The 461,373-nt window shown below is 40.0% G+C and carries 404 protein-coding genes, 5 tRNA genes and 3 riboswitches (1 of these 412 cut by a window edge); of the genes, 203 read left to right on the top strand and 206 right to left on the bottom strand.

Annotation, left to right across the window (positions count from 1 at the left end; all coding sequences use genetic code 11):
* The first annotated feature begins 166 nt into the window (after positions 1–166).
* From DFQ12_RS07825 to DFQ12_RS07790, 8 genes are all read left to right on the top strand, one after another.
* Positions 167–1,435 carry a dihydroorotase gene (locus tag DFQ12_RS07825; protein WP_120258392.1) on the top strand — a complete coding sequence of 423 codons (1,269 nt, stop codon included), beginning with the start codon at positions 167–169 and terminating at the stop codon, positions 1,433–1,435.
* Between the two features lie 3 nt (positions 1,436–1,438).
* Entirely contained in the window at positions 1,439–2,113 is a 675-nt protein-coding gene (locus DFQ12_RS07820; RefSeq protein ID WP_120258391.1) for a hypothetical protein, read from the top strand.
* A 2-nt stretch (positions 2,114–2,115) separates the two neighbouring features.
* Positions 2,116–2,718: a DUF4199 domain-containing protein gene (locus DFQ12_RS07815; protein ID WP_120258390.1), complete on the top strand. Its 603-nt coding sequence runs from the start codon at positions 2,116–2,118 to the stop codon at positions 2,716–2,718.
* A gap of 98 nt (positions 2,719–2,816) precedes the next feature.
* Positions 2,817–3,767 (top strand): glycosyltransferase family 2 protein, encoded by a 951-nt coding sequence (locus DFQ12_RS07810; RefSeq protein ID WP_120258389.1) that lies wholly within the window; start codon positions 2,817–2,819, stop codon positions 3,765–3,767.
* 5 nt (positions 3,768–3,772) lie between these two features.
* The gene (locus DFQ12_RS07805; protein ID WP_120258388.1) at positions 3,773–4,900 is read left to right on the top strand and encodes a glycosyltransferase; all 1,128 of its coding nucleotides are present in this window, start codon (positions 3,773–3,775) and stop codon (positions 4,898–4,900) included.
* A gap of 157 nt (positions 4,901–5,057) precedes the next feature.
* Complete coding sequence (locus tag DFQ12_RS07800; RefSeq protein WP_120258387.1) at positions 5,058–5,330, top strand: hypothetical protein; 273 nt, start codon at positions 5,058–5,060, stop codon at positions 5,328–5,330.
* Positions 5,327–6,103, top strand: a complete 777-nt coding sequence (locus tag DFQ12_RS07795) for an MBL fold metallo-hydrolase (protein WP_120258386.1) — start codon at positions 5,327–5,329, stop codon at positions 6,101–6,103. The genes DFQ12_RS07800 and DFQ12_RS07795 overlap by 4 nt, the downstream gene beginning before the upstream one ends.
* 70 nt (positions 6,104–6,173) lie before the next feature.
* On the top strand, positions 6,174–6,329 hold the full coding sequence (locus DFQ12_RS07790; protein ID WP_120258385.1) for a lmo0937 family membrane protein: 156 nt from the start codon (positions 6,174–6,176) through the stop codon (positions 6,327–6,329).
* Positions 6,330–6,340: 11 nt separating this feature from the next.
* On the opposite strand, the gene DFQ12_RS07785 is transcribed toward DFQ12_RS07790, so the two are convergent.
* Together DFQ12_RS07785 and queA are read right to left on the bottom strand one after the other, a co-directional pair.
* Positions 6,341–7,024 carry a 2-C-methyl-D-erythritol 4-phosphate cytidylyltransferase gene (locus DFQ12_RS07785; RefSeq protein ID WP_120258384.1) on the bottom strand — a complete coding sequence of 228 codons (684 nt, stop codon included), beginning with the start codon at positions 7,022–7,024 and terminating at the stop codon, positions 6,341–6,343.
* Positions 7,025–7,109: 85 nt separating this feature from the next.
* Positions 7,110–8,159, bottom strand: a complete 1,050-nt coding sequence (queA, locus tag DFQ12_RS07780; protein ID WP_120258383.1) for a tRNA preQ1(34) S-adenosylmethionine ribosyltransferase-isomerase QueA — start codon at positions 8,157–8,159, stop codon at positions 7,110–7,112.
* 184 nt (positions 8,160–8,343) lie between these two features.
* Between queA and DFQ12_RS07775 the strand changes: the two genes are divergently transcribed.
* Genes DFQ12_RS07775 through DFQ12_RS07765 form a run of 3 tightly spaced genes read left to right on the top strand, consistent with a single transcriptional unit; the run spans position 8,344 to position 11,222 of the window.
* A complete protein-coding gene (locus DFQ12_RS07775) occupies positions 8,344–9,588 on the top strand; it encodes an ABC transporter permease (protein WP_208642463.1) in 1,245 nt (414 codons plus the stop codon).
* Positions 9,589–9,595: 7 nt separating this feature from the next.
* Positions 9,596–10,264 (top strand): DUF2306 domain-containing protein, encoded by a 669-nt coding sequence (locus DFQ12_RS07770; protein ID WP_244211695.1) that lies wholly within the window; start codon positions 9,596–9,598, stop codon positions 10,262–10,264.
* Positions 10,265–10,298: 34 nt separating this feature from the next.
* Positions 10,299–11,222 carry a YARHG domain-containing protein gene (locus DFQ12_RS07765; RefSeq protein WP_244211694.1) on the top strand — a complete coding sequence of 308 codons (924 nt, stop codon included), beginning with the start codon at positions 10,299–10,301 and terminating at the stop codon, positions 11,220–11,222.
* A gap of 187 nt (positions 11,223–11,409) precedes the next feature.
* On the opposite strand, the gene hisD is transcribed toward DFQ12_RS07765, so the two are convergent.
* Positions 11,410–12,696 (bottom strand): histidinol dehydrogenase, encoded by a 1,287-nt coding sequence (gene hisD, locus DFQ12_RS07760; protein ID WP_120258381.1) that lies wholly within the window; start codon positions 12,694–12,696, stop codon positions 11,410–11,412.
* 21 nt (positions 12,697–12,717) lie between these two features.
* Positions 12,718–13,569: an ATP phosphoribosyltransferase gene (hisG, locus tag DFQ12_RS07755; RefSeq protein ID WP_120258380.1), complete on the bottom strand. Its 852-nt coding sequence runs from the start codon at positions 13,567–13,569 to the stop codon at positions 12,718–12,720.
* Between the two features lie 464 nt (positions 13,570–14,033).
* Here hisG and DFQ12_RS07750 point away from each other — a divergent pair, with 464 nt between their 5' ends.
* The 3 genes from DFQ12_RS07750 to DFQ12_RS07740 all read left to right on the top strand — a co-directional run bounded on the left by DFQ12_RS07750 (position 14,034) and on the right by DFQ12_RS07740 (position 17,114).
* The gene (locus DFQ12_RS07750; protein WP_120258379.1) at positions 14,034–14,624 is read left to right on the top strand and encodes a phosphatase PAP2 family protein; all 591 of its coding nucleotides are present in this window, start codon (positions 14,034–14,036) and stop codon (positions 14,622–14,624) included.
* 28 nt (positions 14,625–14,652) lie between these two features.
* Entirely contained in the window at positions 14,653–15,723 is a 1,071-nt protein-coding gene (locus DFQ12_RS07745; RefSeq protein WP_120258378.1) for a Gfo/Idh/MocA family protein, read from the top strand.
* Between the two features lie 143 nt (positions 15,724–15,866).
* A complete protein-coding gene (locus tag DFQ12_RS07740; RefSeq protein ID WP_120258377.1) occupies positions 15,867–17,114 on the top strand; it encodes a hypothetical protein in 1,248 nt (415 codons plus the stop codon).
* A gap of 103 nt (positions 17,115–17,217) precedes the next feature.
* Here the strand turns inward: DFQ12_RS07740 and DFQ12_RS07735 are convergent, their stop codons facing one another.
* Positions 17,218–17,841 carry a 7-carboxy-7-deazaguanine synthase QueE gene (locus DFQ12_RS07735; RefSeq protein ID WP_104382573.1) on the bottom strand — a complete coding sequence of 208 codons (624 nt, stop codon included), beginning with the start codon at positions 17,839–17,841 and terminating at the stop codon, positions 17,218–17,220.
* A 342-nt stretch (positions 17,842–18,183) separates the two neighbouring features.
* Between DFQ12_RS07735 and thrS the strand changes: the two genes are divergently transcribed.
* The 5 genes from thrS to DFQ12_RS07710 all read left to right on the top strand — a co-directional run bounded on the left by thrS (position 18,184) and on the right by DFQ12_RS07710 (position 22,075).
* The gene (gene thrS, locus DFQ12_RS07730) at positions 18,184–20,109 is read left to right on the top strand and encodes a threonine--tRNA ligase (protein ID WP_120258376.1); all 1,926 of its coding nucleotides are present in this window, start codon (positions 18,184–18,186) and stop codon (positions 20,107–20,109) included.
* An 11-nt stretch (positions 20,110–20,120) separates the two neighbouring features.
* Positions 20,121–20,681 (top strand): translation initiation factor IF-3, encoded by a 561-nt coding sequence (gene infC / locus DFQ12_RS07725; protein WP_120258375.1) that lies wholly within the window; start codon positions 20,121–20,123, stop codon positions 20,679–20,681.
* 39 nt (positions 20,682–20,720) lie between these two features.
* Positions 20,721–20,921 carry a 50S ribosomal protein L35 gene (gene rpmI, locus DFQ12_RS07720; RefSeq protein WP_002993964.1) on the top strand — a complete coding sequence of 67 codons (201 nt, stop codon included), beginning with the start codon at positions 20,721–20,723 and terminating at the stop codon, positions 20,919–20,921.
* A gap of 99 nt (positions 20,922–21,020) precedes the next feature.
* The gene (rplT, locus tag DFQ12_RS07715; protein ID WP_046674462.1) at positions 21,021–21,365 is read left to right on the top strand and encodes a 50S ribosomal protein L20; all 345 of its coding nucleotides are present in this window, start codon (positions 21,021–21,023) and stop codon (positions 21,363–21,365) included.
* Positions 21,366–21,628: 263 nt separating this feature from the next.
* Positions 21,629–22,075, top strand: coding sequence for a DUF3060 domain-containing protein (locus tag DFQ12_RS07710; protein WP_208642462.1), 447 nt, complete (start codon positions 21,629–21,631; stop codon positions 22,073–22,075).
* Between the two features lie 71 nt (positions 22,076–22,146).
* Here DFQ12_RS07710 and DFQ12_RS07705 read toward each other — a convergent pair whose 3' ends face one another.
* From DFQ12_RS07705 to DFQ12_RS07685, 5 genes are all read right to left on the bottom strand, one after another.
* Positions 22,147–24,888, bottom strand: a complete 2,742-nt coding sequence (locus tag DFQ12_RS07705; protein WP_120258374.1) for a DUF3857 domain-containing protein — start codon at positions 24,886–24,888, stop codon at positions 22,147–22,149.
* Positions 24,889–25,048: 160 nt separating this feature from the next.
* Positions 25,049–25,984 carry a 30S ribosomal protein S6--L-glutamate ligase gene (gene rimK, locus DFQ12_RS07700; protein WP_077435364.1) on the bottom strand — a complete coding sequence of 312 codons (936 nt, stop codon included), beginning with the start codon at positions 25,982–25,984 and terminating at the stop codon, positions 25,049–25,051.
* A gap of 59 nt (positions 25,985–26,043) precedes the next feature.
* Positions 26,044–26,481, bottom strand: coding sequence for an ATP-dependent zinc protease family protein (locus tag DFQ12_RS07695; RefSeq protein WP_120258373.1), 438 nt, complete (start codon positions 26,479–26,481; stop codon positions 26,044–26,046).
* 58 nt (positions 26,482–26,539) lie between these two features.
* Positions 26,540–27,718, bottom strand: coding sequence for an AIR synthase related protein (locus tag DFQ12_RS07690; RefSeq protein WP_120258372.1), 1,179 nt, complete (start codon positions 27,716–27,718; stop codon positions 26,540–26,542).
* Positions 27,719–27,771: 53 nt separating this feature from the next.
* Positions 27,772–28,254 carry a DNA-deoxyinosine glycosylase gene (locus DFQ12_RS07685; protein ID WP_120258371.1) on the bottom strand — a complete coding sequence of 161 codons (483 nt, stop codon included), beginning with the start codon at positions 28,252–28,254 and terminating at the stop codon, positions 27,772–27,774.
* 97 nt (positions 28,255–28,351) lie between these two features.
* Between DFQ12_RS07685 and DFQ12_RS07680 the strand changes: the two genes are divergently transcribed.
* From DFQ12_RS07680 to mgtE, 4 genes are all read left to right on the top strand, one after another.
* Entirely contained in the window at positions 28,352–29,215 is an 864-nt protein-coding gene (locus DFQ12_RS07680; protein ID WP_120258370.1) for an SPFH domain-containing protein, read from the top strand.
* Positions 29,216–29,225: 10 nt separating this feature from the next.
* Complete coding sequence (locus DFQ12_RS07675; RefSeq protein WP_120258369.1) at positions 29,226–29,402, top strand: type II toxin-antitoxin system antitoxin; 177 nt, start codon at positions 29,226–29,228, stop codon at positions 29,400–29,402.
* Between the two features lie 90 nt (positions 29,403–29,492).
* Positions 29,493–30,203, top strand: coding sequence for a dipeptidase PepE (gene pepE / locus DFQ12_RS07670; protein ID WP_120258368.1), 711 nt, complete (start codon positions 29,493–29,495; stop codon positions 30,201–30,203).
* A gap of 170 nt (positions 30,204–30,373) precedes the next feature.
* The gene (gene mgtE, locus DFQ12_RS07665; protein ID WP_120258367.1) at positions 30,374–31,690 is read left to right on the top strand and encodes a magnesium transporter; all 1,317 of its coding nucleotides are present in this window, start codon (positions 30,374–30,376) and stop codon (positions 31,688–31,690) included.
* 70 nt (positions 31,691–31,760) lie between these two features.
* Here the strand turns inward: mgtE and DFQ12_RS07660 are convergent, their stop codons facing one another.
* The 6 genes from DFQ12_RS07660 to ubiE all read right to left on the bottom strand — a co-directional run bounded on the left by DFQ12_RS07660 (position 31,761) and on the right by ubiE (position 36,093).
* Positions 31,761–33,008: a voltage-gated chloride channel family protein gene (locus DFQ12_RS07660; protein ID WP_120258366.1), complete on the bottom strand. Its 1,248-nt coding sequence runs from the start codon at positions 33,006–33,008 to the stop codon at positions 31,761–31,763.
* Between the two features lie 37 nt (positions 33,009–33,045).
* Positions 33,046–33,108: riboswitch (Fluoride riboswitch) on the bottom strand.
* Between the two features lie 6 nt (positions 33,109–33,114).
* Positions 33,115–33,489 (bottom strand): DUF423 domain-containing protein, encoded by a 375-nt coding sequence (locus tag DFQ12_RS07655; RefSeq protein ID WP_120258365.1) that lies wholly within the window; start codon positions 33,487–33,489, stop codon positions 33,115–33,117.
* Positions 33,490–33,498: 9 nt separating this feature from the next.
* Positions 33,499–33,954, bottom strand: a complete 456-nt coding sequence (locus DFQ12_RS07650; protein ID WP_208642461.1) for a GNAT family N-acetyltransferase — start codon at positions 33,952–33,954, stop codon at positions 33,499–33,501.
* 89 nt (positions 33,955–34,043) lie between these two features.
* Entirely contained in the window at positions 34,044–34,493 is a 450-nt protein-coding gene (locus DFQ12_RS07645; RefSeq protein ID WP_120258363.1) for a GatB/YqeY domain-containing protein, read from the bottom strand.
* A 10-nt stretch (positions 34,494–34,503) separates the two neighbouring features.
* The gene (locus DFQ12_RS07640; protein WP_120258362.1) at positions 34,504–35,265 is read right to left on the bottom strand and encodes an SDR family oxidoreductase; all 762 of its coding nucleotides are present in this window, start codon (positions 35,263–35,265) and stop codon (positions 34,504–34,506) included.
* Positions 35,266–35,352: 87 nt separating this feature from the next.
* Positions 35,353–36,093 carry a bifunctional demethylmenaquinone methyltransferase/2-methoxy-6-polyprenyl-1,4-benzoquinol methylase UbiE gene (gene ubiE / locus DFQ12_RS07635; protein WP_120259267.1) on the bottom strand — a complete coding sequence of 247 codons (741 nt, stop codon included), beginning with the start codon at positions 36,091–36,093 and terminating at the stop codon, positions 35,353–35,355.
* Between the two features lie 414 nt (positions 36,094–36,507).
* Between ubiE and dnaB the strand changes: the two genes are divergently transcribed.
* Positions 36,508–38,121 (top strand): replicative DNA helicase, encoded by a 1,614-nt coding sequence (dnaB, locus tag DFQ12_RS07630; protein WP_120258361.1) that lies wholly within the window; start codon positions 36,508–36,510, stop codon positions 38,119–38,121.
* Positions 38,122–38,250: 129 nt separating this feature from the next.
* Here dnaB and DFQ12_RS07625 read toward each other — a convergent pair whose 3' ends face one another.
* Entirely contained in the window at positions 38,251–39,144 is an 894-nt protein-coding gene (locus tag DFQ12_RS07625; RefSeq protein ID WP_120258360.1) for a DUF3078 domain-containing protein, read from the bottom strand.
* A gap of 138 nt (positions 39,145–39,282) precedes the next feature.
* Between DFQ12_RS07625 and rlmH the strand changes: the two genes are divergently transcribed.
* Positions 39,283–39,756, top strand: a complete 474-nt coding sequence (gene rlmH, locus DFQ12_RS07620) for a 23S rRNA (pseudouridine(1915)-N(3))-methyltransferase RlmH (protein WP_120258359.1) — start codon at positions 39,283–39,285, stop codon at positions 39,754–39,756.
* A 44-nt stretch (positions 39,757–39,800) separates the two neighbouring features.
* Entirely contained in the window at positions 39,801–39,929 is a 129-nt protein-coding gene (locus DFQ12_RS28475; protein WP_259182944.1) for a hypothetical protein, read from the top strand.
* A gap of 560 nt (positions 39,930–40,489) precedes the next feature.
* Here DFQ12_RS28475 and DFQ12_RS07615 read toward each other — a convergent pair.
* The 4 genes from DFQ12_RS07615 to DFQ12_RS07600 all read right to left on the bottom strand — a co-directional run bounded on the left by DFQ12_RS07615 (position 40,490) and on the right by DFQ12_RS07600 (position 44,517).
* Complete coding sequence (locus tag DFQ12_RS07615) at positions 40,490–41,740, bottom strand: PQQ-dependent sugar dehydrogenase (RefSeq protein WP_120258358.1); 1,251 nt, start codon at positions 41,738–41,740, stop codon at positions 40,490–40,492.
* Positions 41,741–41,908: 168 nt separating this feature from the next.
* Positions 41,909–42,154, bottom strand: coding sequence for a hypothetical protein (locus DFQ12_RS07610; protein WP_120258357.1), 246 nt, complete (start codon positions 42,152–42,154; stop codon positions 41,909–41,911).
* A gap of 68 nt (positions 42,155–42,222) precedes the next feature.
* Positions 42,223–43,047, bottom strand: coding sequence for a glutamate racemase (gene murI, locus DFQ12_RS07605; RefSeq protein WP_120258356.1), 825 nt, complete (start codon positions 43,045–43,047; stop codon positions 42,223–42,225).
* 54 nt (positions 43,048–43,101) lie between these two features.
* Positions 43,102–44,517: a glycoside hydrolase family 125 protein gene (locus tag DFQ12_RS07600; RefSeq protein ID WP_120258355.1), complete on the bottom strand. Its 1,416-nt coding sequence runs from the start codon at positions 44,515–44,517 to the stop codon at positions 43,102–43,104.
* Between the two features lie 196 nt (positions 44,518–44,713).
* Here DFQ12_RS07600 and DFQ12_RS07595 point away from each other — a divergent pair, with 196 nt between their 5' ends.
* Both DFQ12_RS07595 and aroQ read left to right on the top strand, forming a co-directional pair.
* On the top strand, positions 44,714–46,387 hold the full coding sequence (locus DFQ12_RS07595) for a gliding motility protein RemB (RefSeq protein ID WP_244211693.1): 1,674 nt from the start codon (positions 44,714–44,716) through the stop codon (positions 46,385–46,387).
* Positions 46,388–46,580: 193 nt separating this feature from the next.
* On the top strand, positions 46,581–47,003 hold the full coding sequence (aroQ, locus tag DFQ12_RS07590) for a type II 3-dehydroquinate dehydratase (RefSeq protein WP_120258354.1): 423 nt from the start codon (positions 46,581–46,583) through the stop codon (positions 47,001–47,003).
* A 155-nt stretch (positions 47,004–47,158) separates the two neighbouring features.
* Here aroQ and DFQ12_RS07585 read toward each other — a convergent pair whose 3' ends face one another.
* Genes DFQ12_RS07585 through DFQ12_RS07565 form a run of 5 tightly spaced genes read right to left on the bottom strand, consistent with a single transcriptional unit; the run spans position 47,159 to position 50,857 of the window.
* Entirely contained in the window at positions 47,159–48,133 is a 975-nt protein-coding gene (locus DFQ12_RS07585) for a bifunctional riboflavin kinase/FAD synthetase (RefSeq protein WP_120258353.1), read from the bottom strand.
* Between the two features lie 55 nt (positions 48,134–48,188).
* Positions 48,189–48,911 (bottom strand): tRNA pseudouridine(55) synthase TruB, encoded by a 723-nt coding sequence (gene truB / locus DFQ12_RS07580; protein WP_120258352.1) that lies wholly within the window; start codon positions 48,909–48,911, stop codon positions 48,189–48,191.
* Positions 48,912–48,920: 9 nt separating this feature from the next.
* Positions 48,921–49,715, bottom strand: coding sequence for an undecaprenyl-diphosphate phosphatase (locus DFQ12_RS07575; protein WP_120258351.1), 795 nt, complete (start codon positions 49,713–49,715; stop codon positions 48,921–48,923).
* A gap of 15 nt (positions 49,716–49,730) precedes the next feature.
* Complete coding sequence (locus DFQ12_RS07570) at positions 49,731–49,976, bottom strand: DUF3098 domain-containing protein (RefSeq protein WP_120258350.1); 246 nt, start codon at positions 49,974–49,976, stop codon at positions 49,731–49,733.
* Between the two features lie 2 nt (positions 49,977–49,978).
* On the bottom strand, positions 49,979–50,857 hold the full coding sequence (locus DFQ12_RS07565) for a cell division protein FtsX (RefSeq protein ID WP_120258349.1): 879 nt from the start codon (positions 50,855–50,857) through the stop codon (positions 49,979–49,981).
* A 218-nt stretch (positions 50,858–51,075) separates the two neighbouring features.
* On the opposite strand from DFQ12_RS07565, the gene leuS reads away from it, so the two are divergent.
* Positions 51,076–53,859, top strand: coding sequence for a leucine--tRNA ligase (gene leuS / locus DFQ12_RS07560; RefSeq protein WP_120258348.1), 2,784 nt, complete (start codon positions 51,076–51,078; stop codon positions 53,857–53,859).
* A gap of 55 nt (positions 53,860–53,914) precedes the next feature.
* Here leuS and DFQ12_RS07555 read toward each other — a convergent pair whose 3' ends face one another.
* Positions 53,915–54,196 (bottom strand): GNAT family N-acetyltransferase, encoded by a 282-nt coding sequence (locus DFQ12_RS07555; protein ID WP_120258347.1) that lies wholly within the window; start codon positions 54,194–54,196, stop codon positions 53,915–53,917.
* A 281-nt stretch (positions 54,197–54,477) separates the two neighbouring features.
* Between DFQ12_RS07555 and DFQ12_RS07550 the strand changes: the two genes are divergently transcribed.
* Positions 54,478–54,903, top strand: coding sequence for a cold-shock protein (locus DFQ12_RS07550; protein WP_120258346.1), 426 nt, complete (start codon positions 54,478–54,480; stop codon positions 54,901–54,903).
* A 136-nt stretch (positions 54,904–55,039) separates the two neighbouring features.
* Here the strand turns inward: DFQ12_RS07550 and DFQ12_RS07545 are convergent, their stop codons facing one another.
* From DFQ12_RS07545 to DFQ12_RS07540, 3 genes are all read right to left on the bottom strand, one after another.
* The gene (locus DFQ12_RS07545) at positions 55,040–55,330 is read right to left on the bottom strand and encodes an RNA polymerase alpha subunit C-terminal domain-containing protein (RefSeq protein WP_120258345.1); all 291 of its coding nucleotides are present in this window, start codon (positions 55,328–55,330) and stop codon (positions 55,040–55,042) included.
* A 163-nt stretch (positions 55,331–55,493) separates the two neighbouring features.
* Positions 55,494–55,940 (bottom strand): hypothetical protein, encoded by a 447-nt coding sequence (locus DFQ12_RS27915; RefSeq protein WP_147420351.1) that lies wholly within the window; start codon positions 55,938–55,940, stop codon positions 55,494–55,496.
* Entirely contained in the window at positions 55,895–56,083 is a 189-nt protein-coding gene (locus tag DFQ12_RS07540; protein ID WP_120258344.1) for a hypothetical protein, read from the bottom strand. The genes DFQ12_RS27915 and DFQ12_RS07540 overlap by 46 nt, the downstream gene beginning before the upstream one ends.
* Before the next feature lie 58 nt (positions 56,084–56,141).
* Here DFQ12_RS07540 and DFQ12_RS07535 point away from each other — a divergent pair, with 58 nt between their 5' ends.
* Entirely contained in the window at positions 56,142–56,723 is a 582-nt protein-coding gene (locus DFQ12_RS07535; protein WP_120258343.1) for a TetR/AcrR family transcriptional regulator, read from the top strand.
* Between the two features lie 48 nt (positions 56,724–56,771).
* Here DFQ12_RS07535 and DFQ12_RS07530 read toward each other — a convergent pair whose 3' ends face one another.
* The gene (locus DFQ12_RS07530) at positions 56,772–57,617 is read right to left on the bottom strand and encodes a metallophosphoesterase (RefSeq protein ID WP_120258342.1); all 846 of its coding nucleotides are present in this window, start codon (positions 57,615–57,617) and stop codon (positions 56,772–56,774) included.
* Positions 57,614–58,123, bottom strand: coding sequence for a GNAT family N-acetyltransferase (locus tag DFQ12_RS07525; RefSeq protein ID WP_120258341.1), 510 nt, complete (start codon positions 58,121–58,123; stop codon positions 57,614–57,616). The genes DFQ12_RS07530 and DFQ12_RS07525 overlap by 4 nt, the downstream gene beginning before the upstream one ends.
* Positions 58,124–58,240: 117 nt before the next feature.
* Between DFQ12_RS07525 and DFQ12_RS07520 the strand changes: the two genes are divergently transcribed.
* Positions 58,241–58,720, top strand: coding sequence for an SRPBCC family protein (locus tag DFQ12_RS07520; protein WP_120258340.1), 480 nt, complete (start codon positions 58,241–58,243; stop codon positions 58,718–58,720).
* Between the two features lie 42 nt (positions 58,721–58,762).
* On the opposite strand, the gene DFQ12_RS07515 is transcribed toward DFQ12_RS07520, so the two are convergent.
* From DFQ12_RS07515 to DFQ12_RS07495, 5 genes are all read right to left on the bottom strand, one after another.
* Positions 58,763–59,383, bottom strand: a complete 621-nt coding sequence (locus tag DFQ12_RS07515) for a hypothetical protein (RefSeq protein ID WP_120258339.1) — start codon at positions 59,381–59,383, stop codon at positions 58,763–58,765.
* Positions 59,384–59,391: 8 nt separating this feature from the next.
* Positions 59,392–60,054, bottom strand: a complete 663-nt coding sequence (locus tag DFQ12_RS07510; RefSeq protein WP_120258338.1) for a hypothetical protein — start codon at positions 60,052–60,054, stop codon at positions 59,392–59,394.
* Between the two features lie 1,689 nt (positions 60,055–61,743).
* A complete protein-coding gene (locus tag DFQ12_RS07505; RefSeq protein ID WP_120258337.1) occupies positions 61,744–62,208 on the bottom strand; it encodes an RrF2 family transcriptional regulator in 465 nt (154 codons plus the stop codon).
* 88 nt (positions 62,209–62,296) lie between these two features.
* The gene (hmpA, locus tag DFQ12_RS07500) at positions 62,297–63,499 is read right to left on the bottom strand and encodes an NO-inducible flavohemoprotein (RefSeq protein WP_244211692.1); all 1,203 of its coding nucleotides are present in this window, start codon (positions 63,497–63,499) and stop codon (positions 62,297–62,299) included.
* A gap of 259 nt (positions 63,500–63,758) precedes the next feature.
* Positions 63,759–64,595, bottom strand: coding sequence for a DUF4846 domain-containing protein (locus DFQ12_RS07495; protein WP_120258336.1), 837 nt, complete (start codon positions 64,593–64,595; stop codon positions 63,759–63,761).
* A 163-nt stretch (positions 64,596–64,758) separates the two neighbouring features.
* On the opposite strand from DFQ12_RS07495, the gene DFQ12_RS07490 reads away from it, so the two are divergent.
* The 3 genes from DFQ12_RS07490 to DFQ12_RS07480 all read left to right on the top strand — a co-directional run bounded on the left by DFQ12_RS07490 (position 64,759) and on the right by DFQ12_RS07480 (position 70,250).
* The gene (locus tag DFQ12_RS07490; RefSeq protein ID WP_120258335.1) at positions 64,759–68,181 is read left to right on the top strand and encodes a trifunctional glycoside hydrolase family 18/polysaccharide deacetylase/glycosyltransferase family 2 protein; all 3,423 of its coding nucleotides are present in this window, start codon (positions 64,759–64,761) and stop codon (positions 68,179–68,181) included.
* Positions 68,182–68,283: 102 nt separating this feature from the next.
* The gene (locus tag DFQ12_RS07485) at positions 68,284–69,789 is read left to right on the top strand and encodes an NAD(P)H-hydrate dehydratase (protein WP_120258334.1); all 1,506 of its coding nucleotides are present in this window, start codon (positions 68,284–68,286) and stop codon (positions 69,787–69,789) included.
* The gene (locus tag DFQ12_RS07480; RefSeq protein ID WP_120258333.1) at positions 69,789–70,250 is read left to right on the top strand and encodes a GNAT family N-acetyltransferase; all 462 of its coding nucleotides are present in this window, start codon (positions 69,789–69,791) and stop codon (positions 70,248–70,250) included. Before DFQ12_RS07485 ends, DFQ12_RS07480 begins: the two co-directional genes overlap by 1 nt.
* Positions 70,251–70,312: 62 nt before the next feature.
* Here the strand turns inward: DFQ12_RS07480 and DFQ12_RS07475 are convergent, their stop codons facing one another.
* Positions 70,313–70,900 carry a sugar O-acetyltransferase gene (locus DFQ12_RS07475; RefSeq protein WP_120258332.1) on the bottom strand — a complete coding sequence of 196 codons (588 nt, stop codon included), beginning with the start codon at positions 70,898–70,900 and terminating at the stop codon, positions 70,313–70,315.
* Between the two features lie 218 nt (positions 70,901–71,118).
* Here DFQ12_RS07475 and DFQ12_RS07470 point away from each other — a divergent pair, with 218 nt between their 5' ends.
* Complete coding sequence (locus tag DFQ12_RS07470) at positions 71,119–73,332, top strand: glycosyltransferase family 4 protein (protein WP_120258331.1); 2,214 nt, start codon at positions 71,119–71,121, stop codon at positions 73,330–73,332.
* Here the strand turns inward: DFQ12_RS07470 and DFQ12_RS07465 are convergent.
* The gene (locus DFQ12_RS07465; RefSeq protein WP_120258330.1) at positions 73,304–74,788 is read right to left on the bottom strand and encodes a glycoside hydrolase family 130 protein; all 1,485 of its coding nucleotides are present in this window, start codon (positions 74,786–74,788) and stop codon (positions 73,304–73,306) included. The genes DFQ12_RS07470 and DFQ12_RS07465 overlap by 29 nt on opposite strands.
* 128 nt (positions 74,789–74,916) lie before the next feature.
* On the opposite strand from DFQ12_RS07465, the gene DFQ12_RS07460 reads away from it, so the two are divergent.
* The 6 genes from DFQ12_RS07460 to DFQ12_RS07435 all read left to right on the top strand — a co-directional run bounded on the left by DFQ12_RS07460 (position 74,917) and on the right by DFQ12_RS07435 (position 82,590).
* Complete coding sequence (locus tag DFQ12_RS07460; protein ID WP_120258329.1) at positions 74,917–76,383, top strand: aminoacyl-histidine dipeptidase; 1,467 nt, start codon at positions 74,917–74,919, stop codon at positions 76,381–76,383.
* Positions 76,384–76,998: 615 nt separating this feature from the next.
* Positions 76,999–78,327, top strand: coding sequence for a GntT/GntP/DsdX family permease (locus DFQ12_RS07455; RefSeq protein ID WP_120258328.1), 1,329 nt, complete (start codon positions 76,999–77,001; stop codon positions 78,325–78,327).
* Positions 78,328–78,359: 32 nt separating this feature from the next.
* On the top strand, positions 78,360–78,824 hold the full coding sequence (locus DFQ12_RS07450; protein ID WP_120258327.1) for a RidA family protein: 465 nt from the start codon (positions 78,360–78,362) through the stop codon (positions 78,822–78,824).
* Positions 78,825–78,834: 10 nt separating this feature from the next.
* Positions 78,835–79,941 (top strand): D-TA family PLP-dependent enzyme, encoded by a 1,107-nt coding sequence (locus tag DFQ12_RS07445; RefSeq protein ID WP_120258326.1) that lies wholly within the window; start codon positions 78,835–78,837, stop codon positions 79,939–79,941.
* Position 79,942: 1 nt separating this feature from the next.
* Complete coding sequence (locus DFQ12_RS07440) at positions 79,943–81,034, top strand: dipeptidase (RefSeq protein ID WP_120258325.1); 1,092 nt, start codon at positions 79,943–79,945, stop codon at positions 81,032–81,034.
* A gap of 311 nt (positions 81,035–81,345) precedes the next feature.
* A complete protein-coding gene (locus DFQ12_RS07435; protein WP_120258324.1) occupies positions 81,346–82,590 on the top strand; it encodes an MFS transporter in 1,245 nt (414 codons plus the stop codon).
* Positions 82,591–82,720: 130 nt separating this feature from the next.
* Here DFQ12_RS07435 and DFQ12_RS07430 read toward each other — a convergent pair whose 3' ends face one another.
* Positions 82,721–83,065: a magnetosome magnetite crystal formation protein family gene (locus DFQ12_RS07430; protein ID WP_120258323.1), complete on the bottom strand. Its 345-nt coding sequence runs from the start codon at positions 83,063–83,065 to the stop codon at positions 82,721–82,723.
* A 133-nt stretch (positions 83,066–83,198) separates the two neighbouring features.
* On the bottom strand, positions 83,199–84,980 hold the full coding sequence (locus DFQ12_RS07425) for an ABC transporter ATP-binding protein (RefSeq protein WP_120258322.1): 1,782 nt from the start codon (positions 84,978–84,980) through the stop codon (positions 83,199–83,201).
* A gap of 181 nt (positions 84,981–85,161) precedes the next feature.
* Between DFQ12_RS07425 and DFQ12_RS07420 the strand changes: the two genes are divergently transcribed.
* The 4 genes from DFQ12_RS07420 to yajC are packed head-to-tail and all read left to right on the top strand — an operon-like array spanning position 85,162 to position 88,072.
* A complete protein-coding gene (locus tag DFQ12_RS07420; protein WP_120258321.1) occupies positions 85,162–86,241 on the top strand; it encodes a Glu/Leu/Phe/Val family dehydrogenase in 1,080 nt (359 codons plus the stop codon).
* A gap of 60 nt (positions 86,242–86,301) precedes the next feature.
* On the top strand, positions 86,302–87,249 hold the full coding sequence (nusB, locus tag DFQ12_RS07415; RefSeq protein ID WP_120258320.1) for a transcription antitermination factor NusB: 948 nt from the start codon (positions 86,302–86,304) through the stop codon (positions 87,247–87,249).
* Between the two features lie 14 nt (positions 87,250–87,263).
* Positions 87,264–87,725 (top strand): DUF1573 domain-containing protein, encoded by a 462-nt coding sequence (locus tag DFQ12_RS07410; RefSeq protein WP_120258319.1) that lies wholly within the window; start codon positions 87,264–87,266, stop codon positions 87,723–87,725.
* A gap of 26 nt (positions 87,726–87,751) precedes the next feature.
* Positions 87,752–88,072, top strand: coding sequence for a preprotein translocase subunit YajC (yajC, locus tag DFQ12_RS07405; RefSeq protein ID WP_120258318.1), 321 nt, complete (start codon positions 87,752–87,754; stop codon positions 88,070–88,072).
* Between the two features lie 79 nt (positions 88,073–88,151).
* Here the strand turns inward: yajC and DFQ12_RS07400 are convergent, their stop codons facing one another.
* From DFQ12_RS07400 to DFQ12_RS07385, 4 genes are all read right to left on the bottom strand, one after another.
* The gene (locus DFQ12_RS07400; protein WP_120258317.1) at positions 88,152–88,856 is read right to left on the bottom strand and encodes a hypothetical protein; all 705 of its coding nucleotides are present in this window, start codon (positions 88,854–88,856) and stop codon (positions 88,152–88,154) included.
* A 246-nt stretch (positions 88,857–89,102) separates the two neighbouring features.
* Complete coding sequence (locus tag DFQ12_RS07395; protein WP_120258316.1) at positions 89,103–89,720, bottom strand: hypothetical protein; 618 nt, start codon at positions 89,718–89,720, stop codon at positions 89,103–89,105.
* A 757-nt stretch (positions 89,721–90,477) separates the two neighbouring features.
* Positions 90,478–90,957, bottom strand: a complete 480-nt coding sequence (locus tag DFQ12_RS07390; protein WP_120258315.1) for a helix-turn-helix domain-containing protein — start codon at positions 90,955–90,957, stop codon at positions 90,478–90,480.
* A gap of 84 nt (positions 90,958–91,041) precedes the next feature.
* Entirely contained in the window at positions 91,042–91,458 is a 417-nt protein-coding gene (locus DFQ12_RS07385; RefSeq protein ID WP_120258314.1) for a hypothetical protein, read from the bottom strand.
* A gap of 274 nt (positions 91,459–91,732) precedes the next feature.
* Here DFQ12_RS07385 and DFQ12_RS07380 point away from each other — a divergent pair, with 274 nt between their 5' ends.
* Entirely contained in the window at positions 91,733–92,719 is a 987-nt protein-coding gene (locus DFQ12_RS07380; protein ID WP_120258313.1) for a BtrH N-terminal domain-containing protein, read from the top strand.
* A gap of 90 nt (positions 92,720–92,809) precedes the next feature.
* On the opposite strand, the gene DFQ12_RS07375 is transcribed toward DFQ12_RS07380, so the two are convergent.
* Positions 92,810–93,748, bottom strand: a complete 939-nt coding sequence (locus DFQ12_RS07375) for a hypothetical protein (protein WP_120258312.1) — start codon at positions 93,746–93,748, stop codon at positions 92,810–92,812.
* A 344-nt stretch (positions 93,749–94,092) separates the two neighbouring features.
* On the opposite strand from DFQ12_RS07375, the gene DFQ12_RS07370 reads away from it, so the two are divergent.
* From DFQ12_RS07370 to DFQ12_RS07350, 5 genes are all read left to right on the top strand, one after another.
* Positions 94,093–94,557, top strand: a complete 465-nt coding sequence (locus DFQ12_RS07370) for a hypothetical protein (protein ID WP_120258311.1) — start codon at positions 94,093–94,095, stop codon at positions 94,555–94,557.
* Between the two features lie 27 nt (positions 94,558–94,584).
* Positions 94,585–95,214: a hypothetical protein gene (locus DFQ12_RS07365; protein WP_120258310.1), complete on the top strand. Its 630-nt coding sequence runs from the start codon at positions 94,585–94,587 to the stop codon at positions 95,212–95,214.
* A gap of 240 nt (positions 95,215–95,454) precedes the next feature.
* Complete coding sequence (locus tag DFQ12_RS07360) at positions 95,455–96,405, top strand: YbbR-like domain-containing protein (RefSeq protein ID WP_120258309.1); 951 nt, start codon at positions 95,455–95,457, stop codon at positions 96,403–96,405.
* Positions 96,406–96,414: 9 nt separating this feature from the next.
* The gene (gene coaE, locus DFQ12_RS07355) at positions 96,415–96,996 is read left to right on the top strand and encodes a dephospho-CoA kinase (RefSeq protein WP_120258308.1); all 582 of its coding nucleotides are present in this window, start codon (positions 96,415–96,417) and stop codon (positions 96,994–96,996) included.
* A 4-nt stretch (positions 96,997–97,000) separates the two neighbouring features.
* Positions 97,001–97,954 (top strand): MBL fold metallo-hydrolase, encoded by a 954-nt coding sequence (locus tag DFQ12_RS07350; protein WP_120258307.1) that lies wholly within the window; start codon positions 97,001–97,003, stop codon positions 97,952–97,954.
* A gap of 21 nt (positions 97,955–97,975) precedes the next feature.
* Here DFQ12_RS07350 and DFQ12_RS07345 read toward each other — a convergent pair whose 3' ends face one another.
* Positions 97,976–98,380 carry a hypothetical protein gene (locus DFQ12_RS07345; RefSeq protein ID WP_120258306.1) on the bottom strand — a complete coding sequence of 135 codons (405 nt, stop codon included), beginning with the start codon at positions 98,378–98,380 and terminating at the stop codon, positions 97,976–97,978.
* A gap of 330 nt (positions 98,381–98,710) precedes the next feature.
* On the opposite strand from DFQ12_RS07345, the gene dinB reads away from it, so the two are divergent.
* Entirely contained in the window at positions 98,711–99,808 is a 1,098-nt protein-coding gene (dinB, locus tag DFQ12_RS07340) for a DNA polymerase IV (RefSeq protein ID WP_120258305.1), read from the top strand.
* A gap of 118 nt (positions 99,809–99,926) precedes the next feature.
* A complete protein-coding gene (locus DFQ12_RS07335) occupies positions 99,927–102,053 on the top strand; it encodes a S9 family peptidase (protein ID WP_120258304.1) in 2,127 nt (708 codons plus the stop codon).
* Positions 102,054–102,379: 326 nt separating this feature from the next.
* On the opposite strand, the gene DFQ12_RS07330 is transcribed toward DFQ12_RS07335, so the two are convergent.
* On the bottom strand, positions 102,380–103,231 hold the full coding sequence (locus DFQ12_RS07330; RefSeq protein ID WP_120258303.1) for a hypothetical protein: 852 nt from the start codon (positions 103,229–103,231) through the stop codon (positions 102,380–102,382).
* Between the two features lie 269 nt (positions 103,232–103,500).
* On the opposite strand from DFQ12_RS07330, the gene DFQ12_RS07325 reads away from it, so the two are divergent.
* The 5 genes from DFQ12_RS07325 (at position 103,501) to DFQ12_RS07305 (ending at position 107,891) form a co-directional block, all read left to right on the top strand.
* Positions 103,501–104,307: a beta-carotene 15,15'-monooxygenase gene (locus tag DFQ12_RS07325; RefSeq protein WP_120258302.1), complete on the top strand. Its 807-nt coding sequence runs from the start codon at positions 103,501–103,503 to the stop codon at positions 104,305–104,307.
* Positions 104,308–104,322: 15 nt separating this feature from the next.
* A complete protein-coding gene (locus DFQ12_RS07320; protein ID WP_120258301.1) occupies positions 104,323–105,480 on the top strand; it encodes a 1-deoxy-D-xylulose-5-phosphate reductoisomerase in 1,158 nt (385 codons plus the stop codon).
* A gap of 15 nt (positions 105,481–105,495) precedes the next feature.
* The gene (gene rseP, locus DFQ12_RS07315; RefSeq protein ID WP_120258300.1) at positions 105,496–106,821 is read left to right on the top strand and encodes an RIP metalloprotease RseP; all 1,326 of its coding nucleotides are present in this window, start codon (positions 105,496–105,498) and stop codon (positions 106,819–106,821) included.
* Positions 106,822–107,064: 243 nt separating this feature from the next.
* The gene (locus DFQ12_RS07310; RefSeq protein WP_046674525.1) at positions 107,065–107,268 is read left to right on the top strand and encodes a YwbE family protein; all 204 of its coding nucleotides are present in this window, start codon (positions 107,065–107,067) and stop codon (positions 107,266–107,268) included.
* 257 nt (positions 107,269–107,525) lie between these two features.
* On the top strand, positions 107,526–107,891 hold the full coding sequence (locus DFQ12_RS07305; protein ID WP_120258299.1) for a response regulator transcription factor: 366 nt from the start codon (positions 107,526–107,528) through the stop codon (positions 107,889–107,891).
* 29 nt (positions 107,892–107,920) lie between these two features.
* Here DFQ12_RS07305 and DFQ12_RS07300 read toward each other — a convergent pair whose 3' ends face one another.
* The 8 genes from DFQ12_RS07300 to DFQ12_RS07265 all read right to left on the bottom strand — a co-directional run bounded on the left by DFQ12_RS07300 (position 107,921) and on the right by DFQ12_RS07265 (position 118,071).
* Complete coding sequence (locus DFQ12_RS07300) at positions 107,921–108,133, bottom strand: DUF6965 family protein (protein WP_120258298.1); 213 nt, start codon at positions 108,131–108,133, stop codon at positions 107,921–107,923.
* A gap of 26 nt (positions 108,134–108,159) precedes the next feature.
* Positions 108,160–109,626, bottom strand: coding sequence for an efflux transporter outer membrane subunit (locus DFQ12_RS07295; RefSeq protein WP_120258297.1), 1,467 nt, complete (start codon positions 109,624–109,626; stop codon positions 108,160–108,162).
* Entirely contained in the window at positions 109,623–112,775 is a 3,153-nt protein-coding gene (locus DFQ12_RS07290; RefSeq protein ID WP_120258296.1) for an efflux RND transporter permease subunit, read from the bottom strand. The genes DFQ12_RS07295 and DFQ12_RS07290 overlap by 4 nt, the downstream gene beginning before the upstream one ends.
* A gap of 73 nt (positions 112,776–112,848) precedes the next feature.
* Positions 112,849–114,012 carry an efflux RND transporter periplasmic adaptor subunit gene (locus DFQ12_RS07285; protein WP_244211691.1) on the bottom strand — a complete coding sequence of 388 codons (1,164 nt, stop codon included), beginning with the start codon at positions 114,010–114,012 and terminating at the stop codon, positions 112,849–112,851.
* Between the two features lie 399 nt (positions 114,013–114,411).
* Positions 114,412–115,236, bottom strand: coding sequence for an AMP nucleosidase (locus DFQ12_RS07280; RefSeq protein WP_120258294.1), 825 nt, complete (start codon positions 115,234–115,236; stop codon positions 114,412–114,414).
* A 249-nt stretch (positions 115,237–115,485) separates the two neighbouring features.
* Complete coding sequence (gene clpX / locus DFQ12_RS07275) at positions 115,486–116,736, bottom strand: ATP-dependent Clp protease ATP-binding subunit ClpX (RefSeq protein ID WP_077435192.1); 1,251 nt, start codon at positions 116,734–116,736, stop codon at positions 115,486–115,488.
* A 2-nt stretch (positions 116,737–116,738) separates the two neighbouring features.
* Positions 116,739–117,440: an ATP-dependent Clp endopeptidase proteolytic subunit ClpP gene (clpP, locus tag DFQ12_RS07270; protein WP_077435190.1), complete on the bottom strand. Its 702-nt coding sequence runs from the start codon at positions 117,438–117,440 to the stop codon at positions 116,739–116,741.
* A gap of 169 nt (positions 117,441–117,609) precedes the next feature.
* Positions 117,610–118,071, bottom strand: a complete 462-nt coding sequence (locus tag DFQ12_RS07265; RefSeq protein ID WP_120258293.1) for a type I restriction enzyme HsdR N-terminal domain-containing protein — start codon at positions 118,069–118,071, stop codon at positions 117,610–117,612.
* 191 nt (positions 118,072–118,262) lie between these two features.
* On the opposite strand from DFQ12_RS07265, the gene holA reads away from it, so the two are divergent.
* The gene (holA, locus tag DFQ12_RS07260) at positions 118,263–119,270 is read left to right on the top strand and encodes a DNA polymerase III subunit delta (protein WP_120258292.1); all 1,008 of its coding nucleotides are present in this window, start codon (positions 118,263–118,265) and stop codon (positions 119,268–119,270) included.
* Between the two features lie 21 nt (positions 119,271–119,291).
* On the opposite strand, the gene DFQ12_RS07255 is transcribed toward holA, so the two are convergent.
* Positions 119,292–120,356: a tetratricopeptide repeat protein gene (locus DFQ12_RS07255; protein WP_120258291.1), complete on the bottom strand. Its 1,065-nt coding sequence runs from the start codon at positions 120,354–120,356 to the stop codon at positions 119,292–119,294.
* A 242-nt stretch (positions 120,357–120,598) separates the two neighbouring features.
* Between DFQ12_RS07255 and DFQ12_RS07250 the strand changes: the two genes are divergently transcribed.
* From DFQ12_RS07250 to DFQ12_RS07225, 6 genes are all read left to right on the top strand, one after another.
* On the top strand, positions 120,599–120,991 hold the full coding sequence (locus DFQ12_RS07250) for a DoxX family protein (RefSeq protein WP_120258290.1): 393 nt from the start codon (positions 120,599–120,601) through the stop codon (positions 120,989–120,991).
* 468 nt (positions 120,992–121,459) lie between these two features.
* Positions 121,460–122,077, top strand: coding sequence for a TetR/AcrR family transcriptional regulator (locus DFQ12_RS07245; RefSeq protein WP_120258289.1), 618 nt, complete (start codon positions 121,460–121,462; stop codon positions 122,075–122,077).
* Positions 122,067–123,377: a TolC family protein gene (locus DFQ12_RS07240; RefSeq protein WP_120258288.1), complete on the top strand. Its 1,311-nt coding sequence runs from the start codon at positions 122,067–122,069 to the stop codon at positions 123,375–123,377. The genes DFQ12_RS07245 and DFQ12_RS07240 overlap by 11 nt, the downstream gene beginning before the upstream one ends.
* 14 nt (positions 123,378–123,391) lie before the next feature.
* Positions 123,392–124,495 carry an HlyD family secretion protein gene (locus tag DFQ12_RS07235; protein ID WP_120258287.1) on the top strand — a complete coding sequence of 368 codons (1,104 nt, stop codon included), beginning with the start codon at positions 123,392–123,394 and terminating at the stop codon, positions 124,493–124,495.
* A 2-nt stretch (positions 124,496–124,497) separates the two neighbouring features.
* Positions 124,498–126,081 carry an MDR family MFS transporter gene (locus tag DFQ12_RS07230; protein WP_120258286.1) on the top strand — a complete coding sequence of 528 codons (1,584 nt, stop codon included), beginning with the start codon at positions 124,498–124,500 and terminating at the stop codon, positions 126,079–126,081.
* 336 nt (positions 126,082–126,417) lie between these two features.
* Positions 126,418–127,638, top strand: coding sequence for a sterol desaturase family protein (locus tag DFQ12_RS07225; protein WP_120258285.1), 1,221 nt, complete (start codon positions 126,418–126,420; stop codon positions 127,636–127,638).
* On the opposite strand, the gene DFQ12_RS07220 is transcribed toward DFQ12_RS07225, so the two are convergent.
* The 3 genes from DFQ12_RS07220 to DFQ12_RS07210 are packed head-to-tail and all read right to left on the bottom strand — an operon-like array spanning position 127,595 to position 131,005.
* Complete coding sequence (locus DFQ12_RS07220; protein WP_244211690.1) at positions 127,595–128,854, bottom strand: glycosyltransferase family 4 protein; 1,260 nt, start codon at positions 128,852–128,854, stop codon at positions 127,595–127,597. The genes DFQ12_RS07225 and DFQ12_RS07220 overlap by 44 nt on opposite strands.
* The gene (locus tag DFQ12_RS07215; protein WP_120258284.1) at positions 128,841–129,842 is read right to left on the bottom strand and encodes a lysylphosphatidylglycerol synthase transmembrane domain-containing protein; all 1,002 of its coding nucleotides are present in this window, start codon (positions 129,840–129,842) and stop codon (positions 128,841–128,843) included. Before DFQ12_RS07215 ends, DFQ12_RS07220 begins: the two co-directional genes overlap by 14 nt.
* On the bottom strand, positions 129,830–131,005 hold the full coding sequence (locus DFQ12_RS07210) for a glycosyltransferase family 4 protein (RefSeq protein WP_120258283.1): 1,176 nt from the start codon (positions 131,003–131,005) through the stop codon (positions 129,830–129,832). Before DFQ12_RS07210 ends, DFQ12_RS07215 begins: the two co-directional genes overlap by 13 nt.
* A gap of 203 nt (positions 131,006–131,208) precedes the next feature.
* Between DFQ12_RS07210 and DFQ12_RS07205 the strand changes: the two genes are divergently transcribed.
* Positions 131,209–132,192, top strand: coding sequence for an endonuclease/exonuclease/phosphatase family protein (locus DFQ12_RS07205; RefSeq protein ID WP_120258282.1), 984 nt, complete (start codon positions 131,209–131,211; stop codon positions 132,190–132,192).
* 161 nt (positions 132,193–132,353) lie between these two features.
* Here DFQ12_RS07205 and DFQ12_RS07200 read toward each other — a convergent pair whose 3' ends face one another.
* On the bottom strand, positions 132,354–133,979 hold the full coding sequence (locus DFQ12_RS07200) for an ABC-F family ATP-binding cassette domain-containing protein (RefSeq protein WP_120258281.1): 1,626 nt from the start codon (positions 133,977–133,979) through the stop codon (positions 132,354–132,356).
* Positions 133,980–134,249: 270 nt separating this feature from the next.
* Between DFQ12_RS07200 and DFQ12_RS07195 the strand changes: the two genes are divergently transcribed.
* The 3 genes from DFQ12_RS07195 to DFQ12_RS07180 all read left to right on the top strand — a co-directional run bounded on the left by DFQ12_RS07195 (position 134,250) and on the right by DFQ12_RS07180 (position 138,383).
* Positions 134,250–135,236, top strand: a complete 987-nt coding sequence (locus DFQ12_RS07195; RefSeq protein WP_120258280.1) for a hypothetical protein — start codon at positions 134,250–134,252, stop codon at positions 135,234–135,236.
* Positions 135,237–135,841: 605 nt separating this feature from the next.
* Entirely contained in the window at positions 135,842–137,026 is a 1,185-nt protein-coding gene (nhaA, locus tag DFQ12_RS07185) for a Na+/H+ antiporter NhaA (protein WP_120258278.1), read from the top strand.
* 127 nt (positions 137,027–137,153) lie between these two features.
* Entirely contained in the window at positions 137,154–138,383 is a 1,230-nt protein-coding gene (locus DFQ12_RS07180; RefSeq protein WP_120258277.1) for a DEAD/DEAH box helicase, read from the top strand.
* A gap of 71 nt (positions 138,384–138,454) precedes the next feature.
* Here the strand turns inward: DFQ12_RS07180 and DFQ12_RS07175 are convergent, their stop codons facing one another.
* The 13 genes from DFQ12_RS07175 to DFQ12_RS07115 form a co-directional block, all read right to left on the bottom strand.
* On the bottom strand, positions 138,455–138,820 hold the full coding sequence (locus DFQ12_RS07175) for a VOC family protein (RefSeq protein WP_120258276.1): 366 nt from the start codon (positions 138,818–138,820) through the stop codon (positions 138,455–138,457).
* Between the two features lie 187 nt (positions 138,821–139,007).
* Complete coding sequence (locus tag DFQ12_RS07170) at positions 139,008–139,886, bottom strand: DMT family transporter (protein ID WP_120258275.1); 879 nt, start codon at positions 139,884–139,886, stop codon at positions 139,008–139,010.
* Between the two features lie 384 nt (positions 139,887–140,270).
* The gene (locus DFQ12_RS07165) at positions 140,271–141,692 is read right to left on the bottom strand and encodes an efflux transporter outer membrane subunit (protein WP_120258274.1); all 1,422 of its coding nucleotides are present in this window, start codon (positions 141,690–141,692) and stop codon (positions 140,271–140,273) included.
* A 1-nt stretch (position 141,693) separates the two neighbouring features.
* Complete coding sequence (locus tag DFQ12_RS07160) at positions 141,694–144,843, bottom strand: efflux RND transporter permease subunit (protein WP_120258273.1); 3,150 nt, start codon at positions 144,841–144,843, stop codon at positions 141,694–141,696.
* 35 nt (positions 144,844–144,878) lie between these two features.
* On the bottom strand, positions 144,879–145,988 hold the full coding sequence (locus tag DFQ12_RS07155) for an efflux RND transporter periplasmic adaptor subunit (RefSeq protein ID WP_120258272.1): 1,110 nt from the start codon (positions 145,986–145,988) through the stop codon (positions 144,879–144,881).
* A 230-nt stretch (positions 145,989–146,218) separates the two neighbouring features.
* Complete coding sequence (locus DFQ12_RS07150) at positions 146,219–146,980, bottom strand: LytR/AlgR family response regulator transcription factor (RefSeq protein ID WP_120258271.1); 762 nt, start codon at positions 146,978–146,980, stop codon at positions 146,219–146,221.
* Positions 146,977–148,083, bottom strand: coding sequence for a sensor histidine kinase (locus DFQ12_RS07145; RefSeq protein ID WP_120258270.1), 1,107 nt, complete (start codon positions 148,081–148,083; stop codon positions 146,977–146,979). Before DFQ12_RS07145 ends, DFQ12_RS07150 begins: the two co-directional genes overlap by 4 nt.
* Positions 148,084–148,608: 525 nt before the next feature.
* On the bottom strand, positions 148,609–149,091 hold the full coding sequence (locus tag DFQ12_RS07140; protein ID WP_120258269.1) for a DUF4822 domain-containing protein: 483 nt from the start codon (positions 149,089–149,091) through the stop codon (positions 148,609–148,611).
* Between the two features lie 377 nt (positions 149,092–149,468).
* Entirely contained in the window at positions 149,469–150,896 is a 1,428-nt protein-coding gene (locus DFQ12_RS07135) for a TolC family protein (protein WP_120259263.1), read from the bottom strand.
* A 24-nt stretch (positions 150,897–150,920) separates the two neighbouring features.
* Positions 150,921–154,109 (bottom strand): efflux RND transporter permease subunit, encoded by a 3,189-nt coding sequence (locus DFQ12_RS07130; protein WP_120258268.1) that lies wholly within the window; start codon positions 154,107–154,109, stop codon positions 150,921–150,923.
* A 19-nt stretch (positions 154,110–154,128) separates the two neighbouring features.
* Positions 154,129–155,325 carry an efflux RND transporter periplasmic adaptor subunit gene (locus DFQ12_RS07125; protein WP_120258267.1) on the bottom strand — a complete coding sequence of 399 codons (1,197 nt, stop codon included), beginning with the start codon at positions 155,323–155,325 and terminating at the stop codon, positions 154,129–154,131.
* Positions 155,326–155,403: 78 nt separating this feature from the next.
* Positions 155,404–156,003 (bottom strand): TetR/AcrR family transcriptional regulator, encoded by a 600-nt coding sequence (locus DFQ12_RS07120; RefSeq protein WP_120258266.1) that lies wholly within the window; start codon positions 156,001–156,003, stop codon positions 155,404–155,406.
* A 104-nt stretch (positions 156,004–156,107) separates the two neighbouring features.
* The gene (locus DFQ12_RS07115) at positions 156,108–157,409 is read right to left on the bottom strand and encodes an ATP-binding protein (protein WP_120258265.1); all 1,302 of its coding nucleotides are present in this window, start codon (positions 157,407–157,409) and stop codon (positions 156,108–156,110) included.
* A gap of 773 nt (positions 157,410–158,182) precedes the next feature.
* On the opposite strand from DFQ12_RS07115, the gene DFQ12_RS07105 reads away from it, so the two are divergent.
* Complete coding sequence (locus tag DFQ12_RS07105) at positions 158,183–160,738, top strand: BamA/TamA family outer membrane protein (RefSeq protein WP_167457208.1); 2,556 nt, start codon at positions 158,183–158,185, stop codon at positions 160,736–160,738.
* Between the two features lie 102 nt (positions 160,739–160,840).
* The gene (locus tag DFQ12_RS07100; protein ID WP_120258262.1) at positions 160,841–161,626 is read left to right on the top strand and encodes a response regulator transcription factor; all 786 of its coding nucleotides are present in this window, start codon (positions 160,841–160,843) and stop codon (positions 161,624–161,626) included.
* A 48-nt stretch (positions 161,627–161,674) separates the two neighbouring features.
* Here DFQ12_RS07100 and DFQ12_RS07095 read toward each other — a convergent pair whose 3' ends face one another.
* On the bottom strand, positions 161,675–162,337 hold the full coding sequence (locus tag DFQ12_RS07095) for a DUF1349 domain-containing protein (RefSeq protein WP_120258261.1): 663 nt from the start codon (positions 162,335–162,337) through the stop codon (positions 161,675–161,677).
* Between the two features lie 411 nt (positions 162,338–162,748).
* On the opposite strand from DFQ12_RS07095, the gene DFQ12_RS07090 reads away from it, so the two are divergent.
* The gene (locus tag DFQ12_RS07090; protein ID WP_120258260.1) at positions 162,749–163,345 is read left to right on the top strand and encodes a class I SAM-dependent methyltransferase; all 597 of its coding nucleotides are present in this window, start codon (positions 162,749–162,751) and stop codon (positions 163,343–163,345) included.
* 142 nt (positions 163,346–163,487) lie between these two features.
* A complete protein-coding gene (locus DFQ12_RS07085; protein ID WP_120258259.1) occupies positions 163,488–164,396 on the top strand; it encodes an NAD(P)/FAD-dependent oxidoreductase in 909 nt (302 codons plus the stop codon).
* A gap of 116 nt (positions 164,397–164,512) precedes the next feature.
* Here DFQ12_RS07085 and DFQ12_RS07080 read toward each other — a convergent pair whose 3' ends face one another.
* The 3 genes from DFQ12_RS07080 to DFQ12_RS07070 form a co-directional block, all read right to left on the bottom strand.
* Positions 164,513–165,595: a DUF418 domain-containing protein gene (locus DFQ12_RS07080; protein WP_120258258.1), complete on the bottom strand. Its 1,083-nt coding sequence runs from the start codon at positions 165,593–165,595 to the stop codon at positions 164,513–164,515.
* A gap of 72 nt (positions 165,596–165,667) precedes the next feature.
* The gene (locus DFQ12_RS07075) at positions 165,668–166,240 is read right to left on the bottom strand and encodes a Crp/Fnr family transcriptional regulator (RefSeq protein ID WP_120258257.1); all 573 of its coding nucleotides are present in this window, start codon (positions 166,238–166,240) and stop codon (positions 165,668–165,670) included.
* A 33-nt stretch (positions 166,241–166,273) separates the two neighbouring features.
* Positions 166,274–166,573 (bottom strand): winged helix-turn-helix transcriptional regulator, encoded by a 300-nt coding sequence (locus DFQ12_RS07070; protein ID WP_208642458.1) that lies wholly within the window; start codon positions 166,571–166,573, stop codon positions 166,274–166,276.
* Between the two features lie 142 nt (positions 166,574–166,715).
* On the opposite strand from DFQ12_RS07070, the gene DFQ12_RS07065 reads away from it, so the two are divergent.
* The gene (locus DFQ12_RS07065; RefSeq protein ID WP_120258255.1) at positions 166,716–167,315 is read left to right on the top strand and encodes a nitroreductase family protein; all 600 of its coding nucleotides are present in this window, start codon (positions 166,716–166,718) and stop codon (positions 167,313–167,315) included.
* Positions 167,316–167,457: 142 nt separating this feature from the next.
* Here the strand turns inward: DFQ12_RS07065 and DFQ12_RS07060 are convergent, their stop codons facing one another.
* Positions 167,458–168,402: an MBL fold metallo-hydrolase gene (locus DFQ12_RS07060; protein ID WP_120258254.1), complete on the bottom strand. Its 945-nt coding sequence runs from the start codon at positions 168,400–168,402 to the stop codon at positions 167,458–167,460.
* Between the two features lie 62 nt (positions 168,403–168,464).
* Positions 168,465–168,785, bottom strand: coding sequence for a hypothetical protein (locus DFQ12_RS07055; RefSeq protein ID WP_147420350.1), 321 nt, complete (start codon positions 168,783–168,785; stop codon positions 168,465–168,467).
* Positions 168,786–169,475: 690 nt separating this feature from the next.
* Between DFQ12_RS07055 and DFQ12_RS07050 the strand changes: the two genes are divergently transcribed.
* The 3 genes from DFQ12_RS07050 to DFQ12_RS07040 all read left to right on the top strand — a co-directional run bounded on the left by DFQ12_RS07050 (position 169,476) and on the right by DFQ12_RS07040 (position 172,945).
* Positions 169,476–171,026, top strand: a complete 1,551-nt coding sequence (locus DFQ12_RS07050; protein ID WP_147420349.1) for a hypothetical protein — start codon at positions 169,476–169,478, stop codon at positions 171,024–171,026.
* 48 nt (positions 171,027–171,074) lie between these two features.
* Entirely contained in the window at positions 171,075–171,713 is a 639-nt protein-coding gene (locus DFQ12_RS07045) for an outer membrane beta-barrel protein (RefSeq protein ID WP_120258251.1), read from the top strand.
* A 77-nt stretch (positions 171,714–171,790) separates the two neighbouring features.
* On the top strand, positions 171,791–172,945 hold the full coding sequence (locus tag DFQ12_RS07040) for a S41 family peptidase (protein ID WP_120258250.1): 1,155 nt from the start codon (positions 171,791–171,793) through the stop codon (positions 172,943–172,945).
* A gap of 36 nt (positions 172,946–172,981) precedes the next feature.
* Here the strand turns inward: DFQ12_RS07040 and DFQ12_RS07035 are convergent, their stop codons facing one another.
* Positions 172,982–173,365, bottom strand: coding sequence for a DUF1801 domain-containing protein (locus DFQ12_RS07035; RefSeq protein WP_120258249.1), 384 nt, complete (start codon positions 173,363–173,365; stop codon positions 172,982–172,984).
* Positions 173,366–173,523: 158 nt separating this feature from the next.
* On the opposite strand from DFQ12_RS07035, the gene DFQ12_RS07030 reads away from it, so the two are divergent.
* From DFQ12_RS07030 to DFQ12_RS07020, 3 genes are all read left to right on the top strand, one after another.
* Complete coding sequence (locus tag DFQ12_RS07030) at positions 173,524–174,081, top strand: Crp/Fnr family transcriptional regulator (RefSeq protein WP_120258248.1); 558 nt, start codon at positions 173,524–173,526, stop codon at positions 174,079–174,081.
* A 78-nt stretch (positions 174,082–174,159) separates the two neighbouring features.
* The gene (locus tag DFQ12_RS07025; RefSeq protein WP_120258247.1) at positions 174,160–174,477 is read left to right on the top strand and encodes a DMT family transporter; all 318 of its coding nucleotides are present in this window, start codon (positions 174,160–174,162) and stop codon (positions 174,475–174,477) included.
* A 209-nt stretch (positions 174,478–174,686) separates the two neighbouring features.
* A complete protein-coding gene (locus DFQ12_RS07020) occupies positions 174,687–175,157 on the top strand; it encodes a hypothetical protein (RefSeq protein ID WP_120258246.1) in 471 nt (156 codons plus the stop codon).
* 86 nt (positions 175,158–175,243) lie between these two features.
* Here DFQ12_RS07020 and DFQ12_RS07015 read toward each other — a convergent pair whose 3' ends face one another.
* The 5 genes from DFQ12_RS07015 to DFQ12_RS06995 form a co-directional block, all read right to left on the bottom strand.
* Positions 175,244–175,624, bottom strand: a complete 381-nt coding sequence (locus tag DFQ12_RS07015) for a hypothetical protein (protein WP_167457207.1) — start codon at positions 175,622–175,624, stop codon at positions 175,244–175,246.
* A 131-nt stretch (positions 175,625–175,755) separates the two neighbouring features.
* Positions 175,756–176,316, bottom strand: a complete 561-nt coding sequence (locus DFQ12_RS07010) for a porin family protein (protein ID WP_120258244.1) — start codon at positions 176,314–176,316, stop codon at positions 175,756–175,758.
* 459 nt (positions 176,317–176,775) lie between these two features.
* Positions 176,776–178,236: a S41 family peptidase gene (locus DFQ12_RS07005; protein ID WP_120258243.1), complete on the bottom strand. Its 1,461-nt coding sequence runs from the start codon at positions 178,234–178,236 to the stop codon at positions 176,776–176,778.
* 361 nt (positions 178,237–178,597) lie between these two features.
* A complete protein-coding gene (locus tag DFQ12_RS07000) occupies positions 178,598–179,329 on the bottom strand; it encodes a 3-keto-disaccharide hydrolase (RefSeq protein ID WP_120258242.1) in 732 nt (243 codons plus the stop codon).
* A 128-nt stretch (positions 179,330–179,457) separates the two neighbouring features.
* Positions 179,458–180,189, bottom strand: a complete 732-nt coding sequence (locus DFQ12_RS06995; RefSeq protein WP_120258241.1) for a class I SAM-dependent methyltransferase — start codon at positions 180,187–180,189, stop codon at positions 179,458–179,460.
* A 516-nt stretch (positions 180,190–180,705) separates the two neighbouring features.
* Between DFQ12_RS06995 and DFQ12_RS28470 the strand changes: the two genes are divergently transcribed.
* On the top strand, positions 180,706–180,828 hold the full coding sequence (locus tag DFQ12_RS28470) for a hypothetical protein (protein ID WP_279634402.1): 123 nt from the start codon (positions 180,706–180,708) through the stop codon (positions 180,826–180,828).
* A 198-nt stretch (positions 180,829–181,026) separates the two neighbouring features.
* Positions 181,027–182,115, top strand: a complete 1,089-nt coding sequence (locus DFQ12_RS06990) for a porin (protein WP_120258240.1) — start codon at positions 181,027–181,029, stop codon at positions 182,113–182,115.
* Positions 182,116–182,246: 131 nt separating this feature from the next.
* Here the strand turns inward: DFQ12_RS06990 and DFQ12_RS06985 are convergent, their stop codons facing one another.
* The 3 genes from DFQ12_RS06985 to DFQ12_RS06970 form a co-directional block, all read right to left on the bottom strand.
* Positions 182,247–183,248: an aldo/keto reductase gene (locus tag DFQ12_RS06985; protein ID WP_120258239.1), complete on the bottom strand. Its 1,002-nt coding sequence runs from the start codon at positions 183,246–183,248 to the stop codon at positions 182,247–182,249.
* An 82-nt stretch (positions 183,249–183,330) separates the two neighbouring features.
* Positions 183,331–184,239, bottom strand: coding sequence for a helix-turn-helix domain-containing protein (locus tag DFQ12_RS06980; protein ID WP_077435089.1), 909 nt, complete (start codon positions 184,237–184,239; stop codon positions 183,331–183,333).
* Positions 184,240–185,036: 797 nt separating this feature from the next.
* Positions 185,037–185,864, bottom strand: a complete 828-nt coding sequence (locus DFQ12_RS06970) for an NAD(P)H-binding protein (RefSeq protein WP_120258237.1) — start codon at positions 185,862–185,864, stop codon at positions 185,037–185,039.
* 84 nt (positions 185,865–185,948) lie between these two features.
* Here DFQ12_RS06970 and DFQ12_RS06965 point away from each other — a divergent pair, with 84 nt between their 5' ends.
* Both DFQ12_RS06965 and arsC read left to right on the top strand, forming a co-directional pair.
* Positions 185,949–186,320 carry a winged helix-turn-helix transcriptional regulator gene (locus tag DFQ12_RS06965; protein ID WP_120258236.1) on the top strand — a complete coding sequence of 124 codons (372 nt, stop codon included), beginning with the start codon at positions 185,949–185,951 and terminating at the stop codon, positions 186,318–186,320.
* A gap of 38 nt (positions 186,321–186,358) precedes the next feature.
* Positions 186,359–186,715 carry an arsenate reductase (glutaredoxin) gene (gene arsC / locus DFQ12_RS06960; RefSeq protein WP_120258235.1) on the top strand — a complete coding sequence of 119 codons (357 nt, stop codon included), beginning with the start codon at positions 186,359–186,361 and terminating at the stop codon, positions 186,713–186,715.
* A gap of 188 nt (positions 186,716–186,903) precedes the next feature.
* On the opposite strand, the gene DFQ12_RS06955 is transcribed toward arsC, so the two are convergent.
* A complete protein-coding gene (locus DFQ12_RS06955; RefSeq protein WP_120258234.1) occupies positions 186,904–187,500 on the bottom strand; it encodes a DinB family protein in 597 nt (198 codons plus the stop codon).
* 54 nt (positions 187,501–187,554) lie between these two features.
* A complete protein-coding gene (locus DFQ12_RS06950) occupies positions 187,555–188,079 on the bottom strand; it encodes a Crp/Fnr family transcriptional regulator (RefSeq protein ID WP_120258233.1) in 525 nt (174 codons plus the stop codon).
* 280 nt (positions 188,080–188,359) lie between these two features.
* Between DFQ12_RS06950 and DFQ12_RS06945 the strand changes: the two genes are divergently transcribed.
* Positions 188,360–189,571, top strand: a complete 1,212-nt coding sequence (locus tag DFQ12_RS06945; RefSeq protein WP_120258232.1) for a DUF1266 domain-containing protein — start codon at positions 188,360–188,362, stop codon at positions 189,569–189,571.
* An 87-nt stretch (positions 189,572–189,658) separates the two neighbouring features.
* Here the strand turns inward: DFQ12_RS06945 and DFQ12_RS06940 are convergent, their stop codons facing one another.
* Positions 189,659–190,300, bottom strand: coding sequence for a DUF4272 domain-containing protein (locus tag DFQ12_RS06940; protein WP_120258231.1), 642 nt, complete (start codon positions 190,298–190,300; stop codon positions 189,659–189,661).
* A gap of 66 nt (positions 190,301–190,366) precedes the next feature.
* A complete protein-coding gene (locus DFQ12_RS06935) occupies positions 190,367–191,053 on the bottom strand; it encodes an SMI1/KNR4 family protein (RefSeq protein ID WP_147420348.1) in 687 nt (228 codons plus the stop codon).
* 206 nt (positions 191,054–191,259) lie between these two features.
* Between DFQ12_RS06935 and DFQ12_RS06930 the strand changes: the two genes are divergently transcribed.
* The 3 genes from DFQ12_RS06930 (at position 191,260) to DFQ12_RS06920 (ending at position 192,862) form a co-directional block, all read left to right on the top strand.
* Positions 191,260–191,751, top strand: coding sequence for a hypothetical protein (locus DFQ12_RS06930; RefSeq protein ID WP_147420347.1), 492 nt, complete (start codon positions 191,260–191,262; stop codon positions 191,749–191,751).
* Positions 191,752–191,936: 185 nt separating this feature from the next.
* On the top strand, positions 191,937–192,308 hold the full coding sequence (locus DFQ12_RS06925; RefSeq protein WP_120258228.1) for a hypothetical protein: 372 nt from the start codon (positions 191,937–191,939) through the stop codon (positions 192,306–192,308).
* Between the two features lie 191 nt (positions 192,309–192,499).
* Positions 192,500–192,862, top strand: a complete 363-nt coding sequence (locus DFQ12_RS06920) for a DUF7674 family protein (protein ID WP_120258227.1) — start codon at positions 192,500–192,502, stop codon at positions 192,860–192,862.
* A 7-nt stretch (positions 192,863–192,869) separates the two neighbouring features.
* On the opposite strand, the gene DFQ12_RS06915 is transcribed toward DFQ12_RS06920, so the two are convergent.
* Positions 192,870–198,506 carry a DUF3320 domain-containing protein gene (locus DFQ12_RS06915; RefSeq protein ID WP_208642456.1) on the bottom strand — a complete coding sequence of 1,879 codons (5,637 nt, stop codon included), beginning with the start codon at positions 198,504–198,506 and terminating at the stop codon, positions 192,870–192,872.
* Between the two features lie 243 nt (positions 198,507–198,749).
* Here DFQ12_RS06915 and DFQ12_RS06910 point away from each other — a divergent pair, with 243 nt between their 5' ends.
* Entirely contained in the window at positions 198,750–199,907 is a 1,158-nt protein-coding gene (locus tag DFQ12_RS06910) for an Atu1372/SO_1960 family protein (protein WP_120258225.1), read from the top strand.
* Between the two features lie 180 nt (positions 199,908–200,087).
* On the opposite strand, the gene DFQ12_RS06905 is transcribed toward DFQ12_RS06910, so the two are convergent.
* Positions 200,088–200,537 (bottom strand): hypothetical protein, encoded by a 450-nt coding sequence (locus DFQ12_RS06905; RefSeq protein ID WP_147420346.1) that lies wholly within the window; start codon positions 200,535–200,537, stop codon positions 200,088–200,090.
* A 269-nt stretch (positions 200,538–200,806) separates the two neighbouring features.
* Between DFQ12_RS06905 and DFQ12_RS06900 the strand changes: the two genes are divergently transcribed.
* Positions 200,807–201,235 carry an SRPBCC domain-containing protein gene (locus tag DFQ12_RS06900; RefSeq protein ID WP_120258223.1) on the top strand — a complete coding sequence of 143 codons (429 nt, stop codon included), beginning with the start codon at positions 200,807–200,809 and terminating at the stop codon, positions 201,233–201,235.
* Between the two features lie 45 nt (positions 201,236–201,280).
* Entirely contained in the window at positions 201,281–202,060 is a 780-nt protein-coding gene (locus tag DFQ12_RS06895) for an alpha/beta fold hydrolase (RefSeq protein WP_120258222.1), read from the top strand.
* 70 nt (positions 202,061–202,130) lie between these two features.
* Here the strand turns inward: DFQ12_RS06895 and DFQ12_RS06890 are convergent, their stop codons facing one another.
* Complete coding sequence (locus tag DFQ12_RS06890; RefSeq protein WP_120258221.1) at positions 202,131–202,325, bottom strand: YqaE/Pmp3 family membrane protein; 195 nt, start codon at positions 202,323–202,325, stop codon at positions 202,131–202,133.
* Between the two features lie 257 nt (positions 202,326–202,582).
* Here DFQ12_RS06890 and DFQ12_RS06885 point away from each other — a divergent pair, with 257 nt between their 5' ends.
* On the top strand, positions 202,583–202,792 hold the full coding sequence (locus DFQ12_RS06885) for a hypothetical protein (RefSeq protein WP_120258220.1): 210 nt from the start codon (positions 202,583–202,585) through the stop codon (positions 202,790–202,792).
* 7 nt (positions 202,793–202,799) lie between these two features.
* Here the strand turns inward: DFQ12_RS06885 and DFQ12_RS06880 are convergent, their stop codons facing one another.
* Together DFQ12_RS06880 and DFQ12_RS06875 are read right to left on the bottom strand one after the other, a co-directional pair.
* The gene (locus DFQ12_RS06880; protein WP_120258219.1) at positions 202,800–203,333 is read right to left on the bottom strand and encodes a hypothetical protein; all 534 of its coding nucleotides are present in this window, start codon (positions 203,331–203,333) and stop codon (positions 202,800–202,802) included.
* A gap of 159 nt (positions 203,334–203,492) precedes the next feature.
* Positions 203,493–203,945: a DUF1569 domain-containing protein gene (locus DFQ12_RS06875; RefSeq protein WP_120258218.1), complete on the bottom strand. Its 453-nt coding sequence runs from the start codon at positions 203,943–203,945 to the stop codon at positions 203,493–203,495.
* A gap of 134 nt (positions 203,946–204,079) precedes the next feature.
* Between DFQ12_RS06875 and DFQ12_RS06870 the strand changes: the two genes are divergently transcribed.
* On the top strand, positions 204,080–205,069 hold the full coding sequence (locus DFQ12_RS06870) for a GlxA family transcriptional regulator (RefSeq protein ID WP_167457206.1): 990 nt from the start codon (positions 204,080–204,082) through the stop codon (positions 205,067–205,069).
* 91 nt (positions 205,070–205,160) lie between these two features.
* A complete protein-coding gene (locus tag DFQ12_RS06865; protein ID WP_120258216.1) occupies positions 205,161–205,613 on the top strand; it encodes a GNAT family N-acetyltransferase in 453 nt (150 codons plus the stop codon).
* Between the two features lie 67 nt (positions 205,614–205,680).
* Here the strand turns inward: DFQ12_RS06865 and DFQ12_RS06860 are convergent, their stop codons facing one another.
* Positions 205,681–206,106, bottom strand: coding sequence for a DinB family protein (locus DFQ12_RS06860; RefSeq protein WP_120258215.1), 426 nt, complete (start codon positions 206,104–206,106; stop codon positions 205,681–205,683).
* Between the two features lie 160 nt (positions 206,107–206,266).
* Here DFQ12_RS06860 and DFQ12_RS06855 point away from each other — a divergent pair, with 160 nt between their 5' ends.
* Entirely contained in the window at positions 206,267–207,787 is a 1,521-nt protein-coding gene (locus DFQ12_RS06855; protein ID WP_244211689.1) for a glycoside hydrolase, read from the top strand.
* Between the two features lie 152 nt (positions 207,788–207,939).
* Here the strand turns inward: DFQ12_RS06855 and DFQ12_RS06850 are convergent, their stop codons facing one another.
* The 5 genes from DFQ12_RS06850 to DFQ12_RS06830 all read right to left on the bottom strand — a co-directional run bounded on the left by DFQ12_RS06850 (position 207,940) and on the right by DFQ12_RS06830 (position 210,888).
* Positions 207,940–208,341 carry a DoxX family protein gene (locus tag DFQ12_RS06850; RefSeq protein ID WP_120258214.1) on the bottom strand — a complete coding sequence of 134 codons (402 nt, stop codon included), beginning with the start codon at positions 208,339–208,341 and terminating at the stop codon, positions 207,940–207,942.
* Positions 208,342–208,353: 12 nt separating this feature from the next.
* Positions 208,354–208,974 (bottom strand): hypothetical protein, encoded by a 621-nt coding sequence (locus DFQ12_RS06845; protein ID WP_120258213.1) that lies wholly within the window; start codon positions 208,972–208,974, stop codon positions 208,354–208,356.
* Between the two features lie 62 nt (positions 208,975–209,036).
* A complete protein-coding gene (locus DFQ12_RS06840) occupies positions 209,037–209,636 on the bottom strand; it encodes a Crp/Fnr family transcriptional regulator (RefSeq protein ID WP_120258212.1) in 600 nt (199 codons plus the stop codon).
* A gap of 106 nt (positions 209,637–209,742) precedes the next feature.
* Complete coding sequence (locus tag DFQ12_RS06835) at positions 209,743–210,207, bottom strand: DoxX family protein (protein WP_120258211.1); 465 nt, start codon at positions 210,205–210,207, stop codon at positions 209,743–209,745.
* 93 nt (positions 210,208–210,300) lie between these two features.
* Entirely contained in the window at positions 210,301–210,888 is a 588-nt protein-coding gene (locus DFQ12_RS06830; protein ID WP_120258210.1) for a Crp/Fnr family transcriptional regulator, read from the bottom strand.
* 412 nt (positions 210,889–211,300) lie between these two features.
* Between DFQ12_RS06830 and DFQ12_RS06825 the strand changes: the two genes are divergently transcribed.
* Together DFQ12_RS06825 and DFQ12_RS06820 are read left to right on the top strand one after the other, a co-directional pair.
* Positions 211,301–211,918 (top strand): hypothetical protein, encoded by a 618-nt coding sequence (locus tag DFQ12_RS06825; protein WP_147420345.1) that lies wholly within the window; start codon positions 211,301–211,303, stop codon positions 211,916–211,918.
* A 102-nt stretch (positions 211,919–212,020) separates the two neighbouring features.
* On the top strand, positions 212,021–213,166 hold the full coding sequence (locus DFQ12_RS06820) for an acyltransferase family protein (RefSeq protein ID WP_120258208.1): 1,146 nt from the start codon (positions 212,021–212,023) through the stop codon (positions 213,164–213,166).
* A gap of 57 nt (positions 213,167–213,223) precedes the next feature.
* Here DFQ12_RS06820 and DFQ12_RS06815 read toward each other — a convergent pair whose 3' ends face one another.
* From DFQ12_RS06815 to DFQ12_RS06785, 7 genes are all read right to left on the bottom strand, one after another.
* Entirely contained in the window at positions 213,224–214,774 is a 1,551-nt protein-coding gene (locus DFQ12_RS06815; RefSeq protein ID WP_120258207.1) for a DUF1565 domain-containing protein, read from the bottom strand.
* A 149-nt stretch (positions 214,775–214,923) separates the two neighbouring features.
* Positions 214,924–216,246, bottom strand: coding sequence for an IPT/TIG domain-containing protein (locus DFQ12_RS06810; RefSeq protein ID WP_120258206.1), 1,323 nt, complete (start codon positions 216,244–216,246; stop codon positions 214,924–214,926).
* A 132-nt stretch (positions 216,247–216,378) separates the two neighbouring features.
* Positions 216,379–218,256: a RagB/SusD family nutrient uptake outer membrane protein gene (locus tag DFQ12_RS06805; RefSeq protein WP_120258205.1), complete on the bottom strand. Its 1,878-nt coding sequence runs from the start codon at positions 218,254–218,256 to the stop codon at positions 216,379–216,381.
* A 20-nt stretch (positions 218,257–218,276) separates the two neighbouring features.
* Positions 218,277–221,711, bottom strand: a complete 3,435-nt coding sequence (locus tag DFQ12_RS06800; protein WP_120258204.1) for a TonB-dependent receptor — start codon at positions 221,709–221,711, stop codon at positions 218,277–218,279.
* Positions 221,712–221,811: 100 nt separating this feature from the next.
* Complete coding sequence (locus DFQ12_RS06795; protein ID WP_120258203.1) at positions 221,812–222,957, bottom strand: FecR family protein; 1,146 nt, start codon at positions 222,955–222,957, stop codon at positions 221,812–221,814.
* A gap of 143 nt (positions 222,958–223,100) precedes the next feature.
* A complete protein-coding gene (locus DFQ12_RS06790; protein ID WP_120258202.1) occupies positions 223,101–223,670 on the bottom strand; it encodes an RNA polymerase sigma factor in 570 nt (189 codons plus the stop codon).
* 279 nt (positions 223,671–223,949) lie between these two features.
* Entirely contained in the window at positions 223,950–224,345 is a 396-nt protein-coding gene (locus DFQ12_RS06785; RefSeq protein ID WP_120258201.1) for a hypothetical protein, read from the bottom strand.
* Between the two features lie 779 nt (positions 224,346–225,124).
* Between DFQ12_RS06785 and DFQ12_RS06780 the strand changes: the two genes are divergently transcribed.
* The gene (locus tag DFQ12_RS06780) at positions 225,125–225,574 is read left to right on the top strand and encodes an SRPBCC family protein (protein ID WP_120258200.1); all 450 of its coding nucleotides are present in this window, start codon (positions 225,125–225,127) and stop codon (positions 225,572–225,574) included.
* Between the two features lie 18 nt (positions 225,575–225,592).
* Here the strand turns inward: DFQ12_RS06780 and DFQ12_RS06775 are convergent, their stop codons facing one another.
* Genes DFQ12_RS06775 through DFQ12_RS06755 form a run of 5 tightly spaced genes read right to left on the bottom strand, consistent with a single transcriptional unit; the run spans position 225,593 to position 228,842 of the window.
* Positions 225,593–226,879 (bottom strand): retroviral-like aspartic protease family protein, encoded by a 1,287-nt coding sequence (locus DFQ12_RS06775; protein ID WP_120258199.1) that lies wholly within the window; start codon positions 226,877–226,879, stop codon positions 225,593–225,595.
* Positions 226,880–226,891: 12 nt separating this feature from the next.
* Positions 226,892–227,305 (bottom strand): hypothetical protein, encoded by a 414-nt coding sequence (locus DFQ12_RS06770; RefSeq protein ID WP_120258198.1) that lies wholly within the window; start codon positions 227,303–227,305, stop codon positions 226,892–226,894.
* 9 nt (positions 227,306–227,314) lie between these two features.
* Positions 227,315–227,746, bottom strand: a complete 432-nt coding sequence (locus DFQ12_RS06765) for a hypothetical protein (RefSeq protein WP_147420344.1) — start codon at positions 227,744–227,746, stop codon at positions 227,315–227,317.
* Between the two features lie 26 nt (positions 227,747–227,772).
* Positions 227,773–228,243 (bottom strand): anti-sigma factor, encoded by a 471-nt coding sequence (locus DFQ12_RS06760; RefSeq protein ID WP_120258196.1) that lies wholly within the window; start codon positions 228,241–228,243, stop codon positions 227,773–227,775.
* Positions 228,240–228,842, bottom strand: coding sequence for an RNA polymerase sigma factor (locus DFQ12_RS06755; RefSeq protein ID WP_208642454.1), 603 nt, complete (start codon positions 228,840–228,842; stop codon positions 228,240–228,242). The genes DFQ12_RS06760 and DFQ12_RS06755 overlap by 4 nt, the downstream gene beginning before the upstream one ends.
* 239 nt (positions 228,843–229,081) lie before the next feature.
* On the opposite strand from DFQ12_RS06755, the gene DFQ12_RS06750 reads away from it, so the two are divergent.
* On the top strand, positions 229,082–229,981 hold the full coding sequence (locus DFQ12_RS06750) for a DUF4421 family protein (RefSeq protein WP_120258195.1): 900 nt from the start codon (positions 229,082–229,084) through the stop codon (positions 229,979–229,981).
* An 86-nt stretch (positions 229,982–230,067) separates the two neighbouring features.
* Here the strand turns inward: DFQ12_RS06750 and DFQ12_RS06745 are convergent, their stop codons facing one another.
* Positions 230,068–231,123 carry an SDR family oxidoreductase gene (locus DFQ12_RS06745; protein ID WP_120258194.1) on the bottom strand — a complete coding sequence of 352 codons (1,056 nt, stop codon included), beginning with the start codon at positions 231,121–231,123 and terminating at the stop codon, positions 230,068–230,070.
* An 82-nt stretch (positions 231,124–231,205) separates the two neighbouring features.
* On the opposite strand from DFQ12_RS06745, the gene DFQ12_RS06740 reads away from it, so the two are divergent.
* Complete coding sequence (locus tag DFQ12_RS06740) at positions 231,206–231,997, top strand: AraC family transcriptional regulator (RefSeq protein WP_120258193.1); 792 nt, start codon at positions 231,206–231,208, stop codon at positions 231,995–231,997.
* A gap of 158 nt (positions 231,998–232,155) precedes the next feature.
* Here DFQ12_RS06740 and DFQ12_RS06735 read toward each other — a convergent pair whose 3' ends face one another.
* Positions 232,156–233,736, bottom strand: a complete 1,581-nt coding sequence (locus DFQ12_RS06735) for a fimbrillin family protein (RefSeq protein ID WP_147420343.1) — start codon at positions 233,734–233,736, stop codon at positions 232,156–232,158.
* Between the two features lie 573 nt (positions 233,737–234,309).
* On the opposite strand from DFQ12_RS06735, the gene DFQ12_RS06730 reads away from it, so the two are divergent.
* The 6 genes from DFQ12_RS06730 to DFQ12_RS06705 all read left to right on the top strand — a co-directional run bounded on the left by DFQ12_RS06730 (position 234,310) and on the right by DFQ12_RS06705 (position 238,539).
* A complete protein-coding gene (locus DFQ12_RS06730; RefSeq protein ID WP_120258191.1) occupies positions 234,310–234,909 on the top strand; it encodes a GrpB family protein in 600 nt (199 codons plus the stop codon).
* The gene (locus DFQ12_RS06725) at positions 234,885–235,814 is read left to right on the top strand and encodes a GNAT family N-acetyltransferase (protein WP_208642452.1); all 930 of its coding nucleotides are present in this window, start codon (positions 234,885–234,887) and stop codon (positions 235,812–235,814) included. Before DFQ12_RS06730 ends, DFQ12_RS06725 begins: the two co-directional genes overlap by 25 nt.
* Positions 235,815–235,833: 19 nt before the next feature.
* Positions 235,834–236,229, top strand: coding sequence for a cytidine deaminase family protein (locus DFQ12_RS06720; RefSeq protein ID WP_120258190.1), 396 nt, complete (start codon positions 235,834–235,836; stop codon positions 236,227–236,229).
* 49 nt (positions 236,230–236,278) lie between these two features.
* Positions 236,279–236,950, top strand: coding sequence for a type A chloramphenicol O-acetyltransferase (gene catA, locus DFQ12_RS06715; protein ID WP_120258189.1), 672 nt, complete (start codon positions 236,279–236,281; stop codon positions 236,948–236,950).
* A gap of 98 nt (positions 236,951–237,048) precedes the next feature.
* On the top strand, positions 237,049–237,885 hold the full coding sequence (locus tag DFQ12_RS06710) for a GNAT family N-acetyltransferase (protein WP_120258188.1): 837 nt from the start codon (positions 237,049–237,051) through the stop codon (positions 237,883–237,885).
* Positions 237,886–237,972: 87 nt separating this feature from the next.
* Entirely contained in the window at positions 237,973–238,539 is a 567-nt protein-coding gene (locus DFQ12_RS06705) for a DUF6624 domain-containing protein (RefSeq protein WP_120258187.1), read from the top strand.
* Here DFQ12_RS06705 and DFQ12_RS06700 read toward each other — a convergent pair.
* Positions 238,503–239,081: a GNAT family N-acetyltransferase gene (locus DFQ12_RS06700; protein ID WP_120258186.1), complete on the bottom strand. Its 579-nt coding sequence runs from the start codon at positions 239,079–239,081 to the stop codon at positions 238,503–238,505. The two genes, DFQ12_RS06705 and DFQ12_RS06700, sit on opposite strands and share 37 nt — an antisense overlap.
* 79 nt (positions 239,082–239,160) lie before the next feature.
* Here DFQ12_RS06700 and DFQ12_RS06695 point away from each other — a divergent pair, with 79 nt between their 5' ends.
* The 9 genes from DFQ12_RS06695 (at position 239,161) to DFQ12_RS06655 (ending at position 247,012) form a co-directional block, all read left to right on the top strand.
* Positions 239,161–239,748, top strand: coding sequence for a TetR family transcriptional regulator (locus DFQ12_RS06695; protein WP_120258185.1), 588 nt, complete (start codon positions 239,161–239,163; stop codon positions 239,746–239,748).
* Between the two features lie 153 nt (positions 239,749–239,901).
* The gene (locus DFQ12_RS06690) at positions 239,902–240,195 is read left to right on the top strand and encodes a hypothetical protein (RefSeq protein WP_120258184.1); all 294 of its coding nucleotides are present in this window, start codon (positions 239,902–239,904) and stop codon (positions 240,193–240,195) included.
* A gap of 7 nt (positions 240,196–240,202) precedes the next feature.
* Positions 240,203–240,433 (top strand): hypothetical protein, encoded by a 231-nt coding sequence (locus DFQ12_RS06685; RefSeq protein WP_120258183.1) that lies wholly within the window; start codon positions 240,203–240,205, stop codon positions 240,431–240,433.
* Positions 240,434–240,506: 73 nt separating this feature from the next.
* Positions 240,507–241,925 carry an aminotransferase-like domain-containing protein gene (locus tag DFQ12_RS06680; RefSeq protein WP_120258182.1) on the top strand — a complete coding sequence of 473 codons (1,419 nt, stop codon included), beginning with the start codon at positions 240,507–240,509 and terminating at the stop codon, positions 241,923–241,925.
* Between the two features lie 70 nt (positions 241,926–241,995).
* The gene (locus DFQ12_RS06675; RefSeq protein WP_120258181.1) at positions 241,996–242,505 is read left to right on the top strand and encodes a GNAT family N-acetyltransferase; all 510 of its coding nucleotides are present in this window, start codon (positions 241,996–241,998) and stop codon (positions 242,503–242,505) included.
* Between the two features lie 76 nt (positions 242,506–242,581).
* Positions 242,582–243,640: a sensor histidine kinase gene (locus DFQ12_RS06670; RefSeq protein ID WP_208642449.1), complete on the top strand. Its 1,059-nt coding sequence runs from the start codon at positions 242,582–242,584 to the stop codon at positions 243,638–243,640.
* Positions 243,633–244,358 carry a LytR/AlgR family response regulator transcription factor gene (locus tag DFQ12_RS06665; RefSeq protein ID WP_120258180.1) on the top strand — a complete coding sequence of 242 codons (726 nt, stop codon included), beginning with the start codon at positions 243,633–243,635 and terminating at the stop codon, positions 244,356–244,358. Before DFQ12_RS06670 ends, DFQ12_RS06665 begins: the two co-directional genes overlap by 8 nt.
* Positions 244,359–244,498: 140 nt before the next feature.
* Positions 244,499–245,557: an NAD(P)-dependent alcohol dehydrogenase gene (locus tag DFQ12_RS06660; protein WP_120258179.1), complete on the top strand. Its 1,059-nt coding sequence runs from the start codon at positions 244,499–244,501 to the stop codon at positions 245,555–245,557.
* Positions 245,558–245,713: 156 nt separating this feature from the next.
* On the top strand, positions 245,714–247,012 hold the full coding sequence (locus DFQ12_RS06655) for a cryptochrome/photolyase family protein (RefSeq protein WP_120259258.1): 1,299 nt from the start codon (positions 245,714–245,716) through the stop codon (positions 247,010–247,012).
* Positions 247,013–247,088: 76 nt separating this feature from the next.
* Here DFQ12_RS06655 and DFQ12_RS06650 read toward each other — a convergent pair whose 3' ends face one another.
* The gene (locus tag DFQ12_RS06650; RefSeq protein ID WP_208642448.1) at positions 247,089–247,868 is read right to left on the bottom strand and encodes an alpha/beta fold hydrolase; all 780 of its coding nucleotides are present in this window, start codon (positions 247,866–247,868) and stop codon (positions 247,089–247,091) included.
* 175 nt (positions 247,869–248,043) lie between these two features.
* Here DFQ12_RS06650 and DFQ12_RS06645 point away from each other — a divergent pair, with 175 nt between their 5' ends.
* A complete protein-coding gene (locus tag DFQ12_RS06645; RefSeq protein WP_120258178.1) occupies positions 248,044–248,598 on the top strand; it encodes a cysteine hydrolase family protein in 555 nt (184 codons plus the stop codon).
* A 130-nt stretch (positions 248,599–248,728) separates the two neighbouring features.
* Here DFQ12_RS06645 and DFQ12_RS06640 read toward each other — a convergent pair whose 3' ends face one another.
* Entirely contained in the window at positions 248,729–249,580 is an 852-nt protein-coding gene (locus DFQ12_RS06640) for a helix-turn-helix domain-containing protein (RefSeq protein WP_120258177.1), read from the bottom strand.
* 591 nt (positions 249,581–250,171) lie between these two features.
* Between DFQ12_RS06640 and DFQ12_RS06635 the strand changes: the two genes are divergently transcribed.
* From DFQ12_RS06635 to DFQ12_RS06605, 6 genes are all read left to right on the top strand, one after another.
* The gene (locus DFQ12_RS06635) at positions 250,172–251,071 is read left to right on the top strand and encodes a helix-turn-helix transcriptional regulator (protein ID WP_120258176.1); all 900 of its coding nucleotides are present in this window, start codon (positions 250,172–250,174) and stop codon (positions 251,069–251,071) included.
* A 196-nt stretch (positions 251,072–251,267) separates the two neighbouring features.
* Positions 251,268–252,413: an efflux RND transporter periplasmic adaptor subunit gene (locus DFQ12_RS06625; protein ID WP_120258174.1), complete on the top strand. Its 1,146-nt coding sequence runs from the start codon at positions 251,268–251,270 to the stop codon at positions 252,411–252,413.
* Positions 252,414–252,424: 11 nt separating this feature from the next.
* Positions 252,425–255,571 (top strand): efflux RND transporter permease subunit, encoded by a 3,147-nt coding sequence (locus DFQ12_RS06620; RefSeq protein WP_120258173.1) that lies wholly within the window; start codon positions 252,425–252,427, stop codon positions 255,569–255,571.
* Between the two features lie 16 nt (positions 255,572–255,587).
* On the top strand, positions 255,588–257,015 hold the full coding sequence (locus tag DFQ12_RS06615; RefSeq protein ID WP_120258172.1) for a TolC family protein: 1,428 nt from the start codon (positions 255,588–255,590) through the stop codon (positions 257,013–257,015).
* Positions 257,016–257,037: 22 nt separating this feature from the next.
* Positions 257,038–257,313 (top strand): hypothetical protein, encoded by a 276-nt coding sequence (locus DFQ12_RS06610; protein ID WP_120258171.1) that lies wholly within the window; start codon positions 257,038–257,040, stop codon positions 257,311–257,313.
* A 27-nt stretch (positions 257,314–257,340) separates the two neighbouring features.
* Positions 257,341–257,580, top strand: coding sequence for a hypothetical protein (locus DFQ12_RS06605; RefSeq protein ID WP_147420342.1), 240 nt, complete (start codon positions 257,341–257,343; stop codon positions 257,578–257,580).
* 83 nt (positions 257,581–257,663) lie between these two features.
* On the opposite strand, the gene map is transcribed toward DFQ12_RS06605, so the two are convergent.
* Positions 257,664–258,428: a type I methionyl aminopeptidase gene (gene map, locus DFQ12_RS06600; protein WP_120258169.1), complete on the bottom strand. Its 765-nt coding sequence runs from the start codon at positions 258,426–258,428 to the stop codon at positions 257,664–257,666.
* A gap of 235 nt (positions 258,429–258,663) precedes the next feature.
* On the opposite strand from map, the gene DFQ12_RS06595 reads away from it, so the two are divergent.
* Positions 258,664–258,903, top strand: a complete 240-nt coding sequence (locus DFQ12_RS06595; protein WP_120258168.1) for a hypothetical protein — start codon at positions 258,664–258,666, stop codon at positions 258,901–258,903.
* A gap of 28 nt (positions 258,904–258,931) precedes the next feature.
* On the opposite strand, the gene DFQ12_RS06590 is transcribed toward DFQ12_RS06595, so the two are convergent.
* The gene (locus DFQ12_RS06590; protein ID WP_120258167.1) at positions 258,932–259,645 is read right to left on the bottom strand and encodes a LytR/AlgR family response regulator transcription factor; all 714 of its coding nucleotides are present in this window, start codon (positions 259,643–259,645) and stop codon (positions 258,932–258,934) included.
* Positions 259,642–260,703: a sensor histidine kinase gene (locus DFQ12_RS06585; RefSeq protein WP_120258166.1), complete on the bottom strand. Its 1,062-nt coding sequence runs from the start codon at positions 260,701–260,703 to the stop codon at positions 259,642–259,644. Before DFQ12_RS06585 ends, DFQ12_RS06590 begins: the two co-directional genes overlap by 4 nt.
* 304 nt (positions 260,704–261,007) lie before the next feature.
* Between DFQ12_RS06585 and DFQ12_RS06580 the strand changes: the two genes are divergently transcribed.
* Positions 261,008–261,985, top strand: a complete 978-nt coding sequence (locus tag DFQ12_RS06580; protein ID WP_120258165.1) for a DUF6268 family outer membrane beta-barrel protein — start codon at positions 261,008–261,010, stop codon at positions 261,983–261,985.
* 258 nt (positions 261,986–262,243) lie between these two features.
* Positions 262,244–262,879: a nitroreductase family protein gene (locus DFQ12_RS06575; RefSeq protein ID WP_120258164.1), complete on the top strand. Its 636-nt coding sequence runs from the start codon at positions 262,244–262,246 to the stop codon at positions 262,877–262,879.
* Positions 262,880–262,998: 119 nt separating this feature from the next.
* On the opposite strand, the gene DFQ12_RS06570 is transcribed toward DFQ12_RS06575, so the two are convergent.
* The 3 genes from DFQ12_RS06570 to DFQ12_RS06560 form a co-directional block, all read right to left on the bottom strand.
* Positions 262,999–265,410, bottom strand: a complete 2,412-nt coding sequence (locus DFQ12_RS06570) for a TonB-dependent receptor (protein ID WP_120258163.1) — start codon at positions 265,408–265,410, stop codon at positions 262,999–263,001.
* Positions 265,411–265,617: 207 nt separating this feature from the next.
* Positions 265,618–266,616, bottom strand: coding sequence for a metallophosphoesterase family protein (locus DFQ12_RS06565; protein ID WP_120258162.1), 999 nt, complete (start codon positions 266,614–266,616; stop codon positions 265,618–265,620).
* A 24-nt stretch (positions 266,617–266,640) separates the two neighbouring features.
* The gene (locus tag DFQ12_RS06560) at positions 266,641–268,878 is read right to left on the bottom strand and encodes a glycosyl hydrolase family 95 catalytic domain-containing protein (protein WP_120258161.1); all 2,238 of its coding nucleotides are present in this window, start codon (positions 268,876–268,878) and stop codon (positions 266,641–266,643) included.
* 569 nt (positions 268,879–269,447) lie between these two features.
* Here DFQ12_RS06560 and DFQ12_RS06555 point away from each other — a divergent pair.
* The 4 genes from DFQ12_RS06555 to DFQ12_RS06540 all read left to right on the top strand — a co-directional run bounded on the left by DFQ12_RS06555 (position 269,448) and on the right by DFQ12_RS06540 (position 276,143).
* Positions 269,448–272,204 carry a DUF1553 domain-containing protein gene (locus DFQ12_RS06555; RefSeq protein WP_120258160.1) on the top strand — a complete coding sequence of 919 codons (2,757 nt, stop codon included), beginning with the start codon at positions 269,448–269,450 and terminating at the stop codon, positions 272,202–272,204.
* A 121-nt stretch (positions 272,205–272,325) separates the two neighbouring features.
* Positions 272,326–273,825 carry a DUF1501 domain-containing protein gene (locus DFQ12_RS06550; RefSeq protein WP_120258159.1) on the top strand — a complete coding sequence of 500 codons (1,500 nt, stop codon included), beginning with the start codon at positions 272,326–272,328 and terminating at the stop codon, positions 273,823–273,825.
* 3 nt (positions 273,826–273,828) lie between these two features.
* Positions 273,829–274,710: a sugar phosphate isomerase/epimerase family protein gene (locus DFQ12_RS06545; RefSeq protein WP_120258158.1), complete on the top strand. Its 882-nt coding sequence runs from the start codon at positions 273,829–273,831 to the stop codon at positions 274,708–274,710.
* Positions 274,707–276,143: a c-type cytochrome domain-containing protein gene (locus tag DFQ12_RS06540; protein ID WP_244211688.1), complete on the top strand. Its 1,437-nt coding sequence runs from the start codon at positions 274,707–274,709 to the stop codon at positions 276,141–276,143. Before DFQ12_RS06545 ends, DFQ12_RS06540 begins: the two co-directional genes overlap by 4 nt.
* A 270-nt stretch (positions 276,144–276,413) precedes the next feature.
* On the opposite strand, the gene DFQ12_RS06535 is transcribed toward DFQ12_RS06540, so the two are convergent.
* From DFQ12_RS06535 to DFQ12_RS06525, 3 genes are all read right to left on the bottom strand, one after another.
* Positions 276,414–277,709 carry an amylo-alpha-1,6-glucosidase gene (locus DFQ12_RS06535; RefSeq protein ID WP_120258157.1) on the bottom strand — a complete coding sequence of 432 codons (1,296 nt, stop codon included), beginning with the start codon at positions 277,707–277,709 and terminating at the stop codon, positions 276,414–276,416.
* 31 nt (positions 277,710–277,740) lie between these two features.
* Positions 277,741–279,489 (bottom strand): class I mannose-6-phosphate isomerase, encoded by a 1,749-nt coding sequence (locus tag DFQ12_RS06530; RefSeq protein ID WP_120258156.1) that lies wholly within the window; start codon positions 279,487–279,489, stop codon positions 277,741–277,743.
* A gap of 62 nt (positions 279,490–279,551) precedes the next feature.
* Positions 279,552–280,892, bottom strand: a complete 1,341-nt coding sequence (locus DFQ12_RS06525; RefSeq protein ID WP_120258155.1) for a sugar porter family MFS transporter — start codon at positions 280,890–280,892, stop codon at positions 279,552–279,554.
* Between the two features lie 97 nt (positions 280,893–280,989).
* On the opposite strand from DFQ12_RS06525, the gene DFQ12_RS06520 reads away from it, so the two are divergent.
* A complete protein-coding gene (locus tag DFQ12_RS06520; RefSeq protein ID WP_120258154.1) occupies positions 280,990–281,724 on the top strand; it encodes a GntR family transcriptional regulator in 735 nt (244 codons plus the stop codon).
* 52 nt (positions 281,725–281,776) lie between these two features.
* Here the strand turns inward: DFQ12_RS06520 and DFQ12_RS06515 are convergent, their stop codons facing one another.
* Positions 281,777–283,108: a glucosidase family protein gene (locus tag DFQ12_RS06515; RefSeq protein ID WP_120258153.1), complete on the bottom strand. Its 1,332-nt coding sequence runs from the start codon at positions 283,106–283,108 to the stop codon at positions 281,777–281,779.
* Positions 283,109–283,437: 329 nt separating this feature from the next.
* Here DFQ12_RS06515 and DFQ12_RS06510 point away from each other — a divergent pair, with 329 nt between their 5' ends.
* Complete coding sequence (locus tag DFQ12_RS06510) at positions 283,438–285,780, top strand: GH92 family glycosyl hydrolase (protein WP_120258152.1); 2,343 nt, start codon at positions 283,438–283,440, stop codon at positions 285,778–285,780.
* A 309-nt stretch (positions 285,781–286,089) separates the two neighbouring features.
* Here the strand turns inward: DFQ12_RS06510 and DFQ12_RS06505 are convergent, their stop codons facing one another.
* The 5 genes from DFQ12_RS06505 to DFQ12_RS06490 form a co-directional block, all read right to left on the bottom strand.
* Positions 286,090–287,271: a homoserine dehydrogenase gene (locus tag DFQ12_RS06505; protein WP_120258151.1), complete on the bottom strand. Its 1,182-nt coding sequence runs from the start codon at positions 287,269–287,271 to the stop codon at positions 286,090–286,092.
* A 39-nt stretch (positions 287,272–287,310) separates the two neighbouring features.
* Positions 287,311–288,354, bottom strand: coding sequence for a homoserine O-acetyltransferase family protein (locus tag DFQ12_RS06500; protein WP_120258150.1), 1,044 nt, complete (start codon positions 288,352–288,354; stop codon positions 287,311–287,313).
* 27 nt (positions 288,355–288,381) lie between these two features.
* Positions 288,382–289,692 carry an O-acetylhomoserine aminocarboxypropyltransferase/cysteine synthase family protein gene (locus DFQ12_RS06495; protein WP_077434955.1) on the bottom strand — a complete coding sequence of 437 codons (1,311 nt, stop codon included), beginning with the start codon at positions 289,690–289,692 and terminating at the stop codon, positions 288,382–288,384.
* A gap of 113 nt (positions 289,693–289,805) precedes the next feature.
* Positions 289,806–289,940, bottom strand: a complete 135-nt coding sequence (locus DFQ12_RS28465; RefSeq protein ID WP_257089796.1) for a hypothetical protein — start codon at positions 289,938–289,940, stop codon at positions 289,806–289,808.
* Positions 289,941–289,950: 10 nt separating this feature from the next.
* Positions 289,951–290,063, bottom strand: a riboswitch (SAM riboswitch).
* A 203-nt stretch (positions 290,064–290,266) separates the two neighbouring features.
* Entirely contained in the window at positions 290,267–292,294 is a 2,028-nt protein-coding gene (locus tag DFQ12_RS06490) for an FUSC family protein (RefSeq protein ID WP_120258149.1), read from the bottom strand.
* 385 nt (positions 292,295–292,679) lie between these two features.
* Here DFQ12_RS06490 and DFQ12_RS06485 point away from each other — a divergent pair, with 385 nt between their 5' ends.
* Complete coding sequence (locus DFQ12_RS06485) at positions 292,680–295,133, top strand: TonB-dependent receptor (protein ID WP_167457203.1); 2,454 nt, start codon at positions 292,680–292,682, stop codon at positions 295,131–295,133.
* Positions 295,134–295,231: 98 nt separating this feature from the next.
* Here the strand turns inward: DFQ12_RS06485 and DFQ12_RS06480 are convergent, their stop codons facing one another.
* Together DFQ12_RS06480 and DFQ12_RS06475 are read right to left on the bottom strand one after the other, a co-directional pair.
* On the bottom strand, positions 295,232–297,421 hold the full coding sequence (locus DFQ12_RS06480; RefSeq protein WP_120258147.1) for a glutamine synthetase III family protein: 2,190 nt from the start codon (positions 297,419–297,421) through the stop codon (positions 295,232–295,234).
* Positions 297,422–297,592: 171 nt separating this feature from the next.
* Complete coding sequence (locus tag DFQ12_RS06475; protein ID WP_120258146.1) at positions 297,593–300,421, bottom strand: S9 family peptidase; 2,829 nt, start codon at positions 300,419–300,421, stop codon at positions 297,593–297,595.
* A gap of 93 nt (positions 300,422–300,514) precedes the next feature.
* On the opposite strand from DFQ12_RS06475, the gene DFQ12_RS06470 reads away from it, so the two are divergent.
* Positions 300,515–301,249 carry an SIMPL domain-containing protein gene (locus DFQ12_RS06470; protein WP_120258145.1) on the top strand — a complete coding sequence of 245 codons (735 nt, stop codon included), beginning with the start codon at positions 300,515–300,517 and terminating at the stop codon, positions 301,247–301,249.
* Between the two features lie 114 nt (positions 301,250–301,363).
* A tRNA-Leu gene (locus DFQ12_RS06465) sits at positions 301,364–301,443 on the top strand.
* Positions 301,444–301,644: 201 nt separating this feature from the next.
* Here DFQ12_RS06465 and DFQ12_RS06460 read toward each other — a convergent pair.
* Positions 301,645–302,508, bottom strand: coding sequence for a winged helix-turn-helix domain-containing protein (locus DFQ12_RS06460; protein ID WP_244211687.1), 864 nt, complete (start codon positions 302,506–302,508; stop codon positions 301,645–301,647).
* Between the two features lie 390 nt (positions 302,509–302,898).
* On the opposite strand from DFQ12_RS06460, the gene DFQ12_RS06455 reads away from it, so the two are divergent.
* The 9 genes from DFQ12_RS06455 (at position 302,899) to DFQ12_RS06415 (ending at position 317,367) form a co-directional block, all read left to right on the top strand.
* Positions 302,899–303,975 carry a ligand-binding sensor domain-containing protein gene (locus DFQ12_RS06455; protein WP_120258143.1) on the top strand — a complete coding sequence of 359 codons (1,077 nt, stop codon included), beginning with the start codon at positions 302,899–302,901 and terminating at the stop codon, positions 303,973–303,975.
* Positions 303,976–304,284: 309 nt separating this feature from the next.
* Entirely contained in the window at positions 304,285–305,598 is a 1,314-nt protein-coding gene (locus tag DFQ12_RS06450) for a PDZ domain-containing protein (RefSeq protein WP_120258142.1), read from the top strand.
* 460 nt (positions 305,599–306,058) lie between these two features.
* Positions 306,059–307,450 carry an RtcB family protein gene (locus tag DFQ12_RS06445; protein WP_120258141.1) on the top strand — a complete coding sequence of 464 codons (1,392 nt, stop codon included), beginning with the start codon at positions 306,059–306,061 and terminating at the stop codon, positions 307,448–307,450.
* Between the two features lie 6 nt (positions 307,451–307,456).
* Complete coding sequence (prfH, locus tag DFQ12_RS06440; protein WP_120258140.1) at positions 307,457–308,077, top strand: peptide chain release factor H; 621 nt, start codon at positions 307,457–307,459, stop codon at positions 308,075–308,077.
* Positions 308,078–308,394: 317 nt separating this feature from the next.
* Positions 308,395–311,625: a SusC/RagA family TonB-linked outer membrane protein gene (locus DFQ12_RS06435; protein ID WP_120258139.1), complete on the top strand. Its 3,231-nt coding sequence runs from the start codon at positions 308,395–308,397 to the stop codon at positions 311,623–311,625.
* Between the two features lie 50 nt (positions 311,626–311,675).
* On the top strand, positions 311,676–313,178 hold the full coding sequence (locus DFQ12_RS06430; protein WP_120258138.1) for a SusD/RagB family nutrient-binding outer membrane lipoprotein: 1,503 nt from the start codon (positions 311,676–311,678) through the stop codon (positions 313,176–313,178).
* Positions 313,179–313,659: 481 nt separating this feature from the next.
* On the top strand, positions 313,660–314,541 hold the full coding sequence (prpB, locus tag DFQ12_RS06425; protein ID WP_120259255.1) for a methylisocitrate lyase: 882 nt from the start codon (positions 313,660–313,662) through the stop codon (positions 314,539–314,541).
* A gap of 68 nt (positions 314,542–314,609) precedes the next feature.
* Entirely contained in the window at positions 314,610–315,761 is a 1,152-nt protein-coding gene (gene prpC, locus DFQ12_RS06420) for a bifunctional 2-methylcitrate synthase/citrate synthase (protein ID WP_120258137.1), read from the top strand.
* Positions 315,762–315,915: 154 nt separating this feature from the next.
* Complete coding sequence (locus DFQ12_RS06415) at positions 315,916–317,367, top strand: bifunctional 2-methylcitrate dehydratase/aconitate hydratase (protein ID WP_120258136.1); 1,452 nt, start codon at positions 315,916–315,918, stop codon at positions 317,365–317,367.
* A 217-nt stretch (positions 317,368–317,584) separates the two neighbouring features.
* On the opposite strand, the gene DFQ12_RS06410 is transcribed toward DFQ12_RS06415, so the two are convergent.
* Together DFQ12_RS06410 and DFQ12_RS06405 are read right to left on the bottom strand one after the other, a co-directional pair.
* Positions 317,585–319,699, bottom strand: coding sequence for a 3-hydroxyacyl-CoA dehydrogenase NAD-binding domain-containing protein (locus DFQ12_RS06410; protein WP_120258135.1), 2,115 nt, complete (start codon positions 319,697–319,699; stop codon positions 317,585–317,587).
* 31 nt (positions 319,700–319,730) lie between these two features.
* Entirely contained in the window at positions 319,731–320,909 is a 1,179-nt protein-coding gene (locus DFQ12_RS06405; protein WP_120258134.1) for an acyl-CoA dehydrogenase family protein, read from the bottom strand.
* 383 nt (positions 320,910–321,292) lie between these two features.
* Between DFQ12_RS06405 and DFQ12_RS06400 the strand changes: the two genes are divergently transcribed.
* Positions 321,293–322,471 (top strand): thiolase family protein, encoded by a 1,179-nt coding sequence (locus tag DFQ12_RS06400; protein WP_120259254.1) that lies wholly within the window; start codon positions 321,293–321,295, stop codon positions 322,469–322,471.
* Positions 322,472–322,567: 96 nt separating this feature from the next.
* On the opposite strand, the gene DFQ12_RS06395 is transcribed toward DFQ12_RS06400, so the two are convergent.
* Entirely contained in the window at positions 322,568–322,786 is a 219-nt protein-coding gene (locus DFQ12_RS06395; RefSeq protein ID WP_046672939.1) for a hypothetical protein, read from the bottom strand.
* Positions 322,787–323,178: 392 nt separating this feature from the next.
* Here DFQ12_RS06395 and DFQ12_RS06390 point away from each other — a divergent pair, with 392 nt between their 5' ends.
* The 3 genes from DFQ12_RS06390 to DFQ12_RS06380 all read left to right on the top strand — a co-directional run bounded on the left by DFQ12_RS06390 (position 323,179) and on the right by DFQ12_RS06380 (position 327,075).
* Positions 323,179–323,913 carry a histidine kinase gene (locus DFQ12_RS06390; protein ID WP_120258133.1) on the top strand — a complete coding sequence of 245 codons (735 nt, stop codon included), beginning with the start codon at positions 323,179–323,181 and terminating at the stop codon, positions 323,911–323,913.
* Positions 323,903–324,628, top strand: a complete 726-nt coding sequence (locus DFQ12_RS06385; RefSeq protein ID WP_120258132.1) for a LytR/AlgR family response regulator transcription factor — start codon at positions 323,903–323,905, stop codon at positions 324,626–324,628. Before DFQ12_RS06390 ends, DFQ12_RS06385 begins: the two co-directional genes overlap by 11 nt.
* Before the next feature lie 176 nt (positions 324,629–324,804).
* Complete coding sequence (locus DFQ12_RS06380; RefSeq protein ID WP_120258131.1) at positions 324,805–327,075, top strand: cation:proton antiporter; 2,271 nt, start codon at positions 324,805–324,807, stop codon at positions 327,073–327,075.
* A gap of 68 nt (positions 327,076–327,143) precedes the next feature.
* Here DFQ12_RS06380 and DFQ12_RS06375 read toward each other — a convergent pair whose 3' ends face one another.
* Both DFQ12_RS06375 and DFQ12_RS06370 read right to left on the bottom strand, forming a co-directional pair.
* Positions 327,144–328,268: a DEAD/DEAH box helicase gene (locus DFQ12_RS06375; RefSeq protein WP_120258130.1), complete on the bottom strand. Its 1,125-nt coding sequence runs from the start codon at positions 328,266–328,268 to the stop codon at positions 327,144–327,146.
* A gap of 197 nt (positions 328,269–328,465) precedes the next feature.
* Positions 328,466–328,657 carry a cold-shock protein gene (locus tag DFQ12_RS06370; RefSeq protein WP_077434921.1) on the bottom strand — a complete coding sequence of 64 codons (192 nt, stop codon included), beginning with the start codon at positions 328,655–328,657 and terminating at the stop codon, positions 328,466–328,468.
* A gap of 404 nt (positions 328,658–329,061) precedes the next feature.
* Between DFQ12_RS06370 and DFQ12_RS06365 the strand changes: the two genes are divergently transcribed.
* Positions 329,062–330,348: a Gfo/Idh/MocA family protein gene (locus DFQ12_RS06365; protein WP_167457202.1), complete on the top strand. Its 1,287-nt coding sequence runs from the start codon at positions 329,062–329,064 to the stop codon at positions 330,346–330,348.
* A 178-nt stretch (positions 330,349–330,526) separates the two neighbouring features.
* Here the strand turns inward: DFQ12_RS06365 and DFQ12_RS06360 are convergent, their stop codons facing one another.
* From DFQ12_RS06360 to DFQ12_RS06350, 3 genes are read right to left on the bottom strand one after another with little or no spacing between them, the layout of a single operon-like run.
* Positions 330,527–331,147, bottom strand: coding sequence for an alpha/beta hydrolase (locus tag DFQ12_RS06360; RefSeq protein WP_120258128.1), 621 nt, complete (start codon positions 331,145–331,147; stop codon positions 330,527–330,529).
* 11 nt (positions 331,148–331,158) lie between these two features.
* Positions 331,159–331,458 (bottom strand): GNAT family N-acetyltransferase, encoded by a 300-nt coding sequence (locus tag DFQ12_RS06355; protein ID WP_120258127.1) that lies wholly within the window; start codon positions 331,456–331,458, stop codon positions 331,159–331,161.
* Positions 331,459–331,492: 34 nt separating this feature from the next.
* Positions 331,493–332,425 (bottom strand): ring-cleaving dioxygenase, encoded by a 933-nt coding sequence (locus DFQ12_RS06350; RefSeq protein ID WP_120258126.1) that lies wholly within the window; start codon positions 332,423–332,425, stop codon positions 331,493–331,495.
* Positions 332,426–332,913: 488 nt separating this feature from the next.
* On the opposite strand from DFQ12_RS06350, the gene DFQ12_RS06345 reads away from it, so the two are divergent.
* From DFQ12_RS06345 to DFQ12_RS06305, 9 genes are all read left to right on the top strand, one after another.
* Positions 332,914–333,402, top strand: a complete 489-nt coding sequence (locus DFQ12_RS06345; RefSeq protein WP_120258125.1) for a nuclear transport factor 2 family protein — start codon at positions 332,914–332,916, stop codon at positions 333,400–333,402.
* Positions 333,403–333,515: 113 nt separating this feature from the next.
* A complete protein-coding gene (locus tag DFQ12_RS06340) occupies positions 333,516–334,340 on the top strand; it encodes a glycoside hydrolase family 16 protein (protein WP_120258124.1) in 825 nt (274 codons plus the stop codon).
* Between the two features lie 154 nt (positions 334,341–334,494).
* A complete protein-coding gene (locus DFQ12_RS06335) occupies positions 334,495–335,073 on the top strand; it encodes a helix-turn-helix domain-containing protein (RefSeq protein ID WP_120258123.1) in 579 nt (192 codons plus the stop codon).
* Positions 335,074–335,261: 188 nt separating this feature from the next.
* Positions 335,262–336,602 carry a DUF5690 family protein gene (locus tag DFQ12_RS06330; RefSeq protein ID WP_208642446.1) on the top strand — a complete coding sequence of 447 codons (1,341 nt, stop codon included), beginning with the start codon at positions 335,262–335,264 and terminating at the stop codon, positions 336,600–336,602.
* 18 nt (positions 336,603–336,620) lie between these two features.
* Positions 336,621–337,775, top strand: a complete 1,155-nt coding sequence (locus DFQ12_RS06325) for a TIGR03364 family FAD-dependent oxidoreductase (RefSeq protein ID WP_120258122.1) — start codon at positions 336,621–336,623, stop codon at positions 337,773–337,775.
* A gap of 336 nt (positions 337,776–338,111) precedes the next feature.
* Positions 338,112–342,026 (top strand): response regulator, encoded by a 3,915-nt coding sequence (locus tag DFQ12_RS06320; RefSeq protein ID WP_120258121.1) that lies wholly within the window; start codon positions 338,112–338,114, stop codon positions 342,024–342,026.
* A gap of 4 nt (positions 342,027–342,030) precedes the next feature.
* Positions 342,031–342,387, top strand: a complete 357-nt coding sequence (locus tag DFQ12_RS06315; protein WP_120258120.1) for a response regulator transcription factor — start codon at positions 342,031–342,033, stop codon at positions 342,385–342,387.
* Between the two features lie 9 nt (positions 342,388–342,396).
* Positions 342,397–343,464 carry a hypothetical protein gene (locus DFQ12_RS06310; RefSeq protein ID WP_147420341.1) on the top strand — a complete coding sequence of 356 codons (1,068 nt, stop codon included), beginning with the start codon at positions 342,397–342,399 and terminating at the stop codon, positions 343,462–343,464.
* Complete coding sequence (locus DFQ12_RS06305) at positions 343,458–346,880, top strand: sulfatase-like hydrolase/transferase (protein ID WP_120258118.1); 3,423 nt, start codon at positions 343,458–343,460, stop codon at positions 346,878–346,880. Before DFQ12_RS06310 ends, DFQ12_RS06305 begins: the two co-directional genes overlap by 7 nt.
* Here the strand turns inward: DFQ12_RS06305 and DFQ12_RS06300 are convergent.
* From DFQ12_RS06300 to thiS, 8 genes are all read right to left on the bottom strand, one after another.
* On the bottom strand, positions 346,877–348,118 hold the full coding sequence (locus tag DFQ12_RS06300; RefSeq protein WP_120259252.1) for a YaiO family outer membrane beta-barrel protein: 1,242 nt from the start codon (positions 348,116–348,118) through the stop codon (positions 346,877–346,879). The two genes, DFQ12_RS06305 and DFQ12_RS06300, sit on opposite strands and share 4 nt — an antisense overlap.
* A 133-nt stretch (positions 348,119–348,251) precedes the next feature.
* Positions 348,252–348,962 (bottom strand): HesA/MoeB/ThiF family protein, encoded by a 711-nt coding sequence (locus DFQ12_RS06295; RefSeq protein WP_120258117.1) that lies wholly within the window; start codon positions 348,960–348,962, stop codon positions 348,252–348,254.
* A gap of 4 nt (positions 348,963–348,966) precedes the next feature.
* Complete coding sequence (gene thiH, locus DFQ12_RS06290; protein ID WP_120258116.1) at positions 348,967–350,091, bottom strand: 2-iminoacetate synthase ThiH; 1,125 nt, start codon at positions 350,089–350,091, stop codon at positions 348,967–348,969.
* Between the two features lie 9 nt (positions 350,092–350,100).
* Positions 350,101–350,871: a thiazole synthase gene (locus DFQ12_RS06285; protein WP_120258115.1), complete on the bottom strand. Its 771-nt coding sequence runs from the start codon at positions 350,869–350,871 to the stop codon at positions 350,101–350,103.
* Complete coding sequence (gene thiE, locus DFQ12_RS06280) at positions 350,868–351,503, bottom strand: thiamine phosphate synthase (RefSeq protein ID WP_244211686.1); 636 nt, start codon at positions 351,501–351,503, stop codon at positions 350,868–350,870. Before thiE ends, DFQ12_RS06285 begins: the two co-directional genes overlap by 4 nt.
* The gene (locus tag DFQ12_RS06275) at positions 351,452–352,066 is read right to left on the bottom strand and encodes a thiamine phosphate synthase (RefSeq protein ID WP_120258113.1); all 615 of its coding nucleotides are present in this window, start codon (positions 352,064–352,066) and stop codon (positions 351,452–351,454) included. Before DFQ12_RS06275 ends, thiE begins: the two co-directional genes overlap by 52 nt.
* On the bottom strand, positions 352,063–353,877 hold the full coding sequence (gene thiC / locus DFQ12_RS06270) for a phosphomethylpyrimidine synthase ThiC (protein ID WP_120258112.1): 1,815 nt from the start codon (positions 353,875–353,877) through the stop codon (positions 352,063–352,065). Before thiC ends, DFQ12_RS06275 begins: the two co-directional genes overlap by 4 nt.
* Before the next feature lie 47 nt (positions 353,878–353,924).
* A complete protein-coding gene (gene thiS, locus DFQ12_RS06265; RefSeq protein ID WP_120258111.1) occupies positions 353,925–354,131 on the bottom strand; it encodes a sulfur carrier protein ThiS in 207 nt (68 codons plus the stop codon).
* 60 nt (positions 354,132–354,191) lie between these two features.
* Positions 354,192–354,287: riboswitch (TPP riboswitch) on the bottom strand.
* 235 nt (positions 354,288–354,522) lie between these two features.
* Here thiS and DFQ12_RS06260 point away from each other — a divergent pair.
* Complete coding sequence (locus DFQ12_RS06260) at positions 354,523–357,162, top strand: alpha-L-rhamnosidase (RefSeq protein ID WP_120258110.1); 2,640 nt, start codon at positions 354,523–354,525, stop codon at positions 357,160–357,162.
* Between the two features lie 185 nt (positions 357,163–357,347).
* Here the strand turns inward: DFQ12_RS06260 and DFQ12_RS06255 are convergent, their stop codons facing one another.
* From DFQ12_RS06255 to DFQ12_RS06240, 4 genes are read right to left on the bottom strand one after another with little or no spacing between them, the layout of a single operon-like run.
* Positions 357,348–358,019, bottom strand: coding sequence for a diacylglycerol/polyprenol kinase family protein (locus tag DFQ12_RS06255; RefSeq protein WP_120258109.1), 672 nt, complete (start codon positions 358,017–358,019; stop codon positions 357,348–357,350).
* A gap of 55 nt (positions 358,020–358,074) precedes the next feature.
* Positions 358,075–358,782 carry a phosphatidate cytidylyltransferase gene (locus DFQ12_RS06250; protein WP_120258108.1) on the bottom strand — a complete coding sequence of 236 codons (708 nt, stop codon included), beginning with the start codon at positions 358,780–358,782 and terminating at the stop codon, positions 358,075–358,077.
* Between the two features lie 2 nt (positions 358,783–358,784).
* The gene (locus DFQ12_RS06245) at positions 358,785–359,366 is read right to left on the bottom strand and encodes a CDP-alcohol phosphatidyltransferase family protein (protein WP_120258107.1); all 582 of its coding nucleotides are present in this window, start codon (positions 359,364–359,366) and stop codon (positions 358,785–358,787) included.
* A 2-nt stretch (positions 359,367–359,368) separates the two neighbouring features.
* The gene (locus DFQ12_RS06240) at positions 359,369–360,586 is read right to left on the bottom strand and encodes a hydroxymethylglutaryl-CoA reductase (protein ID WP_120258106.1); all 1,218 of its coding nucleotides are present in this window, start codon (positions 360,584–360,586) and stop codon (positions 359,369–359,371) included.
* A gap of 126 nt (positions 360,587–360,712) precedes the next feature.
* Between DFQ12_RS06240 and DFQ12_RS06235 the strand changes: the two genes are divergently transcribed.
* Complete coding sequence (locus DFQ12_RS06235; RefSeq protein WP_120258105.1) at positions 360,713–361,666, top strand: hypothetical protein; 954 nt, start codon at positions 360,713–360,715, stop codon at positions 361,664–361,666.
* A gap of 177 nt (positions 361,667–361,843) precedes the next feature.
* Here the strand turns inward: DFQ12_RS06235 and DFQ12_RS06230 are convergent, their stop codons facing one another.
* The 8 genes from DFQ12_RS06230 to pfkA all read right to left on the bottom strand — a co-directional run bounded on the left by DFQ12_RS06230 (position 361,844) and on the right by pfkA (position 367,483).
* Positions 361,844–363,067, bottom strand: a complete 1,224-nt coding sequence (locus DFQ12_RS06230) for a PQQ-binding-like beta-propeller repeat protein (protein WP_120258104.1) — start codon at positions 363,065–363,067, stop codon at positions 361,844–361,846.
* 175 nt (positions 363,068–363,242) lie between these two features.
* Positions 363,243–363,917, bottom strand: a complete 675-nt coding sequence (locus DFQ12_RS06225) for a leucine-rich repeat domain-containing protein (RefSeq protein ID WP_120258103.1) — start codon at positions 363,915–363,917, stop codon at positions 363,243–363,245.
* A gap of 252 nt (positions 363,918–364,169) precedes the next feature.
* Positions 364,170–364,254 (bottom strand) — tRNA-Leu (locus tag DFQ12_RS06220).
* 5 nt (positions 364,255–364,259) lie between these two features.
* Positions 364,260–364,332 (bottom strand) — tRNA-Gly (locus DFQ12_RS06215).
* Positions 364,333–364,384: 52 nt separating this feature from the next.
* Positions 364,385–364,457: transfer RNA gene (locus tag DFQ12_RS06210), tRNA-Phe, on the bottom strand.
* A gap of 175 nt (positions 364,458–364,632) precedes the next feature.
* The gene (gene gap, locus DFQ12_RS06205) at positions 364,633–365,631 is read right to left on the bottom strand and encodes a type I glyceraldehyde-3-phosphate dehydrogenase (protein WP_120258102.1); all 999 of its coding nucleotides are present in this window, start codon (positions 365,629–365,631) and stop codon (positions 364,633–364,635) included.
* Between the two features lie 4 nt (positions 365,632–365,635).
* Positions 365,636–366,487 carry a hypothetical protein gene (locus DFQ12_RS06200; protein ID WP_120258101.1) on the bottom strand — a complete coding sequence of 284 codons (852 nt, stop codon included), beginning with the start codon at positions 366,485–366,487 and terminating at the stop codon, positions 365,636–365,638.
* Between the two features lie 18 nt (positions 366,488–366,505).
* On the bottom strand, positions 366,506–367,483 hold the full coding sequence (gene pfkA, locus DFQ12_RS06195) for a 6-phosphofructokinase (RefSeq protein WP_410528652.1): 978 nt from the start codon (positions 367,481–367,483) through the stop codon (positions 366,506–366,508).
* A gap of 185 nt (positions 367,484–367,668) precedes the next feature.
* Between pfkA and DFQ12_RS06190 the strand changes: the two genes are divergently transcribed.
* The 7 genes from DFQ12_RS06190 to DFQ12_RS06160 all read left to right on the top strand — a co-directional run bounded on the left by DFQ12_RS06190 (position 367,669) and on the right by DFQ12_RS06160 (position 378,915).
* On the top strand, positions 367,669–368,340 hold the full coding sequence (locus DFQ12_RS06190; protein WP_120258099.1) for an NUDIX hydrolase: 672 nt from the start codon (positions 367,669–367,671) through the stop codon (positions 368,338–368,340).
* 172 nt (positions 368,341–368,512) lie between these two features.
* Positions 368,513–369,112: a TetR/AcrR family transcriptional regulator gene (locus tag DFQ12_RS06185; protein WP_120258098.1), complete on the top strand. Its 600-nt coding sequence runs from the start codon at positions 368,513–368,515 to the stop codon at positions 369,110–369,112.
* Between the two features lie 28 nt (positions 369,113–369,140).
* Positions 369,141–370,457: a TolC family protein gene (locus tag DFQ12_RS06180; protein ID WP_120258097.1), complete on the top strand. Its 1,317-nt coding sequence runs from the start codon at positions 369,141–369,143 to the stop codon at positions 370,455–370,457.
* Positions 370,458–370,471: 14 nt separating this feature from the next.
* Positions 370,472–371,527: an efflux RND transporter periplasmic adaptor subunit gene (locus tag DFQ12_RS06175; protein WP_120258096.1), complete on the top strand. Its 1,056-nt coding sequence runs from the start codon at positions 370,472–370,474 to the stop codon at positions 371,525–371,527.
* A 65-nt stretch (positions 371,528–371,592) separates the two neighbouring features.
* The gene (locus DFQ12_RS06170; protein WP_120258095.1) at positions 371,593–374,733 is read left to right on the top strand and encodes an efflux RND transporter permease subunit; all 3,141 of its coding nucleotides are present in this window, start codon (positions 371,593–371,595) and stop codon (positions 374,731–374,733) included.
* Positions 374,734–374,884: 151 nt separating this feature from the next.
* On the top strand, positions 374,885–376,726 hold the full coding sequence (gene glmS / locus DFQ12_RS06165) for a glutamine--fructose-6-phosphate transaminase (isomerizing) (RefSeq protein ID WP_120258094.1): 1,842 nt from the start codon (positions 374,885–374,887) through the stop codon (positions 376,724–376,726).
* Between the two features lie 8 nt (positions 376,727–376,734).
* Positions 376,735–378,915 (top strand): DUF4954 family protein, encoded by a 2,181-nt coding sequence (locus DFQ12_RS06160; RefSeq protein ID WP_120258093.1) that lies wholly within the window; start codon positions 376,735–376,737, stop codon positions 378,913–378,915.
* Positions 378,916–379,008: 93 nt separating this feature from the next.
* Here DFQ12_RS06160 and DFQ12_RS06155 read toward each other — a convergent pair whose 3' ends face one another.
* The 4 genes from DFQ12_RS06155 to lgt form a co-directional block, all read right to left on the bottom strand.
* Positions 379,009–379,581, bottom strand: a complete 573-nt coding sequence (locus tag DFQ12_RS06155; protein ID WP_120258092.1) for a helix-turn-helix domain-containing protein — start codon at positions 379,579–379,581, stop codon at positions 379,009–379,011.
* Between the two features lie 162 nt (positions 379,582–379,743).
* Positions 379,744–380,286: a L,D-transpeptidase family protein gene (locus DFQ12_RS06150; RefSeq protein ID WP_120259251.1), complete on the bottom strand. Its 543-nt coding sequence runs from the start codon at positions 380,284–380,286 to the stop codon at positions 379,744–379,746.
* Positions 380,287–380,405: 119 nt separating this feature from the next.
* A complete protein-coding gene (gene trpB, locus DFQ12_RS06145; RefSeq protein ID WP_244211685.1) occupies positions 380,406–381,596 on the bottom strand; it encodes a tryptophan synthase subunit beta in 1,191 nt (396 codons plus the stop codon).
* Between the two features lie 660 nt (positions 381,597–382,256).
* Positions 382,257–383,072 (bottom strand): prolipoprotein diacylglyceryl transferase, encoded by an 816-nt coding sequence (lgt, locus tag DFQ12_RS06140; RefSeq protein ID WP_120258091.1) that lies wholly within the window; start codon positions 383,070–383,072, stop codon positions 382,257–382,259.
* A 162-nt stretch (positions 383,073–383,234) separates the two neighbouring features.
* Between lgt and DFQ12_RS06135 the strand changes: the two genes are divergently transcribed.
* The 16 genes from DFQ12_RS06135 to DFQ12_RS06060 all read left to right on the top strand — a co-directional run bounded on the left by DFQ12_RS06135 (position 383,235) and on the right by DFQ12_RS06060 (position 400,678).
* On the top strand, positions 383,235–384,353 hold the full coding sequence (locus DFQ12_RS06135) for a M42 family metallopeptidase (RefSeq protein WP_120258090.1): 1,119 nt from the start codon (positions 383,235–383,237) through the stop codon (positions 384,351–384,353).
* Between the two features lie 36 nt (positions 384,354–384,389).
* On the top strand, positions 384,390–384,731 hold the full coding sequence (locus tag DFQ12_RS06130) for a DUF3467 domain-containing protein (RefSeq protein WP_120258089.1): 342 nt from the start codon (positions 384,390–384,392) through the stop codon (positions 384,729–384,731).
* Between the two features lie 151 nt (positions 384,732–384,882).
* Complete coding sequence (locus DFQ12_RS06125; protein ID WP_120258088.1) at positions 384,883–386,391, top strand: carbon-nitrogen hydrolase family protein; 1,509 nt, start codon at positions 384,883–384,885, stop codon at positions 386,389–386,391.
* Between the two features lie 68 nt (positions 386,392–386,459).
* Positions 386,460–388,502 (top strand): M13 family metallopeptidase, encoded by a 2,043-nt coding sequence (locus DFQ12_RS06120; RefSeq protein ID WP_120258087.1) that lies wholly within the window; start codon positions 386,460–386,462, stop codon positions 388,500–388,502.
* A gap of 148 nt (positions 388,503–388,650) precedes the next feature.
* Complete coding sequence (gene rplU, locus DFQ12_RS06115) at positions 388,651–388,962, top strand: 50S ribosomal protein L21 (protein ID WP_028068281.1); 312 nt, start codon at positions 388,651–388,653, stop codon at positions 388,960–388,962.
* A gap of 43 nt (positions 388,963–389,005) precedes the next feature.
* Positions 389,006–389,269 carry a 50S ribosomal protein L27 gene (gene rpmA, locus DFQ12_RS06110; protein WP_046672918.1) on the top strand — a complete coding sequence of 88 codons (264 nt, stop codon included), beginning with the start codon at positions 389,006–389,008 and terminating at the stop codon, positions 389,267–389,269.
* A 290-nt stretch (positions 389,270–389,559) separates the two neighbouring features.
* Positions 389,560–390,303 carry a hypothetical protein gene (locus DFQ12_RS06105; RefSeq protein WP_120258086.1) on the top strand — a complete coding sequence of 248 codons (744 nt, stop codon included), beginning with the start codon at positions 389,560–389,562 and terminating at the stop codon, positions 390,301–390,303.
* Positions 390,304–390,308: 5 nt separating this feature from the next.
* Complete coding sequence (locus DFQ12_RS06100) at positions 390,309–390,899, top strand: hypothetical protein (protein WP_120258085.1); 591 nt, start codon at positions 390,309–390,311, stop codon at positions 390,897–390,899.
* 324 nt (positions 390,900–391,223) lie between these two features.
* Positions 391,224–392,192: a formylglycine-generating enzyme family protein gene (locus DFQ12_RS06095; RefSeq protein ID WP_120258084.1), complete on the top strand. Its 969-nt coding sequence runs from the start codon at positions 391,224–391,226 to the stop codon at positions 392,190–392,192.
* A 28-nt stretch (positions 392,193–392,220) separates the two neighbouring features.
* Positions 392,221–393,534 (top strand): Gfo/Idh/MocA family oxidoreductase, encoded by a 1,314-nt coding sequence (locus DFQ12_RS06090; protein ID WP_120258083.1) that lies wholly within the window; start codon positions 392,221–392,223, stop codon positions 393,532–393,534.
* Complete coding sequence (locus DFQ12_RS06085; RefSeq protein ID WP_167457201.1) at positions 393,491–394,570, top strand: FAD:protein FMN transferase; 1,080 nt, start codon at positions 393,491–393,493, stop codon at positions 394,568–394,570. Before DFQ12_RS06090 ends, DFQ12_RS06085 begins: the two co-directional genes overlap by 44 nt.
* 15 nt (positions 394,571–394,585) lie before the next feature.
* On the top strand, positions 394,586–395,509 hold the full coding sequence (locus DFQ12_RS06080) for a hydroxypyruvate isomerase family protein (protein WP_120258081.1): 924 nt from the start codon (positions 394,586–394,588) through the stop codon (positions 395,507–395,509).
* 94 nt (positions 395,510–395,603) lie between these two features.
* Entirely contained in the window at positions 395,604–396,848 is a 1,245-nt protein-coding gene (locus DFQ12_RS06075; RefSeq protein WP_120259249.1) for an MFS transporter, read from the top strand.
* A gap of 42 nt (positions 396,849–396,890) precedes the next feature.
* Positions 396,891–398,576 (top strand): GMC oxidoreductase, encoded by a 1,686-nt coding sequence (locus tag DFQ12_RS06070; protein WP_120258080.1) that lies wholly within the window; start codon positions 396,891–396,893, stop codon positions 398,574–398,576.
* Positions 398,577–398,595: 19 nt separating this feature from the next.
* Positions 398,596–400,029: a Gfo/Idh/MocA family protein gene (locus DFQ12_RS06065; RefSeq protein WP_120258079.1), complete on the top strand. Its 1,434-nt coding sequence runs from the start codon at positions 398,596–398,598 to the stop codon at positions 400,027–400,029.
* 19 nt (positions 400,030–400,048) lie between these two features.
* A complete protein-coding gene (locus tag DFQ12_RS06060) occupies positions 400,049–400,678 on the top strand; it encodes a gluconate 2-dehydrogenase subunit 3 family protein (RefSeq protein ID WP_120258078.1) in 630 nt (209 codons plus the stop codon).
* Positions 400,679–400,725: 47 nt separating this feature from the next.
* On the opposite strand, the gene DFQ12_RS06055 is transcribed toward DFQ12_RS06060, so the two are convergent.
* Entirely contained in the window at positions 400,726–401,451 is a 726-nt protein-coding gene (locus DFQ12_RS06055) for an acyl-[acyl-carrier-protein] thioesterase (protein ID WP_120258077.1), read from the bottom strand.
* Between the two features lie 324 nt (positions 401,452–401,775).
* Between DFQ12_RS06055 and DFQ12_RS06050 the strand changes: the two genes are divergently transcribed.
* Positions 401,776–402,042 (top strand): hypothetical protein, encoded by a 267-nt coding sequence (locus tag DFQ12_RS06050; protein ID WP_175991998.1) that lies wholly within the window; start codon positions 401,776–401,778, stop codon positions 402,040–402,042.
* A gap of 119 nt (positions 402,043–402,161) precedes the next feature.
* Here DFQ12_RS06050 and DFQ12_RS06045 read toward each other — a convergent pair whose 3' ends face one another.
* The 6 genes from DFQ12_RS06045 to panB form a co-directional block, all read right to left on the bottom strand.
* Positions 402,162–403,463: a TolC family protein gene (locus DFQ12_RS06045; RefSeq protein WP_120258076.1), complete on the bottom strand. Its 1,302-nt coding sequence runs from the start codon at positions 403,461–403,463 to the stop codon at positions 402,162–402,164.
* 7 nt (positions 403,464–403,470) lie between these two features.
* The gene (locus tag DFQ12_RS06040; protein ID WP_120258075.1) at positions 403,471–406,554 is read right to left on the bottom strand and encodes an efflux RND transporter permease subunit; all 3,084 of its coding nucleotides are present in this window, start codon (positions 406,552–406,554) and stop codon (positions 403,471–403,473) included.
* 6 nt (positions 406,555–406,560) lie between these two features.
* Positions 406,561–407,622 (bottom strand): efflux RND transporter periplasmic adaptor subunit, encoded by a 1,062-nt coding sequence (locus tag DFQ12_RS06035; RefSeq protein WP_120258074.1) that lies wholly within the window; start codon positions 407,620–407,622, stop codon positions 406,561–406,563.
* 185 nt (positions 407,623–407,807) lie between these two features.
* Positions 407,808–407,963 carry a 30S ribosomal protein THX gene (locus tag DFQ12_RS06030; RefSeq protein WP_120258073.1) on the bottom strand — a complete coding sequence of 52 codons (156 nt, stop codon included), beginning with the start codon at positions 407,961–407,963 and terminating at the stop codon, positions 407,808–407,810.
* 85 nt (positions 407,964–408,048) lie between these two features.
* On the bottom strand, positions 408,049–408,651 hold the full coding sequence (locus tag DFQ12_RS06025) for a hypothetical protein (protein WP_147420340.1): 603 nt from the start codon (positions 408,649–408,651) through the stop codon (positions 408,049–408,051).
* Between the two features lie 10 nt (positions 408,652–408,661).
* Complete coding sequence (gene panB / locus DFQ12_RS06020) at positions 408,662–409,477, bottom strand: 3-methyl-2-oxobutanoate hydroxymethyltransferase (protein ID WP_120258071.1); 816 nt, start codon at positions 409,475–409,477, stop codon at positions 408,662–408,664.
* Between the two features lie 83 nt (positions 409,478–409,560).
* On the opposite strand from panB, the gene DFQ12_RS06015 reads away from it, so the two are divergent.
* From DFQ12_RS06015 to DFQ12_RS05990, 6 genes are read left to right on the top strand one after another with little or no spacing between them, the layout of a single operon-like run.
* A complete protein-coding gene (locus tag DFQ12_RS06015) occupies positions 409,561–410,304 on the top strand; it encodes an RluA family pseudouridine synthase (RefSeq protein ID WP_120258070.1) in 744 nt (247 codons plus the stop codon).
* A gap of 19 nt (positions 410,305–410,323) precedes the next feature.
* A complete protein-coding gene (locus DFQ12_RS06010; RefSeq protein WP_120258069.1) occupies positions 410,324–410,917 on the top strand; it encodes a TlpA family protein disulfide reductase in 594 nt (197 codons plus the stop codon).
* 19 nt (positions 410,918–410,936) lie between these two features.
* Complete coding sequence (pyrF, locus tag DFQ12_RS06005) at positions 410,937–411,773, top strand: orotidine-5'-phosphate decarboxylase (protein ID WP_120258068.1); 837 nt, start codon at positions 410,937–410,939, stop codon at positions 411,771–411,773.
* A gap of 42 nt (positions 411,774–411,815) precedes the next feature.
* Positions 411,816–413,366 (top strand): glutamine-hydrolyzing GMP synthase, encoded by a 1,551-nt coding sequence (gene guaA / locus DFQ12_RS06000; RefSeq protein WP_120258067.1) that lies wholly within the window; start codon positions 411,816–411,818, stop codon positions 413,364–413,366.
* Entirely contained in the window at positions 413,323–414,606 is a 1,284-nt protein-coding gene (locus DFQ12_RS05995; protein ID WP_120258066.1) for an ABC transporter substrate-binding protein, read from the top strand. The genes guaA and DFQ12_RS05995 overlap by 44 nt, the downstream gene beginning before the upstream one ends.
* Positions 414,607–414,613: 7 nt before the next feature.
* Positions 414,614–415,789: an RsmB/NOP family class I SAM-dependent RNA methyltransferase gene (locus DFQ12_RS05990; RefSeq protein WP_120258065.1), complete on the top strand. Its 1,176-nt coding sequence runs from the start codon at positions 414,614–414,616 to the stop codon at positions 415,787–415,789.
* A gap of 91 nt (positions 415,790–415,880) precedes the next feature.
* Here DFQ12_RS05990 and DFQ12_RS05985 read toward each other — a convergent pair whose 3' ends face one another.
* Positions 415,881–416,354, bottom strand: a complete 474-nt coding sequence (locus DFQ12_RS05985; protein WP_120258064.1) for a universal stress protein — start codon at positions 416,352–416,354, stop codon at positions 415,881–415,883.
* A gap of 74 nt (positions 416,355–416,428) precedes the next feature.
* Here DFQ12_RS05985 and DFQ12_RS05980 point away from each other — a divergent pair, with 74 nt between their 5' ends.
* Complete coding sequence (locus tag DFQ12_RS05980; protein ID WP_120258063.1) at positions 416,429–417,202, top strand: C40 family peptidase; 774 nt, start codon at positions 416,429–416,431, stop codon at positions 417,200–417,202.
* 57 nt (positions 417,203–417,259) lie between these two features.
* Here the strand turns inward: DFQ12_RS05980 and DFQ12_RS05975 are convergent, their stop codons facing one another.
* The 6 genes from DFQ12_RS05975 to DFQ12_RS05950 all read right to left on the bottom strand — a co-directional run bounded on the left by DFQ12_RS05975 (position 417,260) and on the right by DFQ12_RS05950 (position 421,995).
* On the bottom strand, positions 417,260–417,847 hold the full coding sequence (locus DFQ12_RS05975) for a porin family protein (protein ID WP_120258062.1): 588 nt from the start codon (positions 417,845–417,847) through the stop codon (positions 417,260–417,262).
* Positions 417,848–418,161: 314 nt separating this feature from the next.
* Entirely contained in the window at positions 418,162–419,319 is a 1,158-nt protein-coding gene (gene dnaJ, locus DFQ12_RS05970) for a molecular chaperone DnaJ (RefSeq protein WP_120258061.1), read from the bottom strand.
* A 10-nt stretch (positions 419,320–419,329) separates the two neighbouring features.
* On the bottom strand, positions 419,330–419,878 hold the full coding sequence (locus tag DFQ12_RS05965; protein WP_120258060.1) for a nucleotide exchange factor GrpE: 549 nt from the start codon (positions 419,876–419,878) through the stop codon (positions 419,330–419,332).
* A 158-nt stretch (positions 419,879–420,036) separates the two neighbouring features.
* Positions 420,037–420,717, bottom strand: coding sequence for a cell division ATP-binding protein FtsE (locus DFQ12_RS05960; RefSeq protein WP_120258059.1), 681 nt, complete (start codon positions 420,715–420,717; stop codon positions 420,037–420,039).
* 5 nt (positions 420,718–420,722) lie between these two features.
* Complete coding sequence (locus tag DFQ12_RS05955) at positions 420,723–420,926, bottom strand: fructose-6-phosphate aldolase (protein WP_120258058.1); 204 nt, start codon at positions 420,924–420,926, stop codon at positions 420,723–420,725.
* A 55-nt stretch (positions 420,927–420,981) separates the two neighbouring features.
* The gene (locus DFQ12_RS05950) at positions 420,982–421,995 is read right to left on the bottom strand and encodes an acyl-CoA reductase (RefSeq protein ID WP_120258057.1); all 1,014 of its coding nucleotides are present in this window, start codon (positions 421,993–421,995) and stop codon (positions 420,982–420,984) included.
* Between the two features lie 157 nt (positions 421,996–422,152).
* Between DFQ12_RS05950 and DFQ12_RS05945 the strand changes: the two genes are divergently transcribed.
* Together DFQ12_RS05945 and DFQ12_RS05940 are read left to right on the top strand one after the other, a co-directional pair.
* Positions 422,153–422,503 (top strand): 4Fe-4S dicluster domain-containing protein, encoded by a 351-nt coding sequence (locus tag DFQ12_RS05945; protein ID WP_046672889.1) that lies wholly within the window; start codon positions 422,153–422,155, stop codon positions 422,501–422,503.
* A 178-nt stretch (positions 422,504–422,681) separates the two neighbouring features.
* Complete coding sequence (locus tag DFQ12_RS05940) at positions 422,682–424,118, top strand: dicarboxylate/amino acid:cation symporter (protein ID WP_120258056.1); 1,437 nt, start codon at positions 422,682–422,684, stop codon at positions 424,116–424,118.
* Between the two features lie 82 nt (positions 424,119–424,200).
* Here the strand turns inward: DFQ12_RS05940 and DFQ12_RS05935 are convergent, their stop codons facing one another.
* The 9 genes from DFQ12_RS05935 to DFQ12_RS05890 form a co-directional block, all read right to left on the bottom strand.
* Positions 424,201–424,581, bottom strand: coding sequence for a YchJ family protein (locus DFQ12_RS05935; protein ID WP_120258055.1), 381 nt, complete (start codon positions 424,579–424,581; stop codon positions 424,201–424,203).
* A gap of 11 nt (positions 424,582–424,592) precedes the next feature.
* Positions 424,593–425,453, bottom strand: coding sequence for a methionine ABC transporter substrate-binding lipoprotein MetQ (metQ, locus tag DFQ12_RS05930; protein WP_279634401.1), 861 nt, complete (start codon positions 425,451–425,453; stop codon positions 424,593–424,595).
* 103 nt (positions 425,454–425,556) lie between these two features.
* Positions 425,557–426,210: a methionine ABC transporter permease MetI gene (gene metI / locus DFQ12_RS05925; RefSeq protein ID WP_120258054.1), complete on the bottom strand. Its 654-nt coding sequence runs from the start codon at positions 426,208–426,210 to the stop codon at positions 425,557–425,559.
* A complete protein-coding gene (locus DFQ12_RS05920) occupies positions 426,203–427,222 on the bottom strand; it encodes a methionine ABC transporter ATP-binding protein (RefSeq protein ID WP_120258053.1) in 1,020 nt (339 codons plus the stop codon). The genes metI and DFQ12_RS05920 overlap by 8 nt, the downstream gene beginning before the upstream one ends.
* 166 nt (positions 427,223–427,388) lie before the next feature.
* On the bottom strand, positions 427,389–428,249 hold the full coding sequence (locus tag DFQ12_RS05915; protein ID WP_120258052.1) for a fumarylacetoacetate hydrolase family protein: 861 nt from the start codon (positions 428,247–428,249) through the stop codon (positions 427,389–427,391).
* Between the two features lie 58 nt (positions 428,250–428,307).
* Positions 428,308–429,240, bottom strand: a complete 933-nt coding sequence (locus tag DFQ12_RS05910) for a TIGR01777 family oxidoreductase (RefSeq protein WP_120258051.1) — start codon at positions 429,238–429,240, stop codon at positions 428,308–428,310.
* A 286-nt stretch (positions 429,241–429,526) separates the two neighbouring features.
* Entirely contained in the window at positions 429,527–430,369 is an 843-nt protein-coding gene (locus tag DFQ12_RS05905; RefSeq protein ID WP_120258050.1) for a DUF3347 domain-containing protein, read from the bottom strand.
* A gap of 722 nt (positions 430,370–431,091) precedes the next feature.
* On the bottom strand, positions 431,092–433,467 hold the full coding sequence (locus DFQ12_RS05895) for a hypothetical protein (protein WP_120258048.1): 2,376 nt from the start codon (positions 433,465–433,467) through the stop codon (positions 431,092–431,094).
* A 54-nt stretch (positions 433,468–433,521) separates the two neighbouring features.
* Positions 433,522–434,391, bottom strand: a complete 870-nt coding sequence (locus tag DFQ12_RS05890) for a hypothetical protein (RefSeq protein ID WP_147420339.1) — start codon at positions 434,389–434,391, stop codon at positions 433,522–433,524.
* Between the two features lie 228 nt (positions 434,392–434,619).
* On the opposite strand from DFQ12_RS05890, the gene DFQ12_RS05885 reads away from it, so the two are divergent.
* The 3 genes from DFQ12_RS05885 to DFQ12_RS05875 all read left to right on the top strand — a co-directional run bounded on the left by DFQ12_RS05885 (position 434,620) and on the right by DFQ12_RS05875 (position 438,194).
* A complete protein-coding gene (locus DFQ12_RS05885) occupies positions 434,620–436,641 on the top strand; it encodes a recombinase (protein ID WP_120258046.1) in 2,022 nt (673 codons plus the stop codon).
* 92 nt (positions 436,642–436,733) lie between these two features.
* Positions 436,734–437,222 carry a YdcF family protein gene (locus DFQ12_RS05880; protein ID WP_120258045.1) on the top strand — a complete coding sequence of 163 codons (489 nt, stop codon included), beginning with the start codon at positions 436,734–436,736 and terminating at the stop codon, positions 437,220–437,222.
* Positions 437,223–437,681: 459 nt separating this feature from the next.
* A complete protein-coding gene (locus DFQ12_RS05875; protein ID WP_120258044.1) occupies positions 437,682–438,194 on the top strand; it encodes a HicA family toxin-antitoxin system in 513 nt (170 codons plus the stop codon).
* 111 nt (positions 438,195–438,305) lie between these two features.
* Here the strand turns inward: DFQ12_RS05875 and DFQ12_RS05870 are convergent, their stop codons facing one another.
* The 5 genes from DFQ12_RS05870 to DFQ12_RS28640 form a co-directional block, all read right to left on the bottom strand.
* On the bottom strand, positions 438,306–438,890 hold the full coding sequence (locus tag DFQ12_RS05870) for a hypothetical protein (RefSeq protein ID WP_147420338.1): 585 nt from the start codon (positions 438,888–438,890) through the stop codon (positions 438,306–438,308).
* A 44-nt stretch (positions 438,891–438,934) separates the two neighbouring features.
* Positions 438,935–439,345: a M23 family metallopeptidase gene (locus DFQ12_RS05865; RefSeq protein WP_279634406.1), complete on the bottom strand. Its 411-nt coding sequence runs from the start codon at positions 439,343–439,345 to the stop codon at positions 438,935–438,937.
* A 158-nt stretch (positions 439,346–439,503) separates the two neighbouring features.
* A complete protein-coding gene (locus DFQ12_RS27910) occupies positions 439,504–439,785 on the bottom strand; it encodes a hypothetical protein (RefSeq protein WP_147420337.1) in 282 nt (93 codons plus the stop codon).
* Between the two features lie 244 nt (positions 439,786–440,029).
* On the bottom strand, positions 440,030–440,407 hold the full coding sequence (locus tag DFQ12_RS05855; protein ID WP_120258040.1) for a hypothetical protein: 378 nt from the start codon (positions 440,405–440,407) through the stop codon (positions 440,030–440,032).
* Positions 440,408–440,925: 518 nt separating this feature from the next.
* Complete coding sequence (locus tag DFQ12_RS28640; RefSeq protein ID WP_425275590.1) at positions 440,926–441,108, bottom strand: helix-turn-helix domain-containing protein; 183 nt, start codon at positions 441,106–441,108, stop codon at positions 440,926–440,928.
* A 334-nt stretch (positions 441,109–441,442) separates the two neighbouring features.
* Between DFQ12_RS28640 and DFQ12_RS28635 the strand changes: the two genes are divergently transcribed.
* Complete coding sequence (locus tag DFQ12_RS28635; RefSeq protein WP_425275572.1) at positions 441,443–441,721, top strand: transposase; 279 nt, start codon at positions 441,443–441,445, stop codon at positions 441,719–441,721.
* Between the two features lie 103 nt (positions 441,722–441,824).
* Here the strand turns inward: DFQ12_RS28635 and DFQ12_RS05845 are convergent.
* Positions 441,825–441,914 (bottom strand) — tRNA-Ser (locus DFQ12_RS05845).
* A gap of 127 nt (positions 441,915–442,041) precedes the next feature.
* On the bottom strand, positions 442,042–444,159 hold the full coding sequence (locus tag DFQ12_RS05840; RefSeq protein WP_120258039.1) for an HD family phosphohydrolase: 2,118 nt from the start codon (positions 444,157–444,159) through the stop codon (positions 442,042–442,044).
* A gap of 152 nt (positions 444,160–444,311) precedes the next feature.
* Between DFQ12_RS05840 and rpe the strand changes: the two genes are divergently transcribed.
* From rpe to DFQ12_RS05820, 4 genes are all read left to right on the top strand, one after another.
* Complete coding sequence (gene rpe / locus DFQ12_RS05835; RefSeq protein ID WP_120259246.1) at positions 444,312–444,992, top strand: ribulose-phosphate 3-epimerase; 681 nt, start codon at positions 444,312–444,314, stop codon at positions 444,990–444,992.
* Between the two features lie 365 nt (positions 444,993–445,357).
* Complete coding sequence (locus tag DFQ12_RS05830; protein ID WP_120258038.1) at positions 445,358–448,120, top strand: bifunctional aconitate hydratase 2/2-methylisocitrate dehydratase; 2,763 nt, start codon at positions 445,358–445,360, stop codon at positions 448,118–448,120.
* 51 nt (positions 448,121–448,171) lie between these two features.
* Positions 448,172–450,439 (top strand): aconitate hydratase, encoded by a 2,268-nt coding sequence (locus DFQ12_RS05825; RefSeq protein WP_120258037.1) that lies wholly within the window; start codon positions 448,172–448,174, stop codon positions 450,437–450,439.
* Positions 450,440–450,618: 179 nt separating this feature from the next.
* Positions 450,619–451,491 carry a hypothetical protein gene (locus DFQ12_RS05820; protein ID WP_120258036.1) on the top strand — a complete coding sequence of 291 codons (873 nt, stop codon included), beginning with the start codon at positions 450,619–450,621 and terminating at the stop codon, positions 451,489–451,491.
* 107 nt (positions 451,492–451,598) lie between these two features.
* Here DFQ12_RS05820 and DFQ12_RS05815 read toward each other — a convergent pair whose 3' ends face one another.
* A complete protein-coding gene (locus DFQ12_RS05815) occupies positions 451,599–452,435 on the bottom strand; it encodes an MBL fold metallo-hydrolase (protein WP_120258035.1) in 837 nt (278 codons plus the stop codon).
* A 245-nt stretch (positions 452,436–452,680) separates the two neighbouring features.
* Here DFQ12_RS05815 and pckA point away from each other — a divergent pair, with 245 nt between their 5' ends.
* Positions 452,681–454,297, top strand: a complete 1,617-nt coding sequence (gene pckA / locus DFQ12_RS05810; RefSeq protein ID WP_120259245.1) for a phosphoenolpyruvate carboxykinase (ATP) — start codon at positions 452,681–452,683, stop codon at positions 454,295–454,297.
* 74 nt (positions 454,298–454,371) lie between these two features.
* Here pckA and ppk2 read toward each other — a convergent pair whose 3' ends face one another.
* From ppk2 to DFQ12_RS05790, 4 genes are all read right to left on the bottom strand, one after another.
* Positions 454,372–455,181, bottom strand: coding sequence for a polyphosphate kinase 2 (ppk2, locus tag DFQ12_RS05805; protein WP_120258034.1), 810 nt, complete (start codon positions 455,179–455,181; stop codon positions 454,372–454,374).
* 823 nt (positions 455,182–456,004) lie between these two features.
* Positions 456,005–456,367, bottom strand: a complete 363-nt coding sequence (locus DFQ12_RS05800) for a hypothetical protein (protein ID WP_120258033.1) — start codon at positions 456,365–456,367, stop codon at positions 456,005–456,007.
* Positions 456,368–456,537: 170 nt separating this feature from the next.
* Complete coding sequence (smc, locus tag DFQ12_RS05795; RefSeq protein ID WP_120258032.1) at positions 456,538–460,080, bottom strand: chromosome segregation protein SMC; 3,543 nt, start codon at positions 460,078–460,080, stop codon at positions 456,538–456,540.
* Positions 460,081–460,149: 69 nt separating this feature from the next.
* A complete protein-coding gene (locus DFQ12_RS05790; RefSeq protein WP_120258031.1) occupies positions 460,150–460,854 on the bottom strand; it encodes a DsbA family oxidoreductase in 705 nt (234 codons plus the stop codon).
* Between the two features lie 110 nt (positions 460,855–460,964).
* Here DFQ12_RS05790 and DFQ12_RS05785 point away from each other — a divergent pair, with 110 nt between their 5' ends.
* Positions 460,965–461,373, top strand: partial view of a patatin-like phospholipase family protein gene (locus DFQ12_RS05785; protein ID WP_167457200.1) — the 5' portion only. Its footprint extends 407 nt past the window's final position; 409 of the gene's 816 nt are visible here — the first part of the coding sequence; it begins with the start codon at positions 460,965–460,967; its stop codon lies beyond the right edge, outside the window.

The raw sequence follows: 461,373 nt of genomic DNA, 5'->3' as shown, positions 1-461,373 counted from the left end.
TTGTAACTTTGTTTCTCGAAATGAAGCAATCAAAAGCATCACGCGAAAAATCTATTTATAGCTATACAATTTATAGTGATAAATTCGTTTTTTGTTTATCATCATGGAACACGCTACATGCTTCAACAGACAATTTGTATCCTATTAATTTCAATCACATTCATATATGAAAAGCTTATTGATTACTTCTGTTAAAGTAATTTTGCCGGGTAACGAATATCATCAGCAGACTGTTGACGTATTTATCGAAAAAGGGAAGATTGCACAGATTGGAAACACCATCAAAGTAGCTGATAAAAACGTAGAGACAATCGATGGAACAGGTAAGGTTCTATCGCCTGGATTTTTCGATTTACACGCCAATTTCGGGGAACCGGGCTTGGAAACAAAAGAAGATATCCGAACAGGTACGGCTGCCGCCGCTGCTGGAGGTTTTACCGCTGTGGCAGTGATGCCTAATACTGAGCCCGCAATTCAAAGTCGGTCTGAGGTAGCGCTTGTCGTTAATGCGGCGAAAGGAAATATTGTCGATGTACATCCCATTGGTGCTATTAGCAAGAAGCGTGAAGGCAAAGAAATGGCTGAGCTGTACGATATGAAGCAAAATGGTGCAGTTGCATTCAGTGATGGAAATAAGAGTGTACAACAAGCTGGATTAATGAGTAGAGCTTTGTTGTATGCAAAAGGATTTGAAGGACTGATCTTTTCACATGCTGAAGATGAGTCTATGGCAGGGGGGAATAAAATGAATGAGGGCACAATGAGCACTTATTTGGGAATGAAAGGAATTCCTAATCTCGCGGAATCATTGATGGTTTCACGTGATCTATATCTAGCCGAATATACAGAAGCTCCAATCCATTTTGCATCGATCAGTACACCTGAAGCTGTAGATTTAATTAAAAAAGCGAAAGCGAAGGGCCTTCGGGTAACTTGTGATGTAGCCGCACATCAATTAGTATTTACGGATGAGGATATCGTTGGTTTTGATAGCAATTATAAAGTAAGCCCACCATTGAGGACCAAAGCCGATGCGAAAGCGTTGATAAAAGGTGTAAAGGATGGTGTAATAGATGCGGTGGTATCACAACATACTCCACAGGAAATAGAATATAAAAATGTGGAATTTCATATTGCTAAAAACGGTATTATCGGATTACAAACAGTATTGCCGTTGTTAGTTCGTGCCGGACTAAATGAGGAGCAGATTGTAAACAGTCTGGCTGTCAGACCAAGACAAATTCTTGGCTTAGCTATTCCGCAAATTAGAGAAGGTGCTATCGCGAATCTAGTTTTGTTTGACCTTGCGAAATCTTGGAATTTCGATGAAAAGACAAATAGATCCAAATCAAAAAATTCTCCACTATTCGGGCAGACTTTAAAGGGGGCTGTCGAATTGGTCATCAATAATAATCAAATCATTAAAAACGATTAAACCATGGAAGCAAATATAAAAGCTGCTGTAGAAGCGGGTGTTTTAAATTATGGAAAGGTTGATGGGATTTCCACCGCCCCAGAATTTCTAGAGAAACTGATCCAAGTATTCAATACAGATGCGACTTATCTGGAGAAATTGGAGTTGCTAGACCAGTCTTTTGACGACTATCCTTTGTTTGATGAACTTCGTGAAGTCTATGTCGACTTATTATTGATGAATTTCTTTTCTAGTGATGTACTCAAGCTTGAGGATGACTACTTGGATTCTGAAGAATGGGAGGCTATTGAAGATGAAACGATAGACCGTGGAACGGAGTTACTGAATATTTTCCTTTATTTAGGTGAATGTAAAGATGACGAGATCGAGCCTGAACTAGATGATTTCTTAAAAGAGTTTTTACTGGTTGATGAAGATGAGTTTCAAGATGAACATGAAATTTATGAGGATATCATTGCTAACCAGATTTTGGTAGATAGTCCCTATGCTGAAATTGCTAAAGTGGCTAAGGGAATTAATCCTCGAAGCGAAGTTTATGAATTGTTCTATCCGGTAATGAGTTTCTTTGGTGAATTGAAACCAGATGATAAGCAATTTGAGGAGTACACTGCTGCGTCAAGCAATAAAGCATTTGATTTGGCTCTATACAAAGTTCTTAGTACTTATTATAGTAAATAATTATGGCAGATTCAATCAACCCCAGTAATGCCGGATTCGATGCAGTAATTGACAAGAAGAAGAGTATTATCTATGGCATTGTTTTAGGCGTGATTTCCTTTGTTCTTGGACTGATCGTTCTTTTTGTTGTTAAGGACCTGAATTCCTTCTGGGGAGTTATGTCTATGTCCTTTATTGTTAATACAGGCATTTTTGTTATTATCTCTGCGTTATTTTCTTTTTCTCTTAGAAAAGCAAATGGCGGTTATTGGAGTTTTTCCATAGCGCTCAAATCCATCTTTATGATGTTGGCTATTTCGACGATTATTTCTACTATAGGGACGCAGGTGTATGTTAACTTTGTGAATCCGACTTTGCAGGAAAAAGTCGTCACGCACACCATCAATGTGACCATTGAATATATGGAAAAGAATAATGTACCTGATGAGGTCATAGATTCAAAAATTGCGGAGTTGGAAAAACAAGTTGATGCGATTGGAAAGATAACCTTGGGTCAAATCTTTAAGGGATTGGCTATCACACTGTTATTTCAGTTTGTGTTTGCATTGTTGTTATCAGCGCTCTCAAAAAGGGAAAAGCCAGCATTTGTGCAGCAAAGTAATTAGGTTTTATAAAATAAAATATAGTCTACAAGGTATTGCTGAGAAAAGTAATACCTTTGTTTGTATTAAAATAGTACATTTTTAGCATGATTAACATTCACATGGATATTTCTATTGTTGTTCCATTATTTAATGAAGAAGAATCTTTACCCGAATTGACCGCTTGGATTGACCGTGTCATGGCGGCCAATCATTTCTCTTATGAAATCATTCTGGTTGATGATGGGAGTAAAGACAACTCTTGGAAGATCATTGAAGAATTAAAATTGCAAAATGGCAATATTTCCGCCATCAAATTCAGACGTAACTATGGAAAATCCGCTGCTTTAAATGTTGGGTTTGCAGCAGCTCAGGGCGATGTTGTGATCACCATGGACGCGGATTTACAGGATAGTCCGGATGAGATTCCGGAATTGTATGACCGAATTATGAATAAAGGGGCTGACCTAGTTTCGGGATGGAAGCAAAAACGTTATGATCCACTTACAAAAACAATTCCAACCAAATTATTCAATGGCGTAACGAGATCAATGTCGGGGATCCACAATTTACATGATTTTAATTGTGGCCTTAAGGCTTACAAAAAGGAAGTTGTCAAAAATATAGAGGTGTACGGTGAAATGCACCGTTATATTCCAGTCATTGCAAAATGGGCAGGATTTACGAATATTCAGGAGCAAATCGTTCAACATTATCCACGTAAATATGGTACAACGAAATTTGGACCAGGACGCTTTGTTAAAGGATTTTTAGACCTGCTGTCTATATTTTTTGTTGGAAAATTCGCTAAGCGGCCAATGCATTTCTTTGGTGTCATGGGTGTTATGAGTTTCCTAGCCGGTTTATTTATTTCTGTCTATTTAATCTGTCACAAACTGATGAGTATCGCCAGTGGTACGCCATTTAGGGATATCACTGATCAGCCATTATTTTTCTTTGCATTGACGGCGATTATTCTAGGGACCCAATTGTTTTTGACAGGATTTTTAGCTGAACTGGTTTCAAGAAGTAGTTCGGATCGAAATGATTATCAAATTGAAAAAGTCATTTAATCATTATGCGTATTGTGATTCTGGGATCTGCCTACCCTTTGAGGGGAGGGGGGATCGCTTCTTTCAACGAACGATTGGCGACCCATTTTCAAGAATTGGGGCATGAGGTTGATATTTACTCTTTTACATTACAGTATCCCAACTTTCTCTTTCCTGGTAAATCTCAATATTCAGATGAACCGGCTCCAACTGGCCTGAATATACAGACGAAAGTTAATTCAATCAATCCGCTGAATTGGTTTAAAGTGGGCGGAGAACTAAGAAGGGCGAAATATGATTTACTTATCGTTCGCTTTTGGATGCCCTTTTTTGGACCTTGCTTAGGTACTATTCAACGACAGGTACGAAAAAATAAACATACCAAAATAGTCTGTATCGCAGATAATATCATTCCTCACGAGCAAAGATTTGGAGATAAGTTATTAATCCGTTATTTCTTGAAATCGGTTGATGCATGTGTCACCATGAGCAAAAGCGTATTGGCTGACTTAAAGACGTTGAGCCCGCAGATTCCAGCTGTCTATACACCACATCCTCTTTATGATAATTATGGTCTTCACTTGAGCAAACTCGATGCGCGTAAATTGCTCAATATTGAACAGCAAGATAAGGTTATTTTATTTTTTGGATTTATCCGACAATATAAAGGTTTGGATATGTTGCTAGAGGCCTTAGCCGATGTAAGGGTTCGAGATTTAAATATCAAATTATTATTGGCTGGAGAATTTTACGGAGATCCGGCACCGTATTTAGCACTTATCAAAAAACACCATTTGGAGGAGTCTATTTATATGCATACTGATTTTATCCCGAATCAGGAAGTTGGACGTTATTTTTCGGCAGCTGATTGTGTTGTTTTGCCCTATCGAAGTGCGACGCAAAGTGGTATTACTCAGGTTGCTTATCACTTTGATTTACCCATGATTGTCAGCAATGTAGGGGGCTTACCAGAGCTGGTACAGGATGGTTATGTGGGGTATGTCGTGGAACCAAATGTTAATAGCATAGCGGAAGGAATTGTGTCTTTTTATCGCCATGATAAAGAAGCACAATTCAGAACAAATATCATTGACGAGAAGAAAAAATATAGCTGGGATACTTTTGGGAAAGAGCTTCTGAAATTGATTGATTAATTGATTGAAATACATCTATTATAAGCTTTGAAAAAAGAGAAATTCTAAAGACCTCTTAAATAGCTAATAAATGCGTATAGCTGAATTTATTTGTATATAAAAGCAAATTTATCTAAGTTTGGAATACTGAGGAAGAAATTAAAAAGAAGGAGAGATTTTGTTGCCGTTTACACAGAGCAGTTTAGCAAAGATAGAGGAGTTTTTTAAGGAACAGGGCTATAAAGTTAGGTATGAAAAGGGATCATTCCGTACAGGCGCCTGTATGTTACAGGCAACAAAGGTTGTGGTTGTGAATAAGTTTTCGAATCTGGAGATAAAAATCCAATCTTTATGGAATATTCTATTGGATGTAGAGATTGATTTGGAGTCCATTTCAGAAAAACTCTTTCCAATTTATGAAGAGGTATTGAAATCAAAAACAGCAGTTTGAGAATAACATTTTTAGGAACCGGAACATCACAGGGGGTACCCGTTATTGCGTGCCAATGTCAAGTTTGTCAATCTCAAGACAAACATGACAAGCGATTGCGTTCTTCCATTCTTGTTGAATATAATAATCATACTCTTGTCATAGATACGGGGCCTGACTTTCGATATCAGATGCTGCGGGAGAAGGTAATGCATCTGGATGCGGTGTTGATGACACATTCTCATAAAGACCATATTGCGGGCTTGGATGATGTTAGAGCATTTAATTATCAGCAGCATTCTTCTATCTCTATTTATGGAACGGAAGCGCTTCACGATGCTTTAAAGCGAGAGTTCTATTACGCATTTACGGAAGTTAAATATCCGGGTGCTCCTCGGTTGGACCTAGAAGAAATAAAAGCTGGTGAGCCATTGCTCTTGTTTGGGAAGGAGATCATGCCCATAGAAGTATTGCATTATAAAATGCCTGTGCTTGGATTTAGGATAGACGATTTTGCCTACATTACAGATGCCAAATTTATTACTGGGGAATCGAGACGGTTATTGGTGGGTGTAAAAATTCTAGTGGTCAACGCCTTGCAAAAAGAATCCCATATTTCCCATCTGACCTTGCAGGAAGCCATTGAATTTGCACAAGATATTCAAGCGGAAAAAACCTATTTTACGCATATTGGGCACCGGATGGGATTACATGCTGAAGTCTCACAAGAACTACCTCCAAACATGTTCTTAGCTTATGATAGACTGCAGATCGATATCGATAATTCTATTTAATATAAAACTATAGTTCATTTCTCGTTGTTATACCTATACAAAACAGAATTAGGTATTAAAATATAAACAAATGGGAAACTTATTGTACATCATCGCCGTTATTTTAGTGATCATCTGGGCGATCAGCTTTTTTGGAGGATATGCAGGAGGTGGAAACATCATTCACATTCTATTGGTGATTGCAATTATCGTCGTGCTATTGCGTGTCATTCGCGGTAACGCTTAACCAATTCCGTATTATATCAGATTCAAATAAAATTGGGCAATTTGTAGGTCTTGTGGATAGGTGATTTTTATATTTTTGGAATCTCCTTCAACAATTGAAATGCGGTTGCCCATTTTTTCGACTACCGAAGCATCATCTGTGAATAAAGGATCCTCTTTTTGGCGATAAGCTTCTATAAGCAATTCTGCCTGAAATACTTGTGGGGTCTGTACTAACCAAACCTGATTTCGGTCGGTAGCATTATTTGATTTATTATTACCAAGTCGTACGGATTCGATACTTTTTTGCGCTAGAACAATTGCTTGGTATTTATAGGCGCCTTGGAATGCTTTACTAATTAATGAGGTGGAGACAATAGGACGGGCTCCATCGTGTACAGCAATATAATCTGCAGCTCCTACTTCAAAATTTTCTTGGATATATTCAATACCATTCTTTACACTTTCAAAGCGGGTTTTACCCCCAAAAGTCAAATGCACTGGCGTGCTATATTGCAGCTTTGAGCATAAATCTATCCAGAATTGTTCCATTTCTTTGCTGATTACCAAGATAATTTCCGAAATATCTGATGATTGGTGAAAATGGTCGATGGTATGCATAACTACCGGTAGACCGTTTAAATCAAGAAATTGCTTCGGTAAATCGCTATTCATACGACTCCCAGTTCCGGCGGCAACGATAATGACAAAATTCATGGACAGTGGTTGAAAGTTATTATTTAAAAAAACGTGGATAGTTTGTTGCTACCCACGTTTAGAGATTTTTTTTATCTAAAGCTGATTAGATGATCAACATCGCATCGCCATAACTGTAGAATCTATATTTTTCTTTTACAGCAACCTCATAAGCATTCATCACATTTTCATAGCCTGCAAACGCAGCAATCATTACCAATAAAGTTGATTCCGGCGTATGGAAATTGGTAACCATTGAATTTGCAATGCTGAAATCGTAAGGAGGATAGATAAATTTACTTGTCCAATCTGAGGCAGCCTTCAAATGATGATCTGCAGAGACAGAGGATTCGATCGCACGCATAGACGTCGTTCCGACAGCACAAACGCGGCGTTTATTATCAATTGCCCTGTTTACTACTTTTGCAGCTTCATCCGTGATAATAAATTGCTCAGAATCCATTTTATGTTTCGTTAGATCTTCAACTTCCACTGTACGGAAAGTACCAAGGCCAACGTGTAATGTTACTTCAGCGAAATCAACACCTTTAAGCTCCAAACGTTTCATTAATTCACGAGAGAAGTGAAGACCAGCAGTCGGAGCTGCTACAGCACCTTCATTTTTGGCATATATAGTTTGGTAACGGAATTTATCTTCTGGAGTCGCTTTACGTTTGATGTATTTAGGAAGTGGTGTTTCACCTAATATCTCGATATTGCGACGGAATTCTTCATCAGTACCATCGAATAGGAATCTGATAGTACGTCCACGTGAAGTCGTATTGTCGACAACCTCAGCCACTAGCAAGTCATCGTCACCGAAATACAATTTGTTACCGACACGGATTTTACGTGCTGGATCAACCAATACATCCCAAAGACGAAGTTCATTGTTCAATTCGCGTAACAAGAAAACTTCAATCGTAGCTCCAGTTTTTTCTTTATTACCGTATAGGCGTGCTGGAAAAACTTTTGTATTGTTTAAGATCATGACGTCTTTGTCGTCAAAATAGTCCAATACATCTTTGAAAATTTTGTGTTCAATTTTACCAGTATCCTTATGTAGGACCATCAAACGCGATTCGTCACGATTTTCAGAAGGTTCAGAAGCAAGCAATGATTCTGGTAAGTTGAATTTAAATTGAGATAACTTCATCTTTAATGATATATATTTTAATGTCTGCCTTTCAGTGCATTACAGTGCACCAAATACTAGGTTGCAAAAAGCATACAAAGTTATAACTTTTTTGGGTATCAAAAGGTCTTATTTCTAATTTATAGATATATTTTTATTGATTTTGACATTAAATCAAAACTATATTGTATTTTAGAATGCAATTATGTTATTCCTTAGATTGATATTGGAAAGTTGTCAGTTTGCGTTTTCTGCGTTAAAGGACAATCGTACACGTACCATGCTTTCCTTGCTGGGCGTGACTATTGGTATTTTTACCATTATAGGTGTGTTTTCGGCGGTGGATACCTTACGAAATAACATTGAGGAATCTGTAAAAAAGATAGGAAGTAAGACACTTTACATAGAGAAATGGCCTTGGGATGGTGGCCCGAATTATCCTTGGTGGAAGTATTTGAACAGACCTGAACCTACGTACAATAATTATCAGGACTTAAGAAGCCGTATGACAACAGCGGAGTATATGGCTTATATGATCAATATCGGTAACACAACGATTAAGTATAAAAATAATTCTGCTCAAGGTTCATCGGTAAATGCCGCGACGTATGAAAACCTATATATTCAAAATTTGAATATTGTGGATGGGCGATATTTTGCGGAAAGTGAATCAAGAGGTGGTGCGCTGGTGACAGTATTAGGAGCCAATATCGCGGATGGGCTTTTTCCAAATGAGGAACCCGTGGGCAAGTATATTAGTATGTTGGGGAGAAAAATTCAGGTTATCGGTGTCTTAAAAAAAGAGGGGAATGGTGTATTAATTAATACTTCGCCCGATGATACTGCTTTTATTCCATTTGAATTGGCTAGAAATCTTGTCAATTATGATAATTTTTCTCCGAGTATAGCGATGGTCATCAAATCGAGTTATACATTGGGTGAAGCTGAAAGTGAAGCAAAAACATTGATGCGGTCGATCCGGCGTATTTCTCCGCAACGCGAGGAAAATTTCTCTATTAACCAGACGACAATGATTACAGGTGCATTAGATCAGCTTTTTGGTATCATTAATCTTGCTGGATTTTCTATTGGTATTTTCTCAATTTTAGTTGGCGGTTTCGGCATCGCCAATATTATGTTTGTAAGTGTCAAGGAACGTACACACATTATCGGTATCCAAAAAGCACTGGGTGCTAAAAATTTCTTTATTTTATCGCAATTCCTTATTGAATCCATTGTACTGTGTTTACTGGGGGGTGGGATTGGCCTTGCGGTTGTCTATTTTCTTGCTTTTATTGTTCAACTTGCAACGGGGGTAGCAATTGTTGTCAGCGTAAAAATGGTTATTCTTACGGTATCACTTTCTACGTTCATTGGCCTGATATCAGGTATCGTACCTGCTTTGATGGCCTCTCGGTTAGATCCAGTCGAAGCTATTCGAAGTAAATAAACTGACTATGGTTAAAAAAGCTCAATTTTCGATATTGAAAGGATTTTGGCTTTTGCTTTTTGCTTACAGTTGTGTATTGATGGCTGAGATTACATGGCGATACCATAGTTTTTCGTTGGATGCTAATTTTCTGATGATAAAGCAAACGGAAATTGAGTCGCTTTGGTGGTATAAATATGCTTTCTATTTACATGTCTGTACAGCAATACTCGCCTTACCTGCTGGTTTTACACAATTTAATTCGGGGCTACTGAAGAAATATACGCAATTGCATCGGAGGATTGGTTACGTTTATGTATTTAGTATTTTGGGCTTCGCCGCACCTTCAGGACTATTGATCGGATCTGTCGCTAATGGAGGCTTATTGGCGATTATTTCCTTTGAAATGCTTGCTCTGGGATGGTTCTATTTTACGTTTCAGGCCGTTCGTTTGGCCGTTCAGAAGAAATTTAATGCACACGAAGATTTTATGCTGCGTAGTTTTGCACTAACTTGTTCGGCCCTTACATTGCGTTTCTGGAAAGTGATTTTGGTTTATCTATTTCAACCGAATCCGATGGATCTGTATCAGATTATTGCCTGGCTGGGCTGGGTGCCTAATTTATTACTTATTGAGTTTATTATTTATCGAAAAAATCATAAATTAAGCAACGATTATGATCTATCCAGATCATAAATGGAGTAAATTCATTCGTTTAAAAAGACAAATTATGAAAGCTATGAAAAGGAATATCTATTTATTATTAGTGCTTTCCGCCATGATCGGCTGTAAAGATAGAACAAATAAGAGGGCTGTTGAGCCCAAAGCACAAGATTCCGTTTTGCTTGAACAGGAGGCCCATCAGGAGCTTTATGGTAATTGGGTAGGGAATTTTGTGATTGATGAAAATTCTCTTGAAGATGGGGAGGGGCTACCAAATACGGATTATAGTCCAAAGATAAACCTGACCATCAAAAAAATAACAGATAAAGGGAAAGTTTTTGGGCAAAATGTGGTCAAAGGAAATCTACGTTCGTTGACAGGGAAACTTGAGGGTGACGGGAATGCGGTGCAGCTATTGCTAGATGAGCCAGGTGATAAGAAATCAGATGGTCGTTTTGAGATAAAATTGAAGAATGATACATTAATTGGGAGTTGGGTCGCTTACGACCAAGGGGTGAAGATTAAGAAAAGAAATTTCAAATTATTGAAAAAGCAATTTGCCTATAATCCAAATCTGATGTTAAATAATCAAGATGAAGAATATGGAACTTTGGTCGATTGGATCAACGCAAAAAAGAAAGAAGCGATAGATCAAGATGGTGATTCTACTTATACTTATGTGATGGAATATTATCGGTCTGCATCGCCGGCTGTGTTCAGTATAAATGCTTCTAAGCAGAAATTGGCGGAGAAAGACTTGAAAAACCTGAAAAAATTAGATCTAGAGATTATTCGGAATACAATTTTTGCACGGCATGGTTATGCTTTTACGAAACCCTCCATTCGTCAGTTTTTCGATCCAGTAGATTGGTATGTGCCGGTTTCGAAAGATGTAAGTTCGGATCTGAGCCCGTTGGAGAAAGATAATATTGCGCTTCTTACAAGATTTGAGAAGTACGCGACAGACAATTACGATACCTTTGGAAGGTAATCTGCATTTGTTTTTTTGTATTGCGTTACAACTGATAAAAAAAGAAACGGAAAAGAAAAAACGGACCCTGAAGATCGAATATTAAAAAAGGTAATAGGGGTACGAATAGAATTAAAGAAAAACGGGGTGTCCAATTTTTTGGAGACCCCGTTGATTTTATGTCTTATTTGGTTCGACAGAACTAAACTTATTTATTTCGGATGGATATAGCATTTTTATGTGCATGTAGGCCCTCAAGTTCAGCGAGTATTTCAACTGTGGATCCAATCTGTTGGAGTCCGGTTTCGTTGATATGCTGAAATGTTATTTTCTTTACAAAAGAATCGACTGAAACACCAGAATAGGAGCGAGCATATCCGGATGTCGGTAAAGTGTGGTTTGTTCCTGATGCATAGTCGCCTGCACTCTCTGGTGTAAGGTGTCCCAAGAAAACCGAACCTGCGTTGTTGATATGGCGTGTCAAGGATTCCCACTGATCTGTTTCTAGAATAAGGTGTTCTGGAGCATATTCATTTGAAAATTGGATCGCCTCTTGGAGGTTGCTAACGATTACTGCATATGAGTTTTCTATTGCTTTAGAAGCAAGTTCTTTCCGCGGCAACACCATTAATTGTGTTTCAAGTTCTATATTAACGGCATCTACTAAAGCAGGAGAAGTTGCTACTAATACGGCTTGACTGTCTATGCCGTGCTCTGCTTGCGCCAGAAGGTCGGCTGCAACAAATGCCGGGTTGGCTGTTTCGTCAGCAATCACAAGTACTTCAGATGGTCCCGCAGGCATGTCTATACTAACATTCGTTAGTCCCTGTATGATTGATTTGGCCTTCGTGACAAACTGGTTGCCAGGACCAAATATTTTGTCAACTTTAGGGATAGATTGGGTACCGAAGGCCATAGCAGCAACCGCTTGTGCGCCTCCAACAAGATAGATACGTTTAATGTTGAGTAATTTTAAACAATACGCAACAAAGCCATTAATCTTTCCATTGGATTGCGGGGGAGAGCAAACGACGATCTCTTTACATCCGGCAATTCGAGCAGGTATACCTAACATCAATAGCGTGCTAGGTAAAACAGCAGAACCCCCGGGAATATAAAGTCCTACTTTTTCAATCGGACGGATTTCCCGCCAGCACTTTACACCAGGCATAGTCTCTACTGTACGTTCTCTTTTAAGCTGTGTACTGTGGAACCTGTGTATGTTTTGGAATGCTATTTCCAAAGCACGCTGTTGGTCACGGTGTATGGTAGTCGCTAATTCATCAATATCTTCTTCGTCCAAAAAGAGCTTGTCAAGTTGTACTTTGTCAAATTTTGCAGCATATTCACGCAAGACAGTATCGCCCTGCACCCGTACCTGCTGAATAATATCTTGGACGACTTCCTGAATTGAATTGTTCGGATCTGTATTCCGAGCAACCAATTGTTGCAGTTCCGCTTTTCCTAAAGATTGGTATTCGTATTTTTTTAGCATGATCGTAAGAATCGGTCAAGTTTAGAGAATGATTTTTTCAATCGGCATCACAACGATACCTTGGGCACCCTCTGCTTTTAGTTTATTGATTTTATCCCAAAAATCGTCTTCTGTAATTACGGTGTGTACTGCTACCCAGCCTTCTTCGGCCAATGGAACTACAGTTGGACTCTTTACACCATGTAATAAAGAAGTGATGGCGGGAAGGTTCTTTTTCTCCACATTCAATACCACATATTTGGTTTCTTTAGCCAATAGAACAGATTCTATACGTTGAACCAATTCGGCAAGGATTTCATTTCCTTCGAGACCTTTTCTACCAACTAAAATAGCTTCGGAATTTTTGACATCAGCAAAGGGTTTTAGACCATTACTTTTCAATGTTCCACCTGTGGAAACGATATCACATATTGCATCACTAAGTCCTAATCCAGGTGAAATTTCCACTGATCCAGATATCAATCGTATATCCGCATTGATTTGGTAATCGTCAAGAAAATTTTTAAGGATATTGGGATAGGAGGTTGCGATCGCTTTGCCATTAAGGTCTTTGATATCTTGAATAGAACTATCTTTTGGTATAGCTAGTTTTAAGGTACATTTTCCAAAACCAAGTCGTTTTATATATTCCACTTTTGATTCTGTTTCGTCGATGATATTTTCACCAACAATACCAAGGTCGGCTATTCCCTGTTCGACATAGCCTGGGATGTCATCATCTCTAAGAAATAATATTTCTAAAGGGAAGTTGCCTACAGTAGTAATCAAGGAACTTTTGTAGTTTTCGAAATCTAAACCACAGTTTTTCAGTAATTGAACAGACTTTTCGTTTAACCTACCCGATTTTTGGATAGCAATTTTAAGATTTTTCAACGCTTTATAAATGTTAGCAGTAAATTATTAATAATAAGAAATCAAACTAGAGGGAGGGTATTCTACGTAAGAACACATTAAATTAACATATCGCCACATGGCGATGATGCAAATGAAAATGATGTACGTAGGTATAGATCATGTTTGTATTAATAACTGATAGCAAATGTATAGTAAATTAATGGGAAATACAAAATTATCATTTTAAAAAGTTAAAAGATTCGTTCTGTTAGGGCTTCAGATTTTTAAAATTTCGTATTATTTTCTATAAAGTTTGAAACATAGACTGGCAACTACTGGAAATTTCCTTATTTTTAGGGAGTGAAGCTTTTTTTGCTCTATGTTGCTCATAAACTACATCCGTTGGAGCTTTCGGAAAATACATTGTTCGTAACTGCTTCTATTGATTACAATATTAAGTGGCTGAAAAAGGCAAATATCATGTCAAAAATAATCTATAGTAGATGAAAAGAATAGTATTTATTTTAATGAGTTGGATGCTATGTATAACTGGTACTGCACTTGCCCAGGAAAAACCGGCTTCCACGTTAGATATTCGTATTTTGGAATCTATAGCTGAGACGAGAACTGAACCCCAGACACAGACTTTTAAAGTACTCTCCGATATCAACAACTGTGTGCAGGTTGCCGTGCCTGTTGGTCTACTAGTTGCTGGTGCTATCAATAATGATAAGGCAATGCGTCAAAATGCACTTTATGTCGCGAGTAGCACCGCTGTGACGGCATTGGTAAATGTCGGAATAAAACATCTGATCAAGCGGAGCCGGCCCTTTAAAAAATATCCGAACTTTATATCTGTTCGTACGGCTGGCGGCTATTCTTTTCCTTCAGGCCATACGTCATCAGCTTTTGCAACAGCTTCAGCCTTGTCCCGTGCCTACTCAAAATGGTATGTTGTAGCACCGTCTTTACTTTGGGCGAGTAGTGTTGGCTATTCCAGAATGTATCTTGGTGTGCATTATCCAACGGATGTGCTCGCTGGTGCGGTACTGGGGGCAGGGTCGGCCTTTGCATTGGATGGATTAAGAAAATAAAATAGAAATAAGTTTAAATGAATAATTGATGCAAGTGATAAAAATATTGGTTGTAGGTTGTGGTAATATGGGAGCTTCTCATGCGAAAGCTTACCATGACTTGGATGGATTTGAGATCGTTGGTTTGGTCGCTAGAGGGGATAGTAAACATAAACTTAATACGGAGTTAGGTGCTGATTATGCACTTTTTGAATCTTACGAAGAGGCATTGCTGCAAACAAAACCCGATGCTGTCTGTATTGCGACCTATCCTGATACACATAAAGATTATGCTATTAAGGCTTTCGAATCGGGGGCTCATGTTTTTATTGAGAAGCCTTTAGCTGAAGATGTCACATCAGCAGAGGAGGTCGTGAGCGCCGCCATAAAGTATAATAAAAAACTGGTTGTAGGATATATTCTTCGTTATCATCCTTCATGGATGAAATTTATTGAGCTTTCGAAAACTATGGGGAAGCCTTTGGTTATGCGGATGAATCTTAATCAACAAAGCCACGGTTACATGTGGAATGTCCATCGCAATCTGATGTCTAGTTTAAGCCCAATAGTTGATTGTGGTGTACATTATATCGATGTTATGTGCCAGATGGTAGGTGTCAAGCCGGTACGTGTTTCGGCGATAGGCGCCCGGCTTACAGACGATATTCCAGATTGGAACTATAATTATGGTCAGCTTCAGTTGCATTTTGAGGACGGTTCTGTAGGTTGGTACGAAGCGGGCTGGGGACCGATGGTGAGTCAAAATGCCTTTTTTGTAAAAGATGTTTTCGGTCCCAAGGGTTCGGTATCCATTGTTGCTGACAAAGCAAGCAACGAGGGTAAATCGGATTCGGTGGCGGCGCATACACAAACGGAAAGCCTGCGGGTACACTATGCTGATTTAGATGCGAATAATGAATTTGTTAAAAAAGATGAGTGGGTGAACTTGGCCGATGAACCAGATCATCAGGAGTTGTGTAACAGGGAACAATGCTTTTTTCAGCAGGCCATCCTTGAGGATATTGATCTGTCTTCTTCCATGGAGGATGCGGTCAATAGTTTGCGTATAGCGCTTGCTTGTGACGAAGCTGTTAAAACAAAACAGACGGTATTATTGTAATTTTAGTTCATGTAAGATTTACTGTTTTTTTTATCCTTTTTATGAAAAATTGAGAGGGAAAAAAGCAATTAAATAAAAAATATAGCGGAAGGATAGGCTTTTTGGTCTATCTTTTGTTATTTAGCTACATATTTATCATTCTTATGAAGAATTTATTCAAAGTGGCGTTGTTGTTTGGATTGTCTATTCCTGTAGTGCATGGGCAAGATAAACAATGGCAGATGGAATTTGTGTTTAAAGGTGAGATTTCACCCGAAAAATTTGAAAATGAGATTCCAGAGTTTGCAAAAGAGTTTTACGAGCCTTTTCTAAAAGGAAAGACGGCCTATAAGAATGTTGAAGTCTTAGCAGATGCCAATTATTCTTCAGCTGTTGTTAATCAGAAAGAGCATGCTATTTTGAATAGAAAATTGGCGAAAACCTATTCTTTCTCAGCAGGAGATGATATTGTAACAGCAGAATCTTATCATCCTTCTTATAAAATCGTTAGTAACAGGTTAAAGGAATCTGAAGGCCCCTATGTATGGATGCAAGATTTAGGAGAGATTGAAGATGTTGCTGGTGTGACCTGTAAAAAAGCAAAATTATTTATCAAAAATCAGGCGGATTCTGCGGAAGCAACTGTTTGGTATTCGGAGGCGGTGCCAACATACTACATGACTGCTTTTTCATTTGTAAATGATCTCCCGGGAGCGGTGCTTAAACTGTCGTTGGGTCAAAATACAGATTTGGGTTTTGAGACAACTAAAGTATCTAATGTTTCAACTGTGGAAGGCTTTCAATTGCCTCAGGATGTTAAAGTTGTGGATATATCAGGGAGTAGTCATACGGAGGAAGGCGAGGACGTCAGTTTGTTTGAAGATACTTTTCCCCTGGATAAGTCACTTAAATGGGTGATGGTGAAAGATAATGATACGAATGATGAATATTATGGAATAAAGAGTTCAACGGGACAAGAGGTTTTGCCATGTTCACTTTTCTCATTGGCCTATTTTAACGATCGGATTGCCATTGTTTCGGACAAGGATAATTACTTCTGGTTGTTAGACAAAAAGGGGAACAAAGTCAATAAAACAGGGTTTGACTGGCTTACTCCGGCGACTGAACGATTGGCTATTTTTCAAAAAGATGGAAATTTTGGATTGGTCACACAGGAAGGGAAGGTTTTGCTCGATAAGAAGGAAAATATAAGTAAGTTTTTAAATAATTATTTGATGTTCTCGGAGGATGGGAAAATAGGTTTGTTGGATGAGAATGGGAAAATTGTTATTAATCCTAGTCTATTATTTTTGGATGTAGATAGTGCTGGTAAAGTTTTGGTAAGAGATAAAGAAGGGGAGGAGACCAAAACACTTGAACTTGATACATTTATAAAGGAATATGTAAAGTGATTTAGATTTTGTTGAATAGAAGACTAATATAAGTCAACATAAAAAAAGCATTCAACCTATTTAGATTGAATGCTTTTTTGTTTTGATTATTTTTATATTCTGGTTACGGAATATTTAGAAATTTGTGTGTCTGTAGGGAGATATCCCATTTTGGATTTTCCTTGACATAGTCAATAATAGACGGGGTCATTTCTTTGGATTTGGACCATTCAGGCTGAAGGTATAATTTACAATTTGGCCCAACTAATTGTGCATATTCTTCTCCCCAGGCAAAATCGCTTTTATTGAAAACAATAACTTTGAGCTCACCTGCGGCATCGAGGACGTCTTTTCTTGGGGCTTTGAATTTTTTTGGAGACAGACATATCCAATCCCATTCTCCACTTAACGGATAAGCGCCTGATGTTTCAATAAAAGTTTTTATGCCCGCAGCGTGGAGACCTTTTGTGAGGTAATCCAGATTATAGATAAGAGGTTCACCTCCTGTGATAACAACTGTTTTAGCAGGATATTTTTTTGCATTTTCAATAATTGAATCTGCAGCTGTAAGTGGATGGATAGATGCATCCCAGCTTTCTTTTACATCGCACCAATGGCAGCCAACATCGCAACCACCTAATCTGATGAAATAAGCAGCAGTCCCGGTGTGGTAACCTTCTCCTTGAATGGTGTAAAATTCTTCCATCAAAGGTAATCGTGTTCCGTCTTCTGGTACTTGATTCGACATAGTTAAAATTTGAGTCTGCAAAAGTAGCAAATATTAATGATATGCTCAATTTCTCTTGTTGTTTTCAGTAGAATTCGTGTCATTTTTATTGGGTTGAAAAATTAATGACGATCTCAGGTTTCATGAGCAGCAGATCTGTGTTTTGTTTAAAAAATAAACTTGGACATAAAAAGGGGAGGATTGTTCAAAAGGGGTAAGAGATCATAAAAAAACTGTTTATTACCAGAATTTTTGCTAAATTTGTTTCACAATTTATTTATTGAAAACATAAGTGTAATAACATAATTGTACATGTTGTTTTGTGTTTTCTATTTTTTAACAATATAAAAATCATAGTTGTAAATGATTAAAATTACACTACCTGATGGTTCCGTTAGAGAATATCAAAAAGGAATCACTGCAGCAGGAATTGCTTTATCAATTTCTGAAGGGTTAGCGAGAAATGTTCTTGCGGCTGAGGTGAATGGTGAGGTATGGGATTCTGCCCGTGCTATTGAAGAAGATGCTAGTGTTAAGTTGTTAACCTGGAATGATACAAAAGGAAAATCTACTTTTTGGCATTCTTCGGCTCACTTACTGGCTGAGGCTTTGGAAGCTTTGTATCCAGGGATTAAATTCGGTATTGGTCCGGCTATTGAAACTGGATTTTACTATGACGTTGATTTTGGCGATCGCGAATTTTCTTCGGATGACTTTAAGGTTATTGAAGACAAGATGTTGGAACTTGCCAAACGTAAAGAAACTTTTGAGCGTAAAGCTGTTTCGAAGTCAGATGCCTTAGCGTATTTTACTGAAAAAGGAGATGAGTATAAGCTTGATCTGATTAAAGATTTGGAGGATGGAAAGATTACATTCTATACCCAAGGGGAATTTACAGATTTGTGCCGTGGTCCTCATATTCCAAACACAGGGTTTATTAAAGCCATAAAATTAACTAACGTCGCTGGTGCGTATTGGCGAGGTGATGAATCTCGTAAACAGTTGACTCGTATCTATGGGGTAACTTTTCCGAAAGCATCGGAGCTCACTGAATATTTGAAGTTCATCGAAGAAGCAAAAAAACGTGACCACCGTAAGTTAGGTAAAGAACTAGAGCTTTTTGCATTTTCAGAAAAAGTTGGTGCGGGGTTGCCTTTATGGTTACCAAAAGGAGCTGCGCTACGTCAAAAACTGATAGATTTCTTACAAAAAGCGCAATTGAACTCAGGATATGAGCCTGTAGTCACTCCACATATTGGTCATAAACAATTGTATGTGACTTCTGGTCACTATGAAAAATATGGTGCAGATTCATTTCAGCCGATCAAAACACCTATCGAAGGTGAAGAATTTTTGTTGAAGCCGATGAATTGTCCACATCACTGCGAGATCTATAAAGTGAAACCACGTTCGTATAAAGATTTACCGGTTCGTTTTTCTGAATTTGGTACCGTATATCGTTACGAGCAATCGGGTGAGTTGCATGGTCTAACTCGTGTGCGTGGGTTTACTCAAGATGATGCACACTTGTTTTGTCGTCCTGATCAGGTAAAAGATGAGTTTAAAAAAGTAATCGACCTAGTTCTTTATGTATTTGGTGCTTTAGGATTTAATGACTATACTGCACAGGTATCGTTGCGTGATCCTGAAAACCGTACTAAATATATCGGAACCGATGAAAATTGGGCTTTGGCCGAATCTGCAATTATTGAGGCTGCTGAAGAAAAAGGTTTGCCGACAGTTGTGGAATATGGTGAAGCGGCTTTCTATGGACCAAAACTGGATTTCATGGTAAAAGATGCTTTGGGACGTAAATGGCAGTTGGGTACTATTCAGGTTGATTACAATTTACCAGAACGTTTTGAATTAGAGTATACTGGAAGTGATAATATGAAACATCGTCCAGTGATGATTCACCGCGCACCATTTGGATCGTTGGAGCGTTTTGTGGCCGTATTGATCGAGCATTGTGCGGGACAATTTCCGTTATGGCTTGCGCCTGAGCAATTTATCGTCTTGCCAGTGTCAGAAAAATACGAAGAATATGCGCAAAATGTTTTGAATTCGCTAAATAATTCCGATATTCGCGGACTGATAGACTTACGTGACGAGAAGGTGGGCAGAAAAATCAGAGACGCCGAAGTGAAAAAGCTTCCTTATATGTTAATTGTAGGGGAAAAAGAGGTGGAAAATGGCACAGTTTCTGTACGTAAACATGGCTCAGTAGAATTAGGCACTATGACTGCTGACGAATTTAGAGATATATTAATTAAGGAAATAACCGTTTAATTTTTAAACATTTGGCATTAAAAAGACCCGGTGGTCCAAGACCACCAATGAGAAAGAAAGAACCAGATCACCGCATTAATGAGTTAATCAAGGTACCTGAGGTACGTTTGGTAGGAGATAATGTGGAACAAGGAGTTTTCCCTACGCGCAAAGCGTTAGAGTTGGCTGATGAGTTGGAACTTGATTTAGTGGAGATTTCGCCAAATGCTGTACCGCCGGTTTGTAAGATTATCGACTACAGTAAGTTTGTTTACGAACAGAAGAAGAAACAAAAGGAAATCAAAGCTAATGCAAAACAGACTGTTATCAAAGAAATTCGTTTCGGACCTAACTCTGGTGAACATGATTTTGATTTCAAATTGAAACATGCGATTAAGTTTCTTGAAAGTGGTGAGAAAGTGCGTGCATACGTACACTTCAAAGGTCGTGCTATCGTACACAAAGATCAAGGTGAGATCTTGTTGTTACGCTTCGCTCAGGCACTAGAAGATTACGGTAAAGTAGAACTTTTACCAAAATTAGAAGGGAAACGTATGTTTTTAACAGTAGCTCCAAAGGCTCCTAAAAAATAATAAGAATTCTAACAGATTGATATAAAATTTATAAGTATTATGCCAAAAGTTAAAACCAATTCCAGCGCAAAGAAACGTTTCAAATTGACTGGAACAGGTAAGATTGCAAGAAAAAACGCTTTCAAAAGCCACATCTTGACAAAAAAGAGCACAAAACGTAAACGTAACTTAACACAAACAAGTTATGTATCTGATGGCGACATGGGCAACGTAAAACGTATGCTTGCTATCGGTAAATAAGTTTTATTCGATTTTATTTAATAATAATTTTTTAACCGGGTACAGGGTCGTAAGTTCATTGAAATACATGGCACCTTTTACCAAACTAATTTTAAAAATATGCCACGTTCGGTTAACGCAGTAGCTTCAAGAAGAAGACGCAAAAAAATCCTAGGCCTTGCAAAAGGTTACTTTGGATCACGTAGCAAAGTTTATACTATTGCTAAAAATACAGTAGAAAAAGGTTTACAATACGCTTACCGCGATCGTAAAACCAAAAAACGCGAGTTTAGAGCTTTATGGATTCAACGTATCAACGCTGGAGCTCGTCAACACGGAATTTCTTATTCCCAATTGATCGGTAAATTAAACGCTAAAAACATTGGTTTGAACCGTAAGGTTTTAGCTGATTTAGCTTTAAATAACCCAGAAGCTTTCAAAGCAGTTGTAGACGCAGTAAAATAGAGTTTTTAATCCGTTATCAATTTGTTAGAGATATTAAAGGAGCCTTTTAGGCTCCTTTTTTGTTATCATTTGTTACCTCTGAGATTACTGTAGTCTTTTTTGGACGATGTTTGTATGTATAGCGGGGAACTGCTCGGCGTATTTTATTTGGAGGAAGCCTTATAACCCCCTTTGAACAACTGAAATTATCAAACTATAGGTAATAGCCATTTACACTCAATATTAGGTTTGATTTTTGTAGAATGAGCTATAAACGTACAATTATGAAAACAAGAACTATCGCATTTGGATTTTCACTTCTTTTATTAGGAGGTATGGTTATGGCTAAAGGGCCAGGTTACAAAGCTCCAATAAAAGCTGTATCTGATCAACAAGGCAAAGTTATATCAATCGAAGGGGTGGGTAACACCCGGACAATAGAGGCCAAGGGGGGAGAGACAATCCAAATAGAAGGTGCCGATAATAAGGTTGTGATACGTGGTAATGTTAGTAAAGTTATTATTGAGGGTAAAGGCAATACAGTAACGGGAAATGACGTGTCGACTGTTACAATAGAGGGTGCAGATAATATGGTTAATATTGGCTCTTTGGAGACAGTGCAAATTGAAGGTGTTAAAAACCATGTTCACTACAAGTCAACTAAAAACAAATCTGGCCAAGTAAAGGTATCTACCGAAGGAGCTGATAATATGGTAATGAAGATGAAATAGCTGAAAAGGCACCCATAGAAAAGGGTTTTGCATAATATCATGCAAAACCCTTTTTTATTTAGAAATAACATCTAGTTTTTAGTTTGATTATCATCGGACTGCTCCTGATCTATTTCGTCTTTTTGTGTTTTATATTCTCCGGATGCAGTTTCCGTATTTTGTTCTTGTATGGGATAGGGTTCTAAGAAATCCTGATCAAAAGGATGCGGAGTTATGGCCCGCGGCATAGGATTTTCATCGTCATATGTTCGAAGACAGGTACCTTTGACACGTTCGGAGTTATATGCGTAAGTTCCCCAGATACAGAAAAAGAGGATGGCTCTAATATTATCTTTGTAGGTCGTGAATAGGTCTTCTGTTTTATCTAAATATCCGTTGAAAATAAAATAATATGCAATTCCATCCATTGTACAGAATATGGCCATAAATAGAGCGACGATAAAGAAGGTCTGGGCAAAAATATCCCTTTTTTTGATCAGTAGGATAGCGCTATAAATCAAACCAGCAAGGATCAATACATTACCAATCATTTCTACCAGCAGTAGAATTTTATATGAAAAGGATGAAATTCCGGCTACTTGATCAACTACTTGCCAGGTGTTTAAATTAAAAAAGGACTGCTGGAAGAAAAATATGCCAGATAAAGTCAATATATTGATAAATAACACAATAAGGAGTACGATCATCCATCCGCCTATTTGATCGTAATAAACCTCATCATAGGGTTTGATGATAATAGGTTTGCTCTTGTTATACTTTTTAACAATATACCAGATCACAGTCGGTACCGAGACGATGAATAAAAGCAGGGTGAACCAATTGATCTCCTTCGATGATGCGGGGGTACCCAAGTTCGTTATTCCATCTGTCGCATATCCGTCAGCATCAAGATAGAAACCATTGAAAAAGATATTGTCGCGATCAGCAAAATCCGTATAATACTGTTTCAGATCTTTTTGTTCAACAAATGGTTCATGAAAACCTAAGGTATACGCAATTTTAATACTATCTGGATTTATCTCCAATGTTTTACCGAATACATAGGCATTACGGTCGAAAAAACTGTTTTCTCTATGGTTGCCAAATAGTTTCTTTCCCTTGTTAACCACATAGATTTCATATTCGATATCATTTGGGAAAGGCAGGCTTAGTGGAGCTATACGATCTTCCATAATTTCGGGCAGCTTGTCGTTGATATTTGTGCCCAACATGGAAATATATTTTTTAGAAGATCCGTTTTCTGCTTTTCCGATATTTTTTATTTTATATTTTTCGATGATCTCCACACGATTATTTTCAATATCATCTTTGTATTGGACATTGGTGATTTTATTGATTTTGGGATAGATTTTCGTATAGTACTCAAGGTATTGCTTCTGTATATCGTTTTTGGCACTACTTTGAAAATAAGTCCGCATATTGTCTGCTTCGTTGCCGAGATAGATAGTTTGTACATCAAGGGTAGCTTCGGATTTGCCTTCAAGTGTCAATGTTTCCCTGACTTTAATATTTCCGGTAATATTCTGCGGTACATCTGTCAGTTTCCCTTTACCCATCGTTGAAAGTACTTTTCCATAGGCAGGGAAATATCTGTTTTTGATATCTCCACCTTGATTGGTGATGGTTGGATCTATATATTGGTAACGTCCGTCAACATTCACTTCAATAACCATATGGTTGAAAGCATAGGGCGATGGGAGTTCTTCTTGTAGCCCACGATCCTTATAGGTATTGGCTAATACCAGTCCTACGCCAATGTTCTTATTTTTAAGTATTGTCGCCAGCAGCATTGATTTATCTTTGCAATCGCCGTAGCGCTGCGAAAACACTTTTTCCGGTACATTTGCCCGGTGTGAATATTCGCCCATCTCAATACCCATATACCGTATTTCGTTTTGTACGAAGTCACAGGCCTTTTTTAGGTACACATAGGGCTGTCCATTTGACTCTTTCCATAGTTGATTAACGAAAGTTTGAAGTGCGCTTGACGGAGCAATCTGTGGGATGGGATTGATCCTATTATTCCATTGATCTACTTCCAGCCAAGTATTGAATTCTGAACACTGGATATATTTTAAAGGGCTATACCAAGCCGGACTATAATTTTCGTATTGTACTGTTTTATCTTCGGTCAGTTCCCAAAAGAAATTGGTTGTATTTCCCGCGGATTGTTGTTGTACTTCTGGAGCGCCGTTGAAACTTTTGAATTGAAGTTTACGACCTTGAGGGACAATATAATTAAGATGAACCAAGCCGGTAGGCTCATAGCCGCGCAAATAATAGGTGTCGAAAAATTTATTTTCAAATACAGGGTTTGCACCAATTATTGAATAAGCAAATACAATCTTGTCGTCTTTACGCAAATCCTCCAGGACACAATGGGCCATCTGACTTCCATTGTAGATAGATCTCGAAAGCTCCGTTTCAGATGCGAGGAGATTGAATTTTGCTTGCGGTAATAAGTTAATATCTTTCCCCTTACGAATGATCTTCAACTCATGTAATTGAAGTTTTTGGAAATGCGGATCAAAAGTTACCTGAACTTGCCCTAGATTTTCGATTCCACTTTGATCAAATACTACTTTTATGTCCTTATAATATTTTGTTTGGCTCCCTAAGTTTATTTGATGCTCGATTAATTCGTAGTAATACCCATCACTAATATCATCCAAATTTGGTTTTATGGGCTTTTTTGTGGCGGACCGAAGCCAACTTGGTGATGCTGTTTTTTGAATGGATGTTTGGCTAAATGACCAAGAGCATGCAGCTAGTACGAGTGCAAAAGCTAATAGAAGATGGCTAAATCTTTTCATCAATTAATAATTTAACCTAAGATAAGTAAAATTTGGACTTAACTGTAGCTTAATTTAAGGATCATTAATAATCTTTATGGAGTAAAAATCTGGCTGTCTAAAAAGATAAAAGGGTTGCCTGTGTACACAGGCAACCCTTTTATCTTTCAATCCGGAGATATTATAGTTTACTCTCTCTTTTTTTCTTTTTCTTCACCACTTTAGGCATTTGTGCCTGTTTCATTTCATACTGTCTTTCGATGTATTGAATGATTTCAGAAGCAATGTCCTTTTTCGTGGCTTTTTCTATGCCTTCCAGTCCAGGGGAGGAATTCACCTCCAGGACCAGCGGTCCCCGGTCTGAAGGAATCATATCCACACCACAAACCGTAAGTCCCAATTGGGCTGCAGCAGCAATTGCAGTTTCTCTTTCTGCCTTACTTAGGCGTATGACCTGCGCTGTACCACCGCGGTGTATGTTGGAACGAAATTCACCTTCCTTAGCCGTACGTTTCATCGCCCCCACAACTTTTCCATCAACCACAAAAGCTCGGATATCAGAGCCTTTAGACTCTTTGATGAACTCTTGGATCAAAATATTATTTCCGAGGCCGTAGAACGCTTCTATAACAGATGAAGCTGCTTTCTTAGTTTCTGCTAAAACAACACCAATCCCTTGCGTACCTTCCAATAGTTTGATCACTAATGGAGCGCCGCCGACCATACTGATGAGATCATCAACATCGGATGCTGTACGAGCAAAGCCCGTAATTGGAAGTCCAATACCTGCACCGGACAAGATCTGCAGACATCTCAATTTATCTCTGGATCTGGTAATCGCTTGACTTGGATTTGCGGAAATTACATCCATCACCTCAAATTGTCTAACAATAGCCGAACCATAAAAGGTAACCGAAGCGCCTATTCGGGGAATAATAGCGTCAATACCACTGAGATCCTGTCCTTTGTAATGAATACTGGGTTTACCTTGTTGAATGCCAACGTAACACTTACTGTGATCTATGACAACACATTCGTGTCCTCTTTGTTGGGCAGCTTCTACGAGACGACGAGTTGAGTATAAACTCTTTACTGTCGATAATACGGCAATTTTCACGGTTTGTATATTGAATATATTTTTGTGCTAAGATAACAAAATAGCTTTGCTATTTGTTTTTATTTTGACGGGGACTTCAAGGAGAGATTTTCTTTGGAAACGTCGACCAAAAATCTGCGGTATAGAAAATTCTTTCCTAAAAGCATCGGATAAGTCATTTTGGAGCGATTTCGAAATGAAATCTTGATACTGAAAACCTGATCATAAAGCTTCGCGGTAGTTCGGATGTAGTAACGCTTTTCTTCCTGACCAAATGAACTTTTAACCAGTTTAGTTTTGTAAAGTCTTAATTTTAGAACTTTGGTTTCTTCTGTCTCGAAATTGGTAATGAGTTCACAGAGAATCCAGTCCTGGCCGTCTTCATTAACGATTTTATAGGAATTACAATGCAAAACAGATGAAGCAGCACCGGTATCGATTTTTGCTTCTATGCCAAATATTCCTAATTCAGGTAAATCTAGGGTCTCTTTCCAACCCACGAGAAGTTTTTCTTTCATTTAAACCAAATGGAATAGATGCACCAATCTCTATTGAAGAGGTTGGTGCATTCCTATTTTATTCGTAAATAAATTCTCCAAAAGGAGATGTAATCGTTACTTTTTTAGAAGTTGCCTCTTCCACACGACCGATAATTTGCGCCGGAACGCCGAACGACTCGGAAATGGCAATAATGTCTGCAGCAATAGCTTCAGGTACATATAATTCCATACGGTGTCCCATATTAAATACCTTATACATCTCTTTCCAATCTGTATTCGATTCTTTCTGTATCAATTCGAAGAGCGGCGGGATCGGGAAAAGATTGTCTTTAATGATATGTACATTGTCAACGAAGTGAAGTACTTTAGTTTGCGCTCCACCCGAACAATGTACCATTCCATCAATTTGAGAACGGTATTTATCTAATATATTTTTAATGATTGGAGCGTAGGTACGCGTAGCTGAAAGTACAAGTTTACCCGCTGTCACTTTTTCGCCCGTTTCAACTACGATGTCATTGGTTAAGTCTTGGCTTCCTGCAAAAACAAGTTCGTATGGAACTGCTGGGTCATATGCTTCTGGATATTTCTCTGCTACTTTTTTGTTAAAAACGTCATGACGTGCAGATGTCAAACCATTGGAACCCATACCGCCATTATAGGCTTTCTCATAGTTTGCTTTTCCATTGGATGCCAAACCGACAATTACATTGCCCCCTTTGATTTTGTGATTTGAAATGACATCTTCACGTTTCATACGACATGTCACTGTGCTATCGACAATTATTGTACGTACCAGATCACCAACGTCAGCAGTTTCACCACCGGTTGAATAAATACCGATACCTAAATCACGAAGTTCAGACAATATTTCTTCCGTACCGTTAATGATTTCTGCAATGACTTCCCCTGGAATAAGATTTTTATTCCTTCCTATTGTGGACGATAGTAGGATATTATCGGTTGCTCCAACACAGAGTAAATCGTCAATATTCATGATAATTGCATCTTGTGCAATGCCTTTCCAAACCGAAATATCTCCTGTTTCTTTCCAATATACGTAGGCTAGGGAAGATTTGGTGCCAGCACCATCAGCATGCATAATATTGCACCAGTCCTGATCTCCACCCAAAATATCGGGAATGATTTTACAGAATGCTTTGGGAAACAGACCCTTGTCGATATTTTTTATCGCATTGTGTACATCCTCTTTTCCAGCGGATACACCTCGTTGATTGTATTTTAAATCTGACATCTTAGCGCAAAAATAAGCAATAGCGCTGAATTAACGAACCTTATTTGTGTAATTTAATCACTTATGATCGCTTGCCAATGCAGGATGAGTTTTTCGAGGTTTGTTTTTGCATTCGCAGGGCTTGTGCTCGGGAGACATATATAGGTAATGTTTTCCTTTTTTTCAAAATACTTTAAGTATAAGCTGTGGGCCTTCTGTCCATTAAAAACGACCAGTTTGATCCTGGGATTTGCCTCAAGCAGAGCTATAATTGGATTGGGACTTTCATCTTTGATGGCTAAATCCATGCTGCCTGGACGAGAAGCTTCCGCACATACATCCCAAAGGCCAATACCATTGTCTACTAGCAGGTTTACTTTGTCAGCATAGTTTGCCGCATCTGGGCTGTTATATAAATGCCGGATGACTTTCCAAAAGCGATTTTGCGGATGTGCATAATATTCATTTTGCTCCAATGATTTGTCCCCGGGCAGAGATCCAAGGATGAGTGTTTTTGTGTTTGCATTCACAAGAGGTAAAAAAGACCGTTTGAGCATAATCAAAAATAATAATAAAAATTTTGGCTTTGAAATATGAACTATTTTTTGCTATATTTATGATATTAAAATGATATCAAATATATATTAATAAATTATGGAAAAGTTGATTAAACCTATGTCGGGCTATTTAGCCCTGTTAATTGCGGTAGCTTCTTTTATAGCTGCCATATTTTCGTTTGCCAATGTCGATACGAGTTCGCTTTATGTTGTACTTGGCGTAGCCTTGATGATCGGAACATTTTTTATCCTGAAGGGATTGATGATTATTAATCCAAATCATTCGCGTGTTTTGAATTTCTTTGGTAAATATGTGGGGACGGTCAAAGAAAACGGTTTATTTTTCGTCAATCCGTTATATTCTACAATCAAGATTAGTCTGCGTTCAGACAACTTACAGGGGCAAACGCTGAAAGTAAATGATAAGATGGGAAATCCGATTGAGATAGGCGCGGTCATTGTATGGCAGGTAGGGGATACCTATAAAGCTGCTTACGATGTAAGTAACTATACTTCCTATGTACGTACACAGAGCGAAGCGGCAGTACGGCATCTTGCGGGAAGTTTTCCTTATGATAACCTTGAGGATGAGGGGGCTGAGATCACTTTGCGCGAAGGCGGGGATACCGTTAACCATATCCTTGAGCAGGAGCTTTCAGATCGTCTTGCACCTGCAGGAGTTATTATTAAAGAGGCTAGAATTAGTCATTTAGCTTATGCATCCGAAATCGCTGGGGCGATGCTACAAAGGCAACAAGCTGCAGCGATTGTTGCTGCACGTTCTAAGATTGTCGATGGTGCCGTGGGAATGGTTGAAATGGCACTAAAAAAATTGTCCGAAAAAGATATAGTAGAATTGGACAATGAGAAAAAGGCAGCTATGGTAAGTAACCTTATGGTCGTACTCTGTGGAGAAAAGGCTGCAACCCCAATAGTAAATACCGGTACTTTGTATCAATAAACTGAATAAAATGGCAGATAAAAAGAACTTTATGTTGCGGCTCGATGACCAAATGTACAAAGCATTGGAAAAATGGGCTGCGGATGAGTTTAGGAGTGTTAACGGGCAGATAGAATATCTTTTACATAAAGCGCTGCAAGAAAATAAAAGATTGAGTGCGGAGAAAAAGTCTGCCGATAAAAAATAAAGAATCAAAAACTAAAAATGTACCTTTGGCTTCGTTATAAATGAAGCCAAAGGTACATTTTTTTGTTAAGTAATATTTAAGTAATAAGATATGGTGATCAATCCAATTTATAATTTATTGGTCGTAAGCACAAGTACCATCCATGGTAGTGAATTCCTGGGATATATTAAAGAGGATTTTGTAGAGTTTATTGCATCTGATGAGCTGCTATTTGTTCCTTTTGCGCGACCATCCGGAATTTCTTTTGATGCGTATACGGCGAAAGTTCAGGAGGCTCTCAGCGATAAGAATATAAAGGTAACCGGATTACATGAATTTGAGAACAAGAAAAAGGCCATCCAGGAGGCAAAAGCAATTTTTGTTGGTGGGGGAAATACATTCTTGTTGTTGAAGACCTTGTATGATCTGGATCTTGTGCATCAACTACGTGTACAAGTAGGGAAAGGGATTCCCTATGTAGGTACTTCTGCTGGATCTAATCTGACAGGTTTGACAATTGGTACAACGAACGATATGCCTATTGTTTATCCACCTAGTTTTGATGCCTTGGGATTTTTGCCTTTTAATATTAATCCACATTTTTTGGATCCGGATATGAATTCGACACATAAAGGAGAAACCCGTGAAACCCGTATCCAGGAGTTTCATCAATTTAATTCGCAACCTGTCGTCGGACTTCGGGAGGGAAGCTGGCTAAAAGTAAGTCAAGGTGAAATAAAACTTGAAGGGACGTTGACTGCTCGTTTATTCAGATCGAATATGGACGCTATTGAACTTGATCCTGGATTAATTAATTTTTAAGATTTTGTAAAATCTGCACTCTTTTTGTAGCTTAATAATAAAGTAAAAGCAGGTTGCAGTCTATTTAAATAAATATTGGGTCTTTCTTCGTTAAAAAATACTTTTGTAGATGATTGGATATCATACAAAATAAGGTACTTTTGCGCTAAATCCATTAAAACTTTCTTCCAATGGAACAAAATTCAGCATTACACCCGGCCGATATTGCGGAAGAAATATCGCGTCTAAATAAAGGTGAGCAACATCAATATTTTATGGACTATCCGTTAGAGGATAGATTGGAAATCTTTTCTTTTTTGGAAGTAGATGTCCAATATACATTGATTAAATCAATGACCGAGCAGGAGTTGTCCGAATTGCTGAATAATCTAAAACCGGATACGCGAAACGAATTGCTTTCTGAATTGCCAGATGATCTAATCAAATATTTGATTAATCTCTTAAATGAACGTGAAAAGCAGATGGCCCTGGAGCTGATCGGATATAAAGAGGATAGTATTGCCCGACTAATGACACCAATGTATGTACAGGTACGTCCTTATTATACTGTGGATGATGTCTTTCGGCATATTAAAGTCTTTGGAAGAAAAGCGGAAACACTCAATTTCATTTATGTTGTTGACGAGAAAAATGTGTTGATTGACGATTTGAAAATCGGTCAGCTACTATTGTCTGATGGATCTACAAAGATTTCGGACTTAATCGATTATAATTTTGCGGCTATTAAAGCCTCCACACCTATGGAGGAAGCCTTCGAAATTTTCCAGAAATACGATCGAAGTGCCTTACCGATTGTTACCGAAGCTGGTGTATTGGTCGGAATTGTGACATTTGATGATGTATTAGACCGGATCGAAGATCGTGACACCGAAGATATTCAACGATTTGGGGGTATGGAGGAATTGGATTTGGCATATACAAAGACCCCATTACTTCAATTAGTACAAAAACGGGCGGGATGGCTTATTATATTGTTTTTCAGTGAGATGCTTACAGCGTCAGCCATGGGCTTTTTTGAAGGAGAACTGGAAAAGGCAGTTGTATTGGCATTGTTTGTTCCTCTAATTATTTCCAGTGGTGGAAATTCAGGTTCACAGGCAGCATCACTTATTATTCGTGCCATGGCTCTGGGCGAATTGAAACTCAAAGATTGGTGGTATGTGATGAAAAGGGAAGTTTCTTCCGGATTGATTTTGGGCGGGATATTAGGTACTATTGGTTTCCTACGGATACTGGCCTGGCATTTTCTTGGTCTGTATGACTACGGTCCGTATTGGATTGCCATAGGTCTTACAGTAGCAGTGTCTTTGGTGTTTATCGTGTTGTGGGGTACGCTGTCTGGTTCATTTATTCCATTTATCTTGCGTCGATTTGGATTGGATCCAGCCACAGCATCAGCGCCCTTCGTAGCAACGTTAGTGGACGTTTCGGGATTGATTATTTATTTTACCGTTGCAGCATTCTTTTTGCAAGGTAAATTATTATAAGCCTTTCAGAAAAAATATAGAAAAAAGCATAAAACCATCGCTTGGTTTTATGCTTTTTTTATTGATTGTATTACAAATTCAATTTTCGATACAATTTTTCTTTAATTCCACCTTTCTGGGCAACATAAATTCCTTTTTTCCCAGAGAATATAAATGCGGTTATACAAGCAATTGCTATAAAAGCAACAGGTTGGAAGCCGAAAAGTTCATAGCCCATAATGATGCAAGCTAAGGGTGTATTTGTAGCTCCAGAGAATACGGCAACAAAGCCCATCGCAGCCAATAATCCAAGCGGGAGTGGGATAAAGCCGCTGAGTGTACTGCCAAGAGTAGCTCCAATAAAAAACAAAGGGGTCACTTCTCCGCCTTTAAAACCGGCAGAAAGGGTAAATGTGGTTAAGACCAATTTGATTAAGAAATCATAGTAATCCGAGGGATTATTGAAAGCCTCCTGAATCATTGGAATACCTAAGCCGATATATTTTGTGCTTTTTAGCAATACCACCGTAATCACAATGATGATACCACCGATAACAGGTCTGAGCAGAGGAGATTTGATTTTTTTAAATTGAGCACTGAAGAAGTCTCCCGTGAAAGTAAACAACCAGGCTGCCAAGCCAAATAAAATTCCAGCAATCAAACTAAACCCAATATTGCTTAAAGAAAGCGCAGGGATCATTTCATGTATTGGGTAATGTGTGTGCGGTACATGCCATAATTGACAGCTAAAATTTGCGATATAGGCTGTGAGAAGGCAGGGGAGGATACCAAAATATCTTTTTTTACCAATGAGCAGGACTTCAAGGCCGAAGATAGTTCCAGCTAGTGGTGTGCCAAAGACGGCAGCAAAACCGGCTGTAATACCGATAGATATCAGGATGCGTCGTTCGGTTTTGTCGAAATCAAACCAGCGGTTGAGCTGATCGGCTATTGCTCCGCCAATCTGAACTGCTGTTCCTTCACGTCCGGCTGATCCACCAAATAGGTGGGTAAGTAAAGTTCCGAATAATACAAGTGGTGCCATAACAAGCGGTATCCTGCGTTGTGGACGAAGATATTCTTCGATTAGGAGATTATTCCCTCTGCTTGAGGGGTTGCCCCAGCGCTGATAGGATAGGGCAATAATCAAACCTGCAAGTGGTAATCCATAGATTATCCAAGAATTGTTTTCCCTATATTGTGTGACCCAATTCAGCGAAAAAAGAAAGAATGCACAGATTGATCCAACACTAAAGCCTATTATACAGCAAGTAATAAGCCATTTAGCAATAAAATGGAGATTAATTTGAGGTGGTTGATTTGAAATTCTGATAGCCATAAGTCTACACTTTATATAAAATTTGTTGTTTTTATACTAAAAAGTAGACGTCATCAGCTTATTAGGGCGGTTCAAGGCAGACATCATTGCCATATGTTCGACAAAGTTATAAAAAACGAATGATAATTGCAATCCAGCCGAGGATCATCAATAATCCCCCTAGAGGAGTGATTGGTCCAAGGAATTTTAGATTTTTTTTCCAGTATTCTGCAAAGGAAAGAAAATAAATACTTAGGGAAAACAAAAGGGTACCCGATGTAATTAAATAATAGGCAACTCTTTCAGATTGATATTCAAAGGATAGGTTTAGCCCAAGAATCAATAAGGTGATCGCTGCATACATTTGATAGCGAACACCCACTTCAAAAGAATCCAGTTTTTCGGGCGATAGAATTTTTTTGAATGCGTGTGCTCCAAAGGCTCCAAGTATAATTGCCAACGCACCTAATAGGGCAGCAGTAATGATTACAATGTTATTCATAAAAATAGTCTATTTAATAATAGATTTAGTCATGTCAATGTGAAGGATTCCGTAATCTGGATAGGGTTCAGAGTTTTGTTCAAATCCTAATTTCTCATAGAATGACTTTAAGTGAAATTGCGCACCGATTTGAATATCCTGAGGTCCAAAAGCGTCTAAAGTAGCTTCAATAGATTTATGCATAAGGAGTTGACTTAGGCCTGTGCCTCGGGCTTCTTTCACAACAATAACACGTCCGACGGAAGGTTGTGGATATGAAATTCCAGCTGGGACTAAACGGGTGTAAGCGACAATTTCTCCATCCTGCTCAGCCCAAAGATGCAGACAGACGTAATCTTTATCATCCAGTTCAGGATATAGACACTCTTGTTCCACTACAAAAACCTCTGTACGTAATTTTAAAATACGGTACAATTCACGGTTTGTTAGCTCTTCAAAATTCTTAAGTTTCCAATTATATTGCATGATAGCGAATAAAGAGGGGAAATTGAGTTACTGACCATAAACTGAAACAGATTGATCGGTAACTCAATTTGTATTATTAAAAGGGAAAATTATGCCAATAGGCTTTTTACAACTTCGGAAATTGTTTTTCCGTCAGCTTGTCCAGCTAATTTTTGATTGGCAGCACCCATTACTTTTCCCATTTCTTTAATGGATGAAGCGCCGGTCTCAGCGATGATCGCTTTGATAACAGCCTCTACTTCCTCTTTGCTCATTTGTTTAGGAAGGTAAGTTTCAATCACTTTTTCTTCTTCTACCTCGATTTGGTAAAGATCCTCACGATTTTGAGTCTTATAGATTTCAGCAGATTCACGTCTTTGTTTTACCAATTTTTGTAAAACTTTAATTTCAGCTTCTTGATTCAGATCTTCTGCATGGCCTTTCTCCGTTTTCGCGAGGAGAATAGCTGCTTTAATCGCACGTAATCCACGCAATGCTGCTGTATTTTTTGCAATCATTGCTGCTTTAATGTCTTGATTTATTTGTGTTTCTAATGACATGATATTTAAATTATTTTCGATTGACAATCGTGCCTGTAGCCTGTGCTGTCGGCATTATTAATAGATCGTTGATATTAACATGAGCTGGCCTGGTGATGACGAAAAGAATAGTTTCGGCAATGTCGGTACCGGTCAGGGGCTGTACACCTGTATACACGCTTTTTGCTCGTTCTTTGTCTCCATGAAAGCGAACCTCAGAGAATTCTGTTTCAACCATACCGGGGTCGATAGAAGTTACTTTGATACCTTTGGAAAGTAAGTCTATACGCATCGCTTTTGTTAACGCATCTACCGCATGTTTGCTAGCACAGTATACGTTACCATTTGGGTATACTTCTTTGCCTGCAATAGAGCCCAAATTGACAATATGTGCTCCATTTGCGGTATCCATTAATGGGATGACTGCTTTGCTGACATAAAGCAATCCTTTGACATTGGTGTCGATCATTCTATCCCAGTCACCGATATCACCATCCTGGATTGGATCCAGACCTTGGCTAAGCCCTGCATTATTGATCAATACATGGATTGTTTTCCATTCCTCTGGTAAACCGTTTATTTGGTTTTGAACCTGTTCTGAATCTCTGACATCCAATTCAAACGTATGAATTTTGATGTGGGGATAGATTGAATTCAATTTTTCCTTCAATATATCCAGCCGATTTAGTCTACGGGCACAAAGCAAAAGGTTGTAGCCTTCCTTCGCCAACACTTCAGCACAGGCTTGACCAATACCTGAACTTGCTCCTGTGATGAAAACTGTCTTTGTCATATTTTTTAACTAGTTGAAATAGTAAATCTCATTGCTGACTGTAATTTCATCTATTGATAAAACTCAATCCATGAGTCCTTGATAGACCTATTTTGTCGCAATATAAATCGTGCAGATACCAAATGTTTGTGGTCTCACAATCGTTTGGTCGAAGCCAGCTTTTTTATTTATTGCAACAAATTTCTGTCCATCTGGAAACTGAGCAACGGATTCCGGTAAATATTCGTAAGCACTGGCATCTTTTGAGAAGAATTTTCCAATAGTCGGTGTTACATATTTGAAATAAAAATTGTAGAGCTGCTTTATAGGGAATTTTTTGGGATTCGAAAATTCCAAAATAACGGCCTTACCACCGGGTTTCAATACGCGGTAAATGTCGGACAATCCTTTTTCTAAGTTTTCAAAGTTACGGACACCAAATGCAACGGTAACAGCGTCAAAGGTATTGTCTTCAAATTGAAGCCTTTCCGAATCGCCTAATTGTACTTCAAATTGATTTTCCAGTCCTTTGTTTGCGATTTTCTTTTTAGCGACATCAAGCATTCCTTGAGAGATATCGACCCCAATTATTTTTTTTGGATTCAATATCTTGATGGATTCCAATGCAAAATCACCTGTTCCGGTAGCCACATCTAACATGAGCTGAGGTTTAATGGACTTCAGGGCATTAATGGCTTTCTTTCGCCATATAATATCAATCCCCAGGGACATGAAGTGGTTTAAGAAATCATAGGAATGGGAAATATTGTTGAACATATCCGCTACCTGTTTTTTCTTGCCATCATTGGCATCTTTATAGGGCTTTAATGTTGAAGAATCGTGCGTCATTTTACAAATATACAATATAAGTATATTTTTAATGCTTAAAATAGGATTTGTTTTTTGATTTAAAGCTGAAGTCTTTTCCTCTTTAACAAAGGCGAGTTGGAGCGGTGTCCCGATAGAATTAAACCCAATCATTTTGAATTTCGATCATTTTGGTTATTCACAATGCTTTAAGTTATCAACACTTTTTAATGTATTGATTTTAAGTGCTTGTTTTTTATTTTCAACATGTTTTCAACATGTAATGTTGAAAAGTGGATCGTTAAAACTGTGTCCTTCAAAGCGTTTTGACGTTTGGTGCCTGACGGACTAATTATGCTGTTTGTAATTCAGCGTCTTTGTGAATTTTATTTTTTATACATTTGTTATCCCGTCTTAAATTTAAGAGCTGGGAAGCTATATTTCTGATATAATATCATGATGAACGAGAGCAATTTTGAAGCGAATAACACGGATAATAACAAAAGAGGTAGTTATGGTGAGCGCCGTACCAAATTAAACAACATGGTAAGCGGCTTGGGTAAGCTACCGCCCCAGGCAGTAGATCTTGAGGAAGCTGTTTTGGGCGCATTGATGCTTGAAAAAAATGCACTGAGCGAGATTATTGATATTTTAAAACCAGAGTCTTTTTATAAGGAATCACATCAGAAAATTTTTGAAGCTATATTTGGCTTATTTCAAAAGACTTCGCCTATTGATATTCTGACGGTCACCTCCGAATTACGTAGAATGGGGGCACTGGAAATGGTGGGTGGAGCTTATTATATCACGCAGCTTACCGATCGAGTTGTTTCTGCTGCTAATATCGAATACCATGCGCGTATTATTTCGCAAAAATATATCCAAAGGGAGCTGATCAAAGTTTCTACTGAGATTATCAATAGTTCCTATGATGAGACCTCGGATATTTTTGATCTCTTGGATCATGCCGAGAAGAGCTTGTTTGATATTGCACAAAATAACTTGAGAAGAGATTCGCGTAAGATGGATGACATTATGCGTGAAGCAATTTCCAATCTTGAGATGTTGCGTGATCGTACAGATGGCCTGACGGGTGTGCCATCGGGTTTAACTGCACTTGATCGCATGACTTCTGGTTGGCAACCTTCTGACTTAGTGATTATCGCCGCTCGTCCAGCGATGGGTAAAACAGCGTTTGTATTGTCTGTAGCACGAAATGCTGCTGTTGAACATGGTAAGGCTGTTGCTGTATTCTCACTGGAGATGTCCTCTGTTCAGCTGGTTAATCGTCTTATCGCAGGTGAAACTGAGATTGAACAAGAGAAGCTGAAAAAAGGAAATCTTGCCGATCACGAATGGCAGCAATTGCATTCACGTATCGGTCGACTGACAGAGGCGCCGATCATTATTGATGATACTCCTGCATTGAACGTATTTGAATTTAGGGCAAAATGCCGTCGTCTTAAAGCACAATATGATATCCAGATGGTGATTGTTGATTACTTGCAATTGATGCATGGTAAAGCTGAAGGCAAGGGCGGTGGTAACCGTGAGCAAGAAATCGGTAGTATTTCCCGTGCTTTGAAATCTGTTGCGAAAGAGTTGAGTATCCCGGTGTTGGCATTGTCGCAGTTAAGCCGTGCGGTAGAGTCGAGACCAGGAAATAGTAAAAGGCCGATGCTATCGGATTTGCGTGAATCCGGATCTATTGAGCAGGATGCCGATATGGTACTTTTCTTATATAGACCAGAGTACTATGGTTTGACCGAAGATGAAGAGGGGCGTCCAACAGCCGGTGTTGGTGAAGTTATTATCGCCAAGCACCGTAATGGTGAAACAGGGATTGTACCGCTTCGTTTCGTAGGTAAATTCGTTAAATTTGTCGATCTTGAAGATGAGTTTTCCGGAATGGGCGGCGGTGATGGTTTTGGAGATGCTCCAACCACATTTTCTGCCTCAGCATTGAATCCGTCACCAAATTTTGGTGAAGACTTCGGTGGAGCAGGCTTCAGCGGAGGCATTACAATGCCTTCCCGAATGAATGATATGCCTGACGATGCACCTTTTTAATCTGTAATTTTACATTAGTATCCATAAATAAAAAAGCCGAATATCATATTCGGCTTTTTTATTGACCTAAGTTTAATCAACCACCGTAGCAATCTTTAATGGATTGCTGTATATTTTCACTTTAAGCGGTTAGAATTTGTAAGTCACCCCAGCTCCGACGATCTGTCTGATCTGTAAAGCAGAGTTCCTTTTTCCAATTTCTTTTCCTTCTTTGATAACAGGAATGGCTGTATTGTCATCGTAAATCATCTGCACACCTGCATTTACAGTGATGAACTTATTGACCTTCATGAAGAGATTCGCAGTGTAGTCAATGTCAACATTCTGTGGTTTATCCAGATAATTAGAATAGAGTTTCAAGATATTTTCAAAGGAAACATTTTCCATGAGGTTTACCTTGTAATAAGCGTCAAAAGAAGCTCCGAATTCAGTCCTCACTTTTTTGCCTGGGTCTAGTCCGTATCTTGTAGAAAGGAGGGTGTCATTAACAAAAACGAATCTTATCGCCGCTGGGGATAGATTAAACCTTAAGTTGTCAGACTTTTTATAGGCAAAACCCGGCCCAAAGCTTAAATATGCTGGAGCTAGAAATCGAGAAATACGCTCTTTGGGAGTTTTGGTATAATCAAATCCATCGGCAAATTGCGTGTTAAAGTTCAGGAAAAAGGTATATAGCCAGTATTCTGAGGCTTTATGTCCCAATAAACTATTCAATACTAATCTATCATCATTTTTGCGCCAGTCCGATTCCTTTTGGAAAGTTAAGCCATAGGCTGCTAATACTTTATTATCCCAAGACCATTTGTCTTTTTTATAATTGAAATCATAATTTAAGGTAAGATTTCCCGAAAATGAATTGACACCCCCTGCGGCCCAATTGGAGAAGGAGCTCTGGTTGATCAAAAACGTGTTTTCACCTTTGATTGTCCATGTTTTAGAGGTATCTGTAGGGGCTTCTTGGCTGAAACTTCGAAAGCTAATTAAACTTAAGGCAATAAGAAAGATCGATTTAATTTTTTTCATACTAAAATTTGGTTTTTGTGCATATGCTGCGAAAATAAATGTTCTATAACTAAACGTATAACTTTGTTTATTGTTTTGTGGCTTTTTGTTTACGTATATTTTAAATAAAATCGGAACTTTGGGAACTTGATTGATACTATGAAAATAACGTTACTTTGTATTGGAAAGACAGATGATAAATACTTGATCGAAGGAATCGACAAATACATCAAAAGACTAAAGTTCTATGTCAACTTTAATATTGTCGTGATACCGGACATTAAAAATAGCAAAAGCCTTTCTGAAGAGCAGCAGAAAGACAAAGAGGCCGGATTGATTTTAAAACAATTGCAGCCACAGGATATGGTTGTACTACTGGATGAGTTTGGTAAAGAGTTTCGCTCTTTGGATTTTTCTGCTTATTTGGAGAAAATGATGATCAATAGTGTGCAACATCTGGTGTTTATTATTGGTGGTCCTTACGGATTTGATCAAAAGATCTATGACCGTGCCAGTTCCAAAATGTCTTTGTCGAAAATGACATTTTCGCATCAAATGATCCGTTTATTCTTTACAGAACAGCTCTATCGGGCCTTTTCAATTATGAAAGGCGAACCTTATCATCATGAATAATATGGAAAAAAGTCCGTAACTTCATCATTAATAAAAACAGACTTATGAATTTGCCGAATAAACGTGATTATCACTATAAAAGTGATGAAGGAGAGAAAAATAGCCAATTGAATAAATACGTCATGATAGCCTGTATCGTTATTGTGATTTTATTGGCAATTTATTTTGCATAATTTGATATCCTCTAATTACGGATGAAGTAAAAGAATAAATCTCTTACTTAATATCCGTATGGAGGATATCAGCAGATGATTTTAATAAATTTGATTGAAATTGTTTGGAGGAGAACGCTTAATTTTTCGGAGAAGGTTGGCAGGTTTTGCGCGTTCTTTTTGGTTCGGTGTTGTTGACAAATCCCCAGTTGGTCACATAGAATGATAAGGGGTTAATTTCTAATAATTTTTTCATTTTTTCTTTTTTTACCATATAATATTTTATTGTTTCGACTGTATTTGATCAATAATCGAGCCAAACTTTAGATCGTGCCGTGGCCTTGTATAATTTAGTATTTGGCACCGCAAGTAGTAAAATTGAGAAAAATAGGGGATAAGTGCGAGTTTCACCTAAAGCGTTAATGGCTAAATTCCCTGAACGTATCATTGAAGGAGCTGTCCAAAAAGTAAAAAGAACCCTCCGCATAGTAGGTGGTTGAAGAAAAACTGTTGTGGGGATACGTATAGAATATTAAAAAACAGCGATGTCAGAGCTTTTCTGACATCGCTGTTTTTTTTATTTACTTTTTATCTATTTTATAGAGTCTGCCAAGATCAGTAATGGCATATAAAGCCCCGTCTGGCCCTTGTGTAATATCTCTGAACCGCTGTCCTTCACTGCCTAATAGTCGTTCTTCGCCAACAACCTTATTATCTTTCAAAATAATTCTGGCAATATGCGTGCTACTTAAACCGCAAATAAAGAGGTTATTTTTCCATTCAGGAATGTTTTGTCCAGTATAAAATGTGATTCCACTTGGAGAGAGCACAGGATCCCAATAATAAACTGGTTGCTCAAGTCCTTCTTTTTGCTGTATTCCTGCGCCCACTTTATCTCCTTTATATTCAATTCCGTAAGTTATCGTTGGCCAACCATAATTGATGCCTGCCTGGATTCTGTTGAGTTCATCTCCACCGCGTGGACCAAATTCAGTTTCCCATAAATCACCAGTTTCAGGATGGAAAGCAAGCCCTTGCGGATTACGATGTCCATAACTATAGATCTCTGGTCGTGCATTTGCTTTTCCGATAAATGGATTGCCTGATGCAGGCTGTCCGTCTTTTGTAATGCGCAAAATCTTGCCCAGAGCAGCATTCAAATCCTGAGCCAGAGGCCTTGTCACTAAATCGGAGCGCTCTCCGGTACTAAAAACAATATTTCCTTCTTTGTCAAAAACGATACGTCCGCCGTAATGGAGATTACCTTTATGAGCGGGAGTAGCTTGATAGATAACCTTAGCCTCTTCAAATGATTTTTCATCCGCCGAGAGCTTACCTTTAGCAACAGCCGTTAATGTTCCTGCGGGGGTATTGTCCGCAAATACCCAGTAGACCATACGGTTGGAGCTAAAATTCGGATCGAGCCTCAACCCGAGTAATCCACCTTGGCCACTTGTATTGACTGCAGGTATACCTTTGATTGGTTCGCTTAATTTGCCATCAGCACTTGCAATACGCATATCGCCCTCTTTCTCTGTGATTAGCAGCCTGCCATCAGGCAGCGCTACAATACCCCAAGGAGACTTTAGCCCCTCGGCTATAACTTTGCCCTCGAAAGCTGTAGTTGTTTTAGCACCAGCAATTCTGGTCTGCCCAGCAAAAGCAGGTTTGTAGTCCGAATTTGCTTTTTGCGTTTCTACCGGTGGATAGCTTGTGGTATCCGTAGGATTAGCTGTGCTATCTGAACCGGAGTTTGAATTTGCATGATTGGAATTGCAGGCAGTTAAGCCAAGCGATATCGTTAAAAGGCTTATTGTCAGTTTGTTTTTCATTATTAATGACTTGTTTTTTGGTCTGATTGTTCGTTTGAAGATATTAAAAATTAATGAAATGCTGTCCGATATAATGTAATAAATTTATCGACATCCGGCCATAAGCCTAATAAAGGGGCGGCAGGATAACAAATCCATCTATTTTTGCTGGGTATTTTTAAGGGGAAACTAGAGGGTGTTCAGACAGTGAGTCAGTATCTGCTGTAATTCTTTGTCTTTATTGACATAATAATCGCTAACCTCTAGTAGTGCATTTGTGCTTAAATTATAGACACAGACCGGAATATAATTTGGTTGAGCGGATGTTTCAAAAGTCTTAAAATAGTCTGCACTTTCCTGGAAAGTTGAAAACTCTTTTGACTCACAATGCCGTGTCTCTTGATTGTATGCAATGGTTACATAGTTTTTTTTCATCGTACATTCCTTTACCTAAATAACGAAAGGTAAACGACAAAAGTTTTAAAAATTCGCAGCTTTTTATTTTAAACACTGATGTGACTAGCATCTACATGTTTTCCGAAGAATATTTTTGCTTTGCTTTCAAAATCCCTAGGATCGTCTGTAGTGTAGAAGGCCAACTGACTATTTTTTGAACAGCATGTTTCTATTTCCGTATGACGGTGAAGGTATTCCTGTAGACTTTTCGCAACGATAGGCCCTTGGGAAATAATATTGACATTTTTTGGGACGTATTTTTCGATTATAGGTAATAATAAGGGGTAATGCGTACATGCCAATACAATAGTATCTATTTGATCGGATTTCTGCAACAGTTCATGGATATCTTTTTGGACAAAATAATGTGCCCCCTCTGTATTGATCTCATTATTTTCAACCAGAGGAACCCAAAAAGGACAGTCATGTTGAAAAACCTCAATTTCCGGATTAAATTTATGTATCTCGATCTTATACGATTCAGATTTTACCGTCCCTGTCGTTGCGAGGATACCGATTTTGTTTGTTTTCGTATAATTATGGATGATTTCAGTTGTTGGTCTGATGACCCCAAGTACTTTTTTTCCTGGAGGAAGATCGTTTTGTTGAATCGTTCTTAAAGCTTTTGCCGAAGCCGTGTTACAAGCTAATATAACGAGATTACAGCCTAAATCAAACAATTTAAAAACACATTGCTTGGTGTAATTATATACGGTTTCAAAGGACCGCGTACCATAAGGAACACGTGCATTATCGCCTAGGTAGATATAATCATATTGAGGAAGGAGCTGCTGAATTTCCTTAAATACAGAAAGGCCGCCATAACCGGAGTCGAAAATGCCAATAGGACCAGAAGTCAGTGTATTATCCATAACGCAATGCTATAAGTTACATCCACCTATAACATTGCGTTATAAGATTCAGTTTTACTGAAGCAAAGATGGTTTCTCTTTATATATTTTCCAAATTAATTCGCCAAATAATGTATTAGTCCAGGCAAACCAATGTCTTGTGAATTTTTTCGGATCATTCTTATGGAAGGATTCATGCATAAATCCTGTACCACCATGTGTGCTCACTAAGGTTTTGATGCAATTGCGGATCTCTTCATCATTTGTCGAAGTTTGCGCACGCATAATAATTGACATTGGCCAAATCATATCGCGGCCAATATGCGGTCCCCCGATACCTTCGGCTGCGGTACCTTTAAAGAAGAATGGATTCTTGTCAGACAGAACAAAATTACGTGTACGTTGATAGACCTCGTCATTGAGATTGACTGCACCTAAATAGGGCAGAGCCAATAAACTAGGGATATTTGCGTCGTCCATCATGAGATGACTTGAATAACCATCTACTTCAAACGCATATATTCTCCCTAAGGTTGGATGATCTATAATTCCATATTTATTTACGGCAGCCTCAACTTCATTCGCAAGCGATTCCATTTTTGCGGAAAGCGTCTGTTCGTTTTTAACCTTTTTGAGAATTTCCGCAGATTGTCTCAAACTGACCACCGCAAATAGGTTGGAAGGAATTAGGAAAGAAAAAATAGTCGAGTCATCCGAAGGTCTAAAGCTTGAGCAAATCAGACCTACCGGATTTACGGGATAGCCATAACCATCTACTTGTAACGTGTCGGAACCCCTTGAGGTCGTACGCTCAAATTTATAAGGGCCTAAATTATCCTTGCGTTGCTGTTCAACAAAAGTTTGATAGATCTTGTGCTGAGCCTCTAGCCATTCGTCGTTAAATGGACTACTGTCATTTGTTTCCTTCCAGTAATGGTAAGCAAGTCGAATCGGATAACATAGTGAATCAATTTCCCATTTTCGTTCATGGATTCCTGGTTTCATACTTGTGTGGTCACTGAACCATTCCCCTTTTTTTGTTGGGTCATTATAGAAAGCATTCGCATAAGGATCAATATTGATACATTTACTTTGTTTTTGTATTAATCCGACAATAAGGTCCTGCAATTTTTTATCTTTTTTCATGAAAGGAAGATAGGGCCACACCTGTGCACTACTATCACGTAACCACATTGCATCGATATCTCCTGTAATAACGTAGGTATAGTTTCTGCCATTTTGAACATATGGAAATACAGTTGTATCCAATGTATTTGGAAAGCAGTTGTTAAATAACCAGGTCAGTTCCTTGTTTTTGACATTTTTTTGAAACTCTGTAATGGCATCTTCAATTACTTTACTTGAAAAAAGCCGTTTTTCTTTAGTTGTGCGTACAATAGGAAAAGAATGTTCCTGAGCAAAAGAAAATTTGCTTGCAAATGCACCTGCTGTCAATAAGGTTGCGTTTTGGATAAAAGTTCTGCGTTTCATGCTTATTAGGGCTGATTTTTTGTTATACAAGGTTATTTACTAAGATGCAAGATATAAATATTTTTGAATATAACGAACAGCAAATACGATTTAGCATTATAAAATTGACTACAGATGTTAATAAAGTCATTTTTATTCGGTTAATTTGCAGTTAGGAATGCATTTTGCTAGAAGAAATAATCTTTGAAATAATTTTATGGGGCTTAATATATCAAAAAAAAGTAATTTACTTCGAATTGTGCTGGCAGGCATCGGGGTAGGTGTCTCGTTCGCAGGTTTTGGACAAATTAAAAGCCAGCCTTATTCGTATCATTTCTATCAGAAAATGAACGATGTCGTTTATTCTACTGAAACGAGAATGCACACAACAGCTAAACCATTCGTCATCAAGGATTCTTTGTTGTTGGCCAAATTTGACTCGATTCAATCCAATAAACCAGTTTCCTCATCAAATTGGTTCATGCGTAAGATCTTTAATGAACATTTGGTTCAAGTCGAGAAAGACGATTATACATTCTATGCGGACTTTTTGCCGGATATGTATATTGGAAAAGATATGCAGGGCGATAAACGTCGTACATGGATGAATGGTCGAGGATTTCAAGTGGGATTGAATGTGGGTAATAAATTCACCTTTAATTCATCGGCCTTTGAAAGCCAAGCTGTTTTTCCAAAGTATCTTGACGATTATATTGTCGCTAATAAAGTAATTCCTGGTCAGGGAAATACCAAATTTCAGTCTAAAAATAAAATGGACTGGATGTATGCGACAGCAAGTATGACTTACGATGCTCATAAGTATATCCAAGCAACGATAGCGTACGATAAAAACTTTATTGGGGATGGTTACCGCTCGATGCTGCTTTCTGACTTTTCATCTAATTATGCACATCTGAAGCTGACCGGTACGATCGGCAATGTACAGTATACATCCATTTGGGCTTACATGAATGATCCGACACATCCCAGAGAGGATCTAACTGGGGTATATCCCATGGAAGGCCAAAAAAATACGCGTTTAGGTGACGGGAAAAAATGGGGAGCTTTTCAATATTTGGATTGGAATGTGACCAATAAATTATCTGTGGGATTTTTTCAATCTGTGGTTTGGGCAGCGCAAGATGAGGCCGGAAAAAGAGGATTTGATTTCAGTTATATAAGTCCGATTATCTTTATACGTCCTGTTGAAAGTAATAATCGTACGTCACCGGATAAGATGTTTTTAGGACTTACGTCAAAATATAAATTACCTTACAACTTGACGGTTTATGGTCAGTTTTTATTAGGGGAATTTACGGCCAAGGAATTTTTTGCGGGTAATGGTTATGCACATAATAAGTGGGGCGCACAGTTAGGGGTAAGAGGTTATGACATGTTTGGTGTCAAAAACCTAAACTTCCTTGCGGAGTATAATACGGCTAGACCTTATACGTATGCACACTTTAAATCCTATTCCAATTATAGTAACAATGCCGAACCATTGGCGCATCCAAAAGGTGCTAACTTTAGAGAGTTGGTTGGTCTCGTAAACTATGCATGGGACAGATGGGACTTTTCATTACAGGGAATGTACACACAAAATGGATTAGACCTGGCTGATGGAACTAATATGGGTGGAAATATCTTTCAGTCTTATCGGACTATCCCAAATATGTATGGAAACCATATCGCGCAAGGGATAAAAAATAATATCTATTATGCGGATGCAAAAGCAGCGTATGTACTTAATCCTAAATATAACCTTCGTTTAGAATTGGGGTATATGCAACGCTATGCGAAAGCACAATATGAAACACCTGTCGTGAATAAATCGGGCGTGGTTACATTTGGACTTCGCTCAAGCTTTAGAGCGATCTATAATGATTTATAGGAAGTTTTTATATATTTGAGCCATTACAGCTTATGAAAACATCATGATTATTCAGGCCGTATAAGGGAATGTATAATCATGATGTTTTTTTTTAAATATATTCATTTTAATATCGTTTAAAATGTAACCGATACTACTTGGTAGTTTGAATGCATAATCGAATAGATAATATTGAATCAATCACTAAATACCGATGAAAAAAATCCTTGTATTAAATGGCCCAAACTTAAATCTATTGGGTGTTAGGGAAAAGTCAATCTATGGAAGTCAGGATTTCTTGAGTTATTTTGAGGAATTAAAGACACGTTTTTCTACAGTTCAATTGGAATATTTTCAGAGTAATTCTGAGGGCAAGTTAATTGATAAAATTCATGAGGTCGGTTTCGCATATGATGGCATTGTAATGAACGCTGGAGCATATACCCATACATCTATTGCCATTGGAGATGCTATTGCTGCTGTTCAGACTCCAGTTATTGAAGTTCATATCAGCAATGTCCATCAACGGGAAGAATTTCGACATCATTCCTTTTTGGCTAAAAACTGTAAGGGGGTAATCTGTGGCTTTGGGTTGGATAGTTACAGACTTGGCATCGAAGCTCTTTTAGTTTTGTAGGTACTTCGTTTACTTCTAGAACATCTGTGCTGAGCGGAGTGAAAAGGGGGGGATGAGATGATGTGACAGCAATGAGGATCAGAAAGAATATGTTAGTTATAAAAAGAATAGGCGGGAATTCCCGCCTATTCTTTTAACTGTATCGCCTTTAGATTTTATCCAATAAGACTTCTTATTTCTACTTCATCTGCTTTGATTTGCGCTTTCATTTCCTCTAGTGAGTCAAAACGTTCATCATGGCGGATAAAATGCAGGAATTTAACACGGAGGGTCTTGCCGTAGATATCCTGATCAAAATCAAATAGACTGATTTCAATCGCACGATTCATTCCGTCAACCGTAGGCCTTGTGCCAATATAACCCATGCCTTTAGCGATAGAAATAGGATTTTCTTCTTTATACTCGCCTGTAGTAATATTCTGGATCTGATTGTATATATAAACCTCAACTGCGTATATGCCATAAGCAGGAATTAATTTATGCGGCTCATGTACCTGTAAATTGGCTGTAGGAAATCCAATGGTGCGCCCGATTTGATCCCCTCGGATCACAGTCCCTGTCAATTCAAAAGGATAACCTAAATATAGGTTGGCTGTTTTGATATCACCTTTAATCAATGCCTCACGCACACGGGTGGAAGAGACTGCGATGTCATTGATATCCTGTTCCGGGATCTCGTCTACACTATAGTCAAATATGGACGCAAACTGTTCCAAATCGCCTAATGTGCCCTTGCGATCTTTTCCAAAATGATGATCATATCCGATAACGATTTTTTTGGTACCCAATTTACCTACAAGCACATTGCTAATATATTCTTCAGGAGTTTGATTGGAAAAATCACGGGAGAAGGGGATAATGATAAGATGGTCAATACCGACCTTGCTTAGTTGGCTTACCTTTTCCTCAATATCATTTATTAAACGTAAGCTATCATCATCTGGGTTAATAATTAACCGGGGATGCGGGAAAAAGGTGAGTAATATGGTTTCGCCGTTAACTTTTTGAGCAGCTTCTTTTAAGTGGACCAATATTTTTTGATGGCCAATATGAACACCATCAAAAGTACCGATGGTAACTACTGCATTTTCAACGGGGGAGAAATCTTCTAAACTTCTGTAGATTTTCATTTATTGGATTTTTTGCAAAAATAAGATAAAGAATCAATAAAGTGCAGCGATGGCTTTATTTAATGATTTCCTTATGACGTTTTATTTCGGCGATAAGCTGTTCAAGATTCCAGGCGGATTCAACCGTATAATCACCACTTTTGGTGCGTCTTAAAGAACTTAGGTGGGATCCACTATGCAATACTTTTCCAAAGTCGTATGCTAATGATCTGATGTAAGTGCCTTTTGAACAAGAAATGCGAAAATGCACATTCGGGAGTTCAATCTTCTCAATTTCAAAGCTATTGATCCGTACCTGGCGAGATTTTATTTCAACCTCTTCACCGCGACGAGCTTTTGCATAGACACGTTCACCATTGATCTTTATGGCAGAATGCGCTGGAGGAAACTGTTGTATGTCACCTTCAAAGGTCTTTGCCGCATCAAAGATCATTTGTTCAGTAATATGATCGATAGGGAATAACTCTTCAATTTCTGTTTCAAGGTCATAGGAGGGGGTGGTTCCGCCCAATGTAATTGTCCCTGTATATTCTTTGTCTTCGGCCTGGTAGCTGTCGATCTTTTTTGTCAACTTACCTGTGCAGACAATTAGCAAGCCCGTTGCTAAGGGGTCCAATGTGCCTGCATGGCCGACTTTTAATTTTAATGGTTTCAATGAGTTTCTGACTTTCCCAACAACGTCGAAACTTGTCCATGTTAAAGGTTTATCAATCAACAACATTTCGCCTTCAGCAAAATTAAACCTTGCTGAGCTTTCACCAACCTCTATATTCTCCATGAAAAAATTTTAGATAATTTGTAAACTATGCCCCGAAAGAAGTAATGCGAGAATTACAACTCCAACAACTATTCTATACCATCCGAAGGCCTTAAAACCATATTTGGTTAAAAATCCAATAAAAGATTTGATTGCAACAATTGCGACAACAAAACCAATGAGGTTACCTACAATAAGAAGGTTAAGCTCTTCGCCTGTAAATGTATTTCCTTCTTTGAAGAATTTCAGGAGTTTAACAGCTGAAGCGCCAAACATCATCGGTAAAGCCAGAAAGAATGAAAATTCTGCAGCTGCTTTACGTGTTAATTTTTCGGCCATACCGCCGATAATGGTACTCGCGGATCGGGATGTGCCGGGAATCAAAGCCAGACATTGGTATACACCAATCATAAAGGCCTGCTTGTAAGAGACGTTGTCCGAATCTTCAACAGTAGGTTTATTAAACCATTTATCAACAAAAAGCAGGACAACACCACCGATTACCAGCATAATCGCAACCATCAGTGGGCTTTCCAAAAGTGAATCGATAAAATCGTTGAAAAGTAATCCAAGTATCGATGCTGGAATAGCAGCGATCACCAACTTGTAGTAAAATGAAAGCGATTTAAAGAATCGCTTATAATATAAAACGAGAACGGATAAAATCGTTCCCAATTGAATGACAATTGTAAATAATTTAACAAAGGCTGAGGGCTGAATACCCATCAGTGCAGTTGCTATAATCATGTGACCTGTAGAGGAGACAGGCAAAAACTCCGTTAATCCTTCGATGATAGCAAGGATTATAGCTTCAATAATAGACATCTGTTTTTTATAAGATTATTCTTCAGTTTTAGTTGTTTTGGGGCGATATAAGATCGCTACAAATCCCAATGCAAAGCCGAGAACGACTACAATTGGCGCCAAAGTGATTTTGGTAAAACTATAGATATCAGTTTCACCGGACATCAGCGCAAAACCAATGACGACAAGAACCAAGCTAGCTATAAAAAGCTGATAATTTACTTTTGAAAATACGAAGGAACCTTTATTTACAGATTCAGTAGATTTCTTTATTTGAGCCATTTTTATCTATATAAATCGTTAGATTGAGCTTTTAAATATTTAGTTACAGCGAAGTAGGTACTAAGCCCTGAGATTAAAATCCCGATGCAGATAACACCTAAGAAGATGATTGCAAACTCAAACCAGTTGCGTAAAAAGACCAATTCAGGTATTTGTTGTTGCGCTAATTTGAGCGTCAATATCAATAGTAGAATCGCAATCAGTGAACCCAGCAAACCATGGATAATACCATAAGTGATAAAAGGTTTACGAATAAAGTTTTTGGTCGCACCGATTAATTGCATGCTTTTAATTAAGAAACGCTGCGAGTAAATAGCCAAACGTATGGTATTGTTAATTAGGGCGACAGCGATGATCAATAAAATAACAGCAAAGGCCAAAACAATCATACCGATGATGCGTACGTTTTTATTGACCATATCAATCAATGATTCCTGATAGACAACCTCTTTTATTTTGTTGTTTTTAGAGATTTTTTCGATGAAAGTCTTGATGCTATCCGTATTGGCATAATTCTCCTTCATATAGACATCTAATGATGGCAATAATGGGTTGTGCCCAAGGTACTGTACAAAATCTTCACCAAGATCTTCTTTCAGGTTTTTGGCAGCAATTTCTTTGCTGATATACACTGAGCGAAGAACATAAGGGTCTTTTTCAAGATCTTTTTGCAAAGAAAGTACATCACCTTCACTGGTGCCATCATTTACAATGACATTCAGGACAATGTTTTCTTTAACGTACTTTGAAAGATTTTTAGCGTGCACCAATAATAAGCCTAACATACCTGTTACCAATAGTACCAGTGCTATACTGATAACTGTGGATACATATACAGACTTTGTTTTTCTTTTTTGTGTGCTTAATTCGTATTCTGACATAATAAGCAAAAATTTATTTGCGAAAGTAACTAATTGAGCGGAAGATTTCGAATTTATCTTGTAATTACTTTGATAAAAATCAATTCGAATTTAGTTTTCTACCTATGTTTAAATAACTTTTCAATACTAGAATTTATTGTTCAAACTACAAAACTTTTATCACATTTCAGTATTAAAATCGTAATTTCGCAAGTCATAAAAATTCCTTACGAACAAAAATGGAGTATAATCACAAATCATTAGAGAAAAAGTGGCAGAAGTTTTGGGCGGACCATCAAACATATAAAACATCAGATGCGCATCAGAAGCCAAAATACTATGTGTTGGATATGTTTCCTTATCCATCTGGGGCAGGACTACATGTTGGTCATCCACTCGGATACATTGCTTCGGATATCTTTTCAAGATACAAACGACTAAAAGGCTTCAATGTACTGCATCCAATGGGTTATGATTCCTTTGGACTTCCTGCAGAGCAATATGCGATTCAAACGGGTCAACACCCTGCAGTTACAACTGAGGCAAATATCAATCGTTACCGCGAGCAGATGGACAACATCGGTTTCTCTTATGATTGGAGTAGAGAAGTTCGTACTTCTGAACCTGAATACTATAAATGGACGCAGTGGATTTTTATGAAATCATTCGGTTCTTGGTATAATAAAGAGACGGATAAAGCAGAAGCCATTGATACATTGATTACGAAATTTTCCACAAATGGTTCTGCTGCTGTTCAAGCTGTTTCTGATGAAGATGTATTAGAATTCACTTCGGAAGAATGGAAATCTTTTGATGAAGAAAAACAACAACGTGAGTTGTTAAAGTATCGTATTGCTTATCTACGCGAGAGCACGGTCAATTGGTGTGCTGCTTTAGGGACAGTATTGGCTAATGATGAGGTAATCAACGGTGTGTCCGAGCGTGGAGGGTATCCTGTGGAGCAAAAGAAGATGATGCAATGGTCAATGCGTATCACTGCTTATGCCGATCGTCTATTAAAAGGTTTGGATACCATTGATTGGCCAGAGCCCTTGGTAGAAATGCAACGTAACTGGATCGGAAAATCCGTTGGAGCTTCGGTTAAATTCCCAGTTCCACAGTTGGACGCCGCAATTGAAGTCTTTACAACACGTGTGGATACTATTTTCGGTGTTTCATTTGTCGTTTTGGCACCTGAACATGAATTGGTTGCAGCGTTGACAACAGCTGAACAAAAAGCTGAAGTTGAAGCTTATATTGAGAAGACCTCAAAAAAATCTGAACTAGATCGTATGGCCGATACCAAAACAGTATCGGGAGCCTTTACAGGTTCATTTGCTAAACACCCTATTTCAGGCCGTGATGTGCAGATCTGGATTGCAGATTATGTTTTGGCGGGATATGGCACAGGGGCGGTTATGGCTGTACCTAGTGGCGATCAACGTGATTATGTTTTTGCCAAGCATTTTAATTTAGAAATTATTCCGATTTCGGATACACAGCAGATTGAAGAAGAGGCTGATCCGAATAAGGATGGAAAATATATCAATTCTGATTTTATCAACGGTATGACTTATCAGGAGGCTGTGCCTGCGCTGATTGCGAAGCTGGAAGAATTGAAATTAGGTAAAGCGAAGATCAATTTCCGCATGCGCGATGCGATTTTTGGTCGTCAACGTTATTGGGGCGAACCTGTTCCAGTCTACTTTAAAAATGGTCTACCATACCTTATTAAAGAAGAAGAACTACCCTTATTATTACCTGAGGTTGATAAATACCTGCCAACAGAGTCTGGGGAACCTCCTTTAGGGCGTGCTAAAGACTGGAAATATGAGGATCAGTATGAATATGAGTTGAGTACAATGCCGGGTTGGGCAGGTTCTTCATGGTATTGGTTTAGATACATGGATCCAAAGAATGAGGGTAACTTTGCTTCAAAAGAAGCTGTTGACTACTGGAAAGCTGTTGATTTATACATTGGCGGTTCAGAACATGCTACAGGTCACTTGTTATATTCACGTTTTTGGAATAAGTTTTTAAAAGATCTTGGCTATCATAATGAGGAAGAACCATTCCGGAAATTGATTAACCAAGGTATGATTCAAGGGCGTTCAAATTTTGTCTACCGTGTACTCGATGAAGAGGGCAGAGGAACCAATCAATTTGTGTCCTATGGCTTGAGAAACGATTACAATACAATTCCTTTGCATGTCGATGTTAATATCGTATCGAATGATGTTTTGGATCTTGAAAAATTCAAAAACTTCAGGCCTGATTTTGCGAATGCTGAATTTGTTTTGGAAAACGGTAAATACATTTGTGGTAGCGAGGTGGAGAAAATGTCCAAGTCGAAATTCAATGTCGTTAATCCAGATGATATTATTGAGACTTATGGCGCTGATACCTTGCGTCTTTACGAAATGTTTTTGGGTCCGTTGGAGCAAGCCAAACCATGGAATACCAATGGTATCGAAGGTGTCTACAAGTTTCTAAAGAAAGTATGGCGCCTGTTTCACGATGCCGAAGGTAATTTTAATGTATCGGATGAAGAGCCTTCCAAAGCTGAGTTCAAAGCTTTACATAAGATTATTAAGAAAGTGGAAGATGATATCGAGCGTTTTTCGTTCAATACATCTGTTTCGGCCTTTATGATCTGTGTGAATGAATTGACCGATTTGAAATGCAATAAACGCCAGATATTGGAGCAACTTGTTATTGTTCTTCAATCTTATGCACCACATATTACAGAGGAATTGTGGAATTTATTGGGGCATGAGGCAGGTACACTTTCTCAGGCAACTTATCCTACGTTCAAACCGGAATATCTAGTCGAGTCTGAATTTGCTTATCCAGTTTCTTTCAATGGTAAAATGAAGTTTAATCTATCACTTGCATTGGATTTAGATCAACAAACTGTTGAAGAAATGATCAAGGCACATGCCGATGTACAAAGACATCTAGACGGTAAGCCAATTAAGAAGATTATTTTTGTAAAAGGGAAAATAATCAATATTGTAGCTTAGTCTATACAGTTATCAAAAATAAAAGCCATTTTGTCCCAGTGATAAAATGGCTTTTTTATGCTAATACATCCTGAAAGGCAATTGTTTTGTCAAAAATTGATTTTGCATAAGGACAATTCGGGACAATCTTGGCATCGTTTTTCCGAGCATAGTCTACGGCTTCAAGAACGAGTTTTTTGCCGACACTCATTCCTTTATATTCGTCATAGACCTCGGTATGGTCTATGGAAAACTCGTACTCACTCTGCCAGGTATATTCCAAAATCCCGGCCTCATTATTTTCCACTTCAGCAATGAAATTACCTCTGTCGTCTCTTTCGATATTTTTTACTTCCATAGTGTTTTTTTCAAAATAACGTCCAAAAGATATTTTTGTTTTATGAAAACGCTCAAATTTTGTGTTGCTATGTAGACTATATGTCTGTTATTATGATAGACGGAGCTTCTCCGAATTGAGGCTGTATGGCTATAAGATGTATTATAGGATGTCGTTGATTTCTCCTATTTTTTTCGTACCTTTGCAATTATCTCCTTAGAACACCTCGCATTTTTATCTTTTCAACGAAGCTCTAAAGGTCCGACATCTCCTCGGGAACATTTTATTTTAATCCATATTGAATGAGCAAAAGCCAAATTACATTTAACAAAAAAGAACGAGAAAAAAAGAAATTACTCAAAAAACAACAAAAAATTGAGAAAAAAGAATTCAACAAAACAAACAATGACAAAGGAAAATCTTTGGAAGAACTGTTTGCTTATGTTGATGAACATGGGAATATCTCAGACAGACCTGCAATCAAATTGAAAGAAGGGGAGAGTCCAAGTATGTCATCGAACCACCAAGATGACTATTCTTTCGGAAAAGTTGTCCATTACAATACCGAATCCAACTATGGATTTATCAGAGATAATGAGACGCAACAATCTATTTATTTCAATGATCGTCTTGTTGGACAGAAATTGAATCTGAATCAGAAAGTTAAGTTTAAATTCAAAAGTGCAAAACAAGGTGCTCAGGTAACTGAAGTTTTGATCGAGTACTAGTAAACGAAGATTCCGCTTGTGTTAAAAGCGTTGAATAATAAAGCCCTCAAGCACTTCTAAGTAGCGAGAAACTATATGGAAGCCAATCGAGGGCTTATTTTTTGTTATCAACTGAGAGAATGGCCTTTGGAGCAGCCTACTCCTTAAATTTTAATCCCTTTTCCATTAAAGCCTGACTTAACAGGGGCAAGGAAGCCTTTCCGAGGCCATGGAGCTTCAGTAGGTCCTTCACCGAGTACTGAGCTAGCTTTTCAAGTTGATCTATACCATGGCTTAACAGTGCATTTCTAGCGGGGCTACCCAAAAGAGCTAGAAAACCATCTTCGGGTTTCTTTTCCTTTTCGCATATTGGGCATGTTGGGCAGTCTGTACTCTTATAGAAGCTGTGCCCATTACTACATGTTCTTTTGGTTTTGATTCTTGTCATATGACCTACATCTGCTAATTAATTACAATATCAACACTATTTTTCAATTATAGTTTATACTTTTTGCCATTTGAAGGTCTGTTTACCAATAAGATATTCTGGCGGGAACTTTTCTGAGTGTATATTCTATATTATTCCAGAACGTGTTTTTATTAGCTGTGGTTTAATTTTGTTTGCAAATCACATGATTGGTTCCATCGGAATTTTTTCTGATATAACGGGGCTGATGGAATAAAAAGTAAAATAGTCCTCCCATAAAATAGGCAATGACGTCATAGGGATCCCCCGTATTGTAGTCTGTGTAGTTAGGCATGACGTACTCAAATAGTAGTGATACAATAGCCGATATCAACCAGATTTGGTATAATGGATATCCATGCGGTTTTCCTTTATTGAATAGAAAGCTTCCCGTAATAGATGCGACATGAACAATAATAGGGACAAAGACAAGGTCAGTAAGCCAGCTGTTTAAAAATGGAATAGGAAAATGCTGTAGCCGTGTAAATCGAATAAAGAACCAGCATAACCAATAAAAAATAAATATACCGTCAAACAGATTCTTTACTAATGCGCAAAGGAAATGGCGATCAACATAGCTATTGCTCCGCATACCATCAACGTTAAAAACATAAAAAAAGCTGTCTGTTTGCCGAATTTTTTCCAGGGGCCATCATTTGGATGGGCCGGAATAAGCGTCTGCTTTAGATCTAGATATTGATTTTTTAGCCAACTTTCTTTCTTTTCGTCTTTCATATTATCTTAATTTATCATTCATGACACAAAATTAGAACAATTGTTCTAATTTTGTGTCATGAATACGAAAGAAAAAATTGTAGTGGCAGCGTTAGGGGTATATAATCGGGAGGGAATACGTACTGTTACGACACGACAGATTGCGCAGGAAATGGGTATTAGTGCTGGCAATCTCCATTATCACTTCAAACATACAGAAGATATTATCTTTACTATTTTTGAGCAGCTCCAGCGGGACTATGACGAAATGGTGGTTTTATTTGATCAGAAAGATACCACATTTCAGGAGTTGTTGCAGGAATTTACGGAGGGCTCTTATCTGTTGATCAATAAGTATAAGTTTATTTTTGTCAATTTCGTCGAGATCTGTACTTGGATACCCGCTATTGGGGATGCTTATCGGACTCTTGTTGCACGACGTGAGGAGCAGTTTATTTCTCTCTTTGAGCACTACTCCAAATTGGGAATGTTTAGACAGGATATACCAATAGCCATTCTGAAGGGTTTTGTACGTCAGATTTTTATTATATCAGATTTCTGGTATTCGAGTTTTGCGGTATTGGGCGGTCGATTTGAATCGGATGCGCTGGAAGACTATCGACAAACAATAGCGGTTGCTTTTTATCCATACCTCATTTAATTCCATAGGGTGTTTATTGAAGCATTAAACATGACCGTATCTCCGATCTTAGTCCTTTGTTAAGGTGAAAATGGTTATTTCAGGTCGTGCATTAAAGCGGACGGGGATACTATGACCGAGGCCCCTGTTGATGTAGAGGGTTCGGTTTCCAGAAAGTTTTTTAATACCCTGATCGTAGTTTTTGTTCGATACGGGGATAATCGGTGAACCCCAAAATGGGATCCGCACCTGCCCGGCATGTGTATGGCCTGATAAAATCCACCCTTCATAGCCATTCCATACATCCAGATCAGCAACATCGGGGTTGTGGCAGAGGACAAGGCTCGCTTGGTTGCGGTTGTAGTTCTGCATAGTTTTTACAGGGTCAAAGTTTGTTCCCCAATAGTCGTCCATACCATAGAGCTGTAGACCATTTATATTCACACTTTCGTTTCTTAAAACAGTAATATCATACTTTTTTAGCAGTGTAGTGATTGAATCCGCTGCAGTACTGTCTTTAAAGGCTCTTCCATAATCATGATTTCCCAGGATGGCCAATGTCTGTAGTTTTCCTTTTGGTGCTAATTGCATGACTTCGTCGAGATCAGCGAGTGGGAGGGCATTGTGGACCAATCGGACAAAATCGCCTGTGTAAACAATAATGTCCGGATGTGTTATACCAACTTTCGCGAAGTTGTTTTTGATAAAATCTTTACTGACATAGTCGCCGATGTGGATGTCCGAAATCTGAACGAGCGTTTTCCCTTCAAGGTTGCTAGGGAGGTTTTTTATAGGGAGTTTTAGCTGTTCGAATTTGACCCAATGTGGTTCGATCTGCCAGGCATAATAACCGAGCAGAGCAGCGGCCAAGGTCAGGGTAATAAAGGCTTTTTTTAAAAAACGTTTCTTCTTCATTGTGTTTTGGCTAGCCAGTTTGATTTGGTGATTTGCATATTCAGGCCCTTCCAGGTTTCATTGCCGATTGACGTTTCAGTTGTGGCGCCTTCATTGATCTGAAACCCTACACCCTCATAACATTTTATTGCGTTCGTGTTCCAGTCATAAACGTTTAAATCCGCTTGATCGTAAGTGTTATCAACAAAGAGCAGTTTCAGCATCGCATTGATAGTTTTCTTACCATAGCCCTTATTTCTTTCGGTATTGTCAGCAATCAATATGCGGGATAATCGTGGTATACTTCTTTCAAAGTTCAATTCACAATGCCCAATAACGTTTTGTGTTTCTGTACTGACAATTTTATAGGGACGGCGTTGGGGATCGTTAATATACTTTTTTAATTGTTCGTCAGTCACTGGAAATGAAAAATATGGACCTGCGAACTGCAGGAGTTCTTCTGGAGATCTGATCCAGGAATTGAAGCGGTCGAAGTCAGCTTCTTCAAATGGAAGTAATGTGATCATAGCCTTCTTGTTATTGATATTAGATTGGAGGGTTAAATTAGATAATTGTTAGACTCTTTCCTAAGAAATTCGTGTTTTTTACGAAATTTGTTCCGAATTCACCGATAGCAAGATTTTATGCCAACACTTGTATTAGACACCACTGTAAATGCACCAATAGGGATAGTTTTTGATCTGGCCCGCAGTATAGACTTACACATGTATTCGACTGGAAAGACAAATGAGAAGGCGATCGCAGGTGTGACCAGTGGACTGATCGAAGCCGGACAGACCGTTCAGTGGCGGGCAAAACATCTGGGTGTATATCAAATGTTGACGGTGCGGATCACAAAAATGGAAAAACCCTATTTTTTCGAAGATAAAATGATACAGGGGGCATTTCAGTCGATGGACCATCAGCATCTTTTCGAAGAGCAGGCTGATGGTACGGTGCTGATGCGGGATGTGTTTAATTTTAGGGCGCCCCTGGGGCCTTTGGGGCGGTTTGCCGAATGGTCTTTCCTTACAGGTTATATGAGGCGATTTCTTGAAGAGCGGAACCATGTCATCAAGCTGGTTGCTGAATCAGGAGATTATAGCCGCTATCTCGAAGGGTAGGGTGGAGGATTTCTTTTTACATGCGGACTGTGTATAAGGAACTTAATGGTTTTTCGAAATGATGCTGAGGTTCGGGTTTTCCTCTAAAAGCTGTTCTTGTATAAAATCGAATGCACCTCTTTGGTTCATTGTCACCTGATGAATCTTGGAGAATTCATTGTAAAAATAGATGCGAAAACTATTCGGGCCACGGTGGTTCAGTATAATCTTGGTCTCTATACGGTGAATCTGACTGATCGGAATTTTTTTACTTCCAAAAAAAGGAAAAAATACAAGCTCATGCTCCTGAAAAAGGTACGGCGCAATAGTTGCATAGATGCGGACAAGTCTTCGGGTGTACCGCTGATAAATATCGAGATCACGGCTATTGAGACCTCGTAGGGCAATAATAAATTTCTGATTTTTGGCATAAACGCCCCAGCTGAGCCCGCCGAATAATACGCCGAAATAGACAAACAATGTACTCAAGAGCGGGAGGGACTTGTAAAAAAATGTCAGTTTATCTGAAGCAGCTGTCCACTTATCCAAAAAAATATAGAAGAAGAAGCCATAGCAAAAAAGAAACATCGCTATAAATAGTCCAATAATGGCATTGCGGACTTTGCAGATTTTCCTTATCTCCGTTTGTAAAAATGAACTGTTGGTGGACGAATAACTTTCCATATAATAAATTAATAGTGTGTAGGCTTGTCTTTTGTTCTCAAATACGAGGGTATCTGGTTCCGTGCGATGATCGTTAGATTTGGATTTTCCTCCAGAAGCTGTTTCTGTAGAAAATCGAAGGCAGCTATCTGGTGCATTGTTGTCTGATAGATTTTTGTAGCATCGTTATAAAAATAGATGTGGTAGCTGTATGTGTCGCGATAATTATGGACATATTTTGTTTCTATACGTTTGATCTGATTGATTGGAATCTTTTTACTTCCAAAAAGAGGAAAGAATATAAGTTCATTTTTACAGAAAATGTAGAGCGCAATGGCTGCATATCGCTGAGCAAGTACGCTTGTGTACCGTCGATAGATATCTAAGTCGTGACTGTCGAGCTGCTGTAGTACGCTAATATATTTTTGGTTTTTGATAGACAAGGCCCAACTTAATCCAGTAAATAGTATGGTCGGGAATAGGAATATTGTGTAAAGAGATATGGTGGGGCTATGGTAAACAGTCCGCTTGTCAGGGGTAGCCAGCCACCGGTCCGAAAAAACATATAACAAGATGACAAAGGAAATGAGAAAGATTGCCATAATGAAAGTGATCGCATTGTTACGGGCTTCTCTTATTTTCTTGATCTCGATCTGTATAAATAAACTGTCTTCAGCGGAATAATTATGCATATAATGAATTATGTAGTACAGCAAAGATAACAAGAAGTAAGATTGTTTGAATGTTACTGTGTTTAAAGTTTCCGCTGTAGTTTTCACTTTTGTTTGGACTTTATGATTTGGATTGTGTTTTATGGATGTGATTTTTCTGTTTATTTAAATGGTGTTATTTTACTGAAGAATAGTTTGTTTTGTCTTTTTTAATTATTTCCGGGCTGTTTTTTCATGTGGTAAATCTGGTGGTACTACACATGAAGCGCTTATGCCACTTATAAAATATTGTTAGTGTAACGTGTGGGGGTAACGCAAGCTAGTGGGTAGCTGCTGATGATCGTTTGCTCTGTGCAAACTGATTGGAGTATATCCATTTTTTATGGCTTTTAAGACATCTTTTGGTTTGAGCTATGTCTTGCTGCTCTTGTTGTCTGCAAAGGGCTCATGTCGCTTAAAAATGCAGTTAGATGAAAGTTGGTTATGACCTATGCTGGTGGGAAGCTGCTGATGAGCGTTTGCTCTGTACAAGCTGATTGGAGTATATCCATTTTTTATGGCTTTTAAGACATCTTTTGGTTTGAGCTATGTCTTGCTGCTCTTGTTGTCTGCAAAGGGCTTGTATCGCTTAAAAATGCGGTTAGATAAAGGGTGGCTGTGATGCATGCTGACGGATAGCTGGTGATGATCGTTTGCTCCGTGCTAGCTGATTGGAGTATACCTATTTTTTAAGGTTTTTAAGACATCTTTTGGTTTGAGCCATGTCTTGTGCTCTTGTTGTCTGCAAAGGGCTTGTGTCGTTTAAAAATGTGGTTAGATGAAAGGCAGGTGTGATGCAAGCTGACGGGTAACTGTTGATGATCATTTATTCCATTCGTTTGGAAATTGTGAAAGATGTTTTGTCTCAAGCAAGCAAGCAAGCAAGCAAGCAAGCAAGCAAGCAAGCAAGCAAGCAAGCAAGCAAGCAAGCAAGCAAGCAAGCAAAGTGTAGTAGAAATATACAGCTTTTGAAAAATGACATTTTAGATTGACTCGATGTAGGGGAGGTGGTTGTATTGAAGAAAAAGGTGTGGATAGAATTTTATCCATACCTTTTTTTAGTCGAAAACCGTAGTTTTTACTGTGTTTTATAGGTTATTTTTTTATTTATGTGATGTTTGTAAAGTGTTCTATTTTAAATGATAATATAATATGTTTTGTGAATTTTGTGTCAAAGCATGAAAATTATGTAAGAATACTATTTTGACCAATAATGCGCATGGTCTATGTGGTTTTAACCCATAAGAAATGCGCTTTTGAACCCTGTTATTTTAGCATTTTTTCGCAAATTGACCTACTCATTCACAGACTTATTCTTGATTAATGCATCGTTTACAGCTATTTAATGCAAACGGTATTGGACGGTAGGTAATGGTGTGAAGGAATACTTTATAGCTGTTCTTTTTAGGGAGAGACGGCTTCAGTACCTGCTATTATAGCTATAAGATCAAAAAGAGATAGGCTGCTGGTTATAGATGTTTTTAATTTATTTAAATTGCTTTATATCAATATAATTATGATGTTTATTTGTTTGTTTTGTTTATGATAACAAATCTCAATAAAGATAGGGCGTGAAAGACTGCAGCGACAATTGGAATCCTGGAAAGGCATCCATAATGGGGTGAAAAATATGTTATTTTGGACCTATCTCGTCCACTTTTGAGTGGCGCTTTAGTTGTCCTGGTCTGGCGTAATTTTGGATTTTGTCAGCAGGATTTTTCCTTTTATAAGGTCATCATTGAATTGGCCAACAGTTGTATTTTGAAGCATCTCCGATAGGCTATTGCGAATACTTTTAAACTCATGATGTAGCGGACAAGGATACTGTTCTGAGCAGAACTCCAGCCCCATTCCACAGCCCACAAAAAGGTTCTCTCCATCAATTGCTTTAACTACATCTGACAAAGGGGTAGACATATCGGATGCATCCAGATAGAACCCGCCACCAGGTCCTTTCATAGAACGAATAATACCGGCACGACTTAAATTTTGCAAGATTTTTCCGAGAAAGGCCTCTGGAGAATGGATATTTTCGGCGATTTCCTTTATGCCGACACGTTTGTTTTCTTGTGAACTCTGTGCGATAAAAAAAACTGCGCGAAGACCATATTCGCATGTTTTGGAGAAAATACCCATAATCTATTCTTGCTTTTCCACAAAGGTACAAAATCAAGAATAGCCATCCGCAATCCATGGAAAATTTACGGATGGCTATCACTGCTGCCTAGTTGAGCTGTAGGGAAGCTGGTCCAAACTCTTCAAAATGAATATGCTCGGTTTGGATACCTTGGCCTGTCAGATACTTGAAGTGTTTTTCTATAAAACCTGAGGGGCCGCACAAGTAGTAATTGGCTTTTTGTGGCAGATGATCCGAATCGATTTTAGCCAGATCTACCCAGCCCGGGAGATTGTCGCTGTTGCCTTCCTGGAGTTCATCGTAAAATGAGAAGCATCTGATATGCTCATGTTGTGTCTCAAGTGTCCTAAGTCTGTCTTTAAATGCGTGTAAATCACTATTTCTACAGCCATGAATCCATGTCACCGCATTTTGTCCCTTTGCCTTGATAAGTTGTTCCAGCATGGCCATCAACGGAGTCTGACCGACTCCGCCGCTGATAAACACATGTGGATGCTCGTTCTCAATCAGGTTGAAGGAGCCCGTAGGTGCTGTCAATTCCAGCTGTTTCCCCTCCTGAAAGTATTGATGTAAGTAGTTGCTGACCATGCCTTCCGGTTTTCCCAGGGGAGTTTCTTTTTTAACAGAAATACGAAGGTACTGACCATTACTGGCGTCGGATAGGCTGTATTGCCGCGGCTGGTAGAGTTGAAGCTCAGGTAGATACACACGTACACTTACATATTGGCCGGCAGTATGTTTTGGAAGTTGACCGCCATCAGTCGGAGCTAAGTAAATCGACTGGATTTCTTCGGTCTCCGAAACGATTTTAACGATGTTAAAAGGTTTCCAACCTGTCCAGCCACCTTCGTTTTGGACCATTTGGTCGTACATCTCTTTTTCGATACCGATCATCAGGTCGGCCAATTGAAAGTAGGCAACTTTCCATGCTTCGATGAGCTCATCTGTAGCAGCATCGCCCAATACCTCCTGGATGGAAGCCAATAGGTGCTTGCCAACAATCTGATAATGTTCAGGACGAATATTGAGACTACTGTGTTTTTGTCCGATGTGTTTGACAGCGGATAATAGTACACTTGGATTATCAATATGCTCCGCATAAGCCAATACAGCGGTGGCCAATGCCGTTTGCTGTTTTGCATTTTGCTGATTCCCCATATTGAATATATGCTTGAGCTCAGGATTGTGCGTAAACATGCGTTTGTAAAAATGGCTGGTTAGCGCAACACCGTGCTCCTTCAAAACGGGTATAGTGCCTTTGATTAAATCTTTTTGTGTTTCGGTAATCATAATAAAATATTTAAATACCTTTTTGTCTTTTATTTTAATAAAAAAAAGGAATGAAATGTGATTTTACCTCTTTTAGAGGTTGTTACTACTCCTTGATAGGGTACATTTGCAAATGACTATCGTAAGCAAAAATAGTAAAATTAAATAAAAGACAAAAATATCTTTTTATTTAATTTACTCACAAAATCATAGAACTATGTAGACTGTAATTCGGTTTTATTGTTCAAGAAGTGCTGAAAGAATTTTCAGGATGATGACACTATTTCCAGGTTTTCAGGTTACGGGCATAAAAAGTCCATTCTGGGGTATTGATCACATCTTTGTCAATATCGTACCAAGGGCTTAACGCTGCATTGTTCCAATTGTTCAATAGCTGTATTTCCTGCGCAGGCATATAGCTTTGGGCAAGTAATACAATTGTTTTGCCTTCCTTATTTTTTGCAAGATCAACGACGATAATCGCATGGCCAATGGGGGAGCCTTTCTGTATAAAAGTGTCTCCGATTTTGACAGTTGTGGACGATTTTACATTAGGAAGCTCATCATGTAAAGAAGCCGTGTTGGCATAGGCAAAAATATACTCCATATACTTCCAATATTTTGGATACGAATAGTCTCCTTTGGCATAATCTGTATAGGTGCGTGGTTTGCCATCGGAGAGAAAATTGAATCTAATGTCCTGATATCTCTTTTGCTGGTAGAGGTAATCTGCCCTTAATCGCATGACCGCGTCGGCACATTGGTGCAGGTCGCGTTTGCCAATATCGAGTTTTATAACGCTATTATAGATGTTGTTTCGGGGCTTAATTTTTCCATTATAATAACGTACCTCATGATCAATGGGGTATAAGGGAAGGTTTTCGAGAAAACTACCGAAATCTTTTGACGTGTAGTTGAGTCTTTCAAAACCTGCAGGCAATAAGATTCTTGATTTGACAGTCATTCCCTTTGGATCAATAAACTGTCTCCCGTCAGGATTGTTGGTCTCCACAGTTAGGTCTTTGGATTTCGGTTGGGATACTGCTGAATTAGACTGTCCGCAGCCGATAAGAGCTTGTAAGGATAGCATGGATAATAGCAGGTATGTTGTTGTCATATCAGAGTTTTTAAGTCAGTGTTACCGATCTTACTAAGATAGTCAAAATTCGGTAGAGTGTCCAGGTTGAGTAGTCCTGTAAAATTAAGGAATTTTTAAGCTGAAGATGAGTGTTTTGGATCATTTTCTGATGTAGCTTAGCCGAAGTTAATCGCAATATTTTATGTCAGAAAAACAGATTTTTCAGACGTCGAGCAAAAAGCGTTGGTACGCTTTTTCATGGATGAGCAGGGCACTGATTATTGGAATGATCGTAGCCATCGTATGCGTTGTCTATACCCTGGGCAAGATCCAGGTGCCTCCATTCCCAACAATCAATACAAATGCACCTTTGACGGCAAAGTCTACCGCAAAGTTGAAAAACTCGAAACAGTTTAAGGAGTTTACGGTCGTCAGATCGGAACTTGAAAAGATTAAACGCGACCGGGAGCTGAAACATATGAAGCATCTTGGCAATAAAAATAGGATTAACATGGGCTTTTATGTCAGTTCCTGGTCCAATGAGGTTCGTCAGCAATCTTTGTCAGACCTCAGGCGAAACATAGGACATCTGGATATGGTTGCCATGGAGTCATTTTTTACGGTGCCCGGTCAGGATACCATTGTCGATAAAGCCGATACCGCTGCTCTGAATGTGATCCATCAATATAAACGGAAGGCAATTGCCCAAATTTCCAATTTCAGCGGCAATGACTTTGATGGACAGACTGTACGGACAATACTTTCAGATCCAGCAAAACAGCAACGCTTTATTGATGATATTTTAATCAAAATAAAGCGGAATGGTTTTTCAGGCATCAATATCGACTTTGAAAACCTTCAACTGGATAACCGTAAACCTTTAAACGATTTTATGGCGCGAATCTATCAGGTTTTTCATAGCGAAGGTTTGCTGGTTTCACAGGATATTTCACCCGAAAATGATGATTATGATCCTATTTCGCTACAAAAATACAATGATTACATCATTTTAATGGCCTATGATCAGCATTCCATCGAAAGTAATGCCGGTGCGATTTCCCACCAGGCTTGGGTCGAAAAGAACCTGGATGAGCTGTGTAGTAAGGTGGATGCAGATAAAGTGATTTTGGCGTTAGCCTGTTATGGATACGATTGGCCCGTTGGAAAAGTGGGCAAGACCCTGACCTATGATAATGCGGTTATCCTGGCACATAATTACAATGCAAACATTCGGTTCGATCGGGAGTCAGCGAATCTTAATTTTAGTTACAAGGATGGCACTGGCATGCGCCATGATGTCTATTTCACGGATGCAGCCACCTACTTCAATTTGATCCGTAAAGCCGACGATTGGGGATTGGCGGGTATAGCACTTTGGCGGTTGGGAAGTGAAGATGCCCGTTTATGGTCCTTTATCTCGAGATCTTTGGATCATGATCATTTGGCCAAGGAGCCTTTTGATTTTGAAAAAATAAGCAAAATCAAGGTCGGGGGGATACAATATATCGGTGATGGTGAGATTCTGGATTTGGTGAATAGTCCAGAGCCCGGATTGGTAAAATTTGCATACAATCCGGCTAATGGTTTGATTGAGGATCAACAGTATGTCAAGACGCCAAGTAATTATGTGATTAAGCGTTTTGGCGAAAGGGACAACACCGTCGTATTGACTTTTGATGATGGCCCTGATCCTACCTACACACCCGAGGTGTTGGATATTTTAAAAAGAGAGCATGTTCCGGCGGCATTTTTTCTTGTGGGGGTTATGGCCGAAAAAAATATGGATCTGGTACGTAAAGAGTATCAGCAGGGGCATGAGCTTGGGAACCATACTTTTTTCCATCCCGATATGTCAACAATAGGTCCCAATCGGGTCAAATTTGAGTTAAATGCAACCCGGAAGATCATAGAATGTATTACCGGGCATAGCACGATTCTGTTCCGTGCACCGTTTAATGCTGATGCCGAACCGCAGACTGTCGCTGAAATTCTTCCGGTCGCCCAGAGCCGAAAGGAAAACTACATTAATGTCGGTGAGTATATTGATCCCAATGACTGGCTTCCCGGTCGTACGGCGGATGAAATTTATAATGAAGTTGTAAAACAACGTGATAATGGTAATATTATCCTGCTGCATGATGCTGGCGGCAATCGGGAGGCTACTATTGAGGCACTGCCCCGTATTATTCATTATTTCAAAGCACATGGTTATAAATTTGCGACGATCGGAGACCTTATGGGTAAGAAACGCGATGAGCTAATGCCACCCGTACAAAATGCATCGGATTCGGGGTTCAGCGGATCATCCAATCGACTTTTTTTAGGAACACTGTTTTACGGAAATATCTTTCTTAACCTGATTTTCTCACTAGCGATTGTATTGGCGATCTTCCGTACAGTCATGATTGCCTATCTGGCCATAAGACAAAAAAGAAAAAATAGGAAGGAACAATTGGAATTGATATCGGATCCACAGGAAAAGGTCAGTATTATTATCCCAGCCTATAATGAGGAGGTGACCGTTTTGGCGACAATCAAAAGCCTACTTCATCTCGATTACCCAGCCTACGAACTGATTTTTGTCGATGACGGATCCAAAGATAAAACCTTCGAAATTGTGAGCAAGGTCTATGGCGACCATCCAAAGGTCAGGTTGTTTACAAAACCCAACGGCGGTAAAGCCTCGGCGCTGAATTATGGCATCCAACAGTCCGATGCGGCTTTTGTACTCTGTATAGATGCAGATACGCAGTTGAAGACTGACGCTTTGCGGATGTTGATGAAGTATTTCAATAAAGATCAGGTTGCTGCGGTTGCCGGTAGTGTGAAAGTCGGTAATGTACACAATATGTTGACCCATTGGCAAGCTATCGAATATATCACTTCGCAGAATATGGATAGAAGGGCTTTTGATCTGCTCAATATGATTTCGGTCGTTCCCGGCGCAATCGGCGCTTTTCGGCGATCCGTCATTTTGGAAGTCGGTGGGTTTACAACAGATACATTGGCCGAAGACTGTGATCTGACTATGCGCATACTGAAGGCCGGTTATACCGTACGCAACTCGGCAGAAGCGGTTGCATTCACCGAAGCTCCCGATACTGTAAAAATGCTTTTCAAGCAACGCTTCCGCTGGAGTTTTGGCGTGCTGCAAAGTTTCTGGAAAAATAAGAATACCTTGTTAAACCCCAGATACGGATATTTTGGTATGGTTGGTATGCCCAATATCTTGATTTTCCAGATTATCCTGCCCTTATTTGCGCCATTGGCAGATCTATTTATGCTGTTTTCCTTGATCAGTGGCCTGTTTTCATTGAGTGAAGTTAATGGAATCAGCTGGACAGGGCTCGCCGGTTTGTTCTCCCTGCATAATGGTTTTGGTCAGGTCATGTTTTATTACTTTTTATTTGTATTCGTGGATATTTTCTTTGCCGGGATTGCTTTTCGGATGGAAGGTGAGAAAATGAAAAATTTGATCTACCTGTTTCCACAGCGTTTTTTCTGGCGACAACTGATGTATTTTGTGCTATTCAAATCGGTCAGAAAAGCCATTAAAGGTGAATTGAATACCTGGGGTACATTGAAGCGAACTGGGGGAGTGCGGGAGGTAACGGTCAGCGAATAGGGACTAGATCTTGGTGGTACCCCATTTTCTAAGTAATTTAGAACGGGAGAATCTGTTTTCATAGTCGAGTAGGACATGATTCGCTAAAAAAGGAAGATAAACATGAAAATACTTTCGGCAGCCCAGATGAGCTGGGTGGATAGACAAACGATGCAAGATGAGGGGATCAGTAGTCTTGACTTGATGGAGCGGGCAGCGACCGCTGTTTTTGAAGCAATCAAGCAGCAGCATCCAAGCTCGGTGCAGCACTCTTTTTGTATTTTTTGTGGTAAAGGCAATAATGGTGGCGATGGACTGGTGCTGGCCAGGCTCCTGGATCAACAGCAAGCTGAGGTCAGGGTTTATTTAATTGATACGCCGGATTATTCAGCAGATAACTTAGCAAACCAAAACCGGTTGCCTGCTCATCTTATCCAAAAAATCAGTACTGAAAGTCAGGTTCATATTCCTGGAGGGGCAATTGTGTTGGATTGTTTGTTTGGTTACGGTCTGAAATACCCGCTGAATGAAGACTGGCGGAATCTCATTGCAGCCATCAATTATTGTGATGGACCACGCTATGCGATAGATATGCCTTCAGGTCTTTTAAGTGACGAAACTACACCCAGGGATTCAATAGTGGTGGAGGCAGATCTGGTGTATACGTTTCAGTCCCCTAAATTGGGGCTGTTAATGCCTGAGAATAGATTTCGGGTCAAAGCATTTCGCGTATTGGATATTGGGCTGAGCCCAACAGCCTTTGATCAGGCTGATACCGCTTTTCACTATGTCGATTCAGCTTTGCTCGGCTCGTTCTATCGGAAACGAAATAAATTTGATCACAAAGGAACCTTCGGGCATAGTCTGATCGTAGGTGGGAGTAAGGGCAAGATAGGCGCTGTCCAATTGGCTTTAAAGGCTGCTTTGCGTGCGGGCTGTGGTTTAGCTTCTGCTTATATACCATCCTGTGGTTATACAAGTATTCAGACTGCCGTCCCCGAAGCGATGGTAATTAATGACACCGACGACGAGCTGATCACACAGTTTCCCGATATGCACAGCTTTCAATCCATCGGTATCGGCATTGGTATGGGGACAGCCCAATCTACGATTAATGCTTTTAAGGTGTTTATTATGCAGAGTCTTGATACCCCTTTGGTATTAGATGCTGACGCATTGAATATTTTGGCGCAACAACCCGAACTATGGCAGTTCGTTCCGAAACAAAGTATATTGACTCCACATCCCAAAGAATTAAGTCGATTACTGGGGACTTGGCAAAATGACTTCGAAAAGATGGATAAGGTGAAGGCTTTTGCAGCACAATACCAGTTGTACGTTTTGATCAAAGGGGCCAACAGTGCGATGGTTACACCTGAAGGAGTAATTTATTTCAATAGCACCGGCAATGTCGGAATGGCGACGGGTGGCAGCGGAGATATCTTGACAGGGATATTGACGGCTTTGATCGGTCAGGGCTATTCTTCCCGGGAGGCATTGATTATGGGAGTATACGTTCACGGAAGGGCAGCTGATATTGCGGTAACTTCGATTGGCGTTTATTCCTTATTGCCTTCAGACATTATTAGTTACCTTCCTGCGGCATTTTTAGAACTCGAAATACAGTGATGACAGATTGGTATATCGAACAGGTATTTGCGGCTCGTACCTGGAAGCTCCGAAAGGAGGTGTTCAGTGCCAAAGGGCACTTGTCGGAGGTCATGCTTGATGGGGATTTTGAAGCGGCTCATTTCGCAGCTTATAGTGGCGACGAGGTTGTTGGCATACTTACCCTACTGAGTTCGGAAGGGGATTATGAGATTCTTTATTTTGCCGTTCACCCCGATTTTAGAAAAAAGGGAGCAGGTAGCGCGCTACTTGGTTATGCGCTCCAATTTGTTAAAACAGTTGAAGGTCGTAGTCTCTTTGTTCGGGCGACTTCGGAGCAGCAGCATTTTTGGATACGAAATGGATTTGTCATGATGAAAGAATCAGGTAAGCCGGACCGATTGCCCTCAAGCTCGCATTGTCTGCAGCGAGATGTCGAGAATAATGCAAATCATGTCCGCTATGCGTGGCAAAGTATCTAAAAACAACGATCATCATGTGCATGACGACGTTGTTTTGATAGTAAATGATATCTTTATCCTGTCTAAATGTTTGTATAATCAATACGGTCTGCGGCTGTAATCGGCCGGATGACACGACATGGATTTCCAGCGGCAACGACATCTGCCGGAATATCTTTGGTCACCACCGAACCCGATCCGATCACCGCATTTCTGCCGATACGGACACCGGGGTTAACAACGACCTGACCACCGACCCATACATTATCTTCAATGACAATGGGGGCCGAAAATTCCCAGCCTTGATTTCTTGTTTCAAAATAAATCGGATGACCAGCGGTGAAAAGGCTGACGTTCGGGCCAAACAATACGTTTTCACCGATTGTCACCGGAGCCCCATCCAAAATGGTACAGTTGTAATTGCTGTAAAAGTTTTCACCTATTGAAATATTGTAACCGTAATCGCAACGGAATGGTGGTTCCAAAAAGAAACGGGTACCGGTCGCTTTAAATAGCTTTTGGATGATCTGTTTTCTGAATTTGATCTGTTTCGGTTCGGAGTCATTGAAACGTTTGAGCTCTTCCTTCGCATATTGTCTTTCCTTAAATAGCTGTCCATCCGTATCAATATAAGGGATGCCCGCAATCATTTTCTCCTTGGGTGATTTCATTCAGTCAATATTTTGATCTGGCGCAAATATACAGGAAGTTTTTCAGGCTCCACATGGGCGTATAAAATTTAAGGAAGCCATTTATCCACGAAATTTACTCCTTCCGGATTAAATAACATACTCTTTACAAACAATTTGCTGTTGAAAAGCATTTAGATAATGGAACACACGAATGCTATTGCCCTCACAAAAGGCTTTTATTCAAAACAATCATTTCAATGAAAATCGCTTATATCAGTACTTACCTGCCCAAAGAATGTGGGATTGCCACCTTCACCTCGGATCTATTACATGCTGTGGCCTTACACAACCAGGATTTGATCCAGCATGTCATTGCCGTTGCGGACCGCGACTATGCTTATCCTGGAGAGGTGGTTTTTACCATAGATCAACAGCATCAGCTTTCTTACATCGCGGCTGCGGACTATATCAACAATAACGGTTACGATTGCGTTATCCTGGAACATGAATATGGTATTTTCGGCGGAAATAGTGGTCTATATATTCTTTCGCTTATCAATGCACTTCATATTCCTTTGCTGGTCAATTTACATACCATCCTGGAAAAGCCAAATGTAGATGAAAAGGCAATTTTAATTGAAATAGTCAAACGGGCTTCGATTGTTGTTGTCATGAGTAATTATGCAATTACACTGTTGAAATCTGTCTATCGGGTCAATACGGCAAAAGTTAGGCTCATCCATCATGGTGTGCCCGAATTTCATCTTAGTCAGGAGGAAGCAAAAGAGAAAAAGGGATTTTCCGGGAAAAAGATTTTACTGACTTTCGGGTTTATAGGGCGCAATAAAGGAATCGAAACAGTTATCGAGTCACTTGTTACGGTCGTTAAAAACGAACCCGATCTTATTTATTTGATCGTTGGCAAGACACACCCCAATGTGCTTGCCCATTCCGGTGAAGAATACCGTGAATACCTAAAGAGCATGGTCGATGCATACCATTTGGAAGATCATGTCCAATTTGTCAATTCTTTTGTGAGCCAGTCCGATCTAGTGACCTATCTATCTGCCTGTGATGTGTATGTCACGCCCTACGTCAATGAAGCCCAGATCACCAGTGGCACATTATCGTATGCCATTGGAGCAGGAGCAGCAGTGGTATCTACTCCATATTGGCATGCCAAGGAGTTATTGGCTGATGGTCGGGGTGTACTGGTCGAATTTAAGAATCCAGCATTAATGGCAACGACCTTGGCAGCACTATTTAGCAATCAGGAATATCGCATGACGCTGCGGGACAATGCCCGGGTCTTTGGTAAAGAAATGACCTGGCGAAATATCGGGCTCCGCTATTCCCGACTTTTGGATAAAGTAGTTCCTTCGCTTGATGGCTTTAAAGAAAACGTGACATTTTCCAAAGATGAAATGCCCAAATTCAGCTGGAAGCATATTGATCGCCTGACCAACCAGGTCGGCATACTGCAACATGCGACCTACTCACTGCCTAATTATAAGGAAGGTTATTGCCTGGACGATAATGCGCGGGCCCTACTGGTGACGCTATTGGCTCAGCCTGACTTTGCGGACAAACGTCATGATCGTCGTATCTCAACTTATTTGAGTTATATCTATTATCATCAGCGCGAAGACGGATTGTTTCATAATTTCATGAGTTTTCAGCATAATTTTCTGGATGAAGTGGGTTCTGAAGATTCTTTTGGTCGAACAGTCTGGGCTTTGGGTGTACTCCTTCGCGAAACGAAATTGACAAGTTATTATCAGTTGGGACATGAGTTGTTTTTCAGGTCCGTAGCACATTTTAAGCAGCTGCGGTCCAACCGTGCTATTGCCTATACCATACTCGGAATTGCGGAGTACTTGCATCATCAGTCGAATGACGAGGTTATGGTCGAACTAATGCGGGAGCTGATCGGAAAGTTGATCAAAGAATATGAGGCAAGCTCGGACGACAGTTGGCAATGGTTTGAACCAGTACTGGCTTATGACAATGCCATTTTGCCCTATGCCTTATTGACGGCCTATCCATTTCTGAATGATGAGGCTGTGAAGCAATTAGGCTTGCTGACCCTGACATTCCTGGAGGGTATTACCGTTCAGAACGGAGGTCTTTCTTTAGTCGGAAATCAGGAATGGGCAAAACAGGGGAAGCATATCAGCAAATTTGGCCAGCAGCCCCTCGATGTCACAGCAATGGTATTTATGTACCGTGAGGCCTTTAGACTCACCAACAAAAAAGTATATTTTGCCCGTATGATCGCATCCTTCCGCTGGTTTTTAGGTGAGAATGACTTAAAACTAGGCCTGTATGATGAGGAGACCAAGGGATGCTGTGATGGCCTTGAATCCTATGGAATCAACCGAAATCAAGGGGCTGAAAGTACACTCTGTTTTTACCTCGCTTATATCGTGGTTTACCGCGCCTTTATTGATAGCGCTCAGGATTCAAAATAGCGAGTAGGAGTTCTTCCAGATTGATGGTTGCATAAGTCGATGCATAGTCGGACATCGCGTAGGGCAAAATAAGCTGTTCGTTATGAACCAGTGCGCCACAGGAATAAATAACATTCGGTACATAGCCTTCCCGCTCTTCGTCATTGGGAGTCATCAAAGGGCTGTGCAGGCGGCCTATTTCTACATGTGGGTTGTCCAGATCCAGCAGGGCAGCGCCGAGGACATACTCTCGCATCGGTCCGACAGCATGGGTCAAAATCAGCCAGCCATATTGTGTCTCTATCGGTGATCCACAATTGCCTATCTGCACAAATTCATACGCATATTCCGGTTGTTGGATACGTATGGCGGTTTCTTGCCAGATATTAATATTATGCGAATAAGCAATATAGTTGTTTTCACCGTCTATCCGACAGAGCATCGCGTATCGTCCATTGATTTTTCGGGGAAAGAGCGCTGCGCCTTTATTGGCGATCTCGCCATAGATCGGTTTCACTTTAAAGTGATAGAAATCCTTCGTGGTCAAAAGCTTGGGGAGGATACTAAAACCGTCGTAGGCCGTATAGGTGGCATAGTAGACACTTTCGCCCTTTTCATCTTTGAATTGCACGAAGCGGGCGTCTTCGATTCCTCTTTTTTCGGTGTCAGCAATCGGGAAGATCACACGTTCGGATATGGAGGTATCCAGCGAAAAAGTCATTTCATAATGCGATGAGGCCAGCCACAGTGCCTGCTGCAGAAAAGTAATGTTTTCTAGATTTTCCTCACTGTCCTGTCTGACCTCGTCAATATAGCGTTTGAGTTCTTCATAGGTAAATGTTGCTGTTAATTTCTGCTCAAGTTTCGTTTTGACTTCAGTGGGTTCGGCATGAAGCTCGTTCATCTTCTTTAAGAAAGATTCTTTATGATAACGGTGGTTTTTGACCTGAATAGGTTTATCCAACAAATTACCGATGTAATCTATGTGAATATTATTGTCCAGATCAAGTGTTCCGGCCCGAAATACAATCGAGGATACATGGCCTTCACCTGTGGCCCGAAAACTGAGTATCACCCGTTTTTCACCCTTAAAGAGCTCTGTCTGATCCGGATGTTCTACGATGGAGGGATTAAAAAGGGCCGCCGATTCAATGGAATATTCCATCGTAAAGTAAGAGCCGATGAGCAGCTTGTCCAATTGGCTGAGTTTTTCTTTTGGAAAAGGGACTTTTTCCAGCAGGTAGCTCACACGCTCAAAATTACGTTCGAAAATATTGATAATACTACGATGTCTTTTTGTGTAGCTCCGAAGAACCTGGCCAAAAACCTCTTTACGCTCGGATTCGGTCAGATCCAGTGCACGTTTGATGACCTTGATGGTACGCTCCTCACCGAGCGAGAAGAACCTTGCCAGCACCCTTTTCTTATCCGGTTTGAAATAAATGTCTTTTCGCTCTACTTTTACGGGTTTGTGCATGTCAGTATTTTTCAAGTTTACACTCTTATAAGAACGATCAGCGAAGGGATTTTGTTTTTATAAGCTTCCGATAAAGGGGGGATATATTGTAAAAATGGAGTAACTTTGGCGGGTACAAATTTTTAGATATGGCGGAAAATAGTTTAGATAAATTAGAACCAAAAGCAATTTGGAAAAATTTTGCTGCTTTAAATGCTGTTCCACGGGCTTCGAAAAAAGAAGAGCGTGTGATTGCATTTATGGTAGATTTCGGAAAAAACCTGGGCTTAGCAACCAGTGTAGATGAAATAGGTAATGTGCTGATCAAGAAACCGGCAAGTGCAGGAATGGAAGATCGCAAAACTGTGGTGTTGCAATCACACTTGGATATGGTTCACCAAAAGAATAACGATACTGTTTTTGATTTCGATAATGAAGGGATCAAAATGTATGTCGATGGTGACTGGGTAAAAGCCGAAGGAACTACTTTGGGTGCAGATAATGGGCTGGGTGTAGCTACGATCATGTCTATTTTAGAGTCGACAACAATTGTTCATCCAGCGATTGAAGCTTTGTTTACCATTGATGAAGAGACTGGAATGACCGGGGCTTTGGGATTAAAAGGTGGTGTGTTGTCAGGCGAGATCCTATTGAACCTTGATACTGAAAATGACAATGAGATAGACATCGGTTGTGCGGGCGGTATTGATGTTACGGCAACGCAATCCTATATCGCAGAAGCCTGTCCTTCAGATACGGTATCTTTTGAACTTACAGTAAAAGGGTTGCATGGCGGACATTCAGGTATGGATATCCATAAGGGCTTTGCAAATGCGAATAAGGTGATGAACCGTCTACTGTTTAAGGCAAATGAACGCTATGGCTTACGTATTGCATCGTTATTGGGAGGAAGCCTTCGTAATGCAATCCCAAGGGAGAGTGTAGCCAAGGTTGTTGTTAGCAAAGATAAATCGGCAGTTTTTGTTGAGGCTTTAACACAATTGGCTCAGGCTATCAAAATCGAGTTTGCGACGACTGAACCGGTTATGGAAATCTTGGTGGAACCAACGGATGCAGTATGGACGACAGTTGTTCCTGTCCGTGTACAGGAGAATTTAATTAATTGCGTTTATGCGGCGTTGAATGGTGTATATCGGGTGAGTGCAGATTTCGAGGATCTTGTTGAAACTTCCAATAATATCGCTAAAGTTGAGGTCGGAGCGGAGCAGATTGCGATCAAATGTTTGACCCGGTCTTCGGTTGAAACGTCCAAGTTTGATCTAGCCTATTCATTACAGGCAGCCTTTGAATTAGGCGGTTTTGATGTGGCATTCTCCGGAAATTATCCGGGATGGGCACCCAATCCAAATTCTGAAATTTTGGAGGTGCTTAAATCCATTTATACAAAACAACATGGGGAGGCTCCAGAAGTTGTGGCCTGTCATGCTGGATTGGAATGTGGTATATTGGGAACCAATTATCCCGGTATGGATATGATTTCTTTTGGCCCTACGATATTGGGTGCACACTCACCGGCAGAACGCGCTTCGATATCTTCTGTTCAGAAATATTGGAGCTTTGTGCTCGAAATTCTAAAAGAGATCCCAGGTAAGTAACTCGATGTTCTTTTTTGCTGCACTAGCAACTTAGATTATCGTATCAATATATAGAGGGCTGTTTGAAAAGTTGAACTGTACCACAAAGGTTTTAAACCAAATCTTTGGGTACAGTTCAATAATTTGGACAGCCTTTTTCTTGAACTGCTTTCTCTTGGCTAGCCCTTTTTCTCTATCGCTGCAAGGATTTCCCAAACCCTGCAGATTCAGGTTATAGCTATACTGTTTTCTTATTAATTCAATAGGGCTCCATTTTTTTAGCGAGTCTGTCGTTTACGAGTCTGTCTTTTAGGGGTCTATCTTTTAAATATTAGAAGCTAACGTTATGTTTTGTCTTACGCATTTGAAAAAAATCACCTTCGTTTTTTCAGCGTCCCAAGTAGCTGAACCGTTCCCATTGTATTTCATCAACCGAAACAAATAAGTAGTTCCAATATTCGATGCTTTAAAAAAACAGCGACTGTCGTTATAGTCGTGTATGGCGATATTTTCAATTATTTTTCACTTTCCTTGCAGAAAACGAAAAATAATTGTATTTTCAGGATGAAAAAATGATTTACTAGACCAAAATTTTATTAAACCTCTCTATTGAGGGGTGGACCTAATATTGATATAATGACCATAATCCTCATTGTAATCAGCATTTGTTTGCTCATCCTATGCATTACTTATTTTAAGATTAATGCGTTTCTTTCTTTTTTATTCGTTTCTATTCTCAGCGGACTGTGCTTGGGTATTGCGCCAGATCAACTGGTCGGTACCATTGAAAAAGGTATTGCAGGGGTTATGGGAAGCCTGACCCTGATTATTGTGCTGGGGGCCATGTTGGGCAAGATTGTTGCCGAAAGTGGCGCTGCTGAAATTATCGCTGTGCAGATGGTTCGGCTGATGGGGGAGAAATACCTGCAGTGGGGTCTGATGCTGACCGGTTTTGTCGTCGGTATCCCGTTGTTTTACGGGATTGGTTTCGTGCTGCTGGTACCGCTGATTTTTTCGATTTCTTATCGATACAAGCTTCCGGCCGTATATATTGGGCTGCCCATGCTGGCCGCATTATCGGTCACCCATGGATTTATTCCCCCGCATCCATCACCAGTTGCGCTGGTCGCACTTTTTCATGCGGATATGGGACTGACGCTGATATATGGTCTTCTGATTGCCATTCCCGCTATCATATTAGGTGGCCCTATTTTTGGCCGATCGCTACGGAATATGCTCCCGAGTCAAGAATCAATCTTCCGGCAGGAAAAAACAGTCGATCAACAGGAGTACAAGCAGCCTACGGTTGGTACCAGTTTGGTCGTTGCCTTGTTACCCGTCCTACTGATTATCTTATTTACACTTATACCTTATATATACCATACCGATGATACCAACGTACAGCATTGGTTGAAATTTATCGGTAGCACAACAGTGGTCATGGTCATTGCGATCGTTGTGGCCACCTACTTATTGGGATTGAAACTTGGCCGTTCGATGGTCAAAGTCATGTCGATCTATGAGTCCGCAGTCAAGGATATTGCGATGATCTTATTGATTATTGCCGGATCTGGAGTTTTCAAACAGGTTATGGAGGATAGTGGTGTGAGCCTTTTGTTGGCCAATACCCTACAGCAACTTCCTATTTCACCCTTGCTGTTAGCATGGTTAATTACTGCGGTCATCAGAGGTTGTGTGGGGTCAGCAACAGTTGCCGCATTGACCGCTGCGGGAGTTTTATTACCCATTGTTACAGCGGGCAAGGTTGACCCCAATCTGATGGTATTGGCAATCGGGGCGGGAAGTCTCATGTTTTCCCATGTCAACGATGCAGGCTTCTGGTTGTTTAAGGAGTATTTTGGCCTGAGCGTCAAGGATACCTTATTCTCCTGGTCGATTATGGAAGCAATTGTTTCTGTCGTCGGACTGGTTGCTGTTTTGCTATTGCAAATAATTTTATATTAGCTATTATATTTTTAAACTTTAAATCATTCACGATGTACAACGCAGATGAACAATTTGAGAAATTAGGTTTGACATTACCACCGGCACCAGCACCTAAAGGTGTCTATAAACCATATGTTATTGATGGAAAGTATCTTTATCTTTCTGGACATGGGCCAGTACAGGATGATGCTTCCCTGATTATAGGACGGATTGGTAGTGATATCAGCCCCGAGGAAGGGAAACTTGCGGCCAGACAGGTAGGCTTGACGATGCTATCGACGATCAAAACCAATTTGGGGTCATTAAATAAAATTAAACGGGTTATTAAGGTATTGGGTATGGTCAACTGTACTTCCGATTTCTTGTACCATCCTGGGGTAATCAATGGCTGTAGTGAGTTGTTTGCTGCGGTTTGGGGCGAGGAAAATGGAATCGGTACACGCAGTGCAGTTGGTTTCGGCTCTTTACCGGATAATATCCCTGTCGAAATCGAAGCGCTATTCGAGTTATATTAACGAGCTGATCATGGAAACTTGGTATCGAGTACAAAATGTCGATCAGGTAGATACACCGGCACTGCTGGTGTATCCTGATCGTATCGTTCGGAATATAGACCGAGCACTGAAGTTTGTGGACGGCCGTGTGGATCGTCTACGTCCACATATCAAAACCAATAAATGTCAGGAGGTCTGTCAGTTGATGCTGGAGCGTGGGATCAGCAAATTCAAATGTGCAACTATTGCTGAAGCCGAATTGTTGGGTATTGCAGGGGCAAAGGATGTGCTGTTGGCTTATCAGCCTGTGGGACCCAAGATTGATCGTTTGCTGCAGCTGATTGAAGCATTCCCCGATACACATTATGCCTGTCTGGTCGATAATGCGGATTCTGCATTACAGCTATCCACATGCGGGGTGGAAAAAGGGCAACCTATCGCAGTTTATATCGATGTAAACGTCGGTATGGGGCGTACTGGAACTTCTATTGCACAGATAGAGCGCCTTGTGTTAGACATTCAGCTATTGGATGGAATTCAACTGGTCGGTGTACACGGCTACGATGGTCATATTCACGATAAAGATGACAAAGTACGTGAGCAACAAAGTCAAAAGGCTTACAGTGTACTCGAAATGGCTTATGTCATGGCGCAGGTTTCCACGACCACCCCATTAACGAAGGTGATCGGCGGATCGCCCAGTTTTCCGTTTCATGCCGAGCGCAGTGATGTAGAATGCAGTCCGGGTACATTTGTGTTTTGGGATTTTGGTTATGCTGAAAATTATGCCGAACAGGACTTTTTAGTTGCCGCTGTGTTGCTGACACGTGTTGTTTCCATTGTAGATCACAAGCATCTCTGCCTGGATCTTGGCTACAAGTCTGTTGCCAGCGAATCGCCGCAGCCCCGTGTCAAATTTTTTGACCAGCGGATCGGTGAGATCAAAATGCAGAGTGAAGAACATCTGGTCGTTGAAGTCAGGGACAGTGCCGACTTCAAGATAGGTGATGAACTGTATGGTGTGCCGCGGCATATCTGTCCGACAGTTGCCTGTTACGACGAATTGCAGGTCGTCAACAATGCCGTTGTGGATCAGGTCTGGAAGGTGCTTGCACGAGGTAAAAAGATAAATTATTGATATGTACGAATTTGAAATACCTTTTGTGGTTGATGCTCACTTAGACTTGAGCATGAATGCCATGGAGTGGAATAGAGATCTCCGGCTACCCATTCAGGAATTGAACCGAAGGGAGCAGGGGATGGAAGATAAGCCCGACCGGGCAAAAGCTACGGTTACTTTTGAAGAGCTACGCAAAGGGAATATCGGTATCGTCGTAGCCACGCAGATTGCACGATTTGTCCGTCCGGACAGCACTTTGCCGGGCTGGTACTCAGCAGAGCAGGCTTGGGCGCAGACACAGGGGCAATTGGCCTGGTACAAGGCTATGGAGGCTGACGGACATATGAAAATGATTAAAACAAAGAGCGATTTGGATCAACATCATTTATTATGGTCCAATGGAACCGACCACTCCGAGAAGCCCATCGGTTACCTGCTGAGTTTGGAAGGTGCCGATTCTCTGGTGGATATCAGTCATGTGGAAGTTGCTTACAATTACGGTTTGCGGGCGATCGGCCCTGCACATTATGGCCCGGGAAGATATGCCAATGGAACCGATTCCTCCGGTAAATTGAATGCGCAAGGTATGCAGTTATTGCAGGAAATGGAACGATTGGGGATGATCCTGGATGCAACACATCTTAATGACGATGCTTTTTGGGATGCGATGGGACGATACAATGGGGCAATCTGGGCCAGCCACAACAATTGTCGGAAGTTTGTCGATCACAACCGACAGTTTAGCGATGAGATGATCAAGATTCTGGTGGAGAAGGAAGCTGTTATCGGCGTTGCTTTAGATGCCTGGATGATGGTGCCCAACTGGGTACGTGGTATATCTGACCCCAAATCCAGCAATTGTTCGATGGAAATCATGGCCGATAACATCGACCATATCTGTCAGTTGGCGGGCAATGTCAATCATGTTGGGGTAGGGAGCGATCTGGATGGAGCCTTTGGTCGGGAGCAATGTCCTTACGATCTGGAGACCATTGCCGATATCCAAAAGGTTTTTGGGATATTGAAACGACGCGGGTACAGCAGCGCTGATCTTGAAAAAATCGCCAGCCAGAACTGGTTGAATTTTATGCGGAAAGTCTTGCCGGAATAGCAGAAAGTCTTTCCTGGGTAATCGCAGTTCGTGATAGCTATCATCCTATCGAGATGCCTGGCGTCATATCACCATCTTTGTCTTTGGCGATTAGGGTCCTGATCGTTGACAAAAAATGATCGTTGAAAGAAAACACAGATTTAGACCTTTAGAGGGCGGTAGTCGTCTAGAAAGTCACTTCAAGGTTGAGCATTTAAGACAGATAAAATCAGATTATGGTAAGCAGATCGTTACATGTAAGGCTGCTTTCGCGGTGGGTATGTCCTCTAAATAAATGATATATTCGTAAACAGAAACAATTCTAAACCACTATGACGTTTACTTTACGCCTCCAATTATCCTTGATGATGTTTTTGGAGTATTTTATCAAAGGAGCTTGGTTTGTCACCTTAGGCACCTACCTGATCAAGTCCCTGAATGCTTCAGGAATGGAGGTAGCCAATATATTTTCTACACAGTCCCTGGGGGCTGTATTTGCTCCTTTTTTTGTTGGCTTTGTCGCTGACCGTTATTTTAATGCGGAACGGGTGCTCTCGGTTTTGCATCTACTCGGTGCAGCTTTACTTTATGGGATGTCCCAGGCACCTGATGCCAGCCATTTTTATCCCTATGTGTTTGTGTATTTCATGGCTTATATGTCATCCGTTTCCCTTTCCAATGGTATTGCTTTCCGCCATATCGCAGATGCCAAAAAGTATTTTCCGGGGGTAAGGGTATGGGGAACAATCGGTTGGATCTGTTCGGGGCTTGTGATCAGCTACCTGTTCCGTTGGGATAGTCCAGAGGCAATAAGTCGGGGAACCCTGCACAATACTTTTATTTTGGGAGCAGTCTGTTCGGTGCTTTTGGCATTGTTTAGCCTATTTCTTCCCAAAACTCCACCACAGATACGGGTTAAAGATGAAAAATTTGATTTTGGAAAAGCCATTGGTTTAGATGCCCTAGGACTGTTAAAACAAAAGAGTTTCTTAATCTTTTTTGTTACGGCCATCGTGATCTGTATTCCCATTTCATTCTATTATCAGAATGCCAATCCATTTTTGGTCAATGTCGGTATGCCCAATCCTACTGCAAAAATGGCGTTGGGACAGTTTTCGGAAGCCATCTGTTTGTTGTTGATTCCATTTTTCTTTAGACGTTTGGGGTATAAGAAAATGATTTTATTGGGTATTGCCGCATGGGCATTACGATATCTGTTCTTTGCTTTTGGAGACGGACAGGAAAAGGCTTTTCTGCTTATCTTAGGTATCGTTCTACATGGAATATGTTATGATTTCATGTTTGTCGTCGGGCAGATCTATACCGATCGGATTGCAGGAGAGAAGTATAAGGCTTCGGCGCAGGGACTGATTACGATTGCCATGTATGGTGTGGGGATGCTGATCGGATTCTGGGTTGCCGGTGGGGTTTCAGATTACCTCAAAGTGGCCTATGCCGATCAATTCTGGGAATATCTATGGTTTATACCAGCTGGAATTTCATTTTTCTGTCTGCTGCTGTTTGCTGTTTTTTTCAAAGAAGAAAAAACGGTACAGACAGCAGGAGATATCAAGTGATCTGGCACAGTAATAAAAAAGGCTGCTCAAACGCTGAACTGGCCTTCAAAAGTACTTATCGTACTTTTGGGGTTCATGCTAGTTTTTTTGAACAGCCTTTTTTCTAAAATAGGGGCTAAATAAGGTCTGATTAAATCATATCAAACCATTGCTGATATTTTTCACCAATAAAAGGAAGGGCTTTTTTCTCGCCCGAGAATGCCGCAATTAAACCCAATATAAGAGCGATCAGTAAGATTATACCGACAACACTCATGATTATTCCACCAATACCTGGGATAAAGCGCAACAAGCCCAATGCAATTCCTGTGACGGTAATGCCGATACTCTGTCTGATGTGGAACTGACCTAAAGAAGTCTTTTCCTTATTGTTCATGATGATGGCAGCGATCAGGCCGATGAGGGTTAAATAGGAAATAATAGCAACTGTTTTGCCTTCGTTTGATGATGTGCTCTGCACTGAGTTTCTCTCCATGATACTTATACGATAAATTGTGATGTAAATGTATAAGGCAAATGTAAAAGAGAAAATCCCTGTTTTCTTTAGCGGAATTCAGGGATATTTAATTTTGTGCAGTATTTACTGCCATTATTTAGGGCAGCAGTGACTATCCTTCGACGCTTTCCAGCAATTGTTTTTCGTGAAGTTCAAAATATTCACCTCTTTTCTCCATTAACTCAAGGTGAGTGCCCTGCTCGACAATCTGACCTTGATCCATGACAAGAATATGGTCCGCATTTTTGATAGTTGAAATCCGATGAGCAATGAAAATACAGGTTTTTCCCTTCATGATGCGGCTTAATGAGCGTAAGATCGTTTCTTCGGTTTTGGTATCAACAGCAGATAAGCAGTCGTCAAAGATCAATATATTGGGTTCTTTTACCAAGGCTCTGGCAATGGATACACGTTGTTTTTGACCACCAGATAGGGTGATACCGCGTTCTCCGACAGCAGTTTCAAAACCATCTTCAAAAGCGATAATATTATCATATACAGCAGCGTCTTTAGCGGCTTGTTCGATCTGTTCCTGTGTGAAATGATCCAGACCGAAACCAATGTTATTGGCAATTGTATCCGAAAATAAGAATACATCCTGTGGGACAAAACCAATTTGTTGACGTAGATTTTTGAAGTTGAGATCCTTTAATGCAATACCATCGTATTGGATATTACCCTGATCTATATCGTACATTCGCAGTAATAGGTTGGCCAAAGTAGATTTGCCGGAACCAGTTTTTCCGATGATAGCCAGTGTTTTTCCGATAGGTACCTGGAATGATATACTTTTAATGGCCTGAATGCCTGTTTCGGGATAGGTGAACGAGATATTTTCTACTTTGATTTCACCTGCGATTTCTTTATCTATTTTCCCATTGGCAATCGGCGATTGGGTTTCAAGGAACTCATTGATCCGTTTTTGTGATGCCGCGGCCCGTTGTACCAGTGAGGTCACCCATGCTAAAGACATGGCCGGAAAGGTCAATTGATTGACATAGATAATAAACTCGGCGATGTTTCCGGCTGTGACCGTTCCCTTGGCAACTTCAATACCACCGATATAGATGGTGATGACGGTACTGAGACCGATCAGCAATAAGATAAGCGGAAAGAAAACTGCTTGTACCTTAACCAGGTCCAGTGCTGTGTTGCGGTAGATCGTACTTTCCTTTTCAAAATCTTGCATTTTGTTCTGCTCCCGGGTATAAGTCTTGATGACACGGATTCCGGCGAAGGTTTCCTGAACAAAGGAGGAGAGGTTTGCCAGCTGTTTTTGGATTTTTAAGCTGCGTTTATTGATGATTTTATTGACAAAAAGGATAATGACAGATAGGACAGGGATAGGCACCAATGCATAGGTAGCCAGTCTTCCATTCACACTATACATGGCATAAATGACCATAATGGACAGTACCACGGTATTAATGGCATACATAATGGCTGGCCCCAGATAATTACGTACCTGGTTGACATCCTCCGTTGCACGGCTCATCAGGTCACCCGTATTGTTTTTGCGGAAAAACCCGAAATTCAGTTCTTGATAGTGGTTGTAAATTTCATTTTTAAGATCGTACTCGATATAACGGGAACACAGAATAATAGTCTGCCGCATAAAGAATAGGAAAATACCCCGTAGGAGCGAAAGTAGCAAGACCACAAAACCGAAGAATAGCAGGCTTGTGCCAAATACCTTATATATAAGCTCCTGTCTATCAAATCCGTCAAACAGGCGGTAGAGATAAATATTTTCCTGTACCAGGTCAAACGCTTCGCGGATTACCTTTGCGGGGAGCACCCCGAAGTAATTGGAAATGATGACAAAAATCACCCCTGGAATCAGTTTCCAGCGGTATTTATAAAAGTACTTATTTAAGTAAGCGAGATCCTTCATATTATGGGTACAAAAATAGGACTAATTCGTCAACTCTGCTTTATATTTCGATGAAATTACTGTCATTGGGAAATCAAATGTTAAGTCTTGGATAAAAAAAGATATTATGCACAACGAATAATTTTCCTACTTTTGCATCAAGTACCTTAAAAAATTAAAACAAATTAGAGTAGTACATTTTATGTCAACATCTCAAAATTCTATTTTTGAATTGATGAGCCAGTCTGGCCATCAAAACTTATTTTTCTGTAATGATGAATTAGTGGGCTTAAAAGCTATTGTTGCGATCCATGATACCACATTGGGTCCGGCAATAGGAGGGGTTCGTATGTTGCCATACGAAACTACAGAAGAAGCTATTGAGGATGCTTTACGTTTATCCAAGGCCATCACCTACAAATCGGCAATCACTGGATTGAATTTGGGCGGCGGAAGTGCTGTTATTATTGGTAACAGTCGTTTGGACAAATCTGAGGTTTTATTGCGCCGTTTGGGCCAGTTTATCGAAGGATTGAATGGTAATTTCATTGCTTCTTTAGATGTGGGTACCACCCAGCGTGATCTAGAATATATTTATACCGAGACAGATCATGTTGCTGGTTTGCCAAAAGCAATTCACGGCAGTGGCGTTGGCGATACATCAATTTTTGCAGCCCAAGGTGTTTATTTTGGTATTAAAGCCTGTTTGAAAGAGTTGTACGGATCAGAGAGTGTAGCAGGCAAAAAAGTTATTGTACACGGAGTAGGTAGTGTTGGTGAGCGATTGATCGCCATGTTGCGTGAAGAAAATGCACGTGTTTACGTGAGTGACATTACCGAAGAGAAAATGCTTAAGGTGGCGGCGAAATACAAAGCAGAGCCAATCCCATACAATGAAGTATTCGATCATGAGTTTGATGTCTATTCACCTTGTGCATTGGGCGGTACAGTAAATCCTGAGTCAGCGCAAAAAATGCAATGTAAAATCATTGCAGGTTCAGCAAACAACCAATTGAAAGATGAGGTAGCGACAAGCACTATTCTTCACGAAAGAGGTATTTTGTATGCACCGGATTACTTGATCAATGCAGGTGCATTGATTAGCTGTTATTCAGAAATTCAGAATTATGGCGTAGATCACACGGAGTTTGTGATCAAAAACATATATAATGCGACTAGAGACGTGTTGAAAAAATCAAAAGAAGAGAATATCTCTACTTTTGAAGCGGCCAATCGCATCGCGGAGAAGCGTATCCAAGATATTAAAAAAATCAAAAGATAGTCTTCTTTCCAAAATCGTTCTTATTTATTAGTTTATAAAAAATCGTTCTTTAAAATTACTATGTTAAACAGGAGACACCTGAGGGTAAAAGTAGTGCAAACGCTTTATGCGTACAGTCTTACAGAAGACAAAGACATCAAAACATTTGAGAAAGCACTATTAAAAAATGTGGATGAGGTCTACGAGATGTATATCTGGACACTGAATCTATTGGATGAGGTATCCGATTATGTATTGATAGACGCAGAGGGCAGAGCCAACAAGTTTTTGCCAACTGAAAAAGACTTGTCTCTAACGACCAAGTTAAGTACAAATACTTTTATTGAGTCATTAAGACAAAATCCGCAATATGCCGAAGGAGTCAAAAAATATAAGATTTCATGGAGCTTTGATCCAGAGATCGTGCGTACAGTATTTTTGCAGTTGAAAGATTCTGAAGCTTATTTGGAATATTTACAACAAGAAGATCGTTCGATCGGTACAGAAAAAGATATCATCAAACATATCTTTAAAAAGATCATTCTGAAATCACCAGTTATCGAGCAGGTTTTTGAAGAGAAATTTATCAACTGGCCTGTCGATAAAGAAGTGTTGCAAGCATTGATCGCGAAAACTTTTAAGAACTTCAGTTCGGAAGATCCGCGTAAAAACAAACTTGCTGAAATCACGCAAAACTGGAATGATGATAGCGATTATGTCATTGCCTTGTTGGGTAAGACAATCCGCAATACAAATGAGTATCAGAAACTGATCTCTGATAAGACAAAGAACTGGGAATCAGATCGTATTGCTTTGATGGATACCTTGTTGATGCGCATGGCAATATGCGAATTGGTGAATTTTCCATCTATTCCTGTGAAAGTGACAATAAATGAGTATATTGAAATTTCTAAGGTATTCAGTACATTGAAAAGTAATACATTTATTAATGGTATCTTAGATAAAATATTAAGCGACTTGAGCCAACAGGGAAGAATCCAGAAGGCAGGTCGTGGTTTAAGGGATTAAAGATCAATCAACAAATGAAGAACTTTAGTAAATATTCAGTTTTAGCTTTGGCATCAGTGCTTTTCTTTTCTTGCGGAAATTCTCAAAAAGGAAAAGAAGAAGCTGCTAAGACAGGAACTGAGGCAGTAGCAACAGACAGTCTTTCTAAAGCTGCGGCACAATTGGGTAAGGTAGAATTTGCAGAGTCGGCTTTCGATTTTGGCCAGGTCAAAGAAGGTGCAGAAGTGAAGCACACATTCGTATTGAAGAATACGGGTGATGCGCCGGTTATTTTGTCCAAAGTGACTGCTTCTTGTGGCTGTACACAGCCTGAGTTTTCAAAAAGTCCAATTTTACCGGGAGGAACATCGGATATCCATGTGACTTTCAAGAGTGAGGGACAGGTCGGTAAGCAGCAAAAGATCATCACGATCCAATCGAATGCTTCCAACGGTATGACGACTGTTCAACTAAAGGGCGAAGTATTACCAAAATAACACATTATTAAACGATATAATAACAGATGAATACAGTATTATTACAAGCAGCAGGTGGGAGTAGCATGATGAGTTTTTTACCAATGGTTTTGATCATTGTTGTATTTTATTTCTTCATGATCAGACCACAGATGAAGAAGCAAAAAGACCATAAGAAATATATTGAAGAATTGGGCGTAAACTCTAAAGTTGTTACTACTGCGGGCATCCACGGACGCATCGTAGAGGTATCTGACACTACTTTCTTGGTAGATGTAGGTTCAGGCGTAAGAATTCGTTTTGACAAGTCTGCCATTGCTTTAGATGCTTCAAAAGCTGCAAACGCAACTGAGAAAAGCGCTTCATAAGCGTCGTTATCGAAAAACTAACAAAGCCAGTCTCCAAAAGAGATTGGCTTTGTTAGTTTCACTCTTTATGGCCAAGTGGCTATTGCATGTTGTCACGTAGTTCTTTCAAGCCCTTATCGACAACTTCGGCCCTTCGATAAGACTTGTCACAGCGTTTCTGAAATGTTTTGAAAACGGAGAGAATAAGATCGAAATAATCGTAATACTTGTACTGATAGTCAAAGACATCGGAGAGTACCTCACGAAACTCTTCCTGGTCCCGGTCTAAGGAAACAATATCCACCTTTACATTCAGGTAATTGACATAGATCTGATGGACATCTTTCCAGAGCTGTTCGTCGATCCAGCTTTCTTTTTCATAGATCATATCATAATGTTGTTCGTATGCTATACATGCAGTAGATACTTCACTATGAAGATCTCTCAATTGTTGGTTGTGATCAGTAATACTACTAAAAAGTTCGTTGATGTCTATGGTAATCTCTATCTCTTCATCAAAGTTGTTTAGGGGTAGAACCGAAGGATCTTTGATTTTGAGAAATACCTCCAATATATCTAAATCCTGCTCAATGGGGAATAGGTAGTATTCCAGTTCGGCGATTTTAATATCAATTTCTCCCAGTTGCTCGTTGAGTTTTCTTAATTTTTGCTGTGCTTCCCAAGTGAGGTCATGCATCAGGTAATGTGCCGACAAACCTTTAGTTTCGAACTCCAGTTGTGGCTTATCCGGGTCAAAGCGGAGAATAATTGGCCGCAGTGGATGTTCTTTGACAACTTCTTTCATAATTGTTGTATTTTATGATTTTGCATCTCGTTTGTGGGATAACCGTTCTCTCCATCCTGTTGTACCCATGTAAGAGATGGCGGTATTTTTAAGTTCCCGTTATTGACGCTATCTGATGCGTCCGGTGTTGTGCTGTTTATACTTCCATCGGTGGAAATTCATTCTTATCCAAGAAAATTTGCTTCCGCCATAACAGGTTATTCTTTCTGTTGACGGCGGAAGCTGAACGTTAAAATACAGTGGCGATTACAGCACGAAGCTGCTTGTGGTATCACTGTAGTTCGGCGTTGGATCAATCCCTAGATAGGAGACCCTGAACTCGTACTCCTTGAACGTCTCAAGTCCATTGAGAATACAAGTACTTTTTGTACTCAGCTGTGAGGCCCATGCAGCTTCACTTCCCTTGAGTCTGTATTGGAACTGATACATCCGTGCACCTGCCCAGGCTTCGGTCTTTAAGTTAACACGTCCGCTACCGACCTGATCGGGTTCGGCGATCGGGCGCTGTGCTTTGGGTACCGAACCGCTATAGGAGCTATTAGCCTTTCTCAGATTGAATCCCGCGGCAAGAACAATGGTATCATCGTTGTTAGCGACAGTATCCACGTATTTGCCGAGTTCTTTAAGGATATAGACCAGATCCTGTCTTTTTTGCTTGCGAATCATGATCGCTCTAGTATCCCTGTAAGCCGCTTCGGTGGCCGAGTTCCGAAATGCCGTGAGTGCAGCTTCTAATGCTGATAAGGTCGGCACTGGTGTTGGGAATAGTGTTGTTTCTTTTGCCATTTTAGTGGCAATTTGTTCAGCAGTTTGCATTAATTGAACATCTGTCTGATCTTTGTCATTGATTGTTAATTGACTCATGATTTTAAAATTTAAAAGTTTAAAAAATATTTAATCGCTAGCAACAATACAAACATACGACAGTGGAGAAGACGTGGAGGGGGTAAAATTGTCTCAAAATTCGAGGGGATATGAAAAACTTTTTGGGACAATTTTACCCCTACTCATGATTGTTTTGGAATAATATTATCTGTAAAAAATGCGATTGAAGCTAATAGGCGTATATTGGGGTTATCGGAGGATCGAAGGTGAAACTTAAGGGAAAAGTAAAATCCCTTAAGAAGTTTTTGCAATCTCCCGGGGAAAATTGGCTTCCCCTTAAGGAAAAGTAAAATCCCTTAAGAAGTTTTTGCAATCTCCTGAGGGAAATCGGCATCCTCCTAAGGGAAAATTAAAATTCCCTAAGAAGTTTTTGCGATCCCCTGGGGGAAACTGGTGTCCCCCTAAGGGAAAAGTAAAACCCCCTAAGAAGTTTTTGCGATCTCCTGAGGGAAATCGGCATCCTCCTAAGGGAAAATTAAAATCCCCTAAGAGGTTTTTGCGATCCCCTGGGGGAAACTGGTGTCCCCCTAAGGGAAAAGTAAAACCCCCTAAGAAGTTTTTGCGATCTCCTGAGGGAAATCGGCATCCTCCTAAGGGAAAAGTAAAATCCCCTAAGAAGTTTTTGCGATCTCCTGGGAGAAACTAGCGTCACCTAAGGGGAAAAGTAAATCCTCTTAAGAAGTTTTGGTAATCTTCTGGGAGAAACTGTTCCCCTTACGGGAAAAAGATAGCTTCTCTAATTATCATCCTCTTTATTTTCTATTTTGGATGGTGGTGGATGTAGTTTCCGCTCGGTGGCAGGTGTATGACCAAAGTAATTTACAAAAGTTTTAATAAAATATTTGGCGGTAGAGAATTGTACATGAAATGCAACCATATCAACAGATAAATTTGTTGTTCGGAGCATTTCGCGACCTTTATAGATCCGAATGGTTCTGATTGCTGTTTTAATCGTCAGATTGTTTTCCTGGAATACACGCGAAAGTGTACTTTTACTCGTCAAAAGCGCTTTTACTAAAGTATCGACTTTGAGGTTCTCATCCATGTAATGTTCGAGGATATAAGCTTTAGCACGATGTAGCAGGGAGATATCGTCCTGCTGTTTGGATTTTTGTTGCTCCAGTAGATCACCGTGGTAGATTTCGAGTAGGCTGGTTGTATAAAATTGGAGCCTGGCATTGATCGAATAGATCGAGTATTTAATTTTTTCGATCATTTCCAATACTTTTTTGATCCGATAGCCGATTTTTTGTGCAGGAAAGATCTGCGTGGAGATCGACGGATCTATTTGTAGGCTATTCTATTCCTGAGCTAAAATAGTTGGGTCTTCGATTTCTATTCCGATAAAGACCATCCATGCTTTACCACCTTTCAGTTGACAGGTGATCCTTTTTTCGGTATTAAAATAGCCGAGATACTGCTGCTGGTTTAGTGTCGAATGGTCAATGTTTTTGAGCGATGAGGAACCTAAGAACTGGAAAGCAAGCCAAAATGTTGTCCTACTATTGCTAAGATCAAAATTCCAATCCTTTTCGAAGGATCCCTTTATTTCCAAAAAAGTCTGTATACCTATCTTTTTGCTGGCAATGTATTGATTTTCATCTTGCCGGATCGGTTTCTCGGCAGCCAGAAAATTAAAATACAATCCTTTCGGTATCGTTTGATATTCCGCAGGAGGGTTTTCGTCATTTAGATTTATGCTATTTATAATCAGCATATTTTTTTAAGTATAAGGGGTTTGTTTTATTAAAATACGAAAAAAATAAAGCTGAAATGCCAAAACAGGGTAAATGGTAAATCTTAATATTTAAGGAAATATTTTTCGAGTTAACTGTTTATTTAATCAATTATAAATATAAAAATTGACAGTCGGGATGAGGGGGGCTGAAGGTATCGACGATTCTTGCTGTATTGATGGTATTTTCTAATCTATAACTACCTGTTGACATAGAGATGTCAGTTCAGACGACTAATTTTAAGCAAAAGAAAACATGATGAGCAATCTAAAACTGTTTGACGGACAACACTGTGAGACTACTGCCACTGGAACTCTACTGCGGCAGCTTGGAATTGAACTTTCCGAACCCATGCTTTTTGGACTCGGGGAAGGCCTTAGTTTTATCTATTGGAATATGAAAACAATGGATTTCCCTTTTTTGGGTGGACGCATAAAGACCGATCTGTTGACAAAGAATCTCTGTAAAAACCTCAACCTCGAGCTTTCTGTAAGAGAAACTACCTCGAAAACAAAGGCTTGGCAGCAGGTCAAACAGCTTTTGGATGGAGGGCAAATCGTTGGGCTCAAACTTGATGCTTATTACCTTGAATATTTCACTAATCCGTTTCATTTCGCTGGTCACTATGTTGCGATTTACGGTTATGATAATCACAACGCTTTTTTGGTCGATACCAGACAACAGGGTGGGAAGGTCAAAACCTCGCTCGAAAGTCTGGCTTTGGCGAGAGCTGAGAAGGGGCCAATGGCATCGAATAACTTATACTATACAATACAGCGAATGAGTGAAAACTTTGACTTAAAAAAGTCTGTCATTACCGCTATTGCCAACAATGCAAACGAATATCTAAATCCGTCCATCACAAATATTTCTTACAAGGGGATTTTGAAGACGAGTCAGGAGCTTATAAAATGGTTTAATAGGAGTAAGGATGTAACCACGGAATTTAAAATGGCTGCCAATCTGATGGAAAAAGCCGGCACCGGCGGTGCACTGTTCCGAAATTTATATCGCGATTTTCTAAAGGAAAGTTATGACCTGCTCCAGATTGAGCAACTTCGTGAAGCACATCAAGAATTTGTGGAAATAGCTTTGTTATGGAAATCCGTTTCAGACTTATTTTATCAAATCAGTGAGACAGATCAGATTGAGTACATAAAGCAAGCGTCGGAAATACTTAAAATCCTAGCTGATAAGGAGAAAAAAGCGATGGAGCGGTTGGGGAAGTTAAGTGGATATTGAACTTTTGGAGAAATCTCGAAAAATCAAATGGTGGGGATAAACTTAACTCAGGGGACCTGTTAAAGTCAATTTGGGGACAATAAACTTTAGCTATTTATCCATTGGTGGGGCTATATAAAAATAATAACGATTTGGATGAGAGAAAAATGAGGTATAGAGACTGTATTTTGAAGGTATATAAGTTTGGATAAAATTAATAAATTCGGTAGCATCATTGCCGTTATCCCGATGAATAATAGGATTTACTAATCGATCAATTGATAGGTCGAGCACAAATGAAATAACAACCCGTCCTACTGGAATTGTCTCCGTATCAGATCGAAATCTTACCTTTTCACCTTTATACATTTCGTCTAAGACAAATACTTTGGATGTTTGATCTGTTTCGGGCATTTCAATGTCGGTTACTAAAGGATGATTATTAGTCAATCTGAAAGAGAAGATACTATTTTTAGGTCTGCCATTATACAAAGCAGGCTTCCAACTTATTAATTTAGCACTGTCTAAATGAACGATGATTTGCCAAGGAGATAAAAAGCTATGATGACCATTCTTATCAACGAATACTTCAATCGGGTTGGTATAAGATGTGTGCTGATAAGGATCGAAATTATTTCGTTTAAAATCGGATAGAATCTGATTTACAAAATTTTTTACTCCGCCTACTGGTCTGGCATCAAATTCACTGAAATTAGGAAATCCTTCGTATATTTTCACTTTTTCTATGTGGGTATAGACTTCGCTTGAGTATAAGTCCCAGTATATTTTCAACTCATACTTACCGGTATCGAAGGAAGTGTTGTTTTTCAAAATAGACGCTATCTTGGGTGGAATATATTTGCTCTGTATATTTATCGTGTCGAAGCCAATATTGTTATTAGCGTCTTTTTCAAACCTCAATTGCAGATGTTTTCCTCGGATACGGTCATTTTTTAGCTCATTGGAGAACAATCGATAGACTGATAGTTTAGATTGGGCGAATACACTACTTGAAAGTAGAAAGACAATGAATAAAATAATTCTTTTCATATTTATAGGATGACAGATATAAAGAGATTCCATAAATAGTACTCCGTTAGGTGTATCTCATCACATTAAAAAATGGATAGGCGGCAAAGTAACGCTTGAAATAGGGGTATAATTTTAGTTTTCTTAGCATACATATGAAATAATATCTGCTTGGATATGGACCATAAATGATGCTATTCACTGAAAAACTAATTTTTTTCAGTGGTTGGTTGTCTATCCCTTTTTTCTAGGTGTTTAAATGTTGTAATTATTTTTTTGGATTTTGAAATTTTGTCCGTAAATATGTTTTTAGGAGTATAGATTAGAATTAAGAATGGAGGAGTTATAGAGTTTGGGGATATATTATGGAAGTAGGAAACCAGAGTATAGAATTAATAGATAAAATGTATTTTTCTCAGGATGATTTCATAAAACTGAGTAATTGTACAATAAAATGTATTGATCTTATTGGATGTTTTGAATTAGATGCGGAAATTGTAATAGAAAATTGCGTTATAGAACAATTTAATATACAATCCTGTTGGTTTGTAAAAGGTTTGACCATAAGATATTCTATTGTTAAAGGGTATATTAACTATCAAATGGGAGGACATAACGATGTCCCATTAATTTTTGATCATAATATTTTTACTGACTTTTTTAATTTCTTTGACTGTGAATTTAATGCACTAGTGGTGTTTAAAAATAACATTGTCACTAAGGGAACTAATTTATTGGGAAATATGGGTGAAGGATTTGGGAATAGATTTAACGCTGGCTGGGAAGTTGAAAACAATTTGGGAGATCTCAATTTAAACAGGGAAGTGTAATAGTACTTTGTAGTAGTTGAATACATTATGTTCAATATTTTTAGAAAAAAGCATAGAAAATTAGAAAATTGGGAAAAAACGACTTTACAACAGGTGTTTGATCTATTGGGGGATGGTTATGCACATTATATTGAGCAACTGGGTTTTATAGATGAGGTAGGCATTAATCGCTCCGATATACCCAATTTGATTAATTGTAAATATTCAGTTCCATTTTATAAAGAATTTGAAAATGAATTGATAGAAGATTTTAAAGTTGAGGGATTAATAATTGGAGATTTATATAAAATGCGTGATGTAGAAGTTGTATTATATTTCTCCGATAATATATTTATCGGATACTCGACAAATCTACAAGTTGGCTCATTTCAATTTAATTGCCAAAAAATTGATATTTCAAAGGCTCGAAAAAAATTCTGGGGTGATGAAGGAAGCTCAATTGTGAAAAGATTTTTAACAAAGAAGGAATTAAAATCAATCAATATTGGGGATATTTATATATCAAATATTAATGGAAAAGATTATTATCATTTAAAGGAACTTGAAGATGGGGATTTTTTAGGGTTTGATCAAGTTGGCAATTTTTTTATTCTTACCCATGACCCATTCGAAATACGAAAGATAGATCGAAAAAGTGTAGCGGATTTTTTGTTGTAAAAAAGATTATTTATTTAAATGACTTTATAACAATATGTTAGGATAGTAATGAATAGGTGTCCGGTATTTTTAGTATGCCTTTAATTCATAAAGCACAGACCTAAGTATAATAAAATAGGAAAATGAGGGGAACGATTATGTAAAATTTATAAATCAAAAGGGTTTACACTCACTTCTTGTTTAACCAAGTTTTTATCGCACCAAGAACTGATTTTTACGCAAATTGATTAAGTTTGTAACATGGCAAACGCAGTCCGATTAAATAAGACCCAACGACGCAAGATCAACATCTTTGTGCGTTGTGTTGCAATTTCGTTGCTGGCTTGGTTGTTGTTTTCGATTTCCAACCAATATACAGTGTCTGTCAAGGCTGCGATAGAATACGTCAACCTACCCGAAAAACGGGCTTTTCACCCCCAACAATCGGATACAGTCAAAGTAAAGCTCGAGATGACGGGATGGCAATTCCTCTTTTCGAAAGCTGCATTGGAAACACCCAAAGTACAGGTGGATCTCAGCTCCCTGAAAACAAAAGATTGGATTGTATTTTCCAACCAGCTGGGATTTATCAACCGTCAGTTTCCGCATGAACAACGTGTGGTGTCGGTGAGCCCGGATACCTTGTTTTTTGATTTTTCAAAACAAACACAGCGAAAGGTTCCTGTAAAACCTTTGTCCAATATCTTGTTTAAAAGGGGCTATGGTGTTATCGCTGATACCAAAGTCACACCTGCATACGTGACGATAACAGGGCCCTATGAGGATGTTTCGACCATAGAATATTGGGAAACGGATACCGTACGTGGGAAAGAGGTGGAGACTGATGTGCGCACTGTGGCAAATCTTACCCGCAATCAAAAGGGAAATATCAATGTATATCCCACATCTGTGGAGGTGCTGATGCCGGTAGGGGAGCTGACGGAGAAAGTCATCGAACTGCCCGTAAAAGTTGAAAATGGACAACGCTATAGTTCCGTGAGGCCCAATCCAAGTAAAGTGGTGATCACTGTGCTGATGTCGGTCAAAGATTATAATAATTATACATCCCGTGATTTTGAGGCTGTGGTGGATCTGGCGGATTGGGAGAAAAATGAGGTGCAGTATTTACCGATCCTGCTGACCAAGGTGCCGGATTATTGTAAGATTATCAGTGTTGTGCCACAGAATGTGGACTTCTTTGTACGAAAATAGGGAATAAAAATGGGGCTGAAAATAGGAATAACAGGCGGAATAGGATCCGGAAAGACTTTTATCTGTAGGCTTTTTGAAGCTCTCGGTATACCGGTTTATAATGCGGATGAGGAAGCCAAAAGGTTGATGAATACCGATATACGGATCAAGGAAAAACTTATTGCGCAGTTTGGTGAGGCAACTTACAAGGATGGGCTGCTGGACCGGGCATTCCTGGCCAATATGGTCTTTTCGGATAAGAATAAACTTGAGCTCCTAAATAGTATTGTACACCCGGTTGTCATCCAGGAAGCTAAGGATTGGGCTGAGCGGCAGACTACACGTTATTCACTCAAAGAAGCTGCGCTCCTTTTTGAAAGTGGCTCATACAAAGAACTGGATTATACCATATTGGTTACTGCGCCAATGGATATTCGTATACAGCGTGTTATCGAGCGGGATGGCGCAACTGAACAACAGGTACAGGAACGTATTAACAAACAATTGTCTGACGAGGAAAAACTGCAGCTTGCCGACTTCGTCATCGTTAACGATGGAATCACTCCACTACTACCGCAAGTGTGGACATTGCATCAAAAATTTCTAAAATAAATATATGTCTATCATACTGTCTGACTTTCTGGTCAGAAAACCGGAAGGGTATTATTGCCGTTATGGCGACTTTTTTATCGATGCGGGTAGCCCCGTAGCACATAATGTGGTATCTCATGCCCATGGCGACCACGCCAGTTCAGGACATGACTATGTCTATTGTACTAATGGAACGGCATTGTTTATGAGCTATCGCTATAAGCAGAACCGTAAGGATTCCTATCAGGTCAAATTGTTCAACGGCACTTTTAAAATCGGTCCGGTGGAAATTACCTTTCTAGCGGCTGGTCATATATTGGGATCCGCGCAGATCTTAATGGAATATCAGGGCGTACGCTATTTGTATACCGGCGACTACAAATTGCAGACTGATGAGACTTGTGAACCTATCGAAGTGCAGCAGGCTGATGTATTGATCACCGAAAGTACTTTTGCAAATCCTGAAGTTATCCATCCGGATCCCATTCAGGAGATCAAGAAGCTGGAGGGGCACGCGAGCAATATTCTATTGGGAACTTATGTGCTGGGGAAAGCACAACGGATCACAGATCTGATCAATAGGTACTGTCCGGAAAGAAGGGTGCTGGTACATAGTGGAATATTGCCTTACCATCGTCTGTATGATGAACATGGACTTAAAAAAATGACTTATGAACCTTACAATCGTAGAGAGATGAAGCAGGGTGAGCAGAATAAGGTTTATCTGGTACCGCCCATGACTTTCAATAGTTATTTTAGGGCGACAAAAGTATTGCGGGCCTTTGCTTCCGGATGGAAGCGACTACAGGCACAGAATGATATCGAATTGTATATTTCGGATCATGTGGACTGGAATGATATTCTCCATTATATTAAGATGGTTGACCCGAAAGAAGTATGGACATTGCATGGCGATGGGACAATACTCAAAAGTTATTTTGGCGATAGGTTAATGGTAAGAGATGTGCTTTCAGCATAAAGGAGGGTATACCCTCCTTTATTATTTCATATTGATAATCTTGTCAACAATGTATACCGTATTGCCACGCCAAGGCAATACCCCATGATATTCTTTGTATTGAAGGTCAAAATATTTACCACTATTGAGCTCAAGCTGGCGAAATATAGAATCATCTTCAATAGAAAATTCGAATTGGTTGCTGGCAATTCCGCCAGTCTTGACACTACCAAACCCTTCCTGAATCAGTTTCCCCTCATAGGTCTTAAATATATTGCCTTTTTTGACGGCAAAATTTAAGTAGCCAGATTTCACCCCTTCACCAAATACGTAATAGTATTTCCAGTAACCATAGGATCCGAAGCCCACTAACAAAAAGAGGAGCAGGATAAATAAAAATTTCTTAAATCCAGACTTTGTCTTTTTTTGTTCCGGTAAATTTTCCATAATTTTTTTGCTAGTTTTTGTTGTATTATTTTCTTTTCATTTTATTCAAATATGTTTTGGCGCAAAGCTGTCCATGTCCATCATACACAAGAACTCGGCCAATTATAACGGTTTGAAAAGTATCAGTGCTAATGAGAACAGGGGCAGCATGGAGGGAGCGGTCAGCGCGGAGAGCATGATCTGCCTCTAAGGGTTGAAAAAGTACCAGCACTAATACCGGCTGGGGCTGATTCAGAAATTAACTGCCTGAGAATTGGCTTGATAAACTAATTATGTTAGTATTTTACCGCGGTTTATAGTGATTCTTGCTAATTTTTGTAAATTTGGGTAATGGATTCGCCCCAAACATATCGTAAAATTATCCACCTGGATATGGATGCTTTCTATGCGTCCGTGGAGCAGCGGGATTTTCCGGAATATCGGGGGAAGGCTATTGCTGTGGGCGGTTCGCCTGATGGGCGGGGGGTAGTGGCTACGGCCAGCTATGAAGCACGGAAATTTGGTGTTAAGTCAGCCATGAGTTCCCGCAAAGCACTGCAGCTCTGTCCGGAGATCATATTTACCCGACCACGGTTTGAGGTATATAAGCAGGTTTCGTATCAGATCAGGGAAATCTTTCAGCGGTATACGGATTTAATTGAACCGTTGTCGCTTGATGAGGCTTTTTTGGACGTAACGATGGATAAACAGGGAATTGGTTCGGCCATTGATATCGCCAGGGCGATCAAATCTGCCATCAAAGAAGAGCTTAATCTGACTGTCTCTGCCGGAGTTTCAGTCAATAAATTTGTCGCCAAGATTGCCTCCGATATGGATAAACCCAATGGCCTGACATTTATAGGGCCTTCAAAGATTCTGAAATTTATGGAATCCTTACCGGTAGAGAAATTCTTTGGTGTAGGTAAGGTGACCGCCAAGAAAATGCACGAGCTGGGTTTATTTACAGGGATGGATCTCAAAAAACAGCGCGAAGACGATCTGGTGCGTTGGTTTGGTAAGACTGGGCATTTTTTTTACCGTATTGTCCGCGGGATAGACGAGCGGCCAGTTACACCCAATAGGAGTAGCAAATCTGTCGGAATAGAAGATACTTTTGAGGCTGATATCGAAACTTTTGAAGAACTGAACGCCATACTGCAAAGACTGAGCATACAACTTTGGGGACGCATCGGTAAAAAAGAAATATCGGGCAGGACACTGACCTTGAAACTAAAGTATGCTGATTTCGTGCAGCTGACGCGAAGCCTGACGCTGGATACAAGTTTCGACTCTGAAGAGAAAATCTATGCGACAGCCCATAGTTTGCTGAGTAAGATTGCCTTAGCAAATAAGGTGCGGCTGCTGGGGATTTCGATCTCTAATTTTGTTGATGAGACAGATTTTCCAAAAGAGGGTGTCCAACTCGCTCTTTTTGAAAATTATCGGTAAGAGTGGATAGCCATCACCTGTACATGGAGCTGAATAAGCTTGTTACAGGTAAAATCGTCGTTATTTACCACAATTCTTTATCTTAGCTGAAATAATTAATAAACATATCCAAGAATTAATGAATACAGTATCAAGAGTGCTCTTAGGTGCATCTATTGTGTTTTTTGTGCATGATCTGACTTTTGCACAGAAGAAATTGGATTTTGCGCAATCCTGGGGACAGAAACAGTCTTTAACCGTGCGCACAAATCAATATCCGGGCTGGGCGGATGGAGCCGCTTATCTGGAAAATGACGTCAACGATAGCCAGCTCTATCAGGTCAACGTCAAATCGGGGAAGAGAAGTATCTATACAATTCCTGCCAAAGAGGGGACGGTGGTCTATGTAGAGAAAAATGATATTTTTATCAAAAATGGCTCAGGTACTGCAAAGAAATTGACCAATTCACCCGACGTTGCAGAACAGAACCCAACTTTATCGCCAGACGGTCAATATGTTGCTTTCACACGTAAAAGCAATTTGTATAGTTTAGAGGTAGCTACGGGGAAAGAGGCACAGTATACAAATGATGGTACCGATGTAATTTACAACGGTTGGTCTTCATGGGTTTATTATGAGGAAATTTTGGGGCGCCCTACAAATTATAAGGCTTTTTGGTGGTCTCCAGATAGCAAGAAGATCGCTTTTATGCGTTTTGATGATACCAAAGTGCCTATGTTTCCGATATATTCATCCAAAGGACAACATGGTTATCTAGAGGAAACACGTTATCCGAAAGCAGGGGATCCTAATCCTGAGGTGAAAGTGGGTATCGTTCAATTGAATGGCGGACAAGTGACCTGGGCGGATTTCAATGAAAAGGATGATCAGTATTTCGGACAGCCTTACTGGGCTTTCGATAGTAAAAATTTCATGGTGCAATGGATGAACAGGGATCAGAATAACCTGAAATTTTATCAGGTGGATCCAAATACTGGTTCGAAAAAGGAGATTTATGATGAACGCCAAGCTTCTTGGATCAATCTGGATCATGATGAGCGTATTACTTACCTTGCTGACAATAAATATTACATTTTAAAATCGGATAAAACTGGTTGGGCGCACTATTACCTATATAAGTTGGATGGAACATTAGTCAACCCGATTACATCTGGTGATTGGCAGGTGACCGAAATCAAACGGATAGACGAGAAAAATAAGGTGCTTTATTTTACTGCACGTAAGGAAAATTCGGCTCGTTTTGATCTATACCGTGTGGATTACTCGGGTAAAAATCTGAAACGTTTGACCTTTGGTGAATATTCACATGATGTCAACGTATCGCCTGATGCCAAGTATTTTATCACCCGATATTCTAATGTGAGCACACCGGACCGTTTTGCCTTAGTGGATAATCAGGGTAAAGTGGTACGTCAATTGGCGGATAGCAAAGCTGCGGACTTTAGTTCGTACACTTACGGTAAAACGGAGTATTTACATATTAAATCGGATGATGGTCTATTTGATTTACCATTGACGATCACTTATCCTACGGATTTTGACAAATCGAAAACTTATCCTGTTGTTTTCAGTATCTACGGTGGTCCAGATGCGGGTACTGTGAAGGATACCTGGAAAGGTACGGGCAATCAGTATTGGGCGAATGAAGGTGTTATCCAAGTTTCAGCGGATCACCGGGCTTCTGGTCATTTCGGTAAACAGGGCGTAGCTTATATGCACCGTAATCTGGGACATTGGGAAATTATCGATTATTCTACGATCGTAAAATGGTTGAAATCTCAGTCTTGGGTAGCTAAAAACAAAGTATTGATCACAGGCCATAGCTACGGTGGTTATATGACTTGTCTGGCGATGACTAAAGCTGCTGATGTATTTGACTTTGGTATTGCGGGTGCGCCGGTAACGTCTTGGGAGTTGTACGATACCCATTATACCGAACGTTGGATGGATACGCCTCAAGATAATCCTGAAGGTTATAAAGCGGGGTCGGTATTGACTTATGCTAACAATTATAAGGGCGTACTGCGTATCATGCATGGCGATATGGATGATAATGTTCATTTGCAGAATACAACGCAACTGGTTGATAAATTAACAGATAGAAGTGTACCTTTTGAATTGATGATCTATCCGGGCAGCCGTCATGGATTTGACCGTTCAAAAAGTAAATATGACTTTAATGAGCGTGCACGTTTCTACTATCAATATCTATTGGAGAAACCTCTTCCAAAAGAGTTTAAGTAGGTTGTTGGGTGTGATTACAGAAAAAACACGCGGTTCAGCTGAACCGCGTGTTTTTTTATAGGATAGTCTTTGGATATCAGGTAAGATAGTTGCTCAAAATTCATATTGTCTGTCTCGAATTTACATTACTATATTGACTGATTAAATTCAAAAGAAATGAAAGTTATATTTACTTGGCTAATGTACATAGCCGCCTTGTTATCTGCACTCCTCATCCTATTGTTTATTTATTTTACGGTTGATCCTTTTCGTAAACAAAGGCAAAGGAAATTGTATTACCAAAGGCTTGAGGAGATAAAACAGGCTAGGAAATTGCACCCAAAAAGTTAGTTGATCTTGTTAAATAAGTAATCCGGAATCTCCCATTTGATGGGATTTACTTCTTTGACTGGATCGTAACTTAAAATCTCAGGGTATTCATCTCGCTCGAGCCTATCAACAATATTTTCCAAAATGGGCTTTATTTCTGGCCAATCTTCAGCATATAATGCCAATGTCGAGTATCTTTCAAGCAGCCAATAAACCATAAGAGCAATTGCTTTATCGCAGTATTTATGTTCGATTACAGTTTGATATACGTCGAATTCGCGATGTTTCAATAAGACGGCAATGTTGTACAATTCAATGGTGCTATCACTCCGCCTGATCTGATTGATCAAATGTTCTCCAAACCAGCTATGAACTTCCGTTTCTTCTAAATAAACATAGGGTTCCTCTCCCTGGCTTGCCTGCAAAACGACCGCTGGTATTTTTGGAGCCTGTGCAATTTTTTCGGCAGGATCGTAACTGATGTCTGTTTTGAGATAAAACCCTTTTTCAGAATTGTTTATAACCGTTTTTATAATGTCGAAGTTCTCGTCAGTTCCTTTTCTTGTTTTCCAGCTTCGACGAATAGCTTCAAAAGGATAGTTATGCCAGAATAGCATCAGGGCAGTAGCCTCACTACAAAATGGGCTCTCAACGATCCATTGTTGGATGTAGAAAAAACATTGTGTCGCTAATTTATGAAGCTCCTGGGGTGTTTTTAAAAGCTGAAATTCTTCAAATTCCATGTGCCGATAGGCATCCTCTGTTTCCATACCTGTTGGTTGTGTCTTATAGTGATTTTGCTTTAACTTATTTTTGGTTGTTTGGCCGTTCTGCGAAACCGTATTTTTCCGGTCAATCGCCTCGCTCACTGAAACGGTAAATGATTTTGCCCGGATGTTCTAAAATAGCAAAAATCCCAGAAAACGAATCGAATGTTTAGACCGCCGCACGTTTTTTTTACCACATTTGAAGTGGATTTTTACCGGCATTGAAATAAAGCAGAGGCTATAGATGCCCTGAAAAAATAGTTGGATCGAATATGATGTTAAAAAACTTAAAAAATGTCAATTTTATGTGGGTGTAAATTGTTGAAAATTAAAAATAATGGCATCTTTGTAAAAGTTTATTCAAAGAAAAAATGATTCAATTCCTAAAGGAAAGTACTTTTGCCGTAAATGAGGTTTTTAATAGGTCGTGGGAACTATTGAAAAAGCATTATTTTTCTGTTGCTGGCCTATGTTTTTTACTATTTGTAACCTCTGGTTTATCCAATTTCCTGGCGACAACAATTAGTGATTTTAATGTTGTACTTAGTGGTTTTATGGCCTTCTTTTTTATGATCATGTATTTTGGACTGAACCTTACTTTGTTTAAATACATCCTCAATCTGATCGATGGCAACCAGGACAAGAAATTGATCCATTGTATACCAAGTTCAAAAGAAATAGCCCATTTTTTTGGTGCAATGTTAAGTATTATGGTGCTTTCTTTTGCATTGCTGATGATTTTGGGAGCGATTTTGTTTCCTTTGCTATACTTACTCGAAAATGGTACTAATCGCGTTGTGCTTATTGAAAAATTTACGACTAGCGTTGTTTATGCTGCAGCAGTATTGACTTTTATTTTGATTATTCGCATCGCATTTTATCCCTTCTTTATTATTGATAAACATGCGGGAACCTTTAAATCGCTGCGCTTTAGCTTTGCGTTGACCAAAGGCAATGTTTTCAAATTATTATTAATCTTTGCGGTATTTGCTTCTTTGCAATTATTGCAGATGTATTTTAATTATTTAGGATATTACATAATTTTTATTATTTTGAACCTTGTGAGCTCGTTCTTAGTGGTACCTTTGGCCAGTATTGTTGTTTCGGTTGCGTACCGGGAAATGATGTCGGACTATCACGGTGGAGAGGACCCGAAGATTTTGAATAATATATTTTAATAAAGAGAGAAGGTTTTGAGTAAAAAAGGAATTGCCATTTTAGGGGCAACGGGTAGTGTCGGTACACAAGCCTTGGATGTTATTAGAGCCTTTCCGGATAAGTTTGAAGCGGTTGTTCTGACTTGCGGTAGCAATGCTGAACTATTGATCAAACAAGCGTTGGAGTTTAAACCAAAATCGGTTGTTGTGACCGATCCAATCCAATATAAAAAAGTTAAAGAAGCCTTAGCGTTTCAGGATACGACGGTGTTATATGGTGAAGAGGGCTTGATTGAAGTGGTGCAATACGCCGAAATAGGTATTGTCTTAAATGCAATCGTGGGTTCTGCAGGTTTAAAACCTACGGTAATGGCTATTCAATCCAGAAAAGATATTGCCCTGGCGAATAAGGAAACTCTTGTTGTTGCCGGGGAATTGATTATGGCCTTGGTCAAAGAATACGGTGTCAATATGTTGCCTGTAGATTCTGAACATTCGGCAATCTTTCAATGTCTGGTCGGTGAGGAGCAAAACCCTATTGAAAAAATTTATGTGACGGCATCTGGAGGTCCTTTTCGTGGAAGAAAGCGGGACGAGTTGCTGCAGGTAACAAAAGCACAGGCCCTAAAACATCCCAATTGGTCTATGGGGGCCAAAATTACGATAGATTCGGCTTCTTTGATGAACAAGGGACTGGAGGTGATCGAAGCCAAATGGCTCTTTGATCTAGCTATCGATCAGGTGGATGTCATCGTACACCCACAGTCGATCGTGCACTCTCTGGTTCAATTTAAAGATGGATCTATGAAAGCTCAAATGGGTGTTCCGGATATGAAGCTGCCTATTCAATACGCATTGACTTATCCCGCCCGTTTTGAAAATAATTTTGAACGCTTCAATTTTATGGACTATCCGACGCTTCATTTTGAAAAAGCAGATATGGAAACTTTTCGAAATTTAGCCCTGGCTTACGAAACACTTCGCGCCGGTGGAAATAAATCTTGTATATTGAATGCAGCAAATGAAGTTGTCGTAGCTGCTTTCCTAGCCGATAAAATCGGCTTCCTGGAAATGAGCGACGTCATCGAAAATACATTGGAAAAAGTGGAATTTATCGCCAATCCGACACTGGAGGACTATCTGGAGACGGATCGGCTAGCAAGGTTAATAACAAAAGAAATAATCAAAGATTAAATATAGAAAGCATACATGGGTGTTTTAATTATGGTCGGACAAGTGATTTTAGGCTTGTCAATTTTAATTGTTCTACACGAGTTAGGGCATTTTTTAGCAGCACGTGCATTTGGAATTAAAGTGGAGAAATTCTATTTGTTCTTTGATGCGTGGGGGGTGAAATTATTTAAATTCAACTATAAAGGCTGTGAGTACGGTATCGGCTGGTTACCTCTGGGTGGCTATGTGAAGATCGCCGGTATGATCGATGAGTCGATGGATACTGAACAATTGAAAGGCGAACCACAACCTTGGGAGTTCCGCTCGAAACCGGCATGGCAGCGTCTGATCGTGATGTTGGGTGGTATTATCGTTAATATCGTCGTTGGTATCCTTGTCTTTTGGATGTTGACCTTTAAAATGGGTAATACAGATGTCAAGATGGATCAACTGGTAAACGGTATCGTACCGGGATCCATTGGTGAATCTATCGGTCTTAAAGCCGGTGATAAAGTGATCGCAATAGATGGACACCGCGTTGAAAACTACTCCGAGCTGCTTGGTTCTAAAGTATTAATGGGCGGTGTATCCCTTACGGTAGAACGTGATGGCAGGACAACAGAAATCAAGGTTCCAGCGGATTTATTGAATACCTTGTCCGATAAAAAAGGAGAGAAGTTTATTGAACCTCGTTTTAAAACAACAAGTATTGCACAAGTGGCCCCAGGATCAGTGGCAAGTAAGATGGGTTTTACCAAAGGGGATAGTATTGTCGCCCTAAATGATACTCCAGTACCTTTCTTTGATCAATTCAGAACGTTAGTTAAAGCAAATATCAATAAACCTGTTGTCATTAAAGTAATCCGTGCAGGAGCGGAGGTTTCCCTAAAAGGAAATGTACCAGCGGATGCAATGTTAGGTATCAGTGTCAATCATGATAATTCGATCAAGTCGTTTACAACGAACTATACGCTTATGGAAGCTTTTCCGATCGGTGCTAAAAAGGCATTTACGGTAATCACAGATAATGCGAAAGGATTCGGTAAAATTTTCAAAGGAGAGGTACGTGCTGATAAAGCGCTTTCTGGACCTATTGGTATTGCGACATTGTTCGGTACTGAAGTGGATTGGATTCGGTTCTGGTCTTTGGTTGGTATGCTTTCAATGGCGCTTGCATTTATGAATTTGTTACCTATTCCGGCACTGGATGGCGGTCACGTCGTATTCTTACTGATCGAGATGATTCAAGGCAAGCCGCTGAGTGAAAAATTTCTCGAAAAAGCACAAATGGTCGGATTCTTTATCCTTTTGGGCCTGATGGTGTTTATATTCGGAAATGATATTTTTAAGTTGTTCAAGTAACTAAATGTTTGAAAGCCGTTATGTATTTCTCTTAGTCGGATGGATACAGTACAGGTTTTCAGCGTTCGGAATACACAACAATAAAAAATTACTTATGTATCTTGTTGAAAATAAAAAATATAGATCAAAATCTTGATGTTAATGGTTTCAACCGCTATATGAGATAATAAAAAATAAATAATTCAACAAAAAATAGGGGAGTTTTCTTTTGGAAAACTCCTTTTTTATTTCTTACATTTGACCATGGACGGAAGAAATAGAGCGGATGTAAAGCCTGGAATGTTGGTTAATATCATTCTAAAAAAAGACCAGCGTACGGGGAATCTTACAGAGGGCATTGTCAAAGATTTACTGACATCCTCATCTTATCATTCAAGAGGGATAAAAGTAAGGCTGACAGATGGTCAAGTAGGAAGAGTGGCTGAAATTATAGAGGATGACTTTTAACGATATCGTATCGTTAAGTTAGATCTTCCGACTATTCCTGTTGTTTTAGATATGTTGTCTAAATGAAATTATTGCTACCTAATGATGTTCTTTTTATTGGATCTAAATTGAATTTAATGGATGTGTTGCGATGCACTTTTTTGAAATTAGATTTGCATAGTAACATAATTCTTATTAACTTATTTCCATATTTTTAATTTTTATTGCGTATTTATAGAATTTTATTGTATTAATTAGTTGAATGATCTCTTTTTCGAATGGATACCAAAAGTAAATGTAAGATTGTCTACGCAGATGATGCGATGATCCATCATGTTATGATGAAGGCCATGGCCCAATCCCATTCGTTGGAATTAGTTTATTGCGCCTCTAATGGTAGAGACCTTATCGACTATTTGATTGAACATAATAAAGCGCTACCTGAGGTGTGCATATTGGATCTGCACATGCCGATTTTGAACGGTATCGAAACCGCAAAAATCGTTAGGGAGAAGTTTCCTTCCATTCGTATATTTGGTCTGACCTCGAGTAGTGATGAAAGCGAACGGATTGAAATGTTGGCCGGAGGGGTGGAGCAGATCTTCGCGAAGGAAGATATGTCCGCATTGTTACAACAACTTTAGCTGAAAGCATAAAAAAGCCTAACAATTTGTTAGGCTTTTTCGTTATTTTCCAGTGCTTCCTTAAATTTTAAAAGCCTGACCCATGCCGGGCATTTGCTCAAATCTTTTTTCCATAATCCAACATGGATAAAACTTGTGCTGATAAATCTTTCCACATCAAACACTTGCATATCTTGTTGTATTTCCAGTGATTTGGGTAATTCCCTAGATTGAAAATATTGTTGTAATTCTTCTGGTGTCATAAAACAAAAATAGCGTTTTTAATTCATTATCTCCAACCGCCACCTAAAGAACGGTAGAGATCCACAAATCCATCCAGATGCTGCTGGCGTAGCTCGACCAGATCCAGGTCGCTATCCAAGGCATTACTTTGTGCAGTGATCACTTCTAGATATGTCGCATAGCCACTTTTGAAGAGTAGGTTTGCATTTTTTACCGCAAGATGCGCATTATCCACTCTTTTTCTGGCTAGCTCGAGCTGTTCCCGCTGTTTGTCTACTGTAACTACAGCGTTGGAGACTTCGGCAACTGCTTCGACGACTCGCTGTTGAAGCTGAATTTCGGCTTTATCCCGTTCGAGTTTTGCAACTTCATATTGTGTTTTTAATGTTTTGTTTTTGAAAATAGGCGTGGTCAGATTGCCGGTGATACCACCTAGTAATGCGCCTGGTATGTTGAACCAGTTTCGGGGAAGCATGGAATTTACGCCCAGTACGCCGCCTATATTGAGGGAGGGGTAGCGCATAGCCTGCTGTATATTCGCATTGGCATTCGCCGCCATTAATTGAAACTCGGAGGAACGGATATCTGGTCGATTGCGTATGATTTCAATGGGCGAACCAAGCGATATGTCCTTACTTTCTGCAAACAGATGTTCGTATGAAGTGCTTCGTTTGATACTGTCCGGGAGCCTTCCTGTTAATGTCTGCAATGCATTCTCTTGGATAGTAATCTGTTTTTCCAATTCTGGGACAAGTGAGGCTGCCAATAAACGCTGCGATTCTGTCTGTTGAATGGCAAGTGCTGTAATCTCACCGGCTTTATATTGTAGCTTAATCATACGTAATGTACTGTCGTTCAACTGAACATTACGTTTGGCGACTTCAATTTTAGCATCTAACATCAACAGATTGAAATAACCTTTGGCGACAGACGTGATAATATTGGTCTGAATGGCATTTTTGGCTTCCTGTGTATCCAGGTATTCCGCCAGTAGCTGTTCCTGTTTGCTGCTAATTTTTTTCCAGATATCTATTTCCCAGCTAAAACTGATGTCGGATCCAAATTGAGATTGGTAAACAAACATATTTTCTGGTGCTTTCTCACCTTTGTGCTCATAGTATTTTGACAATGGTCCGCTCCCAAATTCTTTCGATCGCCAGGTGCGGTTTCCATTCGCTATGGTGGCACTGACACTCGGTAGATAATTTGACTTATTTTGAGCCATTACCCTGCTGGAGATCTGTAAGTTGAGCAGCGCTGTTTTCATTTCAAAATTATTGGTCAGTGCCGAATCGATCAGTAGCTTGAGAGTAGGATCATGAAAGAACGATTTCCAATGAATCAATCCCATGCTGGAGGTGTCGCCAAAATAAGCTAAGGTGTCACCACGGAAGGTGCCGGGAAGTTTTAGTTTGGGCTGAACATACTCTTTACCAACTTTACAGGCATTTATCAACATCAGTAACCCGGTAGCCATAAATAGTGCTGAAATGTATTTTTTTATGTTTTTCATTCTTCTTCTTTAGCTAGTTTATCCTGTAGTTTTTCATCCAGACCTTTGAAGACAACAAAGAGTACTGGAATAATAAAGATGCCAAAGGCAACTCCTAATAGCATACCGCCTGCTGCACTGAAGCTGATGGAGTGATTACCGATGGCCGAAGGGCCGACAGTCCACATCAGTGGAACTAGACCCGCAACGAAGGCAAGACTGGTCATTAGGATTGGCCTTAACCTTAGCTTTGCACCACTGATAGCGGCTTCCACGATGGTTTTTCCATTTTTACGTTCCTGTACGGCAAATTCGACTATTAGGATCGCATTTTTAGCCAGTAGACCGATCAACATGATCAATCCAACTTGGACATAGATGTTGTTCTGTAGACCGACAAGGTTGATAACTGAAAAGACACCGATCAGACCAACAGGAATGGATAGTAAAACTGCCCAGGGAAGAATATAGCTTTCGTATTGTGCGGAGAGTAAAAAGTATACAAATAAGATACTCAGGACGAAAATTAGAATAGTCTGGGATCCAGATTGGCTTTCTTCATAGCTCATACCCGTCCATTCAAAACCATAGTTTCCGGGTAGTTTTTCGTCGGCTAGCTTCTGGATGGCCTGCATGGCGTCATCGGTACTATAGCCTTCTGCTGGTGTAATGTTGACCGAAATTGCATTGTATAGATTGTAGCGGGTAATGGTTTCGGGGCCGACAGTTTTTTCCAATGTCAGAATAGTATTGATGGGTACCATCTCGCCTTTGTTGTTCCGTACAAAAATCGAATTGAAAGATGCTGGATCTTTGCGGAAATCAAAATCGGACTGTACATACACGCGGTATTGGCGGCCAAAACGATTAAAGTCACTGGCTTGCACCCGTGCAAAATAGGAGCGTATGGTGGACATTAAGTCTTTGATCTCAACACCGAGTGATTTTGCTTTGACAGCATCAATGTTCACCTCGTATTGGGGGAAATTGGATTTAAAACTGGTGTAAGCACTACGGATTTCCGGACGGGTATTCAGCTGGCTGATAAAGGTATCTGCAATGGTATTAAAGTCTCTTACGTCACCGCCCATACGATCTTGAAGAACCATCTCAATACCGGCAAAATCACCAAATCCCTGTACTGTGGGCCTAGGAAATACCGTAAATGTAGCCTCATTTATTTGTGCAAGGTCATTCCTGATCGTATCCATAAAGGCGTTAATGTTTTTGATGTGCTTGCGTTTGGCATGTGGTTTAAGTGTAATATACCCTGCAGCAAAGGCTGGACTCGAACTACCATCCAGTGCATTGAAGCCAGAAACTGTCGTCATACCCTCGATATCTTTTCTTTTTTTCAATATACTGTCAGCGCGATAGAGTACTTCTGTCGTGCGGCTTAACGAAGCTCCTGGAGGGAGCGCTATGTTGTAGGTGATAAAACCGTCATCTTCAGTTGGGATAAAACTCTTTGGCGTTTTGATCATTAAAATGACTCCGATTGCAGTAATCAATACCAGACCTATCCAGGCTATTTTTTTATGATTGATCAATAACTGTACAATAGATACGTATCGGGCAGTCAGGCGATCAAAAGAAGTATTGAATGCTTTAAAGAAACGATCCTTAAACTGGCCGATTTTTGATTTGGCTTCTTCTTCCTGTTCAGGCTTGGGCGCTTTGAGCAATAATGCACATAAGGCAGGACTCAATGTCAAGGCATTTAGCGCTGAAATTAGGATCGCTGTCGCTAGGGTATAGGCAAATTGCCGATAGAAGATACCTGCTGGACCCTCCATAAAACCAACAGGCAAAAATACCGCTGCCATGACCATGGTAATGGAGAGGATTGCACCAGTAATCTCTGACATGGTCGACAATGTCGCCGCTCTAGCTTTTAATCCCGTACTATGCATCTTCTCATGGATGGCCTCCACAACAACAATGGCATCATCGACAACAATACCAATGGCCAATACCAGGGCAAACATGGTCAATACATTGAGTGAGAATCCAAAGAGCTGGAGAAAAAAGAAAGTGCCGATCAAAGAAACAGGTATAGCGATCGCGGGAATTAAGGTTGATCTAAAGTCCTGTAGGAAGATGAAAACAATAATAAAGACCAAAATAAATGCTTCGAAAAGTGTGTGTTCAACCTGGCTGATGGATTCATCAATTTGGTCACGTACAGAATAAGTCACTTCATAATGCAATCCCTTTGGGAATGTCTTGGCCTGTTCTTGGAGTACTTTCCGAACAGCGATATCAATATCATGGGCATTGGAACCACTGGTTTGCGTCAGGTTGAGTGTCAGTCCGGGATGACCATTGACCTTATTGTCACTACTGAGATTTGTTGCACCAAATTCTACGCGTGCAACATCTTTGAGGTATAGCACCGAACCATCATTGTTTGTCTTGATGACGATACCCTGAAATTCTTCGGGTGTGGTAAAGCGTCCTTTGTGTCGAATAACAGTTTCAAATGCCTCATCGGAAGTTTCACCAAATTTACCTGGCGCTATCTCAAAGTTTTGATCTTTGATGGCATTCATAATGTCCTGGGGAACCAGATTATAAAGGGCCAACTTTTCTGGATTCAACCAAAGCCGCATGGCATAATCCCTTGCTCCGAGTCGTGATACTTGTGCTACTCCGTCTACACGTAATAAAGGACGCATGAGATTGATCTGTGCATAAGCTTGTAAGAAGGTTTCATCATAGGCCTTATCTTGATGATCCGAGTAAAGATTGATGGTCATGATAACCCCGGTCTGGCGTGGCATGACGGTAATCCCAGCTTCGTTTACTTCAGCAGGAATAGAACTGATCGCTTTGGAGATACGGGTCTGCACATTGACCGAGGCAATGTCTGGATTTGTTCCGGTTTTAAAATAGACGGACACACTACCCGAACCGGAGTTGGAAGCAGACGATTTGATATAGGTCATATCTTCCACACCATTAATAGCCTCTTCAATCGGCAATAAAACACTTTTTGCTACCGTCTCAGCATTGGCACCAGGGTAACTCAATGATACCAGGACACTCGGCGGTGCAATTTCGGGAAATCGGGACACAGGGAGCAGCTTTAATCCCACCAAGCCCAGTATGACTAAAATAATAGAAATGACCGTGGCTAGAACAGGTCTATTTATAAAGGTTTTTAACATATAATAGAATTTTAGACATAGCTCGGACATACCTGAAAATAGGTTACCACAGCGATGTAAAAATGTGCGATAATTATTTCTGTGGAATAGGGGTGACGGCAGAACCATCGGTTAGTTTGTCAAATCCACTGGTAATGACACGGTCGTTTTCCTTGAGACCTGAGTCTACGATATAATTGCCTTTGCTTTTGCCTGAAAGCTGAATATTGCGGCGTTGTGCTTTATTGTTTTGATCCAATATATAGACAAAAGTTTTGTCCTGTAATTCATTGATGGCAATCTGTGGGATCTGAAGGACATCTTTTTTTACTTCCGCAATTTTTAGTGTGCCACTACTTCCCGAACGTAAAATATTGTCTTGGTTTTGGAAAGTTGCACGTAGAGAAATTGCTCCTGTGGTTCTGTTGATCTGTCCATTGACAGCATCGACAATCCCTTTTTTCGCATATTCTTCACCGTCGGCGAGAACCAGCGTTACCAGAGGAAATACCAGTTTTTGATTCTGGTTGTATTTCTTACCTTCAATGCTGTCTTTTTTCGCCTGTGCTTTTGAGAAGTAGAGGAAGTCGGATTCATTCATGGAGAAATAAACATAGACTTCCTGTATATCGGATAGGTAGGTGAGGGGCTCTTTGTCACCTTTGGACACTAAATTCCCAATACGTTTGGGAATACGGCCGATATATCCACTTACAGGTGCTGTAATGATCGTAAAGTCTTTACTGATCTGCGCAGAGCGTACAGCGGCACTGGCCTGATCTAGCGTTGCCTTTGCTACCTGATAGTCAGATTTGGCTGAAGCCAGTTTTACATCCGAAATGACGTCATTTTGAACCAATGGTTTCAAACGGTCTACTTCTAATTGTGCATTTTTAAGTTTGGCCCGCGCAACCTGTTCCGTGGCTACCATGTTGTTTAAATTTTCTTGATAGGTAGAAGGATCTACTTTGAACAACTTTTGTCCTTTTTGTACAAAAGAACCTTCATCGACATAGATTTCTTGCAGTAAGCCCTCAACCTGGGGACGGACCTCTACATTCACTTTTCCCTCAATGGTACCTAGATAGTCCTTAATCGTGGTCGCATCAGATTTTGCAACTGTATAGACGGGCAGGGCTACAGGTTTTTCATTGGTATTATTTTCTTTGGAAGAGCTTGAAGAACAACTTACCTGGGTGGCTAAGACTGAACAAATCAATAAGGATACGCTGAAAATAGATAATGTTTTTTTCTTCACAATACTTGATTAAATTTTTGATATATGTGCTATTGTAATGTTACTATTACAAGATATAACGCCAAATAGTTTAATTATTGTGTAAATTAACATTTGTTAACGTTTCAATTTATAGTTAATAATCGCTCAATTAATAATCAAGTATTCTGTCTGTTAGTTTTAAGTTGTTGGTTTTCAGTTAGTATTAGTTGATCGGTATCCTTGGTTTATTGAGCGAACTATAGCTGGAAAAATTGACAGGTTGTGAGCCGTTGGAGCAGACTAAAGGAGGAATGGAATAAAGCTCCTTCAAAAAAAATGAGCCCAATTTTTTATCAGGCTCATCATTTTTAGTTGATCTTAACTTTGTTCAACTTTTCAAGTAAACTTCAATATCGGGTTCTTTATCCTGTCAACCCCTTAAAATTTAAGGTGTTTTACAGTTAATCCGTTATTGATAAGTTGTTTTAGGGCATCAATACCGATACTGATATGTGCCTCTACGTATTTCGCTGTAACGGTGACATCACTTACAGAAGTTTTGACTCCTTCAGGGACCATTGGTTGATCGGAAACCAATAGCAAAGCTCCTGTCGGAATCTTGTTCGCAAAACCAACACTGAATATTGTCGCTGTTTCCATATCGACACACATGGCCCGAATCGATTTCAGATATTTTTTGAATGCCTTGTCATGTTCCCATACCCTTCTGTTGGTAGTGTAGACCGTCCCTGTCCAATAATCTCGTTGATGGTCACGGATTGTTGTGGAGATCGCTTTTTGCATAGCAAACGCGGGTAATGAAGGTACCTCAGGTGGAAAATAATCATTCGATGTTCCCTCGCCACGGATAGCAGCGATAGGGAGAATCAATTCTCCTACAGGAATCTTTTTCTTGATTCCTCCGGTTTTGCCCAAAAATAGCACGGCTTTAGGTGAAATGGCAGATAGCAGATCCATTATCGTTGCGGCCATCGGGCTACCCATTCCAAAATTGATAATGGTAATACCGCCAGCGGTCACGGATTGCATAGGTTTGTCCTCTCCGTAGATAGGGGCATTGTCATGCATTTCCGAGAATAGATGAATATATTTTGAAAAGTTTGTCAATAGGATATACTCCCCAAACTCTTCCAAAGGTCTTCCGGTATAACGTGGAAGCCAGTTGTTCACGATTTCTTCTTTGGTTTTTAAACCTGGTGTTATCGGGCTATTTACAGTATTTTTTGTAGTTTTCTTTGTCATAGTCATTAAATTTTAATTTCACTAATCTCTTATCTGTCTGTCAACATTCCGTTATGGCTATGTTATTATTGTAATATAAGATTTTTAATTCTTTTTTTATTATGTTTTACCTTGTTTTAGGTGCTTTTATCCACTAAATCCTTTCAACAATGTGTTGTTGGATAGCATTCATGAGATGAGCTAGCGGCAAGGTGAAACAGTTTAAATGCAGGGGTAAAAAAAAATCCCGTTCAGCGAACGGGATTTTTTTTAAGCGACTTTAAGCTTTTTCAGATCAGATTTTTCGAATTTTTTCTTCGCATAATCCAAGGTGATTTCCAAACTTTTCTGTCCCGTTTGCTCTTTCGTTGACGGCATTTCAAACATGGCGTCCAGCATAATTGCTTCGCATATACTGCGTAAGCCTCTGGCTCCAAGTTTAAATTCGTCAGCTTTATCTACAATAAATGTGTATACTTCGGGATCAAATTTCAATTCGACGCCTTCATACTCAAATAATTTTTTGTACTGTTTTACCAAAGCATTTTTTGGCTCAGTCAAAATACTCAACAAGGTTTCTTTATCCAATGGATTTAAGTAAGTCAAGACCGGAAGACGTCCGATTAACTCTGGAATCAATCCAAAGTTTTTAAGATCCTGCGGTGTAATATACTTGTATAGATTGTTCAAGTCGATTTCCTCTTCGTCTTCATTCATCTTATAACCCACTGTTTGTGTGCGTAGACGGTTCGCAATTTTCTTTTGGATTCCGTCGAATGCACCACCACAGATAAATAGGATGTTGCTGGTATTGACAGCGATCATTTTCTGGTCTGGATGTTTACGGCCACCTTGAGGTGGTACGTTGACAACCGTACCTTCTAAAATCTTTAATAGCGCCTGTTGCACACCTTCACCAGAGACATCTCTAGTGATAGAAGGGTTGTCGCTCTTGCGTGCGATTTTGTCAATCTCATCGATATAGATGATACCACGTTCTGCTGAAGCAACATCATAATCGGCAGCTTGAAGCAGGCGTGTCAAAATACTTTCTACATCTTCTCCGACATAACCTGCTTCGGTTAATACCGTAGCATCAACGATACAGAAAGGGACGTTCAATATTTTGGCAACAGTCTTTGCCAATAATGTCTTTCCGGTACCCGTCTCACCCACGATAATCAAATTGGATTTTTCGATTTCAATTTCATCTTTATCCACTTTTTGATTCAAACGTTTATAGTGATTATAAACGGCTACTGAAATTACTTTCTTTGCATCGTCCTGACCAATTACATACTGATCCAAGTGAGTTTTGATCTCTTGAGGGCGTATTAATTTTAACGCAGTCTGTAATGTCTTGCTTTTCCGTTGTTTTAATTCTTCTGCCAAGATTTCCCCTGCCTGTTGGATACATCTGTCACAGATGTGTGCTCCATTTCCAGCAATGAGCATCTGAGCTTCATTTTTGCTTATTCCACAAAACGAACAATGAATGTCTCTATCGTTATTCTTCGCCATCTTTATTTAATAATCTCCTTCTTAGGAAGTAAAATCTCGTCAATCATACCAAATTCTTTGGCCTCATTGGCTCTCATCCAGTAGTCACGATCAGAAGATTTTTCTACCCACTCATAGGTTTGTCCGGAGTGTTCTGAAATAATGGTATATAATTCTTCTTTTAATTTCATCATTTCACGCAAGTTGATTTCCATATCTGCTGCTACCCCTTGAGCGCCGCCAGATGGTTGGTGAATCATCACACGTGAGTGACGTAATGCTGCACGCTTGCCTTTTGCTCCAGCTACAAGCAGAACTGCACCCATAGATGCTGCTATTCCTGTACAGATGGTCGCTACGTCTGGTGTAATATATTGCATCGTATCGTAGATACCCAAGCCTGCATAAACACTTCCTCCTGGGGAATTGATGTAAATCTGGATGTCACGCTGTGCATCAGTGGACTGTAAAAACAACAATTGTGCCTGAATAATATTCGCTACTTGGTCATCGATACCGCTTCCCAAGAAAATAATGCGATCCATCATCAAACGTGAAAACACGTCCATCTGTGCAACGTTCAATTGACGCTCCTCAACGATGTAAGGTGTAAGATTTGTTGGAATGCTAGTCTCTGTACGGGCAATAAAACTGTCAACATGTTGACTTCCAATACGGTGATGCTTTACTGCATATTTTCTGAATTCGTTTTTATCTATATTCATCTTTTTATTTTTTCTATTCTGTAGGACTAATATAAAACTATATTTTAAAAATCAAATAAATTGAAAAGATGTTTTACATCCACTTTACATTTTTTCGATACAGCCTCTTTCAGCAAAGAAAGGCGTTTTATAATAGGGCTTGTGCTTTATCCGTTTCAAATAGAAGTCCTTAACCGATTTCGTTATAGTCGGGAAGATCTTCTAAAAATTGATACGATTCGGTCTCAAAATCAACTTTGCAATAATAATGATTTATACCATTGCTCACCAGTAAGTATGGAATCCGATGCACAGAATTGTAATTGGCGATCTGTTCGAATACTTTTTGTGTGATCTTGATATGCGGTGCTTTGAATTCGGCCAAAACAACCTTATGTCCCGCACTATTATAAATCAGTAAATCACTCCGTCGCTGGAGACTGTTTAGTTTCAATCCACCCTCAATATTCATCAGCGACTTTGGATAATTCTTGATCAATGCTAAATAGTTTATCCAATGTTGCCTGACCCATTCCTCCGGTGTCAATACCAGTTCTTTTTTTCGCAACTCATCAAAAATATAAACCGCATTATTCTTTTTGGATATTTTCGCTTTGAATGGTGGCAAATTGAGTGGTGTCGGTGAAAACATACACAAATATACTAAAATTTTAGCAAAAAAAAGTACATCAAACGATTCTCTCACGTGGTTTTTTTTGCTTTTTGCATTACTTCTTTTAATCAGTCGGTTAGATCTTTTTTGTTGAAATAAGTTGGATAATAAGTCGAATTCTAATCGCTGGGTTGCTCCGGATTTGATAGTAAAATCGTAATTTCGCCTATATGAATATAAATCCGATCTTATCCGATATAAAGAACAGATCCTTTAAGCCTGTCTACCTACTGCAGGGGGAGGAAAGCTATTTTATTGATACCATCGCGGACGCACTGGAATCTACAGTGCTGAATGATGCTCAAAAAGGCTTTGATCAATCTGTTTTTTACGGAAAGGATATTGATATTTCTACAGTGGTTAATGCGGCAAAACGATACCCGATGATGAGCGATCATCAAGTGATTATTATAAAGGAAGCGCAGGAACTGAAGTGGAAATCGGATACGGAGGAGCTATTGACCAAATACCTTGAACATCTGACACCAACAACCATCTTGGTTTTTTGCTATAAACACGGGAAATTCGATAAGCGGAAGAAGATTTATAAGGTATTTGAAAAGGCTGGATTGGTGATCGATGCGGCTAAATTATATGATGATAAAGTTACCCCTTGGATCGGCGGCTATCTAAAGGATGCAGGCTGGCGCATCCACCCACAGGCGGCAGCACTGATTGCGGATTATCTCGGGAACGATCTGGCGAAGGTATCTAATGAACTGGATAAACTGATGCTCAATGTACCCAAGAGTCAGGAGATCAGTATGGACGATGTCGAACGCAACATCGGTATTTCAAAAGATTTCAATGTATTTGAGCTCAATACAGCTTTGGCAAAGCGTAATGCCTTGAAAGCTTATCAGATTGTGGATTATTTTGTAGCAAATCCAAAGAATAACCCGCTGGTAATGGTGGTTGGACAAGTGGCTACTTATTTTACCAAAATACTAAAATACCATTATCTCATTGATAAATCCGTTGCTGCAAAAGAATTGGGGGTGCATCCGTTTTTCCTAAAAGAATATGAATTGGCGGCCCGAAATTACAACCGTCGGAAAACTTTTGATGTACTGAATGTCCTTAAAGAGACGGATCTGAAATCAAAGGGCGTCAACGTACCTAGCAATTTCAATAGCGAGGAGGTCCTAAAAGAAATGGTCTATCGGATCTTAAATTAGGTATTAGCAAATTGCTAATGACTATTGTGTGTTCAAAAAAGTCACTATTCTTTGTGGAATTTTTGCCTGCAAGCCACGTTTATTCATTAGTTCGACATAGGTACGGTAATCTTTTTTGGCTTTTTTGTACGAAGATTGGCCTTTTTTGAAAAATACATCACCGCGGTTTAAATAGGCAACCTCACGCTCAGGAAAACGCGCTATTACTTTATCTAAAAACACCTGTGCCGCATCTAGTTGATTCGCCTGCTCCAGAAAATAACCGATCTCATTGGCCGAAAGGACATTTTTACCATGAATAGGATTTATCTTGTCAGGCTGATCCTCGTCCAGACCTGCTTCCATAAAATACTTAGCCGTAGACTCGTTAAAAACTTTAGGGAGCAAAAATAGACTGTTTTTAGGTATTTCTTTTAATGCGCGAAGCAGTCTGGCATAGTCCCCAGACTTGTAGCTAAGACTAATTCTTTGACTGCTGATCACTGTGGAATCGTAGGGTAGTGATTCCGCATAGTAGTTATCCAGGTACACCTTGGTGTTTTTAGAATAACTCATGTACTCACAGCTGCTTTCACCTTCATCGTCCACGCCGGATCTATGTATTTCGGCTAATTGCCAGCGTTTTAAAGCCGGCCGATAGACAAAATAATAACCCTCATTTTGACCAAAAGCGTTTGGTCCCCACGAAATATAGATATTCACAGTATCGTTACTGACACTTGCACTGTAATCACGCATATTATTACATGACTCACAATAGAAAGCGTTATCATTATGAAAAGACAGCTGATAGTCATTTCCTTTTCTGGCATAAAAGGCCAAACCGACTTTGGTGTAACCTGGACCGTCAAAGCTCTTATAAAATTCATGCTTGAAATTAAGTGTATCAGCTTTTTCGTAAGCAACAAAAACTCCTGCAGGTGTTTTGCTTATGCTTATTTGGTTTAACTGTACCGTATCTGTATTAAAATGTTTTGCGAAATTTTCGACTGAAAGAGCATCTACTAATCGTATGTGTCTGGGTTGAGCTACTGAAAGCAGAGATAGGCCCATGAACAGGATAAAAAAATAAGCTTTTAATGGCATGCTTTGAAAGTTTAATATTGACTCAACTGCATACAATTGTTGTTCCAATCTTTTCTCAGAGCTGAATTGGCACCGAAAATAAAAACTATTCAAATCTGCATCAATCGAAAAAAAAAACAAAAAATGTTTTGTAGTTAAATAACTACATGTATATTTGTAGTCAAATAGCTACTTATTTAAGCCTTGCTAATTTACTAGGTGATCACAACAAATAGCCAATCGTAAACTAAAACAAAATAATAATGAAAAAGAGGGATAAAATAATTTATTGGATTGCAACCGTATGGTTGTCCTTGGGCCTGGTATCTACCGCCATTATACAAATCTTTGGGATAAAAACTGAGGGAGCAGGAGGGGGGCAAAATGTAGATCATCTAGGTTATCCGGACTATATCCTCCCGTTATTGGGAATCTGGAAAATATTAGCGGTCGTAGCACTGCTGTCACCAAAGAGACCCCTATTGAAAGAATGGGCTTATGCTGGTATTTTCTTCACAGTGACTGGTGCGTTATATTCGCACATTGTTGTAGGGGATTCTGTTGGCCTCATAGCTCCGGCACTACTTTATCTGGTCCTGATTACTGTGTCCTGGTATTTTAGGCCCATTGAGAAGAAGTTTTTATATAACCATTAATCTTATCCTTATCAGTCGCCTATACCGTTTGCCCGAACATTATAGGCGGCTGGGGATCGAACTTGTACTTTTTATAGTACTATTTTTCTGTCGCTTCACCCAATAGCGATATATAAACAAACCATACATTCGGTAATGGTCTTTCCAGCAGCTTAACCCCTTTTCTAAGCTATGATTGACTCTTTTCTATTTTTTGTGTACCCTTTTTCTTTCATATGATTTGCAATCTATTTGAAATAGCAATGAATGGATTTTATTTTTTTTAAAGTTTAATGTGTTGTAATAAAGTGTGTTAAATGCTTTTTTAGATATCTGTGTCCAGATTTCGGTGTATTTTTTTACATAAATTTAATAATTAAACACTTGTTTAAATTAAACGTTTGTTTAACTTTGCTCCGCATTTAACAAATGATGATTTTATCCTTCAAAACAGTGGGTGCAATTATCTATAAAAAGATTGGGTTTTAAATGGAATTTAACGAGAAGCAAATAGATATCCTCCTTGCCGCAGAGCGACTTTTTGCAACAAAAGGGTTTGATGGAGCTTCAGTGCGGGACATTGCACAGGAGGCTAATGTCAACGTGGCCATGATCAACTATTATTTTGGATCGAAAGACAAGTTGCTAGAGACCTTTTTTGAGTGGCGTGTTCCAGATTTTATGATCAATGTGGATGAGCTTTCTTTGGTAGGAAATGCACTCGACAAAGTAGATGTGTTGGTTGATCGGTATGTCAAATCGATGAACTCTCATCGGAAACTCTACCGGGTTATTGCAATAGAAAGCACCTTAAAACAACGGATGTTGACATCTGATGCTTTTAAAAAATTGAAGATACATAATTTGGAGGTCATCACTTCCATCATCAATAGTGGTATTGCAGAGGGAGTGTTTAAAGCGGGCAATGATCCTATTTTGATTCATTCGATGATGATGGGGACTTTTATGAATTTTCAGATGAACCAGGTCTTTTTACAGGATCAACTGGGTATAGCCGATGATGATGGCTATGGCCAATATATTGAAACAACATTAACAGAATTTATACAGAAAACAATTAAAGCTTTATTGACATATGAAAAATAAGTTGGCCAATTTAAGTGCTTTATTGCTTTTGAGTCCTCTGGGTTTGCTGGCACAAGACAACAAACACCTGAGCTTGGAAGAAATAATTCACATGGCTGCAAACCAAAGTGTGGAAGCGAAAACTGCCGATACCAAAGTATTGGGAAGACAGCTAGAGGTCGAGAGTGCCAAATCGAAACAGCTTCCTGATGCAAAATTGAGCGGGCAATACATGGCGATGACTACACCTAATGTGAATCTGAAGTTGGCACTTGGTGAGGGTGGCTCGGCTCCGGATATCGCAGCAAATCAGCTGTGGTTGGGGCAGGCATCTGTCAGCATGCCTATTTATACCGGGGGTAGGATCAAAGGGGGAATAGCGATAGCAAAAGATGTGCTACAAGCCGAACAATGGAATGCTGTAGCAAGTAAAGAACAATTGGCTTCACGTGCGATAGCACTTTATCTGAATTTATATAAAGCGCAGCAAACCAATCTGTTGATTGCTGAAAATATTAAGCAATCTGAGCAACGTGTTTCAGACTTTAAGGCGATGTTGGATAATGGGCTGATTGCAAGAAACGATCTGCTTAAAGCGGAATTGCAGCTGTCTAATTATCAGGTTTCGCTACAGGAAGCGCAGAAGAATATTAAGGTGCTAAATTATCAATTGGCTAATTTGCTGAAAATTGCGGAGGATACACAATTGGATCAAATTAATCTGGCTGAGGTAACTGGAATTGACCTCGGATTGAAAGCTTCTTATGAAACTGCAAAAACTGAGCGTTCGGATCTAAAATCGTTGGCTTCTCAACGTAAAGTTGCCGAAGATCAATTGAAAGTGACGAAGTCTTCGACATTGCCAATGGTTTCGGCAACGGCAGGTTACAATGCTTTTGGTCTACAGAAGGTCGTTACGGTAACCAACGCGGCAATGGTAGGTGTTGGGGTATCTTATGATATTGGTTCTTTGTATAAGAACAAAAGAGAGGTCAATGTCGTCAAAAATCGGATCAAGGAAATTGATGAGAATCTGGAACTGCTCAATGATCGGGTAAAGGTTCAGGTGCAACAGGCAAATGAAAACTATATGTTGGCCCAAAAACAGGATGTGGTGTACCATCAGGCGGTAGATCAGGCCGTTGAAAATTATCGCATCACAAAGGATAAATATGATAATGGTATTGCGGATACGGACGATTTATTGACCGCTGATGTACAACAGCTTCAGAGCAAAATAAATCTAGCGATAAGCAAGGCAAACACAATTGAAAAATACTATGACCTGCAATTGGCAAATGGGTCGTTAAACATTAAATAGCAATTAATCTAGACATGGAAAATACAGTTGAAAACGCACCTGAAAAAAAGGGTACAAATAAAAAATTCACAATTATTCTAGCCGCTTTGGTCATCTTAGGCGGGGCTTATGGTGGTTATAAATACTTGCACGGTCAAGCACATGAGACTACCGACGATGCGCAGGTTGAAAAAAATATGAGTCCGATCATTCCTCGGGTTGGTGGATTTATTTCCAAGGTTTACGTCAAGGATAACGATTTGGTGAAGAAAGGGGATACCTTGTTCACAATCGAAAGCCAAGATTATCAAGTTCGAGTAGATGAAGCTGCTGCTGCATTGGCTGCTGCGGAAAGTAGCTTTGATGTATCAAAAGCGGACGTTTCAGCATCATCTGCCAATGTAGCGATTTCTGACGCAACAATACAGTCAAATTCGGGTAGCATTGATGCCGCACGTATCCGTGCGAAACAAGCGAATAACGATTATATTCGTTACCAAAATCTATATAACAATCAGTCGATTACAAAACAGCAATATGAGCAGGCTTTGACGACCAAGTTGGAAGCGGATAAACAAGTCGAAATCCTGCAACAACAACGTAATGCCAGTGCTTCTCAACGCAATGCAATCGTGAGTAAGACTACAGTAGCTTCGAAGCAAACGTCTGTAGCTGAGGCAAATATAAAAAGAGCGAAAGCGCAATTGGAAGCTGCGAAATTGAATCTGTCTTATACCGCAGTATTGGCTTCGGTAGATGGTCAGGTATCCAATATCAAAGTGCAACCTGGGCAGATGATCAACCCTGGTCAGTCTTTATTTTACATTGTTGATAATATTGAAACTTGGGTTGTGGCGAATTTTAAAGAGACACAATTACAAAAAATGAAACCGGGTCAAAAAGTGGGTATTAAAGTGGATGCTTATCCAAATATCGAATTTGAAGGTGAAGTCAATTCATTTTCTCCAGCTACAGGTTCACGTTTCTCCTTGCTGCCTCCGGATAATGCGACGGGTAACTTTGTGAAGACGGTACAACGTCTGCCGGTAAAAATCAAATTGTCAAAAGATAATAAAGCTGAAAATGTGGCTTTGCTCAGACCGGGCATGAATGCTGACGTAGATGTGCATGTTCAATAACTATGGAAAATATAAATCAACAAGATAGTCTGGTTGAATATGGTTTTCGACGCGTAGTCATCACGATTACGGCTGTGCTCTGTGCCCTGCTGGAAATCGTGGATACGACGATTGTGAATGTGGCCTTAAACGATATGAAAGGTTCGTTGGGGGCAACATTGACAGACGTGGCTTGGGTTATTACGGCTTATGCCATTGCAAACGTAATCGTTATTCCGATGACCAGTTGGTTGTCCCAACAGTTTGGAAGACGTAATTACTTTGCAGCGTCAATTGTCATATTTACAATATCTTCATTTTTATGTGGTAACGCGACCAATATCTGGGAGCTTGTGGCATTTCGCTTTTTGCAGGGGATGGGTGGGGGAGCCTTATTGGTGACCGCACAGACCATTATCACCGAAAGTTACCCTAAAGAGAAACGGAGTATGGCGCAAGCGATTTACGGTATGGGGGTTATCATTGGTCCAACCTTGGGTCCACCACTGGGTGGTTATATCATAGACAATTTCTCCTGGCCTTATATTTTTTATATCAATGTGCCATTGGGAATCATTGCTACTTTGCTGACAATGTCCTTTGTACGCAGTCCTAAATATAGCCAGAAGCAATCGGCAAAAGAGGTGGATTGGTTCGGTATGATCTTTTTGATTATGTTTATTGGTTCACTCCAGTTTGTATTAGAACATGGTCAACAGGACGATTGGTTTGATGATCCATTAATTTTAGGATTATCGATTTTATCTGTATTCGGATTGCTGTTCTTCATCTGGCGAGAGCTGGTGTATGACAAACCTATTGTTAACCTAAGGGTACTGCGTGATAAAAACCTCCAGGTAGGGGTTGTGATGAGTTTTATCCTTGGATTTGGTTTATTTGGATCGACTTTTATTATTCCGATCTATACACAATCCATATTGGGATGGACCGCAACAGATGCAGGTTTGCTCCTGTTACCAAGTTCAATCATGACCGGAATCATGATGCCTTTTATTGGTAAAATGATTCAGAATGGTGTTCCGCAGAAATATATGGTTGCGGTTGGTTTGAGCATCTTCTTTGGCTTTTGTTTCTGGATGTACAGCCTGATGACAAATGACACGGGATCTGAACATATGTTTTGGCCACTTATCCTTCGTGGTGTAGGTCTGGGCTTATTGTTTGTACCGGTAATGACATTGTCGTTATCTACGCTACATGGAAGATCCATTGGAGAGGGAGCGGCATTTACTGGTATGATGCGTCAGCTTGGTGGTTCATTTGGTATTGCGTTGATCACAACATTTATTGCACGTGACTCTCAAAAACATCGTGTTGATTTGGTTGCTAACCTAGATCCCAGTAAGTTTGAGGTACAGCAACGTGTGCAACAGTTGCAAATGAGTTTTCAGGCGAAAGGCTTTGCCCCAAATGAGGCATTGGCCAAAGCTCACCAGATACTGGACATGACTGTCATGAAACAGGCTACGGTATTGTCGTATATGGATGTATTCCTGTATTTGGGTGTTGTATTTTTAATCTGTGTACCTTTTGTACTGATGATCAAACAGGGCAAAACCCAGGTGGATATGTCAAGTGTTCACTAGCGATCGTAAAGAATACGTTATTCTCGAATTTATATAATTTGATCAGCCCTCAGAAATTTTTTTTGAGGGCTTTTTTGTGGAAATATCTGTTTTTATTAATTCTTATTTTTTAAATAAGGCATCAATTGGCTCGCTATACCCGGATGATTGGGGAGCAAGAACCTTCAGTCGATTTTCATAAATGTTGATGCTCGTGGGAGAATGAGGGTTTTATAAACAGAAAAATATAAAATGAAAACCTGATTCGGAATTGATTGTTAAATAATAAAAAATCTTTGGAATTTAGTTCCACAAGGTGGTCGATGCAAAGAAGTTATTATTTCAAAATAAGCAAGCATGGATACAGGAAGACTTAATTTTTTAGCTTTTATTATCCCTTTGTTTTTGGTGTTGATGCTGTTGGAGTATTGGTATAGTCTGAAGAAACAAAAGCGATATTATACCTTTGATGAATCTATCGCTAATCTCAATGTCGGTATCGTCGAACGCATGTGCGATATGTTTTCAGTTAGCTTGTTCTACTTTTTCTTTGTGTGGATCTATCAAAAATTTGCAATCTTCCATATTGAAGCGAATCTTTGGACATGGATCCTGCTTTTTCTATTCACAGATTTTTTGTGGTATTGGTATCATCGTTACAGTCATGAGATAAATCTGCTATGGGCAGCACATGTGGTTCATCATCAAAGTGAAGATTATAATTTTACCGTTGCAGCAAGGATTACTATTTTTCAGGCAGTATTTCGTTCTTTGTTCTGGGCCTTTATTCCACTTTTGGGTTTTCCACCTTTTATGATGACCGCAATCTTATTGATTCATGGCGTGTATCCATTTTTTTCTCATACGCAAACGGTGGGTAGTCTGGGTATTCTTGAAAAAATTCTTGTCACCCCATCTCATCACCGTGTACATCATAGTAGCAATGAGATTTATTTGGACAAGAACTATGGTGATATTTTGATTATTTGGGATAAAATGTTTGGAACTTTTATTGCTGAAAAGAAAGAAGAACCCTGTGTCTATGGGCTGACCAAACCCATTCATCGGTACACGTTCCTTTGGCAGCATTTTCATTATCTTTTTGAAATAGGGATGTCTTTTAATCGTGCGAAGGGATTTAGAAACAAGATTCGGACGATATTTGGCCGCCCCGATGATATACAACCTGAAATTAGGGACGAATTGGAACAGAAAATCTTTGCGGGAACCAAAGTTCAGGTACACGGAAAGAGATTGAGTCAATATATTTTTTTCCAATCGATGCTAACCATGGGACTTCTGTTTTTCTTTTTGCTTTATGGTAATTATCAAAATACTGTACAATTGCTTGTTGGTGGTCTTTTTATTCTGTGCAGTGTCATCTGTATCGGTGGATTGTTGGAGCATGAGAAATGGGTCTTTCCGCTCGAAATGTTACGTCTTTTTTTGTTGTTGCTATTTATAGCAATTACTTTCTTTTCTTTTCCCGCACAGCTTGTCCTCTCAATAACCACCATAATTCAGTTGATTTTCTTTAAGTCAATAAAACATTACTACGAACGGATTCTTCATTTGTGAAAGAGCTAAGTTTATCGTCTGGCTGTGGTTTTTGGCAGAGTTCGATGAAGGTCTGACAATAGCTTCTGGCCATGATATCCCAGCTGAAATCTGCACTGGTGTTGTTCTTAAATTGTTGCCCAAGATTTTGATAATGGTCGGGATTATCCAAAATGGATTGCAATTGCCCGATCCATGCATCAGTATCCTGACTGTTGAGCAAAATGCCGTTGTGATTGTGAGTAATTGCACTCGTGATTCCTTCCAATTCGGAGGCTACGACAACAGTTCCTGCTGAAGATGCTTCAAGACAAACCAGACCGAAACCTTCCATATCTCCCGGTACGTGGATATTGGGCATCAGGAAAGCCTGCGCATTTGCAAGAAGATGTTTTAATTGGGCGAAGGGAACTTTTCCCAGGTGCTGGATTTTTTCGGGATAAGTTTTCAATAATATGCGCATTTCTTGTTGATCAGTTGGATGCCCCAAGAATAAGGTGGACAGATGGTAGAGTTTAGCTGGTAAAAGATTGAGCAGACGTTCTTTCAAGGTTGGTTTTTGATCAAATGGCCCGACCATTAGGAGCTTGAAATTGCCATGAAGGGCAGGAATGACTTGCTGCATCAACCAGGAGAACCCTTTACGCTTTACTGGCCTTCCAAGTGTGATAAAGTAAGGCGGAGGTGGGGTATTCCTCTTTAATTGAAGATGCTCAGTTTCGGTGAAATCCCTGTGCTTATCTGGTATTAAAGCAGTGTTGGGAAGGGCAGGGTCTACTCCATTTGGGATAACTGAGATCCTGGAAGAATCAATACCACGCGATTGAGCGGCTTCGGCGGTGGCCTGACTGACCGCAATAACCTGATCAAATGTATTGAAATGGGGTATTACTTTACGTTGGAAATAAGGAAAAGGAAAAACAATATCAAGGCCATGAAGGGTAACAACTTTTTTTAAATGATCGTAGCCCTTGTGAAAAGATGCTAAAGCAGCAATTAATCCATCGTTAAAATGAAGAAGGCGAATGCCCGGATTGTCTTTAATTTTGGATAAGATACGTTGATTTAGGCGAAAGAAGAACGTCAAAATGGACTCTTCGTTGTCATAAACGATTGTATGTACTTTGAGATAGAGCGCAGCATTATTAATGAGCTCAAAGCTCTGTTTTTCCATCCCTCCAATCGCAGGTGGATATTTATGGCTGATAAACAAAATTTCTATTTCAGATGGTAACATGTACAGTTTTTCTTTTGATGCATAGATAAAATATAGCGCCAATAGCTGTCCAGAATACCTGGCGGCCACGGCGCAGGAGAGAGACGCTCAACCAGATACTTCCACCTGAAATTCCGATCATACTAAGCAGTAGTTTGTTGGATATTTCCTCAACGCCCAGTTGACCGGGAATAAATGCGCCTGCACTCTTAAATAGGATGACGCTCATGTCTAAAATTAATCCGTGAATAACCCTGACATCGACAGCCAGAAATTTTAAGATCAGATAGAATTCCAGGCTACCAATTAGCCAATGCAGCGCAAACAGCAGGTAGGAGTACCAAAATACTTTATTTTGTTGTTGATAGAAGTCTTTCGTATCCCAAAGTAATTTCTGAAGCTGATTTTTTGCTTTCGATACAAATGAAGTATCAGCAGAGTTATTTTTAGGAGGTGTTTTGGTGGAAACTAGCCAGTAGAATATTAAAACGACGAATAACAGCAGGACTGCACATACGACATAGATAGCGTATCCTGTATACTGCATCACCTCGTTTTTTAGGGGTGAAAGCATCAGCCAGATCATGGCCAGTAAGAAAATGCTTAATTGGGAAAGTATGGCTGTAATGCGTGAGATGGCGACAGAACTGAGTCCCTGCTGTAAAGGGATGTCATAGCGGGTTATCAGCTCGGCTTTCAATAAATCGCCGGCAATAATACTGGTGGGATTAAAGAGTCCAACAGTTTCGCCAATTTGACGTACGGCAAAAAGTTCGAAAATATTGATCTTTTTTTTTGAAGGGCCCAGGCAAACCCACCAGGCTAGCGTTCCAAAAAGATAGGCAACCAAAGTTGTAAATACGATAAAAATAAAGCGGTAGCCAATCGTTGACAGCTCTTTTTTCAACGCCGAAAGATCACTGTGGATTACAAAAATTACCATAGATGTCAGGATCAAAAGTAAAAAGACAGCTTTGATCAATTGACGGGATGTTATTAATTTGCCCATGCGAGGTCTGCGTCTTGCGTTTTTTCGGCAAGTAATTCAATGTCATCAAAGTACTGTTGAGATAGTCGTGTCCAATCTAATTGGCCTGCATAAGAAATACCGGCTGTAATCAGATTTTTTCTTAGCACATTGTCAGAGAGAATTTTCTTTAAATAATAGACATACCCAGCTGCATTTTCAGGCTGACATTTAAATCCGGTTGTCCCATGTTGAATAAGCGATGCTGAACCGCCACCATCAGCGATCACACATGGAAGGCCCGATGCCAATGCTTCGACTACAACGTTGCCGTAGGTTTCTGAAACTGAAGGAAAAACAAATACATCCGCTGATGCGTACAGTACCGCAAGTTCCTGATGTGTCTTTTTTCCCAGAAAAATAGCATTAGGCATTTCTTGCATTGCTGCTACTTTGGCCGTTCCTTCCCCGACAACTATAAAATTGTAGTCCAGTTGTTGGGCTTGTATCTGCTGATAGATATCGATTAAGGTTTTGATATTTTTTTCCCAAACGATCCGACTAACGAATAATACCGTTGGTTTGTCATTTTTGGTCAGTTGTTGAATATAACTGCTATTCTTTTTTTGAGGTGTAAATAATTGCGTATCAATGCCCCTTTGCCAGAGTTTTAAGCCGTCCTGTTCAAGCCCAATCTGTTGGAGCTCGGTTAGGATAGATTTGGTGGGAACATAGACAATATCACATTTGTTATAAAAATTGTTCATCGCTCGTTTCATCCATTGTTCGGTGGGTTTGACCAGAGGGAGGATATTTTTAAAATAGTAGGCTATGTAGGATATAAAATGTGTGTGGTAGATGGTTAATACAGGTATATTTCTACGTTTGGCATAATTTAACGCAAAAAAACCGAGGAGAGATGGGGTAGCGATATGAATGATGTCCGGTGCAAATTCATCCAAAGCCAGTTCGAGCTTTTTTTTGATGAGCTGCGGAATAGCCAGACAATAATCATCATTGACTGGTATTTTAAACGTAGGTACTTTGTACGAATGAAAGTCCCGGAATTGTGTGGGGCCACCACCATAAATAAAGAAATACTTAAAATTCTGTTGATCAATACGGTTTATCAGCTGAAACATTGTGCGAGATGCACCGTCGAAATCCTCAACGAGTATTTCTGTAAAGAAGGCTACCTTTCTCATTTTATTCTTATTAGGGGTTTCATAAAAATATTCGAAAAGGATAACTCAAAAGCTATTTTGATATTAATCTTTTATCATTAAAGTGTTTATAAATTGTTTGTTATTAATAATTTGTAAATAATTTTTATAAATAAAATTAATTTAAGAATATAGTTGAGCTAATCTTGGGATTTTACTTTTGGAATGAACAAATTATTCAGTCCATGTTGTTAGATTTATTGTTCGAAAGGAAAACTAGACTTAAAGGTCTTCGTAAAGTTCTTATTTTATCTGTTTGTGCTTCTGCAGGCATCATGTTGGGATTCAAATTGAAACCTAAACGAGTTAGACCAATGAACATGGTGTATGTCGATATGCCTGATGTCAGCGAGGGAAAGCTTAATTTATTAACTTATAATATTGCCGGTCTTCCAGAGTTAATTTCAAGCGCTGTAACGGAAAGAGCTCCGAGTATTACTTCCATTGGCGAGCTGGTAAATCCTTTTGATATTGTGAATGTGCAAGAGGATTTCAACTACAATAAGTTTTTGTACAGCAAGAATAGACATAGTTATCGAACGGAAAATATGGGCGGTGTACCTTTTGGTGATGGATTGAGTACGTTGTCGAAATATCCGATCCAAGACTTTGAGCGGGTAAAGTGGGACGCTTGTAATGGAGCGGATTGTTTGACTCCCAAGGGTTTTTCCTATGCACGCATTCAATTGGCAAGAGAGGTTTTTATTGATGTTTACAATGTACATGCAACAGCTCAGGATGATCCCAATGCGGCACTAGCACGTCAGAAAAACTTGAATCAATTGAAAAACTATATTCAAAAGAACTCCGCAGGACGACCTTTGTTAATCATGGGAGATTTTAATGCTCATTATGCGTACGCATTGGATAATATCGTTTCCTTTCAGGGAGAATTAGGCTTGGCAGATGCATGGGTGAATTTGAAAAATAGGGGTAAGATACCTCAGAGCGAGCAAAACTTTGTTGCCATGGCCGCATTGGAATTAACAGATGACTGTGAGGGCATTGATAAGATCTATTATCGTAATAATGATCAGATCGTATTTGAAGCAAAGAACTATCAGGTTCAAAAGAAACTTTTTCAAAATAGGGCGGGGCAAGATCTGTCTGACCATTGTGCAGTATCGCTACAATTGGGGTGGCGTCTAATAAAACCTTCAGTTCAATAGACTTTCTCAATTCTTTCATATCAATCGCGATTAGCACTGAGTCCCCTTCAGTGCTTTTTTGTGTTTTGGCGTTTTTGAATACCAAAACAGGGAGGGCATGTATAAATAAAAAGCCCCATAAAATGAATTATGGAGCCTTTATAAAATTGGGATAAATTATCTTATTTATACATCTCTGCGCGTTGTGCTTTGACAACATCACTGTTGATGTACTCATCATAGGTCATTAACTTGTCGATGATTCCTTTTGGTGTCAATTCAATGATTCTGTTTGCAACAGTCTCAGTCAGCTCGTGGTCACGGGATGTGAATAACATTGATCCTTTAAAGTCGGAAAGACCATTGTTTAATGCTGTAATTGATTCTAGATCCAAGTGGTTGGTCGGTTCATCAAAAACCAAGAAGTTAGCTCCCTGTAACATCATTCTTGAAAACATACAACGCATTTTTTCACCCCCAGAAAGGACAGAAACTTTTTTCATTACTTCTTCACCGGAGAATAACATTTTTCCTAAGAATCCACGTAGGAACTGCTCATCCGCTTCAGGGTTTGTTGTATAGTCTCTTAACCAATCGACCAAATTGTCGTTTTTGCCTTCAAAAAACGCTGCATTTTCAATTGGCATATCGGCAGGAGTGATGGTAATACCCCATTTGAATTCACCACCGAAGTCAGTGTCTCTACCTGTGATAATATCGTAAAAGGCAGTTGTGATTAGGGAATTAGGACCCAACACGGCAATTTTATCACCTTTATTAATCATAAATGTGATATCCTTGAAGAATACTTCACCATTGACCGTTTTGCTTAAACCTTCTACTTGTAATGTTTGGTCACCCGGTTCGCGGTTCATGGTATTGAACATGATCGCAGGATATTTACGGTTGGAAGGTTTGATCTCATCAATATTGATCTTATCCAAAGCTTTCTTACGGGAAGTAGCTTGTTTTGATTTGGACGCGTTGGCTGAGAAACGACGGATAAATTCCTGAAGTTCCTTAACCTTGTCTTCCATCTTTTTGTTTTGATCAGACCGTTGTTTTAATGCCAATTGGGAAGATTCGTACCAGAACGAGTAGTTACCTGTATAGATGGTCATTTTACCAAAGTCGATATCAACAGTGTGTGTACACACAGCATCCAAGAAGTGACGGTCGTGGGATACAACGAGTACAATTGCTTCATAAGTGGCCAAAAAGTCTTCTAACCATGCAATTGTATTGATGTCCAAGTCATTGGTAGGCTCATCGAGAATTAAGATATCTGGATTACCGAATAGTGCCTGTGCCAATAAGACACGTACTTTTTGATTACCATCAATTTCAGAGACTAACTTGTAGTGAAGCTCTTCTTTAATGCCCAAGCTGCTCAATAGGGTGGCTGCATTGGATTCAGCATTCCATCCGTCCATTTCTGCAAAAAGACTTTCGAGTTCACCGGCACGTTCACCATCTGCATCAGAGAAATCCTCTTTCATGTAAATAGCGTCTTTCTCTTTCATGATTTTGTAAAGCTCTTGGTTACCCATCATGACAGTTTCCAACACTGTATATTCATCGAAAGCATAGTGATCCTGACTCAATACAGACATACGTTCGCCAGGCGTGAATGCCACCGAACCTGTAGAGGGATCAACTTCGCCAGAAATAATTTTTAAGAAAGTAGATTTACCAGCTCCATTGGCACCAATAATGCCGTAACAGTTGCCAGGTGTAAATTTTAAATTGACATCTTCGAATAGTACACGTTTACCATAACGAAGGGAGAGATTTGACACGTTAATCATGCTGCAAAGATACGTTTTAATCTTGTATTTTTTAACTATTTGCAAACATCAATTCCTTACCGAATAACCCTAATAATGGATCGCGAGAAATATCGCTTTCCAAGCGATTGACGAACGGAAGAAAAATATGAAATATAAAATTTAAGACAGTTCAGATGATCGTATATCATTGAAAAAGATGAACACCAGATTAATAAATTATGAATTGGGATTTTGCTAATAAATTGGCTTCTTTTTTGTGGCTTTAGCGTCGAAATGAAAAGAATAATTATGAAAAGAAATAGCATTACGTATGCTTTAGTACTCGTTGCTGCTTTTTTGCTGAATTTGCAGGGTGCCTATGCTCAATTTGGTGGATTGCTTGACAAAGCAAGCAAAGCAGTTGCTTCGAAAGGGAGTAAAGCATTAGGATTAGACAAGCTTTTAAAGGAACCTGAAGCGATAAGCACAAGTTTTGAGGATGTAAATCGGAAAGGCGAACAGATGCCTGATTTTCAAAATACAGCTACTTATAAGCCATTGGAAAATTTGCAGAAAAATGGGCAGGACGGCTATTTACTTGTGGCGGGACATTTTGAAATGACCAACAAAAGCTATTGCTTAAAAGCAGGGACTTACGCACCTTCTAAGGGGGATGGCTATATGTATGCGCCTACATTAGGGAAAAAGCGGGAGGTTGTCATCGCTATCTTGAAAAGCGCGGAAAAACATCCGGAAGTTGAACAATCATCAATACAGATGTTATTATGGACAATTATTGCTAAAACTAAGTTTATAGACTATTCCGGGGAGGTCAAGGAAACAGCATTGAGGTTATTGACACCGGAGCAATTATTATTGCTGGAAGGTGGCGCGCTAGGCATATTGCCGTTTGATGTGGTGCAAAAGGCTAAAGACCAGATGCCTCCAGCTGTACAAGCGATATTTGAAGCAGAAAATAATATCAGACAGTTGGTTTCTTCAGGCAACTATTCTTATGCCGAGTTTGAAAAGTATGCAATTATGGCAGGTATGGCCGAACCTCGTACGGATGTTCCAAGTGGAATCTGGACACTTCATCCCGATGGCTACTACGTGCGTTATTTTCCGAGTGGTTACTCTGTAACCAAAGTACAGGTGTATGTACCGGAGGAACTGATCACGAAATTGAAAGGTAAAAAATTGGTTTATGATGCGACAGATGATATTGCTTGTCCAGCGAATACTGGATCGCAACGTTTGGCACAGACAAATGAGCCGATTAAACACGATGAATGATGTGGGTAAACAAGGGGATAAATTTATTTCGATAGAAATTCAGAGAGAAACAATAAGGGAGATCAATTGATCTCCCTTATTCATTAAATTTCCTCTTTTGCCTTCTGTATAATATAAAAACGATGACAATAATTGCTATGATCCCTAAAATGATATAATGGGAGCCTGATTGTTGTTGATGTTGGGTTGTATCCTCTGTCGTCTGCGCATATGTAAAATTTGCTACGAAAAGAAGCACCATGAAAATCCACTTCTTGCACATAATAAACGGTTTATTAACTATAGTAGCAAGCTAACTATTTTTTGCAATAAAGACAAATTAATTTTACAAAAATGACAATATCTAAATGTGGTTTTATGTAGCTTGCAATGTAATGTGTTGGTTTTGCAGAGTATATGTGTTTTGAGAGAGGTGTTTAAAGTCAAATTACTCCGATAATTGACAAAGTTGTTGTTAAAATATTGGATTTGGAGCGGCACGGTGAAAAAGAAGTTTTTTTTAGTGTATTAATGGAATATATTCAGGGAATGCCGCTCAGAAGGTGGATTAATGGTCGTAAAGTCGTATATTGTAAACCTTTTAAGCGTTTAAAGATATTATTGTCATGTCAAAACTTATTAATTTAACTGTCTTCAGAGAATTTTTGAAATCTAGCTTTGCTGGTGGGATTATTCTGTTTTCCTGTGTTATCTTGGCACTCATTGTAGCAAATACATCGCTATATGGATCGGTAATGGACTTTTTTCTTCGGGAGGTGGGACTTGAAACGGATAATATCCATTTAAAATATTCATGGTTGCTATGGATCAACGATGGGCTGATGGCTATTTTCTTCCTCTTAGTCGGATTGGAAATCAAAAGAGAAATTGTTGAGGGAGAATTATCTTCAGCAAGTAAAGCTGTTCTTCCTATTCTGGCAGCAGTAGGGGGAGCTCTCCTGCCAGCGGCAATCTATTTTGTGATCAATAAAGATGCGGGCGACACCGCACACGGATGGGGGATACCAATGGCTACGGATATCGCATTTGCACTTGCCGTTATCACACTTTTGGGAAGTAAAGTTCCGGCAAGCCTCAAGATCTTTTTAGCAGCTTTGGCTATTGTAGATGATTTGCTTGCGATCTTAGTCATTGCTTTGTTCTATAGCAGTGGAATTCATGCAACCTATCTATTTATTGCGCTGGGGATATTTGCTTTTCTGATTATTCTAAATAAACTTGGTGTAAAAGCCCTATGGGCCTACCTTATTCCGGGAGTATTCATTTGGTATTTTATCCATCATTCGGGCATTCATGCAACCATAGCCGGAGTTTTGGTCGCCATGACGCTACCCACAACGCCAGATGAAAAAGAATCGCCATTGGAAAAACTGGAGCATCTACTGACTAAGCCTGTAAATTTTATAATCATTCCTTTATTTGCTTTCGCAAATACATTGATCCCAATTCATGCTGAAATGGTTGGCGGTTTAACGTCCAAACTGGGGCTGGGTATTATTGCGGGATTGATTGCAGGAAAATCAATTGGTATATTTGTGATTTGTTTTATTGCTAAAAAAATGAAAATAGCGCAACTTCCAGAAGGTGCAAGTTGGCCGCAGATATTCGGTGTTGGTTTATTGGGAGGTATTGGTTTTACCATGTCTATCTTCATATCTATCCTATCTTTTGACGATGCCTTTTTGATTGAGGAAGCTAAATTTGCTGTACTCATTGCTTCTCTTTGTGCAGGTATATTAGGATACACATTGTTGAGATTGGCTGATAATTCCAAAAGTAACTTAGGTTAAAATAACGAAGATTCGGTGGGGGAGTTCTGAGGACATATTTTCTATGTAACTCCTAGCGTAACAAATGCTGACATCATATATAGATTAGTTTTAGTAACTTAGCGCATATTTAATAAAATAATAAAATTTGAGATTTACTGAATTTGGTTTTGTTCCGGAATTGGAAGAGGGCTTAGAAAGCATGATGTTTGAAGAGGCGACGCCTATTCAGGAACAGACAATCCCCATCATTAAGAAGGGGAGTGATATGATTGCCTGTGCGCAAACAGGTACCGGTAAAACGGCCGCATATATGTTGCCAATTTTAGATGCTGTTGCGAGAGATGCAAAGGAGTCTATTCGCGCGATTATCCTGGTTCCGACAAGGGAATTGGCACTGCAAATAGATCAACAGATCATGGGCATGTCTTATTATACAGGGGCGACTTCCATCTCTATATATGGAGGTGGAGATGGAATGGGCTACGAACAACAGAAACGAGCTATTCGGGAAGGGGTTAATATTATTGTTGCTACCCCCGGCCGATTGATCAGCCATCTTACGTCGATGAAAGTCGATTTAACTCATCTGACACATTTCGTACTGGATGAAGCGGATAGCATGTTGGATATGGGCTTTCAAGATGATATATTGCGTATCGTCAGTTACTTACCTAAGAAAAAGCAAATGTTGCTTTTTTCAGCAACTATGCCGCTCAAGATCAGAAATTTTGCGAGAAAGATCCTTTATCAACCCGTTGAGGTCAATATCGCCATTTCAAAACCTTCAGAGGGTATAGACCAGCGCGCATATCTGGTATATGATAAGCAAAAAATGGATCTTTTGAAGATCATCTTACAGGACGTTAATTATGTTTCTGTGATCATCTTTGCTTCGCAAAAAACTACAGTTAAATTACTGGCGCAAGAACTTCAAAAGCAGGGTATAGATGCTGAAGGCTTTCACTCAGATCTTGAGCAGGCTAAACGTGAGGATATCGTGAGTAGATTTAGATCACGTCAGGTACGGGTGCTTGTGGGGACAGATGTTATCTCACGTGGTATCGATATCGTAGGTATCAGTTTGGTTGTAAACTATGATGTCCCACCAGATCCCGAAGATTATGTACACCGTATCGGACGTACTGCACGTGCAGCGACAACGGGTACAGCGATTACCTTTGTGAATGATAAAGATCAGCAGCGCTTTTCTCAGATCGAAAACCTGATCGGTTATCCCGTAGAACAAATCGCTTTGCCGGAAGGCTTTGAAGCTGGACCTGAATATAATCCGGCGAAGAAAAGCAACAATCCGCAAAATCGAAGACGTTTCAATAAGAACAAAAATAAAAATTACCAAAAACAGAAAAGAGCTTAATGATAAATTAAGCTCTTTTCTGTTTTTACCCAATGTTCGCTTCGATGGGGGTTATTCTATTATGATAGGGGTTATTCTGTTGCCCATACGGCCAATTCATAACCATCGAGGTCTTTGAATTGAAACCGTTTACCACCAGGAAAGCTAAAGATATCTTTAACGATGGTGCCACCTGCACGGACGACTTTATCACGTGTGGATAGCAAATCATTCGAATAAAGGACAACCAAAATGCTACCGTTTACCGGTGTACCGACTGTAAATCCTCCATCCACATATTTGCCATCAAAGGCTGTATACTCAGGGCCGTAATCCGTAAAGTTCCAATCAAAACTTGCTGAATAGAATTTTTTAGCTCGCTCAAGATCGCTAGATATAAATTCAAGGTATTGAATTTGTTCGTGGACAAGTTTGCTGTCTGAAGAAGAATTGCTCATGATATTGTTTAATTGATATTGTCATTTATTGGAGGAATCTACCTGAATTTCCGACATTAAGTGGATGTCCGATGTTATGTAAATATAGGATTTTCTCCGAATAAAATTTAGGCTTCTTTGTTTGAATTGACATCGTTTAATCCGATAGCAATTAGACCATATTACTCAAAAGGCCATTTTTTTTGTATTAATTTTCTGATTTTTCCTTTTTTCTACTGATGAGCGCCTGTATAAGTACAGAAAGCATAACCAGGGAAAGCCCGATGTAAAATGAAAGATTGAGCTCTTTGGATTCATTGAAGAATAAAAATGCAATCAGGATGGCATATACAGGTTCTAGATTGAGACTTAAATTGAGCGTAAAAGCAGAAATTTTCTTTAAAATTTCTGTGAAGGCAAGGTATACAGCAACGGTACAACACAGCGACAAAATTAGCAGGTAAATGAGATCCATTGTATTGGGGATAAAAGATGATATCGGATAATAATAAAGATAACAGGGGAGGATCAACCCAAGACCGACACTTCCACCAATCATTTGATAATAATTGATGACTATACTGCTGTGTCGCTTGACCAGGCGTTCGTTATAAATTGCATAAAGCGAAGCAAAGGCCGGTGAAATGATCCCGAAAATAATACCCATTTGATGTGCTGTATCAAAATGAAATATTAAAGCTATGCCACAAAGCGTTAGTCCACTCAGAAAAAACTCTGAACTTTTAAATCTCGTTTTGTTAATGATAGGAGCAAAGATTGCAGTAAAGAAACTTGCCATACAGTAACAAATTACCCCGATTGAAATATTGGAGTATTTAATACTTGCATAGAAAAGTAACCAGGAGGCGGTAATCAATAGACCATTTTTTGCAATCGCTAATTTTTCACGCAAGCTGATTTCACCGGCTACTTTTGACCATTTTGAAATAAAAAAAAGGAAAATGGCCGAAAAAAATACACGATACCAAGTTAGCATGCCTTCATTGAGACTGATGACTTTGCCCAATACTCCGGATATGCCCAAACATACCACAGCAAGATGTAGTATGAAATATGAATGTTTCATAAAATGTTGTCTTCCAGATCTATCTTTGAAAAGACAGATACTATTGTTATAAAATTTGATTGAGAATATAAAACATGGGGAATCAGCCGATTATTCGGTGCCATGTTTTATTAATATTTAAAAAAATATTAAGCGATTGGAGGAGGAAGACAGCTTGTTCTGTTCATAACATTCTATTTCTTATCCGAAGATAATAAAATCCAGTGGCTTAATTCAAATAATTGTAGCGAATATCAGTATTAATTAAAGGGAATTGTATTTTATATGATGACTAAAAGCGCATAAAAAAGGGCTAAACTTTCGTTAGCCCTCTTAATTAAACTATTATGATCCTGAATATGCTCAAAAATTGAGCGAACCAAGGTCAATATACGCGATGATTTATTACTCGGTGTCGTTTCCTCCTCCCAATGCACGGTATAGATCCACCACGGCATTAAGTTTTTCCCGTTTAATGCTAATCTGTTCGAGATCATTTTGTAAAGCGTTGTTTTGCGCAGTAATGACTTCTAAATAATTTGCCATGCCACTTTTGTATAATAGGGCAGCGTCGGAAGTTGCTTTGGCCAATGAGTTGGATTTAGCTTCAATCAGCTGAAGTCTCCGGTCGCTATGCTTTATTTTTGCTAAAGCATCCGATACCTCCGAAACTGCGAGCATAACAGACTGTTTAAATTGTACCGCCAATTTTTCCCGTTCGATTATCGAAATCTCATAGTTCGTTTTTAACGCACCTTTTTGAAAGATCGGTTGGGTGATATTTCCTGCTATTGTTTTCACAATGGACCCCGGAAGATCAAACCAGCGATTGAATTGAAAAGAGTTTGTTCCGATCGAAGGAGTTAAACTTATCGAAGGATACATCGCTGCTTTGGCCAATCCTATTCTACTGTTAGCTGCAACAACGGCATACTCGGCCGCTTTGACATCAGGTCTCCGGCTAAGCAGTTCGGCTGGAACTCCTGTTGCCAATGTCCCACCGACAACAGTTGCATCAAGACCTTCGGAACGCTGGATTTTATCGGGGAAACCACCACATAGTATACTTATGGCATTTTCTTCAATAGCGATATTCTGGTCTGCAAGTGGAATCAGCAATTCGGCAGTTTTCTTTTGTGCTTCGGCCTGTTCTACAGCTAATGAACTCACGAGCGAGGAATTGTATTGCAGACGTATCATACTTAATGTACTGTCACTAAGTTGTACATTTTTTTGTGCAATCTTTAACTGTTCATCCAATGCGATCAGATTGTAGTAAGATTGGATAACCTGAACTATAATGCGGGTTTTCAACGCAGATAAATTCTCCTTCTGTCCAAAGAAATTTGCTAATGCTTCTTCTTTCTGCATCTTTGCCTTTCCCCAGATGTCTACCTCCCAAGAAAGTCGGAGTGTAGCATTGTAGTCATCCATATAAGGTGTCCCAATAAATTGATCGCTGAGCGATCCATTCAGGGAATTGGTAGATAACCAGGTTCTATTTGCTCCTACGTTTAGATCAAGTGTTGGTAAAAGGCCCTTTTTTGATTGTTTATAGGAGAGCTCCAACTGCTGCATGCTCAAGAGCGCTACACTAACGTCAGTGTTTTTGATCAGTGCTTTTTCAATGAGCGCGGTCAAATTAGGATCTTTCACAAACTTCCGCCACGATAATGCCAGTGTATCTGAGGTCAGGACAATTTCGTTATTTCTGAAATTGTCCGGTAACTCCATGTCTTGACGTGTATATTTTTTGCCCACACTGCACGAAGCGAGAAGTAGGGAAGTACCTGCTAAAATAGTAATATAGTGATGAAATTTTTTCATTTTAATCGTTTGTCTTGTCCACGAGTTTTTTTCTTGAAACCTTCTCCTGTAAATATTGAAACACCAGATACAATAACGGTATAACGATCACACCAAGGATCACCCCGCTTAACATACCCATAGCTGCCCCAGTACTAATAGAGTGATTACCTGTTGCTGTTCCTCCAGTAGCAAACATCAGCGGGATCATACCCGCTATAAAGGCTAATGAAGTCATTAAAATTGGGCGAAGACGTGCTTTGGCACCTTCCAGGGCAGAATCAATGAGTGAAGAACCCGCCCGTCTACGCTGTAACGCAAACTCAACGATCAGGATCGCATTCTTCGCCAACAGACCAATCAACATGATCAATCCGACTTGAACGTATATATTATTGTCCAGACCGATAGCACGTGTTCCTAAGAATGAGCCGATAATCCCTGTCGGGATAGATAACAGCACCGCCAGCGGCAACAGGTAACTCTCATACTGCGCGGAAAGTAAGAAGTAGACGAACAATAAACTCAATGTCAAAATGATCATCGTCTGATTGCCAGAAGATTTTTCTTCCAAACTAAGTCCTGTCCATTCGTAACTATAGTCTCCCGGTAATTTATTTAGCACATTTTTCTCCAATGTTTCCATAATAGCACCATTACTGATACCTGGATTACTGACGACGTTAATGGTAAGTGAGTTGTACAAGTTGTAACGTGTCACGGACTCTGGTCCATAGACTTTGCGAAGTGTTACCAATGTATTTACCGGTAGCATTTCCCCTTTGTTGTTCTTGACAAATATTTCATTGAATGCGTCCTTATCCGTTCTAAAAATTCCGTCCGCTTTTACAGCGATACGGTAGAACTTACCAAAGCGATTGAAATTCAATGACTGGTCGCCTGCAAAATACGTCTGAACAGACGAAAGCATTTCACTGACATCTACACCAAGCTGAGCCGCTTTATCTTCGTCAACTTCCAATTCCATTTGTGGATAATCTGCTCTAAACATGGTGTAGGCAAATTGTACACCTGGTTGTTGCATAATCTTCGCGATAACAGAATCGGACATCGCTTTAAGCTCTACCGGAGATTTTCCGGCTCTGTCTTGTAGTACAAGTTCGGCACCGTTCATCATACCATAACCATCAACTGGAGGGGAGCGGAAAGCCATTGCATTACCTTCTTTAACCGTAGTTAGCTTTTGAGAAATCACCTGATGAATCTGATCAATATCATTCATTTCACCACGTTTTTTCTTATCCTTTAAACGGATGAATCCTGTTGCATAAGCTGCACTGGAGTTGTTACCGATCATATTGAAACCCGTGATACTCGTGTGGCTTTCAATAGAAGGTAAGTCAGCCAATAGTTTCTCTATTTTTCCTACAGCTTTTGTTGTCCGATCGAGACCGGTACCCGGAGGCATCTCCAAACTGTACACGACAAAGTTATCATCTTCCATAGGGACAAAGCTTTTTGACGTACTTGTCATGAGATATCCTGCAGCGCCTATTGTAGCGATAATTAATAACGCTGCTAACCATTTTTTCTTAACAAGAAATTTTAGCGAGCCAACGTATCTATTTGTCATGTTTTCAAAACCAGCATTAAAGGCTTTGAAAAAGCGTTGTGAGAATCCTGTTTTTTGCGTTTGCCCGTCATGATTTTCGGCATGTGTGTTTTTCAGTAACAAGGCACAAAGAGCTGGTGTCAACGTCAATGCATTGATTGCTGAAATCACAATGGCGATAACCAGTGTATAGGCAAATTGTTTGTAAAACATTCCCGATGAACCAGTCATAAAACCGATAGGAATAAATACTGCACACATGACCAATGTAATCGAGATAACCGCACCAGTTATTTCACTCATGGCACTGTGTGTGGCCTCATTACCGGTCATGGTTGATGTTTCCATCTTGCCATGGACAGCTTCGACGACGACAATGGCATCGTCGACCACAATACCGATGGCCAATACCAAGGCGAAAAGGGTTAATATATTGATGGTAAACCCAAACACCAGTAAGAAAAAGAATGTACCTACGATGGCTACTGGTACTGCGATCGCCGGAATAATGGTCGATCGGATATCCTGCAAGAATAAGAAAACAACCAAAAAGACCAAAATGAACGCTTCAATTAATGTTGAACGGACTTGAGCGGTACTCTCATCCAGACGCTCTTTGGTACTGATCAGTTTAAATATCTTGATTCCAGGAGGAAATGAGCGTTGCGCTATTTCGATCTGTTTATCGATACCGATTTCAATTTCGTTGGCATTGGAACCAGAAGTCTGGAAAATACCAATAGTAACGGTATTTAAACCATTGTTTTGCGAATTACCATTATAACTTATCGAGCCGAATTCTATACGGGCAACATCTTTCAACCTGACGATCTGAACATCATTATTTTTAACAATAATGTTTTCATACTGTTCCGGAAGATTCTTTTTCCCTTTATATCGAATTACATATTCTAATGGTGCCTTTGATTCTTCACCTAGCTTTCCGGGTGCGGACTCCAGACTTTGCTTGGAAATGGCAGCGATGACTTCTTGGGGTACAAGACCATAACTCGCCATTTTCTGAGGATTCAACCAAACGCGCATAGAGTAATCTTTCGAACCAAATACCATAGCCTGACCTACACCGGGAACACGTTTGATCTGTGGAATCAGGTTGATATTCACATAGTTCTGTAGGAATAGTTCATCATATTTTTTGTTATCTACCGTATAGATATTGAAAATCATGATCATACTATTCTGTTGTTTGGAGGTCGTCAATCCCATTCGTACAACTTCCTGTGGCAGGATCGGTGTTGCCTGTTGCACCCTGTTCTGCACGTTTACAGCTGCCTGATCTGGATTTACACCAGCCTTAAAGACAATACGTACAGAGAATGTACCATCGTTACTTGCCGTTGAGGTAATGTATTCCATGTCCTCAACGCCATTGATCTGCTCCTCCAGCGGTGTAACAACTGACCGTAATACAGTCTCACTATTACCACCGGGGTAACTTCCCGTAACTTGGACTGTAGGTGGAGCGATATCGGGAAACCGTGTCTGCGGTAGCCTTAAAAGACCAATGATCCCGAGTATGACAAATATGATAGATATAACAGTAGCCAAAACTGGCCTGTCAATAAATTTCTTCAGCATTTTATTTTAATTTTAGATAAATCTAATACAGGCTTTTATTTTTTAGTAGGTTGAACCTGCATTCCGTCATTAAGCATATCAATTCTATTCATTACAATTTTTTCGCCCGCTGTCAGACCTGATTTGAGTAGATACTCATTGGCCGTATTTCCGGCAATTTCGATCTGCTTCATGGCAATTTTGTTTTTGTCTCCAATAACATAGACAAAATAGCGATCCTGAATGTCTTTAACAGCTGCCATAGGGACTAACAATACATTATCATGAGCCTTTTTTAAGACAACTTTGGCTGAACCGCCAGAACGAAGTATTTTGTCTGGGTTGGTAAAAACTGCCTTTAGTGTCATACTACCGGTCGTCCTATCGATATTACCACTGGCCATTTCTACTTTTCCAGGGTGATTATAGACTGTACCGTCAGCGAGAATCAATGTTGCTTGTTGATTGCTTGATTTCGTATTATGATCCTTCATAAAGCTGATAAAATCAGCCTCGCTCAACGAAAAATAAACGTTTACGGTATTGATTTCAGACAATGTTGTTAATGGCATTGCGTCTGCTGCAGTGATCAGATTTCCAATACGATTGGGAATCCGTCCAATGTAGCCACTTACGGGTGCATTGATTAATGTAAATCTTGCATTGATCTGCGAGGAACCTAAAGCGGCTTGTGCTTGGGCAACCTGCGCTTTTGCCGCAGCGTAGTTCGCTTCTGCAGTTTTAAGCTGAAGGTCGGTATACACTTTACCTTCTACGAGTGGTTTGATTTTTTCAATTTCCAGTTTCGCATTTTGTTCCGCAGATAGTGCCGCTTGATAGGCTGCTCTGCTATTATTTACCTGTTCATTGTATACATCACCTTTTATTTTGAAAAGGGCTTGGCCTTTTGTGACATAATCCCCTTCTTTCACATAGATTTGCTCCAAGTAACCTGTTACCTGAGCTTTTACATCAACATTGACGGCGCCCTCCAAAGTACCGGGGTATTTTTTTTCCGTCTCCGCTTGTGCGGGGGATAATTCGATAAAGTCAACAGTAACTGCCTGCTCTTGCGGTTGTTCTTGGCTGCCTCCACAGGACGATAATAGTGTAGCTGCTGTAATAAGTGTAAGGATAGGTTTTAAAGTCATCGTTCTTAGTGCCATTTTATCATTTTATTTAAAGCAAAAGAAAGAATTCTTTTAAGGGATATAATAAGGAAATCTACCGAGACGTAACAATTGCTTACTGAAACGTAGCTATAATGCGCTGAATTTTGATATTATTTAATCAAAACAGGTCTTTTTTGTCGTTTTCCTTAGAAAGACGCGACCTAAACACCTGACTGCACTTCGTTGATTGTGCCCAAAAATTTCGAGATAAGAACCACTGTTTACTAATAATCCAACCAGTTTTTTAGGAGCTGGGCTTTTTCCCGACTGACAAGGATTTCGACATCTTCGCTATGTTTGATTTCGATTTTAAGTTTGCCATTAAAATGATTATGTAATCTCTTGATTGCATCTATATGCACTATAAATTGTCGATTGGCACGGAAAAAAACTTTGGGATTTAATTGTTGCTCCAGCTCTTCTAAGGTTTGCGGCACAATTTCGACGGTACCACATTTCAGCTTGGCATGTGTTAACTTAAACTCTGAGTAAAAATATTGAATGTCTTCAACTAGTATTGTTTTATAACCGTCTTTGTAGGGCAGGAGAAACCGGGTTCTGAAATCTTTGGGATAGATAAAATCCAATAGGCCCTGGATCGGAGCCTGACTCATCTGTTGAAGTTGTAGGCCGTCTAATTTGACCAATGCGTTTTCTAATTCTTTTTTTTCTACAGGTTTCAGTAAATAATCTATACTGTTGAATTTAAAGGCTCTGACGGCATATTCATCAAAGGCTGTCGTAAAGATAATGGGGCAGTCAATTTTAATACTTTCCAGGATCTCGAAACTTAGACCATCAGAAAGACGGATATCCATCATGACCAAATCCGGAGACTCATTACTTTGAAACCAGGTGATGCTGTCGGCAATATTATCCAGGACATCCAGTATCTGTATTGATGGCTTTATTTCCTTCAATAATCGTTTTAGACGATCAGCATTAAGTTTTTCATCTTCAATAATTAATACGTTGGTTATACTCATGAGTTTTGTTCTATAAGTGGTAGATTAACTTTGAATGTCTTTCCATTGTTCAAGATCTCTGGTTGCAGATTTGACAATAGATCATATCTTTTAATGATATTCGAAATACCTATTCCCGATGACTCTGATACATTCTCTATTGGTATCAAAATATTTTCGACAACTAACTGGTTATGTGCATTGGTGTATACCTTAATTTTTAACGAACGTTTTTTATTGGTTTGATTGTGCTTTAGTGCATTTTCAACCAAAAGCTGTAAGGTGAGTGGCGGTAGTTGATAATTGGATTTTGCAGGATCTACATTTATTTCAAAATGAACTCCTTCTCCAAATCTATTTTTTATTAAGAAAATATAGGAATCTAAGAAATTGAGTTCCTCTTCAAGAGAAATAACATCTTTTTTTGAATTCACCAATAGGTAACGGTATATTTTGGAGAAATTTTCAGCATATTCATAACCAAGTTGCTGATCCTCTAAAATTATTTCGGATAATACGCTCAAATTGTTGAAAACGAAATGCGGGTCAATCTGTAGCTTCAGTGATTGAAGTTCTGTTTCTAGAATAACTTGCCCGAGTTTGGCTGCGCGTATAGATTCATTCTTCCAGTTGTTGATCAGATGAATACCAATGTTAATCCCCATAATCATTAAAGCGATCATAACACTGATGGAGATATTTTGTATGGCGCCTCTTTTTTCTTCTAAGGATGTTGCAATGGTGAGGTTTTGTAGCTCATAATAATAACGGGAAATAATGTAAACCAGTAATAAATTGATAAGAAGAACCACGATGAGGTTAATGACCGTTTCAATCAGAAGCCTTTCTGTTGGATTGTCTTTCCATGTTAAGATACGATCCAATTTATTGTGGACAATAATACTGAACTCTGAAATAAGGAAACTGTAAATAATGGTAAAGGTCCATTCTCCCAATATTTCAAACATATTTCGCTGAAAATAGCCATTCCAGCAACTAGAAAATGGGTCTATAATATAGGCAACAAGATAGATGAGAAAAAAAGACAGTAGGGTAAATAATAACCTTTTCTTGTTTGTACTGATTAGATTTTTCTCATTTTTATAGATCGTCTTATCCTGCATTCGTTTTACTTGTATATAGCTATTAAATCACCACAAATTTCGCAATTCGTTTAAGGATTGAATCACAAATTTATTCTGAAACGTACAAAGAGCAAGCTGAAATATCACTTTGGTATAACCCAGCCGTATATTGCTTCAATCTTCTGATCCCTGTCCTTAATATATAATATAAGGAATTCTCTTCTGTTTTACAATTAAAATAAAGGTATTTCATCCATTATTTTCTTAAACAGACTGCCATCAAAATTAATGTATTTTATGGCAGCGCTATTTCATTTAAATTGTGGCCGGATTATTTCGCCTGTAAATGAAAATGTATGTGGACATTGTCTATAATCTCGATATGTGAGTTTTCGGTTACCACGCTATTCAAGAATTTAACGATTTTCTCGATTGATATTGAAATAACCTAAAAAAGTGTTGAGCGTTTCACTGAAAAAAATAAGGATTGACAAAGTTTCATTTTGTCAATCCTTATGGTTTTAGAGGTATTATGCCTCTATGTAATCAAATATTCCCTATTGATTATTTCGGCTCTTTGTGTGTAGTTGGTGTATGGATAATATCGAAATAAACGGTTTTATTGTCGTTGTTTGGATAGATCCGGTAGGTAAATTCCTTTTTTGTTAATACCGTTATATCAACTACACGTGTGAAAAGTGTTTCTCCTGCTGCATTTTTAGCAACGATAGTCCGTGTTTTACCATCTGCTGGAACAGACCAGTCTCCACGCATTTTGGGAGAGTCATCAAGATTGAACATGGTAAAGGTACCGTTGGATTTGAAGTAGGCAAAACCTACAAAATTTGAGACATTGGCATCTGTCAATACCACATTTTCACCTTTGTTATTTTTGGCGCTTGTTGTTTCCCAAGCGGTACTTGCCAATACTTCGCTCGGTGTAAGCTGAGGCTCTGGTGTAACTTCATCATCCTTACTGCAGCTCGCGATCAGTAATGTACAAATGGTAATATAACATACCAATGCAATCTTTTTTAAATCTTTCATAATCATTAAATTTATTGTTTCACAAAAGTAATTGCATTATAACTGTTGAATTTGTCCTTTTTATTCCAAGGTTTGAAGGATTTATAACGATGATTTTAATGACAGGGAAGATCTTCTAAAAAGGGACCTTACTTTATTGTTTTGATACTTAAATGGGGCTTAATAACAGTAAGAGTAAGAGTAAGAGTAAGAGTAAGAGTAAGAGTAAGAGTAAGAGTAAGAGTAAGAGTAAGAGTAAGAGTAAGAGTAGGAGTAGTCCAATGAGCGCGGAGTGATCATTGTTTAAGGTTGTTACTATAAATAAGACAGGAGACCCTCGCGGTCCCCTGTCTCCCAGATATGTGATATAAAATTAGAAAAATTGCAAATCTTTAAAATTAGTTATTGCTCCATCCACCACCTAAGGAGCGATAGAGATCGACTACAGCCGAAAGTTCCGCTTTCTTCACTTGAGCCAACTCAAGCTCACTTTGCAATATATTGCTTTGTGCGGTGATTACTTCCAGATAAGTTGCCATACCAGTTTCAAAGAGAAGATTGGCATGTTTTGTAGCCTCTTTTAAACGAGTTGTTCTATCCAAAGTAATCTGTTGTTTTTCCTTCAATTTTTGGATTGAAATCAGGGCATCGGAAACTTCCCCAGCAGCTGAAATGACTTTTTGTTTGAAAATCATAACATTCTTCTCTTGTTCTATGCGGGCAAGCTCATATTGCGTTTTCAGCTCTCTACGCTGAAAAATAGGTTGCGTAATGCTACCTGTGATTGCACCAAATAAAGATGCAGGCAGATTAAACCAATTACTTGCTTTAAATGCATTGACTCCTGCCTCAGCACTAATGACCAGCGAAGGATACATTCTTGCTTTAGCAGATTTTTGATAGGCCTGAGAAGCCGTAACAGCAAGCTCTGCCTGTTTAACATCAGGGCGATGGCTTAATAAATCTGCTGGTATTCCTGTTGAAAGATCTTCAGGAAAACGAACGTTGACCAACTGTTCCTGTGTTTTGATTTCCGCTGGGAGTTTACCACTGAGAATTTGGATCGCATTCTCCTGAAGATGGATCTGTTGTTCGAAATCAGGGATAAGCGCAGCAGCGGATAGACGTTGCGCATCAACTTGTTCCAAAGCAAGCAATGTAATATCACCAACTTCATATTGTTGCTTGACAATACGGAGCGTGGTATCGCTCAATTGTAAATTTTGCTGTGCGATATCCCGTAATTGATAAAGCATCAAAAGTTGATAATAACCTTGCGCCACTTGGGCAATCAATTGGGTTTGGATAACTTTTTTTGCTTCTTCAGTTTGTAGGTAAGAAGCCAACGCTGCCGCATTTTGATTCTTGATTTTCCCCCATAGATCAGCCTCCCAGGATAAACCAATGGATGCTGTATAGTCTTCAACGTGATGCTGTTTTAAAAATTGATTCAAGCTCAATCCGTTCATGCTATTATTGGATGGGTTGGTACTATTTCCTCTAACCTGCAACTGTGCTGTGGGAAGATAGCCTGCTTTTGCTTGTTTCAAGCTCAGTTGAGATGACTCTATATTTTTCAGTGCCAATTGCATATCCAGATTATGCTGGATTGCACTGTCGATCAAGCTTTGTAAAACAGGATCTTTAAAGAAATCACGCCATGGAATAGAACCGATATTATTTTCTTGTGTTGCTTCTCCCTGATCACGGTATTGCTCAGGCAGATTTGGTGCAAGATGTTTATTGCTAACCAGTTTATCTGTTTTACAAGACCAAGCCACAAAAGATAAGATGAAAACCGTCAGTAGCTTTACTTTTCTATTCATATATTTCGATGTTGTCATTGTTTACTAATTATTTGTATGCACAGGAATTTCCAAAGAAATATGCTCATTCTCCAGTTGTTTTTCTTTTGGCGTACCGCTTACTTTCTCTTGTATAAACTGGAATACGATGAAGAGGATAGGAATAATAAAAAGCCCTAATACAACCCCACTAAGCATTCCTCCTGCCGCTGCAATACTGATCGAGTGATTACCTTGTGCTGAGGGACCCACTGCAGTCATCATAGGAATCATACCTACAATGAAGGCCAAAGATGTCATGATAATAGGTCTCAGACGTAAGCGTGCAGCTTTAAGCGCAGCGCTTGGTATCGAAAGCCCCTGTTTTCGACCTTGAATGGCAAATTCGACAATTAAAATAGCATTCTTCGCCAGTAACCCGATCAACATGACCAACGCTACCTGAACGTAAATATTATTGGCAGTATCGGTGAGGCTAATTGCTGCAAAGACACCAAATATACCTGTTGGAATAGAGAGTATAACGGCTAATGGGATAATGTAACTCTCATATTGTGCCGCAAGAAGGAAGTAAACGAAGATCAAACAGAGGATAAAAATAAGCGTAGATTGACCTCCGGAGACAATTTCTTCTTTCGTCATACCCGAAAATTCATAGGTAAATCCAGTTGGCAAATGCTGTTTGGCTACTTCTTCCACAGCCCGGATTGCATCCCCTGAACTATAGCCAGGTTTTGGGATTGCATTTATTCCGATCGAATTAAATAGATTGTAGCGTGAAGCCGTTTCTGGACCATAGACACGCTCCAGTTTAACCAATGTATTGATAGGTACCATGTCGCCCAATCTGTTTTTAACAAAGATTCCGTCCATAGAAGTTGGTTCGCTACGATCTTTTGCATCCGCTTGGACCATCACACGATAGTACTTTCCGAATCGATTAAAATCTGAGGCTTGCGCACTACCAAAGTAGGCTTGCATAGTCTGTAAAATACTCTTGGTACTTACACCAAGTTGTTCGGCTTTAATATCATCAACTTGTAGTTCGTACTGCGGATAATCGGCTTTGAAGGTTGTGAAGGCCATCATGATTTCGGGACGCTTCATGAGTTCACCAATAAAACCTTGACCTATTGTACTGAATTTACTAAGTTGTCCACCTGTCCTATCTTGAAGAACCATATCGAGCCCATCGACGTTACTAAATCCAGGGACTGTCGGAAAGGTAAACACGAAGAAGTTGGCGCCTTTGATATTTGCTAAGCGTTGGTTCACATCAGCCATAATAGCATTGATGTCTTTGATACCGCCACGTTCTTTATGTGGTTTCAGCAAAATAAATGCTACACCAGCCGATGGGCTGGTTGATTGCGTTAAAATATTAAAACCAGCCAAAACGTTTAGCGTCTTGGTGAAGTCAGCATGTTGAAGTTGTTTTTCAGCTTCTGCCAATGCACCCGAAGTACGGTCCAAAGAGGCACCCGCAGGCATAGATAATGATACTGCGATAAAACCTTGGTCTTCGGAAGGGATAAATCCCGTCGGGGTACGACGGATCATAAAAACTGTCAACAACAAGGTGATACCTAAACCTGCAAAAGCTACCCATTTGTAACGGATCAGAAAACGTAAGCTGCCTAAATAGTTTTTGGTCAGGCGATCAAAACCAACGTTGAATCCGGTGAAGAAACGTTCTTTGAAATTAAGTTTCTTAGTCTCGTCGTGGTTATGGTGCGTAGGTTTTAAAAATAACGCACAGAGGGCTGGACTTAAAGTCAAGGCATTGATCGCTGAAATTACAATTGCTATGGCTAGTGTAAAGGCAAATTGTCGATAGAAAACTCCCGTCGAACCTTCCATAAAACCAATAGGGAGGAAGACCGCGGACATGACAAGGGTAATGGAGATAATGGCTCCCGTGATCTCACTCATGGCGGAGGTCGTTGCTAATTTGGGCGGGAGATTATTATGCTCCATTTTGGCGTGCACGGCCTCGACCACCACGATGGCATCATCCACAACGATACCGATTGCCAGTACAAGTGCAAATAATGTTAATAGATTGATGGAGAAGCCAAAAAGCTGCATAAAGAAAAAGGTTCCCACAATCGCCACAGGTACAGCAATGGCCGGTATCAGTGTTGATCTAAAATCCTGAAGGAATAGAAAAACAACTAAAAAGACCAGGATAAAAGCTTCGATCAAAGTATGTTTAACTTGATCAATAGACTGATCAAGCGCGTCTTTGGTATTATATAAAACAAGATATTTTACACCCTTTGGAAAGCTTAAGGAAGCTTTCTCCATAAATTCCTGAATAGCAATCTGGATTTCATTGGCATTGGATCCTGCTAATTGCATGACCCCGATATTGAGTCCTGCTTTACCATCAATACGCGTATGACTTGCATAGGTGTACGACCCCAATTCAACCCGGGCCACATCTTTAAGCTTTAAGACGGAACCATCGGTATTTGAGCGGATAATGATATTTTCGTAATCGCTTGGCTGGTTAAGCTTACCTTTATATTTGATGACAAATTCAAAAGCTTCACGGCTGCTTTCTCCAAATTTTCCTGGAGCAGCTTCGACGTTTTTATCTTGAATAGCCCCCATAACCTCCTCCGGAGTTAATTTGTAGGCGGCCATTTGATTTGGATTAAGCCATACGCGCATGGAATAATCTTTACTACCACCGAAAGCCAATGCTTGTCCTACTCCAGGGATCCGTTTAAGTTCCGGAATAATATTGATCTGCGCATAGTTGGTGATAAAAGTTTGATCATATTTACCTTCGTCCTCGGTATATAGATCCAATACCATGATCAAGCTATTTTGTTGTTTGGCAGTTGTAATTCCCGCTTGAACCACCTCGGCAGGGAGTTGGCTGGTGGCCTGCGCCACGCGATTCTGCACATTTACAGCAGCCTGATCAGGATCAGTACCCAGCTTAAAATATACCGTAATCATCAATGATCCATCGTTACTTGCGGTAGAGCTCATATAGCTCATGTTTTCGACACCATTGATGGATTCCTCCAAAGAGGGGGCTACAGCACGAAGTACTGTTTCGGCATTTGCGCCGGGATATAATGCTGTTACCTGTACTGCTGGTGGGGCAATATCGGGAAACTGCTGTAAGGGCAGCTTTAGGATACCGATCACGCCCAATATCACAAGTAATATGGAAATTACGGTGGCTAGTACTGGCCTTTCTATAAATTTCTTAAGCATAAGTCTGTTGTTTATAATATTAATTGATGCTGTCTTTTGATAAAGGTTGTGGTGTTATTTTTTGGCCATCTTGAAGTAAATCAATACCCTTGTAAACAATGCGATCTCCGGCACTGATTCCCTTGCTTACGAGATAGTTTGCGCCACTTTTTCCGATGACGGTGATGGGCTGCTGTACAACTTTATTTTCTTTTCCGACAGTATACACAAAGATCTTGTCCTGCATTTCAAGTGTGGCAAGTTGTGGCACCAATAAAGCCTGATCATATTTCTTTTGGAGTCTGACACGGCCCGTATTTCCATTACGTAAAACCCCTTCAGGATTACTGAATGTCGCACGTAAGGTAATTGCGCCTGTATTTTTGTCAAACTGACCATCCACCATATCTATTTTTCCTTTTTGATCATAGATTGTCTGATCGGAAAGTACTAAACTGATGGGAGGGAGGTTATTCAATTTTTGTTGAAGATTACTGCCTTCCGTATTATTTTTGAAAGCGATAAAGTCATTTTCTCCCAATGAGAAATAGACGTGAAGATCTCTGACATTTGACAGTGCAGTTAAAGGTTGTGGATCTGCTGGCCCCACTAAACTTCCTTGTTTTCGTTGTAGCCTTCCGATATACCCCTCCGCCGAAGCACGGATCAGCGTATAACCAACATTGATTTTAGCCGTTTCTACAGCAGATACTGCCAATTGAACATTCGCTTTAGCAGCATTACGCGCACTGATCGCTGTCTTTAACTGAAAGTCAGTCAATACTTTGGTATTGACTAATTTTGTTTTTTTCTCAACTTCCAGTTCGGCGTTTTCCAACGCAGCTTTTGCAGCTAATAAATTGGCTTTGGCCTGATTCAATTGCTCTTGGAATGGCCGGTCATTAATTTTAAAAAGCGCCTGTCCTTTACTGACTTTCGCACCCTCATCAACAAAGATCTGTTCCAAAATCCCCTCAACCTGAGGTCTGATCTCGATATTCGCCGAAGCTTCTATTGTTGCTGGATATTCCTGATAGATGGTCTCATTACCATTTTCGATGGCAACAACAGGTAGGCTAACAGGAGGAGGATCAATAGGTTTGCTGGTTCCTGTTGAACAGCTGTATAAAAAGATTGCACTAAGCACATATGCGGTCTTTACGATATTAATTCGTTTAACACTGTTAAGTGCAGGAATGTAAATCTTCTTAAGACTTGGTGATACATTTGTTTTCATGTGATATTAAAAATTGAAGTTGTGGTGTATTTAACGGTGTTAGATTTTTTAACGTTGTATTTTCTGGTGTAAAAAAATTTAGTCAGTAAGCGAGCGGGTGATACCGTAGATCGCATCTTTTAGAACCTCTTGGTTGGTATTTTCACCATTACCCTGGTTAACCAAGTTGATTGATATTAGCCCATGTATAATTGACCAGTATGTAAAATATTTTCTACAGATCAAATCTTCCGATGGATTTTTATCCTTCATGATCTCACGAATCACGTCACTGATCATTCTACCATGAGATTCCGCACACTTATAAGTCTTTTCAAATCCACAGCAGGCTGTTCCAACGCCGAACATGAGTTGGTACAATTCGCGCTCCTCGAATGCAAAATCCCAATAACTGAACCACATCGCTTCCAATTGTTTCTCCAGGTCGGTTTGAGTTGATTTGGCTTGTCTGACTTTTTTGGCAAGTAAGAGATAACCCTGGTTAGCGAGTTCATTTAAAATTGCATCTTTATTTGCGAAATACTCATAAATCATGGGTGCGGTATATTCAATGATATCCGCAATTTTACGCATGCTCAATGCCTGCCATCCTTCTTCTTTCACGATTTGAAGAGCGGCGTCGAGAATATTAGTTCTATTCTCATCTTTGATACGTTGTATGCGTTCTTTACTACCCATGCTTTAATGCATAAATGATTTAACAGTGTTAAGCAAAATTCAAACTTTTTATTTTATTTAATGACATATAAAAGTCATTAAATAAAAATACCTCCCAAATGTGCTTAAATGGCTCCTTTATCGAGATTATCGGGAAGTATTAGGATCTGTTTTATTCGGCTTCTCTCTTTGTCAGACAATGGAATTGCCTTTTCTAGTATGGGTAGGATCTCTGCACTTTTCTCTGTTTGTAGTAGGAGATCCAGGAAACCTAAATAGGTACGGATCAGGTCGGTTTTGACTCCAAAGAAGATGCGCGGATCTATGATATAGATTTCCTGAACCAATGCGAGCAATGTTTCTTTTCTTTTCCTGTCTTTTTCTGTTTGGCCGTAATTGGGCAGAAATCCTTTCTTTTCCAATTCAGCGAGCTTGACAGCAACAGCGTTTTCACGAACGTATTTTTTCTGCTTACGATCCAGAAAATCGCGCAATTCAGCAAGCAAATTCCGGTAGACAACTTGTTTTTCTTTGCCCGTGAAGAGATTTATGTCTGTAGAGACGCTGATATCTTCCTGTTCAAAAGCGTCAAAAAAGTTGGATGTTACATAGACCGAGTGATGGAAATCTATTGCATTATTGTTAAAGCTACTGAGAACTTTTGCCACTTCTCTTTTTTCGCTATTGCGCAAATAATAGTAATAGCGGTCTCCGATCTGTTGGTTCCAACGAATGTAATTGACCTGAAAAGTATAGGAGGAATCACCTTCAGGACTATATAAAGTCCAAGATAGAAGATCCGTTTCTTGAATCAGATGATCATATCTCAGCGGCGCTCCATTAATTCTTATGGTATGGCCTAAATCGCGGTTAAGGTAAAGAAACCAGCCAAATTCCTGCGCCATGAAATCTATAAATTCTTGGGATTCTAAATGGGACGAATTTAGCCCGAAAACGCCCTCCAATCTTACTCGGGTACCTGTCTGTTGATTTTCTACCAGGGTACTTTCGCTAACGTCATATTGTTCTTTGCTGTCCCTATCGATCTGGATGCGGTATGTTTTTAACTCTCCTTCTTCTTTTACAATGGTATTCCAGATCGCTCTTGTCGCAAACAATGAAAAAGAAAATCTACCTTTTCCTTTCTTTCCTCTTGTATAGGAACTTCGCTTGATGCTATTTTTCTTTACTGAATCGAGAAAATTACCAAATGAATAGGGTAACGTATCGAAAACGATCCCCTCTCCATTATCACTGATGCTAATACTGTTTATATAACCGAGTTCGTTGCTATCAATTGCAATATCGACTTCGGTCGCTTTTGCGTCAAAGCCGTTCCATATATACTCAGCAATGACCAGTTTTGGATCTTTAGGTAAACCAGCGGATTCTATACTTAGGTTGGTTATCTGCGTGTTTTTTTTCATGGTGATAGCAATTCTTGTAATTAAAATTTAAGGTGTTAAAAATAACAGGTTTCACAAATAGATTGTCTACTTCGTGTTCGCTCTTTTATTTCTGAACTTTTTTATAGAATAAGTTAATGCATAAGAGATTCCAAAATAGATAATAAGGTTCAGAAGAAGATATATGCCGTTGAAATATGTTCTGTCCGGTGGTTCTGGGTAACGCTTTCCTCCCAGATACCGATAAAAAGGAAAGGGGAAACCAAGCACATCGTTACCATCCGAGGGACTGTCAAATCTCGAAAATAGGATGGTTATGATGACTGTTAAAACAAAAAAAATGAGCCAAGTTGCCCTGGGAAACTTTGGAAACATACACATAAAGACGATTGTAGTTATAAATAAAAATACGATATCTTATGAATATTTAACGCATGTACTTATCAACAGGTTTCCACCTATCTTCTTCGAAGCGGTGGCAGACTGAATAAGGATTGTTTGTGCCGCAAGCTGCCCGCTGGTCAAAAGCGAATGATTGACGTTATTTACGTGAAATATCACAATGTCATGATGATCAAAATCTATCAATTTTATGAAAATATAAGGTTTAAACTAAAAAAGGAACAGAAAGTTTTTGATTCCATGCTTTAAAATATGAACTTTAGCCTGGATAGACAGTTACTACTTTGATTATTTAGGACAGGTGACTATTGATCTATTGCTTAATGCGGAAAGAGAATCTGCATATGCTATTAATTTGAATGTTGATTCTCCCGAAGACCGACTTAGATAAAATGAGAAGAATCCTTACTTTAATCGCTTGCTGTTGTGCGTTAAATTCGCAGGGTCAACAAGTTGACAGTATTACATCTGTTATTGCACCTGAATATGACCGAGTGGGCTTGGTTCATCGTTTCTGGTTGGGCGATAGCTACCGTAAATTATATAATACGCCTGTAAAAATGCGTGTTATGGATCTTCAAACTGAAAAAGGGGGACTTCATATCATTAAACTGGGCGGGGGGATGCAGACCCAATCACTTCGGATGGCTGATCCTTCTGGTAGAGAATGGGTGCTCAGGTCTATACAGAAATATCCGGAACGCAGTCTTCCGGAAAGTCTTCGAAAAACATTTGCAAAAGATATCGTTCAGGATCAAATATCGATACATCATCCATTTGGTGCTTTGACTGTTCCGCCATTTAATAAGGCCTTAGGTATTCCACATGCATCTCCAGAACTCGTTTTTGTTGGTGATGATCCAGGATTTGGCGAGTATCGCGAGGTCTTTAAAAATAGGCCTTATATGTTTGAGGCACGTACACCCTTTGAAGACCAAAAAACAGATAATAGTGCAAAAGTTATCCGAAAGGTACTGGAAGATAATGATACACAGATTGATCAAAAACTAACTTTACGGTCACGATTACTCGATTTTACGTTAGGGGATTGGGACCGTCATCAAGATAATTGGCGATGGGATCCCGAAAAAGAGAAGGGCAAGAAGATTTATACCCCTGTACCACGTGATCGGGATAAGGTTTATTATAAAACTTCGGGTCTGTTTCCGACCTTACTTTCCTATCAATGGTTAAAGGCCCACTTACAACCATTTAGCCCACATATCCGTAATGTGGCCCATTGGAATTTTAACGCGCGTCATTTTGACCATTTTTTTCTTACCCATCTCACAGAAGACGAATGGATCGATGAAATAAAATTTGTTCAGAAAACACTTACCGATTCGCTGATTCATCAGGCTATGCTTACTATGCCTGATACTATCGTAAAATTAAGTGCGAATGAACTGGAAACAAATATTCGATCCAGAAGGGACGATCTCATGGAGAGTGGGTTAACCTATTACCGTTTTCTTGCCCGTATTGTTGATTTGCCCTTATCTGCCAAATCTGAATTCATTGATATCGATTACAATCAAGACGGTTCTGTATCGGTCAATATACACAATAAGAAAAAGGATGGTACTGAGGGTCGAAAGCTTATAAAACGTACTTTTTTACCTAGTCAAACCGAGGAAATCAGAATCTATGGGATTTCAGGTTCGGATGAATATAAAATCCATGGATCTGGCCGATCTCCTATCAAACTCCGTTTAATAGGTGGAAGAGGTGAAGATCTATATCGTACTTCTGATAAATTTGACAATGGACGTAAGGTTTATATTTATGATTCTAAAAATCAAGAGGCTTCCAACATTCAGGTTGATAAAAATGTGCGACTAAAATTGAGCGCAGATACTGCTATTCACCAATTTGAGTACGATAGTTTTGTATACGATCGTAAAGGAGTCGTAGTCAATCTGGATTATGGTGTTGACCGCGGTCTGATTTTCGGACTAGGATACCTGGTAGAAAATCAAGGGTTTCGGAAGAAACCCTATGCTTATCGGCACCAATTTATGGCCAGTTATTTAACAGGACGTGAATCATTTATGTTTGATTACAAAGGTCACTTTAAAAAACTGATTGCAGATCAGGATCTTTCTATTCACCTTTCATCACTTGGCCCTAGAAATCTGAGCAATTTTTTTGGTTATGGAAACAACACCTTGTTTGAAAAATCGGATTCAAGGAGTATTTCTTACTATCGAAATAGATTTGATATTGTAAGTGGCGACATTTTTCTGGAAAAGTATCTAGATCCTAAACTGAAATTATTTTATGGTTCATCTTCTGAGTATTACAACAGTAAAGAGGCTAATAATACTGGAAAATACTTTGAGGAGTTTAATGCTAAGTTTCCTTCTGAACCTATTTATGGGAGCAATTTTTTTACAGGAATTACTGGAGGAATAGATTATGATACACGTGATAACGCTGCAAATCCAAAATCAGGTATACATATCTATACCAGAGTAGGGTGGAATGCTGAGATCGGCGGCGAGACACGGAAATATACAAAGCTACATCATGCAATGAGTTTTTATAAAACGATTGCTAATGACTACATCACATTTGCGAATAGGACAGGGATAGATGCTGTTTGGGGAGATCCATATTTTTATCAGCACGCACAAATCGGGGGTGAGATGAGTCTTCGTGGATATAATTCAAGACGCTTTACAGGGAAAACAGCTGTATATAATAATTTTGACATGCGATTGAAACTGTTCAGTTATTCATCCTATCTTGTTCCAGGAACGGTAGGAGCGATTGGTTTTTACGATATTGGCCGGGTTTGGATGACAGCGGAAAGTTCAGATACATGGCATATGGGCTATGGCGGAGGAATTTATTTTATGCCGGGAGAGCTTCTTACGATTCAAGGAGTGCTGGGTTTTAGCAAAGAGGCGACTTTGCCTTATATTCGGATCGGTCTTTCTTTTTAAGCGTAAATGTTTGCCTAACAAGAGCGTTGCGAAAAGTCCGGTCATGTTGTATATAGATTAAAAATGGTCCGGGGATGTCCATGAACTTGCGAATATTTAACTATGAGATCGGATTTAAAAAAGACACTAAATAAAAATCTTGCTGGTAAAGGACTGCGAAATACAAGTGTAGACCTATCTGTCTTGAGATACTATAAGCAATATGCCAAAACATATGCCGACATTCATAACGGCATTGTGGTATTGAGTGATCTGACAGCCAATTGGAGTTTTACCTTTATGGGCGAGATTGCTGAACGTTTACATATGAGTTCAGCCAAAAGAAAATTGGAGATCAACAGTATATGGGAGGATTTTCTTCTAGAGCGCGTACACCCTGAAGATCTGGCTGTAAAACATGCACTTGAACTGCAGTTTCTTGAACTGGTCAAGAAAACCGAACCGAAAGAGCGTTTTCGATATCAGGCAAATAGTGTACTCCGTGTAGAAGGAAAAGATGGGCAAATTATGTTGATGTCGCATCAGATTATCTATTTGGATACCCCCGGTCAAGAATTTCCGCAACTGGCATTATGCTGCTATACATTAATGCCTGATCGAGAAGATCGTCAAAGTCAGAAAAACTATATTTTTAATCAGGTCAGCGGCGAAGTTTTTCCGCTTGACAAAGAGGAGATGAAGGATGTCATGAGTGTGCGGGAGAGGGAGGTTTTACGGTGTATTAGAGCAGGTATGAGTAGTAAAGATATTGCCGAGAAGCTAACTTTGAGCGTTAATACCGTCAATCGACACCGACAGAATATTCTGCAAAAACTACGGGTGCGCAACTCGCATGAAGCAATCAGTATATACAATAAAATGTATAATCAAGATGATACTTCGCTATAGTAAGAAGTCTGTCAAAAGAGTAGCTTTTGACAGACCTGACTAAGCTGCTCAATTGGAATTATTTTCTTTTAGCCATTTGGTTCTACGCTGGTCTGGAAGATGTTTGATCCCAAAGTGTTCAAACTTAGCCTGGAAGCCATCACCATCCGGGGATGCACCCATCAAACCAACCATGACAGGATGATTATCTTGTAACCAGGCATTTCTCATCATCACATATTCCTTGTCATCAAAAGAATAAAAGAATTCTACAGCATCTAATCTTCGAATTGCTTTTATCCATATAAAAGGGATTTCTTTATCTATTGGTACGATGCTCCAGTCGCTGGTTCGATGCGTGACGACAGTACTCAGGTTGTACTTGCCATCGACAAATTCTATTCCCGCTTTTATATAATTTTCATGATCTATACGCAGCATGATACCTGCTTGATCAAAACGATTTTTATACTTGGCCGAAATTTTGACCTTCACTTCAAATTCACCCCCTCTCTCCGTGTAGAAAAAGGGTGCATCATCTACGGTAAATCCATAATGTGATATTCGCCAGTAGTCGCTCTTGGGTGTGACAAACATGGAAAGGGAGTTGTTACTGACTGTCCATTCCGTAGGTTCGTTAAACCAGGTCATTTTGTCCAATTGTTGTGCGGCGGCCTGTGTGGCGAAGAAAGGAAGCAATGAAGCCGCAAAAAGTGTCTTTATTTTTTTCATCTGTATAAATTTGTTTTTCAATTGTGATGAAGCTATCAGATTTATTCATCGAGTGTATGTTTTAAGCAGCATTCATGAGCTCGCTTTGCTCGGTTATTCATTCTAGCAAGTGAATTAAATAAATCATGATGGTTTCATTCTATTCTTTTTAGCAAGAGGTGTATTTCTTTTGTCTAAAGGCAAAGATATCGTCGGCACACTGTCTTTTTCAATACTGATAAATAACCATTATGTGAATAGCGGTCTTTAAATGTAATTTATTTGCAATTTAATTGCATTTAATAGTGTTGCTACATAGTTGCAATAATAAAATAACTTACCTTCGTCCTATCATTATTGAAATTAAAGAGTCTATCAGAAGCAGAATTCAATCAAAAATAGACTGTATACTTAATGTAAAGACCTACAGATATGGAGTTTTGGGAACGTAATTTTATAGAAAAAGGGGAGATGTGGGGAGGGCGTCCTGCTCATTCAGCGCACCTCGCGAAAGATCTCTTTATAGGAGAAAATATCAAGGAAATCCTTATACCGGGCTTTGGCTATGGGCGAAATGGTCATGTATTTCTTGATCATGGAATAGCTGTTACCGGAATTGAGTTGTCCAATACAGCAATTGAAATCGCCCGAAAATATGTTGGAAGTCACACGATCATACATCATGGTTCGGTCGTAGATATGCCATTTGATACCAAAAAATATGGTGGTATATTTTGTTACGCACTCATCCATCTTTTAGGAACTGAGGAACGGGCTAAATTTATACGCGACTGTTACGAGCAGTTATCCGACGATGGTTACATGATCTTTACGACTGTGTCAAAACAGGCAAATATCTATAGGCAAGGGACTGCCATAGGCACAGATCGTTTTGAAATGTTTGGAGGTGTTAGCATGTTCTTTTATGACTTGGAATCTATTCGTTCGGAGTTCGAAAAATATGGATTGATTGAAATCAAGGAAGTAGAAGAGAATTATCCTTTTTATTTGATCATTTGTAAAAAATAGAATAAACAAGACAATCATAGATGAAACTATTCTGATTTATTTAATTCACCTACTGGAATGAATAGGTCCGGTGGACGAAGACCTTACTTACAGGTTCATAAATCTGCTAGTATCATCAGCATTTAAAATCAAATTTATAAAGATGAAAGACGATAAAAATTTTGATGTCATCATTGTTGGAGGAAGTTATGCCGGACTTTCGGCAGCAATGGCACTGGGGCGATCACTACGTCAGGTGCTTATTATTGATAGTGGTCTACCATGTAATAGACAGACACCGCATTCGCATAATTTTATAACTCATGATGGCGAAAAGCCATCGGTTATTGCTAAAAAAGCGAAAGAGCAGGTATTAAATTATCCAACAGTAAGATTCCATAAAGGACTTGCTGTAAGTGGAAAGAAAACAAGCAATGGCTTTGAAATCAATACTGAAAATGGTGAACTATTTAGCGCAAAAAAGTTGATTTTTGCGACTGGGGTAGAAGATATCATGCCAGGCATCCAAGGTTTTTCGGCCTGTTGGGGGATTTCAGTTATTCATTGTCCATACTGCCATGGATATGAATTCAGTGGCAAGAAAACGGCAATTATGGCTAACGGTGAACGAGCTTTACATTTGGCATCTTTAGTCAACAACCTCTCTACCGATCTGACAATATTGACTTCTGGAGAAGCAAATTTCAGTGTGGAGCAGGCTGCAAAATTGAAGAAACACGGTGTAACTGTCATAGATGAACCGGTTAGTAAAATCCAGCACAAGAATGGCTGGGTGGAAAAAGTGATTTTCAAGGGTAACAAAGCAATAGCATTTGATGCCGTATATGCAGCAATCCCTTTTAGGCAGCATTCAAGTATTCCTGTTGAGTTGGGCTGTGACTTGACTGAACAAGGGCATATTGTCGTTGACAATTTTCAGAAAACAACTATTAAAGGGGTTTTTGCATGTGGCGATAATACGAGTATGATGCGGTCCGTTGCCAATGCTGTAGCAGCGGGCAATTTAGCGGGAGCAATGGTCAATAAAGAATTAGTTGAAGAAAACTTCTAATATAAACTTGCAAGATCGTAGCCACAACAAATTTAATCTTAATTTCATTCGGAAGCGATCTGGGATGAACGCTTCCGAATGAAGAACTTTTTAAGAGTCATTGCGCTTAGCCCAACTTAAGCAGAAATTTTTCTCAGTAGAAGTTCGAACGGACCATGTTTAAATCTTTTGGTCCAAAGTTTACTGAAATAGTAACTGCATATAAAATAGAGCAGCGAAATAATAAATATGAGCATCGGGGATAGTGATTTAGATGGGTTGATCTTGGCAAAGTATCCCTGATTTATTATAAACGAGAAGAAAACTAATCCGATTGTTAGATGGGAAATATAATGTGTCAATGTCATTTGTCCCGTTTTGGCCAAATCGTTTGCAAATTTGTGATGTGCAATAAATTTGCTGATATACATGAACGAAGCAATTAACATTAATCCAAAGCCGATTGTACTGATTAAAAAGGGTAGAAAAGGGGGGAGATAATCTGCATTCAGAAAAAAATCAATCTCAGGAGTCATCAGATTTTTGGGAATACCTTGCAATAGTTGGATCAATAAGTACATGACTAGTCCGATACCAAATGTTTTCCTCTGTATACTTAAATCCGTCCATTCTAGTTTTGCCAGGTACATTCCGGTAATAAAATAACTCATCCAAGGGAAAACAGCATTCCAGCCATTATAGAAAGAGTGTCGTATAAAACCAGCTAAAGTCCACATATCTTTATATTCCAGTGTGTCAAAATTCCATCCTGTTTCATAGGGAATCCAAAGAAGTAGCAGGTGGAAGACGAGGGCAAAGATAATTGCGCCGTAGATATATTGTTTTTTATCGCGGAAAAGGAAAAAGGAGGCAATGAACATATAAAACCCGTAAAAATGCAGAATATCCGCTGGCCACCAGATCGCGAGTACTAATCCCAAAACAAATAAAAATCCGGCCCGTTTAAGTACAATATATTTCTGGTTTAGCTGCTCTTCAGCGGTGCCAAATGCCTGTTTTTTTGTCATCAGGGTTAATCCCATACCTGCTAACATAACAAATATAGTGCTTGAGTTGCCGCTAAAGAGGGATAGGAATTGTCCCTGCCAACTGGTATCGTTGTGGTCTCCAAACACCATGTTAAAATTCACGATATACATCCCAAAGATTGCATACGCTCTTAGTAAGTCAAATCCTATAAATCTCGTTTTTTCTGCCATGATAATTGCTTTCAAAATGTTATGCAAATTTTGAAAGATGTGTTAACATGGCATTTGACTTAAGTCAAATAATCAGTATTTGATTTTTGCGCGGATTCTGCTTAAGGTTTCTAATGAAATGCCCAGGTAAGATGCGATATAGGTAAGGGGAACCTGTTGTACCATATTGGGTTGATCTCGCAGGAGCTGTGAATAACGCGTGGAAGCATCAAGTGTATGAAAATCAAAAAGTCTTTTTTCCAGCCACATGGTGTAATACTCGGTCATCAGGAGATCGAGCTCCATTAAAGCCGAAAATTGACCTTTTATACGCTGGAAAGAGCTATTATCAATTGATGATACCCTAACATCCGTGACCGCTTGTATAAATTCTTGGCTGGGCTGTTGGGTTACATAACTGCTAAACGCAACGGCGAGGTCATTCTCAAAGAGCAGCTCAGTCGTTAGCTCTTTGTTCTCGTTCAGATAAAATTTTCTTGCGATACCGGATTCGATCCAAAAGCTATATCGGCAGACCTCACCCTGATAGAGTAGAAAATCACCCTTTTTATAGGTTTTTATTTTTGAGACAGCCTCAAGTGCACTGAGGGTGTCCCCGTCGAGCTGTTCAATTATGCTGTTGATCTTAAGGAGATGTTCATTCATATCTTACTGATAAGCATAGCCACGATCTGGATTCTATTTAGCTTGTTGAACGGCTCCGGTTCTACTTGCCGTTTCTCTGCCCCATAGTGCAATAGATTCCAATAGGGGGATAAGTGTCCTGCCAAATTCCGTAAGTTCATAATCAACCTTTAATGGCGCTTTGTCCGTGTGTACTGTCCGAGTGACCAAGCCGTCCGCTTCCAGCTCCTTCAGCTGTAGGCTCAATGTACGTTCGGTAATCATTGGACATTCTTTTCTCAGCTCATTATAACGTTTTTTTTCAATTAAATGAATGAGAATAACTGCTTTCCATTTTCCGCCTATGTATTTCATTGTCAGGCTAGTACTGCATGGATATTGTTTGTTGTCTATCAAATACATCTGTTACTATCAACTTTGACCGTTATTGCAAATATATAACACTATATTTAAGTTTGCAACTATAAAAAATATAGTTAATTTAAAATTGTATGTTATGGCATTTATAGAAACAGCAAAACAACGTTATACAACAAAAAAGTATAATTCAACAGAAAGAATTTCAGCGGACAAGATTGCTGAGCTAAAAGAAATACTTCGCCTGAGTCCATCATCTATCAATAGCCAACCCTGGAAGTTTTTCTTTATTTCAGATGGAGAGACAAAAACAAAATTAGCAGAAGCATCCTATTGGAATGCAGAGAAAATTAATGAGGCAAGTCATTTGGTCGTCTTTAGTGCTCTTAACGATGTGCAACGATTCGAGGAGCAGATCAACAGCACGCTTCCCGAGGGATCGATAAATTATTACCATCGTTTTTTAAAATCACAGGGGGAACAACATGTGCAATCCTGGATGAAACAGCAGGTGTATCTTTCTTTGGGATTTTTTCTTGCTGCCTGTGCGTCAAATAATATTGATGCAACACCAATGGAGGGAATTGAAAATGATCGTTATGATCAAATCTTGGGGCTCGAGCAATACCATACATTATTTGCCGTCGCCATTGGCTATCGGAATGTGGAGGATTCAAATCAACCTAGCATAACAGCCAAATCACGTTTGAATATGGCAGATATTATTCAGGCAATATAGTTCTCTTAATAGCAATAGGGACGGCCAAAAAACTCGGTCATCCCTATTGTTCTTTAATTTTGTTCGTAACCCCAATCGTCTTCTTTCAGCAATTCAATTTCAGTAGAATCGCACTTTTGCGAGATCTTGTTGCCGGATATGGTTAAGGTAGACTAATCTTCTTTCCTTGCTCAGGAAAAATATAATTTACTTTTAAAGGATTGTTTTTTAAGAGCTCCTTTTTTATGATTTCTGGATTATCTCTTGTTGGTTTTCGGTGGGTGACCACGATGTTTAATCCTTTTAAATCATTTTGCCCGATCTTATCTTTTAGTTTGTTTAACTCCTCCAATAACAGATTAGGGGTAAGGTGACCGAACAGCAGGTTTTCGGCTTGGCTATTGGGAAAAGACACCTCAATTAATATCGTGTTTAATTGACCTTTTTTGATCAATGGCGCAATATTTTTCCAAAGATTGTCAAGTCGGTCAGCCTTTTCAACCCGGTCGGCACCTGTATCTCCGAGATAGAGTAGATAATGATCATGATAGCGCACCAGCACAGCACTGCTTTTATATGGATTTACATGGCTTAATTCGTATGCCGTCAGGAAGAAGGGGGTATTTTGTGCCGCAAGTTCTATTCCTTCTTGCAATTCACTGTAATGATACTTTCCAAGAATTGGTTTTTGACCCTGATCAGCAAAATTAATCCAGGTATCGTTTATAAAATAATGGTTTTGCAAAATTTGAAGTACAGGAGCAAGGGCAAAAATATTCTTTTTGCTATCCGCCGGAGAATTGATAATCAGACCGGATAGATGATCTAAATGACCATGAGAAATAAAATACCCTTTTATTTGATTATGTAGTATCGTTTCTTCTGTTCCATGGAGACTTTTTAGCTGAATGGCTTTTCGTATCCCGGTATTTATTGTACCTGCATCAAGACAGAGAAATGCGGTGTCCTTTGGAGCCCCAACCAGGTAGGCCGATAGATTATCCTCTTGCTCACCACCATATATACCTAAAGGGATTAAGTCGAAATGTTGCGCTTGGGAGGAAATACATACAAAGAGTGCAACAAAAGAAAGTAATATTTTTTTCATACCATATTAAACTAAAAACCCATCCTTAAACAAGGATGGGTCAAATTTACATTATTTTTTACTTATTGATTGAAGCGATAACGGACGCCAAGTTGAATTCTCCAACGCGATGTTTCGTCAACACTATTTGAGAAAGTACTGGTCAATGGAATCTGATTCGTCGCATCTAAATAAGGGAAAGAAAAAGTTGGTTGGCCTTCCGCATTGAGTCCTTTATAATTTAGGATACCATTCGCCTTATTGGCAAATTGTGCCACACCCCAACTTTTATTGATCATATTTCCAAAATTGAATACGTCGAATGTAAGTTGTAATTGATGTTTTTTTCCACTCGCATTTAAGAATACGTCCTGAGCAACACGGATATCAAGCGTATCGATCATTTTTTCATACACTTTTATAGAGGCTTATGTTATGTTTTATAAGATCTAGAATAAAAAGTCTTTGGTCTTAATTATCTATGGGAAATTTTTCGTTATGTTCTTAATATTTTGTAATTACTCAGGTCTGTAATCTTAATTGGTTATTATAATTTTTATTGCAGGAATAATAGGTTGCATGTTTTTTACTCAAGTTTCTATTGCTGGTCTCAATTAGGTATGTATTATTGCACCATTACATGAATTAGTTCCACCTGATATTTTTTTAAAGTCTTGCCCTTTCCACAGCCAACCGTGCCGATAATCACCTCCAACCGAACGATCGTAGCCATTAATTCGGCAATTTGAGATTCATTCCATATTCTATCTTCAGTATATGTTTCTTCCTATTTTTAATTAATGGAAAACACATGTTCTATAATTGTAAAAAATCACCTATTGTTCTCTTTTTCTGTTAAGTAAAATTGATTAATAATAGAAAGTAATAAAAATTAGAAATAAACAGTGGGTCCAACTCTCATACATTGCAGTGAGGACAAATAGAGCCTTTTTTTTAATTATATGTTTGCAGATTATTGGATTTTGAATGGTTATGATAACTTTTACTTAAATTTCATGTTTTGTTAATACTAATTTCTTTGTTTATCACATATTTGTTGCTTTTTTTGTGTTTATATTTAAAATATTTTAATTATGAGAAGTGTAAGTTTTTATTGTCAGTTAATGTTTGTTTTAGCTGTATTTAGTTGCATTAGCTGTAAAAAAGAAAAGTCGAATATACAAATTATTTCGACGGTAAATGACAAAGCTAAAGCCGGCCCAATTTCGGCCTATGATTTCGATTGGGAAGTAGCTACACATGTTCCCTATAAGCCAAGCGGCGGGACAAATCCCTTGCCATTACCATGGAATTCTGGCACTACAGCGATTGATCCAAATTTAGTAGGAGATTATAAGAAAGCTGATGGCTGGAAGCTTGTTTATAATACTTTCTCTCCAGCTACAGTACTAAATGATGCAAATTATACTTATTTTTTCTCGTTGTATAATGTATATAGGGGACTTCTAAGGTTCTATGTTTGGCAACCAGCTAGCGCGATTGCAACTTCGCATGTTGTTCATGGATTGGGCGTTTACGGATCAGGAGCGACTTCCCCTATGTTGAATTTCAATGCACAAGAGAAAATTGATCCGACACATAACCTTCCTAAGTTTCAACAAGTTTTAAATCAGCAGATTTCCTCAGCTGGTGGAACTTGGCTTGTGTTTCAGTATGAGATGGCTTATGATCCTACAATAAGTCAACAAGCAAAATCATTTCCAGGATATGGTTTACAATTTACATCCCAATGGAGTAATATAACAGATGTGAACATTAATGGAACGCAAACCGGAACAGTAAAATCTATTCCTGTAACTCCAAGCGGAGGAATTAATTTCGGATCTCTATTAATAAATGGCGTTACTACCTTTACTGGAGGTATCAATTTTGTGGAGGCTTTTGATGGGACTAATACTAGTCGTCCATATACTAATTCCATCAATAATGCTGCTTCTGGGATTGTTAAGGGATTTTTGAATGCTATTCTAGGAGGAACTAATGGGGGAACATCTTTAAATATGACACTAAATACAGATATTAAATTGAATGGTACTATGGTTAATAATGGAACTATTCAAGATTTGAAATTAAAGTTGCCGGGACAATATAATAGTCAAAGTGGTGATGGTGCTTCTCCAAAATATAACCAAATACTTGGGGTTTTTAATGTAAATAGCAAGCCAACGGTTCGAGTTAATCAGAATTTCGTAACTATAGATGCAGAGGATCCAAGAGGTGGAAGTATAGGGCAGGAAACGTATTCTGATGCAAAAGTTTGGTTTGATCCAGATGCTGTTAATATTACATGGAATCCCGCAATAATTAATTCTACAGCTACTGGTGCTACGATCAAAAACCTTAATACGGACTTATTGGTGCATAGTGATCAGGTTTATACGAATGTATTTGGGATAGGAACAGGGGGTGTTGAGGCAGTTGGAAATGAACGATATATAGTTTATCGTAATCCTTCAGAGAACAATCCAGCTAAATTTAGTTATTGGGTTTCTGTTATCAGCGGTTTGGGTAAAGATGGCTATCCACCACCTATATATGTCCGCGTATCTTTTGATGTTGTGCCCAATAATGGAGGAGCTAAGACCACTTTGGTAAAAACATTTTTGCCATCTAGGGGATTATGAGTGTCGAAAAAGTTATTTATACTATAGATTTCTCTTTATTCAAATTTCATGTGCAAACTCAAAGATATTCTATTGATTATTCTAGTTGTTTTAGTAGGAAAGCCATCAAAAGCTCAATTTTTTTTTGGATTAAGTTCTGGGTATTCTAAAAATTATATGGCTAGTAATTTTGATAGATATTTTACGAAAAAAAATGTACCGAGAGGAGGGTTTGTATGTAGTATTGATGTTGAATTGTATTTAAAAAGAAGAATTTCGATGTCATTCTCCTTGATGTATATTCAAAAACGATACTCTTCAGCTAGAATAGATAATTATAGTGAAATCATAACCAAAATGAACAATAATTATTTACAATTCCCTTTAAAATTTCAGTTTGCTATCCCTGTGATAAATAAATTTTGTGTTTTATTATCGGGAGGGACATATATGGGGTATTGGATTGATGCTTATATAAAGGGGCATGTTCCGGATATTTTTAGCCTCAAAGTTTCACAAAGTGAGGAACAGATCGAATATTATCGTTTGGTAAGTTATCAGGAAAAATATCAGTTTAATGGAATGAAAGACGATAGGATCGAATTCGGGATGGTAATTGGTACTGGTGCTGAATATTTTTTGCACAAGAATATAAAATTAAAATTAGATGTTGATTATTTTGGCTCCCTGATCGAACAGGAGAAGTGAGCCTTATTAAATCAAAAAGGACAAATTAATAGGACCTTAGTTACTTCTTTGGGTATAAGATATTTTATAAATAATAAATGAAGTTTGTTAGCTGGTTTTTATTTTCAATAGTTTTAATAGGATGTAAAACTTCTGTATATAACGACGATTTGAGCTTAATGAAACAACCCAGAAATTTTGATGAAATTTTTGATGCTTTTTGGTATGGAATGAGCTCACATTATATCTATTGGGATATTGATACAACAGATTGGGCCATGATTTATAAGAAGTATAAACCACTATTTCAAAGACTAGATGTAAACAACAAAAATGATGTATCTCAATCAGCAGATTATCTTAGAGAAATAACTCGGGGATTAATAGACTCGCATTTCCAAATTGTTTTTGAGGAGAATATGCTTGCAGGAGCAATTATATTTCCTGCCGCAGATAGAAAAGCGAAAGAGAGTGAATTTAGATTGCCATTTGATTATTCAGTATTAGATGAAAAATATTTTGACGTTGGATATTTACATAGTATAGATGAAGTAACAAAGTATAATAAGAAATCACAAGAGGTTAAATTAGCAACTATAAGGGGGAACATTATATATTTTCATTGTAATCAATTTTCTTTAGAAAGATCATATTATTCAAAGGCAGAAGGGAATGTGAAATTTGTTTTGGATAAGTTGTTTGATCGTATTTATCAGAATCATTATAAGGGTTTGATTATTGACTTGCGTAATAATTCTGGTGGAGATTTGGCTGATCTAAATTTTTTTCTAAACCACTTTGCTCAGTCTGAATTAACTATCGGTTATAGTAAATATAAAAGAGCTACTGGAATGTTAGATTATAGTCCTTGGATAAAAGCTACTATACCATCTACAAAAGGGGAAAAAGGTAATTTGATTCCAATAGTTATACTAGCGGATAGATTCACGGTTTCTACGGCCGAATTGATAATGATGTCTTTATATCTTTTGCCAAATGTAAAAATAATTGGTGAAACAAGCTGGGGTGCTACTGGACCTATCGGAGCAACAAACCTGTTTCAAGCAGGGACATTTAGGGTACCGGGGTATTTGACGGTTTATACTTCTTCGGCGGCTTTCAAATATTTTGATGGACGAATATATGAGGGGATCGGTTTCCCCCCAGATGTTTTAATCCCTTTTAACAGTAAGAAGATCGCTGATGGAATAGATACACAATTGGAATATGCTATTTCTGTTTTGGATAAATAATCTATCTTCACAAACGTGTTGTTTTCAAATCTATGGCTAATTTATTGTTTTTTTCTTCTTACTATTGATTTTTCCATCGCGATATAGGTTGATCGCTGCATTTAAAATAGTTCTGATGGTCTCCAGTGGAAGATCCTCATTTGGATTGACAGGAAATACCTTCATCCGCGAACGTGTTCCGGTTTCGAGCTCAGGATAATCCAGATATTTTCCTTCTACCATCAGCAGATAAGGATGTTTTGTTTTTTTGTCAGTCCACAGGTAACAAAATGCTTTGTTTTTATAGCAAAAACAAGGCATCCCATATTTTACCGTTTCCCTGATTTCTGTATCCTGCTGAAGAATAATATGCTTTAGTGCCAACAGGCAGCTCTTATTGGGTTCTTCCTGGCTTAAATAAAACTGGTTGAGTTCTTGCATATTTATCGATTTCTGTACTGCTTTTTTCCAAACGGATTAATTTTTATTGACAGGTTTTCCGTTTAAACAAAGATACATTACACCTGACTTTTTTATCATATCTTTCACCGTTTTTTTGAGAGTTTTGTATCTTCAGATCCATTAGTTTATCGTAAGCCATGAATCCATTAATCCAGCAGTTCAGAAGATATGGGCATCTCAATGAAGCCGCCGAAAAGGAGATCGAACAAAGAATCAAGTATTTTTCGAAGCGTAAGGGAGAACATTTTCTAAAAGAAGGCCAGCATGTATCCAGTTATTTTGTATTAAGTAAGGGTCTGATTCGTGCCTATTTCTTTAAAAATGGGCGGGAACTCAACAGCTGGTTTGGTGAAGAAAATCAAATTTTTGGATCGATATTACCTGTATATACTGAAAGACCTTCCTTTGAGAATATTCAGTTTCTTGAAGATTCGGAGGTCTATGCAATTGCTGTGGATGATCTAAATGAACTCTATCGTAAATATCCGGAGTTAAATCTTATTGGGAGAAAAATTGCGGAGGAGGTATGTATTGTCTTGGAGGAACGTATTATCTCATTGCACACTGAATCTGCTATAGAACGTTACCAGTCGCTGATCAAGTTGCAGCCAAATTTGTTAAATCGAGTCAATCTTGGTCACATTGCATCCTATTTGGGAATTACACAGGAGACTTTGAGTCGTATCAGACGCTAAGGAACGATTTTGATATAGATCAAAAAATGCAGCCAATCAAGTCACTACTTTTGTAGTGGATCATTTAAATAATTGAAAATGAATTGGATTGCATTAATTATCGCTGGTATTTTTGAAATTGGTTGGCCCCTAGGATTGAAGATGGCCCAACAACCAGATGGCAATAAATTTGGTTGGATTATATTGGCTGTTGTCTCGATGACTATCAGTGGAGCACTATTGTTTTATGCGCAAAAGGCTATCCCAATCGGTACAGCCTATGCAGTTTGGACTGGTTTAGGTGCTGTAGGTACATTGCTGGTCGGGATATTCTTCTTCGGCGATTCAGCAAACGTCTTTAGACTTTTGTCGGCGACGTTAATTGTGGCGGGTATTGTAGGTTTAAAAATATTTTAATAACAATCAGGGATTTTGATATCACTTTGCATATAAATAGGAGTGATATCAGAATCCTTTCTCTTTACTGGAAAAACTAACTCTTTATATTTCCCATATACTACTTGAATTTGAATAAATCCTATTTTTTTACCTAAAAAATCAATAATTTAGTTTAAAACCTGCTATAAAAGAGGATGTTGGGATGATTTTTGTTGCGTACATAAATTATGAGGCAAGAATTGGCAGATAAGATAGCATTGTATAGTAAACGGTACGGCTTGTTTATGCATCCCGACTATGTGAGCTTTGCCCGCGATACAACAAGGTTGTTGATTCGCAACGAATGCCTGCGAGTAGGGGATATAAAAATATATCAGGACTATGTAGCCTCCCATTATCCCGAAGATCTCCCTTGGGAAATGAAACAATATCAAGAAGCGTCCAAGGCTTTGATAAAAATGGATAAAGTAGCCGCTATAGCCTGGGTCACAACAAATCAAATTAATCTTTTCGAATCTGATATTTTTATTGATGATGAAGACGCGATTTTACGTCCGATCCAGTTTAAGAACGATGAGGTGTTGCGTTATAATTTTAATACATTGGAAGAACTGATTTATAACCATCAATTACCCGATGACTTATTCCGCAAAAACAGGGCGTACTTTTGGATAGATGCCCGCATCGATTTGCGATGATGGTGATGACGGGCAATAGAGCCGTCTATAAAGGTACTTTCCAAAAGCATTTTTAAGAAAATACTTTTGGAAAGCTGTAAAAAGTACTAATCTGCCTGTAAGACAAATACCTCATTATTATTTCCAAGAGATACGGTTGGAAATTTCTTGTCAAAGTCAATTCTCACATCTCCTTTGCCCACTGTACCGTCACCATTGGAATCCCATTCCAAAGCGACGTAATATTTTATAGGATCAGTTTCGTTAACTGCCGGTTTGATTAATTTGTAATGATTTTTTGGAAGATCCAATTTGATCTCAAACGGTAATTCATTTTGTTTAAAGCTTTTTTCAGCTATTATCGTTGCTGGTACATCAGCAATGTTTGCAGCCACAGCATAGAGGGTAATTTTACCAGAAGGATTTTTGATGGTAACGGGATTGGAATTCTGAAGTTTTACCGATACACTGTTTTTAGTTGAATCCATTTTTTCTTTATGTTGGATTGTTGAACAACTGCTGCTTATAAGCGCAACAGATAGTAATGATATGATAGATTTGATCATAGTAATTTTTATTTAAATGTTTGAAAAACTATACTAATTTATAGTATGAAATATTATAATTTGAAAGATACACCAACGTTGGCGATACCCAGATATCCGAAACCAAATTCACCGTATACACCAATTTTATTGCCATAACGAATACCGAATGGTGAAGCTTGGTAGGATAGTGCGCCAAAGTTGTCGGAGTTCTCTTTTTGACGGTTGTGGTATTGTGCATATCCAACAGCGCCCTTACCGTATAAGTTCAATTTGCCCCTGTCCAGATACAGATATTTTGCATTTACCAGTCCACCATAAGTGCTCCATTTGGAATCTCCAAGATCATCCTTGTAACGGACTGTATTTTTTCCATAAAAACCGTCGATTCCCACTGAAAATCGTTGTGTTAAATTGAGCGAGTATCCTGCGGAAATAGCACCGGTACCCTCGGTACTTTCCACTCTTCTACCTACGATTCCCATTGTAATCCAATCGCCCAATAGTGTTCCGATTTCTTGAACAGGTACAAGCCCATAGCCAACTCTGATTTCAGATTTTCTTTGTGGGATTTCCTGTCCGTAGCCTTTTAATTGCGCGAGCGCAATAAGGCAAATCATGATCATTTTTTTCATTTAATATATGTAGAAGCCACGATTTTGGTGACTCTCTAATTCTTAACGTGGTTGGAATTTAATTCGCTACATTAATGTTTAATAAATATTTTATTTCTTTTGTTTTTGTGTTTTTGAATTTTAATTCTGAAATATAGATGCGTTGCTGAATATTGCTGTAATCAGATGTCAATGAAGAAGATAAAACAGGTATCAGGTTACTGTACATAGTAAATAGGCTATTGTCTAACAGCTCACTCGTCAAATCGTATCGCTGGCATTAATCCTGATTCTACCGGGGAAATCGATTGGCCACTTTCAATTTTTGTCTGTGCGGCTACAGGAGAGGCAATTGCAAAGAAAATTAATATGTTAATTAATGATTTGCTTGTGTTCATGTACTTAGAGGTCAGTTTATTTTATATGGTTAATGCCATATCAGGATTGTTTTAATACTGTATAATTTGTTAAAACTAATATTTATTTCGAATCCTCAAGTACCTTCCTTACATAGTCAACCCACTCATAGTTTTGTATACTTTGGTCTATATAATAATCAGGTTGTATACCTTTGTTATCTATCGCCATATTGGGGATCCTGTAACTTTTACTAAGAGAATAGCCCAGCCTATATTCTTTGCAAGGGGATTCAACAAAATACATATTTGAGATGTCAAGTACACCAGCGGTTGTTGTACCGAAAAGCTTGACCTTTTTACTTTGTTTAGCTTCCAGTAGAAACTGTTCTGCCGTGCTTCCATTTCCACCATTGATGATGATGGCCACTTGTTTCGGATAGGGAAGTGTTGTGTAGCTGGAATCGATATTGATCATTGTTCGGTTTGGCCTAAGATTGACAAATTCCCCCAAATGATTATTTAAACTATCATATGCAGCTTTATAGAAAGGAACGTCTTTTGGATCAATACCATATTCCTCATACTTTTCACAGAAGTCCAACATTCGCTTATTATTTAATTTTGTGGAATAAAATGTTACACCAACGGTACGAATGGGGTTTGTATATAAGAAGGGAATAATTTCAGCATAACTGCCATCACTACCACCACCGTTATTTCGGATATCAATAATTAAGTTTTCTGTTTTTTCCAACTGTGGTTTATGTACAGCGATTAAACTATCAATTATACGCTTTTGTTTCCCATTAAAACTTGGTATACGCAGTAGGATTGTAGTTGCATTAATTTTTTGAAGATAGGGTTTATCGGTTGAATATGATCTTTCAAAATCAGCTTCCAAAGGAGTGTTTTCTACTATCGGATATTTTCTTGTATAGAAGTAATTGCCCAATAGAAACATATTTTTACTGATAGCCGAAGTGGAAGATATTTTTTCTGGAGATTTATCCCTAAGATAATAGGTGCCTTCTGATAGTTCATTATTTAGGGTGAATTTTAGGTCACCAACCATCCAATTATCCGCTGTAGATCCGACGATAATGCCTTTATATCCTTCAGGATATTTTTTGATAGCCACTTTGTAGGGGGGAGAGTCCCATATTCCCTCTAAATCTTGTCTTTTTTTTGCAGAGAGATAAAGCTTAAATTCTTCTTCGGAGAAAGGGATGGTAGGGTGAGCTATCTTGACGCTATGATCGTCTTTGGAGACAAGTACATCAACATCTTTTCCATCGATTCGGTTGATAGATAAATGGCCTTTGCGGATAAACTGTAGCCATTCTGATAGGAGTTTTGTACAGTCTAAATTTGATTTAACACCTGCTAATTTCTGCTCTATTTTGGTGTTATGTGCTTGGTAAGCGTCCAATCCTTTCTGATCTAAAGCATATTGAAAACCAGCATCATTTTCTTCGACAATTTTTTTGACCCATTTAAGGTTTTCAGCACAATTGCAGTTTTGTGCTTGTAGATTACAGCTAAAAATGAAAATAAAAACAAATGATAGAATAGACTTACACATACGATTGGCTTTTGATTGAAAGAAGGATGGCAATTATTTGACCAAATTCATAGTTACCTTGTTATGAGTTAGATATGATTTGTTGTGGATTTTTAAAAATGTCCGTTGACGGGCATAGTTGTTCGTTTACGGACAGTACATGTTGCGAAATTTTGCGGGGTATTCGATACAACGAGACGCAATTTTAAAATTAGGAGCGATTGTAAATCGTGCTAAAATTGGTTGAACTTTATTTGTGATTTAACCTGTCCAGATCAGAAATAAATAATCAGGTAGTTGGGGTGAATAGATAAAATTGGGCTTAAAAAAATCCTTCGTTTTTGTACGAACGAAGGACTTTTGAAGCTATATGTTTGGGGGATTATAGTTGTTTTATCTTTAGATTTCTAAAGGATACACCTCTTGACCAATCTTGAAGAGCGAGCTTGCCGCTAACATGTTGACCGAATTCCGGAAAATCTTTGAAAGTACTATGTTTTACCAGATCCTTCCATTTTTGCGAATTGAAATCCATTTCAGCTGTGACTTTACCGTTCAGATAGAAGGTTATTTTACCGTCTTTTTGTACAATGCTTGATTGGTTCCAATCATCTTTAGCTTTGGTGCTGACAAAATTTTGTTGTGGTAAAAATGTATAGAGACAACCAGCACGTTTCAATGGTTTGTCAAAGTCAGGGTGCGAATCTGCGAGCAATTGATATTCGGGGCCTGAGTGATAAGTCGCATTGATATCCGGCTGTTCCTGTACATTGACAAAAACGCCACTGTTGCCTTCCTTTTCCAGTTTCCATTCAAATTTGAACTCATAGTTCTTATAGTCAGTGTTGGACACAAGATCATATTTTTGACTTTCGTTGTTTGGATCGCAATAGATTGTACCATTCCGCACCAACCAGGCAGTAGGTGCTTTTTTCTCATTGTTGTAGGTATGCCAATTGTTCAGGGTAGTGCCGTCAAATAGGAGCTGCCAGCCTTCTTTTTGTTCTTCCTCAGTCAACGTATTTGGAGCACTCGCCTCCTTATTACACGAATAAAATAGACAGCTGATACAGGCAGCCACTGCAATTTTTTTGAATAGGTTTAAGTTTATCATTGTTTAAAGTTTGTTGTACATGAATGTTTTTAGGGACTTGATATACTAAAATAAATTTTAATGTTGGCTTTCCATTATAAATACAGGCTCTTATGCAAATTTGTTACAGAGGAAGCCGATGTAGCGAACTACTTTTCAGCGGAAATAATCAACATCATAGGCCTTCTCAATTCATCGCCCATTGCTGGAAAATTTTCGAGCATTTCTGTACTGGGTTCAGGTTCAACACAAGCGTTTATTTTAAATCCACTTTGTAGAATGCTACTGAGATAAGAAGTAATTGTTCTATGGTACTTTAGAACCGTATTTCCCAAAAATGTTGTCTCTCTGTCCCCCATGAGAAAATAGTTGTCTACAGGCCAATAGAGTTTGTCTCCATCTTTGTTGTAGATCCAATCTTGGTTACCCTGGGCAGTAAAAACAGGATGCTCTATCGAGAATAAAAATTGGCCTCCAGGTTGGAGCCAATTGTAAATATTCCGACAGAGTGCATCAAAGTCTTTTATGTAATGAAATGCCAAAGAACTGATCACCAGATTAAATTGTCCGGATCTGAAAGTAAGCTCTTCAATTGCATTTCGTTGGTATTCGATTCCTTCCAGTTTATTGATCTCGTTGGCCTTCTCCAGCATTTTTTCGGATAGATCTACGCCAATAACAGATTTTGCGCCATTTTCAATCACATATCGACAATGCCAACCATATCCACAGCCTAAATCGAGCACAGCATTGTCCCTCAGGTTGGGTAAGAGCTTTTGAAATTCATGCCATTCGCCAGCTCCCAATAAGCCTTTCTGTGACCGATACATTTTGCTATATTCTTCGAAAAATTTTGGATCGTCGTATTTATTTTCTTGCATCTAATGTTTGCGGGTTAAGTTTGCTCCCTATTCTTGATTGCCTAATTTACAGATTATTCATGTTTTTTGTTTTTATTTTTCGATAGTTTATCTCAGGGTTCAATTCTCATTTTGATAAAATAACCCTGTCATTCTGATAGGATCTAGCTATTTTGATTTTAGTCTTTTCTTTTTAAATCTATTGTCTTTTAGTGTTTTACGTTGTTCGTGAAAACTGTGGAATATTGTTTGGCATATAGGGGCAACGTATATAAAAATGAAGATGATTAGAAAAATAAAAGAATCGGCACAGAGCCCGCCCACATTGAAGCTGATATACCAACCGCGGATGATATGACATCTCCAAGAATGAAAATAATAGTTCACGAATCTTTAATAATCCACACCAAAGTGAAAACATCAGTACAGATAATAACTGGAATACTTTGTTTTTAGTTATTCTTTAAAATCTGATGGATTCCTTTGAGAAAAGTTAAGAAAATACAAAGTAGAACAACACTTAAGTTAACGTTAGCCATGAAAGATTTAAAAGAAAATCAGGAGCAGCAGCCGCCCCGGAAATTGTCTATGGATCGCATAGCGAAGGTTGTGATGATCATCTTGATCCTTACCATGATCTATCAGCTGTATCTCGGTTAAATTTTGAAAATACAATCGCGATATCAGCTTTTGGCGACAGGATATAGCCGGAATAGCCATTATGTCGAGTATATAATGGGCTGCAGTCCTCAGCCGGAATAAAACGAATCTAGGTGGTAGCAAAATGACAATGATGGGAAAATAAATGCCAAAGCGTAGCTATACGAATAGAATAAATGACAATCAAAAATTAAATAAATGAAGAAATTAACCCTGTTGACCTCCCTCGTACTTGGGTCAACAACATCAATATTTGCACAGGAAGACACAACGAAAAATAACCCGCTTTCATTCAACGGATATGTGGAAGCTTATTATATGCGGGATTTCAATAACCCTCTTGGAAATACACGGCCGGGTTTTGTTTACAGCCATAACAGGAACAATGAAGTGAATATTAATCTGGCCTTGCTAAAAGCTACCTATAATACGGAAAACACGCGGGCCAATGTAACCTTGGCAACGGGTACCTACATGAATGCCAACTATGCGGCGGAGCCAGGAGTATTGAAGAATATCTATGAAGCCAATGCTGGTGTACGCATCTCAAAGAAGCATAATTTATGGATCGACGCCGGTATTTTCTCTTCCCATTTGGGTTTTGAAAGTGCCATTGGAAAGGACAATTGGACAGTGACAAGGAGCCTTTTTGCCGATAATTCGCCCTATTTTGAAACCGGCGCAAAAATATCTTACACCTCTGCATCTGGAAAATTATTTCTTAGCGGACTTGTATTAAACGGTTGGCAACGTATACAGCGTGTCGATGGCAATAGTTTGCCTGCCTTCGGACATCAGCTTGTATATAAGCCGACCGATAATTTAACGATCAATAGTGGATCTTTTATCGGCAGTGATAAAGCGGATAGTGTCAGACAGATGCGCTATTTTCATAACTTATATGCTATTTATCAGCTAAATAGACAGGTCGGATTCACGGTAGGTTTTGACATCGGTGCAGAGCAAAAGGAAAAAGGGAGCAGCAAATACAATGTTTGGTATACCCCGGTATTAATTGCACGTTATACAGGATCCGATAAATTCAGCCTTACTGCTCGAGGTGAATACTATCAGGATAAAAAGGGAGTCATTATCTCTACCGAGGCAAAAAATGGGTTCCAAACATTTGGCTACTCGCTCAATGCTGATTATGCAATTCTCCCCAATGTACTTTGGCGGACAGAAATACGTAAGCTGACCAATAAAGAAGCAATCTTCCTAAATCGAAATAATAGTTTGGTAAAAAATAGCACAACAGCTGTTATGGCGCTAACTGTTAGTTTCTAAATAAAAACAAACCTTGCTGTTGTCTATTGATCCAACAGCAAGGTTACCGAAATAATGCGCAAAAAAGATGCTGCACCCCATTTTCAGCTGTATAGTTATGTCTCAGTTGTGGGAGCGGATTAATGTATGTATTAATTGTTGACCAATGCCATTGCGCCATCGCTATAACGAGCACCCACATTCGGGTATTTCCGAAGTATTTCTTCGATGGTGTTTAGATCCGAATCCGACAATTGGACTTCGATAGCACCTGCATTTTCTTCTAGATACTTTCTTTTTTTGGTACCTGGAATTGGAATGATGTCATTCCCCTGAGCGAGCACCCAAGCCAGCGCCAATTGTATTGGCGAACATTGTTTATCTTGAGCTAAGAGCGCAAATTCAGCAATCAAACGAGCGTTATTTTCCGCATGTTCTCCTTGATTGCGGGGAAGTGTCCTTCTGAAATCGTCTGCTGCCAGACTATCTAAATTTAAGGTATTGGAAAATAAACCTCTGGCAAGTGGTGAATAAGGGATTAAACTGATACCCAAATTACGTACAGTCTGTAGTATTTCTTTTTCTACATCACGTGTTAGCAGAGAATATTCACTTTGCAGTGCCGCAATGGGATGAACCGCATTGGCTTTGATGATCGAAGCCGGCGATGCTTCACTCAGTCCAAGATATCTTACTTTTCCTTCTTTGACCAGTTCCGCCATAGCGCCTACAGTATCTTCGATCGGGATATTCGGATCCACCCGATGTGCATAATACAGATCTATGGTATCGATGCGAAGTCTTCTGAGACTATTTTCTACAGCAATTTTTATCCAGGCTGGTGATCCGTCAAAATAGGTGTTTGCGGTGCCGCTTGGTCCCGCCTGTTCATCTTTGAAACGAAAGCCAAATTTGGTTGCAATAAATACCTTATCACGATTGGGAACCAGAACTTTTGAGATCAATTCTTCGTTGGCACCATTGCCGTACATGTCCGCTGTATCCCAGAAGTTTACGCCAAGGTCCAATGCCCTTTCAAGTGTAGCAATACTCTCTTTTTCGTCTGTAGGTCCATAGGCAAAACTCATTCCCATACAACCTAATCCAATAGCAGATAACTGTTCGTTTGTTGTTCCGAGATTTCTATATTTCATAACTGTTATATTTTGTTCAATACAAAAGTAGTGAAGGTATACGGTGTCTTACTTAAGACAATCAAACAGATAATTATATTATTCAAACAGTCGTCATCCGTAATTGGTTTGGTGACATTCCAGTATGTTTTTTGAAAAAGTTCGTAAAATAAGAAGGGTATTCAAAACCTAATTTATAAGCGATATCGGCGATATTCCAATTGGTATGCAGTAGCAATGCCCGCGCTTCCTGCGCAATGCGGCTGGCGATATGTGCGCTTGTGGTTTTACCTGTTGTTTCTTTTACAGAACGGTTCAGGTGATTGATATGCACCGAAAGGGCATGGGCATAATCCCCTGGGCTTTTCAGCTGCAAACCAGTATCCAATGTGTTTACTGGGAATTGACGTTCCAGTAGTTCCAAAAATAGACTCGATACCCGGGTAGATGCGTTGGTATATGCACCAAACTCCTGAGCAGGACTTGACTTCATTGTCTCATGGATCAATAGATGCAGGTAGCTGCGCAAGACATCGTCTTTATGTGCATAATCTGAATTCATCTCAGACAACATTTTTTTGAAAATTGTTGAGATTTCATCCAGTTGTTCTGTGTTTGGAAAATAAATTGGGTTGCTCCCAATTTTAAAAAGGGGAGAATCCTTTAAACTCTCTATGCGTTCACTATGTTGAATAAATTCTTCCGTAAAGACACAATACCATCCAGATTGTGCCGTAGACTCCGGTTCCCAGGCGTAAGGTACGACCGGATTGGCAAATAACATCGCCGGTCGATCGATCTGTATCCATTTATCAGCATAATACAATTTGCCCCGACCTATAATCAATGAAGTTTTATAGAAATCACGACGGTTATAAGGGGAGACCACCGTACAGGATTCTCGGCTAAACACATTGAAGTGACCAATGCCCGTATTATTAAGCGGTAAGTCTAGGTTCGCAAAGCCCGGTTGTCTTTTGTAGAAATCTGTTACACTTTCAGCTGAGTTCATACTACTAAATTATAAAATTCGTTTTACAAACCACGGTCATTTACAGTTCAATTTTCCCAGAGGAATTGCTGATAACTTCCATGTCTCTCAAATAAATAAGAGACTAGCCCGCCCATATAAACAATTCGCAGCATATAGAAGGGGTAAAATTGTGCCAAAATTTAGGAAGTACAAAAAACTTTTTGGCACAATTTTACCCCTGTGATTTATTGAATTACAAGTTGTTTTTTTGTAAAAAGTGGTTTTATTTCTTTTAATCGCATGATTTGTAGCATTGGTTTATCGCGGGTGAATTTAGGGGGAAACCAAGATCCCTTAAGGGAAAAGTAAATTCCCCTGTGAGAATGCTGTGTCCCCTTCGGAGAAAACTAAAATCCCTTAAGGGAAAAGTAAATTCCCCTGTGAGAATGCTGTGTCCCCTTCGGAGAAAACTAAAATCCCTTAAGGGAAAAGTAAATTCCCCTGTGAGAATGCTGTGTCCCCTTCGGAGAAAACCAAAATCCCTTAAGGGAAAAGTAAATTCCCTTGGGAGAATGCTGTGTCTCCTTCGGAGGAAACCAAGATCCCTTAAGGGAGAAGTAAATTCCCCTGGGAGAATGCTGTGCCCCCTTCGGAGAAAACCAAAATCCCTTAAGGGAGAAGTAAATTCCCCTGGGAGAATGCTGCGTCCCCTTCGGGGGAAAACAAAATCCCTTAAGAGAAAACCAAATTGCAATCGGAGAATCCTGCATCCCCCGAAGGAAAAAATGAAAATAAGAGCGATTTTCTAGTCTCCATTAATAGCTGCTTTAATCCTTTTAAAAAGCTTCATCTACAAAAGAGGCAAAAGATTTAGGTGATCTTTTAAGCACACGGTCAATCCCGTCACCTAAGGATTGATTTCTTCCATCGAGAATCTCCGAAAATGCGAATACAAGATGCTGAGCAACAGCTGGGGGGAGACCGTGTTGCAGTAACAGTTCCAAATAACTTTGTTTATCCAATTCACGGTAGGTAATAGGGCTGCCGATTTTTTCGGAAATGATTGCTACAGCATCTCGAAAAGTGTAGAGTATATCACCCGTCACTTCATAAACTTGACTATCGTGGATAGGCTCTAATAACGATGCAACAACGACGTCCGCAAGATCGTCAAGATCAACAAATGGCTCGCCGGCCTGTCCTGCCATAAAAACAACTTCTCCTGCCTTTATACCATGAGCGAAATGTCCCTCGGTAAAATTCTGATTGAACCAGGCCGAACGAACAATAGTCCAGCGAAGACCAGAATGTTGGATCACATTCTCGCACGCAACCACAGAGTCTTGGCCTCGGCCTGATAACAATACAATCTTTTTAATATTAGCTTTGTATGCATGTTCGGAAAGCACGCGGATTTGTTGTAACGCTTCAGGCATAGATGTATCCGGATGCACAATAAACAGTGCATTCACGCCTTGTAATACTTCAGCCCAATTACGATCATTCTCCCAAATAAAATACCGCGAATGCTTGGACGCTTTTTCCAATTCCCTGGTTGTAACAAGAACTTCAACTCCTTTGGCTCGTAATTTTTCTACTACCCGACGACCACTCTTTCCATTACCACCCAATACTAGTACACTTTCAATTTTATTGTTTGCCATTTATCTTTTTTTTATATTATTGTAAAGCTAGAGAATCATTCAGTAGATCAACATATCTACTATCACGGAGTATAGTGTACCAGTATGGCTAAGAAAGTAGATAACGATCATTATTGCCCCTTTCATTCTCCAGGCACTTTCCTGAAGATTCAGGATGCTTTGGAATGTTTACAGGGAAAATGGAAACTGCAGATCATCGCCGCCTTGTTAACAGGGCCGAAGCGTTTTAGAGATCTTGCGAATTATATCGCTCCGATTACAGACCGGATGTTATCCAAAGAACTTAAGGTTCTGGAAGGACATTTACTTGTCAGCCGACATAAAAAATCAACCTATTCGATTGAAATGGAATATACAATCACGGAACATGGTATGAGCCTAAAACCTTTGATTGAGAACCTCATTGAATGGGGGGATTTGCACCGAAAAGAAGTAATAGATAAACTACGCAAATAACATCTTTTTTCTGAGAAGAAAACCAACAACAAGCTACTATGATTAAAATATACCATAATAAACAATGCAGCAAGAGTTGCGCAGCGTTGGATTTTTTGCAAGAGCATACTGTAGATCTGCAGGTGCAAGAGTATCTTGAAGAAGTCCCCAGTAAAGCTGAGCTCATTGAAATATTGTCACAACTCGGACTTAAACCACTAGCGCTTATTCGAAAGAATGAAGCTCTATTCCTCGAAAAATTTCAACACCTTCAATTGACAGATGAGGAATGGGTTGAGGTGATGCTGCAAAATCCCATATTGATAGAACGGCCTATCGTTATTAAAGACGGTAAAGCGGTTATCGGCCGTCCATTGGAAAGAGTAATCGAGCTCTTTCCACCAAGATCATCCTAATGGCACAATAATTGCGCTATTTTTTCCATGAAACAGCTACTAAATATACTCGCAGCGATGCTGGATATTTTCAAATTATTTACATAGTTGAAGTATCGTTAACCGTCTCTTCCTAAGGAATAGAAATATGCCTTTTGAGACCTTTTATGGCATGCATTTCTATTTCTTAATAAAATAAGTTGATGCTATTATTGATGATTTACAGCTGGTAATACCGGACTGGTCTGATCAATAACGGAGCAGCTTGAAAGGATATTTTTTATCTGTACGATATGTCTGATATTGTGGTTAACCAGAAAACGGAAGGTATCTCCGAGACGGATTTTTATCCATTTATTGATGGAAATATTTGTTCGGATTTTGCCGAGATCTTTTGATTTTGCCTGCTCAAGTAATTGAAGGAAGTTCTCCTGCTGTTCCAAAAAGACAGCAAGCACCTTTTTGTCCAATTGCTTATATATAGGATCCATCTCCTGGAATGTCTTCATTTTGTTGGGCCGATCTTTTGGAAGTATACTTTTTGCGAAATAGTTTCCTAAAAGGCCACTGTTGAAATAGCTTGCTGCATTCGATTGACTAGCAGCCATTCTTCTCGAAATTTCAGGCAGATAGAAGTTTCCATAAAGATTGAGATGTGCGATACACTCTAAGGTATTCCATGAGCCTTTATGGGGCCGCTTATTGAGATCATCTAACGACAATGTTTTCAACGATTCAACAAAAGCTATATGTTCCCTTGTCTGTGTACTGAGCTGATCAAGTAATGTTAAAGATTTATATTTCATTTTCGTTTTTTTGATAAAATACACGAAAAAAAAGGGTAAAAAAATTGATTGAACTCAAGATTTACTGATCCGTGAAAAAGTTTCAGGTGTCATCCTCAAATAGTTGGCAATATGTTTATTGGGAATAATTTGGAATAAGAGAGGGTTTCTCTTAAAAACACGCTCATATCGGATTTTAGGGGAGTCCTGCAGCAGATCCTGTTCTCTGTCAAGCTGTTGCTTCACCAATCCCTCTAATATGTTGATGTAAAGCGAAGTGTTCTCAGGACTTTCGTAGACGAAATGCATAAAATCTTCTTTTTCCGCGACCAATACTTCAGTTTTCTTGATGGCTTGAATAACAAAATCTGAATGGCAACCATCAAAGAAGGAGTCCATGGCCACGATAAGATCTCCAGTATAACCTAGCCGGATAATCTGTTCGGCATCTTGTTGGAAGATGGAAATTTTAAGGCTGCCTTTTTTTATGAAGTATATTTTTGAGTCTACAGTTCCGCTGCTTTTAATCAGTTCATTCCGCTTGAATGTAAGCGTTTTCTTAAAAACGGCAGGTGTAATTAGATCTTTGAATACAGTCATGTCTGATATTGCTTTAATGAATGGAGCGCTCGTAATGATGAAAATTACTCCTGTTATCTTCCTTCAAATATGGAGTCTTCGGCCACAAATATGGTCGGGCTCCAGACTAATATGGATTTCTGAATAAAAAGTAAATATTTATTTTCAGATTTACAGCAGTAAATTGAAATCTTAAGCCCATAAAGGTGATCATGAGTAGTTAAGCTCGATGTGTGGAGCCTTTTGGGGTTGTGATAAAATGTAAATAGGAATCATTAGCTAAAAATAATATCTTAAAATTATGTTTAAATTTTTCAAAGAATTATTGAGTGCAGCAAAGGAGGGTGTAAGGGAAGCGAAAGAGGAACTCGCACAGGAAGCGGAATTGGATAAAGCCAAAAACCAGCAAATTAACAGTAAGGATATGCTGAACAATATTCCTTATGAAGAACAATTTGGTACGGCATTGGGAGCGGCATTCCGCGTTATCGTCTTTGGCGATTGGTTTACCGTATTTGGTAGTGCTGGTGATGATGGGACTTACCCGGTTCATCTATATCAGTTCGGGACTTATCCCAAACAAGCGGAGTACCGCGATGAACTGGTGAAACTATTGAAAAGAGACTTCGCTATTGCAGATACCGAAAGCTGCCTGCAAATATTAGCAGCATATTTTAACTTGCTCGGAATTAAGACAGGGGGTACCGCTCTGGAAGGTCGGGAAGATCAGATCGACAGTGGAAGCTGGGATATCGGCAAACCTGGCGTGGATGCGCTTGCTATTACTGTCAGTAGTCATATCACGACTGCTGCAGCTGATGTCGGGTATCTGCCGAAATCAGCCGCTTTGGACATTTTGAAAAAGCTTTCTTCCTACGCAACATTGCACTTTAAAGACTGGCATACATTCTCCGAAAAATTTTTGGAAGGAGAACATCATGTTGGGCTGAACAATAAAATTGGGAAATCTTATTTAAAAAGATATGTTGGCTATTTAAGGGAAAAGATAGGCAGTCCTTGGAATAATATTGATTGGAATACCCAACCAGTCCAAGACCGTGTGCTGTCAGCTATTGCTTGGACATTTCAGGCCAAGTCGTATCATAGCTCCCAGGAGTTTGATGCCGATGTTGCGGAGTATCAGCGTGATATTTTAGGCGATCGGGCGCAGTGGGATGCCAATGAAATTGTGGTCGATGCGCCCGAAATAGAGCTTTGTTATATGTGTTGGATCAAGGGAATGGAAGATTTGAATTCAATGGAGGTACTAATGGATGATGAAGAAGAAGCTTTTGATGAGGATAATGGAGATGATGGATATTTTCAAGTAGAAATATGTGCCCGAATCCAAGCTTCCAATGGGAAGAATTTTACCGCACTGGAGCTATTGTATCAAATGGAGAAACAATTGATAGGCAAGGAACTGGGGGATCACATATTCTTTGAAGGGCTTGATCGTGTCGGGAATCACTCCGGCGATACACCCTTGTATTATATCAGCTTTGGAAGCTAGTTTTTTTGTCATACTGTTGTTTATTATAAAAATAGCGGCATATTATGCCGCTTATCAATCACTCAATGACAAGCATTGAGTGATTTTTTATGTTCCCATCTCGATATCATCCCAATCTGAATCTTTGTTGATAAGCCACTCCAATGCTTTTCGGCGCTCATAGACGAGTCCTTCATTGATCAATGCTTGTTTTCCCTTTAGCCTCTCATCGACACAGTACCAATGTAAGCGGTAATAAAAATCAAGCATGGCGTAAATTTCATTTCCACTTTTTAACGACGACAGACGATCAATTTTTTCATTATTTTCATTGCGTTCGAGGTTTGGTAACAAGGAGGCCATATGGTCGCCACACCATGCGGTTTCATCCAGATTATCGACTAATTCAGTTGCCCACATCAATGCCCAGAGCCCCTCAAGGTACCATCTTAATGAATTAAGTTCACGGTCTGAAAGTGCATCGTTATCTTTTTGTAGAATTTCCTGTTCCCATTTCGATAAATGTTTGCTCAGACCATGATGGTCGATCCAGTTCCTGATAATTTCTACAGGAGCTTCAAAGGATATATTGATCAACGCATTCATGACAGACATTCTCCCTCTTACTGCATCAATGCTTCTGGTATTCGGATCCTCTAAAACTGGTAGCCAAGCTGTAAAGCGGTAATTTTTGGCCTCAATTTGTTTGATATTCGCCTCTTTTATGGCATTCTTTTCTTCTATAGTCATACTTTTTAACAATGATTTTTATTTAAATAGCCGGATTTCTCAGCTGAAAATTTATACATAGCTGCTTTAATCTTCATCTTCGTCTTCATCTTCAAATGAAATGTAAGACCAATCAACATCAAGTACTTCGAGTATATTGTCAAAGAGTTGCGGATCCATTGTTCCGACAAATGCCCCTTGACATACGCCGTTGCCATCAAAAGAAAGGCTAATAACATCCGTATAATCGCGGGTAAATATTTTTTGGTTATCAACACTCAATTCCGGAATTAATTCCCAACCAGATTCCACAGCAGTCACCATAGTGGATGGAATCGTATGAAGACAATTGGCATAATAGCGTAAACCTCCAAAAGTACCATTGTAGATTGCCATCATCAGCAAAAAGTCTGAAACATGTGCTTTTTCTAGCTCCCAGTCTGAATCGTATGCGGTATCGTAATTTGCATACACTGGCGGATTATCCAAAGATAGATCTGTCGTTTTGATTCCCCAGGTGACTACAGCCTGATTCTCTTCATAGATGGGTAGATAACCATCCAATAGCGTTACATCATCTTCGGGGCTAAGTAATCGATTATAGCAATAATTGATGTTACTATTTGCGCCCAAAGTCTGATAATATGTCCGTAAAGTTTTAGGAAAAACGAAATTTATTTTTTCTTCAAGTTTCTGGATCTCTAGTTCGCTATATCCGTCAATACCATCCTGTTCTAAAGCAAATAACTTCCTTATCTTATTTAAATAGTCCATCGGTTTTGATTTTACAGTACCTAAAATAGTTAATTCAGCAGCAAAATAAAACCTCCGGCCCATCTTATTTCGCTGTCGTCTATAAAAATCTGCATATTGGATTAAATTTGATAATTTTATGCTGCTAATTAATTATTGCATTACATATTTAGACGTTTTTTTTGATGTCTAGAGTGAAAGACAAGTTTCGTTTAATAAAGAGAAGAATGTATTTATACCTTATATTTTTGATAGGCTTTGCGCTATTCATTGTACTATTTAGCCTAATTTTCAGGAAGTATACTGCTGGATTTAAACCTAAAAATAATCAGATCAGTTATGAAGCTTCAACTGATTTGGTAGGAGAAGAGATCAGAAAGATTTCATCCCGTCCTTTCCTGTTTGGCTTGGAAGATAATCTTGTCAGTGATGAAGATCTCTATTTTGATGATATAAACTTTTATGCTATTGATAATAAACAGCAGAGAAAGGCGGTTTTCCCGCTAACGGATATCATCGAGCTGAGCAAGACTTCGATAACAATCACAAATCAAAGGGTCTGGCAAGTCATTATCAATGGGGCTGACAATCATAAAATAGTATTTAAGTTTACGCATAACTATACCCTATGGAATAAAGATTTTGTGAAATTTTATAAGAAAATAGCGCAAGTAAACCCCGCCGCAATAAAATCGAAATGGAGTCTTTGGACAATGTAAAGGAGATCGATTTATCCCAATTTGAGAATAACCTTTTCATTTTGATATCATTTTTCTTATTAAAAACTTTGTAAAATAAATTTATAGAGCTGTATTTCAGTTTGTTATTTCTTGTTTTTTGTTTTGGAATGTTGTTTGGCTTATGCCAGTAACAATGAATAATAGGTATTCATAAAAACAATGCAATGGAAGCAAGAAAAAAAATGGATGAAGGACAGACGGTGGATTTTGTTGCCGCTGTAATCCCGGAGCTGAATCTTAGACTCAGGAAAACCGAACTTAAAAAGGACTACAAAAATATTGTCAATGTCATATCTCAGTTTGCGGAGGATGTCATTTATGCCAAAGATTGGCGCCGTTTTGAATGGGTCATGCAGGTCGTGGCTTATGTACTTGAGCGCGGAACTTCAGAACTCCAGATTGTAATAAACGGATTACTCCCAAAGACCTTCTCCAGATTTAAAAAAGCATGTAACACGATTGAATGGAGTCACCTGGAGGCTCGTTTGCCGCTTTCGATACAGCAGCTTATTCTTCCAGAAGGTAGGAATGACTAAGAGAAAAACAAACCTGGCGAATACTATTCCTATGAAAATAACTAATGTAATCATAGAGTAGGCTTGTATAACCGATTGCAAATCAAAATCGATTGCGGGCCGAAGTTCGGATGACTGCCGGTGATATTTAATATCGGATTTATAAAAAGCTATTGTATAACAATAATGTTTAAACCGCTTAAAGTGAATATATGATGAATATAAAGCAAGCTCAGGAAATCATTGTTTCGGTGATACCATTGGCGCAAACAGAAATTTCGCAGCCAGAAAATGCTGGCAATCCAATCACAACAATCCGCATCCTTACATCGTATATCGAAAAGATGATCGAGCAGGGACGCGAGGATGAGTTAGGTAAAGCACTGCATCTGATGGAATACATGCACGAAAAAGGGGAGCGGAGACTCCAAAATGCAGTGGAGAATATATTTGTTTTCTCATTGGACAGTATTTTGACAGCCTGCCCCGAATCGCTGCGTGGAACGGTGACTGGCAAGATTCCCATCGGAATTTATACCGCTTACATCAATCAACTGTATAGATCAGGTTATTAAACCTGATCTATATCAAAACAATTCTCCCATTTATTGATTTCCAATAGCCCTGTTGGAGTAGTTTATCAATTGAAGTATTGATAATGCTATCAATTTGAGCACCGGTTTTAGAAAAAGCAAAAGCTCTGGCTGTAGCGCGTACAAGATCCTCTCTTAATAGAGAGAGACTGTTGTCCATGACCTCGATAAGTGCGATCTCTATTTCCTCAGGTGCAATATCTTCGATCGCTCGTTTTTCAAGGTTATTGTCGCGGTAATATGTCAGCGCTGTGGCCGATTGTTCCTGATCCCAATAAAAAATTTGATGGTAAAGCTCCTCCTTTACTCCGGGCAATTTTCTCGTCAGTTCAGTTAGATACTGCACAAGTTTTGAAGTGGCTCTTGTGGTGTTCCATAAACGTAGCACCTTGCGAAAGAGATGGTTTTGACTGATTGGAGATTCCGTACGGATGATCTTCAGGATCTGATCGCTCAATACCGTTCGATAGGCCACATCATAAATTAATTCTGGACTTGCTGTTGTCATTGGATTGACTTTGGCACTTACATAAGGTTTCATTTTAGATAAAACAATGGCATCATCGGATAGCACTGAAAGGGTGGTTTTCGATTGTGCTTGAGAAGCATCGATGATGATAGGCTCTTTTGCCGTTGTATCGTTTACGATGCGTTGAATTTCCGCTTTAATGGCATTCAGTATTTTATCTCTGTTTTTTATCCAGTCTAAGGTCCAGATGCGGTAAATATTCCAGCCCAGTGATTGCAGCACATTCGGAATCAGCAGTTCCCTGTCATTGGTTGTCTGTGTATTGAAATAGTTTTTCCCGTCAACCAATATCCCCAAAATATACTGATGAGCATGCAGCGGATCCACAATACCAATATCAACGCGATAGCCCGAGGTACCGATATTTGTTTTCACTTTTATACCCTGTTGGTCTAAATATTTCGCGATCGATTGGATGAGCGTATATTTTTCCTGATCATGGGCTACTGCTTCAGCTGTCTGCAATACGCCTCTTTCAGCGAAGTTCAAAAAGGCTTTTAGTCCCTCCACACCAGCCGAACTGGTACGGTTTAAATCAATCTGATCTCCCTTTAGCGAAGAGAAAACACGCATTTCGTATCGGGCCCGGGTCACAGCAACATTGAGTCTGCGCCAACCGCCATCACGATTCAAAGGACCGAAATTCATCGATACCTTGCCATCTTCGTCTGGGCCGTAGCCGATGGAAAATAGAATAAAATCACGTTCGTCGCCCTGGACATTTTCTAAATTTTTAATAAAAATAGGCTCATCACCCTGTAGTGCCGTTTCTTCTAAGTCGGGATGCGCTGAGAATAATGACTGCAACAAATCTTCAATTAAATTCTGCTGGGTTTGACTAAAAGTGACCACACCCAATGAACGATGGGGACGATGTTCCAAATGCTGTTTTATATATTGGATCACTGCCTCAGCCTCCTTTAGGTTTGTTCGGGTTTTCCCCTTGTCGTAATGACCATCGATAAATTGAAAACTTACTTTCTTATCCTGATCGTCATGGGAAGGAAATGTCAACAATTTGTTCTCATAAAAATTGGAGTTACTGAAAGAAATAAGACTTTCATGTTTACTGCGATAATGACGCAATAGGTATTTCGATGGAATGGACAAGGCAAGGGAATCATCCAGGATGCTTTCCAGGTCTTCTAATTCCAGATGATCTTCATCAATTTTGTTGCTGGCAAAGAAGCTCGTTGGTGGCATTTGCTTTGGATCCCCCACAATAATGGCCTGTTTAGCCCGGGCAAGGGCGCTGATTGCTTCTGATGTCGGTAGCTGCGATGCTTCATCGAAAATAACCAGATCGAAATGATCGGTATTTACATCAAAATATTGGGCAACCGAAATCGGACTCATCAGCATGCAGGGTTTGAGTCGCGGAAGTAAGGTCGAAATCTGATCAAATAAACGGCGGATACTGACTCCACGTCCTCGATTTCGGATCGCACGTTGTAAGATTCCAATTTCCGAACTATGAACTGCTTCTTGGGAGAGATTCGGGATTTTGTTGCTGAGCTCCAAAACCAATTGCTCCCGTACCAATCGGGTAAACTCTTGATGAAGTGTCTTGTATTGTAAAATCTGTGCTTCATATACAGCTGCATCAAAACCATTTAAAATGCTGGACTGATCCAAAGAATTTACAAAGTAATTGAGATGCAATACACTTTCCATATCCATGCTCAGTGCATCTTTATTGATTTTGTTCGATTCAAGTAGATCAATCAACCAGGATAGTCCCAGCTTTATGCCCTGATCCTTATAATAATTGTATCGGATCCAGTCTTCAAGTTGATCTAAATTTTGTTTTATTTGATTTAAAACCTCGACTTCTGGAATATGAACTAAAAATGCCGAAATGGCCTGATGCTTATCTGCGTAATGTTGGAGCGTTAAAATAAGGATAGGCATTCTCAACTTTAGATCTATATGTGCGAGTATATAGTTTAACCAAGATTGAAAGTTTTCAAATTTGAGCTGTTGCGCCAGTTCATTGAATGCCCGCAGTTCTTGCTGATGCTGTTGCAGCGTAGCTAAATTATAGGTATTGCCTATGAGATAATAACTCGTCGCCTCGTTTATCGGATAGAATTGCGGTTCCGCTAAATTCTTTGAGACCAGATCGAAGGAATTTTTCTGATAAAAGAACTGATCAACCTGCTGTTCGGAAGTAATTTTGTTTGTGGCAAAACCATTTAAGAATTTTTTTACTTTACGTTGTTTCAACCATTTGGGCAGAAACCAGGAATGTTTTGACTGATTCCATGTGGATTCAATCAGATTCCAGTCTGTCGTAAATATTCGGTTGCCAAAATCTGTAACAAGCGCGTTTTCTAATGTCTGTTTTTGGCTTTGCAGTTCAACCCAATGATCAAGTAAATTCTTTTGACGAACATCAAAGTAGACATTTACGATGGTCTGATGCGCCGAAAAGTGCGTGATCTTTTCGAGAAGTGAATATAGCGAGGTCTTGTTTTCGATCCAATTCTTCGTGAGATTCAATTGCAGATCCGAGAGGGCTTTCGTTGCCTCAGCGTCTGCCTGTATATAATCTTCGATAGATTTCTCGATATTATTTTTGTGAGCAAAGTTCTGATCTTTCAAGTGGATCAAGTGCAATGGGTGCTTGTCAATCGCTGGTAATTTATGCGTTAACTCTCCGAAGGGGATTGCCCAGTCCTGCCAATTATTCCAGGTCTTTTTGTCAATATGTTCCAGTTGCAGGGATAGCAACCAGTCCGTGTTGATTTCGATATGATGACTGTCTAAATACGAAACGGAATCATACAGGCTCCAACCCACTGCAAAGGGCTGATGTAAGGAGTCAACATATTGACTTAATGCTGCTTTGCGCTGATCAATACGTTGTGCTTCTTCCTGAAAATCGATATGGCTTTGATACTTGGGTGTTTCCAGGCTCTGTTCCAATTGCCGTAGAACATCTGATTTTTTAGATTTATTTGAGTGTAACTCTAAACAGAAGGAGCCTAAACCAATTTTTTCCAAACGGCGATGTACCACATCCAAAGCCGCCTTTTTAGCAGCGACAAAAAGCACTTTTTTGTCATTCGCTAGTGCATTTGCGATAATATTGGTGATGGTTTGGGATTTGCCGGTACCTGGAGGGCCATGTAATACAAAGCTTTTATTCGCATTGGAGTGACGTACAGCTTCAAGCTGGGAATTGTCTGTTGGAATGGGTAATGTCAACAAGGAAGAGGGGAGCTGCTCCAGATTTTCCGAATCACCGGTGATATCCAATAGATCCGAAAGCCGCCCATCAATCAGGCTCTTTACAATGGTGCTTTTTTTAATTTCTTCTGCATATTTGGTTAGGTCTTGCCATAGAATAAGCTTGTTAAAAGAGAAGTTACCAAGGACAACCTGTTCCTGAATATCCCATCCTTCCAGATTTAAAATAGACTTTCTTAAAATGGCGAATACTTTTTGTACGTCGACCCCTGACTCATCCATCGGTAGCACTTCCAAGGCATTAAGGTTAAGCTTAAATTCCTGTTTGAGATATTCCAACAATGTAATATTGATCATGGCCTCTTCTTCACGGCTTCGGAGCGTAAACTTGGTGTTGACAGATCTGCGTGATAATTCAACAGGAATCAATAGGATGGGGGCAAGTCTAGGCTGTTGATTTGTTTTGGGTTCAAACCACTTCAATAAACCGACTCCCAGGTACAAGGTACTCTTTCCATTTTCCTCTTCGGCCAATTTCGCATTGCGGTACAGGTGTGTTAAGATATTATCCAGATCATCCTGATGATAAAGTGTCAGCAGGCGATTATATCTGAATTCGTCGTCAGCAAGCTTGAATAATGGCTCGGAAGAATGTAAGGGTTCTAAATAAAGATTGTAACGACGTAAAACCTCTTGACTGTTGTTGGGATGTATGGTAAGTGATTTTCCGTTTGACAGATGATCTTCCAAGAGATCTGTTTTCAGATCCACTATTTGCAACATACTTTTAGTGAACCGGAGGTTCAATAGGTTATTTCTGAGTGAAAGATCAAGCAGCTTTCGTTCCCAGATTTTTTGTTTTGTTAAATCTTTGACTTCACTGAGAACGAGATCCAGTTTGTTGTCATCGATATTAAAATAATCGATAGCCTGTTTTTTGGTTGATCCAGTGGTATTCTTTAATGCTGCGTTGTTCAGCTCGTCCTTTCCAGTAAAAGGTAAGGGAAGGATCCCATGCGAACGGGCATGTTTGATATCGAGGGATAAAATAAAGTTGTTGGCATGTAATAGCTGCGTTTCGGCGATGTTCATTGCTTCCCGCATGGTATAGGCATTTCCTCGGCATAAATGCGTAGATTCGATCAAAGCGATATCATCAATACCATGTGCGATCCGTTTTGAAATAGCGGCTTGATCATAATTGACAACAGCTTCTAGTCGCTGGTCGCTGAGCCAAACGCCTATAAATGCATGCCCTTGAGTGACAATAAGAATTGGATTCAGATCGATAGCTTCCAGACAGGCTGCAAATAGTAGCGAGATATCGATACAGTTTCCAAACTTCGTTTCCCAGATCTGATCGACCAGACGAATACGTTGACCTTCAGTTTCAAAACTTGCAGGCATGGCGCTGTATGTAATATTGATATTTAAAATAGCCTGATATAGGGCCATTACTTCCTGCAGGACACGATCCTTGCTATCGGATTGATAGCCCAAAAACGCTGGCGTTAACCTGTTTTTCTCAAGAATTTTGACCGCCTCTGCTTTAATCGTATAGATGATATCGTGATTGGGCAAAACGTAAGAAGCCAATAACTCGGGGTACTTACTTAATCCGCCAAAATAATCCATCGGTAACACGTTTACGGTGAATTTTTGCTGATATAAGATTTCATTTTTAGAATAAATCGTACAGGTAAGCGTATCCAAATCTTTCTCTACCAGATTCCGGATAAATGGAATGTTGTAGTCGAAAGCTAAATTTTCCACTGTCACTGGTGTTCCTTCCAAAAACCTGTCTATATAAAATGTGTAGGGGCTGAACAATCCGATTTCAGAAGTAATCTCAATTTTTATCTGTTCAATATCCTTTGTAACCGCGGTGATTTTAATTTTTTCCACCAGCGACAGATTATGGAAACAGAAGCTATAATTAAAGTGAGAAGCTTTCTCTATTGCAACCTGAAAACAAGCATTAGTTTCGATCATTTTAAAAAAAAATATATTAGTTTAAAGATATAGAAAATTTATATACTCCCAATTGCTTTATACGCTATTTCTAGTTGTCGTTTTGAGTGTAATTTTTGGCAAAATATATAAAGGAGGCATCTTTAATTTTGTGTCAGATTTAATAAGTGATTTAAAATGAAAAAATTATATGCCTCCCTTATTGGAGTAATGTTAGCTGTGTTGACCAATGTTGTCATGGCACAGGCTCATAAAACACAGGTCTTGGTTCTTATTCATTCCGATAAAGGCGGAACGTATGAATTAGCCAAGGAAGTTGCAAAAGGTATTGAACACAATGGTAAGGTACAGGCTGTGGTTAAACTGGTGAAACCATCCTCTGATCCAAAGCTGAGTAGTCTTGCTGTGGCAACAGTAGAAGAACTGCCTAATTATGACGGGATTGCATTTGGATCACCTGTTTATTTTGGTAATATAAGTACAGCAATGAGCGAGTTCCTTTCCAAAACAGTAGACCTATGGTCCCAGCATGCTTTGGAGGGCATCCCCGCTACAGTATTTATGTCTGCAGGGAGTGGTGCTGGAAAAGAATTGGCATTGCAGTCATTCTGGAATAGCCTAGCGGTACATGGGATGATTCTGGTTCCTACCGGTATTATGGGGAATGACAAAATAGATAAATCCATCCCACAGGGAAATACAGTCTTGGGGACAACAAGTCTCGCTTCATTGACAGCTACCGAAAGACCAAGCAAAAGTGAGCGTTATCTGGCCGGGCTGCAGGGAATGAACTTTGCGAAGGTTGCCCTAGCGCTAGCGGGTACTAGGGAAAATAAGGTTCTTGATAAAAAAAGTAGCCCAGCTCATCCGGATGTGGTAGCAATCCATAATCGCTTACGGGAAAACAATATTGTACTTCCAAAAGTGCCCCAACCAGCGGGGAATTATCAACCTTATGTCCGTTCCGGAAATTTAGTCTTTATCAATCAGGTGGCACTCAAAGATGGTAAAATATTTAAACCCGGAAAATTAGGGGCCGGTGTAAGTGAGCAGGAGGTGAAGGAAGCGACTGAAATAACAATGCTTAATGTACTTTCTGTTCTTAATGAGGCGGTCGGTGGAGAGCTAAACCGGGTCAAACGTTGTGTACAGTTAACCGGAATTTTCAATACGAAAGACGATTATAGTAAACATGCCGACCTGATGAATGTGGCATCCAATCTTGCTGTTACGGTCTTTGGCGAAAAAGGGAAACATGCCCGGGCGACTTTTGGAGCTTCATCTTTACCTGTAAATTCATCAGTAGAGATACAGGCGGTCTTCGAAATTGAATAGCTAGCTGTGAGTGATAGATCGCTGTGAAAATCGACTGCGGGACCTTTCTGACCAATAAACCGGGTGCAGCGAGCTATTGATACCTGAATAAAAAAACGGCGCTATAAAATAGACAATAAAAAAATGCCAATGTGATAAACATTGGCATTACCTTATATGTCCTATAAAGTTTCAGGGATGTTATTTTTTAACTTCACCTTTATATTTTACTGCACCATTTACATATAAATCTGATTTATCAGCGTCATATTTATAGGTATCCTTTTGGTATGTATTGTTTTCGGTTTTATCCAAAATAATCGTTGTTTTATTGTCGTCTGGTAAAAATAACTCCATTTTAGATTTATCATCATTAGCGACAACAAATGCACTGATGATAGCATCGCCTTCTTTAACATCAACAGGATTCAGACGTGTTCCTACATTAAAGACCTGAATACACCCCTGTTTAACTTCACTCCAGGTTTGGCCTGCGCCAACAAGACATCCATGTTCATCCTTATCTCCGCCGATAGATGGTGTTTCTTCTTTGGCCAGACTGTCTGTTTTCTCAGCAGATTTTGGTTGCTGTGCATTATTACATCCTGCAAATAGGATAACACATAGTGCTAAAAATGCTATTTTTTTCATTTTAATCGGTTTTTTATATGTTTTGTTCTGCACTGCAATAAATATACCATACTTGTCAAATTGATCCCTTTGTTTAAAAAAAATTAAGTGAACCGTAAATATTGTCATAGGGCAAGTTAATTTAATACGCTGTTTATTAATATTGTATTGCAGCTAATATTGCGGGTCAACCATCGCTTTATGCCGGCTGAAAGCAGTTATTTGAAATATATATTCAATAGGCGGTAGAAATGAATAAACGGATCGTATTTAATCTAAAAATATAACATATGGAAGACGCAAACTCAGGGGAAAAAAAACTTGTTTCAGTTGTTTTGGTGGAGAAACCGCTCGAAGATGTCTGGGAACACTGGATCGGATCAGCGTCCATAAGACAATGGAATATTCCATTCGATGATTGGCATTGTCCGGAGGTAGAGAACGATTTTAGGGAAGGTGGGCAATTTAATTTTCGAATGGAACGACGGGCTGATCATGAAGGCTTTGATTATCGTGGGGTATATGATCGTATTATCCCATTAGAATATATTGAAAGTACCAGTGGCGGAAGAAACTGTATTGTTGAATTTCAGGCTATCGATAATAATACGATTATAAGGGAGACGTTTGAACCAGACGCGGTGACGCCACTGGATCTTCAGCAAAATTTCACCGACGCCGTTCTGATCAACTTTAAAAAATTTGTAGAAAGCAGATAAATCTAGATCTTTAATAGACGAAACTAATTAAATTGAATAATGAGCATGTTGAACAATCACTCAGGCTATGCAGCCGCTAACGGGATAAAGTTATACTATGAAATATATGGGGCCGGAAAGCCACTAGTGCTTATCCACGGCGGTGGCTCCTCAGGTTTTTTTGATTTTGAGGAAACGGTGATCCGATTGAAAGGTCGCTATCAATTGATTTTGCTGGATATGCAAAATCATGGTCGATCGGAGCATAGGGCCGTTCCGGAAACATTTGAACAGGATGCAAGGGATATTATCGCGGTGTTGGATTACCTTGCGATCGAAAAAGCCTCATTTTTAGGCTTCAGTAATGGCGCAACGACCATTTTGAAACTCGCTTCTCTTTTCCCGGATAGGGTAAACAAATTGATTGCTGCTTCGGGTAACACCAAAAGAGAGGGCTTGTTAGATGGCTTTTTTGATAGCATGTCAGCTTCTACGATTGAGGTTATGCCGCCTTATTTGAAAGAAAATTTTTTGAAATTGAATCCGGATCCTGAAAAGTTTAAAAATATGTATGAAAAGGATAGCCAGCGCATGATAAATTTTCAGGATTTTGAACCGGGTACCTTAGAAAACTTAGCTTGCCCAGTATTTCTGATCGGAGGAGATCAGGACGTGGTCAAAGGGCAGCATTTGGCACAAATGCAACAGCAGATTCCCAATGCACGGCTCATGGTTCTACCCGCTAATCATGGTAATTATATGATGAAAGATTTTAATGGACAAATAGATAAAGAGTTAATTGATTTTACTGTCCTTCAGATTCAAAAATTCCTTGAGGCCGAATAGCATTTTCCTATTCAAGTCCTATTCGTTGGGTTGAGGCGATTTTAGTACATTAGTACAGCAGATGAGATAGTTAACGGCGCATACTACGTTCCAAACTTCGTATGCGTTGTTGATTTTTGCCATCAACACGTGAAGCAACGGCCCATATTGCTGCGGGCAACCAGCCCAAAATAGTAATTTGGAGGATTAAACAAATAATTCCACTGAATATTTTGCCTCTTAAAAAGAAGGATAACCAAGGAAGTAGTACTGCAATCAATATCATATCAAACGATTTATAAAAGAACTGTATAATAACCAAAAACAAGATCCTTTCATTTGGTTATACAGATAGCTTAAATGTACACAACAAAAATCGACAATAATATGGAAGAAAGCAAATCGCGGAAGATGTTAAGAAATCTTAAAATTTTCTGTTTCCAATCCTCTTTTGAAAATTCGGGGCAGGAGTGGCACCAATGTTGATGTTCCCCTGTCGAATATTTTTAGATGCAGTTTACAATAAGATAAATGACGGAACACATGAAAGAGAGCAAAAACATTATTGAGATTTTGGACAATAAATATAAAGCTTATTTGGAAGAAGACGGAAAATGGCTCAATGAAGGATTTAGGAACATTTTTATAGAAGGAGAGGCCAGTAGAAAGAATTTAAAAACATCGGTTTACCTGATGTTGCCCGAAGAAATTAGGGAAGATGTAGATCAGCTATTATCGGACAACTTCAGTTAAAAGGGAACTAATCTACAGCAGGTTTTTTAATGTAATCAATTTTCCCCTTTTCCTCCTGGGCTTTGACCACATTCGCTATACCAAATCTTTTGATAGTTTGATAGATCTGCTGTTTCTCTTTTCTACTCAACACGTTTAACATCGTGAGTATCTCTTTTCCCTGTGTAGTTTCTAGTTCAAGTCTTGTCCCTTCCCAGATACTTGCAGTAATCCGGATGTTGACAATTTGTACGAATGGAACAAACACCAATAAATCGAGGTCAGCCATGGCTTTTTTGAACGCATGTCTTGCGGGCATTCTTTTGAAATAAAATCCCCTTGTATCTGTTTTCGCCCGAACGGCTTTTTTGCTGTTCTTTAACATCCAAAACCCGATCAGGATACATATCAACTTTAAAGGTAGCCATGGTATTGATCCCCAAAAAGGAGCCATGTCTACCCATAATGTTCCTGTTCCAATGAGAACTAAAATAACAGCGATCGTGATTCTTTTCCAGTTTGGATGATAATAAATCTTTTCAGACGGCACCTCATTAACCATAAGCTCCTTATAAATGAAGATCTATTTTTTACTTCACGTAATCAACCTATTCATTGATCAGTAGTAATGTAAAACGACAGATTATTTCGTAAATATAATCGTGTGCAACAGTCGATACGTCTTACATTTACAATTCGTCTGAAAAGATTTTATATTCGATCATACACCGAATTGTCGCAAGTGATGATCCATGTGTTTATACACAAAAATGCCAATTTGTTCCGTTTCCATTTTTCCGAAAAAATCGTGGACGAAATCTGGATTTGAATAGTGACCATAGGATTCAATTTGCTCCATCCAATTTTTTTTCTGGGCGGCATCAACCTGCCCCATATTGTCCTTAACAGCGAAAATTCCCGCAGGCACATTTTTTTTCAGTGGCTTATCGTCTTTTATCATACCTTTTAGGGCCATTTTCCCAAATATCTTCCCAAGAAATTCTTGTTTGTAATGATGTTTATTCCGGCCAAGCACCCAATCATTCCAGATTGTACAGTGTTTGATCATTTGATACACATTCATTTTCCCCCATTGTGCTGTGTTATTGGGGGTAAGGAGCTCGATCCTTTCGATCAGTTCTGCTCTTTCTGAGTTATTGAATATTGTTTTCATCTTGTTTTTTTTGTAAAGTTAGGGCAGATATGGCCGACCATTACCACGTAAAAATGACATTTGAGGGTGGTTTTCGTGCCAAAATTATGTGTACATTTAAGAGAGAAAATAACGGTGTACATAAATATTTACGGATGAAACATATATCAGTCATTATCTATAACAATGTATTATCTACGGCCGTATCAACTACGGTCGCTTTACTCATGAGCGCAAATGAAGCTGCTTTAAAAAGGGGGATGCCGATACCATTTGAGATTGAATTAATTGGGGTTGGTACAAAAACGGTGCAGTCCATTCTCCCGATCCAATTTTATTGTACGAGAATACTAGCGGAGGTCGCTCGAACGGATGTGGTTATAATTCCCCCCATGAATATCGCCGCTGGGCAGATTGAATCATTTCTAGATGACAATTGGGAGTTGATCGGTTGGATCAGAGATAAATATGAACGCAAGGCGGAAGTGATCAGTCTGTGCACCGGAGCCTATTTTTTGGCCGAAAGTGGATTGTTGGATGGAATGCCAGCAACCTCGCACTGGGACGCCATAACGGATCTGGCAAGGCGATATCCCAAGATCCTGTTTAAACCAGATCATGTGGTCACTCATTCCAAAGCAATTATTACAGGCGGAGGTGGTTTTTCGGCATTAAATGCAATGCTCTATTTTATAGAAAAAAATTGTAGCAAGGAAATCGCCATCGAACTCAGTAAGTTCTATGCATTGGATTATGGTCGTACCTCACAGAATATATTTTCAGTTTTCTCGGGGCAACGTCTTCACGATGATCAAGATATCCATCGGGCGCAAAGCTATATCGAAGAGAAAATTAAAGCAGATATTTCGGTTGAACAGATTGCTGACCATGTCAATATGAGCAAACGAAATTTTATTCGAAGATTTAAGAATGCAACCCGATTGAATCCGATAGAATATATACAGCGGACAAAGATAGAGGTCGCAAAAAAAGCATTGGAAATGGGGAATGCAAATATAGCTGATGTTACCTATAGTATCGGTTATAATGACTTAAAAACATTCCGCAGCTTATTCAAGAAAATAACCGGATTGACACCCATAGATTATAGAAACAGATACAAGGGCCAATTTGAGGAAGTTTAATGACTGGACTATCCGGCATCTCAAATCTGGATGATAATATGGATTCTTTTTACGAATATTTTTGCCTGTATAAATCAAAATATTTACTAAAATGAATTATCAAATTAAAAGAGCCAGTCTTGACGACTTGAACGAAACCGCAGAATTGTTTAACCTTTATCGAATTTTTTACCGTCAGGAATCTGATCTGGAAAAAGGGAAGACGTTTTTAAAAGAGCGATTTCTGAAGGACGAATCAATTGTTTTTCTAGCCCTGGCTGACGGTAAAGCCGTGGGGTTTGTACAATTGTATAAACTGTTTCATTACACTAAGTTAGAAATGCAATGGTTGCTGAGCGATCTGTTTGTCCACCAAGATTATCGTGGTAAGGGACTTTCAGTTGCACTGATCGATCAGAGCAAAGAATGGTGTGCTGAAACCGGTGCCTGCGGGTTAATGCTCGAAACAGAAAAAACAAATGACATTGGCAATACGCTATACCCGCGTTGCGGTTTTGAATACGATGGACTTCACAACTATTACCATTGGTGGAGTAAAAAGTAAACTGTATTTTGTCTAGTTCATATCATTAGATTATTTTATGGACTAGACATTTTCAGCTATTTTATGATTAAGAAAGTATCTGTTGACGATGATGATTGAGGTGGGCTACATAATCTTCCATCAAAAAGGCAAGTGTTAGATCATTACATTTTCGCATTGTCAGGCTTTTAGTAATCAAAGTCTTGAATAGAAATAAAAGTTGCTTGTTGAGCGCTAACCATAAATCAAGCAGCTGTTTAGTTTCTGACTGCTGATAATTTGCATTTTCACAAAAGTCATCCTGTGTGTAAAAGATCTGTGGGTTTTCTTCAGATTGTGCTCTGATAAACCGGAGGTAGTTTGTCATGGCGCTATCGATCAGGTGCCCTAAAATTTCCTTCTTGCTCCATTTTTCTGGAACTGGCTTTGCACTAAATGCTATGGTATCAATGGCCGATAGTTCGGTCGGGAAAGTAGCTATGAGCACTTCAAAGTCTTCTATAAAATCGTTCATTTTTATTGAATGTTAATATGATAATAGCTTATTGTTAAGCGATTGCAAGGATTGTTAATTTTTCAAAAAATAAATACTTTGTTTGAAATTTGACAAAACAATTTTACCGCAAGTCGTATTTAGAGATAAACTGTTATTGCAAATTAATAAATAGAAATTTATGAACAGAAATCAATTTGTTTTTAAATCCATCTCTTGTTTTGGATTAATGGCATCCCTATGGTTGACGGGTTGTCAAAAGCAGGTATTATCGACGAATGAAGATGATGCGGTGAATCGTTTGAATCAGTTAAATGCGCAGGCTGCCGCAGTAACGACAAATGCTGTTGTGGAATGGAACCAGGAACGTCAAAAAATAGACGGTTTTGGTGCCTTCGGGGGGCGTATTGTTCCTTTCTTTGAATCTCCGAAGAGAGATAGTATTTTGGACTATCTGTGGGGTAATTCGGGTTTGAAGTTGAATATATTGCGCGGCAAGGTATTACATACCTACCCATTCAATCAACAGAATAGGGTGGTGACCATTAAGCCTGCAGGGGTTGATATCGATGTCGCAGTGAATAGTCCGGCTTATCAGGCACTCTCGGCAGATGCGCGGGAGCACCTGGGACAGCTATGGATTCTAAAAAAAGCGAAGGAAAGATTTCAGGTCCCCGTTATTATCGCGAGTACCTGGACACCGCCGCTTTATATGAAGACGAATCCCAATAGTATCAGTGGTAAATGGTTTAATGGACTTAATCTGAATACCTCATCGACGCTATTTGCCCGCTATCTGGCTGGTTTTGCTAAAGCCTATCAAAATGAAGGGATCACAATTAATGCCATATCGCCAACGAACGAACCTGAAAATGTGTTTTCGGATTGGGATGCATCTTATTGGGCTTCGAATAAACTTGGTGAGTTTGTCACTAACAACCTCAGACCAGCCTTAAATGAAGAAGGTTTGCAAAGTACCAAAATCATCGCTTCTGAAAATGCGGCTTGGGGTACAGCCAACACCTTCCTATCTGGAATGGACAGGAGTAATGTCGATATTCTGGCAGGACATGGTTATGTTGAAATTACTGAGTTGATCGGCGGAAAAAGAGGTTTCAACCAAAGCCCATCAAAGTGGACATTTTCCACTGGCGGTAAACCCATGTGGGTAACTGAAGCATCGGACGATGGTGGAAACTACGATGCTGGAATTGAAGGTGGATTGAAGCTTGCCGTTAATATGCACAAATTGCTGGCAGATTGTGATGCCAGCGCTTATGTCTTCTGGCTAGGGATGCTCGCATTCCAAAATAACGAGGCCTTGATCTGTACACGAAGTGATGGTTCGTTGGAATTTACCAAGGCTTATGACGTGATGGGGCATTATTCCAGATTTATTAAAGCTAATTACAAGCGTATCAATGTGGCGGTACAAAATGCCAACGGATTACTGATATCCGCGTATAAAGATCCGCAAACAGGTAAATTTGCGATGGTCGTGACAAATACAGGTAGCAGTAGTGTCCCGTTGGATATCAATCTGTCAGGCTTTGTAGGGGGACAATTATCCAATTATCAGACTACAGCGACCAGTACAGGGCATTGGGGACTTGCCGGTATGGTTGCGCCAACGGCAAATGGGGTATATAGCTTAACTATTCCAGCAAAGAGTGTGTCGACTCTCGAAGGAACCAAACAATAAGGATATAAGCAGAAAAGAAGCAATCCGAAGAGTAAAAACATCCCCTAAGTAGTGCATGTGTGTAAGAGGGGGGACGAATAAAATGAAAGAAAATGGGCTGTCCGAAATCTTTTTGGACAGCCCATTTCTGCTTTCGAATTAATGCAGTGCGATTAATCCCATTTATTATTTGTCGAAACGGCATATTTACCTGCCCCCATAAATAGAAAACTTAGCCCAATCAGCATGTAGATAACCAAAAGCTCTACCGCCCAGCCCCCAAATTCATTCAATTTAAAGATATTACTACTTTGGGCGAGACAAATCGCCGTAAGACAGTTAATGGCGAATACTACACCCGCCAAACGTATGCGTAGACCAAGGATAATCATAATCGGTGCAATGACTTCGCCGACAAATACGCCATTTGCAAAAAAGGAGGGAAGTCCGATGCTGACGATGATGTCCTTAATGAACCCGATGCCATGGATTAACTTATTGATCCCGTACACCAACATGGGACCGCCAATAGCTACTCTACTGATTAAAATGCCTAAATCAAGATTTTTTTTCATTATAATATTATTTTAAAAGTTGTGTTTTACAAAAGCGCCAATATTTTCCAGTGTTTTTTTACTGTTATTAAATTGGTCAAAATTGGATGCCAGTCCGTACATAAGCTTGTCCTGTTTTAAGCCCAGCCGTATAAATTGAAGTCCACGCTGGTACATTTTGGTATTTACATTACCGATAGCAAGTACACTGAAATAGGCCTGTTTCTGTGCGGTTAAATAGGGAGTATACTCAAATGATAAGGACTGTTCGAGCGTAAATCCTTTTTGATAGGTAGTGCCTATAGCGTAAGAAAAAGACTGGGTAGGCTTGCTCACGCGATATTGTACAAACGCGCTAAAGAAGGCTCCGGGATTTTTCATTCCAAAAGCTGCATTCAATGTGAATCGTTTACTAACCGTATAGGAAGCCGTATTTCTGATAAAAAAGATGTTTTCTTTATCGGTTGTATATTCTGTGTCAAAAAGCGATAGATTGTTGATTTTTATTTTGTCACTGATCTTGTAACTGACGTGATGCATATAGAAGGATGAACGATGTCCCAGGACGACCTCAGGTGTATAGGATAGTTGCTGAGCATGTGTCGCCACAGCAACCAAGGTAGAAAGTGCAAGTGTAATAGCTATTGTCTTCATGTTCTCTCGTTTGAATTACGAGCAAAACTAGACAAGGCGGAGGGGATAAAAATTAAGAAATCTTAAGAAAGACGTGACAGGTGTTTTTTTCTCAAATAACTTAGGTATTCGACCGTAATCCCAAGATAAGAAGCAATCATATATTGCGGAAACCGTTGTTCAATTGTAGGATAATCAGCGGTAAATTTGCGGTATTTGGTATACGCATCAGAGCGTACATTTTCGAAAGTACGTTCCTGTAAATTTACATAGGCATGCTGAATTTTCAATCGCCAAAACTCGGATAGGGCAGGGACTTCTTTATACAATATTTCCAGATGGCGTTTGCTGATCTGTATGAGTGTGGTATCCTCATTTGCACGGATATATAAGCGAGATGGTAATTCACTCAGGTAGCTATATAGATCATTGATCCACCAATGTTCTATCCCGAGTTGCGTTATATGTTCTTTGCCATTCTCCTCCATATAATAGGCATATAGACTTCCTTTTACAATGAATCGCATATGTTTGGAAATCTGCCCCTCCTGAAGAACAAACTCTTTCCGTTTTACAACTTTTACTTCCAATTTTGGGAGAATGGACAGTATATCCGCTTCAGTGAGTGGCACAATCTCTTTGAAATGGTCGATCAATAGCGAACTGATAGCGTCTAAATTCATATCTCTTGATTAAAAACACCGACAGGCTTTATTGCAAAAATATCGCATTTGTGGGTGCCTAAATAAGACGCAAATTTAAGCAAATTTAGTGTTGATCACGACTGTTTCAGGACTTTGAACCCCATAATTTATCCAGCGCATATCTGCCACCACCTTGTAGGATGAGTGCGAGACAGATCCCCAAGACCAACAAATGGTATTCAAAACCCTCAGCACCAGCCGGCATTTTTCCAAACCAGTTCATAAAAAAACCATGTGCGGCGTGATCGACTACCATCATACCAATAAATAGAAAAAAAATAGCAATACTGGTGAGTCTGGTCAAAAAGCCCAATAGGATAAAAAATGTTCCCAGACACTCAACTGCAATTGCGCTTACGGCTAAGAACATCGGGAGATTGACATGACTGGTCATGTACGCAATTTCTCCTTGCAATCCGGGACCGTCAAACCAACCAAATAATTTTTGGGCTGCATGGGGAAATAGTACTAGCCCCAATGTTAGCCGCAAAATAAAGGCTGTCCAGCTATTGTCTGTTGACAGAATCCATTGTTTAATCTTTTTGTTCATCTTACTATGGTTTATGATGAACAAATTTAATTGGAAATTAACTTGTCAACCTGTGCTATTTGATAAATAAAACCGGTGCGATTTATCACAGATTTAGCTGTTTTTATACTGTTGTCCTTTGAGTCTACTCAGCGATTCCCTTGTAATACCAAGAAAAGAGGCGATATGTTGCTGGGAGATACGTTGTTCAAACCATTGATAACATTTCATAAACTCAAGATACCTTTCCTCAGCTGTTTTCTGCTGAAATAGTATTCTTTTCTGGAGGGAAACGAAGGCTTTTAGAAATATTTTCCGAAAATAGCTTTCTAAAGCTGGGATTTCAATAAACAGTTCTTCCAGCTTGCATTTTTCTATTAAGAATACCTCTGTATCTTCCAATGCATCGATATTGTAAACCGAAGGCTGTGCTTGCAAGGTACTATACCAATCTGAAATCCACCAGTTCTCAAAAGCAAATTGCACGGTATTCTCGCGGCCGGTTGGGCTAACCTCATATTGCCGCAGGGCGCCTTTGATCACAAAACACTCCCGTGTGCAGATCGTTCCCTCTTGTAGTAAATATTGGCGGCGGCGTATTTTTTTGTAGGTCAATGCTGCGCAAAAGCGTTCTTTCTCTTCCTCTGATAAGATACTGTGTTGACTGATATGATTGAGTATACTGTCGTAAACGATTGACATAAAGGGGTATGGTTCATATTTTCTCAAATATAATGAATAGCTGCTGTATCCTAAATAGACTAAGATCTATTTTTTACATTCTACAAAGTGTACCACTTCCCTGGAATAATAAATGACGTTTTTAAAATGAGTTTATGCGGATTGTAAATATTCGTGTTAATATCGCTCCATACGCTGTATATTTGGATATCTTTTACCGTTGGTTTAAGATAGAAAATGAAAAGATAATTTTGAGCAATTTTCCATGAAGCTATTTAGTGCTAGACATACAAGTATTCTTTCTTTACTGTTTTTATCGACACTGTTATATTCTTGTCAATCTCAGGATCCAGCGGTTGTATTCTTGGACAAATTAGATCCTAGCTTTGATGTTTCAACCTTTTATGCGCCGAAAATAAAAAAAACGGAATCCATGTTAGCTTCTGACGTGAAAGAGATGGATAAGAAAGCGTTAAAAGAGGCTTTTGAGACAGCCATGTTTAAGAAAGATACAATCGCGATTTTTGATAGTGAAGGAAGCTTGCCGACACCCTTTTACCTGGAGTCTACCTCCGGATGGGAGACCAAGAAGCTAAAACCGAAAAAATATTATGGTTACCGGTATACCACGGTGTCTTACAACGAAGACAAAGATACCTTGGCCATGTTGAATGGTGTCGCTTTTCCTGCGCTAGCGATGGCGGAAAATAAGGAAGGTAAATTCGCTTATTTATATGCGACTAAAACATCAAAAAACAAAACTGATTACCAGAGTCTTCAGGATTTTCTACAAAAAACATACACAGCCCTCAACATAGCAGAAGAAGCTGGTTCAGGGATAAAAGGCTGGGAAAGTCCAGATTTTTATTATTTCTTAACGAAGAAAGATCGGACGGAGGAGGAGATTTTCTCCTTTGGTGAATCCGAGGAAGATAAGCCCACCACGACAGCTATTTCAGAAATACTTTTGGAAATTTTTAGTAAGGAATATATTCAGGATATGCGGAAGGAGCAGGTCTATCTGAGAGACTATATTCCCGTTGTTAAATAAGAAAAGATTAGTTTGAACGACGATTATACAGCATTTTTTGAAATTTGTTTATATTTACGTCTTTGTTTTTAGGAAATCAATCAAACTAATCTTATTTTTTCTATGCCGGATACAAGAGTCTCTACCTCTGCATATGCTGATACCAAACCGCATTATAACGTGCTTGATGGTTTACGCGGTGTTGCAGCTATCACAGTAGTATGTTTTCACATTTTCGAAGCCTTTGCAACCAGCCATCTGGATCAACGTATTAACCACGGTTACCTCGCGGTCGATTTTTTCTTTATGTTATCTGGATTTGTCGTCGGTTATGCGTATGATGATCGTTGGGGAACGATGACGACAATGGATTTTATCAAACGGCGGGTTATACGGCTACATCCCATGGTTATTATGGGGGCAATCATTGGCGCTGTCCTATTCTATTTTCAGGGTTGTTCGGTCTGGGATGTATCCAAGGTGACCGTTTCGGCTTTATTGCTAGCGACGGTATTAAATGCACTGTTGATCCCTGCTCTCCCCGGACATGAAGTAAGAGGGCTGGGTGAGATGTTCCCGCTCAATGGTCCGAGTTGGTCCTTGTTTTTTGAATACATCGGTAATATCCTCTATGTTTTGATCATCCGTAAATTTTCAACAAAAGCACTTGGTGGACTTGTTGTCGCTGCAGGCTGTGGATTAGCCATATTTGCGATCTGGGGTCCTTTGGGCGATATTTGTGCGGGGTTTTCACTGACCGGAACAGAATTTACAGCGGGATCCCTACGTCTTTTATTCTCCTTTACAGCCGGACTGTTTTTATCGCGCGTATTTAAACCTTTTCGGATTAAAGGTGTATTTTGGATCTGTAGTATTATCCTTGTTTCACTTTTGGCGATTCCTCGTATCGGGGGAGCTGAACATCTCTGGATGAATGGACTCTATGATACGTTGTGCTGTGTGCTGGTTTTTCCACTGCTAGTTGTTCTGGGGGCTTCCGGAAAAGGGAGCAGTTTTACAAACAAACTGTCTAAATTCTTGGGAGATATCTCTTACCCTTTGTATATGGTGCACTATCCTTTTATCTATTTGTATTACGCTTGGGTGAAAAATGAAAACCTCAGTTTTGAGCAATCATTGCCCGGTGCTGCAGCGGTTGTTGTTGGTAGTATTGTGCTCGCTTATAGCTGTTTAAAGCTATACGATATCCCTGTGCGAAAATATTTGACCCAGCGATTTTTAAAATCAAAGGGAAAGAATTCAAATTAAGCGCAGAATAGGCCAGTAGACAAATCGTGTCAACTGGCCTATTTTCTTTTTAAACGATTATTTTTGAAATGCTCCAATCGCAATGCGATTTGCTTCTGATCTTGCCTTTCCGCTCAAATCCAATACGCCATTGATCGCTTGACTAATAAAATTTCCTTTGTCAAGGGCAGGAGATGAATCCCTTAATCCAAAATCTGCTTGTGTCGTTGATATAAACCCCGGATCCTGTCCAAAGATCGCATGCGTATCGCCAATAAGGGTTGATTTCCAGGTTTGTTGATCCCGAATGACTTTCCCATTCCATATCCACTGATCTTCTCCGGTACTGAAGTATAAATTGTAGTCAATCGCATTCGATTTACCTGTATTGGTGTATTTATGAATAAATACGCTATTGGGCATGGCAACAATAATATTATTTTGGATGATGTTGTCTATACAGTTCTCCACAAGTCGTATTTCACCTTCAATTTCATCAAAATATCCTTTGTCGATATTGTTATGAAATAGCGTATTATTCACAACATAACAGTTCAGCGTACCACCACCGGTGTAATTTAGATAGCCACCCAGGCTGATCCCCGCGAGTGAGTTGTTATAGACCTCGTTATTTCTTACAATACAGTCACGTGTGGGAAAATTGTCGGTTTCACTGACTAGGCCGATTCCGCGCCCACAGCGATAGACACTGTTTCTTTCAACAATGATATCCCGGGCTCCGTCGATGTAAATTCCAATGGCCCCGTTATGCTCAGCAAATGCAGGGATAGGACCAGTTCTACCATCAATATCATAAACTTCGTTTTGGCTGATCAGTCCATTACGTACATAGTTCAGGTTTGCTGTAGCATTGGCTGCATATCCTCCTGCTGCAACAATACCAATATTTTCGCCATTGTATACCTTGTTCCGTCTGATAATAAAGCCATCGACATATCCATTGATGGTGAGATTTTCGGAATAACCGGTATTGCAGTCATGAATTGTATTATCCTCCACAATAATATCCCGTAAGGCCTCGGCGGTATTGCCGATGACCAGAATACCATGCCCACTTCGGCCATCCTGTGGGCTGGCATTGTTCTCGATATGATGGACCCTATTATTTCGTACGGTTATGTTTTTCGAACCCTGGTCAATAATAATCCCATTCACATCATTGCCTTTGTCCTGTGTTTTAAAATTTCGGATTTCAAAACCGTCAAACTGAATAAATCGGGCATTTCTGATCGTTACCAATGCTTCTGTGCCCGAAATGGATAGTCCTTCGCCATCAATGGCCACAGCTTCATTGGGATAGGGCTTTATCGTAATGAGTTTCGCTGAACTTCCCGATTTTGAAATCAATAGTTTCTCATGGTAGGCACCTTCACGCACAAAAATGGTGTCGCCCGGTGATATTGCATCTAAAGCGCGAGCGATAGTACGAAAGGGTTTGCTCTCTGTACCCTTGTTCTGGTCATTACCGGTGACCGAAACGTACCTGCTTTTTTGAGGGGCTGAGTCGGTCTGAATAGGTTCGAGATGATCAGCATGATTGCATGCGGCGCACAATAGCAAACCTTGCAATAGTGCGTAGCTTAACGAAAATAGGCGCTTAAAAATCATATAAAGTCATTTGAAATTTGAAGAAGCTGTCGGAGACATAAAAGCGGAGCTTCTGAGAATGCATGAATTGAAAACATGTTGTCAGGGATACAAACAAAAATCAAGAAAAAGAGGGGTGTCCGACTGTTCTATTTCGGACCCCCCTTAGGTTATTCAGATATGATCTTTCGGACACTATTATTTTTCTTGTCGATGACGTAGACTGTACCATTTTTGTCTACAGCCACACCTTCAGGCACATTAAATGATGCAGCCTCGCCGACGGCATTTGTAAAACCTGCGATGTTAGATCCCGCAAATGTATTTACCTGGAATGTTTTGCCATCCACAAAACGAACGCTCTGATCTGGAGAACCGCTATCGCCGCCAGCAGTACCGTTTCCGGCAACATACACATTGTTTTGGCTGTCAGCCGCAATACCCCAAGGGAGTGCAAATTCAGCCGCCGTACTAACACCATTTTTATAACCATATTTACCGGAACCGACAATAATGGTAGGCTTCCAGGTTTTGGGGTCATATTTTCTGATTTGGTTGTCACCATGTAGACAGATGTATAGGCTGCCATCCGGACCGCAGGCCATACCTGCTGGAAAATTCAATCCATCGATGACGGTCGTTACTGCTGTACCATCTGTATTTAACTGATAAATAGGAGCGGGGGAGGTCACAGAATTATAGTATAGCTTTTTTGACACTCGGTCATAAGCAATAAACCAAGGTTCCCTTGCGGCCCAGGCGACAACCTTTGCCGTCCCATCGGGTGTTATCTTGCGGATATCCCAGTTTCCCGGATCAACAGCGTATAAGTTTCCCTGTTCATCGATGGTCAATCCATAAGGAAGGCTGAAGCGTGCTTCACCGCCTTTTCCGTCCGCCATACCGGCATTACTTGGGGATCCGGCTAAAGTACTGACGTTTCCGGCAGGATCGATTTTCCGGATACAGTGGTTACCGGGGTCAGTGACATAGACATTTAACGCATCATCTACAGCAATACCGCCACTACGATACCAGGACTCACCACCAAAATTGAACTTCGCATCAGCACCTTTTCCGTTGAGGAAGCCTGCTGTACCATTGCCCGCCAAGGTACTGACCGTTCTTTTGTAGATATAGCTGTAGCTATCTTTGGATGTCCCTGTTTTTCCCCCAATAGCGACCTCAATAGGTCCGCTACCAGCTCTTTTAGGGATTATGGCCATGATCTGGGTACCGTTTGATGCTATAATCTTTAAAGGTATACCATTGAGCTTAACGGAAATCGCAGCTGTGTCCGTTGTAAAGTTCTCACCATTGATCAGAACTTCTGTTCCATAGACACCTTGCTTTGGAAGGAAATCCGTGACAACAATGGCTGCATTGGGATCATGTGTCGCACCCATATGATCTTTCTTACATGAAAATATTCCCGCCAATATCGCAAAGGATAGGAGAGGGAAAACTAAATTCCTTTTATATATTAATTTCATCTGTCAATAATTTTTTTTCCATCCGCCAGATGGAGCTTATCCTATTTAAAATTTACATGTATCGGTGTGATAAAAATGAAATTTTAAATAGGAACGGTTCATAAATAGTAAAAGTTAAAATTCAAACCTTAATTACCAGCCTGGATTTTGAACAAGCGCCGAGTTCTTGTCGATATCATCCTGTAAAATAGGAAATAGATACATTTTATCATCCCAGTATCTGTTTTGCAATAAGTTTCTCTTATAGAAGTCCTGATAAAAAAATCCCTGATTGTTATCGTTTGAAGCGATACTCATCCGGTATATTGCTCGGGAGGCAGGATTTCCCATCATCAGTCGACGAATGAGGGTGAAATAACGGTCGCCTTCAAAAGCCAACTCAATTTGTCGCTCGCGAAGAATCCATTTACGTTGTTCGTCTTTATTACCTACCACCTGCGGATATACCGTTTCCAACTTAGGTAAACCGGCCCGTTGACGTATGAGGTTCAGATAGGTCAGAATATCAGGATGGCTCGGATTAACTTCATTTAGCGATTCGGCATAATTTAAATAGATTTCGGCCAAACGGATATGAATATACGGACGATATACGGCTCGATCCTGGCGAATATTACTGGCTGGACTGACATTTTTTTGTGCAAGGTATCCTGTTTTATCGGCACTATTTGAATTCTGGACCAAACCGGCTTTTCCCGAATAATAAAACTCGGCTCTTCCGCGTCCATCCTTGTTGCCGTCCGACGAAAAGAAGTTGCGGTCATCCGCTGTCGGTGCAGGTAGGATAGGCTTACCATTATAGAGGATATTGACGTAAAATCGCGCTTCCCGGTTTACATACATATTTGAATTGCCAGCGATGTAACCTCTATTGACGCCATCGCGGCTTTTGCCCCAGTCGGCTGGATCATCTGTTGCTACGAAACCATCCTCCCGATAACCAGAACTGGGATCGTCAATGGTTTTCCCATTGCGCATCAGGTGGGCATCCACCACATTTTGTGTGGCATTCATCATCGCAATCCCACCGGGTTCAGGTGCACTTCTTTTCTCATGTCCCCATTGCCAGGTGTCCGCTTTGTGCGTGGAAAAAATAATCTCACTATTCCAATTTGTTAAAAAGAGGTTACGGAAAGACAGGTAAGGATCGAATTTTGAATCTCCTTCATCCAGATTGGTAAAGAGCTTATAGGCATTTAAGTCAATAACAGCTTTTGCAGCATCAGCGGCCAATTGCCATTTATTGGCATCGTTCTGCAGTGGGGCAAGTGCCTTCCCATCTTTGTTTTTGAAATTTGCAAATCGTGGATTCCCATTCCATAAGGGACTTGCAGCCCATAGCGCCACCTGTGATTTTATGGCCAAACAGGATCCTTTGCTTGGACGACCATAATTGGAGGAGGCGGACCATACCACAGGAAGGTCTGCTGCGGCAAGATCCATCATGCTATTGATGTAATCGACACATTCCTGAAATGAATTGCGGGGATATTTGTTGAAATCTTCGTTCAAACCCAATGTCCCTTTCAACAATACCGCTGGGCCATATTGGCGTAGCAATTTCCAATAGTACCAGCCCCGCAAAAACCTTGCTTCGGCTTTGTATTGTACTTTAAGTTCTGTACTCAATGCGCCTTCAGGAACTTTGTCGATGTTTTCCTCAAAAATAAATGACTGCCTAATGGCGGTGTATGCGTTATTCCAATAATGCTGCCAGTACATGCTTTGTGCATTCCAGTTCCCGACAGCCATTTGCCGAACGTTCACAACAGGTATATTACATGAGCTTTCATCGCTGGCACCGAGGGTCGTAAAATCGTCTACTGGTGTTTCGATATAACTATAGATCTGGTTTAAGTAAGATTCTGCATTGGCCCGGGTCTCCCAAACCATGTCTGAAGTGAGGAGGTTATCCGGTTTTTTGTCCAAATAATTACAGCTTTGCATATTTTGGCATAAGGCTAGCGCTAATAGACCTGATGCAATATATTTTGGTGATATCTGTTTCATGGTTATTGTATAGATTTAGATTAAAACTGTGCCCGAACGCCAAAGGTGATCATACGATTTAATGGATATTTGGCGCCGTTGCTTCCCAATTCGGGATCCCAGAGCTTGAATTTGCTAAACGTCAGGAGGTTTTGGCCCGATGAATACACATAAAGCGAAGTGAAACCAAGTTTGTCCAATCCTTTTGCTTTAATAGTATAGCCCACAGAAGCCTGTTTCATACGTATATAAGCTCCATCTTTTAACCAGTGTGTACTGTTGATGTAATTGTTGTCACTGCCGCTGGCCATTGTTAGACGTGGGTAGTAAGCATCCTGACGTGGATTTTCTGCGGTCCAACGGTCTTCAACAATGGACATGGTATTGTTGGGGTAGATTCCCAGACCCGAAAAAGGGAGGACTCCGACACCATTGACCCCCATGCCTTTTCCGGGAATTTCGCTACCATTGGCCATGATGCCTACGTCAGCAACCCCTTGAAAGAATAGGGAAAGGTCAAAGTTTTTATACGAAACAGAAAAACCGGCACCATATAACCATGAAGGAAACCAAGATTTTCCAAGGTAGGTTCTGTCATAAGGATCAATTATATTATCGTCCTCGGCATTTAAGTTTTTGTAACGGATATCTCCGGGTGATACTGGGCTAAACTTTTGCTGCGGGGCGGATTCTATCTCTTCTTTGCTTGTAAAGTAGCCCAAGGCAATATGCCCCTGATATTCGCCAAAGCGTGTTCCTGTCCTGGACTGATAGCCGTAGCGCCTGGCTGGTTCATCCGCAAATACTATTTTATTGCGGCTATAGGTGACATTGCCAAAAAGGCGGAGCCCAACATCCCCAAATTTATCGTTGTATTCAATACTGGCATCCATACCCTTATTGTCCATTTCACCTATATTGGCATAAACAAAAAGGCTATTATAACCGGCGATGGAAGAAATGGATTCCCTAGCAATAAGAATATTTTTTCGGCGCTCGGCAAAACCGTCAAAGATCAGGTTGAGCTTGTTCCATAATCCGATTTCAAGACCGATCCCAGTTTTATAGGATTTTTCCCAGGTGAGATTTTCTACACCCATTACTCTTTCGGTTTTTCCGCCGACCCAACTTCCATTGAGACCAAAACCTGTAGAGCCACCGTCACCGATTTGCGTTAAGTAAGGGAAGCGATTTTGAGCATCGCCTATATTATCGTTACCAACAACACCATAAGATCCCCTGATTTTTAATAAGCTAAATGTCTTTTTCAAAGGTTCAAAAAATTCTTCATTGGAAATCACCCAGCCAGCTGAAGCGGAAGGAAATAGGCCAAACTTCTTGCCCTTCTCGAAATTTTCAGATCCTGTATAACCCGCGTTAACTTCTACAAGATATTTATCACGAAATCCGTAGTTAATCCTTCCGGCCAGACTCTGGTTGCGGTAGGGAATAGAACCAATAACACTGCCTGACAGACTGACCAGACGGTTACGCATATTATAGAGAAACATCCCACCGATTTTGTGATCGTTGAAAGTACGGTCATAGTTTAAATTACCTTCAAGATACATGACGCGTTGACCAAAAGATTCCTGACTGTAGTCCAGAAATTGCTGACCGACTCTGCTTTGGTTAAAAATGAATTCCCCTTCAGGTGTTCTGCCTGTCGCTTGCCATAAATCATTTTTCCCTGAGCGACGGTTGTTGAATTCGCCGTAACTGTCAAATGAGAACCGGGCATAGGCGGATAATCCTTCCGTAATTGCGTCTAATTTTTGATTAATGGTCAATACCGACTGCACAATGGGTTTGAATTCGTTGGAATAACCATTGTTTTGAACTTCATTTAATGGGTTTGCACCGCCACCACTCAGTGGTCCGGCCCATTTACCGTCCGGATATTGAATCGGATAGGCAACGGGCGTCGTTGCATAGGCCAAATACCATAAATCACCGGCACCGATACCGGGGTAGCGGGAGTTAACCAACATACCCGTTAAGTTGAGCTGAACGGAAGTAGTTTTTGATAAATTGACATCCACGTTACTCCGGAAATCATAGCGTTTGAAGTCGAGATTAGGATTGTAATTGTTTAAGTTACTGACCTTATAAGGGCCTGTTTGATTATAGTACGATCCCGAAATATAATATTTCACCGATTCACCACCACCGGTAATATTGATGTTGGCATTGGTGAGCATGGAATTCTTCTTATAGACTTCATCAATCCAGTTCACATTGGGATACATATAGGGATCCAGTCCACTTTTTGTTTTTTGGATCAACTCATCTGAATAGGTTGGGGTCGAGCCCATATTTGTTCTTGCTTCATTCTGCAGTTCCATATATTTTACGCCATCCAGCATTTGTGGCGTTTTTGTAAAACCTGAGAAGCCTGTCTCCGCCTTAAAGGAAATCTTTGGTTTACCGGCAACACCTCTTTTGGTGGTAATAATCAAAACACCGTTGGCGCCCTTAGCTCCATACATTGCCGTGGATGAAGCATCTTTCAATAGGGAAATACTGGAAATATCTTCGGGATCAATATTATTGAAAGATCCACCGAAACCACCATTGACATCATCACGTTGCACACCATCGATGATAATTAGTGGAGACGAATTACCGGCGTAGGTCCCGATCCCACGGATTGTAAAATTTGAATTGTCATAACCGGGTTCACCGCTTGATTGCACGGAGATAATGCCGGCGACTTTACCAGCTAAAGCATTTGATAAATTGGGAACCGGTGTACGCATATCGGCCATATTTACCGAACTTACAGCACCCGTAACATTGATTTTTTTCTGTGTACCATAACCTACAACAACAACATCATCCAGATTATTATTGGCCAATGCCAAGGTGATATTTAAATGGTCCTTGTTATCTGCTGGTCGTTCAGTGCTCTCATAGCCTACGTATGTAAATGTCAAGATCACCTGACCGGATCCGGATGGTGGGGCGATGGTAAAATCTCCCTTGCCGTCGGTTGTCGTTGTGATCTGGGTATTTTTTATACGTACGGTAACACCGGCTAATGGGTTTCCCTGTTGATCTTTGACTGAGCCATTGATGGCTTTTTGATTTTCGGTAACCTCTGCGGTACGAGCTACCCCCGTCGATTCTTTTGGACGTATTATTAAGGTCTTTTTGATGACCTCAAACTCAAGCGCCTGATTTCGAAACAAGGCTGTCAGCGCTTCATTTAACGTGGCATTCTCCAGATTAAGCGTGACAGGGCTTGCTTTCTTGATCAGCTTTGAATCATAAAGCAGATCAAGCTGTGCTTGTTTGCTGATTTCTGCTAGAACAAGATCGACCTTACTATTTTTAAAATGTAGGTTCATTTTTTGGCTATAAACCGGAGTTTTAGCCTGAACAACGCCAAAAAATGCGAGCAGTAGATAGAACTTCATAATCAATAGGGTCTTAATTAAGAACATATGCTGTTCTTTTCCCGGTATTATTTTCATAATTTTGTTAAGAATTAAAAGGTTAATTAATTTTTGACAGAAAATTTTTAAACTCTATTCGTAGCCGGGATGTGACAGCATCCCGGCTTAAGTTTTCGATTTATCTTTTTGTGACGTAGATCCTCCTTTCCACAATTTTAAATTTGACTGATTTTGTTAATTCGAGAAGTGATAAGATCTCTTCAATATTTTCTCTTCGGGAGATTTTCATTTTGAGGTTTACATCATCCCAGTCATTTCCCTGAAAGATCACTTCGGCGTCGTACCATTGCGCGACATCCGCCATAATGGTTTTGATATTTTCATCTTTGTAGATAAAATAATTGTTCTTCCAGGCGATTTCGGATTCAGCATCAAATTGATCTATCTGAACTCCTGAGGCAGATATCTTTGCACGCTCGCCAGGTTTGAGCATCGTCTGGCCAGCTTTTGACGTTAAACGTACTGACCCCTGGAGCAGGGCGACTTTTGCAACATGGAGGTTATCCCTATCGGATACATTAAATTTGGTACCCAGTACCCGGACTCCAAATCCATTACCTGCTACAATAAAAGGTTTGTGTTTTGATTCAGCAACTTCGAAGTAAGCTTCTCCCTTGACCTGAACGAGACGACGGTCAGCAGCAAAATGCTCTGGGAAAATCAGGCTGCTCTCGGCGTTGAGCCATACTTTGGTGCCATCTTCTAAATTGATCTGATATTTACCGCCTTTCGGGGTTGCTAAGGTGACAAGTTGAGATTCCATATTTTTGTTCTCGGTCTTTGCCTGATAACTAATAATGCCTTCCTGGTCAATTTTGAACAACAGCTTTCCAAAAGGAACAGTGTCTCCAACCTGCTGTTGCTGCAGATCCAGGCTGCTGCCATCTGAATTTTTCAAAGAGGCCTTTTCTGCACCCGGATTCAGGTATGCCCGCTGATTTGTAACTTGTAAGTCGGCATTTCGACCTTTAAAAAAATAATATCCGGCAATGCTGGAAACTGCCAATAAAAAAGAGGCGGCATAGGGGAGGTAACGACGGAAAATGCTTATTTTTTTTGTATTGCCCGCTTCTGTCTGAATAAGTTGTTCTACGTTGCGCTTAATCTGTGTCTCTATATTTTCTGCTGGGCCGAATTTATCTTCGTCCCAAGTAGCATCATGATATGCGTCCAAGAGCCTGTCGTCTACTTCACGCAGTTCATCTTCAGCCGATTGCTTGCGCAAAATTTTCTTGATTAAGTCTATAATTTCAGGTTTTTTCATGAAATCTATAATTGATTCGTTCTTATAGAGTTCATTTTTTCATTTAGCCCCCAAAAGGAATTGCACTTTTTTTAAAAAAGAAAATATAAAAGAGTCTTTTATTAGATTGTGTTTGCTGTAATAGGTTGTATTTCAGCTTCTTGTTAGAAGAAGAAAATCTGAAAAAAGATGTGCATATTCTGCATACCTTGTTTTAATCGTTTCAACGCAATAGAAATTTGGTTTTCTACTGTTTTTACGGAAATATTCAGCTTCTCAGCAATCTCCTTATGGCTTAGCTGCTCCATTCTGCTGAGGTAAAAGATCTCCTTACATTTGTCAGGAAGCTGATTGATCATTTGATCCAAGTAATCCAGCAGTTCACTGTATTCCAATTTTAACAATGGATTGAAGGAATCAACATAGTCTTCATCTAAATCTTTCAATTCGACATAATCCATTTTCTTTTTGACATTTCGGAATACTTCGTAACGAATGCAGCCAAATAGATAGGTTTTGATGGAATATTTAAGATTTATTTTCTCTCTGTTCCGCCATATATTGATAAATACATTTTGGACAAGTTCCTGACATACTTCGGGATCCTGCATCGTGACAGACGCTGTTTTGAACAGTGGTTGCCAAAAGCGATGCATCAGGTGTTGTAGCGCCCGTTCCTCACCTTGACAAACTGATTCAAAAATTTGCTGATCCGAACAGGCGGAGAAATTCATAGTTTAATTCTGTTTACAATAGGTATCCCACAAAAACCTTCTCAAAGTAAGTATAAAATAATAATAAAACAAAATCCAATCCGCCAGTGCCATGATCTGTAAGTGGGTATAATTTAGTTCTTATGGAAATCGAGTCTTATGAAAGGCGATGCACTGGTTTTATTTGATAAAGTGAGGGAAAAGGAGCCTATTTTTGGGGAAGAATGGCGAGCAAATTAAAGTCCGGAGAAGGCTAAACTGAAAAAAGTACGGCAAAAGCTGATCGGTTTTTGCCTTTTGCTAGTCACTTCTCCCAAAAAACTGAACAGTTTTTACGACTGCGTGTTCAGTTTTGGCTAAGGACTGGTCGGTTTTTACCAGGGACTGAACAGACTTTGGAAGAAACCGTTTGGTATTGCCAAAATAGTGAGCGGTCTGTGGAGAAAACTGTTCGGTATTTGGTCGTAACTGGATACTTTGTTTGAAATTCCGATCAGTCTCTCGCAATGAGTGATCAGATTTTCGGTCGGACTGATCGGATTTTGGTAGAAAGTGAACAGCTTTTTCGGGAAACTGTCCACCTTTCTGAATGGACTGTGCAGTTGTTACTGATGACTGATCACTTTGTGCCTGGTACTGTTCGGTCGTGAGCAAATACTGAACGCTTGTTGCTTTATACTGAACAGTATAGGCCAACTACCGAACACCTTTTACCAGAAACTGGACAGCACTTGCTAAAAACTGATCACTTTTTTGAAAGAACTGTCCAGTTGTTGGGAAATAGTGATCACTTTTTTCGAACAAGTGGTTAGCAAAAGCCAAAAACTAGTCAGGGATTGGGGTAAATGTTGAAAATATTTGCCCAAATATTGTCCCATATCCAACCTGTTTGTTCCAGTTCGTCCCAGTTTGTCCGACATTTCCTCAGGCCTCTCTCCCTGCTGTTATGTTTGTGCCAAGATGTTCGTCAGGAAGCACATCGAAACAGAATTTTTAATTGGGAGCAATCCCACAAAAAGCAATTAACATGAGAATGAGAAAAGTAGTATTAGATTATACCGGCGTAAATGATGATGAATTTAAAACACCGGTAATTTTTTTTCAACAGATGTGCATGTTTTTTCATTTAAAACTTAATATCGTCGTAATGATAAGTTGATGTTAGATGTCTAAGTTGTTGTGTCTTAGTGATTAGACAAGCGTTTGGCGTGAATGTCATGAGACAGGTCTATTACATACTGAATTTGATTTTATCGTACCATTATTTGTCATGGTACGATACAGTATGCTTGATACCGGGAAAAGAAAGTTGCGCTACGATAATTTTCTTTACCCATGTTACTTATGAATAGATCAATTAATATCGAAAATTACTATTTTTAAATAAGGATATTGTATCCTGAAACTGATCAAACTTTGGTTAAGTTTCCGTATTTAAAAAATACAGTTAATTTATTGGTATTTAGATAAAAACGATGAAGAAGAATTTTGCAAAAGCAGAGATGTTTATCCGGAAAGATATCGCCGAAGTGTTTCAGGCGATGGTAGACCCTGCGATTACAACTAAAATCTGGTTTACCAAGAGTTCGGGAAAATTAGAAAAGGGAAAGACCATTGAATGGGAATGGGAGATGTATAACCATAAGGTCAATGTTGAGGTGCTGGAGATTGTCGAAAACCAAACAATTATTTTCAATTGGCGTAATCACGACAGCCCATCTATTGTTGAATGGAAATTCAAAAAAATTACAGGGGGAACCTTTGTCTCGGTTACAAATACATTTGAACATGCAACAACAGAGGCTCTCATTGCTGAGGTGCGTGATAGTACCGAAGGATTTACACTTGTTTTGGCCAACTTAAAAGCATATCTGGAATTTAATATCTTGCTTAATCTGGTAGGAGATAGGTTCCCTGAAATGTAGGCTGCATGAAAATTGAGATTATAATGAGGATTGTTTTCGAAGATATGACTTTCGGATACGATAGCCTATAAAGAGCAGCAGTCCGATAATCAAAATGACAATTAACATCCTTACCAACTTAAATTCGTTGTATGTGCTGTAGTTGTCATTTTGGTATTTGTTTGCTTTCAGATATATTTTGCCGTTGCGGTTATCTAGGATAAAATTAAATTGATTTAATATTTTATTGCCCAATAAGCTTTGCTTGGCATTTGGATAATCGGGATTATTGGCATTGGTTACAATGTTTTTAAAGACCTGATTCCCGATTTTGAGCTCCGGAATGACAATGATCTTTTTTCTGCCAAAAGAAAATAGCGAATGATATTTGTTCCAAAGACCATAACGATTTGTAAAATCGTCCCCAATAAGCATACTGCCATCTCGACCAGTATCAAATAGAAAATGGAAGGGATAATTCCGTTCTCCGACTTTTATATTGACTTCAAATCGGGGGCGATATTGGAAATAGTCAACATCGTGAACTTGATAGCCCTGTAGGTCTTTATTTATCTGATCACTTAGTATCATAATCTTTTTCTCATAATCAACTTCGATAATCTTGTCCCGAAATAGTGAATTTCCGATGATCATATCTTCACCATCCGCTAGATTTCGAATTTGTACCAATGGAACTTTATCCCAGTGCAATCCACCAATTTCCAAACTATTGATACTAGCACTGGGCTCATTGTTTGTTCCATCCGTATTCTGGACACTGATGTGACCATCAAATTTGACAGCCGCTTTTGCCTGAGATTGCTCACTGAGGCAGGTGATACCCGCTCCCAGATCAAACATGATCGTCAAGTTTTTATAACCATTGAGGCTTCCCTTAAAATAAAGACGACTATTTTTCATAAAAAAGGGAATGGTATCCGACGATTGTATCGCTGGCTTAGATTGTACGGTAGGATTTAATAGTTGCTCATAATTGGCCGATATGCGCGTCAGCATACGATCTCGTCCATTCAGTAATATGATAAAATCATAGGTTTTACCATACGTAGTCGTAAAAGAAATGGAATCCTTATCCGTAATAAATGTGATCTTACGTTCTACTCTCGGCACCTGTGTATAGTAAATATCAGGTACCGTTGTTGGGCTCAATTTCCATACATCCTTAGCTAATAGCTTTCCATCACGGATACTAACCATGGGCTTGCTGGCCTGAATCACAGGTAGATTTTGTTGGCCTTGAGTTTTGGAGAGCATAAACACAGCAAAACTCAAACTAAGGGCGAGAAGCTGTGTTGTTATTTTCATCTGTTTTATGCTTTAGTTGCGCAGTTCGCTTCCCTTTGTAATAAAATCTGTAAGCAATTTATAGTCGTCTTTCATGAGGGCAAATGTAGTCCGGTCAAACTGATTGCGATTTGCGATGACTTTCAGATTGGTCTCATCCATATAGAGCTTGTAACGGGAACCATTAACGGATGATACTATCGCCGTATCTCCCGACAAAACCAAAGATTTACCTGCTTTTTGACTCCAGCTTTTAATGTATTGGCCAATTGATGCGGTTTTTGCCTTTGGAAAGCTTGCCGTTAAGGTACAGAGTGGACCGATCTCATCATAAACAACGGTAGTTTTGGACTGATTGGGAGCAAATTGGTCGAATAGCTGTTTGCCGGATGCAAATAAGCCAATACATAGCATAGCTATTGCGATAAGGGTGTAATTTGTTTTCATGATTGATTTTTATTTTTTACGGATGAAATAATAGACGAGCAAACCGAATGCTAAGCTTATACTCAGGATAATAGCTGAGTGAAAGCCAAGAGGTTGTGTAAAATAACATAGCGTGAGTCCGACGGAGCCGGCAAATAATACGCAGCACCAGCTTAAGGCTTGTTCTACAAGATTATTTTCTTTCGGAAGGATCTCAGTAACGATCTCCAAAGGTGCATTCCTTTCAATCAGGGTTCTACGCAGACGATCGTTTAGGAATAGCTTGACAAGCTTGAGCAAAAAAGAGGAAGCAATCCAGATGGACAGCAAAACAGCAATCGCGTTGAGCGAGAAAAAAACAACTTCCTTATCTGCCATTACTGAAGCAGCTTGTTGTGCAGCTATTGTCGGCATAGTGTTGACTGTAAGCAGTATCAATGTTAAGTTCAAAATGCGTTTCATACAATTGATTTTATAGTATATCAGACCTACCAATCCAACTTAGGTTGCAAAGAATCTGTTTTTTTTATGATGGTGTTCATTTTTTGGCGATATCGGATGAGGGATAGTACAGTCTGTACGCTGATTAAAGAAAGCGGTAGGAGGGCAAAGAAATAACGTAAAATATCGGGAAGCTGAATAAATAACGCGATAAATTGTTTCCCGTAGATAACTGTAGCAACTGTAACCAATAGACCTCCTAAGCTTGCCGCAAGGAGGGCTGCCCAATGAATTGGGGCCCTTTGGGGAATTAGCATACCGACAATATAATCGGGTAGATCAGGATCAAAGCTTGCCATGGGCAATTCTTGGATCGTCGAGTTGATCAACTGATAGTTTTCAAATTTGATTCTGCATGCTGCACAGGTGGAAATATGACCCATTTCTAATCTTGTTGTATCGTCAGTGGAATCAGCAAGTGCCTGCAACTGTTCTTCTGTTAAATGTGTACTGTTCATAGTTCCTCTCTTTTTTGTGATTTGAGTAGAATATCTTTTAATTGTTTGCGTGCACGAAACAAATAAGACTTTATGGTACCCTCCGGTAATTGAGTGATTTCAGAAATCTCCTGTAGACTCAGTTCCTGTTGGTAATGTAACCCGATCAGTGTTTGATATAATGCGGAGAGCTGTGCCACAGCCTGTGCTATTGTCTGGCTGAGTTCGCGCGCAAAAAGCCTATTTTCTGTTTCGTTGCTGGCTGCTTGTACCATGTTATAATCTGTATAAGACGAATCAGCATTTTCAAAAAAACTTTCCATGAGGATAGGACGTTTTTTCTGCAGATAATGCAAACAGGTATTATAGGTAATCTGTCCGATCCAGGTCGATAATTTGCTCTGAAAACGAAATTGTCTTAGATTATTGTGAACTTTAATATAGACATCCTGTATAATGTCCCTACGATCTGCAGCAACTGGGATCATTTTGTAAACCAAATGCGCGACGAGCTTCTCATGATCAACGATAAGCTTGCGGAATGCATGCGGATCCCGTTGGAGGATCTGAGAGACTAGTTCCCGCTCTGATTGACGTTGTATAGCTGTTTCTGTGTTCACGGATAAATAAGACCCATAAGTGAAATTTAGGTTGCAATAATTTAAAAATAAATATTTTAAATTATTTATCTAACTGATTTTTAGTTTGTTTTGTTTTCTAGTTTCATGGGATTTCTTTGTTGGAAATAAAGACTGTGATGAGAGCTACTCAGGAGCTCATTGTTTTTACGAGATAAGCTGTATATTCACGGGATAGATTCATACAGATTGTACTATTGAAAACTTTATGCCCATTACTGATGCGGAGGAATTTATTGCTGCTCTTTATCCTATGTTTATTCTGCCTTTACACAAAGGGACAGGAAATAGACACAACATTTATTTATACCTACCCCAATGCATCCTGGATAACGAGTTATCTCTCTACAAGTGCGGTCAATATGACCACTGAAGACAAAACTTTTGAACCGAATAACCCTTTGAAAATTGGAGTGGGATTGGGGATTCGGAATACAATGATTAATTTTCTTGTGGGCACAAAGATTGTTTCATTAAAAGACAAGACATACGGTAAAACGAGTTCGACAGACTTTCAGGTGCATCGCTATGGTCGAAAATTTGTAACCGATATCTATTTTCAGCGTTATAAAGGATTCTTTGCCATGGATGGAAAGGATACTAAGCTTTTTCCGGCAATGAAAATCAGTCAGATGGGACTCGAGCAGACTTATGTGTTCAATCATACACGATTTTCATTAAAAGCAGCCTTTGAACGAAGCGAGCGACAGCTTCAGAGTGCAGGAAGCTTCCTGCTAGGAGCCAATGTGTATTGGCATCAACTACGGGATTTTGAAGGGTTTGATGGTAATTTTGTGCAAAATCTCGACAATCTTCAAGTCGGAGCACAAGGAGGGTATGCACATTCCTGGGCTCTGGGGCAGCATTGGCTCATCACGGCATATACAACGATTGGTTTTAACATTGGAAACGATGTCGAAAATTTCCGGAACTTTCATTTTAAAGTATACCCAACTGTACTGGCCAGGACAGTAGCCAGTTATACCAAGAATGATTGGTCTTTTACCTACGGGATGATGATCAATAATAAGATGAACTTTTTTGAGACAAAAAAAGACTATACAGTCACGAATGTGAATCTACAGTTGTCTGTAACCAGACAAATTAATTTTTCATTTTAATATTTCGGACATCTAGCAGCTTGAATGCTGGACTTCATTCTCTGTTTCATGGCAGAAATAAAGACTACCATGAAACAGGTTTATCTTTAAGGAATGATCTGTTTGTTCCGCATCTCATCGAATAAGCGAAAAAACATCTGTTCGGTATCTATGTACTCATGGAAACCGAATCTTCGTGCTTTGCTACCGTCCGCAAAAAAGTCGTAATTCCAGGAGAAGACAAAGTCGCCGAATGCCCATGCAGATACTTCCTGATAATTATAATTCAATCCCTGTTGTTTCTGTATGTCTGCCCATATATTTTCTTTATCGGACATCATCGTTTGTAGGTTTAGGGGTAGGGGGGTGTCGACTTCCATATTAAAATATTTTGCAATTTTGGGCCAGAGATCTTTCCAGCGGAATAAATCGCCATTGTTAATATTAAAAGCCTGATTGGCCGCTTGAGGTTCTGTTGCTGCCCATACCGTTGCCTTTGCCAATAAAGTAGCGTCTGTCATCTCGAGTAAGGTGTCGTATGCGCCAATCTTGCCCGGAAAACGAAGCGGTATATTTAATTTTTTGGAAATAGTAGCGTATACAGCTATCAGCAGTGCAAGGTTCATCGGGTTTCCGGGTGTCGTTCCGCCCACAACCGATGGCCGGATAGCAGACCAGGTCCACTGCTTGCCAATTTGTTGCTGTTGAAGGTATTGTAGCTGGCTGGTATTAAATTCAGGTGGCATATGACCAGCGTCAGATTCTTTGGCTGGTGTTTTAAATGGGCCGAGGTGGGCGCCATAAACCTTATAACCTTGCATAAGACTAACATGTTGCAGGGATTTGGCCACCGGCTCAATAGCTGTTATTACATTGACCAACATCCTCAAATTAGGTTCAACCAATGCTGCCCAACTGTCCTTGTCCTGATAAGCTGCATAAAAGATATGCGTTACAGTGCTTAATGTACTTAGTTTGTTGACTGTGTCTGTTAAATCCAGTAAATCTACAGCGACATAACGGACATGATCATGATCGGTCCCGCCACGACGGGACAGACCGATAATATCCCAGTTGCCAAGACTGCTAAGATGTTCAATAAGATTTGTGCTGATAACACCATTGGCGCCCACAATCAATGCCGTATTTTTTATAGTTTCCATATGAATTGCTTTTTAAACAAAATTAGCATTGCTTTGAATCCAAGAGCGGTAAAAATCGGCTATAATTTTGTATATTTCTGGAATGGAACGCTATCGACAATTTGAACCTATCCTGATCTCGGAATTTAAATCCAGCGCTTGGACGCATCCGGAGCATAATCACAATCACTACGAACTTATCTTTATTTTGAGTGGGGAGGGAACTCATGTGATCAATGGCTATGCCGTACCTTATCAAAGTGATGCTGTTTTCTTTATCGGACCAGAAGAGTATCACTATTTTGATATTAAGCAGGAGACACATTTTATTTATTTAAAATTTACAGATGCTTACATCTATCGGACTACAGCCGAATCGGGTAATTTAACCCGTCAATTGGAGTATTTAATAAAAAGTAGGGAAACTCATCAGCATGGATTCCCACTTCTTGCAGCGGATCTACAGACTGTTCGTCTGCTGTTTAATGTGATTGCGTCCCTAAAACACGATATCTTTGCGAATCAGGATTTGATATGGCATCAGCTGCTCAGCATTTCAATGCTGCTGATGAGAAATATGCCCGAATTACAGATGGATGGTCCTAGAAGTCGCGATCTACAGGCTATGTTTTGTTATATTCATAAAAACATATATACGCCAGATCTGTTGAGATCTCAGGTAATGGCCCCTCATTTCAATATTGCCGCTGATTATTTGGGTACCTATTTCAAGCGTCATGTTGGTATGACGATAAGGGCTTATATCCATCAATATCGGAATACACTTATTCGTCAACGCATAGCCGCCGGACGGATGATTTTAAAGGAAATTGCCGACGAATTTGGATTGACAGATGTCAGTCATCTGACCAAGATCCTGGGGAAAGAGGTTTAAAGAAAAATAACAAAGCCAGCAAAAACATTTAAGTTTTTTTGCTGGCTTTGTTATGATGCAGTCTCGGAGACGATTACTGACAGATCGCACGATGATTGTTATCGCTGGCTAGTCATAAATATGCTATCGAGCTGCGTTTATCATGTATACCCAGATAATTAATTACAAGGTATTTTCTTCTTGCCGGCACCTGTACCTTTAATCACGGTTGTACCATCGACAAGTTGGGTAACTTTTACAGCATTACTTTGTGTACCATTCCATGGGAAAGTATTGAATGCATTACCATTGGTTAAAACAAGGGGATACAACTCACCACCGGAGGTCTTGCTACCGAACATGGTCACCTGGCCAGTTCTGCTGATCACAAGTTTAATCAACGGTTTGGTTGCCGTACCTTTTAGCCCATAGATGCTACCAATTCGTCCATTTGTCTCAACGTTGGTTCCCTCATATTTGCTTCCATCTGCAAATTGAATATTTTGTTTTGAAGATGCACCTGCATTCTGGAACTGAATTTCCTGTGTTGCCAATTTGACACCATTTACCTCCATATTGAAAGCGTTGTCCAATTCGGTAATATCAAATACAAAACCATAATCTGCTACCGGTGCGGTGAAGCTGCGTTCAATCGTTTTACCATTTGCATAGAATACGCCATCTTTCCTAATTCCTTTTACGCCGCCAGAAGTTGTTTCGGGATAACTCCAGTTTAGTCCATCACTTGTCACGTTCTGTGTACAGGTTTTGAAATTAAGTTTCAAGTCATATTTCTGTCCTGGATTGATCTTTACATTTGGGATGCTAACATTTGACTTGGTTTCACCATCGATCGTCAGCGTTCCTAAGTTAAGTGTTCCAGTGCTAGTTCCTGGGTGGATCAATAGGGAAGGAGAACTAACTACTGTACGTAAGCCTGTACCTAAACTTGGAAATTGTGCCAATACACCCGCATTGTTCAGTCCATTGTAAGTAAGAGCCTCATCCGATAGTTTGAAGTTCGCTGTAGAATGGCTTGGTTTGAAGACTGCATTTTCAAGTTTGGTGATTGCACCAGTCATGTTTGGATCCATTGTCAAGGTCGTAATGATCTGACTGAAGCGGTGTTTTAACACAACATTTAAGTTGTTTACACCTGTATTCAATTTCAAGTTGCCTGTAAAAAACATTAAATCTCCGCTGATATTGTCTAAAGTCGCCGAAGATAGTTTGTTTTGGTTATTGATATTGGGTACTGTGCTTGTACTATTGATGGAATAAGCAATGAAGGTATAAGTTTTCCCTGCATCAAGAGCGATCCCAGCTGCAGTTGACTCACCGCCATAACTGTAGATCTTTTCAGTAACATAAGTACCTTGGTTGTCATAAACAACAACTTTATACTTGATATCTTTGTCCAGTGGTTTTTCTGTTACTTGTGCAGCAGCAACTTTTGGGCTCGATGCAGCAACTAATCCTTTTTTAACAGCCGCCGCCGAGCTGTTTGTCAAAACAACATCAATGGAGCATCCGTTACCAAAAGGGACGGTCATTTCCTGAACATCTGATATATTGCTTGACGCAAGAGACGCTTTTGCAGATCCCTGTTTTTGACCTACAGTGTTACCATCGTTCTCAGTATAGGCTTCAACACCCTGTAGATTGATCTTAACGACTGTTTCTCCTGTTAAATCTGTAGTTTCACCACTCTTTTTACAAGAGTAGAGGCTTGAGCCCGTTAGTACAATGCACGTTAGCATTAGTATATTTTTCAGATTACGATAAGACTTTAAATTCATGTAATTAGATATTTTATGTAATGGATTTCTTTATTTTAATGTAATTTTATGTTCTATAACAAGCTTTTAGCTGTACCCTTATCCAGAAATATTTAAGTAAAAGCTATGTATTTTTTAATGTGTCAGTAATATGATAACGATTATGGTAAATGCTTTTCTGACGCAAAACTAAATGGAAGTTTTTGTTTAAGAAGTATTGTTTGATGAATGAAGTTTTTCCTGTAGAGAAACATCTACATGGCAACAACCGGCGCTGTGTTCCATATCAGAGATGATGCAGCTTACGCTTTAAAAAGAAGTTGTAACGTGTAAAATCTTATAATTTGCACACACTATCCAAAAAAATGGATGCTTATTGAAAATCGAAAAACTTTAATTTTGCCACCAACGTTTTACTGTTTTTACCGGCTTCAACGTATTGGTAATTACGGCGTAAAATCAATCTATCGGAGCAGCCACTGTCCATTTTGAAAATCGAGATAGATTGGGCCAGCATAAAACAAACTATATATTGAATTTTAAACAATTATTTAAATGATATTACCTTTTGAACCCCATGATCCAAAATGGAAAAAACAATTTGAGTCCATTAAACTAGAGCTACAATTCCTGTTGAAACCCTTAAATCCTCAAATTGATCATATCGGCAGTACTGCGGTAGAAGGTCTTTCAGCGAAACCAATTATTGATATACAGATCGGTGTGGAGAACGAAACTGATCTAGACTGGTTACCGGGGTTATTGAAACTACCGAATATTGTTTACTATGAAAAATATAATCAGGACTGGCCAGAACGCCGATTTTTTATATTATTGAAGGAACCTATCTATAGCATCGGTGTTCCAGATGTCGTAAAAATGGGGGATGATATACCCGCAATCTTGCATGATCATGAGCTTCGTATTGCACATTTGCATGCATTTGTAAAAGGTTCGTCCGATTGGACAAGACACCTCGCATTACGCGACTATCTAATCGCACATCCAACGATCCGGGAAAGCTATCAGGAGCTCAAGGAAAAATTAACTCAGCTCGATTGGAAGGATGGAAATGATTATAATATGGGGAAAGATCTATTTTTAAAAACCCAGGAAAAAATCGCTTTGGTATGGTACAAGGAAAGGATCCAATGATCATGGAAAACATACTGATTAAGGATAAAAACTATAGGTTGTGCATTGGTTATCAGGACAACGAAACGTTACGGTTGGAATTTAATCGAATGACACAGCATTTTTGGGGGTTTGATTTTGAAAATTATTATCAATCCGGTTTTTGGGATGATAAATGCATCTTGTATTCGCTATTTGATGAGGATAAAATAGTAGCACATATCACGGTAAGTCTGTTTGAACAAGAAGGAAAAAAATTAATCCAACTAGGAACAGTAATGACCGATGAAAATTATCAGCGTCAAGGCTTGAGTAGTTTTCTGTTACGACGGATTAGTAGCGATTTTGTGCATCAAATTAAAGGTATGTTTTTGTTTGCGAATAATGAGGTTTTGGATTTTTATCCAAAATTTGATTTTTTCCCAGTCCCGGAATATACGGCATTTAAAACCGTTAAAAATACGAGTATGACCACAGTATGGACCAAACGTAAGTTGAACCTCGACAATGCCGAGGATCTGAAGCTATTTGAAAACTTGGTGGAACAGGCTGTTTCTAATACAGAATTTCAAACTAAAAGTAAGGGTTTAGCCCTTTTCTATTGCTATGCTTATCCCGTAATGGGATTTAAAGAATCAATTTATTATATTGATGAATTGAACTGTGCTGTCGTGGCACAAGTGGAAAATAATATTTTGTATATGATAGAACTGTTTTCCACGAATGAAGTTGATCTGAATGCAGTGATTAATGCTTTTGCTGATTTTTCGTTTACAGAGGTTGTTTTCGGATTTACACCGAAGCATACTGAAGGTCTCGAATGGCGAATATGGAAAGAAGACGATCTGCAACTATTTGTTACGCGGGAGCTATTGTCGTTTTTTGAAGAAGAGCGCATGAAAGTGGCGACCTTATCGCATACCTAGAATCGAATCGGAGGAAGATATGACAAACAAATTAAAAGAAATCGCAAGCGGGCTTGCAGGTACAAAAACATTAAATGACTTTGTTGAATATGCCGGTGTGGCAGCTGCTATAGAAACAGTGGCCGGCAATATTTATACTGGAATCAGCATTGATACGGCTTGCTCCATGGGCTTTTGCGCTGAGCATAGCGCTGTTGCTGAAATGCTGAAACACCATGAATTTCAAGTCAGGGCGTTTGTTGCGGTGGATGCTGCCGGAAACGCCGTTCCCCCCTGTGGGCGTTGTAGAGAATTGATAAGCCAGCTTGCCAAGACTAATCTTGACGCTATCGTGGAAGTAAAAAATGGGGTATTCAAATCCTTAAAGGAATTACTGCCTTTTGACTGGAAAGAAGATCTCGATAGGAATTGGTGATTTTTAGGATTGGACCAATTGGTATAAATTAAATAATTAGTGGAATAAAATGGGAAAAATAGGATCAGATTATAAGAAGATAAATTTAGCGGATTGGAACCGAAAGGAGCATTTTTCAATCTATCGTAGCCAGATGAAATGCGGATTTAGCCTCACGACAAAAATTAATATCACTAACCTGCTTCCTTTTATCAAGGAAAATGGCTATAAATTTTATCCTGTCATGATTTACCTGATTACAAGGGCCGTAAACAATCATGAGGCTTTTAAGATGGCCATGAAGGAAGGAGAACTCATTGTTTGGGATTATGTAAATCCGATATATACTGTGCTGCATCCGGAAACTGAAACTTTTTCGGCGCTATCGACTGTATACGATGCGGATTTTGTAGCGTTTATGGCCAATTACAATCGTGTTGCCGAAAGACATGCCGACGATTTACGTTTTTTTCCGGAGACGCCCCCAGAGAATCATTTTAATATTTCAGCAATCCCCTGGATTAATTTTGATAGCTTTAACCTTCATATTGCCGACTTTACAGATTATTTTGCACCTTCTTTTACGATTGGAAAGTATCAGCAACAGGCTGATGAAATCTTAATGCCTATAGCAATTCAGGTGCATCATGCTGTCTGTGATGGGATACATGTCGCTAAATTGATTGCGACACTGGAAGCATATTGTAAGGACATCGGGACAGTTCTTAAATCTCAGGTATAAATCTAAGAAATCGCCTTGTTCAGAACAGTCCTTTTGTCTGGATTCTGTCTGTACGCCAAACTGTTTTGTTCTTTTGGTAATAAACAAATGATAGCTCAATGAAAATACGACAATTAACGCAATCCGATATTCCTCAGCTGCTGCAAACTATTAATGGAGCTTTTAAGGATTATATTGTTCCATTTCAACTCGATATAGAACAATTGCGACAGAAAATCAGCATGGAAGATATTCAGTTAACTTGGTCTGTTGCTGCGTTTGCGGAGAACAAACTTGTCGCGTTTATGATGCATGGTCTGCGGGAAATAGATCGTCAGCTTGTGGTCTACAATGGTGGAACGGGTGTACTGCCTGAATTCCGCGGGCATGGGTTAGTGGGGAAAATGTATCATTATCTAATTCCTTTTTTTAAGGAGAACAAGGTCAGGCAGGTTGTTTTGGAAGCAATAGAAAGTAACGGCGCGGCCATCCGTGCCTATGAGAAAAGTGGTTTTTCGATCAACAGACAATTGCTATGTTTCAGTGGTGCCATTCAGCCAGCTAGGGTGAGCGATGTGGCGAGAATCCAGCCGCTGTCTAATTTCTCCTGGCAGGAATTTCAATCGTTTTGGGATATTTTACCAAGTTGGCAAAACGCAGCAAAGAGTATGGATCGTTTGCAACCTAGTGCATTAGGAGCATATATCGACGACAAACTCGCGGGGTACATTCTTTTTAACCCTGGAAACAAGCGGATATACCAAGTCGCTGTGGCACCCGAATATCGGCGGAAAGGAGTTGGAACGCAGCTTTTTCAGACCCTTAAAGAAGAAATGCCAGCGGAAAAAATAAGTTTCAACAACATTGATGCGAAAGCGGAAGATGTGAAATTATTTTTGGAAAAACAGGGATTGGTCAATGGCATCAATCAAGTTGAGATGATAAAGCTGCTATAAACCAGGTGCTCGCATGACAAATGTGGATTTTCTTGGCATTTGACCAAACAATAACATCTAGTTGTGCGTATATAAGAGACAATCGGTATGATATTATACAAAAAGTTAGCGAACGAACTGGTCCAATTAGCAGATGATGATCTCCTATTACGGAACGAACTGGCCGAGAAGGGGGAACTTCAAAAGGGCTATCATCCCGCAATGGAGGCCGTTCACCGTGAGAACGCGAAGCGATTACGCGAAATAATTGCCGAGATAGGTTATCCCGGTATTTCAAAAGTAGGAGCAAAGGCCAGTGAGGCGGCATGGTTAATTGTGCAACATGCCATCTCAGAACCCGATTTCATGCAACACTGTTATCAACTGATGATCAGTGAAAAAGAAGACATCAACCCTGCTCATATAGCCTATTTATACGATAGAATACATTATTTTAAGAGCAAACCACAGCGTTTTGGAACACAACTGACCGCTGATGGTGGAATCTATCCGGTCGAAGACAAAGCGAACCTCAATAAACAACGTTTGCGGATGAATCTACCCGAGCTTTCCCAGATGAAACTTGATAGCGTGTATGATTTAGACCAGCTGGCGACTTTGGATCAGCAGGATATGGATTATACGATCTGGCGAAAGGAAGTAGGCTGGCTATAGTTCTTTTTAAGCAAGGCAAATATTTCACCATCCACGAAACGCCCCTTCTCAAAGAAATAGTCATGGAGAATTCCTTCGGAAACAAGATCCATTTTTTCCAGCAACCTACGGGAAGCTAAGTTGTCCGGGTCAATAAAGGCCTCTATGCGATTGAGTTTATAGCTGTCGAAACCAAATGAAATAATAGCGGAAATAGCTTCTGTCATAATACCTTGTTGCCAGAAGTCAGGATGAAGCTCATAGCCGATCTCTGCACGAAAATGCTCAGTGGAAAAATTATGAAAACCACAAGAACCAATGAGCTGATCCGGATTGTCCTTTAAACAAATCGCCCAACGGATGGCCTCTTTTTCTAGAAAATTTTTCTGCCAGGTTTTTACAAGCTCATAAGCCTCGTCCAGATGCTGGAATGTTGGTAAATCGAAATATAATGTTACCTCATCTTTTGAAAAATAAGAAAATAGAGCGGGAGCATCTGAATCTTGGATTTGACGTAAATGAAGACGTTCTGTTGTTAAAATTGGAAAAGTATCCGATATCATAACAGTAAAAATAATAAAATATGTTCAAAAGCAGAACGATGATTTGAATTTTCGACATTTTTTGTATGTTTGTCTAGTAATGACAATGCAACAGGAAAATATTAGGGAAGAAATTATTCTTTCTTCGATGAAAGTGTTTGAAACTTATGGCTTTACGCGGGTTTCAATGCAGGATATTTCTAAAGCCTGTGGTAAGGGACGTAGTACACTGTACTACTATTTTACGAGCAAGATGGACGTTTTTGACGCGATAGCCGAATATTTATGTCAGCAGGTATTTACAATAGCCAAAGAAAGTTATAGCCGGGAAGCTTCTCTAGAGGATAATTTGGTCGGTTTTCTAAGGGCTAAATTGCGTCAGATCAATTTGATTACGAAACGTTTTCACTTGGCTTTTGAGGATATGAAATCCGACCCGGCCTTGATGGTCTCCAAGACACGTCATATGTTGGATGATGAAATAGAATTGATCCGTGATATGATCGGAATCGCTGTTGCCAAAGGGGAAATTCAGTTTCTTGAAGAAAAGGATATGCTGTTTCTCTCAGAGATGTTGGTAACGACATCCCGTTGTTTTGAGCAGGAAGTATTGCTTTTTGATCGGTTTCCTGACTTTGAAGCACGGCTTGCCTGGTTGACTAGTATATGTGTAAAGGGGTTAAAATAAGCTGATTTTAGACGTTTTCGGGCCCCAGTAAATAGATGAGCATTTGCTCGTTTTTTTAGCGATAGATTTCGACATAAATACAAAATATGTCTATTTGAATAGCTGTTTGTTTTGATGTGACAATTGGAATGTCTAACGAAAATACGAAATAACATGATATTAAATGCAAAAATAGGAAGGGTACGAAGGACGTTAACTGCGCAAAAATATGTGCTCGTGTTGGTTGAAACGGATGAGCATATACGTCCAGAGTCTACCGGGTTGTTGAATTCGGAGTTTGATTGTTATCTACTCGTGCATCAGGAAATCGAACGACTGGATGAATTGGCGCTTGCATTAGAAAATACGAATAAAGAAGTTCGATTGGCTCGAAATTTTAATGAATTGAAGGACAAAGGGATTTTGATTGACCAGTTAAACCAAATTACTGTTAAGATATTGAAATAAATCTATTATGTATAAAGTTGTTTACTCCCTATCACGCAAATTGAAATGGAAGGCAAGTGAGCTCTATCATTTCCTATATCAGAGTTTTCCAGAGATCAAGAATATTGATTTATTGTTGGATGACCGGCAGTTTTTACTTGTTGTTAAAATTAATAGCCGTTTAGAATTTTCAATTTTAAATATTTGTCAGCAACGGGGAATTACCATGCAATTTGTCCAGGTGGAAGATGTAGACTGAAGATCTGCGACCATCCGGTTCAATGCATTATTATAACGCATAAATTCACATGTCCTAGTTTTCAATTCGGCCGATGAAGAAGTATAAATATGAGGTGTTCACTTCCAAAATCGAGGAAAACATCAAAAACGGAATATTAAAAGCAGGTGACAGGTTACCTTCTATTCGGCAGATAAAACAAGAATATGGTTTAAGTACGAGCTCAGTCCAGAGTGGATTCGATGATCTCCTGTTTAAAGGACTGGCGACGAGTTTCCCCCGTTCCGGTTATTGTGTCGCTGTGGGGACAAAAAACGTAAATGATGAAACGCTGGTTACATTAAATCTTACTCCCAGAAATGCTGTATTCAGAGACAACATCAGTCTAACCTCTTATCGAAAACAACATGCTGAGACTGCTTTTTTTAATGCTGCAACACCCTCAGATCTGTTTGTACCACAGAAATTGGTACTACGAACCATGCAACAGATCATTCGCGAAAAATCAGCAGCACTATTGCGGTATTATCCCAGTAATGGGAGTGATGAGCTAAGAGAACTGATTGTACGACGTTCGGCACAACATGGGGCAGCCATCAGCATGGATGAACTACTGATTACTGATGGCGCATTGCAGGCTTTCTATATTGCCTTAGCCATCACTACCGAACCCAATGATATTGTGGCCATAGAGAGCCCCTGTGTTTTTTCTATGCTGGAGGTCATTGCCAGTCTACGTTTGAGAACCATCGAAATTCCCGTTCGTGGAGAGGGGGGCTTAGATACAGAATACCTTAAAAATGCCTGTAGTAAGAATAATATTAAGGTGATCGTTGTGACGCCAAATTTTCATAATCCGACAGGAATTTTAATGTCTGGGGAGACGAAGCACGCGGTATATGAAATTGCTCATTTTCATCATATCCCAATTATTGAAAACGATATTTATGGCGATCTCTATTTCAGCCATTCCCGACCTACAACTATTCGGAATCTCGATAACGAGGGTCTTGTGCTTACTTTTTCGTCATTCGCGAAAACCATTGCCCCTGGAATCCGTTTGGGTTGGCTAGCTCCTGGAAAATTTTTTGAAAAAGCTGAACGATTGAAATTTTCGCTTGGGAGATCGGTCTCACCGCTCAATCAGGAGCTTATCACAAAATTGTTGAATACATCGAGCTACGATAGGCATCTCCGAATATTTCGGCAGCAACTAAAAAAGCAGGCATTACAGTTGGTAGAGCAAATCAATCGCTGTTTTCCCGCAGAGAGTCATACCTATACACCCGCTGGGGGATATAGTCTATGGACCAGATTACCGGCAACGATCGATATGCAATTGTTCTATGATAACTGTGCTAAATCTGGTGCCTACTTTGCACCAGGAGCAATTTTTTCCTTTACAGATGCTTATGATCATTGCTTTAGAACTGTTTTCTCCCAACGTATTGCAGACATACATCTTGAAACGATAGCAAACATTGGAGACCTCCTTAAAAAGGAACTGTACTGATCTATTCTTCATAATCTGAACCGGGAATCCCTGAGCTGGAGCCTGTAAATTTGTGTTTTAATAATGTGATATGAATTTACAAACGAAATTTACCATTGCGTCAGAGGAGGGATTGAAACTGTTGTTCCTATTGAAAAAGGAACAGATCCATCGTATGTATGACAACCAGGTCGACTCAAAAGATCTTAACAATTATCTTGATATACAATTGAATAATCAAAGAGCGGCAGACGAACTCAACAATTTGAGTACACAGCTGATCAGCGTTTTCGCCGACGCTGAACCTGCAGGCTATGCTAGGATTAAGCAATCGCCTGTTCCTGAGCTATTAAAGGGTATGAAAACGATCCATTATGCCGACTTTTACATTCGAGATCAATATGATAATCAGGCGATAAGGGAGTGCCTATGGAAGAAATGTCAATCGGTTACGAACTTTTACAACGCATGCTGGATCGAATTGCTGCAAACAGACCCGCTCGTTCCTTTTTTTGAAGATTGTGGGTTTAGCATCGAGCAGCAATCTCTTCTGGAACCTTTTGGAAAGAAATCCTATATCATGATATGGAAGCGGAACTGATTAAAAATCATGATGAACTCAGTTCATCATGATTTTTTGCATATTATCTATAAATAGTTGAATTTTACTTCAGGATATGGAACAACGTCTCATGACAAACAAAAGTCGGTGGTATTCAAAGCGGTATTTACAGGAGTTTATACTGTTTACCGCCATGTTTTTGTTGACGATGCTCCATGAATGGATGAAAATTGATACCATTATCGATTTTATCAAAGGCCTGGTATTTTTTAGCCTATTGTATATGCAGGCACAGTTGCACCGTCACTTCTTTTTCTCATTCTTCATGAAGAAAAAGTATTTTGTATATGTGATCGGTGCTGTTTTTTCAACGTTAACTGGAGCAGCACTCTTGGTTGTGGTTAATTATTTTTGGATCGATACTGCCTATTATGAAAGAGGGGAGATATCCGTATCCCAAGATTTTGTCTACCAAATTATGCTATGTGTGATAAGTACATTTACAATGCTCTCTTTTTTCCTCTTGCGCCAATATGCCAATGAGGTTGAGAAAAGAAATGAAGCACAGTTGATGCTAAGTGAGATTAATGTGAAATATTTACACGCACAGCTAAATCCCCATTTTTTCTTTAATATGTTCAACAACCTTTATGGAGTGAGCTTAACTGAGCCATCCCGTACACCGGAACTGATCTTGAAACTATCGGAATTGATGCGGTACCAGTTGGAAAATGCCAATAGAGATACGATAAGCCTAAAAGAGGAAGTTGATTTTATCGCTAATTACGTTGCTATGGAGAAGGAACGCGTTGGCAAACGCTGTGCGATAAGGTATGTGGTAGCAGGGGAGGACGATGAATTGAATCGCTATAGTATTGCACCATTACTTTTGATCACATTGATTGAAAATGCCTTTAAACATAGTCTTACGAACGAAAGGAGATGGTATGTGGATATCTTTATTACTTTTAGCGATGGTTCATTGACCGTGGATATCAAAAATTCGTTGGCAGATAAACTATTGAAAAATAATTCCACAGGTCTCGGGTTAGCGAATACCCGCCAACGTTTGGCCCTGCTTTATCCGACACGATATAAGTTGCGTTGTTTAGAAATAGCGCATGATTACCATACTTTTTTAACATTAAATTTAAAATCTTCTGCATATGAATGAGCGTTTGAGGTGCATTGTGGTTGACGATGAAGAAGGGGCGCATCTAGTCCTTCATCATTATATCAAGGATATCAAAAAATTGGATCTAAAAGCTTCATTCTATCATCCCGTTGAAGCAATGGATTATATGTATGATCATGAAGTTGATCTTATTTTTTTGGATATCAATATGCCCGGATTGAATGGCTTGGAGATGTTAAGAGCACTGTCTAATCCCCCTCTTGTAATTTTAACAACAGCATATAAAGAATATGCTTTGGAAAGTTATGAATATAGGGTGGTCGATTACCTGGTGAAACCTTTTGACATCAGGCGGTTTATGTCAGCGATTGACAACGTTTTCTCCAGATATCCATCAGTCAAACCTACAATATTGGATCATCCTGTCGTGCTTGCCACTGCAGCAGCCTCCTCTGTAGTCGTTAAAGTGGATGGTGATTTTGTGCGGATTATGTGTAAAGACATCATATATATCCAAAGCTGGGGCAATTATGTTAAGATTTTCACCACATCGGGATCCTTTGTGAGTTCACTAACGACGGCTGAAATGGAACAAAAGTTAGACAAAGATCTTTTTATGCGAATACATAAATCACATATTGTCTCACTGGAGCGTGTCAGTAAAATTTCAGGCGGTTCGGCCGAGTTAGATTCTGGGGAAAAATTGCCAATTGGATCAACTTACCGACGGGAGCTTCTGCTGTATTTCCAAAAGTAGTATTGAAACTTCAATATATTGTATGCTGATACAGAGTCTGATCAGATTATTTTTCAAACATTGCTGTTCTAAACTAAACTTTTTTGATTACCAAGGGTTATTTTTAACGAAACAATTCATCATAGATCATTTATTTTAATATGAGTACATTTTCAATAAAAGCTTTCGGAACCGAGGCTCCGACGGCAGACTTAAAGCAACTGGAGGTACAACGTCGTGCGGTAACGGCGAAAGATGTAGAAATTGATATTCTATACTGTGGTGTTTGTCACTCTGACTTACATACGGCACGTAATGAATGGGGCGGAACAATTTACCCCAATGTTCCCGGTCATGAGATCGTGGGACGGATTACAAAAGTAGGCTCCGATGTAACGAAATTTAAAGTAGGCGATCTTGCCGGTGTTGGCTGCATGGTTGACAGTTGCCGTGAATGCGAGAGTTGTAAAGAGGGGTTGGAGCAATATTGTGAGAATGGAAATATCCAAACATACAATGGTCATGATAAGCATTTGGACAAACAGACCTTTGGCGGATATTCGGAGCGTGTCGTGGTGGATCAGGATTTTGTCTTACATGTTCCCGAAAATCTGGATTTAGCAGCGACTGCACCGCTACTTTGTGCAGGTATCACAACGTATTCGCCCTTGCGGCATTGGAAGGTTGGTCCTGGGCAAAAAGTAGGCATCGTGGGCATTGGTGGTTTGGGACATATGGGGGTGAAAATAGCCAAAGCAATGGGCGCACATGTCGTCGTGATCACAACTTCTGCAAGTAAAGTAGAAGATGCCAAACGCCTGGGCGCGGATGAAGTCATTTTGTCTACCGATCAGGAGCAGATGAAAAAAAATGCTGGTACTTTGCATTTTATTTTGGATTGTGTCTCCGCGCAACACGATATCAACGCCTACTTGAGCCTATTGAAACGCGATGGCTCACTGACACTTGTCGGTGCTCCTGAACATCCTCTGCCAGTAGCTCCATTTAGCTTAATCCCTACACGTAAAAGTTTCTCCGGATCGATGATCGGTGGTATTGCCGAAACGCAAGAAATGCTGGATTTCTGTGGAAAGCATAATATCACTTCAGATATAGAATTAATACGTATGCAGGATATCAATCAGGCTTACGACAGATTGTTAAAGAGCGATGTAAAATATCGTTTTGTTATCGATATGGATAGTTTAAAAAATAATTAAAATCAGTTCGGACAAGGCTAAATCAAGAGAACATGCTTTCAGTTTAGTATAGGTTTAGCTTTGTCTGATCAGCGTTTTTTCTTGGGATTTATTTTTGGTGTTATCAAATTAAAAAGATGGGGCTCGGCAGAAGTTGATCGAGTTACCTCTATTTTTATGGAGAAAAGTAAAGTTGTGGTGTTTTGGTTCCGTCGGGACCTTCGGTTGGAAGACAATGTAGGACTATCTCAGGCATTGGGGACAGGGCTTCCTGTGTTGCCGATATTTATATTCGATGAAGATATTTTAGGGCGATTGGAAGATAAGTTGGACCGACGTGTAGATTATATCCATCAGGCTCTTGATGGAATAAATAAAAAACTAAGGGAATATGGGGCTACTTTAACGAGCTTTCATGGTAGTCCTTTGGCAATTTTTAAAACATTGCATGAGCAATACAATATTCAGAAAGTCTATTGTAATAGCGATTACGAACCTAAAGCGATCCGACGGGATCGGACGATCGCTGAATTTTTCAAAGCTGCTGGAATTCCATTTAATGCTGTAAAAGATCAGGTTATTTTTGACAAGCATGAAATCTTGAAAAATGATGGTACACCCTATACCGTTTATACACCCTATGCAAAAAGATGGCGGGAGAAATTAACGGCAGAATATTGTCAATTCACTGATCAAATAGATGGGCATTTTTTTCAGCAGACATACGCACCAATAATCCCCTTGGAAAAAATAGGGTTTAAAAAGACAGATTTGACTTTTGAACCACCACAACTGAATGCAGCGATTATTAATACCTACGATAAATACCGTGATTACCCTGCCTTAGAGGGGACGACCAACTTGGGTATTGCGCTTCGTTTTGGAACAATTAGTATTCGTCGCTGTGTTGCTTTTGCAAAACAGCATAATGAGGTCTGGCTGTCTGAACTGATCTGGCGGGAGTTTTTTATGCAGATCTTATTTCATTTTCCGAATGTGGTCAACGAATCCTTTAAAAAGAAATACGATGATATCCAGTGGCGCAACGATGAAACAGAGTTTGAACGTTGGTGTCAAGGAAAAACAGGCTACCCTTTGGTCGATGCAGGTATGCGGCAATTGAACTATACTGGTTATATGCATAATCGTGTTCGTATGGTTGCAGCGAGTTTTCTATGCAAACATTTATTGATTGATTGGCGATGGGGAGAGGCCTATTTTGCGCAAAAGCTCAACGATTATGATTTATCTGCGAATAACGGGAATTGGCAGTGGGCAGCAGGGAGTGGTTGCGATGCGGCCCCGTATTTTAGGGTGTTTAACCCGATTATTCAGGCCGAAAAATTTGATAAAAAACAAGAATATAGTAGACAATGGATTCCCGAACTTGGGACAACAGATTATCCCGAACCTATTATAGCGCATCCAATTGCCAGAGAACGTGCGCTAAAAACTTATGCAGCAGCATTGAAGTAAGCGACGGATAATGATAAATCAATCCCACCATACCTGATCGGCCGAGGTGGGATTGATCTATCCAATAGTAGATTTTTTATTGATCCAAAAAAGCAGCAACAAAGGCGTCGAATGCTTGTGGGTTTTCAGCTTGTACCCAGTGTCCCGCATTTGGTATTGTTTCAAAGCTAACATCTGGAAATTGCTCCTTGATTTTGATTTTATCTTCAGGAAGAATGTAGCGCGATTTTTCGCCTGCTAAAAAAAGGGTAGGACCAGCATAAATTCCCGCTTTTACACCTATTGTAATGAAATCTGCATATTTCCGTTGCAGAACATCCAGGTTGAAACGCCAACCCAATTTACGGTCTTCTTTAATATAGACGTTTTTTAACAAAAATTGAATTACTCCGGGATCATCAAGGTAGCTTTCGAGTTTTGTCTGTACATCTTTTCGGTTGTCCATACTATTGATATCAACCGCACAAAGGGCATTGAAGATATCTTCATGATGTGGTGGATAAGCCTTGGGAGCTATATCTGCGATGATCAATTTTTCAACCTGTGCCGGATGCTCAATGGCAAATTGCATAGCAACTTTACCGCCGAGAGAATGGCCCAATAATAAGACTTTTTCTGCAGCAATTGAAGCAATATAGGCGCCTAGGTCCTCAACCATTTCCTCAACGGACATGCCGTCACTGTGAAAACTTCGACCATGATTGCGCAGGTCAAGTAAATGTATCTGTCTTTTTTCTCCAAAGCTACGGCCAAAAGATCCCCAGTTGTCCGCCATACCAAAAAGGCCATGCAGAACAACAAGCGGTGTACCACCGTTTTCTGCGCCGTATATTTTGCTGTGTAGTAATTCTTTCACGATATTTCTCTCCTTTAAACGAATTGAAGTGGCTTTGTAAGGGCCATTCTCGATGGCTAAGATAGCTAAAACATCCCTTCTTATCAAAATGGTAGTGTCGATGATCTATTTGGTAGTGCCTTCCGTGGTTGACAAGTTAATTTTGTAGTAACGAAAACATAATAATAGATAACACATGAATACTACAGCGTTAATTGTCATAGACATTCAAAATGAATATTTTGAAAATGGCGGAATGGAACTTGTAAACCCAATTGCCGCAAGCGTAAATGCCGGAAAAATAATTGGACATTTTAGAGAAATAAAAGCGCCGATTATCCATATTCAGCATATTTCTCCTGATCCTACGAAAATGCCATTTTTTATAGCGGGTACGGTTGCTGCTGAGATCCATCCAAACGTTAGACCACTGCTGGGAGAGAAAGTGATCCAAAAACACTTTCCAAATAGTTTTAGGGAAACCGAACTTTTTGATTATCTGAAAGCCAATCAAATTACTGAACTTGTTGTTGTTGGCATGATGACGCACATGTGCATTGATGCCACGACGCGGGCTGCGGTTGATTTTGGTTTCCCATGTACAGTAATAGGGGATGCCTGTGCAACACGTGACCTGGAAATTAACGGTGTTACGGTCAAAGCTGACGATGTGCATCACGCCTTTCTTGCCGCATTGGAATTCTTCTATGCGCAGATTCAGACGACGGAAACCTACCTCGCAAAAAACTAGCTATTCTAAAACTGGAGCGGTATAGCATTGGAATTTTAAGCTGACAGTGTATGGCAACATTGCTATACACTGTCAGCTTTTTTTGTAATTACTGTGAGTAACCGGCTAGGGACACGCCGTAATAGACCTTTTACCGTAATTCCTGGATAAATGCACTGATGGTCTTGCCCGTCTGCGCCTTAAAAAAACGCATCAGGTGATTAGGCTCGGAAAAATTCAGTTCAAAAGCAATTTCACTGATAGATTTGTCTGAATGTATCAATAAATCCTGCACTTCAAATAACAATCGCTGTTTGAGTAATTGTGTTGCCGTGGTATTGAATTGTGCTTTAACGGCATGATTCAGTGTGATGCGACTGATGCCCATCAATACCGTATATTCGTTGATCCGCTGTTTCTGTTGAATATGCTGTTCGAGTAACATCCTGAACTGATAAGCAAAATTATTCTCGGGTTTTTGCAAAGAAAGTCCATTCAACCGGGCATATTTTCGATTCAAGGTCTGTAGCAAATAATAGAGCAAAGAGCGTATAATATGTGCACTGTCTGCCTCTGTCTGAACAAGCTCCGATTTTATTTCCGCAAGCAGTGTGTAAAATTTAGATAGATGGATATCATCTGCAGCTATTTTTACTGTATGGTGCAACTGATAGAAATACAGCAATCGATACGTAAAAAGCTTATCTGCGAAAAACTCATTGAGAAAATCTTCCTGAAAAATCAATGTGGTGAATTCCAGATGCGTAGGGTCCAGTTCCCAGGTATGTTTCTGAAAGGCAGAAATAAAGATAATGTTGTTGTCCGTTAATTCGATGACTTCCTGTCCCAATCGTAAACGTCCCTTAGCCTTTTTGAAAAATAAAATTTCAAAAAAATCTTTATGATAGGTCTCGCGATGGGTATAGTCTGTTTCCTGTTGATTTAATACGTTTAATAGAAATTCAACGCCACATTCACCTTTATGGAATTTTATCGTTCTCAATAGCAGTATACTTTATCAATCAAAAGTACTAATCTTAGGGCTAAATATAGCGCTATATGTACAATCTTGCATTAACATAACCGGACGACTGGATGCCTTATCATTCATTTAACAGTTCGGATAAAAATATTTTTCTAAAATAATTGAGAGATTTATGCGAAATGTGATTTTCGTCACTTTTTTATTGAAAGATTTGATTTACCTTTATGATATAATCAAATAGGCAAAACTTAAATATTGATATTCATCCCACTTGAATACTTATTAAAAGGTACATTACATTTCTTGTCCTTAAAAAAGGAACTATTTGATTGATATTGGAAAGATTGAATAGCCATATTAAAATATATTATTTGGGGGTTTTCTCGTCAAGAGAGGCCCCTTATATTTTTTATAGCCTTCAATTTAGCATCTGATATACTTCTGAAAGATGCTGAAAGCAGCGCTTGTCGGGCGCGATGCGGTTAAACAAATCTTTTTATTTCTTTTTTGTCAAATTCCAAATCAGGACTGTGATATGATTTTTTACACTTTTTAATCGATTATTTTTGATTGCTTCAATAGAAGTTATTTTAAGGTTAACGCAACATAATGAAAAAAAAGGAGTACGTCATTTCGCTAAAAATGGAGGATATGACGCGTGAGCTGCTGTTTCCACAGCGTAGCAAGGAATACATGGTGCTAGAGTCTACAAGTGACAATATGCAAATACAGCGCAATTGCCATTATCGTGCTTCTTTTTTTGGAGTGCTGTTGGCTGAGGAGGGTATTTCCTATTATCGGGTGGGAGACTATGAATATGAGCTTCAAAAAGGTGATATTCTTTTTTGTGTTCCGCAGGAGGTTTTTAAAGTCATTTACTTTTCCGCCGACATCAAGCAAAAACAAATTTTCTTTTCTACAGATATGCTATCAGATGCCGGCTTTAATTATCGCTCAAATGATATGTTAAAGAACTTCTCGAATAATCCTTCTTATATCATTCGTGGCGAACAACACCTCTACAAACGATTGGCATTTTATATAAAGGAACTTGCTTATCTCAACGATTTTAAGAATCCGGTCTATTATAGTAATGAGATGATCTGGCATTACTTTTCCTTGTTGATGTATGATATCGAAAATTATTCCAAAAATTTTCGGCAGCAGGCCAGTTTTTCTTCCCGGGAAGAAGAGATTACAAGCGCTTTTTTTGCGCTTGTACGGGAATATTATGTCGAACATCACGATGTTCAGTTTTACGCAGATCGCCTATTTGTCAGTAGAAAATATCTCACGAAGGTAGTCAAGAAAGCAATGTTGCGTACACCCAAAGAGATTATCAACCAGATCTTGCTTATTGAAGCGAAGATTCTCTTAAAGAATTCTGCGAATAACGTTGGTCAGGTGGCCTGTTTGCTAAACTTTTCAGATCAAACGGTCTTTAGTAAGTTCTTCAAAAAACATACCGAAAGAAATCCAAGTGACTACAAAATGGATGACCTTTTCTAGGTCATTTTTATCATTTCAATCCTTGCTCAAATGAAGGTGCTTTTCCTATCTATAAAAGGAAAAGCACCTTTGTTTTTTGTTATCCGGTCTATACGCTTTTGGCGTCTTTTAAACAAATTTTGGCGTCTTTGCGCCGAATTCAGACATCGGTTTTTTTGGACTTTTGCTACACATAAAAATAAAAGCAAAATCCATTATGAAGCAAAACGTCGTTAAAAAGCGCGCCACGAACTTGTTTATTGCGCTGGTATTGTTATCCAGTTGTTCAGGTAAACAACAGGATGGCGGATATCAGCAAGGACCTGCAGAGGTTCTTTTTGGCACTGTAACAACAGGCGATGCAACGATCCGAAATGAGTATGCAAGTGCCATAGAAGGCGTGTCCAATATAGAAATACGACCACAGGTGACCGGTTATCTCCAAAAGATATTTGTGGATGAAGGTGACTACGTCCGTGCCGGACAGGCGCTATTTAAAATTGAAGATCGGATCTTTCAGGAGCAGTTAACAAATGCGCGGGCGGCCTTGTCTGTTGCCGAATCTAATTTATTGACCGCCAAAATTGAGCTGGATCGAAAAACTGAGCTGACCAAAAACCGTATCGTTTCGGATATTCAGATGCAGGAAGCTCAGGCAAGTTATGCCGCCGCAAAAGCATCAGTAGCGCAGGCGAGATCAGCTATCGCCTCAGCACAGATCAATCTGGACTTTTCAGTCATCAAGTCGCCCGTGAATGGGTATATCGGACGTTTCAACTACCGTCTGGGAAGTTTGCTGTCTGCCTCAAATCAAGATGCCATTACAGTCGTTTCTGACAACCATCAAGTGTATGCCTATTTTAGCTTGAGTGAGAACGATTTTGTACGATTTCAGCGCGAACATACAGGAAATACGGTTGCGGAGAAATTGAAAAATGCAGCACCCGTTGCACTGTTACTTTCGGATGGAGAGGAGTATCATACCAAAGGGAGAATAGATGCCGTTGAAGGTCAGTTCAATAAAAATACGGGCTCCATTACTTTGCGTGCAAAATTTGATAACCCTCGCGCAGAGCTGCGCAGCGGCAACACAGGCAAAATTGTGATGTATCAACAATTGAAAGAAATGCCCCTGTTACCTATTGCATCCACAGTATCTTACCAAGACAAAGTCTTTGCCTATGCTGTCGATAAAGAAAATAAAGTCGTACAGATACCTGTAGCTATTTCTGGGAAATCTGAAGATAATTTTATTATTCGCGAAGGATTAAAACAGGGAGACCGTTATATCGCTCAAGGATTCGAACGCCTACAACCGGGAATGCCGGTTGTCGCGCAAAAGCAAACTCAAAACAAAAAATAAAACAGCAATTCATGTTAAAAAAAATAATTAAACGACCAGTATTGGCCACCGTGATTTCTGTCTTATTGGTCATTCTTGGTGTGGTCGGTATGCTCAGCTTGCCCATTACCAAATTTCCGGATATTGCACCACCGACCGTTATGGTGACCGCTGTATATCCCGGTGCAAATGCCGAAACAATTGCACGGTCTGTCGCGCCACCCATAGAAAATGCCATCAATGGCGTCGAAAATATGGATTATATTTCGTCGACAGCGAGTAATGATGGTACATTAAATATTACTGTAATCTTCAAGTTGGGAACAGATCCGGATCAGGCCGCCATCAATGTCCAGAACCGTGTAGCCCAGGTTACTAATCAGTTGCCTGCAGAAGTTATTCAAAGCGGGATCACGACCTTAAAACGTCAAAATAGTATGATCGCGATGGTCACCCTAACCAGTAAAGATGGTACAATGGACGACCTTTTCCTGGAAAACTACAGCAAGATCAACGTTGTTCCCGAACTTAAGCGTATCAAAGGAGTAGGGGACGCGATGGTATATGGCAATAAGGATTACGCCATGCGCGTATGGTTGGACCCCAGCAAACTCAATACATATAACTTGACACCGGGTGATGTATCACGTGCCATCCAGTCCCAAAACCTGGAAGCCGCGCCTGGCCGGTTCGGTGAACAGAGTACCGAGGTAAAGGAATATGTGATGCGTTATAAAGGAAAATTCACCGAACCGCAGCAATACGAAAATATTGTTATCAGGGCCCAAAATGATGGTTCGGTATTACGTCTGAAAGATGTTGCCAAGGTCGAATTTGCAGCTTATAGCTATACCGTGGCATCCAACTATAACAAGAAACCTGCAGTGACCATGGCTATTTTTCAGATGAGTGGATCGAATGCCAATGAGGTACAAATCGCACTGCAAAAGCGAATGGAAGAATTGGAGAAGTCTTTTCCGGGAACCATGGAATATAAGATACCTTATGCAACCAAGGAATCGCTGGATCAGTCCATTGATCAGGTCATCAAAACCCTGATTGAAGCCTTTATTTTGGTATTTATCGTCGTCTTTATCTTTTTGCAAGATTTCCGTTCTACCTTAATTCCGGCCATCGCTGTACCTGTATCAATTGTAGGGACATTTTTCTTCATGAAAATATTTGGGTTTTCAATCAATATATTGACGCTTTTCGCCCTTGTCCTCGCGATTGGTATAGTCGTGGATGACGCCATTGTTGTTGTAGAGGCCGTACACGCCAAAATGGAACGACGGAAACTAAATGCCAAAGCGGCGACGATGTCAGCGATGGGGGAAATTTCGGGTGCTATTGTTTCGATTACCTTGGTGATGTCAGCTGTGTTTGTACCGGTCGCATTTATGGACGGTTCTACAGGTTTATTTTATCAACAATTTGCGCTGACATTGGCTATCGCAATTGTCATCTCAGCGGTGAATGCCTTGACACTTAGTCCGGCTTTATGTGCGATTCTTTTGAAATCTCATGCAACCCATTCCGACGAAAATCATAAGGCGACATTCAAGGAACGCTTTTTCACCGGATTTAATGCCGCCTTTGATAAACTTACTTTTCGCTATGGAAGGGCAATTTTAATGATGATCAAACGCAAGTGGATCGCATTTTCGCTTTTGGCAGTATTTGGCGGATTGTTTGCCTGGTACACGATGAATACACCTAAGGGGTTTATCCCTGATGAGGATCAGTCATTTATCATTGTGACCGCCAATTTGGCCGCTGGAACATCAAAAGACCGGACAACAGTGTTGATGTCAGATACCGAAAACAAGTTAATGGCTCATCCCGCTGTTCGTGAAGTAATCTCCGTGAATGGGTTAAGCCTGTTCACTGGAGCAATGTCATCTGCCGCCGGTACGTTCTTTATTCGCCTGAAAGCTGAAAAAGAAAGGGGCAAAGTGAGTAATCTCGGGGCCGTTATGGGTGAGCTACAGGGGATACTGGGACAAGATAAGCGGGCCAACTTTCTAGTTTTAAATACACCTACAGTAGATGGTTTTGGTAATTCGAGTGGAATGGAACTGGTTCTACAGGACCGAACGAATGCGGAATTGCAAAAGTTAGGCAATATATCCTATGGCATGATGGGCGCTTTGATGCAACGGCCGGAGATTGCGATGGCCTTTACCACATTTGATGTTTCCTACCCCCAATATGAGGTCGTCGTAGATGAAGCGAAGGCAGCACAACTTGGTGTAGCTGTTAGTGATGTACTCGGTGTTATGCAGGGATATTATGGCAGTATACAGGCTTCGGACTTCAATCGTTTTGGCAAATATTACCGTGTACTGGTTCAGGCGACGGCAGAAACCAGAACCAACGAACAATCCTTACAAGGGGTTTTTGTGAAAAATAGCCGACAAGAAATGATTCCGATCAGTACCTTGGTACGGGTTCAACCGGTTACCGGACCCGAGGTTGTAGAACGGTTCAACCTATTCAACGCGTCAAACCTTACTGTAATGCCGGCTCCGGGTTATAGTACCGGGCAAGCCATGTCAGCCATACAGGAGGTGGCCAAACAGTTGCTTCCACCGGGGTATACCTTCGATTATAAGGGCATGAGTCGTGAAGAAAGCATGGCGACATCGCAAACGACAGTCATTTTTGTGCTCTGTATTGTATTTGTTTACTTCTTGTTATCTGCTCAATATGAAAGCTACATATTACCATTCTCCGTATTGCTGTCCATTCCGGTGGGACTTTCCGGCGTATTTATGGGCATTGGTATGGCAGGTATAGCAAACAATATCTATGTGCAGATCGCGATGGTGATGCTCATTGGGCTATTGGCAAAAAACGGGATATTGATTGTGGAGTTTTCGAGTCAGCGCCGAAAAGCGGGAAAAAGCTTGATTGCTGCTGCGGTGGAAGGTGCAAAAGCACGACTAAGACCTATTTTAATGACCTCATTGGCTTTTATTACAGGGATCGTACCACTCGTTTTTGTGGTGGGACCTTCGGCAATGGGGAACCATTCCATTGGTTATGCCGCTATTTTCGGCATGCTGGTGGGTACGGTATTGGGGATATTCCTTACACCGGTACTCTTTGTGGTATTTCAGTATTTCCACGAAAGATTGAATGGACGCGAGTTGGATGAAAGTGAATGGGACTACTAATTAATGATCAGATAAAATGAAACAGATAAAAAGAAATTGCTGGTATAGTGTAGTCTTTCTGACAACGGTAATAGGGGCGAATGCCTGCCGTGTACCACACTATACCGGAACGGAAATGAAACCGATTGATCATTTCCGAAATCAGGACGAGCATGAAGCTGATAGTAGTATCGCGAAGATCTCCTATCGTGATTTTTTTAAAGATGAGATGCTTGTTGCGTTACTGGATAGCGCATTGAAGAAAAATAATGATTTGAAAGTCGCCCTAAAGCAGATCGAATTTGCTTCAGAAGGGTATAAGCAATCCAAGTGGCTGAATGTGCCACTTGTAAATGCGAATCTTGCCAATGTGGGAATTAACCGTCCTTCGGGCAACAGTATGAATGGTATGATGGCCAGTCAATTTATGGGTCAAAAATATACCATGGATTATACCTCCTCAATTCAGATTTCCTGGGAAGCTGATATTTGGGGTAAATTAAATGGGCAAAAACAGGAGAGTTTGGTAGATCTTCTCAAAACTCAGGAAGCTGTCCGCGCGATCAAAACACGTTTGGTCGCTGAGGTTGTTCAAGGCTACTACAACCTACTGCTGTTGGACCGGCAGCTGGAAATATCACAGCGCAATTTAGCCTTTGCAGATAGCACCCTATTTATCCTTAATAAACAGGTCGAGTTGGGGCTAGCAAATATCTTGTCGGTACAACAACAGGAAGTGACACGGGATCAGATTGCCAAACGGATTCCAGCCTTAGAGGCGGGCATTCAGGTGCAGGAAAATGCGTTGAGCATTTTGGTTGGAGAAGTGCCGGGGCCAGTAAAAAGGACCATGCGATTGGATCAGGTGGAGTCATCGGCAAATCTCTCACTGGGTGTCCCTGCAAACCTGTTGAGCTATCGGCCAGATCTGCGCAGCAGCGAATTGGATATCCGGCGGAGCCTGGCCACAATACATGTCGCACGGGCAAGTATGTATCCAAATTTAAATATCACTGCACAGGGAGGGTTAAATGCATTTAAAGCAAATAATTGGTTCAATCTACCAGGGTCACTGTTTGCCGCTGCAACTGGGACAATTGTACAGCCCATTCTGAACGGCAGGCAATTAAAGACACGTTTTGAGCAGTCAAAAATCGCAAAGGATCAAATGGAATTGAATTTCAAACAGACCATGTTAAAAGCCGTTGGTGAAGTGTCTGATGCACTGATTCAGATTGATAAACTGGGGGAACAACTGGAGACATCCAACTTGCAGGTAGAGCGTTCGGACAAGCTGGTTCAAAATGCAATGCTGCTTTACAAATTTAATGAGGCAACCTATCTGGAAGTGATCGTCGCGCAGACCAATAGGCTGCAGGCCGAATTGGATCAGGCGACAGTGAAAGCACAAAAAATTAATGCCATAACATCCCTTTACCGTGCCTTGGGAGGCGGATGGCTCTAATCTCACGATCTTAATACTCGAAATGAAAACAACAAACATGCTGATTCTGATCAATCCAAGTCAAAGCAGCGAGAAAACTGAAAAGATGGCTGCCGCGCTTCGCGCCGATCGGTTTATACTTATTGATGATGATCTGGATTTTGCAGATCATCTGGCACTAATACTTGAAAAAAGAAAGCAAAAAGTGATCATCATGCAGCACTTGGAAGGATTGAATCAGCTGTTTTGTCATGTAGAACATTCATCTTATCGCATTGCTGTTGAATGCTATGGGGTAAAATTAGGAATAGCTAGGTAATCAAGGTAGGATTTATATTGAATAATTATGATGCGTTATATACAATTATTTGCAGTAGGGAGAGGAGTACTATCACGTAGGAAAGAACTGGAGACACATATCTTTTTGCTCGTTCCGACTGTGATATCCATTTCCTTTGATCTCGATGATAAGTTATTTACCATGGTGGTCAAATCAACAAAAAAGGTGGATGAATTGATTCTTCGTTTGATGGAGCAAAAACAGTTGAAGATAAGTCTTTTAGATTTTATGGAGAGACCAGTGTAAAAAGAGTTCCCTATAAAGGTAATTTATCCCGAAGAGGTATCGTCTGAGACAGTAAAAGACAATAGCTCTTCGGGTATAATTTCCTAACAGAAAATACCATTTTCTGCCGTTAAAATAATTGGAGCACCATCGGTAATCATGATGGTATGTTCATGTTGCGCCATGTATCCACCTTTGTCACCGACCATCGTCCAGCCATCATTTAATTCCGTTGCATAGGTAGATGTTGTCGAGATAAAGGTTTCGATCGCAACAATTGAATTTTTTCTAAACCGCCTTTGATCAAATTTGTTCCTATAATTGAGCAGTTCATCTGGATCTTCGTGTAAACTGCGTCCGATACCATGGCCACCGAGATTCTTGATCACTTTATAGCCTCTCTTTTTTGCTTCCGTTTCCATCAGTTGGCCAATGTCCGCAATTTTAACACCACCACGTATATTTTTTATCGTTTTTTGAAGTATTTCCTTTGAAGCGTCCACCAATTTTTGATGATGATGAATATCCGTACCGATCACAAAAGAAGCCCCATTGTCAGCCCAAAAACCATCCAGTTCCGCCGATACATCAATATTGATAAGTTCTCCTTCCTGTAACAAGCGATCCGCAGACGGAACACCGTGGCAAAACTCGTTATCTACACTGATACAGGTCCAACCCGGAAAGTTATAGGTCAGCGCTGGTGCTGATTTTGCGCCAAATTGTTCTAATATCTTCGCCCCGTACTCATCCAATTCTTTGGTTGACATGCCCACCTTAGCATAGTCGCACATCGCTTTAAGCGTCTGGGCAACTGCCGCACTCGCTTTTTGCATTCCGGTCAATTCGTTCTCGTTGGTAATAGACATCCTGCTTTTTGTATTTGCTTGTTCAATTAAAGATATACAAAGGTCTTAAAAAAAATAGATAATCCGATAAAGAAAAGCAGGTGACGGTCCGGCTCAGACTTTTGCGAGTTTTGGTATAATAAAGGTCTACTTTCGTATAAAATCCCCGCCAGTGAAAGCCTGAAATAATAGATTTGTGAAAATCCCGGATAAATATAAACCGGGGAGAAGGTGGATACAATTTTAAATTTACAAAATGAAAGCAAAGCAGATATTAATTTTTAAAAGCTCTGTGCGAACAAAAGAGAAGAAGACATTCCTGATGCAGTTGTTAAAGCTCCACCTGCCACAGGTACAGTCGGCGACCTTGGATCTGGATGACGAAGACGCTATATTTCGGGTAGAAACAGAAGAATGTTCCGTCGATCTACTGACTGCTTTGCTGCACAAGCATGGTATAAAAGTGGATTTTCTAGATCGCTTTGTACTGGCCTAATCCTATTCAAAGCACAGTACAGACGATCTTACAATAACCCGCCTGTATATTGCTTAAAAAACTGCTCGCGATAAATCTCGCCAATCGGGATTTCGAACTTGTCAATGTATATCGTATGGTTGTCAAAAGAATCAATAAAAGACAAATTGATCAAATAGGATTTGCTAACCCGAACAAATATATGAGCCGGTAGTTTTTGATGCATTGTTTTTAGATTCATTGCTGTAATAAGTTTATTGGTGCGCGTATAAATAACGACATAATCTTTGAGCGCCTCAATAAATCGAATATCGCCAAATAAGATCTTATAGTATTTTCGATCCGATTTGATAAATACAGCATCTTCATTCGCATCTTCAAAGGTGCTTTGATTTTCCTTTAAATTGAGCAGATTTTTATAGGTCAGCGCTTTATCAATAGCCTTGGCCAGGCGATCTTTTTTGATAGGTTTAAGGAGGTAGTCGAGTGCATCCAACTCAAAACCCCTCAACGCATACTGTGTATAGGCTGTTGTTAGTATCACCAGTACATCTTTAGGTAAGGATTGCGCAAAATCCAATCCATTGACCGTAGGCATCTCGATATCGAGAAAAATGAGATCCACAGATTTGGTCGTGAGGTATTCCATAGCAGATAAGGCATTGGAAAACTCGCCTATAATTTCTATAGCTGAAATTTCTTCGACCAGATTTCTCATTTCTTCCCTTGCTAAGGGCTCATCATCTACAATGATACAATTCATAATGGAATTTTTAATTTCACCTGATACAGCAGGTCATTTTTTGATATTGTAAGTTCGTAATTATCACCATACAGCAAATCCAGCCGTCGTTTGGCATTGACTAATCCCAGTCCACCATACTTAGAACGTGTATTCGAAAGATCTGGATCGATCGAATTTTCACATTCGAAACAAAGTTGTTCATCTGTCTGCGTAAAATGAATGGTAATAAACGTATGCTCGTCGCGTAAGTTCACGCTATGTTTGATTGCATTCTCAATAAAGGCAGTAAAAAGATGTGGCGGCAGAAAAATACTTTGCTTTTCTAATTCCGCTGCGCAGGACAATGAAGTTCTCAAGTTATCCCGACGTATTTCCTCCAGTTTTAGAAAATTGAAAATAAAGTTTATTTCGGATTTTAAAAGCGTTTTATCTGTATCGTTTTCATAGAGCTGATAGCGCAAAAAATCGGAAAGTTTGATAATAACCTCGGTGGCCATACTGGGGTCTTTCCGAATTAATGCCTTCACATTGTTGAGCATGTTAAACAAAAAATGTGGCTGAATTTGATTCTTTAACGCATTTAACTCCGTTGTCAACGCCAAGTTTTTTAGATCTGAAATTCGTTTATTGTCCTCGATCCAACGCTTAAAGAGCTTAAAAGTAGTGGTGGTCAGGATAATGGGAATACAGATAAATAAACCGCTGACAAAACCCATGGTATTGGTTCGTTGCCTTTCGATGGTCGGGATATGGATACTAAAAATATATATCGCAATCTGCATGACCACGAGTAGGCTCGCTGTCACCAGGAGAATGAGTAAGATGGTATAGATCTCATATTTTCCCTTGAAAAAATACTGCGGGATCAATACATACATATTGATATAAAACATGGCAACGAAAACTGTCCAGAGTGCCAAAGAGAAGTAGGTTTTATAGTTACCCAGAAATTGGTTATTTGTATTGGCATTGGCAAAAAGAATAAGCAGGCCAACCAAAAACAGGCCATGCCGTAAAAGTCTGAATTTCTTTTCCGTTAAGTAGCGTAAAATAATACGATTGTTGCAGTCTTGCATATTGATCTGGATTACTGACCCTAATTCAGCAAAAGTAATTTTTTTTGTTTCAAAATGGCTTTCTTTTATACGAACACCGCTTTTTTTTATACTAAAGTAAATGCAATAGCGTGGCTCGGTAAAGGCCGGTTTAACAGCGTTTGTTTTTGTATAAAATATTGCCCCTTTTGTATAAAAAAATAAATGGGCGTATCCAATTGATCTATTCTTGTAACAAGCTAAAGCTCAGCTCGGATTTCCAAAAGAGCAGTTTTCGCAGAGTATTTAATTGAAAAAGAATAGATAGACAAAAACAAATATCCAAATGAAAAAGAGTTTCGTGTTGTTTGGGAGCTTTGCCCTGATATGCAGCGCTTCCGCACAGACCAAAGACAGTATTCCCCAAAAAGTACAGGCCATTGTTGCTGACAAATTTCCCGCAGCGAGAGTACTCAATCTAAGTTATGAATACAATGGCGGCTACAAATATTCATCCAATGCTAAGGGGGCTGCCAGTACCCAAGGTAAGGTGGAATCATTCCATCAGGCTGGTGGGAGTTTAAATATCAATTTTTTAAACCGGCGTAACTGGGCTTTGGGTACTAGCCTTGGATATCAGTATACCGCATTGAATCTACAAGAATCCAATTTAAGCGCAGAACCTTTAAAAATGCGTACACAGGATTTCCATTACCATTATGAATCACTTAATTTTTCTTACTTCTCAAAACTATTTGGAAAAACGGTTATTTACTCAGCCAGCATCATGACAGATGGAAGTGATAAGGGGATTGAACGGCTGCGTGGAATGTTGACCGGTACGTGGGTACTCAAAGCAACAAAGGATGTACAAATGACAATTGGCCTGCTTGGATTTGTTGATCCAGGAGCAATTATTCCCTTTGTCCCCACGTTTACCTATAAGCAGCAATATCGCGATGGATGGATGGTTGATGTGTTATTGCCAAAAGGTGCTTTTGTGCGGAAAACGATGTTGCGGAATGGGCGTCTTTCCTTAGGGGCAGACCTCAACACAACGACATTCTATCTCTATGATTTTTGGGGATCGGATAAAGTGTATACTTTAAGTCAGCTAGAGATCAACTCAGGATTGACCTACGAACATAATTTGGGAAGATCATTTATAGCAACAGTCAAATCAGGTATGAAGGCTATTCCTAGGTCACGCATATTTGAAAAAAGTGAACGTCAAAATAATTATGTTTGGGAAGCTTCTGCAGATCCATCTTTTTACCTGAACGTCGGACTTTCTTTTAATCCTTTTGCGAAAAAAAGACGTTAATAGAACGGTCACTAATCATCAGAAATGTCTGAAAGATTAACTTTATTAGAATCCAAAAACGATTTTGGCATTAAATTCGTTTCTATGTTTGAACATTTAAATAGTTGCTATATTTATCATGTAATATAAAAATTAAAAATATGGACAATCGTTCACACACTATTTCCAGATTTAATTTTTTTTATCAAATTTATAAGAGATAACAACCTAATATTAGGACGTTGAAAAATAAAATAAACAGTAAATAAATAAAAGAAAATGGCATTATTAGAAACACTTGAATGGCGTTATGCAACCAAAAAATACGATTCAACAAAGAAAGTTGATCAAAATGACGTAGACAAAATTATCGAAGCGGCCCGTATGGCACCGAGTTCCTCTGGTTTACAGCCGTTTCGTGTTGTGCTGATCACGGATCAACAGTTGAAAGAGCAGATTGTACCTGTTGCTTGGGGGCAGCAAATTATTGCGGAAAGCTCACATCTTCTGGTTTTTGCGGCATGGGATAAATACACCGACGAACGCATTGATGCAACTTTTGATCATATGAACAATCACAGGGGTCTGCCGTTGGATACAACTGATGAATACAAAAACAGGTTGAAAGAGATGTTTGCTGCACTTACTGAAGAACAGCAGGCGGCACATGCTGCTAAACAAGCTTATATTTCTTTTGGAATGGCTATTGCACAAGCGGCAGAATTGAAAGTAGATGCCACACCAATGGAGGGATTTTCTAACGGTGAATTGGATAAATTACTGGGCTTGGATAAAAGAGGATTAAAGAGTGTTGTTTTGCTACCACTAGGTTACCGCCTGGGTGAGGAGGATTGGTTGTTGAAATTGAAGAAATTTAGATTGCCGAAAGACGAGTTTTTGATTCAACTACCGTAACAGTCATCGCTATAGATGGTATTCCATAAAATTAGATGGGAGTGCAATATGATTTACAGACACAGAAAAGAGGTGATATATTGCCCCTTTTCTGTGTCTGTAGCTTATTGTTTCGTTATTTAAAATTGATAGGCTACACTGCCGAGGATATTCCTTGGCATTTGAGGATTTACGGTGGTCCAACCTTTGAAATAAGTTTGATTGGTCAGGTTATTCCCCTTTACAGCAAATTCAAAATGCTTGTAACCGTATGAAAGGCTTGCATTGAATAAAGTATAGGATGGCAAAGCGAAAATTCCAGTAGGTACACTGTTTGTAATTAGATTCTCACTTGCGTAATTGAGCCCAGCTCCGATACCGAAACCCTTTAATGTTCCTTTTTGTACAATATAGTTGGCCCATAGATTCGAAAGATGTTTTGGTCCCGCCTCAGTTGGTCTCAAATTATTCACACTTGCAGCCGCTTTTGTTGTTTTGCTGTCGTTAAAGCTATAACTGAATATAACATTCAAACCTTGGATAGGAGCAGCTGTCAAATCAAAATCTATCCCGCGGCTCAGACGGGTTCCATCTTGAACAGTAATATTGTAGGACTGTCCATCAATAACCCTTGCCTCAGCACGCAACATATTATCAACGGTGATGTCATAGTAACTTGCCGTTAGACCAAGTTTATTGTTGAGCAGGTTAAATTTAACCCCAGCTTCCCATTGTGAGGCCTGTTGCGGTTTAAAATCCCCCGATACACTTGGATGTGGCGGCGGGATTGGGGCCACATTCTTAAATCCATTTTGATAATTGGCAAAAAATGACACTTTATCTTTGACAAATTCATATACTAAGCCCGCACGAGGAGAAAAAGCAGTTTGATTATAAGCTCCCATTGTGGTGTCTTTATCAAAATTATAAGTTCCCTTATTGTCGAAGTAATCCACGCGTAAAGCAACATTTAGATGTAACTGCGGTGTAAGATCTAATATATCGGAAACATAGGCACCCAAAATCTGATTGCGGCTTCTCGTGTTTGTCTTGACGCCTGTTGAAGCTGCTATCGCTGCGTCAACATTTGCAGCATTGAACCTGGCATATCTGGGGTCGTCAATAGACGTGTTGAGCTGATCAAATAAAACATAAGGGGAATTATGACTTTCGGCCTGTTGGTAAAGATAATCCGCGCCAACAAGTAGCCTGTTTCGAAGCTCACCGATATGAAAATCTCCTACAAAATTTTGCTGTGCATTGAAGTTACTGGCTGTATAATTCTGATCAGCAACATAGCGGTTGATCAATGTATCATTCTTTTCTTGAAGGTACATGATATATTGAAAATAGCCATCCGACTTGCGTCGATTGTAGTTTACTGTGGTATTTGATGTCCATTGTTCATTGAAGCGGTAGGTAACATTACCACGTACATTTGTAGTCGGATTTTTAAACGTCACATCGTCGTTGGTATACGATTTATTAAAATCAAATTGGAGTTCATCAGGTGTTCTGGCAAATAGCTGGCGGGAACGATTGAGAAATACCATTAACGGATTGGTTGCTTTACTTTGAAAAAGGTCGACATCCAATTGGATATCCAGTTTCTCATTCGGTCGGTAAAGTAGCGATGGAGCAATAAAAAAGGACCTGTTAAAACCCGCGTCCTGATAGTTGCCGACATTTGAAAAAGCCGTATTTACACGGCCTAAAAGCTTTTTGTCCTTGGTTAGTGGTCCATATACATCCGCTGTGACACGATGCTGCGCATAGCTGCCGAAAAGATAATTGACACGACCGCCGACAGTATCTAGAGGTTTCTTGGTAATATTATTGATGAGTCCACCAAAGCCAACCGCGGCACCTCCATAAAGTGAACCTGATGGCCCTTTGATAACTTCGATAGACTCCAGATTGGCGGGGTCAGGGCTGGTACTGGCGATACCAACCACACCGTTGACCATCGCGACCTGTGTGCTAAAGCCCCGTAATGTATAATAGGTGACACCATCACCGGGTCTACCTGTTGAAGCCCATAATTTGTCTATACCTGAAACATTGGCCAAAGCATCATCGTAATTGGTATTGAGCTGACTTTTTAATAATTCTTTAGTAATGACAGCATAAGACTGGGAGTTTTCGAGATTGTTTAGTGGTATCTTCGATACATAGAGACTCTGTTTCTTTGTGTATTTATTAGCCCCATTACCATTAATCACGATCTCCTGTAGGGTAGATTGGTTCTCGTTGAGGTAAATATCTGAAATCCTATTTTTGTCGTCTGCAATCTGAATCTCCCGAACTAAAGACTGTAGTCCTACGGCCGATATTTCAAGCCGTGCAGGCCCGGGTTTTAATGATTTAAATTGATAAGAACCATTGGTTCGGGAAGATACTGTGATATCCTGAGGGAGCAATTTCACCGTTATTCCCGGGATGGGTTTGCCGTCAGAAGAGAAAATTTTGCCGTAAACTTCGGCTTTGTGCTGTCCTTGGGCTAGGAGGGTGCCCGGAATGAACAACAGGAGGTAGATGATAATTTTATTCATGCTGGTTTGTGTTGTTAATTAGATTAATTATAAACAACGCAAAGGTATTACTCCTGTTATATTTTTCAAAACTTTATTTATTCATTTTTTAGGTTATATTGGTCAGAAAATAAGCTGTTTGAGGAGTTGTATAATAATGGTCAAAAAAGTATTTATCTCCTTTTTTGACCATTACATTTCCTACACTATGCTAGCGATATCTTTTGATTAGTACCGCAGGTGCCTGTTATCGATCTTTGAACTGATGGGATATACATCTTTATGGATATCTATACCCACCTGAGACAAGGGGATTCCGGCCATTGTGGTTTCAGCTCCCTGAATATGGATATTTTTTTTGTGATCTATGCTAATAGTCGCCCAGATTGGGTCTTGATAGACCAATGTCCGTCTTAGAATGTTATGCTTTTTGTAGAACTCCCCATCAAATGCTTTGCTTTCAAATGTATCACCAGCCCAGTAATAGGAGGCGCTATTGATTTGTACATAGTGAATTCCATTGATCTCATTATGATAGTTAAGATGATGGTGGCCAGTCAGGACAAGTAAAATCTTATTGAATCCGGCTTCGCTATTCAGCTGCTCTAACAGGTACCTTACGGCCATACCGTTTTCCAATCCACCATCTTCATTGTCCAATCCTTGATGGCAAAAAATGATCACTTTGTCTTTGGTGCTGCGGATATCTTTTTTTAACCATTCCAGTTGCTGCTGACTGATACTGCGGGGGTAACCTTCAATTTTCCTGGTTTGGCTTTTTTCATTACCATCCAGGATAACAAAATGAAATCCCTGTTTGTCAAAGGAATAATATGGAGCAGGGCTATTCCAGAAATCGGTTACCTGTTTTTTTGTGAATCCACCATCAGTATCATGATTACCGATGACAAAGTGGCTTTCTCCTGTAAAACCACTCCAGATATCCATTAATTCTTTATTTTCGGCTTTTGGGAAACAAAAATCACCTAAGGAAATTATAAAGTCGGGATTTTCACGCTTCATCGCGTCAATAAAGAGTTTGGCCCGACGCGCACCGTCGTGCATGAGATCATGATGGAGATCTGCGATAACGCCAAATTTAACTTTGTCAGTTTTGAGTACAGTACTTTTTGTCGAGGTTATAGGTGCACTGGCGAGGCTCTTATTGACAAAGAGACCGCCTATGCCTAAACCACCTAGCTGGATGAATTTTTTTCGGTTGATCATAACGAATTGATAATACGTATTTTATTAGATGCTACTTAGTTGAACTGTTTGACCTTTTTTCAGTTTAATATATTGCAAATTCTTATCTTTTGAAAGCCGTTTTTTAGTTGAAATATCCTGAAGATCTGTATTTTCAAAAATACGAAAGATAGCATCTTGGCTAGCGGTTACTTTCAACAGCGTGATTTTGCTGTTGTTCTTTTCAGCGCTGACAATAAATCCGCCCGCTGTTCTCAGGTTTTTAAAGGATACATCTTTCCATTCCTCAGGAGTGGCCGGAAAAACTTCGATGTAATCATTTTTGCTCTGAATTAACAATTCATGAACCCCTTGTGCAAAGGCAAAATTTCCCTCCAATGTAAATGGACGATAGGTAAAATCAGAATACTGACCACCGTTTTGATCACCGTTGAGGTGAAATGAATTGATGGAACAAAAGTTATGCGCAAACTTCTGTAGGTTGCTAACAGCCTGTTTGCTTTGTTTCGCCCGCGCATGGAGACAGGCCATCCATGAGAATGAATATCCTACCCAGGCCCGTGTACCCAATTGCTCTAAATGTGAAAGCGATTTTTCAATCAACGATTTGTCTTGAGTGTTATTGATATCAAGTATTCCTAAGGGATAAATAGCCATATAGGGTGACATATGTCGATGTGAATGTTTCATGCTCAGACCCTCTGCAACGCGGAGGCCAGTTTCATCTATAGCAAAATTGGGCAATTCGGCGCCATATCGTGTCCATTCTTTTGCTGCCTCGGCTTTTCCGTTAGCTGTACTGACTTCGGCCGCTATAGCGAATAAGTAATGCGCTAGGCTGAGATCAAAATTGGTCCAACTATTAAACCAGGCGGCCGTGCTGTTATCATTATATTCTGGACTGCTGCTCAGCGGTAGATAGCGTTTCCCATCTTTGAGATAGGTAATATTTTTTAGATAGGTCGCTGCTTCTATAATATAAGGATAGGCTTGTTCTTTTAAGAAAGTGGGGTCCATACTGTATTTCCATTGCCAATAAAAATGTTGGGCTGTCCAGGCACTGACGGTAGGGGAAAGGGAGTATTGGATCCAACCGCCCATAGGGTAGCCGTTCAAGGTCAGCACACCCGGGATATTCAATCCGTCAACACCAAAATATTGCTGGGTGTAGGCAAGGTTTTTCGGTCTGATTTTCCATAACCAATCCGTATAACTTTGTGCTTCATTCATTCGGTTGGCGGTATAAGCCGGCCAATAACTCAGTTGGGTATTGAGATCATTGTGGAAATCGCCTTTCCAGGGTGGTAGCCCACCATTATCTGCTGTCCAAACAGCCTGCAAGGTTATTGCCGGAGCTCCTTGGCGTGCTGTGGCCCCCAATTTATAAAGCTCCAGATAGTATTGTTTTTCGAGATCTTTTTCAGGAATGGAAATGTTAGATTTAGACCAATAGCTTGTCCACCATGTGAGATGGCTTCGCTTTGCTTTTTCAAATTGTTGGAGTGATAGCGGTTGTTTCTTGACCTTTTGATCATTACTGATTGTCCAATAGCCGATCAATTTGGTCGATGAGACTTTTTCCCAGCATAACATGACCTCAAAAAAGTGATGATCATACGTTTCCTGATGTAATACCTGCGCATTCCCCGTTTTAACAATAGTCCCTTGTTTGTAGCCCAACCGGGCCAAACTTTGGCCATCGACAACACTTTTTTGCTCGTCTGCATTTATATTATTTTCATATTGGTGTGGAATAAGCTCTGGGCTAAGGTCGCCAATGTTCTTCGCTGTGATTTCAAAATAACCCATTGGACTGGTCGCATGGACAAAAGAGGTCAGTATTTTTCCGTCGTCAAATTTCAGTGTATGTACAGCAGTTTGTATATCCAGTACATTGGATACGACCTTTCCAAATTTAGCTAAGTCAAAGGTCATCGCCGCCGCAGGAAGCTTGGTGGGATAGGGAGAACGGTCATAGGGCGAATCGCCCCATTGTTGGGCCGTTTGGTAGCTGTTGTTTTTCAATTGCTGCTGTACCCATTTAAAATCATGTTTTTCTATCTCAAATGCCTTGCGTTCATCCCAAAGATCAGCGCGGTCCAGGGATAGCCGGATGGTATTTTCCTTTTTCCAGATCAATGCACCCAACTGACCATTACCTAAAGGGATAGCCTCATCCCATCGTGTTGCAAGATCTTTGAAATGGAGATTATAAGCAGGAGATGGCTGCGCGATAACCAGACGCGCTGCGAAAAATAGTACTATAAGAAAGCTGTATTTCATAATTTATGTGGATATGGTTTTACAAATTTAGTAGTCACCACCATCAAAGGCTGACACTATTTGGGCATTTTTATAGCTTATTTTACCCTTGTTGCTTTTCATTTTCCGTCTTTTGTATCTTACTTTTCACTTGTTATATCCAACAGCAAATTGTATGCTTCCAAGCCGTGCCCCGTTAACAGCAACCAGCCTTATCTACTATCGCTTAGAAAGACAGGATAAATAGATCGTAAGATAGAAAGAGTATCAGTTTAGCACCAGATTAAAAGTATAAAAAGCAATGCTGACTACGATATCGTAACCAAATTGTTATAGGGTGCTGATGGGAACCGTATCGCACGAATGGGGGTAAAAACGAAGATTGGCCCCTTTGAGGGTAATATAGATTATATTTCTGTTAATCTAGTTCTAGTATATCCCATTGTTCTTCTCTATTTTTATAACCATAAATAAATATCCAATCTGATGTTGATTTACTTGTAACTATTCCATTAACTGATACTGGCATAGCGACATAAGAATTATAAATAAACCTAATAACTGATTAATATAGAATAGACCTTATTGCTATGAATAGAAAATTAATGGTGTTAGCATCATTGGCCTTAGTTGTCGCCTGCATTGCAATATTTACATTTCGCAAAGAAGAAACAATAGATTTTAGTGCAGATGTCAAACCGATATTAAATAAACATTGTATTACCTGTCATGGTGGGGTGAAGAAAAATGGAGGGCTTAGTTTTCTTTTCGAAAATGAAGCTTTTGCCAAAGCTGAGTCTGGCAAATCGGCGATTATTCCGGGAGACGCGGAACATAGCGAGTTTATGAAAAGATTGCTGTCGGATGATCCCGAATTACGTATGCCTTACAATGCACCCAAACTGAATGATGATGAGATTGATATTCTAAAAAAATGGATTGATCAAGGCGCGAAGTGGGGTGAACATTGGGCCTACACTTTACCCAAAGACGTTGAAGTACCCAAAACCTTTTCGTTTGCGGGACTATTTGGAATAAAACCCAAAGGGGTGAATAATGACATTGATTATTTTGTTCAGGATAAATTAAAGTCCAAAGATCTGACTTTTGCGGATGAAGCCGATCGGGCCACCTTATTAAGAAGACTTTATCTGGATCTCATCGGTATACCGCCCACCTTGGCCGAAACCCGTGCTTTTATCGAAGATGAGAGCGACGACGCATATTCCCGTCGAGTTGATAGCTTATTAGCCTCCTCCAAATATGGTGAAAAATGGGCCAGTTGGTGGTTGGATATGGCGCGGTATGCAGATACCAAAGGTTATGAAAAAGATGGATCCCGTAGTATTTGGCCTTATCGGGACTGGGTGATCAAAGCTTTAAATAGCGATATGCCTTACGATGAATTTACAGTCGAGCAGCTGGCAGGAGATCTGCTGCCACAACCGACCAAAGATCAGCTCATCGCAACTGCTTTTCACCGCAATACGATGAATAACGATGAGGGGGGGACCGATAGTGAAGAGTTTCGGATGGCGGCCGTCTTGGACCGTTTAAATACCAGTTATCAAGTATGGTTGAGTACAACATTTGAGTGCGTACAATGCCATAGCCACACCTACGACCCGTTTAAATTTGAAGAATACTATAAATCACTGGCATTTTTTAATAATACAAGAGATGAAGATACACAGGGAGATCATCCGAAGTTACGTTTTTACGCTGCACAGGACGAAAAACGTATCGATAGCATTAAGCATTGGCTGGCAGCAAACGGAAACGTAAACGTGGTGAAATCAGCAGACCTGTTTCTGCATACGCTAGAACCCAAGATTCATGCGCATTATAGCGATCAGATTGTGGATGGTGCATTGTATGATACAAAATGGCTTGGTGTACGCAACCGTGGATCGGCTCGTCTGAAAGCAATTACGCTGGATGGCAAAAAGCAGCTCTTCATGAACTTCTGGACAGATGCGGTCGGAGGGAAAATGGAGGTGCATCTCAATAGCCCCAACGGCCCCCTGTTAACCAATGTAGATTTACCGAAAACTTCAGGAAGACAGGTTATTCAGGCAGCGATCGTACCGACTACAGGTGTACATGATCTCTACCTAGTCTTTAAAAATGCAGCAGTTGCAGCTGGTCAGCCAATATGTATGATTGAATGGTTTGCTTTTCGCGAAGATTTTCCTATCGGGAAACCGATGGAAAATCAGCATCTGCAACGTACCTTTTTGCAGCTCGTCAATCTACAGCCCGAAGGTGTGCCTGTTATGATCGAAAATCCGAAAGATATGCAGCGGAAAACCAATGTATTTATCCGTGGAAATCGTTTGTCTCTGGGCGCGGAAGTACAACCCATGGTTCCGGAATCACTGAATGATTTTCCAAAGGGAGCCCCTCGAAATCGTATGGGTTTCGCACAGTGGATTGTTAGTAAAGAAAATCCATTGACTGCCCGCACTTTGGTTAACCGTGTCTGGGCACAGCTCTTCGGTCGGGGATTGGTTGAACCTTTAGGTGATATGGGTACACAGAGTACCCCACCGATTCATCGTGAATTATTGGATTATCTGGCCCTAGATCTTATGAACGGAAAAAAATGGAGCATGAAAAAATTAGTCCGTGAGATCGTTCTATCGGGTACCTATAGGCAGTCGTCAACATTAAATAGTGACAATGTACAAAAAGATCCACAAAATTATTATTTGGCAAGGGGGCCACGATTCCGACTTTCTGCAGAACAGATCCGTGATCAGGCTTTGGCCGTCAGTGGATTATTAAGCAATAAAATGTATGGACCGAGTGTCATGCCTTATCAACCGGATGGTGTGTGGATGACGGTGTATAGCGGTGAGTCCTGGGTGAAAAGTGAAGGCGAAGATCAGTTTAGACGCGGTGTTTATACCTTCCTAAAACGTACCAGCCCTTATCCTTCCTTTGTTTCCTTTGATGCATCCAGTAGGGAGGTCTGTCTGGTTGATCGTATACGGACAAATACACCGCTACAGGCTTTGGCGACGCTCAATGATCCGGTATATCTCGAAGCTGCAAAACATTTGGGCGAGATCATGGAGCGGGAAGGCAAAGGAAATACAAAAAATAGTATTGGTGCAGGCTATCGAAGGGCGATGCTCCGGGAGGCTGATCCCAAGAAGATTGCTGATCTCGAACTGCTCTACCAAAAAGCGCTTGCCGAATTTAACAAAACACCAGCTTCGGCAGCGAAATACCTGGGCGGTGATTTGGCAAAAGACAGTAACAAAAAACTGTCATCCAAAGCCGCTTACATGTTGGTAGCAAATGCCTTATTGAATTTAGATGAGTTTTTGACAAAATCATAAGGAATAGACACAAAGATAATTGAAGTGAGTGAGTGCGATGGACGGAAGCTTAAAATAATAGATAAACTAAGATAATAGTAGGTTCTTGATAGAATGATGCTGTTACAAAAGATTTACTTGAATGAAAGATCTGAATAAACTAATTGAAGAGGCACAGCAATCTGAATTGAAGGCTGTGACAAGAAGACATTTCCTGAAAGATTGCGTCGCTGGTATCGGTGGTATTGCACTTGGAGGCCTATTGGCAAGTTGCGGCGGATGGGATTCATCTAAATCCAAAGGGAGTCTGGATCTCAATGCCCTAAATCCATTGATCCCTAAATCGCCACATTTCCCGGGCAAAGCCAAAAGTGTCATCTACTTACATATGGCGGGAGCCCCTTCACAGCTTGAACTCTTTGATTATAAGCCTGCATTGCAGAAACTGCATAATCAACCCTGTCCACAATCGCTTTTGGCGGGTAAGAAGTTTGCCTTTATTCGAGGGGTACCTAAAATGTTGGGACCACAGGCTACCTTCAAGCAATATGGTCAAAGTGGCGCTTGGGTATCCGATCATTTACCACATTTCAGTAAGGTAGTTGATGATGTTAGTTTTTTGAAAGCTGTTCATACCGATCAGTTTAATCATGGACCGGCACAGTTGTTTATGCATACCGGGAGTGCCCGTCTGGGCCGTCCGAGTATCGGTTCATGGGTGACCTATGGTCTAGGCTCTGAAAATAGCAATTTACCAGGTTTTGTGGTGTTGACTTCTGGTGGTAAAACACCAGATGCGGGAAAGAGCGTCTGGGGAAGTGGCTTTCTACCGTCGGTTTATCAAGGAGTTCAATGTCGTTCGAAGGGAGATCCCGTTCTGTATATTGCTGACCCTGAAGGGATGGATCGGGACATGAAACGAAATCTTATTGATGCGATCAATAATGTGAATAAAACGGAGTATGACACATTTAAAGATCCAGAGACACTGTCCCGGATTGCCCAATATGAAATGGCCTATAAAATGCAGGTTGCAGTACCTGAGGTGATGAATATCAATAACGAACCAGCTTATATCCATGAGTTATATGGTACCGAACCGGGAAAGGAATCTTTTGCAAATAATTGCCTATTGGCCCGCAAGCTCGTGGAGCAGGGGGTACGTTTTGTCCAGTTATTTGATTGGGGCTGGGATAGCCATGGTACCAATGCATCGGACTCGATAGATCTTGGATTTCGAAATAAATGTCGGGAGATTGATCGTCCGATGACGGCATTGATTTTGGATCTGAAGCAACGTGGTCTACTCGAAGATACATTGGTGGTCTGGGGCGGCGAGTTTGGACGCACACCAATGCAGGAGAACCGAGATAATAGTGATATGCCATTTTTGGGTAGAGACCATCATACGGATGCCTATACCATTTGGATGGCGGGGGGCGGGGTGCGCAATGGTATCAGTTATGGACAAACGGACGATATCGGTTTTGCGGGTGTTGAAGGAAGGGCTTCCGTACACGATGTCCACGCAACCATGCTCCACCTCCTTGGCTTTGACCACGAAAAATTTACTTATGAATTTCAGGGCCGACCATTCCGTTTGACGGATGTGGAAGGTGAACTTATACAAGCGATTATTTAAATAATGAAACGATTCCTATTACTAATACTTCTGATGGCCAATTTTTTTACACTTTTAGCTCAGAAGCAAGAGAAACTACATATCAAATATTATTGTACCAATTGGGGAAATGCCGATTCCTGGGATCGATTCTGTGAACGTGTTAAGAAAGCAGGTTATCAAGGTGTCGAAGCCTGGCTACCTGGAGATCTGAAAGAACGGAAGGAAATGATTGATGCCCTACAAAAATACGGTCTGAGCTTAGGCTTGCTCTCCGGTGGTTCTGGAGCTTCCTTCGAACAGTACCGTGAAAGCTTTAAACGTAATCTGGAAGAAGCTGCAGCTATGAAACCTGATTATATCAACTGCCATACAGGTAAAGAATATTATTCCTTTGAACAAAATAAACAATTGATCGACATTGGGCAGGTCGTCATGGAAAAACAGCATGTTCCGGTATACCATGAAACGCATCGTGGTAGATTTAGCTTTGCAGCGCACCTGACCAAAGATTACTTAGCAAAGATTCCTTCCTTAAGGCTTGCATTGGATATTTCACATTGGTGCAATGTACATGAGTCCCTGCTCGGTGACCAGCAAGAAGCGGTAGCTTTGGCGCTCGCCCGGACAGAACATATCCACGCCCGGATCGGACACCCTGAAGGACCACAGGTCAATGATCCTGCAGCACCGGAATGGAAAAATACCGTCGATCAACATTTGGCCTGGTGGGATGAGATCGTTAAGCAGCATAAACAAAATGGAGCAAAGGTGTTGACCATCACCACAGAGTTTGGCCCGGCAGGCTATCTGCCAACACTACCTTTTACGCAGCAACCCGTAGCTGACCAATGGTCGGTAAATGTATATATGTTGAACTTACTCAAAGACAGGTATAAAGAATGATGGTTTTCCTTGAAGAATTGATGGCCTTTTTGGGACGCTTTCATCCCATCTTAGTGCATTTACCCATTGGAATTTTATTGATCGCATTTGTAATGGCATTTTTGGAGCTATTCAAGAAGGAAAATCCATACCAGCCTGCGATTAGGTTATCCTTGTTATTAGGTAGTATAGCAGCTGTATTTGCGGCGCTCTCAGGATTTCTGCTTTCGCGCAATGGTGGTTACGAAATACAGGTGCTCAATTACCATCAATGGTTGGGCATTGTGGTGGCGGGATGCAGCATACTGCTCTATATGCTCTATCGTGAAAAAAGTGAAACGTTGCAATGGTCAAAAAAGATCATTAGGTTTCGCTTTTGGTTATTTTTGATCCTGGTCGTATTGCTGGGAATCACAGGACACTACGGTGGCACCTTGACACATGGCAAGGGTTACTTTATTGAGGCGATGCCGCAAGCAATGAAAAAGACTTTTGGCATGAAGGAGAGCAGTGAAGAGGTATTAATCGTTGAGAATGTACAAGAGGCCGCTGTATATGACGGTATTATTCAGCCTATACTCAAGCAGCGTTGTCAAAGCTGCCATGGTGATCGTAAACAGGAGGGCGGTTTGGCCTTACATACAAAGGAAAGCCTGCTAAAAGGGGGAGAGAATGGTAAAGTACTGGTCGATAACAAGTCCAAAGAAAGTGAGCTGTATGCACGATTGATCTTACCGGAAGGGCACAAAAAAAGAATGCCACCAAAAGGACGTACACCAATCAGTCCTGACCAGATCAAATTGATCGCCTGGTGGATTGACCAAGGAGCGAACTTCGATAAAAAAGTGAATCAACTTACACAGACAAAAGAAATTGCAGCAATATTGAAAAAGCTAGAAACAGGGGAGCAGGAAGCGTCTCCGGTATTGTATGCAGATTTTCCCAAAGCACCCGATTTACCAAAGGATAAAGTCGATGCCTGGCAGGCAAAAGGTATTAAAATCATTCCTGTGGCTAAAGAAAACAATCTCGTGCTGGTCAATGCCATCAACTACCCACAGTTTAATGATAAGGATCTGCAAGATCTGTTGGCCATTAAAGAGAATATCGTTCAGCTGAAACTTGGACATACCGCCATTACAGATCAGGCATTTTCTACGATAAAATCCATGCCTGTCATCTCGCGTTTGCATCTCGAGAACACAAAAGTGTCCGATGAAGGTTTGTCACAATTGAAAGGACTGCAAAAGTTGATCTATCTCAATCTAGTGGGAACAAAAGTAACCGCAAAGGGTTTGTCAAATTTGAAGGATATTCCTAATCTGAAAAATGTATACATCTATCAAACGGGAAGCCAGGACAGTACGGCCTTAAAAGCATTACATGGTAAGGTTCGCATCGACACAGGTAATTACCGATTGCCATTTATCGCTACGGATACAGTCAGGTTCTAGCGATGATAAAGTACAGACCAAGTCGTATGATCCATTGACGATAATATGACTGAATAGATACTTAGTCTATACTGAAGCAATACTTAGTCAATACGTAAAGGGTATTGGAGACCTGACTTGTGGTTATTGGAAAGAAGCGATTGGAGGAGGATAGCGTTTTTAGAATATTTGGAAAGAGGGGGTAGGGAATGCGAACAAAATTGAATAAAAATAGGGAGTCCGATCTTTTCGGACTCCCTATTTTTATTTGTCGTGTATAAATACTGCGGGTTATTTCCCTGTATTTTCCAATAGACTGATCGCATCGTAAAGTACGCCAGCCTCGCCTCTGAAAGTTCCCGAACCTTCAGGTTTATTGTCTTTGGTATACCATTCGTAGAAGCCTTTATTTTTAATAACACGTGCCAACATGGGCTTGATCTGCTCGTAGGCTTCCTGTTGGAAACCATTCTTAACCAATTGTTGGATCATTCTTCCCCCAAACCAAGTCCAGTCTCCACCATTTTGGTAACCATAGGGATACATGCCTTTGTTTTTGAAGAAACCCGCTGGGTAGGTCGGGTATACTGTTAGACCAATGGTGGCAGCTCCTGCGTCCTTTACATTTTTGATCATCTTGTCCAGAGACGTTTTAATCTGCTCTTTGCTGAGCAGGTTCGCTTCAATGGCAATCGCAGTTCCACCGTGGTAGTAAATCTGGTTTTCATCAAAATCTTTCGGAAATGGCGAACCTTTAATATAAATATGTGGAATGAATTTTTGATTTTTATCATCCCAAAGATGTTTCATCGTATTGCTTGCGATCATCTCTCGAACCTTGCCCCATTTTTCCTTTTTCTCAGGGAAAAGGTCAATGTAATTGTCCAGTGCAATTAAGAACATCGCATTATCGTAAATGTCCAGTGCAATATGTGAGCTTTCATCTAAATGTACGCCCCAATCATGTTCGGGTTGTACATCACCCCAATCAACCGTTGTGGCCCCCCATAATAATCCGTAGGTGCTATTGTAGCGTTTATCCATTAGGAATTGCAAAGCCTGTTCCATACGATCTTTTACACTCGTTTCGCCGATTTTCTGTGCCAGAAAGGAGCTGTCTTTGGTTGCGATGATATATTTGTGTACCGCCTGGATCAGGGATGTTTCCTGATCGGTTTCCACCGTGTTTTTATGCCCTGCATATTCCGCTGCCAGGGGATTCGTGATTGTATAATAGTCGGAAACACCATTTTTTAGGCTGGATTTTTTGACAAAGCCATCAGCGATATTGCCATCGGCACCCTGCAATTTAAAAAATATGCCCAACTGATCTTTGATCTGATCATGGGGGTGTACTTTGGTCGCCAAGGTAATAAAGGTATTGTAATCCCTGATCCACACCTCACTATAGCCGTCCCCGGCGTTGAACCCAGCTTTGATAACATTGGTCGCCATATCTTTAACGAGCTGGAAGTTACTATCTTGGGGAGCACGCTGCGCTGTGTTGCTGCCTGTAGATTTATTCCCCCCGCCATTGCAGGATAAGATTAACAATGAAGTAGATAGCGCGAAATATAAATTTCTCATGATGCTGTTTTTTATCGTTAGTATACTTAAATTAACATTTAGAGTCTTTGACAAAAGACTGTATGACCTTCGCTTGGCTAGCTCCCAGATTACGGAGTGAATAAGATTTCGCAGCCGCGGGAACAGCAAATGTTTCTGCATAATGGAAGATTCTTTTCATTCCATTGGCAGTCGTCAGTTCTACGGCTTCCCCCTCAACGAGCATCATAATATGGCATTGCCCCTTTGTTTCAATGCGCACTTCATCTTCAAATTCGTACCTGAAAACATCATAGAAATGATCTTCATGCGTCGGTAAATGTACTTTTATCGACTGTGTATCGAGTACATCAATCTGAGGTTGTGACAGGAGCGTGTTTTTTACAACGTCACCTTTCCGGTTAAAGTTGAGGTTGGAGAAAGCTCTGTCAATATTCAATGGACGTGGTTTACCATCTAAATCTGGACGTACCCAGTCGTACATCTTAAAGGTATAGTTATACGGGGTAGCGCTGATTTCCAGCACAAGGTTATTTGTACCTGAAGAGTGTACAGTACCATGTGGAATCAGATACAACTGATGCTTTTGTGAGTCAAATTTTTGGACGTACTTGTCAATTGCAATGGGCTCACCTGTATGGAAGCTCTGCTCAAGCACAGTACGGAATTGGTCGGCATCAATATCCTCCTGGAATCCCAGATAAACCTGAGCATCTCCTTTTCTGTCAACGATGTAATAGGATTCGTCCTGTGTGAAATTTTCCCCAAACTCCGTTTTGGCATAACTTGGACTAGGGTGGCACTGAATCGAAAGATTGCCGCCATCAAAAGTGTCAAGAAAGTTGAACCGGATTGGGAACTCAACATCAAAACGTGGCTGTGCTGTGCCCAATATATTTGAACTCTCCTGAAACATTAGTTGGTCAAATGAAATTTCGAGCACCTGTCCATTGCTTTCAAGTAATATACCATTTTCGGGGACGATCATCTCAAAAGACCAAGCATAGTTTTTTGCCTGCTGATCGATGCCCGTTAAATGTTCCTTCATCCATTGTCCGCCCCAGACTCCGGGTTCAAATGTCGGTCTTACCCGAAAATAGTTTTCGGACATGGCATGTAAGGTTTCTTTTAAATCGTTTCCTGAAATCCAGGGCAGATTTTCCAGGGATAACTGATCGGCCAGGATCTCCACCCGGGATAAGATTGTCCGCTTGTGTCGGTTGAGGAGCTCCCAGTCTACAAAATAGTAACGTTTGTAAAGTTCTTTTTGATTCGTTTGCTTAGCACAAGCCAAATTCCAGGCCTGCCCGGCACGCATCCGTTGGATAAGCACATTTTTGGGCAGATCGATGTACATCACTTTACTGGAGTTATCCAGAAGTGCTGCTCCTGGACCGTAAAAAATGATATATTCATTGGCAGCTGTATTATTTAGGATTTCCTCAAAAGCGGCCAACTTTACAGTATCAAAGTATGCTGCCAGTTGGAGGGGCGCTTTTTTTCCGAATAATGGATCATTGCCACCCAGATAGGGGGCAACCTTCTCCTGAATGCTTGATTCAGGTAAGAATGCTGTTTCCATAGAAACAAACCGTACCGTTAATCCCCGTTTTACAAATTCCTGCTGAATCTGTGCCACTGGTATTTCCCAATTTACGCCGACAAATCCATCTATGCAGTGTATATCATGTTCGATCAGGTGATCGACCAACTCATGATATGAGTTTGACAATTTGCCCTGAACTGGAAATGTAGGTAAGATGTCGTATTGAAAAGATGTCGTTTGAGTATTGGAATACATAAGATGTTATTTATTGCGTATTTAAAAATTGACTAAATTGATATGATGTTTTTAAAATGATATTATGCGTTTTGATCGCTGGGATTTTTCTTTGATTTTTCAATCCAATATTTTTCGATATCTTCCAAAGGTTTTCCTTTTGTTTCAGGGAGATAGCCCAATACAACGATAAAAGCTATTGCGCAGAAGAAAGCGAATAACCAAAAGGTATAATGGGCACCCCATGATGCAAGCAAAATCGGAGTCAGCTGTCCAACGATAGCATCGGAAATCCACATAACCATAATGCTTATCCCCATTGCGCGCGCCCGTATGGCATTGGGAAATATTTCGGCTGCCACCACAAATTTCAATGGACCGATAGAAAAAGCAAAGAAAAACAAGAATGAGAGGATGGAAACAATCAGTGCAACATTGTTTGTCTGTTCCAGGCTGAAAAGATAACCTGTCGCGATCAAACTAATGGTCGCACCCAATGTACCTAAAATATATAAGGGTCTTCTTCCCCAATTGTCTACCTTCCAGATAGCAAAGCAGGTAAATAAGACATTTGCAGCGCCGAAAAACAATTGTGCATGATAGGAATTAGCTAAAGAGATACCCGATTCAAGGAGGATACTAGGCCCGTAATAGACGATCGCATTGATCCCACTGAGTTGAGAAAACAAGGGTAGGAATAATCCCAGGAGAAAAGCTCTACGGTAAATAGGTGAAAACAAATCGCGGATATTTCCTTTTGCTGGACTTGGCGAATCATGTAGATCTGTCAGACCAAGTTTAGCACTAATGACTGCAACCTCTTCGCTGCGCCCATTTTTTGCAAGCCAACGTGGACTTTCGGGAATAAAATAAACGCCCAAGCAGAGTAGGATAGCAGGGATTGCACCAACTAAAAACATACCGCGCCAAAGTTCTGTCTGTGGCAATGAATGCAGTTGGAGAATAAAGTAATTACTAATATAAGCGATCAGAATACCAAAGGTGATTGCCAGTTGATAACAGGTAACCGATCTGCCTCTGAATTTACTGGGTGATATTTCGGCAAGATAAAGTGGCACAACAATAGAAGCGATGCCCACACCTAGTCCTCCGATACCCCTGCTCAGAATCAATAAAGTATAGTTGGGACTAAATCCACAACCGATCGCAGATAATAAGAAAAGTAAGGACGCAACAATAAAGGCCTGTTTACGACCATATTTGTCTGTAAAAGATCCCGTAAAAAATACACCTATAATGCATCCGATCAGTGCTGAACTAACAAAAACACCTTCCTGTGCTGGTGACAGCCCGAAAAACTGCTTAACCAATGGCAAAGCTCCGGCTATAACAGCCATATCGAACCCGAAAAGTAGTCCCCCCAGTGAAACGATGCATAAAATAATGATAAAATTCTTAGACATACCTGGTTTATAAGTTTTATATGTATATACATACAAACATATATCTATTTTTTTAATTATGCAAAAAATCTTATTTTAGCCTAAGCAATATTATGTAATGAATTTAAAAATAGATCACAAAAGTCCAGTTCCGCTGCATATACAAGCAGAAAATCTATTGCGGGAGTTGATAAAACAGCCGGAATATATTGAGGGGAAGATGTTGCCCAATGAAATAGAACTGGCTAAGCGCTTGGCTATTTCCCGCTCCACGTTGCGTCTGGCGATTAATAAGCTGGTATATGAAGAGCTATTGATCAGAAAGAAGGGGATCGGCACTAAGGTTGCCAGTTCCAAATTCAGTTCGAAATCCAAAAATTGGCTGAGCTTCTCGCAGGAGATGAAGAATCGTGGGATTGAGGTCAAGAATTTTGAACTACACGTGAGCTGGGTAGTGCCTGATAAAGCCATTACAAAATTTTTTGCTGTTGATGAGGATCAAAAGCTGTTGAAATTGGAGCGATTGCGGGGAAAGAAAGATGATCCATTCGTCTATTTCATATCTTATTTCCATCCACGTATCGGTTTGACGGGTGACGAAGATTTTAAACGTCCTTTGTATGAAATATTGGAAGCTGACTATCATGTGGTGGCTGACCTTTCACAAGAGGAAATTGACGCCATTGCGGCAAATAAATTTATCGCAGATAAACTCGAAATTAATATCGGGGATCCTATTTTGTCACGGAAGCGATTTGTTTTCGATCAGTCTGGAAAGCCAATTGAATATAATCTGGGTTTCTATCGTGCAGAAAGCTTTACCTATACAGTTGAAAGCCGAAGAGATTATTAAAATATGAAATGATCCAGTAGCGGCAAGCTAGTGGATCATTTCATTTATAGCATTATTGCTGTTGAGTAGTCGTTTCCGATGCCCATTGGTTGATCATCGCGATGGCTTTGCTCAATACACCTGCCGAACCTTTGAATTTCCCGGATCCACTTGGGACGTCGTTTTTTCCGTACCATTCATAAAAACCTTTATTCTTGACCACACGATCAATCATTGGCTGTAATTCATTGTAGGCTTCCTGATAGAAACCATGTTGGATAAGCTGCTGAATCATTCTTCCGCCAAACCAGGTCCAGTCACCACCGTTTTGATAGTGATAAGGCTCAGCCATCCAACCTTTAAAAAATCCAACAGGGTAGGTCGGATAAAGTGTAAGACCAATACTTGGCATCCCGGAGAGACGTACATTTTCGAGCATCTGCTTATTGACCGTTGCTATTTCGCTCCGTTTGAGCAGACCCGCTTCAATCGCAATTGCTGTTCCGCCATGGTAATGAATCTTATTTTCATCGAAACCTTTAGGGAGCGGAGATGACTTTGGATAGATATGGGGAATAAATTTTTGCCTTTTTTGATCCCAGAGATAGCGCCTGCTGTTTGTTTCAAGCTCTTTTTTAAAGGCCTTCCAGTCAGCGGTCTTCGCTGCATTGGGTTGTATTTCAATCAATAGCTTTAGGGCAATGATGAGCATGGCATTGTCGTATACGTCAATGGCTTCATTTGAAAGTGCGTTCCAATCACAGCCAAAATCGTCATGTGGTTGTACATCACCCCAATCTGCAGTCATTGCACCCCATAGCAGGTGATATTTTGTATTGTACCGCTCTCGTTTGAGGTAGTCCAGCATAAGCTGTATACGTTCTTTGACGGAAAGTCCACCGACCGATTCGTCAAGAATACTGTAGTCCTTGGTTTTCTGTATGTATTTGCCCAGTAACTGAATCAAAGAGCTCTCTTGGTCAGTCTCGACCGTATTTTTAAACCCAACATGATCGGGTGCATTATTAGAATAATAGGGGGTATCGTCATGCCAGGTAAAATCTTTCTTGAGCACATAGCCGTCGACCATCTCACCGTTAGGCTGTTGCATTTGGAAAAACAGGAGAATCGCACCCCGGACATCGGCAGGCGATCTTTCCTCCAATGCAGTTTCAATAAAAGTATTGAGATCCCGTGCCCAGATCTGCGAATAGCCACTTCCGGCATTAAAGCCTTCTTTGATGACCTGTCGGGCTAAACTGTCTACATATTTTAACTTTTGATCGGCTAAAATGGCTTGTGCGAGCTTAAGTTCTGTCCCTTTTGATGGTACTTTTTGCTGAGCGGACAGACTGCTTCCGAATAAAATAAATGTAAGACTAAAAAATGTCAGTTTTCTTTTCATGAGAACTATTGTTATTAGTTGAATTGTTGAAGCATTTCAGTAGCCTTTACGTACGATTGGTTTAATAAGAGTGATGATCGCTGATTTTAGATTGGCCTTGCTGAATTAAAACTTCTTGGTTATCGTTTGTTATGTATGTACAAACAAAAATATAAAAATAACCATCGTTTTAAGCTTTTTATAGGATCTAATTGGGATGGTATTTAAATTTTTACAATCTGATGGTGTTTTTAGCCTTGTCTGTTACTCGCTTTTTTTAATAAATTATACCTACATGTTTATACATAGTTTATTTTTCGTAAGTTTGTTTTTGAACCTAATTGACAACAATGGCAAAGCGACTCATATTTTATTTTTTTTGCATACTCTTCAGTGTAAACTGTGTGCAGGGACAGGAGAAGACTGATTTAACCTCACTGGTGAAACCGAATATCGGATCTGTTCATAGCCGGTATTTTTTTTACACACCAGCGGCGGTGCCCTTTGGGATGGCAAAATTGGCACCAAGTACCGATGGAAGTTATGGTAATAAGTCCGGTTGGGAGGCGGTGGGCTATGACGATAGACACAGCTCGATCGAAGGCTTCGCGAATTTTCACGAATTTCAGGTCGGCGGGATTACCTTTGCACCTTCGGTAGGACAGCTCAAAACAGTTCCGGGTAAATTGGATCAGCCACAAAGTGGTTACCGGTCATCATTTGATAAGAAGGACGAATTTGCCACCTCAGGTTATTACAGAGTGAAATTGAAGGACTATGCAGTCCTGGCGGAACTGACTGCAACCAAAAGAGTCGGCTTCCATCGTTATACCTTCCCAAAAACAGATGCCGCTAATATTATATTTAATATTGGACATGTCATGGGAGAAAGCGGTCCAGTGGTGGATGCGGAGGTAAATTATGATAAGCAGTCTGTATGGGGGTATGTGGTCACTAACCCTGTTTATGTGCAGAAATACCAGCAGGGAGCCACTGTAAAGATGTATTTCTTTGCGGAGCTCAGCAAGTTGCCAAAATCCTATGGAACGTTCCAGGATTCGGTGATTTTTAAAGAAAAGAAAACGATACAGGGAAAGGGGGCCGGGGTATTTCTTCGGTTCGATACAAAGACCGATGAATCCATTACAATCAAGACAGGTTTGTCCTATACCTCAGTAGACAATGCGCGATTAAACTTGCAGCAGGAGGCCAAAGATCTGACATTTGATCAGGCGAAGACGGAAGCGCTCAAGACCTGGAATAACGAACTGGGAAGGATATTGGTGGAAGGCGGTAAAGAAGCGGACCGCGTAAAATTTTATACAGGACTATACCATGCCCTGCTCGGACGGGGACTTGCCAGTGATATCAATGGGGCTTATCCCAAAAATGATGGTTCAGTTGGCCAGATCGCATTAAATGCGCAAGGAAAACCGATACATCAGCACTATAATACAGATGCGATCTGGGGAGCATTTTGGAACCTGACACAACTCTGGTCGATTGCCTATCCTGATTATTACAACGATTGGGTACAGAGCCAACTCTTGGTATACCGCGATGCGGGTTGGCTTGGTGATGGTATTGCCAACAGTAAATATGTCTCCGGTGTGGGTACTAACTTTACGGGATTGGCGATTGCTGCTGCCTATAATGTCGGGATCCGGAATTACGATACGAATTTTGCCTATGAAGCTGTGCGAAAAAATGAACTTGAATCGCGCGGACGGATTCCGGGAGCTGGTAAGCTGGATGTGGGGGTATTTGTCGATAAGGGTTATTCACCCTATATGCAGGACAATACCGGTAGTCCTGAATTATTGACCACCGGATCACCTTTTGGTGCTTCCCATACGTTGGAATATGCATTTTCGGCCGCTGCTGCAGCACAATATGCAAAATCACTCGGCCGTGATGCAGACTACAGAAAACTTCATGAACTTTCAGCTGCCTGGAAAGGATTATACGATCCATCGACTAAATTCATGCGGCCAAAAGACAGTTTAGGGAAATTTATTCCAAATTTTAATCCTTATCAACCTTGGCGTGGTTTTCAGGAAGGTAACGCCTGGCAGTATACGTTTTATGTGCCACACGTTCCGCAGGAATTGGTTAAGCTCGTCGGAAAGGATCTATTCAATCAACGCCTGGACAGTATATTTACAGTATCACAAAAGAATGTTTTTGGTGGTGGAACCCACATCGATGCCTTCGCCGGAATTGAAAGCTTATATAACCATGGCAATCAGCCCAACTTACATATCTCTTGGTTGTTCTATTTTTCAGGAAGACCCGACCTCAGTCAAAAATGGGTACGGGCTATTTCAAACGAATTTTATGGTACCGATCCTATACACGGTTATGGCTATGGGCAGGATGAAGATCAAGGCCAATTGGGCGCTTGGTACGTACTGTCAGGTATCGGTTTATTCGATGTGAGAAGCTTAACAACTGAAAATCCTGCCTTTCAGATAGGAGCACCTCTGTTTGATAAAGTTACGATACAACTACCCAAAAATTTACGAAAAAACAAATTTACAATTCAGGTTAAAAAGACGGATCCGGATAGTTTTTATGTTGGTCAGGTTCGATTGAATAATAAGCCTTGGACTGGCCGGCAGCTTCCTTTTGAACAATTGGTGAAAGGCGGGGTAATGACAGTGCATTTGAAAAGCAACGCCAGTACAAATTAAGGTTTGTTCATGGCAGTACTTGCTAATGAATAACAGTAGTTGGCCACAAAGTAAAAGCTAAGCTATCCGGGATCGAAGAATTTAAAAAAATGACTTCAAGGAATATATAAAATAAAACCTTCAGGCTTTCACAAATATCAATAGCGCTGAAAATCGACTGAAGGTTCCTTCTGGTCAATAAACCGGATGTAGCGCTTATTGATTCCTTAATGAAAAATACGAATCAATAAAAAATAAGCATTTAAAAAAAAATAGGGGTGTCCAAATTTTTTGGAACACCCCTTGAAGGTAGGTTGGTTTGTTGATTGCCTACGCGATCTCAGCAATGAAATTGCCCTCTTGGTCCAAATCCGCCTTGTGAGCTGCAATTTGTTGAAGATTAATAGAGCCAATAACATATTTGAAATCTGCTGCGTAATATCTTTCGGTGATCTCACTGAAATTCAATTTCTCAATCAGTTGATCGTCAGTGTATCTTAAATATACCTTGAGCAGATAATCTTGGCTATAATTTAAGGCACTGGACTCTAAATGCTTTTTATATTCATAACGGTAACCGTAACGTAATGCAGCAATATCCGATAATACTGCCGAGCCAGTAGGGTGGCCACCCGCACCTTTGCCATAGAAGAATTGCTCATCCGCAAAAGCAGCTTTGACCAATACACCGTTATTTTCATTTTCTACATTGTATAACATGCTTTCTTTACCTACTAAACGAGGAAGTACATACAGCACGACTTTATTGCCATCGATCTCTTTGGCTGTAGGGATCAACTTGATTTTTAAGTTCTTTTCCTTTGCGAAGCGAATATCCTGTTGACCTAATTTATCAATACCGATGTTGAAGACATCGTTTGGTTTGACATAGATACCATAAGCATGTGAAGCGACGATACAGACCTTAAATTTAGGGTCATATCCGCCAACATCAAGGGTAGGATCTGTTTCCGCAAAACCCAGCTCCTGCGCTTTTTTTAGCGCATCGGCATACTGTTGGTTTTCATTAAAGACTTTCGAAAGAATGTAATTTGAAGATCCGTTGAATATACCGCTGACCGAATGCAAAAGTTCATTGTCATAGTATTCTTCCAAATTACGGATAATGGGAATACTTCCACAGACAGCGCCCTCATAAAGTAAGCTGGTACCATATTCATGTTGAATATCTACCAACTCTTCGAGGTGACTGGCAATCATTTTTTTATTTGCAGACACCACATTTTTGCCTGATTTCAATGCGCGTACAGTCAGTTTGTAAGCAGCTTCGGCATCATCGATCAGTTCGACAACAGTGTTGATCTCTGGATCCGCCAGGATTGTCTCAGCATCTGTTGAAAACAGATCTGCTGGTAGCGTACGTTTTTTGTCCGCATTTTTGATGACAAATTTCTTGATTTCCAGATTCAGGTTTTTGGTTTTGATAATGTCGTAGAGACCTTGGCCTACCACGCCAAACCCAAACATCCCTATCGTTAATTTATTACTCATATCTCTTCTTAAATGCTCTTATATAATTGTTTACTTCTCTTAGACTAATTCGTTGATATACGCATTCTTATTCTTTAAAAAATTATGGATAATAGCCGTCAGTTTTTTTGTCTCTATCAAAAATCCATCATGGCCATAGCTTGACTCGATCTCCTGATAAGTTGCATTTGGAATATGCTGCGCTATAAATCGCTGTTCGGCTGGAGGGAACAATATATCTGTATTGACAGCCAATACCAGTGTCGGACAGCTGATTCCGTTCAATGCTGCTTCCAAAGAAGCCCTTCCCCGGGCTAAATTGTGACTGTCCATCGCCTTTGTCAGGTAGAAATAACTATACGCATTGTAGCGTTTAACAAGTTTTTCGCCTTGATAATTTTGATAGGAAGCAGCTTTGTATCCATTCACTTTGTTGTCATCCTCATCCCGTTGTGTATGGTCGTAGGTGATATAATTGCGATAGGATAGCAGCGCAATCGAGCGGGCAACTTTAAGACCTTTTTTACCACCATCGGGATGGTTGGCATAGAAGGTGCGGTCTGCCGTAATTGCTAAACGCTGACTTTCATTAAAAGCAATGCCCCAGGGGGAATGTACCGCATTGGTGCCGACAACAATGAGTTGATTGATGGCGATTGTGTTGGAAGCGGCCCATTCCAGGGCCTGTTGGCCACCTAGTGAGCCACCAATTAAAACCTCAAGTTGATTGATATCCAGGTGGGCTGCGAGCAACTGATGCGCGTTGACCAGATCTTTTACCGTAAACTCCGGAAAGGATAGGTAATAAGGCTGACCCGTTGCCGGGTTGATGGATAGGGGATTGCTACTACCGTAGGCGGACCCAATTACATTGGCACATACGATATAGTAATCATTCGGATTAAACAGATCGTTTGCACCAAATAGGCCCGGCCACCAGTCCAATACATCCGCATTTGCCGTCAGGGCATGACAGACCCAAATCACGTTACTGCGATCAGCATTGAGTTCACCAAATACCTCGTAGCTAATCTGTAAATCGACAAGTTCTTTCCCGTTTTCAAATACAAAGGGCTCGGGATGTTGATAAATATGCCTGCTCATTACGCTTAAATTTATGGATGTACCTGATTATTTGATCTTATCGAATGCTTGTTGTAGATCGGCTTTGATATCATCAATATGTTCGATCCCTACAGAAAGACGCAATAACCCCGGAAATACACCTGCATTTGCCTGATCTGCATCACTTAACTGTTGGTGCGTCGTTGCAGCAGGGTGGATGATCAATGATTTGGTGTCACCTACATTGGCCAGATGGCTGATGAGCTCTAGGCTGTCGATAAAAGCATTTGCTTTTTGTGCAGCATCACCTTTCAACTGGAAGGAAAGGACAGCACCATAACCGTTTTTGAGATATTTTTGCGCATTGGCAAAGCTTGGTGAACTTTTTAATCCTGGATAATTTACCTTCTCTACCTGTGGGTGGGCTTCAAGCCATTTGGCAACCTCTAAGGTGTTGTCCACATGGCGTTGCACGCGCAATGACAGTGTTTCAAGCCCTTGTAGCAATAAGAATGAATTGAATGGCGAAAGTGCTGGACCAAAATCACGTAGGCCTTCAACACGGGCGCGGATAGCAAATTGAATATTGCCAAAAGGTCCTTTTTCACCGAATACTTCAGAAAATACCAAACCGTGATAGCCCTCGGATGGTTCGGAGAATTGTGGGTATTTTCCATTGCCCCAATTGTAATTTCCGCCATCAACGATGACACCACCGATACTTGTACCATGACCGCCGATCCATTTTGTTGCGGATTCAACGACAACATGTGCACCATATTCCAACGGTTTGAACAGATAACCTCCGGCACCGAATGTATTATCAACTATTAAAGGTAAATCATATTTTTTAGCAACAGCAGCAATTTTTTCAAAGTCAGGAATGTTGAAACTAGGATTGCCGATGGTCTCCACATAGATAGCTTTGGTTTTATCGTCAATAAGCGCTTCAATTTTATCTGCTTCGGCATCAGTTGCAAAACGGGCTTCAATACCCAAGCGTTTGAAAGCAACTTTAAACTGGTTAAATGTACCACCGTATAGGTTAGAACCTGCTACGAAGTTATCACCGTTTTCAAGGATATTGTTTAAGGCGATAAATTGTGCCGCTTGACCCGAAGCAACAGCTAATGCCGCAACTCCACCTTCCAACGCCGCAATACGTTGTTCAAAAACATCCGTCGTAGGATTCATGATCCGTGTATAGATATTGCCAAATTGTTTCAGCGCAAATAGATTGGCTCCATGTTCAGCATTCTCAAATACAAATGAAGATGTTTGGTATATAGGTACCGCTCTGGATCCAGTAGTTGGATCTGCCACTTGGCCAGCGTGAACTTGTAGCGTCTCGAATTTTAGATTTTTGTTGGAAGACATAATATATCAGATTTTAAGGGTTCAAAAAAATGTTAACAAGGAAAAAAAGGAAGCATACACACCTGCTGAAAAGGTCTGTTAATATCGTTATCCGGGAAAAAGGAAAATGATGCTTAACAAGTTGGAAGGTGCATATGCATGCGCATTCGCATAGACATGGCAATGCTATGTGTTGCTCCTTTACCTGTTAGTTGGTTCGTCTGAAATGAACCTAAATTGTTGATGGTTTTCTGTAATGTAATAATCATTGTCTTATTTCATTTATATGCTCCAAAACGATATTGCTTTGGACAGGATTTGGCACCTTTTCAACCAAATTGAAGGTTGCCAGTGGGTCATAGAGCCAGTCTCTCGCCACTTCTTTATAAATCAAGACCTGCTGATTAAGGAAGGTGTTGATTAGAAATCTTCATCTGAAGACACTGCAAATATAAACTTCTTTTCTATTAATGCAAAAGAAAAACAATTTTTTAATTAAAACTATTTTGTAAATACATGTTCCCAATACCCTATAGAAATATAGGCTGAGTTGAAAATCATGTAGTTATTTATTTTTTAAAGGAAGAGGTTCACCTTATTTTTTACTGCCTGAGATATGCTCCGCAATTTGATCCAAATCGGTCAATAACGGCTTTAACTCATCTATTCTGACATAGATGTCGTTGTGCAGGACTTCCGGATTCTTTTTACTGATGGAAATGGAAAGTCCGACAAGATGCGAATTGACGCGATAGGAGAGTGCCTGAAAATGGTGAATATGGGACCAGTCTATCCATTTGTGCTCAGGTTCTTTTTTCATTTGGTTGATGGAGTCCGAAAATAGGGCCATCGCTGTTTGCGCCTTTTTGCGCGCTAACCGGATGTCAAAAGAGCTCTGTAGATTGTCCGATAGGCGTTGGTTGATAATCTGGAAGTAATGTTGGTTGTAACTTGCTACCTCCTTTGCCAGATGCACTAAGCTTGAGCTTTGGCGTACTGGAATCAGGAAGTATCCTGCGATGGTCAGAAATGCGCCTACCAATGTAAAAGCCATGCGGCTGCCCAAAATAAGATTGATATTACCTTCAAATAGGTTTAGCGCAATGACAACGCCCAATGTAATAAAAATAACACTGACCATATAATTGGATCGGTTGAATAGAAAGAAGCCAAAAAGACCAATTGCCGATAGGCTCAACAAAAAGGGGAGGCTCTCGAAGAATGCTAAGCAGGAGATGCCGATCAAAATACCTGAAAATGTCCCTACAATCCGTTCGATGTTGCGGGTTTTGGTCATCGAAAAGGCGGGTCTCGCTACGATAGCGATCGTCAGCAAAATCCAATAGGTATATTTGAAGTCCAAAAACAAAATGCCGATCAATGCGCCAACACTAAAAAGTAGGGCCATACGTAGCGCAAAACGAAATAGCGGATTTTTAAGGTGAAGTTTGTTTTTGATCTCACCCAGACTGCCCAGGGGGCGATTGATAAATTGTTGATATTCCGCTGTATCTATTTTGTCCTGAATTTCCTGATTCTGATAAAAAGCAACCTGAATCCGACGCAGCACCTCAAGAATAGACTCCATATTGGTAATAATAGACTGTAGGATAGGGCCGGCTGGACCGGTTTGTTGTTGCTGAATGTTTTTAAGCTCGGTCAGGCGTTCGTTCAGTTTAATTGTATTGTAATACAATTGCTGTGCATATCGGAATCTGATATGTGGCTGTGAAAAGCTATCAATTTCTAATGCCAATAATTTTATTGCACGACGGATCACAGGAAGGCTACCCGTATTTGCAAGATTCTTGCGGATTGCATCATAGTCATGGTCGAGTGCGATGATGAGCTCGTGCAGATCAATCAGACCATAAACCTGACTGAGCCAATAATTACTTTTGGGCCATTGATGACCAATAATTTTTTTCTCGCGGAACAGTAATGAACGGATCTGTTCCTGTTGTTCACTGATCTGACCATGGATTTTGCCCACGCGACTGTAGGTAATGTCCAGTGGAATGTTGGGGTCATAGGACTGAGCGCGGATCAGTAAGAATTGAGATAAACCCTGAAAGCCATTTGCCATCGCATGCTTCAAGGAGCGGTAGGGTCTTATATAAGCCTGTAGCAAGCTGAACAAATAATAAATCGCTGCTCCTGTAGTGATTTGCAGGCCGACCGCCAAGGGATGTTTTGGTGCCAGACCGATGACAAAACTCATTAAGATCAAAGTCATGTTGCCGATTGCAGCATAACGCGGGCCAAACAAACCATATAAGGTAAAGGTAAATCCGGCTAAACCAAGGAGAATAACCAAGGGCCAGTGAAAAGGGAATAAGTAAGCTGTGAGAAATGAAGCAACAAAGAATGTCGGAATGCACAGCAATGCGGAGGATAGTTTATCCTTGCGGTTGCCTGGAGGATCCGTCAAAGTCGTCAACAAAGAGCCTACACCAATTCCAATAGCGGTGCTCGCCGGAACCCCTAATAGATAGATTGCTAAACTCGGTAAAATACTGATGGATACATTTCGCAGCGCGTCACCACTGTGCTCGCCTCGGATAAATCGAATAACTCGGCTATAAATACGGTTGAATCTTTTCTTTAATGACACGGTGCCCATCAATCAGTTTACTAATTTTCGTTGCAAAAATACGAATATTATGCTTAATATTTTATATATACATTTTATTTATTTTGAATATGGTTGTTTTTGTGAATTTTTATTTTGAAACAAGTGCTGTTTGAAGCGCTGTTTTTTTTACGCACACTCATTAGCGGTACCGATTGGCATGTTTGGAGATGGAACAGCCTTTTTTTGAAGAATTGTAATAGCCATCTCATTGTATGGATGAAATGTGGTTTACCGAGGTTATTTGGCTTTCTACCGACTGTTTTTGGTTATCTATCTATTTCTGCTGGTCAGCGTGTAATGAAAATCCGAGGTTTGTTGTCATCAATATATATAAATGCGTATTGCTGCCCTAATTGATGATATAAAGATTTACATGATGAAACCAAAGAAAAATAAATCGTTGCTACTGTCCATTCTAATAATCCTGATCTCTGCCTGGGGAACAGTTTCTGCACAATCTGGAGGAGGGAGGCTACAGGCTGTTGTTGTTGGTCAGGATAATAGTCCGCTTGGTGCGGCCAGTATCTCACTGTTGCGTAGTCCGGGGGATATTCCGTTGAAAGGGACGTTGTCGAAAGAGAATGGAGACATTGAGTTTGTGGAAGTGCCCAGCGGAAAGTATATGATGCAAGTTTCAGCAGTAGGTTATACAACTTACCGTTCTACCGAAATTACATTGAAGGCGGGGGCGATCATGTCTTTGGATACCATTCGCCTACAAACGGAAACACGAGTTTTGGGCGAGGCTCAGGTCGTTGGTCGGAAACCCCTAATTGAAAGTCAAATTGACAAGATTGTCCTCAATGTAGAGAATAGTGTATTGGCAACCGGAAATAACGCATTGGAACTTCTGCAAAAAGTTCCCGGTGTGACTTTGGATAATAAAAAAATCAACCTGCGCGGTAAAAGTAATGTGATTATTATGATCGATGGAAAGCCTACTTATCTCTCTGCAGATGAAGTTTCCAGACTGTTGGAAAATACGGCTTCAAATTCAATCGCCTCGATTGAGGTCCTCACCAATCCGCCTGCGAAATATGATGCCGCTGGAAACGCTGGTATTATCAATATCAAAACCAAAAAAAATACACAATTCGGCAGTAACGTTAGCTTGAACTTCAATCTTGGACAGGGAAAATATACAAAAGGTGATGGCGGTTTCCTGGTCAACCATCGCAACAATTGGGTAAATCTGTTTGCTTCCTATAATTACCAGAATAGTTTGGGCTTTAATGATTTAACGATCGATCGTTCTGTCAGGGATTCAGTAGGAACAACCTATTTCAATTCGGATTCTTATTCGAAATTTCGTTATCGCGGACATAACTTTAAATTCGCTGCAGATTTTAATCTGGGCAAACAAGAAGTACTTGGCTTTGTCGTCAATGGTAATGTGAGCAATGGTAATTCTACACGGCAGGGAGATAATTTAATCGCTTCGGAAAAAGGAAAATTGGATTCAGTTGTACAGGGAAGCAACTTTTCGGATTTCACCTATCACTACCTGGCTTACAACCTCAATTACAAAAAGACATTCGATACATTGGGGACTGAACTGACAGCAAATGCAGATTATTCGTATTCCAAAAATAACGATAACAGCACCGTAAAAAACCGTTTCTTAGATCCCAATTGGACGGAATTTAAACTGCCAAAGATTTTTCGAAATGACATGTTGTCCAATACCAAAATTTTAGTTTTCAAAACAGATTTTGTCCATCCCTTTGACAAAACAACAAAACTCGAAGCGGGGCTGAAATATAGTCGTGTGAAAACGGATAATATTTTGATCTATGAGGATCAAAACGCGGCAGGGGAATTTGTGCGAAACGAAAAGCAGAGCAATCAGTTTTTGTATAACGAAAACATCGCAGCAGCATATTTTACGCTGAATAAGTCCTTTGGAAAGTTTTCTGTACAAGCCGGACTCCGTGTTGAAAATACCAGTTCATTGGGTAATTCAGTAACCTTAGGACAGCAGACAAAACGTAATTATACGGATTTCTTTCCAACGGTATTTATACAACAACAGATCAATGATAATCACAAGCTTGGTCTAAGCTATAGCCGAAGGATAGACCGTCCGGATTATGGTGCGTTGAATCCTTTTATCTACTACCTGGATCAATATACCTATCAATACGGTAATCCTTATTTAAATCCACAATATACCAACTCCTATGAACTGAATTATACCTTTAAGGAGCGTTATTTGTTGAGTCTGGGTTATAAGAGAACCAATGATGCGATCACGCAGGTCATAGAGAGCAATTCAGAGACCAAGGCCATTGCACAGACGGATCGGAACCTGACCTATTTCGATTATTATAATATGAATATCAATATACCGGTTAAAGTGCTTAAATGGTGGACTACTTCCAACAACTTGACCGCGTTTTATAGCAAATATAATTTTGACGAGCGCTCGGGTGCTCAACGTCAGCTGGAAAAGTTATCTTTTCAGGTGAGCTCCAATCATGATATCCGCATTGGTGAGACAACCAATGTGGAGCTGACCGCCAATTATTTTTCACCCGCTGTCTATGGTGTCTTTAGTTTTAAATCTTACTATGGAATCGATCTCGGAGCAGGGAAAACCTTTCTTGATAAAAAGCTGAATGTGAAGCTAGCCGTAAATGATATATTGAATACCAGAGGTCAACGGCGGTTGTCCAGTGTTCAGGAAAATGGGTATTATCGCATTCGAAACGGACACGATAGTCGAGTGGTGCGATTGTCTCTTTCTTACCGTTTTGGAAACGTCAATATTAAGTCGGTGAATAAGCGGGCCGGAAATAATGATGAGGATAACCGTTTGAAAAAATAGTAGCTGGGTCGGGTATTTGTTTAGCTCAACTGGCAATATATAAAAAGAAGAAGAGCATTCCAGACGGAATGCTCTTCTTCTTTTATATTTAAACGATATTAGCTTAAGAATAAAATCTCTCTCAATTTTGGAAGAGGCCATTTTTTATCGTCAACGATTTTTTCCAATTTGTTGACATGGTAACGGATCACATCAAAATATGGTTTTACCGATTCATCATAAGCGATTGACCGCTCACGGATATCTTCGATCTGGTTTGCTTTTTTACGCTCTTGACGCATAGCTTCCGCTTGTTCCAAGATTGTGTTTACATGTGTCGAGATACGTTCTACGAAATTCAATTGTGAGCTAAATGCTGCTTGAGCCAGACCTAAGTCTTTCAGGCCTTTCACATTTTCGATCAACTCGTTTTGGTAGATGAAACATGCTGGTGCGATTTGGTTATTGACCATCTCTTCGATCACACGAGCCTCGATTTGAAGTTTCTTGTAGAAGTTTTCTAACAAGATCTCATGGCGTGCTTCTGATTCACGTCTTGTGTAGATGCCCATTGCTTCAAACAAAGCCAATGACTCTTCTTTTACGTAGACGTCTAATGCCTTAGGAGTAGATTTGATGTTTGAAAGACCGCGTGCTTCCGCTTCTTTTTCCCACTCTTCGCTGTATCCATTTCCTTCAAAACGGATAGCTTTTGAATCTTTGATGTATTTACGGACAACATTTAAGATCGCAAGATCTTTTTTCGTGCCTTTTTTGATCTGTTTGTCTACTTCTATTTTGAACTCGTTTAATTGTGCAGCAACGATAGCATTTAATACCGTCATTGGTAGGGCAGAGTTTGCTGAAGAACCTACAGCGCGGAACTCAAATTTGTTACCCGTAAATGCGAAAGGTGAAGTACGGTTACGGTCCGTGTTATCCAATTTCAATTCTGGAACTTTAGGGATACCGTGCCACAAGTTTGCTTCAGCTTTAACTTTCTTGGCTACACGAGCTGATTCTACTTCTTCCAATAATTCGTCTAATTGAGAACCTAAGAAGATCGAGATGATTGCTGGTGGCGCTTCGTTAGCACCTAAACGGTGGTCGTTGCTTGCACTTGCAATAGATGCACGCATTAAATCTGCATTCTCAAATACAGCTTTGATGGTATTGACAAAGAATGTCAAGAACATCAGGTTATTTTTAGGTGTTTTGCCTGGAGACAATAGATTAACACCAGTGTTGGTAATTAAAGACCAGTTGTTGTGTTTTCCAGAACCATTGACACCAGAATATGGTTTTTCGTGTAACAATACTTTGAAGTTATGTCTCAAAGCAACTTGCTCCATCACGTTCATCAACAATTGATTGTGGTCAATTGCCAAGTTGATCTCTTCGTACATTGGCGCACACTCAAACTGTGAAGGTGCCACCTCATTGTGACGCGTTTTTAATGGAATACCTAATTTTAACGCCTCATTTTCTAAGTCAACCATATACGCTAATACACGCTCTGGAATCGCACCGAAGTAATGGTCTTCCAATTGTTGTCCTTTTGCAGACATGTGTCCGAATAACGTACGTCCAGTCAATTGAAGATCAGGGCGTGCATTGTATAAAGAAAGGTCAACTAAAAAATACTCTTGCTCAATACCAAGAGAAGCGTTTACTTTCGTGATTGATTTATCAAAATATTGTGCAACTTCAGTTGCTGCTTTATCAACTGCATTGATTGCTTTCAACAAAGGTGCTTTATAATCTAATGATTCACCCGTATAGGAAACAAATACCGTAGGGATACAAAGTGTTTTACCTGCACCAGTTTCGTAGATAAATGCTGGCGAAGATGGATCCCATGCCGTATATCCTCTTGCTTCGAAGGTGTTACGGATACCACCATTAGGGAAAGATGAAGCATCTGGCTCTTGTTGAACTAAAGCATCTGCCGTGAACTTTTCGATTGCTTCGCCATTTTCATCAGGCTCAAAAAATGCATCGTGTTTTTCAGCTGTCGAACCCGTCAAAGGTTGAAACCAGTGTGTGTAGTGGGAAACGCCATGATTCAGGGCCCAAGTTTTCATTGCTTGCGAAATGTGCTCAGCTAAATCTCTTGAAATAATCTGTCCTTCTTCAATGGATGCAACTAACTCCTTGTATGAGTTTTTAGGAAGGTAGTCTTTCATTTTGTTTACGGAAAAAACGTTCTTTCCGTAGATGTCAGTTGCTTTTTTAGTTTCAACTTTTTCAAATTGTGCAATCTGGCGTGAGCCCGCTGCCTCTACTGCTTTGAATCTTAGGTTCGACATTTGTATTTTATAATTAAATTACAGTTTTGTTGATTTTGTTTTTCAAAAATATTGTGTTTTTGCGGAAAACTGAAATTTTTTTTGATTTTTTTTACAAAATGTGTCTTTGAAATTGGTTTTTGGTTAAAAAAAATAGGTCGACTTGGATAAATCGACCTATTTTGAGTGTTTTTAGTTGTAATCAAGTCCCCAGTCTATTCCTTTTAAGGTGGCCGGTACTCCTTTCTTCAACCAATTTGCCGCAGGAGCTCCTTTTAAGTAGTGATCGAAGAACTGCTGTTCGCGAATCTGTATATCTTTTCTGTTTTGTCGTTGAATCAAATTATGTTCGTCGCCATTATAGTTCAACATCCAGACGGGTTTGTTTAACCGACGCAATGCTGTAAACATTTCGATGCCTTGGTACCATGGCACAGCACCATCATTATCGTTGGCCATAATAACAACAGGTGTATTTACCTTGTTCATGTGAAACAGGGGCGAATTCTCCAAATAGAGTTCGGGCGCCTCCCATAGGGTTTTTCCGATACGGCTTTGTGTATGCTCGTACTGGAATTGACGTGACATACCCGACTGCCAACGTATTCCCCCATAAGCGGAAGTCATATTGACTACTGGTGCTCCGGTCCATGCTGCAGCATACATATTGGTGCGTGTGATCAGGTGAGCTACCTGATAACCGCCCCAGCTTTGCCCCTGAATGCCCATTTTGGTGCTGTCTACCCAGGAGTTTTGTGCTAAATAACGCATTCCCGAATTGATATATTCCTCTGCGGACTTTCCGGGATGTCCGGTTTCATAACTGATATTTGGTGCAAATACCAAATACTCGTTGCTTACGAAATAGGGTATATTTAGTCGCGAAGGGGTAGGAGCAGGTGGTTGGTAGGTATAAAGACCATCCGACAGTTTCTCGTAGAAATAAGCAATGATCGGGTATTTTTTTGCAGGGTCAAAATTTTCAGGTTTGTAAAGAATACCTTCCGCCTGATGACCTGCTGGTGTGGTCCAATGCACAAGTTCGGCAGTGCCCCAGTTATAGTTTGCTTGTTGTTTATTAATATCGGAAAGTTGCAGTTCATCTTTGAACTTGATACTATTGATATAAACGTTAGGCGAATTGTTATAGTCTTCCTTGCTATAAAGGATCGTTTGTTGATCAGCAGAAGCATTTATATTTCTAAATGTTTTTGGTTCAACAAAAAGGCTTTTGGGATCATTATGCTGCCCTTTGAATTGATAAAAACCAGATTCTTTGGTTTTATTGTCAAATGATGTCAGGAAGCCTCCTTTTTTGTAGTCCAGGGTCAATGGCTGATCACGGTCTTCATCACGTCGTAAAGGGAGGTAACGGAATGTCGTTTGGGAAGCAGCACCATAACCGTTGGTGAGAATGGATTTATTGGATCCATCCAGATTAAAATACCAGATGTCATAACGTGAGTTGAGGTATACGCCTTTGTAGTCAGCGCTCCAGGCTGCCATACCATATCCCTGTGCTGCGGTAGGCATATCGTTCTCCTCATCAGCAAAGGATGCCGGGATACCTTCGTTTAATACGACCTTCCTTTTAGAGCTAATCTGATAAGAATTCCAGGTTCCTTTCTCTTCATCGAAATAAACGACATATTTAGCATCTGGACTCAGCGCCACATTTCCCGAGAAGTTGGAAAGAATTAATTCCCGTTGACCAGTCCTTGTTGAGACCAGGTGGATATCTTCTTTTGTGCCACCTTTCCATTGACTTTCGATCCGTTTACCAAAATCTGTACGCGCCAATACATACTCTGCGTTTCCATCCGCTGTAAGCGTCGTGGAATTGAAGGTCTCATCTGTCAGTGGGATAACTGTACGATTGCTTTTGGGGTAGGTAACCGCTAAGAAATTTTTGGAAAGATCTTTTTTTAGGTTGACCAGTTGCATGGGTTGTAAGTAGTCATCCTGCCAGCCCCACACATCGACTTTGGCATGTTCAAAATCAACTAATGTCGTGTCTTTGACACGGGGGATAGGTGCGATACCAAAGAAAAGCTTTTCACCATTTTTGCTGAACCGGATATTTCCATCTCCGCTGACTGCCCAGTTTTTGGGAATACCCGAGCTATTTTTGGTAGCTAGGTACTGTGCGGTATCGATACCATTGGTATAATAATAGAGGTTATAGTTTTTAACCAGTGCTTTTTCCTTGGAGAGATCACCTAAGTAAGCCAGTTGATTACCCGTTTCATCAAAACTGAAATTTTTGTATTCACCTTTGCCTGTTGATATTTTTTTTAGGTTTTTGGTTGCTATATCATATAAATAGACTCCAGATTCTCTAGAAAGGCTGTCTTTTGCGTCAGTTTTCTTTGAAAAAACAAGTTTTGTTCCATTTTTGTTCCATTCATATTGATCTACTAGGGAGAATTGGACCGAATCTCCAGAATTAAGATCATATAAAGCTAATGTAGCGACGGCTTTCTTCTTTTTGTCGTTGCTATTTTTCTTGTTTTGAGTAGTGTCAGCCGGATTTTTGGATGAGCCTGTTTTTTCGTCCGCTTGTTTATCAAATAGGAAGGAAACAAAATTGTTATTTTGTTCTGCAACTTTATAGGATTTCACCTGTGCAAATTTAACAAGCGAAGAGCTGGTTAAATTGTAGATTGCCAGAGAGTCTTTAGGTAAATCCTCCGTTTTTTTCTTTTTGATTTTTGCCTCACGTGTTACGGCAAAGGGTGCTTTGATTAAGCTGATCAAATGATTTTCTGTATCGGTCAGTTTTCCATTATAGCCCCGCGGAATCTGAATCAATTCTTTGTTTTCTTTTGTTTTCAGGAACAGTTGGCTATCTCCTTCTTGTGGAGCAACCTGAAAGAGTACAAATTTACCCGATTTACTGATATAGGGAGATGATATGCTTTGCCAGCTATCATATACCGTATGGTCCACTGGTTTCTTTTGTGCGTGCACAGCTAAGGTCGCGAGAAAACAGAATGGGATACAGATATTTTTCTTATTCATGTTTAAATTCTTTTGCTGCAATTTATCTATAAAAAATAAAAAATCGTTGATTTTTTGGTATATTCATTGTTACGTAAATATAAAAAACTGATTATGAAATCATCATCTATTATTGTTTCTGTTATCGTGAGCGTCGCCGTGTTGCTTACTGCATGGATCCTGGGCAATGCATATCGGTATAAATATAAATCCACACAAACAATTACCGTCAACGGCAATGCAAAGAAAGATTTTGAATCTGATTTGGTAAAATGGAACGCAACTTTCAGTAGGAAGAACTTTGAATTAAGTGCGGCATCGGCACAATTGGCAACAGATCGTGATCTGGTACGTGACTTTTTAGTGCAACAAGGGATTAAAGTAGATGAAATTCGTTTTGAGGCCGTGAATATCGCTAAAGATTTTGAATACCATACCGATGGAAAGGGGAACGGTTATAATACATTTTCGGGTTATACCTTGTCACAGACAGTAAGTGTGGAATCCAGAGATCTGAATAAGGTGGACAACGCTTCAAGGGAAATATCAACATTGATCTCGAAAGGAATAGAGCTGAGTTCGAGTACGCCAAATTATTATTACTCAAAATTGGAGGATCTGAAATTAGAACTGATCTCCCAAGCTTCAAAAAATGCACACCAACGTGCCGACAATATTGCCAAGGAATCGAATGCAGGATTAGGTAGTCTGGTGAAAGCCGATCTGGGAATTTTTCAGATAACTGGTCAAAATGATAACGAAGAGTACTCTTCGGGAGGAGCTTTTAATACAACTTCACGTAAGAAAACAGCGAATATAACGGTTAGAGCGAGTTTTTTGAGTAATTAACGAAAAATTATTTGACTGTATTTCAGTGTACTATTGAATTTAAGTGGAAATTTGTTCAAAAAGTTTTCTCTTTTTCAATAAAAAACCTACTTTTGCATCATCCCAAACGGATATGCCCGGATGGCGGAATTGGTAGACGCGCTGGTCTCAAACACCAGTGGGAAACCGTGCCGGTTCGACTCCGGCTCCGGGTACAAAATCCCTCTTTACGCAAGTAGAGAGGGATTTTTTTGTGTACTTTATCAGGGGCATAGACCGAGAGAGGTAGATCGGGGATCAGATGCAATAGCTGTGAACTGAACAAATCTTGTATTCATTCAGTTCACAGTAGGGTACAATTTTAGAAAGCCCTTATCCTGGTTTTAGGGACAGGTCATATTCATGCGAACCTCTTCTTAAGCGCTAATTTCAAGCTTATAGCCTTTCCCACGTATAACAACAATATTGATCTTCGGATCAATTTCCAATTTTTTTCTCAGTTTTGATATAAACATATCCAGACTGCGCCCTACAATAACACCTTCATCTTCCCAGATCTCTTTTTGCAAGCGGCTTCTCATGATAGTTTCGTTTGGTGAGGATGCAAAAATGAGTAGCAGACGGGCTTCGGTTCCGGTCAGGTCTATCGTTCTGTCATGGATAATCAGTTGTCGTTCTTTTGCGTTGAACAACACTGATCCCAGGGTGAACAGGGTGGTCGACTGATCTTTAGCTGTGTTTTTTCGCGATTTTACAGATCTCAAAAAAATAAATCCAACAATAGCTAAGATCGGGAGACTGCCCAGCAGATAGCTGTTTTTAGTTGTATGAATTCCTGTCGGTTTGAATTTAATATTGATCATGTAACAGGCACTAGGTTGTACTCTTCCTATACAGGCGATAATATCGTCTTTTTTATTTTTGGATATGGAATAGCTGTAGGCCACATTGGAATTGCCGCATTTTACAACACGAACAATATAATCGACAGCGAAGGGGTCTTTTGCTAATAGACGTCGTGTTGTATTCACCAAAGAATCCGGCTGAAAACTGAAGTCATGCTCAAACTTGATCTGATATTCGTTTTCCGCAACCTTTTCTATAGGGAGCACCCTTGACGTACTGTCACCAGTCTGTAAGAGTAATTCGTGTCCGATTCTGCGAAGCAAAACTTCCCTTTTTGCGAAATCAAAGTCGTCGGTATTGTTGATGCTAAAAGAACCGAAGACGATACAAATAGACAGGAGCAGCAAGGACCCATATACATATCTACTTCTCATTTTGAACAGTTTTTCCTTATATAACATGCTATTTACGATTTATTTACAAAGTTTACATTTTTATTTACAATCCAAATTCCCCGGACTGAAAAATACCAAAGTAATTTCGCTGTATCAACTTTGATATGGGATGAAAACTAAAAAAACTGTGTTATGGCTTGTGCTGATCTGGCTATTGGGAATACTTGATTTTCACCGATTGACCCGGCCGAAAAACGATACCCGAGCTGTCGTATGTCAGCCCAATATTAAAAAAAACAAATTGTTTTGGAAAGCACCGACTTAGCTCCGCTTTGGCACGATGACTAATATGCCCATTGAAAGAAATAAATTATAAAAATAAAAGAGCAGATTTATCCAAAGGTGTTTCTGTCCATTAAATAAAAAATCATGAAGTACATATTCATATATACGTTACTCTCTGTATTTACCGCTAGTAATTGTAGCGCACAGCACAAAAAAGCAGCTGAACAAATAGGCAATATGCAGTCTGAAGTAGACCGTATTCCATCTGGAACTAATACCGCTTCTTCGCTGCATGGCCCAAACAGTATCGTACGTACAATCAAACAAGATCGAAAAGGGAATATCTGGATGGCCTCATGGGAGGGGGTATTTCGATATGATGGAAAATCGTTTACCAATGTAACCAATCAAGTGAGTTCAGCACGTTTTTTTTCTGTGTTAGAAGATAAAAAGGGAAACTTTTGGTTTGCTTCTATCGGTTCGGGTGTCTATTATTACGATGGAAAATCCTTTCGGAATTTTACAAGCAAGGATGGTCTTGCCAGTGACCGGGTAACAACTCTTTATGAAGATAGGTTCGGTTCTATTTGGTTTGGCTCCGATAATGGGGTAAGCCGCTACGATGGGAAATCTTTTCAAAATTTTAAAATGAAGGAAGGGGCTGTTGCGATTAACAGTGATTCTGTCCACGTGACCATTTACCAACAGCAGCTTTCGGAAAATCATCCCATGCACAATGATGTGAATGCTATTGTTGAAGATAAGTCAGGAAAACTTTGGTTCGGTACCAGGGGATATGCTTGCATTTATGATGGAAAGACATTTACGGTTGTAACCAATAAAGACGGAAAACCATTTGCAAATGTCAGGTCAATAATCAAAGATAGAAAAGATAATATTTGGCTAGGAGGTTATGATGGTCTTTGGCGTTATGATGGCCGTACATTTACCAATTTTACCAGGAATTTTGTTGGATATATCTACGAAGACAAAGAAGGCAATATTTTGACCAGCTCAGAAAGTGCTGATAAGAAAAGCTGGGTGCTTTCCCGTTATGCAGAGAAATCCTTGTCGAATGGGTATCCAACGGTAACAGAAATCGTAAATAAACCAATGATCTTCGGGATTTTAGAAGATGATAAACGCAATATTTGGTTTGGTTCACTAGATGGTGTGTCTGCTTACAATGGAAAAACCATCACAAACTTTAAAAGGAAATAGGGGCTTTTTTCTTTGCCGTTTCTAGGCTAGTTCTTCGAGACTTCTTCGTACTTTCTAGGGACCTTCCTTGGGACTGCTTTGCTGTTTGTTTGCTATTTCTTTGCTGTTTCTTTGGTATAATGGTAATAAAATAGCCTTCAAAGGGCAAACAAATGGCAAAGCAAGTGGTATGTTGTCCCAAGCAAAACGATAATAATGTCCGAATAAATGCTCGTAAAGTTGATGAAAAGATATATAGTCTTTTTTTGTATAAACCTTTTTTATTATGAGAATTCTTGTTTAAATTGGAAATACCAAATATAAACTTGGATGAAAGCAGTATTTTTATCTTTTGCCTTATTCTGTTCCTTTTTTGCCTTGGGGCAAGACCGCTTTGTTTTGAAAGAAAAAAAGAAAGTTAGATTCCCGTTTCTATTTGTTCATAATCTGGTTATTATTCCTGTTCAGGTGAATGGATATACGATGAACTTCTTATTGGATACAGGGGTCAAGGAGACCATGATATTCGGAGAAACGCTGAAATCGATTGATAGTGCAGTCTTCGTTAATAAGTTTCAGGGCTTAGGCAAGGATGAGGGTTTGGATGGTTATCTGTCTGTCAATAATAAGGTTAGCGTTGCTAATGTGTATGAGGATCTGGATCAGCCCATTTATATTCTTAAAAATGCACATATTGATATTTCTACCCGAATCGGGGTGGAGGTAAATGGCATCATGGGGAGCCGTTTTTTTAGTGATCACGTTGTTGAGATGGATTTTTTGAAACACCGGATTACTCTTTACCAAAAGGGAGAGTATCCCAAAGGACTCGCAAAGATGCAACGTCTCCCGCTCGACATTTTAAATAGCAGACCGTATATCTCCGTTGCTTTTAATCAGGATTCCGCAGACATTGAAGGCCGCGTATTGATTGATATGGGTAATAGTGATGCGTTGATGCTTATTCCGTCCAAATTAAATGATTTTGCAATCAAACCTCCTTTTATTGATGACTACATTGGTCAGGGATTCAATGGCGAAATCTATGGGAAAAGAAATCGGATCAAATCCTTGGAGCTGGGACCATTTAAGATGAATTATCCTTTGGTAGCCTATCCAGAATTGAGCTCTACACAACATGCAACTTTTGTAAATGAACGAATAGGTTCTGTCGGAAACGAACTTCTACGTAGGTTTAAGGTTATTTTCGATTATCCCAATAATGTCGTTTATCTCCAAAAAAATAGAAACTTTGATAAATTCTATTACTTAAACATGAGTGGTCTCGAAATTATACATGATGGGATAAAATATGAGAAAGAGGAGGTGCCTGTTTATTTAAAGAAAGATGGTGGGACAGAGATCCGTATGGACAACAGTTTGCAGTATCGCTTTGTACTGAAAAATATGTATAAAATTGCAACTGTTCGGGCAGGTTCTCCAGCAGCAATTGCCGGATTAAAACCGGATGATAAGGTGTTGAAAATCAATGGACGTTCGGCTTCTTCCTATTCTTTGGAAACTATTCATACGCTTTTCAAATCAGAGGAAGGTAAAGAAATTCGATTTAAGATCGAAAGAGACGGACAAATGATGGAATATACTTTCTTTTTAAAGGATCCGCTGCCTTTTAATGCAAATTAAATTTTGTAAAATTTGGAAAAGTGGAAGAAACTTATTTACCTTTGCTGCCGATATTAATTTTTAAACAATTTAAAGACGAAGAACTATGTTGGTCTCCAAGATTAAAACAAAAAGCGCTTTTGCAGCAAATGGATTTGCCGAAAGCATTCTTCGTGCTTTTCTTCACATATAACGTACTCGTTACGACATGAAAAAAAGCCCGAAGATCATTCGGGTTTTTTATTGCCTTCTATTTTCTGTTTAGCCAGCTTGCGCAGGTCATATTTTGACCGGTCGATGGTATACCGTACTGGCCATTATGTGCATCAATGAGATTGGTGCGTAACCGTTTTGTTCATAATACAGAACGTAAAGCGCTGGCAGCTGGCAAATAGCTATTCAAGAAAAAGAAAACCCGAATATTTAAATGCGCTATCCCTGAGATGGATAGGACAGTATATTAAGTTTTTTTTAAAAGAATATGGGAAGTAAATTATCGGGGAAAGACCTTATTAAAATCGGTTTTCCACAGAATAATATAATGAATGTAGCCTTAGGGCTAATCACACGTTACCGAAGGGGAGAAAAGAAAGAAAACATCCTTTTGGAAGCAAAGAAGGTGCTCGAAGCGCCTGAAAAATTTAGGGAAGATGCTGTTTGGGCCAAGCTCGCTGAGGGTTTGATTCAACCGGTTGAAGCGCGCAAGCAACAGCTCAATAAGCAAATGGTGCCTTTTACCATCTTTGGTGAAAATGAAATTGATGAGCAGGCCAAAAGACAGCTGTATGAGGCCTTGAAGCTGCCTATCGCATACAAAGGCGCATTGATGCCAGACGCACACATGGGTTATGGTTTGCCTATTGGCGGAGTACTGGCAACGGATAACGCCGTGATACCTTATGGTGTAGGTGTGGATATCGGCTGTCGAATGAGTCTGTCTATCTTTGACCTACCGGCAAGTTATTTCAAAGGACGGGAATTCCAGTTGCGCAATATACTGAAGGAGAATACCCAATTTGGTATGTACGATACGCATCGGGAGAAACAAGACCATGCTATTTTTAGCAGATCGGAATTTAAAGATATTCCTTTGTTGAAATCGCTGTTGGACAAGGCTTACAGGCAACTCGGGACTTCGGGTGGTGGAAATCACTTTGTTGAATTCGGTGTGGTTGAATTACATCAGGTTCGTTCCGGGTGGGGGATTACCCCTGGGTCTTATCTAGCAGTACTATCGCACAGCGGATCCCGTGGTTTGGGAGCCAATATCGCTAAACAATATACAAATTTAGCCGCAAAACAATGCCCTTTACCACGTTCTGTACAACATTTGGCCTGGTTGGATCTGGATACGCAAGAAGGTCAGGAGTATTGGCTGGCAATGAACCTTGCCGGTGATTATGCTCGGGCCTGCCATGAGGACATTCATAGGCGCTTGGCAAAAGCGTTGGGTGAACGGCCTGTACTGACCATTGAGAACCACCATAATTTTGCCTGGCGGGAAATGGTCGATGGAAAGGAATGCATTGTGCATCGTAAAGGAGCAACTCCAGCAGGGCAAGGGGTATTGGGAATTATTCCGGGGTCTATGACCGCACCGGGTTTTATTGTTGAGGGGCGAGGGAATCCTTTGAGTATACAATCAGCTTCGCATGGTGCTGGACGTATAATGTCCCGCGCAGCCTGTAAAAGTAGTCTCACCAAAAGTGCCATGCTCAAAGAATTGGAACAGCATGGTGTGGAGTTAATTGGCGGGGCGCTGGATGAAGCTCCGCATGCCTATAAAGATATCCATCGGGTGATGGGCTTGCAAAATGAGTTGGTTAATGTACTTGGGACATTCAGTCCGAAGATTGTTCGTATGGATAAATAAGACGGGATGGAAAAGTATATTTTAATTACTTCAGGACGAGGTCCTAAGGAGTGTAATCTAGCTGTCCAACTGGTTTTGGAAAGGATGCTGGCGGAAGCGGATCAATACGGGGTGAAGGTAGAGACGGTGGAAGTGGAGAAAATAGATGGGTTGCCATGCTCGTTTGTATTAAAATTGAGCGGTAGAGAAATCGCCGTGTTCATGGATCGTTGGATAGGTACAATCTGCTGGATTTGCCAAAGTCCTTTTCGACCGAACCATCGGCGTAAAAATTGGTTTGTGGAGCTGAAGGACTGGTATCCGGCAAAAAGTGTCGCGCAAATGAATCTAAAAGATGTGCAATTCAAAACAATGCGGAGCAGTGGTGCTGGCGGGCAGCATGTGAATAAAGTGAGCTCAGCTGTCCGAGCGACCCATCTTCCTACAGGATTGATGGTGCAGGTAATGGATACGCGTTCCCAGTTGCAAAATAGAGAAATTGCTGTTTTGCGTTTGGGGGAACAGCTGATGGCGCTTGAACGATTACAAAAGGCCGCAGCGGAAAATCAGCGTTGGAAGGACCAAGTTGCTATTGAAAGAGGTAATTCAAAGCGTATTTTCTTTGGGCCTAAATTTAAAGAACAGTAATCATTTCTCCATAGACTAGAGATGGTGGCAATCTGAATTTCTTTGTATCGGTAAATAATCTGTTTAAGCCCTGGTCATCCGTGATCAGGGCTTAATTGTTGGCCTGACCTGGTCATCCCGGCTTGGTAAAGGTTTATAATAAGGAAGAATTTGCGCCTGTTGCATTAATCCTATATTTCAATTAACCCTAGTCTGGCGGAAATAATTTAACATTTGATGTTAAGATGTGGGCAATACTGGGTAATATACTCCTGTGTTCTACTTTGATATTTATATAAATTGGTTGTTGTAAAAACATTTTAAAACTAACTAAACTTATGAACAAAAGAAGTATTGCGATACTAGCATCCAATATACTAGTATGTTCTGCGCTCTACGCTCAAACAGCAGTCAAAGGAAAGATAGTGGATCAGGATGGCAAACCCATTCCGGGTGTATCCGTATCTATTAAGGATGGGCCAGGCACACAGACAGGTGCTGATGGCGGTTTTTCGTTGACCTATACAAACGGAACGGTCTTAAATATCAGCGCAATCGGCTATAAGCCCAAACAAGTACAGATCAATAATCAAACTGTTGTCAATGTCACGCTAGAATCCATGATGGAAAATCTGGATGAGGTCGTGGTGACTGCCCTTGGGATTACACGGGAAAAAAAATCACTGGGTTATGCGACGCAGGAAGTAAATGCAAAGGAATTGACCGATGCGGGACAACACAGTCTTACAGGTGCATTGGCGGGTAAAGTGGCCGGTGTTCAGGTAAATCAATTTGGTGGCGCGGTAGGTTCCTCAGCCCGGATCTCCATTCGCGGAAATACATCGTTGCAGTCTGATCAACAGCCCTTAGTTGTGATTGATGGTATTCCGGTAACAAATAATGCGCAGCGCACCGGTGATAACACCTACTCCGGTGTAGACTATGGCTCCGGACTCAATGATATTAATCCGGATGATATTGAAAGCATCAACGTTCTGAAAGGTGGTGCAGCCGCACTTTACGGTATGCGTGCCGGTACTGGTGTTATTATGATCACGACCAAATCTGGTAAACGGGCCGAAAATGGTGTGCAGATATCATATGACGGAAATTTTTCTATTGATAGAGCTGCTAATTTGCCAAAATACCAGAATTTATATGGTCAAGGATCTAGAGGTGATGAATATAGCTATAAAACCAATGGTGGTGGTCTTTCGTACCAAGATTATGTTTTAAAAAATTCATTTAGCTATGTTGATGGAACTGGATCTAATGGTGTTAACGATGGAATTGATGAGTCATGGGGGCCTCGAATGGATATGGGATTATTAATTCCCCAATTCAATAGTCCCGTTGTGAATGGTGTGCGTCAAGCTACACCATGGAATTCCCATAAAAATAATGTCAAAGAATTCTTCCAAACTGGTTTCTCTCAAAACCACAACCTGTCACTACTTTCTAAGAGTGATCGTTCTTCGACACGGGCTTCAATATCATTTAGGGATCAGAGAGGAACGGTTCCTAATACAGATCAGAAGAAGTATACCGCGCAACTCAATAATGACTATAAGATCAGCGATAAAGTTTCCTATGATATCATGGCCAACTTTACGCGTACAGAAAGTAATAATTTAGTAACCCAAGGTTATGATTCGGCTAACCCGATGAATGGCTTAATCTGGTTTGGTCGACAAGTGGACATGCAGGATCTGAAAAAGAACTGGGATCAGCGTGACGCACAGGGTAATTATACCTACTACAATTGGAATTCAGCTTATCATATGAATCCGTTTTATACAATGCACGAATCTCGGAATGCGCTTAAAATGAATCGTATTTTTGGAAAGACATCATTGTTTTATCAACCCTTTGATTTCCTGAAATTTGAAGGGAGGGTCGGATTGGATTACTATAATACACATATGTTTGAAACTACCTATTATAACTATGATAATAAAGATGGTAAATTCAATGAGATAAAAAATAGTAATTCTGATTTTAATGCAGATTTTATCGCAAATTTCAACAAGCAATTTGGTGATCTTAGTTTATCGGGGATTGTAGGTGCAAATTACCGGGATTATCAGTTTGAAACAAATACGCTTGGTGCTAAAGGATTAAATGTATTGGGTGTATATACGATTGCTAATAAGATTGGTGACGCTTATACGGTAATGGATCATGCAAAAGGCCGTTCTAATTCGATATATGCGCAAGCTAATCTAGGCTGGAAAGATCAATTGTATTTGGATTTAACGGCGCGTAATGATTGGTCTTCCACCTTGAAGAAATCTTTCTTTTATCCATCAGCAAGTTTAAGTTGGCTTCCAACGACTACTTTTGAGGGGCTAAAAAGCGACTACTTAAATTTTTGGAAATTACGATTTAATGTGATAGGAGTCGGTAATGCAACGCGTCCATACCAGAATGGGAATTACTATTATGCACAGACAGATGCCTATAATAATTTATCGCAAATGTATAAGAGTATGACCTATGCCATTGAAGGCCTGGAGCCGGAGGCAATTACATCCTACGAAATCGGAACGGAGTTGGGAATGTTTAAAGATCGTCTTCACTTGGATCTGACCTATTACCAAAAAATAAATAAGAATCAATTGCTTCCTGTACCAACCTCCAACGTTGTAGGATTTAGCAACATCTTCTTGAATGCTGGAGAAATAAGAAGTAAGGGCGTAGAAATCCAATTGAGGGGTGATATCCTCAGAAATGAAAATGGGCTAAATTGGACAACAACGGTCAATTTCTCAAAGGATAAAAATAAGGTGGTTGAACTGTATCCGCAATTGGATTTGAACGATCTTAGATTAGGCTGGACATGGGGTATTTCCAATATGGCCTCAATAGGTCAACCCTGGGGTACACTAGTCGGGCCAGGTTATGATCGAGTAGAAGATGGACCAATGAAAGGGGCGATAAAAGTGGCGGCTAATGGGTTGATAGATAAGCCTCTTAGTGCTCAAGTGCTCGGAAATGTTGTTCCTGATTTTCTAGCTTCCATGCGAAATGATTTTACCATAAAAGATTTCAGATTTGGCTTTATGCTTGATTTCAGAAAAGGAGGTGATATTTGGTCACAAACAATGTCGCACGGATACACAACCGGGATTGCAGAAATTACAGCTGCTGATGGCATTCGTGAACGCGCTATTGTTGCGGGTAAAGATGTGATGAAAAATGAGCGATTCGCTATGAAGGTAGGGGATAATTGGGTTGAAAATACAATTGAAACCAGTGCACAGAGTTGGTATGAATTGGGAGGTGTTGCTGAAATGTATGTTTTTGATGGTTCGTTTTTGAAATTGAGAGAGGCTTATATTTCTTATAATTTACCAAAAGCTCTTTATAGTAGAATAAAAGGAATCAAACGTGCGAATGTCTCTATCACTGGAACCAATTTGGCGCTGCTTTGGGTACATAAATCCAATACCATGCGCTTGGATCCAGAGAGTGGAGGGGTGTCAAGTGATTCGCGTGGCGTAGGCTTTGAGCAGGCTTCTGTCCCTAATTCAAGAAGTATAGGTCTTAAACTTGGTTTTACATTTTAATCCATACAAAAGTTTAAAATTTAAAATCCAACAAAAACAAATTTATGGTTATGAACACTTTTATTAAAAAACTAAAATATACGCCCCTTTTAGCAATGCTTTTGGTCTCAGGATGTACCAAAAATTTTGAGGAAATTAATACGGATCCCGATGCATTGAAAGATGTCCCGCCACAAAATATGCTGGTCAATGTACTACGAAATGCAGGTGAGCAATTTGGTGGGGATGTGGATGGCTATGGCACCTTTGCGGGCTATATTGTCAAAATTCAATATCCAGATAACTTGAGTGGATTGATTCCAACAGATAATACTTACGGAAATCGTTGGGCAGCCTGTTATTACAATATTACGCAAATGAACGATTTGTTGAAAAAAACAGACGATAAGGCTGCAGGTTTTAAAAACATTCGGATTGTCGCACGGATATGGAACAATTATATGTGGTCTTATCTGTTGGATGGCTGGGGTGATATTCCCTATTCGGAGGCTTTTAAAGGAAGACCCGAAGATGGTTCGGTTTTGAAAGCCAAATATGATAAACAGGAAGATGTTTTCCCAGCGGTATTGGCAGATCTTAAAGCATTGGCAGATGAACTTGCTGCCGGGATTGGCACAGACGAACTTGGAGAATATGATATTATATACGGATCAAAAGAGACTGGAGCTGCAGCTCTAAAGGCTCAGATGTTGAACTGGCAAAAGTTCTGTAATTCACTTCGTTTGCGTATGGCTACACGTATTTCTGCGGTTGCTCCAGCTTTGGCAAAATCTACTATTGAGGAAATCGCTGGAAATAAACTGAAATATCCAGTCATTGAAACAAATGCTGAAAATTGTCGCATGGTGTATCCAGGTACTTTGCCTTATATGGAGCCTTGGTATGAATCTGGAATATATGGCAATCGTCTCAATAACTGGGGGATGTTTGATATTTTCATTGATCATTTGAATACAACGAAAGATCCGAGAATAGTGTCGATAGCACGAAAAAATAATGCCGGTAAGTATGTCGGCTTTATAAATGGTTCCGAAAATAATCCAAATCCGTTTACTTCCATTTCCTGGATTGGTGAGCATTATGTCAATGACCCCGCGGGAGCTACACCATTTTATCGAGCCTGTGAAACTTATTACATGTTGGCAGAAGCAGCTTTATCTGGATATAACGTAGGAATAACAGCAAAAGATGCCTACGAAAAAGCGGTGACATTATCTATGCAAGACAATAAAATTGAGACGTCAGCCATTACCACCTATCTTGCTGGAGCAGGTAAATTTAATGGAACCAAGGAACGTGTTTATTGGGATATGTGGGTAGCCTTATTTAAAGAAAACTATGAAGCGTGGAGTTTATATAGACGAACAGGAATTCCAACAACAAACTATCCTTCTAAACTTCAGAAAAAACATACTGACCAACCATGGCGTTTACCTTATCCGAATAATGAATATTTATATAATGCGGATAACGTCAAAGCTGCTGCTACAGGGACAGTGGATTACAACTGGGGAAAACGCTTATGGTGGGCAAAAGATAATGGAAAAGAATAAGTCTTGCCGGAAGGAAACAAGAAATGTATTTAAGGGTTATTGAAAAATGTCGTTTTTCTTTTAACCTAAATCGAACAGAAAAGCCCTGATCACACTGATCAGGGCTTTTCTGATTTTTGAAATCCGAAGCCCAATGTAATTTAGCATAAGCAGCTTGTCGAATGGCCAGTAAACTATTGGTTGATCATTAGTGCTAGTCTGAATCGCGAATTGCAACCAAATAAATAGATGCTGTTTGAAAATTATATTGCATGCTTGTTCAGCTAGGTTTTGAAACTGTTTATTTCCATATTTTCTTCTGTTAAAAGCTTGAAATGTAGAAAATAATTTGTTGAAATGCCGTGATAATTAGTATCTTTAGGATGAACGATCGAATTATCTATTGTTCAAACTAAAATAAACTTAGATACTGTTCATGGCGCCCCTGGAAGGATTTTGTCCTACAGAACCTATGGACTGTGGAATTTCAAATTTCAATGATATGATAGATTCTCCAGGCTTCCTTTTTCGGGAAGCAATTAAGCAAGAAAAGCCCTTACAGGTTGTTGGAGCCATCAATGCAAACCATGCACTTTTGGCGGAACAAGCTGGTTTTAAAGCCATCTACCTCTCTGGGGGCGGTGTTGCTGCGGGATCGCTTGGTATACCTGATTTGGGTATCACAACGCTTCAAGATGTATTAATTGACGTGGAGCGCATTACGAATGTCTGCAAGCTTCCTTTGATGGTCGATATTGACACCGGTTTTGGGCCTTCGGCCTTTAATGTTGCACGTACCATAAAAAGCTTGATTAAAGCCGGGGCTGCCGCCGTACATATGGAAGATCAGGTGGGCGCCAAGCGCTGTGGCCACCGCCCGGGGAAAGAGCTGGTTTCAAAAGATGAAATGGTCGATCGCCTGAAAGCCGCTGTGGATGCCCGGACAGATCCTCATTTTGTCATTGGCGCACGTACTGATGCCTTGGCTTCAGAAGGACTTGAACGTGCTTTGGAGCGGGCTGTGGCCTATAAAGAAGCTGGTGCTGATTTTATTTTTGCAGAAGCCGTACATAACCTGGATCAATATATGCAATTCAGCAGAATAACCGGGCTGCCGATACTTGCCAACATTACAGAGTTTGGACAGACACCTTTGTTTAATCTTGATGAACTTCGACATGCGGATGTGTCCATTGTGCTTTATCCTTTATCAGCATTCCGTGCGGCTAATAAAGCCGCAACTGATGTGTATCAGCATATCCGCAAAGATGGTGGTCAGGCAGCTGTCATCGATCGCATGCAGACACGCGATGAGTTGTATCGGAGCATAGATTACTATGCTTACGAAGATCGCCTGGATCAATTGTTCAATACTAAATCATAAGAATCTCAAACCGAATGAATGCGCGTATTTTACGGTTTAAAATATACGCCAATAAATAATATATTCCGATGAAAGAGACAAACGATACTGGTTTTAAACCCAAAAAAAGCGTAGCACTTTCTGGTGTTCCTGCCGGAAATACAGCCTTGAGTACTGTTGGAAAAAGTGGTAATGACCTCCATTATCGAGGCTATGATATTTTGGATCTGGCGCATCAGGCCTCCTTTGAAGAAGTCGCCTATCTATTGATTTATGGCAACCTACCTACACAGGCACAACTAACGTCCTATCAAAGCCAGTTGCTGAGCCAGCGGGGGCTCCCCATCACGGTACAGCAGGTGCTGAAACAGTTGCCATCTACTGCCCATGCGATGGATGTCCTGCGTACTTATGTGTCCTTTTTTGGGAGTGTGAATCCGGAAAAAGAAAATCATGCTTTGGCAGGTGCTAGAGATATCGCCAATCGCTTGATGGCCTCGATGGCCTCGGCTTTACTGTATTGGTATCATTTTAGTCAAAATGGACGCGAAATTCAGGTCGAAACCGATGACAGCACCCTGGGTGGGCATTTTCTGCATCTGTTACACGGGAAAGCACCTTCCGAATCCTGGATTCGGGCGATGCAGATTTCGCTTAATTTATACGCTGAGCATGAGTTTAATGCTTCTACGTTTACTGCGAGGGTGATTGCAGGGACGGGATCCGATATGTACTCTTGCATCACGGGGGCCATCGGTGCGTTACGCGGCCCCAAACATGGTGGCGCCAATGAAGTCGCTTTTGAGATCCAGAGCCGCTACGCAAATGCTGATGAAGCCGAAGCCGATATTCGAAAACGGCTAGAAAATAAAGAAGTGATTATCGGTTTCGGACATCCTGTCTATACCATCTCGGACCCAAGGAATCAGGTGATTAAACAGGTCGCCAAGGAATTATCAGAAGAGGCTGGTGATATGACGCTTTACCTGATTGCCGAGCGCCTGGAAAAAGTGATGTGGGAAGAAAAACGGATGTTCCCCAATTTAGATTGGTATTCGGCTGTTTCTTATCACCTGATGGGGATTCCAACCGAAATGTTCACCCCGCTGTTTGTGCTTTCGCGTATCACAGGCTGGTCTGCCCATGTCTTTGAACAACGTCAAGATGGAAAAATCATTCGGCCGAGTGCAAATTATGTCGGTCCCGATGACAGACCTTTCGTGCCCATCTCCGCGAGATAGTGCGATAAAGTGTATAGCGTAAAAAAATAAAACGGAAAGAAGTCGATTTCATCTCGCATTGAAGAAACAGCGCTGTGTTTTTTTTTATCATTGATGCGGGTGCGTCCGGAAAAAATAAATTGAAAAGAACAACAGCCTTATAATAAATAGAATAATGAGTTCAACGATATCAAATGAAAGACCACAGCCAGATCAGGTTCTGGTGGCTATTGTGGATTACGTGTTAAATTACAAAATCGAAAGTAAAGTTGCATGGAATACAGCTTTTTACTGTTTTCTGGATACCATAGGCTGCGGGTTGGAAGCGCTGACCTATCCTGCCTGTACCAAATTACTGGGGCCCGTTGTGCCCGGTACGATTGTTCCCAATGGCGCAAAAGTACCCGGAACGAATTATCAACTGGATCCCATACAGGCCGCATTTAATATTGGTACCATCGTTCGCTGGTTGGATTTTAACGATACCTGGTTAGCTGCGGAGTGGGGACATCCATCGGATAATCTTGGCGGTATTCTGGCTACTGCGGACTGGCTGAGTAGAACACAGATTGCGAAAGGGGAGAAATCCCTAAAGGCAAAACAGGTGCTTGAAGCAATGATTATGGCACATGAGGTTCAAGGCGTATTAGCGCTTGAAAATTCCTTTAATAAAGTGGGATTAGATCACGTAATTTTGGTAAAGGTTGCTTCTACAGCCGTTGTTGGTAAGCTTTTGGGCCTTAGTCGGGACGAATTGCTGAATGCGGTTTCATTGGCCTTCGTCGACGGGCAGGCTTTGCGTACGTATCGCCATGCGCCTAATACAGGAAGCCGTAAATCTTGGGCCGCCGGAGATGCTACTTCGCGTGCGGTACGACTTGCTTTAATTGCACAAACGGGTGAAATGGGGTATCCATCTGTGTTAACAGCACCGGTATGGGGATTCTATGACGTTTCATTTAAAGGCAACCCATTTAAATTTCAGCGCGATTATGGCTCTTATGTGATGGAGAATATCCTATTTAAGATTTCTTTCCCTGCTGAATTTCACGCACAGACCGCTGCCGAAGCGGCAATGCAATTGCACCAGCAGTTAAAAGAGTTTGGGAAAAGCAGTGATGATATTGAGCGTGTTACCATTCGTACACATGAGGCCGCAATCCGAATCATCGACAAGAAGGGGCCGTTGCATAATCCGGCCGACCGGGATCACTGTATCCAATATATGGTTGCCGTACCTTTAATCTTTGGACGTCTGACAGCGGAGGATTATGAAAATCATATTGCACTGGACCCACGTATTGATGCACTGCGGGACAAAATTTTCTGTGTTGAAGATCCACAGTTTACAATTGATTATCATGATCCACAAAAACGGGCGATCTCAAATGCCCTGACGGTGGTATTAAAGGATGGAACAGTATTGCCGGAGCTGGTGGTGGAATATCCGATTGGACATCCGAGACGCCGGCAGGAGGGGATTCCTAAATTGATCGAAAAGTATAAAACGAATCTTGCCCGTGTATTTTCTGAAAAACAGCAAAAACAATTGCTTGAGGTGACTTTGGATTATGATACCTTCATTGACCTGGATGTATCCGAACTGATGGATCTCCTGGCCCGCTAAATAAAAATGTCATTGATCGATAGCAGGCAAACTATCGATCAATGACTTTCTCAGAGATCTTATTTAATTGAACGATTTTTAGCTAAATACAAACCACTTATTTGATCTCAGACGTTCGCGCCAAAATGCTTCCGCTTCATTTAAGAGTTGTTTCCTGGTTATTCGAGAACGCTGTCTGATACACAATGTTTCCTGACGAACTTATAACTGTTTCAATTTAGGATTTCTTTCCTGGCCAATTTGAATCAAAACCTGTATAAAATTTAAAATTCCTGTCAGCACGTTCGATTAACGAACGGGGGACTTCCCATTGTTCACCCAAGTGTAGAAATGACTGGCATTCCTGTACAAAGACAGGAAGGCTTGTAAGGTCGATATGTCCAAATACACCACCGGTATGTGCTGCATAGCCTACACCAAGGATAGAGCCGATATCACCATCAATGGGTTGTTCCAACACACCTTCTTCGAGACAACGGTAGCTATCAAGGGCCATGACATGAAGAAGTCTTTTTTGTATTATTCCAGAGGAAGGGGATTCTCCTGATGTAGGTAGTGCGGGGTTCTGCCAGACTGTTTTCGTTCTGGATGCAGGATCATAATCATAGAATCCATGGCCGGATTTTCTACCTTTTCTGCCATTTTTAATCATTTTGCTTAAATGGGCATACGCACGTCGCTGACTGTTATGCAATGCTGGAAACTGATCGTAGACGTGTAGCATCAATTCCAATGAAATTTCGTCGAGTACTGCTAATGGACCAACAGCAAATCCGGCCTGTATTGCTTCGTCTTCAATCTGACTTGCCGGAATGCCTTCCAGCAACATGGTGATGGCCTCCAGTAGGTAATTGAAGAAAATACGGGATGTAAAGAATCCGGGACCATCATGTACGACAATGGGAATCTTACCGAGGCGCAAAGCGATTGCAATCGCTTTTTGTAATGTTACCTGATCGGTTTGTGTACCGCAGATAATTTCGACCAATGGCATACGATCCACAGGGGAGAAGAAATGCATGCCGATAAAACGTTCTGGCCGATCCGTTGCAGCAGCCAAAGTTGTAATGGGCAATGACGTTGTATTGGATGCGAAAAAACCATTTTCGGCAAGATAGGGAAGGCTTTGTCGGGTTACTTCGGCTTTTAACTCCAGATCTTCAAATACCGCTTCAATAATAAGGTCAGCATCGACAAGATCAGCAACTTGGTCACTGGGTTGAATATTGGCTAAAAGCGTCTGTTGTTGTAAGCTATTTATCTGGCCCTGTGCAAGTAATTTATCACAAAGTTTGGCAGAATAAGCCTTTCCCTGCTCCGCCTGAGCCCTGTTCACATCTTTTAAAACAACGGAAATGCCCGCTCTGGCGGCTTCATAGGCGATGCCGGATCCCATCATACCTGCACCCAGGATGCCTATTTTTTTGATTGCATAGGTGCCGAGTGATTTGATACGGTCAGGATGTTGTGCCTGTAGCATGCCTTCATACAGTGTCCTGACCATGTGCAGCGGCTCGGGGGCACTTAATACCTTATGGTATAGCTTGGCCTCGGCCTCCACAGCCTCTGTTAAAGACAGCGATTGACTCGTTTTTAATAACTGTACAACAGCATTGGTGCCCGGTAATAATCCTCTTGTTTTCTTTAAAACAGCAACGCAAGCTTCTTCAAATTCAGTGGAGACTGCTGTTGGGCTGGGGGTGGAGATGCTGGTTTTTGAATTTTCAAGAATCCAGTTCTTTGCCAGCACTAGGCTCTGCTCGCTATCTGTTGTTACCTCATTCACTAAACCCAGTTCAAGAGCCTCTTTGTTTGAAATCAGTTTTGCTTGGGTCAACAGGTTCAACGCTGCAGTAGCACCTACAAGTTGAGCTAAGGTAATGGTCGTCGCAAAGCCGGTAAATAGGCCGAATTTACTCTCTGGGAAACCCAGTTTTATCGGTGGACCTGCAATACGGTAGTCTGACCATAGCATAGTTGCTAAACCGATGCCCGTGCAGTTGCTATCCAAGATCGATACAATAGGTTTTCCCAAGGTCTTCCATTGCAATGCCTTCCATGTGGTTTTCTGTATGATCTCGGGATCGAGTTGACCATTGGAAACCTGATCAAATAATCGGACGTAATCGGTCTGCTTGTTGTTTAGCGGACAGGTATAGATCAATCCGCGGACTTCTTTTTCATTTAGTACACGAGCCACCAGGTCGACAAACTCCTGTATACGGTCAAGGATTGTTGACTCCTCGGTCGATGCATCTGCCAATGGTTTTATGGTGACAATATGTTGATTGTCCTGTTCGATATGAAAAAATGGGTGTACCTGATAATTCATTATGCTGAACTGCTTTTTGTGTTGAAAATGTTTAAGTTAAGCTGGGTTTGTTTGATTGATAATTGACCTTGTCAATCGTCATCTTGGCAATGATTTCCAGCATAATCTCGGATGTTCCGCCAATGATTGTCCCGACCCGTACATCCCGATATAGACGGGCGATTTTGTAATCTTCGGTGAATCCGTAGCCCCCAAATAACTGAAGACATTGGCTCACGACCTGTACGGCAAGCTCGCTGGTTTGCAGTTTGGCTATGGAACAATCCTGGACAGCATATTCACCTTGATTTTGGAGATCGCAGCATTGATAGACAAAAGCCCTGGTAGTTGCGATATCGGCAGCCATCTGGGCAATACGGTGACGAATCGTCTGAAACTCCTGGATCTTTTTACCGAATGCCTCCCGCTGCCCAATATATTCCAGGGTGTACTGTAGTGCGGAATCCGCTGTAGCCAGACTATGTATGGCGGCGGTTAAACGTTCCAATTGCAATCCGGCCATTAAATAAAGAAAACCATCACCTTCCTTTCCAATCAGATTGGAAACAGGGACTTTGACCTGATCGAAACCCAATTCGGCAGTATCCGAGGCATGCCAGCCTAATTTGTTGATTTTATTTGCCGAAACACCTTCAGCATGCCTTTCTATCAGTAAGAGGCTGATGCCTTTTGTTCCTTTTTCCGGATCGGTTTTAACAGCCGTAATAAAAAAGTCGCCGTAGTAGCCATTGGTGATAAATGTTTTGGAGCCATTGACAATATAGTGGTCGCCCGATCGGACGGCAGTTGTTTTGATCTGTTTGACATCAGACCCCGCCCCAGGTTCGGTGATAGCAACAGCACTCACCATATCACCGGCGATCACTGGTCTAAGGTAATGTTGCTTGAGTTCCTCAGATGCATATTTCAATAGATAAGGAGCTGACATGTATTGGGTGACCAGAGCAGATATCGTGAATCCTCCCGAAAAACAATAGGATAGTTCCTCGCACAAAATCATCGAATAGTAAAAATCCAGGTCCAGACCACCATATTCTTCTGGGTAGTTGAGTCCCATAAAACCCATGTCACCCATTTTCTTCCAAATGCTTCGATCTATTTCACCCTGCTGTTCCCATTGATCTACATGCGGGGTGATTTCTTTGTGAATAAATGCCCGAATGGTTTCGCGAAAAATCTGATGTTCGGCTGTGAGTTTGCTTGCCTGCATAATTGTTTATTTTACTTTTGGTTATTGGTTTCAGTTACATGATTGCGGACTGAAAACGATTTGTCTTTTGCTTTATCTTGGCATAACATCGCCCTCGTTAAAAAGAGCGGAATGTCTAACCGAATTTAGCGAAAAGCGTTGGCTTTTCTGCAAATATTTATTGTTTATTTTTTGTCAAATAGATTATGTAGGGAACTTTTTGCCTTGTTTTTTTTCTATTTATTTTGTTTTGGCCTAAAAAATAAAATAAGAGGGTTCGCTTGTTTGTGTTATATTTTTTATCTTTAGGAAAGGAATGATACCAGTTTTGGCTGATGAATCCTCAGTTGAATCGGGTCGCAAGTCTATTGAATTCAAGAAAAAACAATTATAAACAGAATAACATGTCAAAAAGTGTATTTATCGTTGCGGCAAAGCGTACGCCAATAGGAAGTTTTGGAGGTGGATTATCATCGGTTGCGGCGACAGCGCTGGGCGCTCATGCTGTCCGTGCTGTATTGGATGAGACTGGGATTGCTGCAGATCAAGTCGATGAAATTCTGATCGGTAGCGTTCTGCAGGCCGATTTGGGTCAAGCTCCCGCCCGTCAGGTTGCACGGCTTGCCGGCTTACCTGATCAAGTAACAGCGACTACAGTAAATAAAGTCTGTGCCAGTGGAATGAAAGCCATCGCTTTTGCCGCGCAATCTATTTTGTTGGGGGATGCCGATGTGGTCATTGCCGGAGGTATGGAAAATATGAGTAAAGTCCCGTATTATGCGAATACAATGCGCTGGGGTGCTAAGTTCGGAGGCCAGAGTTTCGTCGATGGTTTGCAACGGGACGGTTTAAGTGATGCCTATTCAAATGAACCAATGGGTAGTTTTGCTGAATTATGTGCCGAGAAATACGGTATCGGCCGGGCCGAACAGGATGAGTATGCGATTAATTCTTATAAGCGAAGCCTGGAGGCTTGGCAGAAGAATAAATTCATCAAGGAGGTCAGTCCTGTCGCTATCCAAGGGCGCAAGGGTGAGCAGATAATCTCCAGGGATGAGGAGTTTTCACAGGTCAATTTTGATAAGATCCCCGAATTAAAACCTGCTTTTAAGAAAGATGGAACAGTAACTGCCGCAAATGCATCCACATTAAGCGATGGGGCGGCTGCGGTATTATTAATGAGTGCTGAGAAAGTGAAAGAACTGGGATTACAACCATTGGCTGAAATCATAGCCTATGCTGATGCAGAACAAGCGCCAGAATGGTTTACGACAAGTCCCGCTATAGTAACAGATAAAGTACTAAAAAAGGCTGGACTAACGAAAGATGATATTGATTATTTTGAATTTAATGAAGCTTTCTCTGTTGTTGCACTTGCGAACGCTAAAATTCTGGATATTCCAATGCGTAAAGTGAATATCTATGGCGGGGCAGTTTCCCTCGGTCATCCATTGGGCTGTTCCGGAGCGAGAATAATCGTCACCTTGACGAGCATTTTACAACAGGAAGGCGGGACAATCGGACTTGCAGCAATTTGCAACGGTGGTGGTGGTGCTTCGGGAATGATTATAAAAAAACTATAATGCTTTGTCCAGATAAGTATTTATTTTAAAGTAAGTACTTATCTGGACAAAGTCTATTCTTTGGTTGATGACAATGTGCCAGAACATTGATTGAGGTTATTCCTCATAAAGGCGACTTGCCTCAACGCCATGAAGTGCAAGTTCAGACTCGATCTCTGTCGGATTGAGTCGGATGCCTTCAATGGTTAACAGGTTGTAAATAGAATCCAGATCTATTTTCCATTCATGGATACCATTTAATTTTTCAACAGCTTGTTTGATCTTGTCTACAAGACTGGGATGTTGTGCATTAGTTTCGAAAATGAGCTTTTCCATCGTGTTTCATATTAGGCCCGATTAGAACAAATCAGGCAGGTTTAACCAAAATAGCGTAGACAATCATTTGATCGGCTAATTACAATACTCTCAATATAAGAAGAATAATCTGAAATTAATAGTTTAAAGTGACTAAATTGTAATGAAACTGTTAATTTTTGTAATCAATACCTGCAAATTTTATAGTTAATAAATAGCATTTTTTGTCCTGTGTTTTGAGCGGTATTGTCGGCTGAAAGGCGGGTTTACCCAAGTTTTGTATAAGGGAATCTTCTTAACGGATTTAAGTAGAACTTGCGTGAAAGAAGCCCGCAGGTAATAGAAGGAAGATCACTTAGATCCTGTTTCATTTTTCGTTGCTAATAAAATTTTAATTAAGTTTGAGCGGAATCATGACTACTGAACTTTCCAATATAATTATCATATTGCTGCTTGTAGCAGTCGTTGTCCTGTTGATTTTGTATGTATTATTAATACAGAAATACAAAAAGCTCAGGGTGGAAGAGCGACGGCATCAGGAACTTTTTAAACGAATGGATAATGAGCAGATGGATCATGTGCATCGCAATCGATTAAACCCACATTTGCTGAAAAATTCGCTCAATGGTATCCTTTCCCATGCTTATCAAACCTACTATACAATGGATAAGCTGGCTATGGTATTGGATTATGTATTATATGAAAGTGAAGAGGAGCTGGTATCTCCAAAAGCAGAGATCGAGTTTGCCCGTAATTTAATTGAAGTCAATAAGGTTAAGTTGAGCCCCTTGTTTGACATGCGGGTTAAATTTGATATTGATGAATTGAACGAATCATTATTGGAACGTCCTTCACTGGTACCATTGATGACTGTAGACCTCATCGAAAATGCGTTTAAGCATGCTGATTTTCACCATCCCGACTCTTTTATTTCGATTGTACTTAGTTTTCGCAATGGTCTGCTGGAATTGACTGTCAGCAATAAAATATCGAAGCGCTCTCCCTTGTATAAAGCCAAAGGTGGAATAGGCAGTAAGACGTTGGAGGAACGGCTGATGCTATATTATCCAGATAGGCATGAATTAAAGCGCTTTGTAGAAAATGATGTCTATAACGCTTACCTTCAGATCCGATTGTATGAGAATTGAAAAAACACTGAAATGCATTTTACTGGATGATGAGCTGCCGAGTTTGCGGTTTTTGAAGATGCTCTGTGAACAAATTCCGGGTCTGGAAGTGGTTAAAGCATTTAATGATCCTGCCGTTTTACTTAAAGAGTATAAAAGTCTAAACTTTGATTTCTGTATTTTGGATATTGAAATGCCTCAGTTTAATGGCTTTGATGTCGCTAAGGAATTGGAAGACTATCCCATCGTTTTCTCCACCGCCTATAAACAGTATGCCAGCGATGCTTTTGATATCAATGCGGTGGATTACATGCGTAAGCCTATATCGCTGTCACGTCTACAGCAAGCGGTGTTGAAAGTAGAACAGGTCATCAATAGCCGGTCAGCTGAATCTTCTCCTTTTGCTCAATTCAATACCAATAAAGGTAGGGCAATCCTTTACTTCAGTCAGATCAACTATGTCCAGATTGCGGAAGTTGATAGTCGCGACAAGACGGTATTCCTTGGGGACGGATCCACCATTTTATTAAAAAATATCAGCTTCGATAAGTTACTTGCACTGTTGCCGGAACAGGATTTTATCCGTATCAACAAAAAGGAAATTATCGCGCTGAAAATTGTGAAATTCTTTTCAGCTGATGTGATCACCAGCAGTCTGGTCGATGAGCAGGATGCGGCTATTCTTTTTAGCTTAGGAGAGTCTTATAAAAAATCATTCCTCGAAAAATTCGCTTGATTACAAAATTCGAGGAGTTCATTACATATTTTCCTGTTCTTCCCGCCCGGTAAGGTTTAAAACTCCTGTAGAATTCTATTTTTGTTGTAGTTATCTTCCCAAAAAGTAATGTATTGACGACTTTGGGATAGACTTTTACATGCTGTTATCACCTGATATTATTTAAAGCGAAAAAGATGAAGAAATACAAGAATACGATTTTTTATGTGACGTTAATTGGTACGCTGCTCTTGGTGATGTACTGGGTGATCCATTTGGGAGCACAATTGCAAAGCCAAGAGATACTCCATGGTGAAAAGATAAGTCAGGGGGGCTGGCAGGATTTTAAATCGACCTTATTACATAGTCTTCAGCATCCATTGGCTATATTGCTAGCACAGATTGTGACGATCATTATTGCTGCACGGGTAATGGGCTGGATATGTATCAAGATTAAGCAACCTGTTGTGATCGGTGAAATGCTTGCCGGTATTATATTGGGGCCATCCTTATTAGGGCTTTATTTCCCTGAATTCTCCCATACACTGTTTCCCGTTGAATCCCTGAGCAACCTACAGTTTCTGAGCCAGATCGGCTTAATCCTGTTTATGTTTATTATCGGAATGGAACTTGATCTCAATGTGCTGCGAAATAAAGCACACGATGCTGTGGTAATTTCACATGCGAGTATCGTTATACCCTTTACATTGGGAATTTCCTTAGCCTACTTTTTATACCTGTACCATCCACCGGCGAATGTGGAGTTTTTGTCCTATAGTTTGTTTATCGGTATTTCGATGAGCATTACTGCTTTTCCGGTCCTGGCAAGGATCGTACAGGAGCGCGGACTACAGAAAAGTAAACTTGGGTCGATGGTCATTACCTGCGCTGCTGCCGATGATATTACGGCCTGGTGTATTTTGGCTGTGGTGATTGCGATCGTGAAGGCCGGCGATTTTGCAAGTGCTTTATATACGATCGCGCTTGCTATTGCTTATGTGCTGCTGATGATCAAAATTGTGCGCCCCTTTTTGATGCGCGTGGGGGAGGTGAAGGGGACGCGTGAGGGGCTGAACAAACCTGTTGTTGCGATATTTTTTATTGTCCTTTTATTGTCTGCTTATGCAACCGAAGTAATCGGTATACATGCGCTGTTTGGTGCTTTTATGGCTGGAGCGATTATGCCCGAAAGTAGCCGTTTCCGTACAGCATTTATCGAAAAAATCGAAGATGTATCCACCTTATTGTTATTACCGTTATTTTTCGTGTACACAGGGTTGCGTACACAGATCGGTCTATTGAATGATCCACAACTATGGATGATCACCATTGTGATTATTTTGGTCGCCGTAATCGGGAAGTTCGCTGGTAGTGCATTGGCTGCCCGCTTTGTCGGACAGAGCTGGAAGGATAGTTTGAGCATAGGTGCATTGATGAATACCAGGGGGCTGATGGAACTGATTGTATTGAATATCGGTTACGATCTTGGTGTATTAAGTGCTGAGTTATTCTCTATGATGGTTGTGATGGCATTGATCACCACTTTTATGACCGGTCCTTCGTTGGACTTGATCAATTATCTATACCGACCCAAGAAACGTTCTTTACAAGAAGAAATCCAGAATAAATCGAAATTTAAAATCCTCCTGTCATTTGCGAAAAGCAATACCGGGATTTCATTGCTTCATCTTGCAGATGCGCTTACATTAAAATCCAAAAATACGGCGGAAATTACAGCATTGCATATCGAACCGTCAAATGAACTCCATCATTATGAAGTCGAAACGCAGGAGCAGGATAGTTTTCGGGAAATAAAGCAGGTTGCACAGGATTTGGAACAACCTATTCAGACGATTTTCAAAATTTCCAGTGACATTGACAGTGAAATTGTGCAGACCTCAAATGAGCAAAGTCAGGATCTGCTCTTGTTGGGTGTCAGTGAATCCATCTACGAAGGTAGTCTTTTGGGACGCTTCCTGGATTTCACCTCGCGCATTATCAATCCAGAGAAATTGTTTCATACGGTCACAAACGCCGAATCACCTTTTGCTACCTTTGACAGAAATCAACAGATCAATGCCAAAGTCAATGCGATGGTGGGAATTTTGATTGACAAAAACTTTGTCAAGGCTCGTCGTGTTATTGTTCCGATACTATTGAAAAATGATGAATTCCTCTGCGCACTCATACAGCGATTAATTCACCATTCAGATGCGCAGGTGATGGTATGGGATTTTGATCAGATCTTACGTACCCATGAAAGCTTTCGGGAGAAATTAAGACACCTGGAGCAACTTGTGCCCAATCATTTGACGATAATGGAGGAGAAGAATCTTGATGTTGACTTGTGGGCGCAACAAGATCTGATGCTTATTAGTTTGCCTTGCTGGCATAAAATTGTCAATAAAAAGATGGATTGGCTCCATCTTACACCATCCACTTTGCTGCTTGCAGACCGAAAAAAATAAGAGATTATATACAAAACGCGCCGCAACTATTTAGTTGCGGCGCGTTTTGTATATAATAAAGCTGGAAGTTATTTTCCGACCTTATTCACTTTGATTTTTAATCCGATCAATTTTTCAATATCACTTAAATAAGGTCTTTCTTCGACATCACAGAAGGAGATGGCATTACCTTCTAAACCAGCTCTACCTGTTCGACCGATGCGGTGTACGTAGGTTTCCGGTACATTCGGTAGGTCGTAATTGATGACCATAGGTAACTGTTCAATATCTATTCCGCGTGCGGCAATATCAGTAGCGATCAGAATTTTCAGACGGTTTTCTTTAAATTCACCCAATGCCTTTTGTCGTGCATTTTGTGATTTATTACCGTGAATTGCAGCAGCACGAAGGCCATTCTTTGCCAATAATTTGACAATTTTATCCGCCCCATGTTTTGTACGGGAAAATACAATCGTACGGTCTTGCTTAAATTGCTTAAGCAGGTTTGTGAGTAGTTTTATTTTCTCTTTTTTCTCTATAAAATAAACTGATTGATTTACTTTTTCAGCAGTTGAACTCACTGGAGTTACGTCTACTTCAACAGGTTTGTGGAGTATACCATGCGCAAATTTGCGAATATTGGGCGGCATCGTTGCTGAGAAAAACAGGGTCTGTCTTTTCTCCGGTACTTTTGCCAAGATCTTTTTGATATCGTGGATAAAGCCCATGTCGAGCATATTGTCAGCCTCATCAAGGATCAAGACTTCAATTTTATCCAGAAAAACCAATTTCTGATTCATCAGATCCAATAGACGACCTGGTGTAGCAACTAAAATATCCACACCTTTTTTTATTTCTTTGACTTGTCTGTCTTGATTGACACCACCAAAAATGGTGCAATAATTTAGTTTAAGATGTTTGCGATATAAATTGATATTCTCACCGATCTGTATTGCAAGTTCACGTGTTGGTGTGAGGATTAAAGCGCGGATAGGCATTGTTTTACCATGTGCATTGTGCTCAGACAAACGCTGTAGCAAAGGTAAAGCAAAGGCTGCCGTCTTTCCGGTACCCGTTTGTGCACATCCAATAAGATCCTGACCGCTTAATATAACGGGGATCGCTTTTTGTTGGATTGCAGTAGGGGTTGTATATCCTGTTTCTGAGATTGCTTTGAGAAGAGGAGAAATTAAATTGAGTTGTTTGAATTCCATTAAAATATAACTAGGAAAATAAGCTTAAACTAAAACCCTTTATTGTTGTCTCAATCCTATTCAATGATTGATTAGGGGCATTGGTGTGTCGCCTGAATATGAATAAGTGTATTGAAAATAACAAGGGAAGAATACGAAAAAGAAATGGGATAAATCATTATGAATTACCCCATTAACAAGAAAGTGTATTTTTTGGATTACGCCAATTTTACGTTTGTAGCGTTGATTCCTTTTGGAGTTCTTTCTACATCATAAGTTACAACGTCGCCTTCAGATACTTGGTTCTTAAGAGCAGAAACGTGTACGAAAACGTCTGCGCTACCATCCTCTGGTGTAATAAAACCAAAACCTTTAGTTTCATTGAAAAATTTAATTTTACCTGTATTCATTATTTTTAATTAAGTCCTGCAAGGTAGGGATAATAAATGATTAATCTTTTATTTTTCGTTGAAATAACAAAGTTTTTTTTCCTTCTTAACATTAAATTAATGATAATCAACCTTCAAAGGGTGTAGGGTCTGTTTTTCTATTGCCTTGAAAGTCAGTTAGTGAACTGTCTTTAATAGGGTTCTGTAACAGATGAATCCCCGATATCTATCACAAGGAATCAATAGAAACATGAATGAGTGGAAACAAACTTATCCCGCCATCTTTCACCTGGAGATCCACTACTAGGGGGGTACCTTCATTGGTTCTAATGTCGATATATATTTTACAATGATTTTGGTGAGGGCTTAAATTGAATTTTGTATTTTCATCAGGAACTTAAACCAAGAGCATATAAACCAATATAATGATGAATAGAAAAGACTTTATCCGAACTTCCAGTATTTTAGCCGCAGCGTCATTCATAGGCAAAAGCCAGGCATCCAGTTTGTTTGAACAGCCAATTCGAGTAGGGGTAATCGGGGTAAATGGGATGGGCTGGTCTGACCTGAACGCTTTATTAAAGCAACAAGGGGTAATCTGTACCGCACTTTGTGATGTTGATGAAAATATCTTGAACAAAAGGGTGAAAGAACTTCAGGAAAGAAATATCAAAGTGGCCAGCTATGTTGACTATAAAAAGATGTTGAGCAGTTCGGATGTAGATGCCGTGATTATCGGAACGCCTGATCATTGGCATTGTCTACAGATGATCGATGCCGTGAAGGCGGGCAAGCACGTTTATATCGAAAAACCTATCGGGAATTCTATTCAGGAATGTCAGCTGATGCTGGCGGCAGCAAAGAAAAGTAATGCTGTTGTTCAGGTAGGGCAATGGCAGCGGAGTCAACAGCATTTTAAAGATGCGATTGATTTTGTACATTCAGGTAAGCTCGGGAAAATACGTTTGGTCAAGGCTTGGTCGTACCTAGGTTGGAAAAATAGTATTCCTATTGAACCAGATGCACCGATTCCTGCGGGGGTACATTACATGGACTGGTTGGGTCCGGCCACAAAAAGACCTTTTAATATCAACCATTTTCATTTTAATTTCAGGTGGTTTTGGGATTATGCAGGCGGTCTGATGACAGACTGGGGCGTACATATGCTCGATTATGCTCTGCTGGGCATGAAAGTCTCCGATCCGAAATCCATTATGGCTTCGGGTGGAAAATTTGCCTTCCCGGATGATGCAGGGGAAACACCGGATACCATGACTGCGGTCTACGAGTTTGACAACTTCAATATCCAGTGGGAACATGCCAAAGGAATAGATTTAGGACCTTACAACCGTAACCATGGTGTTGCCTTTATTGGAAATAATGGAACCTTAGTCTTAAACCGTAACGGTTGGGAAGTCATACCCGAAAAGGGAAGGATGGAGGCGGTTGCATTGCGACCATCCGTTGACAATGGACTGGAGAAACATATGGCAAACTTCGTAGATGCTATTCGACAAAAAAATCCACAGCTGCTGCATGCCCCGCTTGAAGCGGGTGCGCATATCGCTATTTTTTCGCAGATGGGGAATATTGCCTATAGAACTGGGCAGAAGCTCTACTGGAATAAGGAAAAACAACGTTTTAATGACGAAAAGGCAAATAAATACTTAGCGTCAGTATATCATAATGGATATAAGTACCCCAAGGTTTGATAGCTGCTGATAAGACCTGCTATCGAGGCTGCAACCAATCGGAAGCTGATGACTTTTAAAAAAATATGCTGACTTTGAGCTGTTAAAATTAACACAGCTCAAAGTCAGCATATACATCACTTTTCTGTCAGAGGGCTGACCGATGGCCTTACTGTGGTTGTGCAGCTTTTGCGGAGGCCTAATGAAAGACAAACTGGTTGGCAATCGTAATCTCTTCCTGATTAATGGAATGACCGAAATTTGGATACACGGCTAGTTTAACGTCTGCATTTTGTGCTTCCAAAATTTTTACGGTCGCATTGACGCGTTCCAGTGGAACATGAAAATCGGGATCACTGGTACCGATAAATATCGGGGTTTGCATAAAATCTCCGCTATACTTACTTAAATCTATCTCTTCGCCAATAAGTCCGCCAATAATGGCAACAGCGCCACCATAACGTTTGGCATGTTGAGCCAGAAATTCAAGTGTAAGGCAAGCTCCTTGCGAGAATCCGAAGAAATAGATGTTTTCAGTCTTGATCCCCTTATCCAAAGCAAGTTGTACCGTATTTTCAATGACTTGAATTGCCGAACTTAACCAGGGTTCATTGCTTTGCTCAGGTGCCATAAATGAATGTGGATACCAGGTGTAATTGTCAGCCTGCGGTGCTAGTAGTGCGTAATCCCCCACATTCAGATAAGCAGACATGCTCAGGATATCCGTTGCGTTTCCGCCGCGGCCATGAATCATGATCAGTGCTTTTTCTGTATTTTCTAAACTGTGTCCAGCTGTTTTAATATTACTTGAGTGACTCATTATAGTTTTTCCTATACTGTTTTCTTAAACCATACATCGTCATATATGTCGGGATGACGATGGAATTGCGCATTTACATAAGGACATAGTGGGACAATCTTCATGGTATTTTCCCGAGCATAGGAGACCAGTTTTTCCAACAATATTTTTGCGAATCCTCTGCCTTCAAAGGCTTCGTCAACCTCTGTGTGGTAAACAACCAGTTTGCCGTCGATAATGGCTATGCTCATTAAACCAGCTTTTGTCTCATCGGAGAACAATTGAAGTTCGCCACGCTGATTCTTATCCAGTACAATTTCTGTTCTTTCCATAGTTTTACTGTATTTAATATTACTTACTTTGATCCTAATCTAGTTTTGGTAACGACGCTTCAATCTCTGACCGATGGTTCTCGTATTGTTTTGGCAACTTGAGGTCTGTCCCTAGGCTTTCCAAAGGTTCGTCGATGGTAAATCCGGGATTGTCTGTTGCGATCTCAAACAAAACACCGCCCGGCTCACGGAAGTAAAGGGAGAAAAAGTAGTCCCGATTAATCTTCGGTGTAATATCCAATCCTGCCGAAAGTACTTTTTCGCGGTAGTCCATCAGGATATTATCATCTTTTACACGAAAGGCAACATGATGATTGGTGCCAGCGGCATTGCGACCGAAGGATAAATTGGGGTCTGCAAGAATGTCCACAATATTTGCGGTCCCGATACTGTCAGTAGACAATCTATAACGTCCGTTTTCTTGTCCTTGTACAGTGTAGCCCAAGATATCTGTCAAAACCCGTAATGTAGGGTCAGCTTCCTTCAGAGAAAGAGTAATATTATGAAAACCCTTTAATGCGTTTTCGTCCTTTATTTCCGCAGTAGTCCATACACTTCTATTATCCTTGGTCGAAGGCTCAATAAATTGGATTTGTAATCCGTCAGGATCTGTGAATGAAATCAATTTCTCGCCAAAAATTTCGTCTTCCTGAAAAGCCACCTGATGTTCTTTTAGCCTGTTTTTCCAGAAGTCCAGACTTCCTTCAGGAACAGCGTAACCGATATGGGTAGCCATACCAGCGCCCTGTCTACCTTTACCAATACCTTCCCAAGGGAAAAAGGTCAGTATAGTGCCCGGATCTCCCTGCTCATTACCGAAGTAAAAATGATAGGTGCCTGGGTCGTCAAAATTGACAGTTTTCTTTACCAAGCGAAGCCCCAATACACCGGTGTAAAAATCGAGATTCCGTTTTGCGTTATCAGCTATCGCTGTAATATGATGCAGTCCTAATATGTTATTGTCCATGGTTGTTGTTTTTTATTTTTTTTAACTGATGTAAAATTACGGCAGCTAAAAAAAAAAATCATTGAACTAGATTAATAAAAACAGGAAATGAACTTTTTGTTTTAGTTTGTTGGTAACTTTTAAAAAGGGGCGGGCTTTAAACAAAACCTTCATGCTCTTTATAAGCACCAACAGCCATGAAAATCAACTGAAGGTTCTTTCTGATCAATAGAAAACAGACAATTCAAAAAAAAACACCTGAAGTTGGGGACTTCAGGTGTTTCTAACCTAACCAATTATTAACCTAAATTTATGAAATGTATATTTCTGAATATTATACTATCAGAACATTTTCAATTATCATGCCATCTTTTTTATTTTTAACAGTTCATGGAGGTTGTTGATTAAAACAAAATACTGCGGCTAAATGTTGTTTACCTAATTATCTCATAAAAGAGAGGAGCTTCGGTGATAAGTTCTTTTTTGCACTAAATAGCGGTTTGAAAACAATGAAAAAAAACATAAATTTTACTATACTGGCGGCACTAATATGTCTCTTATTTACCGGATGCCAACAAAAAAGCCAGCATGATAAGTCCGGGGAAAAGGATCAGACCCAGCTGGACATTAATAAAGAGAATAAGCGGATCGTATTGGACTTCTATCAGCAGATGTTCGGTGACAAGGATCTGTCGGCGGTAGACAAATATATTGCGCCGGAATATATCCAGCATAATCCTGAAGTAGCAGATGGTGCAGCCGCATTTAAAGCCGCAGCTGCAAAGTGGTTTGAAGGGCAACCAAAAACCAAGGTAGACGTGCAACGTATTGCTTCAGATGGTGACCTTGTATTTATCCATATTAAGAATAAAAACCCTGATGGGAGTCTCACCTCCACAATAGATATTTTCCGGTTGGAAAATGGAAAGATTGTTGAACATTGGGATGCACAGCAAGAAGTACCCAAACAATCTGCAAATGAGCATCCGATGTTTTAATTAAGACTGTTTTTTATATTAATGCTAGTTCCTTTTTAAAAAAGGCCTTATATTTAATACGCTATCAATAAATTGGGTAGTTTTGTATTGACGACAGAAAATAATTAATCTAAATGAAGCGAATCTTAGGCGCAGGCCTGTTTTATATCCTTATATCAGCTTGTAGTGTTCATCACAATCCAAAGGAAAATCCTCAGGTATACCTACAGAATCCGGGACGGGAAACGAAGAAATGGAAACTCGTGTGGGAAGAGAATTTTAATTCACCCAAGTTGGATACGACCAAGTGGACCCGGATTCCTGCTGGCGGGGCAGACTGGAACCGGCACATGAGTTTGGATGATGCCTGTTTTGGTTGGGAGAAAGGGGAATTGATTCTGAAGGGTATCAATAATACGGATCGGAAGAAGGACGAAAGACCCTTCCTGACCGGAGGAATATGGAGTAAGGGGAAATTTGCCTTCCAATATGGGCGTATTGAAATAAGAGCGAAGTTGGGGAGTGCTCAAGGAGCCTGGCCAGCAATGTGGATGCTGGCGGAGTTGGATAAATATGGTCAATACCCTCGAAATGGTGAGATTGATATCATGGAACACCTCAATTTTGATGATATTATTTATCAGACAACCCATTCACATTACACCTTGAATTTGGGACAAAAGGATAATCCTAAGCATTCGGGGACAGCAAAAGTCAACGCCGGATCATATAATGTCTATGGCATCAGCTGGTATCCAGATCGAATTGTATTTCAGCTCAATGGCGAGGATACATTCACTTATCCGCGAATAAGTGGTGTTGATGCATCCCAGTGGCCTTATGATCAACCTTTTTACCTGTTGATAGACCAACAGCTTGGCGGTAGCTGGGTAGGAAAAGTGGATCCGAAACAATTACCTGTCGAAATGCGGGTGGACTGGGTTAAAGTTTATCAATAACCAGACTGTGTTTACCACCTATTAATATAGCGTTAATATAGTGTGTGTACTATTTAACGATGGATTATCGATTCAGTGGTAATCAATAGATTAATTAAGTGACAAAAACTTAACATACCGACCGGGAAAATAATGTTTATTTTTGACCCCAATTATGGAAGATAATACAATATTTAAGATAAGTTATAAAATAAAGGAAATCCGCAAGGAGAAGGGTATAACGATACAGGAAGTGGCTGATAAAGCTGGCGTAAGTAAGGGCCTGATATCACAGATTGAGAATAATCGAACTATACCCTCGTTGCTGGTGTTGATTAATATCATTAACGCGCTGGATGTCGACCTGAATGAATTCTTCAAGGACTTTAATTCCGACCTCGATGCGGGGCCAGTAGTTGTTCGAAAAAAAGATAGTTATACATCCTTTGAAAAAGAACATGCTGTTGGATTTAACTATAAACGTATTTATACCTCCGCAATGGATAGTTCTACCATGGATATTGTATTGCTGGAATTGCTTCCTGATGCCCAGCGTCCAATGGTGGAAACAGAAGCTTATGAATATAAATATATCATCAGTGGACAAGTGGAATATGTATTCCAGGACCAAACGATTAGACTGGAAGAAGGTGATTCTATTTTCTTTAATGGACGATTGTCGCATACACCACGCAATGTAGGAAAGGAAAAAGCCCTGATGCTAATTGTGTATTTTTTTGAGAATAAACGTTAACAGCATTCCATCGGAGCATCATAAAAGCATCATTGACTATTTCAATGATGCTTTTTTTTTCTGCCCCCAAAATATCGGTTCGATTATTTATATTTGTTTATAAATACTTAACAAAAGTTTAGTGTTGTGTTAATTTCCAGAATTTACTTTTGATTGCGGACAATGAGGTCCGTCAACAATTCTAAATCATGGATTTAAACCAGCGAATAAAAAGACGTATAGCGGGATTAGACGAGCGTTCGGTGGCCATACTACTGGCTATTACAGCATTTTTATGTTATACAAGTATGTATTCATTCCGGAAATCATTTACCGCTTCGGCTTTTGCCAATGAATCTATTTTAGGTATAGATTATAAAGTCTGTATGGTTATTATTCAGATGTTGGGTTATTTGGTTTCAAAATTCTATGGAATTAAATTTATCTCCGAAAGCAAGCAGCGTCATCGAGGGCGTTACCTGATCGCATTGATCTGTATTTCATGGGCCGGTTTGCTGGCTTTTGCGCTTGTGCCTAAACCATGGAATGTTATTTTTCTTTTTATCAATGGTTTTCCGCTGGGAATGGTCTGGGGCTTGGTGTTCAGTTACCTCGAAGGACGTCGATATACAGAAATCATGGGGGCAGTGATGTCTGTGAGTCTAATTTTTGCCTCCGGTTTTATCAAGACTGTCGGTCGTTGGTTAATGGCTACATTTCAGGTTGATGAGTTTTGGATGCCATTTTTGACAGGAATGCTTTTTTTCTTACCCTTTGTGCTGTGTGTCTGGATCCTAGAAAATGCGCCGGGACCAACAGCACAAGATAAACGTTTACGGACCGAACGTGTGGCAATGGATGCAACGATGCGCAAACATTTTTTTAAAGTATTTATGCCGGGCATTATTCTGACCATTATCATCTATACGATGTTGACGATCTTACGTGACGTAAGGGATAATTTCGAGATAGAAATCTGGCAAATGCTGCATCTCAAAGGCGCCGGAATTTTTGCCAAAGTTGATGGAACGATAGCATTAATTGTCTTAATTTTAATAGGCTGCCTGATTATGGTAAAAGACAATCTGAAAGCATTTAAACTGATTCATTATATGATTATTTTGGGGTTTCTTACGGCTGGGATTTCCACCTATTTATTTACCATGCACTGGATCGGTGGTCTCAGTTGGATGTTGTTGGTCGGTTTGGGACTTTACATGGCTTACATTCCTTATAATGCCATCTTTTTTGAACGGATGATCGCAACCTATCGCATGAAAAGTAATATCGGTTTTGTCATGTATATGGCGGACTCCGTTGGCTATTTAGGAAGCTTTTTGATTTTAATGAATAAAGAATTTTTGCCAAATTCAGTCACCTGGGGGGCTTATTTTATCCAGCTGGTCTATCTTGCCTCCATTATAGGCGCTATTCTGGCGATCTTTTCGCTCGTTTATTTCGTTCGTAAGAAAGAGCAGATGAAATCAAAGAAAGGTGATGAATTGGTTCAGCCCTGGCAGGCATCCAGTGGAGAAGTACAAATAAGTTAACGCTAATATTTTTAAAGAATGAAAACAAATACATACGATTTAATTGTTGTTGGTGGTGGTATCCTGGGAACTTTTCATGCGTATCATGCATTGAAAAAAGGATTGCGTGTACTCCAGCTTGAAAAAGATAATTTTCCTGTAGGATCTACAGTGCGCAACTTTGGTCAGGTTGTACCATCAGGAATGGCGGGGGAATGGTTTGATTATGGTGTAAGGGGATTGGAAATATATCAATCTATTCAACAGGAGATGGATATTTCCATCCGGAATAATGGCAGTATCTATATCGCTTCTGATGCCGACGAGGTACAGGTTATTCATGAACTTTCAGCACATTATCAGACGAAAGGTTATGCTCATGCGCTCTGGTCCCAAGAACAAGTTCTGGCAAAATATCCTGCCCTGAATGCTGATTACGTCAAAGAGGCTATTGTTTTCGAGCAGGAATTGAGTGCAGAGCCCGAAACAATGATTCGTCAGCTGCATGTTTTTATGCAAGCAAAATTTGAAAATTATACGCTGAAATATGACACAACAGTCATCGCTTGTGAAGATGGCAATGCACTGGCACGTTTAACAACAAGCAGTCTGGATGTATTCGAGGGAGCGAAAATCATTATTTGTAATGGTTATGAATTTAAGATCCTGTACCGCTCTTTGTTTGATGATAGTGGTTTAGAAATCAGTAAACTGCAAATGATGCGTACTAAGCCTTTGCATCAGATCCAGTTGCCGGGAAATATCCTGACGGGATTGACGATTCGCCGTTATGAAAGCTTTGAAGAATACTGCCCTTCATTTGGTGTTATTCCTGTACCTGAGCATTATAATGAATTGCGTAAATATGGAATACATATTTTATTTAAACAGGCTACTGATGGTAGTATTATTGTCGGAGATTCTCATGAGTATGCCGCTGGCAATCGATTGGATGAATTAGGTTTTGCAGTTGATACCTATATTAACGAACTCATGATTGCCGAAGCCAACCGTATTATTCCGATGCAGAAAGATTGGATTGCCTCTTCCTGGTCGGGCTTCTATTCACAGCATAAAGATCATATTCTTGAGGTTGATATCAGCCCACGTATTCACGTGCGCACGGGTATTGGTGGTAAAGGAATGACAGCGAGTGCTGGCTATGCTGAGCGAAGTATTGAGAAGCTGTTTTAAGCATATCATTTTTTAGAATAAAAAGGGACCTACTATTTTTAGTAGGTCCCTTCTGTTTATACAGGTCTTTTCTTTCTATCTGAAGTTCATATAAGAGGAAAAAATAGTCAGTCAGGGGTATAGATTGATATTTTTAGAAAATTAATTATTAAGAATTTCTAATAGCAGTTTGCAGTTGTTGTTAGCAGATTTTCTGTAATCCAAGCCAACAATTTAGGATGATCATTGTTGTTTAAATTAGCGTAATTCAATGATATTTCCTTATTGGTTATGTGTTAAACAATGTTTTTATTAACTTCACAGGCATAATAGACCAGAAATAACGAACAGCAGTATATGGCAAACCAAAATTTCCCTGAAAATGAATGGCGAAGGATTGAGAAATTAAAATCCTATGAGTTAATGGGCTTAGGGAAAGACCCTGAATTGGATGTATTTGCGCAGGCGGCTTGCCTGATTACAGATTGCCCCGCCGCTTTGATTGCCATGATGGAAGAGCAAACGCAACGCATACAAAGTTGTGTAGGCATGGAACTGGATACGGTCGAAAGAAAAAATACGGTTTGCCAATATACGATCCTAAGCAAGGAGCTGCTTGTCATTGAGGATACCTTTGAAGATCCGCGCTCATCCTCCAACCCACTGATTCGGGAAGGCAATATTCGTTTTTATGCGGGAGTACCACTGATGGATGAGGATGGCGATGTGTTGGGAACCATTTGTGTGATAGATTTTCAACCAAAGTCACTTTCTGACAAGCAGCGACACTTATTGGAAGAGTTGGGAAAAGGAGTGACTAAGATTCTCCTTGGAAAGAAAAGAAAGCGACAGGCTGGATATTTCTCCGAGATCTTCCAATTGACAAATAATGTCATTTGTGTATTAGATGAAAGCGGTCACATCCAGGATGTTAATCCCGCCTTTACCAGCGTATTAGGGATCTCAAGATCAGATAGTATGGGGAAGTCCCTGCTTAGTTTATTGCAGGATGATACAAACACATTGGCCGACGATTTAAGACAGATCGTGGATGCGGATTATGGGATTCAATCCACATCATCGACACCTGTAGCGGATGGGAGTGAGGTCATAATTGAATGGCATTTTAAATACGATGCCATCAATCATGAAATTCTAGCCTTTGGCCGAAATGTCACAAAGGAGCGACAGGAAAAACTGAAGCTGGAAAATTCGGAGCGTCGTTTCCGTAGTTTTTTTGAAAATGCGATTGGCTTGATGAGCATGCATGATATGGAGGGTAATATTCTCGCTGTCAATGAAAAAGGACGGGCGGTGCTGAAATATGAACAGCAGGAAGTCAAATCGCTTAACCTAAAGAAATTGGTCCCACCACATCATGTGGGATTGGTGGAAGAATACCTAAAACGCATCGCGCTAAATAAAGAGGATTCTGCCATGATGGTCCTGCAAACAAAGGATGGTGAAAATATTTCCTGGCTTTATCATAATATGGTCGAAGAGGATGAAGAAGGCAAACCCTATGTAGTCAGTACAGCATTGAATATGACGGATCGTATGCGTTTGGAGAACGATCTACTGCATACCAAACAGATCCTCGAACAGACCAATGCTGTCGCTCAGGTCGGTGGATGGGAAGTAAACCTCGCAGAAAATAAAGTTTATTGGTCCGACTCAACAAAATTGATTCACGGTGTTGATCCAAATTTTACGCCGGATTTTGAGCATGCCATTGGTTTTTATGAGCCCGAAAGCCAAATAGCGCTACGACATATATTCGAAGAATCGATCCGTAGCAGAAAACCTTATGATACCGAATTGCGCCTGTTAAAACAGAATGGAGAAACAATCTGGGTTAGGGTGAAAGGGATTCCTGAATTTGAAAATGATGTCTGTAAACGGGTATTTGGTATTATCCAGGATATTGATAAGAGTAAATCCCTGTATCTCGAATTGGAACGTAAAGAATCCATGTTACGTGCCTTTGTAAATTATGTGCCTGCATCGGTAGCGATGTTTGACCGAGATTTTAATTATGTATCGCTGAGCAATCAATGGATTGAAGACTTTCATAAAGATGAAAGTCAATTACTTAATAAGAACCTGTTTGAACTTTTTCCGGATATTCCGGACCAACGGAAAAAAATCTATCAGGATGCATTGGAGGGAATCCCCTATAAGAATATAGATGAGGTGATTCAGGTCGGCGGAATAGCCGAGCCGCAGCACTTCAACTGGGAAGTACGGCCATGGCATCTAACCGATGGCAGCATCGGTGGGATTATTATTTTCACGCAAAATATCACGGAATCTGTCCAAATAAATGAGGAATTAAAACATGCAAAAAAAATGGCGGATTTGGCAAGTAAAGCCAAATCGGAATTCTTAGCCAATATGAGTCACGAAATCCGGACACCACTAAATGGTGTGATCGGGTTCTCAGATTTATTATTGAAAACTCCGCTGAATGATACGCAAATGCAATATTTGGGCTATATTAATGAATCTGGGAACAGTTTATTAAATATCATCAACGACATTCTGGACTTTTCGAAGATTGAGTCTGGAAAACTGGAACTGTTTGTCGATAAATATAATGTATACGATATCGCAAATCAGGTGATCAATGTGGTATTATACCAAGCTCAGCGAAAAGAAGTTGAATTGCTTTTGAATATCGAGCAAGGATTACCTGCTTTTATATGGGTTGACGAAGCCCGTATTAAACAAGTCCTTATTAATTTACTGGGCAATGCGGTTAAGTTTACCGAAAAAGGGGAGATCGAGTTTAAAATAAGTCGGCTTCATCATGATAGCGACAAGTTAAGCCTACGTTTTGAAGTGCGCGATACAGGAATCGGAATTCCTGAGGAAAAACAGCAACGTATTTTTGATGCTTTTACGCAGGAGGACAGTTCTGTCAGCAAACGGTACGGTGGAACCGGGCTTGGACTGACCATCTCCAATAATTTGTTAAAATATATGGGGAGCAAGTTGAATTTGACCAGCCAACTGGGAAAAGGATCGACGTTCTACTTTGATATTGAGGTCTCCTGCGAAGTGATGGAGCAGGAAGATGGCGACCTACCCTTAAATAGGGTTCTTGTGGTGGATGATAATGCCAACAATCGGGTCATCCTGCAACACATGCTGGCTTATAAACAGGTTGAGTCTGTATTGGCGGAAAATGGTATGGAGGCATTGCAATTGCTGATGAAAGGAGAGCGCTTCGATGTGATCTTGATGGATTATCATATGCCTATTTTATCGGGGCTTGAAACCATTGAAAAGATTAAGGAACTGTTTCGGCAACAAGGAGAGGGGATTCCGTTGATTGTATTACATACATCTTCTGAGGAGCACGAAGTAATTTCAGCGTTTAGACAGGAAGAACGCTCGTTTTGCCTACTGAAGCCAATTAAATCGGATGAACTGTATCAAACCTTGCGCAGGGCTATCCAGCAAAATAAAGAAGAGGCAGGACAGGCAAAAGTAAATCTATCCCTACCTACGGATGTCTATGGTAAAGGAATTCAGGTTTTGTTGGCAGATGATAATGCGGTCAACATGGCATTGAATTTAAGAATGATGGCCAGTATTATGCCGGATGCAATTTTGACAGAGGTATCAAATGGAGCCGAGGCAATTCGAGCATGTGCGGAGGTGAATTTTGATCTTATCTTGCTGGATGTGCAAATGCCGGAAGTTGATGGTATCGAAGCCACAAAACAGATCCGTCAGATGAAACAATACCAGGATACGCCTATTATCGGTATCACTGCCGGGAATGTTTCGGGCGAAAAAGAACGCTGTTTAGCTGCTGGAATGTCTGACTTTTTAGCTAAACCTATTCGGCAACAGGATTTGTTTAATGCCTTGCAACAAGCAATGTTATCGTTGGATTCCGCTCAACAATTGGAGATTGAGGCTGCAGATTTGGCAACGCATTTTGACCTGCAGCGTCTGCATGAACAGACAGGTGATGATCCTGCATTTTTGTCTTTTTTTCTTGACTTGGTCATCAAAGAAATTACAGCATCGAGGGCACAGATTGCGGAAGCAAAAAGAGAAAACGATCTAAAGCGTATCAAGGAGCTATTACATAAATTGAAGGGGACCTCTTCAACCGCTGGACTCATTAAACTTGCCCAATTAACAAAAGAATTGGAAGCTAGTATTTCCCTTGATACCGATTTTTCAAAAGAATTTGCTGCTATTGAGGAGGAAATGGAAATCGGACTGAATTTGATTGCAAAAATTTTAAATAAATAGGAGTATGTTGATTTTAATTGCCGAAGACGACGAGTTAATTTTGCGCACCGTAGAACACAAATTAGTAAAAGAAGGACACGAAGTTGTTTTGACCAGAAATGGTCAGGAAGCGATCGAAAAGATTGGAGAATCGGATTTTGATCTGGTTGTCACCGATATTATGATGCCATTTGCGTCGGGGATTGAAATTCTTTCCGCGATAAAACGTATTGGAAAGAAGATACCGGTCATTGTGCTGTCAAGCATGGGGCAAGAGGAAGTGGTTGTAGAGGCCTTTGACCTTGGGGCATCGGATTTTATGGTTAAACCATTCAGTCCAAACGAGCTTATCCTGAGAATAAAACGCTTAACAAACAAATAGACTTAGATCATGTCCCAGCATATCGTCCTACATGAGCTTATCCTAGCAATAATCGCCGTTCTAGTTCTAGTGCTATTGCTGATTATTGCCGTGCTGGGCTACAGTTTTTACAGTTATAGGATCTTACATAATCGACATTCCTGGAGACAGATTATTGAGTATAAAATTATGGAGACGATTGTGGGAACGGATAAGAATACTGAACGGGATCAGGAATTTGGCAAATATCTCAAGGAACCCTCATTTCGTGCACTTTTTTTGGATGTATTGGTTGCTTCGGACCGGAAATTTTCCGGTGGGGCAAAAAAAGCCATCCATAGCCTGTTTTATGAATTCAAATTGGAAGACGAGGCCTGGCGAAAGCTAAGGCAAAGAAAAGCCTATCTCGTGGCCGGTGGTATACAGGAATTGGCTGCAATGAATGTTGAAGCGGCAATTCCGGAGATAAAGGCTAAGTTGAATGATGACCGTACGGCGGTTTATCAGGAAGCACAGTACGCCATGGTAAGTTTTCAGGGCTATGAAGGTCTGGGATTTTTGGAGCATCTTGATAAACCGTTATCAGACTGGCAGCAATTGCGACTCCTGTACTCTATTCATCATATACCTGAACTTTCTGATGTACAGGTTTACAGTTGGTTAAAGAGTACAAATGATGCTGTCGTTATTTTTACTTTGCGCCTGATCCGAAAATTTAGATTGATGGCAATGTATACAGCGGTCTATGACTTACTTGATCATTCAGCCATATCTGTTCGTGTGCAGGCTATACGGACGATGCAAGCCATAGAAAACCATACGACGATCAGCCAGTTTATGACCTGCTTCGATCAACAGCCCATTGAAGTGCAGCTTGAAATTCTTAAATCGATGAGAGTAGCCCGGAGCAGGGAAAGTGAAGACTTTTTGAAGGAACAATTGTGGAATCATGCTGCGGTATCCGTTAAAATCTCTGCGGCTGAAGTGCTTGTCGTTCTAGGGGAAGATCAATATTTACGCGAAATTTCGCAAAGAACAGATACTTACGACCAACTCATACAGATTATTAAACACGCTTTGCAAGAGAAAAAATGTTAGAATTTTCCCATATTGTATATGAAATTGTAGTTTGGCTGTTTTTACTTTATTCTGCCGCCGTATTTATTATCTATACGTGGATTGGACTATATGCTTATGGAGCAGTCTTTCGTTATAAACATAAAAATGCATTTACCGATTATAGTATTATTGCTACTAATCCCAATGCACCCACCTTCAGCCTGATTGCTCCAGCCTACAATGAGGGAATGACTATCATTGAGAATGTACGCTCTTTATTGTCCCTGTATTACCATAATTTGGAAATTATCATTGTGAATGATGGCAGTAAGGATGATTCGATGCAGAAATTGATTGCAGCTTATGAACTTGAGTCCACTTCTTTTTTTGTTCAGGGAAATATTGAAACTAAGGAAGTTCGGGGAATCTATAAAAGTAAAAATCCAGCCTTTAAAAAACTCATTGTTGTCGATAAAGAGAATGGCGGTAAAGCGGACGCACTCAATGTTGGTGTTAACATTTCTGCTGGTGATTATATCGTCTGTATCGACGTGGACTGTATTCTGGAACAGGATGCGATCTTAAAATTGGCGAAACCTTTTTTGGAACAAACAGAGAAGCGCGTTATCGCTTGTGGTGGCGTAATACGTTTGGCCAATAATTGCAATGTGATCAATGGATCCGTGACGGACGTAAATCTTCCAAAGTCCTGGCTGGGGCGCACGCAGGCCCTGGAATATATTCGTGCCTTTATTTTGGGGCGAATGGCTTGGTCCAGGGCTTCTGGATTGATTTTGATTTCTGGTGCTTTTGGTGCTTTTGATCGTCAGATCGTTCTGGCTTGTGGTGGTTATGACAGAAATACGGTGGGTGAGGATATGGAGCTCGTGGTACGTATGCGGCGTTATATGGAAGAGCAAAAGCAAGCCTATGAAGTTGTTAATATTCCGGATCCCTTGTGTTGGACAGAAGTGCCGGAGTCAAAAGAGGTCCTGCGCAAACAGCGTAACCGTTGGATGAGAGGCACCATGGAGACCCTATGGAAACATCGAAAACTGATGTTTAATCCCAAATACGGTCGTTTTGGTATGATCAGTATGCCTTACTGGTTTTTCTTTGAGTTTTTGGGACCTCTCGTCGAATTTACAGGTTACATTGTCTTTGTGATCTTTTTTATTCTAGGAATCATCAACTGGCCTTTCTTCTTTGCCTTATTTGCGCTGGTCATGGCTTCTGGAATTCTCTATTCAATCTATGCCATCTTGGTTGATCTTGTCAGCCACCAGGTTTATACAAAAAAACGGGATCTCTCGACTTTGCTTACAACCGTCATTCTTGAACCTTTATATTTTCATCCCATTGTTGTCAAAGCCGGTGTGCAGGGGGTAGTAGATTACTTTCGTAAGCAACATGGTTGGGGCGAAATGACAAGACAGGGTTTTCAACAAAAGGAGTCGAATGAGTCCGTTTGGAAATACTTGGGTAAGCGATTAAATTTAGCATTGCAGGGAATCGGTCCGGTCATGGCTGTTTTCTTTGTGTTGTACATGTTGTCCATCGGAGTAGAATGGTGGTGGTATGGCCGACGTTTTGTCCAGCTTGCAGATGTAGGTGCAGGGAAATACCTGCTTGGAGACAATCTGCTCTTTGCCTTTCAGGTGCTAGGGTGTGTGGGACTAGGGTATGTATTGCTTCAGTTTCTCAGTAGCTTTTGGTCGAAGTTTCTGCTGGTCGTATCATTATCAGCAATCGTTGTCATTCAATTTATTCTGTTTCTGTATTTTGCGGAATCGCGAAATCTGCTTGGCGCAGATCTATTTTATTACAGTTCCGAGGAGATGAAACAGATTTTGGAAGCCAGTGGCATGCTGAGTTTTACGAATATCGCTTTACTTTTATTACTGATTGTGATCGCTTGGGTTCCGCTTTGGATAGCCAATAAGCAGACTTTTAAAAAGGCTTATGTGGGGATCGCTTTCTTGTCAATAGGCCTTGTGTCTTGCTTTATTTCTTCGGCTTCAATCTTGGGAAGCGCATCAGCAAAAGATGAATTTGTGGCCAATGCAAGTCGAAGTAAGTGGCGTTATTTTTTTGATTCCAATCTATCCAATTATGTGGCGGAGCATCCCGGAATGTTGGCTGCACTCGGTCAAGATGATGCGGATCCGAAGGAACTGGATAGTAAATTTCCTTTTCTGAAAACTGAAGATACCAAGGATTTCCTGGGAGCCTATTTAAACAAGACAACGAAGGCACCGAATTTGGTCATTCTTGTTATTGAAGGTTTGGGGCATGCCTATAGTTCGGAAAATGGTTATATCGGCAACTTTACGCCATTTATAGGTGCGTTGAAAAAACAATCCTTGTATTGGGATAATAATATGAGCTCCTCGGGAAGGACATTTTCGGTATTGCCTACATTAACTGGCTCATTGCCTTTCGCCATGCATGGTTTCCTTGAGCAGGATACCTTACCGGATAACTTTAATCTGTTCAACATTCTAAAGCATAACGGGTTTAATACAGGATTTTTCTATGGTGGTCATTCTAATTTCGATTTCATGAAAAAATTCATGGACTATAACAAAATTGATAGACTCATTGACCAGGAGGCTTTTGGTCCACCCTATAAGAAGTTACCGGAAAAAGGAGGTGAAAGTTGGGGGTATGAAGATCAGGCCGTATTTAGCAAATTGCTTGAAGTACAGAAAGTGCAGGAGAATCCCTATTTTCATGTCCTGCTGACGCTATCGACACACAATCCTTTTTTAATTAATAATGCAGCCCATTATGAGCAGTTATTTGATCAGCGAATCGCATCTATGGAGCTGTCTCCAACGCAAAAAAAGTGGGCCCTGGAAAACCGCACGCAGCTTGTTTCAGTTTTAAATTTGGACGATGCGATGGCACAGTTTTTTAAGGAATATAAAAAAAGGCCGGATTTTGCGAATACCATTTTTATTATCACGGGAGACCATGCCATGCCGGAGATACCTTTACAGAGTAAAATAGACCGTTATCATGTGCCACTATTGATTTATTCGTCCCTGCTAAAAGAAGCAAAGACCTTTCACAATTTTGTGAGCCATTTTGACATTGCTCCTTCGGTACTGGCTTATTATCGAGAAAATTTTGCCCTAAAAACCCCAACTCAAGTGACCTGGATTGGTCAGGGCCTTGATAAAGGCGCATCAGCAAAAGGAGAGGGGATCGCCATGATGCAGAGCAAGAATCAATTGATTGACTTTGTGCGCGGTAATTATCACCTTTCTGAGGGCCAATTATATCAACTGGATGGCACACTCAATGAAGATGTGGCCCCGGATAATGCAAAAGAAGAATTGTCCAAGCGCTTTGAATTGTTTAAGCGCAAGAACAAATTGTTTTATACTCAAAAAAGATTGTTGCCAGACAGTGTTTACAACAATTATTTTGGTCCCTTGAAGAAAGACTAAAATTTGCGGATATAACCTAGGATGATATCCAATTGATTTCCTTTTTCTTTTGGTCGGAATTCTTGGTTATAATAGGTGCCCGAGATCGAGAATAGGTTGCTTTGTTTAACCGAAAAATTGTACTCAGCACCTACTTTAAAGGTCTTTAACTTGTATGGAGCGTTATCCAATAGATTATTCCGGTTTTCCTCGGGACTCAAACCTGTTCCGGCACTAAATCCGAAGTAATCGTTTGCACCTTTCGTATAGTAACGCACTGTGCCAGTATAAGATTGGGAAATATTCTTCTCGCCGGGTGTGAGGTATGTTCTGAGATTAAACCAGAAGTTTTGGTAATACTTTCCGACGGAAGCTGTATACATCCAAATATTGTCACTGAAATAAAGTTGTCGGTATCCGATTTCCCCTTCAAAACTATGGGGTAAGTTGGCGTATAAGGAGACACCTGTACGGTATTTGGCAAATATGCCTACATTATTGGAGTAAGCTGCTCCAACATAGAGGTAAAATATTTTGGATAGACGTGGATAAGCTTCCATTTCAAACTGTACACCGTTCTCCGCAAACTTATTTGCATAATTTGTTCTAAAGATCACAGATCCAATCGGAGTAGCACGTTTATAGCTTAAGCCAACGATATGCCAGTTATTGTCAAACTGTTTGTCAAAATAGACGAAATTATAGGTTAAACCAATGGCGTTTTTAGCAGTATATTCTTCAATGTTTTTGGCCAAAGACCGTGCTTCCGCATTTTTGGGATCTATTTTTAGGAGTTGATGCACTGCATTTTCGGCGACCTCGTAGTGATTGGCGCTATAGTTGATCTTGGCTTTCAACAACAGGAGGTCCTGTGATTGCGGGTGAAAACCCAGCCCTTTGTCGGTCAGCAGGCTAGCTTTCTCAGCCTGGTCATTCCAGTACTCCAGCGCTGCATAAGCTAAAAAGAAGTCTTCATCTTTTGTGTTTTTCTTATCTAGCTCATGAAAGAGCGTCCGGGCTGAATCAATCTTGTCTGACCAGGTATAAAGACGCCCCAGAAAGATGCTGATGTCGGTATACTCTGGTGCCTGTACAAGCGCCTGTTTCGATAATTGGATGGCTTGTGGATAGTCTTTTGAATCAAAAGCGACCTTACGTGCTTTGGCAAAGAGATCATCAGCGGTGATTTTTGTCTCTTGGGCAATTGAAAATAAAGGTAATAATGCGAGTGATAGTAATGGATAGATTACTTTTTTCATTCCAGATTGTATAGTTGACATTTAGCTTGCTAATATATAAACTAAAATTAGAAAATATTGTTTGCCAATGCTTGTTTTAAATGAATTTTAAGAAGAAGCTCTCCGCAGATAGGAGAGCTCGTTAAGTTATATCTTAAAAAGAAAGCTTCGTAAAGCGCCAGTGATAGGTGTCGACAAGAGTCAATTGATTACAGTCTACGGGCAGTCCGGCAGCCATTTTGAGTACCTGCATAGCCATCATACTCCCTATTATCCCCGGTAATGGACCCAGTACACCATTTTTATCACAATTGGGTACTTGTTCAGGAGAGGGTGCTGTTGGGAACAGGTCCAAGAGGTGCTTGCTTCCTTGATAATTAAATACGGCCAATTGCCCCTCGAATCCATATATACTTCCATAGACTAAAGGCTTGTTCAGCCTGACGCAGGTTTCATTGAGCAGATAACGCGTCTTGAAGTTGTCACAGCAATCTACAATGATGTCATAGGGGGCTAAGACTTCTGTTGCATTGTCAGCCTCGAGCTTCAGCTGTATCGGTTGAAAGTCAATGGTACTATTATGTTGGTTGATGTAATCGGCTGCACTTTTTGTTTTGCTGACATGTAGCTGATTTTCACTATGGATCACTTGTCTATTTAAATTATGTAGTTCTACCTGGTCGAAGTCAACTAAAGCAATACGACCGATGCCAGCTGCGGCTAGATATTGTAATACAGGGCTTCCCAATCCACCAGCACCCACAATAAGTACCTTGGAATTCATGATTTTTCGTTGCCCCACAACACCGATTTCCTCGATAAAAATCTGTCGGCTATACCGTTCGAAAATAAGATCCTCTTTCATCTATCTAACGTACTAACCCTGAGTAATTGCTTTCCCAATCTTTCATCACCGGGTCATATCCCATTTTCCGGATTTGATTTTTTATGGTTTCCATATCCCGTTCGTCACTGACCTCAAATTGCTCCAGGGCTTGTGGATCTACCACATAGCCACCGGGGTTTGTTTTGGAGGCTGCACTCATTGTTGTCACCCCGATAGGAATGATATGATCCCTGAAGCTTTCATTTTCCCGGGTGGAAATTGAGATTTCCAGATTTTCGTTCCATAAGCGGTAAGCACAGATCAATTGGAGCAGGTGCTTGTCCGAGAGGTGGAAATTGGGTGCTACAGAGCCTTCGGCTGGTCGCAGCCTTGGAAAGGAAATTGAATACCGGGTCTGCCAATACTGTTTTTGCAAATAACTGATGTGGGTAGCCGTAAAGAAGCTATCTACACGCCAATCCTCCAATCCGAGTAATACCCCCAATCCAATTTTATGAATGCCGGCCCGCCCAATGCGGTCGGGGGTATCCAGACGATAATCAAAATTGGATTTCTTCCCTTTCGGGTGGTATTTCTTATATACTTCCCGATGATAAGTTTCTTGATAGACTAAAATAGCATATACCCCTGCAGCCTGTAATAATTGATACTCTTCCTGTTCCAAGGGTTGGACTTCGATCGATATTTGAGAGAAATGAGGTTTCAGCAGCTCAATTGCATTTAAGAAATAATTGATTTCCACCGTTTTGTTTGCTTCCCCACTGACCAGCAATACATGGTTGACACCCATGGATTTGAGTGCCATCGCTTCCAGTAATAATTCGGTGTTGTTCAGTGTTTTTCGTCTAATCTTATTGTCCATGCTAAACCCACAGTAGGTACAGATATTCTGACATTCATTGCTGAGATACAGTGGCGCATAAAGCTGGATGGTCTTGCCAAATCGTCGCTGCGTGATCTGTTGTGCTTTAAGTGCCATCTGCTCCAGATAAGGTGTTGCAGCGGGAGAAATAAGTGCCATGAAATCGTTGCGTGTCAAATTCGCCCGGTTTAATGCATGATGCACATCTTGATCCGAAGCGCCATAGATCTTTGTTTGGACTTCTTCCCAGCTGTATTGGTCAAGTATCTCTTTAAAATCATTCATGGCGCTATATTAATCGAATAAAAATGAGGTTAACGGACTTGAGCTGACCGCTCGGGAACTGATAGGGCCCAAACCAGCTTCATAAGCTTTACGTCCTGCAATGACGGCCTCTTTAAAGGCTTCTGCCATGTACAGCGGATTATTGGAAACGGCAATTGCAGTATTGACCAATACGGCATCAGCACCGATTTCCATGGCCTTAGCGGCGTCGGAAGGGGCGCCAATTCCAGCGTCAACAACTACCGGTACATTGCTTTCTTCGATAATGATCTCCAGGAAGTCCAATGTACGGAGTCCTTTGTTGCTACCAATGGGCGCCCCCAAAGGCATAACAACAGCTGTCCCGGCATTTTCCAGTCGTTTGCAGAGCACAGGATCTGCATGGATATAGGGCATGACAACAAAACCCAATTTTGCCAGTGCTTCTGTTGCCCGTAATGTTTCAATCGGGTCAGGTAAGAGGTAGCGCGGATCAGGATGGATTTCCAATTTGACCCAGTTTGTTTCAAGAGCCTCTCGGGCAAGTTGGGCTGCCAAAACGGCTTCTTCTGCTGTTCTTGCTCCCGAAGTATTGGGAAGCAAATCTATTGTCGTTAGATCAATTGCGGCGATTAATTCGTCATGTGCCGCAAGCTGATCAATCCGCTTGAGTGCAACGGTAACCAGTTGCGAACCAGAAGCCTGAATGGCCGCACTCATTTCGTTCAGATTGCCAAATTTGCCTGTCCCCATAAATAATCTGGACGCAAAGCTGCGATCGGCTATTTGTAATGTGCTCATGGTAAAAGATTTTTAATGGATGAAATAATGTTTGGTGTCTGGGTCACTAGTCCAGATACAGCTATACCATAAACTCCTGTCTGCAACAGATTTTGAATGTCTTCAAGACTGCTGATCCCGCCGATGGCGAAAATCGGAACAGGCGGGAGTCCCTGCTGACTGATTTGGTTGATGATATTTTCATATCCCGCTAGGCCTAATAATGGGCTGAGCTTTTGTTTTGTATCGGTATGTCTATAGGGGCCGAGTCCGATGTAATCACATTGTTCTGCTATTCGACCTTGCACATCTTCCAGGCTATTTGCTGTCCCGCCAATAATTTTGGATGGCCCCAATAGCCGACGTGCATCGGCGATGCCACAATCCGTTAGTCCGAGATGTACACCATCGACATCCAGTTCCTTGGCAAGCTTCACATGGTCATTGATGATGCATTTGGCTCCGAATTGTTCACAGATCTGTTTTATCTGCTGTGCAAGCCGAATGAAATCTTGCTCGTCAGCTTGTTTCCACCTTATTTGGATCCAGTTGGCGCCAGCATCCAATGCCTTTAGGATGTTGTTCTTCTGTTCTGCCCGTGTCAGTCCCTGCGAGATATACTGTAGTCTTTCGAGCATAGTTGTTGTTTGCATGTAATAAAATGTTGAATAGGGTTGGGGGCTTGCCATAAAGCGCCAAGTAAAGCGATTCCATCTGCTCCAGCTTCTGTTGAAAGCAGACAGTTCTCAGCTTTTATCCCACCCAGACCGATTAAATGAACATCAAAATTGGAACGGAACTGTAATTGATCCAGGACAGCATTGTGCTGCCCATAGCCTGCTTTGGAAATGCTTGGAAATAATGGACTTAAAAAGGCATAATTCCAGCATTTGTCCAGCGTATTGAACTGATTGATATGATGGACTGATGTCGAGCAGATACAGTTGGTCAGCTGCGGATCAAAAAAGCCGTTTCGCCGATGATGTTCATTTAAATGAATTCTGTTAATATGAAGTGCATTTGACAGCTGCGGATGAGAATGCAGAACCAGTCTATCGTGATATGTAGCATCTATTGATGCTACATATCGCTGCATTTGTTCATCTGAAAAATGATATTTTCGCAAGTGCAAAAGATCAAGTCCCTGTTCAAACAGTGCATGTATGGTCTGAAGTTCTGAAGCGAATTCTTCCGCTGCTGTCAACGCAATGATCATAAATAGATTTCCTTTCCTTGGGCGATAAATTCCTGTGATTTTTCAAGCATACCCTGCGCTGCGCTATCCCTGATTTCCTGTGTAATTTTCATGGAGCAGAATTTTGGGCCACACATCGAGCAGAAATGTGCTACTTTGGCAGCGTCTGCAGGTAAAGTTTCGTCGTGGTATTCACGTGCAGTGTCGGGATCCAATGACAAGTTGAACTGATCCTCCCATCGGAATTCAAATCTCGCCTTACTCAGGGCGTTGTCGCGATACTGTGCTCCAGGATGTCCTTTGGCTAGGTCTGCAGCATGCGCAGCCAGTTTGTAGGTGATGACACCATCTTTCACATCTTTTTTATTGGGCAGTCCGAGGTGTTCTTTTGGTGTTACATAACAGAGCATAGCACAGCCATACCAACCGATCATTGCCGCACCAATGGCAGAAGTAATGTGATCATAACCCGGAGCAATGTCGGTTGTCAGCGGACCGAGGGTATAAAATGGAGCCTCGTCACAACATTCCAGCTGTTTTTCCATGTTCTCTTTGATAAGCTGCATCGGAACGTGGCCTGGTCCTTCGATCATCACCTGTACATCATGCTGCCAGGCAATCTTAGTTAACTCACCTAAAGTTTCCAGCTCTGCAAATTGTGCCGCGTCATTGGCATCGGCAATCGCACCGGGGCGCAACCCATCACCAAGCGAAAAAGCAACATCATACTGTTTCATGATCTGACAGATCTCTTCAAAATGGGTATAAAGGAAGTTTTCCTGATGATGGAAAAGACACCATTTCGCCATAATGGATCCACCTCTTGACACGATCCCTGTCACCCGTTGTGCTGTTAAATGGATATAACGTAAAAGAACCCCTGCATGTATTGTGAAGTAGGACACACCCTGTTCGGCCTGCTCGATCAGTGTATCCCGAAATATTTCCCAGGTGAGATCTTCGGCAACACCTTTGACCTTTTCCAGCGCTTGATAGATGGGGACTGTACCTATTGGAACAGGTGAGTTACGGATAATCCATTCGCGGGTTTCATGGATATTCTTGCCCGTAGACAGGTCCATGATCGTGTCAGCACCCCAGCGGCAGGCCCAAACAGCCTTTTCAACCTCTTCTTCGATGCTTGAACTCACTGCACTATTACCGATATTGGCATTGATCTTTACCAGAAAATTACGACCGATGATCATCGGTTCACTTTCCGGATGATTGATATTATTGGGGATAATTGCCCTACCAGCGGCGATCTCCTCACGGACAAACTCTGGCGTAATATATTTTCCGACAGTTCGCGCACCGAAATTTTCGCCCGGATGCTGATGATCCATGCCTGGTGTGCTATCAGCAAGCTGCTCTATTCGTTGGTTTTCACGAATGGCAACATACTCCATCTCTGGTGTAATGATACCCTTTCTGGCATAATGTAATTGCGTCACATTTTTACCCAGTGCAGCAACTTTAGGTTTATGGCTGTAAGCAAACCGAAGTTCGTCCAATGTGGTATCTGCGAGACGTTTTTGACCATATTGCGAACTGATGCCTTCAAGCTGTATGACATCCTCGCGGTCCAGAATCCACTGATCACGAAGACGGGGAAGTCCTTTACGTATGTCAATCTCTTGTGTTCCATCTGTATAGGGGCCAGAAGTGTCATAAATACTGATGGGCGGATTGACTTCAATCTGTCCATTGCTCAATTTTGTCGGACTCAATGAAATCTGACGCATGGCCACCTGGATAGGGAAGAGTGTGCCGGGAACAAAGATTTTGGTCGAATTTGGAAAAGGGGTTTGTGTGATTTTTTCTGCTGTCATGTTAATGGGGAATTAGGTATATTGAATTGAATCTGCTCCATACGATATTATCCGCCTTGTGTAGCGGTTATGAGTAGGATATGATCATTGGGTTGTAAAATTGTTGTGGTCCAGCTGTCTTTGGGAACAACGCAGTTGTTGAGGGCCACGGCAATACCTTGGGTTTTACCGGATAATTCCGTCTGTAAAAGTTCGGCTAAAGAGCCCGGCGCGGGGTCGAAAAATCGGATTTGATGATTGATTGTTAGTTCCATTCCTTTTATTTTTTTGGTAAAACTTTAGGAATGGCCACAACAAGATACAGTAATGTATCTGGAAGATAGCTTACTTTTCCCTACGCCAGTATGATCTGGATCAGGTTATAAGGGTAAAATCTCAGCCCGCATATGCAGACACCCCTAAAGTCGAGACTAATATAGGATTATTTTGATGAATAATCCAAAACATTGCTATTAATTTTCATCGGCAGGATAACAGGACAGTACAGTTTAATTATCTTGATAATAATTGATATATTCGTTTTTGAATCAACTAAAACAATTTAACACTTTTTGTATTCCTGTTGAATGTGTGCATTGTCACCCGAGATATAACCTAAATGCTATGCTAGGAAATGCAAAAAGCTGAACGAAGTATAAACTAAACATGCGGAAAATTTTACTGACGACGATGCTGTGTGTAAGCTCGATGCTGTATGCACAAAAACAAAAAGAATGTCTGCCAATTGAATTGAACTGCGAGCATCTTGTGAATCCGCTGGGTGTGGATAAATCAAATCCGCGCTTAAGCTGGCGACTGGCCGATAAGCGACAGGGAGCGAAGCAATCTGCTTATCAAATCTTGGTAAGCAGTGATTCACTTGCATTGGTGAAAAATAAAGCTAATAGCTGGAATAGCGGAAAGCAACAGAGTTCGACTATGTTGATTCACTATAACGGTACTGGCTTGAAACGGCAGACAAAGTACTATTGGAAAGTGCTTGTCTGGGACAAAAATGCGAGTGAAAGCACCTCTTCCATCGCCTCATTTGAGACTGGTATGATGGGGATGGAGAACTGGAAAGGGAAATGGATCAGTGATAATCAGGATATTCACGAGCAGGCGGCGCCGTATTTCAGAAGAGTATTTAAAACGATCAAGCCGATTAAGTCTGCCCGTGCCTATATTGCTGTGGCGGGACTTTACGAACTTTCAATAAATGGCAAAAAAATAGGTGACCACCGTCTGGATCCAATGTATACCCGATTTGATAGACGTACACTATATGTGGTGGAGGACGTAACCCGTCAGATCCAGCAGGGAAACAATGCCGTTGCTGTCGTATTGGGGAATGGTTGGTATAATCATCAACCATTAGCGGTATGGAATTTTGATAAAGCACCTTGGCGTAATCGTCCCACATTTTGCTTGAACCTGCGCATTGTCTACCAGGATGGCAGCGAGGAGACGTTAACTACAGACCAACAATGGAAGACGGCGGCGGGACCTATCCGTTATAATAATATCTACACCGGCGAACATTATGATGCCCGTCTGGAGATGCCGGGATGGGATACTCCAAAGTTTGATGATTCACAGTGGCATGCCATTCAGTATCGGAACCCACCCTCTACTAATATTGTTTCCCAACAGATGGTGCCCATCCGCCTGGTTCGATCGTATTCGCCGAAATCAATGAAAAAGATGGATGAGAAAACCTACATCTTTGATATGGGACAGAATATGGCCGGTGTGACAAAGATAAAGATTGGTGGTAAGGCAGGGACGGTGATCAAAATCAAGCATGGCGAACGATTGCAGGCAAATGGACGCTTGGATCTGTCCAATATTGATGTATATTATCGTGGGAATAAAGAACTGGAACCCTTTCAAACCGACATCTTGACGTTGAGTGGTAGGAAAGAGGATGAATTTATGGCGAAATTTGGCTATAAAGGCTTTCGTTATGTCGAAGTGAGCAGCAGTGATCCGATTGTATTGGATGAATCGGCTATTACGGCTTATTTCATGCATAGCGATGTACGTCCAATTGGCCAGCTGAAAACCTCATCCCCCTTAATAAACGGTTTATGGGAAGCAACCAATAATGCCTACCTGTCCAACTTAATGGGCTATCCCACAGATTGTCCGCAACGGGAGAAAAATGGCTGGACTGGTGATGGTCATCTCGCAATCGAAACAGCCTATTATAATTTTGACGGCATCACTGTCTATGAGAAGTGGATGGCGGATCATCGGGACGAACAGCAGGAAACCGGTGTGTTGCCTGATATCATACCAACAGGAGGTTGGGGCTATGGCACAGCAAATGGCTTGGACTGGACAAGCACCATTGCCATTATTCCTTGGCAAACTTATTTGTTTTACGGCGATGCCAGCTTGCTAGCTGAGTGTTATGACAATATTAAACGTTATGTGGATTACGTGGATGGAATCAGTCCCAATGGCTTGACAACCTTCGGTCGGGGGGATTGGGTACCGGTCAAATCGCAATCTAATCTCGAGCTTACCTCATCTGTTTATTTTTATGTTGACGCAACAATTTTGGCCTCCGCCGCAAAAATGTTTGGAAAAACTGCTGATCAGCAGAAATACGAAATGCTGGGCAAGAAGATCAAAGATGCCATCAATGCGAAGTTTTTGGATCGTTCAAAAGGGATCTATAGCACGGGGACGCAGACAGAGTTGAGTGTGCCCTTATATTGGGGCGTGGTACCGGAAGCGATGAAAGCCAAAGTTGCAGCCAATTTAAATAGCAGGGTAGAAGAGACCAATTTTCACTTAGATGTTGGCGTATTGGGGGCAAAAGCACTTTTGAATGCGCTCAAAGATAACGGCTATGGGGAGACAGCCTATAAAGTTGCGGTACAGGATACCTATCCCTCCTGGGGCTGGTGGATCGTCAATGGGGCGACCACATTACTGGAAAACTGGGATTTGAAAGCAACCAGAGATATTTCTGATAACCACATGATGTTTGGTGAGATCGGTGGCTGGTTTTTTAAATCCATTGGCGGTATCTTGCCAGATCCAACACGGGCAGGCTTCAAACATGTCTTGTTAAAGCCTATTTTCCCGAAGGAACTCAAGGAGTCTTCGATTTCTTATCAGTCTCCCTATGGCAATATCCTGTCCAGTTGGAAAGTAAAGGGAAACAAGGTTGAATATACCGTGGAGATACCGGCAAATGCCACGGCAACGTTTTATCCGCCTGAGAATATCCGCAATAGCAACGCAGTCCAATTGGAAGCAGGGAAATATCAAATGGATCTGGAATTGAAATAAAATGATTAAGTTATCGGCTTTTGACGAGCTGAAATCTTCTGACCAACTTCATACCAACTTCTGCATTTCATCGGGAGTTCATCGGGATTTCATCGGATTCTCTGGCTATTTTTCCCGATAAAATCCCGAAGACAACCCGAAGCGAATTGCTGCAACGGTGGAAGTTGGTATGAAGAAAAGTGGACTTAAGGAAGAAGAATATACAAACTTACGATTGTACTTACGGGAATGGTTAAATTATCATAGCCATCTTTGCTCAGTGCTTCAGCGAGTGTAGCCATCAGCGCAATTGCTGTTATTATGGTGAGTTCCTGAATGCCGAGACTCGAATCATGCGTGTATTTCCAGATTAAAAAACTGACAATAATAGCACTGATAAAGAAAACAATAGATCCTAACACAGTTTTTTTTGCGCCTAAGATTATATAAGGCCCCAATGGCCATTTTTTGCCAGATAATGCGGCCATAGGATCACAGATCGCTAAGGTAGCCAAAGGTAGATAATAGAAAATGTAGCGATCATCCAGATAGGCCTGAGTGACAAAACAAAGATAGACTGCGGCGGGATAGGCTAGACTACCTGCGGATTTCCGGTCAATTGCATGAATAGATCGCAATAAATTAAATTTTAGGGATAAGACCAAAATCACGGCAAATAATCCACAAAGCAATAATACGGACCAATGGCTTGCAAGTAAAATAGGGAATAACAGTGAAATAATGCCCGTACCAATATGCACGAGTTTTCTTGTAAATTCTACCCTCATCTTAAAGCGATGGTATACTATTTCAGAAAGGGCAAATAGCAGCAAAAAGATCATTGCCAATAGGAGCATATTTGATAAGTCGTTTTTCATCTGTATAAATTATTTGTTCCTCAATTATTTTAAGATTGGGGTATTTACGTTGCTATCAATAAACTAACCAATACATTGCTCCGGAGAATATAAAGCTGTCGAAGCGATCCAATATCCCGCCATGTCCCGGAATTAATCGGCTATAGTCCTTAATTTGACATCTGCGCTTGTACCAGGAAGCTAAGAGATCTCCAATGAGCGCAGAAATACAGATAAACACTGCTGTATAGATCGTTTGTTCCATTGAAAGATGGGTATAATGAATAAGGAAAAGACTGGCCGATATCGTCAATATCATACCACCAATCAAACCTTCAAAAGTTTTGTTGGGACTAATCTTGGGGATCAGTTTTCGTTTTCCAAACAGTTGACCACTAAGCTGGCTAAACCCATCAAAGGTGACGACTGTAAAGTAGACAAAACATATGTGCGCTGTTGGTATCTGATGGCTGAACTTAACGAATGCAAATAGGATACTGAGGTAAATGAGCAACACAAAACAGCAGAAAAGAACTGGCGGCCTGGAAAATAATTGGGCTTTAAAAATTTCATAAAGGCCGACTGTTCCGATGCAAATAGCCAGCAGTTTTATTTGTCCAAAATAAATGGACGAAAACACCAGGGCCAGCACCAGAAAATAAACTCCCAGTTTCAACCAACGTTCTTTGGCTCGATCAACTTGGCTATTCTTGTTGAGATACAGTGTCACTAAAGCACCTATTCCAAAAAATAATAGCAATATATTCGCAATAAACAGATACATGATCAACCTCCTTTTTGCTGTTGGATAAGGAATATACTCTTCAGATTGGATTGCAGCTTCGGCAGGATAATCACTAGAATTAATTCCTCCAGATAAGCCAGACAACTCACGATTAACATCAGGTGAAAGTAGATTGCATGAAATCCGAAGACGAAGTAGCTAAAGATAAATATGCCCTGTAGGTAGCCAGTTATTTTATAAGACCATAAATGAAAGCTGGGGAACCGTTGAAATCGGATAAGTGCATATACTTGGGGAGCAATCCATAAGACAATAAGGAGGATAAATTCGACCCTATATGCCGATACGAAAGCTTTTTCCAGTCTTATCATTCCTAAAAAGGCCATCAGGTATGTCCCTATGTCCGCGACCGAATCCAGTTTAGCGCCAAATTCTGTCTGAAGTTTAAATAGTCTAGCGATTAATCCATCGAGGATATCCGTTATAAGGTTTATAGATAATAATATTATAAAGAGCTCCCTGTTTTCAGTTAATATGGCATAGCTAATAAAAGGTAATGCCAGTATGCGGTAGGTGGAAAGTGCATTTGGCACATTCCATCTATTTTCTTTTTTCGTTTCCATTTTTATATCGTTTTTTTTCTGCCGAATTTTTGATGGGCCTTCGTAAACTGGCCGGCTGATAAGGCCGCAGCAATAGATAGTTCTCCGGCAAGTACAAGGGCCGCGGCTATCTCGGCATATTTTATTGAATTTCCTTCTCCGTAACAGTCCATAATCTCCAAACATTCCCTTTGAGTAGGGAGGTTTGTACCTCCACCGACAGTTCCTATGATCAGGTTCGGCAAGGTGACGCTGGCATAAAACGAACCATCTTTATTTAATTCCATTCTTGTGATGCCGGTCGCAGCTTCAGCTACACAGGCAACATCTTGACCGGTAGCTAAAAATAGGGCGGCCAACCCATTGGCATAGTGACCGTGCGCACCTATAGCAGCGCTTTGGATAATCCCCATGGTGGAGCTGCGCCAATATCTATCCATCAGTTCGGATGATGTTTTGAGTACTTCCGATACAATGCTAGCTGATAGTTCTATTTCTGCCGTTACTTTCTTACCTCTAACGTTGTTGAAGGAGTATGCGGTTGCCTTTTTATCACCGGAACTGTTCCCCTCAATAAACCAGTGCGTAGGTTTGACCGGACAGAGTTCGACAATAAAGCGGCAGATGGCATCTGTACAGATGGTGACCATATTTTGTCCGGCCGCATCTGCGGTGAAGTATTCAAATGATATGGTCAGGTGATTGCCTTCGATCTGGATTTTTGTGTCCGTTAATTTTGCAAAGCGACTTGTTTTCTTAACAATATCCTGAAGACTGTCTTTCTCAGCAAGGAACCACGACACGAAAAGGCTTAAATCATTTAAGTTTTCGAATTTGAATACCGGACTTCGTTGGACACCTTCTTTTAGGCAGATCGATGTGATTCCTCCCGCCAACAAACATGCTCTAGCTCCACGATGATAAGATGCGACCAGTGCCCCTTCACTGGTGGCCAATGGAACATAATATGCACCGTTGGCTGCGGTTCCCTGGACTTTTAATGGACCAATAATCCCTGTTGGAACTTGACTCATACCAATGAAGTTCTCAATATTTCCATTTAGTAGCGACAGGTTGATGTTGGTATCGGTCAATGTAGGAAATTGTTGGTTCGTCTTTTCGCTTAGGTAGCTTTGTAGTTTTTTCGTTCCTTCGGTGCTAATTTCCGACGAAAGGGGTAAAGTGCATAAGTTTTCAGTTTGATCACATGATCGCGCAGGTATTTTCAATAATGTTTTCATATTCAGCTTTTAATAAAATGACTATTTGTTTTGTTTACCAAAGTTATTGTGATAATCGCATTCTAAATTGTGGTAAACAATAAAAAATATTTTTATTTTTGTGATAATCGCAAAACCAACAGGCCTATGTATCAAGAAAAACTGATCCAGGAAATACAACGAAAAATAGATGCAACGAAGTCCATCATCGAGGCTATAGCAGGTGCTCTTGATATTAGCTATGATGCGGCGCATCGGCGAATTTCGATGAAGAGTAAATTTTCAATCGAGGAAACAGTACAACTAGCGAATCACTTTTCACTTTCTTTGGATAAGCTATTTCAGAACAGTGATCATATTTTAGTGAAAAGGACAACGGAAATCCAGTCATTCAATGACCTGTCAAATTACCTTGAGAATTCCTTTAAGTCGTTAACAGAATTTAAGCCCAATCTGGAGACGTCCTTGTATTATTCTGCTAAGGATATACCGATCTTCTATACGATAAATACAGGATTATTATCTCGTTTTAAGCGGTATGTCTGGCTCAATTTATTGAGCCCTGATGAGTTGGAGGTGTCTTTTGAGTCGTTTTTGTCAAAAACACCGATGGATAATCGGGGGCAAAAGCTGAATGATTATTATTCGTCCATCAGGGTAAAAGAGATCTGGAATGATACGACAATCAATAGTACGCTACAGCAGATTATGTATTTTTCCCAAGCAGGCCTATTGACGGCTGACAATGGGAAGATTCTCTGTGACCAGATAAAGGAGCTGGTGTTTTCATTGGAAAAAAAATGTATTCCAAATAACGATCAGTACCAACTATATTACCACGAACTATTGATCTTAAACAATAATGTTTTGGTTGGAAACAAGGACAGAAAATCGCTATTTGTTCCCCATACGATGCTTGGGTATTTCATTACAAACGATACAGATACTTGCCAGCATGCGTCAAACTTTTATCAGCATCAACTTAAAAATTCCAGGTTGTTAAATACGGCCGGAACACGGGATAAGAAAATGTTTTTTAACAAGATTTATCAGAAAATAGATCTTTATAAAGCGCGCGTAATGGCGGTGAATGAAATTTAAAGTAAAGCATCGCAATCTGAAGAGAAGTGAGCTATAATTCTTAATCAATTATGGCTATTTCCTTATCTAAATCTGAAGACCTATTAAATTCATCATTTACTGATTTAAGTACCAAAGCGATATTTTTTCGATTTGGTAGGATATTTGGAAACGGATAGAACGACTAGCAACTATCTTCTATTTCATTGATAATTTAGCTGGCAAAAGTGAAATCCATGTTACATTGCGCGGAAAAATGGACTGTGGCGCCTGTATTCCATAATCAATGGAGAATTCACCTGTTGCTGTCTCAAAGCTTACCAATCCGTTATTGCTTAGGAACATAATGATGCCAGGTTCTTTCTCTACAATATTAGAAATAGCGTTTTCCTGACCAGGTTGGTCAAAGGATGGGAATTCGCCTTTGAATTGTTGTTCTCCGGTTTGTGCATCAAGCACAATAAGAGTCTCATCGGAATAGGCATAAATTGTGTCTCCTATGAGTGTAAAATAAGTAACTGTTTCATTTTCAATTACAGAAGACCACTTTTTGGCGCCATTGGATGTTGATACCCCTATTATTGTTGTATTATCCTTTAGATCTCCATTCATTACATAGACGATACCGCTACCAAGAACCAAATGATCATAGGTCAGCCCCCCATCTGTAGCACTTTTAAATTTCCATTGCTGTCTGGAATCTTGCCCTGTGGCATATAATTCGGTAAAACTGTCACTGGTGTAAATATGCTTGCCATCGCTTACCGGCTCAGCATTTAACGGATGTTTTTGAAACTCCTTTTGCCAGATCTGTTTGCCGTCTTTTGTATCAAATTTATAAAGGAAGGTAGCATTATTAGTATAGAGGAAACCTTCCATAGATAACGGTGGGTAATTTGTATAACTGTTGTTAAGTGCTGCCTTCCACAGTATTTTACCATCATTTTTATCGAGAGCATACAAACGGCTATTTCTTGCCGAGATATAGATTTTATCCTTATCCACCATAGCGGATTGCCCGGTTATTACGTAGGAGCTATCGATAGCTTCATTTCTGGCATCTTTTAACCCGCTTAAATCCTGTCCTGATAACAATTGCCTTGTCCATTTTATCTCGCCATTCCGAGCATTTAAAGCCACCACAGTTCCTTTTGAAAAGGGGACATATACCAGGTCATTTTCGATTGTAAAAGTATTATCCCAGTTCACCACTTCACCTGGGTTTTTATATTCCCAATTTTGCTTCTTGAGTTCAAGATTGTAAGAGGTCACCGAGCCATCTGCAGCATAAATAATAAGCGAGCTATCGTTATTTGCTTTTCCGGAATGTTCATTGCCGGTTTGATTCGAGGTTGTAGGGTTACAAGACACCACTAATAAAACGAAAAGGGCTGAAAAAAAGGTGGATATAAATTTTGTCATTGATATTTGTTTAAAAAGTTATAAGATAGGGCTTCCTTAGATGATCCATAAACTCGTACTTCAAGATTTTCCATGGTTTTAAGTTTGTGCCATCAAGATGTTTTTTCAATCATGTACCCAAATAATCATATTTAGTAAGGTATTTAATCTAATACCTGTTTTAAATATTATTTCTTCAGATAATGGAAATATACATAATGTCCAGATCTGCTAATTCCTGCTCCACATTTACTTTTTTGCAACCTTCGAGGTTCAGCTGTACCAGGTTATCCAAATTGCGAATAGTTGGCTGAAGCGTTATTAGTGTGGTACATTTTTGCAGGAATAGCGTTTCTAGTTTTTTACAGTTTTCAAGACCTGCAATTGTAGTAAACGTCCCCCCGATAATGCGCAGGTATTCTAGGTTAATGGCTTGCTGCAGTAGAGAAAGGTCACTGGTTTTAACACTGCCAATCAGCAATTTTTTTAGCGATGTCAGATTTTCCCAGCCGCTTATTTTCGGACCATAACCTATATTCAGTTCTTCTAAAGCAGGGAAAATTGCAAGGTTGAGGTTAAAGTCACTGGCGCCGTTCCAGCGCAGGTTTTTCAAACCAGATAAATATTTCAACCCATCAATACTGGACTTTTTGGACATCGGAACAAGCCAGTGGAATGTTTCAATAAAATCTCTGTCTTTTAAAAAATCAAAATTGACTACATGCTTGCTCGAATCACTGTCGGCCCAGACGCAGATTTCTTTAATTCCATTTTCCTGTGCATGATCCAGACCTTCTTCCAGAAATTCAAATAATATACGGATGCCCCTGAAATGGGCAGTTTTACTAAAATCTACTTGATATTTCTCCATAATAACCTAAATCTGTAAACGACGAACTTGTTTAAGAGACGAGGTACTTATCGTGTAAGACCTTAATAAATATAATAATTTAAATGACCAGAAACGATTATGCTGTATCAAAATGCTTTTATAAGTACAGGAAAATGTAACTGCTCTAGCAGACCGAAAAAAGTAAATTAGTGAGGTGAATAATAAAATTGGAGCAATAGGGGTAAGACCCTTTAATAACAAGAAAAGCCCACCGACTGATGAGCTTTCTTGTACCTAGGGCGGGAATCGAACCCGCACTCCCTTAACGGGAACAGGATTTTAAGTCCTGCGTGTCTACCAGTTCCACCACCTAGGCAGGTGAGCGAAAAACGAGATTCGAACTCGCGACCCCAACCTTGGCAAGGTTGTGCTCTACCAGCTGAGCTATTTTCGCATTGGAATTATTTTTCAAAGTATTCCAGAACGTCGCGTTCTGTTTCTTTCGGTGGTGCCAGCTGGATTCGAACCAGCGACACAAGGATTTTCAGTCCTTTGCTCTACCAACTGAGCTATGGCACCTTTTCAATGTTAGCTGTTTGCCTTATTGATGCTGCAAATATAGAGGGATTATTTGAAATACAAAAGGCAAAAGTGCTTTTTTTTGCGTTTAAACGCCAACCCGCTGATTCCTAAGCGGAAAAAATAAGGGCTATTCGATCTGAATAGCCCTTTAATATTGTCGAGGTGGATCTTATTAAGATAGTTTACCAACTTCTAATACTAAATCAACGATTTTGTTTGAATAACCCCACTCGTTGTCATACCAAGATACAACTTTAACAAAGTTATCATTCAAAGAAATTCCAGCTTTAGCATCAAAGATTGATGTACGAGCATCACCCAAGAAGTCTGAAGAAACAACCTCATCCTCTGTGTAACCCAAGATACCTTTCAATTCGCCTTCAGAAGCTTCTTTCATAGCAGTTTTGATATCCTCGTAAGAAGCACCTTTATTTAAACGTACTGTTAAGTCAACAACTGAAACGTCAGCAGTAGGAACACGTAAAGACATACCTGTTAATTTACCTTTCAATTCAGGAAGAACCAAACCTACAGCTTTAGCAGCACCTGTAGAAGAAGGGATGATGTTTTGGTAAGCACCACGGCCACCTCTCCAGTCTTTCACTGAAGGACCATCTACAGTTTTTTGAGTAGCTGTTACAGCGTGTACAGTAGTCATCAAACCTTCAACGATACCGAATTTATCATTCAATACTTTAGCGATAGGAGCTAAACAGTTTGTTGTACAAGATGCATTTGAAACGATATGTTGATCTGCTTTTAATTCTTTGTGGTTTACGCCCATTACGAATGTAGGTGTGTCATCTTTTGCTGGAGCTGACATAACAACTTTTTTCGCACCTGCATCAATGTGTTTTTGAGCCAACTCTTGAGTCAAGAAGAAACCTGTAGATTCGATGATTACTTCAGCACCTACTTCATTCCATTTCAAGTTTGCTGGATCTTTTTCAGCAGTTACACGGATTGTTTTGCCATTCACGATCAAGTTGCCGTCTTTAACCTCAACAGTACCGTCAAATTTACCATGTGTTGAATCGTATTTCAACATATAAGCCATATAATCCGGCTCAACTAAGTCATTGATACCAACAATTTCAATTTCTGGACGATTGATAGCAGCTCTGAATGCTAAACGACCAATACGGCCAAATCCGTTAATTCCAATTTTCATATTCTTAATTTTTATTGATATAATATTTAATTAAATTATGTATCGGCTCCTTGACCACGGTGCCAATACTGATATTAAATTCTTCTGTCGCTACCTCTCGCAGGATGTTTTCATAATTGAAAGCTACCGAACCGGTAAAATTTACATCACTGTCAGGATACTCTTTCATTAATGGCTTAATATAAGTTTTAATAAAAATGCGTAGCCCGTTTTTGATCAATTGGTTGATAAATAGATGCTCCTTATTTTCAAGTACAAAATCGGTAAATGAATTTAAAAAGTTGGTTGGTTGCGGTGCAATATAGACCTTCTCCAAAATACTTTTCTTGTCCAACGTAAATTCTTTTTCCAATTTATCCTTCAGATCGACCGGTAGGGTATCTGTCATATAATGTTTCAGCAACTGCTGACTGTTCCAGTTTGTAGCCCCTTCATCTGCGAGAATGTAGCCCAAGCCATAGTTGTTCTCAATGATTTTCTTTCCGGTATAGTAAGCGGCATTCGATCCACTTCCGATGATACCTACAATCCCTTTTTCATCTCCAAAAGTTGAAATAGCCGAAGCGATGACATCATGGTCTACTTTGACACGGGCATTGACAAAAAAGCGCTCAAAAACATTTTTGATCTTATCTTTACGTTCTTTTGATGAAGAACCAGCGCCAAAAAAATAAATACGTTTAATTTTTTCGGCATTATTGATCAAATTGGTATTTCTATTTAAATGCTGTAGTATGGATCGTTCATCCTGGAGATAGGGGTTGATGCCAGTCATGCGAAACCCGGTGGTTATCCGGCCTTTGTCAGCCAACCGCCAGTCTGAGAATCGAGATCCACTGTATACTACTGCTATCATAGTCTGCTTTATTTTTTATTATAAAATCTCAGCCATTTCCAATAGATCAGGGCTAAGTTTAATTTCCTTATTGCTGATTGCCTCTTCGATTGGAGTAGTTTTGATTTCATTGCCACGGAGACCAACAGTGATCCGCGTGTTTCCCGCCAAAATTTCATTAACGGCAGCAAAACCCAATCGACTAGCCAGCACGCGGTCAAAACTCGTTGGAGATCCACCACGTTGTAAATGCCCTAATATACTAACTTTCGTGTCGTAATGATCAAATTTTTCCTTTACTTTTTTTGCGACATAATAAGCACCTCCGTTTTGATCACCTTCTGCGACAATAACAATGGACGAAGATTTCTTTTTGATGGCTCCATCTTCCAAATGGCTGATCAAATCATCTATAGCCGTCTCTTTTTCTGGAAGCAAGATTGCTTCTGCACCACCGGCAATTCCGGCGTTTAATGCAATGCATCCGGAATCTCTACCCATTACTTCAACAAAAAAGAGGCGCTCATGTGATGCTGCCGTATCTCTGATTTTGTCAATGGCCTCGATAACAGTATTGTTGGCTGTATCATAACCAATGGTATAGTCAGATCCGTAAAGGTCGTTGTCAATCGTTCCGGGAATTCCTACAATAGGAATCTCAAATTCTTTGGAGAAAAAATTTGCACCAGTAAAAGTCCCGTCACCACCAATGACCACCAATGCATCTATTTCTGCTGCTTTTAAATTGTCGTATGCGATTTTTCGTCCTTCAGTTGTTTTAAACTCAAGACAACGAGCTGTTTTTAGTATTGTACCACCACGCTGTATGATGTTGCTCACAGAGCGGGTATCCATTTCTTTGAAATTTGCGTCAATCAAACCCTGATAGCCCTGGTAAATTCCAGTAACCTGAAGGCCTTTGTGAAGCGCTGTACGGACAACTGCACGAATGCAAGCATTCATGCCGGGGGCGTCACCGCCAGATGTTAATACGCCTATTTTTTTTATTTCTTTTATCACACTCTATATTTTAGGTTCTACGAATATAAGATTTTTATAGTGTATATTCTACACTTTGAATAAATTTTTCATTATTTTTTTGCGCATCACGTTTAGGAAGCGTATAATTGTTACAGGTAACCCGATGATTAGTAGCCAATAAATTTAGCTCAGTATATTGCACATAAATAAATTTAGAAGTTTTGTATAGTAATTTTACCGTAGACTGCGTCATATTAGGCTTTCATGAAGGAGAATTAAAGGTTCTTTTGGCTGAAAGAAATGAATATCCTTTTAAGGATTGGTGGGCATTGCCAGGCTTCTTCGTGGATAATGACGAAGAGATGGAAGATGCCGTGAAGAGAATTTTGTATGAAAATACAGGTTTGAAGGATGTATTTATGGATCAATTGCATTCTTTTGCGGGCTTGAAACGGCACCCAAAAGGACGTATTCTGACAGTGGCTTACTATGCCCTGGTCCAGCTTGATAGTACAAAACTGAAAACAAAGCCTGTTACAAACTACATGAAGCAGGCGAAATGGTTTCCCGTTAGAAATGTTCCAGAATTGGCATTTGACCATAAGCAGATTTTGGATTTATGTTTGGAAAGATTGCAGCGTCGTTTAGCCTACAAACCGATTGCTTTTGAATTGTTACCTGAAAAATTTACCCTGACCCAATTGCAATTGGTGTATGAAGGGATTTTAAATAAAACATTGGATAAACGCAATTTTCGAAAGAAAATGCAGAATTATGGCTTCCTGAAGGAGTTGGATGAAGTCCAGACCGGTGTCGCTTATCGGGCTGCAAGGTTGTATAAACTGGACAAAAGAAAATTCCTCAAACATTTCCAGAATACTGTAGCGTTTTAATAAAATCTGAGTTATTAAGAAAAGGCAAACTTCCAAAGTTTGCCTTTTTTTGTTGTCAACTAAATATCAAATTAATAGCGATTTCAAAATATATTTTGTACGAGAAGTTACTTTTTATATTTTTGAACAATTTCTGATAAAAGTCAGAAAGTAGAAAGGAGTTTTTTGAAGAATGGAAGATAGAAAAGACCAGATCATTGATGCAGCTATAAGACGCTTTATGCATTATGGTTTTAGTAAGACAACAATGAATGAGATTGCGGAGGATATAAAAATCACCAAAGCGAATTTATATTATTATTACTCGGAGAAAAATGCGCTTATACGGGATGTTATTATACGTTTGACAGATGAGTACAGGGAAGAGGAAGAGAAGTTGGTCGCTGTGCATAAAGGTACAACCTACGATCTGATCATGAAGATTTTGGAATTACGCGATGCTTTTGTACGCAAGTATTATATGTTGCATATGAACGAAAACCTGGAATGGATTAAAGGACTTTCGATGCAGGAGTTTTTTCAGTGTCTCCATAATCGCGACGTACAGGCGCTTTATGAGATACTTAAGGTAGGCGCAGAGAAGGGAGAACTCAATGAAGAGCATCTCTATGAAACAGCGGAAATCTATGTGGAACTGATGAAGAGCTTATCCTTGATGTGCAATATTTCCGATATCATTTCTGGAATACCAAATCAGGATCGTTTTGATGAAGTTTTACAGAAACAAAAACTGGCTACTAAGCTGTTTTTTAATGGTATAAATAAAAAGTAGATATAAAATTAGGACAAATAAATTAGGAATGAAAACAATCAGAATACTAGCCAGCCTTTTATTAGGTACGATGGTTTTCCAAAGTCATGCACAGCAGCAATTAAGCCTAAGTGATGCGATCAAATTTGCTTTGCAGAATAAAAAGGAAGCTAAAAAAGCCAAATTGGATCTCGAAAACTCACAATACCAGATTGATGAGGTGAGAGGTAGTGCATTGCCACAAATTACAGCAAACGGTTCCCTGAAACACAATGTGTTAATTCCGGAAATGGCAATAGAATTTGGAGATCAGATTATTACTGCTAAAATGGGCCAAGCCTGGAATTCCTCAGCGATGGTTTCGCTCAACCAGCAGTTATTTAATCAGTCGATTTTTACAGGGTTAAGAGCAGCCAAAACAACAAAAGAATTTTATCAGATAAATGCACAGTTAACAGATGAGCAAGTTATTGAAAAAGTAGCTAATGCCTACTACGATATCTACCAGGAACATCTTAAACTGCAAACAATAGAAAATAATCTACAGAGTACCACTAAAACTAAAGAGGTAACGGAAGGACTTGTCAAAGCTGGACTGGCTAAAAAAATCGATCTTGATCGTCTTGTGGTCAACGTAAACAACCTGGAGGCACAGAGACAGCAGACGAGCAGCGCTGTGCAGATCAAGGAAAATGCGCTGAAATTTGCGATTGGTAAATCAATTGAGGAAGATATTGAATTGTCTAACGAGACTTTTGAGATCAATCCGGTATTGGCAATGGAATCGGACAATATTGAGAATCGGACTGAGGTACAACTGATGAAGAAGCAGATTGAACTATATGACTTGAACAAGAAATCCAAAGTGGCAGATCTTTATCCAAAATTATCCTTGGGTGCTGACTTTGGTTTCAATGGTTTTGGTAAAGGATTTCCGATCGGTGGTAATTTTAACTGGCCAAAAACCTCGAGTATCGGCCTTAATCTTTCGGTGCCGATATTTACAGGTGGGACTACCAAAGCGAGAATCAATCAGGCTGATATCCAGATCAGACAGGCTCAGGTCGATTTAGAAGATACAAAGCTTGGTCTTAGTTTGGCAAAGGAAAATGCTAAATCTCAGATTAAGATCAGCTTGCTAACCATCGACAACAATCGTCGGAATGTTAAATTGGCCAAAGGTGTCCTAGATGATACAAAAAACAATTTCAACAACGGTTTGGCAACTTTAACGGAGTTGCTGGATGCGGAAAGAGCATTGGCTGATGCAGAAAATAACTTGAATACAAGCTTATTGAACTATAAGGTAGCCGAAGTACAGATTATTAAATCGAATGGCGAGTTAAAATCACTAATTAAAGAATAATTGACTAATACAATATGAAACGCGGAATTATTACCCTACTTATTATTGCTGCTGGTCTTGCAGGAATATTTTTTGTGTTAAATAAAAATAAAAAGAAAAACGAAGCGGAAACAGCTGAGGTTGCGAAAACAAATGCGGCAATTGCGGTCCGTATTGATACGGCGAAAGTAAGCTCAATGGACCTACGTTACACCGCTAATGGAACTTTTGCGCCAAAGCAAGAGGTCACCGTATCTGCGGAGACTGCGGGTAGAGTTGTGAAGGTATTGGTAGACGAAGGTTCTCATGTAAGTGCTGGACAAACCCTGGCAATTATCGAAGGTGACAAGCTGAATGTAAATGTAGCCAATGCGCAAGCAGCATTTACGAATGCACAGGCCGACTTAAATCGCTTTGAAAGTGCTTTTTCTACTGGTGGTGTTACCAAACAACAGCTGGATCAGGTGAAATTGCAATTTGAAAACGCTAAAAATAATCTAAGAGCATCAAAATTGAATGCTGGTGATGTAACCATTAAGACATCTGTTTCGGGTGTGGTCAATGCACGTAAAATTGAACCGGGAACTTATTTAAATGTTGGAGCTGCGGCTTTTGATATTGTCAATGTTGGTACGTTAAAATTACGCGTCAATGTTGATGAGAAAAATGTGGCGACGTTACGAGTAGGCCAGTCTGTTGATGTATCAGCAAGTGTATATGCAGACCAAAGATTCACAGGTAAGGTGACGTTTATTGCTCCTAAATCTGACGGAAGCTTGAATTTCCCGGTAGAAATTGAAGTCAATAACTCATCGAACCAATTGCGTGCTGGTATGTATGGTACAGCGATGTTTGGAGAAGGGGCCGCTAGTAATACATTGATCGTACCTCGCAATGCATTTGTCGGTAGTGTGAGTGATAATAAAATATTCGTTCTTAAAAATGGTAAAGCAATCGAAACCAATGTGAAATCCGGAAGAAATTTTGGCGATCACATTGAAATCTTGGGTGGTCTACAAAATGGCGATCAAGTGATTGTTTCGGGTCAAATCAACTTGTTTGATCAAAGCCCTGTTGAAATTATTAAATAATGTATACTGAAAAACAGTAGCAAATGAAGTCGTGGTTTCATTACCATTAAAAACAAATAATTCTAATGAAAATTACCGAAATATCGATAAAACGTCCCAGTATAATTATCGTATTATTTATAATACTGACATTAGGCGGGTTGTTTTCCTATACTCAATTGGGGTACGAGTTAGTCCCTAAATTTGAGATCAATGTAATCACGGTGCAGACGGTCTACCCAGGGGCATCACCCTCTGAAGTGGAAAGCTCGGTGACTAAAAAAATTGAGGATGCAATTTCCTCGCTGGAGAGTATTAAGAAAGTAGAGTCGACTTCGCTGGAAGGTGTATCCATTGTGATGATTACCTTAAATAACGGGGCTGATGTCAACTTCCTGCTGACCGATGCACAACGGAAAATCAATGCTGTTGTCAACGATCTACCCGATGATGTGAAAACACCATCCTTGTCCAAATTTTCGTTGGATGATGTTGCTATCATGAGTCTAGCAGTAACATCGAATTTATCTGAGAAAGAATTATATGACTTGTTGGACAACAAGATCCAGCCAGTTTTCGCACGGATCAATGGAGTAGCCAAAGTGGATATGATCGGGGGCGAGGAGCGTGAAATTCAGATTTCTGTGGATCCTAAGAAAATTGAAGGTTATGGTTTGACAATCGCTCAGGTACAACAGACTGTTGCCTCTTCAAATCTTGATTTTCCTACAGGTAACGTAAGTACACGTGACAACAGAACAACAATCCGTTTAGCGGGTAAAGTAACTTCGATCGAAGAATTACGTAATCTACCGATTACAACACCAGCAGGTGTGCAGATCTATTTGCGCGATATCGCCGATGTACAGGATGGTATCAAAGAAATTGAGAAGGTGGCTCGTTTGGATCGTCAAAACACCATCTTGTTACAGGTCTTTAAACAATCGGATGCCAATGCAGTAGCGGTATCTGAAGGTGTTAAAAAGACAATTGGGCAGGTGGAAAAAGATTATGCAAGCAACAAGATCAAGATTCTTGTCGCAAATGACTCTTCTGACTTTACATTGAATGCTGCCAACAACGTAATCCATGACTTGATGATTGCGATTGCCCTGGTAGGTTTTATCATGTTGTTCTTTTTGCAGAGCTTGCGTAATGCAGCGATTACCATGGTGGCGATTCCATTATCACTGATTGCGACATTTATTGGGTTGCTGCTGATGGGTTATACCCTAAACCTGATGTCTTTATTGGGACTATCACTGGTTGTAGGTATTCTGGTGGATGATGCGATCGTTGTTATCGAGAATATTCACCGTCACATGGAGATGGGGAAAAATAAAGTGCGTGCGGCATTTGATGGAGCCTCGGAGATCGGTTTTACCGTAACAGCGATTACCTTGGTTATCGTGGTGGTGTTTTTACCGATTGCGATGTCTACCGGTTTGGTGGCAAACATCCTCGCTCAATTTTGTGTGACCGTAATTATTTCCACTTTGCTGTCCTTGCTCGTTTCATTTACAGTTGTTCCCTGGTTATATTCCCGTTTCGGAAAACTGGAGCATTTGAGCAAAACTTCTTTCTTCGGACGTATAATCCATGGATTTGAAAGTGGTTTGACAGCTTTTACACATTGGGTATCTGGATTGTTGGTCTGGGCATTAAAAAGCCGGATGAATAAATTGGCAACACTGGGACTTGCAGTAGGCTTATTGGTCGCTTCTTTTATGCTTGTGGTCAAAGGGTATATCGGTTCGGACTTCTTCCCTGGAATTGACCGTAAGGAATTTTTCATCCAATTGGAATTGGACAAGGATGCTTCTTTGGAAAAGACCAACTTATTGACGCAAAAGGCAGAAGCTTATATCAAATCTAAGCCAGACGTCAAAGAAATCATCACCACTGTAGGACAGTCTTCGGATGGTATGGCTTCGACAACAGGTTCACGTTATAAATCCGAAATCCACGTTATCTTGGATAAGGAGAATTTTGAAGGTAACTCTCAGGTATATTCTGCGACTTTAAAACGCGAATTGGAAAACAAGCTGATCGGTGCGAAGATTAAGACGGTGAATGTCGGTATCATGGGAGCTGAGCAAGCGCCATTGAAGTTGACCATCATCGGTTCTTCGGTAGAAGATGCACAGGAATTTGCGGAGAAAGCGGCAGATCAATTGCGTAAGATCCCGGGAGCAGCGGGAGTGAAGTTAACTTCTGAGGCTGGTAACCCTGAGATTAATGTGAAAATTGATCGTGATAAAATGACGTCTTTGGGATTGAACGTATCCACAGTCGGTATGACGATGCAGACTGCATTTTCTGGAAATACAGACAATAAATATAGAGCGGGTGATAATGAGTATGATATCAATATTCGCTATACAGAAAGTGGTCGTGCCAGCATCGACAATGTTCGCGATTTGAAATTTATCAATAATAAAGGTGCTTCAATTTCATTGGAGCAATTTGCAACAGTTTCTTATGGTTCAGGACCTACGTTATTGGAGCGTCGCGATAAATCACCAGCGGTATCTATCCAAGGTCAGGCAATCGGTAGACCAATGGGTACCGTAGCACAGGAATGGCAGGCTCAATTTGAGAAACTTCCACGCAAACCCGGAATTGTCTTCATTTGGGGTGGTAACATGGAAAATCAGTCAGAAGGTTTCGGTACATTGGGAATTGCATTATTGGCCTCAATTATCTTAGTATACCTTGTGATGGTGGCGCTATATGATAGCTTTATCACACCTTTTGTGGTATTGTTCTCCATTCCATTGTCGTTTATCGGTGCCTTGTTGTTCCTTGCATTGGGTAATCAGACGTTGAACATCTTTACCATCTTGGGTATTATCATGTTGATTGGTTTGGTGGCCAAGAACGCGATCATGCTGGTCGATTTTGCCAACCACCGGAAAGAAGCTGGGGATAGCACTCACGACGCACTGGTCGCTGCTAACCATGCCCGTCTTCGTCCGATCTTGATGACGACAATTGCCATGGTGTTCGGTATGATCCCGATTGCCATTGCTACAGGTGATGGTGCGGATATGAACAGAGGTCTGGCAATCGTTATCATCGGTGGTCTATTGTCGTCGCTATTCTTGACGCTTGTTGTCGTACCGGTGGTATATTCGATCTTTGACCGCTTTGGTAATAAGAAAAAGAAGGACTATGACGCATTGATTGTAGAGGATTATGATCATGTTGATGTAGCAGAACATTAAACATAAATCAATTTTACACAAGAAAGGAGGCTAAGTCATTGGCCTCCTTTCTTTTTGTGTTAATTTTAGGTTAATCAATCGATTGCGTAAATATTTTTTATTACATTGCGGCCGCATTAACAAAATATATATACTTAAAATTGAGACAAGCATGTGTGGAATTGTAGGATACACAGGTTACCGTCAGGCGTATGGTATCGTCATTGATGGATTGAAAAAATTAGAATACCGTGGATATGACAGTGCGGGAGTGGCACTGCACAAAGGTGAACAGGTTGATGTTTACAAAAAGACCGGCAAAGTAGTGAATCTAGAAGAATTCGTTTACGGTCAGGATCTTCAGTCAACAACAGGAATAGGGCATACACGTTGGGCCACCCATGGTGAACCTTCTGACCGCAATGCCCATCCGCATTATTCAAACAGTGGACGTATCGCGATGATCCATAATGGTATCATCGAAAACTATGCTTCCCTAAAAGCAGAATTAATTAGCAAAGGCTACCAATTCAAAAGTGATACGGATACTGAAGTACTTGTTAACTTTATCGAGGAAATCCAGTCACAAAATGAATGCTCCCTGGAGGAGGCGATCCGTATTGCCTTAAAAAGGGTTGTTGGTGCCTATGTGATCCTTGTATTGGAAGCCGGTTATCCAGATCGGATTATTGCGGCAAGAAAGGGGAGTCCCCTGGTTATTGGAATAGGTAAAAATGAGCATTTTTTGGGTTCAGATGCTTCACCGATGTTAGCTTATACCAAAGAAGTTGTTTACATCAATGATTATGAACTTGCGATTATCACACCCGATGAACTAATCCTCAAGAATCTGGGAAATGAACGGATTACACCGTACATCCAAAAATTGGATCTGGAGTTATCGGCTATTGAAAAAGGTGGTTACGATCACTTTATGTTAAAGGAGATCTTCGAACAGCCACATACCATCTACGATTCAATGCGTGGCCGTCTGGATCTGCAGGCGAAGCAAATTATTCTGAGTGGAATTGAGAAGTACGCGAATGAAATCAGCAGTACCAATCGGATTGTCATTGTTGCCTGTGGTACGAGCTGGCACGCTGGCTTGATTGCAGAATATGTTATTGAAGAACTATGCCGCATCAATGTTGAGGTGGAGTATGCTTCGGAGTTCCGCTACCGGAATCCTGTGATCCATCCCGGAGATGTAATTTTAGCCATTTCACAAAGTGGTGAGACTGCCGACACGTTGGTAGCGCTGGAAAATGCGAAAAAACAGGGAGCCATCATTCTAGGTGTGGTTAATGTTGTGGGATCTTCCATCGCCCGTCTTTCTGATGCAGGTGCTTATACGCATGCCGGACCTGAAATCGGTGTGGCAAGTACCAAAGCTTTTACAGCACAGCTAACGGTTCTAAACCTGATCGCATTAAAAATTGCAGCCCTAAAGGGATCGATTTCGGAAGAACGTTTTCTGAAACTATCGGAGGAATTGCACGAAGTTCCTGAGAAAGTGCAGTGGATCTTGGATACACAGATCGAAAAAATCCAGCAAATTGCAAAAAAATATAAAGACGCAAGGGATTTCTTATTTCTTGGTAGAGGGTATAACTTCCCTGTAGCCCTGGAAGGTGCGCTAAAGCTAAAAGAGATTTCTTATATTCATGCCGAAGGGTATCCTGCAGCAGAGATGAAACATGGCCCTATTGCTTTGGTCGATGAGAACTTGCCCGTTGTTTTCGTCGCAACAAAGGATGCCTATCATGAAAAGATTGTTTCCAATATCCAGGAGATAAAAGCAAGGAAGGGCAAGATTATTTCTGTAGTTACCAGAGGTGATGCCGTTTCCGAAAGCCTGTCGGATGACTTTATGGAAATTCCAGAAGCAGATGAGATTATTGCGCCTTTAATCTCTGTTGTTCCGTTACAGTTATTGTCTTATTATATTGGTGTGGAGTTAGGCTTAGATGTTGACAAACCTCGTAATCTCGCCAAATCTGTCACAGTAGAATAAGGAGGCGTATGAGTGTATTAAAGAAAAGACCTTTGGAGCATTTGGGATATGATTTTATCCCAAATGAATTTCTCCAGGAAGGGCAGGATGAGTACAGCCTGCGTTTTCAGCAGAATCCACGCAACGATTACCGTGACCTTACGACAAATGAGGTTCAGGAGCTGATCGCCAATGGCAATTGGTCCAGCGACTGGTCTAAAGTCAAGGTATCCGCAATTTTTGATCCCAAGCAAATCCAAGGTTGTAAATTCTATGGTTTGGTACGTATCGGAAATCTCAGTCCGAGCTATTTGGAATACCGCAATCTACAACTTCCCATTGGCTTATATCATTCAACCATTATCAGTTCGGATTTTGGTGATGATGTGGCTGTACATCATATAGGCTATTTATCCTATTTTATTGTGGGCAATGAAGTGCTCTTGAGTCAAATCAAAGAGATGGAGACGGGAAGCACCGCTAAATTTGGGAATGGAATCCTGCGGGACGGTGAAGAATCGGGTAAACGTATTCAATTGGAGCTCTGCAATGAAAATGGAGCGCGCTCGGTGTATCCTTTTGATGGGATGCAGGCTGCAGATGTCTATCTGTGGACACGCAATCGCCAGGATCGGGCGTTACAACATCGCTTTGAAGAGCTGACCGACCAAAAATTTGGTACACAACGTGGATATTATAGCCAGATCGGTGATCGCTGCGTTATCAAAAATACGTTCACGATCAAAAATGTGAAGATCGGTACCGATGCTTACATCAAAGGGGTGAATAAGCTGAAGAATGTGACGGTTAACTCATCACAGGAATCCTATACCCAAATTGGTGAGGGCTGTGAGCTGGTCAATGGTATCATTGGCTACGGTTGCCGTATATTCTATGGAGTCAAAGCGGTACGTTTTATTTTGGCCTCTTATTCGCAGCTGAAATACGGTGCAAGGTTGATCAATTCTTATCTGGGTGATAATTCGACGATATCCTGTTGTGAAGTGCTCAACTCATTGATTTTTCCAGCACATGAACAACACCATAATAATTCTTTCCTATGTGCCGCATTGGTCATGGGACAAAGTAATATGGCTGCAGGGGCTACAGTAGGGTCAAACCACAATTCAAGAGCTGCTGATGGTGAGATTATCGCGGGGCGTGGTTTTTGGCCAGGCTTATGTGTGAGTCTCAAACACAACTCGAGATTTGCCTCTTACTGTTTAATTGTCAAGGGTGACTTTTTACACGAGTTGGATATCCAACTGCCTTTTACGCTGGTAAGTAACGATGTACAGCATGATAGGCTTGTACTTATCCCAGGGTATTGGTTTATGTATAATATGTACGCTTTGGTACGTAATGCCAATAAGTATGAAGCACGGGATAATAGGCATTTTAAAAATCAATATTTTGAGTACGATATGTTGGCTCCTGATACCGTCAATGAGATGTTTTCTGGAATGGAAACACTTGCTTTTGCCGTGTCGGAAAGCCTTCAGCAGGAAGAGGATAAGACACGGGAGGAACGCATTGTGGCTGGACGTGCCTTACTTGCCAATAATATTGATCTAAAAGATAAGACCATTGTTTTGTCCGGAGCAGAGAATTCGCGCCGACCTACAGTGATTCAAAAAGTTGGCGAGGCCTATCATCTTTATCGTTCATTCATCAAGTATTATGGTGTTTTGCACCTGATGGATGCATTGGAGGAAGGCCGATCACTCGATAATATCATCGAGAGCCTTGCTGGCGAACAACGGACAAACTGGGAAAATATCGGTGGACAGCTTATTGAAAGTACTGCATTTCAGATTTTTCTGGATGATATCAAGTCTAAAAAGATCGACTCCTGGGATGATATTCATGAGTTTTATCATGAGCGTAGCAAGGACTATCCATTGGATAAACGAAAGCATGCCTTATTGTCATTGATTGAAATTCTAACTTTGGAAGGTATGGAAATATCCAGAGATAAAATTGTATCTTTGTTGGATCAGGCTTTGGGACACCGAATCTGGATAGGGGAGCAGATCTATAAATCCCGTGCTAAAGATTACAAAAATCCGTTCAAGAATATGGTGTATGCCAATGATGAGGAACGCGATATAGTCGTCGGGAAGTTGACAGAAAACTCCTTTATCAATCAACAACAGAAAGAATTAGAGATATTTAAAATAAGGGTTGCTAATTTGAAAGGGCAATTTTAAAAGAAAGGCTTCCGCTCGGAAGCCTTTTCTTATTTATCTTTAGGTGTCAGATAGCGATCTGATCGGTTCTACGCATCATGTATGCAGGGAAGTTTATCCAGCATCTTGAATCTTATCCAAGGGTTTCCGTTTATTCTCCTTGATATGCTTAAAATGACTTGGTGTCAGCCCAGTTACTTTTTTGAACTGATTGCTTAAATAAGCAACGCTGGAGTAATTCAGTTGATAGGCGATCTCGCTTAAAGTCAGTTCATCATAGACCAGTAATTCCTTGACATATTCGATTTTTTGGCTGATGAAATATTTCTCAATCGTCATGCCTTCCACATCCGAAAATAGATTCGAAATATAGTTGTAATCGTGATAAATCTGGTTACTTATTATTTCCGATAAATTGAGATTGGTGTTATTGTTTTGGTTGCGGATTAGATCCAGTACCAAATGTTTGACCTGTTCAATAAGTACTGTCCGCTTGTCGTCGATCAATTCAAAGCCAAGGGCGGAAAAGCTCTCGGCCAGTTGAGCAGACTGTTCTCTGTTCAACGTTTCTTCAATTTCGACCTGTCCTAAAGAAATATGTTTAATGTGAAGATTAAGCTTGGCCAATTCATTTTCGACAACCATGATGCATCTATTGCATACCATATTCTTTATTGCGAGCTTCATTCGATTTTTTTTAATACAAGTTACAAATCTAAACCCAAAAATCGCAAATTAATCGGACATTCTGTTGTAAGATTTGGGGCATATGTTGTAGAGTTTTGGTGCCGTAAAACCGAATGATCGAGATGGAGTAGTTTTAGATGGCTAAGGTGTACGGTGCTGACACTACGGATTAATCTCAATAGGGGTGCCTATAGGAACAGCGCGGTAGAGCTCATCAATTTCTGTGTTGGTCAATGCCATACAGCCTAAGGTCCAGTCTACACAACGTTGGAGTTTACCAATGAAGCCCATTCCGTTTCGCAGCCCATGAATTTTGATGTCACCACCGGCAGTTTTACCTAGGGTTTTGGCATGGGCAACATCCTTTTCATTGGGATAGGAGACCCCTAAGTTTTTATGGTAGTCACTGTATTGATTCTTATCGTTGATATAATATAATCCTTCGGGAGTTTTTAGATCACCCTCAATTTCTTTTGCACCCACGGGCTGTCCACCGAGTGAGATCTGGTAGGATTTGAGTAATTTCCCCCGCGCATAAGCCAATAAGGTCCTTTTGGACTTATACACCACAAGCCTGTCGACTACTGCATTTTTTGATAAACGGGATTCCGGATAGAGGTTGTAGACTGTCAACGCCAAAATGGATAGGAGCAATACGGTAATAGCTACTTTTAGCCAGTTGCCTCGACTTTTGCTTCGCTTCATAGGATCTGTGTTATTTATATATCGTTTTTGTGTATTTGACAGCTGTCTGATCCGTGTCAATGTAAGATACAAAGTCCCTGCATAAGGGACTTTGTATTGCTATTTGAAATGGTCAGTTGTTAAAATTCACGATCCACATCCTTGTCGCCACGTCCGGATAGATTGACGATAGCAAGCTTATTCTTGTCTTTTAGCAGCTTAATGGCCAATGCAACAGCATGCGACGATTCGATTGCCGGAATAATTCCCTCTAATTTTGAAAGCAGTTTATACGCTGCGATGGCTTCATCATCTGTTACCGGGTAATAGTTTGCTCTATTGCTGTCCTTTAAAGCTGCATGTTGGGGTGATATACCCGGATAGTCCAATCCTGCAGATACCGAAGTAGAAGGAATTGGATTGCCTTCATCGTCAACCAGGCAATAGGAATATGTGCCCTGGAATACAGTAGGTTTACCAAAAGATAGGGTAGCGGCTGTTTTAGGGTAGGTTCCCGAACCACCACCTTCGCCACCATTGATTTCAACTTCCTGATCTTCTAGGAAACCTGAAAATAATCCAATGGCATTTGATCCACCGCCTACACAGGCAAAGATACTATCTGGAAGACGTCCTTCTTGTTCAAGGATCTGTTGTCTGGCTTCTTTCCCGATAACGCTCTGAAAATATCCAACCATTTTTGGGTAGGGATGTGGTCCGACATGTGAACCCAAAAGGTAATAGGAAGAGGGGTTTTCGACATAGTACATCAAGGCTGCGTCAACAGCGTCTTTAAGTGTACGGCTCCCAAGGTTTGTTGTGACAACCTGAGCGCCCAATAGTTCCATCCGTTTTACGTTCAATGCCTGACGGGCAGCATCAATCTCTCCCATAAACACCTTGCAGGGGATATTTAACAATGCCGCCGCTGTGGCTGTTGCAACACCGTGTTGCCCTGCACCGGTTTCAGCAATGATCTCGGTAGCACCCATTTGTTTGGCCAATAAAATCTGACCGATGCAATTGTTTATTTTGTGTGAACCCGTATGGTTTAGATCCTCCCGCTTTAGATAGATTCTGGAACCAACATATTCACTTAGGTTCTTTGCAAAATACAAAGGTGATGGACGTCCTACATAATGCTTGAGGATGGAAATAAATTCTTTTTGGAATTCTTCTTTTTGTACATGGCTATCGAAAAATTCAGCTAACTTGTTTAACTGACTTTCCAAAACAGGTGGAATAAAAGACCCGCCATACTCACCATATTTACCATTGTATTGAAGCATGTTTTCGTTCGCTTCGACTGATGCACACTTTTCTAGACTCATTTTAGGCTTAAGTTTTCTTGTTGTAAAAATGTTTGATAATAAAAGAAGCCTAAATATAGTAATCTTTGTAGGTTTTGGACTAAAAACAACAAAATTTGTTTATGAATTGGATGTAGATAGTTAAAACCGGTTCATTCCCTTCATAACGATTTTAGCAATTTCAATATAATTAGCAAGAATTATAGTCTATCTATTTGTATAGAGAAAGCTAAATAATATGTGTTTTGTATATTTTATTTCTATTCAAAAGAATTGTATTGTTATATAAATGTATTTCTATTATTTTTAATTATATATAATTTATTTATAGAGTCCGTGTTCCAAGCGTTATTTGACAATTGTTTGCACCTTATCTGAGACTGATTCGGGCCTGATTCGCCCCTAGAAGCAGGTCTGAGCATGGTGCGAACAATATCGGTCTACACTGAATCCGTGTCTAACACGGACTCAACACGGATTCATGGTGGACTCAGTACGGATTCATGGCGACCAAGATGCGACGCTGTCCAGGAGCAGGTAGCTACTGTGGTCGAGTAGAAATCGAAGCTTTGACGGAGCATGCATAGCTTTCGAATAGGACTATAAAAAAAGGCACCTTTCTCAGAAAAGATGCCTTGTTAAATTAGGTGTTTTGCGAACAATAGTCGATTGTAGCCAGTTTTACGCTTTTGGTTTGCGGAAGATAAAATAGAGACCCACCAAAATAAAAGGTATACTCAACAATTGCCCCATATTGAGTAGCATGCTTTGTTCAAAATCTTCCTGATCAATTTTAAAATGTTCCAATACCATCCGTGCGCCAAATAACAAGACCATAAAAATGCCGAATAATTTTCCTTTTTGACGATTCGGGTTTGACTTGAATAAGGAGCCGATAATAATAAAGATGATAATATAGGCGATGGCTTCATAGAGCTGGCCCGGATGGCGAGGGATGTTGTCATGACGGTCAAAAATGATTGCCCAAGGTAAATCTGTAGGGGTACCGACCATCTCGGAATTGAAAAAATTTCCGATACGGATCAGCGCACCAGCAATAGGAACGACCACAACCAATCGGTCTGCCAACCATAAAAAGTCTGTTTTTGTTTTGCGGCAGAAGAGGTAAAGCGCTGTGAGGATACCGATAGCCCCGCCATGAGAAGCTAATCCAGCGAAACCTGTGACCTGGAATCCATTTTTATCCCATTTGAAAGGAAGGAAAATTTCCAGAATATGGTCTTTATAATAGTCAAAATCGTAGAACAGACAATGACCAAGTCGTGCGCCAATCAGCGTACCGAGGAAGATATAGATGGAAAGTTGGTCCAGTTGTTCTTGCGTGCGGCCTTCTTTTTTGAAAATACGCAACATAATAACATAGGAAACAAAAAAAGCGAGGAGCCAACATAAGGCGTAGTAACGGAGGGCAAATGCGCCAAGGTTGAACATCTCGGGATCAATATTCCAATGTATAGCACTTAGTATTGAATTCATATATTTTATGTCTGTTTAAATTACCATGGTAAAGATAAGGTTTAATCTTATTTTTCAATAAAATCAAAGTGAAATGTAAAAGGAATATTCCAAAAAACATTTTTACTTTTGCATTTCATTGAAATTTTCATATTTTGACGAAAGTAAATAGAAAAGGAAAAGATGGCTGAAAAGAATAAGAAAAAAGAACAGAAAACGACTGCGGTCGTAACAAAAGATTCGCTTTCATTTTTTGAAAAATATATAAACAACGCTTCTCCCACAGGGTTTGAATGGGAAGGTCAACGTTTATGGCTGGATTATCTGAAGCCTTATGTGGACGAAACATTCGTGGATAACTATGGTACCGCAGTTGGTGTTATCAACCCCAAAGCAAGTTATAAAGTAGTGATCGAAGCACACGCCGATGAAATCTCCTGGTTTGTCAATTACATTACAAAAGATGGATTGATCTACGTGGTGCGTAATGGTGGTTCTGATCATCAGATTGCGCCCTCCAAAAGGGTGAACATCCATACAGAAAAAGGAATCGTTAAAGCGGTATTTGGCTGGCCTGCCATTCATACACGTTCGGGCGAAAAAGAAGAAAATCCTTCGTTGAAAAATATCTTTTTGGATTGTGGATGCAGCAGCAAAGAAGAGGTGGAAGCCTTGGGTGTACATGTAGGTTGTGTGATTACCTATGAAGACACTTTTTCGATCTTAAACGATCGTTACTATATCGGACGGGCCTTGGATAATCGTGCCGGTGGCTTTATGATTGCCGAGGTTGCGCGCCTGCTAAAAGAGAATAAAAAGAAATTGCCATTTGGATTATATATCGTAAATTCGGTGCAGGAAGAGATTGGTTTGCGCGGTGCTGAAATGATTGCAGACCGCATAAAACCGAATGTTGCCATTGTTACAGACGTGACACACGATACCCAAACGCCGATGATCAACAAGATCACACAAGGAGATTTATTCTCCGGAAAAGGTCCGGTATTGTCTTATGCGCCAGCAGTTCAGGTCAATTTGAATAAACTGTTGGTTAAAGTTGCTGAAGAGAACAATATCCCATTCCAACGTCAGGCATGTTCACGTTACACGGGGACAGATACAGATGCTTTTGCTTACAGCAATGGCGGTGTGCCTTCAGCGTTGATTTCTTTGCCGTTGCGTTATATGCATACAACGGTTGAGATGGTGCATAAAGAAGATGTTGACAATGTGATCCGTTTGATCTATCAAACATTGTTGAATATCGAGGATGGACAGGACTTTAGAACATTTACAAAATAAAATTTAGGATTATATTAACTTACATTTAGAATTATTATGGAAAATAACCAAAATCAAAACGAATTGAGCATCGAGTTGACAGAAGAAGTAGCAGAAGGAATCTACTCAAATCTTGCGATTATCACTCACTCTAATACAGAATTTGTGGTTGACTTTATCCGTGTGATGCCAGGAGTGCCAAAAGCAAAAGTGAAATCAAGAATCGTTTTGACTCCAGAGCACGCAAAACGCTTGTTAGGTGCATTGGTTGATAACGTGAATCGTTTCGAAGCATTGAACGGTCCGATTAAAATGGATATGGGTGTTGCTGAACAACCACAACAAGGTGGTGATCCAACAGTAGCATTTCCTTTCGGAACTCCTCAAGGTCAAGCATAGTCAATAGCATAATCTATCGATAATTAAGGCGCCAATAAAACAATTGGCGCCTTTTTTTGTCTCCATTTGTGGGTATTAGACTACCCTGATGTTTGGGCTTGGGCCCGACTTTTGCTATTTTTAGGAAAACTTATTTCAAAAGGAGATTTATATGGATATTCAAGTGCGCAACTTGACAAAGAAAGATTATGTTGGTTTGAAGAAATCAATGGAGCAAGCTTATGATGGCGTGGGGGAGACCTGGTCAAGGGAAAATATTCAGGATTTGATTGAAATATTTCCTGAAGGACAATTGTGTGTGGAGATAGATGGCCAAGTCGTTGCCTGTGCCTTATCTATTATCCTCAATTCTAAAAAGAATAATATCTATGATAGTTATTATGATATTATTGATGATGGTAAATTTACCAAACATAGTGATGACGGCGATACCTTGTATGGTATCGAAGTGTTTGTGCATCCAGAACATCGTGCATTGCGTTTAGGACGTCGTCTATATGATGCGCGGAAAGAACTGTGTGAACAGATGAACTTAAAATGTATCGTCGCTGGTGGCCGGATTCCCAATTACCATAATTACGCGGACAAAATGAGTCCAAGGGTTTATATTGAGAAGGTAAAACGCAAAGAAATCTATGATCCGACACTGACATTTCAACTTTCCAATGATTTTCATGTCAAAAAGATTCTGAAACATTATTTGCCAGAGGACGCTGAGTCGATGGAATTTGCGACCTTGTTGGAATGGAATAATATTTATTATGAATCGGAGACCCGTTCGATTTCGACAACAAAACAGACCATTCGTCTGGGACTGGTGCAGTGGCAGATGCGCTTATTCGATAATATAGAAGCTTTCTATGACCAGATCGAATTCTTCGTGGATACCGTTAGTGATTATGGAACGGATTTTATCATGTTTCCAGAGTTTTTTAACACACCGCTAATGAGCCCTTACAATGACCTTCCCGAACGATTGGCGATGGAAAGATTGGCACAGCATACTTCCGATATTATTGATCGTATCCAGCAGTTTGCGGTTTCCTATAACGTGAATATTATTGCTGGATCTATGCCACTGATGGAAAATAAGAAGCTTTATAATGTTTCTTACCTCTGTCATCGAAATGGTAAGCTGGATGAATTTAAGAAAATTCATATTACACCAAATGAATTTAAATATTATGGCATGGTGGGCGGAAGTGAAGTAAAGGTATTTGATACAGACTGTGGTAAAGTTGGCCTGTTGATCTGCTATGACGTAGAGTTTCCGGAGCTGAGCCGCATTCTGGCCGATCAGGGAATGCAGATCCTATTTGTACCTTTTATGACCGATACACAGAATGGCTATATTCGGGTCAGAACCTGTGCGCAGGCCCGTGCCATCGAAAACGAATGTTATGTGGCCATTGCGGGGTCTGTGGGTAACCTGCCACGCGTCAATAATATGGATATTCAATATTCACAATCTGCTGTCTTTACACCTTCTGATTTTGCATTTCCAAATAATGCCATTAAAGCAGAAGCAACCCCCAATGCGGAAATGGTGCTGATCGCGGATGTGGATCTTTATGCATTACGTGATCTACATGAATATGGTACTGTAAAAGTCAAAAAAGATCGACGCAAAGACCTGTATGAAGTAAAACTTTTGAAATAATTACGCTGTATTTTTGAAGCGCTTCAAAATATGCTTAGCTTTAATTATATTCTTTAATCTAATAAAGTATGATACAAAAAGTCAAATGGGGGACGCTCTCGATCGTCTTAATGATGCTGTCATGTCAGTCCAATAAGAGCAAAGAGGGTGCACAAGAAGTCAGAACCAATTTTTTTGATGTTTCTGGCATGGACACAACAGTCAATCCTGGTGACAACTTCTTCCAATATGCGAATGGTGCATGGATGAAAAATACCCAGATACCGGCTTCCGAAACGGGCTGGGGCTCATTTTATATTCTAGCAGATGAAAATTTGCAGAAATTAAAAACAGTATTGGAAAATGCCGCTCAGTCGAACAGTGCAAAAGGGTCAGATCAGCAGAAAGCTGGTGATTTCTATGCGAGCGGTATGGATACCGTCACCATTGATAAACTTGGTGCAAAGCCGATAGAAGGAACGATTCAGAAAATCAACGCATTGAAAACTGTCGATGAACTGATCGCCTATGCGGCAGATGGATTTAAAGATGGCGATGGAGACCTTTTTAGTTTTTATGTGGCGGCCGATGATCGGATCAGCAATAAAAATGCACTTCAATTTTTTCAAGGTGGTTTGAATCTGCCAGAGGCCAGCTACTATTTGGATCAGGATGATAAAGCCAAAAAGATCAGGGAAGCTTATGTGGCTTATTTAGTTAAATTGTTTGGATTAATAGGTGAGGGAGCAAATGCGCAGAAATCTGCTGAAGAGGTACTAAAACTGGAAACGGAAATCGCGAAATCACATCTAACGCCTGTTGAATTGCGGGATCCGATCAAAAACTACAATAAGTTTGCTGTTCAGGATTTCCAAAAGCAAACCCCAAATTTAAACTGGAAAGATATTCTTGGGCGATTGGAGGTGAAGACTGATACGATTTTGGTACAGCAACCTAAGTTCTACCTCGCATTGAACAATTTATTGAAATCGCAGCCTGTAGATGTTTGGAAAACAAAACTAAAAGCTGATTTGGCAAACGCTTCTGCAACCGCACTGAGTAAGGAGTTTCGCGATGCAAAATTTGAACTATTCGGCAAGACGCTCAATGGACAAAAGCAACAAAAAGAACGTTGGAAGTTGATGGTTAGCTCAGCGGATGAAAACCTGGGTGAGATTGTCGGTAAACTTTATGTCGATGACTATTTCAAACCTGAAGCAAAACAGCGCATGATGGAATTGGTCGATAACCTGCAAAAAGTCTACAAGGCCAGAATTGAGAAGTTAGACTGGATGACTCCAGAAACCAAGAAAAAGGCAATCGAGAAATTGGAAGCTTTTGTCAAGAAAATCGGTTATCCAGAAAAATGGAAAGATTATAGTGATGTAGAGGTTGCAAAAGATACGTATTATGCGAATCTGCAGTCTTCGGCTAAGCATGCTTATAAGGAGATGGTTGGCAAGATAAGTAAGCCTGTCGATAAGAAGGAGTGGCTCATGACAACACCGACCGTAAATGCTTATTATAATCCACCCTACAATGAGATTGTGTTCCCTGCGGGAATCCTACAATTCCCTTTCTTTGATGCCAATGCGGATGATGCGATCAACTATGGCGCTATTGGTGCTGTGATCGGTCATGAGATGACACATGGTTTTGATGACCAAGGTAGGCAGTATGATAAAGCGGGTAACTTAAATGATTGGTGGACAGCAGTAGATGCCAAACAGTTTACGGAGCGTGCAAATCAGGTAACGAAATTGTATGGAAGCTTCACCTTATTGGATAATCAACATGTCAATGGAGAATTAACGCTTGGTGAGAATCTGGCTGACATTGGTGGATTGAATATTGCTTATGATGCTTTTAAACTGACCAAACAAGGGCAGGGGAACGAGAAAATTGACGGTTTCACAGGTGATCAGCGTTTCTTTTTAAGTTTTGCACAGGTATGGCGGGTGAAAAGCAGTGATGAGCGCATGCGTTTACGTTTGAAAGTTGATCCACATAGCCCAGAGCAGTTCCGTGTAAATGGCCCTGTCTATAATATGGAAGCGTTTTATAAGGCATTTGATGTGCAGCCTACGGCTAAAATGTACGTTGCACCGGAAAAAAGAATTTTAGTCTGGTAAGAGGTTAATGCTTGCTAGTCTGTTATTTCCGATGGAGATACATATTGGTTGATGAAAAATGAAGGGAAAAAGATAGATTTGTCTTTGAATTGTGATAAAAACTAATTACTTTTGCCCTTCATTTAATAACACATTTAATTAATTAACAATGTACGCAATAGTAAATATAGCAGGACAGCAATTTAAGGTTGCAAAAGACCAGTTCCTTTTTGTACACCGTTTACAAGGAGATGAAGGCGCTAGTATTGAATTTGACAATGTATTGTTAGCAGAAGACGGTGGTAAATTTACCATTGGTACACCTAGCGTTGCTGGTGCAAAAGTTTCGGCTAAAATTTTGTCTCATTTAAAAGGCGATAAAGTTATCGTTTTCAAGAAAAAACGTCGTAAAGGCTACAAAAAGAAAAACGGTCACCGTCAACAATTTTCTAAAATCCAGATCACTGGTATTACGTTATAATTGAATTTTTAATCAGACATTAGTCTTAAATTAAGATAAAGAAATGGCACACAAAAAAGGTGCGGGTAGTTCTAAGAACGGCCGTGAGTCACATAGCAAGCGTTTAGGTATCAAAATCTTCGGTGGTCAACAAGCAATCGCTGGTAACATCATCGTACGCCAACGCGGTACACAACACAATCCTGACACAAATGTTGGTATTGGTAAAGACCACACATTGTTCGCTCTAGTAGACGGTAAAGTAGTTTTCCGTAAAAAAGCTAACAATAAATCTTATGTATCTGTAGTTCCTACAGAACAAGCATAAGGTTTGCAACAATATTTGAAGAAGGCATCAAGCAATTGATGCCTTTTTTTGTGTGTATTACTTTTTGTTGTCAAATTTTATTTTTAAAAGATCCAATGATCCGGATGTAATCAAAGAATGTTTCATCTGATTGGATCAGAGTTGTTTGCTGGTTCGAAAACTCGTGGAGGCTCTCATAAGGGAAAAAAACAGGTCTTTATTTATGAGGTAAATTGTTATTTTCTGTTAAATGTAACCGCTTTGGTACAATTTTTATAAGGGATATGTGTTTTTAAGATAAATACCGATTTATGAAATACAACAAGTTTGGATATGGTCTGTGTGCTGGGGTGTTTGCCTGTTCATTATATTCCTGTAGTTCGATCTATATGCCCAATGTGCCTTCGGCACCTATGTTTACAGAAGCTGGTGAGGTTTATGTTTCCGGAAACATCAATACAAAGGCAAATGTATCTGCAAATTTAGGGGTTGCAGTAACGGATCACGTTGCTGTGATTGCTAATGGATCCTATGTGGACAATAGATCCAATACTAAGGACTACGCACAGAAAATGGCTGAAGCGGGGATAGGTTACTATACACGTTTTGGTAAAAAAAATAATCGGGTATTTGAAGTATATGGTGGGTATGGACTAGGGACCACAAGTGTAATTGATAAAAGGTCGTCAACAATGGGGCAGGCAATTGTGGAAACGCAAGACATGGACTTTGACAAGGTTTTCGTGCAGGTGAACTTTTCATCGGAAAAAAAGGATGCCCTGAAATTATTTGGTAATAGACATGATATCGACTATGGTACGATCATTAGACTGAGCAATATGCGTATGAAGAATTTTGCGATTGATGGTCTTCCTGTCGAGAAAGAAGATAATATGCTTATTGAGCCTGTGTTTTATACCAGAATGGGGCTTGGAAAAGGGTGGAAGTTGCAATACACAAATGGCATGGTTTTCGGTTTTAAAAGCAATACGTATTTAAAAGCTGGTTACCCATTGTTTACACTGGGAGTTTTGTATAAATTTGGAGGAAAATAGCAGCTATGAGCAAGAAAATTTTATTTGGATGTTTGGTGTTTTTGGGTTTATTCATTTCCGGATGCGGAGTAAATAGACAAAAAGCACAGATCGAGAACTTGGCGAAATGTAAGTTTGACGTGGAATCAGTAGACAGTATTCGATTGGCGGGAACATCGCTGCAGCGTTTGATCAAAAATAATCAGATCGACCTCGGAGCGGCACCGAGTCTGGCTTTGGCTTACTTACGAAAGGATATTCCTTTGGATGCCGTAATTCGTCTTAAAATAGATAATCCAACACTAAAGAAAGCATCAATCAATAAGTTTCAATATATCATTCTATATGGTGGTCAGCAGCTTGTCGAAGGAATTGTCAATCAATCCTTGCAAATTGAACCCGGTGAGTCTACCGTAGCTAATGTACGTATTGCAACCAATATTTATGATCTTTTGGTGAATTCGGACCTACAAAATTTTTTAATGTCCAGCGATGAGAATAAAAAGGGAATATTTACGTTAAAAATTAAACCTTCGATCAATATTGCTGGCCAATCGGTATTCTATCCTGGATATATTACCATAGACAAGGCGGTGAGCCGAAAAATCCTGCTATAAATGATACGGATCAGTAAAGAGATAAAAGGTTTTCCATGCGAATGGAAAACCTTTTTTTTTCTGAATTGTCTGTTTTCTATTGGTCGGAAAGGACCTTCAGTTGATTTTCATGGCTGTTGGTGCTTATGGGGGCATGAAAATTTTAGTGAAGGGACTATTTTTAACAAACCTAAGCCTCCCTTTGGAGTGGCCAAGTCTGCTTGCTAAACCGTTATTACAAATGGTTCCTTTTGTTAAGAATTAAACTGTAATAAAAAAGTTATAATGTCAAAGTGTAAACTATACACCTTATTTTATATTTTAGTCTTTTAATAAAACCTAAATATGTTAAAAAGATTCTTAATTCCTGTTTTGCTGTTTGCTGGGGTACATGCTATCGCTCAAAAGAAGTTTGATCCTTATGAGCAAACCATTGAAGGGACCAATCTTTCGTTTAAAATGGTGGCAATTCCGGCCGGAAGCTTCAAAATGGGGTCTGTTACTGGCGGGAAGGATGATGAAAAGCCGGTACATGAGGTTAAACTCGATCCATTCTGGATGGGGCAGTATGAAGTGACCTGGGATTTGTTTGAGCCTTTTCTGTACAAAGATTATGAAATCGCAAAAAGCAAGGACGGGAAGGTTGCGCCGGAAATAGACGCGGTAACCAGACCTACGAAGCCCTACCTTGATATGACCTTTGGTTTTGGTAAAGAAGGGCATCCTGCACTTGCCATGACGCACTATAATGCGATTCAATTTTGTAAATGGTTATATGTACGTACAGGTGTGTTCTATCGTCTGCCAACTGAGGCGGAATGGGAGTATGCTGCACGCGCCGGTGCGAAGACCGCCTACTTTTTTGGCGATAAAGAAGCTCAACTGGGTGAGTATGCCTGGTATAAAGATAATTCGGAGCAAAAAACACATGCTGTAGGAGAGAAGAAACCTAACCCTTGGGGTCTTTATGATATTTATGGTAATGTGGGTGAATGGACCTATGACCAGTACAAAGCCGATAGCTATAATGAAGGTAAGGATAAGGTGTTAACGAATCCTGTTGTTGTTCCAACAACTTTATATCCGCATGTTGTCCGTGGGGGAGCTTTCGATAACGCTGCTGCTGATCTCCGTTCAGCTGCCCGGAATGCCTCAGACCCAATTTGGAAACAATTGGATCCTCAGGTTCCAAAAAGTAATTGGTGGTTTCCAGAGGCACCATTTGTCGGTATGCGTTTGGTACGACCATTGAATCCACCTAGCCATGAGGAAATTATGGCCTATTATGATAAAAAGCCAATTAAAGATTTTTAAAAAATAAAATAATCAATATAAAACTGTTATGGAAAATCTAGAAAGAAGAGATTTTATTAAAACTTCTGCCGTGGTTGCTGGCGGTGCCATGTTAAGCTCACTGCCTTTATCCGGAGCCTATGCTGCTGGTTCTGATGTTATCAAAGTCGCTTTAGTAGGCTGTGGAGGTAGAGGTACCGGTGCTACATTTGACGCCTTAAGCTCAGGAGCAAATATCAAAGTTGTTGCATTGGCTGATGCATTTAAAGATAATTTAGATAGTACATATAATACGCTTAAAGAGAAATGGCAAGATAAAATCGATGTCAGCGATAATCATAAATTTGTAGGATTTGACGCTTATAAAGAGGCGATTAAATTAGCTGATGTTGTTATTTTAGCGACTCCTCCAGGGTTTAGACCAACACATTTTGAAGAGGCAATTCGTCAGGGAAAACATGTTTTTATGGAGAAACCTGTCGCTGTTGATATTCCAGGTGTACAACAAGTTATACGTGCCGCTGCTGAAGCTAAGCGCAAAAAATTGAACGTTGTCGTCGGTTTGCAACGTCGCTATCAGACCAACTATCGTGAAGCGATCAAGCGTATTCACGATGGTGCAATCGGTGATATTACTTCTGGACAGGTGTATTGGAATTCAGGTGGTGTGTGGGTACGTCCACGTAAACCGGAGCAATCTGAAATGGAATATCAAATGCGTAACTGGTATTATTTCAACTGGCTGTGTGGTGATCATATCGTTGAGCAACATGTACACAATATTGATATTGCCAACTGGGTGAAAGGTTCCTATCCGGTATCTATCCAAGGTACAGGAAGTAGAGCACACCGTACTGGTAAAGAATACGGCGAAATCTATGATAATTTTGCACTTGAACTGACTTATGCAGATAACAGTGTGGTGTATAGCCAATGTCGACATTTTGAAGGAATACAAAACCGTGTTGATGAGCAGTTTCAGGCAACAAAAGGCCGCGTATATCTTTCGGCTGGTGGACAGGCTATATTGTATGATTGGAAAGGTAAAGAGATCTATCGCCATGACGCGAAAGGTAATCCAAATCCATATCAACAAGAGCACAAGGAACTTTTTGAAGCGATCACGAAAGGTGAGTACAAGTTTGACAACGCGGAATACGGCGCTTATAGTACCTTAACGGGGATCATCGGACGTATTGCTTGTTATACAGGCAAGGTTATCAAATGGGATGAAGCATTGAAATCAACAATCAAATTGGGACCAGATGTACTGGCTTGGGATGCTAAACCAAAGTTACTTCCTGATACAGAGGGTTTTTATGCCGTGGCAAACCCTGGTCAAAATACAAACCTTTATATTTAATAGCAGTGCAGTGATGGGGCTAAATAGGGAAATCTGCTGTATATTCTTTTTTATTATTGGGACGCTTGGTTTACAGGCACAAACTGGTTCAAAAGAGTTAAGCAAGATTCGCCTGGAAGGCCCTGCACAAGGCACGCAATTTCACATTACTTATTTCGCCTCGGATAGTCTTGTTAGACGCTCGGAGATTGATAGCATCTTAAAAGTTATCGATCTATCCATGTCGATCTATCGTAAGGATTCAAAAATATCCTTGTTTAACCAAGACAGCGTTATGCAGATTGAAATGGATAAGCATATGGCTCATGTCATTGCGGCTTCATTCCGATACAACAAACTATCTAAAGGCCAATTCGATATTACTATTGCCCCATTGGTCAACCTTTGGGGCTTTGGTGTTAAAAAAAGCCCGGTTGCTCCGGATTCGGCAACAGTTTATACCGCCAAGCAATTTGTAGGTATGCATTATCTTAAAGTCAAGCGCAAGCAGCTAATCAAAAAAAAGCAGGGGGTTAAGATTGATGTCAATGGTATCGCACAAGGGTATACTGTCGATGTGCTGGCTGATTATCTCGGACATAAAGGAATTTCCAATTATATGGTGGAAGTAGGTGGTGAAATTAGAACTTCGGGAACTCCGCCGGGACAAAAGGGCTTTTCCATCGGGATTGTCCAGCCTGACGAAAGTAAGCAGGAGGATATCATGACAGCGGTTGTCCAACTCAAAACCGGTGCGCTAACCACGGCAGGTAGTTTTGAGAAATTTATTAAATATAAGAATAAAAAAATGGGGCATCATATCAATCCGGTGACAGGTTTTCCTTATACAACCAGTGTATTAAGTGTTACCGTATATACCAGAACCGCCATGGATGCTGATGCTTTGGACAACTACTTTATGGGAATGGAACCGACAGAGATTATCGCGAAGGCCAAGAAATTGAAAGACGTGGAAGTTTTTGTCATTTATAAAAATAAAAACCAAGCTATTCAGACGATTTATTCAGAAGGATTTGGTAAATTATATAAAAATTAATCAACTATAAACAAAATGAAAAGATCTGATTTTATCAAAGGTGGCCTTTTGGCCGCTGGAGCCGGATTATCTGGGCATACATTTGCCTCAACAAACCAAAATGCAACCAATATGATGGATAAAGGAAAGACATTCAATCTAAATTATGCACCACATCAGGGGATGTTCAAGAATCATGCAGGGGACAACTTCCTGGACGAAATCCGTTATATGCATGATTTGGGTTTCCGCGGAATTGAAGATAACGGTTATCTCGGCCGTACATTGGATGAGCAAAAGAAAGTAGGGGACCTACTGGCCAAGTTGGGAATGACGATGGGCGTATTTGTCGTTGATGGTGGTCAAAATTGGATGCCTTCCTTAGCGACAGGTAAAAAAGAGTTCTTAGATAAATTTGTCGAAACCTGTCATAAGTCTGTTGAAGCGGCCAAACGCTGTAATGCAAAATGGCTTACGGTGGTTCCCGGATTCTATGAGCGGAGATTACCTTGGGGAAATCAATTCAGCAATATCCTTGAGGCGATGCGTAGAGGAGCGGAGATCTTCGAACCGCATGGTCTGGTCATGGTGTTGGAGACTTTAAGTGATACACCGGAATTATTTTTACAGCAAACGCATGAAACCTATGCTATGTGTAAGGCTGTCAATAGCCCTTCCTGTAAGATATTGTACGATATATACCATATGCAACGTACAGAAGGAGATTTGATTGCGAACATGAACCGTTGTTGGGATGAAATTGCTTATATTCAAATTGGTGATAATCCAGGCCGTAAAGAACCAACTACGGGAGAGATCAATTATAAAAACGTATTCAAACATATTCATAGTAAAGGATATAAGGGGATAATGGGTATGGAACATGGTAATTCTAAGCCGGGTAAAGAGGGTGAAGATAGATTGGTGACAGCCTACCGTGAGGTCGATAGCTTTTTGTAATATTTTAATAGTGTACTATTGACAATTAGATTTAATTTCTTAAATTGAGCAGGTAAAACCAATTAGTAGTATTGTAAAACACCATTTATTTATGATTTCATCAACAATAAAATTTAAACTATCCTTCATGATGTTCCTTGAATTTTTTATTTGGGGGGGATGGTTTGTCACATTAGGCACTTTTTTGAGCAAGAATCTGCACGCAACGGATTTCGAAATGGCCAATGTATTTTCGACGCAGTCATTGGGCGCGATTATCGCTCCCTTTATTGTAGGAATGATTGCCGATCGTTATTTTAATGCCGAGCGTATTTTGGGTGTTTTGCACTTGGTCGGTGCCGTATTAATGTATCAGATGTATGGTGCGGCCGATATGTCTACTTTCTATCCTTATGTATTGGCCTATATGGTTTTATATATGCCAACGTTAGCTTTGGCAAGCTCGGTTTCATTTCGCCAATTAACAAATCCAGAAAAACAGTTCTCGGCTATACGTATCTGGGGAACAATTGGTTGGATTGTGGCAGGTCTAGCAATTAGCTATATCTTCAAATGGGATGCGGCAGCTTCGGATGGCGCGCTGAAGAATACATTCCTGATGTCGGGTGTTGCTTCTTTAGTATTAGGGGTATTTTCCTTTGCTTTACCAAAAACACCTCCAGTTAAACTGGATGAAGGTGAGAAACCATCATTTGCATCAATCATTGGCTTAGATGCCATCAAATTGTTGAAAGACAAAAACTTTTTGATCTTTTTTGTATCCTCCGTTCTAATCTGTATTCCTTTAGCATTCTATTATTCAAACGCGAATCTATTCCTGACCGAAATCGGTTTGGAAAATCCAACTGGTAAGATGACAATTGGTCAGGCTTCAGAGGTCTTGTTCTTGTTGGCTCTTCCGGTTTTCTTTACAAAATTTGGATTCAAGAAAACGATTCTGGTAGGGATGTTGGCATGGGTGATCCGTTATCTATTGTTTGCTTATGGCAATGCTGGTGAACTTTCGTTCATGCTGTTGATCGGTATCGCATTACACGGAATCTGTTATGACTTTTTCTTTGTTTCGGGACAGATTTATACAGATAGCAAAGCGGGTATTAAATACAAGTCTGCCGCACAGGGATTGATTACATTGGCAACTTACGGTGTTGGTCAGTTGATCGGCTTTTGGGTAGCAAGTTATGTAGGCGACAAATATAAAGATTTGAAAGCAACAGATTTAGCTGCATTTTGGAATCATACTTGGGTCGTTCCTGCAATTATTGCCGCAGTGGTGTTTTTTATCTTTCTAGCGCTCTTTAAAGATGAGAAGGTAGATAATGCCAAGGCTGCACACTAAACAGAAAAAATAACTATTTAAAAACAAATAATTAGAAGAGAGATGGCAACAAATACTTATGACGCGATTGTAATCGGTTCTGGGATAAGTGGTGGATGGGCTGCGAAAGAATTGACAGAAAAAGGACTGAAAACAATTATGCTAGAGCGTGGTCGTAACATCGAACACATTAAGGATTATACTGCGCCAAACAAAATGCCATGGGAATGGCCTCATGCTGGTGGTCGTACCCAGCAGATGATTGAGGATTATCCAGTATTGCGCAGAGATTATCCATTGAACGAAAAGAACCTTGATCTTTGGGCGAATGAGAAAGATAGCCCTTATACTGAGGTGAAGCGTTTTGATTGGTACCGCGGGTATCATGTCGGTGGTAGATCATTAATGTGGGGTAGACAATCTTATCGCCTTGGTGACCTGGATTTCGAGGCTAACTTGAAAGATGGGCATGGGGTAGATTGGCCAATCCGTTATAAAGATATTGCACCTTGGTATAGCTATGCGGAAAAATTTGCTGGTATCTCTGGAAATAGAGATGGGGTTGCTTCGCTTCCTGACGGAGATTATATGCCGCCAATGCCGATGAATATTGTAGAAAAGGATTTGGCTGAACGATTGAAAAAACAATATGGTGGCCAACGTCATTTCATTATGGGACGGACAGCGAATATCACTGTGCCACATGAAGGCCGTGTCAACTGTCAATACCAAAATCAATGTTGGTTGGGTTGTAACTTTGGTGCTTATTTCAGTACGCAATCGGCAACTTTACCAGCAGCGAAGAAAACGAACAACCTAACATTACGTCCGTTTTCTATTGTTACAAAGATTATCTACGATAAAAATACGAAAAAGGCGAAAGGTGTTGAAATTGTTGATGCTGAAACAAACAAAACCTATGAGTTCTTTGCGAAGGTCATTTTTGTGTGCGCATCAGCACTAAATTCGACTTGGGTATTGATGAACTCCGCTACCGACGTATGGGAAGGTGGTCTTGGAAGCAGCAGCGGTGAGCTTGGTCACAACCTAATGGATCACCACTTCCGTTGTGGTGCTGGGGGTAAAGTCGATGGCTACCTGGACAGTTATGTATTTGGTCGTCGTCCAACAGGCTTATATGTGCCACGTTTTGTAAACGTTGATGGCGATACGAAGAAACGTGATTATGTCCGTGGATTTGGCTATCAAGGTGCTGCAGGCAGAGGCCGTTGGTCTGGTGCTGTTGCAGAGATGGAAGTTGGTGGTGCATGGAAAGATGCGATCTGTGAACCAGGTGACTGGAACGTGGGCTTCACGGCTTTCGGAGAAACCTTACCGTACCATGAAAATAAAATTACGCTTGATAAAAGCAAAAAAGATAAATGGGGCTTACCTGTATTATCATTTGATGCCGAAATCAAAGATAATGAATTGAAGATGCGTGCTGACATGCAAAATGAAATGAAGGAAATGCTGGAAAGTATTGGCGTAAAAGATACCTATACATATGACAATGTATATGGACTTGGCCAAGGTATCCATGAGATGGGAACAGCGCGTATGGGTCTCGATCCTAAAACATCTGTATTGAACGGTAATAACCAGGTATGGGATGCATTAAATGTATTTGTTACAGACGGTGCATGTATGACTTCTGCTGGTTGTGTCAACCCTTCACTTACTTATATGGCACTTACTGCACGTGCGGTCGATTATGCGGTTAGTGAATTGAAAAAAGGTAATATCTAATAGCTAAAGATTGATAACAATGGAAAATAACTCAAATAAGTCGAGCAGAAGAGATTTCTTAAAGACTGCGGCAACCGCTGCGGCAGCTTTTATGATCGTTCCTCGTCATGTATTAGGAGGAAATGGTTTCATCGCTCCTAGTGATAAGTTACAAATAGCTGGTATTGGTGTAGGGGGTAAAGGGTTCAGCGACATTAACTCATTTCATGATTCAGGTAAAGCGGATCTCGCTTTCTTATGTGACGTGGATGATCGTCGTGCTGCAGGTGCGTTGAAGCGTTACCCAAAAGCAAAATATTATAAAGATTATCGGGAGATGTTGGACAAAGAGCATAAACGCATTGAAGCTGTTTCTGTTTCTACTCCAGATCATCAACATGCGATTCAAGCGTTGGCTGCCATGCAACTTGGCAAGCACGTCTATGTTCAGAAACCTCTGACTCATGATGTTTGGGAAGCAAGAGCCCTGACACATGCTGCGAAGAAATATAAAGTTGTCACCCAGATGGGAAACCAAGGTGCATCCAATGATGGACCACGTTTTGTCCGTGAATGGTACGAAGCTGGTTTAATCGGTGATGTACATACGGTATATTGTTGGACTGACCGTCCGGTATGGCCTTCTGGTATTGCATGGCCTACAGGTAAGGCTGAAATTCCGAAAGAATTGGATTGGGATCTTTGGTTGGGAACTGCTCCTCACAAGGAGTATGTAGATAAATTGGTGCCGTTCAACTGGCGTGGCTGGTGGGATTATGGTACGGGTGCATTGGGTGACATGGGTTGTCACTTGTTGGAAGTTCCTTTTAGTACTTTAGGCTTGACTTATGTACAAGATGTACAGGCAACTGTAGGTTCTGTTTATGTGGATGAGTTCAAACGTGGTTATTTCCCTGAGAGCTGTCCTCCATCAAGTCACGCGACATTGACGTTCCCTAAAACACCGCGTACAAATGGTCCTGTAACATTACATTGGATGGATGGTGGTATTCAACCTGCACGTCCGGATGAATTGGGTCCAAATGAAATCTTCGGTGATGGTGGCAATGGTATTTTGCTAGTCGGTACCAAAGGTAAGATCCTTGCGGATACATACGGTCAAAATGCACGTTTGTTACCAACATCAAGAAAAGATCAAGTTGCGCAGAAATATGCACGTGTACCGGGACAAGAATCTGGTCACTATGCACAATGGGTGGAAGCTTGTCAAGCTGGTTATGGTAAAAAAGAAGTGAGTTCACCATTTGAAATTGCTGGTCCATTGACTGAAGCTTTGTTGATGGCTAACCTTGCGATTAGAGGCGCTGATTTACGTTTAGATGGAAAATATCCAGGACGTAATCTAAAATTGTTATGGGATAATGACAATATGCGAGTGACAAACTTTGATCATGTGAATCAATATGTCAAACGTAATTACAGACAAGGTTGGGAAATGAAATATAATTTCTAAAATTAAGATATTTAGTAGTATGAATAGAAGAGAAGCATTACAACGAGTTGCCTTGATTTTAGGAGGTACCGTTATCGGCGCCAATTTATTTTTGGAAGGCTGTACGCGTTCGGCTACAAAGGATGTGGAAGGCTTATTTGAAGCAAAAACGACAGATTTGTTGGGCGATTTAGCTGAGGCTATTTTACCTGCAACCGCTACTCCTGGAGCTAAAGAAGCTGGTGTAGGAAGCTTTATTCCTGTGATGGTCCGTGACTGTTACACTGAAAAACAACAGAAAGCATTTGTAACTGGTCTCGCAAGCTTGGATAATAAAGCAAAAGAAGTCAAAGGAAAACCTTTCCTTGAGCTTTCGGCGGCAGATCGTACAGCGGTAGCAGCAGCTTTGGATAAAGAAGCAAATGAGTTCAATAAGAAACAAGCTGAAGATCAAAAGGACATCCTGGAGAAAAACAAAGAAAAACAAAATCAATTGTATAATTACGTAGAAAATGATCCACCACACTGGTTCACGATGTTTAAGCAATTGACGTTGACAGGTTTCTTTAACTCCGAATTGGGTTGTACAAAAGCACTACGTTTTGTCAAAATTCCTGGAAAATATGATGGGAACTTTCCTTACAAAAAAGGAGACAAAGCATTTGCATAGTAACTATGCTCTGCGGAAAATAAAAAAGGAGGCTCAAGCCTCCTTTTTTATTTTGTCTCTACCTCCAGGGCGAAATGAATACGCTTTTGTTTTGTGACAGTCATGAAATAGCCCTTGTCTGTCGAATCACCGTTAATGTCCACAGTGTCATTGTAACGCAGTTCTCTGAGGTAGTTCATCTCCAACGACTTGATCTGATTGGTCAGAACGAGTTCGATCGGGAGTCTATCCATACACCAGTCCAGGTATTTGACATTATTGGCATGATTAACAATATCAAGATCAGATAACTTGACGATATATTGATCTATATTTTTGACAAGCTGAGAAATATCCAGTTTTGAGAATGGTCGTTGTGTCGCAGGGCGATCGGGGTAAGTTGTAAAACCTGCTGCTGAAATGGCTAGATCTTCGGAACTTCTTTTTACGGTATTGATTACCGCCCAATAGCTTGTGGCCGTAACATACACCTGTCCATTCACCAAAATTTCAAAATTACGTGTAGAGCGCGCACCCTCCAGTTCCTGTATCCATGTTCTTACCTGGACAATGTCCATCCATTTGGGCAGTCTGTTGATTTCAATACGCATTCGGCTAAGTACCCAAGTTTGGTTGTGTTTGGCCATTTCTTTAAAACCGAAACCAACATTGGTCGCATGTTCACCCGCAGTAAGTTGAAGAATATTTGACAAGTCGGAGAAACGGATACGACCATTGGAGTAACATTGTGTGAAATAAATTTCCCAGTTTTTCTCAAAGACTGATTTTTCCATTTGTTGTTTAGTTTTTTGCAAAATTAGGCAATATGACTGATTTGTGCCTTAAATTCAAAATGAAATGACATAATTTTAAGATATTCAGATAATATGAACTGTTGGGCTGTTTTTGGGCATAAATAGACAAAAAAAACGGAAAGCTGCCAATCGTTTTTTTATTGTAAAATAAATGATAGTTTTCAATTATTTAATTGATTATTATCATCAGATTAGGTAGATTTAAATAAGCCAATGGCATAAAATAATAAAATAAGATTGGTTTTATCACGTTATATCTAGTATAGCGCGAAACATTAAATTTACACATTAATTGCTAATATTATGGTTGGAGAACTAATAGCTAAAGAGGAAATTCCTCAATTTAAATTTATCCCTGCGAGTGAAGATAAGTCAGCGAGTTTTATGGATAAATTGAAAGGGGCCCTTCGGTTGGGAAATGAATTTAAATCCAAAACTGAAATAGCCTTTCAAACAGATTCCGGACCAAAGCGTATCGAAACCACAGTGTGGTCATTAACCGATAGATATATTCAGATCAAAAGTGGCGTATTGATCCCACTTCGGTCTATTATTGCAATTGACTATTAATAAGAACGACTTCCGATAAAAAAAGCTCCTGAAATTTTTCAGGAGCTTTTTTCTTGCCTAATTTTCAATGCGAACGGATTGGTTTTGCAGGCCGCTGGCGGCCTAATAATTCAGGCGAATTAATAGGTTTCGCCTGTTAATTCTTTCAGACGTATTTCCGAAACCTTTGCATCGTATTGTGCGGTATAGCTCCGCGTCATGGCATTGATGTAATTTAGTTGCGCCGTTCTAACCTCGAGTGTCGTAATTGTTCCGATGCGAAATTTATCCATGGTGATATTTAGATTTTCTCTGGCGAGCTCCTCATTCTTTTTTTCTACGTCCGCCAATTCGATGTTGGTGATATAGGTTTGAAATAGGGTCCTAACTTGTGCCTGTATACTTTGCTTTTGTTGTTGAATCTGTATTTCGGTGCTTTGTACCTGAAATTTGGCAATCCGTTCATTCCTGTTTTGAATAAATCCATTAAAGATATTCAGGGAAGCGGTGACGCCATAGTTGAGACCTTTATTTTTGTTCTCCGTGGAGAAGCCCAGTGAGGAGTGGGATTCATTCCAATTGTATCCTGTATTCAGGCCTATTTTGGGATAACGTTCTGCTTTTACAGATTTTAGGTTCAGTTCGGCAACCCGTCTATTGATGAGGGCGAGTTGTACCTGCGGATTTTGTTGGTCAGCAATTTGGATTAGATCGCCCAGCTTAAGGTCGGTATCCAGTTTCATTTCGTCTTCAACCTGAAAATCTATGCCCAGATCACGGGTCATGAGCTGGTTCAGGTAAGTCTTCGTGTTTTGGAAACTTTCCCGCTGGCGCAGTAAATTCGTCTGATCGGTATTTAGATCCACTTTTGCATTCAGTAAATCCAATTTAGATCCTTTTCCGATCTCTAAACGGTTCTCGGCTAGGGTAACGCGGTATTGAGACAGGGTAATGGTCGTATCTAAAGCATTCAATAAACGCTTTTGTTGCACTAAACCGTAATAGGTAGCGATAACTTCACTCAATTGGCTGATTACCTCAAATTTGATTTCGGCTTCACCCTGACGCTGTATTTCTTTGAATCTATCACGACGGGCAAACATACCGAACCCGTCGAAGACCGTCCAGTTGAGATTGACACCATAAGACATATTGTCGTTTTTCGCATTGGAAATCTGTTGTACCTGACCATCAGCTCGTACTTGCCGGGAGTTTTGGATCGAGTTGCTCCGACTGAAATTACCCGTAACCGCTGGAAGCATCCCGGCACTCCCAAGGCTTGTGTTTTCAATGTCTATTTTGTTGTCATTTTTCGCCAAAAGGATATTAAAGTTGTTGCTCAAAGTTGTTGTTAATGCTTCTTCTAGCGTCAACATTTGTTGTGCACGAGCTTGAATTAGGATGAAACTAAGCAGCAGTGTTATGATTACATTTCTCTTCATGTCTGATCTATTCGTAGCTTTTAATGTTGTCAAATTCAGGTCTGTGTTTCTTTGGTCTTGACCACATGTAATAAATTGCAGGGATGATAAACAAGGTCAGTATCAGTGAGAATATGGTGCCACCGACGATGACAACCCCCATACCAATACGACTTGTAGAAGCTGCACCCAGAGACATCGCAATGGGTAATGCGCCAAGCGCAATGGCTAGACTGGTCATTAAGATCGGCCGCAGACGTGATTCGGCCGAATGCATAATTGCTTCAAATTTTTCCATTCCTTCTTCCCGCATTTGGTTAGCAAATTCAACAATCAAGATCCCGTTTTTGGTCACCAGACCTATCAGCATGATGGTTCCGATCTGGCTGAATATATTCCAGGTCTGATCAAATAACCATAGACTGATCAATGCACCGGCTACAGCCATTGGCACGGTAAGGATAATAATAAAAGGATCTAGGAAGCTTTCAAACTGAGCGGCTAATATCAAATAGATCAACAGTAGGGCCAATCCAAAAGCAAATAGGGTATTGGAGCTACTTTCGACAAAATCGCGGGATTCGCCACTGAGGTCAGTGGTAAAACTTTGATCCAATACTTTCTCCTTGATACGGTCCATTGCTGCAATACCGTCACTCATACTCATGCCCGGAGCCAAGCCTGCAGAAACTGTTGCTGACATATACCGATTATTGTGGTAAAGTTGAGGTGGACTACTTTCTTCTTTGACATTGACAACATTATCGAGTTGTATGAGCTGCCCGATATTATTGCGAACATAAATTGAGGTCAGATCTGTTGGTGTTGCCCGTCTGTTGTTATCAACCTGTCCAATCACCTGATATTGCTTGCCATCGCGCATAAAATAAGCAAAACGCTGACCGCTTAACAGCAATTGGAGGGATTGGGATACATCCAGCACAGATACGCCCATACTCAGGGCTTTTAAGCGATCGATCTCGACATGAAGTTCGGGTTTGTTAAACTTCAGGTTGATATCCGTTGTTGAGAATGTTGGATCATTATTCACCTCATTCATAAATTCCGGTATTTTTTCCTGAAGCTTTTCAAAATTTTGTGCCTGAATAATATATTGCACGGGTAAGCCACCTCGACGGTTCATCGAAATGGTTGGCGTCTGCGATACATTGACACGCACACCATCGTATTTTTTTGTCCATTTGGTCAGCTCTTTCGCCACATCATCTTGTGACCTTGTACGTTCTTCAGGATCGACCAGGGTCATCCGAATACGTCCAGAGTTGACAGAACTGGCTCCAAAACCTGGAGAGGTGATATTCAAACTGATCTTATTTTCGGGAATAGAATCGTAAACCAGTTTATCCAGTTCCTGCATATAGCGATCCATGTATTCATAGGTTGCGCCCTCGGGACCAGTAACATTGACCATGATGGCACTCCGGTCGTCATAAGGAGCAGTTTCTTTTTTGATCGAGGAGAAAATCACCGCAATGATGACAAAACAGATCAATAAGATCGGAAAGCTTATCCATTTGAATCTCATGAATTTATCCAGGGAATTGGCGTAACCTTTGTTCATTTTAACAAACATCGGCTCGGTCCATTCATAAAAGCGGGTCTTTTTGTGGCCGCCGCCCTTAATCAGATAAGCATTTAGCATAGGAGTCAACGTCAGTGAAACAAAGGCTGATACCAGTACGGCCGACGCGATGACCACACCGAATTCCCGAAATAGTCGCCCAACGAATCCCTCCAGAAATATGACAGGTAAGAAAACAGAAGCAAGTGTGATGGAAATGGAAATAACAGCAAAGAAAATCTCCTTTGAACCCTTTAACGCAGCTTCAATAGGGGACATGCCTTCTTCAACTTTCTTAAAAATGTTTTCGGTAACAACAATCCCATCATCAACCACGAGTCCGGTTGCCAATACAATCGCAAGCAAGGTAAGCACATTGATTGAAAATCCGAAAATGTACATGATAAAAAAAGTTGCGATCAGTGAAACCGGGATGTCCAATAGCGGTCGCAAGGCTATTCCCCAATCGCGAAAGAAGAAATAGATGATCAGCGTAACCAGGATGATGGAAATCAGCAAGGTCTCAGCAACCTCTACAACGGACTTTTTGATGAATTTGGTATTGTCAGATGCGATATTGATACTGATATCTTGTGGGATATCTTCTTTCATCTGATCGAGCATCTTGTAAAAATTGTCGGCGATATCAAGGTAATTTGTTCCTGGCTGTGGAATAATGGCAACACCAACCAGCTGCTTGCCATTACTGACCATTTTGGTCTCCAAATTTTCGGCGTCAATTTCTGCACGACCAATGTCTATAAACTTAACCAAGCGCGTGCTATCTGCTTTTAGGACAATATTGTTAAACTGCTCGGGTGTGGAAAGGTTACCTACGGTTTTTACGGTTAATTCAGTGGTATTACCAACAATTTTACCGGAAGGCAATTCGACATTTTGATTATTCAATGCGGTACGGATATCGGAGGCGGTAATACCATAGGCCGCCATCCGGTCAGGATTGAGCCAGAGCCGCATGGCATATCGTTTTTGACCATAGATTTGCGTGCTACTGACGCCAGGGATGGTCTGTAATCTTTCGGAGATAACATTTTCGGCATAGTCGCTCAAGGAAAGTTTATCTCTCGTTTCGCTTTGCAGGGTGAGCGTAATGATGGGGTCGGAATCCGCATCTGCTTTTGAAACTACGGGCGGAGCATCGATATCCTGCGGCAAACTTCTCACTGCTTGGGATACCTTATCGCGGACGTCATTGGCAGCCTCTTCCAGATTTTTCTTTAAATCAAATTCGATGGTGATATTGCTGGATCCCTGATTGCTGGAGGATGATATGTTGCGGATACCATCGATGGAGTTGATAGCTTTCTCTAAAGGTTCGGTGATCTGGGATTCGATAATATCGGGATTGGCGCCAGCATAATTGGTGCGCACCGATACGATCGCCGGATCAATAGAAGGGTATTCACGCACACCCAGAAAGCTAAAGCCAATGTAGCCAAATAGAATAATCGTAATATTGACGACAATGGTTAGCACAGGGCGCTTAATAAAAACGGCAGATAAATTCATGTACAGTTAGTTAGCTAATGATACTTTAACTTTCACTCCATCTTTTAATGCGAGAACACCTGTTGTCAATACAGTATCTCCAGCACTTATACCCGATAGGATAACAATCTCCTTATCGGTACGGGCACCAGTTTCAACTTTGGTTTCTTTAGCCAGACCATTCTGTAATATAAAGACTTTTTTGCCATCTTGAACTGGTACTATCGCTTCTGTTGGGATAGCAATGGCATCATTTTCTACTTCTATCGGTAGGATGACATTGACAAAAGAGCCTACCCGAAGCCGCCCTTGTTCGTTTGCTGCCCGCGCACGGACAGTCAGGGTACGCGTATTCAGGGATACCTCAGGCTCTATGGCATAGATATTCGCTTTGATGACTGTAGGGTCATTGGCAACACTAAATTCGATGGGGGTGTTTAGTTTGATTACGTTGCTGTATTTCTCTGGAATAGCGAAGGTAATCTTCACTGAATTGTCCTTGACCAAATTTGCAATCAGTGTATTGGATGAGACGATAGCACCAACAGAAATATTCCTTAAGCCGATCATTCCACTAAATGGTGCACGTACGGTTGTTTTGGAAATCTGCGCCTGAATCAGCTGGATCTGCGCTTGTGAAGTTTTAAGTGCCGCACTGGCGATATCAAATTCTTCCTGACTGATTGCTCCCTTTTGAAGCAACAGTTTTGCGCGACGCTCATTTTCGGCATTTAGTTGATTTGTTGTTTGCGCCTGTTTAAGCTGCGCCTGTAGCTCGATATCATCAATCTTGATCAGGGGCTGTCCCTGTTGGATCCGCTGCCCCTCAGAAAAGTAGATTTTTGTAATTCGACCACTGACTTCGCTTCTGATCTCCACCTTTTCTTCTGCATCGATACTTCCAGACAAATTGATGGAACGATCCGCTACAGATGACTTTGCGATAATCGCCTGCGCAGGGATAGGAGCATCCTTTTTGACAGCAGATTTATCGCTTTCTTTCTTATCTTTTTTTGGATTTAAGAGGAAATATCCCCCTCCAATGACAGCACAGGCTAAAATGATGTAGAGGGTCGTTTTTTTATTCATGCGGTATAGTCCTTATGTGGTTTTTTGATTTGACGGATAAAGATAGGTTTATTCTAATGATGATACCGGTTGTCAAAAGGATTTTACAATACAGACTGCAAGATAATAAAGAATTTGTCCGTATATCCACTAATGGGACTACATACTATAAAAAAAGCTAGAAACCTGTTCTAGCTTTATGCTTACTATTTTTTCGCTTTAGCTGCTTTCTTTTCAACTTCTTTTGGCGCTGCATCACCTACTTTTGGCTTGATGGAAGCTTTCGATAAATGTGGCCTTCTTTTTCCAAAAGAACCATTTGATATTTTTCCTCTTCTGGTTTTGATATCACCTTTTCCCATAGTATAAAATATTTTGGTTTTAACAATTTACTTTTGATTAACCTAAATATACCATTTTTCTTTTGTATTTGCAATCAGCTAATTGTTAAATGATTGGGAAAATTCTTTTCTGTGTTTCAATTTTAAAGTTTTGGGTGAGGGTGTCAAAAAACAGATTGTTGGTCGGTTTGTTTTCAGCCAGCAAATAGGGGATTTCCAAAAGTTGATTTTTTAGTTTTATCCGATAATAGCCATAGAGCAATCCTCTTGTTGTTTGAACAGATTCGATCTTTTGCACTGCCTGTACATCCTGGAAAATGTTAAAAGCATAGTTTTCTGCCTTAAGCTGTTCAACAAAAACTTCATTTGTTTTGGCGTTAAACCAAATCTGTTGGCTTTTAACCTTGCTGAAGTGATTGTTGAAAAGAAAGAGGTATCCAATTAAAAAGAAGGCAATTGGGAGGAGAAGCAACACGATTTTAATTTTGACAAAGAGTAATACCGTGATGAGGATCAGCACCAGGCCCATAATGACATTGGAGATTGTTTTCTTTAAGGTGGATTGAATAAGAGCAGCTGGTGCTTCTATCAATTGAAAACCCGATTTTAAGTTTTTGGAATTCGTATCTGATGCTTCGAAAAAATTAAACTTTTTTCGAAGCATCAGATAGGCGACAAGGAGAATTAGTCCTATGATCAACAATCTCATAGCGCTTTACTTAGTATTGTTCTTCAGTGTTTGGATATTGCACTGCCTTGACTTCAGCAACATAGTTGCTTACTGCTGTAGTGATCTGCTCATGTAGATTGGCGAAATGCCGCATAAACTTAGGTTTAAAGTCAGCATTCATGCCCAGCATGTCATTGATCACAAGCACTTGCCCGTCACAATCGGCACCAGCTCCAATCCCTATGGTTGGAATGGCCAATTTTTCGGTTACTGTCTTTGCCAGAGCAGCTGGGATTTTCTCCAATACGATGGCAAAACAACCTGCTTCTTGTAAGGCTAGGGCATCTTCAATAAGTTTAGCGGCTTCTTGTTCCTCTTTGGCACGTACACCAAAATTTCCAAACTTATTAATGGATTGTGGCGTTAAGCCCAGATGTCCACAAACAGGGATTCCACCAGAAATAATTTTTCTGATATTTTCGATGATCTCCAGGCCACCTTCTAATTTCAAGGCATGGGCACCAGATTCCTTCATCATGCGAACAGCTGCATTGTAAGCCTCGTTGGCTGAGCCTTGATAGCTGCCAAAAGGTAAGTCTGCTAAGACCATGGCGCGTTCGGTACCCCGGGCAACTGCTGCTGCGTGATAGATCATATTGTCAAGGGTAATTGGCAGGGTAGTTTCATAACCGGCGAATACATTGGCTGCAGAATCTCCGATTAGAATGACATCCACACCAGCGCTATCCACCATTTTGGCCATGGAGTAATCATAGCTCGTCAGCATAGAAATCTTCTCTTTACGGTCTTTCATTGCTTGTAGCATCGCTGTGCTTACTCGTTTTATTTCTTTGTTTACAGACATCTTAACTTATATTATATGCCCAAAAGTAAGGTTTTTATCATACATTGGCCAATATTCTGCCTTGTGTTTTGTATTTTTGTAAAATGATACAGAATGAAACCCGTCTATTTAAATTTCCCAAATTTTCAGAATTAATAATCCATGAGGATGAAAATTTGATTGTTATAAATAAACCACCTTTTGTTGCTTCTTTGGATGAAAGAGAGGGGGGAGAGATTAACATTCTCCGTTTGGCAAAGAAATATCATGCTGATGCTCAAGTCTGCCATCGTTTGGATAAGGAGACTTCAGGTATTTTGTTGATTGCGAAAAATCCGGAAACTTACCGCTCGATTTCCATCGCATTCGAAAAGAGGAGAGTCAACAAAATCTACCATGCAATCATTGGTGGTACACACACGTTTCAGGATCTCGTGGTTGATTTGCCTATTTTGAATCAGGGTAACAAAAGTGTCTCTATTGACCGTGCCAATGGTAAACCTGCCGAAACTATCTTTAATTCGCTTAAATACTATAAGAATTACACCTTAGTGGAGTGTAAACCGATCACTGGACGTATGCACCAGATCCGTATCCACTTGGCAACGCAGCATGCTGCCATTGTAGGAGATAGTATGTACCGTGGTAAACCTGTTTATTTGTCGCAAATAAAGAAAAGAGGCTATACCTTATCCAAAGATGAAGAGGAGCAACCGATCATGAAACGTTTTGCCCTACACGCCAAACATGTGGAGTTTGAATTGAACGGTGAGAAGATGGTGTTCGAGGCACCTTATCCAAAAGACTTCGCGACTTTGCTCAAGTTGTTGGATAAATTTGACGCTTAACCTGCCGTAATTATTCTTTATGAATCCAAAAACAAAAAAGATAATCGGGAATGTTGTATTTGTGATACTTATTGGTTTATTAATATGGCCAACGAGTAGGAGCTATTTTCAACAGATGCTGATGAAAATTGGTTTATTTAAACCGACATTGGAAGTGCCAAAAAAGGCTGCTGAGCCGATTGATGCTGGAGCGAAATCTGCCAGCAATACCGTTTCTTTTGTTAACCATATGGGCGAAACCGTTCAGGTAGCAGACTTAAAGGGCAAGGTCGTTTTTATCAATTTTTGGGCAACCTGGTGTGGGCCATGCCGAGCTGAGATGCCTTCTATTAATGTGCTTTACGATAAATTTAAGGACAATCCGAATATTGTATTTCTGATTGTGGAGATAGAGGGTGACAAGGAAAAAGCTGCTGCTTTTGTCAAGAATGAGAAGTTAACCTTGCCGATCAGTTATCCAAACAGCGATATTCCCAAAGAGTGGCTTTCAGAGTCTATCCCAAGTACCGTGATTTTGGACAAGGGAGGTAACCTTGCTACACGACACGAGGGTATGGCAGATTATTCCACGCCTGATGTGGCAACCTTTATTCAAGATTTAATCAATAAATAATTACGATCTATACATTAGCATGACCAGAGCAGAACTTATTCATCAAATTAAAGAGAAACGTTCGTTTTTATGTGTCGGACTGGACACAGACCTTACTAAGATTCCTGAGCATCTTTTGGATGATGAGGATCCGATCTATAGTTTCAATAAAGCCATTATCGATGCTACAGCTGATCTATGTGTTGCTTATAAGCCTAATATTGCCTTTTATGAATGTTACGGATTAAAGGGATGGCAGTCGCTTCAAAAAACTTGGGCAGCATTACCAAAAGATTGTTTTAGTATTGCTGATGCCAAACGTGGTGATATCGGAAATACCTCAGGTCGTTATGCCATGGCTTTTTTTGATGAGTCAAACTCCGGTCTAGGATTCGATAGCATAACCATTGCTCCTTACATGGGAAAAGATTCCGTTACTCCATTTTTGGAGTTCAAAGACAAATGGGCTATTGTATTAGCATTGACCTCTAATGAGGGAAGTTTAGATTTTCAGAATTTTGAAAATAAGGAAGGTCTTCAGTTATTTGAACAAGTCATTGACAAAGTAAATACCTGGGGCAGTATCGAAAATTTAATGTATGTGGTCGGTGCAACCAGAGGAGAGGGCTTTATTAAAATCCGTGAGCATGCTCCAGAACATTTCCTATTGGTACCGGGCGTCGGTGCACAGGGTGGTTCATTGGAAGATGTTTGCAAATATGGTATGAATAAAGACTGTGGACTCTTGGTCAATAGCACAAGAGGAATTATATATGCTTCAAAAGGACGTGATTTTGCGGAACGCGCACGTGAAGAGGCCTTAAAACTACAAAAAGAAATGGAAATTGAACTGTTAAAAGCAGGTATTATTTCCTGATTTGACATTTAATAATTCATTCGTAATACTTACCTTTGCAGCATGCCAGAAAAAATTATCATTCTAGACTTCGGGTCTCAGTACACGCAATTGATTGCAAGACGTGTCAGAGAACTAAATGTGTATTGTGAGATACACCCGTTTAATAAATTGCCAGATTTTGACGAATCTGTGAAAGGTGTTATATTCTCAGGAAGTCCCTTTTCCGTTCGACAAGAGGATGCACCTCAAATTGATTTTGTCGCTATTCAGGAGCGTTTCCCACTTTTAGGAGTGTGTTATGGTGCACAATACATTGCTCAACAATCGGGCGGAGATGTATTACCATCTGAAATCCGTGAGTATGGTCGTGCAAATCTGCAATTTGTCAATAGTGAAAATGAATTATTGGCAGGTGTGCCTGTGCAGTCTCAGGTATGGATGTCGCATGGCGATACGATCAAAGAGGTACCTGCAAATTTTGATATCATTGCCAGCACAGACAAAGTGCGTGTTGCAGCATACCAGGTTAAAGGAACACGTACTTTTGGTATACAGTTTCACCCAGAGGTAACACATAGTACAGATGGTGCTATTTTGTTGAAAAACTTCGTTGTTGGTATCTGTGGTTGTGCGCAAGACTGGACTCCAGATGCATTTGTGGAGACTACTGTAGCATCATTGAAAGAGCAGTTGGGTAATGACCATGTGATCATGGCTTTATCTGGAGGTGTAGATTCTACTGTTGCCGCAGTATTATTACACCATGCAATTGGACAAAAATTACATTGTATTTTTGTGGATCATGGCTTGCTTCGTAAAGATGAATATGAGCAAGTATTGGATTCTTACAAAAATATGGGTTTAAATATTAAGGGAATTAACGCAAAAGACCTATTCTATGGTCGTTTGGCAGGAGTTTCTGAACCTGAGGAAAAACGTAAGATCATTGGTAATTCCTTTATTGATGTGTTTGACGAAGCTGCGAAGGAAATTCAAAAAGAATTGCCAGAGGGCATCGAAGCGAAATGGTTGGGACAAGGTACAATCTATCCCGATATCATTGAATCAGTTTCGGTTAAAGGACCTTCCGCAACAATAAAATCACATCATAATGTCGGCGGTTTGCCTGATTTTATGAAACTGAAAGTTGTTGAACCATTAAAGACTTTATTTAAAGACGAAGTCAGAAGAGTTGGGAAGGCATTAGAGGTAGATCAGGCGATTTTAGGTAGACATCCATTTCCAGGTCCTGGTTTGGCCATTCGTATTTTAGGTGATATTACAGCCGAAAGAGTAAGAATTGTTCAGGAAGCAGATGCAATCTTTATCAGCAACTTGAAGGAATCAGGATGGTATGATAAAGTATGGCAAGCTGGTACAATCTTTTTACCTGTGCGTTCGGTAGGGGTAATGGGTGACGAACGTACTTACGAGCATGTTGTGAGCTTAAGAGCTGTAGGATCTCTTGATGGAATGACTGCAGATTGGATACATCTACCATATGACCTGTTGGCAAAAATTTCAAATGAAATTATCAACCATGTGAAAGGAATAAACAGAGTTGTATATGATATCAGTTCAAAACCGCCCGCTACGATTGAGTGGGAATAAAATATGGGTTGCAGCACTCGTGGCATTATGCCTCGCCAGCTGTACAACCAAAAAAAGCACAGTATTGCGTTCGCCCTCTTCTAGTCGGGGCGAACAGCAAACTGCTGTCACCAAACCAAACAGTGAGAAAGATAAGCCTGCTGTCAAAGTAGGCGATGTGCAAAATGTAAACGGCCATTCGGTTAAAAACAATAAAATTGCACTTCTTTTACCGTTTGAACTAAATAGCATTGCTAAAACGGTGACTACTGAAGATGTCGAGCGATCTGCTTTGGCATTGGACTTTTACCAAGGTTTTCAAACAGGTCTAGACAAGATCGCTAAGGATGGAATGCTGTTTGATCTGCAGGTCATCGACTCGCGCGATAATGTAGCTTATAACGCGTCTTTGGGAACAGCAGCAGCAGTAAAAGATGCTGCACTTGTTGTTGGTCCCGTTTACCCACGGGAAATCAGAAGTTTTGCACAGACCTTTGCGAATAAAAATGTTCTCCAGGTGTCTCCATTGGCAGCTACCATGGCTTCGGAATTTAGTGTTCCAAACTTGGTGTCCATGACACCATCTATACGGACGCATTCCGAAACAATGGCGAAATATGTCGCTGATCAGTATTATAATGGAGATCAGATTTTGATCTATGATGCCGGAGATGATGAAAGCAAACAATTCCTGGTCAATTTTGCCAGCGAGGTCACAAAAGCGAATGCACAAGCAAAAGTAAAAACGGTTATGAGCGTTAATGAGCTCAATAATAGTCTCGTGCAGATTGGAACAAATCATGTTGTATCCGGAACCGCTAATAAGAACTTGGTAAAAGGATTGTTGGATGCTATGGATGAGCGTTTTTTGAGTTCTGGCAACCAATTCAAGTTGTATGGTCATCCAAATCTTTCAAAACTTTCTTTTGAAAATTTTGAAAACATGGATTTTTATAGTTTGACGGTTACTTCTTCGAGCTTAGCTAGTGATTCCGATGGTGATACGAAAAAGTTCATATCAAATTACAAATCACTGTATAAAGTAGATCCTTCTGAGTTTTCTTATAAGGGTTATGATGCGGCAGTTTATTTTGGCCGTCTACTTCATAAATACGGTGTTGATTATGTAAGCCATATGACTCAGGAGAAATTCTCTGGACTCAATAGCGATTATAGATTTGAGTTCTATCCAAAGTGGGGGTATGCCAATAGAGCTTTGGGGATCATGGTTTATCACAACAAGAAATTTGAAAGAAAATAATCTTTGAATGGCTGAATTCAGTGAAAAACGTGTTTACCAACAAATACGTAATTTTGAGCGGGCGATGGATGGTTTCGAAGGAGATCAACCGTTTTCGCGGTATTTAACAACTTTTTTTAAGGAGAATAAACAGATGGGGTCTTCGGATCGTCGGTCCACTTCCCGTCTGTGCTATAACTATTTCCGCTTGGGGCTAGCAGCTTCACAGTTGTCACAGCAACGACGATTGGTGCTTGCGGAGTTTTTATGTGAAAACGAGAGCCCTTTGGTCAATATACTTGAACCTGCTTATAGTGATAAGCTGGGCTTATCTTTAGATAAGAAGATTGCTTTTCTTGAATCTGAAGGACTGCTAAAACGTGAGGACCTATTTCCTTTCACAGCCTATTTCTCGCCTCAGATTGATACCAAACTATTTTTGAAGAGCCAACTGGTTCAGCCTCATCTGTATATTCGGGTAAAACGAGGTAAGAATAAGATCGTTCGCGCAATTTTGGACGAAAATCAGATTCCCTATAGTGAATTGAGTGATCAGACCATCTCTTTGGCCAATGGTACCTCTTTACAGCGATTTTCAACATTGGAAGGACTGATTGAAGTACAAGATTTATCCTCACAGCGTACGCTTGAATTTATGAAACCCGAGGACAGAGAATCCTGGTGGGATGCTTGTGCTGCATCGGGAGGTAAATCTCTTTTATTAATGGATGCATGCCCTTCTGTTAATTTATTGGTATCTGATCTTCGCATGAGTATCCTTCGTAACCTGGATGAGCGATTTGATCATGCTGGTATTAAACATTACCGTAAGAAAATATTGGATCTGACAAAAGACCCTTATCCAATATTGGGGAACGAGAAATTTGATGGGGTAATATTAGATGCACCTTGTACAGGCTCGGGTACCTGGGGACGTACACCAGAGATGATCCGGGAATTTAAAACGGCTAAGATTGAGGAATTTAGCGTATTGCAGAAAACTATCGCTAGCCATGTTGCGGGATATGTGAAAGTAGGTAAGCCGCTGGTTTATATTACCTGCTCTGTATTTAAAGCGGAGAACGAGGATGTTGTTGACTATATCTTAAACAATTTGGGATTTGAACTGGAAAGTATGCGTTGTCTGGATGGTTATACAGAAAGAGCAGATAGCATGTTTGTTGCTCGGTTGATCAAAAAATAGCCAGATTGGACTAAAAATATAGAAGCGCCTATTCTTTTTCTAAGAATAGGCGCTTTATTTTAGTGCCAGCTATTTCATTATCGCATATCCATTAATCACATTTGCTTGGTATGACCAATACTGGACAAGTTGCTTTGCGAATCACAGATTCAGATACGGAACCCGAAATGAAATGATCAAATCCGGTTCTCCCATTTGATCCCATAATAATCAGATCTGCCGACCATTCATGGGAGGCTGCAAGAATTTCTTCTTTGATGGACCCAATTCGGTTGAAAAGATATACTTCACCGTAATCGGTAAATTCCCGACTTAATTTTTCAAGATATTTTTGCGCATTTTCCTGCTCCATTTCGGATACTTCCGGTACGATAATGGGTTGCTGACCCAATAGTGGATCTGCTCCGAAATTTGTTGGGGAGGTTGGGGGGATAACAGTGACAAGGGCAACAGAGGCACCAAATACCTGAGCCATTTCTCTAGCATATAGAATGGCTTTTTCAGAACATGGAGCATCATCGACTGCAACGAGTATTCTTTTGAATTTTAAATTTGTATTCTCCATATCTACTATAATTAATTTATCTTCGTTTTATAATATATAATCATAGATTTGACAATTTTGTTTTTATTTGGCCTATGAAATATGGCATTTGTACACTTGCTTTGGTTCCTTTGCGTTCGGAGCAGGCACATCGGAGCGAGATGGTTTCTCAGGTGTTATTTGGTGAATTATTTGAAATTATGAAGGTTGAGACTGACTGGACAGCGATAAGGATGTTGGAAACGAACTATGATGGCTGGATCCAGAATGGTCAGTTTATAGTCGTTGATCCAGAAGAAATTGAGCACTATTTTGCTGGAACGCCAAGTTTGGTCGGAAGGGAAGGCGGATTGCTTTTTAATAATGAGAATCAACTTCATCTATGCCACGGCACAAAACTTTATATGGATGAGGCTAATAGGTTTACTTTAGGTGAGCTGGATCTGGCTTACCAAGGCCATGTCAATCCCTTTTCCAGATCTGATTTTGAGACCGAGGTTGCTGCACTCGCTACGAGTTATAAGGATACGCCATACCTGTGGGGCGGACGCTCCCAATGGGGAATAGACTGCTCAGGTTTTTCTCAACTGATTTATAGTTGCTTTGGGATTAACCTGCCAAGAGATGCATATCAGCAAGCGGAAATCGGGGAGACTGTTGATTTTATTTCGGAAATTAAAACGGGAGATTTAGCTTATTTTGACAACGCGGATGGACGCATTACACATGTGGGTATTATGTTGGATCGGGATACCATTATTCATGCTTCAGCTAAAGTGCGTATTGATCGAATGGATAATGAAGGGATCTTTAATCGGGAATTGAATAAATATTCGCATAAACTACGTATTGTGAAGCGTTATCGCTAGCCATAAAAAAGGCTATAAGTATTCATACTTATAGCCTTTTTTGTTATTAACTACTGACTAGAAGTGGAATTGCACGCCTAAAGTCGGCGCTAAAGAGTTTACGTTCAAACCGAATGTGTTTGTTGTAATATCGTTAGTTTTGTCTTTGTTGTAGTTGTAGTATAAACCTCTAACTTTTAGTTCGATACCGATTTTGCTCGTAGGAAAGTACGCCAAACCTGGAGCCAATTCAACACCGTATCTTTCAAATTTGTTTTTTGTCTCAACGTTATTTGATTCCACGGTTGTTTTTCCCCATGCCATTGGAACTGACAATTGAGCGAAAAATCTCACTGGTCCTTCAGCGGTATATTTTCTAACGAATGGAGATACTTGGAAAGCATCTGTTTTTGTGCTGTTGTCTTTGTTCGTTTCATTTTTACTCCAATCGTAACCAACACCAGTACCTACAGCCCAGTTGTCGCTAACGAAGTAACCAACAGTTGGGTTGATGGAGAATGAATTATTTTTGAAGTCAGTATCTTTAACTTTAGAAGTTTGGAAGCCAACTTGACCACCAACCATGATTTTACCTTTTTCAGTTTGTGCGTTTGCTGCGATTGTTAAACCTGCAATGGCAGCTAATGTAAGTAAAACTTTTTTCATGTGTTTTTATTTTAATAGTTTGTTCTAATAAGTCAGTAATTACTTCCTGACTTTTTTAATTTATTAGTCAAATGTCGTAAAGTTATTTTATTTTATTGTCACTGGATTGTCTAGATATTTTGTCAAACTCGTAAATAATAGTGGTTCAATTATTTAAATTTTGCTATTTTTTGATCGATAATCCCTTCATTTTTTAAATATCTATATTTTGTTGACCTTTTGTTATTATTTGTCAGTTTGGTGTAAGAATGCAAAAAAAGAGCCATTGATCAATTGGATCAATGGCTCTTTTTGACATCGGGTTAATCCGAGTTTTATTCGAAATATTCTTTTATACGTTCAAAGAATGATTTTTCACTTTTACCAGGTTGTGGTTTAAAGTTTGGTGATTCTTTGAGTTTATTCAATAGTTCTTTTTCTTCGTTGGATACAGCTTTTGGTGTCCAGATATTCACGTAGACAAGCTGATCACCTTTATGGTAAGAATTGACTTCAGGGATACCTTTTCCTTTCAGACGTAATATTTTGCCACCTTGTGTTCCAGGTTCGATTTTTATTTTAGCTTTTCCATCAATTGTCGGAACTTCTACGCTGGTACCTAATGTGGCATCGACAAAATTAATGTACAGATCATAGATCACATTAAGGCCGTCACGTTTTAAGCTTTCGTGTGGAACTTCTTCGATTAATATAATCAGATCCCCTGGTATACCGCCACGTGGAGCTGCATTTCCTTTGCCGCTCATAGAGAGTTGCATTCCTTCGCTTACGCCGGCAGGGATATTGATTGCGATTGTTTCTTCACCACGCTCTAATCCTTCACCTCTACAAGTTGTACATTTTGCGGTAATTTCAACACCTTCACCATTACAGGTAGGGCATGTGCTGGTGGTTTGCATTTGGCCCAGGATGGTATTTGTTACTCTGCGTACCGATCCTGATCCACCACAGGTTTTACAGGTATGGAAAGAAGATTTGTCTTTCGCTCCTGAGCCATCACAGCTATGACAGGAAACTTGTTTGTTGACCTTTACTTTTTTCTCAACACCTTTAGCGATTTCTTCAAGAGTCAATTTAACTTTAATACGCAAGTTGCTTCCACGTGCTACGCGGCGGCCACCACGTTGACCTCCGCCACCACCACCGAAGAAACTTTCGAAGGGGTGTCCGCCACCAAAGATATCACCAAACTGGCTAAATATGTCATCCATATTCATGCCGCCACCACCGCCGTAGCCACCACTAGCTGAATTACCAGCATGGCCAAATTGGTCATAGCGTTGACGTTTTTGTGGATTGCTCAAGATATCGTATGCCTCAGCAGCCTCCTTAAATTTTTCCTCCGCTTCATGATCACCAGGGTTTTTGTCCGGGTGATATTTAATCGCTAATTTGCGATAGGATGATTTAATCTCCTTCTCGTCCGCTGAACGCGCGACGCCAAGTATATCGTAATAATCTCTTTTTGACATCGTCTTAATATTATTGACCTATAACTACTTTAGCGTGACGAATCACTTTGTCACCCAAATAGTATCCCTTTTCGATTACGTCCACTACTTTGTTTTTTAAATCTGCTGTAGGTGCCGGAATAGATGTAATAGCTTCCTGTAATTCAGGGTCAAATGCTTGGCCAGCAGTTTCCATTTCTTTTAATCCCAATTGAGACAGGGTTTGTCTTAATTTGTTGTTGACAATATCCATCCCTGTTTTAACAGATTCTACGTCTGTAGCTGTTTCCATCGCATTTAATGCACGGTCAAAATCATCTAACGTAGGTAATAATTTACTGATCACATCTTTTCCTGCTGATTGAATCAATTCAACACGTTCTTTGCTTGTACGTTTTCTATAATTGTCAAATTCAGCAGAAAGACGAATGTATTTATCCTTCGCCTCTGCCAATTCAGCTGCCAACTTCTCTTCGGTAGACAATTCTACCTGATTATCCGAAGGCTGCTCTTGTTGATCAGAAGAATTAGTTTCTACTTGATCTTGACTCTCATCATAATAATTATCTTGCTCATTCATATCTTCAATGCTAAAATAGATTCAAAAATTTTCTATATCTTCTTTTCTCAAAGTTTTTGCCAAACAATAAAATTCCGACAGCTTGTCAGATTTTAATAAAAAAGCCTAACAATTTGTCGGAATTTGCAAAAATGTCTTTTTACTTGTCAGTTTTTCGTTTAGATGCTGACATCATCCTGTAGAATGCCGTCTCCAGTTTTGATAATCCGGGAAGGCATATTGCGAATAATTGTATAATCGTGGGTAGCCATTAAAATTGCCGTTCCAGAATTGGCGATATCGCGCAACAATAGGACAATTTCCTCAGAGGTGGCAGGATCCAGGTTTCCGGTAGGCTCATCCGCAAGGATAATCTCGGGGTTATTCAGTAGGGCACGGGCAATAACAATCCGCTGTTGCTCACCACCGGAAAGCTCATGGGGCATTTTCTTTAATTTGGAACGGAGTCCAACTTTTTCCAATACGTCCAGAATACGTCCATCAATCATTTTTTTATCTTTCCAGCCCGTCGCCTTTAACGCAAACTCGAGGTTCTTCTCGATCGTTCTGTCGGATAATAAATGAAAGTCCTGAAAAACAATCCCTAATTTCCGGCGTAAATAAGGAACATCATTTTCGTGAAGTTTCTTGAGGTCAAATCCAGCGATCATTCCCTCACCATTACCGATATATAAATCGCCATAGATGATTTTTAATAAACTACTTTTTCCGCTGCCAGACTGTCCGATAAGATAGAGAAATTCTCCCTTCCCGATGTTTAAATTGACATTGGATAATACTAAATGTTTCTGTTGAAAGATATCAACGTTCTTTAATGTAATTACTTTATTTTCAATCATGGGCGTTAAAACTCTAATTTTTTAATTTGACCGAAAGGCATTTCTCTTACCAATTGCATGATATATTCCGTCTTTTCTCCCAATCCGATTTTGTCTAGGGATTTGTCAGGTCGATCCACTCTAAAATATGCCAACAAGGTGAAGGCATCATCTCGCAGCTGAACATAGTCGGGAATTTTGGCGACACCTTTTACTTTAATGATATACATGATTTCAAAGTTAGTATTTTTAATGCAATTTCTTTACTATGAATTTAACGGAAGCTTACTGGTTTGCAAATAAAAAGTCCAGCGTATTTATGCCATCTGCATAATCATCCAGGGCCGGACATTGACTTTCACCAAAATGAAAGACTGGCGACTGTATGTTCAACTGGACTTCGGAGACAACACACTGAATATTTTCAGCTTGCTGATTCAGCTCTTTCTCGACATCTTCAAGACGGTTGTACTCCTCGTAATAAACCACAGATAGTGGAGAGGCAGTACGTTGATCCTGTTTGAGCAACAGGAACCCATTATCAAAATGCTTGTCTCCGTTGATCAGATAGATGGATTTATTATAATCGTAATTATTATTGTATTTATAGTGTTCGGACACATCTTTAAAATCCGCTATTCCTTCAAAAAAATGTGCTACGCCATAATCTTTTGGAATAAAAAGCTTGGAAACCGAGCGACAGCCGAGGCCGAAGTAATCAAAGATATCGTGACCTAAGGCCTCCAGTTGTGCTGGAGATTCCTGTCCTGTAATGACAGCAACACTATTTCTATTCCGTCGGATAATGTGGGGTTTAGAGCCAAAATAATAGTCAAAATAACGGGCTGTATTGTTTGAGCCAGTGGCAATGACCAGGTCGAAGTCTTTGAGTTTATCAACAATTTCAAAAGCTGCTTCAAAAGCGGGTTCGATTTGTTTTAAGCTATTGAGTACATAAGTCGTTAAACCGGCATCATCTGAGGATACCTTAATTTTTGCTTTAAATCCACTGATTAATACACAAAGGATATCATGAAAACCAACCAGTGGAATATTTCCAGCGAGAATCAAACCTACGGTTTTAGCCGACCCGCTATCTGGATAGCCTTGCAGCCAATGATTAAGCCGTTCTTCTGTTAAGTTAGATGAGATTGCATGAAGGGCACTTTCAACATTTTTTACGGTATACCAAGGGTTTTTATGTTGCGCCAGTTGAATGATCTGAGTAAGATCTTCAGGCTGCTTTTTCAACAGTTCACCCAGTTTTACAAACGCATTTATTCGTTGTTGCTTTGTCAAAATATTAAATTTTTAAAAGATGAATACACAAATTTGTGTTATATTTGTGCTGTTAACATTAATCAACGTGAATCAACTAGCCTTATTGTACAATCAGACTTTGTTTTCATATTGATAATGCAAAAATAGTTTATTTATCATAATTGTGAGGTTATAAATGGCGATTAAAATTACAGACGAATGCATTAACTGTGGTGCTTGCGAACCGGAATGCCCAAATAATGCAATATACGATGCTGGTGTAACTTGGAAATTCTCAGATGGGACTGCTTTGGACGGTGTTATAGATTTTGGTGATGGCGTTACGCTTGACGCGAATGAATCACAGGAAGCGATCTCAAATGAAGTTTATTATATTGTTTCGGATAAATGTACAGAATGTGTGGGTTTTCATGATGAACCACAATGTGCTGCTGTTTGTCCGGTAGATTGTTGTGTGGATGACGAAGATGTACGTGAATCCAACGATGAGCTATTAGCGAAAAAAGCTTGGTTACACGCGGAATAATTTTTTCATTCCGTTAAAATATAGAGCAGGGTAAGAAATTATCCTGCTTTTTTTTTTTGCACGCTAGCTTTTGTTAAAATCGGTATTTTGTTGCGAAAGTTGGGCTATTTAAATAATAATATTTGCAAAAGCATAGTATTTTTTTATTTTTGTTCTTTTGACCATTAAAATCTTTTAAATGTTAAAAACCAAAATAGGGTTAATCACCCTCATCACAGTTACATTAGCTTGTATCATTGCAGTATTGTACGAATTTAAAGTTGTGGGCTTTTCGCATGAATTTCTAATGGCTGTCCGTTGGATAGTTGCCACCGTTTTGGTTGTAAATGCGCTTTATAAGAAAAATTTGACCACATGGATTTTAACTTGTATGATCCTGGGCATTTTCGTTGGACTGGATTTTCCCAATCTGGCAATTTCCTTGCAACCGCTAAGTAAAGGTTTCATCAAATTGGTAAAGACCATTGTTGGGCCTATTCTTTTTGCAACGCTTGTCTATGGTATCGCAGGCCACTCTGACTTGAAACAAGTAGGACGTATGGCCTGGAAGTCAATGTTGTATTTCTTCTGTGCGACTACCTGTGCTATTTTTATTGGTTTAGGTGCAATCAACCTAACTAAAGCGGGGGTAGGTGTAGACGTTGCTCATATGCCACATGAAGAGCTGCCAGTGCCTAAAGAAAGTATGGACGAGCATGTATTGAAATCCCTTCCGGATAATGTACATCCAGTCTATAAATTCACGGCATTCGTCCGTGATCTTTTTCCTGAGAATATCGTAAAGTCAGTTGCTGACAATCAGGTATTACAAATTGTTGTATTTTCGGTGTTATTCGGAATTGGCCTAGCGATGGTCGATGAGAAGAAGCGGAAGCCACTGGTGGATTTTACCGAAAGTATGTCTGAGACGATGTTTAAATTTACGAACATCATCATGTATTTTGCTCCGGTTGGGGTGGGAGCAGCAATGGCATACACCGTGGGACATCTCGGTGTTGATATTTTGAAAAACTTATTTATGCTGTTGGCAACCTTGTATTTTGCCTTGTTTTGTTTTTTAACGTTGGTGTTACTTCCTGTTGCACTTTATTTAAAGATTCCCGTCAAACGTTTTATCAACGCCATCAAAGAGCCGGTGTCTATTGCTTTTGCAACGACAAGTTCGGATGCTGCTTTGCCTAAAGCCATGAGTGCAATGGAGAAATTTGGCGTGCCGCGTAAGATCGTTTCATTTGTTATCCCAACTGGTTATAGCTTCAATCTGGATGGAACATCTCTTTATTTATCATTGGCCGCAATTTTTGTTGCGCAGGCAGCTGGTATTCACTTGACGTTTGGACAACAGCTTATGATTGCTTTCACATTAATGATTACCTCTAAGGGGGTGGCAGCGGTGCCACGTGCTTCATTAATTATCCTAATAGCAACAGCTGATCAGTTCGGTCTGCCAACCTTTGTTATCGCCGCTATTTTGGGTATTGACGAATTGATGGACATGGCGCGTACCTCTGTTAACGTTGTTGGTAACTGTCTTGCAACGGTGGTTGTCGCCAAATGGGAGGGTGAGTTTGATGAAGAAGCACCTTACCGGGAAGATACGGAAGAATTGGTTTAATACAGCCAATCACCTTATAAAAAAGCTGCTCCAATACATTAGGTATTGGAGCAGCTTTTTTTTGGAGACTGAAGCCAGAAATTTATCGGCCATCTACATAGTACCAAAGGTTACCTTGCTGTTTAAATGTCGATTTTTCGTGATGCATCTGCACCTCCATTGTTGTATCCAGATAATGGGCTTCAAATTCCACGGTTGAAAAGGTGGCTTTCAGGATACTTAACTGCATCCATTTATTTTCCTTAGCCCATTGCTCAATAGCATCCTTATTTTGGAATCTTCTTGTTGTAGGGTGGAATGTGTTGTACAAAAAGTCAATGTTTCCCACGACAAAAGCGCTGTAACGAGCTCGCATAAGCGCTTCGGCTGTAATAGCCTTGGCATGGGTATGGTGAATTTGTAGGCAGCATTCGCCAAAAGGTGCACCTGAGCCACATGGGCATGAATGAGTCGCTGCTATCATGCTTTTTGGGGTTACCAGCCTTTTATGGCACCGTTTTTAAATACTTTCTTTGCTGTTGCTTCTACCTCAGGTGATTGATAGGATTGTATAAACTGCTGTACTTTTTCATCATTTTTATTATCTGCCCGTGCAACAATTAAATTGACATAAGGAGATTCTTTATCCTCTGTAAATAAACCTTGTTTTTCGGGATCTAATCCGGCCTGTGAGGCAAAGCTGTTATTGATGATCGCAACAACAACCTGAGGGTCGTCAAGTACACGAGGTAGCTGAGGGGCTTCCATTTCGATGATTTTAACCTGTTTTGGGTTGCTTACAATGTCTGTTACCTTTGGTTGTATGCCAACATTTTCCTTTAAACCAATGATTCCCTCACGTTGAAGAAGTAATAATGAACGCCCACCGTTTGTTGGGTCATTTGGGATAGCGATAGTCGCACCAGGCTGAAGTTCGGTGATGGTTTTGATCTTTTTGGAATAGGCAACAATCGGGAATACAAATGTATTTCCCACAATCGTCAGTTTGGTGAAACCGCGTTGTTTGGATTGTTCCTGAAGATACGGTTGATGTTGGAATACATTGACATCGATATCACCTTGATTCAGGGCTTCATTGGGGACGACGTAATCATTGAAGGCAACCAGTTCCACATCCAGATTGAACTTTTCTTTTGCAACTTTCTTAGCCGTCTCCGCAAGTTCCTTTTCAGGACCCGTCACCACACCAACTTTAAGGGTGTTTTCTTTCTTTTCCCTGTTGTTACAAGCTACAATAGTCGTCAGACTAAAGGCTAGAATTGCAAATGCATAGTTCAATTTTTTCATCTGTTTAATTTGTTTTTCAGTTGTGATGAAGCTATCAGATTTATTCATCGAGTGTATGTTTTAAGCGGCATTCATGAGTTCGCTTTGTTCGGTTATTCACTCCATAGTATGATCGAATAAATCATGATGGTTTCATATGATACAATTAATGTTAACGATGGTTTACTTTTTTAGATATGTAATCGCCTGTATATTGCAACAGGAATACAATTAAAATTAATAAAATAAGGACAGCATTCATGATGAAGGTATCATAACCAACATAGCCGTATTGATAGCCAATCTGTCCCAGTCCGCCGGCCCCAACAGCGCCACCCATAGCCGAATAACCTACAAGTGTAATTAACGTTATTGTCGCATTGTTTACCAGTGAGGGTAATGCCTCCGGAAGCAACACTTTAAAGACTACCTGCTGTGTACTTGCGCCCATGGCTCTGGCAGCTTCAATTAATCCATGGGGGATCTCCAATAAGCTGTTTTCTACCAATCGCGCAATAAAAGGAGCTGCGCCAATGCTTAAAGGGACCAATGCTGCTGACATACCGATGGATGTTCCTACGAGCTGACGTGTAAATGGAATCATCCATACAATGAGAATAATGAATGGAATAGATCTGAACACGTTCACTAGCAAGGAAACAATCTGGTGCATGGTTTTGTTTTCCAACAGCTGATGTTTTCTGGTCAAGAATAGGTAGATTCCAAGCGGAAGTCCGAGCACAAAACCAAAGAAACCTGACAGGAAAGTCATCATTAATGTTTCGACTGTTCCTGATAATAGTAAATCGAGTACTTGATCAGACATAACCTAATATTTTAGTTTGCGGATGCTGTTCTTTTAAATAGGAGAGACTCGCCGTTATGTTGTCGGTATCACCTGACAATTCGGCTAATATAACGCCAAACTTCATTTCGCCGATGTAATCGATCTGTGCGGTAATAATATTTGTTTTGACCTGGTATTGGTGTTCCAATTGTTGTATAAACGGAATAGAATCTTCACTGGAGGTCATGTAAATCTCGACAAGAGGATTGCCACTGTCTTTTAACCGCTCCTGAAAACCTAAGGGGATATCGACCTGTAAAGAAGATTGGATAAAGTTTTTGGTGGTCTCCTGCTGCGGATTTGCGAAAATGGTTTCAACAGAACCGCTCTCAATTAAAATTCCCTGATCCAGTACCGCTACTTGATCACATATCCTTTTGATCACATCCATTTCATGGGTGATCAATAAGATGGTCAGTCCAAGTTGCTTATTGATTTTTTTTAATAAGGTGAGGATAGATTTTGTCGTTGCTGGATCCAGGGCGCTGGTGGCCTCGTCACAGAGTAGGATATGGGGGTCATTTGCCAGTGCACGAGCTATAGCGACCCGTTGTTTCTGTCCTCCGGATAGATTTGCCGGATAACTCTCCGCTTTATCTTCCAGTCCAACCAGGCTTAGCAGCTCCGAAACTTTTTGACGGATAAATGCCTTTGATTTACCTTCCAGTTGTAATGGAAAAGATATGTTCTCAGAGACTGTTAGTGATGACAAGAGATTGAAATGTTGGAAGATCATTCCGATATTTCTTCGTTTCATCATTAAATCTTTGGAAGACATCGACATCAGATCCTCATTCTCAATAATGACTTGACCTGTGTCCGGTCTTTCCAAGAGATTGACACAACGAATCAATGTGCTTTTGCCGGCACCTGAGGCCCCGATAACGCCAAATATTTCACCCTTGCCAATGGATAGGGTGAGACTCTTCAATGCATCTATTCGTTTGGATTTAACCTCGAATGATTTAGATATGTTGTTTAGTTGAATCATTGACCCTATAGGGATTTATGCATTTATGTTAACAAAGTGGATGTCGATATAAATGTACACAAATGCGGTTGATAAATTACAATGAAATGACGAAAAAAATAGCCGTAAACCGATCTTCCCGGACAAAAAATAAAGACAGGAAAGATCGGTCTATATCAGCAGGATGTTAGGATAGGGAGTGAGCAGATATCACTTGTTTCCCAGATCCAAGTCCTTCGATACCGTATTCAATAATATCGCCATCGCGAAGGAAGCGTTGCGGGGATTTTCCCATACCCGAACCGGCTGGTGAGCCTGTTGAGATGATGTCACCCGGAAGTAGGGACATGAATTGACTTAAATACGATATAAGCTTTGGAACACGATAAATAAAATCGCTTGTGTTACCATCTTGCATCAGGTCGCCATTTAATTTAAGCCAAATTCTCATATTATCGACATCTTGAATTTCATCTTTTGTAGCGATAAACGGACCAATGGGAGCGAATGTATCACAACCTTTACCTTTATCCCAGGTACCACCTCTTTCGATCTGAAACTCCCGTTCAGTAACATCGTTATGTAGTACATAGCCAAAAACATAATCCAGGGCCTCTTCCTCACTTACATAGGAAGCTTTCTTACCTATAACGATAGCAAGTTCGGTTTCCCAATCGGATTTCACGGAGTTTTTAGGTAGTGTAATACCATCGAAAGGACCGTTAAATGCCGAAACAGATTTCATGAAAACAATAGGTTCTGCTGCTTGCTGCAATTTGGTTTCCTTAACGTGATCGTCGAAGTTGAGTCCAACACAAAGAATTTTGGAAGGAGCTTCCAAAGGAGTGCCGATACGTTCATCCGCAGCGATCTCTTTTAGACTTTCACGATTCTGTTCTACATATACTTGAAGTTTCTCCAAATTTGCCGGATTTGCAAAGAAATCACGGTTATATTGAAAATTTCCTTCTGAAATATCATATTTCTTTTCATTTAAAATGACTCCCGCCTTTTCGGAGCCCTTTGCGCCATATCTAAAAATCTTCATAAGCCGCAAATATACGGATTTTGTCCCGAAAAGGGTCGAAATTAAGGGGAATTAACAATTAACCGATGTGTAAATTATCTATACAATTATTGTCCAAAGTCGGGTACTTAAAGGGAAATTTTTCCTGAAGTATCTTTTTATTACTCACCCATGTACCATTAAGAACCATTTCCTGTCCTTTTTTTCCAAGAAACAGCTTAATCAAGAATGCGGGGACAGGAAATGGTATGTAGCATATTCCGTACCGCCGCCTTGCAATACGTTTGGTAAACTGACCAAGTGGCATCGGATCGGAGGAGCAGGCATTGTATACACCAGCGAGGGCATTGTTTTGTATCGCAAATAGCAGCATTCGGGCGAGGTCTTCCATGTGGATCCAGCTCAACATCTGTTTGCCTGAGCCCAGAATAGGGTTGACCCGAAAACGTAGCAGTTGGTTGACTTCTTTCAATAGCCCTTGGTCTTTACTAATCACCACACCGAAACGGAAGACAACGAGTCTTTTTCCTAAGGTTTCAATGGGTTTTACACTGTCTTCCCAAAGATTGCAGACCCAGGATAAAAAATCACCACCCTGGGGATCTCCCTCTTCGAAGGGCTTTTTCTGATAACTGTCATCGGCGCCATACCAGCCGGTTGCGGATGCTGATATAACGGCTTTTACCTGGTTTGGGATCTGTTTTAACGTCTGATAAAGCAGTTGTCCACTTTCCACCCGGCTGGATATAATTTCTTGTTGATAAGCCTTGGTCCAACGAGATCCATTAAGGTTGGCGCCAGCTAAATTGATAATATAATCTGCTTCCTGGATCGATTTTATGTCGATGACCTGTTTTTTGGGGTTCCAATGGACATATCTAACGTTAGCTTGTGGAGGATAAGCCTTTGGATCTCGTGTGAAGATGATCACTTCATAGAAGTTGGCGACCAGTAATTTGGTCAAATGAAGGCCAATGGCACCTGTTCCTCCTGTAATGATTACTTTTTCCATGGATTAAATCTCAACTTATTTGATCTCGATATCTTTATTATTCTCCCTAATTATCTTTTGTCTGGTTAGCCTGATGCTCCTCCTAATATACTATTTTGAATCAATAAATGAAGGTATAATTTATGGTTTATCCTTCAAAACAATCAGTTTTTAAGGATTTCGTTGGTAATTTATATTTTCTTGTCAAGATGGGGGACCAAATGGGAGATGTCATAAAAAAGGTCCGTCTGCGTTGCGGACGAACCTTTTGGTAAGAGACCGATCTCTTTGAGATGCTGATCTCTTTTTATTGTATCGTTTGGACTGTACTTCCACATGTTAGCATCTGGGCACCATAATATGGGTTTTTGACGTCCTTATTGAGGCTCAGCCAGGTTGCCCCTTTGCCACCGTTAAACATGGGGCATTTTTGCTGATAAACCGGAAGTGCAGGTTTGGAAGTTTTTGCCAGTTTATAAACCTCTTCGGAGAGCGATACAAATGCCAGACGTTGTTTTGCCAAATCTTTTGCCTCCTGGAGCGCCTTACTGTGCTGTGTTATGCTGTTTGCCTGTGCTTTCCATGCTTGTTGCTCGGCCGCAGTTAAGTCAGACGATTTTAACGTCGTCAGCAGACTTGAAAGTTTTGTAGCACCTGTCGCCACTGTCTTGTGATCGGAGGCAACCAGTGCATCTTTCAATTGGAAATACTGGTCATAAATCGGCTGGAAGTTGCCTGCCTTAGCGACAGATGACGATCCTGTGCTTTCTTCTTTGTTTTCAGGAGTATTTTCAGGGTTGGCCGGTGGGGCACTTAAGGTTCTGTCATATTGACAACAGCCATGTAGGTCAGCATAAGTCGTTGCCGGAGCCAGGTATTTTTCATTGTCATAACCCGCCAATGCGACCTTTTTCAAAACGGCATCCAGCGAGGTTTTTTCGGCATTAAAAGAGATCTTTGCTGTCTGGTTATCCTCGTTCCAATCTACTTTGGAGTCAGCGGAGTTTCCGGCTTTTTCTATTGTTTTTTTACACATCCCACAATTGCCGCTGATTTTGACTGTTTGGGTTGTCATGGTATTATCCTGCGCATAGCTGTATATGCTGGTAGCTAAAAGGCAGGCTGTTATGATATTATTGAGAAGTCTCATGTGTTCTGAATGTTGTAATATGTGTATGGATCCCTGCGGAATGCGATCTGTTTTCGTTGATCGGGATAAGGCAGGTGCTTTAAATTAATAAGGAGATTTACTTTTCCAAAAAAGCGTTCTCTGTTTTATCTAGGCTATTTTAGGGGGAACCCAAGGGTAAAAATAACCATCTGAAAGATAGACGGACAATACACCGCTATATAATTTTTTAAAGATTGAAAAGGAAATTTTTGGCAGCTGAATGGGAGGGGGAGAGACAGCTAGTATACTTGTCGTTGAGGCGCAATGACAACTACAATCCCGGCATTGCTTGTGGTGCTGACATAGCTGTTTTTTCTTCGCTTTTTGGCAGCAATCATGTTTTTTGCTTGTATGATCCGGACTGTCAATAGGACAGGTTTTTGCTTTACTTTGATGGCAGGGAAATACCGCAGTCGGCTTGGCCCATAAGCCAAGAAAAAGAATTAGTCCGATGAGATATTTTAGTACCACCACAGTTCAAATATAGCTTTTTTTGAACAAGTATTAAATCCACCATCGAGATGGCTGTTTCTTATTCCAGCTGTGGACTTTGTAGGGCTCGTGCCTGCAGTATGGAAAGCGTGTGTTATGGGCGGAGAATCTGGGTATGAATGGGAGGGGGGATATTACATAGAAGCGTAGTAAACAGATCAAATGGTTTACTACGCCTCTTTTATTATTTAAGTTGGGCGAGGAGTTCGCTAGAACTTAAAGTTTGATAAGAAACCCGGTTTCTTCCAAGTTCTTTTATATTCGTCTGCCAATACACTATGGTCTGAATAAGCCAGTACTTCATTGAGTAAGCTGTGTGCTTTTTTTAGGTTTCCCGTCTTGTAATTAACAAGTGCTTCGGCCAACTTTACGGATTCACAGTCATCATCATAGCCCCATTCATTTTGTGCATAGATGCCGTTAAAGACCATTACATTGCGGTTGACTTCAGCTAGGTTTTCCTGTTCAGCAAGCAACATGATTCCGAATTTTAACCAAAGTACATAATCTTCGGGATCCATGACCGTGGCAACCCAAGCATCATGACGTTGAAATACTTCTGCGCCTGATCTAAACTCGGAGAGGAAGTAATGACCTTTGATAATCAGATATAAAGTCTTTGCTTTATCAAAGGCATCGATGATAAATTCCTTTTTATTTTTGAGGTAAGTTTGTGCTGCAGCAACGATAGCGCTATAGTCGGATATCTCATTGTAAAGCTGCATGAGGATATACTGCGGTTGTGCTTCATGCGGATATTGCTGTGCCATATCTGAATAATAGTGGATACGGTAATCACGATCGTTAGGCTCAAGGATATCATAAATGATACCTTCTACACCATTTTTAGCGGCCTCAAAATCCCTATAATGATAGTCGTTTAGCGTGGGGTGATTGATGTAGAACTGATAGATGTGTTCCAGAAGATATTGTGCTTCTCCCTGTATATCAGAAGAAAGTCCCAGATGATAATTTACTTCAAGCTGGTACACAAACATTTGATAGCAACTTGGGAATACCAGATCTGATTCATCCTCAGTAGATTGATCTTCCATTACCTCATCGCGCATTTCATCGAGGTCGCGCAAAGTAACCTGGTAGGTGTCGAAATATAGTATGAGGGCCTCTTTTAAACGTTCATAATCCTCCAATTTCGACAACGCGTCTGTTCGCGTCTGATGTAGTTCTTCAAAGTCTGAGTAGTTTAGCCCTTCAGTGGCGATTTGGTAACTCTCTTCGAGGAGATCCACATTCTTTAATGCAATTGCCAGGTTATTGCAATTCATTGCACGATTGTGGTTTCCACCGAAATAATCACTTTCATATTTTCCCTGTTCGAAATAAGCTGCAAAGGCATCATAGGCTTGGTGGTAAACAGCAAGGTAAAGCTGTCTCAGCGCCAGTGTATCTTCAGCTGACAGGGTATCTAATGAATCGACAAAGTCAGACAAGTGAATCGCTTCATTATAAAGATCACGTGGTAAGTCATTGAACGTTGGGACCTGTGTATATACTTCACCCGTTGTTAAGTACGTACATTCGACAAGACGGCGCCAAGATGTTGCATTCCACTGTCTTTCGCCCAACTGATGGAGGTAAGGTAAGGCCGCTTGATGTTGTCCATCGTCATACAGGTATGCTGCTGCAAAATGGTAACCGGCGTATAAGTCGGGATATTCGTCAATCAGTTTTAGTGCGTGTAGATAATAATAATCTAGCGGTATCCCGATATCTTCGGAATAATTGCGTTCAATGATCAGCTGGTAATAAAACACCTCAGGATTTTCATAACCGTCAGCGATAAGCTCTTCAAAGCGACCATGCCATTTGACCAGTTCCGCATGGATATGTGCAGCTGAGTTATCCCCCTTAATAAGTTTTAATAATGCTTTTAAGGCCAGATCTATATCTTTGTTTTCATAAGCGATCTCCGCAAGATCCACATATTGCATTTCACTACCAGTGACAAAGCGATCAAATTGCTCTCCTATTAGAGCAGTTAGCGCTGTACCCGAAATCTGTTTGGTACGGTCCAGAAGGTATATTTTTTTCATCCAGAATATGGAGAAATTTTGATCGGCAGCTTCGCGATCGTCTTTAAAAGTTTCATTGAAATAACCGATCCCCTCATCCAATAATGCTAATAGGGCAGTATCATCCTGGAGACTTTCATAAATATCTGCAAGGAAGCCGTAGCCATAGGGAGCCATTTTAGGTATTTCGATCAACTTTTTTGCATAACCGATAAACTGGTCCTTGTTGTTCTCATTGATGTGTTTTCTTGGACGATTGATCTGCGCTAAGCTAGCCTGGTTGCCTAAGACGTAATTGAGCATGTGATAGAGCGTTGTTTCATTTTCTGGCTCTACCTGTAGTGCTTTTTGGAGGTAGGGGATCATCTTCTCCTGTATGATATCAAAAATAGCTTCGTGTCCGTCGTAGAATACTTGATCGTGATAGGCAACAGCGAGGTGTGTCCAGAGTGGGACATCCTGGTCGTTTTGCTTCAATTGATTTTCACCTTCTATAATAAACAGATCAAGTTCACCACTGTAGAACAAATCGTAAATATTTTTCTCTTCCATTCTTTGCTTATTTCTTTTATTATTTTTACTAATATGTTAAATTTTATTGAAAAGTTATTTCGATAGTGTAAGTTTTACGAACTTATCGCCATCCCATTGAAAATGTTCTTCTCTTTTCGAAATGCGATACTCGGGGTCAAGGGTGTCATCCTCTTTCGCTTCACCTTCTTCGATGTATTTATAGATCAGCTGGTTGTTTCTTTTGTGTTCTGAGGGGAATAGGATTTTTTCATCGTAATAAAAGACACCGGCATCACTAACGGAGTACCTACTGGGGAGGTTGATCAATTTCTGACCAGTCCAGGCCATGTAATTATACTCCGTTGGAACTCCGTAGGCAGCTGATAAAAATTCCATGCGTAAGATTTGTTTTACATTATTTAGTCCCATAGCTGGTAGCAATTTACTTTGCGAGCTCAGCTGACCAGAGAATACAAATGGGTAAGATTGACTGGTAATTAATGAATCTTGTGCATCCAACAGTTTTACTGTGGTTAAATAGTGATCTTCTTGTTCCTCATTTTGTTGTTTGATGACACGATCAAAGCCGAATAAATACTGGAGGCCGTCTTTGTCGGTCTGTTTACCGAGCGCCAATAACCCGAGCCAGATGAAACCCTGTTTAAGCTGACCATCGCTATGATAGCTGATCTGATACCATGGAGCATAAAAATTTTTGATGGTATTCCCTTTAAATGGAGCACTGGCAATGGTGATATTTTTGCCAAGTGTCAGTGAGTCCACCACTTTCATGTTGAGCCCCGGTCCGGAGCGTATATAGGCTTTTTCAACAAAAACGGAGGCTGTTTGTCCTTTTTCGATATTCCATAAATTAAAATCATCTTCAAATGTGATGCCGTCCTGTGCTTTTAGAAGCATGGGGAATAGACCTAAGCATACTATCGCAAAACTTGCTGTTTTCATTTTTATCCTGTTCACTATTGCAAAAATAGAAGAATTTTGGGGCATGCTTATCACTGGTTTCAGGTATTTTCTTGCCAGTGATATAACGCCTAGCAAGCTTTATACGATAGTAGTTCAGCGGAAATAGATTTTATGATTTTCAAAACAATTTTGTCTTAAATGTGGTATCTTAAGACGTGAAAGTTTATACAGCTAATAAATGCTACTTTAGGCGAATAATAGGAATTTATGAAAGAAAAAAAAGGTCAAAAACAGCAAGTAAGTGCGCTATTTGATCGTTATAGGAATCAATTAGATAATCCCGAATATGTAGAAATTGAACTTTTGGTTTTAATTGTCGCGATAATTCGACCAAAAAAAGTTCAGCTATTCTATCAGGTTGATATCCAGTTTTTTCTTGATTTTCTACAGGAGTCAGCGGATTGCAGGAATCAATTTATTTACTACCTTAAACGGGTTCTCAAGCAAAGAGATCTTGATCAACTGGTGTCTGATACGGGCATTATCAGTTATGCAGATTTTATCTATGAGCTCAGGAAGCGGATAACAGAACGTTATTTGCCTTATCAACCAGCAAAATCAACCTTACAATATTTGCTGAATCAGGTGTTTTACTCCCCCAAAGATGCGGATTGGATATCCACTATTTCAGCCGAGCAATTGTATGAACTATTTCGGCTATGTGCGTTTAATTCTATTTATGATGATGAAACGGGTTTTGAAATGATTGAGATCTTGTATGGGATCGAGCTATTGGTACAACGTATTACTGGCCGGGCAATGGAAACTGACGTCAATAAAATGGTGCCAGAGTTTCAGAATTTCGATAGTCCATTTATCGCAATTATGCGAGAGTTTACGGAGTTAAATGACCGTATTTTGCAATCCGAGAGGAAATACATCAACTCAGAAGATCTTTCGTATAAACAGTTGCTCGTGCTTCATCGACAATGTGAGGCCTATATAGAAACCGCATTTGGTAATTCGCACCGTTTTGGTATTTCTATTAAGGTGAATCAGTCCTTATTGCGGATCCGTCAGCAACTTGAGCGTATCAAAGAGATGATCTCTTTTTTGGTGATTGATATGGAATCCCAAAAAGTAGAGAAGACGATTCATCTGGCGAAAACGGTTATTGGTTATAATTCGAGAAAAAGCAATATACGTAAATTAATAGGGCAGAGTACCCAATTGCTGGCTTACGAAATTACGCATCATACCGCACAGACAGGTGAACATTATATTACGTCAACCAATCAGGAATATTGGAAGATGTTTCGATCTGCCTGTGGAGGGGGTGTAATTGTTGGTGGGATGTGTATTGTGAAATTATTATTGGGAAAAGTCGGGACGAGTGAATTCGGACATGCATTTTTGTATAGCCTGAATTACGCGATTGGCTTCACGGTTATTTATCTTTTTGGAGCTACCTTAGCGACCAAGCAGCCGGCGATGACGGCCTCGTCGCTGGTGAGCGCTATCGAACAAGGAGCGGCAGATCAAGGTGTCGACAGGCACCGGTATTGGATATTTGCGCAATTTTTCGCGCGTTTATTTCGCTCGCAGTTTATCGCTTTTGTAGGGAACGTGATTATGGCATTTCCCGTCAGCCTGTTGTTAGTATGGGGGATACAGCAACTTACAGGTGTGAATATTGCAAGTGCCAAATGGTTGCATTTGGTCGATGACTTAAATCCCACCAAGACACCTGTCATCTTGCATGCTTCCATTGCCGGTGTATTTCTATTTCTGTCGGGGATTATCGCCGGCAGTATTTCAAATCGCGATAAACATAATTCGGTTTACTATAGGATTCAGGAGCATCCCTGGTTGAAGAAGTTGTTCGGAAAAACAAAGACTGATAAGATCGCCGCCTTTTATGAAAAGAAATGGGCTGGAATTGTATCAAATCTTTGGTTTGGTGTTTTTATGGGGTCAACAGCTTCCATAGGCATGTTTCTCGGTTTAAATTTGGATATTCGGCATATCACTTTTGCAAGCGGTAATTTGGCGCTTGGTCTTTTTGGGCATCAGATGGAATTATCCACAGATATCTGGATATGGGGAATTCTGGGTATAGGAATTATCGGACTTTTTAATTTTTTGGTGAGCTTTGGGCTGTCGTTGGTTCTGGCATTCCGTTCGAGAAACCTGTCTTCTAAAGAGCTGACGAAAATGGCGAAAGCGGTATGGATTTATTTTAAGATGAATCCCAAGTCGTTCTTTTTTCCACCTAAATCTAAAGAATAATGTTGTTAAGTCTATGGGTACTCCCACTACACGGGCGATGTCAGATTTGGTAAGACATTGCAAAAATTAAGTAATTTCTGTAGATTACTGGTATGAATAATATAATTATAGTGCTTGGTGCTCCAAACGATGCTAGGGGCAATCTATCTCAGATCGCTCAGGACAGACTGAATTGTGCCTACAATTTATATCAGGCAAATCCTAGTTTTCGGATTGTATGCACCGGAGGTTTTGGAGCGCATTTTAATCCCACGGAAAAACCACATTATTTTTATGCACAAAAATTCCTTATCGATAAAGGGATTCCCGATCATGTTATCGCCACAGGTGTCCCCTCGACCAATACCATAACGGATTTTCAATTATCGAAGAAATTGATTGAAGAGGAAAACCCGGACATCTTAATTATAATAACGTCTGACTTTCATATTGAAAGGGCTCAAATTCTTTACAAACGATATATCGCTTATCCTAAAGTTGTATTTATCCCTGCCATCTCATCCTTATCGAAAGTTGAATTAGCACCACTGATTGAACATGAATCAGGTGCTGTAAAAAGGTTGCTGGAAGAGGAGGTTTAGCGAAAAAAGTTGCATGAAAGGCCTTCTTTTCTCTGCTTATTCTTTGGTATTCCTTTGCTGTTTCTTTGCTATTTCTTTGCTATAATGGTAATAAAATAGGCTTCAAATGGCAGAGAAATGGCAAACCAAGTGTAATGTTGTCCCAAACGAAGTGATAAGAACCTCCGAATAGGGGTTGATAAAATGGAAGAGAAGATCTTGTGAAGTGCTGATAATTCTTGTGTTCTTGAATTGTCTAGCCATCCGTGGTATTGAGAATTAAATAACAAGGAATTTATAGGGATACTTCATCCTAAGTATAATCATCGGGATTTGGGTGATTCTAAGTCTATAGCTATAAAGAACAGTATAGCCTTATGAATAAAATACAGGTAGCCGTTTTATTTATAGCTTGGTTTGGCGTATATTAATAGTGGTAATCCCAAGACGGGATGCTTTATCTGACAAATAAAAGGTATTATGGGCGTATTTCTTTTTTCCACATACGAATTAGATTCTACAGGTTCAGGAAAACATGATAAATTATTTAGAAAGGTATTGGATTATCTTATCCATAACTTGAATGATGTTGAATGGCAGGAGCTAATTTCAAAAAAGATTAGAACCAGTAATGATAGCCGAAGAATAATCAAGATTTACCTCAGGTTTTTTAATAAGATGAGAATAGAGGAAAATGTTCTCAAATCCTATTCAAAATATGTCAACAAAGATGAGTGTCTTATTGTTGATCCTGTTTTTTTACTAGACGAGTATATTAATCTCGGAGAGGAAATTATGCGAAAAGAAATTTCATCTAATTTATTGTCTTATTTGGAGGAGGTATTAATTAAATATAAGGATAGGCTTAAAGATTTTGATGTTTTTAACTTTATTGAGCTATTAAGGCTTAGGATAGAAGATATTAAATCCAATCAGCTTTCTTATTCAGGTAGTAATGAGCTAAATGAGCTTTTGGGTGACGATTTAGATTAAGGTGGTTGGATTTAAATTGTGCGAATCGACCTTTCGTAAGAAAAACTACGTCAGATAGATAGACGTAGTTTCTTTAACACTTATTTAAATAGATATCAACTTTTCAATGTGCTAATAGGTATTTATTGCAATAGATTTGATATACTCTTGCAGCAGTGTGGATGGATCGATACCACTGCTCATTGCAACAGAACCATTCATAAAGTTAAATTTTATTTCTAATCCCATATCAAGGATTGTGGTTCCTTTTTTTAAAGTCGCAACTTTGCTTCTTCTGAACAAATAAGATTCCCCGTCAGTCGTATTCTCTTTTTTGGTAGGGATACTGCTATAAAGATTTTCTAAATCTTTAGGCTCCTTTACTGCGTTGCCATTCTTACCAATTGTTATGGGCGAAGATCTGAAATTTAGGATATCAAATGAAACAAGTTTATTGTTATTAAAATACAATTTTGTTTTGCCGTTGTATTCGAATACATCCTCACTTGTCTCATCCATTTGATTATAAATTTTATACTGTTTCACAGGTTGCCCGAGCGCCTGCAAAACCTGTGTTTTAGTCGCATCAAAGGGAACAAATTTTGTCGGTTGGGCTTTATTAAAGAGATTTATTTCTTTAATGTCAATTGTATATTCTTGAGCAAAAGTTACTACCGTTGTCAACAAAATAAATAGCGTAAAAAATACCTTTTTCATAACTGCATTATATATGTTTTTCATTGTAAAAATAGTTTATTTATTTAAAATCCACAGGGGTTATTTGTTGCCTGACCATTACTTTTATTAAACTTGGTATTCAGTACTTTTGCTGGGTCTGTAGATTTTCCATTTTCTCTCCCTCGAATATGCACATGTGGGACCATACCGCTCTGGGGCTCACCATTCTTGTAACCTGCATTTCCCGATAGTCCACCAGTTCCTATAAAAACACCAGCACTAATACTCTTACCTACTTCTAGTTCGGGAGAAATCTCTCCTAAATGTCCGAATAGTAATTTCCACTTGTCATTACCAACATTAAATGAAACCTCCACATAATTCCCATAGGAATTTTTAGCGTATTCAGTCGGGCCAAATTTTCTTTCGATACCTGTAATTGTGCCCGAATGGCTGCTAAATACGGGTTCTTGAAGATTAACAGCAATGTCTATCCCGTCATGAAGTTTCGTTCCCCCATTGCGGGTCTTTCCATACGTACCGCCGGCATAATTCCATCCCCCAGAAGGAGCAATAGATGGCTTTTTAATGATATCTCCCGGACAGGGACGTTTTTCCTTAAATGGATCCAGTTGAGGAGATTTTTCCGGAACTATCGGTGGATTTTTATCAGTTCCCAGTTGTTCTCATTATACTGCCACCAAAATTGATTTATTTCTATCCTATATCTATAGACAGGAACTTCATCGAGTATAATTGGATTATTCGGTTCGCCTGGGCTGCCTTTCCACCATTCGCATCCCGGAAAAAGTGTACTGAAATACTCCTGTTCCAATTTATCATTGGGGTTAGGAGAATAATTTACGGGACATTGCGAATAACACAAATGTAAGGAAAGTATAAAAAATACTATGGTTAAAATCAGTCTTTCCATCGTGTTAAATCTTTTTAGTATCATAAACTTCAAATATTACCCCATCAACGACTTTAAAAACTGCTTTAACTCCCCTGTCTGATGTATACACGGCTAAATAACCGGTAAAATCAAAGTTATCCACTATACTCTCATACGCTGAAAATGTATTTAAGTCACCGCTTTTCAGTTTTTTAAAGTCGGCCTTATTACTAATGTATTTTTCGTCTGGAAATAGTTCCCATATGTCATGTTTGACTTCATGCTATTTGTTATGCTGAAATACCATCAATCGGAATCCATTGCGATTAACTCCGTTTAATTTTAGATCAGAAGTTATCGCATTTTTTGATGGTACACATAGAACAGGAAAGCCTTTGACAAGCTCGGTTTCAAATGATTTATCCCATAGTAAATCAGGTTCTCCTATTTGACTTTTATTATTGAGTATATTATTTTTACTGGATTTCTTTCCAGTATTATAATTCTTTTGACCAATAAACTCCTTTACTTCTTGTAGTGATAATATATCTCCTTTGGCTGCTCCCGTCAAGAGATTATTAGCTGTAGATAAATCTTTTTTCTGACAAGACATTGCAAATATTATAATTGCAAAAAATAAATACCTTTTTAATTGTATCATGTAGTTTCTATTGTAAAAATTATGAATTGCTTTTTTAATGTTTTTTGTATATTGACTTATTAAGTGCTGTCTTGGTCCATAAAATCAAGAAGTTAAATCTTAATTACATCGTCATGTTCTTTGTTGGATGGAATTAAATAAAGTTAATATTACTAAAATAAGTGTATTAAAAATGCGTTTAAAATAATCTCGAGATAAATATTTTCGCATAACAAATATATACTTAGTTTTATTTGTAAAATTTCGAATTTGGGATTAATACTTTCGAAATCGGGAATATTTTTAGCAAAAAATATAATATTCCAATTTATGAGTATTTTTTCAAAGAGATGTTTGAAAACTTTATTTGGTTGGAGATTTCGCCTATATTGGTTCGTCGTCGCTTTTGGTAAAAGTTTATTAAATAATTACACTTTTAAAACTAAGCCAGCTTTCTTTTCAAAGACGGTTCCCACTTTCTCTAGAAGAATGTATATCTGTGCTTTTTCCTACTCTAGGCCGTATTCCATTTTGATCCATTACACCAATAGCGGTCCTGTCCATTTTTCTGATTGAAAGCCATATTTAGCCGGAGCTTCTTTTAGCACTAGTTCTTTAATCCTTTCTAATTGCTCATCTGATAATGCACTACGTTTGCCACAGGCCTTTCTATTTTTTAGATCTTCAATTCCCTCTTTTTTAAATCTATGTGCCCAATTTATTATTTGCTTGAAATTTATATTTTTAGTGATTAGCCCAAATTCAATAAAAAAGTGCTTTAATATCCAGATTCACTTGAACTTTTTTAGATGTATAGTTTTTCTGTGTTTTCAAGGAATTTTGTTAACCGATGAATATGATTTCAGAAATTCTTACGCATTTTTGGTCTGCTTTTGGTATTGCGCTGACTTTATACTGTTATGTTGTTATTCGAAAATCAAGGTTTGTATTTGTGACCGAATCAAAACTAGACGTTATCAATATGGCTGATAATGTAGAAGTCAAATTTGACCATGTTCAAGTTTCTTCTAATGTCAAATATTATAAAGTCCTCATTTGTTTTACGGAGTCTCGGATATCAAAGAGGAAGATGTTATAATTCCGCTTATCATAAATAATAAAGGGAAAGGAAGTGGGGTCCATGGGGTTAAAACCCTTGAAACTTCGACAACGATAAGCATGCACCATAAAGAGATATTAAACTACTTTGACAACCGGAGTACCAATGCTTCCGCTGAGTCCTTTAATGCAAAAATAAAAGCTTTCAGAACTCAGTTCAGAGGTGTCGGCGATATCAACTTTTTCCTGTCCAGACTAACCAGATTATTTGCTTAGTCCACAGTTTTTGTATCTGATCCAGTTTTTGCATTTGATGGATCATCCGTTTCTTACACCGTAAACAAAAAAAGCTCAACTAATGTTGAGCTTTTTGTAGTCTTGGCGGAAGAGGCGGGATTCGAACCCGCGGTACCGTTTCCAGTACGACAGTTTAGCAAACTGTTCCTTTCGGCCACTCAGGCACCCTTCCGTGTTTTGACATTGCAAACATAAGGCAATTATTTGAATCTGCAAAGCCTAAATATCAAAAAAAATGCAAAAAAAACGTAACGTTACAATAAGCATTTGAATTTCAATTTGTTGTTTAGCAATTAAAATTACATTGTTTTTTTACTCAAATCATAATCCACCCGAACATGGTAGATACTTTTGAGCATAGCCTTGAAAATAACGGCCGATTCGGTGATATCTTTCAATGTGATATTACTATTGTTGAATTGTCCGCGCATCAATTTGTGTTCAATTATTTTATCAACCAGATTATTGATAGACTCCTCCGAGGGTTCTTTTAAAGCTCTGGATGCTGCTTCAACAGAGTCGGCCATCATCAATACTGCCGTTTCTTTAGAGAAAGGGATGGGGCCGGGGTAGGTGAATAAAGATTCGTCCACGAGTTTGTCTGGATTATTTTTAACAAATAAATTGTAAAAATAGTCTACACGTGTGGTACCGTGGTGTGTTCGGATAAAGTCAAGGATAACCTCGGGAAGCTGATGTTTCTTGGCGACATCAACACCTTTGATGACATGGGAGATGATGATCTGTGCACTTTGCTCCGGAGAGAGTTCATCATGCGGGTTTTTCTCTGTTTTTTGATTCTCAATAAAAAATTGCGGATTGGTCAATTTACCGATGTCATGGTACAAGGCGCCGGCACGGACCAATAAGGGATTACCTCCGATTTTATAAATTGCGGCCTCGGCCAGATTGGCTACCTGTAGGGAGTGCTGAAAAGTGCCTGGAGCTTTAAAGGAAAGTTCTCGCAATAATTTGGAGTTACTATTGGTAAGCTCCATCAAGGTTAAATCGGAAACAATGCCAAAGAGTTTCTCGAAGGCATAGATCATCGGATAGGCGAGCAAAGTGATCATAACACTAACCAGGAAGGGAAGGAGGTCTGTCCAGTAAATGGTGTCAATAGAGCCATTTCTTGTGACCACTAATCCAATGTAAGCGACCCAGTATGTCCCGAGGATGATCGCTGATGAAACAAACAACTGTTCCCGCTTGACCAATGTCTTGATGCTGTATATCGCAACGATGCCCGCCATAAATTGTAAAAAGACAAACTCAAAACTGTTCGGTACAAATAGTCCCGCCAAAAGGACCATCAATAGATGGATATTCAGTGCGACCCGTGTGTCGAATAGGATGCGGATGATAATGGGGACCGCACAAAATGGAATATAGTATAGATTTGGTATTTTGATCTTGATGGCCCAGGAAAGCACAGCAAGCATACCGATAATGACGATCATGATAATCATCAATAACCTGTTGTTGAAATAGATGTCTTTACGGAACAGAAACAGAAATACCATGAGTATGGAAAGAGCAAGGGATATAATGAGAAATTGCCCTAACGTTACATAGTTTTGATTTCCACTTATTTTTCCTTCGTCTTCATATACCTTACGTAGCGATTCTAGCTTTTGGTAGGTCTCATTGGATATAATTTTTTCTTTTTCAGCGATCAGTTCACCTTTTTGGACAACTCCTCGGGTAGCGGATATATTGGCGATGGCATTTTGTTCCAAGGCTTCGGTCTGCTGGTCATTATAAATATAGTTAATCGTGATATAGTTTTTTAACGTTTCCTCTAGCCAGCCTTTTTGTTTTATTTTGGTCAGCTTAGGCATTAATTCGTCCATATAGCCATAGGAGCTTTCGATCGTATAGCAATCAGCCGTGTTTTTTTGTGAGGCAACTTTATCTTGTATTAACGTAAAATTATAATGTTTTGAAGCCGGTGATTTCTCGTTGTTGCGGTTTTGAAACCGGTTATTCAACGAGAGTATCCCTTTTCCATAGAGATGGTTCAATATGGCATTCCCGGCACTGCGGTAGTCGTTTATATTTTCGTGTGTTGTGTCGAGTTTGCTGCTTTGCCATTTTTCGGACAAATCCGTATTGAACTGATCAATCTGTTCTTTGCTTGTTGTTGTATTGGCGTTATAAATTGGCTGGATCGTATTCAATATACCTTTTTTGTCCGCATTGAGCTCCTCCTGCGTCTTGAGGATCGCAAAATTGTAAGGGGATATTAAATTTTCATGGTTCCATACTTTTCCTTTTTGGAATTCATAACGGAACCGCGGTTGTTTGGGAAGAAAAATACAGATCAGAACGATGGTGATCAATATTAGTCCAATTTTTCGGATGAGATTTTCGGTCGTATTTAATTCTCTTTTATATTTTATTTTTAATCTTCCCACAGTGAACGATGTTTTTTATATAAAGTTAATATACAAATGTAGTTATAATTTATTTTTTGTGGATTCTGCCAAATGCGATTTGAATCATGTTAAATGTGGGGAATGCTGTGTTGAACGGAAAATACTTGTTATCTTTGCAAAAAAAACACAACATGTCAACAAAATCACATCTAATTGCACCATCCGTTCTTGCTGCAGACTTCGCGAAATTATACGATGATATCATCATGGTAAACAATAGTGAGGCTGATTGGTTTCATATCGATATTATGGACGGCGTTTTTGTACCGAATATCTCGTTTGGATTTCCCGTTATGCAAGCTATTGCGAAACATGCCACCAAACCATTGGATGTACATTTGATGATTGTTGATCCTGATCGTTATTTACAGGTATGTAAAGACTCCGGAGCAGAAATAATTACCGTACATTATGAGGCTTGTACGCATCTGCACCGTACGTTGGCGGCTATCAAAGAGTTAGGCTGTAAAGCTGGGGTTGCATTGAACCCACATACACCTGTAGCACTTTTGAAAGATGTTTTGGCCGATCTAGATCTTGTGTGCCTGATGTCTGTCAATCCTGGGTTCGGTGGACAGAAGTTTATTACAAATACGTATGCCAAAGTACAGGAACTCCGTGCAATGGCTAAAGGTGTCAATGATGGATTGCTGATCGAAATTGATGGGGGAGTTACCACTGCTAACGCCACTCAACTATTAAAAGCTGGTGCAGATGTATTGGTCGCGGGTTCTTTTGTGTTCAATGCTGCTGCGCCTTTGGATACCATTAAATCGCTGAAAGATATCGATATAAATATAGAAAATATATAAAGATAAGAAGAGGTGATTTAGTAAAATAAATCGCCTCTTTTTTTTAGATGGATAAGACGAAAAAAATAGTTTCAAAAAAAAATGGCTGGATTGCATAAGTTCTGTTTAGAACAATTCCAAATTGATTTAAATAAATGGAATGCATGCGTTTAAAGTTGGATTTTCACTATTTTTGTATTTAGTCAATATAGTTGATTTACGGTAAATGAATCAACTTAAAAATACGAACTGAACGGGCAATTTATAATTTAATGTAGGAAGGCTACAGAGGTTATATATTCGCTTAATTATATTACAGACACGGTAGTGTAGGAAGATAGGAGTATATCTGCTGAACTACCCTTAAAATAGAAAGATTGATATCTATGAGTATTTACAACGATTACGTACAAGAGGTTGTAGAACGAGAAGGCCAAGGATTACATCCTAAGCCTATTGACGGAGCAGAATTACTAAGTGAAGTAATTGCTCAGATTAAAGATTTAAACAATGGAAATAGAGCAGAATCTTTAAGATTGTTTATCTATAACACCTTGCCGGGCACAACCCCTGCAGCTGGTGTTAAAGCGCAGTTCTTAAAAGAAATTATTCTGGGTGAATCAGTTGTTGCTGAGATCACACCTGATTTTGGTTTTGAGCTATTGTCTCATATGAAGGGTGGACCTTCTATCAACGTATTATTGGATCTTGCTTTAGGTGCTGATGCTGCGATTGCAAGTCAAGCTGCGGAAGTACTTAAAACACAGGTTTTCTTATATGATGCAGATACTGCTCGTTTGAAGGACGCTTATGAACAAGGTAATGCTATCGCAAAAGATATCTTGGAAAGTTACGCGAAAGCTGAATTTTTCACGAAACTTCCTGAAGTAACGGAAGAAATTCAGGTAGTTACTTTTATCGCAGGTGAAGGTGATATCTCTACAGATTTACTATCTCCGGGTAACCAGGCTCACTCGCGTTCTGATCGTGAATTGCACGGTAAATGTATGATCACGCCAGAAGCACAACAACAAATCCAGGACTTACAGGCACAGCATCCAGGTAAAAGTGTGATGTTGATCGCAGAAAGAGGTACAATGGGTGTGGGATCCTCACGGATGTCAGGTGTAAACAATGTAGCTCTATGGACTGGTAAACAAGCTAGCCCTTATGTTCCTTTTGTAAACATCGCGCCAATTGTAGGTGGTACGAATGGCATTTCGCCAATTTTCTTGACAACAGTAGATGTGACAGGTGGTATTGGTATCGATCTTAAAAACTGGGTGAAGAAAGTTGATGAAAACGGAAATGTTGTTCGCAATGACAAAAATGAGCCTATTTTAGAGGAGGTTTATTCTGTAGCTACAGGTACTGTATTAACGATCAATACAAAAACAAAAAAATTATATAATGGTGAGCAGGAGCTAATTGATATTTCAAAAGCATTGACACCACAAAAAATGGAGTTTATCAAAGCGGGTGGTTCTTATGCTATCGTATTTGGTAAAAAAATCCAAACTTTCGCAGCACAAACTTTAGGTATCCAGGCACCTACGGTATTTGCTCCTTCGAAAGAAATCACCATTGAAGGTCAAGGTTTAACTGCTGTAGAAAAAATCTTCAACAAAAACGCAGTAGGTGTAACACCAGGTAAAGTATTGCATGCTGGTTCTGACGTTCGCGTGAAAGTGAATATTGTCGGTTCTCAAGATACGACAGGTTTAATGACTGCACAGGAACTGGAAGCAATGGCTGCTACAGTAATTGCTCCTACGGTTGACGGTGCTTATCAATCAGGTTGTCATACAGCATCTGTTTGGGATAAGAAAGCGCAAGCGAACATTCCAAAATTGATGAAATTTATGAACGATTTTGGTTTGATTACAGCACGCGATCCAAAAGGCGTTTATCACTCCATGACAGATGTTATCCACAAAGTATTAAATGATATTACGATTGACGAATGGGCAATCATCATTGGTGGTGACTCCCATACACGTATGTCTAAAGGTGTTGCTTTTGGAGCTGACTCGGGTACTGTTGCATTAGCATTGGCTACGGGTGAAGCTTCGATGCCGATTCCTGAATCTGTAAAAGTCACGTTCAAAGGTAGCATGAAGGAACACATGGATTTCCGTGATGTTGTACATGCTACACAAGCGCAGATGTTGCAACAATTCGCTGGAGAAAACGTTTTCCAAGGTAGAATCATTGAGGTTCATATCGGTACATTACTTGCCGATCAGGCCTTTACTTTTACGGACTGGACAGCGGAGATGAAAGCAAAAGCATCCATCTGTATTTCGCAGGATGATACATTAATTGAATCGTTAGAAATCGCTAAAAATCGTATCCAAATCATGATTGATAAGGGTATGGAAAATAAAAACAACGTTTTGCAAGGTTTGATCGATAAAGCGAACAAGCGTATCGAAGAAATCAGATCTGGCGCTAAACCAGCGTTGACACCAGATAACAATGCAAAATACTATGCTGAGGTTGTCGTTGATTTGGATCTTATCGAAGAACCAATGATTGCGGATCCAGATGTAAATAACGCAGACGTTTCCAAACGTTATACACACGACACCATTCGTGATCTTTCTTACTATGGTGGAAACAAAAAGGTAGATTTAGGTTTCGTAGGTTCATGTATGGTACACAAGGACGACTTGAAAATCGTTTCGAAAATGTTGCGGAATATCGAACAGCAAAAAGGTGTTGTTACTTTTGAGGCACCATTGGTTGTTGCAGCTCCGACGTATAATATCATTGATGAGTTGAAGGCTGAAGGCGATTGGGAATTTTTGCAAAAATACTCTGGATTTGAGTTCAGTGATGCATTGCCGAAAAGCACTGCCCGTACGGAATACGAAAATATCATGTACCTGGAGCGTCCTGGTTGTAACCTGTGTATGGGTAACCAAGAGAAAGCTGCTAAAGGTGATACGGTGATGGCTACTTCAACACGGTTGTTTCAAGGTCGTGTCGTAGAAGACAGAGATGGTAAAAAAGGAGAATCCCTATTAGCATCTACACCTGTCGTTGTACTTTCAGCTATTTTAGGTCGTATTCCTAATATTGAAGAATACAAAGCTGCTGTCGAAGGCATTAACTTAACTAAATTTGCGCCCATTCCGACAAAATAAAAAGCTATCAGGATTTCAGTAACTTAATTAAATAACATAAATAAGAGAGATATGGCTTTTGATGTAGATATGATTAAAAAGGTATATAGCCGTTATGATGAGCGCATTGCTGCGGCTCGTCAGGTGGTTAACAAACCTTTGACTTTATCTGAAAAAATTTTATATGCCCACCTTTGGGATAGTAATGCGATAGAGGATTACAAGCGCGGCGTTTCTTACGTTGATTTTGCTCCTGATCGTGTAGCGATGCAAGATGCAACTGCACAAATGGCTTTATTGCAATTTATGCAGGCTGGACGTCCAAAGGTAGCAGTTCCTTCTACCGTTCACTGTGATCACTTGATCCAGGCGAAAGAAGGTGCAGATAAAGATTTAGCTCGTGCTAAAAACGAAAGTTCAGAAGTATTTAACTTCTTGAGCTCTGTTTCAAATAAATATGGTATAGGTTTCTGGAAACCGGGAGCAGGTATTATCCACCAGGTTGTATTGGAAAACTATGCATTCCCAGGTGGTATGATGATCGGTACGGATTCGCATACTGTAAATGCCGGCGGTCTAGGTATGGTTGCCATCGGTGTAGGTGGTGCTGATGCCTGTGATGTGATGGCGGGTTTACCTTGGGAGCTTAAATTCCCAAAATTGATCGGTGTTAAATTAACCGGTAAATTGAGTGGTTGGGCTGCTGCAAAAGACGTGATCTTAAAAGTTGCAGGTATCTTAACTGTAAAAGGGGGAACTGGAGCTATCGTTGAATATTTTGGTGATGGTGCAGAATCTCTATCTTGTACAGGTAAAGGTACAATCTGTAATATGGGTGCTGAAATTGGTGCTACGACCTCTACATTTGGTTACGATGAATCCATGGAGCGTTACCTTCGTGCGACAGGCCGTGCTGAAGTAGCGGATGCTGCCAATGCCATCAAACAACACTTGACCGCCGATGCTGAAGTTTATGCTAATCCGGAGCAATATTTTGATCAATTGATCGAAATTAATCTTTCGGAACTGGAACCTTCATTGAACGGTCCATTTACGCCAGATTTATATACACCAGTGTCACGCATGCGTGAAGAGGCTGATAAGAATGGCTGGCCTTTGAAAGTGGAGTGGGGATTGATCGGATCTTGTACAAATTCTTCATATGAGGATTTGTCGCGCGCCGCTTCTATTGCCAAACAAGCTGTTGATAAAGGATTGATCACCAAAGCTGAATTTGGTATCAACCCGGGTTCTGAGCAGGTTCGTTTTACTGCAGATCGCGATGGTTTATTAAAAACATTCGAAGATCTTAACGCAACGATATTCACCAATGCTTGTGGTCCATGTATCGGTATGTGGGATCGTGTGGGTGCGGACAAACAAGAGAAAAATACGATTGTTCACTCGTTCAACCGTAACTTTGCAAAACGTGCGGATGGAAATCCAAATACCTATGCATTTGTTGCTTCGCCAGAATTGGTTGCTGCGATTGCAATCTCCGGTGATTTGGGCTTTAATCCTGTTACGGATACATTAACGAACAATAAAGGTGAGCAGGTGAAGTTGGATCCTCCTGTGGGTGATGAATTACCAACAAAAGGATTTGCTGTTGATGATCCGGGATATCAAGCCCCTGCAGCGGATGGTAGTGCTATTGTTGTCGATGTAGCACCGACATCAGATCGTCTCCAATTGTTGGAACCTTTTGTGGCTTGGGAAGGTACAGACTTAAAAGGTTTGAAATTATTGATCAAAGCAAAAGGTAAATGTACGACGGATCATATTTCTATGGCTGGTCCTTGGTTGAAATACCGTGGTCACTTAGATAATATCTCCAATAATATGCTGATCGGTGCGGTTAACTTTTTCAACGAGAAAACCGATAATGTGAAGAATCAATTGACAGGTGAATATGGTCCTGTTCCGGCAACGCAACGTGACTATAAAGCACATAACATCGGATCAATTGTGGTAGGGGATGAGAACTATGGTGAAGGGTCTTCGCGTGAGCATGCAGCGATGGAACCTCGTCATTTGGGTGTTCGCGCAGTATTGGTTAAATCTTTTGCCCGTATCCACGAGACAAACCTGAAAAAACAAGGTATGTTGGGCTTAACTTTTGCGAACAAAGACGACTATAACAAAATCCAAGAAAATGATACAATTGATATCCTTGGCTTGACGGAGTTTGCTCCCGGCAAACCATTGACTCTTGTCTTGCACCATGCAGATGGAACGCAAGAGGAAATCTTGGCAAACCACACTTACAATGCACAACAGATCGAATGGTTTAAAGCCGGTGGTGCTTTAAATATCATCCGTAAGAATCAAGCGAAATAAATTGATTCTATAAAAATTTAGTTTAAAAAGCTGCTTTCATCCGAAAGCAGCTTTTTTTATGCAAGCTCCTAGTTGGAAAACATTTCTGTGATCTTCGTCATATTTTCCTAATTTCCATATAATTTATTTGGTTATAAAATAGAATGAGGGTACTTTTGCCCAACGTTTTTAGCGCCGATATGAGAAAAATATTTTTGACGATTGGAGCACTTGCATTAAGTGTTTCGAGTTTATTTGCACAGGAAAATCCAGAAATAGGAAAAAGCATTTTTAAACCAAGGAATTTAAGGACAGAAAGTAATAAAGGGAAGTTTTTCTTTTTTTGGGGGTATAACTTTTCTTCTTACGCAAAATCTGATATACATTTTACAGGTCCAAATTATGATTTCATCCTCCATGATGTAAAAGCGGGTGATCGCCCGACGAAATTTGGATCGACTTATTTTGACCCGAGTCGTTTGACTATTCCACAATTTAATCTACATTTCGGTTACTACATCAAAGACAATTACTCTATTTCCTTAGGCTGGGATCATATGAAATATGTTGTGGATATTCCACAACAGGTTAAGATCACAGGTTATATTGGTGATGAAATCTCAACCCCTGGCATACCGACCGGAAATCGTGCGGGACAATATAATGGCGAAAAGATAACCGTGGATTCTGCGATGTTGACTTTTGAACATACAGATGGCTACAATTTTGCCTCAGTAGGGTTGGAGCGATACGATGATATCATCAACAACCGCAAAGGTCAACAGGTGCTCACCATGGAGTCTGGTGTAGATGTAGGACTTTTGATACCACGATCTGATGTCCGCCTTTTTGGCGAGGGCGCCAATCACTTCTGGAATATCGCCGGATATGGTGCTTCTGCAAAAGTTGGCTTACACTACCGTTTTTATAAAGGACTTTATTTACAAGGAAACTTTAAAACAGGTTGGACAGATTTGTACAATATCCGCACAACGGGTAGAAGAGGCGTCGACAAAGCCACACAACAGATCTGGTTTTTTGAAAACTATTGGGCCTTGGGATTTAGATTCTAACGATTTCAATTTATACTATCATAAGAAAGGGGATGTTTTTGACATCCCCTTTCTTATGATATTTCCATCGGGAAACAAGATCATTTCATAAGCGAATCGAGGTTTTCCTAAATATCACTTAATTTAAAGATATCCTTTACCCGGATTCCTTTCTCCGTTTGTTGTAAGGTACAGCATTCATTAATCGGATCATGCTCAAAGAAGAGAATATATTCGTTTTCGACGATTTCATTCCAGTAGCTGTTGCGCTCTTCCATTGTGATAAGCGGTCTCACATCATAGCCCATAACATAAGGGATCGGAATATGACCGACAGAGGGCAAGAGATCTGCCATATAAAGCACCGTCTTTCCCTTATATCGAATCTGTGGCAACATCATCGCTTCAGTATGGCCATTGGCATAGCGGATGCTGATCTCCTTGCCAAAGGGATCCTCGCTATCTTCAACGAATTTCAATCGACCGCTTTCTTGAATAGGAAGGATATTCTCTTTTAGAAACGATGCTTTCTCTCTCGGATTGGGGTCTGTAGCCCAGGCCCAATGGTCACTATTGCTCCAAAAATCTGCATTTTTAAAAGCAGGAGATAATTTTTCCCCTTCACGGATAATGGCACCACCACAATGGTCAAAATGCAAATGTGTCAGGATAACATCCGTAATGTCGTTTCTGTCAAAACCAATATTTTTAAGCGATTTGTCTAATGTCGCATCACCGTGTAAATAGTAATAACTGAAGAATTTTTCGTTTTGTTTATCGCCAAGGCCTGTGTCCACCAGCATCAATCTGTTGCCTTCCTCCACGAGGAGTAAACGATTGCCCCATGTACACATATTGTTGGAATCAGCCGGATTTGTTTTATTCCAGATACTTTTGGGAACCACTCCAAACATGGCACCCCCATCCAATTTAAAGAAGCCTGTTTCTATCGCATGTAATTTCATCTTATTAATATTTGTAAAGCTTGGAACAATTTACGAAAAATATAAATTATATGGACGGTACATGAACGGATTATGCTAAAAAAATATGCTAAAAAGTTTAATTTATTTTACCTTTATAAGTCACTGATAGCTAGCGTGTTGTTTTTGTGTTTTTTATACAATAAGCCTGATTTTTAGATAATTAAGTTTTGTTTTTAGCGAAATTTGCCTTTAACTTTGGGCACATTTTAAAACAAACAAAAAATATGAAAAAGGGTAACATTGGAAACGCGCCTGATTTGAAATATTTGAAAATTGATTATACAGGAAATGTATTTTATCAATTACCTGTTTCAGAGTTGGTCGAACATGCTTTAGCGAATCAAGAGGGAAGACTGTCTGACACTGGAGCATTAGCCGCTGATACAGGAAAATTTACTGGAAGATCCCCCAAAGACCGCTTTTTGGTTGAGGATTCCTTGACTAAGGATGCTGTATGGTGGGGGGAAATCAATCAGCCGATGACCTCGGCCAATTTTGATGCATTATTTTCAAAGGTTGCTGCACATTTGAGTAACAGAACAATTTATGTTCGGGATTGTGCGGCAGGGGCGGACCCAGCATATCAATTATCCATTCGTGTTATCACAGAGACAGCTTATCAGAGTATTTTTGCCAACAACCTGTTTTTGAGATCTGTGGGTGATATCGATGTTCAACCGCAATGGTCAATACTCGCTGCACCGACATTGCTTATCGAGGATCCGCAACACTACGGTATTCGTAACGAAAATTTTGTAGCCATTGATTTTACAAAAAAGATGGTGTTGATTGCGGGAACGGGATATACAGGTGAAATCAAGAAAAGCATCTTTTCCATCTTGAATTTTATTCTACCGCATGAACATAATGTATTATCCATGCACTGCTCGGCGAATACCTCCAAAGATGGTAAAACAGCCTTATTCTTTGGACTTTCCGGAACGGGTAAGACAACGCTATCGGCGGATAAAAACAGAAAATTGATCGGTGATGACGAGCATGGTTGGAGCGAGAAGGGGATTTTCAACTTTGAAGGTGGTTGTTATGCAAAATGCGTGGGACTTACAGAAGAAAAAGAACCTGAGATTTACCATGCCATCCGTTTTGGTTCCTTGCTTGAGAATGTTGTTCTGGATGAGTTTGATCGACCAGACTATGACGATATCAGTAAAACCGAAAATACGCGGGTTTCCTATCCGATCGATTTCATGGAGAATGCTGAGATGACAGGAATAGGTCATGCCCCTGAAAATATTTTCTTTCTGACTGCTGATGCCTTTGGTGTATTGCCTCCGATTTCATTGTTAACAGTAGATCAGGCAGTCTATCATTTTGTGAGTGGTTATACCGCAAAAGTAGCCGGTACCGAGGTAGGGGTGAAGGAACCTACTGCAGCCTTCTCAACATGTTTCGGTCAAGCATTCTTACCTTTGCACCCAGCGAAGTATGCTGCGTTACTGCGGGCCAAACTGGAGCAAAATCCCAAGATCAAAGTATGGTTGGTTAATACAGGTTGGATTGCTGGCCCTTATGGTATCGGAAGGCGTATTAAACTGAACTATACACGGGCCCTAATTCGTGCTGCAATGGATGGATCACTATTGGAGGCTCAATTTAATAAGCATGAGATCTTTGGATTGGATTATCCGACCAGCTGTGGCGAATATGTTCCCGAACAGATTCTGGATGCTAGGGGATTATGGAACAATAATGAAGCCTACGACATGCAAGCCAAACGATTGGCAAAATTGTTTATCGAAAATTTCGAAAAATTTGATCATTCAATGCCAGCATCGGTACAGATGGCTGGTCCTCGGATCGCTACGACAATACTCGTTTAAAAGTACCGCATTAATTAGTGAGCTAAGCCTTCAAAAAGACATTGTCTTTTTGAAGGCTTTTTTATAGACGCATTTTAATTGTGTTTGTTCACAAAAGAATCCAATTTCTCCTGTTCGTTTCCGGCAATTACATTGATAATTATCCGAAAAGCTGCTAAGCGGGCTTTCTTTTTATTGTCTTTGTCGATTTCAAACCAGGGCGACTTTTTGGTGGCGGTCGTTTTAAAGAGTTTTTCAATATAACCCGTATAAACATCCCATTTTTCCTGTGCCTGTTGATCCAAAACCCCAACCTTCCAGTGCTTTAGGATATCTTCTTGTCGCTCCTTTAAGCGCTCCGCCTGCTCTTCTTTACTGATGCTCAGAAACAGCTTGATTAGGATAATACCATCATCAATCAATTGCTTTTCAAATTCCGGTACCTGTTGCATAAATAATTCATGCTGCTCCTTCGTGCAAAAATCAAATACAGGCTCTACCACCGCACGGTTATAATAACTACGGTCGAAAATGACCATTTCACCAGCATTGGGTAGATGCTTGATATAGCGTTGAAAGTACCACTGACCATTCTCCTCAACAGTTGGCTTCGGTAATGCCACAACACGTACCTTTTTGGGATTTAAATGCTCGGTCACCCGACCAATTGTACCTCCCTTTCCAGCGGCATCTCTTCCCTCGAATATAATGACAACACGTTTCCCCTTTTCAATGATATCATATTGTAATTTGAGCAAGGTAACCTGTAGATCATAGAGCTCTTTTTCATAGTCATAGACATCGTTAAATTTTTTGATTTCCAAAATCCCATGTTGCTCTAAATAGTCAAGAACATCTTTGTTTTGACGGATTTTTTCAAGCTCTTTTAAATCGTATTCTGCCATATTAATTGGTTTTTTCAAGTTCGTTCACCTAAAGTTACTTATTGAATTGTTAAAAAATGTCAAAATTGAAATAAATCAGACCAACACATGTAATATTGATCCAAAAGCCAACGTTATAAGGAAAAGCAATGTAAAAGGATGCTTTGCTTAAGAATTGGACTTTTCATAAATTTAGGTTAATAATTGGTTAGGTTAGCCCGGAGTTCTCAACTTCGGGCTTTTTTGTTTTTATGCAGCAAAGTTTTTCAGGTGTCCAAATTAGTTCTTTGGGGAAAGACTTTAACTTGCATCTGGCGCAAATATATTATAGTGTAAGATCGTATATTGTTGAATCGTTTTTAGCTATCCAAATTAGTTCTTTGGGGAAAGACTTTAACTTGCATCTGGCACAAATATACTATAGTGTAAGATCGTATATTGTTGAATCGTTTTCAGGTATTCAATTTGCTTTCCAGCAAACGTCTTCGACTCGCAGTTCCCCATAATTATACAAGGCTGAGGGGCGTGTATTGTTTTCGAATATCCCGCCTGAGCCTCAGACGAACGACTTTGGTTCGTGCGCTCTCCTAAAAATAGGGAGGATAAGAGAGTTATTATTTAAATGTTAAAAAATGTTAAAGAAATGGTGATCATATAATTAATGGAGACAAGCGTCGTTTTAATTTCAAATACTTTTCATAAAATAGGTTAATATATGGCTAACGAAAGCTCAGGGTTCCCCACTCTGAGCTTTTTATTTTTTGATTAATCAGAATGGTCTTTTAGTGAAGAATAAATGGCCCCTAATAAAAATAAGAAGTCGGGCCTATTATAGATTATCTGTTTATAGGTTATCCGTATGCTGGATAATTTTCGAAGAGTGATTGTAGACTTTCAGCTTTATGCCAACTTCCTGCCCGGAAGGGTTTTTGATGGACACACTTCCTTTCTGACCGATGTTAAGGGAATATTCTTTGTCTTTTTTCATGATGATTTCACTGGTGTCAGTCGCTAACGCTATCGTATTGCTCGATTTATTGACGGCATCGATAGAAAATGTGCTCGCGTTCTCTGTTGAAATCTTTAAGAATTTATGTGCTGGGACCACTGTATTGATATACAATGTGTGTTTATCTTTTTTGCCTAGGTTGTTTACCTGGCAAGACTGTAAGATTGCGCAGATCAATAGCGCAGCTAATAATTTCATAATTTAATCGTTGATAATTGTTAGAAATTAAAAAATAAAGTTCATTTATCCTAATATTTACTTATTCAGGTTACTCAAAAAGTCTAATTTAAATGCGGGAATATGATTAGGCATAAAAAAGCCCTACAATTTGCTTGTAGGGCTTTCCTATTCTTTTAAATAAAATAACGTTAAGCTACTTCTCTTAAATCTACTGCAACTACACGCGATACACCTTGTTCAACCATGGTCACGCCATAGATAATATCTGTACTTGCGATTGTTTTCTTATTGTGGGATACAACAATAAACTGTGAGTTTTTGGAAAAATCACGAATGATATTGTTGAATTTATCAATATTGGTATCATCCAGTGGAGCGTCCACCTCATCAAAAATACAGAAAGGTGCCGGCTTTGACAGATACAAGGAAAATAACAATGCCGTAGAGGTCAAGGTTTTCTCACCACCTGATAGCTGGTTGATGGATAATGGGCGTTTTCCTTTTGGTTGAGCAACGATATCAATATCCGAATCCAATGGGTTGCTTGGATCAGTCAAAACGAGATCACAGCTGTCTTCTTCATTGAATAACGAACGGAATACTTTAACAAAATTGTCCCGTACAGCATTGAAGGTAAACATAAACTGCACCTTAGCCGTATCATCTATTTCTTTGATTGTTGCCATTAATGAGCCTTTTGCTTCGATCAGATCTGCTTTTTCCTTATTGATAAAGTCATAACGCTCATTCATCTCATCAAAGGCCTCTTTGGCCATTAAATTGATCGTTCCAAACTCATCGAGTTGCTTTTTGAGTTTGCTGCATTTTGTCGCTAAACTGGATTGATCTTCGGCTATTTCCGGTACATCCTCACGTTCGATCAGATCTTTCAATTCGATATTAAATTCGACTGAAAGACGTTCTTTTAGCGCATTGAGATCAATTTGTAAGGCAGTTTTCTTATCCTTAATCTCACCGATAAGAAAGTCACTCTGTTCTTTTGAACGGCGTTGCTGAGTCAGTGAATCTTCCAGATTATTGATCTGTTGCTTGTCCGCATAATACGTTTCCTCTAGCTCTTTTAGGCCGTCTTCCAATGAAATCTTCTGCTCATACATAGCAATAAGATCTGCATCTTCTTCGTCCTCAAATGGGATTGTGGTTCGCAATGCTTCCTGTACTTCAACGAGTTCAATACTATTTCGCTCGATACGGATTTCATGATCATCTTTTTGAGTCTCTCTGAATTCGAGATCCTTGCTAATATTAGCGACTTTATTCAGTTGTTGATGATAACTGATATTTTCCTGATTATAGGCGATGGATTTTTCGTTTAATATTTCTGAAATTTCATGGAATTGATCCTGTAATTCGGAAAGTTCAGTTACACTTTGATCTTTTTCTACACGTAATTCATGAAGCTGAGGTTCGGCAACCGTAAGATCCGACTCGATAGTTGCAATTTTTTCCTGGATATCTTTTTTCCGTATTTGCGAATTGTTGATGAAAGCTTGATATTGCTCCTGTTTGGTTTTTACCGTAATCAACTCATTGTTGAGTCTGTTCAGTTGAAAACGTAGTTCATCAATAAGTTCTTTTTGTGAGTTGCTACGCAAAGTCTCCACACGTGCTGTTTCAGCCGTTATTTTGTCTTCAAGTTTTGCAATCTCCAGATTAAGCGCTTTAATTTCCTGAGAGAGAACCTCTAGGTTTTTCGCTCTACCGATACGTTTTCCTTCGAATAATCCGACCGATCCGCCCGAAAGGCCTAGATGATGTTTGGCGTAACGGCCATTCTTCTGTAGGATAACCTGTCCTGCTTCGGGAAGCTTCTGCTCCATTTCCTTTTCGCCTTCCTGCTTTAAAATAAACACATGCTGAAGGAGTAGGGTACAAAGCGCTTTATATTTTTCATCCACAGTGATCACATCCAGGGCGGGCATGAGATTGTCATGTGGAGGAAGGGGCTGTTTAACGACTGTATCTATAGCATCCAGAACGAAGAAATTGGCACGGCCTTTTGCGGCATCGCTCAATAATTGGATGGCCTGAACGGCATCTTGTTGTGTCTCGACAACATAATGGTTCATGATCGGTTCCAGGTAATTTTCAATCGCAACACGATAGTCTTCCTGGCAAAATAGCACATCGGAGAAGAGCGGTGGTTGCTTTTTCCAACCCGCATTTTTCTTCAAGAATCGAATGGAATCTGGGAAACCCTCTAAATTGTCAATAAGGGATTTTGTCAGATTATATTCATTCTGTTTGGCATCAACCAATCTAAGGTCTTTCGCAAGTTGTACTTTAAACTCCTCTAAATTTGTCTGGCATTGAAGAATCTGTGTTTGCAGTTCCTCCTCCAGTTGATTGGCCGAATCATACTGCAACTGCTGCGCTTCGACACGACCTTCCAATTCCCCTACAGCACTATTAAATTGCAGTAATTCTGCTTCTTTCGATTCGGTGTCTACACTGTTGCGGACAGCTTCCTGAAGAAGGGCTTCTTTTTGGATATTAAAAACAGCGAGATCCTTCTCGAGTTTATAAATCTTAGCCTGAAGTTCAGCATTGCTTTTGTTGAAGATATCCAATTTCCCCTTGGCAGATTGTTGTTGACCCCTCAGGGCATCCACTTCGGATTTATTGGATTCCAGATTGTCTTTGAGTGAATCAAGTTTATTCTGTTCATCAAATAGCTCCTCATTCAGTCTTTTAATGGTATAAAGGACGTGATTCAGTTGTTGCTTGTCGCTATTGACATCAAGGTTTAATCGATTTTCTTTATCCTGAAGATTTTTTACTTTCTCATTTTTGATCTTCTTTTCCGACTCATAGCCGCGGATTTTGTTGACAAATTCCTGTGTAGCCTTTTGTTGTACAGAAAGGTTCTTCTCCTGCTCCAAATTTACCTGACGCAGTGATTGAAGTTCAGTTTCCGCATGGAGAATCAATTGCTGGGAATTTGCGGAATCCTTTTGAACTTTAGATTCCTGCGTTTGAAGTCGATCAAGTTCAGTCGAGAAATCAGCAATTCTATAATAAGCGAGATCAATGCTACTTTGACGGTATTCCTGCTTGAGTAGGGTATATTTCTCCGCCTTTTTGGCTTGATTTTCTAGCGATTTAAGATTTTTTGTGATCTCATAGAGTAAATCGTCTACCCGGCTGAGGTCGGCTTCCGTATCTTTTAATTTTGTTAGCGTCTGTTTTTTGCGCACCTTGTATTTTGAAATACCGGATGCTTCCTCAAAAAGATTTCTACGCGAATTGTCTTTGTTATTGATGATCTCATCGATCATTTTCAGCTCGATGATGGAATAACTATCGGCACCGACCCCGGTATCCAAAAATAAATCCGTGATATCTTTTAAACGACATTTTACATCATTCAAACGATACTCACTATCCCCATTTCGGAATAGTTTACGTGTTACCGTAACAGTAGAGAATTCTGTTGGCAGGATATTATTGTTATTATTGAAGGTCAAGGAAACTTCCGCCAGATTAGCTGGTTTTCTGTTCTTTGTTCCGTTAAAAATAATGTTTTCCATTTTATCAGAACGCAGCATCTTTGTACTTTGTTCACCAAGTACCCAGCGTATTGCGTCCACCACATTGGATTTCCCACATCCATTTGGCCCAACAATCGCGGTAACACCGTCATTGAAGTTGATCGTGATCTTGTCTCCGAAACTCTTAAATCCCTTTATTTCTAGTTTGGTTAACTGCATTTATACCAAATTTGTTTGTCGTTATAAGCTTGCGAAAATAGTAAATTAAAATAAAACTTTTTTCTTTCTTTACTCACATTTTCCTGTTTCAGGATCGCAAGAAGGCCCTTCTTCACCTCTTTGTTGTAATGGGGCGGATTGGCTTGCCAAACACTCTTTGATCGTATTGTGAAAAACTTCCATGGGTTGTGCGCCGGGAATTGCATACTTCCGGTCAAAGACAAAGAATGGTACACCACGAAGACCGAGGTTGACACCTTCCTGAATGTCCTGACTGACATCGTAAGCATAGTTGTCAGACTCTAAAAGCTCCTGAACCGCTTGAACGGGGAGGCCTACTTGTTTCGCCAGTTCAACAAGGGTTGCATTATCGTTGACATCTAAACCGTCGGTAAAATGGGCTTTGAATAATGATTTTTTCAAAGCAGTTCCTTTTTGATGGGTCTGCGCAAAATGAAGAAGACGATGTGCTTTTTTTGTATTTACGACAATTGCTTTATCAAAGTTTAATGCGATACCAAGTTCCTTACCTTGCGCACTGAGTTGCGCCGTCATTGCCACGACATCGTCCATGCTCATCCCTTTTGTACGGACAAGGTAATCGTACGTTGGCATTCCCGGAGCGTCTTCGGGAAATTCTGGATTGAGCTGATAGGATTTCCAGGTAATCTCTGCTTGTACATCTTGCTCAACTTCCTGTAGGGCCGACTCAAGCTTTGTCAAGCCAATATAACAAAACGGACAAATGATGTCCGACCAAATTTCTATTTTCATATTTCTTATTTTACTCCGTATATTGTAATCAAAAATACATATAATAACGGTGATTATCGGATTACATTGTTGGGTCAATGTCAACATCATTATATTGCAGGTCTAAGTATATGTCAGAGAAAGATTTTTTAAATCGTAAAGTAACACTTGTCCTCGGGGGCGGGGGAGCGAGAGGATTGGTACATATCGGTATTATCCGCAAACTAGAGGAAATGGGCTTTGAGATCGATGAAATTGTGGGCTGTTCCATTGGCGCATTGGTCGGCGGAATTTACGCCCAGGGAAAGATGGATGTGCTGGAAGACTGGATGCATAATCTAACAAAGAAATCGGTTTTCAATATGATGGATTTCAGCTGGAAGGGTCTGGGAATGATGAAAGGAATTAAAGTCTTCAATGCCTTGAAATCGGTTATTCCCGATGCGAATATCGAAACGTTTCCTATTTTATTCAAGGCTGTTGCCACTGATCTGAATTATGAAAAAGAAGTTGTACTCGATTTTGGAAGTATGTATGACG

It is taken from the genome of Sphingobacterium detergens, assembly GCF_003610355.1.
GTDB classification, from domain to species: domain Bacteria; phylum Bacteroidota; class Bacteroidia; order Sphingobacteriales; family Sphingobacteriaceae; genus Sphingobacterium; species Sphingobacterium detergens.
Note: the sequence above shows the minus strand (reverse complement) of the source record. Positions and strands in the feature narration are given on the sequence as shown.

Excerpts from the sequence above, each read along its gene's own strand:
- DFQ12_RS07825 (WP_120258392.1), top strand. The coding sequence starts at position 167 with ATGAAAAGCTTATTGATTACTTCTGTTAAAGTAATTTTGCCGGGTAAC.
- DFQ12_RS07820 (WP_120258391.1), top strand. The coding sequence starts at position 1,439 with ATGGAAGCAAATATAAAAGCTGCTGTAGAAGCGGGTGTTTTAAATTAT.
- DFQ12_RS07815 (WP_120258390.1), top strand. The coding sequence starts at position 2,116 with ATGGCAGATTCAATCAACCCCAGTAATGCCGGATTCGATGCAGTAATT.
- DFQ12_RS07810 (WP_120258389.1), top strand. The coding sequence starts at position 2,817 with ATGGATATTTCTATTGTTGTTCCATTATTTAATGAAGAAGAATCTTTA.
- DFQ12_RS07805 (WP_120258388.1), top strand. The coding sequence starts at position 3,773 with ATGCGTATTGTGATTCTGGGATCTGCCTACCCTTTGAGGGGAGGGGGG.
- DFQ12_RS07790 (WP_120258385.1), top strand. The coding sequence starts at position 6,174 with ATGGGAAACTTATTGTACATCATCGCCGTTATTTTAGTGATCATCTGG.
- DFQ12_RS07785 (WP_120258384.1), bottom strand. The coding sequence starts at position 7,024 with ATGAATTTTGTCATTATCGTTGCCGCCGGAACTGGGAGTCGTATGAAT.
- queA (WP_120258383.1), bottom strand. The coding sequence starts at position 8,159 with ATGAAGTTATCTCAATTTAAATTCAACTTACCAGAATCATTGCTTGCT.
- DFQ12_RS07775 (WP_208642463.1), top strand. The coding sequence starts at position 8,344 with ATGTTATTCCTTAGATTGATATTGGAAAGTTGTCAGTTTGCGTTTTCT.
- DFQ12_RS07770 (WP_244211695.1), top strand. The coding sequence starts at position 9,596 with ATGGTTAAAAAAGCTCAATTTTCGATATTGAAAGGATTTTGGCTTTTG.
- DFQ12_RS07765 (WP_244211694.1), top strand. The coding sequence starts at position 10,299 with ATGAAAGCTATGAAAAGGAATATCTATTTATTATTAGTGCTTTCCGCC.
- hisD (WP_120258381.1), bottom strand. The coding sequence starts at position 12,696 with ATGCTAAAAAAATACGAATACCAATCTTTAGGAAAAGCGGAACTGCAA.
- DFQ12_RS07750 (WP_120258379.1), top strand. The coding sequence starts at position 14,034 with ATGAAAAGAATAGTATTTATTTTAATGAGTTGGATGCTATGTATAACT.
- DFQ12_RS07745 (WP_120258378.1), top strand. The coding sequence starts at position 14,653 with ATGCAAGTGATAAAAATATTGGTTGTAGGTTGTGGTAATATGGGAGCT.
- DFQ12_RS07740 (WP_120258377.1), top strand. The coding sequence starts at position 15,867 with ATGAAGAATTTATTCAAAGTGGCGTTGTTGTTTGGATTGTCTATTCCT.
- DFQ12_RS07735 (WP_104382573.1), bottom strand. The coding sequence starts at position 17,841 with ATGTCGAATCAAGTACCAGAAGACGGAACACGATTACCTTTGATGGAA.
- thrS (WP_120258376.1), top strand. The coding sequence starts at position 18,184 with ATGATTAAAATTACACTACCTGATGGTTCCGTTAGAGAATATCAAAAA.
- rpmI (WP_002993964.1), top strand. The coding sequence starts at position 20,721 with ATGCCAAAAGTTAAAACCAATTCCAGCGCAAAGAAACGTTTCAAATTG.
- rplT (WP_046674462.1), top strand. The coding sequence starts at position 21,021 with ATGCCACGTTCGGTTAACGCAGTAGCTTCAAGAAGAAGACGCAAAAAA.
- DFQ12_RS07710 (WP_208642462.1), top strand. The coding sequence starts at position 21,629 with ATGAAAACAAGAACTATCGCATTTGGATTTTCACTTCTTTTATTAGGA.
- DFQ12_RS07705 (WP_120258374.1), bottom strand. The coding sequence starts at position 24,888 with ATGAAAAGATTTAGCCATCTTCTATTAGCTTTTGCACTCGTACTAGCT.
- DFQ12_RS07695 (WP_120258373.1), bottom strand. The coding sequence starts at position 26,481 with ATGAAAGAAAAACTTCTCGTGGGTTGGAAAGAGACCCTAGATTTACCT.
- DFQ12_RS07690 (WP_120258372.1), bottom strand. The coding sequence starts at position 27,718 with ATGTCAGATTTAAAATACAATCAACGAGGTGTATCCGCTGGAAAAGAG.
- DFQ12_RS07685 (WP_120258371.1), bottom strand. The coding sequence starts at position 28,254 with ATGCTCAAACGGTCTTTTTTACCTCTTGTGAATGCAAACACAAAAACA.
- DFQ12_RS07680 (WP_120258370.1), top strand. The coding sequence starts at position 28,352 with ATGGAAAAGTTGATTAAACCTATGTCGGGCTATTTAGCCCTGTTAATT.
- DFQ12_RS07675 (WP_120258369.1), top strand. The coding sequence starts at position 29,226 with ATGGCAGATAAAAAGAACTTTATGTTGCGGCTCGATGACCAAATGTAC.
- pepE (WP_120258368.1), top strand. The coding sequence starts at position 29,493 with ATGGTGATCAATCCAATTTATAATTTATTGGTCGTAAGCACAAGTACC.
- mgtE (WP_120258367.1), top strand. The coding sequence starts at position 30,374 with ATGGAACAAAATTCAGCATTACACCCGGCCGATATTGCGGAAGAAATA.
- DFQ12_RS07660 (WP_120258366.1), bottom strand. The coding sequence starts at position 33,008 with ATGGCTATCAGAATTTCAAATCAACCACCTCAAATTAATCTCCATTTT.
- DFQ12_RS07655 (WP_120258365.1), bottom strand. The coding sequence starts at position 33,489 with ATGAATAACATTGTAATCATTACTGCTGCCCTATTAGGTGCGTTGGCA.
- DFQ12_RS07650 (WP_208642461.1), bottom strand. The coding sequence starts at position 33,954 with ATGCAATATAATTGGAAACTTAAGAATTTTGAAGAGCTAACAAACCGT.
- DFQ12_RS07645 (WP_120258363.1), bottom strand. The coding sequence starts at position 34,493 with ATGTCATTAGAAACACAAATAAATCAAGACATTAAAGCAGCAATGATT.
- DFQ12_RS07640 (WP_120258362.1), bottom strand. The coding sequence starts at position 35,265 with ATGACAAAGACAGTTTTCATCACAGGAGCAAGTTCAGGTATTGGTCAA.
- ubiE (WP_120259267.1), bottom strand. The coding sequence starts at position 36,093 with ATGACGCACGATTCTTCAACATTAAAGCCCTATAAAGATGCCAATGAT.
- dnaB (WP_120258361.1), top strand. The coding sequence starts at position 36,508 with ATGATGAACGAGAGCAATTTTGAAGCGAATAACACGGATAATAACAAA.
- DFQ12_RS07625 (WP_120258360.1), bottom strand. The coding sequence starts at position 39,144 with ATGAAAAAAATTAAATCGATCTTTCTTATTGCCTTAAGTTTAATTAGC.
- rlmH (WP_120258359.1), top strand. The coding sequence starts at position 39,283 with ATGAAAATAACGTTACTTTGTATTGGAAAGACAGATGATAAATACTTG.
- DFQ12_RS28475 (WP_259182944.1), top strand. The coding sequence starts at position 39,801 with ATGAATTTGCCGAATAAACGTGATTATCACTATAAAAGTGATGAAGGA.
- DFQ12_RS07615 (WP_120258358.1), bottom strand. The coding sequence starts at position 41,740 with ATGAAAAACAAACTGACAATAAGCCTTTTAACGATATCGCTTGGCTTA.
- DFQ12_RS07610 (WP_120258357.1), bottom strand. The coding sequence starts at position 42,154 with ATGAAAAAAAACTATGTAACCATTGCATACAATCAAGAGACACGGCAT.
- murI (WP_120258356.1), bottom strand. The coding sequence starts at position 43,047 with ATGGATAATACACTGACTTCTGGTCCTATTGGCATTTTCGACTCCGGT.
- DFQ12_RS07600 (WP_120258355.1), bottom strand. The coding sequence starts at position 44,517 with ATGAAACGCAGAACTTTTATCCAAAACGCAACCTTATTGACAGCAGGT.
- DFQ12_RS07595 (WP_244211693.1), top strand. The coding sequence starts at position 44,714 with ATGGGGCTTAATATATCAAAAAAAAGTAATTTACTTCGAATTGTGCTG.
- aroQ (WP_120258354.1), top strand. The coding sequence starts at position 46,581 with ATGAAAAAAATCCTTGTATTAAATGGCCCAAACTTAAATCTATTGGGT.
- DFQ12_RS07585 (WP_120258353.1), bottom strand. The coding sequence starts at position 48,133 with ATGAAAATCTACAGAAGTTTAGAAGATTTCTCCCCCGTTGAAAATGCA.
- truB (WP_120258352.1), bottom strand. The coding sequence starts at position 48,911 with ATGGAGAATATAGAGGTTGGTGAAAGCTCAGCAAGGTTTAATTTTGCT.
- DFQ12_RS07575 (WP_120258351.1), bottom strand. The coding sequence starts at position 49,715 with ATGTCTATTATTGAAGCTATAATCCTTGCTATCATCGAAGGATTAACG.
- DFQ12_RS07570 (WP_120258350.1), bottom strand. The coding sequence starts at position 49,976 with ATGGCTCAAATAAAGAAATCTACTGAATCTGTAAATAAAGGTTCCTTC.
- DFQ12_RS07565 (WP_120258349.1), bottom strand. The coding sequence starts at position 50,857 with ATGTCAGAATACGAATTAAGCACACAAAAAAGAAAAACAAAGTCTGTA.
- leuS (WP_120258348.1), top strand. The coding sequence starts at position 51,076 with ATGGAGTATAATCACAAATCATTAGAGAAAAAGTGGCAGAAGTTTTGG.
- DFQ12_RS07555 (WP_120258347.1), bottom strand. The coding sequence starts at position 54,196 with ATGGAAGTAAAAAATATCGAAAGAGACGACAGAGGTAATTTCATTGCT.
- DFQ12_RS07550 (WP_120258346.1), top strand. The coding sequence starts at position 54,478 with ATGAGCAAAAGCCAAATTACATTTAACAAAAAAGAACGAGAAAAAAAG.
- DFQ12_RS07545 (WP_120258345.1), bottom strand. The coding sequence starts at position 55,330 with ATGACAAGAATCAAAACCAAAAGAACATGTAGTAATGGGCACAGCTTC.
- DFQ12_RS27915 (WP_147420351.1), bottom strand. The coding sequence starts at position 55,940 with ATGCGGAGCAATAGCTATGTTGATCGCCATTTCCTTTGCGCATTAGTA.
- DFQ12_RS07540 (WP_120258344.1), bottom strand. The coding sequence starts at position 56,083 with ATGAAAGACGAAAAGAAAGAAAGTTGGCTAAAAAATCAATATCTAGAT.
- DFQ12_RS07535 (WP_120258343.1), top strand. The coding sequence starts at position 56,142 with ATGAATACGAAAGAAAAAATTGTAGTGGCAGCGTTAGGGGTATATAAT.
- DFQ12_RS07530 (WP_120258342.1), bottom strand. The coding sequence starts at position 57,617 with ATGAAGAAGAAACGTTTTTTAAAAAAAGCCTTTATTACCCTGACCTTG.
- DFQ12_RS07525 (WP_120258341.1), bottom strand. The coding sequence starts at position 58,123 with ATGATCACATTACTTCCATTTGAAGAAGCTGACTTCGACCGCTTCAAT.
- DFQ12_RS07520 (WP_120258340.1), top strand. The coding sequence starts at position 58,241 with ATGCCAACACTTGTATTAGACACCACTGTAAATGCACCAATAGGGATA.
- DFQ12_RS07515 (WP_120258339.1), bottom strand. The coding sequence starts at position 59,383 with ATGGAAAGTTATTCGTCCACCAACAGTTCATTTTTACAAACGGAGATA.
- DFQ12_RS07510 (WP_120258338.1), bottom strand. The coding sequence starts at position 60,054 with ATGCATAATTATTCCGCTGAAGACAGTTTATTTATACAGATCGAGATC.
- DFQ12_RS07505 (WP_120258337.1), bottom strand. The coding sequence starts at position 62,208 with ATGGGTATTTTCTCCAAAACATGCGAATATGGTCTTCGCGCAGTTTTT.
- hmpA (WP_244211692.1), bottom strand. The coding sequence starts at position 63,499 with ATGATTACCGAAACACAAAAAGATTTAATCAAAGGCACTATACCCGTT.
- DFQ12_RS07495 (WP_120258336.1), bottom strand. The coding sequence starts at position 64,595 with ATGACAACAACATACCTGCTATTATCCATGCTATCCTTACAAGCTCTT.
- DFQ12_RS07490 (WP_120258335.1), top strand. The coding sequence starts at position 64,759 with ATGTCAGAAAAACAGATTTTTCAGACGTCGAGCAAAAAGCGTTGGTAC.
- DFQ12_RS07485 (WP_120258334.1), top strand. The coding sequence starts at position 68,284 with ATGAAAATACTTTCGGCAGCCCAGATGAGCTGGGTGGATAGACAAACG.
- DFQ12_RS07480 (WP_120258333.1), top strand. The coding sequence starts at position 69,789 with ATGACAGATTGGTATATCGAACAGGTATTTGCGGCTCGTACCTGGAAG.
- DFQ12_RS07475 (WP_120258332.1), bottom strand. The coding sequence starts at position 70,900 with ATGAAATCACCCAAGGAGAAAATGATTGCGGGCATCCCTTATATTGAT.
- DFQ12_RS07470 (WP_120258331.1), top strand. The coding sequence starts at position 71,119 with ATGAAAATCGCTTATATCAGTACTTACCTGCCCAAAGAATGTGGGATT.
- DFQ12_RS07465 (WP_120258330.1), bottom strand. The coding sequence starts at position 74,788 with ATGCACAAACCCGTAAAAGTAGAGCGAAAAGACATTTATTTCAAACCG.
- DFQ12_RS07460 (WP_120258329.1), top strand. The coding sequence starts at position 74,917 with ATGGCGGAAAATAGTTTAGATAAATTAGAACCAAAAGCAATTTGGAAA.
- DFQ12_RS07455 (WP_120258328.1), top strand. The coding sequence starts at position 76,999 with ATGACCATAATCCTCATTGTAATCAGCATTTGTTTGCTCATCCTATGC.
- DFQ12_RS07450 (WP_120258327.1), top strand. The coding sequence starts at position 78,360 with ATGTACAACGCAGATGAACAATTTGAGAAATTAGGTTTGACATTACCA.
- DFQ12_RS07445 (WP_120258326.1), top strand. The coding sequence starts at position 78,835 with ATGGAAACTTGGTATCGAGTACAAAATGTCGATCAGGTAGATACACCG.
- DFQ12_RS07440 (WP_120258325.1), top strand. The coding sequence starts at position 79,943 with ATGTACGAATTTGAAATACCTTTTGTGGTTGATGCTCACTTAGACTTG.
- DFQ12_RS07435 (WP_120258324.1), top strand. The coding sequence starts at position 81,346 with ATGACGTTTACTTTACGCCTCCAATTATCCTTGATGATGTTTTTGGAG.
- DFQ12_RS07430 (WP_120258323.1), bottom strand. The coding sequence starts at position 83,065 with ATGGAGAGAAACTCAGTGCAGAGCACATCATCAAACGAAGGCAAAACA.
- DFQ12_RS07425 (WP_120258322.1), bottom strand. The coding sequence starts at position 84,980 with ATGAAGGATCTCGCTTACTTAAATAAGTACTTTTATAAATACCGCTGG.
- DFQ12_RS07420 (WP_120258321.1), top strand. The coding sequence starts at position 85,162 with ATGTCAACATCTCAAAATTCTATTTTTGAATTGATGAGCCAGTCTGGC.
- nusB (WP_120258320.1), top strand. The coding sequence starts at position 86,302 with ATGTTAAACAGGAGACACCTGAGGGTAAAAGTAGTGCAAACGCTTTAT.
- DFQ12_RS07410 (WP_120258319.1), top strand. The coding sequence starts at position 87,264 with ATGAAGAACTTTAGTAAATATTCAGTTTTAGCTTTGGCATCAGTGCTT.
- yajC (WP_120258318.1), top strand. The coding sequence starts at position 87,752 with ATGAATACAGTATTATTACAAGCAGCAGGTGGGAGTAGCATGATGAGT.
- DFQ12_RS07400 (WP_120258317.1), bottom strand. The coding sequence starts at position 88,856 with ATGAAAGAAGTTGTCAAAGAACATCCACTGCGGCCAATTATTCTCCGC.
- DFQ12_RS07395 (WP_120258316.1), bottom strand. The coding sequence starts at position 89,720 with ATGAGTCAATTAACAATCAATGACAAAGATCAGACAGATGTTCAATTA.
- DFQ12_RS07390 (WP_120258315.1), bottom strand. The coding sequence starts at position 90,957 with ATGATCGAAAAAATTAAATACTCGATCTATTCGATCAATGCCAGGCTC.
- DFQ12_RS07385 (WP_120258314.1), bottom strand. The coding sequence starts at position 91,458 with ATGCTGATTATAAATAGCATAAATCTAAATGACGAAAACCCTCCTGCG.
- DFQ12_RS07380 (WP_120258313.1), top strand. The coding sequence starts at position 91,733 with ATGATGAGCAATCTAAAACTGTTTGACGGACAACACTGTGAGACTACT.
- DFQ12_RS07375 (WP_120258312.1), bottom strand. The coding sequence starts at position 93,748 with ATGAAAAGAATTATTTTATTCATTGTCTTTCTACTTTCAAGTAGTGTA.
- DFQ12_RS07370 (WP_120258311.1), top strand. The coding sequence starts at position 94,093 with ATGGAAGTAGGAAACCAGAGTATAGAATTAATAGATAAAATGTATTTT.
- DFQ12_RS07365 (WP_120258310.1), top strand. The coding sequence starts at position 94,585 with ATGTTCAATATTTTTAGAAAAAAGCATAGAAAATTAGAAAATTGGGAA.
- DFQ12_RS07360 (WP_120258309.1), top strand. The coding sequence starts at position 95,455 with ATGGCAAACGCAGTCCGATTAAATAAGACCCAACGACGCAAGATCAAC.
- coaE (WP_120258308.1), top strand. The coding sequence starts at position 96,415 with ATGGGGCTGAAAATAGGAATAACAGGCGGAATAGGATCCGGAAAGACT.
- DFQ12_RS07350 (WP_120258307.1), top strand. The coding sequence starts at position 97,001 with ATGTCTATCATACTGTCTGACTTTCTGGTCAGAAAACCGGAAGGGTAT.
- DFQ12_RS07345 (WP_120258306.1), bottom strand. The coding sequence starts at position 98,380 with ATGGAAAATTTACCGGAACAAAAAAAGACAAAGTCTGGATTTAAGAAA.
- dinB (WP_120258305.1), top strand. The coding sequence starts at position 98,711 with ATGGATTCGCCCCAAACATATCGTAAAATTATCCACCTGGATATGGAT.
- DFQ12_RS07335 (WP_120258304.1), top strand. The coding sequence starts at position 99,927 with ATGAATACAGTATCAAGAGTGCTCTTAGGTGCATCTATTGTGTTTTTT.
- DFQ12_RS07325 (WP_120258302.1), top strand. The coding sequence starts at position 103,501 with ATGATTCAATTCCTAAAGGAAAGTACTTTTGCCGTAAATGAGGTTTTT.
- rseP (WP_120258300.1), top strand. The coding sequence starts at position 105,496 with ATGGGTGTTTTAATTATGGTCGGACAAGTGATTTTAGGCTTGTCAATT.
- DFQ12_RS07310 (WP_046674525.1), top strand. The coding sequence starts at position 107,065 with ATGGACGGAAGAAATAGAGCGGATGTAAAGCCTGGAATGTTGGTTAAT.
- DFQ12_RS07305 (WP_120258299.1), top strand. The coding sequence starts at position 107,526 with ATGGATACCAAAAGTAAATGTAAGATTGTCTACGCAGATGATGCGATG.
- DFQ12_RS07300 (WP_120258298.1), bottom strand. The coding sequence starts at position 108,133 with ATGACACCAGAAGAATTACAACAATATTTTCAATCTAGGGAATTACCC.
- DFQ12_RS07295 (WP_120258297.1), bottom strand. The coding sequence starts at position 109,626 with ATGAAAAACATAAAAAAATACATTTCAGCACTATTTATGGCTACCGGG.
- DFQ12_RS07290 (WP_120258296.1), bottom strand. The coding sequence starts at position 112,775 with ATGTTAAAAACCTTTATAAATAGACCTGTTCTAGCCACGGTCATTTCT.
- DFQ12_RS07280 (WP_120258294.1), bottom strand. The coding sequence starts at position 115,236 with ATGACAAAGAAAACTACAAAAAATACTGTAAATAGCCCGATAACACCA.
- clpX (WP_077435192.1), bottom strand. The coding sequence starts at position 116,736 with ATGGCGAAGAATAACGATAGAGACATTCATTGTTCGTTTTGTGGAATA.
- clpP (WP_077435190.1), bottom strand. The coding sequence starts at position 117,440 with ATGAATATAGATAAAAACGAATTCAGAAAATATGCAGTAAAGCATCAC.
- DFQ12_RS07265 (WP_120258293.1), bottom strand. The coding sequence starts at position 118,071 with ATGTTTTCACCGACACCACTCAATTTGCCACCATTCAAAGCGAAAATA.
- holA (WP_120258292.1), top strand. The coding sequence starts at position 118,263 with ATGAATATAAATCCGATCTTATCCGATATAAAGAACAGATCCTTTAAG.
- DFQ12_RS07255 (WP_120258291.1), bottom strand. The coding sequence starts at position 120,356 with ATGCCATTAAAAGCTTATTTTTTTATCCTGTTCATGGGCCTATCTCTG.
- DFQ12_RS07250 (WP_120258290.1), top strand. The coding sequence starts at position 120,599 with ATGAAAAAGAGGGATAAAATAATTTATTGGATTGCAACCGTATGGTTG.
- DFQ12_RS07245 (WP_120258289.1), top strand. The coding sequence starts at position 121,460 with ATGGAATTTAACGAGAAGCAAATAGATATCCTCCTTGCCGCAGAGCGA.
- DFQ12_RS07240 (WP_120258288.1), top strand. The coding sequence starts at position 122,067 with ATGAAAAATAAGTTGGCCAATTTAAGTGCTTTATTGCTTTTGAGTCCT.
- DFQ12_RS07235 (WP_120258287.1), top strand. The coding sequence starts at position 123,392 with ATGGAAAATACAGTTGAAAACGCACCTGAAAAAAAGGGTACAAATAAA.
- DFQ12_RS07230 (WP_120258286.1), top strand. The coding sequence starts at position 124,498 with ATGGAAAATATAAATCAACAAGATAGTCTGGTTGAATATGGTTTTCGA.
- DFQ12_RS07225 (WP_120258285.1), top strand. The coding sequence starts at position 126,418 with ATGGATACAGGAAGACTTAATTTTTTAGCTTTTATTATCCCTTTGTTT.
- DFQ12_RS07220 (WP_244211690.1), bottom strand. The coding sequence starts at position 128,854 with ATGTTACCATCTGAAATAGAAATTTTGTTTATCAGCCATAAATATCCA.
- DFQ12_RS07215 (WP_120258284.1), bottom strand. The coding sequence starts at position 129,842 with ATGGGCAAATTAATAACATCCCGTCAATTGATCAAAGCTGTCTTTTTA.
- DFQ12_RS07210 (WP_120258283.1), bottom strand. The coding sequence starts at position 131,005 with ATGAGAAAGGTAGCCTTCTTTACAGAAATACTCGTTGAGGATTTCGAC.
- DFQ12_RS07205 (WP_120258282.1), top strand. The coding sequence starts at position 131,209 with ATGTTGTTAGATTTATTGTTCGAAAGGAAAACTAGACTTAAAGGTCTT.
- DFQ12_RS07200 (WP_120258281.1), bottom strand. The coding sequence starts at position 133,979 with ATGATTAACGTGTCAAATCTCTCCCTTCGTTATGGTAAACGTGTACTA.
- DFQ12_RS07195 (WP_120258280.1), top strand. The coding sequence starts at position 134,250 with ATGAAAAGAAATAGCATTACGTATGCTTTAGTACTCGTTGCTGCTTTT.
- nhaA (WP_120258278.1), top strand. The coding sequence starts at position 135,842 with ATGTCAAAACTTATTAATTTAACTGTCTTCAGAGAATTTTTGAAATCT.
- DFQ12_RS07175 (WP_120258276.1), bottom strand. The coding sequence starts at position 138,820 with ATGAGCAATTCTTCTTCAGACAGCAAACTTGTCCACGAACAAATTCAA.
- DFQ12_RS07170 (WP_120258275.1), bottom strand. The coding sequence starts at position 139,886 with ATGAAACATTCATATTTCATACTACATCTTGCTGTGGTATGTTTGGGC.
- DFQ12_RS07165 (WP_120258274.1), bottom strand. The coding sequence starts at position 141,692 with ATGAAAAAATTTCATCACTATATTACTATTTTAGCAGGTACTTCCCTA.
- DFQ12_RS07160 (WP_120258273.1), bottom strand. The coding sequence starts at position 144,843 with ATGCTGAAGAAATTTATTGACAGGCCAGTTTTGGCTACTGTTATATCT.
- DFQ12_RS07155 (WP_120258272.1), bottom strand. The coding sequence starts at position 145,988 with ATGGCACTAAGAACGATGACTTTAAAACCTATCCTTACACTTATTACA.
- DFQ12_RS07150 (WP_120258271.1), bottom strand. The coding sequence starts at position 146,980 with ATGAGTATAACCAACGTATTAATTATTGAAGATGAAAAACTTAATGCT.
- DFQ12_RS07145 (WP_120258270.1), bottom strand. The coding sequence starts at position 148,083 with ATGCAGGATAAGACGATCTATAAAAATGAGAAAAATCTAATCAGTACA.
- DFQ12_RS07140 (WP_120258269.1), bottom strand. The coding sequence starts at position 149,091 with ATGAAAGATTTAAAAAAGATTGCATTGGTATGTTATATTACCATTTGT.
- DFQ12_RS07135 (WP_120259263.1), bottom strand. The coding sequence starts at position 150,896 with ATGAATAGAAAAGTAAAGCTACTGACGGTTTTCATCTTATCTTTTGTG.
- DFQ12_RS07130 (WP_120258268.1), bottom strand. The coding sequence starts at position 154,109 with ATGCTTAAGAAATTTATAGAAAGGCCAGTACTAGCCACCGTAATTTCC.
- DFQ12_RS07125 (WP_120258267.1), bottom strand. The coding sequence starts at position 155,325 with ATGAAAACAAATGTATCACCAAGTCTTAAGAAGATTTACATTCCTGCA.
- DFQ12_RS07120 (WP_120258266.1), bottom strand. The coding sequence starts at position 156,003 with ATGGGTAGTAAAGAACGCATACAACGTATCAAAGATGAGAATAGAACT.
- DFQ12_RS07115 (WP_120258265.1), bottom strand. The coding sequence starts at position 157,409 with ATGAAAAAAAACACGCAGATAACCAACCTAAGTATAGAATCCGCTGGT.
- DFQ12_RS07105 (WP_167457208.1), top strand. The coding sequence starts at position 158,183 with ATGAGAAGAATCCTTACTTTAATCGCTTGCTGTTGTGCGTTAAATTCG.
- DFQ12_RS07100 (WP_120258262.1), top strand. The coding sequence starts at position 160,841 with ATGAGATCGGATTTAAAAAAGACACTAAATAAAAATCTTGCTGGTAAA.
- DFQ12_RS07095 (WP_120258261.1), bottom strand. The coding sequence starts at position 162,337 with ATGAAAAAAATAAAGACACTTTTTGCGGCTTCATTGCTTCCTTTCTTC.
- DFQ12_RS07090 (WP_120258260.1), top strand. The coding sequence starts at position 162,749 with ATGGAGTTTTGGGAACGTAATTTTATAGAAAAAGGGGAGATGTGGGGA.
- DFQ12_RS07085 (WP_120258259.1), top strand. The coding sequence starts at position 163,488 with ATGAAAGACGATAAAAATTTTGATGTCATCATTGTTGGAGGAAGTTAT.
- DFQ12_RS07080 (WP_120258258.1), bottom strand. The coding sequence starts at position 165,595 with ATGGCAGAAAAAACGAGATTTATAGGATTTGACTTACTAAGAGCGTAT.
- DFQ12_RS07075 (WP_120258257.1), bottom strand. The coding sequence starts at position 166,240 with ATGAATGAACATCTCCTTAAGATCAACAGCATAATTGAACAGCTCGAC.
- DFQ12_RS07070 (WP_208642458.1), bottom strand. The coding sequence starts at position 166,573 with ATGAAATACATAGGCGGAAAATGGAAAGCAGTTATTCTCATTCATTTA.
- DFQ12_RS07065 (WP_120258255.1), top strand. The coding sequence starts at position 166,716 with ATGGCATTTATAGAAACAGCAAAACAACGTTATACAACAAAAAAGTAT.
- DFQ12_RS07060 (WP_120258254.1), bottom strand. The coding sequence starts at position 168,402 with ATGAAAAAAATATTACTTTCTTTTGTTGCACTCTTTGTATGTATTTCC.
- DFQ12_RS07055 (WP_147420350.1), bottom strand. The coding sequence starts at position 168,785 with ATGATCGATACGCTTGATATCCGTGTTGCTCAGGACGTATTCTTAAAT.
- DFQ12_RS07050 (WP_147420349.1), top strand. The coding sequence starts at position 169,476 with ATGAGAAGTGTAAGTTTTTATTGTCAGTTAATGTTTGTTTTAGCTGTA.
- DFQ12_RS07045 (WP_120258251.1), top strand. The coding sequence starts at position 171,075 with ATGTGCAAACTCAAAGATATTCTATTGATTATTCTAGTTGTTTTAGTA.
- DFQ12_RS07040 (WP_120258250.1), top strand. The coding sequence starts at position 171,791 with ATGAAGTTTGTTAGCTGGTTTTTATTTTCAATAGTTTTAATAGGATGT.
- DFQ12_RS07035 (WP_120258249.1), bottom strand. The coding sequence starts at position 173,365 with ATGCAAGAACTCAACCAGTTTTATTTAAGCCAGGAAGAACCCAATAAG.
- DFQ12_RS07030 (WP_120258248.1), top strand. The coding sequence starts at position 173,524 with ATGAATCCATTAATCCAGCAGTTCAGAAGATATGGGCATCTCAATGAA.
- DFQ12_RS07025 (WP_120258247.1), top strand. The coding sequence starts at position 174,160 with ATGAATTGGATTGCATTAATTATCGCTGGTATTTTTGAAATTGGTTGG.
- DFQ12_RS07020 (WP_120258246.1), top strand. The coding sequence starts at position 174,687 with ATGAGGCAAGAATTGGCAGATAAGATAGCATTGTATAGTAAACGGTAC.
- DFQ12_RS07015 (WP_167457207.1), bottom strand. The coding sequence starts at position 175,624 with ATGGATTCAACTAAAAACAGTGTATCGGTAAAACTTCAGAATTCCAAT.
- DFQ12_RS07010 (WP_120258244.1), bottom strand. The coding sequence starts at position 176,316 with ATGAAAAAAATGATCATGATTTGCCTTATTGCGCTCGCGCAATTAAAA.
- DFQ12_RS07005 (WP_120258243.1), bottom strand. The coding sequence starts at position 178,236 with ATGTGTAAGTCTATTCTATCATTTGTTTTTATTTTCATTTTTAGCTGT.
- DFQ12_RS07000 (WP_120258242.1), bottom strand. The coding sequence starts at position 179,329 with ATGATAAACTTAAACCTATTCAAAAAAATTGCAGTGGCTGCCTGTATC.
- DFQ12_RS06995 (WP_120258241.1), bottom strand. The coding sequence starts at position 180,189 with ATGCAAGAAAATAAATACGACGATCCAAAATTTTTCGAAGAATATAGC.
- DFQ12_RS28470 (WP_279634402.1), top strand. The coding sequence starts at position 180,706 with ATGAAAGATTTAAAAGAAAATCAGGAGCAGCAGCCGCCCCGGAAATTG.
- DFQ12_RS06990 (WP_120258240.1), top strand. The coding sequence starts at position 181,027 with ATGAAGAAATTAACCCTGTTGACCTCCCTCGTACTTGGGTCAACAACA.
- DFQ12_RS06985 (WP_120258239.1), bottom strand. The coding sequence starts at position 183,248 with ATGAAATATAGAAATCTCGGAACAACAAACGAACAGTTATCTGCTATT.
- DFQ12_RS06980 (WP_077435089.1), bottom strand. The coding sequence starts at position 184,239 with ATGAACTCAGCTGAAAGTGTAACAGATTTCTACAAAAGACAACCGGGC.
- DFQ12_RS06970 (WP_120258237.1), bottom strand. The coding sequence starts at position 185,864 with ATGGCAAACAATAAAATTGAAAGTGTACTAGTATTGGGTGGTAATGGA.
- DFQ12_RS06965 (WP_120258236.1), top strand. The coding sequence starts at position 185,949 with ATGGCTAAGAAAGTAGATAACGATCATTATTGCCCCTTTCATTCTCCA.
- arsC (WP_120258235.1), top strand. The coding sequence starts at position 186,359 with ATGATTAAAATATACCATAATAAACAATGCAGCAAGAGTTGCGCAGCG.
- DFQ12_RS06955 (WP_120258234.1), bottom strand. The coding sequence starts at position 187,500 with ATGAAATATAAATCTTTAACATTACTTGATCAGCTCAGTACACAGACA.
- DFQ12_RS06950 (WP_120258233.1), bottom strand. The coding sequence starts at position 188,079 with ATGACTGTATTCAAAGATCTAATTACACCTGCCGTTTTTAAGAAAACG.
- DFQ12_RS06945 (WP_120258232.1), top strand. The coding sequence starts at position 188,360 with ATGTTTAAATTTTTCAAAGAATTATTGAGTGCAGCAAAGGAGGGTGTA.
- DFQ12_RS06940 (WP_120258231.1), bottom strand. The coding sequence starts at position 190,300 with ATGACTATAGAAGAAAAGAATGCCATAAAAGAGGCGAATATCAAACAA.
- DFQ12_RS06935 (WP_147420348.1), bottom strand. The coding sequence starts at position 191,053 with ATGGACTATTTAAATAAGATAAGGAAGTTATTTGCTTTAGAACAGGAT.
- DFQ12_RS06930 (WP_147420347.1), top strand. The coding sequence starts at position 191,260 with ATGTATTTATACCTTATATTTTTGATAGGCTTTGCGCTATTCATTGTA.
- DFQ12_RS06925 (WP_120258228.1), top strand. The coding sequence starts at position 191,937 with ATGGAAGCAAGAAAAAAAATGGATGAAGGACAGACGGTGGATTTTGTT.
- DFQ12_RS06920 (WP_120258227.1), top strand. The coding sequence starts at position 192,500 with ATGATGAATATAAAGCAAGCTCAGGAAATCATTGTTTCGGTGATACCA.
- DFQ12_RS06910 (WP_120258225.1), top strand. The coding sequence starts at position 198,750 with ATGAAAAAATTATATGCCTCCCTTATTGGAGTAATGTTAGCTGTGTTG.
- DFQ12_RS06905 (WP_147420346.1), bottom strand. The coding sequence starts at position 200,537 with ATGAAAAAAATAGCATTTTTAGCACTATGTGTTATCCTATTTGCAGGA.
- DFQ12_RS06900 (WP_120258223.1), top strand. The coding sequence starts at position 200,807 with ATGGAAGACGCAAACTCAGGGGAAAAAAAACTTGTTTCAGTTGTTTTG.
- DFQ12_RS06895 (WP_120258222.1), top strand. The coding sequence starts at position 201,281 with ATGTTGAACAATCACTCAGGCTATGCAGCCGCTAACGGGATAAAGTTA.
- DFQ12_RS06890 (WP_120258221.1), bottom strand. The coding sequence starts at position 202,325 with ATGATATTGATTGCAGTACTACTTCCTTGGTTATCCTTCTTTTTAAGA.
- DFQ12_RS06885 (WP_120258220.1), top strand. The coding sequence starts at position 202,583 with ATGAAAGAGAGCAAAAACATTATTGAGATTTTGGACAATAAATATAAA.
- DFQ12_RS06880 (WP_120258219.1), bottom strand. The coding sequence starts at position 203,333 with ATGGTTAATGAGGTGCCGTCTGAAAAGATTTATTATCATCCAAACTGG.
- DFQ12_RS06875 (WP_120258218.1), bottom strand. The coding sequence starts at position 203,945 with ATGAAAACAATATTCAATAACTCAGAAAGAGCAGAACTGATCGAAAGG.
- DFQ12_RS06870 (WP_167457206.1), top strand. The coding sequence starts at position 204,080 with ATGAAACATATATCAGTCATTATCTATAACAATGTATTATCTACGGCC.
- DFQ12_RS06865 (WP_120258216.1), top strand. The coding sequence starts at position 205,161 with ATGAATTATCAAATTAAAAGAGCCAGTCTTGACGACTTGAACGAAACC.
- DFQ12_RS06860 (WP_120258215.1), bottom strand. The coding sequence starts at position 206,106 with ATGAACGATTTTATAGAAGACTTTGAAGTGCTCATAGCTACTTTCCCG.
- DFQ12_RS06855 (WP_244211689.1), top strand. The coding sequence starts at position 206,267 with ATGAACAGAAATCAATTTGTTTTTAAATCCATCTCTTGTTTTGGATTA.
- DFQ12_RS06850 (WP_120258214.1), bottom strand. The coding sequence starts at position 208,341 with ATGAAAAAAAATCTTGATTTAGGCATTTTAATCAGTAGAGTAGCTATT.
- DFQ12_RS06845 (WP_120258213.1), bottom strand. The coding sequence starts at position 208,974 with ATGAAGACAATAGCTATTACACTTGCACTTTCTACCTTGGTTGCTGTG.
- DFQ12_RS06840 (WP_120258212.1), bottom strand. The coding sequence starts at position 209,636 with ATGAATTTAGACGCTATCAGTTCGCTATTGATCGACCATTTCAAAGAG.
- DFQ12_RS06835 (WP_120258211.1), bottom strand. The coding sequence starts at position 210,207 with ATGAACAAAAAGATTAAACAATGGATTCTGTCAACAGACAATAGCTGG.
- DFQ12_RS06830 (WP_120258210.1), bottom strand. The coding sequence starts at position 210,888 with ATGTCAATCGTTTACGACAGTATACTCAATCATATCAGTCAACACAGT.
- DFQ12_RS06825 (WP_147420345.1), top strand. The coding sequence starts at position 211,301 with ATGTTAGCTTCTGACGTGAAAGAGATGGATAAGAAAGCGTTAAAAGAG.
- DFQ12_RS06820 (WP_120258208.1), top strand. The coding sequence starts at position 212,021 with ATGCCGGATACAAGAGTCTCTACCTCTGCATATGCTGATACCAAACCG.
- DFQ12_RS06815 (WP_120258207.1), bottom strand. The coding sequence starts at position 214,774 with ATGATTTTTAAGCGCCTATTTTCGTTAAGCTACGCACTATTGCAAGGT.
- DFQ12_RS06810 (WP_120258206.1), bottom strand. The coding sequence starts at position 216,246 with ATGAAATTAATATATAAAAGGAATTTAGTTTTCCCTCTCCTATCCTTT.
- DFQ12_RS06805 (WP_120258205.1), bottom strand. The coding sequence starts at position 218,256 with ATGAAACAGATATCACCAAAATATATTGCATCAGGTCTATTAGCGCTA.
- DFQ12_RS06800 (WP_120258204.1), bottom strand. The coding sequence starts at position 221,711 with ATGAAAATAATACCGGGAAAAGAACAGCATATGTTCTTAATTAAGACC.
- DFQ12_RS06795 (WP_120258203.1), bottom strand. The coding sequence starts at position 222,957 with ATGAAAAAACCTGAAATTATAGACTTAATCAAGAAAATTTTGCGCAAG.
- DFQ12_RS06790 (WP_120258202.1), bottom strand. The coding sequence starts at position 223,670 with ATGAATTTCTCCGCCTGTTCGGATCAGCAAATTTTTGAATCAGTTTGT.
- DFQ12_RS06780 (WP_120258200.1), top strand. The coding sequence starts at position 225,125 with ATGAAGAAGAATTTTGCAAAAGCAGAGATGTTTATCCGGAAAGATATC.
- DFQ12_RS06775 (WP_120258199.1), bottom strand. The coding sequence starts at position 226,879 with ATGAAAATAACAACACAGCTTCTCGCCCTTAGTTTGAGTTTTGCTGTG.
- DFQ12_RS06770 (WP_120258198.1), bottom strand. The coding sequence starts at position 227,305 with ATGAAAACAAATTACACCCTTATCGCAATAGCTATGCTATGTATTGGC.
- DFQ12_RS06765 (WP_147420344.1), bottom strand. The coding sequence starts at position 227,746 with ATGAAACGCATTTTGAACTTAACATTGATACTGCTTACAGTCAACACT.
- DFQ12_RS06760 (WP_120258196.1), bottom strand. The coding sequence starts at position 228,243 with ATGAACAGTACACATTTAACAGAAGAACAGTTGCAGGCACTTGCTGAT.
- DFQ12_RS06750 (WP_120258195.1), top strand. The coding sequence starts at position 229,082 with ATGCGGAGGAATTTATTGCTGCTCTTTATCCTATGTTTATTCTGCCTT.
- DFQ12_RS06745 (WP_120258194.1), bottom strand. The coding sequence starts at position 231,123 with ATGGAAACTATAAAAAATACGGCATTGATTGTGGGCGCCAATGGTGTT.
- DFQ12_RS06740 (WP_120258193.1), top strand. The coding sequence starts at position 231,206 with ATGGAACGCTATCGACAATTTGAACCTATCCTGATCTCGGAATTTAAA.
- DFQ12_RS06735 (WP_147420343.1), bottom strand. The coding sequence starts at position 233,736 with ATGCTAACGTGCATTGTACTAACGGGCTCAAGCCTCTACTCTTGTAAA.
- DFQ12_RS06730 (WP_120258191.1), top strand. The coding sequence starts at position 234,310 with ATGATATTACCTTTTGAACCCCATGATCCAAAATGGAAAAAACAATTT.
- DFQ12_RS06725 (WP_208642452.1), top strand. The coding sequence starts at position 234,885 with ATGGTACAAGGAAAGGATCCAATGATCATGGAAAACATACTGATTAAG.
- DFQ12_RS06720 (WP_120258190.1), top strand. The coding sequence starts at position 235,834 with ATGACAAACAAATTAAAAGAAATCGCAAGCGGGCTTGCAGGTACAAAA.
- catA (WP_120258189.1), top strand. The coding sequence starts at position 236,279 with ATGGGAAAAATAGGATCAGATTATAAGAAGATAAATTTAGCGGATTGG.
- DFQ12_RS06710 (WP_120258188.1), top strand. The coding sequence starts at position 237,049 with ATGAAAATACGACAATTAACGCAATCCGATATTCCTCAGCTGCTGCAA.
- DFQ12_RS06705 (WP_120258187.1), top strand. The coding sequence starts at position 237,973 with ATGATATTATACAAAAAGTTAGCGAACGAACTGGTCCAATTAGCAGAT.
- DFQ12_RS06700 (WP_120258186.1), bottom strand. The coding sequence starts at position 239,081 with ATGATATCGGATACTTTTCCAATTTTAACAACAGAACGTCTTCATTTA.
- DFQ12_RS06695 (WP_120258185.1), top strand. The coding sequence starts at position 239,161 with ATGACAATGCAACAGGAAAATATTAGGGAAGAAATTATTCTTTCTTCG.
- DFQ12_RS06690 (WP_120258184.1), top strand. The coding sequence starts at position 239,902 with ATGATATTAAATGCAAAAATAGGAAGGGTACGAAGGACGTTAACTGCG.
- DFQ12_RS06685 (WP_120258183.1), top strand. The coding sequence starts at position 240,203 with ATGTATAAAGTTGTTTACTCCCTATCACGCAAATTGAAATGGAAGGCA.
- DFQ12_RS06680 (WP_120258182.1), top strand. The coding sequence starts at position 240,507 with ATGAAGAAGTATAAATATGAGGTGTTCACTTCCAAAATCGAGGAAAAC.
- DFQ12_RS06675 (WP_120258181.1), top strand. The coding sequence starts at position 241,996 with ATGAATTTACAAACGAAATTTACCATTGCGTCAGAGGAGGGATTGAAA.
- DFQ12_RS06670 (WP_208642449.1), top strand. The coding sequence starts at position 242,582 with ATGGAACAACGTCTCATGACAAACAAAAGTCGGTGGTATTCAAAGCGG.
- DFQ12_RS06665 (WP_120258180.1), top strand. The coding sequence starts at position 243,633 with ATGAATGAGCGTTTGAGGTGCATTGTGGTTGACGATGAAGAAGGGGCG.
- DFQ12_RS06660 (WP_120258179.1), top strand. The coding sequence starts at position 244,499 with ATGAGTACATTTTCAATAAAAGCTTTCGGAACCGAGGCTCCGACGGCA.
- DFQ12_RS06655 (WP_120259258.1), top strand. The coding sequence starts at position 245,714 with ATGGAGAAAAGTAAAGTTGTGGTGTTTTGGTTCCGTCGGGACCTTCGG.
- DFQ12_RS06645 (WP_120258178.1), top strand. The coding sequence starts at position 248,044 with ATGAATACTACAGCGTTAATTGTCATAGACATTCAAAATGAATATTTT.
- DFQ12_RS06635 (WP_120258176.1), top strand. The coding sequence starts at position 250,172 with ATGAAAAAAAAGGAGTACGTCATTTCGCTAAAAATGGAGGATATGACG.
- DFQ12_RS06625 (WP_120258174.1), top strand. The coding sequence starts at position 251,268 with ATGAAGCAAAACGTCGTTAAAAAGCGCGCCACGAACTTGTTTATTGCG.
- DFQ12_RS06620 (WP_120258173.1), top strand. The coding sequence starts at position 252,425 with ATGTTAAAAAAAATAATTAAACGACCAGTATTGGCCACCGTGATTTCT.
- DFQ12_RS06615 (WP_120258172.1), top strand. The coding sequence starts at position 255,588 with ATGAAACAGATAAAAAGAAATTGCTGGTATAGTGTAGTCTTTCTGACA.
- DFQ12_RS06610 (WP_120258171.1), top strand. The coding sequence starts at position 257,038 with ATGAAAACAACAAACATGCTGATTCTGATCAATCCAAGTCAAAGCAGC.
- DFQ12_RS06605 (WP_147420342.1), top strand. The coding sequence starts at position 257,341 with ATGATGCGTTATATACAATTATTTGCAGTAGGGAGAGGAGTACTATCA.
- map (WP_120258169.1), bottom strand. The coding sequence starts at position 258,428 with ATGTCTATTACCAACGAGAACGAATTGACCGGAATGCAAAAAGCGAGT.
- DFQ12_RS06595 (WP_120258168.1), top strand. The coding sequence starts at position 258,664 with ATGAAAGCAAAGCAGATATTAATTTTTAAAAGCTCTGTGCGAACAAAA.
- DFQ12_RS06590 (WP_120258167.1), bottom strand. The coding sequence starts at position 259,645 with ATGAATTGTATCATTGTAGATGATGAGCCCTTAGCAAGGGAAGAAATG.
- DFQ12_RS06585 (WP_120258166.1), bottom strand. The coding sequence starts at position 260,703 with ATGCAAGACTGCAACAATCGTATTATTTTACGCTACTTAACGGAAAAG.
- DFQ12_RS06580 (WP_120258165.1), top strand. The coding sequence starts at position 261,008 with ATGAAAAAGAGTTTCGTGTTGTTTGGGAGCTTTGCCCTGATATGCAGC.
- DFQ12_RS06575 (WP_120258164.1), top strand. The coding sequence starts at position 262,244 with ATGGCATTATTAGAAACACTTGAATGGCGTTATGCAACCAAAAAATAC.
- DFQ12_RS06570 (WP_120258163.1), bottom strand. The coding sequence starts at position 265,410 with ATGAATAAAATTATCATCTACCTCCTGTTGTTCATTCCGGGCACCCTC.
- DFQ12_RS06565 (WP_120258162.1), bottom strand. The coding sequence starts at position 266,616 with ATGATCAACCGAAAAAAATTCATCCAGCTAGGTGGTTTAGGCATAGGC.
- DFQ12_RS06560 (WP_120258161.1), bottom strand. The coding sequence starts at position 268,878 with ATGAAATACAGCTTTCTTATAGTACTATTTTTCGCAGCGCGTCTGGTT.
- DFQ12_RS06555 (WP_120258160.1), top strand. The coding sequence starts at position 269,448 with ATGAATAGAAAATTAATGGTGTTAGCATCATTGGCCTTAGTTGTCGCC.
- DFQ12_RS06550 (WP_120258159.1), top strand. The coding sequence starts at position 272,326 with ATGAAAGATCTGAATAAACTAATTGAAGAGGCACAGCAATCTGAATTG.
- DFQ12_RS06545 (WP_120258158.1), top strand. The coding sequence starts at position 273,829 with ATGAAACGATTCCTATTACTAATACTTCTGATGGCCAATTTTTTTACA.
- DFQ12_RS06540 (WP_244211688.1), top strand. The coding sequence starts at position 274,707 with ATGATGGTTTTCCTTGAAGAATTGATGGCCTTTTTGGGACGCTTTCAT.
- DFQ12_RS06535 (WP_120258157.1), bottom strand. The coding sequence starts at position 277,709 with ATGAGAAATTTATATTTCGCGCTATCTACTTCATTGTTAATCTTATCC.
- DFQ12_RS06530 (WP_120258156.1), bottom strand. The coding sequence starts at position 279,489 with ATGTATTCCAATACTCAAACGACATCTTTTCAATACGACATCTTACCT.
- DFQ12_RS06525 (WP_120258155.1), bottom strand. The coding sequence starts at position 280,892 with ATGTCTAAGAATTTTATCATTATTTTATGCATCGTTTCACTGGGGGGA.
- DFQ12_RS06520 (WP_120258154.1), top strand. The coding sequence starts at position 280,990 with ATGAATTTAAAAATAGATCACAAAAGTCCAGTTCCGCTGCATATACAA.
- DFQ12_RS06515 (WP_120258153.1), bottom strand. The coding sequence starts at position 283,108 with ATGAAAAGAAAACTGACATTTTTTAGTCTTACATTTATTTTATTCGGA.
- DFQ12_RS06510 (WP_120258152.1), top strand. The coding sequence starts at position 283,438 with ATGGCAAAGCGACTCATATTTTATTTTTTTTGCATACTCTTCAGTGTA.
- DFQ12_RS06505 (WP_120258151.1), bottom strand. The coding sequence starts at position 287,271 with ATGAGTAATAAATTAACGATAGGGATGTTTGGGTTTGGCGTGGTAGGC.
- DFQ12_RS06500 (WP_120258150.1), bottom strand. The coding sequence starts at position 288,354 with ATGAGCAGGCATATTTATCAACATCCCGAGCCCTTTGTATTTGAAAAC.
- DFQ12_RS06495 (WP_077434955.1), bottom strand. The coding sequence starts at position 289,692 with ATGTCTTCCAACAAAAATCTAAAATTCGAGACGCTACAAGTTCACGCT.
- DFQ12_RS28465 (WP_257089796.1), bottom strand. The coding sequence starts at position 289,940 with ATGATTATTACATTACAGAAAACCATCAACAATTTAGGTTCATTTCAG.
- DFQ12_RS06490 (WP_120258149.1), bottom strand. The coding sequence starts at position 292,294 with ATGGGCACCGTGTCATTAAAGAAAAGATTCAACCGTATTTATAGCCGA.
- DFQ12_RS06485 (WP_167457203.1), top strand. The coding sequence starts at position 292,680 with ATGATGAAACCAAAGAAAAATAAATCGTTGCTACTGTCCATTCTAATA.
- DFQ12_RS06480 (WP_120258147.1), bottom strand. The coding sequence starts at position 297,421 with ATGTCGAACCTAAGATTCAAAGCAGTAGAGGCAGCGGGCTCACGCCAG.
- DFQ12_RS06475 (WP_120258146.1), bottom strand. The coding sequence starts at position 300,421 with ATGAATAAGAAAAATATCTGTATCCCATTCTGTTTTCTCGCGACCTTA.
- DFQ12_RS06470 (WP_120258145.1), top strand. The coding sequence starts at position 300,515 with ATGAAATCATCATCTATTATTGTTTCTGTTATCGTGAGCGTCGCCGTG.
- DFQ12_RS06460 (WP_244211687.1), bottom strand. The coding sequence starts at position 302,508 with ATGAGAAGTAGATATGTATATGGGTCCTTGCTGCTCCTGTCTATTTGT.
- DFQ12_RS06455 (WP_120258143.1), top strand. The coding sequence starts at position 302,899 with ATGAAGTACATATTCATATATACGTTACTCTCTGTATTTACCGCTAGT.
- DFQ12_RS06450 (WP_120258142.1), top strand. The coding sequence starts at position 304,285 with ATGAAAGCAGTATTTTTATCTTTTGCCTTATTCTGTTCCTTTTTTGCC.
- DFQ12_RS06445 (WP_120258141.1), top strand. The coding sequence starts at position 306,059 with ATGGGAAGTAAATTATCGGGGAAAGACCTTATTAAAATCGGTTTTCCA.
- prfH (WP_120258140.1), top strand. The coding sequence starts at position 307,457 with ATGGAAAAGTATATTTTAATTACTTCAGGACGAGGTCCTAAGGAGTGT.
- DFQ12_RS06435 (WP_120258139.1), top strand. The coding sequence starts at position 308,395 with ATGAACAAAAGAAGTATTGCGATACTAGCATCCAATATACTAGTATGT.
- DFQ12_RS06430 (WP_120258138.1), top strand. The coding sequence starts at position 311,676 with ATGAACACTTTTATTAAAAAACTAAAATATACGCCCCTTTTAGCAATG.
- prpB (WP_120259255.1), top strand. The coding sequence starts at position 313,660 with ATGATAGATTCTCCAGGCTTCCTTTTTCGGGAAGCAATTAAGCAAGAA.
- prpC (WP_120258137.1), top strand. The coding sequence starts at position 314,610 with ATGAAAGAGACAAACGATACTGGTTTTAAACCCAAAAAAAGCGTAGCA.
- DFQ12_RS06415 (WP_120258136.1), top strand. The coding sequence starts at position 315,916 with ATGAGTTCAACGATATCAAATGAAAGACCACAGCCAGATCAGGTTCTG.
- DFQ12_RS06410 (WP_120258135.1), bottom strand. The coding sequence starts at position 319,699 with ATGAATTATCAGGTACACCCATTTTTTCATATCGAACAGGACAATCAA.
- DFQ12_RS06405 (WP_120258134.1), bottom strand. The coding sequence starts at position 320,909 with ATGCAGGCAAGCAAACTCACAGCCGAACATCAGATTTTTCGCGAAACC.
- DFQ12_RS06400 (WP_120259254.1), top strand. The coding sequence starts at position 321,293 with ATGTCAAAAAGTGTATTTATCGTTGCGGCAAAGCGTACGCCAATAGGA.
- DFQ12_RS06395 (WP_046672939.1), bottom strand. The coding sequence starts at position 322,786 with ATGGAAAAGCTCATTTTCGAAACTAATGCACAACATCCCAGTCTTGTA.
- DFQ12_RS06390 (WP_120258133.1), top strand. The coding sequence starts at position 323,179 with ATGACTACTGAACTTTCCAATATAATTATCATATTGCTGCTTGTAGCA.
- DFQ12_RS06385 (WP_120258132.1), top strand. The coding sequence starts at position 323,903 with ATGAGAATTGAAAAAACACTGAAATGCATTTTACTGGATGATGAGCTG.
- DFQ12_RS06380 (WP_120258131.1), top strand. The coding sequence starts at position 324,805 with ATGAAGAAATACAAGAATACGATTTTTTATGTGACGTTAATTGGTACG.
- DFQ12_RS06375 (WP_120258130.1), bottom strand. The coding sequence starts at position 328,268 with ATGGAATTCAAACAACTCAATTTAATTTCTCCTCTTCTCAAAGCAATC.
- DFQ12_RS06370 (WP_077434921.1), bottom strand. The coding sequence starts at position 328,657 with ATGAATACAGGTAAAATTAAATTTTTCAATGAAACTAAAGGTTTTGGT.
- DFQ12_RS06365 (WP_167457202.1), top strand. The coding sequence starts at position 329,062 with ATGATGAATAGAAAAGACTTTATCCGAACTTCCAGTATTTTAGCCGCA.
- DFQ12_RS06360 (WP_120258128.1), bottom strand. The coding sequence starts at position 331,147 with ATGAGTCACTCAAGTAATATTAAAACAGCTGGACACAGTTTAGAAAAT.
- DFQ12_RS06355 (WP_120258127.1), bottom strand. The coding sequence starts at position 331,458 with ATGGAAAGAACAGAAATTGTACTGGATAAGAATCAGCGTGGCGAACTT.
- DFQ12_RS06350 (WP_120258126.1), bottom strand. The coding sequence starts at position 332,425 with ATGGACAATAACATATTAGGACTGCATCATATTACAGCGATAGCTGAT.
- DFQ12_RS06345 (WP_120258125.1), top strand. The coding sequence starts at position 332,914 with ATGAAAAAAAACATAAATTTTACTATACTGGCGGCACTAATATGTCTC.
- DFQ12_RS06340 (WP_120258124.1), top strand. The coding sequence starts at position 333,516 with ATGAAGCGAATCTTAGGCGCAGGCCTGTTTTATATCCTTATATCAGCT.
- DFQ12_RS06335 (WP_120258123.1), top strand. The coding sequence starts at position 334,495 with ATGGAAGATAATACAATATTTAAGATAAGTTATAAAATAAAGGAAATC.
- DFQ12_RS06330 (WP_208642446.1), top strand. The coding sequence starts at position 335,262 with ATGGATTTAAACCAGCGAATAAAAAGACGTATAGCGGGATTAGACGAG.
- DFQ12_RS06325 (WP_120258122.1), top strand. The coding sequence starts at position 336,621 with ATGAAAACAAATACATACGATTTAATTGTTGTTGGTGGTGGTATCCTG.
- DFQ12_RS06320 (WP_120258121.1), top strand. The coding sequence starts at position 338,112 with ATGGCAAACCAAAATTTCCCTGAAAATGAATGGCGAAGGATTGAGAAA.
- DFQ12_RS06315 (WP_120258120.1), top strand. The coding sequence starts at position 342,031 with ATGTTGATTTTAATTGCCGAAGACGACGAGTTAATTTTGCGCACCGTA.
- DFQ12_RS06310 (WP_147420341.1), top strand. The coding sequence starts at position 342,397 with ATGTCCCAGCATATCGTCCTACATGAGCTTATCCTAGCAATAATCGCC.
- DFQ12_RS06305 (WP_120258118.1), top strand. The coding sequence starts at position 343,458 with ATGTTAGAATTTTCCCATATTGTATATGAAATTGTAGTTTGGCTGTTT.
- DFQ12_RS06300 (WP_120259252.1), bottom strand. The coding sequence starts at position 348,118 with ATGAAAAAAGTAATCTATCCATTACTATCACTCGCATTATTACCTTTA.
- DFQ12_RS06295 (WP_120258117.1), bottom strand. The coding sequence starts at position 348,962 with ATGAAAGAGGATCTTATTTTCGAACGGTATAGCCGACAGATTTTTATC.
- thiH (WP_120258116.1), bottom strand. The coding sequence starts at position 350,091 with ATGAATGATTTTAAAGAGATACTTGACCAATACAGCTGGGAAGAAGTC.
- DFQ12_RS06285 (WP_120258115.1), bottom strand. The coding sequence starts at position 350,871 with ATGAGCACATTACAAATAGCCGATCGCAGCTTTGCGTCCAGATTATTT.
- thiE (WP_244211686.1), bottom strand. The coding sequence starts at position 351,503 with ATGCAAACAACAACTATGCTCGAAAGACTACAGTATATCTCGCAGGGA.
- DFQ12_RS06275 (WP_120258113.1), bottom strand. The coding sequence starts at position 352,066 with ATGATCATTGCGTTGACAGCAGCGGAAGAATTCGCTTCAGAACTTCAG.
- thiC (WP_120258112.1), bottom strand. The coding sequence starts at position 353,877 with ATGACAGCAGAAAAAATCACACAAACCCCTTTTCCAAATTCGACCAAA.
- thiS (WP_120258111.1), bottom strand. The coding sequence starts at position 354,131 with ATGGAACTAACAATCAATCATCAAATCCGATTTTTCGACCCCGCGCCG.
- DFQ12_RS06260 (WP_120258110.1), top strand. The coding sequence starts at position 354,523 with ATGCGGAAAATTTTACTGACGACGATGCTGTGTGTAAGCTCGATGCTG.
- DFQ12_RS06255 (WP_120258109.1), bottom strand. The coding sequence starts at position 358,019 with ATGAAAAACGACTTATCAAATATGCTCCTATTGGCAATGATCTTTTTG.
- DFQ12_RS06250 (WP_120258108.1), bottom strand. The coding sequence starts at position 358,782 with ATGTATCTGTTTATTGCGAATATATTGCTATTATTTTTTGGAATAGGT.
- DFQ12_RS06245 (WP_120258107.1), bottom strand. The coding sequence starts at position 359,366 with ATGGAAACGAAAAAAGAAAATAGATGGAATGTGCCAAATGCACTTTCC.
- DFQ12_RS06240 (WP_120258106.1), bottom strand. The coding sequence starts at position 360,586 with ATGAAAACATTATTGAAAATACCTGCGCGATCATGTGATCAAACTGAA.
- DFQ12_RS06235 (WP_120258105.1), top strand. The coding sequence starts at position 360,713 with ATGTATCAAGAAAAACTGATCCAGGAAATACAACGAAAAATAGATGCA.
- DFQ12_RS06230 (WP_120258104.1), bottom strand. The coding sequence starts at position 363,067 with ATGACAAAATTTATATCCACCTTTTTTTCAGCCCTTTTCGTTTTATTA.
- DFQ12_RS06225 (WP_120258103.1), bottom strand. The coding sequence starts at position 363,917 with ATGGAGAAATATCAAGTAGATTTTAGTAAAACTGCCCATTTCAGGGGC.
- gap (WP_120258102.1), bottom strand. The coding sequence starts at position 365,631 with ATGAAAATTGGAATTAACGGATTTGGCCGTATTGGTCGTTTAGCATTC.
- DFQ12_RS06200 (WP_120258101.1), bottom strand. The coding sequence starts at position 366,487 with ATGATAGCAGTAGTATACAGTGGATCTCGATTCTCAGACTGGCGGTTG.
- DFQ12_RS06185 (WP_120258098.1), top strand. The coding sequence starts at position 368,513 with ATGGAAGATAGAAAAGACCAGATCATTGATGCAGCTATAAGACGCTTT.
- DFQ12_RS06180 (WP_120258097.1), top strand. The coding sequence starts at position 369,141 with ATGAAAACAATCAGAATACTAGCCAGCCTTTTATTAGGTACGATGGTT.
- DFQ12_RS06175 (WP_120258096.1), top strand. The coding sequence starts at position 370,472 with ATGAAACGCGGAATTATTACCCTACTTATTATTGCTGCTGGTCTTGCA.
- DFQ12_RS06170 (WP_120258095.1), top strand. The coding sequence starts at position 371,593 with ATGAAAATTACCGAAATATCGATAAAACGTCCCAGTATAATTATCGTA.
- glmS (WP_120258094.1), top strand. The coding sequence starts at position 374,885 with ATGTGTGGAATTGTAGGATACACAGGTTACCGTCAGGCGTATGGTATC.
- DFQ12_RS06160 (WP_120258093.1), top strand. The coding sequence starts at position 376,735 with ATGAGTGTATTAAAGAAAAGACCTTTGGAGCATTTGGGATATGATTTT.
- DFQ12_RS06155 (WP_120258092.1), bottom strand. The coding sequence starts at position 379,581 with ATGAAGCTCGCAATAAAGAATATGGTATGCAATAGATGCATCATGGTT.
- DFQ12_RS06150 (WP_120259251.1), bottom strand. The coding sequence starts at position 380,286 with ATGAAGCGAAGCAAAAGTCGAGGCAACTGGCTAAAAGTAGCTATTACC.
- trpB (WP_244211685.1), bottom strand. The coding sequence starts at position 381,596 with ATGAGTCTAGAAAAGTGTGCATCAGTCGAAGCGAACGAAAACATGCTT.
- lgt (WP_120258091.1), bottom strand. The coding sequence starts at position 383,072 with ATGAATTCAATACTAAGTGCTATACATTGGAATATTGATCCCGAGATG.
- DFQ12_RS06135 (WP_120258090.1), top strand. The coding sequence starts at position 383,235 with ATGGCTGAAAAGAATAAGAAAAAAGAACAGAAAACGACTGCGGTCGTA.
- DFQ12_RS06130 (WP_120258089.1), top strand. The coding sequence starts at position 384,390 with ATGGAAAATAACCAAAATCAAAACGAATTGAGCATCGAGTTGACAGAA.
- DFQ12_RS06125 (WP_120258088.1), top strand. The coding sequence starts at position 384,883 with ATGGATATTCAAGTGCGCAACTTGACAAAGAAAGATTATGTTGGTTTG.
- DFQ12_RS06120 (WP_120258087.1), top strand. The coding sequence starts at position 386,460 with ATGATACAAAAAGTCAAATGGGGGACGCTCTCGATCGTCTTAATGATG.
- rplU (WP_028068281.1), top strand. The coding sequence starts at position 388,651 with ATGTACGCAATAGTAAATATAGCAGGACAGCAATTTAAGGTTGCAAAA.
- rpmA (WP_046672918.1), top strand. The coding sequence starts at position 389,006 with ATGGCACACAAAAAAGGTGCGGGTAGTTCTAAGAACGGCCGTGAGTCA.
- DFQ12_RS06105 (WP_120258086.1), top strand. The coding sequence starts at position 389,560 with ATGAAATACAACAAGTTTGGATATGGTCTGTGTGCTGGGGTGTTTGCC.
- DFQ12_RS06100 (WP_120258085.1), top strand. The coding sequence starts at position 390,309 with ATGAGCAAGAAAATTTTATTTGGATGTTTGGTGTTTTTGGGTTTATTC.
- DFQ12_RS06095 (WP_120258084.1), top strand. The coding sequence starts at position 391,224 with ATGTTAAAAAGATTCTTAATTCCTGTTTTGCTGTTTGCTGGGGTACAT.
- DFQ12_RS06090 (WP_120258083.1), top strand. The coding sequence starts at position 392,221 with ATGGAAAATCTAGAAAGAAGAGATTTTATTAAAACTTCTGCCGTGGTT.
- DFQ12_RS06085 (WP_167457201.1), top strand. The coding sequence starts at position 393,491 with ATGCCGTGGCAAACCCTGGTCAAAATACAAACCTTTATATTTAATAGC.
- DFQ12_RS06080 (WP_120258081.1), top strand. The coding sequence starts at position 394,586 with ATGAAAAGATCTGATTTTATCAAAGGTGGCCTTTTGGCCGCTGGAGCC.
- DFQ12_RS06070 (WP_120258080.1), top strand. The coding sequence starts at position 396,891 with ATGGCAACAAATACTTATGACGCGATTGTAATCGGTTCTGGGATAAGT.
- DFQ12_RS06065 (WP_120258079.1), top strand. The coding sequence starts at position 398,596 with ATGGAAAATAACTCAAATAAGTCGAGCAGAAGAGATTTCTTAAAGACT.
- DFQ12_RS06060 (WP_120258078.1), top strand. The coding sequence starts at position 400,049 with ATGAATAGAAGAGAAGCATTACAACGAGTTGCCTTGATTTTAGGAGGT.
- DFQ12_RS06055 (WP_120258077.1), bottom strand. The coding sequence starts at position 401,451 with ATGGAAAAATCAGTCTTTGAGAAAAACTGGGAAATTTATTTCACACAA.
- DFQ12_RS06050 (WP_175991998.1), top strand. The coding sequence starts at position 401,776 with ATGGTTGGAGAACTAATAGCTAAAGAGGAAATTCCTCAATTTAAATTT.
- DFQ12_RS06045 (WP_120258076.1), bottom strand. The coding sequence starts at position 403,463 with ATGAAGAGAAATGTAATCATAACACTGCTGCTTAGTTTCATCCTAATT.
- DFQ12_RS06040 (WP_120258075.1), bottom strand. The coding sequence starts at position 406,554 with ATGAATTTATCTGCCGTTTTTATTAAGCGCCCTGTGCTAACCATTGTC.
- DFQ12_RS06035 (WP_120258074.1), bottom strand. The coding sequence starts at position 407,622 with ATGAATAAAAAAACGACCCTCTACATCATTTTAGCCTGTGCTGTCATT.
- DFQ12_RS06030 (WP_120258073.1), bottom strand. The coding sequence starts at position 407,963 with ATGGGAAAAGGTGATATCAAAACCAGAAGAGGAAAAATATCAAATGGT.
- DFQ12_RS06025 (WP_147420340.1), bottom strand. The coding sequence starts at position 408,651 with ATGAGATTGTTGATCATAGGACTAATTCTCCTTGTCGCCTATCTGATG.
- panB (WP_120258071.1), bottom strand. The coding sequence starts at position 409,477 with ATGTCTGTAAACAAAGAAATAAAACGAGTAAGCACAGCGATGCTACAA.
- DFQ12_RS06015 (WP_120258070.1), top strand. The coding sequence starts at position 409,561 with ATGATACAGAATGAAACCCGTCTATTTAAATTTCCCAAATTTTCAGAA.
- DFQ12_RS06010 (WP_120258069.1), top strand. The coding sequence starts at position 410,324 with ATGAATCCAAAAACAAAAAAGATAATCGGGAATGTTGTATTTGTGATA.
- pyrF (WP_120258068.1), top strand. The coding sequence starts at position 410,937 with ATGACCAGAGCAGAACTTATTCATCAAATTAAAGAGAAACGTTCGTTT.
- guaA (WP_120258067.1), top strand. The coding sequence starts at position 411,816 with ATGCCAGAAAAAATTATCATTCTAGACTTCGGGTCTCAGTACACGCAA.
- DFQ12_RS05995 (WP_120258066.1), top strand. The coding sequence starts at position 413,323 with ATGATATCAGTTCAAAACCGCCCGCTACGATTGAGTGGGAATAAAATA.
- DFQ12_RS05990 (WP_120258065.1), top strand. The coding sequence starts at position 414,614 with ATGGCTGAATTCAGTGAAAAACGTGTTTACCAACAAATACGTAATTTT.
- DFQ12_RS05985 (WP_120258064.1), bottom strand. The coding sequence starts at position 416,354 with ATGGAGAATACAAATTTAAAATTCAAAAGAATACTCGTTGCAGTCGAT.
- DFQ12_RS05980 (WP_120258063.1), top strand. The coding sequence starts at position 416,429 with ATGAAATATGGCATTTGTACACTTGCTTTGGTTCCTTTGCGTTCGGAG.
- DFQ12_RS05975 (WP_120258062.1), bottom strand. The coding sequence starts at position 417,847 with ATGAAAAAAGTTTTACTTACATTAGCTGCCATTGCAGGTTTAACAATC.
- dnaJ (WP_120258061.1), bottom strand. The coding sequence starts at position 419,319 with ATGTCAAAAAGAGATTATTACGATATACTTGGCGTCGCGCGTTCAGCG.
- DFQ12_RS05965 (WP_120258060.1), bottom strand. The coding sequence starts at position 419,878 with ATGAATGAGCAAGATAATTATTATGATGAGAGTCAAGATCAAGTAGAA.
- DFQ12_RS05960 (WP_120258059.1), bottom strand. The coding sequence starts at position 420,717 with ATGATTGAAAATAAAGTAATTACATTAAAGAACGTTGATATCTTTCAA.
- DFQ12_RS05955 (WP_120258058.1), bottom strand. The coding sequence starts at position 420,926 with ATGTATATCATTAAAGTAAAAGGTGTCGCCAAAATTCCCGACTATGTT.
- DFQ12_RS05945 (WP_046672889.1), top strand. The coding sequence starts at position 422,153 with ATGGCGATTAAAATTACAGACGAATGCATTAACTGTGGTGCTTGCGAA.
- DFQ12_RS05940 (WP_120258056.1), top strand. The coding sequence starts at position 422,682 with ATGTTAAAAACCAAAATAGGGTTAATCACCCTCATCACAGTTACATTA.
- DFQ12_RS05935 (WP_120258055.1), bottom strand. The coding sequence starts at position 424,581 with ATGATAGCAGCGACTCATTCATGCCCATGTGGCTCAGGTGCACCTTTT.
- metQ (WP_279634401.1), bottom strand. The coding sequence starts at position 425,453 with ATGAATAAATCTGATAGCTTCATCACAACTGAAAAACAAATTAAACAG.
- metI (WP_120258054.1), bottom strand. The coding sequence starts at position 426,210 with ATGTCTGATCAAGTACTCGATTTACTATTATCAGGAACAGTCGAAACA.
- DFQ12_RS05920 (WP_120258053.1), bottom strand. The coding sequence starts at position 427,222 with ATGATTCAACTAAACAACATATCTAAATCATTCGAGGTTAAATCCAAA.
- DFQ12_RS05915 (WP_120258052.1), bottom strand. The coding sequence starts at position 428,249 with ATGAAGATTTTTAGATATGGCGCAAAGGGCTCCGAAAAGGCGGGAGTC.
- DFQ12_RS05910 (WP_120258051.1), bottom strand. The coding sequence starts at position 429,240 with ATGGAAAAAGTAATCATTACAGGAGGAACAGGTGCCATTGGCCTTCAT.
- DFQ12_RS05905 (WP_120258050.1), bottom strand. The coding sequence starts at position 430,369 with ATGAGACTTCTCAATAATATCATAACAGCCTGCCTTTTAGCTACCAGC.
- DFQ12_RS05895 (WP_120258048.1), bottom strand. The coding sequence starts at position 433,467 with ATGGAAGAGAAAAATATTTACGATTTGTTCTACAGTGGTGAACTTGAT.
- DFQ12_RS05890 (WP_147420339.1), bottom strand. The coding sequence starts at position 434,391 with ATGAAAACAGCAAGTTTTGCGATAGTATGCTTAGGTCTATTCCCCATG.
- DFQ12_RS05885 (WP_120258046.1), top strand. The coding sequence starts at position 434,620 with ATGAAAGAAAAAAAAGGTCAAAAACAGCAAGTAAGTGCGCTATTTGAT.
- DFQ12_RS05880 (WP_120258045.1), top strand. The coding sequence starts at position 436,734 with ATGAATAATATAATTATAGTGCTTGGTGCTCCAAACGATGCTAGGGGC.
- DFQ12_RS05875 (WP_120258044.1), top strand. The coding sequence starts at position 437,682 with ATGGGCGTATTTCTTTTTTCCACATACGAATTAGATTCTACAGGTTCA.
- DFQ12_RS05870 (WP_147420338.1), bottom strand. The coding sequence starts at position 438,890 with ATGAAAAAGGTATTTTTTACGCTATTTATTTTGTTGACAACGGTAGTA.
- DFQ12_RS27910 (WP_147420337.1), bottom strand. The coding sequence starts at position 439,785 with ATGGAAAGACTGATTTTAACCATAGTATTTTTTATACTTTCCTTACAT.
- DFQ12_RS05855 (WP_120258040.1), bottom strand. The coding sequence starts at position 440,407 with ATGATACAATTAAAAAGGTATTTATTTTTTGCAATTATAATATTTGCA.
- rpe (WP_120259246.1), top strand. The coding sequence starts at position 444,312 with ATGTCAACAAAATCACATCTAATTGCACCATCCGTTCTTGCTGCAGAC.
- DFQ12_RS05830 (WP_120258038.1), top strand. The coding sequence starts at position 445,358 with ATGAGTATTTACAACGATTACGTACAAGAGGTTGTAGAACGAGAAGGC.
- DFQ12_RS05825 (WP_120258037.1), top strand. The coding sequence starts at position 448,172 with ATGGCTTTTGATGTAGATATGATTAAAAAGGTATATAGCCGTTATGAT.
- DFQ12_RS05820 (WP_120258036.1), top strand. The coding sequence starts at position 450,619 with ATGAGAAAAATATTTTTGACGATTGGAGCACTTGCATTAAGTGTTTCG.
- DFQ12_RS05815 (WP_120258035.1), bottom strand. The coding sequence starts at position 452,435 with ATGAAATTACATGCGATAGAAACAGGCTTCTTTAAATTGGATGGGGGT.
- pckA (WP_120259245.1), top strand. The coding sequence starts at position 452,681 with ATGAAAAAGGGTAACATTGGAAACGCGCCTGATTTGAAATATTTGAAA.
- ppk2 (WP_120258034.1), bottom strand. The coding sequence starts at position 455,181 with ATGGCAGAATACGATTTAAAAGAGCTTGAAAAAATCCGTCAAAACAAA.
- DFQ12_RS05800 (WP_120258033.1), bottom strand. The coding sequence starts at position 456,367 with ATGAAATTATTAGCTGCGCTATTGATCTGCGCAATCTTACAGTCTTGC.
- smc (WP_120258032.1), bottom strand. The coding sequence starts at position 460,080 with ATGCAGTTAACCAAACTAGAAATAAAGGGATTTAAGAGTTTCGGAGAC.
- DFQ12_RS05790 (WP_120258031.1), bottom strand. The coding sequence starts at position 460,854 with ATGAAAATAGAAATTTGGTCGGACATCATTTGTCCGTTTTGTTATATT.